Origin of the sequence: Tianweitania populi (genome assembly GCF_014652875.1) — a bacterium.
Classification (GTDB): domain Bacteria; phylum Pseudomonadota; class Alphaproteobacteria; order Rhizobiales; family Rhizobiaceae; genus Tianweitania; species Tianweitania populi.
In genome coordinates this window covers 1411990-1873362 of record NZ_BMZQ01000001.1, presented here as the reverse complement: position 1 = coordinate 1873362, position 461373 = coordinate 1411990, and the positions used below count along the sequence as shown (strand labels likewise).

At 61.5% G+C, this 461373-nt stretch carries 414 protein-coding genes, 2 tRNA genes and 5 pseudogenes (2 of these 421 cut by a window edge); 225 read left to right on the top strand and 196 right to left on the bottom strand.

Features of this window, described 5'->3' with window-relative positions:
* The 9 genes from IE166_RS09095 to IE166_RS09055 all read left to right on the top strand — a co-directional run.
* On the top strand, positions 1 to 214 hold the 3' end of the coding sequence (locus IE166_RS09095) for an ABC transporter permease (RefSeq protein WP_189503107.1). 674 nt of this gene lie to the left of the window's left edge; only the last 214 of its 888 coding nucleotides appear in the window; its start codon lies beyond the left edge, outside the window; it ends in the stop codon at positions 212 to 214.
* A 35-nt stretch (positions 215 to 249) separates the two neighbouring features.
* Positions 250 to 1878 (top strand): peptide ABC transporter substrate-binding protein, encoded by a 1629-nt coding sequence (locus IE166_RS09090; RefSeq protein WP_189503106.1) that lies wholly within the window; start codon positions 250 to 252, stop codon positions 1876 to 1878.
* A gap of 133 nt (positions 1879 to 2011) precedes the next feature.
* On the top strand, positions 2012 to 3823 hold the full coding sequence (locus IE166_RS09085; protein ID WP_189503105.1) for an ABC transporter ATP-binding protein: 1812 nt from the start codon (positions 2012 to 2014) through the stop codon (positions 3821 to 3823).
* A gap of 36 nt (positions 3824 to 3859) precedes the next feature.
* Positions 3860 to 5110: a sarcosine oxidase subunit beta family protein gene (locus tag IE166_RS09080; RefSeq protein WP_189503104.1), complete on the top strand. Its 1251-nt coding sequence runs from the start codon at positions 3860 to 3862 to the stop codon at positions 5108 to 5110.
* An 8-nt stretch (positions 5111 to 5118) separates the two neighbouring features.
* Positions 5119 to 5385, top strand: a complete 267-nt coding sequence (locus IE166_RS09075; protein WP_189503103.1) for a sarcosine oxidase subunit delta — start codon at positions 5119 to 5121, stop codon at positions 5383 to 5385.
* Positions 5382 to 8342 (top strand): sarcosine oxidase subunit alpha family protein, encoded by a 2961-nt coding sequence (locus tag IE166_RS09070; RefSeq protein WP_189503102.1) that lies wholly within the window; start codon positions 5382 to 5384, stop codon positions 8340 to 8342. The genes IE166_RS09075 and IE166_RS09070 overlap by 4 nt, the downstream gene beginning before the upstream one ends.
* An 88-nt stretch (positions 8343 to 8430) precedes the next feature.
* Complete coding sequence (locus tag IE166_RS09065; protein ID WP_244641373.1) at positions 8431 to 8850, top strand: sarcosine oxidase subunit gamma; 420 nt, start codon at positions 8431 to 8433, stop codon at positions 8848 to 8850.
* A 49-nt stretch (positions 8851 to 8899) separates the two neighbouring features.
* Positions 8900 to 10492 carry an FAD/NAD(P)-dependent oxidoreductase gene (locus IE166_RS09060; protein ID WP_189503100.1) on the top strand — a complete coding sequence of 531 codons (1593 nt, stop codon included), beginning with the start codon at positions 8900 to 8902 and terminating at the stop codon, positions 10490 to 10492.
* Complete coding sequence (locus tag IE166_RS09055; RefSeq protein ID WP_189503099.1) at positions 10479 to 11672, top strand: NAD(P)/FAD-dependent oxidoreductase; 1194 nt, start codon at positions 10479 to 10481, stop codon at positions 11670 to 11672. The genes IE166_RS09060 and IE166_RS09055 overlap by 14 nt, the downstream gene beginning before the upstream one ends.
* 182 nt (positions 11673 to 11854) lie before the next feature.
* Here the strand turns inward: IE166_RS09055 and IE166_RS09050 are convergent.
* Positions 11855 to 11929, bottom strand: a tRNA-Val gene (locus IE166_RS09050).
* A gap of 162 nt (positions 11930 to 12091) precedes the next feature.
* Positions 12092 to 12454: a cell cycle two-component system response regulator CpdR gene (cpdR, locus tag IE166_RS09045; RefSeq protein WP_189503098.1), complete on the bottom strand. Its 363-nt coding sequence runs from the start codon at positions 12452 to 12454 to the stop codon at positions 12092 to 12094.
* A 220-nt stretch (positions 12455 to 12674) separates the two neighbouring features.
* Here cpdR and IE166_RS09040 point away from each other — a divergent pair, with 220 nt between their 5' ends.
* Positions 12675 to 13562 carry an N-formylglutamate amidohydrolase gene (locus IE166_RS09040; protein WP_189503097.1) on the top strand — a complete coding sequence of 296 codons (888 nt, stop codon included), beginning with the start codon at positions 12675 to 12677 and terminating at the stop codon, positions 13560 to 13562.
* 208 nt (positions 13563 to 13770) lie between these two features.
* Complete coding sequence (gene hisN / locus IE166_RS09035) at positions 13771 to 14541, top strand: histidinol-phosphatase (RefSeq protein WP_244641372.1); 771 nt, start codon at positions 13771 to 13773, stop codon at positions 14539 to 14541.
* A gap of 1 nt (position 14542) precedes the next feature.
* Here hisN and IE166_RS09030 read toward each other — a convergent pair whose 3' ends face one another.
* On the bottom strand, positions 14543 to 15490 hold the full coding sequence (locus IE166_RS09030; RefSeq protein WP_189503095.1) for an alpha/beta fold hydrolase: 948 nt from the start codon (positions 15488 to 15490) through the stop codon (positions 14543 to 14545).
* A gap of 99 nt (positions 15491 to 15589) precedes the next feature.
* Between IE166_RS09030 and IE166_RS09025 the strand changes: the two genes are divergently transcribed.
* From IE166_RS09025 to map, 6 genes are all read left to right on the top strand, one after another.
* Positions 15590 to 16342 carry an SDR family oxidoreductase gene (locus IE166_RS09025; RefSeq protein WP_189503094.1) on the top strand — a complete coding sequence of 251 codons (753 nt, stop codon included), beginning with the start codon at positions 15590 to 15592 and terminating at the stop codon, positions 16340 to 16342.
* Positions 16343 to 16440: 98 nt separating this feature from the next.
* Positions 16441 to 17118 carry a GNAT family N-acetyltransferase gene (locus IE166_RS09020; RefSeq protein ID WP_189503093.1) on the top strand — a complete coding sequence of 226 codons (678 nt, stop codon included), beginning with the start codon at positions 16441 to 16443 and terminating at the stop codon, positions 17116 to 17118.
* A gap of 15 nt (positions 17119 to 17133) precedes the next feature.
* Positions 17134 to 18159: a cation diffusion facilitator family transporter gene (locus IE166_RS09015; RefSeq protein ID WP_189503092.1), complete on the top strand. Its 1026-nt coding sequence runs from the start codon at positions 17134 to 17136 to the stop codon at positions 18157 to 18159.
* Positions 18160 to 18185: 26 nt separating this feature from the next.
* The gene (locus IE166_RS09010) at positions 18186 to 18389 is read left to right on the top strand and encodes a hypothetical protein (RefSeq protein ID WP_189503091.1); all 204 of its coding nucleotides are present in this window, start codon (positions 18186 to 18188) and stop codon (positions 18387 to 18389) included.
* An 86-nt stretch (positions 18390 to 18475) separates the two neighbouring features.
* Complete coding sequence (locus IE166_RS09005; RefSeq protein ID WP_189503319.1) at positions 18476 to 18688, top strand: ParD-like family protein; 213 nt, start codon at positions 18476 to 18478, stop codon at positions 18686 to 18688.
* Positions 18685 to 19446 carry a type I methionyl aminopeptidase gene (map, locus tag IE166_RS09000; protein WP_189503090.1) on the top strand — a complete coding sequence of 254 codons (762 nt, stop codon included), beginning with the start codon at positions 18685 to 18687 and terminating at the stop codon, positions 19444 to 19446. Before IE166_RS09005 ends, map begins: the two co-directional genes overlap by 4 nt.
* Positions 19447 to 19454: 8 nt before the next feature.
* On the opposite strand, the gene IE166_RS08995 is transcribed toward map, so the two are convergent.
* From IE166_RS08995 to IE166_RS08980, 4 genes are all read right to left on the bottom strand, one after another.
* Positions 19455 to 20546, bottom strand: coding sequence for a nickel/cobalt transporter (locus IE166_RS08995; RefSeq protein ID WP_189503089.1), 1092 nt, complete (start codon positions 20544 to 20546; stop codon positions 19455 to 19457).
* Between the two features lie 4 nt (positions 20547 to 20550).
* On the bottom strand, positions 20551 to 21216 hold the full coding sequence (locus IE166_RS08990) for a DUF1007 family protein (RefSeq protein WP_189503088.1): 666 nt from the start codon (positions 21214 to 21216) through the stop codon (positions 20551 to 20553).
* 95 nt (positions 21217 to 21311) lie between these two features.
* Entirely contained in the window at positions 21312 to 22214 is a 903-nt protein-coding gene (locus IE166_RS08985; RefSeq protein WP_189503087.1) for a LysR family transcriptional regulator, read from the bottom strand.
* Positions 22215 to 22219: 5 nt separating this feature from the next.
* A complete protein-coding gene (locus IE166_RS08980) occupies positions 22220 to 23407 on the bottom strand; it encodes an amidase (RefSeq protein WP_189503086.1) in 1188 nt (395 codons plus the stop codon).
* 548 nt (positions 23408 to 23955) lie between these two features.
* On the opposite strand from IE166_RS08980, the gene odc2 reads away from it, so the two are divergent.
* The gene (gene odc2 / locus IE166_RS08975) at positions 23956 to 25089 is read left to right on the top strand and encodes an ornithine/lysine decarboxylase (RefSeq protein WP_189503085.1); all 1134 of its coding nucleotides are present in this window, start codon (positions 23956 to 23958) and stop codon (positions 25087 to 25089) included.
* Between the two features lie 129 nt (positions 25090 to 25218).
* On the top strand, positions 25219 to 25836 hold the full coding sequence (locus tag IE166_RS08970; RefSeq protein ID WP_189503084.1) for a GNAT family N-acetyltransferase: 618 nt from the start codon (positions 25219 to 25221) through the stop codon (positions 25834 to 25836).
* A gap of 475 nt (positions 25837 to 26311) precedes the next feature.
* Here the strand turns inward: IE166_RS08970 and IE166_RS08965 are convergent, their stop codons facing one another.
* Positions 26312 to 26593 (bottom strand): SCP2 sterol-binding domain-containing protein, encoded by a 282-nt coding sequence (locus IE166_RS08965; RefSeq protein ID WP_189503083.1) that lies wholly within the window; start codon positions 26591 to 26593, stop codon positions 26312 to 26314.
* Positions 26594 to 26801: 208 nt separating this feature from the next.
* Here IE166_RS08965 and IE166_RS08960 point away from each other — a divergent pair, with 208 nt between their 5' ends.
* The gene (locus IE166_RS08960; RefSeq protein WP_189503318.1) at positions 26802 to 27140 is read left to right on the top strand and encodes a hypothetical protein; all 339 of its coding nucleotides are present in this window, start codon (positions 26802 to 26804) and stop codon (positions 27138 to 27140) included.
* A gap of 45 nt (positions 27141 to 27185) precedes the next feature.
* On the opposite strand, the gene flbT is transcribed toward IE166_RS08960, so the two are convergent.
* The 4 genes from flbT to IE166_RS20940 all read right to left on the bottom strand — a co-directional run bounded on the left by flbT (position 27186) and on the right by IE166_RS20940 (position 29214).
* Positions 27186 to 27623 carry a flagellar biosynthesis repressor FlbT gene (flbT, locus tag IE166_RS08955; RefSeq protein WP_189503082.1) on the bottom strand — a complete coding sequence of 146 codons (438 nt, stop codon included), beginning with the start codon at positions 27621 to 27623 and terminating at the stop codon, positions 27186 to 27188.
* A complete protein-coding gene (flaF, locus tag IE166_RS08950) occupies positions 27620 to 27967 on the bottom strand; it encodes a flagellar biosynthesis regulator FlaF (RefSeq protein ID WP_189503081.1) in 348 nt (115 codons plus the stop codon). The genes flbT and flaF overlap by 4 nt, the downstream gene beginning before the upstream one ends.
* Before the next feature lie 93 nt (positions 27968 to 28060).
* Positions 28061 to 28732 carry a response regulator transcription factor gene (locus tag IE166_RS08945; protein ID WP_189503080.1) on the bottom strand — a complete coding sequence of 224 codons (672 nt, stop codon included), beginning with the start codon at positions 28730 to 28732 and terminating at the stop codon, positions 28061 to 28063.
* Positions 28733 to 28998: 266 nt separating this feature from the next.
* On the bottom strand, positions 28999 to 29214 hold the full coding sequence (locus IE166_RS20940; protein WP_189503079.1) for a hypothetical protein: 216 nt from the start codon (positions 29212 to 29214) through the stop codon (positions 28999 to 29001).
* Positions 29215 to 29465: 251 nt separating this feature from the next.
* Between IE166_RS20940 and IE166_RS08935 the strand changes: the two genes are divergently transcribed.
* Positions 29466 to 29918, top strand: coding sequence for a hypothetical protein (locus tag IE166_RS08935; RefSeq protein ID WP_189503078.1), 453 nt, complete (start codon positions 29466 to 29468; stop codon positions 29916 to 29918).
* Here IE166_RS08935 and IE166_RS20795 read toward each other — a convergent pair.
* Both IE166_RS20795 and IE166_RS08925 read right to left on the bottom strand, forming a co-directional pair.
* A complete protein-coding gene (locus IE166_RS20795) occupies positions 29915 to 30640 on the bottom strand; it encodes a response regulator transcription factor (RefSeq protein ID WP_189503077.1) in 726 nt (241 codons plus the stop codon). The genes IE166_RS08935 and IE166_RS20795 overlap by 4 nt on opposite strands.
* Before the next feature lie 2 nt (positions 30641 to 30642).
* Positions 30643 to 31308 (bottom strand): helix-turn-helix transcriptional regulator, encoded by a 666-nt coding sequence (locus tag IE166_RS08925; protein WP_244641370.1) that lies wholly within the window; start codon positions 31306 to 31308, stop codon positions 30643 to 30645.
* 482 nt (positions 31309 to 31790) lie between these two features.
* On the opposite strand from IE166_RS08925, the gene IE166_RS08920 reads away from it, so the two are divergent.
* The 10 genes from IE166_RS08920 to IE166_RS08875 all read left to right on the top strand — a co-directional run bounded on the left by IE166_RS08920 (position 31791) and on the right by IE166_RS08875 (position 47087).
* Positions 31791 to 33383, top strand: a complete 1593-nt coding sequence (locus IE166_RS08920; protein WP_189503076.1) for a peptide ABC transporter substrate-binding protein — start codon at positions 31791 to 31793, stop codon at positions 33381 to 33383.
* Between the two features lie 69 nt (positions 33384 to 33452).
* A complete protein-coding gene (oppB, locus tag IE166_RS08915; protein WP_189503075.1) occupies positions 33453 to 34370 on the top strand; it encodes an oligopeptide ABC transporter permease OppB in 918 nt (305 codons plus the stop codon).
* Complete coding sequence (locus IE166_RS08910; protein WP_189503074.1) at positions 34363 to 35520, top strand: ABC transporter permease; 1158 nt, start codon at positions 34363 to 34365, stop codon at positions 35518 to 35520. Before oppB ends, IE166_RS08910 begins: the two co-directional genes overlap by 8 nt.
* Before the next feature lies 1 nt (position 35521).
* The gene (locus IE166_RS08905) at positions 35522 to 37144 is read left to right on the top strand and encodes an ABC transporter ATP-binding protein (RefSeq protein ID WP_189503073.1); all 1623 of its coding nucleotides are present in this window, start codon (positions 35522 to 35524) and stop codon (positions 37142 to 37144) included.
* A 135-nt stretch (positions 37145 to 37279) separates the two neighbouring features.
* The gene (locus IE166_RS08900) at positions 37280 to 39241 is read left to right on the top strand and encodes an autotransporter assembly complex protein TamA (protein ID WP_189503072.1); all 1962 of its coding nucleotides are present in this window, start codon (positions 37280 to 37282) and stop codon (positions 39239 to 39241) included.
* The gene (locus IE166_RS08895) at positions 39238 to 44145 is read left to right on the top strand and encodes a translocation/assembly module TamB domain-containing protein (protein ID WP_189503071.1); all 4908 of its coding nucleotides are present in this window, start codon (positions 39238 to 39240) and stop codon (positions 44143 to 44145) included. The genes IE166_RS08900 and IE166_RS08895 overlap by 4 nt, the downstream gene beginning before the upstream one ends.
* A gap of 82 nt (positions 44146 to 44227) precedes the next feature.
* Positions 44228 to 44980, top strand: coding sequence for an SDR family NAD(P)-dependent oxidoreductase (locus tag IE166_RS08890; RefSeq protein WP_189503070.1), 753 nt, complete (start codon positions 44228 to 44230; stop codon positions 44978 to 44980).
* A 9-nt stretch (positions 44981 to 44989) separates the two neighbouring features.
* A complete protein-coding gene (locus tag IE166_RS08885) occupies positions 44990 to 46201 on the top strand; it encodes an acyl-CoA dehydrogenase family protein (RefSeq protein ID WP_189503069.1) in 1212 nt (403 codons plus the stop codon).
* A gap of 90 nt (positions 46202 to 46291) precedes the next feature.
* Positions 46292 to 46651: a hypothetical protein gene (locus IE166_RS08880; RefSeq protein WP_189503068.1), complete on the top strand. Its 360-nt coding sequence runs from the start codon at positions 46292 to 46294 to the stop codon at positions 46649 to 46651.
* Between the two features lie 277 nt (positions 46652 to 46928).
* Complete coding sequence (locus IE166_RS08875; protein WP_189503067.1) at positions 46929 to 47087, top strand: toxin-antitoxin system YwqK family antitoxin; 159 nt, start codon at positions 46929 to 46931, stop codon at positions 47085 to 47087.
* A gap of 117 nt (positions 47088 to 47204) precedes the next feature.
* On the opposite strand, the gene IE166_RS08870 is transcribed toward IE166_RS08875, so the two are convergent.
* Complete coding sequence (locus IE166_RS08870; protein WP_189503066.1) at positions 47205 to 47597, bottom strand: winged helix-turn-helix transcriptional regulator; 393 nt, start codon at positions 47595 to 47597, stop codon at positions 47205 to 47207.
* Positions 47598 to 47679: 82 nt separating this feature from the next.
* Here IE166_RS08870 and IE166_RS08865 point away from each other — a divergent pair, with 82 nt between their 5' ends.
* Positions 47680 to 48411, top strand: coding sequence for an SDR family NAD(P)-dependent oxidoreductase (locus IE166_RS08865; protein ID WP_189503065.1), 732 nt, complete (start codon positions 47680 to 47682; stop codon positions 48409 to 48411).
* 76 nt (positions 48412 to 48487) lie between these two features.
* Here the strand turns inward: IE166_RS08865 and IE166_RS08860 are convergent, their stop codons facing one another.
* From IE166_RS08860 to IE166_RS08850, 3 genes are read right to left on the bottom strand one after another with little or no spacing between them, the layout of a single operon-like run.
* Positions 48488 to 49192 (bottom strand): DUF4272 domain-containing protein, encoded by a 705-nt coding sequence (locus IE166_RS08860; protein WP_189503064.1) that lies wholly within the window; start codon positions 49190 to 49192, stop codon positions 48488 to 48490.
* A 60-nt stretch (positions 49193 to 49252) separates the two neighbouring features.
* Positions 49253 to 50305, bottom strand: coding sequence for a phosphotransferase family protein (locus IE166_RS08855; RefSeq protein WP_189503063.1), 1053 nt, complete (start codon positions 50303 to 50305; stop codon positions 49253 to 49255).
* Positions 50306 to 50324: 19 nt separating this feature from the next.
* Positions 50325 to 51491, bottom strand: coding sequence for an acetyl-CoA C-acyltransferase (locus IE166_RS08850; RefSeq protein WP_189503062.1), 1167 nt, complete (start codon positions 51489 to 51491; stop codon positions 50325 to 50327).
* A gap of 82 nt (positions 51492 to 51573) precedes the next feature.
* Here IE166_RS08850 and IE166_RS08845 point away from each other — a divergent pair, with 82 nt between their 5' ends.
* Both IE166_RS08845 and IE166_RS08840 read left to right on the top strand, forming a co-directional pair.
* Entirely contained in the window at positions 51574 to 52239 is a 666-nt protein-coding gene (locus IE166_RS08845) for a TetR/AcrR family transcriptional regulator (RefSeq protein ID WP_189503061.1), read from the top strand.
* A 13-nt stretch (positions 52240 to 52252) separates the two neighbouring features.
* Positions 52253 to 53227 carry an NAD(P)H-dependent flavin oxidoreductase gene (locus tag IE166_RS08840; RefSeq protein ID WP_189503060.1) on the top strand — a complete coding sequence of 325 codons (975 nt, stop codon included), beginning with the start codon at positions 52253 to 52255 and terminating at the stop codon, positions 53225 to 53227.
* Here IE166_RS08840 and IE166_RS08835 read toward each other — a convergent pair.
* Entirely contained in the window at positions 53224 to 53685 is a 462-nt protein-coding gene (locus tag IE166_RS08835) for a MaoC family dehydratase (protein ID WP_189503059.1), read from the bottom strand. The two genes, IE166_RS08840 and IE166_RS08835, sit on opposite strands and share 4 nt — an antisense overlap.
* Positions 53686 to 53775: 90 nt before the next feature.
* The gene (locus tag IE166_RS08830; RefSeq protein ID WP_189503058.1) at positions 53776 to 54561 is read right to left on the bottom strand and encodes a GGDEF domain-containing protein; all 786 of its coding nucleotides are present in this window, start codon (positions 54559 to 54561) and stop codon (positions 53776 to 53778) included.
* 181 nt (positions 54562 to 54742) lie between these two features.
* Here IE166_RS08830 and IE166_RS08825 point away from each other — a divergent pair, with 181 nt between their 5' ends.
* The 5 genes from IE166_RS08825 to IE166_RS08805 all read left to right on the top strand — a co-directional run bounded on the left by IE166_RS08825 (position 54743) and on the right by IE166_RS08805 (position 62049).
* On the top strand, positions 54743 to 55921 hold the full coding sequence (locus IE166_RS08825) for a pyridoxal-phosphate-dependent aminotransferase family protein (protein WP_189503057.1): 1179 nt from the start codon (positions 54743 to 54745) through the stop codon (positions 55919 to 55921).
* Positions 55922 to 55993: 72 nt separating this feature from the next.
* Positions 55994 to 57475 (top strand): class I SAM-dependent methyltransferase, encoded by a 1482-nt coding sequence (locus tag IE166_RS08820; protein WP_189503056.1) that lies wholly within the window; start codon positions 55994 to 55996, stop codon positions 57473 to 57475.
* Positions 57475 to 58551, top strand: a complete 1077-nt coding sequence (locus IE166_RS08815) for a glycosyltransferase family 4 protein (protein ID WP_189503055.1) — start codon at positions 57475 to 57477, stop codon at positions 58549 to 58551. Before IE166_RS08820 ends, IE166_RS08815 begins: the two co-directional genes overlap by 1 nt.
* Positions 58548 to 60944 carry a glycosyltransferase family 4 protein gene (locus IE166_RS08810; RefSeq protein ID WP_189503054.1) on the top strand — a complete coding sequence of 799 codons (2397 nt, stop codon included), beginning with the start codon at positions 58548 to 58550 and terminating at the stop codon, positions 60942 to 60944. The genes IE166_RS08815 and IE166_RS08810 overlap by 4 nt, the downstream gene beginning before the upstream one ends.
* 13 nt (positions 60945 to 60957) lie before the next feature.
* Entirely contained in the window at positions 60958 to 62049 is a 1092-nt protein-coding gene (locus tag IE166_RS08805) for an acyltransferase family protein (RefSeq protein ID WP_189503053.1), read from the top strand.
* On the opposite strand, the gene IE166_RS08800 is transcribed toward IE166_RS08805, so the two are convergent.
* From IE166_RS08800 to IE166_RS08790, 3 genes are read right to left on the bottom strand one after another with little or no spacing between them, the layout of a single operon-like run.
* Positions 62050 to 63273, bottom strand: coding sequence for an ABC transporter ATP-binding protein (locus IE166_RS08800; protein ID WP_244641369.1), 1224 nt, complete (start codon positions 63271 to 63273; stop codon positions 62050 to 62052).
* A complete protein-coding gene (locus IE166_RS08795) occupies positions 63270 to 64082 on the bottom strand; it encodes an ABC transporter permease (protein ID WP_189503052.1) in 813 nt (270 codons plus the stop codon). Before IE166_RS08795 ends, IE166_RS08800 begins: the two co-directional genes overlap by 4 nt.
* A complete protein-coding gene (locus IE166_RS08790) occupies positions 64079 to 65248 on the bottom strand; it encodes a glycosyltransferase family 4 protein (RefSeq protein ID WP_189503051.1) in 1170 nt (389 codons plus the stop codon). Before IE166_RS08790 ends, IE166_RS08795 begins: the two co-directional genes overlap by 4 nt.
* A gap of 146 nt (positions 65249 to 65394) precedes the next feature.
* On the opposite strand from IE166_RS08790, the gene IE166_RS08785 reads away from it, so the two are divergent.
* The gene (locus IE166_RS08785) at positions 65395 to 66201 is read left to right on the top strand and encodes a SapC family protein (RefSeq protein ID WP_189503050.1); all 807 of its coding nucleotides are present in this window, start codon (positions 65395 to 65397) and stop codon (positions 66199 to 66201) included.
* A gap of 73 nt (positions 66202 to 66274) precedes the next feature.
* Here IE166_RS08785 and IE166_RS08780 read toward each other — a convergent pair whose 3' ends face one another.
* The gene (locus IE166_RS08780) at positions 66275 to 66658 is read right to left on the bottom strand and encodes a helix-turn-helix domain-containing protein (RefSeq protein ID WP_189503049.1); all 384 of its coding nucleotides are present in this window, start codon (positions 66656 to 66658) and stop codon (positions 66275 to 66277) included.
* 298 nt (positions 66659 to 66956) lie between these two features.
* Between IE166_RS08780 and IE166_RS08775 the strand changes: the two genes are divergently transcribed.
* Positions 66957 to 68609: a DUF4214 domain-containing protein gene (locus IE166_RS08775; RefSeq protein ID WP_189503048.1), complete on the top strand. Its 1653-nt coding sequence runs from the start codon at positions 66957 to 66959 to the stop codon at positions 68607 to 68609.
* Positions 68610 to 68895: 286 nt separating this feature from the next.
* Here the strand turns inward: IE166_RS08775 and IE166_RS08770 are convergent, their stop codons facing one another.
* Complete coding sequence (locus IE166_RS08770; RefSeq protein WP_189503047.1) at positions 68896 to 70728, bottom strand: DUF4214 domain-containing protein; 1833 nt, start codon at positions 70726 to 70728, stop codon at positions 68896 to 68898.
* 361 nt (positions 70729 to 71089) lie between these two features.
* Between IE166_RS08770 and IE166_RS08765 the strand changes: the two genes are divergently transcribed.
* Positions 71090 to 72244, top strand: a complete 1155-nt coding sequence (locus IE166_RS08765) for a glycosyltransferase (protein ID WP_189503046.1) — start codon at positions 71090 to 71092, stop codon at positions 72242 to 72244.
* Complete coding sequence (locus tag IE166_RS08760; protein WP_189503045.1) at positions 72237 to 72671, top strand: hypothetical protein; 435 nt, start codon at positions 72237 to 72239, stop codon at positions 72669 to 72671. The genes IE166_RS08765 and IE166_RS08760 overlap by 8 nt, the downstream gene beginning before the upstream one ends.
* A 28-nt stretch (positions 72672 to 72699) precedes the next feature.
* On the opposite strand, the gene IE166_RS08755 is transcribed toward IE166_RS08760, so the two are convergent.
* From IE166_RS08755 to IE166_RS08730, 6 genes are all read right to left on the bottom strand, one after another.
* On the bottom strand, positions 72700 to 73659 hold the full coding sequence (locus tag IE166_RS08755) for a GDP-mannose 4,6-dehydratase (RefSeq protein WP_189503044.1): 960 nt from the start codon (positions 73657 to 73659) through the stop codon (positions 72700 to 72702).
* A 15-nt stretch (positions 73660 to 73674) separates the two neighbouring features.
* A complete protein-coding gene (gene gmd / locus IE166_RS08750) occupies positions 73675 to 74658 on the bottom strand; it encodes a GDP-mannose 4,6-dehydratase (RefSeq protein ID WP_189503043.1) in 984 nt (327 codons plus the stop codon).
* Positions 74659 to 74750: 92 nt separating this feature from the next.
* Entirely contained in the window at positions 74751 to 76085 is a 1335-nt protein-coding gene (locus IE166_RS08745; protein ID WP_189503042.1) for an O-antigen ligase family protein, read from the bottom strand.
* A 114-nt stretch (positions 76086 to 76199) separates the two neighbouring features.
* Entirely contained in the window at positions 76200 to 77666 is a 1467-nt protein-coding gene (locus IE166_RS08740; protein WP_189503041.1) for a hypothetical protein, read from the bottom strand.
* Between the two features lie 100 nt (positions 77667 to 77766).
* Positions 77767 to 79083, bottom strand: a complete 1317-nt coding sequence (locus tag IE166_RS08735; RefSeq protein ID WP_189503040.1) for an HlyD family type I secretion periplasmic adaptor subunit — start codon at positions 79081 to 79083, stop codon at positions 77767 to 77769.
* 20 nt (positions 79084 to 79103) lie between these two features.
* The gene (locus tag IE166_RS08730) at positions 79104 to 80831 is read right to left on the bottom strand and encodes a type I secretion system permease/ATPase (protein WP_189503039.1); all 1728 of its coding nucleotides are present in this window, start codon (positions 80829 to 80831) and stop codon (positions 79104 to 79106) included.
* A 503-nt stretch (positions 80832 to 81334) separates the two neighbouring features.
* Between IE166_RS08730 and modA the strand changes: the two genes are divergently transcribed.
* The 4 genes from modA to IE166_RS08710 are packed head-to-tail and all read left to right on the top strand — an operon-like array spanning position 81335 to position 84341.
* On the top strand, positions 81335 to 82135 hold the full coding sequence (gene modA / locus IE166_RS08725; RefSeq protein ID WP_189503038.1) for a molybdate ABC transporter substrate-binding protein: 801 nt from the start codon (positions 81335 to 81337) through the stop codon (positions 82133 to 82135).
* Positions 82136 to 82147: 12 nt separating this feature from the next.
* Positions 82148 to 82849 carry a molybdate ABC transporter permease subunit gene (modB, locus tag IE166_RS08720; protein WP_189503037.1) on the top strand — a complete coding sequence of 234 codons (702 nt, stop codon included), beginning with the start codon at positions 82148 to 82150 and terminating at the stop codon, positions 82847 to 82849.
* Positions 82846 to 83952: a molybdenum ABC transporter ATP-binding protein gene (gene modC / locus IE166_RS08715; protein WP_189503036.1), complete on the top strand. Its 1107-nt coding sequence runs from the start codon at positions 82846 to 82848 to the stop codon at positions 83950 to 83952. Before modB ends, modC begins: the two co-directional genes overlap by 4 nt.
* 17 nt (positions 83953 to 83969) lie before the next feature.
* A complete protein-coding gene (locus tag IE166_RS08710) occupies positions 83970 to 84341 on the top strand; it encodes a winged helix-turn-helix domain-containing protein (protein WP_189503035.1) in 372 nt (123 codons plus the stop codon).
* Here the strand turns inward: IE166_RS08710 and IE166_RS08705 are convergent.
* Complete coding sequence (locus tag IE166_RS08705; protein WP_189503034.1) at positions 84332 to 84535, bottom strand: BrnA antitoxin family protein; 204 nt, start codon at positions 84533 to 84535, stop codon at positions 84332 to 84334. The genes IE166_RS08710 and IE166_RS08705 overlap by 10 nt on opposite strands.
* Positions 84536 to 84686: 151 nt before the next feature.
* On the opposite strand from IE166_RS08705, the gene IE166_RS08700 reads away from it, so the two are divergent.
* The 13 genes and pseudogenes from IE166_RS08700 to IE166_RS08640 all read left to right on the top strand — a co-directional run bounded on the left by IE166_RS08700 (position 84687) and on the right by IE166_RS08640 (position 100435).
* Entirely contained in the window at positions 84687 to 85280 is a 594-nt protein-coding gene (locus IE166_RS08700) for a hypothetical protein (RefSeq protein WP_189503033.1), read from the top strand.
* A 152-nt stretch (positions 85281 to 85432) separates the two neighbouring features.
* Positions 85433 to 86188, top strand: a complete 756-nt coding sequence (locus IE166_RS08695) for an ABC transporter ATP-binding protein (RefSeq protein ID WP_210312952.1) — start codon at positions 85433 to 85435, stop codon at positions 86186 to 86188.
* The gene (locus tag IE166_RS08690; RefSeq protein WP_189503031.1) at positions 86181 to 86927 is read left to right on the top strand and encodes an ABC transporter ATP-binding protein; all 747 of its coding nucleotides are present in this window, start codon (positions 86181 to 86183) and stop codon (positions 86925 to 86927) included. The genes IE166_RS08695 and IE166_RS08690 overlap by 8 nt, the downstream gene beginning before the upstream one ends.
* Positions 86928 to 86970: 43 nt before the next feature.
* Entirely contained in the window at positions 86971 to 88167 is a 1197-nt protein-coding gene (locus tag IE166_RS08685; RefSeq protein ID WP_189503030.1) for an ABC transporter substrate-binding protein, read from the top strand.
* A 69-nt stretch (positions 88168 to 88236) separates the two neighbouring features.
* Entirely contained in the window at positions 88237 to 89124 is an 888-nt protein-coding gene (locus IE166_RS08680) for a branched-chain amino acid ABC transporter permease (RefSeq protein ID WP_189503029.1), read from the top strand.
* Positions 89124 to 90107, top strand: coding sequence for a branched-chain amino acid ABC transporter permease (locus IE166_RS08675; RefSeq protein ID WP_189503028.1), 984 nt, complete (start codon positions 89124 to 89126; stop codon positions 90105 to 90107). Before IE166_RS08680 ends, IE166_RS08675 begins: the two co-directional genes overlap by 1 nt.
* Before the next feature lie 22 nt (positions 90108 to 90129).
* Positions 90130 to 90564 carry an acyl-CoA thioesterase gene (locus tag IE166_RS08670; RefSeq protein ID WP_189503027.1) on the top strand — a complete coding sequence of 145 codons (435 nt, stop codon included), beginning with the start codon at positions 90130 to 90132 and terminating at the stop codon, positions 90562 to 90564.
* Positions 90565 to 90807: 243 nt separating this feature from the next.
* On the top strand, positions 90808 to 93030 hold the full coding sequence (glf, locus tag IE166_RS08665) for a UDP-galactopyranose mutase (RefSeq protein WP_189503026.1): 2223 nt from the start codon (positions 90808 to 90810) through the stop codon (positions 93028 to 93030).
* Positions 93031 to 93110: 80 nt separating this feature from the next.
* Positions 93111 to 96244: pseudogene (locus IE166_RS08660) on the top strand (glycosyltransferase).
* Complete coding sequence (locus tag IE166_RS08655; protein WP_189503025.1) at positions 96241 to 98478, top strand: glycosyltransferase family 4 protein; 2238 nt, start codon at positions 96241 to 96243, stop codon at positions 98476 to 98478. Before IE166_RS08660 ends, IE166_RS08655 begins: the two are co-directional and overlap by 4 nt.
* Positions 98479 to 98564: 86 nt before the next feature.
* Positions 98565 to 98855, top strand: a complete 291-nt coding sequence (locus tag IE166_RS08650) for a Dabb family protein (RefSeq protein WP_189503315.1) — start codon at positions 98565 to 98567, stop codon at positions 98853 to 98855.
* A 509-nt stretch (positions 98856 to 99364) separates the two neighbouring features.
* The gene (locus tag IE166_RS08645) at positions 99365 to 99994 is read left to right on the top strand and encodes a cysteine hydrolase family protein (protein WP_244641367.1); all 630 of its coding nucleotides are present in this window, start codon (positions 99365 to 99367) and stop codon (positions 99992 to 99994) included.
* 81 nt (positions 99995 to 100075) lie between these two features.
* Positions 100076 to 100435 (top strand): hypothetical protein, encoded by a 360-nt coding sequence (locus IE166_RS08640; RefSeq protein WP_189503024.1) that lies wholly within the window; start codon positions 100076 to 100078, stop codon positions 100433 to 100435.
* Positions 100436 to 100485: 50 nt separating this feature from the next.
* Here IE166_RS08640 and IE166_RS08635 read toward each other — a convergent pair whose 3' ends face one another.
* Complete coding sequence (locus IE166_RS08635) at positions 100486 to 100977, bottom strand: YciE/YciF ferroxidase family protein (protein WP_210312945.1); 492 nt, start codon at positions 100975 to 100977, stop codon at positions 100486 to 100488.
* Positions 100978 to 101138: 161 nt separating this feature from the next.
* On the opposite strand from IE166_RS08635, the gene katE reads away from it, so the two are divergent.
* Positions 101139 to 103253 (top strand): catalase, encoded by a 2115-nt coding sequence (gene katE / locus IE166_RS08630; protein ID WP_189503022.1) that lies wholly within the window; start codon positions 101139 to 101141, stop codon positions 103251 to 103253.
* A 210-nt stretch (positions 103254 to 103463) separates the two neighbouring features.
* Positions 103464 to 103751, top strand: coding sequence for a hypothetical protein (locus IE166_RS08625; RefSeq protein ID WP_189503021.1), 288 nt, complete (start codon positions 103464 to 103466; stop codon positions 103749 to 103751).
* Between the two features lie 78 nt (positions 103752 to 103829).
* Here IE166_RS08625 and IE166_RS08620 read toward each other — a convergent pair whose 3' ends face one another.
* On the bottom strand, positions 103830 to 104264 hold the full coding sequence (locus IE166_RS08620; RefSeq protein WP_189503020.1) for a DUF983 domain-containing protein: 435 nt from the start codon (positions 104262 to 104264) through the stop codon (positions 103830 to 103832).
* A 453-nt stretch (positions 104265 to 104717) separates the two neighbouring features.
* On the opposite strand from IE166_RS08620, the gene IE166_RS08615 reads away from it, so the two are divergent.
* Positions 104718 to 105824, top strand: coding sequence for a cytochrome-c peroxidase (locus IE166_RS08615; RefSeq protein ID WP_189503019.1), 1107 nt, complete (start codon positions 104718 to 104720; stop codon positions 105822 to 105824).
* A 99-nt stretch (positions 105825 to 105923) separates the two neighbouring features.
* Here the strand turns inward: IE166_RS08615 and IE166_RS08610 are convergent, their stop codons facing one another.
* Together IE166_RS08610 and IE166_RS08605 are read right to left on the bottom strand one after the other, a co-directional pair.
* Positions 105924 to 107549, bottom strand: coding sequence for a Na+/H+ antiporter (locus tag IE166_RS08610; RefSeq protein ID WP_189503018.1), 1626 nt, complete (start codon positions 107547 to 107549; stop codon positions 105924 to 105926).
* A 90-nt stretch (positions 107550 to 107639) separates the two neighbouring features.
* Positions 107640 to 108500: a DMT family transporter gene (locus IE166_RS08605; RefSeq protein ID WP_189503017.1), complete on the bottom strand. Its 861-nt coding sequence runs from the start codon at positions 108498 to 108500 to the stop codon at positions 107640 to 107642.
* Between the two features lie 149 nt (positions 108501 to 108649).
* On the opposite strand from IE166_RS08605, the gene IE166_RS08600 reads away from it, so the two are divergent.
* On the top strand, positions 108650 to 109993 hold the full coding sequence (locus IE166_RS08600; RefSeq protein ID WP_189503313.1) for an aminotransferase-like domain-containing protein: 1344 nt from the start codon (positions 108650 to 108652) through the stop codon (positions 109991 to 109993).
* Positions 109994 to 110102: 109 nt separating this feature from the next.
* On the opposite strand, the gene aztC is transcribed toward IE166_RS08600, so the two are convergent.
* Genes aztC through aztA form a run of 3 tightly spaced genes read right to left on the bottom strand, consistent with a single transcriptional unit; the run spans position 110103 to position 112836 of the window.
* Positions 110103 to 111113: a zinc ABC transporter substrate-binding protein AztC gene (gene aztC / locus IE166_RS08595; protein WP_189503016.1), complete on the bottom strand. Its 1011-nt coding sequence runs from the start codon at positions 111111 to 111113 to the stop codon at positions 110103 to 110105.
* Positions 111114 to 111145: 32 nt separating this feature from the next.
* Positions 111146 to 112012 carry a zinc ABC transporter permease AztB gene (aztB, locus tag IE166_RS08590; protein ID WP_385965147.1) on the bottom strand — a complete coding sequence of 289 codons (867 nt, stop codon included), beginning with the start codon at positions 112010 to 112012 and terminating at the stop codon, positions 111146 to 111148.
* Positions 112013 to 112020: 8 nt separating this feature from the next.
* The gene (gene aztA, locus IE166_RS08585; RefSeq protein WP_189503015.1) at positions 112021 to 112836 is read right to left on the bottom strand and encodes a zinc ABC transporter ATP-binding protein AztA; all 816 of its coding nucleotides are present in this window, start codon (positions 112834 to 112836) and stop codon (positions 112021 to 112023) included.
* A 108-nt stretch (positions 112837 to 112944) separates the two neighbouring features.
* On the opposite strand from aztA, the gene IE166_RS08580 reads away from it, so the two are divergent.
* Together IE166_RS08580 and queF are read left to right on the top strand one after the other, a co-directional pair.
* Positions 112945 to 113343, top strand: a complete 399-nt coding sequence (locus tag IE166_RS08580; RefSeq protein WP_189503014.1) for a Fur family transcriptional regulator — start codon at positions 112945 to 112947, stop codon at positions 113341 to 113343.
* 42 nt (positions 113344 to 113385) lie between these two features.
* Positions 113386 to 113850, top strand: a complete 465-nt coding sequence (queF, locus tag IE166_RS08575) for a preQ(1) synthase (RefSeq protein ID WP_189503013.1) — start codon at positions 113386 to 113388, stop codon at positions 113848 to 113850.
* A gap of 14 nt (positions 113851 to 113864) precedes the next feature.
* Here the strand turns inward: queF and recQ are convergent, their stop codons facing one another.
* The 4 genes from recQ to IE166_RS08555 form a co-directional block, all read right to left on the bottom strand.
* A complete protein-coding gene (gene recQ, locus IE166_RS08570; protein ID WP_189503012.1) occupies positions 113865 to 115676 on the bottom strand; it encodes a DNA helicase RecQ in 1812 nt (603 codons plus the stop codon).
* Positions 115677 to 115777: 101 nt separating this feature from the next.
* The gene (locus tag IE166_RS08565; RefSeq protein WP_189503011.1) at positions 115778 to 117328 is read right to left on the bottom strand and encodes an acetolactate synthase large subunit; all 1551 of its coding nucleotides are present in this window, start codon (positions 117326 to 117328) and stop codon (positions 115778 to 115780) included.
* 124 nt (positions 117329 to 117452) lie between these two features.
* On the bottom strand, positions 117453 to 118751 hold the full coding sequence (gabT, locus tag IE166_RS08560; protein ID WP_189503010.1) for a 4-aminobutyrate--2-oxoglutarate transaminase: 1299 nt from the start codon (positions 118749 to 118751) through the stop codon (positions 117453 to 117455).
* 80 nt (positions 118752 to 118831) lie between these two features.
* Positions 118832 to 119416 (bottom strand): cupin domain-containing protein, encoded by a 585-nt coding sequence (locus IE166_RS08555; RefSeq protein ID WP_189503009.1) that lies wholly within the window; start codon positions 119414 to 119416, stop codon positions 118832 to 118834.
* A gap of 313 nt (positions 119417 to 119729) precedes the next feature.
* Here IE166_RS08555 and IE166_RS08550 point away from each other — a divergent pair, with 313 nt between their 5' ends.
* The 11 genes from IE166_RS08550 (at position 119730) to IE166_RS08500 (ending at position 130537) form a co-directional block, all read left to right on the top strand.
* A complete protein-coding gene (locus tag IE166_RS08550; RefSeq protein ID WP_244641423.1) occupies positions 119730 to 120434 on the top strand; it encodes an IclR family transcriptional regulator in 705 nt (234 codons plus the stop codon).
* Positions 120431 to 122149, top strand: coding sequence for a hypothetical protein (locus IE166_RS08545; protein ID WP_385964986.1), 1719 nt, complete (start codon positions 120431 to 120433; stop codon positions 122147 to 122149). The genes IE166_RS08550 and IE166_RS08545 overlap by 4 nt, the downstream gene beginning before the upstream one ends.
* A complete protein-coding gene (locus tag IE166_RS08540) occupies positions 122146 to 122874 on the top strand; it encodes a hypothetical protein (protein ID WP_189503007.1) in 729 nt (242 codons plus the stop codon). The genes IE166_RS08545 and IE166_RS08540 overlap by 4 nt, the downstream gene beginning before the upstream one ends.
* Positions 122871 to 123845, top strand: coding sequence for a dipeptidase (locus IE166_RS08535; RefSeq protein WP_189503006.1), 975 nt, complete (start codon positions 122871 to 122873; stop codon positions 123843 to 123845). Before IE166_RS08540 ends, IE166_RS08535 begins: the two co-directional genes overlap by 4 nt.
* A gap of 33 nt (positions 123846 to 123878) precedes the next feature.
* The gene (locus tag IE166_RS08530) at positions 123879 to 124931 is read left to right on the top strand and encodes an ABC transporter substrate-binding protein (protein ID WP_244641365.1); all 1053 of its coding nucleotides are present in this window, start codon (positions 123879 to 123881) and stop codon (positions 124929 to 124931) included.
* An 82-nt stretch (positions 124932 to 125013) separates the two neighbouring features.
* Positions 125014 to 125859: an ABC transporter permease gene (locus IE166_RS08525; RefSeq protein ID WP_189503005.1), complete on the top strand. Its 846-nt coding sequence runs from the start codon at positions 125014 to 125016 to the stop codon at positions 125857 to 125859.
* Between the two features lie 6 nt (positions 125860 to 125865).
* Positions 125866 to 126657 (top strand): ABC transporter permease, encoded by a 792-nt coding sequence (locus IE166_RS08520; RefSeq protein ID WP_189503004.1) that lies wholly within the window; start codon positions 125866 to 125868, stop codon positions 126655 to 126657.
* Positions 126658 to 126700: 43 nt separating this feature from the next.
* Positions 126701 to 127762, top strand: a complete 1062-nt coding sequence (locus IE166_RS08515) for an ABC transporter ATP-binding protein (RefSeq protein ID WP_189503003.1) — start codon at positions 126701 to 126703, stop codon at positions 127760 to 127762.
* A 17-nt stretch (positions 127763 to 127779) separates the two neighbouring features.
* Entirely contained in the window at positions 127780 to 128151 is a 372-nt protein-coding gene (locus tag IE166_RS08510; protein ID WP_189503002.1) for a RidA family protein, read from the top strand.
* Positions 128152 to 128191: 40 nt separating this feature from the next.
* Positions 128192 to 129244: an ABC transporter substrate-binding protein gene (locus tag IE166_RS08505; protein WP_189503001.1), complete on the top strand. Its 1053-nt coding sequence runs from the start codon at positions 128192 to 128194 to the stop codon at positions 129242 to 129244.
* Between the two features lie 81 nt (positions 129245 to 129325).
* Positions 129326 to 130537: a pyridoxal-phosphate-dependent aminotransferase family protein gene (locus IE166_RS08500; protein ID WP_189503000.1), complete on the top strand. Its 1212-nt coding sequence runs from the start codon at positions 129326 to 129328 to the stop codon at positions 130535 to 130537.
* A gap of 10 nt (positions 130538 to 130547) precedes the next feature.
* On the opposite strand, the gene IE166_RS08495 is transcribed toward IE166_RS08500, so the two are convergent.
* Positions 130548 to 131450, bottom strand: coding sequence for a LysR family transcriptional regulator (locus IE166_RS08495; RefSeq protein ID WP_189502999.1), 903 nt, complete (start codon positions 131448 to 131450; stop codon positions 130548 to 130550).
* A 130-nt stretch (positions 131451 to 131580) separates the two neighbouring features.
* Here IE166_RS08495 and IE166_RS08490 point away from each other — a divergent pair, with 130 nt between their 5' ends.
* Positions 131581 to 132780, top strand: coding sequence for an acyl-CoA dehydrogenase (locus tag IE166_RS08490; RefSeq protein WP_189502998.1), 1200 nt, complete (start codon positions 131581 to 131583; stop codon positions 132778 to 132780).
* A gap of 150 nt (positions 132781 to 132930) precedes the next feature.
* A complete protein-coding gene (locus IE166_RS08485) occupies positions 132931 to 134154 on the top strand; it encodes a serine hydrolase domain-containing protein (protein ID WP_189502997.1) in 1224 nt (407 codons plus the stop codon).
* Positions 134155 to 134169: 15 nt separating this feature from the next.
* On the opposite strand, the gene IE166_RS08480 is transcribed toward IE166_RS08485, so the two are convergent.
* Complete coding sequence (locus IE166_RS08480; RefSeq protein WP_189502996.1) at positions 134170 to 135051, bottom strand: glycoside hydrolase family 26 protein; 882 nt, start codon at positions 135049 to 135051, stop codon at positions 134170 to 134172.
* Positions 135052 to 135278: 227 nt separating this feature from the next.
* Between IE166_RS08480 and IE166_RS08475 the strand changes: the two genes are divergently transcribed.
* Genes IE166_RS08475 through IE166_RS08465 form a run of 3 tightly spaced genes read left to right on the top strand, consistent with a single transcriptional unit; the run spans position 135279 to position 135885 of the window.
* Positions 135279 to 135449: a DUF3606 domain-containing protein gene (locus IE166_RS08475; RefSeq protein ID WP_189502995.1), complete on the top strand. Its 171-nt coding sequence runs from the start codon at positions 135279 to 135281 to the stop codon at positions 135447 to 135449.
* Positions 135450 to 135477: 28 nt separating this feature from the next.
* Positions 135478 to 135636 (top strand): hypothetical protein, encoded by a 159-nt coding sequence (locus IE166_RS08470; protein ID WP_189502994.1) that lies wholly within the window; start codon positions 135478 to 135480, stop codon positions 135634 to 135636.
* Between the two features lie 60 nt (positions 135637 to 135696).
* Positions 135697 to 135885 carry a hypothetical protein gene (locus tag IE166_RS08465; RefSeq protein WP_189502993.1) on the top strand — a complete coding sequence of 63 codons (189 nt, stop codon included), beginning with the start codon at positions 135697 to 135699 and terminating at the stop codon, positions 135883 to 135885.
* 138 nt (positions 135886 to 136023) lie between these two features.
* On the opposite strand, the gene IE166_RS08460 is transcribed toward IE166_RS08465, so the two are convergent.
* Positions 136024 to 136308, bottom strand: a complete 285-nt coding sequence (locus IE166_RS08460; protein WP_189502992.1) for a hypothetical protein — start codon at positions 136306 to 136308, stop codon at positions 136024 to 136026.
* 160 nt (positions 136309 to 136468) lie between these two features.
* Here IE166_RS08460 and IE166_RS08455 point away from each other — a divergent pair, with 160 nt between their 5' ends.
* Entirely contained in the window at positions 136469 to 137575 is a 1107-nt protein-coding gene (locus tag IE166_RS08455; RefSeq protein ID WP_189502991.1) for a transglutaminase-like domain-containing protein, read from the top strand.
* 60 nt (positions 137576 to 137635) lie between these two features.
* On the opposite strand, the gene IE166_RS08450 is transcribed toward IE166_RS08455, so the two are convergent.
* The 9 genes from IE166_RS08450 to IE166_RS08410 all read right to left on the bottom strand — a co-directional run bounded on the left by IE166_RS08450 (position 137636) and on the right by IE166_RS08410 (position 145803).
* Complete coding sequence (locus IE166_RS08450) at positions 137636 to 138412, bottom strand: amino acid ABC transporter ATP-binding protein (RefSeq protein WP_189502990.1); 777 nt, start codon at positions 138410 to 138412, stop codon at positions 137636 to 137638.
* 1 nt (position 138413) lies between these two features.
* On the bottom strand, positions 138414 to 139076 hold the full coding sequence (locus tag IE166_RS08445; RefSeq protein ID WP_189502989.1) for an amino acid ABC transporter permease: 663 nt from the start codon (positions 139074 to 139076) through the stop codon (positions 138414 to 138416).
* The gene (locus IE166_RS08440) at positions 139076 to 139723 is read right to left on the bottom strand and encodes an amino acid ABC transporter permease (RefSeq protein WP_189502988.1); all 648 of its coding nucleotides are present in this window, start codon (positions 139721 to 139723) and stop codon (positions 139076 to 139078) included. The genes IE166_RS08445 and IE166_RS08440 overlap by 1 nt, the downstream gene beginning before the upstream one ends.
* Positions 139724 to 139777: 54 nt before the next feature.
* On the bottom strand, positions 139778 to 140596 hold the full coding sequence (locus tag IE166_RS08435; protein ID WP_189502987.1) for a transporter substrate-binding domain-containing protein: 819 nt from the start codon (positions 140594 to 140596) through the stop codon (positions 139778 to 139780).
* A 139-nt stretch (positions 140597 to 140735) separates the two neighbouring features.
* Positions 140736 to 141797: a DUF2218 domain-containing protein gene (locus IE166_RS08430; protein WP_189503309.1), complete on the bottom strand. Its 1062-nt coding sequence runs from the start codon at positions 141795 to 141797 to the stop codon at positions 140736 to 140738.
* Between the two features lie 103 nt (positions 141798 to 141900).
* Complete coding sequence (locus tag IE166_RS08425) at positions 141901 to 142713, bottom strand: ABC transporter ATP-binding protein (RefSeq protein ID WP_189502986.1); 813 nt, start codon at positions 142711 to 142713, stop codon at positions 141901 to 141903.
* The gene (locus tag IE166_RS08420) at positions 142710 to 143750 is read right to left on the bottom strand and encodes a FecCD family ABC transporter permease (protein WP_244641364.1); all 1041 of its coding nucleotides are present in this window, start codon (positions 143748 to 143750) and stop codon (positions 142710 to 142712) included. Before IE166_RS08420 ends, IE166_RS08425 begins: the two co-directional genes overlap by 4 nt.
* A complete protein-coding gene (locus IE166_RS08415; protein ID WP_189502985.1) occupies positions 143747 to 144790 on the bottom strand; it encodes a FecCD family ABC transporter permease in 1044 nt (347 codons plus the stop codon). Before IE166_RS08415 ends, IE166_RS08420 begins: the two co-directional genes overlap by 4 nt.
* 23 nt (positions 144791 to 144813) lie before the next feature.
* Positions 144814 to 145803 carry an iron-siderophore ABC transporter substrate-binding protein gene (locus IE166_RS08410; RefSeq protein WP_385965143.1) on the bottom strand — a complete coding sequence of 330 codons (990 nt, stop codon included), beginning with the start codon at positions 145801 to 145803 and terminating at the stop codon, positions 144814 to 144816.
* A 316-nt stretch (positions 145804 to 146119) separates the two neighbouring features.
* On the opposite strand from IE166_RS08410, the gene IE166_RS08405 reads away from it, so the two are divergent.
* Positions 146120 to 148252, top strand: coding sequence for a TonB-dependent siderophore receptor (locus IE166_RS08405; protein ID WP_189502983.1), 2133 nt, complete (start codon positions 146120 to 146122; stop codon positions 148250 to 148252).
* Between the two features lie 46 nt (positions 148253 to 148298).
* On the opposite strand, the gene IE166_RS08400 is transcribed toward IE166_RS08405, so the two are convergent.
* Complete coding sequence (locus IE166_RS08400; protein ID WP_189502982.1) at positions 148299 to 149195, bottom strand: helix-turn-helix domain-containing protein; 897 nt, start codon at positions 149193 to 149195, stop codon at positions 148299 to 148301.
* Between the two features lie 146 nt (positions 149196 to 149341).
* Positions 149342 to 149803, bottom strand: coding sequence for an Lrp/AsnC family transcriptional regulator (locus IE166_RS08395; RefSeq protein WP_189502981.1), 462 nt, complete (start codon positions 149801 to 149803; stop codon positions 149342 to 149344).
* 111 nt (positions 149804 to 149914) lie between these two features.
* On the opposite strand from IE166_RS08395, the gene IE166_RS08390 reads away from it, so the two are divergent.
* The 7 genes from IE166_RS08390 (at position 149915) to IE166_RS08360 (ending at position 158263) form a co-directional block, all read left to right on the top strand.
* Positions 149915 to 151432, top strand: a complete 1518-nt coding sequence (locus IE166_RS08390; protein WP_189502980.1) for an aminotransferase class V-fold PLP-dependent enzyme — start codon at positions 149915 to 149917, stop codon at positions 151430 to 151432.
* Complete coding sequence (locus IE166_RS08385; protein WP_189502979.1) at positions 151429 to 152316, top strand: MBL fold metallo-hydrolase; 888 nt, start codon at positions 151429 to 151431, stop codon at positions 152314 to 152316. The genes IE166_RS08390 and IE166_RS08385 overlap by 4 nt, the downstream gene beginning before the upstream one ends.
* A gap of 196 nt (positions 152317 to 152512) precedes the next feature.
* Positions 152513 to 153838, top strand: coding sequence for an MFS transporter (locus tag IE166_RS08380; protein WP_189502978.1), 1326 nt, complete (start codon positions 152513 to 152515; stop codon positions 153836 to 153838).
* A 93-nt stretch (positions 153839 to 153931) separates the two neighbouring features.
* A complete protein-coding gene (locus IE166_RS08375) occupies positions 153932 to 154363 on the top strand; it encodes a MarR family winged helix-turn-helix transcriptional regulator (RefSeq protein ID WP_189502977.1) in 432 nt (143 codons plus the stop codon).
* An 80-nt stretch (positions 154364 to 154443) separates the two neighbouring features.
* The gene (locus IE166_RS08370; protein WP_189502976.1) at positions 154444 to 154950 is read left to right on the top strand and encodes a 2Fe-2S iron-sulfur cluster-binding protein; all 507 of its coding nucleotides are present in this window, start codon (positions 154444 to 154446) and stop codon (positions 154948 to 154950) included.
* Entirely contained in the window at positions 154947 to 155933 is a 987-nt protein-coding gene (locus IE166_RS08365) for an FAD binding domain-containing protein (protein ID WP_189502975.1), read from the top strand. Before IE166_RS08370 ends, IE166_RS08365 begins: the two co-directional genes overlap by 4 nt.
* The gene (locus IE166_RS08360) at positions 155930 to 158263 is read left to right on the top strand and encodes a xanthine dehydrogenase family protein molybdopterin-binding subunit (RefSeq protein WP_189502974.1); all 2334 of its coding nucleotides are present in this window, start codon (positions 155930 to 155932) and stop codon (positions 158261 to 158263) included. Before IE166_RS08365 ends, IE166_RS08360 begins: the two co-directional genes overlap by 4 nt.
* A gap of 37 nt (positions 158264 to 158300) precedes the next feature.
* On the opposite strand, the gene IE166_RS08355 is transcribed toward IE166_RS08360, so the two are convergent.
* Positions 158301 to 159191 carry a LysR family transcriptional regulator gene (locus IE166_RS08355; protein ID WP_189502973.1) on the bottom strand — a complete coding sequence of 297 codons (891 nt, stop codon included), beginning with the start codon at positions 159189 to 159191 and terminating at the stop codon, positions 158301 to 158303.
* A 104-nt stretch (positions 159192 to 159295) separates the two neighbouring features.
* Here IE166_RS08355 and IE166_RS08350 point away from each other — a divergent pair, with 104 nt between their 5' ends.
* From IE166_RS08350 to IE166_RS08320, 7 genes are all read left to right on the top strand, one after another.
* Positions 159296 to 160165: an SDR family oxidoreductase gene (locus tag IE166_RS08350; protein ID WP_189502972.1), complete on the top strand. Its 870-nt coding sequence runs from the start codon at positions 159296 to 159298 to the stop codon at positions 160163 to 160165.
* Between the two features lie 39 nt (positions 160166 to 160204).
* The gene (locus IE166_RS08345) at positions 160205 to 160678 is read left to right on the top strand and encodes an AtaL-like protein (RefSeq protein WP_189502971.1); all 474 of its coding nucleotides are present in this window, start codon (positions 160205 to 160207) and stop codon (positions 160676 to 160678) included.
* 142 nt (positions 160679 to 160820) lie between these two features.
* A complete protein-coding gene (locus tag IE166_RS08340) occupies positions 160821 to 162347 on the top strand; it encodes an ABC transporter substrate-binding protein (RefSeq protein WP_189502970.1) in 1527 nt (508 codons plus the stop codon).
* A gap of 88 nt (positions 162348 to 162435) precedes the next feature.
* On the top strand, positions 162436 to 163377 hold the full coding sequence (locus IE166_RS08335) for an ABC transporter permease (RefSeq protein ID WP_189502969.1): 942 nt from the start codon (positions 162436 to 162438) through the stop codon (positions 163375 to 163377).
* Positions 163377 to 164255: an ABC transporter permease gene (locus tag IE166_RS08330; protein WP_189502968.1), complete on the top strand. Its 879-nt coding sequence runs from the start codon at positions 163377 to 163379 to the stop codon at positions 164253 to 164255. Before IE166_RS08335 ends, IE166_RS08330 begins: the two co-directional genes overlap by 1 nt.
* Positions 164256 to 165476, top strand: a complete 1221-nt coding sequence (locus IE166_RS08325; RefSeq protein WP_189502967.1) for an amidohydrolase/deacetylase family metallohydrolase — start codon at positions 164256 to 164258, stop codon at positions 165474 to 165476.
* 22 nt (positions 165477 to 165498) lie between these two features.
* Positions 165499 to 166023, top strand: coding sequence for a RidA family protein (locus IE166_RS08320; protein WP_189502966.1), 525 nt, complete (start codon positions 165499 to 165501; stop codon positions 166021 to 166023).
* On the opposite strand, the gene IE166_RS08315 is transcribed toward IE166_RS08320, so the two are convergent.
* Complete coding sequence (locus IE166_RS08315) at positions 166013 to 166765, bottom strand: IclR family transcriptional regulator (RefSeq protein WP_385965140.1); 753 nt, start codon at positions 166763 to 166765, stop codon at positions 166013 to 166015. The genes IE166_RS08320 and IE166_RS08315 overlap by 11 nt on opposite strands.
* Before the next feature lie 192 nt (positions 166766 to 166957).
* On the opposite strand from IE166_RS08315, the gene IE166_RS08310 reads away from it, so the two are divergent.
* Genes IE166_RS08310 through IE166_RS08300 form a run of 3 tightly spaced genes read left to right on the top strand, consistent with a single transcriptional unit; the run spans position 166958 to position 170945 of the window.
* Entirely contained in the window at positions 166958 to 168154 is a 1197-nt protein-coding gene (locus tag IE166_RS08310; protein ID WP_189502964.1) for an aminotransferase class V-fold PLP-dependent enzyme, read from the top strand.
* A 36-nt stretch (positions 168155 to 168190) separates the two neighbouring features.
* Positions 168191 to 170023 carry an ABC transporter ATP-binding protein gene (locus IE166_RS08305; RefSeq protein WP_189502963.1) on the top strand — a complete coding sequence of 611 codons (1833 nt, stop codon included), beginning with the start codon at positions 168191 to 168193 and terminating at the stop codon, positions 170021 to 170023.
* A gap of 28 nt (positions 170024 to 170051) precedes the next feature.
* Positions 170052 to 170945 carry a sugar kinase gene (locus tag IE166_RS08300; protein ID WP_189502962.1) on the top strand — a complete coding sequence of 298 codons (894 nt, stop codon included), beginning with the start codon at positions 170052 to 170054 and terminating at the stop codon, positions 170943 to 170945.
* Between the two features lie 79 nt (positions 170946 to 171024).
* Here IE166_RS08300 and IE166_RS08295 read toward each other — a convergent pair whose 3' ends face one another.
* From IE166_RS08295 to IE166_RS08285, 3 genes are all read right to left on the bottom strand, one after another.
* On the bottom strand, positions 171025 to 173268 hold the full coding sequence (locus IE166_RS08295) for a bifunctional diguanylate cyclase/phosphodiesterase (protein WP_244641363.1): 2244 nt from the start codon (positions 173266 to 173268) through the stop codon (positions 171025 to 171027).
* A gap of 128 nt (positions 173269 to 173396) precedes the next feature.
* Entirely contained in the window at positions 173397 to 174596 is a 1200-nt protein-coding gene (locus IE166_RS08290; protein WP_189502961.1) for an acetate/propionate family kinase, read from the bottom strand.
* An 89-nt stretch (positions 174597 to 174685) separates the two neighbouring features.
* On the bottom strand, positions 174686 to 175597 hold the full coding sequence (locus IE166_RS08285; protein WP_189502960.1) for a permease: 912 nt from the start codon (positions 175595 to 175597) through the stop codon (positions 174686 to 174688).
* Between the two features lie 843 nt (positions 175598 to 176440).
* On the opposite strand from IE166_RS08285, the gene IE166_RS08280 reads away from it, so the two are divergent.
* The 16 genes from IE166_RS08280 to IE166_RS08205 all read left to right on the top strand — a co-directional run bounded on the left by IE166_RS08280 (position 176441) and on the right by IE166_RS08205 (position 192002).
* Positions 176441 to 178975, top strand: a complete 2535-nt coding sequence (locus tag IE166_RS08280; protein WP_189502959.1) for a glycyl radical protein — start codon at positions 176441 to 176443, stop codon at positions 178973 to 178975.
* A gap of 103 nt (positions 178976 to 179078) precedes the next feature.
* Positions 179079 to 180218, top strand: coding sequence for a 1-propanol dehydrogenase PduQ (locus IE166_RS08275; protein WP_189502958.1), 1140 nt, complete (start codon positions 179079 to 179081; stop codon positions 180216 to 180218).
* A gap of 87 nt (positions 180219 to 180305) precedes the next feature.
* Positions 180306 to 180593: a propanediol utilization microcompartment protein PduA gene (gene pduA / locus IE166_RS08270; protein ID WP_189502957.1), complete on the top strand. Its 288-nt coding sequence runs from the start codon at positions 180306 to 180308 to the stop codon at positions 180591 to 180593.
* 47 nt (positions 180594 to 180640) lie between these two features.
* A complete protein-coding gene (gene pduB, locus IE166_RS08265) occupies positions 180641 to 181477 on the top strand; it encodes a propanediol utilization microcompartment protein PduB (RefSeq protein WP_189502956.1) in 837 nt (278 codons plus the stop codon).
* Positions 181478 to 181494: 17 nt separating this feature from the next.
* Positions 181495 to 182058 carry a BMC domain-containing protein gene (locus IE166_RS20790; RefSeq protein ID WP_189502955.1) on the top strand — a complete coding sequence of 188 codons (564 nt, stop codon included), beginning with the start codon at positions 181495 to 181497 and terminating at the stop codon, positions 182056 to 182058.
* Positions 182059 to 182161: 103 nt separating this feature from the next.
* The gene (locus tag IE166_RS08255) at positions 182162 to 182845 is read left to right on the top strand and encodes a phosphate propanoyltransferase (RefSeq protein ID WP_189502954.1); all 684 of its coding nucleotides are present in this window, start codon (positions 182162 to 182164) and stop codon (positions 182843 to 182845) included.
* 13 nt (positions 182846 to 182858) lie between these two features.
* Positions 182859 to 183698 (top strand): ethanolamine utilization protein EutJ, encoded by an 840-nt coding sequence (eutJ, locus tag IE166_RS08250; RefSeq protein ID WP_189502953.1) that lies wholly within the window; start codon positions 182859 to 182861, stop codon positions 183696 to 183698.
* Positions 183695 to 184447, top strand: a complete 753-nt coding sequence (locus tag IE166_RS08245) for a hypothetical protein (RefSeq protein WP_189502952.1) — start codon at positions 183695 to 183697, stop codon at positions 184445 to 184447. The genes eutJ and IE166_RS08245 overlap by 4 nt, the downstream gene beginning before the upstream one ends.
* Positions 184448 to 184457: 10 nt before the next feature.
* Positions 184458 to 184739: a EutN/CcmL family microcompartment protein gene (locus tag IE166_RS08240; protein ID WP_189502951.1), complete on the top strand. Its 282-nt coding sequence runs from the start codon at positions 184458 to 184460 to the stop codon at positions 184737 to 184739.
* 2 nt (positions 184740 to 184741) lie between these two features.
* Positions 184742 to 185278: a GlcG/HbpS family heme-binding protein gene (locus tag IE166_RS08235; RefSeq protein ID WP_210312944.1), complete on the top strand. Its 537-nt coding sequence runs from the start codon at positions 184742 to 184744 to the stop codon at positions 185276 to 185278.
* Positions 185275 to 186942 (top strand): aldehyde dehydrogenase family protein, encoded by a 1668-nt coding sequence (locus tag IE166_RS08230; RefSeq protein ID WP_189502950.1) that lies wholly within the window; start codon positions 185275 to 185277, stop codon positions 186940 to 186942. Before IE166_RS08235 ends, IE166_RS08230 begins: the two co-directional genes overlap by 4 nt.
* 59 nt (positions 186943 to 187001) lie before the next feature.
* Positions 187002 to 187304 (top strand): BMC domain-containing protein, encoded by a 303-nt coding sequence (locus IE166_RS08225; RefSeq protein ID WP_189502949.1) that lies wholly within the window; start codon positions 187002 to 187004, stop codon positions 187302 to 187304.
* 53 nt (positions 187305 to 187357) lie between these two features.
* Entirely contained in the window at positions 187358 to 188275 is a 918-nt protein-coding gene (locus IE166_RS08220) for a glycyl-radical enzyme activating protein (protein WP_189502948.1), read from the top strand.
* A 55-nt stretch (positions 188276 to 188330) separates the two neighbouring features.
* A complete protein-coding gene (gene metK / locus IE166_RS08215) occupies positions 188331 to 189521 on the top strand; it encodes a methionine adenosyltransferase (RefSeq protein WP_189502947.1) in 1191 nt (396 codons plus the stop codon).
* A 68-nt stretch (positions 189522 to 189589) separates the two neighbouring features.
* Positions 189590 to 190816, top strand: coding sequence for a sensor histidine kinase (locus tag IE166_RS08210; RefSeq protein WP_189502946.1), 1227 nt, complete (start codon positions 189590 to 189592; stop codon positions 190814 to 190816).
* Positions 190817 to 190865: 49 nt separating this feature from the next.
* A complete protein-coding gene (locus IE166_RS08205; RefSeq protein WP_189502945.1) occupies positions 190866 to 192002 on the top strand; it encodes a response regulator in 1137 nt (378 codons plus the stop codon).
* A 155-nt stretch (positions 192003 to 192157) separates the two neighbouring features.
* On the opposite strand, the gene IE166_RS08200 is transcribed toward IE166_RS08205, so the two are convergent.
* The 6 genes from IE166_RS08200 to IE166_RS08175 form a co-directional block, all read right to left on the bottom strand.
* Positions 192158 to 193663, bottom strand: a complete 1506-nt coding sequence (locus tag IE166_RS08200) for a DASS family sodium-coupled anion symporter (protein WP_189502944.1) — start codon at positions 193661 to 193663, stop codon at positions 192158 to 192160.
* 179 nt (positions 193664 to 193842) lie between these two features.
* Complete coding sequence (locus IE166_RS08195; protein ID WP_189502943.1) at positions 193843 to 194853, bottom strand: ABC transporter permease; 1011 nt, start codon at positions 194851 to 194853, stop codon at positions 193843 to 193845.
* Positions 194850 to 196358: a sugar ABC transporter ATP-binding protein gene (locus tag IE166_RS08190; RefSeq protein WP_189502942.1), complete on the bottom strand. Its 1509-nt coding sequence runs from the start codon at positions 196356 to 196358 to the stop codon at positions 194850 to 194852. Before IE166_RS08190 ends, IE166_RS08195 begins: the two co-directional genes overlap by 4 nt.
* Positions 196359 to 196434: 76 nt before the next feature.
* The gene (locus IE166_RS08185; RefSeq protein WP_189502941.1) at positions 196435 to 197415 is read right to left on the bottom strand and encodes a sugar ABC transporter substrate-binding protein; all 981 of its coding nucleotides are present in this window, start codon (positions 197413 to 197415) and stop codon (positions 196435 to 196437) included.
* A gap of 122 nt (positions 197416 to 197537) precedes the next feature.
* Positions 197538 to 197849, bottom strand: a complete 312-nt coding sequence (locus IE166_RS08180; RefSeq protein WP_244641362.1) for a DUF1294 domain-containing protein — start codon at positions 197847 to 197849, stop codon at positions 197538 to 197540.
* Positions 197850 to 197937: 88 nt separating this feature from the next.
* Positions 197938 to 198669, bottom strand: coding sequence for a DeoR/GlpR family DNA-binding transcription regulator (locus tag IE166_RS08175; RefSeq protein WP_244641361.1), 732 nt, complete (start codon positions 198667 to 198669; stop codon positions 197938 to 197940).
* 138 nt (positions 198670 to 198807) lie between these two features.
* Here IE166_RS08175 and deoC point away from each other — a divergent pair, with 138 nt between their 5' ends.
* From deoC to rbsK, 7 genes are all read left to right on the top strand, one after another.
* Positions 198808 to 199503, top strand: a complete 696-nt coding sequence (deoC, locus tag IE166_RS08170; protein WP_189502939.1) for a deoxyribose-phosphate aldolase — start codon at positions 198808 to 198810, stop codon at positions 199501 to 199503.
* A gap of 74 nt (positions 199504 to 199577) precedes the next feature.
* Positions 199578 to 200624, top strand: coding sequence for an autoinducer 2 ABC transporter substrate-binding protein (locus IE166_RS08165; RefSeq protein WP_189502938.1), 1047 nt, complete (start codon positions 199578 to 199580; stop codon positions 200622 to 200624).
* A 68-nt stretch (positions 200625 to 200692) separates the two neighbouring features.
* Positions 200693 to 202186: a sugar ABC transporter ATP-binding protein gene (locus tag IE166_RS08160; RefSeq protein WP_189502937.1), complete on the top strand. Its 1494-nt coding sequence runs from the start codon at positions 200693 to 200695 to the stop codon at positions 202184 to 202186.
* Positions 202186 to 203163, top strand: a complete 978-nt coding sequence (locus IE166_RS08155) for an ABC transporter permease (RefSeq protein WP_189502936.1) — start codon at positions 202186 to 202188, stop codon at positions 203161 to 203163. The genes IE166_RS08160 and IE166_RS08155 overlap by 1 nt, the downstream gene beginning before the upstream one ends.
* A gap of 3 nt (positions 203164 to 203166) precedes the next feature.
* A complete protein-coding gene (locus tag IE166_RS08150) occupies positions 203167 to 204162 on the top strand; it encodes an ABC transporter permease (RefSeq protein ID WP_189502935.1) in 996 nt (331 codons plus the stop codon).
* On the top strand, positions 204159 to 205238 hold the full coding sequence (locus tag IE166_RS08145) for an aldose 1-epimerase family protein (protein WP_189502934.1): 1080 nt from the start codon (positions 204159 to 204161) through the stop codon (positions 205236 to 205238). Before IE166_RS08150 ends, IE166_RS08145 begins: the two co-directional genes overlap by 4 nt.
* 9 nt (positions 205239 to 205247) lie before the next feature.
* Positions 205248 to 206171 (top strand): ribokinase, encoded by a 924-nt coding sequence (rbsK, locus tag IE166_RS08140; protein WP_189502933.1) that lies wholly within the window; start codon positions 205248 to 205250, stop codon positions 206169 to 206171.
* 474 nt (positions 206172 to 206645) lie between these two features.
* On the opposite strand, the gene IE166_RS08135 is transcribed toward rbsK, so the two are convergent.
* The 7 genes from IE166_RS08135 to IE166_RS08105 all read right to left on the bottom strand — a co-directional run bounded on the left by IE166_RS08135 (position 206646) and on the right by IE166_RS08105 (position 213493).
* Positions 206646 to 208157 carry an ABC transporter substrate-binding protein gene (locus IE166_RS08135; RefSeq protein ID WP_189502932.1) on the bottom strand — a complete coding sequence of 504 codons (1512 nt, stop codon included), beginning with the start codon at positions 208155 to 208157 and terminating at the stop codon, positions 206646 to 206648.
* Between the two features lie 35 nt (positions 208158 to 208192).
* Entirely contained in the window at positions 208193 to 209095 is a 903-nt protein-coding gene (locus tag IE166_RS08130; protein ID WP_189502931.1) for an ABC transporter ATP-binding protein, read from the bottom strand.
* A complete protein-coding gene (locus IE166_RS08125; RefSeq protein WP_189502930.1) occupies positions 209092 to 210108 on the bottom strand; it encodes an ABC transporter ATP-binding protein in 1017 nt (338 codons plus the stop codon). Before IE166_RS08125 ends, IE166_RS08130 begins: the two co-directional genes overlap by 4 nt.
* Entirely contained in the window at positions 210105 to 210962 is an 858-nt protein-coding gene (locus IE166_RS08120; RefSeq protein ID WP_189502929.1) for an ABC transporter permease, read from the bottom strand. Before IE166_RS08120 ends, IE166_RS08125 begins: the two co-directional genes overlap by 4 nt.
* Positions 210963 to 210971: 9 nt before the next feature.
* Positions 210972 to 211892, bottom strand: a complete 921-nt coding sequence (locus tag IE166_RS08115) for an ABC transporter permease (protein WP_189502928.1) — start codon at positions 211890 to 211892, stop codon at positions 210972 to 210974.
* 12 nt (positions 211893 to 211904) lie between these two features.
* Complete coding sequence (locus tag IE166_RS08110) at positions 211905 to 212756, bottom strand: alpha/beta fold hydrolase (protein WP_189502927.1); 852 nt, start codon at positions 212754 to 212756, stop codon at positions 211905 to 211907.
* Between the two features lie 143 nt (positions 212757 to 212899).
* Positions 212900 to 213493, bottom strand: a complete 594-nt coding sequence (locus IE166_RS08105) for a GntR family transcriptional regulator (protein WP_189502926.1) — start codon at positions 213491 to 213493, stop codon at positions 212900 to 212902.
* Between the two features lie 194 nt (positions 213494 to 213687).
* Between IE166_RS08105 and IE166_RS08100 the strand changes: the two genes are divergently transcribed.
* From IE166_RS08100 to IE166_RS08075, 6 genes are read left to right on the top strand one after another with little or no spacing between them, the layout of a single operon-like run.
* Complete coding sequence (locus tag IE166_RS08100; RefSeq protein ID WP_189502925.1) at positions 213688 to 215775, top strand: hydantoinase/oxoprolinase family protein; 2088 nt, start codon at positions 213688 to 213690, stop codon at positions 215773 to 215775.
* The gene (locus IE166_RS08095) at positions 215772 to 217433 is read left to right on the top strand and encodes a hydantoinase B/oxoprolinase family protein (protein WP_189502924.1); all 1662 of its coding nucleotides are present in this window, start codon (positions 215772 to 215774) and stop codon (positions 217431 to 217433) included. Before IE166_RS08100 ends, IE166_RS08095 begins: the two co-directional genes overlap by 4 nt.
* 39 nt (positions 217434 to 217472) lie before the next feature.
* Positions 217473 to 218522, top strand: a complete 1050-nt coding sequence (locus IE166_RS08090; RefSeq protein WP_189502923.1) for an NAD/NADP octopine/nopaline dehydrogenase family protein — start codon at positions 217473 to 217475, stop codon at positions 218520 to 218522.
* Between the two features lie 35 nt (positions 218523 to 218557).
* Positions 218558 to 220024 carry an NAD(P)-binding domain-containing protein gene (locus IE166_RS08085; protein ID WP_189502922.1) on the top strand — a complete coding sequence of 489 codons (1467 nt, stop codon included), beginning with the start codon at positions 218558 to 218560 and terminating at the stop codon, positions 220022 to 220024.
* Positions 220024 to 220503 carry a CMD domain-containing protein gene (locus IE166_RS08080; RefSeq protein WP_244641360.1) on the top strand — a complete coding sequence of 160 codons (480 nt, stop codon included), beginning with the start codon at positions 220024 to 220026 and terminating at the stop codon, positions 220501 to 220503. Before IE166_RS08085 ends, IE166_RS08080 begins: the two co-directional genes overlap by 1 nt.
* Complete coding sequence (locus tag IE166_RS08075; RefSeq protein ID WP_189502920.1) at positions 220500 to 221069, top strand: peroxidase-related enzyme; 570 nt, start codon at positions 220500 to 220502, stop codon at positions 221067 to 221069. Before IE166_RS08080 ends, IE166_RS08075 begins: the two co-directional genes overlap by 4 nt.
* A gap of 672 nt (positions 221070 to 221741) precedes the next feature.
* Here IE166_RS08075 and IE166_RS08070 read toward each other — a convergent pair.
* Positions 221742 to 222035, bottom strand: a complete 294-nt coding sequence (locus IE166_RS08070) for a hypothetical protein (protein ID WP_210312943.1) — start codon at positions 222033 to 222035, stop codon at positions 221742 to 221744.
* A 342-nt stretch (positions 222036 to 222377) separates the two neighbouring features.
* Between IE166_RS08070 and IE166_RS08065 the strand changes: the two genes are divergently transcribed.
* Genes IE166_RS08065 through IE166_RS08055 form a run of 3 tightly spaced genes read left to right on the top strand, consistent with a single transcriptional unit; the run spans position 222378 to position 225839 of the window.
* Complete coding sequence (locus tag IE166_RS08065; RefSeq protein WP_189502919.1) at positions 222378 to 222980, top strand: N-acyl amino acid synthase FeeM domain-containing protein; 603 nt, start codon at positions 222378 to 222380, stop codon at positions 222978 to 222980.
* Between the two features lie 4 nt (positions 222981 to 222984).
* Positions 222985 to 223539 (top strand): methyltransferase family protein, encoded by a 555-nt coding sequence (locus tag IE166_RS08060; RefSeq protein WP_189502918.1) that lies wholly within the window; start codon positions 222985 to 222987, stop codon positions 223537 to 223539.
* Positions 223536 to 225839, top strand: a complete 2304-nt coding sequence (locus tag IE166_RS08055) for a putative bifunctional diguanylate cyclase/phosphodiesterase (protein ID WP_189502917.1) — start codon at positions 223536 to 223538, stop codon at positions 225837 to 225839. The genes IE166_RS08060 and IE166_RS08055 overlap by 4 nt, the downstream gene beginning before the upstream one ends.
* Before the next feature lie 771 nt (positions 225840 to 226610).
* On the opposite strand, the gene IE166_RS08050 is transcribed toward IE166_RS08055, so the two are convergent.
* Together IE166_RS08050 and IE166_RS08045 are read right to left on the bottom strand one after the other, a co-directional pair.
* Complete coding sequence (locus IE166_RS08050) at positions 226611 to 228260, bottom strand: ABC transporter substrate-binding protein (RefSeq protein WP_189502916.1); 1650 nt, start codon at positions 228258 to 228260, stop codon at positions 226611 to 226613.
* A 65-nt stretch (positions 228261 to 228325) separates the two neighbouring features.
* A complete protein-coding gene (locus IE166_RS08045; protein WP_189503303.1) occupies positions 228326 to 228991 on the bottom strand; it encodes a TetR/AcrR family transcriptional regulator in 666 nt (221 codons plus the stop codon).
* A 141-nt stretch (positions 228992 to 229132) separates the two neighbouring features.
* Here IE166_RS08045 and IE166_RS08040 point away from each other — a divergent pair, with 141 nt between their 5' ends.
* A complete protein-coding gene (locus tag IE166_RS08040; protein WP_189502915.1) occupies positions 229133 to 231169 on the top strand; it encodes an NADH:flavin oxidoreductase in 2037 nt (678 codons plus the stop codon).
* Positions 231170 to 231217: 48 nt separating this feature from the next.
* On the opposite strand, the gene dddP is transcribed toward IE166_RS08040, so the two are convergent.
* Genes dddP through IE166_RS08025 form a run of 3 tightly spaced genes read right to left on the bottom strand, consistent with a single transcriptional unit; the run spans position 231218 to position 234937 of the window.
* On the bottom strand, positions 231218 to 232558 hold the full coding sequence (dddP, locus tag IE166_RS08035) for a dimethylsulfonioproprionate lyase DddP (protein WP_189502914.1): 1341 nt from the start codon (positions 232556 to 232558) through the stop codon (positions 231218 to 231220).
* Between the two features lie 44 nt (positions 232559 to 232602).
* Positions 232603 to 233694 (bottom strand): hybrid-cluster NAD(P)-dependent oxidoreductase, encoded by a 1092-nt coding sequence (locus IE166_RS08030; protein WP_385964921.1) that lies wholly within the window; start codon positions 233692 to 233694, stop codon positions 232603 to 232605.
* Positions 233684 to 234937: an aromatic ring-hydroxylating oxygenase subunit alpha gene (locus IE166_RS08025; protein ID WP_189502912.1), complete on the bottom strand. Its 1254-nt coding sequence runs from the start codon at positions 234935 to 234937 to the stop codon at positions 233684 to 233686. The genes IE166_RS08030 and IE166_RS08025 overlap by 11 nt, the downstream gene beginning before the upstream one ends.
* A gap of 170 nt (positions 234938 to 235107) precedes the next feature.
* Between IE166_RS08025 and IE166_RS08020 the strand changes: the two genes are divergently transcribed.
* On the top strand, positions 235108 to 235980 hold the full coding sequence (locus tag IE166_RS08020; protein WP_189502911.1) for a LysR substrate-binding domain-containing protein: 873 nt from the start codon (positions 235108 to 235110) through the stop codon (positions 235978 to 235980).
* 64 nt (positions 235981 to 236044) lie between these two features.
* Here IE166_RS08020 and IE166_RS08015 read toward each other — a convergent pair whose 3' ends face one another.
* Positions 236045 to 236839: a helix-turn-helix domain-containing protein gene (locus IE166_RS08015; RefSeq protein ID WP_189503302.1), complete on the bottom strand. Its 795-nt coding sequence runs from the start codon at positions 236837 to 236839 to the stop codon at positions 236045 to 236047.
* A gap of 100 nt (positions 236840 to 236939) precedes the next feature.
* Here IE166_RS08015 and IE166_RS08010 point away from each other — a divergent pair, with 100 nt between their 5' ends.
* Both IE166_RS08010 and IE166_RS08005 read left to right on the top strand, forming a co-directional pair.
* The gene (locus IE166_RS08010) at positions 236940 to 238505 is read left to right on the top strand and encodes an ABC transporter substrate-binding protein (RefSeq protein WP_189502910.1); all 1566 of its coding nucleotides are present in this window, start codon (positions 236940 to 236942) and stop codon (positions 238503 to 238505) included.
* An 81-nt stretch (positions 238506 to 238586) separates the two neighbouring features.
* Positions 238587 to 240584 carry a CocE/NonD family hydrolase gene (locus IE166_RS08005; protein ID WP_189502909.1) on the top strand — a complete coding sequence of 666 codons (1998 nt, stop codon included), beginning with the start codon at positions 238587 to 238589 and terminating at the stop codon, positions 240582 to 240584.
* 153 nt (positions 240585 to 240737) lie between these two features.
* On the opposite strand, the gene IE166_RS08000 is transcribed toward IE166_RS08005, so the two are convergent.
* From IE166_RS08000 to dgoD, 7 genes are all read right to left on the bottom strand, one after another.
* The gene (locus IE166_RS08000) at positions 240738 to 241940 is read right to left on the bottom strand and encodes a mandelate racemase/muconate lactonizing enzyme family protein (RefSeq protein WP_189502908.1); all 1203 of its coding nucleotides are present in this window, start codon (positions 241938 to 241940) and stop codon (positions 240738 to 240740) included.
* A gap of 48 nt (positions 241941 to 241988) precedes the next feature.
* A complete protein-coding gene (locus IE166_RS07995; protein WP_189502907.1) occupies positions 241989 to 243020 on the bottom strand; it encodes an L-idonate 5-dehydrogenase in 1032 nt (343 codons plus the stop codon).
* Between the two features lie 39 nt (positions 243021 to 243059).
* Positions 243060 to 243833, bottom strand: coding sequence for an SDR family oxidoreductase (locus tag IE166_RS07990; protein WP_189502906.1), 774 nt, complete (start codon positions 243831 to 243833; stop codon positions 243060 to 243062).
* A gap of 68 nt (positions 243834 to 243901) precedes the next feature.
* On the bottom strand, positions 243902 to 245182 hold the full coding sequence (locus IE166_RS07985; protein ID WP_189502905.1) for a TRAP transporter large permease subunit: 1281 nt from the start codon (positions 245180 to 245182) through the stop codon (positions 243902 to 243904).
* A gap of 21 nt (positions 245183 to 245203) precedes the next feature.
* A complete protein-coding gene (locus IE166_RS07980) occupies positions 245204 to 245668 on the bottom strand; it encodes a TRAP transporter small permease (protein WP_244641358.1) in 465 nt (154 codons plus the stop codon).
* 132 nt (positions 245669 to 245800) lie between these two features.
* Complete coding sequence (locus IE166_RS07975) at positions 245801 to 246820, bottom strand: TRAP transporter substrate-binding protein (protein ID WP_189502904.1); 1020 nt, start codon at positions 246818 to 246820, stop codon at positions 245801 to 245803.
* A 136-nt stretch (positions 246821 to 246956) separates the two neighbouring features.
* Positions 246957 to 248105 (bottom strand): galactonate dehydratase, encoded by a 1149-nt coding sequence (gene dgoD / locus IE166_RS07970; RefSeq protein ID WP_189502903.1) that lies wholly within the window; start codon positions 248103 to 248105, stop codon positions 246957 to 246959.
* Between the two features lie 255 nt (positions 248106 to 248360).
* Here dgoD and IE166_RS07965 point away from each other — a divergent pair, with 255 nt between their 5' ends.
* The gene (locus IE166_RS07965) at positions 248361 to 249161 is read left to right on the top strand and encodes a FadR/GntR family transcriptional regulator (RefSeq protein ID WP_189502902.1); all 801 of its coding nucleotides are present in this window, start codon (positions 248361 to 248363) and stop codon (positions 249159 to 249161) included.
* 430 nt (positions 249162 to 249591) lie between these two features.
* Here IE166_RS07965 and IE166_RS07960 read toward each other — a convergent pair.
* Positions 249592 to 249668 (bottom strand) — tRNA-Met (locus IE166_RS07960).
* Between the two features lie 353 nt (positions 249669 to 250021).
* Between IE166_RS07960 and IE166_RS07955 the strand changes: the two genes are divergently transcribed.
* Positions 250022 to 250996: a Gfo/Idh/MocA family protein gene (locus IE166_RS07955; RefSeq protein WP_189502901.1), complete on the top strand. Its 975-nt coding sequence runs from the start codon at positions 250022 to 250024 to the stop codon at positions 250994 to 250996.
* Between the two features lie 74 nt (positions 250997 to 251070).
* On the opposite strand, the gene mnmA is transcribed toward IE166_RS07955, so the two are convergent.
* Positions 251071 to 252258, bottom strand: coding sequence for a tRNA 2-thiouridine(34) synthase MnmA (gene mnmA / locus IE166_RS07950; protein ID WP_189502900.1), 1188 nt, complete (start codon positions 252256 to 252258; stop codon positions 251071 to 251073).
* A gap of 312 nt (positions 252259 to 252570) precedes the next feature.
* Here mnmA and sciP point away from each other — a divergent pair, with 312 nt between their 5' ends.
* Positions 252571 to 252846: a CtrA inhibitor SciP gene (sciP, locus tag IE166_RS07945; protein WP_189502899.1), complete on the top strand. Its 276-nt coding sequence runs from the start codon at positions 252571 to 252573 to the stop codon at positions 252844 to 252846.
* A gap of 129 nt (positions 252847 to 252975) precedes the next feature.
* Here sciP and IE166_RS07940 read toward each other — a convergent pair whose 3' ends face one another.
* Positions 252976 to 253356, bottom strand: a complete 381-nt coding sequence (locus tag IE166_RS07940) for a flagellar export protein FliJ (protein ID WP_189502898.1) — start codon at positions 253354 to 253356, stop codon at positions 252976 to 252978.
* A gap of 465 nt (positions 253357 to 253821) precedes the next feature.
* On the opposite strand from IE166_RS07940, the gene ctrA reads away from it, so the two are divergent.
* Positions 253822 to 254517: a response regulator transcription factor CtrA gene (gene ctrA / locus IE166_RS07935; RefSeq protein WP_189502897.1), complete on the top strand. Its 696-nt coding sequence runs from the start codon at positions 253822 to 253824 to the stop codon at positions 254515 to 254517.
* A gap of 78 nt (positions 254518 to 254595) precedes the next feature.
* Here ctrA and IE166_RS07930 read toward each other — a convergent pair whose 3' ends face one another.
* Both IE166_RS07930 and chpT read right to left on the bottom strand, forming a co-directional pair.
* Positions 254596 to 254976 carry a response regulator gene (locus IE166_RS07930; protein ID WP_189503300.1) on the bottom strand — a complete coding sequence of 127 codons (381 nt, stop codon included), beginning with the start codon at positions 254974 to 254976 and terminating at the stop codon, positions 254596 to 254598.
* Positions 254977 to 255089: 113 nt separating this feature from the next.
* Positions 255090 to 255719, bottom strand: coding sequence for a histidine phosphotransferase ChpT (chpT, locus tag IE166_RS07925; RefSeq protein WP_189502896.1), 630 nt, complete (start codon positions 255717 to 255719; stop codon positions 255090 to 255092).
* Positions 255720 to 256073: 354 nt separating this feature from the next.
* Between chpT and IE166_RS07920 the strand changes: the two are divergent.
* Together IE166_RS07920 and IE166_RS07915 are read left to right on the top strand one after the other, a co-directional pair.
* Positions 256074 to 256571 (top strand): annotated as a pseudogene (locus tag IE166_RS07920) (DUF1134 domain-containing protein); the annotation flags it as partial.
* Between the two features lie 95 nt (positions 256572 to 256666).
* Positions 256667 to 257998 carry a coiled-coil domain-containing protein gene (locus tag IE166_RS07915; RefSeq protein WP_189502894.1) on the top strand — a complete coding sequence of 444 codons (1332 nt, stop codon included), beginning with the start codon at positions 256667 to 256669 and terminating at the stop codon, positions 257996 to 257998.
* Here the strand turns inward: IE166_RS07915 and IE166_RS07910 are convergent.
* The 7 genes and pseudogenes from IE166_RS07910 to IE166_RS07880 form a co-directional block, all read right to left on the bottom strand.
* Positions 257957 to 258768 (bottom strand): annotated as a pseudogene (locus IE166_RS07910) (TrmH family RNA methyltransferase). The gene IE166_RS07915 and the pseudogene IE166_RS07910 sit on opposite strands and share 42 nt — an antisense overlap.
* Before the next feature lie 25 nt (positions 258769 to 258793).
* A complete protein-coding gene (locus IE166_RS07905) occupies positions 258794 to 259135 on the bottom strand; it encodes an ArsR/SmtB family transcription factor (protein WP_280514870.1) in 342 nt (113 codons plus the stop codon).
* Between the two features lie 73 nt (positions 259136 to 259208).
* A complete protein-coding gene (locus IE166_RS07900; RefSeq protein WP_189502893.1) occupies positions 259209 to 259988 on the bottom strand; it encodes a HugZ family pyridoxamine 5'-phosphate oxidase in 780 nt (259 codons plus the stop codon).
* Between the two features lie 6 nt (positions 259989 to 259994).
* Positions 259995 to 260756 carry a 3-hydroxyacyl-CoA dehydrogenase gene (locus IE166_RS07895; RefSeq protein WP_189502892.1) on the bottom strand — a complete coding sequence of 254 codons (762 nt, stop codon included), beginning with the start codon at positions 260754 to 260756 and terminating at the stop codon, positions 259995 to 259997.
* A gap of 149 nt (positions 260757 to 260905) precedes the next feature.
* Positions 260906 to 262099 carry a choline ABC transporter ATP-binding protein gene (gene choV / locus IE166_RS07890; RefSeq protein WP_189502891.1) on the bottom strand — a complete coding sequence of 398 codons (1194 nt, stop codon included), beginning with the start codon at positions 262097 to 262099 and terminating at the stop codon, positions 260906 to 260908.
* The gene (choW, locus tag IE166_RS07885) at positions 262096 to 262968 is read right to left on the bottom strand and encodes a choline ABC transporter permease subunit (RefSeq protein WP_385964904.1); all 873 of its coding nucleotides are present in this window, start codon (positions 262966 to 262968) and stop codon (positions 262096 to 262098) included. The genes choV and choW overlap by 4 nt, the downstream gene beginning before the upstream one ends.
* Positions 262969 to 263038: 70 nt before the next feature.
* Positions 263039 to 263986, bottom strand: coding sequence for a choline ABC transporter substrate-binding protein (locus IE166_RS07880; RefSeq protein WP_189502890.1), 948 nt, complete (start codon positions 263984 to 263986; stop codon positions 263039 to 263041).
* A 212-nt stretch (positions 263987 to 264198) separates the two neighbouring features.
* On the opposite strand from IE166_RS07880, the gene IE166_RS07875 reads away from it, so the two are divergent.
* Together IE166_RS07875 and IE166_RS07870 are read left to right on the top strand one after the other, a co-directional pair.
* Complete coding sequence (locus IE166_RS07875) at positions 264199 to 264810, top strand: thymidine kinase (RefSeq protein WP_189502889.1); 612 nt, start codon at positions 264199 to 264201, stop codon at positions 264808 to 264810.
* Positions 264811 to 264900: 90 nt separating this feature from the next.
* A complete protein-coding gene (locus IE166_RS07870; protein ID WP_189502888.1) occupies positions 264901 to 266067 on the top strand; it encodes a DUF2333 family protein in 1167 nt (388 codons plus the stop codon).
* Here IE166_RS07870 and IE166_RS07865 read toward each other — a convergent pair.
* Positions 266064 to 266366: a BrnA antitoxin family protein gene (locus IE166_RS07865; RefSeq protein WP_210312942.1), complete on the bottom strand. Its 303-nt coding sequence runs from the start codon at positions 266364 to 266366 to the stop codon at positions 266064 to 266066. The genes IE166_RS07870 and IE166_RS07865 overlap by 4 nt on opposite strands.
* A 310-nt stretch (positions 266367 to 266676) precedes the next feature.
* Entirely contained in the window at positions 266677 to 268854 is a 2178-nt protein-coding gene (locus IE166_RS07860; RefSeq protein ID WP_189502887.1) for a putative bifunctional diguanylate cyclase/phosphodiesterase, read from the bottom strand.
* Positions 268855 to 269014: 160 nt separating this feature from the next.
* On the opposite strand from IE166_RS07860, the gene IE166_RS07855 reads away from it, so the two are divergent.
* From IE166_RS07855 to IE166_RS07800, 12 genes are all read left to right on the top strand, one after another.
* The gene (locus IE166_RS07855; RefSeq protein WP_189502886.1) at positions 269015 to 269521 is read left to right on the top strand and encodes a MarR family winged helix-turn-helix transcriptional regulator; all 507 of its coding nucleotides are present in this window, start codon (positions 269015 to 269017) and stop codon (positions 269519 to 269521) included.
* Positions 269518 to 270744, top strand: coding sequence for an HlyD family secretion protein (locus IE166_RS07850; protein WP_189502885.1), 1227 nt, complete (start codon positions 269518 to 269520; stop codon positions 270742 to 270744). Before IE166_RS07855 ends, IE166_RS07850 begins: the two co-directional genes overlap by 4 nt.
* A 31-nt stretch (positions 270745 to 270775) precedes the next feature.
* Positions 270776 to 270979: a hypothetical protein gene (locus tag IE166_RS07845; protein WP_189502884.1), complete on the top strand. Its 204-nt coding sequence runs from the start codon at positions 270776 to 270778 to the stop codon at positions 270977 to 270979.
* Between the two features lie 9 nt (positions 270980 to 270988).
* Positions 270989 to 272524, top strand: a complete 1536-nt coding sequence (locus IE166_RS07840; protein WP_189502883.1) for a DHA2 family efflux MFS transporter permease subunit — start codon at positions 270989 to 270991, stop codon at positions 272522 to 272524.
* A gap of 150 nt (positions 272525 to 272674) precedes the next feature.
* Positions 272675 to 273850, top strand: a complete 1176-nt coding sequence (locus tag IE166_RS07835) for an MFS transporter (RefSeq protein ID WP_189502882.1) — start codon at positions 272675 to 272677, stop codon at positions 273848 to 273850.
* 252 nt (positions 273851 to 274102) lie between these two features.
* On the top strand, positions 274103 to 276292 hold the full coding sequence (locus IE166_RS07830; protein WP_189502881.1) for an anthranilate synthase: 2190 nt from the start codon (positions 274103 to 274105) through the stop codon (positions 276290 to 276292).
* 107 nt (positions 276293 to 276399) lie between these two features.
* On the top strand, positions 276400 to 277287 hold the full coding sequence (locus tag IE166_RS07825) for a cation diffusion facilitator family transporter (protein ID WP_189503296.1): 888 nt from the start codon (positions 276400 to 276402) through the stop codon (positions 277285 to 277287).
* A gap of 30 nt (positions 277288 to 277317) precedes the next feature.
* Complete coding sequence (locus IE166_RS07820) at positions 277318 to 277911, top strand: sugar O-acetyltransferase (RefSeq protein WP_189502880.1); 594 nt, start codon at positions 277318 to 277320, stop codon at positions 277909 to 277911.
* Between the two features lie 30 nt (positions 277912 to 277941).
* Positions 277942 to 279036, top strand: a complete 1095-nt coding sequence (locus IE166_RS07815; RefSeq protein ID WP_189502879.1) for an AbrB family transcriptional regulator — start codon at positions 277942 to 277944, stop codon at positions 279034 to 279036.
* Positions 279037 to 279382: 346 nt separating this feature from the next.
* Positions 279383 to 281065 (top strand): 2-isopropylmalate synthase, encoded by a 1683-nt coding sequence (leuA, locus tag IE166_RS07810; protein ID WP_189503295.1) that lies wholly within the window; start codon positions 279383 to 279385, stop codon positions 281063 to 281065.
* Positions 281066 to 281154: 89 nt separating this feature from the next.
* Positions 281155 to 281928 (top strand): alpha/beta fold hydrolase, encoded by a 774-nt coding sequence (locus IE166_RS07805; protein WP_244641357.1) that lies wholly within the window; start codon positions 281155 to 281157, stop codon positions 281926 to 281928.
* Between the two features lie 126 nt (positions 281929 to 282054).
* A complete protein-coding gene (locus IE166_RS07800) occupies positions 282055 to 282660 on the top strand; it encodes a hypothetical protein (protein WP_189502878.1) in 606 nt (201 codons plus the stop codon).
* On the opposite strand, the gene IE166_RS07795 is transcribed toward IE166_RS07800, so the two are convergent.
* Positions 282657 to 283607: a metallophosphoesterase family protein gene (locus IE166_RS07795; protein ID WP_189502877.1), complete on the bottom strand. Its 951-nt coding sequence runs from the start codon at positions 283605 to 283607 to the stop codon at positions 282657 to 282659. The two genes, IE166_RS07800 and IE166_RS07795, sit on opposite strands and share 4 nt — an antisense overlap.
* 137 nt (positions 283608 to 283744) lie before the next feature.
* Here IE166_RS07795 and IE166_RS07790 point away from each other — a divergent pair, with 137 nt between their 5' ends.
* Complete coding sequence (locus IE166_RS07790) at positions 283745 to 284188, top strand: NUDIX domain-containing protein (RefSeq protein ID WP_244641418.1); 444 nt, start codon at positions 283745 to 283747, stop codon at positions 284186 to 284188.
* Between the two features lie 11 nt (positions 284189 to 284199).
* Here the strand turns inward: IE166_RS07790 and IE166_RS07785 are convergent, their stop codons facing one another.
* The gene (locus tag IE166_RS07785) at positions 284200 to 285180 is read right to left on the bottom strand and encodes a glutathione S-transferase family protein (RefSeq protein ID WP_189502875.1); all 981 of its coding nucleotides are present in this window, start codon (positions 285178 to 285180) and stop codon (positions 284200 to 284202) included.
* A gap of 248 nt (positions 285181 to 285428) precedes the next feature.
* Here IE166_RS07785 and IE166_RS07780 point away from each other — a divergent pair, with 248 nt between their 5' ends.
* Entirely contained in the window at positions 285429 to 286007 is a 579-nt protein-coding gene (locus tag IE166_RS07780; RefSeq protein ID WP_189502874.1) for a GNAT family N-acetyltransferase, read from the top strand.
* Between the two features lie 5 nt (positions 286008 to 286012).
* On the opposite strand, the gene IE166_RS07775 is transcribed toward IE166_RS07780, so the two are convergent.
* From IE166_RS07775 to IE166_RS07745, 7 genes are all read right to left on the bottom strand, one after another.
* Positions 286013 to 286558 (bottom strand): adenine phosphoribosyltransferase, encoded by a 546-nt coding sequence (locus IE166_RS07775; protein ID WP_189502873.1) that lies wholly within the window; start codon positions 286556 to 286558, stop codon positions 286013 to 286015.
* A gap of 78 nt (positions 286559 to 286636) precedes the next feature.
* Positions 286637 to 287497, bottom strand: coding sequence for a cytochrome c1 (locus IE166_RS07770; RefSeq protein ID WP_189503293.1), 861 nt, complete (start codon positions 287495 to 287497; stop codon positions 286637 to 286639).
* Positions 287498 to 287522: 25 nt separating this feature from the next.
* Entirely contained in the window at positions 287523 to 288827 is a 1305-nt protein-coding gene (locus IE166_RS07765) for a cytochrome b (RefSeq protein ID WP_189502872.1), read from the bottom strand.
* A gap of 17 nt (positions 288828 to 288844) precedes the next feature.
* Positions 288845 to 289453 (bottom strand): ubiquinol-cytochrome c reductase iron-sulfur subunit, encoded by a 609-nt coding sequence (gene petA, locus IE166_RS07760; protein WP_189502871.1) that lies wholly within the window; start codon positions 289451 to 289453, stop codon positions 288845 to 288847.
* Positions 289454 to 289652: 199 nt separating this feature from the next.
* The gene (locus IE166_RS07755) at positions 289653 to 289967 is read right to left on the bottom strand and encodes a DUF6665 family protein (protein WP_189502870.1); all 315 of its coding nucleotides are present in this window, start codon (positions 289965 to 289967) and stop codon (positions 289653 to 289655) included.
* 6 nt (positions 289968 to 289973) lie between these two features.
* On the bottom strand, positions 289974 to 291872 hold the full coding sequence (locus tag IE166_RS07750) for an ABC transporter ATP-binding protein (protein WP_189502869.1): 1899 nt from the start codon (positions 291870 to 291872) through the stop codon (positions 289974 to 289976).
* A 40-nt stretch (positions 291873 to 291912) separates the two neighbouring features.
* Positions 291913 to 293796, bottom strand: a complete 1884-nt coding sequence (locus tag IE166_RS07745; RefSeq protein ID WP_189502868.1) for an ABC transporter ATP-binding protein — start codon at positions 293794 to 293796, stop codon at positions 291913 to 291915.
* Positions 293797 to 293851: 55 nt separating this feature from the next.
* Between IE166_RS07745 and IE166_RS07740 the strand changes: the two genes are divergently transcribed.
* The 3 genes from IE166_RS07740 (at position 293852) to IE166_RS07730 (ending at position 295198) form a co-directional block, all read left to right on the top strand.
* Positions 293852 to 294133, top strand: coding sequence for a hypothetical protein (locus IE166_RS07740; RefSeq protein ID WP_189502867.1), 282 nt, complete (start codon positions 293852 to 293854; stop codon positions 294131 to 294133).
* Positions 294134 to 294233: 100 nt separating this feature from the next.
* Positions 294234 to 294698, top strand: coding sequence for a tRNA (cytidine(34)-2'-O)-methyltransferase (locus IE166_RS07735; RefSeq protein WP_189502866.1), 465 nt, complete (start codon positions 294234 to 294236; stop codon positions 294696 to 294698).
* 14 nt (positions 294699 to 294712) lie between these two features.
* Positions 294713 to 295198 (top strand): GNAT family N-acetyltransferase, encoded by a 486-nt coding sequence (locus IE166_RS07730; RefSeq protein WP_244641356.1) that lies wholly within the window; start codon positions 294713 to 294715, stop codon positions 295196 to 295198.
* A gap of 8 nt (positions 295199 to 295206) precedes the next feature.
* On the opposite strand, the gene IE166_RS07725 is transcribed toward IE166_RS07730, so the two are convergent.
* The 4 genes from IE166_RS07725 to IE166_RS07710 form a co-directional block, all read right to left on the bottom strand.
* Positions 295207 to 297279, bottom strand: coding sequence for a hypothetical protein (locus IE166_RS07725; protein ID WP_189502865.1), 2073 nt, complete (start codon positions 297277 to 297279; stop codon positions 295207 to 295209).
* A 220-nt stretch (positions 297280 to 297499) separates the two neighbouring features.
* Positions 297500 to 300313 (bottom strand): DUF4159 domain-containing protein, encoded by a 2814-nt coding sequence (locus IE166_RS07720; protein WP_189502864.1) that lies wholly within the window; start codon positions 300311 to 300313, stop codon positions 297500 to 297502.
* Complete coding sequence (locus tag IE166_RS07715) at positions 300310 to 301221, bottom strand: DUF58 domain-containing protein (protein ID WP_189502863.1); 912 nt, start codon at positions 301219 to 301221, stop codon at positions 300310 to 300312. Before IE166_RS07715 ends, IE166_RS07720 begins: the two co-directional genes overlap by 4 nt.
* Positions 301221 to 302240 (bottom strand): AAA family ATPase, encoded by a 1020-nt coding sequence (locus IE166_RS07710; RefSeq protein ID WP_189502862.1) that lies wholly within the window; start codon positions 302238 to 302240, stop codon positions 301221 to 301223. Before IE166_RS07710 ends, IE166_RS07715 begins: the two co-directional genes overlap by 1 nt.
* Positions 302241 to 302386: 146 nt before the next feature.
* Here IE166_RS07710 and IE166_RS07705 point away from each other — a divergent pair, with 146 nt between their 5' ends.
* The 3 genes from IE166_RS07705 to IE166_RS07695 are packed head-to-tail and all read left to right on the top strand — an operon-like array spanning position 302387 to position 304895.
* Positions 302387 to 303022 carry a DUF1285 domain-containing protein gene (locus tag IE166_RS07705; RefSeq protein WP_189502861.1) on the top strand — a complete coding sequence of 212 codons (636 nt, stop codon included), beginning with the start codon at positions 302387 to 302389 and terminating at the stop codon, positions 303020 to 303022.
* Complete coding sequence (locus IE166_RS07700) at positions 303019 to 303654, top strand: CoA pyrophosphatase (protein WP_189502860.1); 636 nt, start codon at positions 303019 to 303021, stop codon at positions 303652 to 303654. Before IE166_RS07705 ends, IE166_RS07700 begins: the two co-directional genes overlap by 4 nt.
* On the top strand, positions 303651 to 304895 hold the full coding sequence (locus IE166_RS07695) for a CCA tRNA nucleotidyltransferase (protein ID WP_189502859.1): 1245 nt from the start codon (positions 303651 to 303653) through the stop codon (positions 304893 to 304895). Before IE166_RS07700 ends, IE166_RS07695 begins: the two co-directional genes overlap by 4 nt.
* Here the strand turns inward: IE166_RS07695 and IE166_RS07690 are convergent.
* Both IE166_RS07690 and hemF read right to left on the bottom strand, forming a co-directional pair.
* Positions 304892 to 305077: a DUF1059 domain-containing protein gene (locus IE166_RS07690; protein WP_189502858.1), complete on the bottom strand. Its 186-nt coding sequence runs from the start codon at positions 305075 to 305077 to the stop codon at positions 304892 to 304894. The genes IE166_RS07695 and IE166_RS07690 overlap by 4 nt on opposite strands.
* 68 nt (positions 305078 to 305145) lie before the next feature.
* A complete protein-coding gene (gene hemF, locus IE166_RS07685; protein ID WP_189502857.1) occupies positions 305146 to 306060 on the bottom strand; it encodes an oxygen-dependent coproporphyrinogen oxidase in 915 nt (304 codons plus the stop codon).
* Positions 306061 to 306225: 165 nt separating this feature from the next.
* Between hemF and IE166_RS07680 the strand changes: the two genes are divergently transcribed.
* From IE166_RS07680 to IE166_RS07670, 3 genes are all read left to right on the top strand, one after another.
* Complete coding sequence (locus IE166_RS07680) at positions 306226 to 306483, top strand: hypothetical protein (protein WP_189502856.1); 258 nt, start codon at positions 306226 to 306228, stop codon at positions 306481 to 306483.
* Between the two features lie 71 nt (positions 306484 to 306554).
* Positions 306555 to 306824 (top strand): CopG family ribbon-helix-helix protein, encoded by a 270-nt coding sequence (locus IE166_RS07675; RefSeq protein ID WP_189502855.1) that lies wholly within the window; start codon positions 306555 to 306557, stop codon positions 306822 to 306824.
* On the top strand, positions 306821 to 307126 hold the full coding sequence (locus tag IE166_RS07670; RefSeq protein ID WP_189502854.1) for a type II toxin-antitoxin system RelE/ParE family toxin: 306 nt from the start codon (positions 306821 to 306823) through the stop codon (positions 307124 to 307126). The genes IE166_RS07675 and IE166_RS07670 overlap by 4 nt, the downstream gene beginning before the upstream one ends.
* 17 nt (positions 307127 to 307143) lie before the next feature.
* On the opposite strand, the gene IE166_RS07665 is transcribed toward IE166_RS07670, so the two are convergent.
* The 9 genes from IE166_RS07665 to IE166_RS07625 all read right to left on the bottom strand — a co-directional run bounded on the left by IE166_RS07665 (position 307144) and on the right by IE166_RS07625 (position 313598).
* Positions 307144 to 307605 carry a MaoC/PaaZ C-terminal domain-containing protein gene (locus IE166_RS07665; protein ID WP_189502853.1) on the bottom strand — a complete coding sequence of 154 codons (462 nt, stop codon included), beginning with the start codon at positions 307603 to 307605 and terminating at the stop codon, positions 307144 to 307146.
* On the bottom strand, positions 307602 to 308069 hold the full coding sequence (locus tag IE166_RS07660) for a MaoC family dehydratase (RefSeq protein WP_189502852.1): 468 nt from the start codon (positions 308067 to 308069) through the stop codon (positions 307602 to 307604). Before IE166_RS07660 ends, IE166_RS07665 begins: the two co-directional genes overlap by 4 nt.
* A gap of 21 nt (positions 308070 to 308090) precedes the next feature.
* The gene (ychF, locus tag IE166_RS07655; RefSeq protein WP_189502851.1) at positions 308091 to 309194 is read right to left on the bottom strand and encodes a redox-regulated ATPase YchF; all 1104 of its coding nucleotides are present in this window, start codon (positions 309192 to 309194) and stop codon (positions 308091 to 308093) included.
* Positions 309195 to 309287: 93 nt separating this feature from the next.
* A complete protein-coding gene (gene pth / locus IE166_RS07650) occupies positions 309288 to 310028 on the bottom strand; it encodes an aminoacyl-tRNA hydrolase (RefSeq protein ID WP_189502850.1) in 741 nt (246 codons plus the stop codon).
* A 33-nt stretch (positions 310029 to 310061) separates the two neighbouring features.
* Positions 310062 to 310766: a 50S ribosomal protein L25/general stress protein Ctc gene (locus tag IE166_RS07645; protein ID WP_189502849.1), complete on the bottom strand. Its 705-nt coding sequence runs from the start codon at positions 310764 to 310766 to the stop codon at positions 310062 to 310064.
* Positions 310767 to 310934: 168 nt separating this feature from the next.
* A complete protein-coding gene (locus IE166_RS07640) occupies positions 310935 to 311342 on the bottom strand; it encodes a VOC family protein (RefSeq protein WP_189502848.1) in 408 nt (135 codons plus the stop codon).
* Between the two features lie 16 nt (positions 311343 to 311358).
* Complete coding sequence (locus tag IE166_RS07635; protein ID WP_189502847.1) at positions 311359 to 311829, bottom strand: SRPBCC family protein; 471 nt, start codon at positions 311827 to 311829, stop codon at positions 311359 to 311361.
* Positions 311830 to 311907: 78 nt separating this feature from the next.
* Positions 311908 to 313182, bottom strand: a complete 1275-nt coding sequence (locus tag IE166_RS07630) for an RNA polymerase sigma factor (protein ID WP_189502846.1) — start codon at positions 313180 to 313182, stop codon at positions 311908 to 311910.
* A complete protein-coding gene (locus tag IE166_RS07625; protein WP_189502845.1) occupies positions 313179 to 313598 on the bottom strand; it encodes a YciI family protein in 420 nt (139 codons plus the stop codon). The genes IE166_RS07630 and IE166_RS07625 overlap by 4 nt, the downstream gene beginning before the upstream one ends.
* Before the next feature lie 141 nt (positions 313599 to 313739).
* Here IE166_RS07625 and IE166_RS07620 point away from each other — a divergent pair, with 141 nt between their 5' ends.
* Together IE166_RS07620 and IE166_RS07615 are read left to right on the top strand one after the other, a co-directional pair.
* Positions 313740 to 313985, top strand: a complete 246-nt coding sequence (locus IE166_RS07620) for a type II toxin-antitoxin system ParD family antitoxin (RefSeq protein WP_189502844.1) — start codon at positions 313740 to 313742, stop codon at positions 313983 to 313985.
* Positions 313985 to 314272 (top strand): type II toxin-antitoxin system RelE/ParE family toxin, encoded by a 288-nt coding sequence (locus IE166_RS07615; RefSeq protein ID WP_189502843.1) that lies wholly within the window; start codon positions 313985 to 313987, stop codon positions 314270 to 314272. Before IE166_RS07620 ends, IE166_RS07615 begins: the two co-directional genes overlap by 1 nt.
* Here IE166_RS07615 and IE166_RS07610 read toward each other — a convergent pair.
* The 8 genes from IE166_RS07610 to lgt form a co-directional block, all read right to left on the bottom strand.
* Positions 314267 to 315481: an MFS transporter gene (locus IE166_RS07610; protein ID WP_189502842.1), complete on the bottom strand. Its 1215-nt coding sequence runs from the start codon at positions 315479 to 315481 to the stop codon at positions 314267 to 314269. The two genes, IE166_RS07615 and IE166_RS07610, sit on opposite strands and share 6 nt — an antisense overlap.
* A 90-nt stretch (positions 315482 to 315571) precedes the next feature.
* A complete protein-coding gene (locus IE166_RS07605) occupies positions 315572 to 315940 on the bottom strand; it encodes a glyoxalase superfamily protein (protein WP_189502841.1) in 369 nt (122 codons plus the stop codon).
* An 18-nt stretch (positions 315941 to 315958) separates the two neighbouring features.
* On the bottom strand, positions 315959 to 316891 hold the full coding sequence (locus IE166_RS07600; protein ID WP_189502840.1) for a ribose-phosphate pyrophosphokinase: 933 nt from the start codon (positions 316889 to 316891) through the stop codon (positions 315959 to 315961).
* Positions 316892 to 317029: 138 nt separating this feature from the next.
* On the bottom strand, positions 317030 to 317857 hold the full coding sequence (locus tag IE166_RS07595; RefSeq protein WP_189502839.1) for a hypothetical protein: 828 nt from the start codon (positions 317855 to 317857) through the stop codon (positions 317030 to 317032).
* A 101-nt stretch (positions 317858 to 317958) separates the two neighbouring features.
* Positions 317959 to 319113, bottom strand: a complete 1155-nt coding sequence (locus IE166_RS07590) for a M24 family metallopeptidase (RefSeq protein WP_189502838.1) — start codon at positions 319111 to 319113, stop codon at positions 317959 to 317961.
* Positions 319113 to 319907 (bottom strand): peptidoglycan editing factor PgeF, encoded by a 795-nt coding sequence (gene pgeF / locus IE166_RS07585; RefSeq protein WP_189503291.1) that lies wholly within the window; start codon positions 319905 to 319907, stop codon positions 319113 to 319115. Before pgeF ends, IE166_RS07590 begins: the two co-directional genes overlap by 1 nt.
* Positions 319908 to 320018: 111 nt before the next feature.
* Positions 320019 to 321101, bottom strand: a complete 1083-nt coding sequence (locus IE166_RS07580) for a class I SAM-dependent methyltransferase (RefSeq protein WP_189502837.1) — start codon at positions 321099 to 321101, stop codon at positions 320019 to 320021.
* On the bottom strand, positions 321098 to 321934 hold the full coding sequence (gene lgt / locus IE166_RS07575; protein ID WP_189502836.1) for a prolipoprotein diacylglyceryl transferase: 837 nt from the start codon (positions 321932 to 321934) through the stop codon (positions 321098 to 321100). Before lgt ends, IE166_RS07580 begins: the two co-directional genes overlap by 4 nt.
* Positions 321935 to 322067: 133 nt before the next feature.
* On the opposite strand from lgt, the gene IE166_RS07570 reads away from it, so the two are divergent.
* The 3 genes from IE166_RS07570 to IE166_RS07560 all read left to right on the top strand — a co-directional run bounded on the left by IE166_RS07570 (position 322068) and on the right by IE166_RS07560 (position 323637).
* Positions 322068 to 322391: an accessory factor UbiK family protein gene (locus IE166_RS07570; RefSeq protein WP_189502835.1), complete on the top strand. Its 324-nt coding sequence runs from the start codon at positions 322068 to 322070 to the stop codon at positions 322389 to 322391.
* A gap of 386 nt (positions 322392 to 322777) precedes the next feature.
* Entirely contained in the window at positions 322778 to 323278 is a 501-nt protein-coding gene (locus IE166_RS07565; protein WP_189502834.1) for a type III secretion system chaperone family protein, read from the top strand.
* Positions 323278 to 323637: a tRNA-binding protein gene (locus tag IE166_RS07560; protein WP_189502833.1), complete on the top strand. Its 360-nt coding sequence runs from the start codon at positions 323278 to 323280 to the stop codon at positions 323635 to 323637. Before IE166_RS07565 ends, IE166_RS07560 begins: the two co-directional genes overlap by 1 nt.
* A 9-nt stretch (positions 323638 to 323646) precedes the next feature.
* Here the strand turns inward: IE166_RS07560 and IE166_RS07555 are convergent, their stop codons facing one another.
* A complete protein-coding gene (locus IE166_RS07555; protein ID WP_189502832.1) occupies positions 323647 to 324021 on the bottom strand; it encodes a hypothetical protein in 375 nt (124 codons plus the stop codon).
* 43 nt (positions 324022 to 324064) lie between these two features.
* The gene (locus tag IE166_RS07550; RefSeq protein WP_244641355.1) at positions 324065 to 325360 is read right to left on the bottom strand and encodes an ATP-binding protein; all 1296 of its coding nucleotides are present in this window, start codon (positions 325358 to 325360) and stop codon (positions 324065 to 324067) included.
* Between IE166_RS07550 and IE166_RS20630 the strand changes: the two genes are divergently transcribed.
* A complete protein-coding gene (locus IE166_RS20630; protein WP_244641354.1) occupies positions 325344 to 325526 on the top strand; it encodes a hypothetical protein in 183 nt (60 codons plus the stop codon). The two genes, IE166_RS07550 and IE166_RS20630, sit on opposite strands and share 17 nt — an antisense overlap.
* Before the next feature lie 33 nt (positions 325527 to 325559).
* Here the strand turns inward: IE166_RS20630 and IE166_RS07545 are convergent, their stop codons facing one another.
* Together IE166_RS07545 and IE166_RS07540 are read right to left on the bottom strand one after the other, a co-directional pair.
* Entirely contained in the window at positions 325560 to 326264 is a 705-nt protein-coding gene (locus tag IE166_RS07545) for a response regulator (protein ID WP_189502830.1), read from the bottom strand.
* Positions 326261 to 326800, bottom strand: coding sequence for a MarR family winged helix-turn-helix transcriptional regulator (locus IE166_RS07540; RefSeq protein ID WP_189502829.1), 540 nt, complete (start codon positions 326798 to 326800; stop codon positions 326261 to 326263). Before IE166_RS07540 ends, IE166_RS07545 begins: the two co-directional genes overlap by 4 nt.
* Positions 326801 to 327033: 233 nt before the next feature.
* Between IE166_RS07540 and IE166_RS07535 the strand changes: the two genes are divergently transcribed.
* On the top strand, positions 327034 to 327924 hold the full coding sequence (locus IE166_RS07535) for a branched-chain amino acid aminotransferase (RefSeq protein ID WP_189502828.1): 891 nt from the start codon (positions 327034 to 327036) through the stop codon (positions 327922 to 327924).
* A 75-nt stretch (positions 327925 to 327999) separates the two neighbouring features.
* Here the strand turns inward: IE166_RS07535 and IE166_RS07530 are convergent, their stop codons facing one another.
* Positions 328000 to 328692, bottom strand: coding sequence for a ZinT family metal-binding protein (locus IE166_RS07530; protein ID WP_189502827.1), 693 nt, complete (start codon positions 328690 to 328692; stop codon positions 328000 to 328002).
* Between the two features lie 169 nt (positions 328693 to 328861).
* Between IE166_RS07530 and IE166_RS07525 the strand changes: the two genes are divergently transcribed.
* Positions 328862 to 329512, top strand: coding sequence for an MBL fold metallo-hydrolase (locus tag IE166_RS07525; RefSeq protein ID WP_189502826.1), 651 nt, complete (start codon positions 328862 to 328864; stop codon positions 329510 to 329512).
* A gap of 75 nt (positions 329513 to 329587) precedes the next feature.
* Here the strand turns inward: IE166_RS07525 and IE166_RS07520 are convergent, their stop codons facing one another.
* The 3 genes from IE166_RS07520 to IE166_RS07510 form a co-directional block, all read right to left on the bottom strand.
* Positions 329588 to 330031 carry a BA14K family protein gene (locus IE166_RS07520; RefSeq protein WP_189502825.1) on the bottom strand — a complete coding sequence of 148 codons (444 nt, stop codon included), beginning with the start codon at positions 330029 to 330031 and terminating at the stop codon, positions 329588 to 329590.
* Positions 330032 to 330155: 124 nt separating this feature from the next.
* The gene (locus IE166_RS07515; RefSeq protein ID WP_189503290.1) at positions 330156 to 330368 is read right to left on the bottom strand and encodes a cold-shock protein; all 213 of its coding nucleotides are present in this window, start codon (positions 330366 to 330368) and stop codon (positions 330156 to 330158) included.
* A gap of 247 nt (positions 330369 to 330615) precedes the next feature.
* Positions 330616 to 330828, bottom strand: a complete 213-nt coding sequence (locus IE166_RS07510) for a cold-shock protein (RefSeq protein ID WP_189502824.1) — start codon at positions 330826 to 330828, stop codon at positions 330616 to 330618.
* 518 nt (positions 330829 to 331346) lie between these two features.
* Between IE166_RS07510 and clpS the strand changes: the two genes are divergently transcribed.
* Positions 331347 to 331652 (top strand): ATP-dependent Clp protease adapter ClpS, encoded by a 306-nt coding sequence (gene clpS / locus IE166_RS07505; RefSeq protein WP_189502823.1) that lies wholly within the window; start codon positions 331347 to 331349, stop codon positions 331650 to 331652.
* Between the two features lie 6 nt (positions 331653 to 331658).
* On the opposite strand, the gene IE166_RS07500 is transcribed toward clpS, so the two are convergent.
* Entirely contained in the window at positions 331659 to 332261 is a 603-nt protein-coding gene (locus IE166_RS07500) for a DUF922 domain-containing Zn-dependent protease (protein WP_308430514.1), read from the bottom strand.
* Positions 332262 to 332263: 2 nt separating this feature from the next.
* Positions 332264 to 335434 carry an excinuclease ABC subunit UvrB gene (gene uvrB, locus IE166_RS07495; RefSeq protein WP_385964859.1) on the bottom strand — a complete coding sequence of 1057 codons (3171 nt, stop codon included), beginning with the start codon at positions 335432 to 335434 and terminating at the stop codon, positions 332264 to 332266.
* 159 nt (positions 335435 to 335593) lie between these two features.
* On the opposite strand from uvrB, the gene IE166_RS07490 reads away from it, so the two are divergent.
* The 5 genes from IE166_RS07490 (at position 335594) to IE166_RS07470 (ending at position 339621) form a co-directional block, all read left to right on the top strand.
* Positions 335594 to 336214, top strand: a complete 621-nt coding sequence (locus tag IE166_RS07490; protein WP_189502821.1) for a flavodoxin family protein — start codon at positions 335594 to 335596, stop codon at positions 336212 to 336214.
* Between the two features lie 79 nt (positions 336215 to 336293).
* Entirely contained in the window at positions 336294 to 337514 is a 1221-nt protein-coding gene (locus IE166_RS07485; RefSeq protein WP_189502820.1) for an NAD-dependent epimerase/dehydratase family protein, read from the top strand.
* 149 nt (positions 337515 to 337663) lie between these two features.
* Positions 337664 to 337855: a DUF2283 domain-containing protein gene (locus tag IE166_RS07480; RefSeq protein WP_189502819.1), complete on the top strand. Its 192-nt coding sequence runs from the start codon at positions 337664 to 337666 to the stop codon at positions 337853 to 337855.
* Positions 337856 to 337870: 15 nt separating this feature from the next.
* Entirely contained in the window at positions 337871 to 338695 is an 825-nt protein-coding gene (locus IE166_RS07475) for a glycosyltransferase (protein ID WP_189502818.1), read from the top strand.
* Positions 338692 to 339621 (top strand): NAD-dependent epimerase/dehydratase family protein, encoded by a 930-nt coding sequence (locus IE166_RS07470; RefSeq protein WP_189502817.1) that lies wholly within the window; start codon positions 338692 to 338694, stop codon positions 339619 to 339621. Before IE166_RS07475 ends, IE166_RS07470 begins: the two co-directional genes overlap by 4 nt.
* Here IE166_RS07470 and IE166_RS07465 read toward each other — a convergent pair.
* Together IE166_RS07465 and IE166_RS07460 are read right to left on the bottom strand one after the other, a co-directional pair.
* The gene (locus IE166_RS07465; protein ID WP_189502816.1) at positions 339618 to 340835 is read right to left on the bottom strand and encodes a mandelate racemase/muconate lactonizing enzyme family protein; all 1218 of its coding nucleotides are present in this window, start codon (positions 340833 to 340835) and stop codon (positions 339618 to 339620) included. The genes IE166_RS07470 and IE166_RS07465 overlap by 4 nt on opposite strands.
* 9 nt (positions 340836 to 340844) lie before the next feature.
* Positions 340845 to 342461: a GMC family oxidoreductase gene (locus IE166_RS07460; protein ID WP_189502815.1), complete on the bottom strand. Its 1617-nt coding sequence runs from the start codon at positions 342459 to 342461 to the stop codon at positions 340845 to 340847.
* Positions 342462 to 342625: 164 nt separating this feature from the next.
* Between IE166_RS07460 and IE166_RS07455 the strand changes: the two genes are divergently transcribed.
* Positions 342626 to 343009: an acyl-CoA thioesterase gene (locus IE166_RS07455; protein ID WP_189502814.1), complete on the top strand. Its 384-nt coding sequence runs from the start codon at positions 342626 to 342628 to the stop codon at positions 343007 to 343009.
* A 98-nt stretch (positions 343010 to 343107) separates the two neighbouring features.
* Here IE166_RS07455 and IE166_RS07450 read toward each other — a convergent pair whose 3' ends face one another.
* Entirely contained in the window at positions 343108 to 343488 is a 381-nt protein-coding gene (locus IE166_RS07450) for a winged helix-turn-helix transcriptional regulator (RefSeq protein ID WP_189502813.1), read from the bottom strand.
* 158 nt (positions 343489 to 343646) lie between these two features.
* On the opposite strand from IE166_RS07450, the gene IE166_RS07445 reads away from it, so the two are divergent.
* Positions 343647 to 344270, top strand: a complete 624-nt coding sequence (locus tag IE166_RS07445; protein WP_189502812.1) for an NADPH-dependent FMN reductase — start codon at positions 343647 to 343649, stop codon at positions 344268 to 344270.
* Positions 344271 to 344303: 33 nt separating this feature from the next.
* Here the strand turns inward: IE166_RS07445 and IE166_RS07440 are convergent, their stop codons facing one another.
* From IE166_RS07440 to IE166_RS07430, 3 genes are all read right to left on the bottom strand, one after another.
* The gene (locus IE166_RS07440) at positions 344304 to 345608 is read right to left on the bottom strand and encodes a hemolysin family protein (protein ID WP_189502811.1); all 1305 of its coding nucleotides are present in this window, start codon (positions 345606 to 345608) and stop codon (positions 344304 to 344306) included.
* 94 nt (positions 345609 to 345702) lie between these two features.
* The gene (locus IE166_RS07435) at positions 345703 to 346479 is read right to left on the bottom strand and encodes an extensin-like domain-containing protein (RefSeq protein WP_189502810.1); all 777 of its coding nucleotides are present in this window, start codon (positions 346477 to 346479) and stop codon (positions 345703 to 345705) included.
* A 169-nt stretch (positions 346480 to 346648) separates the two neighbouring features.
* Entirely contained in the window at positions 346649 to 347674 is a 1026-nt protein-coding gene (locus tag IE166_RS07430) for an extensin-like domain-containing protein (protein ID WP_189502809.1), read from the bottom strand.
* Between the two features lie 150 nt (positions 347675 to 347824).
* On the opposite strand from IE166_RS07430, the gene IE166_RS07425 reads away from it, so the two are divergent.
* Positions 347825 to 348175 carry a DMT family protein gene (locus IE166_RS07425; RefSeq protein ID WP_189502808.1) on the top strand — a complete coding sequence of 117 codons (351 nt, stop codon included), beginning with the start codon at positions 347825 to 347827 and terminating at the stop codon, positions 348173 to 348175.
* On the opposite strand, the gene IE166_RS07420 is transcribed toward IE166_RS07425, so the two are convergent.
* Positions 348165 to 349061, bottom strand: a complete 897-nt coding sequence (locus IE166_RS07420; RefSeq protein WP_189502807.1) for a DMT family transporter — start codon at positions 349059 to 349061, stop codon at positions 348165 to 348167. The two genes, IE166_RS07425 and IE166_RS07420, sit on opposite strands and share 11 nt — an antisense overlap.
* A 249-nt stretch (positions 349062 to 349310) precedes the next feature.
* On the opposite strand from IE166_RS07420, the gene greA reads away from it, so the two are divergent.
* The 3 genes from greA to IE166_RS07405 are packed head-to-tail and all read left to right on the top strand — an operon-like array spanning position 349311 to position 351812.
* Positions 349311 to 349784, top strand: a complete 474-nt coding sequence (greA, locus tag IE166_RS07415) for a transcription elongation factor GreA (RefSeq protein ID WP_189502806.1) — start codon at positions 349311 to 349313, stop codon at positions 349782 to 349784.
* 10 nt (positions 349785 to 349794) lie between these two features.
* Positions 349795 to 350871 carry a glycosyltransferase family 4 protein gene (locus tag IE166_RS07410; protein WP_189503288.1) on the top strand — a complete coding sequence of 359 codons (1077 nt, stop codon included), beginning with the start codon at positions 349795 to 349797 and terminating at the stop codon, positions 350869 to 350871.
* Positions 350868 to 351812 carry a glycosyltransferase gene (locus IE166_RS07405; RefSeq protein ID WP_189502805.1) on the top strand — a complete coding sequence of 315 codons (945 nt, stop codon included), beginning with the start codon at positions 350868 to 350870 and terminating at the stop codon, positions 351810 to 351812. The genes IE166_RS07410 and IE166_RS07405 overlap by 4 nt, the downstream gene beginning before the upstream one ends.
* Here the strand turns inward: IE166_RS07405 and IE166_RS07400 are convergent.
* Positions 351809 to 352300, bottom strand: a complete 492-nt coding sequence (locus IE166_RS07400) for an Lrp/AsnC family transcriptional regulator (protein ID WP_189502804.1) — start codon at positions 352298 to 352300, stop codon at positions 351809 to 351811. The genes IE166_RS07405 and IE166_RS07400 overlap by 4 nt on opposite strands.
* Before the next feature lie 224 nt (positions 352301 to 352524).
* Between IE166_RS07400 and trxB the strand changes: the two genes are divergently transcribed.
* The 3 genes from trxB (at position 352525) to IE166_RS07385 (ending at position 355707) form a co-directional block, all read left to right on the top strand.
* Positions 352525 to 353499, top strand: a complete 975-nt coding sequence (gene trxB, locus IE166_RS07395) for a thioredoxin-disulfide reductase (RefSeq protein WP_189502803.1) — start codon at positions 352525 to 352527, stop codon at positions 353497 to 353499.
* Positions 353500 to 353537: 38 nt separating this feature from the next.
* Positions 353538 to 354434, top strand: coding sequence for a LysR family transcriptional regulator (locus tag IE166_RS07390; RefSeq protein ID WP_189502802.1), 897 nt, complete (start codon positions 353538 to 353540; stop codon positions 354432 to 354434).
* Between the two features lie 808 nt (positions 354435 to 355242).
* A complete protein-coding gene (locus tag IE166_RS07385) occupies positions 355243 to 355707 on the top strand; it encodes an Hsp20 family protein (protein ID WP_189502801.1) in 465 nt (154 codons plus the stop codon).
* Positions 355708 to 355761: 54 nt separating this feature from the next.
* On the opposite strand, the gene IE166_RS07380 is transcribed toward IE166_RS07385, so the two are convergent.
* Entirely contained in the window at positions 355762 to 356817 is a 1056-nt protein-coding gene (locus IE166_RS07380; protein WP_189502800.1) for a threonine aldolase family protein, read from the bottom strand.
* Between the two features lie 360 nt (positions 356818 to 357177).
* On the opposite strand from IE166_RS07380, the gene gltB reads away from it, so the two are divergent.
* The 4 genes from gltB to IE166_RS07360 are packed head-to-tail and all read left to right on the top strand — an operon-like array spanning position 357178 to position 364112.
* On the top strand, positions 357178 to 361890 hold the full coding sequence (gltB, locus tag IE166_RS07375) for a glutamate synthase large subunit (protein WP_189502799.1): 4713 nt from the start codon (positions 357178 to 357180) through the stop codon (positions 361888 to 361890).
* Positions 361891 to 361943: 53 nt separating this feature from the next.
* Positions 361944 to 362228 (top strand): antitoxin, encoded by a 285-nt coding sequence (locus tag IE166_RS07370; protein WP_189502798.1) that lies wholly within the window; start codon positions 361944 to 361946, stop codon positions 362226 to 362228.
* Entirely contained in the window at positions 362225 to 362647 is a 423-nt protein-coding gene (locus IE166_RS07365) for a PIN domain-containing protein (protein ID WP_189502797.1), read from the top strand. The genes IE166_RS07370 and IE166_RS07365 overlap by 4 nt, the downstream gene beginning before the upstream one ends.
* A gap of 7 nt (positions 362648 to 362654) precedes the next feature.
* Positions 362655 to 364112 (top strand): glutamate synthase subunit beta, encoded by a 1458-nt coding sequence (locus IE166_RS07360; RefSeq protein WP_189502796.1) that lies wholly within the window; start codon positions 362655 to 362657, stop codon positions 364110 to 364112.
* A 14-nt stretch (positions 364113 to 364126) separates the two neighbouring features.
* On the opposite strand, the gene IE166_RS07355 is transcribed toward IE166_RS07360, so the two are convergent.
* The 3 genes from IE166_RS07355 to IE166_RS07345 form a co-directional block, all read right to left on the bottom strand.
* The gene (locus IE166_RS07355; RefSeq protein ID WP_189502795.1) at positions 364127 to 365371 is read right to left on the bottom strand and encodes an SGNH/GDSL hydrolase family protein; all 1245 of its coding nucleotides are present in this window, start codon (positions 365369 to 365371) and stop codon (positions 364127 to 364129) included.
* An 8-nt stretch (positions 365372 to 365379) separates the two neighbouring features.
* Positions 365380 to 366612 carry a lytic murein transglycosylase gene (locus IE166_RS07350; RefSeq protein WP_189502794.1) on the bottom strand — a complete coding sequence of 411 codons (1233 nt, stop codon included), beginning with the start codon at positions 366610 to 366612 and terminating at the stop codon, positions 365380 to 365382.
* A 121-nt stretch (positions 366613 to 366733) separates the two neighbouring features.
* Positions 366734 to 368434 (bottom strand): outer membrane beta-barrel protein, encoded by a 1701-nt coding sequence (locus IE166_RS07345; RefSeq protein ID WP_189502793.1) that lies wholly within the window; start codon positions 368432 to 368434, stop codon positions 366734 to 366736.
* 138 nt (positions 368435 to 368572) lie between these two features.
* Here IE166_RS07345 and IE166_RS07340 point away from each other — a divergent pair, with 138 nt between their 5' ends.
* The gene (locus IE166_RS07340; RefSeq protein ID WP_244641353.1) at positions 368573 to 369559 is read left to right on the top strand and encodes a KpsF/GutQ family sugar-phosphate isomerase; all 987 of its coding nucleotides are present in this window, start codon (positions 368573 to 368575) and stop codon (positions 369557 to 369559) included.
* On the opposite strand, the gene IE166_RS07335 is transcribed toward IE166_RS07340, so the two are convergent.
* The 10 genes from IE166_RS07335 to IE166_RS07290 form a co-directional block, all read right to left on the bottom strand.
* The gene (locus IE166_RS07335) at positions 369556 to 370014 is read right to left on the bottom strand and encodes an NfeD family protein (protein ID WP_189502791.1); all 459 of its coding nucleotides are present in this window, start codon (positions 370012 to 370014) and stop codon (positions 369556 to 369558) included. The genes IE166_RS07340 and IE166_RS07335 overlap by 4 nt on opposite strands.
* Before the next feature lie 9 nt (positions 370015 to 370023).
* Positions 370024 to 370986, bottom strand: coding sequence for an SPFH domain-containing protein (locus IE166_RS07330; RefSeq protein WP_189502790.1), 963 nt, complete (start codon positions 370984 to 370986; stop codon positions 370024 to 370026).
* A 46-nt stretch (positions 370987 to 371032) separates the two neighbouring features.
* The gene (locus IE166_RS07325; protein ID WP_189502789.1) at positions 371033 to 372289 is read right to left on the bottom strand and encodes an NAD(P)/FAD-dependent oxidoreductase; all 1257 of its coding nucleotides are present in this window, start codon (positions 372287 to 372289) and stop codon (positions 371033 to 371035) included.
* A 91-nt stretch (positions 372290 to 372380) separates the two neighbouring features.
* Positions 372381 to 373481, bottom strand: coding sequence for a ferrochelatase (gene hemH, locus IE166_RS07320; RefSeq protein ID WP_189502788.1), 1101 nt, complete (start codon positions 373479 to 373481; stop codon positions 372381 to 372383).
* 118 nt (positions 373482 to 373599) lie between these two features.
* Positions 373600 to 375609: a 5'-nucleotidase C-terminal domain-containing protein gene (locus IE166_RS07315; protein ID WP_189502787.1), complete on the bottom strand. Its 2010-nt coding sequence runs from the start codon at positions 375607 to 375609 to the stop codon at positions 373600 to 373602.
* 168 nt (positions 375610 to 375777) lie between these two features.
* Positions 375778 to 376170, bottom strand: a complete 393-nt coding sequence (locus IE166_RS07310) for a hypothetical protein (protein ID WP_189502786.1) — start codon at positions 376168 to 376170, stop codon at positions 375778 to 375780.
* Between the two features lie 95 nt (positions 376171 to 376265).
* The gene (locus tag IE166_RS07305) at positions 376266 to 377714 is read right to left on the bottom strand and encodes a homospermidine synthase (protein ID WP_189502785.1); all 1449 of its coding nucleotides are present in this window, start codon (positions 377712 to 377714) and stop codon (positions 376266 to 376268) included.
* Positions 377715 to 377818: 104 nt separating this feature from the next.
* Entirely contained in the window at positions 377819 to 378478 is a 660-nt protein-coding gene (locus tag IE166_RS07300; RefSeq protein ID WP_189502784.1) for an aminotransferase class IV family protein, read from the bottom strand.
* Complete coding sequence (locus IE166_RS07295) at positions 378427 to 379569, bottom strand: aminodeoxychorismate synthase component I (protein WP_189502783.1); 1143 nt, start codon at positions 379567 to 379569, stop codon at positions 378427 to 378429. The genes IE166_RS07300 and IE166_RS07295 overlap by 52 nt, the downstream gene beginning before the upstream one ends.
* Before the next feature lie 25 nt (positions 379570 to 379594).
* Positions 379595 to 381379: a M3 family oligoendopeptidase gene (locus tag IE166_RS07290; protein ID WP_189503287.1), complete on the bottom strand. Its 1785-nt coding sequence runs from the start codon at positions 381377 to 381379 to the stop codon at positions 379595 to 379597.
* A 224-nt stretch (positions 381380 to 381603) separates the two neighbouring features.
* Here IE166_RS07290 and IE166_RS07285 point away from each other — a divergent pair, with 224 nt between their 5' ends.
* A complete protein-coding gene (locus IE166_RS07285) occupies positions 381604 to 383097 on the top strand; it encodes a sigma-54-dependent transcriptional regulator (RefSeq protein WP_189502782.1) in 1494 nt (497 codons plus the stop codon).
* Positions 383098 to 383409: 312 nt separating this feature from the next.
* Positions 383410 to 385332, top strand: coding sequence for a DUF882 domain-containing protein (locus tag IE166_RS07280; protein ID WP_189502781.1), 1923 nt, complete (start codon positions 383410 to 383412; stop codon positions 385330 to 385332).
* 77 nt (positions 385333 to 385409) lie between these two features.
* Here IE166_RS07280 and IE166_RS07275 read toward each other — a convergent pair whose 3' ends face one another.
* On the bottom strand, positions 385410 to 386048 hold the full coding sequence (locus IE166_RS07275) for a 2-dehydro-3-deoxy-phosphogluconate aldolase (protein WP_189502780.1): 639 nt from the start codon (positions 386046 to 386048) through the stop codon (positions 385410 to 385412).
* 55 nt (positions 386049 to 386103) lie between these two features.
* Positions 386104 to 386835 (bottom strand): N-acetylmuramidase family protein, encoded by a 732-nt coding sequence (locus tag IE166_RS07270; RefSeq protein WP_189502779.1) that lies wholly within the window; start codon positions 386833 to 386835, stop codon positions 386104 to 386106.
* Between the two features lie 141 nt (positions 386836 to 386976).
* Between IE166_RS07270 and trhO the strand changes: the two genes are divergently transcribed.
* Together trhO and IE166_RS07260 are read left to right on the top strand one after the other, a co-directional pair.
* Positions 386977 to 387939: an oxygen-dependent tRNA uridine(34) hydroxylase TrhO gene (trhO, locus tag IE166_RS07265; RefSeq protein ID WP_189502778.1), complete on the top strand. Its 963-nt coding sequence runs from the start codon at positions 386977 to 386979 to the stop codon at positions 387937 to 387939.
* Between the two features lie 82 nt (positions 387940 to 388021).
* Complete coding sequence (locus IE166_RS07260) at positions 388022 to 388810, top strand: tellurite resistance TerB family protein (protein WP_189502777.1); 789 nt, start codon at positions 388022 to 388024, stop codon at positions 388808 to 388810.
* 57 nt (positions 388811 to 388867) lie between these two features.
* Here IE166_RS07260 and IE166_RS07255 read toward each other — a convergent pair whose 3' ends face one another.
* Entirely contained in the window at positions 388868 to 390070 is a 1203-nt protein-coding gene (locus tag IE166_RS07255) for a pyridoxal phosphate-dependent aminotransferase (RefSeq protein ID WP_189502776.1), read from the bottom strand.
* A gap of 190 nt (positions 390071 to 390260) precedes the next feature.
* On the opposite strand from IE166_RS07255, the gene IE166_RS07250 reads away from it, so the two are divergent.
* The 3 genes from IE166_RS07250 (at position 390261) to IE166_RS07240 (ending at position 392780) form a co-directional block, all read left to right on the top strand.
* The gene (locus IE166_RS07250; RefSeq protein ID WP_189502775.1) at positions 390261 to 391217 is read left to right on the top strand and encodes an EAL domain-containing protein; all 957 of its coding nucleotides are present in this window, start codon (positions 390261 to 390263) and stop codon (positions 391215 to 391217) included.
* Positions 391214 to 392083 (top strand): EAL domain-containing protein, encoded by an 870-nt coding sequence (locus IE166_RS07245; RefSeq protein ID WP_189502774.1) that lies wholly within the window; start codon positions 391214 to 391216, stop codon positions 392081 to 392083. The genes IE166_RS07250 and IE166_RS07245 overlap by 4 nt, the downstream gene beginning before the upstream one ends.
* 82 nt (positions 392084 to 392165) lie before the next feature.
* Positions 392166 to 392780, top strand: a complete 615-nt coding sequence (locus IE166_RS07240) for a glutathione S-transferase family protein (RefSeq protein ID WP_189502773.1) — start codon at positions 392166 to 392168, stop codon at positions 392778 to 392780.
* A 3-nt stretch (positions 392781 to 392783) separates the two neighbouring features.
* Here the strand turns inward: IE166_RS07240 and IE166_RS07235 are convergent, their stop codons facing one another.
* Both IE166_RS07235 and IE166_RS07230 read right to left on the bottom strand, forming a co-directional pair.
* Entirely contained in the window at positions 392784 to 393803 is a 1020-nt protein-coding gene (locus IE166_RS07235) for a TerC family protein (protein WP_189502772.1), read from the bottom strand.
* A gap of 305 nt (positions 393804 to 394108) precedes the next feature.
* Positions 394109 to 394318, bottom strand: a complete 210-nt coding sequence (locus IE166_RS07230; protein ID WP_189502771.1) for a cold-shock protein — start codon at positions 394316 to 394318, stop codon at positions 394109 to 394111.
* Between the two features lie 1001 nt (positions 394319 to 395319).
* On the opposite strand from IE166_RS07230, the pseudogene IE166_RS20935 reads away from it, so the two are divergent.
* Positions 395320 to 395662 (top strand): annotated as a pseudogene (locus tag IE166_RS20935) (transglycosylase SLT domain-containing protein); the annotation flags it as partial.
* A gap of 209 nt (positions 395663 to 395871) precedes the next feature.
* Here IE166_RS20935 and IE166_RS07220 read toward each other — a convergent pair.
* Positions 395872 to 396210 (bottom strand): hypothetical protein, encoded by a 339-nt coding sequence (locus tag IE166_RS07220; RefSeq protein WP_189502770.1) that lies wholly within the window; start codon positions 396208 to 396210, stop codon positions 395872 to 395874.
* Positions 396211 to 396213: 3 nt separating this feature from the next.
* On the bottom strand, positions 396214 to 396429 hold the full coding sequence (locus tag IE166_RS07215; protein WP_189502769.1) for a hypervirulence associated TUDOR domain-containing protein: 216 nt from the start codon (positions 396427 to 396429) through the stop codon (positions 396214 to 396216).
* Between the two features lie 203 nt (positions 396430 to 396632).
* On the opposite strand from IE166_RS07215, the gene IE166_RS07210 reads away from it, so the two are divergent.
* Positions 396633 to 397031 (top strand): DoxX family protein, encoded by a 399-nt coding sequence (locus IE166_RS07210; RefSeq protein ID WP_189502768.1) that lies wholly within the window; start codon positions 396633 to 396635, stop codon positions 397029 to 397031.
* A 27-nt stretch (positions 397032 to 397058) separates the two neighbouring features.
* On the opposite strand, the gene IE166_RS07205 is transcribed toward IE166_RS07210, so the two are convergent.
* The 6 genes and pseudogenes from IE166_RS07205 to IE166_RS07180 form a co-directional block, all read right to left on the bottom strand.
* Positions 397059 to 397337, bottom strand: a complete 279-nt coding sequence (locus tag IE166_RS07205; RefSeq protein WP_189502767.1) for a type II toxin-antitoxin system HicB family antitoxin — start codon at positions 397335 to 397337, stop codon at positions 397059 to 397061.
* Positions 397338 to 397340: 3 nt separating this feature from the next.
* Positions 397341 to 397535 carry a type II toxin-antitoxin system HicA family toxin gene (locus IE166_RS07200; protein WP_189502766.1) on the bottom strand — a complete coding sequence of 65 codons (195 nt, stop codon included), beginning with the start codon at positions 397533 to 397535 and terminating at the stop codon, positions 397341 to 397343.
* A 4-nt stretch (positions 397536 to 397539) separates the two neighbouring features.
* Positions 397540 to 401022 (bottom strand): carbamoyl-phosphate synthase large subunit, encoded by a 3483-nt coding sequence (gene carB / locus IE166_RS07195; RefSeq protein ID WP_189502765.1) that lies wholly within the window; start codon positions 401020 to 401022, stop codon positions 397540 to 397542.
* 222 nt (positions 401023 to 401244) lie between these two features.
* Positions 401245 to 403266, bottom strand: a complete 2022-nt coding sequence (locus IE166_RS07190) for a TRAP transporter permease (RefSeq protein WP_244641413.1) — start codon at positions 403264 to 403266, stop codon at positions 401245 to 401247.
* Between the two features lie 129 nt (positions 403267 to 403395).
* Positions 403396 to 404383: pseudogene (locus tag IE166_RS07185) on the bottom strand (TAXI family TRAP transporter solute-binding subunit).
* Between the two features lie 129 nt (positions 404384 to 404512).
* Positions 404513 to 405391 (bottom strand): alpha/beta hydrolase, encoded by an 879-nt coding sequence (locus IE166_RS07180; RefSeq protein ID WP_189502763.1) that lies wholly within the window; start codon positions 405389 to 405391, stop codon positions 404513 to 404515.
* Positions 405392 to 405666: 275 nt separating this feature from the next.
* Here IE166_RS07180 and ypfJ point away from each other — a divergent pair, with 275 nt between their 5' ends.
* On the top strand, positions 405667 to 406569 hold the full coding sequence (gene ypfJ, locus IE166_RS07175; protein WP_189502762.1) for a KPN_02809 family neutral zinc metallopeptidase: 903 nt from the start codon (positions 405667 to 405669) through the stop codon (positions 406567 to 406569).
* 53 nt (positions 406570 to 406622) lie between these two features.
* On the opposite strand, the gene carA is transcribed toward ypfJ, so the two are convergent.
* A complete protein-coding gene (gene carA / locus IE166_RS07170) occupies positions 406623 to 407849 on the bottom strand; it encodes a glutamine-hydrolyzing carbamoyl-phosphate synthase small subunit (RefSeq protein WP_189502761.1) in 1227 nt (408 codons plus the stop codon).
* A 299-nt stretch (positions 407850 to 408148) separates the two neighbouring features.
* Here carA and IE166_RS07165 point away from each other — a divergent pair, with 299 nt between their 5' ends.
* The 3 genes from IE166_RS07165 to IE166_RS07155 all read left to right on the top strand — a co-directional run bounded on the left by IE166_RS07165 (position 408149) and on the right by IE166_RS07155 (position 410633).
* Positions 408149 to 408598, top strand: a complete 450-nt coding sequence (locus IE166_RS07165; RefSeq protein WP_189503285.1) for a GatB/YqeY domain-containing protein — start codon at positions 408149 to 408151, stop codon at positions 408596 to 408598.
* Between the two features lie 127 nt (positions 408599 to 408725).
* Positions 408726 to 409877, top strand: coding sequence for a hypothetical protein (locus IE166_RS07160; RefSeq protein ID WP_189502760.1), 1152 nt, complete (start codon positions 408726 to 408728; stop codon positions 409875 to 409877).
* 84 nt (positions 409878 to 409961) lie between these two features.
* Positions 409962 to 410633 (top strand): DUF2076 domain-containing protein, encoded by a 672-nt coding sequence (locus IE166_RS07155; protein WP_189502759.1) that lies wholly within the window; start codon positions 409962 to 409964, stop codon positions 410631 to 410633.
* A 12-nt stretch (positions 410634 to 410645) separates the two neighbouring features.
* On the opposite strand, the gene IE166_RS07150 is transcribed toward IE166_RS07155, so the two are convergent.
* Positions 410646 to 412313 (bottom strand): Na/Pi cotransporter family protein, encoded by a 1668-nt coding sequence (locus IE166_RS07150; RefSeq protein ID WP_189502758.1) that lies wholly within the window; start codon positions 412311 to 412313, stop codon positions 410646 to 410648.
* A 235-nt stretch (positions 412314 to 412548) separates the two neighbouring features.
* On the opposite strand from IE166_RS07150, the gene dnaG reads away from it, so the two are divergent.
* The 5 genes from dnaG to IE166_RS07125 all read left to right on the top strand — a co-directional run bounded on the left by dnaG (position 412549) and on the right by IE166_RS07125 (position 418068).
* Entirely contained in the window at positions 412549 to 414489 is a 1941-nt protein-coding gene (dnaG, locus tag IE166_RS07145) for a DNA primase (RefSeq protein ID WP_189502757.1), read from the top strand.
* Between the two features lie 328 nt (positions 414490 to 414817).
* Positions 414818 to 416839 carry an RNA polymerase sigma factor RpoD gene (gene rpoD / locus IE166_RS07140; RefSeq protein WP_189502756.1) on the top strand — a complete coding sequence of 674 codons (2022 nt, stop codon included), beginning with the start codon at positions 414818 to 414820 and terminating at the stop codon, positions 416837 to 416839.
* 142 nt (positions 416840 to 416981) lie between these two features.
* The gene (locus tag IE166_RS07135) at positions 416982 to 417245 is read left to right on the top strand and encodes a KTSC domain-containing protein (RefSeq protein WP_210312941.1); all 264 of its coding nucleotides are present in this window, start codon (positions 416982 to 416984) and stop codon (positions 417243 to 417245) included.
* A 38-nt stretch (positions 417246 to 417283) separates the two neighbouring features.
* Positions 417284 to 417709 carry a secondary thiamine-phosphate synthase enzyme YjbQ gene (locus IE166_RS07130; protein ID WP_189502755.1) on the top strand — a complete coding sequence of 142 codons (426 nt, stop codon included), beginning with the start codon at positions 417284 to 417286 and terminating at the stop codon, positions 417707 to 417709.
* Between the two features lie 68 nt (positions 417710 to 417777).
* Positions 417778 to 418068 (top strand): HlyU family transcriptional regulator, encoded by a 291-nt coding sequence (locus IE166_RS07125; RefSeq protein ID WP_189502754.1) that lies wholly within the window; start codon positions 417778 to 417780, stop codon positions 418066 to 418068.
* A gap of 12 nt (positions 418069 to 418080) precedes the next feature.
* Here the strand turns inward: IE166_RS07125 and IE166_RS07120 are convergent, their stop codons facing one another.
* The 6 genes from IE166_RS07120 to IE166_RS07095 are packed head-to-tail and all read right to left on the bottom strand — an operon-like array spanning position 418081 to position 424442.
* Entirely contained in the window at positions 418081 to 418854 is a 774-nt protein-coding gene (locus IE166_RS07120) for an ABC transporter ATP-binding protein (protein WP_244641351.1), read from the bottom strand.
* Complete coding sequence (locus tag IE166_RS07115; protein ID WP_189502753.1) at positions 418851 to 419687, bottom strand: ABC transporter ATP-binding protein; 837 nt, start codon at positions 419685 to 419687, stop codon at positions 418851 to 418853. The genes IE166_RS07120 and IE166_RS07115 overlap by 4 nt, the downstream gene beginning before the upstream one ends.
* Positions 419684 to 420625 carry a nickel transporter permease gene (gene nikC, locus IE166_RS07110; protein ID WP_189503282.1) on the bottom strand — a complete coding sequence of 314 codons (942 nt, stop codon included), beginning with the start codon at positions 420623 to 420625 and terminating at the stop codon, positions 419684 to 419686. The genes IE166_RS07115 and nikC overlap by 4 nt, the downstream gene beginning before the upstream one ends.
* 5 nt (positions 420626 to 420630) lie before the next feature.
* Positions 420631 to 421695, bottom strand: a complete 1065-nt coding sequence (locus IE166_RS07105; RefSeq protein WP_189502752.1) for an ABC transporter permease — start codon at positions 421693 to 421695, stop codon at positions 420631 to 420633.
* Positions 421696 to 421704: 9 nt separating this feature from the next.
* The gene (locus IE166_RS07100) at positions 421705 to 423348 is read right to left on the bottom strand and encodes an ABC transporter substrate-binding protein (RefSeq protein WP_189502751.1); all 1644 of its coding nucleotides are present in this window, start codon (positions 423346 to 423348) and stop codon (positions 421705 to 421707) included.
* A gap of 47 nt (positions 423349 to 423395) precedes the next feature.
* Positions 423396 to 424442, bottom strand: coding sequence for a dipeptidase (locus IE166_RS07095; RefSeq protein WP_189502750.1), 1047 nt, complete (start codon positions 424440 to 424442; stop codon positions 423396 to 423398).
* 172 nt (positions 424443 to 424614) lie between these two features.
* Here IE166_RS07095 and IE166_RS07090 point away from each other — a divergent pair, with 172 nt between their 5' ends.
* On the top strand, positions 424615 to 425805 hold the full coding sequence (locus tag IE166_RS07090; RefSeq protein WP_244641350.1) for an OpgC family protein: 1191 nt from the start codon (positions 424615 to 424617) through the stop codon (positions 425803 to 425805).
* 338 nt (positions 425806 to 426143) lie between these two features.
* Here IE166_RS07090 and IE166_RS07085 read toward each other — a convergent pair whose 3' ends face one another.
* From IE166_RS07085 to IE166_RS07075, 3 genes are all read right to left on the bottom strand, one after another.
* Positions 426144 to 426599, bottom strand: coding sequence for a DIP1984 family protein (locus IE166_RS07085; protein ID WP_189502748.1), 456 nt, complete (start codon positions 426597 to 426599; stop codon positions 426144 to 426146).
* A 125-nt stretch (positions 426600 to 426724) separates the two neighbouring features.
* Complete coding sequence (locus IE166_RS07080) at positions 426725 to 428491, bottom strand: glucan ABC transporter ATP-binding protein/ permease (RefSeq protein ID WP_189502747.1); 1767 nt, start codon at positions 428489 to 428491, stop codon at positions 426725 to 426727.
* Positions 428492 to 428715: 224 nt separating this feature from the next.
* Positions 428716 to 437271, bottom strand: a complete 8556-nt coding sequence (locus tag IE166_RS07075; protein ID WP_189503281.1) for a GH36-type glycosyl hydrolase domain-containing protein — start codon at positions 437269 to 437271, stop codon at positions 428716 to 428718.
* A 222-nt stretch (positions 437272 to 437493) separates the two neighbouring features.
* Between IE166_RS07075 and galU the strand changes: the two genes are divergently transcribed.
* From galU to IE166_RS07050, 5 genes are all read left to right on the top strand, one after another.
* Positions 437494 to 438369: a UTP--glucose-1-phosphate uridylyltransferase GalU gene (gene galU, locus IE166_RS07070; RefSeq protein WP_189502746.1), complete on the top strand. Its 876-nt coding sequence runs from the start codon at positions 437494 to 437496 to the stop codon at positions 438367 to 438369.
* 171 nt (positions 438370 to 438540) lie between these two features.
* Positions 438541 to 439851: a sn-glycerol-3-phosphate ABC transporter substrate-binding protein UgpB gene (gene ugpB / locus IE166_RS07065; protein WP_189502745.1), complete on the top strand. Its 1311-nt coding sequence runs from the start codon at positions 438541 to 438543 to the stop codon at positions 439849 to 439851.
* A gap of 114 nt (positions 439852 to 439965) precedes the next feature.
* Positions 439966 to 440850, top strand: a complete 885-nt coding sequence (gene ugpA, locus IE166_RS07060; RefSeq protein ID WP_189502744.1) for a sn-glycerol-3-phosphate ABC transporter permease UgpA — start codon at positions 439966 to 439968, stop codon at positions 440848 to 440850.
* A gap of 9 nt (positions 440851 to 440859) precedes the next feature.
* A complete protein-coding gene (ugpE, locus tag IE166_RS07055) occupies positions 440860 to 441708 on the top strand; it encodes a sn-glycerol-3-phosphate ABC transporter permease UgpE (protein ID WP_189502743.1) in 849 nt (282 codons plus the stop codon).
* Positions 441709 to 441715: 7 nt separating this feature from the next.
* Positions 441716 to 442780, top strand: a complete 1065-nt coding sequence (locus IE166_RS07050) for a sn-glycerol-3-phosphate import ATP-binding protein UgpC (protein ID WP_189502742.1) — start codon at positions 441716 to 441718, stop codon at positions 442778 to 442780.
* Between the two features lie 40 nt (positions 442781 to 442820).
* Here IE166_RS07050 and IE166_RS07045 read toward each other — a convergent pair whose 3' ends face one another.
* The 4 genes from IE166_RS07045 to IE166_RS07030 all read right to left on the bottom strand — a co-directional run bounded on the left by IE166_RS07045 (position 442821) and on the right by IE166_RS07030 (position 453462).
* Positions 442821 to 444011, bottom strand: a complete 1191-nt coding sequence (locus IE166_RS07045) for an MFS transporter (RefSeq protein WP_210312940.1) — start codon at positions 444009 to 444011, stop codon at positions 442821 to 442823.
* 351 nt (positions 444012 to 444362) lie between these two features.
* A complete protein-coding gene (locus IE166_RS07040) occupies positions 444363 to 445784 on the bottom strand; it encodes an MATE family efflux transporter (protein WP_189502741.1) in 1422 nt (473 codons plus the stop codon).
* Positions 445785 to 445928: 144 nt separating this feature from the next.
* Entirely contained in the window at positions 445929 to 447995 is a 2067-nt protein-coding gene (gene pbpC, locus IE166_RS07035; protein WP_189502740.1) for a penicillin-binding protein 1C, read from the bottom strand.
* 1 nt (position 447996) lies between these two features.
* Positions 447997 to 453462, bottom strand: a complete 5466-nt coding sequence (locus IE166_RS07030) for an alpha-2-macroglobulin family protein (protein ID WP_189502739.1) — start codon at positions 453460 to 453462, stop codon at positions 447997 to 447999.
* A 357-nt stretch (positions 453463 to 453819) separates the two neighbouring features.
* Here IE166_RS07030 and IE166_RS07025 point away from each other — a divergent pair, with 357 nt between their 5' ends.
* From IE166_RS07025 to IE166_RS07005, 5 genes are all read left to right on the top strand, one after another.
* Positions 453820 to 455472 carry an ABC transporter substrate-binding protein gene (locus IE166_RS07025; protein ID WP_189502738.1) on the top strand — a complete coding sequence of 551 codons (1653 nt, stop codon included), beginning with the start codon at positions 453820 to 453822 and terminating at the stop codon, positions 455470 to 455472.
* 145 nt (positions 455473 to 455617) lie between these two features.
* Positions 455618 to 456655, top strand: a complete 1038-nt coding sequence (locus tag IE166_RS07020) for an ABC transporter permease (RefSeq protein WP_189502737.1) — start codon at positions 455618 to 455620, stop codon at positions 456653 to 456655.
* Positions 456656 to 456667: 12 nt separating this feature from the next.
* Positions 456668 to 457825, top strand: coding sequence for an ABC transporter permease (locus IE166_RS07015; RefSeq protein ID WP_189502736.1), 1158 nt, complete (start codon positions 456668 to 456670; stop codon positions 457823 to 457825).
* A gap of 10 nt (positions 457826 to 457835) precedes the next feature.
* On the top strand, positions 457836 to 460310 hold the full coding sequence (locus IE166_RS07010; RefSeq protein ID WP_244641349.1) for an ABC transporter ATP-binding protein: 2475 nt from the start codon (positions 457836 to 457838) through the stop codon (positions 460308 to 460310).
* A 63-nt stretch (positions 460311 to 460373) separates the two neighbouring features.
* The gene (locus IE166_RS07005) at positions 460374 to 460601 is read left to right on the top strand and encodes a DUF3072 domain-containing protein (protein ID WP_189502735.1); all 228 of its coding nucleotides are present in this window, start codon (positions 460374 to 460376) and stop codon (positions 460599 to 460601) included.
* Positions 460602 to 460680: 79 nt separating this feature from the next.
* Here the strand turns inward: IE166_RS07005 and IE166_RS07000 are convergent, their stop codons facing one another.
* Positions 460681 to 461373, bottom strand: the 3' portion of a protein-coding gene (locus IE166_RS07000; protein ID WP_189502734.1) for a M48 family metallopeptidase. Its footprint extends 567 nt past the window's final position; 693 of the gene's 1260 nt are visible here — the last part of the coding sequence; the start codon falls outside the window, past its right edge; its stop codon occupies positions 460681 to 460683.

The window sequence follows — 461373 nt, the reverse complement described above, 5'->3', positions numbered from 1 at the left end:
GATGGAAACCTACATCAGCTTTCTCGGCTATGGCGTTCAGCCGCCCATGGCCAGCTGGGGCAACATGCTCACCAACGCGCAGGGCTATTTCGACACCGTGCCCTTCCTGGCCATCCTGCCGGGTATCCTGATCACGCTCACCGTAATGGGCTTCAACTTCCTTGGCGACGGATTGCGCGACGCCTTTGACGCCCGGCTGAAGATGGACCTTTGAGTTCAACACACAACGACAAGAACAGGGGAACCACGATGACGACCAAACTGACCATCAATCGTCGAACTCTGATCAAGAGCGCGGCAGCTTCCAGCCTGATCCTGCCGGCCACCGGCCTGTTCCGCCCGGCCATCGCTCAGTCCAACCGCGAGCGTGTGATCTTCACGACCAATCAGGAGCCCGTCCAGTTCAACCCGCTGCTTTACGCCAATGGCGGCACGGACACGATCGTGGAAGCTCTGGTGTTCGATGCGCTCTGGGACGTGGACGACCAGGGCAACTTCATCCCCAATCTCGCGGCCGAACTGCCGACGCGCGAAAACGGCGGTATTTCGCAGGACGGCCGGACCTGGCGCGTCAATCTCAAGCGCGACGTCAAGTGGAGCGATGGTCAGCCTTTCACCGCCAAGGACGTCGAGTTCACCTACCAGACGATCGTCAATCCCAAGGTCGCCGTGCGCTCGCGCAGCGGCTTCGAGCTGATCGACACGTTCAAGGTCGTCGATGATTACACTGTCGAAATGACCCTGACGCGGCCTTACGTGCCGTTCTACTGGGCTTGGCAGAGCATGCACATCGTCCCCCATCACCTGCTTTCAGGCGAAGCGGACATCAACACGTCGGGCTTCAACACCGAGCCGATCGGCACCGGCGCCTACACCTTGAAGTCGCGCACCGCCGGCAGTCACATGGTCTACGAGGCGAATGCCGGATACCATCGCGGCGCGCCGAAGATCCGCCAGTTCATCCACAAATTCGTGCCCGACCAGCTCGTCGCCTATGGCCAGATGCGCACCGGCGAGATCGACGTGTTCGGGTTGATGGGCATTCCCTATGATCGCTGGGATGAAGCCAAGGCGCTGCCGAACCGCAACTTCGTTCTGGCCCCGCAGCCTTACGTGCAGTTCATCTACTTCAATACGGAAAAGCCGCAGTTCACCGATCCGAAGGTGCGAAAGGCGCTCTACATCGCCTGCGAGATGCAGAAGTCGATCGACGACATCAACTTCGGCACGACGCCGCGCACGCTGTCTTACCTCCACACCTCGCATTGGGCCTACAACAATGCGCTGAAGGAAGAGACCGCCAATCCTCAGCTGGCCGAGAAGATGCTCGACGAAGCCGGCTGGCGGCGCGGAGCCGACGGCATCCGCGAAAAGGATGGCGTGAAGATGAAGTTCACGATGTCCACCACCGCCGGCGCCCCACCGCGCCAGGCCAGCCAGCAGCTGTTCCAGCAGAACTGGAAGCAGATCGGCGTGGAGATGGAGATCAAGAACATGCCAGGCTCGGTTGTGTGGGGCGAGTACACCACCAAGTCGCAGTTCGACACGCTGTTGGTGGCCTGGGAGCCGCCGGTCGGCATGGACCCGGATTATGCCTCGCGCTGCCATTCCAAGGCCATCGGCAATGGCGCCAACTACACGCAATACAAGAACCCGGAAGTCGATCGTCTGCTCGACGAGGGTGTCACCCAGACCGACGTCGAACAGCGCAAGGAGACCTACGGCAAGGTGCAGCAGATCCTGCTCGACGAAGTGCCGTTCGCGCCGCAGTTCAGCGTGGTGCAGGGCAACATGTCGACCAGCGCGCTGAACGGCTTCAAGGCCAACCAGTATGTCACGGATGCCTGCTGGAACGTCCACGAATGGGCCTGGGCCTGATCAAGAGAAGGACCGGCGCGTCAGTTCGCGCGCCGGTCTTCCTGCAAGCGGAAGTTGGTGAATTATGGTCGCTGAGATCACTGCGGAACGACCGGGCTTCAAGAGCCTGGCACGGCCTAGCGAAGGACGCGCGATGAACCAGCCCATCTTGTCGGTTGCCGATCTGTCTGTTTCCTTTCGCACCGATGCCGGCTGGCAGAAGGTCGTTCGCGACATCTCCTTCGATGTTGCCGAACGGCAGACGGTTGCTCTTGTTGGTGAATCCGGTTCGGGCAAGAGCGTCACGGCCTTGTCCATCATGGGCCTGACACCGCTCGGCTCCAGCCGGGTCGAAGGCAGCGTCAAGCTCAACGGCCGCGATCTCCTGGCTTTGCCGGACCGGCAGATGCGCAAGGTTCGCGGCAGCGAGATCGCCATCATCTTCCAAGAGCCGATGACGAGCCTCAATCCGGTTCACACGATCGGCCACCAGGTTTCGGAAGCGCTGCTTTCGCATGGCGGCGTGTCGCGCACGGAAGCCCGCGCGGAAGCATTGCGGCTTCTGGAGCGCGTGCGTATTCCTGCCGCCAAGTCGCGCTTCGACGAGTATCCGCATCGCTTTTCCGGCGGTATGCGCCAGCGCGTCATGATCGCGATTGCGCTCGCCTGCCGGCCCAAGCTGTTGATCGCCGATGAGCCCACGACCGCGCTGGATGTCACGATCCAGGCGCAGATCTTGGAGCTCATCAAGCAGCTTCAGGAAGAAGAGGGCATGTCCGTCCTGTTCATCACGCATGACATGGGCGTCGTTGCCGAGATCGCCGACCGCACCATCGTCATGCTGAACGGCGAAGTCGTGGAGCATGACGAAACAAGCGCCATCTTCCGCAGCGCCGCCCATCCTTATACCCGCGCGCTGCTGGCTGCCGTTCCCAAGCTCGGCTCGATGACGGCATTCACGCATCCGCGCCGCTTTCCTATCGTTGATCGCACCACCGGTGTAGCCGACGAGCCGCAGGAAACGCCCGACACCGTCAAGCCGGACGATCAACCGCTTCTCGACGTGTCCGGCCTTACCACGCGTTTCGAGGTCCGGTCCGGCCTGCTCAGCAAGGTGCAGGCGCGCGTTCATGCGGTGGAGAATGTGTCGTTCCAGCTGCGGGGCGGCGAAACGCTGGCGCTGGTGGGCGAATCCGGTTGCGGCAAGTCCACCACCGGCCGATCCGTGCTGCGCCTGACGGAACCGCTCAAAGGCTCCGTTCGGCTCGAAGGCAAGGAGATCCTGCAGCTTTCGCCGGAAGAGATGCGCAATCAGCGCCGCCACATGCAGATGATCTTCCAGGATCCGTTTGCCAGCCTCAATCCGCGCATGACGGTCGGCGCGTCGATCGCCCAGCCGCTGATCGTCAACGCGTTGGCGGATCGCACCGAGGCGCCGGATCGCGCGAGAGCACTTTTAAGCCAAGTCGGCCTGCAGCCCGACATGGCCGGCCGTTTCCCGCATGAGTTTTCCGGCGGCCAGCGGCAGCGCATCTGCATTGCCCGGGCGCTGGCGCTCGAACCGCGCCTCATCGTGGCCGATGAAGCGGTGTCGGCGCTCGACGTTTCGGTGAAGGCGCAGGTCATCAACCTGATGCTCGAACTGCAAAGTCAGATGGGCCTGGCCTACCTGTTCATCTCCCATGATATGGCAGTGGTGGAGCGTGTCAGCCACCGCGTCGCCGTCATGTATCTCGGCGAGATCGTCGAGATCGGTCCGCGCGCCGCGATCTTCGGTAATCCGCAGCATCCTTATACGCGCCGCCTGCTGGATGCCGTGCCGGTGCCCGATCCCGCCCGCCGCCATGTCCAGCGCGTGGTGGTGAACGAAGAAATCCGCAGCCCGATCCGCGCGCCGGATTATGTGCCACCCATCAGGCAATATCGCGAGGTCACGCCCGGCCACGCGGTTGTTGTCGACGCCTGACCCGACCCATCACAGGACCCGCTTCCAGTCTCAGCCATGCGATATTCTGCCTTTTCAGTGTTCCGGAACGCCCTGGACAAACATCGGGGCTGGTCGTCGGCCTGGCGCTTTCCCGAGCCCAAGCCGCATTACGACATCATCATTGTGGGCGGCGGCGGTCACGGTCTGGCCACCGCGCATTACCTCGCCAAGGAACACGGCATCACCAATGTCGCCGTCCTGGAGAAGGGCTATATCGGTTCGGGAAATGTCGGTCGCAACACGACGATCATCCGCTCGAATTACCTCTTGCCGGGCAACAATCCCTTCTACGAACTGTCGCTGAAACTGTGGGAAGGGCTGGAACAGGATCTGAACTACAATGCGATGGTCTCGCAGCGTGGCGTTCTCAATCTCTACCATTCGGACGCTCAGCAAGCCGCCTATACCCGCCGCGGCAACGGCATGCGGCTGCATGGCGTGGATGCCGAGATGCTGGACCGTGCTCAGCTCAAGACCATGCTGCCCTTCATGGATTTCGACAATGCCCGCTTTCCGATTCTTGGCGGATTGATCCAGCGGCGCGGCGGCACCGTGCGCCATGATGCGGTCGCCTGGGGCTATGCCCGCGCCGCCGATGCACGCGGCGTTGATGTGATCCAGAACTGCGAGGTCACTGGCATCCGGCGCGAAAATGGCCGGGTCGTCGGCGTGGAAACCAGCAAGGGCTTCATCGGCTGCAACAAGCTCGGACTGGCGGCAGCCGGCAATTCCTCGCGCGTGGCCGAGATGGCCGGTTTGAAATTGCCGATCGAAAGCCATGTGCTGCAGGCCTTCGTGTCGGAAGGCTTGAAGCCGTTTATCGACCATGTCGTCATTTTCGGCGCCGGCCACTTTTATGTGTCGCAGTCTGACAAGGGCGGTCTGGTGTTCGGCGGCGATATCGACGGCTACAATTCCTATGCCCAGCGCGGCAATCTGGCGATTGTCGAGCATGTCGCGGAAGCAGGCCTTGCCATGATCCCGGCGCTGTCACGCATCCGCTATCTGCGCTCCTGGGGCGGGGTCATGGATATGTCGATGGACGGGTCGCCGATCATCGACTGCACGCCGATCGACAATCTCTATCTCAATGCCGGCTGGTGCTATGGCGGCTTCAAGGCGACGCCCGCATCAGGCTTCTGTTTTGCGCATCTTCTGGCCCGCGGCGAACCGCATTCGGTGACCCGCGCCATGCGTCTCGACCGCTTCGAGCGTGGTTACGCGATCGATGAAACCGGCCGCGGTGCCCAACCCAATCTTCATTAGAGCAGATCATGGCCAGTCTTATTTCCTGTCCGCATTGCGGCTCTCGCCCGAAGGAAGAGTTCGAGATCAAAGGTGCTGCCTTGCCTCGTCCCGCTCCGGATGCGCCGCAGTCCGAATGGTTCGACCATGTCTTTCTGCGAGAAAACCCACGCGGTCGTTACGATGAATATTGGCACCATGCGGCCGGCTGCCGGCGCTGGCTGGTGGTGACGCGCGACACCGCCAGTCACGAGGTCGAGGCCTGCCGCGATGCGGCGGAACGGGTGCCGGCATGACGTCCTATAGACTGTCCAAGGGCGGCCAGATCGATCGGGCAACAACGCTGCCTTTCACTTTCGATGGCCGCAGCTTCAACGGTCACGGCGGCGATACGCTGGCTTCGGCTCTGCTTGCGAACGGCCAGCAGTTGGTGGCCCGCTCGTTCAAATATCACCGGCCACGCGGCATCCTGACGGCGGGTGCGGCCGAGCCGAATGCCCTGATGACGATCGGCACCGGCGGCCGAACCGAGCCGAACACGCGCGCGACCGTGCAGGAGCTTTATGCCGGGCTGGAAGCGCGCAGCCAGAACCGTTGGCCGTCGCTCAGCTTCGATATCGGCGCGGTGAACGGGCTCCTTTCGCCCTTCCTGAATGCCGGCTTCTACTACAAGACCTTCATGTGGCCGGCTTCCTTCTGGGAAAAAGTCTATGAGCCGCTGATCCGGCGCGCCGCAGGCCTCGGCAAAGCGACCAATGAAGCCGATCCTGACGCTTACGAGAAGGCGTGGGCGCATTGCGACCTGCTTGTTGTGGGTTCAGGACCGACCGGCCTTGCCGCCGCACTTACCGCTGCAAGGTCAGGACTGCGCGTTGTCCTGGCCGACGAGCAGCCGGCCTTCGGCGGCTCGCTTCTGTCGGACACCGCCGCCCTTGATGGTCTGGCGGCAACGGAATACGTGGCGCGCTGCGTGGATGAATTGCGCAGCCTGCCCAACGTCAAACTGCTGTCGCGAACGACCGTGATCGGCTGGTACGACAGCAATGTCTTCGGCGCGGTCGAGCGAGTCCAGAAACACGTTGCGGTGCCGGCGTCAGGGCAACCGGTCGAACGGCTTTGGCGTATTGCCGCCAAGCACGCCATTTTGGCCACCGGTGCGGAAGAGCGGCCCTTGGTGTTCGGCGGCAACGACACGCCTGGCATCATGCTGGCCGGTGCCATGCGTACCTATCTCAACCGCTTCGGTGTCGCGCCTGGCAGGAAGGTCGCTATCTTCACGATCAACGACACCGGCTACGCTCTGGCCCGGGATCTCGAAAAAGCAGGTGTCGATCTAGTCGCGATCATCGACAGCCGCTTGCAGTCTTCCGTGCCTTATGCAGGCAAGGCGAGGGTGCTGCGCAATGCCGTGGTGACCGATGCCAAAGGTGGCCAGGCGCTGTCTTCCATCCAGATCAAGCAGGACGGCCGCTTTCAATCGATCGATGTGGATGCGCTGGCCGTGGCCGGCGGCTTCAGCCCGATCATCCACCTCGCCTGTCATCGCGGCGGCAAGCCGGTCTGGTCCGACGAACAATCCGCCTTCCTGGCGCCGGACAACCTGAACGGCCTGTCACTGGCCGGTGCCGCCGCGCGCACCGGCAACCTTGCCGACTGTGTTGCGCACGGTTCGACTGAGGCGCTGGCGATTGCCACGCAACTCGGCAAAAGCGGGGAGGCGATTTCCGTTCAGGTGGAAGGCGATCTTTCCGGCCGTGTCGAGAAGCCGCTCTGGTCGATCCCGGATAACAGCGGCAAGGCCTTCGTCGATTACCAGAACGACGTCACGCGCCGCGACCTCGATCTCGCGGCGCAAGAAGGATTTGGCCATGTCGAGATGGCCAAGCGCTACACCACCAACGGCATGGCGACCGATCAGGGCAAACTGTCCAACATCAACGCCATCGCTCTGCTGGCCGAAGCCCGCGGCGTGTCGCCGGCGCAGGTCGGAACGACCACCTTCCGTCCGTTCTACACGCCGGTCTCCTTCGGCGCGCTGACCGGTGCGGCCAAGGGCAAGCACTTCCAGCCGATCCGCAAGTCGCCTCTACACAATTGGGCGGTCAGGAACAGCGCGACTTTCATTGAAACCGGGCTCTGGTATCGCTCGGCCTGGTTCGCGCGACAGGGCGAAACCACGTGGCGCGACAGCGTTGATCGCGAAGTGCTGAACACGCGCATCAATGCCGGATTGTGCGACGTGTCGATGCTCGGCAAGATCGAGATCTCCGGCAAGGATGCCGCGACCTTCCTGGATCGCGTCTATTCCAACGGCTTTGCCAAGCTGCCTGTCGGCAAAGCGCGTTACGGCCTGATGCTGCGCGACGATGGCATGATCTATGACGACGGCACGACCAGCCGGTTGGCTGAAGACCGCTACTTCATGACCACCACCACGGCCTATGCCGCCGGCGTGATGAGCCATCTCGAGTTCTGCTCGCAGGCGCTGTGGCCCGACCTCGACGTGCGGCTGGCCTCCGTCACCGATCAATGGGCGCAGATGTCGCTCGCCGGCCCTAAGGCGCGTACGATTCTTCAAGACATCGTCGACGAAGACATTGCGGACGAGTCGTTCGGCTTCCTCGCCGCACGTGAAGTTTCGCTGTTCGGCGGAAAGCTTCGCGGCCTCATGTTCCGCATCTCGTTTTCCGGCGAGCTGGCCTACGAACTCGCGGTTCCCGCCGGCTACGGCGAAAGCGTTGCGGATGCGCTGATGCAGGTCGGCGAGCCACACGGTATCTGCGCTTACGGCGTTGAAGCCCTCAACGTACTGCGCATGGAAAAAGGCTTCATCACCCATGCGGAAATCGACGGCACCGTGACGCCGGCCGATCTCGGTCTGGCCAAGATGGTGTCGGCCACCAAGCCGGACTTCATCGGCAAGCAGATGCTCAAGCGCGAAGGTCTGTCCGATCCGCTGCGGCCACGTCTCGCCGGTCTGCTGCCGCTCGATCCGACCCAGGGTTTCCGGGCCGGTTCGCACATCCTGTCCAAGGATGCTGCAGCGACGCTGGAGAACGATCAGGGCTACGTCACCTCGAATGCCTGGTCGCCGCATCTCCAGTCCACGATCGGCTTGGCACTGATCATTCGCGGCCCTGAACGGCACGGCGAGGAGGTCGTGGTCTGGAACGGCCTTTACAACGAATTTACGCCGGGCCGGATCTGCGATCCTGTTTTCCTCCATGCGGCAGATGAGAAGCCCCATGCCTGATTTTCAACTTCACCATCGCGCCGCGCTGGCGGGTGTTACGGCGATCAACGGGGCGCGCATCCGTCTTACACCGCTGCCGGAAGGGACCGTGCTGCAGGTTCTCGGTGCACCGGCAGAGGTAGGAAAAAGCGGGGAGATTGCGGACAAATACGGGTTTTCTGTCCGGAAAAACGGGCCAGCTGACCGGTTTTGGGTTGCAGATCAGCCGGTTTCTTCCGGTTTTCTGCCAGAAATTTCCGCTCAATGGCCTGAATTGAGCGTTGTCGACCAGAGCCACGGCCGCGTTCGCATCGCGATCGAAGGTGATGCGGTTGAGGATGTTCTGGCCAAGGGGACCGGCATCGACCTGGCCAATTTCGAAGTCGGGTCGGCGACCACAACCCTGATCGGCCACATCGCCACCCACATCACTCGCATCGCGCCCGACCGCTTCGAATTGATGGTCCTCCGAGGCTTCGCGGAAAGCCTTTGGCACGACCTCGAAACGATGATCCGCGAGTTCATCTGAGCTTTCGGCAGCGTTGAACCTCTCAGGAAACAGCGGAACGGACCATCCCATGACCTTCGATCCCCGCTCCGTCGCCGGCAAGACGCTCGACATAGCCTCGCGCACCGAGGTGCTGGTGGTGGGTGCCGGACCGGCCGGATTGGCTGCCGCGAAACAAGCGATCGACGGCGGCGCGACCGTGATGCTGGTCGACGAGAATCCGGTGGCATTCGAGACCATGGGCGAGAGCGTGCCGCAACTGTGGGGCGGGTTGATGGGCGGCCAGATCCGCAACCGCAACGCCATGACCGAGCGCATGCTGGAAGCGCGGCCGGAACTGGCCGACCTGTTCGAAACGGGCGTCGATATCAGGCTGGGAACGGCGTGCTGGGGCCTGTTCGTCAATCATGCCAACCTCAATTGGATGCCGGGGTCGATTGCCGGACTGGCCGATGCCGATGGCGGCAGCCAGCTGATCGGCTTCGATCAGGCCATCGTTGCTACCGGCCGGCGCGATATGGGACTGGCCTTTCACGGCTGGGATCAACCCGGTGTCGGGGGCATCAGCGCCGCCGCCACCTTGGCCACATTGTATGCTGCGCTGGAAGGCAAGGCGGCGGTGGTTCTGGGCACGACGCCGGAAACGCTGCTGTCGGTGATCGACCTCGTGAAGGCTGGCGTGACGATCAAGGCCATTGTCGAGCAGGGCGATCATCCCTTTGCTGACGCCACCCTCGTTGCGCGGATCGAAGCGCTCGGCATTCCCATCCTGACCGGCGAAACCGTGCGGGGCGCAGGTTTCGACACCAACGGCATTCACGGCATTCGTTTGCGTGACACGGAAATTGCCTGCGACAGCATCCTGCTCGGATTGGGTGCTGTTCCCGTGATTGACCTGCTGCAAGCGGCAGGCGTGCGCACGATTTTCGATGGCAGTCGCGGCGGTTTCGTGCCGGTTCTGGGCGACAGCGGAAGCACGACGCTCGCCAATGTTCGCGCAGCAGGCGATTGCGCGGGTATCTGGGGCACGAAGTCGGCGGACGAGCGGGTGTCGCGCCGGGAAGGCAGGATCGCCGCCGATGCCGCCCTTGGCGCATTGGGGAAGGACGTTGGCTCCGATCAGGAACCGACAATGGCCACCATTCCCGACGCCGCGCTGGACATCGGCTATTACCGCAAGCAGTGGGTCAGAACGGTTCTGGAAACGCTGCGCGATGATGTGCCGGTTTGCCAATGCGAGGATGTATGGGCGCGCGAAATCCTGGAAGTGCATCCGCCGCGCTACCTCAACGCAGCAGCGTGGGTAGAACCAAAAAGCCTGACGCAGTTGCTGGGCGAGGGGCCACCCAACCCCGATCAGGTCAAGCGCCTGACACGGGCGGGCATGGGCCATTGCCAGGGACGGCGCTGCCGCGAGCAGGTGCAGGCCATGCTGGCCTTGCAGGAGAACCTGGAACTGGGCGCCGTGTCGCTTGCCGTTTACCGCAGCCCCGTGCGACCCTTGAGCTTGCAGGATCTGTCACCGGCCCATGAAGATCCGGCGATGGCTGAACAATGGGATTCCTGGTTCGGCATGCCCCGGCAATGGACGCCTTATTGGGAGATCGAGAAGCGCTACACGGTCGCCAGCCTGGCCAGGGAGACAGACCATGTCACGGAGTGAACAGGCGGAACGGCTAGGCGAGGATGAAAGAGTTGCCGGCGCCTCCGTTGTCATTATCGGCGGCGGCGTCACCGGGCTGAGCACGGCTTTCTGGCTGGCCGACGCCGGCGTCGATGTTCTTGTTCTGGAACGCGGCGTTGCGGGCTGGGAAGCGTCGGGGCGCAATGGCGGCGGTTGCACCCATCCGCAAAGCCCACTGTTCAACGAAGAACAGCGTTTGTGGCCGATGATGGATCAGATTCTTGGCTATCCCACCGAGTTCCAACCCAAGCGCATCCGCATGGCGCTGTCGCCGCAGCAGTTCGAGCTTTATTCGCGTTCGGTGCGCAACTCGCAGCAGCAAGGCTTCGAGGTCGATGCGCTCGATGCCAAGGAGGTGCGCGACCTCGTTCCGCTTGCAGGCGACACCGTCTATGCCGGCCACCTCTATCACTTCGGCGGGCATGCCAATCCGCATCGCACCGTGCAGGCCTATGCCTGGGCGCTGGCCGATCGCGGCGGCCGTTTGCGCCAGCATGTCGCTGTCACCGGCTTCACCACGGCGGGCGACCGGGTCACCGGCGTGCAAACCGACAAGGGCATCTTCAGCTGCGATCACGTGCTGATCGCCGCGGGTCCGCAAACCGGACGCTTGGCTGGCCTGCTCGATGTCGCGATCCCGCTGCGTACCGCGCGCGCGGAAATGATCGTCACCGAGCCGCTGCCCTTGATGCCGATCGGCGGCACAGATGGAGCCGGTCTTTACGGTCGCCAAACTTTGCGCGGCAATCTCGCTTATGGCGGCGGGCCGCATGAATGGGTGGAAACGGAGGAGATGCCCACGGCAAACCGGCCGTCCACGCCGCTTGCGGGGAATATCGCGCAGCGCGTGGCGCAGCTGTTTCCCAAGGCAGCGCATGCCAAGGTCATCCGCTCTTGGGCTGGCATTATCGAGAACACGCCGGACGGCCGGCCGGTACTGGACCAGCCCGAACCTTGGGCAAACCTCACCGTCGCAACCATGTCGGGCGTCGGCTTCGGCCTTTCGCCGGCAACCGGTCGCGCCTTGATGCAGTTGATCATGCACGGCCAATGCGACTTTGCCGATCTTTCCACCCTGCGTCTCGAGCGCTTTGCCGAACTCGAACCGGACTGGGATGCCTTGCAGGGCTGGCTGCCACGAGAGGTTGCGGCGGTCTGATGCGATTGCGGCGAGAGAGGCGATGGTTGATCGCCGACCGAGTTCTAACCAGTTCTTTTGTTGAAGCGGTGCGGGAATAGGATCTTAGCGAAGGCTGCTTGCCACATGAGGAAAAGCCAAACGCACCAAATCAATGCGGCACCTGTGGCGCGCTTGAACTTTCAGAATGTGGGGGAACCGGATGGTGGGCGTGACAGGGATTGAACCTGTGACCCCTACGATGTCAACGTAGTGCTCTCCCGCTGAGCTACACGCCCATCCGTGGCGCGGCTTACACCATTTTGCCGCCGCGTCGTCAAGTGAGGTTCTCGCGCTTTTGTGGCGGTTCGCCTGTTTCCTACAGGAAGGTGGCAAACAACGTGCAGGCGAGAGGGTATGCCGGGACTTTGGGTTGTCCGAGCATCAGATAAGCAAGCGGCTCAGGCCGCGTGGAGCATTTTTTCGACTTCGTTGACGAGGTCGCGCAGGTGGAAGGGTTTCGACAGGACCTTGGCGTCGCGCGGTGCCTTCGAGTCGGGGTTCAGCGCGACGGCGGCGAAGCCAGTAATGAACATGACCTTGAGGTCGGGATCGATCTCGGTGGCGCGGCGGGCGAGTTCGATGCCGTCCATTTCCGGCATCACGATATCGGTCAAAAGCAGGGAAAACGGCTCTTCGCGCAGGCGCTCATAGGCGCTGGCGCCATTGTCGAAGTCGCTGACGTCATAGCCTGCACGCTCCAGCGCCTTCACCAGGAACCGACGCATATCATTATCGTCTTCCGCAAGAAGAATGCGTTTCATTGAGCCCGTCCGATTATCCTCGACCACACGCCGGAGCGGGGTCTTAACCATGGTAGAGATATGCGGGCGGGAGGGTAAACATCCAGTGAATGGAACCGCTCAATTCCAAGCCTGTTGCTCTCGCGCTGGACAGGGCAAGGGGCGCGTGGCACGGTCATCGGCTATGAATAAGGGCGTAAACAGGGGCAGTGCTGCGCGCTGTCCGGCGGAGTTTTAGAGGGTGACGGCTACCAAGGATTTTCCGGCCGGCGCCTTTACGCTGAGACAGCCCGCTTCGCATGATGCCCCCTTCGTGTTCAACTCGCCCCATAGCGGCCGGTTCTATCCGCCGCGGTTCATGGCGATGACACGGCTCGATGCCTCGGCAATCCGGCGCTCGGAAGATTTCTTTGTTGAGGAACTGTTTGGCGGCGTGGTCGGCCTCGGCGCACCGCTGCTGCACGCGCATTTTCCGCGCGCCTATCTGGATGTGAATCGTGAGCCGTTCGAGCTCGACCCTAAGATGTTTCGCGAACAGCTGCCGCCCCAGGCCAATGTGCGCTCCGCACGGGTGGCTGGCGGGCTCGGCACGGTGCCGAAGCTGGTTGCCGAGGGGCAAGAGATCTATGCCAGCCGCCTGCCTTATGCGGAAGCGGCCGGCCGCATCGAAGATCTTTATCTGCCCTACCATGACCAGATTGCCGAGCTGCTGGCGCGCACCTGGGCGGCGTTCGGCACGGCCGTGCTGGTGGATTGCCATTCGATGCCGGGCAGCGTGCGGGTGGGGGACCATGGTGCGCGGCCCGATTTCATCGTTGGCGACCGGTTCGGCGCGGCGGCCGCCGCACCTTTGTCGGAAGCGGTGATCGGGCTGCTGACCGGCATGGGCTACACTGTGGCGCACAACCGGCCCTATGCGGGCGGGTTCATCACCGAACATTACGGCCGGCCGGCCGATGGCGTCCATGCCATCCAGATCGAGGTCAATCGCGGCCTCTACATGAATGAGCGGACGTTGCAGAAAACGGCGGGCTTCGATCCCCTTGCAGACGACCTGACGCGGTTTTGCGCGACGCTGATGGGATTGTGGACGGAGCTGATCTGGCCGACGCCGCTTGCTGCGGAATGAACCGGCGCGGCCTTCCAGATAAAAAAAGACCGCATCACGGGTGCGATGCGGTCGAAGTCTAGGGAGGAAACGCCCAAGGAGGGCATGAGCAGAAAATCTGCTCACCCTCACGCTAGGCGCGCCGGCTAAGAGCGTCAAGCTATAAAATGAGCTGATTTCGCAAGTGCCTCTAATATAGGCATAGTGACCGTGAAAGAGGATGGGATTGATGACGTATGCAGCTTTTTTCCGCCGCCTGGCCGCGGCGGCCGCAGAGCAAACGCTGCCACGCTTCCGCCAGGCAGGTCTCGTCAGCAACAAACTGGCATCCGGCTTCGATCCGGTCACCGAGGCCGACCAGGAAGCCGAGCGCGCCATCGTTGCGCTGATCAGCGAGACCTATCCCGAGCATGGCATTCTCGGCGAAGAGCACGGCACCAAGCAGGGTGACGGCCGTCATATCTGGGTGATCGATCCGATCGACGGCACGCGCGCCTTTATCTCCGGCCTGCCGGTCTGGGGCACGCTTGTTGGCCTGACGGAAAATGGCGACGCGGTGGCTGGCATGATGAGCCAGCCCTTCACCGGCGAGCTGTTTTATGCGACCCGCAGCGGTGCCTTCTATGAGGGACCGGGCGGCAACCGGCCGCTGAAGACGCGACAGGGGACAAGCCTCGGCGACGCCACTTTGTTCACGACGACGCCTGCGATGTTCAAGGGTGACAAGCGCGCGGTCTTCGATCGTCTGGAAGGCAGCGTGCGCCTGTCGCGCTACGGCGTCGATTGTTATGCCTTCGCCATGCTGGCCGCGGGCAGTGTGGACCTGGTGATCGAAGCCGGCCTGCAGCCTTACGACATCGTGGCGTTGATCCCGATCATCGAACAAGCGGGCGGCGTCATCACCACTTTCGACGGGGGCTCTGCCGAGGGCGGCGGCGATGTGATCGCAGCGGGCTCAGCGGAGTTGCATGCGGCGGCGCTGGATCTGATCCGGTCCTGACCTACTCAGTGCCCGGCACAAAGGCGTCGAAGGCGGCCATGAACTGGTCGCGAAACGTGTCGCGCTCTTGCAGAAGCTCGTGTTTGGCGCCGTCGACCGTCAGGAGCGAGCCGGAGCGCAGGCGGCGGGCGTAAAGCTCGATCGCGCGGGTGGACACGATCGTGTCGTTACCGGCCGCCACGAACAAGGTCGGGATATGCATGCGCGACACGAAGCTTTGTTCCTGGATCTCGGCCGATGCGCGTGTCATGGCACGCACCCAGCTGGCGGTCGGGCCGCCCAGCGCCAGTTCAGGATGGGCGGCATAGATCGCTTGGTTGCGGCGATAGCGGTCAAGGTCGTTGGTGACCTTGTTGGTTTCGAAGGGTGCGGCTTCGCGCGGACGCGGGCCGCTGCCGAGATACATGCCGCCCAGCCCCAGCCAGTAAAGCAGGCTCGACACGCGGCCCACTGCCGGCATCGTGGTGGTGTAACCGGTCAGCGTGATCAGCGGCGCGGACAGAACCATGCGGCGGATGCGGTTCGCCATGCGGGGAGCCGCGAGCAGCGCGATCAGCGCGCCGGCGGAGTGGGCAAGCATGTAGAAGGGCGCGCGGCAGTCCGGTAGCACGACGTCGGCAAACAGCTGGTCGAGATCGTCGACATAATGGTGGAAGGTGCGCACATGGCCGCGCCCGCGATCGCGATGGATGCGGTCGGAATTGCCCTGGCCGCGCCAATCCAGCGTCACGACCTCGAAGCCGCGCGCCTGCAGATCGCGCACTGTCTCGAAATACTTCTCGATACACTCATTGCGGCCCGTCAGCGTGACGACCGTGCCGCGGATGGGCCGGATATCGGTGCGGAACAGCGCGTAACGGATGCGCTTGCCGTCGCGCATGGTGAGCATTCCGGCGGTTGTACCCTCCGGAATGGGGTTTCCTTCCGTCGCAAAAAGAAGCTCACTCATGGAAAGATCGACCGGGCGAAGCACTCATGTTTGATTGATAGAAGTTGACGAGGCGAAAGCAAAGACGCGATGAGCCAGATGGGTTCGCAGGAGGGAACAATGGCGCAGATCCAAGTCGCGCTCGTGACAGGGGCAGGCAGCGGCATCGGCCGCGCGACAGCCTTGGCGCTGGCAAAGGCCGGATGGTCGATCGTGCTGGCGGGGCGGCGCCGGGATGCACTGGAAGAAACGGCTCGGCTGGCAGGCGAGGGGAGCGCGACGCTCGTTCATGCCTGCGATGTGTCGGATGCCAGTGCGGTCGAGGCGCTGTTTCAGGACATCGAGAGCCGGTTCAAACGGCTCGATCTCCTGTTCAACAATGCAGGCATCTTTTCTGCCGGCGGAACGATCGACGAGATTCCCGTCGAAACCTGGAACGCCGTGGTCGGGGTCAATCTGACCGGCGCGTTTCTGTGCGCGCGTTCGGCCTTTGCGCTGATGCGGCGGCAGAACCCTCAAGGCGGGCGCATCATCAACAACGGTTCAATTTCGGCGCATGCGCCGCGTCCGGGCTCAGTGCCTTATACCGCTACCAAGCATGCCATCACCGGCTTGACCAAGTCGCTGTCGCTCGATGGCCGGCCGTTCAATATCGCCTGCGGTCAGATCGACATCGGCAATGCCGCCAGCGAGATGACCGACCAGATGGGCAAGGGCATTTTGCAGGCCAATGGCACGCTGGCGCCCGAGCCGCTGATGGATGTCGCTCACGTCGCCGATGCCGTCGTGCATATGGCGAGCCTGCCGCTGGAAGCCAATGTGCAGTTCATGACGGTGATGGCTACCAGGATGCCGTTTATCGGGCGCGGCTGAGACAGGTTGCTGGCTTCATCAGTCGCAACGCTTGCCATAGCGCTCGCAGCCGTGTTCGGCATTAGTGGTTCGGTCTGCCTTTTCGTGGAGCTTGAAGCATGGCCGACCTCAGCAACTGGACCCTCAAGTCGCGGCCGGAGCGCATCGTGCTTCAGGGCCGCTATGTACGTTTGGAGCCGCTTGATCTCGCCCGGCACGGCGACGACCTGTTCGAGGCCTCACAGGCCACGCATTCCGAAGAGCGCTTCCGCTATCTGTTCGAGGAAGCAGCCTCCGATCGCGCCGCCTTCGATGCGTGGGTCGATAAGAGCGCGCGGAGCGAAGATCCGCTGTTCTTTGCGGTAGTAGATCAAACAACGGGCAAAGCGGTGGGGCGTCAGGGCCTGATGCGGATCGACCCGGTCAACGGCGTTGCCGAAATCGGCAACATTTATTGGGGACCGGAACTTTCGCGCACGCCGGGCGCTACGGAAGCCATGTATCTGTTCGCAAAGTATGTCTTCGACCTCGGCTACCGTCGCTATGAGTGGAAGTGCAACAACAACAACGAACCCTCAAAGCGCGCGGCGGAGCGGTTCGGCTTCACCTTCGAAGGCATCTTTCGCCAGCACATGATCCAGAAGGGAGAGAATCGCGACACGGCCTGGTATTCCATGCTAGACAGCGAGTGGCCGGGTTTGAAGGCTGCGTATGATGCCTGGCTCGATCCCCAGAACTTCGACGCGGCCGGCAAACAGAAGCGCAAGCTCGGCGAGATGCAGCACAAGGCTGTTTGAGCAGAGACGACGACCATGGCGCACGCCCACGATCACCACGACCATTCGCATGAGGCGCATCCTCACGGCGAAGGGAAACACGATCACGATCATGCGGGGCATGATCACGGGGGCCACAGCCACGGTCATCACGGACACGGCCATCATCATGGTCATGGCGCGCATGTGCATGGCTCCACCGACAAGAAGCGGGTGCTGATCGCGGCAGTTCTTACTGGCGGCTTCATGGTTGCCGAAGCGATCGGCGGTCTCGTCACCGGCTCGCTGGCGCTGCTGGCCGATGCCGGCCATATGCTGACCGATTCCATTGCGCTCGCTCTGGCCTGGTACGCTTTTCATTTGGCGGAACGGCCGGCCAATGCCCGCCATACCTACGGCCTGGGTCGCGTGAAGACGCTGGTCGCCTATACCAATGGCATTGCGATCTTCGGCGTCGCTCTCTGGATCATCTATGAGGCGGCTGTCCGCTTCATCCAGCCCGCGCCCGTTCTCGCTGGGCCGATGCTCTATGTCGCGATCGGCGGCCTGGCGGTGAACATCATCGGCTTCTTCGTTCTGCATGGCGGCGATCAGGACAGTTTGAACATGCGCGGCGCGATCGTTCATGTGATCGGCGACCTGCTTGGCTCGGTTGCAGCGATCGCAGCGGCCCTGATCATCATGGCTACCGGCTGGACGCCGATCGATCCCATTCTCTCGGTTCTCGTGGCCGTTCTGATCCTGTCCACGGCGTGGCGTCTGATGCGCGACGCTGCAACCGTGCTGCTCGAGGGCGTGCCCGAAACGCTCGACCGCGACACGGTGATCCGCGACCTCGAAACCAGCATTTCCGGCGTGCGTGAGGTGCATCACATGCATGTCTGGTCGATGGATGGATCGCGCAACATGGCGACCCTGCATGCCTGCTTGAAGGACGATGCCGAACCTTCCAGCGTTGTGCGTGCCGTCAAGAAGCGCTTGGCCGAGCGGCACAACATCGCCCATGCGACGGTGGAAACCGAACGCGACACCTGCGCCGACACTGCTGCCCACGCGCACTGATTGCGGCTCGCCCGAAAGGACCGGAAATGATTGCCCCCGAAAATCGCGGCCCCGTGCTGGCCGCGGCTATCTTCCTGCTGGTTTTCGGCGTCGGCGCCTTTCTGCTGCCCAAGATCATGCTGGCGGTCGGCAGCTATTCCACCGCGGCGGCCGGTATCATCGCCGTCGGCTTCGTTCTGGCCTTTTTCGGTGTGTTCTGGCTGCGCAGCCGCAGGCAATCGGGACGCTGAACTTCCTAAGAGGGGCCTAGCGCCTCTTAGCTTCCTCATACATGCCGTGTAGATCATCCATATATGAACCATATATGGATGAGGCGATGGGCATCGTGAACATCGATGATGAGCTGCACGAGCAGCTGCGCCGCGTCAGCAAGGTATCGTGCCGATCGATCAATGCGCAGGCGGCTTACTGGATCAGGGTCGGCATGCTGTGTGAGACCAATCCGACGCTTCCTTTCACCGAGATCATGGCGCGCGAGCTGAGTTCGGCTGGCGTTACGGCACCAGCGCCGGCGGCCCTCGACTCATGACCAAGCAGCCTCATGAGCTGGCGCTGCTGGCGCAGTCCGGGCGGCTGCTCGCCTCCGTTTTCGCGCTGATCGACCGCACACCGCTTCTCGGCAAGTCGACGCTCGAGATCAACGACATGGTGGAGCATTTCATCACGCATGATCTTCAGGCGCGGCCGGCGAGCAAGGGCCAGTATGATTACGGCTTCGTGCTGAATGCCTCGATCAACGAGGTCGTATGCCACGGCGTGCCTTCCGAAACCGATGTGCTGCTCGACGGCGACATCGTCAACTTTGACATTACCCTGGAAAAGAACGGCTTCATTGCGGATTCCAGCAAGACCTATCGGGTCGGCGAGGTGAACCCCGCTGCCAGGCGGCTGGTGCAAACGACCTATGATGCGATGTGGCAGGGTATCCAGACCGTTCGCCCTGGTGCCCGCCTCGGCGATATCGGCTATGCCATCGAGCGCCACGCCAAGCGCAACGGCTATTCCGTGGTGCACGAGTTTTGCGGCCACGGTATTGGCCGCGAGATGCATGAAGAGCCGCAGATCCTGCATTTCGGAAAGCCGGAAACGGGCATGGCGCTGCGCGAAGGCATGGTGTTCACCATCGAGCCGATGCTCAATCGCGGCCGGCGCAGCGTGCGCACGGAAGCCGATGGCTGGACGGTGAAAACCCGCGACGGCTCATTGTCCGCCCAGTTCGAGCACACGGTTGCGGTGACGGCCTCCGGCGTGTCGGTGCTGACGCTGCGGCCCGACGAACATCATTGAAGGACTGGCTACACTGACAGGCTGGCGCCGAGCAGAACTAGACCGATGAGCAGCAGCGCCGCCGCGCCCGCGATCTCGATCGTTGTGTGAACGGCTGCCCCGAACGAGCCTTCGCCGGAGACCGACAGCGCGACGTTCTTTGCCACGACGGCAAGGGTTGCCAGCAGCGACACGGTGATCGCCGTGCCGAGCGCCATGGCGAAAACCGACACGATGCCGCCGAACCACAAGCCATTCAGCAGCGAGAAGGTCAGAACGATCAGCGCGCCTGAGCAGGGGCGCAGGCCGACGGCGATGATCGCGGCCCAGGCCGCGCGCAGATCAAAGCGCTCGCCTTCGAGTTGCGCGGGGTCGACGGCATGCATCTGGCCGCAATCGCGGCAGACTTCCATGCGCTCAGCCGTGGCCTCGCTGGCGCTGAACATCGATCCGGTGGTCGCGGTGGCGCTGCGCTTCATCACCGAAGGCGTTTCGCAGGCCGGCTGCGTGTCGAACAGGTCGTGAATGGGCGCGCCGCCGCTGGTAGCCATTGCCGGGCGCGGCATGAGGGCGGGCAAAAAGCGGCGCAGCTTGCGAGCCAGAAGCCAGGCGCCGTAAGCGGCGACCATGGCGAAGCTCAGCACTTCCAGGAACCAGGTCGCCTTGGTCATGGAGATCGACGTGCCGCGCAGGAACAGGAACACGGTGCCGATCACCACGACGGCGGAAAGGCCCTGTAAGAGCGAGGAAATGACCGACAACACGATGCCGCGCCGCAGCGCTACGTTGTTGGCAAGCATATAGGAGGAAATGACCACCTTGCCGTGGCCGGGGCCGGCCGCGTGGAAGATGCCATAGGCGAAGGACAGGCCGATCAGCAGCCAGAGCTGCGAGCCGTCTTCGCGCATGCCCTTCAGTGCCACCGTCATAGAGCGATAGAAGCTCTGCTGGTAGGCGTTCACCCATTGAAAGAAACGAGCGAAGAAACCGGTCGGCGCCATGGACGGCTCGGCCGTGCCGATGCCCAGCGAGCTTTGCGCATGTGCATGGCCAAGGAAGTGGGTCATGACATATGCGACGGCGATCAGCGCGAAAGTCGCGCGCAAAGCGCTCTTCTTCATGCGGTTATCCAGCGGCGTTGCAGTTCAGTTCAAGGCGGGTCGCAAAGATCTTGCTGAGATCGGTACCGGTCGGATCGTTGAAGAACGCATCCGTCAGGCTCGACTGATTGGCGGCGATGGCCTCGTCCGGGTCCGGGCGGATCACTTCGCGCGCGCAGGCCGGCGGCAGGTTCTGCACCGCCATATTGGCATCATCCACGAAATCGATCGCGGTATAGAAGGTCGGGTCATAAACGCCGAAGTCCAGCTTGCCTTTCAGGGGCAGGGGCTCGGCCATCTTGGATTCAAACAGGATGATCAACTGGTTGTCTTCCAAGGTCGCGATCAGCTTGTCGGGTGCCACCATCTTCACGTCCTTGCCGTCTTGCGTGACGACCTGGAAATAGTTGTATTCGGCCAGCGATTCATGGACGGTCTTGCCGACTTCCTCGAGTTCCTTGTGGTCGAGCTTCAGATCCTTGTTGGTATCGAACTCGACCAGCACCGTGCTCGAAAACAAATCGTCGAAGCGCCAGACATGCTGAAGGGAATGAACCTTGTTGTCAGGGCCGATCACGACATCGAGCCGCGCTTCGGCAAAGATGTGCGGATGCACGCGGGCCGGCGAGGTGGAAGCCGCAAGCGCGCCGAGAACAGCCAGGCTTGTGACGCAACGTCGTGAAAGGCGCATCGTCGGCTCCCGTTGATGGCGCCACTGTGCCGAGGAGTTCGGCGAAAGTGGGACGAGCCCCCCTTAACGCCGCAAACTCGCTTCAGCCTTTCCACTTACAGCCGGGCTTCGTGCGCCTTGAACCAGACCGCCAGAAAATCCACCAATGCGCGGACCTTGGCCGGCAGATAGCGGCGATGCGGATAGACCACGAAGATGCCGCCGTCGCGCGGGATGCGGTCTTGCAGCACCGACACCAGCGTGCCGTCCTCGATCGCAGGCGCTGCCACAAAATCCGGCAGAAGCGCGAAGCCCAAACCAGAGATCGCCGCCGCTCGGCTGGCGAGCGGACTGTTGACCTCCATTGGCCCGCTCACAGCAACGCTGATCGTTTCGCCCGCTTCGTTGCAGAACGGCCAGGAGGACAGGTAGCGCGTGTTGGTGTCGATGATGCAGGGCAGGTTGCTGAGATCTTGCGGCTTTTGCGGAATGCCGTGTTTCTCGATCAGCGCCGGCGAAGCGCAAAGCCGCGTCGTGAAGGGTGCCAGGCGGCGCGCGATCAAGGATGAGCTTTCCAGTCGCGTGATGCGGATCGCAAGATCGAAGCCTTCTTCCACGAGATCGATGAAGCGGTCGTCCAGCCTGATTTCCAGCGTGATTTGCGGGTTCTCCTTGGCGAAATCCACCAGAGACTGCCCAATTGCCGCATCGGCAAAGGTGCGGGGCGCCGACATCTTGATGCGGCCGCGCACATCGCCGGAGCTTTCGCGCACGGTGTCCGACAGGCTGTCGATCTCGCGCACGATCTCGGCCGCGCGCTGATAGTAGGTGTGCCCGGCCTCCGTCATGGAAAACTGCCGGGTCGTGCGGTTGAGCAACAGCGCGCCGAGTTCGTCTTCGAGCTCGCGCACATATTTGGACAGCAGCGCCTTGGATCGCCCGATCTTGCGCGCGGCGGCCGAAAAGCCCTCCGCTTCCACCACATCGATAAAGGCCCGCATACGGGTGAGGGTGTCCATCAACGTCAGCCTTTGTGTTCGAGGATGTGGCGCGCCAGCGAAACCAACTGGTGGTCGCTGCCGGCTGGCCCGATCAAGGACAGGCCGAACGGCGCGCCCTCCACGGTTCCCAGCGGTATGGTGATCTGCGGAAAACCGGACATGCCCGAAAGGCACAGCAGCTGCAGCGCGCGCTCGCGATAGGCCTGGATGTCGTCGAAGGTAGCAGCCTTCAAGGGGGCTGCGCCCGGCACAGTCGGCAGAACCAGCAGGCCATCGTTGCCAAGCAGCGCGGCAAGCTCGTCGCGGAATGCTTCGCGCTTTGTGCTTTCCGCTTCGTAGACGTCACGCGTGATGGTTTGGCCGTATTCGAAGCGCTCCTTCACGCCCGGCCCAAGACCGCGCTCGCCGGACGAAATCCATGGCCCATGCACCTCCCAGGCCTCGAAGGCCTGGATCTTGCGGAAGGTCCAATAAAGCGCTTCCGGCGAGATGGAGAGGGGTGGGGCTAAGCTCGGTGTGCCGATTGGGTGAGCCGCAATCTCGACCATCCGCGCATATTCATCCGCTTCAGCTGACCCGAGCACCAGCGTATCGAGTGCGCCGAGCCGGAGCGGCCGCCATGTCTGTGCAGGTGACTCGGTTCCAAGCAGCACATCGGCAACCCGCTCATAGGTCGCGGCATCCCGCGCGAACCAACCGAATGTATCGAGGCTCGGCGCCAGCGGCATTGCGCCGTCCAGCGATATCAGTCCATGGGTCGGCCGCAGGCCGATCAGGCCGCAGAAGCTTGCCGGCGCGCGGATCGACCCGCCCGTGTCCGATCCCAGCGCAAAATCCACCAGTCCGGCCGCTACCGCAGCCGCCGAGCCGGATGACGATCCGCCGGTCACGCGATCGGGTGCCGCGCTGTTCACCGGCTCGGGATAATGCGCGTTCTGCCCCATCAGGGAGAAGGTGAGTTCGTCTGTCTGCGTCTTGCCCGCGAATCGCGCGCCGGCATCGAGCAGCGTCTGAACGCTCGGCGCAGTGATTTTTGCTGGCTGCGACTCAGCCAGCTTCACCGGATTGCCGCCGCCGGTCGGCAGATCAGCAACATCGTAGATGTCCTTGACGGCGAAGCTCAGTCCAGAAAGAGGTCCATTTTGGCTATTGGGAACAATGACTTGCGTGTTCGGCATGAAGGCGTTCACGCCGTCTTGGATGTCCGTCATCGTTCAAGCTCCGGATACAATGACGCCAACATCGTCCTGCTTTCGAACTTTTTCAACCAGCGGGATTTTTCCGATTGATTGTGACGAAGGCTCTCCTTATATCCGCGCTTGCCCAAAGTCGCACGTGCCTGTGGGCGTCCCCCGAACCTCGAAATGGCGAGGCAAGGGCAGGTAACCGGGAAGTAACGAGCCCGGTCGGTTCAGCGGCCAACCGCCGATCCGAGGACGCCTTGAAGCAACGACGGTGCGGGCCTTTCTGGTTACCCCTCGGTTGTCCATATCCGGGGTTAAACAAAGAGGCACACCCTCATTGCCGGCAGTGCGGAACGGGACACTCCCATCCAAGCCAAGGCAGACAAAGCGAGCTTGAGCCGGGCGGCTCTCTGCTCATCGCCGTGTGATACGTTGTTCTGGTTCCGGGGTCTCCACCGGCTGGTGCCAGAAAGAGCGGTCGCGCCTTTGTCCACCGCGTTTGAACGAGGCCTGCTTGGCCCGTGCAGCGCAGCCTTGAGTGCATCCTGAAGAAGGGTGCGCCGATGGAGAGTTTCATGGCTACACAGCGCATCATCGACTTCCTCGCTACCCGACGTCCCGACGGTCCCTGCCTCGTGGTCGACCTCGACGTTATCGAAGACAATTTCCATGCCTTCGAGCGCGCTTTGCCGGACTCGAAGATCTTCTATGCCGTGAAGGCAAACCCGGCTCCGGAAGTGTTGCGCCTGCTGGCCCAGCTCGGCTCCTCCTTCGACACCGCCTCCGTGGCGGAAGTCGAAATGGCGCTTGACGCCGGTGCCACGCCTGACCGCATTTCCTTCGGCAACACGATCAAGAAGGAGCGCGACATTGCGCGTGCCTATGCGCATGGCATCCGCTTGTTTGCCGTGGATTGCGTCGAGGAAGTCGAGAAGATCGCCCGTGCTGCTCCCGGCAGCCGCGTGTTCTGCCGCGTTCTGACCGATGGCGAGGGTGCTGAATGGCCGCTGTCGCGCAAGTTCGGCTGCGTGCCAGCGATGGCTGTCGACGTTCTGCGTCACGCCAAGTCGCTCGGCCTCGACTCCTACGGCGTGTCCTTCCATGTCGGTTCGCAGCAGTGCGATCTCGGCGCGTGGGACAAGGCGCTCGGCGATGCCAAGATGGTGTTCGAAACGCTGGCGCGCGAAGGCATTGTTCTGAAGATGGTCAACATGGGCGGCGGTTTCCCGACCCGTTACCTGAAGGACGTGCCGGCTGCGAAGGCATACGGCCAGGCGATCTTCGAGGCGCTGTCCAAGCATTTCGGCAACCAGATCCCGGAAACGATCATCGAGCCGGGCCGTGGCATGGTTGGCAATGCGGGCGTCATCAAGTCGGAAGTCGTGCTGATCTCGAAGAAGTCCGACACTGACGACGTGCGCTGGGTTTATCTCGACATCGGCAAGTTCGGCGGTCTGGCCGAAACGATGGACGAGGCCATCCGCTACCCGATCGCCACGCCGCGCGACGGCGATGCGGTTGCGCCTTGCGTGCTCGCCGGCCCGACCTGCGACAGTGCCGACGTTCTTTACGAGAAGACGCCGTACCCGCTGCCGCTGTCGCTGACGATCGGTGACGAAGTGCTGATCGAAGGCACCGGCGCATACACCACCACCTATTCGGCGGTGGCGTTCAACGGCTTCGAGCCGCTCCGATCCTACGTGATCTGAGCCTTTCGTAAGCCAAAGCAGGCGGGTCGATCACCCGCCTGTAACATCCTTCACAATCCATACCTGCGGCGGCCGATCTCGCAACGGATCGGTGCGCCAGGTGTTTCGCTCGCTTGATCGTGAAATACCATGAACACCAACACTGCTTTCCAAGCGTCCTTTGACGCCCTCATCCAGACCGCTCTTCCCGAGGTCGATCACCGTCCCGTCGCCCGCCCGGCCTTCACACTTGGCGCCGAGCGGCTGGGCGATGTTGTTTCGCGCGAAGCCCTGCTCGACCTGGCCATGGGCGCCAATCGCAAGCGCAAGTCGTCCGAAAAGCTGCGCCGCGGCCGCAAGCCGGCCGAGGGTCTAGCATTGGTTGCACGCGACGAAGCGGATCAACTGGTCGGTACGGTGCGGCTGTGGAACGTGCGCCTGGGCGACGGCGTGCAGGCGCTTTTGCTCGGGCCGCTTGCCGTCGAGCCAAGCACCAAATCCGGCGGCATCGGCTCCGCCCTCATGCGCCAAGCCATCACCGAGGCCACCCGCCTCGGCCACTGTGCAATCCTGCTTGTCGGCGATCCCGGCTACTACGAACGCTTCGGCTTTTCCGCCGCCAAGACCGGCGACCTCGCTATGCCGGGCCCTTATGAGCGCCACCGCTTCCTTGCGCTGGAACTGGTTGAAGGATGGCTCGATGGTGCGAAGGGTACGCTGAAGGCATCCGGCCGTAAGGTGAGCGAGGTTGTGGCTCGGGCTGGGTGAACGGCAACGCTTGTCGCTGATGATGAACGGCAGTGCCTCCTTCGAGGCTCGCTGCGCTCGCACCTCAGGATGAGGACTGTTGTGTCTGCTCCGTTCACGCAGGAGGACCATGATGCTTCGTCATCCTCGGGCTTGACCCGAGGATCCATGCCTGAACCGCTGCGGCCTTTCAGCCCGTCCCGATGATCTCTCACCTGCTTGTTAATTGTCGAGCGTGGATCTGGATTTGATCGCTGCGGCATGGATCCTCGGGTCAAGCCCGAGGATGACGAAGCGGATAGGGGTGCCGCTAAGCTGCGGATGTTGCTGCGTGGATGATCCTTATCCGTATCCGCAGGTGCGGAATGCAGATGTGAGTGGCACAACACTCGTCACCAGGCGCAACGCTCCTCATCCTGAGCTGCGAGCCCGCGCGGGTGCGAAGGTGTCGAGGCAAGCCAGTCGGACGAGCCTCGAAGGACGCACAATCCTGCCCTTAAAGCAGCTGGCTGAGTGCCATGGCGGCGGACATGTCGCCGTCTACCTTGAGCTTGCCGGACATGAAGGCGGCTGTTGGGCTGAGGTCGCCGGCGACGAGGTCTTCGAAATTGGAGCGCGATATGGTGATCGTGCAATCGGCCGGCGCGTCTTCGGTCGTGACCTTACCGCCGTCGAGCACGATCACGCCCTCGGTGCCCAGCACGAATTTCACGGACTTGTCGAAATCGGCATCGGCAACGCGGGTTTGCAGCTGTGCTGCGATTTCCTGCAGGGTCATCAATCTCTCCTCGGGATGGTGGGCATCTAAGCCCTGCCGAGATGTATGGACCGCTTCCGTTTACGTCAACGTGACAATTGCAGTGCGTGCGAAGCAGAAATTGCGAGCTTCAAAGTTTCAGAACGAACTAATGTTCGGGAACAGTCTTCGTTGTGAAGACTTATTGCGACGATGATCAATGAGCGACGTGGTCGCGAAGGAGAAGAAGATGCGTAAGGTTCTGACATCCGCGGGTCTGGCACTCGCAGTGACGGCTGGCTCGCTCGTAGGGGGCATGTCGTTTGCCTCCGCACAGGGCATTCAGCTGGAAATTGGACCGAATGGCGTGCGTCCGGTCGATCGTGACCGCGATCGCGATCGCCGTGGCCCGCCGCCACGCGGTGGTTGCTCGGAGCGCGAAGCCCGCGCAGCAGCCCGTGACGAAGGTCTACGCGACGTGGAAGTGATCCGCGTAACCCCGCGCAGCATTACCGTTGAAGGTGAAACCCGCCGTGGCCGCACCGAAACGATGCGCTTTGCCAATGAGCGCGGTTGCCCCGAGCTGTAAGCAATTCGAACCGACCAAAAAGCCCGCCGCGATGGCGGGCTTTTTTTATTCCGCCGCGGCGGGCAGGTGTATGGCGTCCATGCGCGGAACGGCTTTGTTGAGCAAGGCGTCTTCCTGCGGGAACAGGGTGCGGATTGCGCGCAGGGCTTCGTAGATCTGGTTGTTGCCGACCATCCGGTCGATGTCTTTCAACCTAGCAAGCGTTTCATCGTCCTGGAACGTTTCGAGCAGAACCGGCAGCGTCTTGCCGAACATGGTGCGGGCCTGATCCGCGCCTTCCGGGTTCATCAGGATGATCTGGACAATGAAGTAAAGCTGGCGCAGCGGCGATGTCGCATCGTCGGCCTGCATGACGTGGTTTTGCAGCAGGAACTGCACGTCGTTGAGGAATTCCAGCGAGACCTTGCGGTCGACGCTGATCACCGCGCCGTTGACATAGATCTTTTCGCCGGGCTTCAGCGCGATCTTCAATCGGCTTTTCAATTCAGTCCGTCCCTGATGGTTCTCGACGCGTCGATCAGGCCGTCAATGTCGGCGGAGCGTCCCAACCGCAGCGCCTCGGACTCGGCCATGAGCCAGGAGCCAACTGCAATCAGATGATCGCGCAGGTCCTGCGGCGTGGAGTTTTCTGGTGCCTGGAGATCGCCGACGAAGCTCGTCCAGATCCGGTGCACGAACAAGGCGGCTTCAACCGCTTGGCGCGATCGCGGGCCGGCCTCACGCGCGTCCTGAAGAAGCTCGATGGAGCGCGACAACAGTTGCCGTTCGCGATCACGCGCATCGGCTATCGTGTCGGCTGGAATGTCGGCATAGCTGAATTGGTACATCGGCTTCTGTGCTGGCGTCAGGCCGATCCGGCAAGCGCTTCCACCGTCACAATGGCGAAAGGCGCTTGTGCGAAGCTGTTGGCTTCCCGGTGTTCAAGCCATCAACTGGTAGCCGAGGAAACGCTTGGATTCGATGGGATCGAAGCCGAGCTTTTCGCGCAGCTTCTTGCGCAGCTTGGAGATGTGGCTTTCCACCACATTCTCTTCGACGGCATCGTCGAACAGGCCGTAGATCGCATTGAAAACCTGCGACTTGGTCACCCGGCGGCCGCGATTGCTCGCCAGATATTCCAGAATGCGACGCTCGCGGCGCGGCAAGGGCAGGGGCGCGCCATTGATCTCGGGATCGCGGCCATCGGTATAGATGCGCATCGGGCCGACTTCGGTGTAGCTCACCACATCGTCCTGCACGCGGCGACGGATGGCAGCAATGCGGGCCAGGATTTCGCGAATATGGACGGGCTTGCGGATCACGTCGTCGACGCCCGTTTCAAACAGGCGAAGCGTGTTTTCCAGAGAATGATGCTCGCTGAGCGCAATCACGGGTGCCGCGGTGCGGCTGCGGATGGCGCGGGGCGACACCTTGTCTTCGGAACATTCACCGATGAGGAAGGCGCGGACGGATTTCAGATCGGAGGGTGCGACGCTCTCGACCCAGTCGCCGAATTCTGCAGATCGGAAACCGGCGCTTGCGATGCCTTCCCTGTTGAAGAGCGATTGATACCCTTCCTTAACCAGGTCTCGTTCATCAACAATCACGATCATCGTGCAGCCCCCGAATCAGCTCCGTCATGAGCTGTTCAACGGGTACCGACTGCGTAGAATCCCTGACAGTACGAGTTCTTATGAGGATGATCTTGGGAGTCCCGTGACTTAAATGGTTAACGGGCTTTCCGGCGCATCGCGTCGGTCAGGCTGAAAGCCTTGTTCTGCAAGGCTTTGAAGGCTGTATGTGCTCGGCTCAGCAATGTGCTGCCAGCCCTCGTCCAACCGCCCCTCCTCAAAATTACTGTGGCCGTCAGACCACAGATTCAGCGGAAGAGCGCCAGGATTGACTGGGTGGGGGCATTGTTGAGCGAAAGTGCCTCGATCGCCGTGCGCTGTTGACGCTGCAAAGCCTTTAAGCGGAGCGAGATTGCACCGGCTGCAGCATCACTCGACTGAGTAACCACCGGGCTGCGAAGTCGCACTTCCACCGGTACGAAGCGCGGAGTTTTGACGGCGATCTCTGTGGTAGCGTTGGTCATGTGCCGCCCAAGTGGAAGCTTCCGCGAGAGAGGTCCCGCACCGATTGTTGTGGCACAGAAAAGTCACCAATCCCCTAAAGCTTAACGCTTTCGTTCAAACTTTAGCCAACGGCTGCTCACCGAGAACATCGTGCTCGCGTGATCCATGCTCAAACAAGTTTCGGTGGATACCTTAACTCCGTCGCGGTTCTCCAAGCGGCCGCGGCTCTTGTCCGCATCATCACCAACAAGAAACCTGTTGTTGCGCGACCATGAACCGACAAGATCATTCCGAAGCACGGGAAATCATCGTCGCCAACGCGATCAGCGAAGTCGTCGCTGAATTGCGCATGGTTGATGTCGCCGATTACCTTGCTTTCCTGCGCTTCGAACAGTTCGCCTCGATCGCCGACATCGTGGAATCCGCCGCCGAGCTCTACTTCATGCCGGGCACGTTGAAGCTCGGCCATGGCGGGGAGGCGGTCGTAAACTGGGGTGAAGTGCCCAAGATCAAGCTCGATCTCGAATTGCGGCCGCGCGGCGCAACCGTTTACTTCACGCTGAGGCTGGAAGACGAACAAGCGGGCGTGGAGGTGACCTATGTTTCCTTCGACCAGCCGACGCCGGATGCGGATGAGAACACGCGCAATCTGGCGGCGATGATCGAACAAGCCCGCATTCGCAAGTCACCGCCGCGTGTTTCGGCGGTGGAACACCGTCTCTAGTCGATCAGGCCGAGACGAAGAGCTTTCGCCACCGCATGCATGCGGTTCACGGCGTCGAGCTTCTGCGTGGCATTACCGAGATAGGTGTTGGCGGTGTGGATGGAGAGGCCAAGCCCGGCGGCGATCTCCTCGCTGGTCTGACCTTCGGCTGTCAGGCGCAGGCATTCCAGCTCGCGGCGTGACAGTTTGGGCTGGCCGTCGGTGTCCTTGACACGTAGCGCGATCAGCCGGCCGAACAGCTCGAGCGCCTGCATGTGGGCGCTGGCAAGGCGTTCGTCGTCGACGGAAAAATCCGGGCCGGTCAGAACCAGCATGCCGTAATCGGCGCGGTTGGCATGAAGCGGCATCACCAGACCGGCGCGCGATTTGCCGAGCGGGGTGGTTTGCGCAGCCCAGCGCAGGCGCTCGAAGCGGGTGGCGGCCGGATGATCGGACGCGGCCCACCAGGCGATGATGGTTGAAGACATCGTGTGCCGCACAAGGGCGGCCGGCGCATCCGATACGAGCTGCTGGCTCAGCGATGCGGCATCGGGATAGGCGGAATCCATCAACGGGGTCAGCTTGCCGGTTCGCCCCGATGTCACCGACAGGAGGCTGAAATCCGAGGCGCCGAGATCTTCCGACAGTTCCAGCAGTTCGGCCAGGATCGGCATATAGGCTGCTGTGGCAGCCGGGGTCGCGATGGAGAAGCGCGTGCCGGAATGGAAGGAGCCGAGATACATCGTCAGATCAATCCGTGCCGGATCGCGGTGGCGATCGCCAGCGCGCGATTGCGGGCGCCGAGCTTCTGGATGGCATTGGTGAGATGGCTGTTGGCGGTGCTGGTGGACACGCCGAGAATGACACCGACTTCTTCCGTGGTCTTGCCCTCGGCAACCCAGAACAGGCATTCGCGCTCGCGTTCGGTGAGCGGATCGTTGTTCGATGCCGTGCCGAGCTTGCCGGCCAGCATGGACAGGGCATAGCCGCAAAGCAGCTCGACCTTGGAAACCGCGCGCGTCACGAGCCGTCCCGTCGCTTCGGCTGAGAGAAGCAGGGCATAGCGCTTGCTTCCGGCGCGCAGGGGAATACCCATCAGATCGACATGGCCGTAGCCGGCGAGAAGTTCGGCTTCGACGGGGGCGGGAAGCGCCTGCGCTTCAACCGGATTGCGCACGGCCACGCGCACAATGAGATCGAGGCCGATCAGGTCGATCGCGTCATAGATCCAGTTCGATGCGACGATCCGCGCTTTCTCGCCGGCACGCGCGGTCAGGTCGATCAGCATGTAGCGATCCGCGCGGATGTCGCTGCAGATCTGGTGCATCAGTTCAACGAGGTCGCGCCGCGCGTCCTGAACGGTCGACGGCATCGCCAGCGCACCGGAAGAAGCGTGAAGTGCAGCACTCATCGTTGATCGAATCCCTCCCTGGGCCATGACAGGCATGACCAAATCTCGTCAAAATCGTTCAGACACACCGGTTCGAGCGCATCCGGAAGGCCACGCCAACTCAGCTCGACACACAGTCTTACGCGGGAAACACAGCCGGCTTCATGGCGATAAGCCACCGGCGAACGCGGGAACGAAACCGAAGTCCCGGATGGTCGCGACAAACACCGCTAACCCAGTTTTTAGCGCCTCCTGCGAACCCCTCCGCAACAGGCGCTTCAACCAACATCCCTTGATTCGTGGTTAACGTAGCTGGCGTGGATTCCGGTGTCAAAATGGAATTGCGGGCGGGGCAGTGGGATCGTCTTTTCCGGGTCGGCCAAGTGCCATGCGCGACGCTTTGACCGTGCGTTAGCAGATTTGCGGCTGGACCAAGCGATCATCCCGTTTATTGTGCCTGTCAGCAGCCTTGTCATGAGGCCGGAACAAAAAGGGGAAGTACCATGATGAAGTCGCTTCTGAGCGCCACGTGCCTCGCGACCGTCCTGCTCACCGCCGCACCGATGCTGGCAACCGCTCAGGCGGAAGTCGTTTACAATCGCGGCAACGACACCGATCCCACCACGCTCGATCATCACAAGACCTCGACCATCCCCGAGGCCAATCTGATGCGCGACCTTTATGAAGGGCTCGTCGTGCCCAACGCCAAGGCCGAGGTTGTTCCCGGCGTTGCGGAAAGCTGGGAGATTTCGCAGGACGGCCTGACCTACACGTTCAAGCTGCGCAACGACGCCAAATGGTCGAACGGTGACCCGGTGACAGCCGGCGATTTCGTGTTTGCCTATCAGCGCATTCAGGACCCGAAAACGGCCGCGCCGTATGCGAACATGCTCTACCCGATCGTCAATGCGGAAGCGATCAACAAGGGCGAGAAGCAGGCTGCGGATCTTGGCGCCAAGGCGATCGACGATCATACGCTCGAGATCAAGCTGAATGCGCCGACGCCTTATTTCCTGCAGCTTCTCACGCATCAGGCCTCGTTCCCGCTGCATCAGAAGTCGGTTGAACAATTCGGCGACCAGTACACTAGGCCCGGCAATATGGTGTCCAACGGCGCCTATATGCTGGAAGCGTTCACGCCGAACGACAAGATCGTGATGCGCAAGAACCCGAACTTCCACGACGCGGCCAACGTGAAGATCGACGTCGTGAACTACATTCCGTTCGAAGAGCGCGCGACCTGCCTGCGCCGCTTCGAGGCTGGCGAAGTTCTGTCCTGCTCGGACATCGACAATGCGCAGATGGATTACATGAAGGAGAAGCTGGGCGATCAGCTCCATATCGCGCCTTACCTCGGCTCCTATTATCTGCCGGTGAAGGTGAAGAAGGAAAAGCTGGCCGATCCGCGTGTGCGCCAGGCTTTGTCCATGGCGATCGATCGCGATTTCCTTGCCAAGGAAATCTGGCGCGAATCCATGCTACCGGGATACTCGATCGTGCCGCCCGGCATCGACAATTATCCGGACCCGGTCTTCCTGCCCTACAAGGACAAGGACATTCTGGACCGCGAAGACGAGGCCAAGAAGCTGCTTGAAGAAGCCGGCGTCAAGGAAGGCAGTCTGACCGTCGAGCTGCGCCACAACACTGGTGAAAACCACAAGAACACGATGACGGCGGTGGCCGACATGCTGAAGAATATCGGCGTGAACGCGACGATCGTGGAAATGGAAGGCACCGGCTACTTCGATTACATGAAGAACGACGGCGACTTCGACCTGACCCGTGCCGGCTGGATCGGCGATTATTCCGATCCGCAGAACTTCCTGTTCCTGTTCGAAAGCGCCAATCTCGGTTTCAACTATCCGCGCTGGTCGAATGCCGACTACGACAAGTTGATGGCGGAAGCCGCCACGACGACCGATCTGGCCGCCCGGTCCAAGATCCTGCGCCAGGCCGAGGAGCTGTTCCTGAAGGAAGTGCCGGCCATTCCGATCCTGTATTATTCGTCGACCGCGCTCGTGTCGCCCAAGCTCAAGGGTTGGGAAGACAACATCATGAACCAGCACGCAACGCGCTGGCTCTCCGTCGAGAACTGAACCATTGATGCGGCCGGACCGGGTTGACCGGTTCGGCTGCAAGCGTCCGATGCGACGGAGCTTCTTCTAATGTTCACCTATGTGCTGCGGCGCCTGCTGGGCGCCGTGCCGACGATGTTCGTTATCGTCACCATCGCCTTCTTCATGATCCGGCTGGCGCCCGGCGGGCCGTTCGATCTGGAGCGCCCGCTCGATCCGCTGATCATGCAGAACCTCGAGCGCGCCTACAATTTCGACAAGCCGCTCTGGCAGCAATACTTCATCTATCTCGGTAATCTCGCGCAGGGCGATCTCGGCCCCAGCTTTACGCGGCGCGACTTCTCCGTGGTCGACCTGTTCCGTGTCGGTTTGCCGGTGTCGATCCAGATCGGTTCGCTTTCGATGCTGATCGCCCTAATCGTCGGCACGGTGCTCGGCGCGCTGGCGGCACTTCGGCAAAACAGCTGGGTCGATTACATGGTGGTGGGAACCGCCACCTTCGGCATCACCATTCCCACTTTCGTGATCGCACCGCTGCTCAGCCTCTTGTTCGGCGTATTGATGGGCTGGCTGCCGGCGGGCGGCTGGGGCACTTGGAAACACATGATCCTGCCGGTGGTCACGCTATCCCTGCCGCAGATCGCCGTGGTGGCGCGCCTGACGCGTGGCGCGACGATCGAAGCTTTGCGCTCGAACCACGTGCGCACCGCGCGAGCCTACGGCCTGCCGACCCGCGTCGTTGTCGGCGTTCATGCCTTGCGTGCCGCAATGCTGCCGGTTGTGTCCTATCTCGGGCCAGCCGCTGCCAGCCTTCTCACCGGCTCGGTGGTGGTGGAAACCATCTTCGGCATTCCAGGCATCGGCCGCTATTTCGTGCAGGGCGCGCTGGGGCGCGATTACACGCTGGTGATGGGCACGGTGGTGGTGATCGCACTGTTCGTGATCGTGTTCAACCTGATCGTCGACATCCTTTACGCCTGGCTTGACCCGCGGGTGCGCTATGACTGACCATATCCTCACCGAACAGCCGCAGGCGGAAGCGCTTGCGGTTACGGCCGGCCGCTCGCTGTGGCAGGATGCCTGGCTGCGCCTTCGGCGCAACCGCGCGGCGGTGGCGAGCGCGCTCGTTTTGCTGCTGCTGGCCCTGGCCGGCATCGTCGGCCCAAGCCTTGTGCCGCATCGCTACGACCAGATCTTTCCGCAATATGTGCGCGTGCCGGCGAGCCTCGAAGCCTATCCGCGCGAGGACCGCATCATCCCGGACTTCCAGCGCTCGCTGGATCGTGCCCGCATCACGATCGGCGAGGTCGAGCTGGATGGCTCCACCATCCGCGCGCCGATCTCCGATGACGAAGCGCTCGACCCGCGCATCACGCGCTATGTCGATCGCTCAGACCTGTTCGACAATTCCAGGCTGGAAGACGCGGACGGCAATGCCTTAAGCGAGGGCGCGACCAGCGGCGTGATGGTGGCCGATGTGCAGCGCCTCCGCTTCCTGTTTGGCACCGATGCCAATGGGCGCGACCTGCTGGCGCGCGTGCTGATCGGCATCCGCATTTCGCTGGCGATCGGCCTGCTTGCCTCCTTCATGGCGCTGGCGCTCGGCGTCACCTATGGCGCGGTTGCCGGCTATCTCGGCGGGCGCATCGACAATGTGATGATGCGCGTGGTCGACGTGCTGTATTCGCTGCCCTTCATCTTCTTCGTAATCCTGCTCGTCGTTTTCTTCGGCCGAAGTTTCGTGCTGATCTTCATCGCGATCGGCTTTACGGAATGGCTCGACATGGCGCGCATCGCGCGCGGCCAGACGCTGACGATCAAGCGGCAGGAATATGTGCAGGCGGCCGAGGCCATGGGCGTATCGAGCGCCGGCATCCTCAAGCGCCACATCATTCCGAACACGCTGGGTCCGGTGGTTGTATTCGTGACGTTGCTGGTGCCGAAGGCGATCCTGCTGGAAAGCCTGCTGTCCTTCCTCGGCCTTGGCGTGCAGGAGCCGCTGACCAGCCTCGGACTGCTGATTGCGGAAGGCGCCTCGAACATGCGCGGCGCGATCTGGCTGCTGCTTTATCCCGCCGTGACGCTGACCGTGATCCTGTTTGCCCTGAATTTCCTGGGCGACGGCTTGCGCGACGCGCTGGACCCGAAGGAGCGCTGATATGGAAAACGTCCTTTCCGTTCGCGATCTGCGCGTGTCGTTTCAGACCAATGATGGTGTGGTCGAAGCCGTGAAGGGTGTCAGCCTCGATGTGGCGCGCGGCGAGACCGTGGCTATCGTCGGCGAATCCGGCTCGGGCAAGAGCCAGACAATGATGGCCGTCATGGGTCTGCTTGCCGCCAACGGTCGGGCAACCGGCTCGGCCCGTTATCGCGACAAGGAGATCCTCGGCCTGTCGGACCGGCAGCTCAACACGGTGCGTGGCGCCAAGATCACCATGATCTTCCAGGAGCCGATGACCTCGCTCGACCCGCTGTACCGGATCGGCCGTCAGCTTGCAGAGCCGATCATCCATCACCGCCGTTTGAGCCGCGGTGAGGCACGCAAGCGGGCGATTGAGCTGCTGACGCTGGTCGGCATTCCTGAGCCGGAACGTCGCATCGATTCCTATCCGCACGAACTTTCCGGCGGTCAGCGGCAGCGCGTGATGATCGCCATGGCGCTTGCCAACGATCCCGACATCCTGATTGCCGACGAGCCGACCACGGCGCTCGACGTGACCATCCAGGCGCAGATCCTGACCTTGCTCGCCGAGCTCCAGCAAAAGCTCGGCATGGCGATCGTCTTCATCACCCATGATCTCGGCATCGTCCGCCGTCTCGCCGACCGCGTTTACGTCATGCAGGCTGGCAAGGTGGTGGAAGAAGGGGAAACCGCAGCGCTTTTTGCCGAGCCGAAGCACGCCTACACCCGCATGCTGCTCAGCGCCGAACCCACCGGGCAGAAGGTGCCGGCAGAAGGGAGCGCGCCGATCCTGCTCGAAGGCCGCGATGTCACGGTGACCTTTGCGCTGGGCGGTTCGCTGTTCAAGGAACCCGCCACCTTCACGGCCGTCGATGGGGTTTCGGTCGCGCTGAAGAAGCGGCAAACGATCGGCATCGTCGGCGAGTCCGGATCAGGCAAGTCGACGCTCGGCCGCGCGTTGCTGCGCCTTTTGCCGAGCACGGGCGCGGTGCGCTTCAAGACGCAGGACATCAGCCAGGCCGACCGCCGCGCCATGCGGCCGCTGCGCCGGCAATTGCAGCTGGTGTTCCAGGATCCGTTCGGCTCGCTGTCACCACGTATGACCGTTGGTCAGATCGTGACGGAAGGCCTGCTTGTGCACGAAAGCGGCATTCCGCGCGCCGAGCGCGATCGCCGTGCCGTGCAGGCGCTTCAGGAAGTCGGGCTCGATCCGGCCATGCGCAACCGTTATCCGCACGAATTCTCCGGCGGCCAGCGCCAACGAATCGCCATTGCCCGCGCCCTGATCCTGAAGCCGGAGGTGATGGTGCTGGACGAGCCGACTTCCGCACTCGACCGCTCCGTGCAGAAGCAGATCGTCGACCTCCTGCGCGATCTCCAGCAGGCGCATGATCTCTCCTACATCTTCATCAGCCACGACCTGTCGGTGGTGCGCGCCATGGCCGATACGATCATCGTGATGCGGGGTGGCCGAATCGTGGAAGAGGGGCCGGTGGAAGATATTTTCTCCAATCCCCGCGATCCCTATACGCAGGCGCTTCTCGGCGCGGCGGTGGATGACCGGCGGTTTAGAAAAGCGGCGGAAACACTTCCCATTTAAGAACTTTCTACAACTGTCAGGTGTGGCAGGATTGCCGAATTTGCATAAAAGATTCTCGTTTCGAGACATTTGATGCTGCACCTAAGGGCCAGTCGCGGTACTTTGACCGGGACTGGCGTATGAGTACGGTGAGGAATGCGGTTGCAACCGATGCGTGGCTGGAGTTTGCGGATCGTTGCGGCGATCGTTCTGAGCACTTCGGCGCTGTACCCCGCGACGGCGTTCGAGCTGTTTGGCCACAAGTTCTTCGAAAAGGCGTCCAAGCCCGAAGATGAGCCGGTCGGCGAGCCGCAGCCTTACAATGTCACCTTCACCGTCAATGCCGGCGAGGATGACGATGTCGAAGACACGCTGAAGGGCGCCTCGAACCTTTGGGGCGACCGTGAGGAGCCGGCTTCCGGCGCATCCGGCCTGCTTGCCAAGGCCCGCGGCGATTACCGCCGTCTGCTCGGCACCATGTATGCGCAGGGCCGCTATGGTCCGACGATTTCCATTCAGATCGACGGCCGCGAAGCCGCCGAACTTGCGCCGGATGCCACGGTCGCCAACCCTGCAAATGTCGTCGTCACGGTCAGTCCGGGCCCGGTGTTCGCCTTTGGCGTTGCCGAAGTCGTCAACCAGGCGCCGGCGCCCACCGATCGGCGTGACCGCGTCGAGTTGCCCGCCGACAACGGCTTCGTGCCGGGCGAGCCCGCCAAGTCCGGCGTGATCCTGCAGGCCGAGAACCTGTCCAAGGAAGCCTGGCGCCAGCAGGGCTATGCCAAGGCTGCCGTGGCCGAGCGCCGCGTCGAGGCCCTGCACGACACCACCAAGCTCGATGCCACGCTCGTGATGGAGCCGGGCCGCCGCGCGGTTTACGGGCCGACGACCGTGCAGGGCACTGCCCGCATGGACCCCGACTTCGTGGCCTACATGACCGATCTTCCGCGAGGCAAAGAGTTCGATCCCGACGACGTCAAGCGCGCCAATGATCGTTTGGGCCGGCTGGAAGTGTTCCGCTCGCAGCGCATCGAGGAAGCCGAAGCGATCGAGGCCAATGGCGAATTGCCGATGGCGGTGATCGTGCAGGAGCGCCCGCTGCGCCGCTTCGGCGTAGGCGCGTCTTATTCCACGCTGGATGGCGCGGGTGTGGAAGGTTACTGGCAGCACCGCAACCTGTTTGGCCACGCCGAACGTTTGCGTTTTGATGCCAAGGTCGCCGGTGTCGGCGCCGAGGTCACCAGCCGCCGAGGCGACGAGCCCGAGAAAAGCCGCTTCGATCCGGCGGACTTCACGTATCGCGTCGGCGTCACCTATACCCGCCCCGGCGTCTTCACGCCCGACACGGATTTCGTGACGTCGCTGTTCGGCGATCGCGAAGTGCTCGATGCCTACACCCGCACGGCGGTCACGGCGCAGGCCGGCTTCACGCATATCTTTACGGAAGAACTGTCCGGCAGCCTGTTCCTCAGCGGCGGCCCGTCCCGCTTCGAGGACGATCTCGGCGAACGCGATTTCGTGACAGTCGGTTTGCCCGGCACGCTGACCTACGACACGCGCGACAACAAGGTCGACGCCACGGAGGGCTTCTTCGTGGAAGCCATGGTCGAGCCGTTCTTCGAGTTCAACTATGGCAATCCCGTTGCCCGCGCGACCCTGGAAGGGCGGACCTATTACGGCTTCGGCGAGGACGACCGCATCGTTGCCGCCGGCCGTTTGAAGATCGGCTCGCTGGCCGGCTCCGACATCGGCGAAACGCCGCCGGACAAGCTGTTCTTCGCCGGTGGCGGTGGCTCGGTGCGCGGCTATGAATATCGCGGCATCGGCGTGGAAGGCGAAGACGGCATCATCACGGGCGGTCGCTCGCTGATCGAAGGATCCGCCGAACTGCGCGCCAAGGTCACCGATTCCATCGGCCTCGTCGGCTTCGTGGATGCCGGCTATGTCGGTGCGGAATCCTTCCCTGATTTTGCCGAGGAACTGAAACTCGGCGCGGGCATCGGCTTGCGCTATCTCACCGGCCTCGGCCCCATCCGCGGCGACATCGCCATCCCGCTCAATCCCGGCCGCGACGATCCAGACTTCGCGTTCTACATCGGCATAGGACAGGCGTTTTGACCCGGTTCCTCGCACTTCTCGCACTGCTGTTCGTTGCGTTTCCTGTTTTTGCGCAGGAAGAGCAGGAAGACCGTTCTTATCTCGTCGGCCTCGTGGAAGATCAGCTTTCGACGCCGAACCGGCAGATCCGCTTGAACGGCATTCAGGGCGCCCTGTCGTCCGATGCGACGATCGGCGAGATCACCATTGCCGACCGCGAAGGCGTGTGGCTGCGCATCGTCAATGCGCGCATCGACTGGACGCGCCGCGCGCTGCTGCTCGGCCGGTTGCAGATCTCCACCCTTTCGGCTGAACGTATCGAAGTCACCCGCAAGCCGCTGCCGGAAGAAGGCCTGCCTGCGCCTGAAGCCGGCACCGGTTTCGCACTGCCGGAACTGCCGGTTTCCATCACGCTCGATCAGCTCGATGTGCAGCGCGTCGTTTTCGGCCCAACCGTGTTCGGTCTGGCTTCCGAACTCGCGATCAACGGCCGTGTGCGCCTTGCCGACGGCTCGCTCGACACCGCGCTCAACGTCACGCGCCTCGATGGTCCCGGCGGCAAGCTTGCGCTGACGGCGACCTATGCCAACGACACCACCAATCTCGGCATCGATCTTCGTTTGGAAGAGCCGGAAAACGGCATCGTCGCCAACCTGCTGGCCATCGAAAATCGCCCGCCGGTCAATCTGGTTGTTGCCGGCAATGGTCCGCTCGATCAGTTCGACCTCTCGCTCAATCTGGACGCTGCCGGCCAGCGCATCCTCACTGGCCAGACTGCTTTGCGACGCCAGGAACTCGGCCTCGGCTTCAACACCACGCTGGACGGGCCGATTGCCTCGCTGATCCCCGAACGCTTCCGCGCCTTCTTCGGCGCATCCACGCAGTTGCAGGCAAGCGGCGTGTCGAAGGATGCCGGCGGCTTCCGGCTCGACCAGCTCGAACTCACCAGCGCCCAGCTCAAGCTCAGCGCCAAGGCTGAAACCGCGGCCGACAGCTTCCTGCAGCGCCTGACGCTCGACGCGCAGGTCGACAATGGCAGCGCCGAGCCCATCCTTTTGCCGGTGCCCGGTCAGAACACGATCGATCGCGCGCAGCTGAAGATTTCCTTTGGCGACACCGCGAGCGACCAGTGGTCCGGCTCGCTCGACATCGCCCAGTTGAACGCCGACAGCTTTTCCAGCGAAAGCGTCGCGCTGACTTTCTCCGGCCTCGCGCAGAACCTGCAGGATGCCGCCAACCGGCGCGTTTCCTTCAAGGTCGACGGTGGCGCGCGCGGGTTGGACGCAAAGGCTGCGGAAGTGGCGGAAGCTTTGGGTTCCGAAATCACGCTGGCGATCGACGGCGATTGGCGCGCCAACCAGCCGGTTCAGTTGAACCGTGCGACCTTGTCTGGCAACGGCCTCAGCGTTGCGCTGGATGGCGCGATCGCCGACCTCGTCTTCAACGGCAACATCGCCGTTGATGCCAATTCCATCGTGCCGTTCTCGGCGCTTGCCGGTCGTGATCTTGCCGGCGGCCTGCGCCTTGCGGCCAAGGGCTCGGTCAACCCCGTCGGCGGAGGCTTCGATCTGACGCTGGATGGCTCGGCCAACGGCTTGTCGATTGATACACCGGCCGCCGATGCGTTGCTCAAGGGTGAAACGCGCCTTTCGGGCGGAATTGCGCGCGGTGAGAACGGCTTGGTTGCGCGCCAATTCCGCGTCGCCAACAATCAGGTCGAGCTGACGGCGGATGGCCGCTTTGCGACCGGTGCGGCCGACTTCAACTTCGATCTCGCCTTGAGCGATCTCGCGCTCGTTTCGCAGCAGGCGAGCGGTCGCCTGACGGCAGTCGGTCGCGCCCAGGGCGCCGACGGCACGATCCGCTTGAACTTCGATGCCAATGTGCCGAACGGCCGCCTGATGAACAAGACGCTGACACAGGCGCGCATCGGTTTCGAGGGCGTTCAGCTGCCGGATCTGCTTGACGGCAATCTCACCGGTGACGCGTTCCTCGATGGCAACCGTGTACAGCTGGGGAGCGGCGTCGCCGTTTCCGCCTCCACCCGCAAGCTGAGCGCGTTGAGCTTCTCGGCCGGCGGTGCGAACCTGACGGGCGATATCAGCCAAATCGTGTCCAGCGGCTTGTTCGACGGACAAGTACAACTGCGTGCCAGCGACGTATCGACGGCTGCCGCTTTGTTCCTGACGCAGGCATCCGGCTCGGCGAATGCCACGATCCGGCTGCGGCCGGTCAACGGCAATCAGGATGGCGACATCAAGGCCGACATCCGCAACCTCGTCGTCGACCAGGCGCGCGTCGGCAGTGCTGATGTGCAGGCCGAGGTTTCGGACCTGTTCAAGGTGCCGGGCGGCAATGCGACCATCGATGCGCGCGATGTCGTGGCCGGCGGCTTCACCGTCACGCGGTTGCAGGCGCAAGCGCGCCAGAACGCCGACACCACCGACTTCTCTGCCGAAACTGCGCTCGACAATGGCACCACGGCTAAGGTTGCCGGGGCTTTGTCGCGTGTGGACACCGGTTTCCGCGTAGGCTTGAACGAGCTGGCGCTGGCGCACGGCAGCACCAATGCCCGCCTGCTTCAGCCGGCTTCGGTGACGATCATCAACCAGGTCATCACCATCGATGGCGTTGCTCTCGATGTCGACGGTGGGCGGATCGATGCCAAGGGCCAGATTGCCGAAACGCTCGACCTCGATCTGGTGATCGCGAAGCTGCCGCTCGCGATCGGCAACAGCGTCGTGCCGGATCTCGGCCTTGGCGGAACGCTCGATAGCACGGTGAAGGTCGGCGGATCGCGCAGTGCGCCAGACATCAATTTCGACGTGCGCGGGCAGGGCCTGACCGCCGCCCAGCTGAAACAGGCCGGCCTGTCTTCGATCAACGTCACTGCCAATGGCAGCACGCAGAACCAGCTCCTGACCCTTGATGCGGCCATCACCAGCCCAGAAGGCGTCGATGCGCGCGCCCAAGGTACGGTGCCGCTCGGGCAAGGTCAGCTTGGTCTCGACGTCACGCTGCGCTCGCTGCCGCTGGCCATCGCCAATGCGGTCGTGCCAGAGCAGAAACTTGCTGGCACGATCACCGGCACCGCCCGTGTCACCGGTGAATTGCGCAACCCGGCTGCGAGCTTCAATCTCCAGGGCAGCGGCATCAGTGCCGCACCGCTTGCTCAAGCAGGCGCTGCACCGCTTTCCGTTCAGGCGGAGGGTGCCTTTGGCGACAACGCCCTGACGCTGAACAGTCTGCAGGTGCGGGGTGCACAAGGGCTGGATGTCAGCGGCAGTGGACGAGTGCCCTTGAAGGGTGCCGGACTGGCGGTGGATGTGAATGCGCAGGTGCCGTTGGCGCTCGCCAACGGGTTCGTGCCCGACCAGAATCTTGGCGGCACCGTCACCGGTACGGCGCGGGTCACGGGTGAGTTGCGCAATCCATCTGCCAGCTTTAATCTCCAGGGAAGCGGCATCACCGCAGCGCCGCTGGCTCAAGCGGGTGTGGCACCACTTTCCGTTCAGGCGGATGGCGCTTACGGCGACAATGCGGTGACGCTGAACAGCCTGCGGGTCAATGGCGCTCAGGGTCTCACGGTCAGCGGCAACGGTCGCGTGCCTTTGTCGGGCGACGGCTTGTCCGTGAATGTCGACGCGCAGGCGCCGCTTGCACTCGCCAACCGCTTCCTAGCCGATCGCGGCACGCAGCTGACCGGTACGGTCAATGCCAATGCAACGGTCACCGGCAGCATCCAGCAACCGAACATTCAGGGCCGCGTGACCTCGGCGGGTGCGGCCGTGGTTGATCCCGAAACCAACCTGCGCGTCAGCAACATCAACGTCGCGGTCGGCATATCGGGCCAGACGGTCACGATCGAGAACGTGTCGGGCGCCATTGGTGGCGGCGGAACGGTCAGCGCGTCGGGCACCGTCGGCATTGCGCCAGGCAGCAACTTCCCCGCCAATATCGCGATCAACCTCAACAATGCCCGCTATGCCGACGGCGAGTTGCTGGTTGCCACCGTCAACGGCCGCCTCACGGTCACCGGCGCTTTGTTGCAGGATCCGGTTATCGGCGGAACGATCGACGTGGCGCGTGCCGAAATCACCGTTCCCGAAAGCTTTGCCGGCGGTGCTGCCGCCATCAACGTCAAGCACCGCAACCCGCCGGCCGGCGTTCGTGCCACGCTGGTGCGCGCCAAGGCCAATGATGGTACGCCGGTTCCTACCTCGCGCCCGAGCGTGGCGCGCCTCAACATCACCATCAATGCGCCAAACCAGGTGTTCGTGCGCGGTCGCGGCGTGGATGCCGAGCTCGGCGGGTCCGTGCAGATCAGCGGGCCGGTCACCAACATCCAGCCGACCGGCGGGTTGAAGATGATCCGGGGCCGCATCGGCATTCTCGGCCAGCGCATCACCTTCGATGAAGGCGAGGTCACGCTGGTGGGCGATCTCGATCCGTACCTCAACTTCGTGGCGCGCTCGGAAGGGTCGGATATCACGGTCTTCGTGAAGGTGACGGGCCGTGCGTCCGACATCGACGTCACCTTCTCGTCGTCGCCCGAACTGCCGCAGGACGAAGTGCTGGCGCGCCTGATCTTTAATCGCGGCATCAACGAGCTGTCGGCCTTCCAGATCGCGCAGCTTGCCGCGGCCGCCGCCGAACTCGCGGGCGGCGGCAACAATTCGCTGCTCGGCAGCCTGCGCGCCGGCACGGGTCTGGACGATCTCGACGTGGTGACTGACAGCGAAGGTAATGCCGCCGTGCGTGCCGGCCGCTACATCAACGAGAACACCTATCTCGGCGTGGAAGCGGGTGCCGGCGGCAATACCAAGGCGACGATCAACCTCGACATCACCGAAAACCTGAAGGTGAAGGGCGGCGCAGGCACCACAGACTCCAGCCTCGGCGTGTTCTACGAGCGCGATTACTAAGCGCTTTCAGGCCGTTCGCTCTTGCGGCCTTCTTTGACTTCCCCGACACTAAGCCATCGCTCATTGTCGGGGAGGAGCCTGCATGTTCGACGACATCAGGGGTAAGTGCGTGCTGGTAACAGGCGCGTCGAGCGGGCTGGGCCAGCATTTTGCGCGGCTGTTTGCCGAACAAGGCGCCTCTGTGACGCTCGCCGCGCGCCGGCTCGACAGCCTCGAAACCGAGCGGGACGCATTACGCGCAAACGGCGCAGAGGCGAACGCCGTCGCGCTGGACGTGCGCGATGCCGCCTCCATTGCGCGGCTGTTTGCTCAAGCCGAACAGCCCTTCGACATCGTCGTCAACAATGCCGGCATCAGCGGCGCAGCGCGGGCGATGGACCTCACCGAAGAGGCCTGGGACAACACGCTCGACGTCAATCTGAAGGGTCCGTTCCTGATCGCACAGGCTGCGGCCAAGGCGTTGCGGCAGGCCGAGCGCGGCGGTTCCATCATCAACGTCGCGTCGATCGTGGCGCTGCGGGTGGCGACCGAGCTGTCGGCCTATGCCGCCTCCAAAGCTGGGCTCGTTCATCTCACCCGCGCTTTGTCACTGGAATGGGCGCGCTATGGCATCCGGGTCAACGCGCTTTGCCCGGGCTATGTGGAAACCGAGATCAACCGCGATTTCTTCGCCAGTCCGGCGGGTGAGGCCATGATCAAGCGCATTCCGCAGCGCCGGCTTGGCCGCATGCAAGACCTCGACGGCGCCGTCCTGCTGCTGGCCTCGGAGGCCGGCGCTTACATCACTGGCACAGCGCTGGTGGTGGACGGCGGTCATAGCAACGCGTCGTTGTAGGAGACCACCATGGACTTCACCATTTCCGCTCGCGTCGAGGATTTCCGCCAGCGCATCGCCGCCTTCGTGGAGCGCGAGGTGCTGCCGCTCGAAGCCGACCCATCGTCCTACGATGCACATGAAAACATCGCTCTGCCGCTGCTGGAAGAGCTGCGCGATAAGGCTAGAGCGCAAGGGCTGTGGAACCTCCAGCTGTCGGCGGCGAGCGGCGGGCAGGGGCTCGACAAGCGTGGCATGGCCGTCTGCTACGAAGCCATGAACCGCTCGATCTTCGGCCCGGCCGTGTTCAATTCGGCCGCGCCTGACGACGGCAACATGATGGTGCTCGAAAAGATCGGCATGCCGGAGCAGAAGGAAAAATGGCTGATGCCGATCGCGCGTGGCGAGGTGCGCTCGGCCTTTGTGATGACGGAACCGCATCCCGGCGGCGGGTCCGATCCCCAAATGATCCAGACGCGGGCGACGAAACGGGGCGACCGCTATGTCGTGCATGGCACGAAGTGGTTCATCACGGGCGCGGAAGAGGCCGAGCACTTTATCCTGATCGCCCGGACATCCGACGATCCGCGCCACGGTCTGTCGGCTTTCTTGTATCACAAGAACCAGCCGGGCTGGCGCATCAAGCGCCGCATTCCGATCATGGGACCGGAAGAACATGGCGGCCATTGCGAGATCGAGTTCGACGGCCTCGAAATCCCCGTAAGCGAGATCCTGCTCGGCGAAGGCAAGGGCATGCGCGTCACGCAAACCCGGCTCGGACCTGCGCGCCTCACCCATTGCATGCGCTGGCTCGGCTTGGCCAAACGCTGCACCGAAATCGCCAGGGATTATGCCGAGAAGCGTGAAGGCTTCGGCATAAGGCTGGCGAACCGCGAAAGCATCCAGCTGATGCTGGGCGACCTCGCCATGCAGATCGAAATCGGCCGCCTGCTCGTGCAAAAAGCAGCTTACGCGCTGGATATGGGCGAGTACGCCCGCAAGGAGGTCTCCATGGCCAAGGTGCATGTCGCTGACGTCCTGCACAAGGCCGCCGACACCGGCATCCAGATTAACGGCGCGCGCGGCTATTCCAAGGACACCGTACTGGAATGGATCTACCGCTACGCCCGCCAAGCCCGCCTCGTCGACGGCGCCGATGAGGTGCACAAGATGGTGCTGAACCGGAACCTGTCAGAAGAGGGGAATGAGTTTTGGCGGTGGCCGGTGGAGGGGGAGAGGTGAGTAGGTGAATACGGCAGTAGGGCAGTAGGGCAGTAGGGCAGTAGGGTGGTGCGTCAAACCTTACTTAAGCGGTTCACCGAAGGCAGGCGCATGAAAGCATACTGGAATGACTGTGGCGACGAACTGCCATCGGCTGTCGCAAGGGATGTCGATCTTGCCGAGGCGGGTCGGATCTGGTCCGATGTCGTGCGCGGCGTCGAGGGCAACTTCCTTGGCCTGATCGATGATCAGGACAGAACGGTGCAGTTCTACTTCACAGCAGGCATACCGGACGATGTTGACGATGCCAGCCACCTTCCGATCGTCCTACTCGACCTCCCGCAACCAGATCAGTCGGGCTCCTATGAGAGGCAGGTCACCATCGGCGAAGTGCACCGCCTCATCGAAGCCGCCTTCCGCCACGGAGCAGACCCACGCCAGTTCGGCGCGTTGAGCTTTAGCCAATGGTGAGGGCGGCTAGTCTATCCATGCACACCATCAACTTCAGAGATTCGGTCCGATCTGGCTTGATACTTGCTGCCGTTGGATAGGAAGGGCATCTTCCAACTCCGTTGCGGCCGTATAGCGTTTTCAACGCGACCCCAGGCGCAGACATTCTACGGCATCGGCAATAGCGCTAGTGTAGATGTGGAACGCGGGGCAGGGTGGCTTTCGACGAGGAGCACGCGATGATGCTTGAACAAGTCGAACACTGGCATAAAAGCGGACTCTGCGGGCAAAGGGGCAGATGCTGGATGGAACCCTGTCCGGGTACTGGGAGTGGTTTCGGATCGACGGCACGAAGCTGCGTTCCGGTCACTTCGATAACGGAAAGCAGGTCGGGGAATGGATTACCTACGACCGGAGCGGTCGTCCACACAAGGTCACGACGAAGAAAGCGACGTGAAAAGGGCTAAGGCTAGGCAGGTAATCAGACGACAATCGCCTTCTGGCAGTCCTTCCACGATCATCGCGCACTCACCTTCAAGCCGACGCGACCTGTCTGTGCCTCCGTCCTCGGCGGCTATTGATTGGCCTTTGCCTGATCAAAGCAGGCACTTGCTCGCTTGATGTCGGGACCGTGCGCAAGCGCCCAGGCACAAAGAGCCTCGAACGGCTGGCGCAGCGAATGGCCGAGTGGCGTTATCGCGTATTCGACACCGATCGGGGCGGTGGGCAGCACAGTCCGTGTCACGAGGCCGTTGCGTTCGAGTCGCTTCAAAGCGTCGGCAAGCGCCTTGTGCGTGATGCCGTCCAGACGTCGCTTGATTTCGTTAAATCGCGCCGGCTGGGGGCACAGTTCGGTCAGGATCAGGATCGTCCACTTGTCTGCGATCCGATCCAGAACCGGCCGGATGTGAACCATATTGCCGCGTGCCTGCTCAGACAGACAGGCCAGCTCGGTATCATCGATCATATCTAGGCTCTTCAAAGTGCGTTCTTGTTACTAGATAGCCATCGTATATCTGGATGCCATCGCCAAACAAGGAGTTGATGCGATGGCAACAGTTGAGAACAAGACCGCACTCGTGATCGGGGGTGCGAAGGGTATCGGACTGGCGATCGCACAACGCTTATCGCGCGAAGGGGCAACCGTCTTCCTGACGGGGCGACGCGCTGATGAGGTAGAGACCGCGGCCCGGCAAGTGGCCGGAGGCGCTCGCGGGCTCGTGGCCGACGCAAGCGTGCTTGAGGATCTGGCACGGGTCGTCGCGACCGTGAGGCAAGCGCGGGGACGTCTCGACCTTCTCGTTCTGAACGCTGGTCTATCCGAACCTGCCGCGATTGCAGATCAAACCGTCGAGCACTTCGATCGGCACTTTGGTGTGAACGTGCGTGGAATGGTGTTCGGCCTGCAGGCGGCCCTGCCGGCGATGGGTGATGGCGCGTCGGTCGTTCTCATGGGATCAATCGCGGACGCCGCTGGTATTCCGGCATACGGCACCTACGCGGCCACGAAGGCGGCGGTCCGATCCTATGCCCGCACCTGGGCTGCCGAACTCGCGCCTCGCGGCATTCGCGTCAACGTCGTGGCACCTGGTCCCACGGACACGGACATGATGGCGGCCGTATCTGAAGATGTGCGTGCAACGCTGATCGCGCCGATACCGATGGGCCGTATGGCGCGTCCAGACGAGGTGGCGTCCGCAACGCTGTTTCTTCTCAGCGACGACGCCAGCTTCATTACCGGCGCCGAACTTTGCGTCGATGGGGGCATGAAACAGATCTAAAGACAGCCACAGCGCCGATCCTGTCCGCTTCCAACTTTTCGAACTTGGAAGCGGACGTTCGAGACTGAGCCCAAACTCAGGTATCCGTCGAAACATCGTCCCATGCTTGGTCCTGATATCCGATCAGCCAGTTCAGGGCGTGATGGCGTTCCTGGACGACGCTGCCGTCGAGGTCGCTCGGCGTGGGTTCGCCCTTGATGCGCGCGTTTACGACGGCCCAGTCATAGCGGTAGATCAGGTCGGCAGCGTCGAGGATTTCGCGCTGTGGTCTCAGCCTGGCGCGCTTCTTCAGGCCGTCGGTGCCGAAATCGCGCAAGGTGGCGGCGATGCGGGGGACGTCGCAGATCGCTTCGGGGCGGGGCAGCTCGTCGAAGATGCCGAGTGCCCAAAGCAGGACGTTCACGCCTTCATAGCGCCAGGTGAAGTTCACGCGATCCTGCTGCTCCGGATCGCTTTCAGCCATGAAGGCGCGCTCCTTCGGCGTGAAGAAGGCTTCGGCGTTGAACTGGCGTACGAGCGAATTGGCGAGGCCAGCATCGCCGGTTTCGCCTTTCACCGCGACAATGGCCAGGGCGATCGTGCGCTCCACCACTTCGCGGTCGCTGCGCCGCGTGCTTTCCGTTTCGCTCTCGATTGCCGGTAGATGCGCGATCGTCGGCACGGCTTCGGCTTCAAGCTGGGTCATGGAACGCAGCTTGCGCAGATCGGGATCGTCAGGCGTTTGCGGCTGCGCCTGGGTAGGCAGGATGAGCCCGAGCAGAGCAGAGACGATGCGTTTCATGGGCTGTCCTGATTCCTTGCCGTTGCGTCAGAGCCAACAGAAACACCGGGTCGGCGATGGTCAACCCTTCCAGCTGCGATCACCCGAGAGGATATCCGCCGCGCGCGCTGCCAGCACACTCGACAGCTTGCCGACTTCCGCCGCGTTGGTGCTGGTGGCACTGCCATCCAAAGCACGCGCCGCTATGCCTTCGAAGATTACGCCGAAGCGGAACAGGGCGAAAGCGAGGTGGAAGGGTTGCAGGCCTTCGCTGAGGCCGGCGGCTTGCAGATAGGTGTCCTCGAAAGCTTCGCGAGTCGGAATGCCTTGCCTCGCAAAGTCGATACCCATCACGCCGCCATACTCTTCCGGCGTGATGAACCACAGCGTTTGCGTATGGGCGAGGTCGGCGAAGGGGTGGCCGAGCGTGGAGAGTTCCCAGTCCAACACGCCGACAATTTCTGGCCTTGTCGGATGCAGCATGACATTGCCGATGCGGTAATCGCCATGCACGATCGTGGTGCGATCATCGGCCGGAATGTTCTGCGGCAGCCAGGCGGCCAGCGCATCGATGTCGGGTATTTCGCGTGTTTTCGAGAGATGCCACTGCTTGGTCCAGCGGGCGATCTGCCGCTCGAAATAGCTGCCATGTCTGCCGAAGTCCGATAGACCCGTAGTCGCGACATCCACGGAATGCAGGCGCGCGAGCACCGTTGCGAGATCGCGATAAGCGGCGGCGCGGTCGCCTTGTGCCAATTCCGGCAACCGGCTGTCATGGAAAACGCGGCCGTCGAGACGCTCCATGACGTAGAACTTCGTGCCGAGAAGGGCGGGGTCTTCCTCGTAAAGCACCATGCGCGGCACCGGCACGCCCTGGCCGGCGAGGGCGGCCATAACGCGGTATTCGCGGTCCACCGCATGGGCAGACGGCAGAAGCTGCCCAGCGGGCTGCTTGCGCAGCACCAGATCGCGATTGTCGTAGGACAGAAAGAAGGTCGGGTTCGACTGCCCGCCCGAGATCTGCCGCGCACGAGGCTCGCCGCGCAGATCCGGCAGCCTCGCCTTCAGGTAATCGGACAGGGCCTGAAGCGCGAGCTCGCCCTGTCCAATCGTTTGCGCAGTATCCGTTGCCATGCGGCTGACGCGCTGCCGGTCAGACCAGCTCGACCGCCATGGCGGTGCCTTCGCCGCCGCCGATGCACAGCGATGCCACGCCGCGCTTGAGGCCGTTCGCCTTCAGGGCGTTCAACAGCGTCACCATAATGCGCGCGCCCGATGCGCCGATCGGGTGGCCGAGCGCGCAGGCGCCGCCATTGATGTTGACGACATCATGCGAAATGCCGAGATCGCGGATTGCGGCCATCGGCACAACCGCGAAGGCCTCGTTGATTTCCCACAGATCGACCTCGTCCTTGGTCCAGCCGACCTTGTCCAACAGCTTCTGCATGGCGAAAACCGGCGCGGTGGTGAACCAGTTCGGCTCCTGCGCATGGCTGGCATGGCCGGGAATGGTGGCGAGCGGGGTCAGACCGCGCTTTTCGGCTTCCGACATGCGGGTGATGATCAGGGCTGCGGCGCCATCCGAGATGGATGAGGAGTTCGCCGCCGTCACCGTGCCGCCGTCGCGGAAAGCGGGCTTCAGATGCGGGATCTTTTCGGGGCGCGACTTGCCGGGCTGTTCGTCGGTCGTGGACGCATCCACCGCCACGATCTCGGCCTGGAAACGGCCTTCCTCGATCGCACGCTTGGCGCGCGCCAGCGATTCCAGCGCGTAATTGTCCTGCGCCTCGCGGGTGAACTGGTAGTGCTGCGCGGTGTCTTCGGCAAAGGTGCCCATGGCGCGGCCGCGATCATAGGCGTCCTCCAGGCCGTCGAGCATCATGTGATCCATGACGCGGCCGTGGCCGATGCGGTAGCCGCCGCGCGCCTTGTCGAGCAGGTATGGCGCGTTTGTCATGCTTTCCATGCCGCCGGCCAGCACGATATTGGCGCTGCCTGCTGCCACGAGATCGGTCGCGAACATCGCGGCCTTCATGCCCGAGCCGCACATCTTGTTGAGCGTGGAAGCCGGCACGGACTGCGGTACGCCGCCGGCGATCGCAGCCTGGCGTCCGGGTGCCTGGCCGAGGCCAGCCGACAACACGCAGCCCATCACGACTTCATCGATGTCGCCGCCGTCGATGCCCGCGCGCGACAGCGTCTCGCGGATCGCGGCGGCACCCAGGGTGACCGCCGTTTCCTTCTTCAACTCGCCCTGAAAGCTGCCCATGGGAGTGCGGGCGGCGGCGGCAATGACGATCGGATCGCTCGACGAAATCATGACGTGTCCTCCTGAGATGTTTGACGTTGTTTACTCGCCAGTATAATCGTGACGCAAGAAATATCAAATGCTCGGAAGATTGATGCGGACTGGTTCAACGGCGAAGCGCTCTCCCGACGTTTCTCCCTGGCCCAAGCCTGAGCAGCGTGAGATCAACCGTGCTTTGAAGCGCGAGGCCGTGTTGTTGCGCGCCGTGGAGTTCTTCAACGAGAAGGGCTTTCACGCCACATCGCTTGATGATGTCGCGCTGTCGCTCAATGTCACCAAGCCCACGATCTACCATTATTTCGCCAACAAGGATGAGATCCTGTTTGCCTGCGTGCAGCGCGGGCTGGAAGAAATCGGCCAGGCGGCGCAGGCGGCCGAGCAGGCGGGCGGCAACGGCTTGCAGCGCCTGCGCGCGCTGCTGATCGATTACGCGATGATGATGAGCGACGGCTTCGGCGCCTGCGTCGGCCGGACGCCAGACCACGCGCTGTCGGCTGAAAGCCTGTCGCGCATCAAGGCCCTGAAACGCGACACGGATGCCATCGTGCGCCGCGTGATCGAAGCTGGCATGGCGGATGGCTCGATTGCCGTGGCTGATGTGAGGCTGACGACCTTTACGGCACTGGGTGCCTTGAACTGGATTTCGCGCTGGTATGACCCGGCCGGACCCCTATCCAAACGCGAAATTGCAGAGCATAGCGTGGCAACGCTGATCGGCGGTCTGGCGGCGCGATCGGACAGCAATCGACGGGGCGAATAGAGGAGTTCGGGCAATGGGCATTCCGCAGAGCTTTGAAGGCCGGCTGCAAATTCCGGCAATCGCAGCCCCCATGTTCCTGACCTCCGGCCCGGATCTCGTGGTGGAAACCTGCCGCGCCGGCATGATCGGGACCTTCCCGGCGCTCAACCAGCGCACTAGCGAAGGCTATGTCGAGTGGCTCGACCAGATCCAGGCGCGCCTGGATGAAACACCATCGGCCGCGCCCTTCGGCGTCAACCTGATCGTCCACAAGACCAATCCACGGCTGGAAGACGATCTCAAGATCACTGTGCAGAAGAAGGTGCCGCTGGTGATCACCTCACTGGGTGCGGTGCGCGACGTGGTGGATGCCGTGCATTCTTATGGCGGCCTGGTTTTTCATGATGTCATCAATCGCCGCCATGCCGAAAAGGCGGCGGAAGCCGGCGTCGACGGCATCATCGCAGTGGCAGCCGGAGCCGGCGGTCATGCCGGTGCGCTCAGCCCGTTTGCACTGGTGTCCGAAATTCGCAGCATCTTTGACGGCACGATCGTGCTGTCGGGCGCCATGTCTAACGGACGCCAGATCGCGGCCGCACGCGTGATGGGCGCGGACATGGCTTATCTCGGCACGCGCTTCATCGCGACGAAGGAAGCGCTGGTTTCCGAGGAGCAGAAGGCAATGCTGGTCGCGTCGAACGCCGCCGACATCTTTTATACGCCGGCGATTTCAGGCGTGAACGCCAATTTCCTGCGCCCCAGCATCGTGGCGGCCGGGCTTGATCCCGACAACCTCGTGTCGCACGGCACGCTGGACATGCAGAACGAAGCGCGCGCCTGGAAGACCGTATGGTCGGCCGGGCAGGGCACAGGCGCGATCGACGATATTCCGCCAGCAGCCGATCTCGTAAAACGTTTGATCGCCGAATATCGCGACGCGATCAACGATGCGGCGCTTGATCCGTTTGTGTCGACCGCGCCGATCGTGGAGCAGGTCGCCCTGTCTTAAGCGGCAACCGCTTCGCTGGGAAATACCAGCATCCGCATGTCCATGATGAGGGCCGGCTTGTCCTCATTCTCGATCTCAACCTTGATCTCGGCAAGATATTGCATGCCGCTACCGCGCGGTTCGACCGTCTTGATGGTCTGGCGCACGCGTACGCGCTTGCCCACCATCACCGGCGCCGTAAAGCGTAGACGATCCGCGCCATAATTGATGGTGTGGCTGACATCTTCATAGATCAGCATGGTTTCGATCAGGCCGGGCACGAGCGACAAGGTGAGGTAGCCATGCGCTACCGTGCCGCCGCGCTCGCGTGTCGCGCGCTCCACATCGACATGGATCCACTGAAAGTCGCCGGTCGCTTCGGCGAAGCGGTTGACGCGATCCTGGTCGATCAGCACCCACTCGCTGACACCAACTTCCTGGCCGACCAATGCCGGCAAGTTCTGGTACTCGATATGCATGAGGGAAAAATCCGGTCTTCAATCAAATAGAACTAGCGCATCCTAGCACAGGTTGTGCGCTGCAGCATAATGGCGCTTATCCCGGAGCCTTCAATGCAGAGGGAGCGGCGGAGCGGCCTTCGGGCTGGCGGCCTTGAACAGCACGCGGTTCCGGCCGGTTCGTTTTGCCTTGTAGAGCTGCTGATCGGCCTCACGGTACAATTCGCTGAATTCGGTCGGCCGGCCGAACGTGGTTCCGCCAACACTGACCGACATCCGGACAGGCTGGCCTAAAGGTGCGAACAGGCTTTGCGACACGCTTTGGCGGATGCGCTCGGCTACCGAGCGCGCCGCTTCCGGCGCAGCACCCGGCAGAAACACGGAGAACTCCTCGCCGCCGATGCGGCCGATCAGATCGATCTCGCGCAGCGACCCTTTGATCGTATCGGCGATGACCCGCAACGCGTGATCACCCTCGTCATGTCCAAACTGGTCATTGATCAGCTTGAAATAGTCGACATCGATCACGAGCAGGGCGCCGCCACGTTGCTTGTCCTCTTGGCTGACCTGTTCGAGATAGGCATCCACCAGCGTCGTGAAGGCGCGGCGCGTCAGGCAATCGGTCAGCCCGTCCGTGGAAGCCAGGATCTGCAACTCGCGATGGGCAATCGCCAGTTCGCGCATCCGGCTCAGCAGGAAGAACAAAATCGGCGGCGCGACCAGGCCGGGAATGATCACATTGTTCTGGGGATCGGTTCCCCATTGAAAGCGCCAATGTTCAAACGAAAAGCAGTCGATAACGAAGGCGAGCGCGATGCACAGCAGCGTGCCGAGAACCGTCAGCAGGGCGATCTGCGGCCATGTATGCACGTTTCGTTTGGTGTTCAGCAGGGTCATGGTCGCTACGAGATCATGTCAGCTGATTAAAGGGCGCCGACCGTTAAAAAGGTTCTTCTAAGGGTTGTAGGAGTGCGAGAGGTTCAACCGCCTGGGCAGCCTTTGGCTTGCCTTGGTCCGGGAACTTCGCGAAGAGATTTAAGCCTTATATGGTGTTGCCTGCGCTTCCAAGGATCGGCCCATGCGTTACCCCCAAGATCAACCACCGGTTCTCAGTCTGACGCCTGGGCCGGTTCCGGTTTATCCTGAGGTGCTGCATGCTCTGTCTCGACGGGTGCCGTATGATTACGACCTGCCGTATCAGGCTAAGTACGAGCGGATCGTCAGAAAGTTGCAGCAGGTCATGCGTCTTTCTACAAGGCCGCTTATCCTGCAGGGCGAACCGGTTCTTGGACTGGAGGCTGCCGCCGCTTCGCTGATCGACGCACAGGATACGGTTCTCATTCTGGCATCCGGCCCCTATGGCGAAGGCTTTGGCGGTTGGGCGCGCCGATACAGCCGCGATGTCCTCACTTTGGAAGCGCCTGATGATCAGGCGATCGACCCGCAAGCGGTTGCCGACATGCTGAAGCGCAACCCGGCGATCTCGGTGGTGTCCGTCTGCCATCATGAAACGCCGTGCGGCACCATCAACCCGATCAACGCAATTGGAGCGGTGGTGGCCGAACATGGCGCATTGTTGATCGTGGATGCGGTGTCGTCCTTCGGCGGCATGAACACGCATCCGGAGGATTGCCAGGCGGCGATCTATGTGACCGGTCCGGCCAAATGCCTCGGCACGCCGCCGGCCTTGACGCTGCTCGGCATCAGCACCCGCGCATGGGCCAAGATGAAGGCCAACCCAAGCGCGCCGCGCGGCTCCGTGCTCAGCATTCTCGATTGGGAAGACGCAGGCGAGGCCGGCAAGCGCTTTCCGTTTACAACCTCGATCGCCGACATCAATGCCCTCGATGCCGCGCTCGACCTTTATCTCGGCGAAGGACCCGAAGCGGTGTGGGCGCGTCATGACCTGACGGCTCGCACCTTCCGCGCCGGCATTGAAACCCTAGGCCTGTCGATCTGGGCGGCGAGCGAGGCATATGCATCGCCCACCACAACCGTCGTCCGCTTGCCCGAAGGTATCAGCGAGGCAGACCTGCTCAGCGATCTGCGTGACCGCTACGGCCTTCTGGTGTCGGGCGGACGAGGACCCACGGCAGGCCGGGCCATCCGCGTCGCTCATATGGGACCGGCTGCGCACCCGCTGCATGCGTTGGCTGCTCTGTCCGCCTTGGCCGGTAGCCTCAACCGCCTCGGCTTCCAGTGTTCCGCAGGCAAAGCGATCGAGGCCGCACTACAGGTTGTGGATTTAACTACCTAGGGTTGCGTTTCGTTTCATCCCGCGCTAAGCCGCCAATGCACTTTCGGACCAAAGAAGAGAGCATTTCGGCGGATGAGCGAAGCCCTGGCTGAACCTCGGCGTGACATTGATGCAATCCTAGCGAGCATCCGCGCCGAGCTTGGAACGGTGGAACCACCCGCTGCCCAAGCGGATCGCCGCGCGCTCAGTGTCGTTCGGGTGGAAAGCCTGGATGAAGGCGACGAGGTCTTCCCGAGCGAGCGCAAGCAGTTCGCGCTGGAAGATTTCGAAGGCATGGATGAGCTGGCCTTCCTGCGCGCCAGTTATCGCGCCGTGCTCGGCCGCGACATCGACGAGTCCGGCCTCAGCCATTACCTCCCGGTGCTGCGCGAAGGCCATACCGGCCCGGCCGATGTCCTGCGTTCGCTGCGCGCCTCGCCGGAGGGACAAGCCCGCGGTGTGGAGATCGCTAATCTCGACGGCCGTTCTCGCTATGGCCGCATAAAGAGCCTGCCGATCATCGGCGGCATCCTTGTCCGTCTCAAACCCTATCTGTCGCTGCCGCATGGCCAGCGCCGCTTGCAACGACGCATCGCATCCAGCGATCGCCGCCAGCGCGAGGTCGTCACCGCCGTCAACACATCGCTGTCCAGCGTCCGCCGATCCCTGCAGAAGCTGGAACAGCGCGTCATCGAAGCCGAACAAGCGGCCGACCAGGCGCATGCGCTCACACAACAGGTGATCGACAGCCGCGACAGTGCCGTGTCCGAACTCACCTCGGCGCGGCGTCAGCTCGTCGAACAGCAGCGCCAGCTCACAACCTTCATCGACAGCGCCCGCAGCACTTTGCCTGAAGCTTCACCGCAAGCGCCCCCGCTTCAGGCCGCCGAAGACGCCTCGCTCGACAGTCTCTACGTCGCCTTCGAGAACCGCTTCCGTGGCTCCACCGACCTGATCAGCGAACGCCTGCGTCGCTATCTCGACCTCACCCGCGAGACGCCCCCTGTCGCGGCGGGTGGCACCGTGCTCGACATCGGCTGCGGCCGCGGCGAGTGGCTCGCTTTGCTGCGCGACGCCAATGTCATCGCACGCGGCATCGACCTCAACGGCGCTATGGCGGCGGAAGCGCGCGGGCGCGGCCTCGATGCGCAAGAAGGCGATGCGATCGCGCACCTGCGCGGGCTGGAGGAGGGAAGCCTCGCCGCCGTCACCGGCTTCCACATCGTCGAACATCTCGCCTTCCGCGATCTCGTTGCGCTGTTCGATGCCGCCTATGCCGCGCTGGCTCCGCAAGGCTTCGTCTTGTTCGAAACACCGAACCCGGAAAACCTCGTGGTCGGCGCCTGCACCTTCCATTACGACCCCACCCACAACAAGCCGCTGCCGCCCGACTTCCTGCGCTTCATCGCTGAAACGCGTGGCTTCAGCGATATCAGAATCATCCGCCGCGACGAGGACTGCCGCCTCGACCAGCCCGAAAGCGGCTTCGCCCCCGCCGAGCTCAACGACTGGTTCCGCCAGCCCGCCGATTACGCCATCTATGCCCGCAAGCCACGTTCGGACATCGCCCCCTGATGCGCATTGGCGTCGCCACCGTTTACACGCCGGGCATTTTCGGCGGCGCGGAGTTCCTAGCGGCCGGCCTGGAACACGCCTTCCGCCGTGCCGGTCACACCCTGCACAGCATTCGCATCCCCTTCCATTTCGAACCGCCGGGCGCCGCGCATGAAGCCATGCGCCAGGCTGCTTCGGTCGATTTTTCTCGCTATGACGGTGGCCAGATCGACGCCCTGATCTGCCTGAAATTCCCCGCCTATTTGATCGAGCACCCCAACAAGGCGCTCTGGCTTCTCCATCAGCACCGCCCGGCCTACGACCTCTACGACACGCCCTATGGCTGGGCGAAGGGTCACGCGGAAACCGATGCGCTGCGCGCCGAGATTATCGCGGCCGACACTCAAAGCCTCGGCAGCGCCAAGGCGGTTTTCACCATCGCCGAGCGCGTGTCGCAGCGCCTGCAGCACCACAACGGCATTGCCTCGAAAGCGCTCTACCATCCCCCCGCAGACGCCGATGCCTTCCATTGCGCGGAAGCCATGCCCTACATCTTCGCGCCGAGCCGGCTCGAAATCCTCAAGCGCCAGGATCTGCTGCTGCGCGCCGTCGCCGCCTGTCCGCGACCGGTGCAGGTCATCTTCGGCGGCACCGGTGGGCGCCGCGCCCTCCTGGAAGACCTCGCCGCCGAACTGGCCATCACCGGGCGCGTCCGCTTCCTCGGCGAAATTTCGCGCGCCGAAATGATCGCGCTCTACGCTCATGCTGCGGCCGTCTTCTTCGGCCCGCTTGATGAGGATTACGGTTATGTCACGCTGGAAGCGATGCTGTCGGCCAAGCCCCTCATCACCTGCACCGATTCCGGCGGCCCGCTCGAGTTCGTGCTGGACGGCGAAACCGGCCTGATCTGCGCGCCAACGCCCGACGCTGTGGCCGAAGCGCTCACGCAGATCATCGACCAACCCGCCAAAGCCGCCGCAATGGGGCAGGCCGGTCGCCAGCGCTACGCCGACATGCAGATCGGCTGGCAACCGGTGGTGGATACCCTGCTCGACGGCGCGCTCGGACGGACCAACCCATCGGCGCGCGCAGCATGAAAATCGCGATCGTCACCCCGCATCCCATCCCCTTCGTCATAGGCGGCGCGGAGAACCTGTGGTGGGGCCTGCAAAACCATATCGAGCAACACACACCGCACACTTGCGACATCGTTTCGCTCGTGTCGCCGGAAGACACGCTCGACGGCCTGGTTTCCTCCTACAAGGCTTTCTCCGAGCTCGATCTCAGCGCCTATGACTGCGTCATCTCCGGCAAATACCCGGCCTGGATGGTCAGACACCCCAACCATGTCTGCTACATGCTCCACCGCCTGCGCGGCCTATACGACACCTATAGCGGACCATCGGCCGAAACGATCACCTCAACCCGCGTCCGCACTCTGATCGCCTGGATGCGCGACATGGCCGGCGATCATGGCGCGCATGAGCAACTGCTGCCGGAGTTCTTCGAGCGCTACAAAGCCCTTCGCGCCAGCGACGTGCCCGACAGCATCTTCGCCTTTCCGGGACCAGTCGCGCGCGAGATCGTCCACTTCCTCGACGGCATCGGCCTGTCGCAAACGCGCATCCAGCGCTATGCCGCCATCTCGAAAACGGTTGCCGATCGCCGCAATTACTTCCCGCTCGGCGCCCCCGTCAGCATCCTCCATCCCCCGCCGCATCGCGCGGATTATCGCTGCGGCGGTCAGGATTATCTCTTCACCTCAAGCCGGCTCGACGGCCCCAAGCGCGTCGACCTGATCATCGAGGCCATGCGCTTCACTGATGCGGATATTCCTTTGCTCATCGCCGGCTCTGGACCGGATGAAGCGCGCCTGAAAGACCTCGCGAAATCAGACCCGCGCATCCGCTTCCTCGGCTTCGTACCTGATGACGATATGCCCGGCCTTTATGCCGATGCGCTCGCCGTGCCCTTCGTGCCCCGTGATGAAGACTACGGCCTGATCACGGTCGAGGCCATGCGCAGTGGCAAGCCGGTGGTCACGGTCAAGGATTCCGGCGGCCCCACGGAGTTCGTGCGAAATGGCGAAACCGGCTTCGTCACCGCAGCGAGTTCCGAGGCGCTGGGCGAACGGCTGGTCTACCTCGCCGCACACCCGGATGACGCAAGGCGCATGGGCGAAACCGCGCGCGATGCGGTTGCAGGCGTCAGTTGGTCGTCCGTGTTCGAAGGCCTGATGCAGCGGCCGACCCGCAGCGCAACCATCCTTCGCCAACGCCGCCCCAAGCTCACGCTCGCCAACACCTTCCCGATCTACCCGGCCATGGGCGGAGGACAATCGCGCATCTTCCACCTCTACAAGCATCTCGCGGATGCCAATGACATCGACATCGTCTCGCTGAATGACAGGCCTGCACCACCGCGCGAAATCGCCCCGGGCATGGTCGAAATCCGCATCGCCAAGTCAGCGACCCACCTCCGCACCGAGCAGATGCTGTCGCAAACCGTAGGCAATCAGCCCGTCGGCGATATTGCCGCCGCACTCGCTTCCCGCCTGACGCCGGATTTCCAGCAAGCGCTCGCTGACTCCTGCGCCACGAGCGTGGCCGGCATCGCCAGCCATCCCTACCTCGTCGAACCTTTGAAACAGGCGCTCAACACCAAGCCGCTCTGGTTCGAAGCGCACAATGTCGAAGCCGACCTGAAACGCGACATGCTCGCTGGCCATCCCGCCGGCGAGCGCCTGCTGGACATCGTCCAAGCGGCAGAAGGAAAAGCCTGGCGTCTCGCCTCGCATGTTTTCGCCTGCACAACGCGCGACCTTACGCGTCTCTGCGAAATCTACGGCCCCACCCGCGCGCGCCTGCACGAAGTGCCGAACGGCGTCGCGCTGGACGAAGTGCCTTTCACGTCACCACTCATGCGGCGCGATCTGCAATCCCGCACCGGTCTCGCCGGCCGGACCACCGCGCTGTTCATGGGAAGCTGGCATCAGCCGAACATCGAGGCGCTGGAAGCCATCCTTGCGGTCGCTGAAACCTTGCCGACCTTCCGCTTTGTGGTGCTCGGCAGCGTCTGCCTGCCCTTCAAGGATCGACCGACACCAGCCAACGTCCACCTGCTCGGCCAGGTCGACAATGCCGTCCGCAACGATCTGCTCGCGGCCGCCCATGTCGCGCTCAACCCGATGCGTTCGGGCTCCGGCAGCAATCTCAAGATGCTGGATTACTTCGCGTCGGGCATCCCGGTCCTGTCCACCGCCTTCGGTGCGCGTGGCCTGAGCTTCGAAAGCGGCAAGCACTTCCTGCTGCTGGAAGACAAAGGTCTGCGCGAAGCGCTGCAATGGTTTGCAGATGCCGATCGCGACGCTCTGGACGGGATGGTCACCGCTGCGCGCGAGCAAGTCGAAGCACATTATTCCTGGGAAACGATCGCGAGCACCTTCTTGGCCGAGCTACGGGCCAACACCACGCTTCCGAAATCCGCTTGAGATCGGAGGCAAGGTGAAGTCCCGCAACCTCCGTTACATCCCCGAGATCGATCAGCTCCGCCTGCTCGCGGCGCTGCTGGTTTTCGCCTTTCACTTCTTCCACATGTACAAAGGCGGCTGGGTTCCGTTGCCCCAATATGCCTGGCTTGGCCTTATCACCGAAGGCCACACCGGGGTTGCCCTGTTCTTCGTGCTGTCCGGCTTCATTTTCATGACGATCGCGGCGGAAGGGGAGGCGATCGCCTACACCAAATTCCTACGCAACCGCCTGCTGCGCATCGCGCCGCTGTTCCTCACGGTGTTCGTGGTCGCCATCTCCATCCATCGCGACCGCTTCGTTGCGACAGATCTGCTTTATGTCTTCGTCACGAACATCGGCAACCCGCCGACCTCCTGGCATCTCGCCACCGGCCCGGCCTGGAGCATTTCGGTCGAGTTCGCCTTTTATCTCGTCTTCCCGTTTCTTGCTCAGTTCGTGCGCGAACGCGGCGCCGCCTACCTCGTCAAGCTCATCCTGATGATGCTGGTCATCAAGCTCGGCGCCTATCTCGCGGCTGAAAATAGCAAGCTGATGCTATATTCGACGCTGGTCGGGCGCTTCGACCAATTCCTCATCGGCATGCTGGCAGGCCTCGCCTACCATCGCCGGAAGGACTGGCTGAACCGCCACGGCCGGCTGCTCTTCTTCGTGGCTTCGCTTGTGACGATCGTCGCCGTCGGCGTGCAGGCGCGCTACGCCAGTTCCTTCCTGCCGGACCAAAAGCAGCCCTTCTGGATCATCTGGGGCACGATCGAAGCCGCATGCTGGGCGGGCGTCATTCTCGGCTTTGTGCGCGGCGGCATCTCGTTCGGTGAGCGGCTTGATCGCGTCTTCGCGACCTGCGGCGCATGGAGCTTCTCGATCTATATGTGGCACGCCATGATCCTGTTCACCGCGCATGAGCTTTTCGGCTCCGTCGGCGGCACCGGCATTGTTGCGCTCGGCCTCAATGCGGCTGTGCTTCTCGGCGCGACGCTTGCTTTTTCCTGGCTGTCCTATTCCGTCATCGAACAGCCATTCCTCAACCTGCGCACTCGCTATGTCGAAGCGCCGGCTAAGGCGTGATTAGCGCTCCACCGTAATCACCGGCGGCATGAACATCTTGCCGTCGAAGGGCGGCTTGTCGAGGTTCACCACGTCGAACATCAGCGCAAGATCACGCCATTCATAGTTGGCGTCGAGGTGGCTTTCGCCGGCCGAAAGCGCCAGTGCGATCGAATAGGTGCCGGGTCCTAGCATGACGGGAAAAGTGATGCGGAAGGTCGCCGTGTCGCCTGCCTGCGGTGCCTCGATAACCTGGGCGGTGAAAGCCGTGTTTGTGCCGAAGAAGGTCTGGCCCAGCCGGTCCTTGATCGCATAGCCCAGCACCAAGGACGGCAGCGCTTCGACTGCACGGGCCTTGACCACGAGGCTCACGGTCGTGCCGATGGCCACCGTGTCAGCCGGCTTGCCGTCCGCATCCTCCAGCACGGCACTCTCGATCACCGCCTGCCGCGTTCCGGAAATCGTGCGCACGCGGCCGTCTTCCAGCTCCTCGGTGGTGATCGTCTCACCCTTCTTCTGGGCGATCAGCGCGTTGTAATAGTCCAGCACGCTTTCGGGATTGCCGTCGCGCACCAGGTGCCCGCCATCCAGCAGGATCGCGCGGGTGCACAGGCTCTGCAGCGCGACCTTGTCGTGCGACACCAAAATCAGGCTCGTGCCCTTGGCCTGGAAGCGGCGAATGCGCTCCATGCTCTTGTGCTGGAAATATGCGTCGCCCACCGCCAGCGCCTCGTCGACGATCAGGATGTCCGGGCGAAACGCGGTCGCGACCGCAAAGGCCAGCCGCATCTGCATGCCGCTGGAATAGGTGCGGATCGGCTGGTCGAAAAAGGCGCCGAGTTCGGCAAAACCGGTGATGTCGTCCAGCGCGCCTTCGATCTCGCTCTGGTTGAAGCCCATCATGCCGGCCGCGTGAAAGGTGTTCTGGCGGCCCGTCAGCTCGCCACTGAACCCCATGCCGAGTTCGAGAATCGCCGCCACGCGGCCGGATAGCACGATGCTTCCCGCACTCGGCCGCGTGATGCCGGCGATCATCTTCAACAGCGTGCTCTTGCCGGCCCCATTGCGCCCGGCAATGCCGATCGCCTCGCCGGGATCGACCCGGAAGCTGATGTCGCTGAGCACCCAGCGCTCTTCCGGTGTCGGGATCGGCAGGCCGAACCAGCGCATCAGGCGATGCCGTTCGCGTGCATAGCGACGGAACGCCTTGCCGACGCCATCCAGTTGCAGAAGCGGCGCGCTCACAGCGTGTCCATCATCTCGGCCTGCGAACGCCGCAGCATGAACCGGCCAAGCAGAAGCAGCGCAAGCGCAAGCGCGACGACCGCGGCGAGCTTCGCGAGATCCGGCGGCTGATCATAAACCAGCACGCGATGGTAATTATCCAGCACCCAGAACATCGGGTTGAGGCCGAACACCCAGCGATAACCAGCCGGAATGATGTCGATGACATAAACGATCGGCGTCAGCCAGAAGCCGAATTGCAGCCCGATCTGCACGAGCTGGCCGACATCGCGAATAAAAACATTGAGCACGCCGCAGCACAGGCCAAGCCCGCTCGCTAGAGCAAGGTTGGCGATCAGCAGCACCGGCAGCCAAAGCACTTGCGGGGACGGCACATGGCCCATCAACAGGAACGCGACCGCAGTCACCGCAATCATCACTAGATTGTTGAAGGCAGCACTTCCCAGCACGATCAACGGCAACACCGTGCGCGGGAAGGCGATTTTCTTCAGCGCGTTGGCGTTGTCGAGAAACAGCGTCACGCAGCGCGTCACGATCTCGGTAAACGGATACCAGGCAAGAAACCCGGCCAGCAGATAGATCGCATAAGCGAAGCGATTGTCGACGCCGGGCAGGCGCGAGCGCATCACCGTCGACAGGATCAGCGCATACATCGCAACTTGCAGCAGCGGCGAAATGATCAGCCAGACCAGCCCCAACCGGCTCCCTACCACCCGCAGCCGTAACTCGGTCGCGATGGAAGACAGCACGAAATAGCGATACGCCCACGTGCGCTGCAGTCCGAAACTCTGCGGAATGGCCGGGATCATGCCGCCAGATCCAGCACGTGGCGGTAAACATTTGCCGTTTCCTGCGCGCAACGAGCCCAAGAGAATCGCGCCGCTTGGTTGAGACCGGCTGTAACCGCCCCTTCGCGCCAGCCTTCATCCGTCAGCCCGCGCTCCAGCGCAGCCGTCAAGCCCGCGACATCCTCGGCATGCACCATCAGCGCCGCATCGCCTGCGACTTCCGGCAGCGACGCGACATCCGAACACACCACCGGCACACCCGACGCCATCGCTTCCAGCACCGGCAGGCCGAAACCCTCATAAAGCGAAGGAAAGGCAAACAGCCGCGCGCCGGCAAACAGATGCGGCAGCGCTTCTTCCGGCACATAACCGAGATAGCGCGCCCAGCCTTCCGCCGTCGCCTGCCGGATGCGCGCATGGACGCCCGCATTGTTCCAGCCCTTGTAGCCCGCAAGCACCAGCGGGACGCGCTTGCGCAGCGCCATTGGCAGCGCCTCATAGGCCGTCAGCAGCCGATCCAGATTCTTTCGCGGCTCGATCGTCCCGGCATAAAGCGCGTAACCGCCCGGCTTCAGCCCCAAAGTTGCCAGCACATGCGCGGTTACGGCCTCATCGCGCGGAAAGAAGTCCGCGCTTCCCGCCAGGCTGGTCGTAAAAATGCGCTCCAGCGGTATCGAAAAATGCTCGGCGATCTCATGCCGGATGAAATCGGACACGGTGATGATCGCCGTCGCGCGCTTCATCGCCACCTCAACCTCGCGCGTCATGAACGCCACGCGTTCCGGCGGATGGAACTCCGGCATCTTCAGCACCGACAGGTCGTGGATCGTCACCACCGCCGGCCCGTCTGTCTGCGGCAGGTAGAAGTTCGGCCCGTGATAGACATAGTCGCCCTTGCCGGCGAGCGTGTCCTGACGCGCCGTATCGACACGCCGGCGATAGATGTTGAGCAGAAACGGCAGCCGCGCCGCCACCTGCCGCTTCAGCCGCAGCATGCGCGAAGTCGGTGCCGTCGCGCTCGCCGCCTGCGCCCCATCCGGCAGTTCGTCCACAAAAGCGGCATCGCTGAAATAGCGGAGTTCTTCCACAGCCTCAAGTTGCGCGAGGTTGCGCGCCAGCTCCAATGTGTAGCGGCCGATCCCCGTCAGTGGATAGCGGATCGGTTCGACCGAAAGAATGACTTTCATGGGATGCGGCTGGATCCAGGCTCGTGCGGGAAACACGAGTGGCCTATCCGCTTCGGTTGCCAATTGCAACCCTCGGTAGAGCTTGCTCGTGTGAAAGGGCGGTTGTAAGGGAAGCGCGCATTGAGTGTTGCAGCGAGGCTCGCCCCATGACTTCCGACTTCCGGCCGATCTCCCGCGAGCGCCATGCCACCAAGAAATGGCTCGCCCCGCGCGACATGCGCTTTGCCGCCGATCGTCACATCGTGCCCATCGTCAATGCCGAGATCGGCCATGCCGCCCGCGCGCTGCCGCTTTCTTTCGTGAAAACGGGCGACGCCACCACCCTGGTCGCGGTGCTCGGCCTCACCCCCGGCCGCAACCTTATGGTCGGCGCGAACGGCCGCTGGCTGGCCATGTACACGCCCGCCCTCCTGCGCTCTCACCCCTTTCGCCTTGCAAAGACCGGCGAAGACAAGCTCGTTCTGTGCGTCGATGAAGCCAGCGGGTTGGTGATCGAAAGTGCTGTGGGCGAAACCGGCGCGCCCTTCTTCGACGCAGCAGGTCAGATTGCGCCTGAAACCACCAGCATGATGAACTTCGTGTCCACCCTGCAGCAGGCCGAAGCCGCCACTGCCAACGCGGTGCGCGGAATCGAAGCCGCCGGCCTGCTCGAACCCTGGCCGATCACCACGGGCGAGGGTGCGGGTGCGGCCCAGGTACAAGGCCTGCTTCGCATCAACGAAGCCGCCCTCAACGCGCTCGATGCCACTGCCCTGCATCAGCTGCGCCAAAGCGGCGGCCTTGCCATCGCCTACGCCCAGCTCATCTCCGCCGGCAATCTGCAGATGCTGACGACCCTGCTGGCCGCGACCCAGAAGGCCGAACAACAGCGCATGACCGTGCCCGAAAAGAGCTTCCTCAGCGAAGACGACGGCTCCCTGAAGATCGACTGGAACACGTTTCTGAAGGGCTGATCGCCTGCAAAACCAAGTGCACCCGATCAAACGCGCGCGCAGGTTGCAAACCGCATCCTGCGCGCCAGGTGCCTCAGCGCCGCGCCATCAGCCCTTCGAGCTTGGCGATGCGCGCTTCCAGCTCGTCACGCGCTTGTTCGGCCGCCGTCACGGCGATTTCGTCGCCGAAGATCAGCTCATAGCTCAGCGGATCGTAATACTTCATCAGGGTCACCGCGAAGTCGCGCGAAGGCACCTTGAACGCCTCTGCCCAGACCCGCATCTGCGCCGGCGGCACGCGGCCGCGCCCGGATTCGATCTGCGAGATGAAGGTGTAATAGTCGATGCCCACAGCCTTGGCCATGTCGCGCTGAGACAGGCCGGCGGCCTCGCGCAAACCCTTCAACCATTTGCCGGCTTCCTGCCGCAGGCGCAGCACGTCTCCATGGGCAACGCCCTGCTGTGGGTGGGTGAACATCTCCGTGTACTCGCTTCGTTCGAGGTGCGCTGTCCTGTTCCTGCCCGGATCAGAAGGCGTTGGGGGAACATCAGCTCTTGCACCCACCGATACCCACCATTTCCAGGAAATACAACCCTAGGAGGAAAGTAAAAATAACACCACACGTATCGGTTGACTCCTTACGCAACCGACAGTACGTAGTTGCCATACACCGACTCAACCAAGAGTTTGTGTCTGCCTTGGCGCTTTACAACAGCTGGCCCGTGAGGGGGCTGGGTGAGCTCCAGGCGTGTGAAGCCAACCCAAGGGAACCAAAATGGCTACTATCCAGGGAATTTACGTCGCCCTCTTCGGGCGTCCGGCCGATCCACTCGGCCTCGATTATTTCAATTCGATCACCGACGGCGGTAAGAACCTCTCGCAGATCAACAGCCTTGCTGGTCAGCCTGAGTACCTCGATCGCTTCGAAGGTCAGAACAATGTTCAGATCGTCACCTCGATCTACCAGGAACTGTTCGGCCGTAACCCAGATGCTGCCGGCCTTGCCTTTTTCACGGCCCAGCTGAACTCCGGCGCCCAGAACATCAACACCATCGCCATCAACATCCTCGACGGCGCTCGCGGTGAAGATGCTGCCCTGGTTGCCGCTAAGATCGCCGCTGCTGACCAGTTCACGGCCGCTGTACGCGCTGATCCGGATGCTCTCGCTGCCTATCAGGGCCAAAGCGGTATTAGTGCTGGTCAGGCTTTCCTTGACCAGGTTAATTCGCCTGACGTCAAGTTCACGGATGCCCAAGTCGCTGACCAGGTTTCTGACATCGGCAATGGTATCCCGAGTGGCGGAGATGGCCTGCTCTTCAACTTGACCGCTGGCGTAGATACCTTTGCCCCGAACACCAACGTCGTTGCCAACCAGACGACAAGCGGCGATGATCGCTTCGAAGCCGCCGCGGGAACTTTGAATACCGGCGACCTGATTGATGGGGGGCGCGGTCGTGACGTGCTCAACGCTGCGGTTGGCGCCTCGGTTGCTCCTACTGTTCGTAACGTCGAAGTACTGAATCTGTCTGCCGCTATTGCCGCTTCTGTGTTCGACGCTGCAAACGTCTCGGCTGCTGAGCAGATTAATTTCACGGGTGTAGCCGCTGCTGGCAATGATCTGACGATCAATAATGTTACTTTGGGTCAGGATATTGGATATTCGGCAGCTTCTGCTGGGAGCAATCTCACGGTAAACTTCTTGGCAGCCACGGGTGCTGCTGACGCCGCGTCTGTAAGCCTTTCTGGTGCTAACGGCATCTTGACGCTGAACGGCATTGAAACGGTCAACCTCGACGCCAGCGCCGCCAGCACAGTGACACTCGGTGCCACCACAGCAACAGTTGTTAACATCACCGGCTCGGCTACTACACTGAACTATGCTGCGACCGTTGCTGCCACCATCGCGAGCGGTGACGGCGCCGATACCATCAACTTGACTGGTGCTACAGCGGCTCAGACAGTCGTGTCTGGTGCGGGTAATGACACGATTGCTATCGATGGCAACTTTGCTCATACCCTTACTGGTGGTGCAGGGAACGACACGTTCGTCATCACTACGGACGGAGTAGCTGGTTTGACTGCTGCTAATATCGCTTCGGCATCTGCGCTATCGGCTGCAGCAATCGAGATCACCGACTTCTCTGCGTCTGATCTGCTGCAACTCAATCTTGATGCTGGAGTCGTATCGACTTTGACGGGTACAGAGTTGAGCAACGTTGCGGGTCAGACTGATCTGTTGCTTGCAACCAACGCTGCGCTTGGCTTTGCGGGTGCTAACGCAAACGAGCAGGCTGTTGAGTTCCAGTACGGTGGGAACACCTATGTGGTTGTAGATGAAGATGGCTCCGGCACGCTTTCGGCTAACGATGCTCTCGTTCAGCTGACTGGCCTGTCCGATTTGGGTGCATCACAGCTCCAGCTCGTCTAAGACAATTAAAAAGAAGGCCCGCACTGAGCGGTGCAGGCCTTTTTTATTTAGGCGACATTTGCTGGCGAAACGAATATCCATGTTGGAGTAGCATACTACGAATGTCTGTTTGCCGCTCATCCGTTCGCTGGTTCCAATGAATCTTGCTTTCACTTCTACCGGCTACCGCGGCGAAGTCTTCATTTAGACGTTGAATCACTTGAGTGGTGCGTAGTGTTTTTCAAGAATGTATTTCGTGCATAAAAAAATCCCCGCTGAAGCGGGGATTTTTTATCCTGTACGAAGCTCAAGCTATGTCAAACACCAATGTGCTTGACCCCACCAGATCGAGGCTGCCTTTCTCATAAACTTCAAGAGACACCGTGTAGAGGCCCTTGTCGCTTGCAGCGGGTCCGAACAGATGCCCGCCCTCAGGCTGGTACCAACCGAGTGCCTGAACGTTCTGTGAAACGTGAGTGTTGCCCGCATCATCAGTGAGGCTGACAGGTTGGTTGTGGGTGTCTGTCCAAGATCCGTTATCGAAGGTCCAGTCAAAGGCACCATTGCTATCCGCGCTAGCTTTGGCGCTTAAATCGATGAAGCTGGTGATTGCTGTTGGATTCGTGTCGATGTGGAGCCTGAAGTCGTACTGTCCGAGTAGAGAAGCTAGAGACGCTCCTGGCTGTCCGTTATCAGGCAGGCTCGCGATAGAAAACTTAAAAGTCGGTACCTCCCCATCGGCAACATGGATGACACCATCTTGCGGGGCGTACACACGCCCTCGCTGGGCCTGCCCACCCAACGCAATCTCAAGATCAGGCGCACCATTCTGATTTAGGTCGATCTGAACGACACGGAACTCGTCACCAGAGTTGCCCGTGCCGTTCAGCATGGAACCATCGCTCTTCAGAGCGACCGGTGACAACACTCCATCTGTAGCCGTCAGCTTTGACGTGTAAGGCGCAACGTCCAACGTGATCTGTTCGTTGGCGACGATCTGCCCGCTCTTCGTAACCTCTAGCGAGACGGAATATTCGCCTGCTTGAAGGCTTCCGTTGGATGCTGCTGACGCGCCGTACCACAACGGAGTTTGAATATTCTGAGTGACGTGGTTGTTCCCCTCGTCGTCGAAGATCGGATTACCGGCAGTACGAACCCAATTGTAACCTGAATCCTGCGCTGCCTCACCGGTTGTTGTGGAAGTCTGCTGCTGTAGCGTTAGCGAGGTCGAGTTTGCGCCAAACCCAGTACCGCCATCGTTGTCGATCTTGAGCGTGAAGACATAGCCTTCTTTGATCAATTGCTCGATCGTCTTCTCGCCAAGTGAGGCGACGGAGAAGGCAAAGCCAGCTTTGTCGTCGCCGTCGAAATGGTAGACACCATTAACTGCTGCAGCAACATCACCGACGCCGCGATGGTAGCCTTTTAGAGCCAACTCGATTTTTGATAGCGAGGTTTCAGTGATCTCGAAGTTCTTAGATGAATTGCCAGAACCCGCAAACAGCTGGCCAGCATCCTGTGCTTTGAGACTGAGCTCACCGGTTCTTGTACTCACCGTATCCACAGGCTGCGGAGTGCCACCACCGCCACCACCTGTTCCAGGCTGCGTCGGTTCTTCCGGCGGGTTCACCACGCCCTGGTCAATCGCCTGATCCACCTCGGCCTGCGTTGGCACCGATGCCGGATCGGCCGTCACCTGGCTGATGAAGGCGCGGCCTACGGCGGCGGCATCGTCGCCGACATAGGCGGCGATTTCTTCGGGTGTGTCGAGGCTGGCAGTGAACAAGTCCGCTGCCGCTTGCTTGTTCTCGATGATGGTCGCGTCGGTATTGCGCGCGCCGTCCAGGATGTTGATGGCGATCGTCTCGATCGTCTGCGTGCCGTTGGCCAGCGCGTCCACGAAGAAGGCGAGGCCAGCTGCGTCAGGCTCGCGTCCGAACAGCGCCTGATAGATCGTGCTGACGATCTGTTCCTGTGATTGTCCCTCGAACCGGTCGAGATACTCGTCCGACTGCGTCAAGCGGCCGATGAGGCCCGACAGATCCGTGCCGCCCTTGGTTTCGGCTTCCCAGTAAGCAAGTCCCGCCGGATCGGCCGGGCGGCCGAACAGCGCGATGTAGATTCCCTGAATAGTCGCCATTCCCAATCTCCCTGTGCGCGCCGGACATCAGATTGCCGGCCTCTGCGCAAAGATGATTTAGAACCTTAGGTTGTACTAAAGCAAGGGATATACATCCTGCGGCTGCTGTTGACAGCCAGTTAGACTTGCCTCCGCCAAGCAGCCATCAAGAAATACAACCCGCGGTGATGATGGTGGTTGTAGTCTGCTTAGCGCGCAGAAGTAGCCTCAGGTTGATGTCTCAAGGTTGTACCCCCGCAGCTAAAAATGCATGCATCGGTTGATGACAACTAAGGGTTGCGATATACAACCTTAGGAAGTGAACAGCGTCTGTTCACAATCAGCGAGCGCAGTTTCGCTGGCACCCCAACGCGCGGAACGCATGAAGATCCTGCATGTCTTCAAGACCTATCTGCCGGACAATTTCGGCGGCGTGGAGCGGGTGATCTGGGAGATCGCCGAGGGTGCTGCGCGGCAAGGTTTTGCGAGCGATGTTTTCACACTGAGCAAGACACCATCCGCCGAGCCCATCACCATCAGCAACCACCGCGTGCATCAGGCGAGCGCCACCCTCGACATCGCCTCCACCCCCATCGCCTTCACCGCCGCCACCCGGTTCCGCAACCTCGCGCAAGCCGCCGATCTCATCCACTACCACTTTCCCTGGCCGATGATGGACCTGTGGCATCTTCATGCCGGCGGGCGAGGGCGGCCGAGTGTGGTCACCTACCATTCCGATGTGGTGAAGCAGACGGCCCTGCTGAGGCTCTATCAGCCCCTCATGAACCGCTTTCTGGGATCGGTAGACCACATCGTCGCGACCTCGCCGCAGTACCTCGCGACGAGCCCCGTTCTGTCGCGATTTTCCGGAAAAACATCGGTCATTCCGCTCGGAATTAACCCGTTCTGCGCTGCAAAACCGGCAAATTGCGCTGCCATATCGTCGTTTTCCGGCCTTCCAGACCGGTTTTTCCTGTTTGTCGGCGCCCCTCGCTACTACAAGGGCCTGCCCTTCCTGTTCGAAGCCGCCCGCCAAACCGGCCTGCCCGTCGTGATCGCCGGCGGCACCCCGGAGGGGCATCAAGTCTCTGAAAACGTTACGCTTCTCGGCCCCGTCAGCGACGAAGAAAAAGCCGCTCTGCTGTCCCGCGCCGAAGCCTTCGTCTTCCCCTCACACCTCCGCTCCGAAGCCTTCGGCATCGCCCTCCTTGAAGCCGCTTTCGCCGGTAAGCCATTGATTTCATGCGAGATCGGCACCGGCACCAGCTATGTCAACCGCGACGGCCAAACCGGCCTCGTCGTCCCCCCAGCCGACCCCCAAGCCCTCGGCGATGCGATGCTAACCCTCTGGAATAACGAAGCTTTACGCGCTCGCCTGGGAGCTGCGGCTCGGCGTCGTGCCATGACCCACTTCCAGGCCGACCAGATGGTCGACGCCTATTGCGACCTCTACCGCAAGCTCCTGAACATCCCCGCCGAACCGCAAAAACACCATCCGTCTCAACCCCAAAGCTACCAACAGGTGCGCCATGGTTGATAACAAAATCAGAGACTTAGACCTCAGACTAACGGCCGCGAACCCGCGTAATCTCAGCGGCATGTGGGACCTCGGCGTCGATCTCCACCGTCATTTCGGCCTGCCGCCGTTCCATAGTGTCGGCTCCGAAAATCCGGTCCTCTCGCTCGACGCCGCCACGGCCCTGATGAAGCTCGTTCTAGCCGACAGCCAGCCGCATTTGTTCATGTCGATCAATGGCTTGATGAACCCGCCCACAGAGTTCTGGCGGGCCGAAATCGGCTGGCCGCACAACACCTATCGCGGCAAGGGAAAGAGCGCCGCACTCGCTTTGTGCATCGCCATCCTGCGCGCCCATGAAGGCAACGCAATCAACCGCGACACCGAACAGCCTTCGTGGTTGCGGTCGGAATCTTGGCAGAGCGAGCTCGCGGCAGTGTCTACTTAAACAAGCGATGTCAATGACTTAGCGCCCATCACCGCAGCGCATCTGGCGAGGTATCCGCCATCGCGCGCCAGTGGTTCAGCACATCCGTCAATGTCTCCGCCAGAGGAACGACCGGCTTCCAGCCGAACGTTTCCTGCGCGGCGGAAGCATCGCCCGAGACAACCGGAACCTCGCTGGCCCGCATCAAGCCTGGATCCTGTTCTACGGTGATGGCGCTTTCCGACAGCCTGATGAGCATGTCCAGGATGGTCTGGATCGCGATGGGGGAGCCGGTTGCGAGATTGAAGGCGCCGGTGATTTTGGTATTTTTACCAGTTGCACCAATGAGATAGGCATCCACGACATCTCGCACGTCCATGAAGTCGCGCGCGGCTTCCAGGTTGCCAACCTTCATCACAGGCTCCTGCCAGCCGCGTTCGATGCGCACGATCTGCCGAGCGAAGGCGGAAACGACATAGGCTTGGGCTTGGCCGGGGCCGGTGTGGTTGAAGGGGCGGAAGCGGATGGCGTTGAGCCCTTCGCGCGCCATCTGGCCGAGCATCAGATCGGCTGCGGCCTTGGTCGCGCCATAGACAGATGTCGGCTGCAACGGCGCGTCTTCCCGCAAGGGTTTGGGATGGCTGGCGAAGGTTGCGCCATAGGCTTCCGAGCTGCCGGCGAAGATGAGGCGGGCATCGGGCGTTTTGCTGCGCAATGCATGGGCGAGGTTGAAGGTACCCATGACGTTGACGGCCCAGGCTTCTGCCGGATCGTTGGCGGCATCGCGAGGGGAGGCGATGGCGGCCAGATGGATCAGGGCGGTGGGCTTCACCTGGTCGATGATGGCTTTCACGGCATCCGCATCGCGAATGTCGACCATCGGCTCGTTGGGAGCGTTTAGACCGACAAGCGTGATGTCAGCCGCATCTGGCCGCTCCTGCACACGGCGGGTGAGAACCGTGCCGACAAAACCTTGCAGGCCGGTAACGAGAAGCCGATGCCGGGTCATGAGGTCCTTTCGGCGTCAGCGCAGCTTGCGCTTCCAACGTTCAAGATCGGCGTCCACCATTTCACGGATCATGTCTTCCATGGTGATCTCCGCTTCCCAGCCAAGCTTGGTCTTTGCCTTTGTTGGATCGCCAAGGAGGACGTCGACTTCGGCTGGGCGGAACAAGGCTGGATCTATCACCAGATGCTTGTCGAGGTCGAGGCCGGCATGGTCAAAGGCGATCTCGCACATGGTGCGAACGGTGGAAGTGCGGCCTGTGGCGACGACGTAATCGTCCGGTTCTTCCTGCTGCAGCATCAGCCACATGGCGCGGACATAATCGCGCGAATGGCCCCAATCGCGTTTGGCGTCGATATTCCCGAGCCGCAACTCGCCTTGCGTGCCGAGCTTGATACGAGCGATTGCGTCGGTGACCTTGCGGGTCACGAACTCGATGCCGCGCAGCGGCGACTCGTGGTTGAACAGGATGCCGCTGGAGGCGTGGATGCCGAAGCTTTCGCGGTAGTTCACGGTCAGCCAATGGCCATAAAGCTTGGCGACGGCGTAGGGCGAACGCGGGTAGAAGGGCGTCTGCTCGCTCTGCATGGGCTCGCGGATGCGGCCATACATTTCTGAGGAAGAGGCCTGGTAGAAGCGGGCTTTCGGCTGGGCGATGCGAACGGCTTCCAGCACATTGGTGACGCCGAGGCCGGTGACGTGGCCGGTCAGGATCGGCTGCTGCCAGGACGAATGCACAAAGCTCTGCGCGGCCAGGTTGTAGACCTCGTCAGGCTGGATATCCTGAATGGTGCGGATCAACGCCGAAAGGTCGAGAAGATTACCGTCAACGATACGAACCTGACGCTCGATCCCAAGCCACTCCAACCGGCTGAGATTAACGTCGGAACTGCTGGAGCGGCGGGCAAGACCATGAACTTCATAGCCTTTTTGCAGCAGAAGTTCAGCGAGATAGGCGCCATCCTGGCCGGTGATGCCCGTAACGAGCGCTTTCTTCGACAAGGCAATGCTCCACTTGAAGGTCTTCGACAAGAAGACGGCTGCGCGGCTTATGCCATCGCACCATAATCAACTTCAAGTAGTATAACGGAGGGCTATTTTGCAACCCTTAATTGTGCAAGGTAGTAGGCGTAGAAGGCGAAGCCGGCAGTGATCAGGATGAAGGACTCGCCGATGGCTAGACGGTTGTTGGAGTTGGTCAGCAGGGTCACGGCAAAGAACAGAATGCCGAACAGCCAGGCCTTCGCCTCCACCGTTCCAAGCAGCCTCTTTTGCCACGCGCGCAGGATCCACCAGGCAAAGGCGGCATAAAGGGCTGCAAAGAAGGCGAGCCCACTCAGGCCATAGCGGATGGCGATTTCGACGTAGCCATTATGCATGAGATTGTAGGGCACCGAGGCATAGGTCGTTGTGGCCCATATGCGCTGCCAGCCGACACCCGCGCCGAAGATCGGATGCGCCGTGATGATCTCGAGCGCATTCATCCAGAGCATCAGGCGTTCGTTGAAGGAGAAGGGCACGGACCCCTGCGCAATGGCCGTGCGAACGGCGCCAACGCCATCCAGCAGCGTCGCATCGAAGAGGGCCAAGCCGCTTGCCGTCACTGGGGCAAGCTCGCGGATGATGCCGGCGCTTGCGATGAACAGGATGATGGCCAAGCCCAGCAAGCCGATCGATGCGCCCACAAGCACCTGCCTGCGTGGCAGATGCACGAGGCTCGTCAGCGCCTGGATGGGCAGGGACAAAGCAAGTGCCAGCCAGACGCCCTTCGACTTGGCGCCATAAATGCCGAGCAAGCAAAGCGCGATCACAGCCAAGGCAAGTGCCAGGCGGAGAGCCTGTTCAAGCGGACGCTGGTTCGCACGATTTCGATACGCGTTCTCAGCATAAGCCAGCGCGCAGATCGTGATGAGGCCGGCAGCGACGGAAGCGTGGATGGTGTTGTTCTGAAACAGGAAGGGCGTCCGCTCGCCATCGAACACATGGTGCAGATCGATGGTGACGCCGAGCATCACGAGGCTGATCAGCATGAACAAGTCGGCCAGGCCGGCCAGCCGATCTCGAATGCGGAAGAAGGCGTAGCCGATCGTGGGGAAGAGCAGGGGGAAGAGGTAGATGCCTTCAGCCGAGCCATGCTTGCCGGGTACGCTGAAGAAGACCCAGCCATAGCGCAGCCCGACATAAAGAGCCCAGATCACACAGGCCAAGCCGCCCCAGCCTATGGATGGCCGTGCAGCTTGTGGTGTTCGCCAATAATCGACAAGCGCTGCGATGATCAGGACGCCGCAGCTATAGCGGTAGGCATCGCTTTCCACCCAGACGGCCGAGGCCGTGACGAGACAGATGAGAACGACGGCGAGGGAAAAGGCCGCTGGACCTCGCAGTTGCGCGATAACAGGCTTGAACGAAAAAATTGTCGGCGCTCCCACGGCAGCCACATCGTTGCAGTACACCCGCTTGGAGACGGATCATCTGCTGCGTGTGAAATGCCTTAGCGAAGAAGGCGGCCGAACAACAGAGCGAAGTGTGTCGGCACCCTCGCTCTAGCTGAGGCTGGTGGTCACGTCCGTCACGAGATCGATGTGGCCGATCACGGAAATGGCGCTGCCATCCTCCATGATGTTGGTCCAGATCCCGATGTGGTCGGAGCTGAGCGAAGCCGTATCATGCTGTTCGATCAACACGCGTCCATCGGCAAACTCCACGTCGTAGCTGCCGAAGCGAGCCATGAAATCGATGATCGTGTCGGTGAGCAGGTCGCCGGTCAGGGTCGTTTCGCGGAACAGGGCCACGCTTGTGTCGAGATCGGGAAGATTGGCGATGGTGATGTCGCCAAGACCGACCGGCAGGGCGGCGGCGTCGCCGTCATCGATGACAGAAGGTGTGTGGCCGGGCAGGGCCGTTTCGCTCAACAGGCTTTGAACGGCGCGGGCGGCGAGGCTGGTTGTGGTGGCTGTGTCCTGCGTGGTGGACGCTGGGGTGCTCACGCTGGCGTTGGCATCGGAAGAAACGGTGGGTTGCGATGCAGGAACGGTGGTGCCACCGCTTGACGCAACCGCGTGGTGGTCGTCATCGGCATGCGAGTGGGGGGCCTGAGGCTGCGGTGTGATCGTCTCAGGCGTGGAATGGTTAGGGGCTGCCGTGGCCTGTTCCGCAGGTGCTGCAATCGCTGCCGTGTGCATGGCGATCTGGATCTTGGGGCTGAGATCAACCGTACCGTGTTCAAGGGCTACCGCGTGCGCGGCTCCTGGAGACCGCGCATCCGCCGCCGTGTCCTCCGTTGCTGCAACAATTGCAGCGTCTTCATGATGTGCGTCGAGCGAGACGACACCGTCCGTGGGATGACCGTCATTGATTCCGACGAGTTCGGACAACTGATGATCAGCGGCAAGCTGGGCGCGGGCGAGCTCGACGCTGAGAATGGCGCCGGCGATCGCTGCGGCTGCTGCTGGGGCATCGGCAATATCGAAGATGCGCGCAACGGCCTGATGCAGGCGTGGGGCCATGCCCGCATCCTGCTTGCGCGTAGCATCGGCGGTGGCGCCTGTTTCGATCAGGGTCTTCGCCTGAGCGGTGCCGCCATTTTCCAGCTTGAACAGAAGGAAGACCGCGGAGATCGACATGATGATGCGCGCTGCCGGATGCAACACGACATTGGAGTTGCGGTCCTGCCGGATGGCGACGAAGTCCCGCACGCTTTCCTCGAAAGCGAGGATGACATCGGTGATTGTTGGACGCGTCAGCCTCAGGTCCAGCGTTTCGCAGATCAGCATGCACTGACCATCGAAGCGCGCGACATGGAGGAAGACGTCCTGCGTGGCCGTGTCGAAGAACACCATCCAAGGGTCGCCGGCATCCGTCTGGCCGCGATCGATGCCGATCGCCACGCCGTTTTGCGCGAGCAGGTGATGGGCGCGGTAGAAGTCTGCCATTTCCTGCTGGGACCAGTCCTGCTGCATCACGAGAACAGCTGGGCTGGGGGTCGGCTTGCGGAACTGGAGAATGCGCATGGGACCTCTCTAGGCGATGGTAGTGCGTCTTTCTCGCATCCTTTTAGCAGTAAAGGATGGATGTCGTCGTGACCGTCGGCGGGGCTCTCCCGCCGGCAGTTTATTCCTCAAGCATGCCCTTGGAGAAGGCATCGCGCATCGGCTTGGTGATATATTGTACCAGCGTGCGCTCCGGGCCCACAAAGATCACGTCGGCCGGCATGCCGGGCACGAGACGACCCTTGACGTTTGCGGGCACGTCCTGCTCGGCGACCTGGACACGCGCAACATAATAGGGTTCGGACCGACCGTCTTCCGGCTGTACCACATCCTGTGACAGCACATGCACTGTGCCGAAGATCACAGGCGTCGTGCGGCTGGAGAAGGACGACAGCCGGACTTCCGCGACGTTGCCGATCGCGACATTGTCGATGTCGACGGGGCGGACGCGGGCGTTGATGATCAGGTTTTCGTCCAGCGGGATCAGGTCCATCAGGGGTTCGGCCGGACGGATGACGCCTGATTTGGTGTGGATCTGGATATTCTGGATCATGCCGCGCACCGGCGCGCGGATCACCGTGCGATCCAGGATATCGCGGGCCTGCTTGACCCGTTCGCCGGTCTCGTTGAGCTGGTCGCGGACCTCGCGCAGCTCATTGCTGGCGCGCTCGACGAATTCCTGGTTGATCTGCAGGATCTGCAGCTTGGTTTCGGCGATGGTCTGGTTGACCTTGGCGGTTTCGGCAACGATGCGGCCGAGATTGCCTTCAACCTCGATGCGCGAACGTGTGAGCTGCGCGACCTGGTTGGTGGCAACGACGCCGCCCTTCTGGCCGCGCGTCATGCGGCGGATTTCTTCCACCATCGAGCTTGCCTGCTCGGAGAAGGATTCGCGCTGGGCATCCAGCCCGCCGATCTCGTTCTGGAGCTGGTCGATGCGCGCGCCCAGAATGTCGATCTGGCCCTTCTTGGTGGCGAGGCGGTCGCGGAAGGAGTTGTGCTGCAGCCGGATGTAGAGCGGCTCGTCGCCCTTATCGTCGGTGAGCGGCAGGTCGGCGGGAAACTCGATTTTGTCGAGATTGGCGCTTTCAGCCTGCAAGCGGGCTTCGGTGGCACGCAGGAGATTGTAGCGCTGGCTGAGGATGTCGAAATTGCCTTGCGCCTGATTGGGCTGAAGACGCGCCAGAACATCGCCGGGCTGAACGACGTCGCCTTCCTGCACCGGAATTTCCTGCACGATGCCGCCTTCAAGGTGCTGAATGACCTTGCGGTTGCTGAAGACCACGACCTGACCCTGCGCCGCAACGCCGCTCGACAAAGGCGCTGTGGACGCCCAGGTGCCGAACACGCCGAAGGCGAGCGCGACCGTGACGTAGCCGGCCAGCACGAAGGGTCGGGGGGAAAAGCCGTCGGCGGGCTGCTTCGGGGCTTTCTTCATCGTGAGCATCTTGCCGAGCATCAGCTTGCCACCGTCATTGCGCGGGCTGCGACCGCTGGTTGATTGACCACGGGTAAGGGCGCCACGGCCTTGGGCTGCAGCACTTCGCGGGTCGGCCCAAAGGCGCGCATGCGGCCATCGGCCAGGATCAGCGCCTTGTCGCTCAGGGCGAGCAGGCCGATCTTGTGGCTGACGAAGATCACCGTGCGGTTGCGGGCCTTGAGGTCCTTGAGCGAACGCACAAGTGCTTCCTCGCCATCCATGTCGAGATTGGCGTTGGGTTCGTCGAGGATCAGCACAGCGGGATCGCCGAACAAAGCGCGGGCGAGGACGATGCGCTGACGTTGGCCGCCGGACAGCTGCCGGCCGCTGATGCCGATCTGCGTTTCGTAGCCGTCGGGCAGGGCCTGGATCATCTCGTGCACGCCGGCACGCTGAGACGCCAGCACGATCTCTTCGGCGGTGGCATCGCGGAAGCGGGCGATGTTTTCGGCGATGGTTCCAGCAAACAGCTCCACCGTTTGCGGGAGATAGCCGACATAGGTGCCGAGCTTGTCCTTGTTCCAGTGCTGCAGCTCGGAGCCGTCGAGCCGTACGCCACCGGCGATCGGCTGCCAGACGCCAACCAAGGCACGCACCAAGCTCGACTTTCCGGCGCCGCTTGGGCCGACCAGCGCCAATGCTTCGCCGGGCTCCAGCGCGAAGGACACGCCAGCCACGATCGGGTTGCGCGAGCCGGGAGGAGCGATCACCAGACCTTCGGTGGAGAACTGGCCGGTGGGGGCGGGCAATTGCAGACGCTCGGTTTCGCCGGGCACGCGGGTGAAGAGCTCGCTCAGGCGATTATACGCGCTGCGGGCGCCGATGAACTGCTTCCACTGGCCGACGACCTGATCCACCGGCGCAAGCGCGCGGCCCATCATGATGGAGGCGGCGACCATCATGCCGGGGCTCATTTCGCGCTCCAGCACGAGGTAAGCGCCGGTGCAGAGGATCGCGACCTGCAACACCATACGGACGAACTTGGAAGCCGAGACCAGCACGCCGGCGCGGTCGCTGGCGGTGGCCTGGAGTTCCAGCGTCTTGCGGTGCATGGCGTTCCAGCGTCCGCGCAGGCTGGTTTCCATGCCGAGCGCGCGGATGACCTCGACGTTCTGCAACGTCGTGTTGGCGAAGTGCTGGGCAGCCTGGGACGCGGAGTTGGCGTCATTCAGCGTCTTCTTGGTGGTGAACTCGTTGAGGATCGCGAGCACGAAGATGACCACGGCACCCGCCGTCGCCACCCAGCCGATGTAAGGGTGAAAGAAGAAGCAGACGGCCAGGAACACCGGCACCCACGGCACATCGCACAGCGAAATGAGGCCGGAGCCGGTCAGAAATTCGCGCAGGCGATCGATGTCGACGAGCGCGAATTCGGACTTCGCGCCGGGAGCGGCGAGGGCGCTGGAAACGACGCGCGAAAAGAGCGGGCTCGCCATCACATTGTCGAACTGCATGCCGGCGCGCACCAGAACACGGGAGCGAATCCATTCCAGCACGCCGTAGATGATCAGCATGGTGACGGCGATGACGGTCAGCGCGATCAGCGTGACTTCACTGCGGCTTTGCAGCACGCGATCATAGACCTGCAGCATGTAAAGCGGGCCAACGAACATCAGCGTGTTGATGGCGGCGCTGAACAGCACCACGGCGCCGAAGATCGCGCGATAGCTGCGCAGGGCGTCTTTGAACGTGTCGGATTTATTCATGGAAGTGCCTGCGCGTCATGTCGCTGCCGAGAAGTCGCATGGGGACGAGGGAATGAAGGGTCTTCAAAGTGGGCGCGCGAAGCCGTGGCATGTTCGTACCGGCCATGTCGGATGATCGCGATCATCTGTTCTCAAGCGTTTGATGGGCGACACGCTGCCTTGCTTCTCATTTCAGTGCATCGAAGGTCGCGCGGTCTGCTACCGAGTCCGACGGAACCCTTTGGAAATACGTCCAATCCCGGCAAATTGCAAAGTAAAGTTGGGTTCTTTGTGGCGAAGATCGCAATTTTGCTTGCTATATGGTTCCTGTTTGTAACGGTGTTGTGGTTACTGTACTTATAGAATGAGGAACTTTGCTTTAAATGCTGGCATCTAAGCTGTTCAGCGGCGCTTTGAAGTGCAGATTGCTGTACCATCGATCGCCAATGGACGCGGCATCATCGTTATGTTTATAAGAATATAACGGAGGGCAGAGGGTCCGCCGGTCATCATCAGGAGTTCCGATGTTCAATCGCAGACAGGTTGCAGGTTTTGCCGTTGCCGCTTTCTTCGCTGTGTCTAGCGTGGGAAGCTTCGTTTCAGCTGCCCAGGCACAGGAAAAGGTCACCGTCTTCGCGGCGGCCAGCCTGAAGAACGCGCTCGACAGCATCAACGCGGCGTGGAAGGCGACAAGCGGCAAGGAAGCCACCATCTCCTATGCTGCAAGCTCGGCGCTCGCCAAGCAGATCGAATCGGGTGCACCGGCTGACGTGTTCGTGTCCGCCGATCTCGACTGGATGAACTATCTGAAGGACAAGAAGCTCATCAAGACCGACACCGAAGTACAGCTTCTGGCCAACCGCATCGTGCTAGTCGCGCCTGCCGATGCGGCGGTGACGGCTGATATCAAGAAAGACTTCGATCTGGCTGGTCTCTTGAAGGGCGGCAAGCTCGCCATGGGCAACGTCGACTCCGTTCCGGCGGGCAAGTATGGGAGGGATGCGCTGGAACATCTCGGCGTCTGGAAGTCGGTTTCCGGCAATGTCGCGCAGGCTGAAAATGTGCGCGCCGCGCTAGCCCTGGTCGCCACCGGTGAGGCACCGCTTGGAATCGTGTATGAAACCGACGCGGTTGCGGAAAAGAAGGTGAAGGTGGTGGGCGTGTTCCCGGACAACAGCCATGATCCGATCATCTATCCGGCTGCCCAGACTGCCGAAGCCAAGTCGGCCGATGCCGGCGCATTCCTCGATTACCTGAAGACGGCGGAAGCCAAGACGCTGTTTGAAGCGCAGGGCTTCACGGTTCTTCCCGCCGCTGCCAAATAAGGCTGGATGGGAATGGAATGGCTTGCGCTCAGTCCTGACGAATGGAACGCCGTGCGGCTGTCGCTGCGCGTGTCCTTCTGGGCAACGATCGCGAGCCTGCCTCTCGGCATTCTTGTCGCCTATGTGCTGGCGCGCCGGGAGTTCTGGGGCAAGTCGCTGTTGAACGGCATCGTGCACTTGCCCCTCATTCTTCCGCCGGTGGTAACCGGTTATGTCCTGCTTCTCACCTTCGGGCGCCGTGCGCCGGTCGGTTCCTTTCTCGACAGCGCCTTCGGCATCGTCTTTTCCTTTCGCTGGACGGGTGCCGCGCTTGCCTGTGGCGTGATGGCCTTTCCGCTGATGGTGCGGGCGATCCGCCTGTCGATCGAGGCTGTGGACCGTAAGCTGGAAGCTGCCGCCGGCACGCTGGGCGCCAGCCCTGCCTGGGTCTTCGCCACCGTCACCCTGCCGCTGATCCTGCCCGGTATCATCGCCGGCATGATCCTCGCTTTTGCCAAGGCGATGGGTGAGTTCGGTGCGACCATCACCTTCGTGTCCAACATTCCCGGTGAAACGCAGACCCTGCCGTCCGCCATCTACACCTTCACGCAGGTTCCGGGCGGCGAGTTCGGCGCGCTGCGGCTGACCCTCGTTTCGGTTGTTATCGCCATGGTCGCGTTGATCGCTTCCGAAGTGATGGCGCGGCGTCTCAACCGGCAGATCGCAATCGAATGACGATCTCCGTCGATCTGAAAAAGCGGCTCGGTTCTTTCACGCTGGAAGCCACCTTTGCGGGCAGTGGCGCACTGACGGCTTTGTTTGGTCAGTCCGGCTCCGGCAAGACGTCGCTTGTCAATCTGATCGCGGGTTTGACCAAGCCCGACCAAGGCCGGATCGTTGTTGGCGACACGGTGCTGGTGGATACGACCAAGCGCATCTTCCTGCCGCCGCACAAGCGCCGGATCGGCTATGTCTTCCAGGATGCGCGTTTGTTTCCGCATCTGACGGTGAGCCAGAACCTGCGTTACGGGCGCTGGTTTGCGCCCAAGGTAGAGCGCTATGCCGACATTGATGGCGTGGTGGAGCTGCTGGGCATCGGCCATCTGCTTCAGCGCCGGCCGGACGCTTTGTCGGGTGGTGAAAAACAGCGTGTCGCGATCGGGCGCGCGCTGATCGCCAGTCCAAGGCTGATGCTGATGGACGAGCCGCTGGCCGCGCTTGATGATGCGCGCAAGGCGGAGATCCTGCCCTATATCGAACGGCTGCGCGACGAAACGAAGATCCCGATCATCTATGTCAGCCATTCCGTTGCTGAAGTGGCGCGGCTGGCCAACGACGTCGTGATCCTGTCGGGTGGACGCGTGCTTTCGCATGGGCTGGCTGCGGATGTTCTGGCACGCCATGACCTTCTGCCTGCCAGCGAAAAGGCGGAGGCCGGCGCGCTGATCCAGCTCGTCGTTGCCGAACAGGAGCCTCCTTATGGGCTGACCGTTCTGCGTTCCAAGGGCGGCGAGTGGCGCTTGCCTCGGATCGAGGCGGCAACGGGCACCAAAGTCCGCGTTCGAGTGCGGGCGCGCGACGTCATGCTTGCGACGGAGAAGCCGAGCGGCATCAGCGCGCTCAATGTGCTGGAGGGTGTTGTCGCCGGCATCGATACAGGCGACGGGCCGGATGTTCTCGTGACGCTGGTATGCGGTGATGATCGCTTATTTTCCCGCATTACGCGGCGGTCGCTCGAAACCATGGCGCTTCGAACCGGACAGCGTTTATACCTTGTGATCAAGGCGGTGAGCTTCGAGGGCGGCGCTGCCGCCTTCCGCCATCCCGCCGCCGGTTAATAAGGATATGCCTCATCATGCCGTCGCTCAGCCTGCGCATCAAGCTTGATCCGGCCGGCCGCATCGGCTCGGGCAAGATCGACCTGCTCGAGCAGATCGCGGCTTCAGGCTCGATTTCTGCAGCGGCCCGGCAGATGGGCATGTCCTACAAGCGTGCCTGGGATCTCGTTGAAGAAATGAAGCGCATGTTTGGTCGTCCGGTTGTGGACGCGCAAACAGGCGGCAAACATGGTGGTGGGGCGCAGTTGACGGATATGGGTGAGATGCTGGTGAGCCGATATCGTGCGGTGGAAGAGGCAGCCACACGCGCCGGGCAGGAGCATATGGATGCGTTGCAGGCGGAAATGGCGCAGCCTCAAGACAGCGCTTCGTCGGATGATCAAGCCTGAGCGAGTTTTGCCGTGCTCAGAACGGCTTCCATTCGTTCGCGCCAGCCTGGACCGGTTGCCTGAAACTTGCTGACGACGTCGCGGTCGAGATCGACGGTGATGTCGACGCGCCGGTTGGCATCGAGCGCTAGAAGGTGAGTATCAACGGGGAGCTCGATCCTCGTTGTGGAAAAACTCTTGTTCTCAGGTGTCATTGCCGCACTCCGGTGCTGCATTTCAAGCTGGACATTAGCATTTCCTTACGTGCTTGAAAAGACAACCTGCGCGCTCATCTTTTGGCGCTGTTGGAACAGGCGTACTGCTGGCCGGGTTGTCCTTCGAACAAGCGAAGGAGCCGGAAGATTTATGGCCATTGATGTCAGAGAAGAAGCGTTGTTGACCCGGATTGCGGTGCGTCACGATCTGTCCAGAGACGCGGTCAAGACCGTGCTCGATGCCCTGCGGCGCGGTGGCGGTATGGCACAGTTCAGCCATCCGGATTTCGGCGGGATGGCACAATGGTCGCCGGGCATGACGATGGTCGGCGACATGTTCAACACCAGCATGAAAGGTAAGCTTGATGCCGTTGCGACGGAGCTTGCCGCTTATCTGAAGGATACGCCTGCACCTGAAATGAAATCGGAGGTTCGGGCGTCTTCCGCGGCACCAATCCGGCAAGAAGAAGCCGCGACCGGGCGACAGGCAGGCAATCAGTGGTGGCCGTCCGACCTCGGTTCTCCGTCCACGTCCGGATCGCAGAACGCGATGCGCTATGCCGTCTTCGCCGAGAAACGGCGTTTGGTGATCGACGAGGGCGGCACGATCAGCGTCTATGACACCGGCGATCATCGCATTCACGGCGTGGCGCAGGCACAATCGGCCTCTGCAACTCTGACGTTTACCAGCCAAAGCGGTCCGGTCGACCTCGCGCAACTCACGAAAATTTCAGGAGCATCTTAGCCCTTAGGTGCACTTGCGTCCTTGCTGCGGACTGTGCATCTTCCCCAACGCAAGCGGATGGGAGCCGCTTGCTGCCGGTCGGCATGAGCCCTCTTGGGAGGAGGTCTCACAGGAAGCGCATCGCATCAGCGATGCAGGTGGGAACGTGAGGGATAATGAGCGACGTCATTCTGGCGGCTGAGAACCTGACCAAGGAGTTCAAGGGCTTTGTCGCCGTGGACGGTGTGAACCTTCGGGTCCGCCGTGGCCAGATCCACGCCTTGATCGGCCCGAACGGAGCAGGCAAGACGACCTGCTTCAATCTTCTGACCAAGTTCCTGCCGCCGACGCGCGGGACAATCACCTATGACGGCAAGGACATCACCGCGATGTCGTCGGCCGATATTGCGCGGCTTGGCCTTGTGCGCTCGTTCCAGATTTCGGCGGTCTTTCCGCATCTCACCGCGCTGGAGAATGTGCGCATCGCCTTGCAGCGACGGCGCGGCGACAGTTTCGATTTCTGGCGCTCGCAGAAGATTCTGTCACGCTTCGACGAGGAAGCGCGCGGTTTGCTGGCGGAAGTGGGATTGTCGGAGTTCACCAACACGGCGGCCAGCGAGCTGTCCTATGGCCGCAAGCGGGCGCTGGAAATCGCCACCACGCTGGCGCTCAACCCGGAAATGCTGCTGCTCGACGAGCCCATGGCCGGCATGGCGCAGGCCGATGTCGAGCGCATCACGGCGCTGATCAAGCGCATTTCCGCCAATCGCACGATCCTGATGGTGGAACACAATCTGTCAGTGGTCGCGACCTTGTCGAACACCATTACCGTTCTGGCACGCGGCAAGGTTCTGGCGGAGGGCGATTATGCCACCGTGTCCCAGGATCCGCGCGTCGTGGAAGCCTATATCGGAGCCGGTCATGGCTGATGCTGCCCTTGCAACCCGCCCGCAAGCCGCGTCGCGTGCCGATGCCCTGCTGACGGTCCGCGATCTCGAAGCCTGGTATGGCGAAAGCCATGTGCTGCACGGCATCAACTTCGATGTGCGGGCAGGTGAGGTGGTGACGCTGCTTGGTCGCAACGGGGCCGGCAAGACCACGACGCTGAAGTCAATCATGGGCATGATCGCCAAGCGCAAGGGCTCGATCACCTTCGAAGGTAAGGAGCTGATGCATTCGCCGGCGCGCTATGTCGCCAAGGCCGGCATCGCGATCTGCCCGGAAGAGCGCGGCATCTTTTCTTCGCTGTCGGTGGAGGAAAACCTGATGCTGCCGCCGAAAGTGCGCGAAGGCGGTTTGACCGTGCAGCAGATCTTCGAGCTGTTTCCGAACCTGAAAGAGCGTTTGAACAGCCAGGGCACCAAGCTGTCGGGCGGCGAACAGCAGATGCTGGCGATCGGCCGGATCTTGCGCACCGGTGCGAAGCTTCTTCTGCTCGACGAGCCCACCGAAGGCCTGGCACCGGTGATCGTGCAGCAGATCGGCCATACGATTTCGCGGCTGAAGAATGAGGGCTTCACGATCGTGCTGGTGGAACAGAACTTCCACTTCGCGGCGTCGGTTGCCGACCGCCATTACATCGTGGAGCAGGGGCGGACGATCGACATGATCGAGAACCGCGATCTCCAGGCCAATGAGGGCAAATTGCACGCCTATCTGGGCGTTTGACTGGGCAGGATAAGGCGAAAACGCCAATTTGGAGGAGAGTGGAATGAAGAAGATAGGATTTCTGGTTGCCAGCTTGGTTGCGAGCTTGTTCGCCAGCACGGCATTCGCCGATGTCGCCGTAAAATTGGGCGTGCTGAACGACCGCTCGGGCGTTTATTCCGATCTGGCCGGCGAGGGTTCGGTGGTCGCCGCGCAAATGGCCGTTGAGGACTACAAGGCCGCCGACAAGGGCATCACAGTCGAGATCATCTCGGCCGATCATCAGAACAAGCCGGACATTGCCTCCAACATCGCGCGTCAATGGTACGACCAGGACGGCGTGGATGCCATTCTCGATGTGCCGACCTCATCGGCCGCTCTGGCGGTCGCCGAGATCACCCGCGAGAAGAACAAGATCTTCCTGAACTCCGGCGGCGGCACGTCGGATCTGACGGGCAAGGCGTGCTCGCCCAACACCGTGCACTGGACCTATGACAGCTGGCAGCTCGCGCATGGCACGGCGAGCGCCGTGGTCGCCAATGGCGGCAAGAAGTGGTTCTTCGTGACGGCCGATTATGCCTTTGGCCAGGCCATGGAACGCGATGCGACAGAGGTGGTGAAGGAAGGCGGCGGCGAGGTTGTCGGCTCGATCCGCCATCCATTCCCGGGCACGGATTTCTCGTCCTATCTGCTGCAAGCGCAGTCTTCGGGTGCGCAGGTCGTGGCCTTCGCCAATGCCGGCGGCGACACGATCAATTCGGTGAAGCAGGCTTCGGAATTTGGGCTGGCGCAAAGCGGCCAGCAATTAGCCGGCCTCCTGGTTTTCGCCAACGACGTTCATTCCCTCGGCCTGCAGACGGCGCAGGGGCTGATGCTGACCGAAAGCTTCTATTGGGATCTCAACGATCAGACCCGCGAATGGTCGGCGCGCTTCGAAGAGAAGATGAACAAGAAGCCGTCGATGGTGCAGGCCGGCGTTTATGCCAGCGTCTTGCATTACCTGAAGGCGGTTGAAGCGCTTGGCGACAAGGACGCGACGAAGGTCATGGCCAAGATGAAGGAAACGCCGACCGACGACATCCTGTTCGGCAAGGGCATGATCCGCGCTGACGGCCGCAAGATCCACCAGTCCTACCTGTTCCAGGTCAAGAAGCCGGAAGAATCCAAGGGTGAGTGGGATCTCTATAATCTGGTGTCCACGATCCCAGCCGAGCAGTCTTTCCGTCCGCTCGACAAGGGCGGCTGCTCGCTGATCAAGTAAACGCACCATCTTCGCCGCGCCTGTTCACCACACAAGGCGCGGCGTTTTCTTACCTCGCAGGATCGTTGAATGATCGAGCTTTTGGGTATTCCGCCGCAGGCTTTGTTCGGGCAGTTGCTGCTCGGCCTGATCAATGGCGCTTTTTATGCGATTCTGTCGCTCGGCCTTGCCATCATCTTCGGCCTGCTGAACATCATCAACTTCGCCCATGGCGCGCAGTATATGTTAGGCGCGCTGGCATCCTGGGTGTTGCTCAATTATTTCGGCGTCAACTACTGGTGGGCGCTGCTTCTGGCGCCGATCGGCGTCGGCATTCTTGGCGTGATCCTCGAACGGCTGCTGATCTCGCGCTTGTACCACCTCGATCATCTCTATGGGTTGTTGCTGACCTTCGGTCTGGCGCTGATCATCCAGGGTCTGGCGCGCAATCAGTATGGTATCTCCGGACTGCCCTACACGATCCCGAGCCAGTTGGCGGGCGGGCAGAATTTGGGCTTCATGTTCCTGCCGAATTATCGCGGCTGGGTGGTGGTAGCCTCGCTGGCGGTGTGCCTCACCACCTGGTTCGTGATCGAGAAAACGCGACTCGGCGCTTATCTGCGCGCCGCCACGGAAAACCCGACGCTGGTCGGGGCCTTCGGCATCAACGTGCCGCGCATGATCACGCTGACCTACGGCTTCGGCGTGGCTCTGGCGGCCTTTGCCGGCGTGCTCGCGGCGCCGATCTACTCGGTCAATCCGAACATGGGCGCGGACCTGATCATCGTTGTTTTCGCCGTGGTGGTAATCGGCGGCATGGGCTCGATCCTCGGGTCTATCGTCACCGGCTTCGGACTTGGGATCATCGAGGGGCTGATGCGAGTCTTTTACCCTGAAGCTTCTTCTGTGGTGATTTTCGTGATCATGGCGATCGTGCTCCTGGTCAAGCCCGCTGGCCTGTTCGGAAGGACCGCCTGATGACTGCGATCACCGACACCAACGAATCGACGATCGTTGTGGAACAGGCAAGCGGCTCGATGCCCCGCCACCACCTCGTGATTTTCGCTTTGCTGCTCCTGCTTTCGCTGGCTGCGCCCTTCTTCCTTTATCCGGTGTTCCTGATGAAGGTGATGTGCTTTGCGCTGTTTGCCTGTGCGCTCAACCTCTTGCTGGGTTTCGGCGGCTTGCTGTCTTTCGGCCATGCCGCCTTCTTTGGCAGTGCGGCCTATGTGTCCGCCCATGCGGCAAGAGTGTGGGGACTGACACCGGAGGTGGCGATCATCCTGGGCACGCTGTCGGCCGCAGTGCTGGGCGCCGTGATCGGCCTGCTGGCGATCCGGCGGCAGGGCATTTATTTCGCCATGGTCACGCTGGCCTTCGCGCAAATGGTCTATTTCGCAGCGTTGCAGGCGCCGTTTACGGGTGGCGAGGACGGCATCCAGAACGTGCCGCGCGGCGATCTGTTCGGTGCGATCAGCATGCGTTCCGATTTCTCGCTCTATTTCGTGGTGCTGGTGATCACCTTCGGCGGATTGCTGGCGATCTACCGCATCATCCATTCGCCATTCGGGCAGGTGCTGAAGGCAATTCGCGAAAACGAGCCGCGCGCCATCTCGCTGGGCTACCGGGTCAATAGCTACAAGCTGACCGTGTTCGTTTTGTCCGCCACCTTTGCCGGCCTTGCGGGCGCCACCAAGGCGATCGTTTTTCAGCTGGCTTCGCTGACCGACGTTTATTGGACAATGTCGGGCGAGGTGGTGCTGATGGTGCTGCTTGGCGGCATGGGCACGGTGTTCGGCCCGCTAGTTGGGGCTGCGGTGATCGTCACGATGCAGAACTATCTGGCGAGCTTCGGCGCTTGGGTCACGATCATCCAGGGCTGCATCTTCGTGATCAGCGTCATGCTGTTCCGCGAAGGAATCGTCGGCGTCATTGCCAAGTGGATCAGGAAGCCCCTGTGACCCACCTTGATATGAGGGGCTTGTGAGCGAGCACCTCGACGAACTGGGCTTCTACCCGCATCGGGTCAAGGACAGGCTGCGTTACGGTGACACCGACCGGCAAGGCCATGTCAACAATGCCGTGTTTTCCACCTTGCTGGAAACGGGGCGTGTTGCCATCCTCTACGACAAGGCAGGAGGCCTCGCTTCTAAGGGATGCGCCTTCGTCATTGCTCGGTTGGAGATTGACTTTCGTGCCGAGTTGAACTGGCCGGGCGAGATCGTGATCGGCACGGCTGTAGCGAAGATCGGCCGATCTTCCTTCGACCTGTCGCAAGCGCTGTTTCAGGATGCTGCTTGTGCTGCCGTGTCCAGATCGGTCATCGTCCAGATGGACGAAAGCACGCGGCGCTCTCATCCGCTCAGCGAACAAAGTCGCTCTGTACTTTCTAATATTCTAATACAGCAGCCGCAATAAAGTAGCACGAAAATCTGCTGCGAGATCCTTACTTGGTTGCGCTGTCAGCAATTGTCACAATCGGTTGAAGAAGGGCTGGAACAAAGCACGCATCTTATGGTTAGACGGGGCTATCAAAGGGGCACTGTCTTGGACGCATCTGTATCTCGTCACGCCGATTCTGAAACGTCCAACGCCCTTCCTCCGCTGATCTGCTTTTCCCACCTCCGCTGGGATTTCGTGCTGCAGAGGCCGCAGCACCTGATGTCGCGCTTCGCGCGCACGCGCGCAGTCTTCATCTTCGAGGAATGGATCCCGTGCGACCATCCCTTGCCTTATCTCGAATTCCACCGCTTCCCGGCCGACAAGGTCACCGCGATCCGCCCGCGCATGCCGCATTGGTGGAACGAGGTCGAGCGCGAGGCCGGGCTGAAGCGACTGCTGGACGAATTGCTGGCGCTGACGCAGATCAAGCGGCCGGTTTTGTGGTTCTACACGCCGATGATGTTCGGCTTTGCCGACCATGTCGAAGCTTCCGCCGTGATCTATGACTGCATGGACGAGCTGTCCGCCTTTCGCTTTGCGCCGCCGCGCTTGAAGGAGCTGGAAGCCGCCTTGATCAAGCGTGCAGATGCTGTGTTTACCGGTGGCTACAGCATCTATGAGGCGAAGGCTGACCGGCACGACAACATTCATCCGTTTCCGTCCAGCGTCGACACCAACCATTTTGCTCAGGCGCGGGGCGGTAAGATCGCGACCCCTGGCGACCAGGCTGGCATCAGCGGTCCGAGGCTGGGCTATTATGGCGTGATCGACGAGCGCATCGATCTCGACCTGATCGCCGAACTCGCAAAGGCGCTGCCGCAGTGCTCGATCGTCATGGTCGGGCCGGTGGTGAAGGTTGATCCCGCGCATCTGCCGCGCGCCAAGAACATCCATTATCTCGGGCAGCGCTCCTATGGCGAACTGCCGGCCTATCTTGCCGGTTGGGACGTGGCGTTAATGCCGTTTGCGATCAACGAAGCGACGCGCTTCATTTCGCCAACCAAGACGCCGGAATATCTCGCTGGCGGCAAACCGGTCGTGTCCACCGCGATCCGCGATGTGGAACGCCATTATGGCGACATCGATGCGGTGACGATCGCGCGCAACCATGCTGCGTTCATCGCCGGATGCCGCCAGGCTTTAACCGCGAGGGGTGCTGACTGGTTGACTGAAGCCGATGCGCTGCTCGCCACCATGTCGTGGGACGAGACCTATGGGCGCATGGCAGCTCTCGTCGACGAGGCTGTGGCAAACAACAACAGAAGCACGACGCCGCCAAATCTGTCGGCGCCCCGCATCAAACGGGCCAACCGTTCGAAGCCCTATGATTATCTGATCGTCGGCGCTGGTTTTGCGGGCTCGGTTCTGGCCGAGCGCCTGGCGGCCGGTTCGAACAAGCGCGTTCTCGTTTGCGACAAGCGTCCGCATGTCGCCGGCAATGCCTATGATCATTATGACGAGCACGGCGTTCTCGTGCATCGCTACGGCCCACATATCTTCCACACCAATTCGGAAGATGTGTTTGCCTATCTCTCCCGTTTCACCCGGTGGCGCCCGTATGAGCATCGTGTGCTGGCCGATGTCGGCGGCAAGCTTTTGCCGATGCCGATCAACCGGACAACGCTGAACGGACTCTATGGGCTCGATCTGCGCGACGAGGCGCAGGCGGCAGCTTATCTCGCAAGCCGTGCAGAACCCGTTGCCGACATCCGGACATCACGCGACGTCGTTGTGTCGGCGGTGGGCACCGATCTCTACGAGACGTTCTTCCAAGGCTACACGCGCAAGCAATGGGGCCTCGATCCCAGCGAGCTTGATAAGTCCGTAACGGCGCGTGTGCCGACCCGCACTTCGACGGACGACCGCTACTTCCTCGACACCTATCAGGCAATGCCGGCCGACGGTTTCACGGCGATGTTCGAGGCGATGCTGGATCATTCCAACATCACGCTGGAACTTGGTGTCGACTTCGAGGAACTGCGTGCCGAAGGACTTGCGCCGAAGCTGATCTTCACGGGTCCCATCGATGCCTATTACGGTCATCGTTTCGGCGCGCTGCCTTATCGCAGCCTGCGATTCCAGCACGAAACGCTCGACCAGCGCCGGTTCCAGCCCGTGGCTGTGGTAAACTATCCGCAGGAAAAGGTGCCTTATACCCGCGTCACAGAGTATAAATATTTGACAGGGCAGGTACATCCCAAGACCAGCATCAGCTATGAATTTGCCTGTGCGGAGGGTGATCCCTATTATCCGATCCCGCGACCGGAGAACCAGGCCTTGTTCAAGCAATATGAGGCGCTTGCACGCGCTGAGCGGGATGTGACTTTCGTTGGCCGGCTCGGGACCTATCGTTACTACAATATGGATCAGGTGGTGGGCCAGGCGCTCGCAACCCATCGCAAGCTGGTGGACGTTGCAACTGCGGCGGAGACCGCGCAGTGAACGCACCGGCATTTGCCAAAACTCGCCTGCGGATTGGCATTGTCACCGACAGTCTGGTTCCCTCAGGGGTTGGCGAGCATATGCTGACGCTGGGCTGTGCCTTGCGCGACAGCTTCGAGCCGGTTCTGGCTTTTCCCGACGAGGGTGGCGGACCGGCGTTTCTGGCGCGCGCGCAGGCGCTTGGCATGCAAACACAGGCCTTGCTGTCGGACGATCCTGAAGCAGCGGTGGCGGATTGGCTGCGTGATGCGGGGCTGTCCCTCGTGCATGTTCATGCCGGCATCGCCTGGGAAGGGCACGGCCTTGGCCGCGCGGCGCGTGAGATGGCGCTGCCGGTGGTGCGCACTGAACATCTACCTTTTGTTCTCACCGATGAAGACCAGCAGCGCGGCCATGCCGAGGCAATCGAACTGGTGGATCGCGTGATCACCGTTTCCGAAGCCGCGGCCGCCAGCTATCGCGATGCCGGCCTGAGCCACGACAAGATCGTCGCGGTGCGCAACGGCATCGATAAGCGGAAGTCCGACCGCGCTCGTGACGAGCTGCGTGGCGAACTCGGCATCGAGCCGGATGCCGTGCTGCTGCTGACGGTTGCGCGGTTCACGCCGCAGAAGGGGCATGCGGTGCTGCTTGATGCGATGCGGATGCTGGTCGACCGCGTAGCCATGCCCTATCAACTGCTGCTGGTTGGCGATGGGCCGGAGCGCGAGACGATCGAGGCGCAGGTTGATGAGCTTGGCCTGCGTGACCGTGTGCGCTTCCTGGGTGAGCGCCGCGATGTGGCCGACCTGCTTTGCGCGGCCGATCTCGTGATCCTACCCTCCTTGTTCGAAGGCTTGCCGCTGGTAGTACTGGAAGCCATGAGCGCCGGCGTGCCCGTTGTTGCGACCCGCATCGGCGGCACGACCGAGGCGCTGGGCGAGGATCATGCGTGGCTGGCTGAACCCGGCGACGTGGCCTCGCTGGCCGACTGCCTGACCGACGCGCTGGAGGATGCGGCCAAGCGCAAGGCGATCGCTGGGCATCTGCACAACCGCTTCCACGATCATTTCACAGCGGCCCGCATGGCTGCCGAGACAGTTGCTGTTTATCGTTCCCTGCTACCCCTCCAAGTTGCATAGGTTTTCCATGGAAAAGACCCGTCTCGGCTTTATCGGCGCCGGGGGCATTGCGATGCGCCATCTCGGCGTGCTCCGCCAGTTCGAAGATGTCGCGCTCGCAGCCTTCGCCGACACCGATTTCGGCCGCGCTGAAGCGGTTGCTGCCGAGCATGGCGGCAAGGCTTACGCCGACCACCGCGCGCTGCTCGACAATGAAGAGCTGGACGCCGTTTACATCTGCGTGCCGCCTTTCGCCCATGGCGAGGCCGAGCGGGACGTGATTGCGCGCAAGCTGCCTTTCTTCGTGGAAAAGCCGATCGCGCTCGATCTGGCGACCGGCGAAGACATTGCGGCCAAAGTGAAAGAAGCCGGGCTCATCACCGGCGTCGGCTATCATTGGCGTTATCTCGATACGGTCGAGGAAGCCCGCAACCTCTTGGCGGACAATCCCGCGCAGCTGTTTTCCGGTTACTGGCTCGACCAGACCCCGCCGCCCACCTGGTGGTGGAAGAAGGACATGTCGGGCGGCCAGGTCGTGGAGCAGACCACGCATATCATCGACCTGACGCGCTTCCTGTTCGGCGACGTCACAGAGGTGACGGGCCTTGCCTCGCACAAGGCGCGGCCGGATTTCCCCGATCTCGACGTGCCGACCGCCAGCACGGCCAGCCTGCGCTTCGCCAATGGCACGATCGGCAATCTCGCATCCACCTGCCTGCTGCGCTGGGGTCACCGCGTCGGCCTGCATCTCTTCGCCGACGGCCTAGCGATCGAACTGTCGGATCGCGAAATCATGGTGGATACGGGTCATGGTCGTCCGGTGCGCGGCGCGCATGGCGATCCGGTCTGGCACGAGGATCGCGACTTCATCGATGCCGTGCGCGGTGGTGAGAACCGTATCCGCTGCTCCTATGAGGAAGCCCTGAAAACCCACCGCGTGGCGCTCGCCATCGCGCAATCGGCGGAAACCGGCAAGCCGGTCAGCTTGACCGCCACGAAGGAAGCTTGAGATGTCCGATCACCGCACCATCCGCTCGCTCGGCGTCGAGGCTCCGGAACGCGCTTACTTCTTCCAGTACGAGGAAGGCCCACCGGCTGAAGGCCATGTCCGCCTCGATGCGCTTTACACCGGCTTCTCGGCCGGCACGGAGCTGACCTTCGTCAAGAACACCAACCCTTACCTCAAGTCGCGCTGGGATGGCGGGCGCGGCGTGTTCATCCAGGGCGAACCGGAAGCCCGTTACCCCCTGCCGTTCCTCGGTTACATGGAAGTCGCTCGCGTCAGCGACAGCCGCACCACGGGCTTCAACAATGGCGACATCGTCGCCACGACCTTCGGCCATAAGTCCGGCCACACTGCCGACCCCTTCCACGATGCGCTGTTCGCCATGCCGAAGGAGATCGACCCGAAGCTCGGCGTGTTCGTTGCGCAGATGGGGCCGATTGCGGCCAACGGCATCCTGCATGCCGATGCCGAGATGTTGGGCAACAATGTCACTGAACTCGGCCAGGGTGTTGCCGGTCGCCCGGTGCTGGTGTTTGGCGGCGGCACCGTCGGCTTGATGACGGCGCTGTTTGCAAGACAAGTCGGCGCCTCGGAAGTGGTGGTCGCGGAGCCTTCGGAGTTCCGGCGCAAGATTGCCGAGAAGCTCGGCCTGACTGCCATGACCGAGGAGGATGCCTGGCAGTATGCCAAGGCGCGCTGGCACAATGGCGGCGGCTCGGATCGCGGTGCGGACTTCGTGTTCCAGACGCGCGCCCGCTCCGAAAGCCTGCATCTCGCCATGCGCGCCCTGCGGCCGCAGGGCACCGTGATCGATCTCGCTTTCTATCAGGATGGCGCCAACGGTCTGCGTCTCGGCGAGGAGTTCCACCACAACGGGCTCAACCTGCGCTGCGCACAGATCAATCGCGTACCGCGTGGCCTCAACCATCTTTGGGACCGTCGTCGTTTGGCCAATGAAACGATCAAGCTGTTGCAGGCTGAAGGCAAGGCGATTGCCGAGCACATGATCACCCATGTGGTGCCGATCGACGATGCGCCTCAGTTCCTTAGCGATCTCGTCGCCAACCGTCCCGACTTCCTGCAGATCGTGTTCGAGTACCCGCAATGACGATCAAAGAGGATGGCGAGCCCATCCGCATCCTCTTCGTTTTCGCGTGGTTGGTGGTTGGGGGTGAGGAGACCGAGATCCGGCTTCTCGCCCGCACGCTCGACCCGGCGCGCTATCGCATCGACGTGGTCGCCTGTTTCCGCAAGGACGGCATGCCAGAGCAGACGCATCGGCAGCTGGAAGCGCTCGGCGTCGATGTCGACACCGTGCCTTACGACCTCTCCTTCGACGATACGGTCTGGTATCTCGCGCATAAGGTGCCGAACTACGACATCGTCGTATCCAGCCAGAACGTTGCCGATATCTATCCGGCGCTCGAAATCCTGCATCATCGCCCGCCCTTGATCGAGCATGGCGGACTGGTTTCTGAAGCGCTGGCCGGGCCGAAGCATTTCACGTCGCGCTATGTCGGCGTGTGCCAGTCGATCCGCGATGCTGCCGCATCCAAGATGCCGGACCGGCCGGATCATGCGCTCGAAATTCCGTCCATGGTGGATCTCGTCGAGTTCGATGATGTGACGCCTGCGCCGCTGCGCCAGCAGTTCGGCCTTGCCAAAGGTGCGCCCTTGATCGGCTGGGTCGGCCGGCTGGACGCCAAGAAGCGCGTCGAGGATTTCATCAAGGCCGCAGCCCTCGTGCACAAGACGCATCCGGACGCGCGCTTTGTTGTGGTTGGCGGGCCGGACGCCTTCATGCCGGACTATGCCGAGCGCCTGCGCCGGCGCAGCCATGAACTTGGCCTCGACGGCGTGTTGCATTTCCTTGGCGACCGCGACGACATTCCGGCCGTGCTTGCTTCGCTCGACATCTTCACCTGGCTGTCGCGCGGCGAGGGGATGCCGCATGTGATCGCCGAAGCGGGTGCCGCCGGCCTGCCGGTGATCGCCACGGCCGACAACGGCTCGATGCAGCAGATCGAGGACGGCGTGTCCGGCATCTTCGTCGGGCATGACAACCCGACAGAGGTTGCTGCCGCGATGCGCCGGCTGATCGACAATCCGGCGTTGCGAAAGGCGCTCGGTTCGGCGCTACAGCAGAAGGTGCGCTCGACCTACAGCACATCAGCGGTGATCCCGCAGTGGCAGGCTTTGTTTGATGCCGTGCTGGCGGAGCGGGTGCCCGCGCCGAAGCCGACGATCTTCCGCTCCTTCCTGCAAGGCGGATTCGAATGTTCGACGCATCGGCGCGGCGACCATGAACGGACGCGGCTCGACCTTACGGCGATGACCGGCCATGCCGACAATGTGGCGAACGATTACCGTCAGCTTGCCGAACATCGCATCCGCACGGTGCGTGACGGCTTGCGCTGGCATCTGATCGAAACCAGCCCCGGGCATTACGACTGGTCGAGCTTCCTGCCGATGCTGCGGGCGGCGCGTGATACCGGCACGCAGGTGATCTGGGATCTGCTGCATTATGGCTGGCCGGATGATCTTGATATCTGGACGCCGGCCTTCATCGACCGTTTCGCGCGTTTCTCGCGTGCAGCGGCGCAGGTGGTGAAGGATGAAACAGGCGAAGTACCGTTTTATTGTCCGGTCAATGAACCGTCCTTCTTCTCCTGGGGCGGCGGCGATGTGGCCTATCTCAACCCTTTCGCGAGGGGACGCGGCTTCGAGCTAAAGGCGCAGATGGTTCGGGCCTCGGTGGCGTCCATGCGCGAGGTGTTGGATGTCGAGCCGCGTGCGCGCTTCGTGCATTGCGACCCGGCCATTAACGTTTTGCCGCGCGGACCTTGGTCGCATGACCGGCGCGATGCGCAGGGATGGCATCAGTCGCAATACCAATCCTGGGACATGATCGCCGGACGCTCCTGGCCGCAGTTGGGTGGTGAAGAGCGCTTCCTCGATATTGTCGGCGTGAATTATTACTTCGACAATCAGTGGGTTCATGCGGTCGGCCCGATCGACGAGCACGATCCCCGCTACAAGCGCTTCCGCCGCGTGCTGACGGAAGTCTATTCGCGTTATGGCCGTCCGATCATCGTTGCCGAAACGGGAACGGAAGGCGACCGTCGCGCATCGTGGATGCGCATGATCCTGCATGAAACGCAGAAGGCCCGCGAGGCCGGCGTGCCGGTTGAGGGGATCTGCCTATATCCCGTGGTCAATCATGTCGGCTGGGATGATGGCCGCAACTGCCCGAGTGGTCTTCTGTCGCTGGAGATCACCGGTGGCCGGCGGCAGCCCCATCAGCCACTGGCGGAAGTTCTGGCGGCGAGCACGCTTGGATGATCGGCTTGGGATAAATGGATCGGCGCTTGCTCAACCGCGCGGAAGCGGGGATAAGTGCCGCATCCATCCCAAGGGGTTTTACGGAATTGATACGCCACATCGTCTTTTTCACGGCGGAAGGTCCGGATCGCGTCGCCGAGGTCAAGCGCGGTCTGGCGCCGCTCGGCACGATCCCGGGTTCGCGCGTGTTCGAGATCACTGAAAATCTTCGGGTCGATCTTTACGAAAACAAGATCGACATCGTCGTCTATGCCGAGTTCGAGGATGAGGCGGCACTTGCGGCTTACAAGGCGCATCCAACTTATTCAGCCACCACTGCGGCGGTGAAGCCGATGCGGGAGAAGCGTTTCGCGGCTGATGTGAGAGGCGGCGAATAGGGCTCTTCCCGATGTCAGACGGCGCGCCGCCCGCAAGCTTCCTGTTTTAAGGTCTGCTAAACCATCAAAGGACATCATTTGAAACCGCCCGCCTTTCGCCTCGTTGCGGCGAACGGGCACATGGGTCGGTGGGATGAAGTCTCCAGCGCAGATACAAGGAACGCGGTTCGCCTGCTGTCGCGACTCCAACGGGAACTGGATCGTGTGGGACCAATGGAGTGGTGGGCCGGCGTGTCTGGGCGGATCGCCCTTGCACAACCTGCCTCAAGGGCGAGCGCTGGCTGCCTTCAACATCCTTGAACGGATCTATTCGGCCGGCCGCGACGCGCAATCGCTTCATGCCAGACGTCCGTCACCGCTTCGAGAAAACGCTCCTGCGTAAGCGCTTTTTGAGGGAACACGTCGGGAAGACGATGTGTTGGGTCGGCTCAAGATCTGGAGCCGGCTATGTCAAACACCATCAAACCTATCCAAGCTTGCGTGGCGTGCGCCTGCCTTGAGCAGCAGCGTTGATCATCCCCTCGCCTTCCAAGCCCTCGGGGCTGCTTTATGGGCCGGTCGGCTCCAACGCCGTTCATCTCTGCATCGACATGCAGCGTTTGTTCGGGCCGGGAACGCCATGGGCCGTGCCATGGATGGCTAAGGTGCTGCCCACCATCAGCAGGATTGTCGAGGGGCATGCCGAGCAGACGATCTTTACGCGCTTCGTGCCCATGGCCAATGCCGAACAGGCTGCCGGTACCTGGAAGCGCTATTATCAGCGTTGGGAAAGCGTGACGCTCGACCAACTCGATTCCGCCTTGATCGATCTGGTGCCTGAACTTGCGCGCTATGTTCCGCCGGCGCGTGTGGTGGACAAATGGGTGTATTCGCCATGGACGGAAGGCAAGCTCGACGCGATGCTTCGCGGAACCTCAGTCGATACGATCCTGATGTCAGGCGGCGAAACGGATGTCTGCGTTCTGGCAGCCGTGCTTGGCGCGGTGGATCGCGGCTACCGCGTGATCGTGATCAGCGACGGAATGTGCAGCTCTGCCGATGAATCGCATGACGCGTTGCTGACGCTGTATAGCGGCCGTTTCGGCCAGCAGATCGAAGTCGCCGAGGCGCAAGATGTTCTGGAAAGCTGGGAAGCCTGACGCAGCTGGCAGCATGGCATGGTCGCGTCAGGAACAAGAATGGGGCGGTGCAGGTTCAGTCAGATTGATGGAGACCAGCTCATGCCTTCCAACAGCGATACAGGACGCGATCAAACGTTCGACGGCGCTTCGGCTTCCGAGGTCAGGGGCGCCATCGACAAGGGCCAGACCGGTGAGAAGGTCGCCGGCTTCGACCCGGCGGCCAGCCCTATGGAAACGGACGCGGAAGCCGGCAGTGCGCCGACTGTCGGCAGCAACGAGGCAGCGGCAGCTCAACAACCCTCGTCTTTGCCGAGAGCCAATGCCAGCACGCATGGTAGCGCGATGCGCCCGTTCGACGATACGACGCATACGAAGTCCAACCGGCCGCTGCTGATCTATATCGGCTTGATCGCGGTCGTGGCGGTCGTGCTGCTCGCCAGTATCGGCATCTGGCGCTGAACAAAAAAGGGGCGGCACTGCCACCCCCTTTTTTAACGAGAGATCAAACCTCAGGCGGCAGCCGACTTGTTGACGGTCTCGGCGAGCGTGCTGAGATCTTCGTCTGTCTGGCTTTCTTCCTGCAGGTTCTGATCGATCAGATCAGCGGCATCCTGCATACCGAGAGTCTCGGCCCAACGCTTCAGCGTGCCATAGCGGGTGATCTCGTAATGCTCGACCGCCTGTGCGGAGGAGATGATGCCGGCATCGAGAGCAGCAGTGCCCTTGTACTCCTCCAGGATCTCCTCGCCTTCGGAAATAATGCCCTCGATCGCGTCGCAGGTCTTGCCCTGTGCGCGCTTGCCGAGGATTTCGAACACCTGCTGAAGACGCTCGATCTGGCCTTCGGTCTGATCCTTGTGCTTCTCGATCGAAGCCTTCAGCTCTGCGGACTGCGCAGCGCGCGCCATCTTCGGCAGGGTCTTCAGGATCTTCCGCTCGGCGTAGTAGATGTCCTTGAGCGTGTCGTGAAACAGGTCGTTCAGTGTCTTCTCTTTAGCCACGGGTAGCCCTCCTTGTTGGTGGCCATAGAACTGAGCTTCACGGCGATTGTTCCTCGCAGCGTGAGATGCGTTTGCAAAGATCCCTCTCATGCCAACAAGACAGGAACCTGAAGCAGTCTTCTCAGTTGGAATGCGTCCCATATGCCAAAGGAAGATGACCCATGGCCAAGAGTTCACGCGGCGGTGCCGATCAAAACACGGCTACAATTCACGATCTCAAACTCGAACGAGGCGAGGGCGGCGAGCTCCATCAAACTGCGCAGGGCGACACGCCGGTTTTGACGACAGCCCATGGCGTGCCCGTTTCCGACGATCAGAATACGCTGAAAGCCGGCCCGCGTGGCCCGGCACTGATCGAAGACTTCCACTTCCGCGAGAAGATCTTCCATTTCGATCACGAGCGCATCCCGGAGCGCGTCGTGCATGCGCGCGGCTATGGCGCGCACGGCTATTTCGAGACCTACGAGTCGCTTGCCAAATACACCCGTGCAGACCTGTTTCAGCGGGCCGGTGAGAAGACGCCCGCCTTTGTGCGCTTTTCGACCGTTGCGGGCTCCAAGGGTTCGTTCGATCTGGCGCGCGATGTTCGTGGCTTCGCGGTCAAGCTCTACACGCAGGAAGGAAACTGGGATTTGGTTGGCAACAACATCCCGGTTTTCTTTATCCAGGACGCCATCAAGTTCCCCGACATCATCCATTCGGTGAAGCCGGAGCCCGATCGCGGCTTCCCACAGGCTCAGTCCGCGCATGACAACTTCTGGGACTTCATCAGCCTGACCCCGGAATCGATGCACATGATTATGTGGATCATGTCGGATCGTGCCATCCCGCGCTCGTTCCGCTTCATGGAAGGCTTTGGCGTTCACACCTTCCGCCTCGTCAATGCCGAGGGCCAGTCGACCTTCGTCAAGTTCCACTGGAAGCCGAAGCTCGGCCTGCAATCGGTGGTCTGGAACGAAGCCGTCAAGATCAACGGTGCGGACCCGGATTTCCACCGCCGCGATCTCTGGGACTCGATCCAGTCCGGCAACTTCCCGGAATGGGAACTGTGCTTGCAGCTGTTCGATCAGGACTTCGCCGACAGCTTCGACTTCGACGTGCTTGATCCCACCAAGATCATCCCTGAGGAAACCCTGCCGGCGATCCCGGTTGGCCGCCTCGTGCTTGATCGCATGCCGGACAACTTCTTCGCCGAAACCGAGCAGGTCGCGTTCATGACGCAAAATGTGGTGCCAGGCATCGACTTCTCGAACGATCCGCTGCTGCAGGGTCGCAACTTCTCCTATCTCGACACGCAGCTGAAGCGGTTGGGCAGCACCAACTTCACGCATATTCCGATCAATGCGCCGAAATGCCCGTTCCACACGTTCCAGCAGGACGGCCATATGGCGATGCGCAATCCCACGGGGCGCGTGAATTACCAGCCGAACTCGTGGGGCGCCGGTCCGCGCGAAAGCCCGGAGCGAGGCTTCCGCACCTTTGCGGATACGCAGGAAGGTCCGAAGGTCAGGCTGCGGGCAGAAAGCTTCGCCGACCACTACAGCCAGGCGCGGCAGTTCTTCAACAGCCAGACCGCGCATGAGCAGACCCATATGGCGATGGCGCTGACCTTTGAGCTGAGCAAGGTGGAAACGCCGGCGATCCGCGAGCGGATGCTGGCGCATCTTCTCAACATCGACGAAGCACTGGCAGCGGCAGTTGCCGACAAGCTTGGCATCAAGGACATGCCGAAGCCCGCTGACTCAGCCGTTCCGGTGCGTGATGATCTTGCGGCATCACCGGCGCTCAGCATCATCCAGCGTGGGCCGGAAAGCTTCAAGGGGCGCAAGGTCGGCGTTCTCGTCAGCAATGGCGCGGATGCAAAGCTCTTGAAGACGCTGCAAAGCGCCATCGAGAAGGAAGGCGCGATCATGGAAGTCATTGCGCCCAAGGTTACTGGCGTCGAGGCCGCTGACGGCACGATGATTGCCGGCAAGCACATGATCGATGGCGGACCATCGGTGCTGTTCGATGCGGTCGCCCTCGTTCTTTCGGCCGAAGGTGCGGAGCATCTGGTGGGTGAGGCGGCAGCGCGCGACTTCGTTGCCGATGCTTTCGCACACTGCAAGTTCATCGCGTTTACGCCGGAAGCCGCTCCGCTTCTGGCAAAGGCCGGTGTGCAGGCTGATGCCGATGAGGGCCTGATTGCGCTGGAAGGCTCCAAGGCGATTGATACCTTCATCGAGTCTTGCCGCAAGCTGCGTCTTTGGGCGCGTGAAAAGAGCGTCAAGCTCTAAGATCGACACGGGATCGCGCTTCTTTGAGGGGCGCGATCCCTCCCGGTTTCGATATGTCGCAGCCCAGCTTCTTCATCACACAGTGCTAACATGCTAAACGATCATACAAGCGGGGCTTGCTGATCGATGGGTTCAAAGCGCCGGGGCGCGCTTTTGGTCGCCCTTGTATTTCTTCTGCAATGGGGCGCCTCCGTATGGACGGCGACTGCCATGCCGCTCGGGCCTCAGCTCGATATGTTCGGCAATCCGCTATGCGCGACCGGACCGGGCTCGACCCCATCCAACAACGGCGGCGACCATGCCAAGGTTACGGCATGCTGCACGGCAGGCTGCCATCTCGCTTCATCTGCGCTCACCGACGGGGAAGCACAGGGCTGGACTGGTGCCGCCCCGTTGTTTGCCTCAGTCGATCTTCAACAAGAGGGCCGCGACGCCGTAGTGCTCACGCGGCACCACGATCCAGGGCGACCGCGAGCGCCGCCGTTTCGTCTGCTTTGACCCTATCCGAGCCAGGCTTTTGCCTGGCTTTTTTGTTGGGACGTCTGCCTCGCACCTCTCAGCGCATTCGGTATGACCTCAAAGACTGCTTTCGTCCTTGGCCTGCTCATCCCTTCGCGATACCGCATCAGCATGCCATTGTCGGTCGATCGAGCCTTGCTCGGCCTTATGGAAATATTGCGAACACACCAGCCAGCCTTTCAGCGGGCGTAGCAGCGCAAGACAGCCGATGATCGTGAGCGGCAATGTTACCAAAAGATGCGCCCACCAGGGTGGCTCAAAGGAAAACTGGAACCAGAGCGCGAAGGCCAACGCCGGGACAGACACAATACTCATGGAGAAGAAGGCGGGACCATCGGCTGTATCGGCAAAGCTGTAATCCAGCCCGCAGATCTCGCAGCGCGGCGCCAGCTTGAGGAAGCCGCGAAACAGATGGCCTTCCTGGCATTGCGGGCAGCGGCCCTTGATCCCCGTCAGAGCAGGATTGGTGGTGGGACTAAACGTTTCGGCCATGATTCATCTCCTGACGGATCTCTAGGCGCGTTTGTTCTTCGAGCCTCTGTGACCGTCGCGCGCATGGACAAGATGTCCAAGCTTTCCCTGACTTCATGGCCTGAAGATAGTGCCTTTAGTGTTGATTGCGATAGAAATTACCTGGGTCGCTGCTTCTGCATCAGCAAATTCGCAGGGCTTATAAGTTCTTGTTTGATCTAAATCAAGGATCTTAAAGCAAGCATGTCTCCGCTGATAGTCGGTATCCTTATCCTTTTTCACAGTAGTGTTATATATAGATGCAGGATTGTCGCACTGAAGAATTACTTCTTTGTCTTCGATGGTTTTGAAGATAGCATCCTTGTTGTACCAAGCGCGTCAAGCGATGCTCAAAGTGGTGTGGACAGTGCAGGTTCTATGCTTGCGCTGAGCAGCCAGTTTGTCCTTGCCCGCGCAGAGGCAGGAGAGACCGTCATGAAAAGCCCACGTGTCATCGCACTTGCTGCGGCGGCAAGCATCATCGCATCGATAGCGTTCGCGCAGGATCAGACTGCAAAGCCTACGCTTGATGACGATGCATTGCATGCCGATGCGATCAACTACTTCCAAGCGCTGCCGACCGTTCAGCCGGCACCGGCTAACAATGCCATCACGCGCGAGAAGTATGAGCTCGGCAAGATGCTGTTCTTCGAGCCGCGTTTGTCGTCCAGCCATCTTCTGAGCTGCAACACCTGCCACAATCTCGGCATGGGCGGCGTCGATGGGCTTGAGACCTCGGTCGGCCATGGCTGGCAGAAGGGTCCGCGCAACGCGCCCACCGTGTTCAACTCCTTCTTCAACATCGCGCAGTTCTGGGACGGGCGCGCGGAAGATCTGAAGGCACAGGCGGGCGGCCCGATCCAGGCAGCCGTCGAGATGAACGCCACGCCGGAGCGCGTGCTGGCAACGCTCAAAAGCATGCCGGAATATGTGAAGGCGTTCCAGACCGCATTCCCGGGCCAGCAGGATGCAGTGACCTTCGAGAACGTGACGCGTGCGATCGAGGTGTTCGAGGCGACGCTCATCACCCCAGGTGGCCGCTTCGACCAGTACTTGGAAGGCAATCGTCAGGCCATGACCGATCATGAAAAGCAGGGTATGCGGCTTTTCATCGATAAAGGCTGCGTATCCTGCCACAACGGCGTGAATGTCGGTGGTGCCGATTACTTCCCGTTCGGCGTCGTCGAACGGCCGGGCGCCGACATCCTACCTGAGTCCGACAAGGGCCGTTTTGCCGTCACCGCGACGGCGGATGATGAATATGTCTTCCGCTCACCGACGTTGCGCAACATCGCGCTCACGGCCCCCTATTTCCATACGGGCAAGGTGTGGGATCTCTCGCAGGCGGTCGAGATCATGGGCAGCGCTCAGCTTGGCGAAGACCTGAACGAGCAGGATGTCACTGCCATCGTCGCCTTCCTGGGCACGCTGACCGGCGAACAGCCGCAGATCCCGTATCCGATGCTACCGCCAAACGCGCCGGGCACACCACGTCCTGAGCTGATGACCCCGGCAGCGGCGGTGGTTAACAGCGGCGGTTGAGACGCAGGCACCTGTCTCGCAATGAAAGAAGAGCAGCGGCGCTTGTTGAAGGCGCCGCCGTTCTTGTCTGTGTTTTCAGCTTGAAGTGCGTCTGGCGCGTCAGGTGCCGAAGCGCGCTTCGAGCAGATCGAGTTCGCGTACAAGCTTTCGGGCCGCTTCGCTGCCGAGGCGTCGGCGGCGCACCATGCGGTAGATCTCCCGGCGCTCTGCCTGAAGGGCGACTAAAGCCAAATCGCGCTCGATCTTTTCGCGGTGCTGGATGGTCTTGGCGTCTTCCACATCCGCTTCGCCACGTTCGATGCGGTGGCGGTAATAGTCCATGATCCGTCCGGCCGCGGCGACATAGATGTCGGCATCATGCCGACCCTCCGCCATTTCGTGTTCCGCCTGTTCCACAGCGGTGATGGCCGCGCGCGCCGCCGCCACGCGGGCATGTTCTTCGGCCGCGTGGCCATGCTCCTCCGGCATTTTCAGATCTTTCAGAAGCGGCGGCAGGCCGATGCTGGCGGCAATCAGCGAAACGATGATGACGCCCATGGCCAGGAAGATCGCGAGGTCGCGTGCCGGGAAGGGGGAGCCGTCATTCATGACCAGCGGAAGCGTCAACACACCGGCGAGCGTGATGGCGCCGCGCACGCCGGCCAGCGACATGGCGGTGATGAGGCGCCAAGACGGCGTCGGCGCTTTTCCTTCCCCGCGATTAAGCGTGATGCGAATCCATACCATGACCCACAAGAACCTGAGCAAAGCCAGGCCGATATTGATCGCGAGGATATAGACAGCGAGCCACCACGGCTCATGATGGCCCGTCAATCGAACGGTTTCGGCCGCGCCATCTAAAATGCCCGGTAGCTGCTCGCCGAGAAGCACGAAGATGATGCCGTTGGCTGTAAACTGGATCGTGTCCCATACAGTGTTGCGGCGGATGCGCGTGGTTGCCTGGAGGTCACCGGTGGTTTCCACGAAGCCCATCGTCAGGCCGGCGGCAACTGCGGCAAGGATGCCGGAACAATGCAGGTGTTCGGCCAGGAGGTAGGAGCCGAACGGGATCAGCAGGCTGATCAGGATCTGCGAGCCGAAATCTTCGCCGAAGCGGTGCGAGATGAAGCTTTTGGCATGTGCCACGCACCAGGTTAGTCCGACGCCCACCACAACGCCGCCGATCGCCACCCAAAGGAAGTTCATCGCTGCTTCCTGCAACGAAAAGGCGCCGGTCAGCGCGGCGGCAACGGCAAAGCGGAGGCAGACAAGGCCGGACGCGTCGTTCAACAGCGACTCGCCTTCCAGGATGTGCATCATGCGCTTGGGGATCGACACGCGCTGGGCGATGGCCGAAACGGCGATCGGGTCGGTGGGCGAGATCACGGCGGCAAGGCCGAAGGCGACGGCCAGCGGCATCGACGGGATCAACCAGTTGATGAACAAGCCCATGCCAAGCACGGTGAACACGACGAGACCAAGCGCTAGCCCAAGAACGGCCTTGCCGTCCTTGAACAGCTCTTCGCGCGGGATGCGCCAGCCATCGAGAAACAGGAGCGGCGGCAGGAACAGAAGGAAGAACAGTTCGGGATCGAGCGTAACCCGCCAGTCCGCGACCAGACCAATGACGGCACCCAGTGCAATCTGAAATAGGGGGCGCGGCAGGGGGATAGGGACCACCCTGGACAGGATGCCGCTGACGATCACCGCCAGAAGCAGAACGAGGATGATGGTGACGTTTTGCAAGGCGCATTCCGGTTCTGGGGATTGCGCCTTTTTGACCCCTCATGCCGAACGGATCAACTGCATGGACGGAAAAATCAGCGGTTGGTCTGCTTACGCAAAGCGCTTCGCACCGGCGACGCAGAACACCACGAAGGCGGTCACCGCGATCATCGACCAGGCGACGGGTTCGCCGAGCAGGATGCCAGCCAAAGCGAGGCCGAAGAAGGGCTGCAGCAGCTGCAGCTGTCCTACCCCTGCAATGCCGCCAAGCGCCAGCCCGCGATACCAGAAGATGAAGCCGATCAGCATGCTGAAGACAGATACATAGGCGAGGCCAAGCCATGCCGGTTCGCCGATCTGGTTCCAGCTTTCAGGCAGGGTGGCAAAGGCGAGAATGGCCATGACGGGAAGGGCGGTGATCAGCGCCCAGGAAATGACTTGCCAGCCGCCGAGACGGCGCGACAGGGTGGCGCCTTCCGCATAGCCGAGGCCACACAAAAGCACGGCACCGATCATCAGCAGATCGCCGGTCAGGGACGCGCTTGCGCTTTGTTTGAGAGCAAAGCCTGCAACTGAGGCCGCACCGAGGATTGAGAACAGCCAGAAAGCCGGCCGAGGTCGTTCCCCACCGCGCAGCACGCCGAATGTGGCGGTGGCGAGCGGCAGAAGCCCGATAAAGACGATCGAGTGCGCGGAGGTGATGTGTTGCAGCGCAAGCGCCGTGAGAAGCGGAAAGCCGACTACGACGCCAAGCGCGATCGTTGCGAGCGAACGGAGATCGCGTGACGTTGGCCGCTTCTGGCGAAAGGCAAGAAGAAGAGCTCCGGCCAGCACAGCGGCGATGACGGCACGGGCGGACGTCAGGAACAATGGCGTGAAGCCGCTGACGGCAACGCGGGTCGCCGGCAACGAGCCGCTGAAGATGATGACGCCGATGAGACCGCTGCCCCAGCCTTGTGTTGTCCGTTCCATGATGCCTGCCGCGCTTTCGAGGACTTCCGACGTAGCGGGAACGCACTGGCTTCGGCAGAGACAGTTCAGTACAGTGAGGATGAACTGTATGGGTGCGGAAGGCGACACAGTTGGCGGCATCGATAGGAACAACCCGCACCGGCGCGGTAATGGAGGAGATCCGTCGCCGCATGGGGGCGCGCAGCCTGACAGCGGGCGAGAAGCTTCCGTCCATTCGCGCACTCGCCAAGACCATGCAGGTGTCGCCTTCCACCGTTGTCGAGGCCTATGACCGGCTTGCAGCCGAAGGGCTGATCCGGTCGCGGCCGGGCTCGGGCTTTACGGTTGCTGGCTCCCTGCCGCCCTTGGCGCTAGCCGACGTGGAGCCGCGCCTCGATCGCGAGATCGACCCGTTCTGGGTGTCGCGCCAGTCGCTCGATGCGGCGCCTGAAATCCTGAAGCCGGGCTGTGGCTGGTTGCCGGCTGACTGGCTCGCGCACGAGCCGGTGCGCAAGGCGATGCGTAGTCTTGCCCGCGCCGATGCCGCGATCCTCGCCGACTACGGATCGACGCGGGGCTCGCCCGCTCTGCGACGGATCCTTGCGCGGCAAATGGTTGAAGAAGGCATCGATGCCGCTCCCGATCAGATCCTGCTGACCGGCTCCGGCACGCAGGCACTCGATCTTCTGTGCCGCTTCCTGCTTCAGCCCGGCGACACGGTGCTGCTCGATGATCCCTGTTACTTCAACTTCCAGGCTTTGTTGCGCGCGCACCGGGTCAACGTCGTCAGCGTGCCCTATACGGCGAGCGGCCCGGACGTCGCACGGTTTGCTGAGGCGCTGGCCACGCACCGGCCGCGCCTTTACGTCACCAACTCCGCCATCCACAATCCGACCGGCGCATCCCTTTCGCCGCAAGTGGCGCACAAGGTCCTGACGCTCGCCGCGGCGCATGATCTGACGATCATTGAAGACGATATTTTTGCCGACTTCGAGATCGAACCAGCGGCTCGCCTTGCGGCGCTTGATGGTCTGTCGCGGGTGATCCGCATCGGCAGCTTTTCCAAGACACTGTCGGCATCGGTTCGTTGCGGCTTTATCGCTGCGCGGCCGGATTGGATCGAAGGGCTGATCGATCTTCAGGTCGCGACGGCCTTCGGTGGTCCGAGTCCCATTGCAGCCGAGATCATCGCTGCCGTGCTGAGCGACGGCAGTTACCGCAAGCACATTGCGGCCCTGCGGACGCGGCTGGCCAAACGACGGCGCGAGGCGGCGGCGGTGCTGGAGGCAATGGGCATCCGGCCGTGGGTGGAGCCGCGCGGCGGTTATTACCTCTGGTGCCGACTGCCGTATGGTCGTGACGCCGCCGATCTCGCCAAAACAGCCTTGCGCGAAAGCGTGGTTCTGGCGCCGGGTAATGTCTTCAGCGTTGCACTCTCAGCGCCGGACCTAATGCGCTTCAACGTGGCGCAAATGGACAGCCGGGCGATCGAAGTCCTCAGACGATCGCTGTGAAACAGAAACATCCGGCCCGCCAGATGGACGGACCGGATGCTGTCGGTCGCAGGTGTTGTCTGCTCGTCGTTGTGTCTGTCCGGAGCCGCCTACGACGACCGGGTGCCGATCAGCTGCCGGAAATGGCGGCTTTGATCGTTTCGGCGTTGTGCTTCATCATGTCGATATAGGTGGAAGCCGGGCCTGAAGCGTCGGACAGCGCATCGGAATAGAGCGTGCCGCCAACCTTGATGCCGGTCTCGGATGCGATCTGCTCGACCAAGCGCGGATTGGTGATGTTCTCCACGAAGATTGCTGACGCCTTGTCTTCGCGAACCTGTTTGATCAGGGCCGCAACATCGGCTGCTGACGCTTCCGACTCCGTCGACACGCCTTCCGGCGCAAGGAAGGTCAGGCCATAGGCATGTTCGAAATAGTTGAACGCGTCATGCGAGGTGATGATCGTGCGCTTGTCCTGCGGAATCGAGGCGACGCTTGCCTTGATGTCGGCGTCGAGCTGCTGAAGCTTGGCCTGATAGGCGTCCGCATTGCTCTTGTAGGTGTCGCAGCCGTTTTTGTCGGCGGCGCAGAGCGCATCCGCGATGTTCTTCACGTAAGTTTCGGCATTGCCGACCGACTGCCAGGCATGCGGATCGAACTCGCCATGATGGTGATGGCCGGCATGGCTGTGGTCGTGCTCATGATCGTGCTCTTGCCCGCCAGCGGCGTGATCATGGCCTTCGCCTTCTTCCTTTTCCTCGCCGGCATCATGATGATGCTCTTCTCCCTCATTTTTGAGGACATCGCCGCCTTTGGTCAGCTCGACCACCGGTGCCTTTGTGCCGCTGGCATCGACGAGGCGCTGCAGGAAGCCTTCGAATTGGAGGCCGTTGACGAGCACGACATCCGCATCAGCAACTGCTGCCGCATCCACCGGCTTGGGCTCGTAAACATGCGCGTCGCCGTTTGGGCCCACCAGCGTCGTGATGTCGATACGGTCGCCACCGACATTCTTTGCGAGATCGGCGATGATGGAGAAGCTGGCGACAACCTTGAGGTTCTCGGCGGACGCCGAGGCCATTGCAGCGGGCATTAATGTTATAACACTCACAAAGCTGGCGAGACGCATGAGGTTGAGCATGTGGGTACTCCTTGAGTGCGAGGGGGAGGTGTTCAGGCCGTGCGGTGACGGCTTGGCCGGTTGCGGGTGCTGAGCACGCCGCGTGATCCGATCAGGATCGAGGCGAGGTACACCACGCCGGCCGAGAGGATGATCGCAGGCCCTGAAGGCAGCGAGAAATGGTAGGACAGCAAAAGCCCAGACACACAGGATGACATGCCGATCGCGGTTGCGAGCAGGCACATCGGCTCGACGCGCACCGTCCAGAAGCGCGCGGCGGCGGCGGGTAGCATCATCAGGCCAACGGACAGAAGCGTGCCGAGAGCCTGGAAGCCGCCAACGAGGTTGAGCACGACCAGCGCCAGGAAGATGAAATGAACGGGCGTGCCAAGCTTCGAGACCGAGCGCAGGAAGAGCGGGTCCATGCATTCGGCTACCAGTGCGCGCCAGAAGATGGCGAGCGCTACCAGCGTCACGACGCTGATCAGGCCGATCAAAGTCAAAGCGGCATCATTCAAGGCGAGGACCGTGCCGAACAGCACATGCATGAGATCGACGCTGGAGCCGCGCAGCGACACGATGAGGACGCCGACTGCCAATGAAATCAGATAGAAGGCCGCCATGGAGGCGTCTTCCTTCTGCACGGTAAAGCGGGCAACGGCACCTGACCCCAACGCAACCACCATGCCGGCGATCAAGCCACCGATCGTCATTGGCACGATCTGCAGGCCGAACAGCAGGAAGCCAGCCGCGGCACCCGGCAGAATGCCATGCGCCATCGCGTCGCCGGTCAGGCTCATGCGGCGCACCATCAGGAATACGCCAACCGGGCATGAGGCCAGCGACAGCAGCAGCGAGCCGGCGAGTGCGCGCTGCATGAAGGCGAAGTCGATGAAGGGGGCGAGCAGCGCTTGGTACATAGCATCCATCATGCGGCTCCCTTGTGGATCGCATCGGGCGCATGGTCATGATGGTGATGATGCTCGCCGTCATGATGGTGGCTGTGAGCATCGTCCGGGCCGCACCAAGGGGCGGTTTCATCCCAGGCTTCATGGAATTGGCGCGCGCGCAGCAGGTTTTCGGGCGCCAGCGTCTTGCGGGCGTCGCCCCAGGCGACGGGCTGGCGGGCCAAGAGAAGAGCTTGGGGGAAATGCTCGCGCACGAGGTCGAAATCATGCGCCACGACCAGGATCGTGCGGCTTTCCTGATGCCAGCGCTTGATGAGCGCGATCAGGTCGCTCAGCGTCTTCATGTCGATGGCGTTGAAGGGTTCGTCGAGCAGGATCAGGTCGGCGTCCTGCACCAGAACTCTAGCGAACAGCGCGCGCTGCAACTGTCCGCCAGACAGGGTATCGATCGGCCGCTTCTCGAAACCTGCGAGGCCGACCGCGACCAAAGCGCGCGATACGGCATCGCAATCTTCGGGACGATAGCGGCCAAGCAGTCCGCGTCGGGGCCATAAACCGAGTGACACGAGATCCACCACACGCGCCGGAAATGACCGATCAAGTTCCGATTGTTGGGGTAAATAGGCGATGCGATTGCCGCTTTTTACCGCGACTTTGCCGGAAATCGGCTTCAAAACGCCGACAATTCCCTTCATCAACGTCGATTTTCCCGATCCGTTGGCGCCGACGATCGCCGTCAGGGAACCCTTGGCTACCGTACCCGTGAGGTGATGAACCGCAGGGTGGTTGTTGTAGCCGAGCGTCAGATCGCTAAATGTGATACAGGCTTCGGCCATCGAACAGGGAATATCCCGCGCTTAGAAAGATCGTCGGCCTTGAGATCAGGTCGATGTGATGTTATTACATTGATGATCGATGCGCTGTCAAACGGGAATGATGAGAGAATGGTTCACGCACAGGAACTGACGAAGAACCAGTCGCTCGTGCTGGACGTGCTTTCGCATACCGAAGGCCCGCTCAGCGCTTACTCGCTGCTCGACCAGCTGCGCGACAAAGGCTTTCGCGCGCCGCTGCAGGTTTACCGGGCGTTGGACAAGCTGATGGAGTTCGGGCTGGTGCACCGGCTGGAAAGCATCAACTCCTTTGTTGCCTGCACCCACTCGCACGACCACAAGCATGGGGTGATCGCCTTCGGCATCTGCGACACTTGCGGACGGGTTGACGAGTTCTGCGATGCGGTGGTGGAAGAGCGGTTGAAGGGTTGGTCGAAGGACCATGCTTTCCGTTTGTCCAAGACGACGATCGAGATGCGTGGCACTTGCGCGAACTGTCTGGCGGCGTAAAAGCGCCGCTTCGCGCATAAAGCGCATAACGAAACGAATTCGATGACCGAAACGATCTACGACAATCTCAAGCAGTTGGGCAGCGCGACGACGTTGCCGCAAAGCCCGGAAGAGGCGGAACTTGAACGGGTGGCCAATCCGCAGGCCGACGTTTCCTATGTCGTTCGCTTCACCGCGCCGGAATTCACCTCGCTGTGCCCGATGACCGGTCAGCCGGATTTCGCGCATCTGATGATCGATTACGTGCCCGGCGACTGGCTGGTGGAATCGAAGTCGCTGAAGCTTTACCTCGGCTCCTTCCGCAATCATGGCGCCTTCCACGAGGACTGCACCGTGTCGATCGCGCGCCGGCTGGTGGACTTTCTCCAGCCGCGCTGGCTTCGGATTGGCGGCTACTGGTATCCGCGCGGCGGCATTCCGATCGATGTGTTCTGGCAAAGCGGTGCGGCGCCAGAAGGCGTGTGGATCCCGGAACAGGGCGTGCCGCCTTATCGCGGTCGCGGCTGAGAAACAGCGCTTTCTTACAGGTCCGCTTGTTCGGCGATGACCGACAAAAAGGCCGGACCGTAGCGATCGAGCTTGGCCTCGCCGACGCCGGGAACCCTCGCCATTTCCGCGCGTGACGAGGGGCGGGCCGCCGCAAGTTCGATCAGCGTCTTGTCGTGAAAAATCACATAAGGCGGCAGGTTTTGGGTGCGGGCGATCTCGGAGCGCTTTTCACGCAAAGCCTGAAACAACGCACGGTGTTCTTCCGGTATCGTGGTTGAAACGGCTTTGCCCGACACTCTGTCGCGACCGCTGGCCGGGCGGGGTGCGGATGGCACGCGCAGCATGAGCGTGGGCTTGTCGCGCAGGAACTGGCGCCCACCATCGGCGATCGACAAGCCGCCATGGCCGGTCAAATCGACATCGATGAAGCGCAGCGCAATCAGCTGGCGCAGGATGGCGCGCCAGGTGCGGTTGTCCAATTCCTTGCCGATGCCCCAGGTGGAAATCTGGTCGTGGCCGAGCTGAGAAACGCGGTCGCTTTCCACGCCTAAAAGCACATCGACGATATAGGCCTGGCCGAAGCGCGCGCCGGTGCGGTGGATGCAGGACAGGGCCTTCTGCGCGGCAATCGTGCCGTCGAAGAGTTGCGGCGGCTCGGCGCAGGTATCGCAGTTGCCGCAAGGCTCGCAATGGTCACCGAAGTAGGACAGCAGCACCTGGCGGCGGCAGCTTGGCGTTTCGGCCAGGCCGAGCAGGGCGTCGAGCTTTTGCCGTTCCATATGCTTGCGCTGGTCGGGCGCGCCGGATTCCTCGATGAAGCGGCTGCGCAGCGCGATGTCTTCATAGCCGTAAAGCATCATCGTGTCGGACGGCAGGCCGTCTCGGCCGGCGCGGCCGGTTTCCTGATAATAGGCCTCGATGCTGCCGGGCAGGTCGATATGGGCAACGAAGCGGACATCCGGCTTGTCGATGCCCATGCCGAAGGCGATCGTCGCGACCATGATGATGGCTTCGCCATGCTGGAAGCGCGCCTGGTTGGCTTCGCGGTCGGCCTTGTCCATGCCGCCGTGATAGGCCAGCGCATCATAGCCCTGTTCGCGCAGCCACGAGGCGGTCTCCTCGGTCTTGCGCTTCGACAGGCAATAAACGATGCCGCTTTCACCCTCGTGGCCCTTCAGGAAGCGCTTCAGCTGGGCGCGCGGATTGTCCTTTTCCTGAATGGCATAGCGGATGTTGGGACGGTCGAAGCCGGCGATGAAGGCGTCGTCTTCCTCGATCTGAAGATGGGACAGGATTTCCGCGCGGGTCGGCTCGTCGGCGGTTGCTGTCAGGGCCATGCGCGGCGTGTCAGGGAACATGGTGACCAGCGCATCGAGCTGGCGATAGGACGGGCGGAAGTCGTGACCCCATTGCGACAGACAGTGCGCTTCGTCGATGGCGATCAGCGACAATGGGATACGGGTCAGGCGCTCGAGGATGTCGCCGCGCAGCAGGGTTTCGGGCGCGATGTAAAGCAGGTCCAGCTTGCCGTCCTGCATGTCGCGCCACAGGGCATAGCGGTCTTCGCCGGCGAGATCGGAGTTGAGGGCTGCGGCTTTGACGCCGGCCTGGCGCAGGGCCGAAACCTGATCGGCCATCAGCGCAATCAGCGGCGAGATGACCAGACCCATGCCCGGCCGGGCAAGAGCCGGAATTTGGTAGCATAACGACTTGCCGCCACCGGTCGGCATCAGAACGAAGGCATTGTTGCCTTCGATGACATGCTGGACGATTTCACCCTGAAGACCGCGGAAGGCGTCATAACCGTAAACGGTCTTCAGGATGGCGAGGGGGGAGTTGGTCAAAAGCGGTCTGCAAAAGGAATCAGCGTGGACCTGCCTCATAGCAGATTTCACCGTGCCGCCCGGCGCGACGTGTTCGCGCAAATTTGTGGAAGGCGGTGTGCCTAGATCATCGCCTCGATCAGGAATGGACCTTTGCGCGACAAGGCGGCGTCGAACAGCTTGGTGAACTCCTCGATCGTGGTGGCACGGCCGGCTTCGACGCCCATACCCTTGGCCAGGGCGCACCAGTCCAGTTCGGGCTTGTCGAGGTCGAGCATGCGGCGGGCATTCACGCCGAAGTCGTTGACGCCGACATTGCGCATCTCGCCCTGGAGGATGGCGTATTTCCGGTTGGAATAGATGACGGTCACGATATCCAGGTTTTCGCGCGCCTGCGTCCACAGGCCCTGAACCGTGTACATGCCGCTGCCATCGGCCTGCAGCGAAATGACCTTCCGGCCGGGGCTGGCGATGGCCGCACCAGCCGATAAAGGGATGCCGATGCCGATCGCGCCGCCCGTAATGGTGAGATAATCATGCGGATGCAGACCGGGCGCCAGGGTAGCAAGCTGGCCCGCCGAGGTGAGCGCTTCTTCACAGATAATCGCATTTTCCGGCAGAGCGCGGGCAACCGCGATGGAGATGGAGTCGCCGTTCAAGGCGCCAGTCGGTGCGGCGATCTCGTTTTGGTTGAATGGATTGCGCGTGAAGGGCTTGCCTTCTCCGGCGCCGAGTTCATCGGCGATGGCTTCCAGCGTCGCGGCAAGATCGTGTTCGGGCGTGCCGATTTCCAGCACCTCGCAGCCGGGCGGCAGCATCAGGCCGGGCTTATCGGGATAGGCGAAGAAGCCGACGGGCTGCGGTGCGCCAATGCAGACGGCGACATCGAACGCCTTCAAGGATTCCACGGCCTGCGCGATGGGATAGGGCACGCGTGTCGCGCCGACGCGGCCAGCACCGCGTTCCATGCGCGCGGGCGTTTGTGTGAACAGGGCAGCGCCTGTGGCGGCGGCGATGCGGCCGGCCGTTTCCAACGCCTTTTCGCGCAAAGCGAGACCGGCGAGGATCAGTACACCTTTGCGTGCACCGCGCAGCGCCGCCGCGGCGGCTTCGATCTCCGATGTTTCGGGAAGCGGTGCGGCCGGGATCTGCACGCGCGTCGGAGCAGGCGCTTCAAGGCCGGTCCAGGCGGCGTCGGCGGGCAGGATCAGCGTCGACACGCCGCGCTTGGTCAAAGAGGCAGTGTAGGCTTCCTCGGTCTTCGAGCGCACATCCTGCGCATTGGCGACGCGGCCGACCCACTGCGACATGGGCCGCGCCAGGCTTTCGATGTCGGAGGTCAGCGGTGCATCGTGTTGCAGGTGGTAGGTCGCATGATCGCCGACCACGTTGAGCATCGGCGTGCGGGCGCGGCGCGCATTGTGGAGATTGGCAAGGCCGTTGGCCAGGCCGGGCCCGAGATGCAGCAGGGTTGCGGCCGGCTTGTCGGCCATGCGGGCATAGCCATCGGCCGCACCCGTCACCACGCCTTCGGACAGGCCGAGCACGCAGCGCATCTCAGGCTTGCGATCGAGCGCCGCCACGAAATGCATCTCGGATGTGCCGGGATTGGCGAAGCAGGTGTCGATTTCGTTCACCAGCAGCACGTCGCACAGCATATCAGCGCCGTTCATGGCCACTTTCCTTTCGCCAATGGAAACAAGACAGGTATCGCGCAGCAGGCTGCACGACGCAATGTGTGGGCGCGATCAGCCAGAGGGCGCAAAGGCTTGAGCCATCCGGCCGATCGCTCGGGGTTTAGTGGTTGGCGTGGCCCGAAAAGGCGGCTTCCACCGAAGCTTCTAGGATCTCCAGACCTTCTTCCAGCGTGTCCTCGCCGATGGTGAGCGGCGTGAGGATGCGGATGACGTTGAAGCGCGTGCCACAAGACAACAGGATCAGGCCGCGCTTTTCCGCTTCGGCGACGATGCTGGCCGTGAGTTCGGGTGCCGCTTCCTGGGTGGCGCGGTCATGCACGAGTTCGAAGGCGACCATGGCGCCGAGGCCGCGCACATGGCCGATGCGCTCCATGCCCTGGCGCTCAGCCAAGGCTTGGAGGCGCGACGTGATGCGCTCCCCAATCATCGTGGCGCGTTCGCACAGCTGCTCTTCCTCGATCACGTCGAGCACCGCATTGGCGGCGGCAACGGCGAGCGGATTGCCGGCATAGGTGCCGCCAAGACCGCCGGGATGAGCGGCGTTCATGATTTCGGCGCGGCCGGTGACGGCCGAAAGCGGGAAGCCGCCGGCGAGGCCTTTGGCCATGGTGATGAGGTCGGGCTTCACGCCGGCATGTTCGAAGCCGAACATCTTGCCGGTGCGCGCCATGCCGGTCTGCACTTCGTCGGCAATCAGCAGGATGCCGTGGCGGTCGGCCAGTTCGCGCAGGCGCTTGAGGAAGGTGAAGGGCGCGACGTTGAAGCCGCCTTCGCCCTGTACGGGCTCGATAATGAAGGCTGCAACGCGGTCCGGATCGATGTCGGCTGCAAACAGCCGCTCGAGGCCGGCAAAGGCTTCGTCTTCCGATGGGCCGGTGTAGGTGTTGGGGAAGGGCGCGTGGTAGATCTCGGCCGGGAACGGGCCGAAGTTCTTCTTGTAGGGCGCGACCTTGCCGGTCAGCGCCATGCCCAGCATCGTGCGGCCGTGAAAGGCGCCGGAAAAGGCGATGACGGCTGGACGCTTGGTGTAAGCGCGGGCGATCTTGACGGCGTTCTCGACGGCTTCGGCGCCGGTGGTGACCAGCATTGTGCGGTTTTCGCCACCGGTGGGCGCCATCGCATTCAGGCGCTCGGCCAGGCGGATGTAGCCTTCATAGGGTGCGACGTGGAAGCAGGTATGGGTGAAATGCTCGACCTGCGCCTGCACGGCGCCGATCACCTTGGGGTGGCGGTGGCCGGTGTTGTTGACGGCGATGCCGGCAGCGAAATCGATGTAACGCTTGCCTTCCACGTCCCACAGTTCGGCGTTCAGCGCGCGCTCGGCGTAAATGGATCGTGTGCCGACGCCCCCCGCGACGGCGGCTTTCTGGCGGCTCTGCAACTGCTGGGACAACGACATGACGGCTCTCCTAGGTACGATCGAAGGAGAGCATATCGTTGCTCAAAATAATGAGCAAGTCTTGTTCAAGATTGTGACCGTCACAGGTAGGGTGGTGTGCAGGCGGAGATGACGATCGTTCGGTTGTCCGACGGGTTGCGGAAGCGATGCGGCTGGCGGCTATCGAACAGATAGGCTTCGCCGGCGCGCAACACGCGAATCTCGGAATCCACCGTCACCTCCAACTCGCCTTCCACGACATAGCCGCCTTCCGACGAGGGATGCTGCAACAGGGTTTCGCCCGTATCGGCGCCCGGCTCATAGACTTCGTGGAGGATCTGCAGATTGTGGCTGCGCGCATCGCCGATCTGGCGGAAAGCCATGCGGCCAGTGCCTTCGCCGATGGCGTTTACGGCAATTTTTGATGTTAGATCAAGCAGCTGATCCGCTTCGAAGAACGGGCCGGGCGGCACTTCGCGTTCCGGCTCAAAGAAGTCCGCCATGCTGACGCCGACGCCGCTGAGGATGCGGCGCAGGGTGGACACGGACGGGCTGACCTTGTTCTTCTCGACATTCGAGATCTGCGCATGCGGCACGTTTGCGCGCTCCGCCAGCTGGCGCTGGGACAGGCCGGCGGCCGAGCGCATCGCCTTCAAACGAGCGCCGATATCAAACTGAAAATCCAAGATCGCGTGCCCTTCCTTGTTCGTCAGGCAGCCTGTTTCCCGATGGCGCTAGGCTGTGAGTCAGCATGTGCCTGAGCAGGAATGTTTAAGATAATGACCGGACGATCTACAAATATGCCGCATCATAGCGCGTTTTTTGCAAAAAAATATCTCAAGCTTTTCCAGACAGATAGGACGAAAGGACGCTTCCTAGCCGCCGTTGGCACGGTTGAGGCGCTTGACAGCGGGCCCATTCAACAAGACCGTATTCAGTATGGATACTGCATATTCTAAGCGAATACAGAGCGAAGGTGGGGTTCGGGCCTTGAGCACCGTGCTCAAGACCATGGCCGTGCTGGATGTGCTGGCGAACAGTTCGCGCAGCATGAAGCTGCCGGAGATCGCCGCCGCCATGCAGTTGTCGCGGCCGACTGCGTATCAGCGGCTGCTGACGCTGATGGAAGCTGGCTGGGTCGAGCAGGACGACGACATGCGCTATCGCTTGTCCATGCATGCCTGCCGCATCGCCGATGCTGCCCTTGAACAGGCCGATCTCGGCACGCGCGCCCGCTCGGTGTTGGAAAAGTTGGTGCAGGAGGTCGGAGAAACCGCGTCCTTGGCGGTGCTCGAAGGCGGCTTGCCGCGCATTGTTGCGCGTGTTGGATCGCAAAGCCTGCTGCGGGCCGAACAGAAGATCGGCACGACCATGTCCCTGGAAGGCTCGGCCTCGGGCCGCGTGCTGACGGCCTTCGCGGATGAGGGCATGCTCGCGCGGCTGCGTGCCAATGATGAGCCTCTGGCGGACGAGGTGGTGCTCGAGGCAACCCGCCAGAACGGCTACGCGGTGTCCTCCGGCTACACGCAGAGCGGCGTGATCGCGATGGCGGCGCCGATCTTCGATCTGCGCGGGCGCTGCTCCGCCACCGTTTCGCTGATCATGCCGCAAACCCGGTTCGAGCTCGCGAGCTTCGAAGCGCCGCTGCGCGCGGCTGCCGAGGCGATCACTGAGCTTCAACAAGGGAAACAAGCATCAAAATGAGTGTGACCCAGAATTCTCTGCCCGCGAATGCCATCGCGCCGCGTTCGAGCGATGTGCTGATGAAGCCGAAAGCGCTGGGCGCCCTACAGCCGAGCCGCGTCAGCGGGGCGCGTGCGTTCATGAACAAGATGGTGCGCGAGCGCTGGGACATTTCGGTGCAGCGCTTTGATATCGATGCCAATGCGTCCGGCACGGTGGTGTATTCGATCAAGACGCCGGATCGCGAGTTCTCATTTATCGGTTTCTCCTTTCCGCCAAGCCGCACGGCGCGCACCGGACGCATCATCGGCCGGGCCTGGGACATGATGGGCACGCTGAACGAAGGGCCGGCGACGGAAGCCGATATCGAGTCCGCGCGTGTCGAACTGCCGAAGCTCTATAACGGCCGGGCAACGCCGAACGCGCTGATCTGGTGCCGCTCGAACCGCTCCATGCGGGTGTTCGATCAGACACTGGCAGCACTAGCCGACGGGCACCAGCCGGAAGTCTCGGCCTTGTCCGAGGTCTGCTACCTCATGCGCAACACTGGTCTGGATGGCAACGGCACTTTCGGGACGCGCTCGTTCCCGTCGCTCGGCCGCGATCATCCGCTCGGCGGCGTGCTGCAGGCGCAATTGCTGACGGCCTATCTGATGCGCGAATATTCCTGTGACCTTGTGGAGCATCTGGCTGCGCTCAAGTGTACTGAGGCCGTGAAGCTCGATCCGGCGATCCGTCGTTATCTTGGCGTCGGCAATGGCTCGGCGCTGGGGCTGATCTTCTTTGCGCACAAGCATCCCCGCCTGATCGACGCGATATTAAGTGCGCGGGAAAATGCCATTGCCGAGGCAAGGTCGCTGAAGCTCGATGCCGGCGATACGCGGGTCGAAGACCTGCTTGGCCTTGTGCGGCGCGCGATCACGTTCCGGCGGCAGGACAAGATGGTCTATGAGGCTTTTACGTCGAGCCAGACAGTTGCGGATGATCTCGAGAAGGTCGCTGGCTCGCTGGAAGCGCTGTTGCGCACCGGTCTGGTGGATGGAACGCGCCATGTTCGAGCTTTCGATGCACTGGCGCGGCAGTTTGAAACGACGCTCAGCCCGGAAGCTTACGAAACCTTCCTGTCGCTGCTGATCGAACTGGTGCCGGATGTATCTGACGCGGCGATGCTGGAAATCGATGCGCCGGACGAGTTCAACGTCCAGCCGGCTGAGACGGCAGCTGATCTGCTTGCCACGATCCGTGCGGAGTATGATTGGGCGCTGCGCACCGACCTGTCCGGTCCGGATGCTTATCGCTACATCTGGTACAAGTCCGAAACGGCGGAAGAGCCGCGCCGCGGTGCCCGCGAGGAAGTGCCGGATGCGCTGGATCTCGGCCTTGATATTTGCGGCGGCATCCAGACGCTGGCCGACGATCTCGAAGCGTCGGACCCGGATCTGACCGTTGCGCGCTTCTTGATGAAGCATCCGCAACATCGCTTCATCCTGTCGCGCATCCAAAGCCTGCGCGGGCGCCGCTATCACACGCCGCATGCCAACATCAATTCGGACGCTTTTGTGCCGATCGATCTGGTGCGGCTGCTCAATGTCGCCATCCACGGCATCGACAAGACACGCGACTTCCTGAACCGCAACCTGCGCGGCGTGCTTTACCATGGCGCTCCGACGCCACAGGACATTCGCTCCGGGCATACCGGGCCTTGGTTCTATCCGCCCGAACCGGTTCTCGCATGAGTGATCCCGCATCCATGACCACGCTCAAAATCATGCCGCGCGAAATGCGGCTCATGTCCGAACGCATCCTGTCGCTGACGGCTTTGCCCAAGGGCTTCTTTCTGGCCATGCAGGACTTCGTGATGCTTTCGCAGAAGCTCGGCCTCGGCGGTTTCGCCGCCCTGGAGGAGCACTTCGCCCTGCTGGCCGATGCGAAGCCGGAAGCAATCACGATCACGGCCGAGAACGGTGCGGCTTTGGAGCTCGACGCCGGCAACCAGCATGGCTGGGTCGTGGTGCCGAGCCTGCTCGATCTGCTCGGCGAACTCATAGCCGTGCATGGCGCGGCGCGGATCACCGTTCGCAATGCGGTCGAACCCGCTGAGGTGAAGATTGCGGAAGCGTTGGGCGGACGCACTGGGCTGATGGTCACCGTCGAAGAGGGTGGCGTTGTCACCGCCAAGCCGCAGCCGCTGACCGGCAGGGTTGCCGAGGATGATCCGGTTTTGTGGGATCTCCTGTGCAACGGCACGCCGATCGAGGCCGATCTCTGGTGGCGGGTTTATCACCACGCCAAGAAGGCGCTGGCCGCCGACACGGTGGTGTCACGTCGCCATGCCGGGCCGATGATCGTCAACGAAGACGGCAGTGTCACCGGCCGCAAGGACAATGACGATGACACCGATGTGTCGTTCCTGGCCGCACCCGCCTCGCAGCAAACTCAAGAAAAGGGCGCGAACCCATGATCATCGACGGTCTGCAATGCGGTCACTTCGATCGCGAGGCTTTTCAATCGCTGCAGCGCGCTGGCGTCGGTGGCGTGGTGGTGACTTGCGGCTTTTGGGAAGGCGCGCTGGAATCGCTGGATGCGCTTGGCCTTTGGCGCGATCTGGTGCGCGACAATTCGGATGTCGCCGAGATCGGCACGACGGCCGCCGAGATCGCCCGCATAGGCGCGGAAGGCAAGGTTGCCGTGATCCTCGGCTACCAGAACGCCAACCTGTTTGAAGGCCGCATCCGGCTGGTCGAGATGTTTGCCGAACTCGGCGTGCGCGTCGTGCAGTTGACCTACAACAACCAGAACGAGCTCGGCGGTTCCTGCTACGAGGTGGAGGATTCCGGCCTCGCGCGCTTCGGCAAGGAAGTGGTTCTGGAGATGAACCGCGCCGGTATTCTCGTGGATTGCAGCCATGTCGGCGACCGCACCACGCTGGACGCGATCGAGGCATCGGAAAAGCCGATCGCTGTGACGCATGCCAATGCGCGTTCGCTGTTCGACCACAAGCGCAACAAGTCGGATGATGTCATCAAGGCGTTGGGCCAAACAGGCGGCGTGATCGGCTGTGCCGCTTACCGCAACATCACCGGCGATGACTACTGCAAGTCGATCGAAGCCTGGTGCGGGATGGTCGCTAGAACCGTCGATATCGCCGGCATCGATTCCGTCGCGATCGGCACCGATCGCAGCCACAACTTCACGGCACCCGATTATGCCTGGATGCGGCAGGGTCGCTGGACGCGCGGCGTTCAATATGGCGCAAGTGCCGCCGGCAAGCCGCTGAAGGCGCCGCCGCCGGATTGGTTCCAGACCGTGGAAGACATGAACGTCATTCCCGGCGGCCTGCGCGCGGTGGGCTTCTCGGAAGAGGAGGTCGCCAAGATCACCCACAAGAACTGGCTTCGGCTCTACGAGGCGACGTTCCGACCATCAAACTAACTGGCCAAGCATAATAAAAGAGGAGAACTGGACGTGCCCAAATTCACGCTTGATCCGGCGTCCCTAATGACGCCGAGCCGACGCACTTTTCTGAAGGCAACCGGCCTGGCGGCCGCTTCCACGCTTGCCGCGCCTTATGTCGCGCGCGCTGAGGACAATGTTCTTTACATCAACACCTGGGGCGGGCCGTGGGACGAGGCGGCGCGTGCCCATTTGTTCGATCCGTTCACGGCCGAAACCGGCATCAAGATCCAGACCCTGTCGCCGGTCTCCTTCGCCAAGCTGGCGCAGCAGGTGCATACGGGCACCTATGAGTTCGACATCACCACGCTTGGCGGGGGCGAGCTGGTGCGCGCCAACGAGGCCGGCATCATCGAAGACCTCGAAGCGCCTTATGAAGGCGGGTTGTTCGAGAACGGCGTTGCGTCGCATGCTTTCGCGACCGTGATGGCGTGGCGCACGGACAAGATCAAAGAAGGGCCGAAAACCTGGGCCGAGTTCTGGGACGTCGAGCGCTTCCCCGGCGGCCGGTCGCTTCAGCGCTATGCCGCACGCGTGCTGCCGATCGCGCTTCTGGCGGATGGCGTTGAAGTGAAGGATCTTTACCCGCTCGATCTCGACCGCGCCTTTGAATCGCTTGACCGCATCAAGGATCACGTCCGCGTGTGGTGGACGGCCGGTGCACAATCGACGCAGATCCTGCGCGACGGCGAAGTGGACCTGATCGGCATCTGGCACGGCCGTTATTTCGAGGCTGAAAAGGCCGGGGCGCCTGTGGCCATGACGTGGAACCAGGGCGAAATCGACCGCGCTTATTGGGTTGTGGCGAAAGACACGCCGAATGCCGAGAACGCCAAGAAGTTCATCGCCTTTGCTACCAGCGCAAAGCCGCTGGCTGAGTTCGTGATGCAGGCAGACTATGGCGCGCTGAACCCGGCATCGAACGAATTCATTCCGGCGGATGCGGCAGCGCGCATGCCGACCGCGCCAGCCAACTATTCCCAGACCTTCGAACAGGACATGGCCAACTTCGGTGGTGATCCGGCGGAAGCTTCCGAGCGGTTTGAAGAATGGCTCGCAAGCTGAGCCGCTGAGCGGCCCACCCAAGACTGCCGCCGCGCTTTGATTGCGGCGGCTTATTTCCAAGCTCGAACCGATAACGGCAGAGATGACCGGCCTTTCCAACATGACCGAACGAAAGAACCTGTGGCCGTGGCTCCTGTTGACGCCGCTCGCCGTGTTTCTTGTCGTGTTCTTCGTCGTGCCGCTGATCGACGTGGCCGTGATGAGCTTCACCGAACCGCGCCTGACCTTCGCCAACTATGAGCGGGCACTGACCGGTACGCTTTACCAGAAGGTGTTCATCAACACGTTTCTGACGGCCGGCTTCGTGACGCTCTGCTGCCTTCTGGTGGGTTACCCGCTGGCTTACCTGATGTCGGTCAGCAGCCAGCGCACGGCCATGCTGATCCTGCTGCTGGTGACGATGAGCTTCTGGACGAGCTTCCTCGTGCGCACCTACGCCTGGATGGTGCTTCTCGGCACAAACGGGCCGCTGGTTTGGCTGTTCCAGGCTGTCGGCATCACCAATCCGCCGCAGCTCTTGTTCACGCGCTTTTCCTCGACGCTGGCAATGGTCCACATCCTGGCGCCTTACATGATCATGAACATCTATTCGGTGATGCGGAAGATCGACCCGGTGCTGGTGCGCTCGGCCGAAAGTCTTGGCGCGCGCGGCGGTTCGCTGCTGCGCCACGTTTATCTGCCGCTGACGGCGCCCGGCATCGCCAACGGCTGCGTGCTGGTGTTCGTGATCTGCCTCGGCTTCTACGTGACGCCGGTGCTGCTCGGCAGCCCGCGCGAGCAGATGATCGCCGGTTTGATCGGCACCCAGCTCGACGAGTTCCTGGCCTTTGGCATGGGCTCGGCGCTGGCCATGGTGCTGCTCGTTTTCACCATGGTGATCCTCACGATCTATCACCGTCATTTCGGCCTCGACAAACTCTGGGGGTGATCTGCCATGACACGTTTCATGAAATGGCTCGGCGTTGTCGTCGTCATCTTCATCGCCGCGCCGCTGGTGATCGTGGTGCCGATGTCGTTCTCCACGGCCCGCTCGTTGCAATTCCCGCCGCCAGGCTATGGGCTCGGCTATTACCAGGCTTATTTCTCCGATCCGAGCTGGCTGATCCCAACTTGGAACAGCATCATCATCGCCACCGCCACAACCGTGCTGACTATGCTGCTTGTGGTGCCCGCGACCTTTGCCTTGGTGCGCCACCAGTTTCGCGGCCGCTCGATCGCCGACCTCATGATGCTGATGCCGCTGGCGGTGCCGTCGATCGTAATGGCGGTCGGCTATTACTCCTATTTCGGCGCGATGGGCATCGTGCATACGCATATCGGTGTGGTGCTGGCCCATACGGCACTCGCAGTGCCGATCGCCTTTCTCGTTCTGTCCGCGAACCTCAAGGGCTTCGACCGGACGCTGGAGCGCGCGGCGATGAGTTTGGGGGCGAGCCCGACCAAGACTTTCATCCATGTGACGCTGCCAATTTTGCGCCCCGGTTTGATCATCAGCGCGCTGTTTGCCTTCATCCATTCCTTCGATGAAACGGTGGTGTCGATCTTCATTTCGGGCCGCAACGCCGAAACGCTGCCGCGCAAGATGTTCGACAGCATCCGGCAGGAGGCCGATCCGGTGATCGCGGTGATCTCGACGCTGTTGTTCGCTCTCGTGCTGCTCGGGCTGGTGGGGCCAAGGCTGGTTGCCGCCCTGCGCAACCGCCGTCCACGCGTCCAAGCCGCCTGACCCCATTCAGACGCCGCCATCGGCCGGCCGATCAGGAAGAAAAATGAGCTATCTCGACCTCAAAGGCATCAACAAGAGCTACGGCCAGTTCGTGGCGCTGAACGATGTCAATCTAAGCGCCGCCAAGGGCGAGTTCGTCACCTTTCTGGGGCCGAGTGGCTCGGGCAAGACGACGACGCTGATGATCATCGCCGGCTTCGAAAAGGCGACCACCGGCAGCGTGGAGATCGATGGCCGCCCTTTGCAGGGCTTGGCGCCGCACGAGCGCAATATCGGTATCGTGTTTCAGAACTACGGGCTGTTTCCGCATAAGACGGCGGCAGAGAACGTGTATTTCCCGCTGCAGATGCGCAGTGTTAAGCGCGCCGCCGGCTTGAAGCGGGCGGAAGAAATGCTGGAGCTGGTGGGCTTGCGGGATTTCGGCCACCGATACCCAAAGGAGCTGTCCGGCGGTCAGCAGCAGCGCGTCGCTTTGGCCCGCGCTTTGGTGTTCGAACCGTCGCTGCTGCTGCTTGACGAACCGCTCGGCGCGCTCGACAAGAATTTGCGCGAGCAGATGCAGATCGAGATCAAGCGCATCCAGCGCGCGCTCGGCGTCACCACGATCTTCGTGACGCATGACCAGACAGAAGCCATGTCGATGTCGGATCGGATCGTGGTGTTCGAAGGCGGACGCATCAACCAGGTAGCCGCGCCGCTCGACCTCTATCACAAGCCGGAAACACGCTTCGTCGCGGGCTTCATCGGCGAAAGCAACCTGATCGAGGCGGTCGTAACGGATCCGGTTGCACGCACTGCCAGTGCCGCGCATCTCGGCGAGGTCGAATACGCGCCGACCGACAAGGCCAAGAAGGGGCAGGGCGTGACGCTGATGATCCGCCCCGAACATATGCGCCTGTCGCGCAACCCGATTGAGGGCCGCCGCAACGCGCAGATGAAGGTCGAGACGATCGTGAACTATGGCGACAACGCGCTGGTGATCGGCAAGGTCGGCGATCTCACCATGCGGGTGCGGGTGCTCGGCGCCGATGTCGTCATCATCAAGGAAAACCAGGATTGCTGCATCAGCTGGACGCCTGACGCAGTGTACCTCATCGCCAAATGAGTTCGAACGAAGTTTCCATGAATACGCTTACAGACATGATCTCCTATTTCGGTACCGGCAATCGCGCCAGCCTTGCCGTGACCCATCACGGCACCGGCTATTTCGCCGTCACGCCGAAAGCGCCCTACGACCCGTCGCTCAGCACCGCCGAGCAAACGCGGCAGTTGCTCGACAAGGCGGATTTGCGCCTGGCCGAGATCGGCAGCGTCAAGAGCAAGCTCCTGTTCGTGGCGATTATCCTGCCGGATATGAGCGATTACGCTGAAATGAACGGGGTGTGGGACGAGTGGGTCGGCGGCATCACGCCGCCCGCACGCGCCTGCTTCAGCGCCGGTCTCGCCAGCCCCGACCTCAAGGTCGAAATGATCATGGTCTGTGCGACGGACTGACAGCAAGACAACCGAACGCAGTTCTTTAGGGAGGAGAGCAATGCGCGACATCATCAGCAGACAGAACACGATCCTGCGTCCGACACGGCGAGGGTTTCTGACCGGTGCGGCGGCGCTCGCGGCGGCACCTTTGGCCACGCCCTTCGTGGCGCGGGCGCAGGAGACTGCGCTGTCGATCAACACCTGGGGCGGCGAATGGGAAGAAGCGGCGCGGGCGAACCTGTTCGATCCGTTCACCGCCGAGACCGGCATCAAGATCCAGACCGTTTCGCCGGTGTCCTTCGCCAAGCTGGCGCAGCAGGTCAACACCGGCACCTATGAGTTCGACGTCACCACGCTGGGCGCGGCGGAGCTCGTGCGCGCCAACCAGAACGGGCTGCTGGAAGATCTCGAAGAAAGCTATCCGGGCGGTCTTTACAACAACGGCATGGGCTCGCACGCCTTTGCCACGCTCATGGGCTGGCGCAAGGACAAATTCGGTGACGAGCCGAAGAGCTGGGCCGACTTCTGGGATGTGGAACGCTTTCCCGGCAAGCGATCGCTGCAACGCTACGCGGCGCGCGTCATTCCCATCGCGCTTCTTGCCGATGGTGTGGCTCCCAAGGACCTTTACCCGCTCGACGTGGAGCGCGCCTTCAAGTCGCTCGACCGGATCAAGGAGCATGTCGTGGTGTGGTGGACGGCCGGGGCGCAGTCGAGCCAGCTGCTTCGCGATGGCGAAGTCGACATGATCGGCATCTGGAACACGCGTTTCTTCAACGCGCAGGATGGCGGTAGTCCTGTTGCCATGACGTGGAACCAGGCGATCCTCGACAAGGCTTACTGGGTCGTCGCCAAGGACACGCCCAATGTAGAGAACGCCAAGAAGTTCGTGGCTTTCGCGACATCCGCCGCGCCGCTGGCGGGCTTTGCCAAGGCGCAACAGGACGGGCCGCTCAACCCAGCCTCGCTTGCTTTGATCCCGCCGGATCAGGCCGAGCGCATGCCGACCAATGCCCGCTATGCCGAGCAGGTCGTGGCGCAGGATCTGGAAAACTTCGGGATCGATCCGGCCGAACTGACCGAGCGCTTCGAGGAATGGGTCCTGAGCTGACCATGCAGCCGTGATGACCGTCTTGCCGTGCCTTGCGGGGCGCGGCATGACCGCTTTGGATCATAGAAGAGAGTGCCTGCCATGACCCTGGCTGCCGGACGTCCTTATGTTGCCATTCCCGGACCGACCGTTGTGCCGGATCGTGTTCTGGCCGCCATGCACCGGCCGTCGCCCAACATCTATGAAGGCGAGCTTCACGAGATGTATCCGGGCATTTTGCGCGATCTACGCGCGGTGGTGGGAAGCACGACGGCGCATGTCGCGGTGTATATCGCCAATGGCCATGGCGCCTGGGAGGCCGTGAGCAGCAACGTGTTTTCACGCGGCGACAAGGCCCTGTCGGCGATCACCGGCCATTTCGGGCAGACCTGGGCGGTTAGCTTGCGCGGCCTCGGTATCGAAGTCGATGCGCTCGATTTCGGGCGCGGCCGGTCGATCGATCCAGATCAGATTGGGCGTGCGCTGGAACAGGACACCGCGCATACGATCCGTGCCGTTCTGATGACGCATACGGATACGGCGACGACGGTGCGCAACGACATTGCCGCCGTGCGCGCGGCGATTGATCGCGCAAGGCATCCGGCGCTGCTGCTGGTAGACGGGATCGCTTCGGTGGCCTGCGAGGAGATCCGGTTCGATCAATGGGACGTCGATGTTCTGATCGGCGCCAGCCAGAAGGGGTTGATGATGCCGCCCGGCCTGAGCTTCGTCTGGTTTTCGGATAAGGCGAAGGATGTTTCGGAAAAGGCCGATCTCGTGACTCCTTACTGGAACTGGCGCACGCGCTGTTTCAGCCCGGAATTTTATAGGGCTTTTGCCGGCACTGCCCCGGCGCAGCAGCTTTACGGATTGCGGGAAGCGCTTGCCCTCATCACTGAGGAAGGTGTCGACGCCGTTGTTGCTCGCCACCAGACGCTGGCGCGCGCGGTTTGGGCCGCCGTGGATGCTTGGGGTACGGGTGGCGGCGAGATCGGGTTGAACGTCACTGATCCTGCTGCGCGGTCACACGCAGTGACCTCCATCCGCATCGGCAATGGTGGAGCTGCTCGCTTGCGTCGTTGGGCCGAAGACAATGCCGGGCTGACGCTGGGCATCGGGCTCGGCATGGCGCTGCCGACGGAGCCTGCCCACCACGATCATCTGCGGCTTGCGCATATGGGTTATGTCAATGCGCATATGACGCTGGGTGCGCTGGCCGTGATGCAGGCCGGTCTGCTGGCGCTTGATATCCCGCATGGCAGCGGTGCGATCGAGCAGGCTGCGGCGGTGATTGCGGATGCGACGCGGCGGTAAGCGGATGCGGTCAGGCCGTGACCTCCTCGGGCGCTTCCGTTTGCGCCATCCAATTGCGGAAGGCACGCAGGGGGCCATAGCGATCCTTGGCTTCGGGCCAAGCCAGCCAATAGCTTCCGGCGCCTGATACGCTCGGACGCAGCACGGGACGAAGGCGGCCTTCTGCGATTTCTGCCCAGGCGAGATAGTCCGGCAGAAGGGCGATGCCCAGGCCGGAGATCGCGGCCTGGATCATCATGGAGAATTGATCCATCAACATGCCTGATTTCGCAGGCGGATTGGCGCCCTGGCCTTCGAACCAGGCGCTCCAGGCTGTCGGGCGTGTTTCGAGCTGGAGCAGTGGCAGGTTTGCGAGTTCGGCTGCGGTTGAGATTGGGTGGCGGCGCAGGAAGTCGGGCGAGGCGCAGGCTGTCAGATGCTCGTCGAACAGCTTCATGTGGTTGGCGCGCAGCCAGTTGGCCTGCCCGAAGAAGATCACGGCATCGAAGCTTTCGGTGTCGAAGCTGAAGCGCTGTACGCGCGTTGCCAGATTGACCGTGATGCCGGGATTGGCTTGCAGGAAGGGCGCTAGGCGCGGCGCGAGCCAGCGGGTGCCGAAGGTCGGCAGAACGGCGAGCGACAGGGCGCCGCCATCGGGATTGGTCATCAGCCCCATGCTGGCGCGCTGGATCATGTTCAGCGCAGCGGAAACGTCGGCGCAATAGGCTTTTGCGGCATCGGTCGGGACCAACCTTTTGCGCTCGCGCACGAACAGCGGCTGGCCGATCTGGCCTTCGAGATTTTGCAGGAGGCGCGTGACCGTGCTTTGCGTCAGGTTCATTTCCTTGGCGGCAATCGTCACGGATTGATGGCGCACCACCGCTTCAAAGGCGAGGAGCTGGCTAAGGGAGGGAATAAAGCGACGCGCGCGCATGGATCATTCATTCGATGCATGAAGTCATGGAAAAATAGCGCTTTGCCCCTACCTTGGAAAGCATTAGCGAATGATCTGGATTAGCGCCGTCCGTGAGAGCGGAATGGTGTTGCGTTGATGGGAGCAGTTTATGTCGAACATTTCAGCCAAAACGGCCGCGTTCAACTGGTCGGACCCATTCCTTCTCGAGGATCAGCTGACGGAAGAAGAGCGGATGATCCGCGACTCCGCGGCGTCTTTTGCCGCCGACAAGCTCGCGCCGCGCATCGAGCGCGCTTATCTCGACGAAACGACCGACCCCGAGATCTTTCGCGAGATGGGTGAGGCCGGCCTGCTCGGCGTGACGATCCCGGAAGAATATGGCGGCGTTGGCGCCGGCTACGTGTCGTATGGTCTGGTCGCGCGCGAGGTCGAGCGCGTCGATTCCGGTTACCGCTCGATGATGAGCGTGCAGTCTTCGCTCGTGATGTATCCGATCCACGCTTATGGCTCGGAAGAACAGCGCAAGAAGTATCTGCCGAAGCTCGCATCCGGCGAGTGGATCGGCTGTTTCGGTTTGACCGAGCCGGATGCGGGCTCTGATCCCGGCGGCATGAAGACGCGTGCGGAGAAGATCGACGGCGGTTATCGCCTGTCCGGCTCCAAGATGTGGATCTCCAACTCGCCAATTGCCGACGTTTTCGTGGTTTGGGCGAAGTCGGCCGCGCATGATAATGCCATCCGCGGCTTTGTGCTGGAAAAAGGCATGAAGGGGCTGTCGGCGCCGAAGATCGAGGGCAAGCTTTCGTTGCGGGCTTCGATCACCGGCGAGATCGTGATGGAAGGCGTGGAAGTCGGCGAAGACGCGCTGCTGCCCAACGTGTCCGGTCTGAAGGGTCCGTTCGGCTGTCTGAACCGGGCGCGTTATGGCATTTCCTGGGGCACGATGGGGGCTGCGGAAGACTGCTGGCACCGCGCGCGTCAGTATGGTCTCGACCGCAAGCAGTTCAACAAGCCGCTGGCGCAAACGCAGCTGTTCCAGAAGAAGCTCGCGGACATGCAGACCGAAATCGCGCTTGGCCTACAGGGTTCGTTGCGGGTCGGCCGCTTGATGGACGAAGGCAAGATGGCGCCGGAAATGATCTCCATCGTCAAGCGCAACAATTGTGGCAAGGCGCTCGATATTGCCCGCCAAGCTCGCGACATGCATGGCGGCAACGGTATCCAGATCGGCTACCACATCATGCGTCATGCGCAGAACCTGGAAACGGTGAACACCTATGAGGGCACGCATGACGTTCATGCGCTGATCCTCGGCCGGGCGCAAACCGGGCTGCAGGCGTTCTTCTGAGCACCATCGGTCGCGCCGGAAACTAGGCGCGACCCCTCGTTGCACGGTCGTATCGCAGCGCGACTTGGGTGAGTGGCAGCACAAAACGCGCGTTTGGCTTGTCAAGAAATGCGTGTTTCGCCAACATGGCGGAACATCAAGGGGGACACGATGCGCAACCGTTCAACACTCAAGAAATCACGGCCGATGCTGATCGGTTTGTTGTTGCTCGGTAGCGCTGGAGGCGCCTTCGCGCAGGCCGCGCCGAATCCGCATGCGGACGAGAAGATCGGCACGGTCGAGCAAATCTATGATGGCGCGCTGCTGCCGGACGATGCGGTTGCGACCTTCCGCAATATCGATCGGCTGTTTCCGACCCACACGATCAAGGCCGGCGGAAAGGTGCATAAATTCGAGCGCGCCGACGAGCCGCTGACCAACGTCAAGTTCGATGTCGAAGGCAAGTCTTACGACCTCTACGACTTCATGGCGCTGGACAGCATCACGGCGATGCTCGTTCTGAAGGACGGCAAGATCGCCTACGAGACCTACCAGCGCGGCAACACCGAACAAACGCGGTGGATGTCGATGTCGATCACCTCGACACTCGCGGCAATCGCGATCAAGGACGGGCTGATATCCGGATTGGATGCGCAGGTGGTGGATTACGTCCCAGCGCTGAAAGGCAGCGCTTATGAGGGCGTGACGGTGAAGGACGTGCTGATGATGTCGTCCGGCGTCAAATGGAACGAGACCTATACCGATCCCCAGTCCGACCGCCGAGCGCTGTTGAAGGCGCAGATTGCCCAAGAACCGGGATCGGCGATGAAGCTGATGGCGAGCCTGCCGCGCGCTGCCGAGCGGGGAACGGTGAACACCTATTCGACAGGCGAAACGCAGGTGCTGGGCGAAATCGTGCGCGGCGCGGTGAAGAAGCCGCTGGCGGATTATCTGTCGGAAAAGATCTGGCAGCCTTACGGCATGGAATCCGACGCGACCTGGTGGCTGGATTCTCCCGATGGCGTCGAGATCGGCGGCAGCGGCATCAGCGCGACTCTGCGCGATTATGCCCGCTTCGGGCAGTTCTTCCTGGAGAATGGCACCATCGGTGGTTCTTCGATCCTGCCGGACGGTTGGGTGAAGGAGGCTTCGCAGCCGACCACGCTGAAGAATGGCGAGAAGCTGGACTACGGTTATATGTGGTGGACCGGTTGGACGCCGGGTTCCATGAAGGACGGCGCGTATGGCGCGATCGGCATCCAGGGCCAGAACATCTACATCAATCCCGCCAAGAACGTTGTGGTGGTGACCTTCGGTGCGCAGCCGAAGCCGACCGACAAGGAGCCGATCGACCCGTATCTGTTCTTCGATGCGGTGGCCGACGAACTTCAGTAGGCGAGTCGGGCTGAATCAGGCTGCCTGTGAGCGATCAGCGCCTGTTTCGCGCATGATGGCGTCCGACAGGCTTCGATCGACGCTGAGATCTTCGCGGATCAGACCGTGATCCCACCGGCGGCGATGCGGCGCGTTCCAGGCGGGCGCGTTGACGATCGGGTAGAGGCAGATGCCCATGACGTGGACCTTGGAGCGCGCCACGGCGTCGAGCACGGTTTCGAGCCAATGCCCCTTGTCGTTGATGCCTTTCCAGCGGCGATGATGGCCGTGATGCAGGCCGGTTTCGGCGATCATCACCGGCTTGCCATAGCGCGCCGCCACATCCTTCAATGAGCGGCTGATGTCGCGCTTGAGTTCGTGCGGATAGACGTTGATGCCGATAACATCCGCGCAGTCAGCCAGCGCATGAGCGCCGATCTCGTGCGGAAGATGGGCGGGCTCGGCCGTGACCAGCCGGACATCGGGTAGGCTGTTCTTGAGGATCGAGAGGATGGTGCGCGATTGCTCGACGACATAATCGAAGCTCTCGCCCGGCACCATGCGGGGGTGGAAGCTGAGTTCGTTGAAGCAGCACCAAAAGGTCTGATCCGGCACCACGGTCTGGACGGCCTGTGCGACCCGCTCGGCATAGCCGACGGGATCGGGATGGCGCCAGTAATGGTTGAGGTCCCAGATGACTTCGAGGCCGGCATTGCGCGCGCATTGCAGCCGCGGCTCCATGGGCAGCCACCAGGGCAGGCCGTCGCGCACCGTGCGGATGCCATGCGCTTTGACGATGGCGTAATGGGCGGCCATGTCCTGTTCGGGCAGATGACGCGAGCCGGACAGAAGGCAGAAGTTCTTCTGCCATTCGAGGCGGCCGCATTCAAAGCCCGCCTGGATGAAGGAGCGAAACATCGTCAGCGTCCGCTTCAGATATGAGAGTCGTGCGCTTAGCTCAACCAAGCAGCGTTATCGGCACGGCTTGTTCGCCGGCTGTGCGATTGTTCAGCACCGCGCTGCAAAATGATGCTATGATGCCTATCTACACAAGAATGAAGCGGCGACTGCGGCACCGGTTCGAGCTCCGATAGGCTCGACCGAGCCGAGATCATCTGAGTCGCTCGATGCCAGGAGGCACAACAATGACAGCCAATTCAGCAGGCAAGACCGATCAAAAGGGCACCGACACCTACGAGGCCGCAGCCTTTGCCGCCAAGTTCGGCGTGCCGGTCAGCGAAGCAAAGACGATCATCAAGCGCTACGGACCATCCCGCAAGAAGCTCGACACCTATATGGCGGCGCGCGGCGTTTAAGGTATAACTGTTATAAAGAGGGGCGCGTATGGCCAAGACACCGAACTATGACTTCGAAAAGCGGCAACGCGAGCTGCAGAAAGCCGCTAAGAAGGCTGAAAAGCTGGCCGCAAAGGCAAATTCGCGGGATAAGCCCAAGGACGATGCTGCAGGCGATGCCGCAACGGCTGCAAGCGACGCGGAATAAACTAGACAGCCCGGCCTGGAGAAATCCAGCCGGGCTTTTTGCTTGCCTGATCGAGGGCCGATGATTGTTCTGGACGAAGAGCCGTATCTCTGGCTCCTCCTTGAAGACGAGTGCGTTCTTTATCTGAACGTCTTTTGCAGCCACAGCGCCGTAGATTATCTCGTCCTGATCGCGCTTAACGAGGAAGAGCGGCGCTTGTTTGAAAAGCAGGGCCGGTTCTATCTCAACCGACTGGCGCAAGACATTTAATACAAAGCGCCGGCGGTGCGGGGCAGCCGTTCGCTCTACAAGGCGTGCGGCTTGACCCCGGCGCTTGGTGGCCGGGTGCAAGAGGCGTGGACGGCCTGGCAGACACAGCAGGATGGTTTTTCGCGTTAGATCAGCGGATCAGCCTGCGCCCTTGATTGCGGCAATGACTTTTTCCAGCATGGTCTCGCCTTCGTCAGTCAGCGTGCCGCGCTTGCCGTTGGCTTCGAGCAGCCCGGCATCGCTCAACTCTTTCACGCCTTCGGGTTCGGCCTTGTGACCGGCATCATCTTCCAGAACGACATCGCGAACGATCATGCCGCTGGACAGCTGGTGGTAGGCGGCGAAAGTCAGAATGGATAGGGCTTTGTCGGACAGCGCCATGATGTGCTCCTTCGGGTTGTGTTCAGCAATGCACAGGGTCATCAACCGATCCCACCACAGCTGCATCCTCCTGACGTGACAGTGCGGCACCCGAAATGAGGTGGCGGCGGCGGTGCCGTCGTATTAGACAGGGTGCAATGACCTGTCGCGGCGCAGGTGCACCATGCACTTTGCTGCCCGACCCAGCTCTGAGGAGAGATGAATGCCCCTGACATCCCGTCGTGCGGTCTTGAAGCTTGGTGTCGCCGCAGCCGCGATGGTTGCGATGCCGCGCCTGGTTCTGGCTGCCGCGCAGTCCGCCTATCGCCACTATGCTCCGCAGGCTTCCGATTGGCGCGGCTTCGATCTCAGCACCTCCGTTACCCCGCCGGACGGCGGCGCGACCTCCGTTTGGCTCCCGATCCCCTCGGTCGATACGCCGTGGCAGCGCACGCTTGGTACAAAGTGGACCGGCAATGCCGCGAGCGCGGAAGTCGTGACCGACCCGGCAACAGGCGCCAGCATGCTCCATGCCAGGTTCGACGCCGCGCAGACCGACCGCAAGGTCGAGGTCACGACGCGGGTGGAAACGCGCAATCGCACGATCGACTGGTCGAAGAAGAGCGATGTGCATGAAGATCCGGCTGTGCTCAAGGAGGCGCTTGCCTCGAGCAGCATCGCGCCGCTCGACGGCATTGTCGCTGAAACGGCGCGGCGCGTGACGGCCGGTGCAACAACCGATGTCGAGAAGGTTCGCGCGATCTACAACTGGATCGTGGCGTCGTGTTTCCGCAACGTGGATACGCCCGGCTGCGGTTCCGGCGATTTGAAGGCGCTTCTGGCCAGTGCGACGCCGGGCGGCAAATGCGCCGACCTCAACGGCTTGTTCGTCGGCTTGGCGCGCGCTTCGGGCGTGCCGGCGCGTGACATTTATGGAGTGCGCTTGGCGGCTTCCGAGTTCGGCTATAGCCAGGTCGGCGCCAGTTCGCCGGATGTGACGAGCGCGCAGCATTGCCGCGCCGAAACCTGGCTCGAGGGCTATGGCTGGGTGGCGATGGATCCGGCCGATGTGCTGAAGGTCATGCGCAAGGAAACCGACCGCTGGATCCGCGATCCGCTGGTGGCTCCGGTGGATGCCGCGCTGTTCGGCAACTGGGAAGGCAACTGGGTCGCCTACAACATGGCTCATGACGTTGTGCTGCCGGGTGCCGCCTCCGCGACCAGCGTGCCGTTCCTGATGTATCCGCAGGGTCTTGCCGAGAGGAGCGGCCGCTTCGACGAGCTCGACGCCAAGGCGTTCAGCTACAAGATCACCGCAGCTGCTGCCTGAGGGCTCGCCATGATCTGAACTGCGATCAAGGACCTTTGGTGGTCCCTGATCGCTCGGAGGTCAGAAGCTGTTGCGCTCGTGATAGGTGCGCAGGAAGGCCTTGATGCGGGAGTCTTGGGGGTTGTGCAGGATCTTGTCCGGGACATCCACGCTGACCAGTTCGCCCTTTTCCATGAAGGCGACCTGATCGGCGACGTGGGCCGCGAAGCCCATTTCGTGGGTGACGACCACCATGGTCATGCCTTCGGTTGCGAGCGTTTTCATGACGTTGAGGACTTCGCCGACGAGTTCCGGGTCCAGCGCGGAAGTGGGTTCATCAAACAGCATCAGGCGCGGTTCCATGGCGAGCGTGCGGGCGATCGCCACGCGCTGTTGCTGTCCGCCAGACAGGCGCGAGGGGTGGCTGGCCATCTTGTCGGACAGGCCGACCTTTTCCAGCGCTTCCCTTGCACGGCGTTCGGCTTCCGTTTTTGGTAAGCCGCGCACGCGGATGAGGCCCTCAGTGACGTTGCCGAGCGCGGTCATATGCGGCCACAGGTTGAACTGCTGGAACACCATGCCGATGGAGCGGCGGATTTCGCGCAAGGTTCGGCCGGGCATTCTGGCGCCGCCGGGGCTTTGGTAGCCGATCAGCTGGCCGTCGATGCGGATCTCGCCCGATTCATATTCGTCGAGGAAGTTGATGCAGCGCAGGAGGGTGGACTTGCCGGAGCCGGACGGGCCGATGAGGCAGGTGACCTTGCCGGGCAGAATGTCGAGATCGACATCCTTCAGAGCGTGGAATTGCCCGTGATGCTTGTTGACCTTGCGGATCTCGACGGATGATGCGCCGGGCATCTTACGTCCTTTCAATCAGATGGCGTGTGACGCGTTTTTCGAGCTTGCGGCCAACGCGCGAAATGGTTTCGACAAGCGCCCAGAAAAACAGCGCCAGCGCCAGATTGGCCTCGATGTAGCGGAAGGTTTCCGTGGACATGCGCTGCGTCTGGTAGGTCAGTTCCGGCACCGTGATGATCGACAGGATCACGGTTTCCTTGGTGAGGATGATCGAGAAGTTCACCAGCGCCGGAAGGGCCGACACGAGGCCGAGCGGCAGAAGGATGCGCCGGATGATCGAGAGCTCGGACATGCCGATGGCGCGGGCGGCTTCGATCTGGCCTAGCGGCACGGCGTTGAAGGCGGAGCGGAAGATTTCCGCGAAATAAGGGCTGCCATAGATGGTGAGGCCGAGAAGGCCAGCGGGCAGGGCATCAAGGCGCAAGCCGATCAGCGGGCCGCCGTAGTACAGCACGAAAAGCTGCACCAGAAACGGCGTGCCGCGGATGATCTCGATATAGGCCTGGATCACCCAACCGAGCGGGCGCGGGCCGTAGCGCTGGAGGAGCGCGATGAGGAGGCCGAGCACCATGCTGAAGACCGTGCCGAGCGCCCAGCACAGGATCGTGGTGCCGAAGCCGCTGAGAAGCAGCGGGCCGTATTGCTGCAGAATGGTCCAATCCATCAGACGGCCAGCCTGTGCTCGAGATAACGTCCGAGGGCTGCAAGAAAGAGATTGATCAGGAGATAGATGCAGGCTGCGGCGAGGTAGACTTCCAGGGGGCGAAAAGTGGTCGCGGCCTGCGCCTGGGAGGCGCGGGTGAGTTCGAGAATGCCGACCACCGACACTAGCGACGAGGCCTTCACCAGCAGGATCAACTCATTGACGAGAGCTGGCAGCGAGAGCTTGAAGGCTTGCGGCAGGATGATGCGGGTCCAGATATCGCGCGGGGCCATGCCGATCGCGGTTGCGGCGGCGACCTGTCCGGTAGGCAGGGCCATGATCGCGCCGCGCCAAATCTCGGAGATGTAGGCGCTGGCGCAGATGCCGACGGTGACAACCGCCGCGACCAAGGCGGGGACGTCGATGCCGATTACGGGCAGGAGGTAATAGAAAAGCAGAAGCTGCACGAGCAGCGGCACGCCGCGCAGGAAGCTGACCCACAGCGCTGCAAGCCAGCGGAAAGGAGCGAAGCGTGAGAGTGCGGCCGCGCATACCAAGGCGGCGATGACCAGCCCGAGCGCGATGCCCAGAACGGAAATCAACAGCGTGAAGCGCGCAGCCCAGAACAAAGGTTCGAAGCTGCTCAGGAACGTTGCAACCGAAAACATGGATGGTCCAAACGAGGGGCCGGCGGATCAGATGAAACCGCCGGCCGCTCGGTTTTACTTGGTCGGAACTTCGCGCGGCAGTTCGGTGTAGGTGCCGAGCCACTTTTCCTGGATGGTTTTCACGCGGCCATCATCGGTCATCTTCAGCAGGGCGTCATTGACGGCCTTGGTGAAGCTTTCGCTGTCGGCATCCTTTCGGATGACCCAGGCGAAGTAGGTCGGCTGGCCAAAGGTCGGCTTGTCGAACAAAGCGAAGGTCTCGCCGCGGTTCTTCACGAGGTAGGTGAGGTTCGGCATCGAACCGGCGACCGCGTCCAGACGGCCAGCCGCGAGATCGGCATAGGCTTCGTCGGTCGTGCCGTATTCCTTGACGGTGACGCCGCCGATCTTTTCGCCGAATGCCTGGAGCTGGCGGAACTGCGCGGTGCCCTGCTGAACGCCGACTGTCTTGCCCTTGATGTCTTCCGGCTGCTTCAGCTCGGTATTGCTGGCGGCCCGCACCAGCGCCACGGTGGCGTCGGCGATCGGCAGGCTGAAGGAATAGCGCTCTAGCCGCTCGGGCGTGACGGTGACGGGCGCGATGACGATGTCGAACTTCTTGACTTCGAGGCCCGGCAGCTCGGCCGTCCACGGAATGTCCTGGTAAACCGGCTCGGCGCCGATTTCGTTGGAAACGCCGTCGAACAGGTCCTTCGTCATGCCTTCATACGTGCCGTTGTTCAGCATGTCGAAGGGGGCGTAGTGCATGTCGGTGGCGGTGACGATCTTGCCGGCCGCCTTGATGTCGGCAAGCTGGTCGGCCAGGGCCGGACCAGCGAGGCCGGCAAGTGCTGCACCGAACAGAGCGGCTTTGAGTGTTCCCGGGAGGTTCATGATGGTCTCCTTGTTCTTGATGCTGCATCTATTCCGCATTTTCGTACGCGCCGCCAGTCTCCCGGAGCGGCAAACATGCAAAGAATGTGGGCAACCTCGAACAAAGATCATAAATCCGGCAGGATGGCCGTCGGAGCCGCTAGGCTCGTTCGCGCGCCCAGTACCAGGCGATGTACATCAGCTTCTTGTTGTGGCGCCGCTTGGTCATAAGCGAGCGAAGGGTACGCACATCCTCTTTCTCACAGGCGACCCAGACGAAGGTGCTGTCGTCAGTTGCTTTGATCGCCTCATTGGCGGCGTTTCGCAGCACGTTCTTGGCATCCGCCGGATAGGTTTTTCGGTGAAGCCACTGTGTTTCCAAGATACCTGCCGTGGGAAGAGGCTGTTCTTCCGCGGCCTCTTCCACCTCGATGATCGCCTTCATCCGAGTGCCGGCCGGAACCTCGGCTGCAATGCGGGCGATGGCTGGTAAAGCGGCCTCGTCGCCGACCATAAGGATGGTGTCGGCTTCCGGAAGACTGCCGCCACCGGGCCCGAGAAACGCGGCCTTGTCGCCAGGCTGCGCGTCCCTGGCGAAATCGGCACCCGGCGTTGCGACGCCGGGGATCGGATGCTGGAGGAAATCGACCCAGAGTTCGCGGCGCTCGGCATCTACGGCACGGATCGTGTAAACACGCACCAGCAATTCGTCGTCGCCGGTGGGATAGGCCAGACGGCCATCGTCGCGCAAACCGGGCCAGACCGGCTCGCGGCCGCGCGGCGGCACCAGCATGCGCACATGCATGCCGGCTCCGATAAAGCGGGAAACATCCTCGCAGCGAAACTTCACGCGGCGCATATGCGGCGTGACGTCTTCGGCTGAAACAACCGTGACCTCGGTGAGGTTCGGCAAGACGGCGGGAGGAGCCGGATCGGTCCAGGTCAGTTCGAGCGGATCGTCGCCGGCGAAGTAGAACAGATGCTCTGCAATGCTGTTGCGGGTGAGATGCAGCGTATCCTTGGTGGGGCAGGTCAGCTCGATCAACAGCCGGTCTTCGCGCAGAACGATGTCGGCATTGCCGATCGGGCTCGACAGCCGCGCGAAGTTCTCCGAGCGCTCCACATCGGAATGTTCAACGAAGTGCTCGCAGATCTCGTCGAGCATGCTCAGCGCGTTCTTGGGACGCGCGGTGCCGGAGAGCTTGAAGGTCTCAGCTTGCATGGTCACTGGTACTCCTCATGAACACTGGATCGGGATGGAAGCGCGCTGCCACGCGTTTCGCCGCGGATGCGTCCATAGCAATGATTTAAGTTGAGGTCGATGGTCAAGGATTACCGTCGATCATCATTCGGTGACGACCAATCGGCAGCATGAGCGGGCGGCCGGACGTCGGGTCGAGGATGATGCGGCTTTCCAGTCCGAACACCTTGCGGACAGTGTCTTCGGTCAGGATGGCTTCCGGTTTGCCGGCGGCGTGCAGCCGGCCATCGGCTATCGCCACGAGATAATCGGCGTAGCGGGCGGCGAGGTTGAGGTCGTGCAGCACCATGACGATCGTCGTGCCGCGCCTCTTGTTGAGGTCGGTGAGGAGATCCAGCACCTCGACCTGGTGGCTGATGTCGAGAAAGGTCGTGGGCTCGTCGAGCAAGAGTAGATCGGTCTGCTGGGCGAGTGCCATGGCGATCCAGACGCGCTGACGCTGGCCGCCGGAGAGTTCATCCACGGGGCGTTCGGCGAGGTCGAAGGTTTTGGTGGCTTCCAGTGCGGATGCGACGGCCTCGTCATCGGCCTGGGTCCAGCGCGACAACAAACCTTGGTGAGGGTGGCGGCCGCGACTGACAAGATCGGCGACGGTGATGCCTTCTGGCGCGATCGGTGATTGCGGCAGAAGCCCGAGCGTGCGCGCCAGCTGGCGCGGCGGCATGCGGTGGATCGACTTGCCGTCGAGCAGTACCTGACCGCTTCTTGGGGACAGAAGACGCGACATGACGCGCAGAAGCGTGGACTTGCCGCAGGCATTGGCGCCGACGATTGCCGTGATGCCGCCGGTCGGCACCTCGAGGTCGAGGCCGCCGAGCACGAGGGCATCGCCATAGCCGGCGGCGAGATCGCTGATGGTGAGGGTGTGCTGGGTCATAGAGACTTGCCGGTTCGATTGACCCTGATGATCAGGTAAATCAGGTAGGGGGCTCCCAGCGCGCCGGTGATGACGCCGACGGGATAGCGGCCGGGCAGAAGGAACTGGCCGACGTAATCGCCGATGAGGACGAGGGCGGCGCCAACGAGGGCTGCCGGGATCAACAGCGATCCTTGCGCGCCGACCATGCGCGCGGCGATTGGGCCGGACAGGAAGGCGACGAAGGAAATCGGTCCGGTGACGGCAGTTGCCACCGCGATCGTGCCGACGGCGGCGAAGATCACAAGAGCGCGCGTGCGGGGAACGTCGGTGCCGAGCGCTGCCGCCATGTCGTCGCCCAGGCGAAGCGCTTCCAGATCGCGGCTGCGGCTGAGCAGCAGGCCGCCGAACACGAGCAGCGCCAGCAGTAGAGGCAGCGCTTGGCTGAGCTGCGCGCCGTTGACGCTGCCTGTTAGCCAGCGCATCGCTTCCTGCAGGTTCCAGGCCGGTGCCTTGGAAAGGGTGTAGGCGATGAAGCTTTCCAGCATGGCGGACACGCCGATGCCGACCAGGATGAGGCGCGTTCCGGCGACGCCATTTCGGAAGGACAGGCCGTAAATCAGGAGCGCGACGCCGAGGCCGGACAACACGGCGAAGAGCGACACGAGCGGGCCGTTGAGGGACAGCACGACAATGGCGAAAACGGCTGCAGCACTTGCGCCCACGCTGATGCCGATGATGTCCGGGCTGGCGAGCGGATTGCGCAGCATGATCTGGAACGCCGCGCCGGCCAGGCCGAAAGAGAGGCCGGCGAGGATCGACATCACGGCCCGTGGCAAACGAAGCTTGCCCACGGTGAAGGAAGCGCCGGGCACATCCTGGCCAAGCAGCACGCGGATGACGTTGCCTGGCGGGGTGAAGGACTGGCCGAGCATCAATGCCAGAACGAACATGGCGACGAGCAGGAGCGTGGCGGCGATCAGCACCGTTCTGCGACGGGTCTGGCGCTTGCGACGGCTGGAGGCGATCGCTTCAACTTGGAAAGCGGCGGCGGTCACAGGTCGCGCACCCGCTGGCGTCGGACGATCCAGATAAAGAAGGGCGCGCCGACAAAGGCCGTGACGATGCCGACATCCAGCTCGCTGGGGCGCGCGATGATGCGGCCGACAATATCGGCAAGGAGCAACAAACAGGCGCCGGTGATGGCCGAGAAAGGCAGGAGCCAGCGATGATCGATGCCGATCAAAAGCCGGCAGAGATGCGGCACCACCAGGCCGACAAAGCCGATCGGTCCGCAGATCGCGGTGGTTGCGCCGCATAGCAGAACTGTGCCGAAGGCTGCCGCAGCGCGGGCCCATGCGACACGCTCGCCTAGTCCGGCGGCCATTTCGTCGCCGAGCGCAAGGGCGTTCAGTTTGCGGGCCGACAGGAGGCTGATGGCGAAGCCGACGGCCAGAAAGGGCAGAACATGCTCCATGCGCTCGAAGGTGGCGCCGCCAACTCCGCCGATCTGCCAGGATCGCAGCCCGCCGGCGATGTCGTTTCTGCCGAGCACGAAGGCGATCACCAGGGATGATAAAGCGATGGAGGTCGCGGCACCGGCAAGCGCCAGCTTCAGCGGCGTTGCGCCGCCTCGGCCGAGCGAGCCGATCGTGTAAACGAAGACCGCCGAGCAGGCCGCGCCACCAATCGCGACCCAGATGAAGGCTTGCGCCGAGTCGATGTTGAACCAGACGACGCCCACGACCACGGCCAGCGACGCACCCATATTGACGCCGAGAATGCCGGGATCGGCGAGGGGATTGCGCGTGACGCCCTGCATGATCGTACCGGCAACGGCAAGCGAAGCGCCGGCCAGCACGGCGAGCAATGTGCGGGGAATGCGGACGGAAACCGCAGCCTGGCCGATGCTATCGACCTGACCCGAAAGCGCCAGCCAGATGTCTTCCAACGCAACATCGCGTGTGCCGATCGCGATCGAGCCGGCGACGAGCAAAGCGAGAACGGCCAGCAGAACAACCAGCCAAAGGCTTCGCCGCTGCGTCGAGACATGCGCGGCGGGAACGACGGCGCGCGCACGGGTGACGTTTGCGTTCATCGCCAAGCTGGCACTTCGCCCGGTCATTTCGCCTTCTTGGCCGCTTCGGAGAGCAGGGCCAGATAGTCGTTCAAGACATAGGAAATCGACAGCGGCGTCGGATTGGCGGCGGTTCCCAGAGGATTTCGGCCGAGCGTGACGATCGCGCCGCGGCTCACGGCAGGCATCTTCGATAGAAGTGGATTGGCGCTGACCGCATCCACCAGCTGCTGCGTGCCATAGGTGACGACGATGTCGACATCATCGAAGGAATCGACGCGTTCGGCGCTGGCGGAGCCGGAGAAGACGCCGGCCTTGGAGGCCTCGACTACGCTCTTCGGCGACTTGAGGCCGAGGTCCTGGAAGAAGGCGACGCGGGTATCGTTGGTTGTGTAGAAATTGACGATGCTGAGGTCGGTCGGATCAAGATGGGTCACGAACATCGCCGACTTGCCGGCGAGTTCGGGATGCTTGGCGACGGCCTCCGCGATCTCGGCTTCGGTCTTTGCGATCAGCGCGTCGCCCTCCTTAGCCATGCCGAGCGCCGTGCTGTTCAAGCGGATCATGTCGCGCCAGCTGGTGGACCATGGTGCCGTCTGATAGGCGACCACGGGCGCGATCTGGCTCAGCGTGTCATAGTCCGCCTGGCTGAGACCGGAATAGGAGGCGAGGATCACATCGGGCTGCGTTGCCGCGACCGCCTCGAAATCGATGCCGTCGCCTTCGTCGAACAGCATCGGCTTTTCCGCGCCGAGCGCCTTCAGCTTTTCAGCCACCCAGGGCAGCAGGCCATCATTATCATCGTCGCCAAAATTGGCCGCTGCCATGCCGACAGGAACGACGCCAAGCGCAAGCGGCACTTCGTGGTTCGCCCATGACACTGTGGCCACCCGCTCCGGCTTCTTGGCGATGATCGTGGTTCCCATCGCATGCTTGATGGTGATCGGGAAGGCGGCTTCCTGCGCCGAAGCGCCGGTCAAGCCGATCGCGGCAAGCCACATGGCGGGAAGAAGGATACGGATACACCGCAGCAGCATCGGAATGCCCCATTGTCGCTGAAAGTTGAGCTTGCCTTTCAGGTTTAGCTTTGGAGGTCAACACAGATGCAACACTCCGCCCCGAACTTGCGGCAAGTTGCCGGGGTTTCCTACAAGCCCAGAGGAATTTACAATACCTGACCGGCATGCTCAAGTTAGCGGATCGGCGGGGGTATAAACCAGACTGTTCGCGCCGGCCTGAGATGGGGATCTCGGTTGTGCGATCTTCTGAAATGCGTCTGGCCATCATCCCTCGGCTCGCAAGCCCGACCGACTGCCAGTCATGCAACATCAACGTCCTGGAACGCGAACGATGAACACCAACGGAAACGACCGCACACCAGTCAGGCATCGTGCCGCGGTTCTTCTTGGCTGCACGGCGATGATCGCCTTTGCGCCGACCCTGTCTTACGCGCAGCAGGCGGCAACCTCGGGCGAAGCCGTTGTTCTGCAGCAGGTCGTGGTATCGGGTGGCGGCGGAAACGGTGTCGGCGGGGATGACGATGGGAACTCGATCGTTGCCGAGCATACTTCGGTGGGCGGCAAGATACCGGCGGCGATACTGGACACGCCGGCTTCCGTGTCGGTTATAACGTCAAAGGAAGTCGAGAAGCGCGATGCCGATTCGGTTGAGGAGGTGCTGCAATATACGGCAGGCGTGGTGACCGACTTCTACGGCTCCGACGACCGCTTCGATTTCTTCCAGATCCGCGGCTTCGATGCCTATACCTATCGAGACGGCCTGACTCTCGGCCGACCTTTCGGCGGCATCCGCGAAGAGCCTTACGCCTATGAGCGCGTCGAAGTGCTGAAGGGCGGAAGCTCCACGACCTTCGGCGTATCGGACCCGGGTGGCGCGGTGAACTATGTCACCAAGACCCCGAAGCGCGACCGGTTCGGTGAAGTCTATGTCACCGGCGGTTCGTTCGAGCGCAAGGAAGTCGGCTTTGATTTCGGCGACAATATCACCGAAGACGACACGGTTTCCTACCGCCTGACCGGCAAGCTCAAGGATGCGGATCTCGAATATCCGTACTCGCGCGACGACAACAAGTTCATCCAGGGCGGCCTGACGTGGCGTCCGGATGCGGCGACCAACTTCACGGTCGTGTTCGACCATCTGCACCGAAACGGCGTTCCGGGCAGCGGTGGTCTTCCCAACGGCTATGACTTCGACCGCACCAGCACCTTCTTCGGCGAGCCTGGCTATAATTTCCGTGGCACGGACCGCAACACTGTCAGCGCCTTCTTCGACCACGATTTCGGAAACGGCCTGACCTTCGCGGCCAATTCGCGCTACAGCGATGCCGATACGGATTTCGGCTATGCCTATATCGCGTCGACCCCGACTGACGGCTCGACGCTGGCGCGGCGCTCCTTCTTCGGCAGCGATGTTGCCAGCCGTCAGTGGATCGGCGATGCGCGGCTGCAATATGATGCCAGCTTCGAGAACGTTGAGAGCAAGACGCTGGTCGGCTTGATGCACAATGACCAGGTGTCGGACTCCAAGACCTTTTTCGGCGGTGCGCCGAGCATCGACTGGACGAACCCGATCTACACCGGCAGGCCAGCCTCGGTTCCTCTAATTCAGGCACAAAAGAGCGATCAGCAGACCACAGGTCTCTACTTCCAGGAAGAACTAACCTTCGCGGATAATTTCATCGCCAGCATTGGCTTGCGCAATGACTGGATCGACCTCGAACAGACAAACAACCTGAATGGTCGTACCACCTCAGGTGATTTTAGCGAGTTCACCAAACGTTTTGGTCTGACCTACAAGATCACGCCGGAAGTCGCGACCTATGTCAGCTATGCAGAGTCGGTGGTTCCAGCCTCGTCGCTCTTGAACGATGTGGAGCGCGGCGAGCAGTATGAAGCTGGCGTCAAATATCAGCCAACTGCGTTCCCAGCCCTGTTCACGGCCTCCGTTTACGATCTGCGCAAGACCAACCTGACCGTGACCGACCCGGTGACCTTCCTGCCGTCCTCGATCGGCGAGGTCCGGGTGCGTGGTGTTGACCTCGAAGCCAAGGCCGAGCTGCCGCAGAATTTCAGCCTAACGGCCGCTTATTCCTATCTCGATGCCGAGATCACCGAGAACGGGACTGGCGGCAACGAGGGCAACCGGCCGCAGTTCATTCCGGAAAACATCGCATCGCTGTGGCTGGATTATACGCTGCAAGGCGAAGGCAAACGCGGCGACCTGACGGTCGGCGGCGGCATCCGTTATGTCGGCTCCTATTTCCTGACTGCGGCGAACACCAGCTCGGCGGACGATCATGTCATCGTCGATGCCGCGCTGAACTATGAGATCGTCGAGAACACCTCGCTTCAGGTGAACGTCAACAACATCTTCGACGAGAAGCATGTCGCTTATGGCGGCTTTGGTGCGGACTTCTACAATCCGGGCCGGTCCTTCTCGGCAACGCTGCGCAAGACCTGGTAAGACATGAAGCTTCGCCGGCCTTCGTGCCGACGGAGCGCTTCTTGGATTAAGCGCCCTGCTGCATGCGACGCCATGCGGCGGGCGTTTCGCCGGCGACTTGCCGGAAGGCCTTCGTCAGATGGGCCTGATCGCAGAAGCCGAGCTGGGCTGCGATGCCGGCAAGCGTGAGGTCGCCTTCCATCAGCAGGGTCTGGGCAAGTTCGACGCGCCGGCCGAGCTGCCATTGCAGGGGCGTCTTGCCCGTTGTCTGCTTGAAGACGGACGCGAACCAGCTTTCGGACAGGCCGACCGTCGCGGCCATCTCGGCCACGCTCAGGCGCTGGTCGTGGCAGGCTTCGACCCGCGCGACGAGCTTGTTCATCTGTGCCTGGGTCAGCCTGCCTTCGCTGTGTTCGCCGGCCTTGTTGCCCGGGATATGAAGAAGGCCCGCGACGATGCTGCCGACCAGGTTTTCGGCGTAGATCGGATGTTTGACGGGGTTCGTGAGGTCGTCGACAAGCAAGGCGGCGAGCGCTTCTAGCGCCTTGACGTCCTGGATCTCCACCGGCTGGCTTGACGCGGCCAGAGCTGCGGAGCGCCCGATCGTGGGCGCGAGAAACTTGAGCAGCCGATCCTTGTGAAAATGAAGATCGAGATGGGAGAAACGCAGGGAAGCCGTAAACTCCGTCCAGAGCGGCACGCCCGCTGGCACGTAGATCGCGCGTGTCATGCGCCTGCTATCCGCGCCGAAACGGCCGTCGCGGCTCGACATGCGGATCTGCTGCGCGACGTCGTTGAAGAAGATCATGATGCGCGGATCGGGCGACAGGTAATAGCCCTTGGCGCCCACCTGTCCTTCCGCTTCCCAGAACACGCCGAGCATACCGTCCAGGCACCGCCACTTGGCGGGAGCGATGGCCCGGATGCCTTCGGTGTGCCAGGTCATGGAATGCCGGTAGCTCAAGATCGGCAGCCTTTGTGGTGTGTCAGACCAGGATCAGCGCTGTTGCGCGATCAACGAGCTTGCCCGTCTAACATGCGACATTAGAGCACGGCAAGGTACGCTTCATGCTGGTTCGGAGTGCGACCGGACAGGGCGCGTCTTGCCCGTCAGATATCAAGCGGCCGGTTTTCAGCGATGGCTTCCATGGCGAAGTAGGAGGTGACGGTTTCAAGCTCGAGCTTGTCGATCAGGCGCTGGTAAACCTGATCATAGCTGTTCATATCGCGGGTGACGATCTTCAGGAGATAATCGTAGTCGCCGCCAATGCGGTAGAAGTCGATGACATCCGGGATTGCGCCGACATGGGCGCGGAAGCGCTTTAGCCAATCGGCGGAATGATTGCGGGTGCGGATCATCGCGAAGACGACGAGGCCGAGGCCCACTTCCTCGCGGGCTATGCGGGCGCTGTGGCCTTTGATGATGCCGCGTTCTTCCAGCAGCTTGACGCGCCGCCACGTCGCGTTTTGCGAGAGGCCGATGCGGTCGGCGAGGTCGCGCTGCGACTGACTCGCGTCGCGCTGTAGCTCACGCAGGATATGAGCGTCGATCTGATCGAGATTATGCTTCATTCATCGATCAAAATCACAATTTTTGCCGCTAAAGAAGCCCAATTTGAGAGAAAAACGCGCAGGATCTTCGTTACTCCTCCTCATCAAAGCAGGGGAGAAGGGAAGAACACCATGAGCAAGCTGATCGCGTTCAGGAATGCGCTTCGGGACGGGGAGGCCATCGCTGGCCTGCGGGCCGGGCTGATCGGCGACGGCATGGCGTTCGAGACGCCCTTTGGTGAGCGGAATCTCCTTTATGCCGATTATGTCGCGTCCGGCCGCGCGCTGCGGCAGGTCGAGGACTTCATCCAGACTGACGTGCTGCCGTTTTACGCCAACAGCCATACGGAAGCGTCGTTCTGCGGCGGGACGATGACCCGGATGCGCGAGGATGCGCGTCGCATCATCGGCGAGCTGTGCGGCGCCGGGCCGGATTGCCATGTGGTTTTCACCGGTTCGGGTGCGACGAGTGGCATCAACCGGATCGTCGGCCTGCTGCGTGTGCGCGAGCGTGTGCTTGCCGGGGAGCACGTTACGGTTCTGATCGGCCCTTACGAGCATCATTCCAACATTCTGCCGTGGCGCGAATCCGGCGCGACGATGGTGGAAATTCCGGAGCGGGCTGAGGGTGGACCTTGCCTTGCTGCGCTGGAAGCGGCTTTGCGGGATACGGAAGGGTCGGAGCTCGTTGTCGGCAGCTTTTCGGCTGCGTCCAACGTCACCGGCATCCTGACCGATCCCGATCCGGTGACGCGTTTGTTAAAGGCGCATGGGGCGATTGCGATCTGGGATTATGCCTGTGGGGCGCCTTACCTGCCGATGGATATGGGCGAGGGCGATGCGGCCAAGGACGCGATCGTGTTTTCGCCGCACAAGTTCCCGGGTGGACCGGGCGCCAGCGGGGTGATGGTGATCCGCGACACGGTGGTTCAGCGCCAAACGCCGACAGCACCGGGCGGGGGAACAGTGTCCTTCGCGTCGCCATGGTCGCACACCTATAGCCGCCGCGTCGAAGCGCGCGAGGAGGCCGGAACGCCGAATGTGGTGGGCGACATCCGGGCGGCCCTCACGCTGCTTGTGAAGGATGCGGTTGGCGAAGAGGCATTGTTGCGGCGCGAGGCTGAGCTTCGGGAAAAGGCGCTGCGTGCCTGGAAGGATGTTTCGCAGATTCGCTTGCTCGGGCAGCGCGACGGGGCCGAAGCCTTGCCAATCTTCTCCTTCCGCATTGTCGGCAGATCAGGCGATCTCGTTCATCACCAGCTTTTCACGCGCATGCTGAGCGACGTGTTCGGCGTGCAGGCGCGCGGCGGTTGTGCTTGTGCTGGGTCTTACGCGCATCGCTTGTTAGAGATCGACCAAAGCGCGTCCGGCACCCTGTTCAAGCGGCTTGCGGATGGCTACGAAACGGAGAAACCCGGCTGGGTCAGGCTCAGCCTGTCTTATCTGCACTCCAATGCGGATGCCGATACGATCATCGATGCGGTTGTGCGGCTGGCGCTTCATGCAGATGACTTGGCCGGCCAATATGAAGTGGATGCGGCGACGGCCCGGTTCAAGCCGAAATCCGGTGCCAGCCTGGATGGCGTGCCCGCACTCAAGTTCCCGAACCTCGTTGAACAGGTTCGCACCAACAGGAATGCCGCTGCATGACGTTTTCGCCAGATGTTCGCGCCTTTTTCGAACCGCGAACCTGCTCGGTTCAATATGTCGTGGCTTGCCCGGCAACGAAGCGCTGCGCGATCATCGATCCGGTGCTGGACTATGATGAGAAGTCCGGCTCCGTTCGAACGGATAGCGCGGATGCGATCCTGGCTTTTATCGACGAAGAAAAGCTTGAACTCGAATGGATCCTCGACACGCATCCGCATGCCGATCATTTTTCGGCGGCGGACTACTTGAAGAGCCGGACTGGCGCGCCGACCGCGATCGGCGCTCAGATTACCGAAGTGCAGAAGCTCTGGAAGGCAATTTACAACTGGCCTGATCTTGCCACGGACGGGTCACAATGGGACCGGTTGTGGAAAGACGACGAGCAATTCCGGATCGGTGACATGGATGTCCGGGTGCTGTTTTCGCCTGGACACACGCTGGCCTCCATCGCTTATGTTGTGGGCGACGCGGCCTTTATCCATGACACGCTGTTCATGCCCGACAGCGGTTCGGCGCGCGCGGATTTCCCCGGCGGCGATGCGGCGCGGTTGTGGCAGTCGATCCAGGACATTCTGTCCTTGCCCGAGGAAACCCGGCTGTTCACCGGCCATGACTACCAGCCTGACGGGCGCGAGCCGCGTTGGCAAAGCACAGTGGCCGAACAGCGCAGCTCCAATATCCATCTGCAGAAAGCTGCGACGCAAGAAGCCTACGTGGCGCTGCGCGAGGAACGGGATCGGACCTTGCCGATGCCCAAGCTCATTCTTCATGCGCTACAGGTGAACATAAGGGCAGGGCGATTGCCTGAGCCGGAAGCCAACGGCTCGCGCTACCTCAAGATCCCGCTAGGCGCCTTCGGGGATGTGCCATGGGGCAAGGCTTGAACCGCAGTTCAAATGCTCTGACGTAAACTCGATATACGCTCGCCATAGGGCTAATGGCTTGAGCAAAGGTCTCTCTTTTGTGCAATAGGAGCCTGCTTAGCAGGCATGGTTTTGTTTCAAGGCCCATTTTGATGGCCAGTACGGACTGGCGGTGTTGCCGACTGGCGCGTCGCCCAAGAACAAGGATTTAAAAATAATGGTTTATCGCAATGACGCAGCAGGCGTTGCACCGGCTCCTGTTGGCGGGCTTGATCGCCGCAGTCGTTTGAAGGCAATCGTCGGCGGCTCGACCGGCAACCTGGTCGAGTGGTTCGACTGGTATGTTTATGCAGCCTTCGCGCTGTATTTCGCGCAGCACTTCTTCCCGGCAGGCGACCAGACCGCGCAGTTGCTGTCGTCGGCTGCAGTGTTTGCCGTCGGCTTCCTGATGCGTCCGATCGGCGCCTGGATCATGGGCATCTATTCAGATCGCAAGGGCCGCAAGGCCGGTCTGGCTTTGTCGGTGACGCTGATGTGCGCCGGTTCGCTCATCATCGCGGTGACGCCGGATTATCAGACGATCGGTATCCTGGCGCCGATCCTGCTCGTGGTCGCACGTCTGATGCAGGGCCTCTCGGTGGGTGGCGAATATGGCGCGTCCGCGACCTATCTGTCGGAAATGGCCGGCCGCAATTCGCGCGGCTTCTACTCGTCCTTCGCTTATGTGACGCTGATTTCCGGCCAGCTTCTCGCGCTGCTGGTTCTGATCGTGCTCCAGAATACGATGACCGAAGAAGCTCTGAACGCCTGGGGCTGGCGCATTCCGTTCTTTATCGGCGCCTGCCTTGCCGTGGTGGTGTTCTGGCTGCGTCGCGGTCTGGATGAAACCGACAGCTTCAAGAATGCACAGGCTTCCAACGCGCCGAAGTCCAGCTTCCTTGAACTGGTGACCAAGCACCCCAAGGAAACCATGCTGGTGATGCTGCTGACGGCCGGCGGCACCTTGGCGTTCTATGCCTATTCCATCTACATGCAAAAGTTCCTCGCCAACACGTCGGGCTTCAGCAAGACGCAGGCTTCCGAAATCAGCGCGATCACACTGTTCGTGTTCATGTGCCTCCAGCCGCTGGCCGGTGCATTGTCGGACCGGATCGGACGCAAGCCGCTGATGATCTTTTTCGGCGTTGCGGGCGTGCTGTTCACCTATCCGATCTTCTCGGCGCTTGAAGTGGAAAAGGACCCGTTCAACGCCGGTCTGCTGGCCATGGCGGCGCTGGTGATCGTGACGGGTTATACTTCGATCAACGCGGTGGTTAAGGCGGAGCTCTTCCCGGCCCATATCCGCGCGCTCGGCGTGGCGCTGCCTTATGCGCTGGCCAACACTCTGTTTGGCGGAACCGCGGAATATGTGGCGCTGCAGTTCAAGAGCTCCGGCTGGGAACAGGGCTTCTACTGGTACGTCACGGCGATGATTGCGTGTTCCCTGGTGGTTTACGTGTTCATGGCCGACACGGCCAAGAACAGCGCGATCAAGGAAGACTGATCGATCGAGTGTGATAAAAAGTGCCGGTGAGCATATGGCTCATCGGCGCGGAGCCATCTGGCTATTGCCCGCAATGGCGCGGTATGAGTGGGTATGACCCAGCCGACCGACAAACAGCTTGCCACTTTGGGCGCTGCGTTCAATACTTTCACCCGCCGCTACAAGCTGGCGGACGCACTCGGTCCGGAAAAGCCGCTGAACGAGCTCGACAAGCAGGCGCTTTTTTATGTGGCGGAGCATCCGGAATGCGGGCCGAGTGACATCGCGCGTTTCCTGGCCGTTCCGCATACGACGATTTCTTCCGCAACCGACCGCCTGGCGAAACGCGGGCTGTTGAAGCGGACCCGTCCGGAAGAAGATCGCCGCGCGGTTGCGCTCGATCTTTCAGACGAAGGCAGGCGACGTGTGGAGGGGTTCCTTGCGGCCTATCGGGAGCTCCATCTTCGTATGCTCCAGCCGCTTTCGACGGCCGAACGGGACGCGTTTGTCGGCATGATAACGAAAATCGTATATGACGAAGGTTGAATAATACGAATATCGTTATAACTGTTTGATCGATTGGGCGCGGGATGCCGCGTTCTTGCCTAGCCCTCGGAAGGATAGCCATGGCAATCAGGATCAACGGCACCGATGTGCAGGCGCCTAGCGACCCGCGCGTCTCCTTGCTCGACCTGCTTCGGGAAGAGCTTCATCTCACTGGAACCAAGAAGGGCTGCAATCAGGGCGCTTGCGGTGCCTGTACCGTGCTTGTCGATGGCGAGCGCGTTGTCTCCTGCTTGGCGCTGGCCGTGCAATACGAGGGCCGCGAGATCACAACGGTCGAGGGCTTGAGCGAAAACGGCGCGCTGCATCCGCTGCAGGAAGCGTTCGTAGAGCATGACGGCTTCCAGTGCGGTTACTGCACCCCCGGCCAGATCTGCTCGGCCATCGGCATGGCGGGCGAAGCCAAGCGCGGCGTTCCGAGCCATGTGACGGAAGACCTCTCGGCTGAAACGATCACACTGACGCATGACGAATTGCGCGAGCGCATGAGCGGCAATCTGTGCCGCTGCGGTGCTTACAACGGCATTGTCGCCGCAATTACCGAAACCTTCGTGGAGGCAGGCGAATGATCCCCTTCACCTATGCACGCGCCGCAAACACGGCGGATGCCGTTGTTCATGGCAGCGCGGTCGGCACCAAATATATCGGCGGCGGCACCAATCTCGTCGACCTCATGCGCGAAGGGATCGAGCATCCCCAGGCGCTGGTGGATGTCAGTGGATTGTCGCGCGATATCAATGAGACAGCCGACGGCGGCCTGCTGATCGGCGCTGGCGTGAAGAACACGGCGCTGGCCGAACACCGGCTGGTGCGCACGCGCTTTCCTGTGCTGTCGCGCGCGATCGTTGCCGGTGCAAGCGGGCAGATCCGCAACATGGCGACGGTGGGCGGCAATCTTCTTCAGCGCACCCGCTGCACATATTTTTACGATGACACCGGAGCGCGCTGCAACAAGCGGGAACCGGGGCAGGGCTGCGACGCGGTGGATGGTTTCAACCGTATCCATGCGATCCTAGGGGCTTCGCCAGCCTGTGTGGCAACGCATCCTTCGGATATGTGCGTGGCGCTGGCGGCGCTGGATGCCGTGGTTCACCTGGAAGGAGCGGGTGGCAAACGCACGCTGCCGTTCAACGAACTGCACCGCCTGCCCGAAGGCCGGCCGGACATCGAAACCCTGCTGGAACCCGGCGAGCTGATTACGGCTGTTGAGCTTCCGGCTCAGCCGATGGCCGCTCACTCGACCTATCGCAAGGTGCGCGATCGCGCGAGCTATGCCTTTGCGCTTGTTTCGGTCGCGGCGGCGCTCGAGGTGGATGGCGGAATGATCCGCGATGTCAGGCTGGCGCTTGGCGGCGTGGCGCACAAGCCGTGGCGGGCCTGGAAGGCGGAGGAAGTTCTGCGCGGGCAGCCTGCGTCGCAGCAGCTTTTCCAGGCGGCGGCCGAGGCTGAACTCGCCAATGCCACGCCGTTGCGCGACAATGGTTTTAAGATTGAACTGGCCAAGCGGACGATCATCGCCGTTCTCGGCGATTTGTCGGGAGTATCGGCATGAGCATCATCGAACAGGCCAAGCAGGCTGCCCAGGGGGTGGCGCAAACCGTGGTGCAGAAGGCAGTCGAGCTGGCGCCCGAAAGCTGGCTTCCGGGCGGCAAGCCTGATCCGCTGATCCACCAGAAGCACGGGCTGATCGGCAAACCGGTTTCGCGCATTGACGGACCGCTGAAGGTACAGGGCAAGGCGCCGTTTGCCGCCGAGTTCCCGATGGACGGGCTGACCTACGCTGCCGTGGCCTTCAGCACGCTGCCCAAGGGGCGAATTGCCAGCCTGGACACGAGCGAGGCGGAAGCAGCACCCGGCGTCGTGCTGGTGATGACCTATCGCAACGCGCCGCGCATGAAGGCGATGCCGGTGTTCATGTCGGAAGCCAAGGCTGCGGGCGGCGACAACCTGCCAGTGATGCAGGATGATCGCATTCACTGGAACGGTCAGCCGGTGGCGCTGGTGCTGGCCGAAACGCAGGAACAGGCGGATCACGCCAAAACGCTGATCCGCCTAACCTATGAAGCAGAGCCCGCCACCACCAGCTTTGCCGAAGCAAAGGCGCAAGGGACGCATCCCGGTCTGTTCATGGGATCGCCGATGAAGCAGGAGATCGGCGATGCGGAAGCCGCTCTCGCCGCCGCGCCGGTCAAGGTGGACGTCACCTATACGACGCCGCGTCACAGCCATAATCCAATCGAGCCGCATGCGGCCACGATCGTTTGGCAGGGCGACGATCTCGTTGTGCACGACGCTTCGCAGGCGGTGACGCATACTGCATGGTCGCTGGGCAACATCTTCGGTATCGAAGAAGCCCAGGTGCATGTGACGTCGCCTTATGTCGGCGGCGGCTTCGGCTCCAAGACGCTGTGGCAGCATCAGGTGCTTGGTGCGGCCGCAGCAAAGCTTGCCGGACGGCCCGTACGCATCGCCCTATCGCGCGAAGGCGTTTACCGAATGATCGGCGGGCGTACGCTGACCGAGCAGCGCCTTGCGATCGGCGCCACGAAGGAAGGGCATTTCGAGGCGATTATCCACACCGGAACGGCGCCGATGACGCACCACAACGCCATGCCCGAGCCGTTCATCCTGGCAACCAAATCGGCTTATGCGGCGCGCAACTTCAAGCTCGACGTGGAAGTCACCTATCTGGACATGCTGGCCAACACTTTCATGCGGGCGCCGGGCGAATCCGTCGGCACCTTTGCCCTGGAAAGTGCGGTGGACGAGATGGCGGTGGCACTAGGCATGGACCCGGTGGAACTCCGCGCGGTAAACGAGCCGGAGAAGGATCCGACCGACAACAAGCCGTTCTCGTCGCGCAACATCGTGGAAGCCTATCGCACCGGTGCCGAGCGGTTCGGCTGGTCGAAGCGTAACCCGGTGCCGGGCTCCGTGCGCGACGGCGAATGGCAGGTAGGCATGGGTGTCGCGACATCGACCTATCCTTATCATCGCATGCCCGGGGGTGCGGCCAAGCTGACGCTGACACGCGACGGGCGCATGCAGGTGGAAATCGCCGCGCATGAAATGGGCATGGGCACGGCAACGGCGCAAACGCAGGTCACGGCCGAGCGCTTCGGGCTGGAGCTCGATCAAGTGAGCTTCGCTTACGGCGACTCGTTTCTGCCTGGCCAGGTGCTGGCCGGCGGGTCGCAGCAAACGGCCTCCATCGGCGCGTCGGTTGTGGCAGCACAGCATGCGCTTGTGGCGGAACTGCTGAAGCTTGCCGGCAACGACTCGCCGTTGGCCGGTTTGAGAGCTGACGAAGTCGGCGGCATGGAGGGCGGTCTCGCCAAGCTCGACGAGCCGGGCCGGCACGAGACCTACGCATCCATCCTATCGCGCGCACAGCGGGATGAGGTGTCGGTCGTCGCTAGCGCGCCGCCGCCTCTGGAAACCATGCATTGGTCGATGCATTCCTGGGGCGCGATGTTCTGCGAAGTGCGGGTGAATAGCGTGACGGGCGAAGTCCGCGTCAGCCGCTTCCTCGGCTCGTTTGATTGCGGCCGCATCCTCAACGCGAAGACGGCAGCGAGCCAATTCCGCGGCGGCATCATCATGGGGCTCGGCATGGCGCTGATGGAAGAAACGCAGTTCGACGAGCGATCGGGCCGCGTCATGAATCCGAGCCTCGCCGAATACCATGTGCCGGTGCATCTGGACGTGCCCGAGATCGAGGTGATGTGGACCGATATTGCCGATCCGCATGCGCCCATGGGGGCTCGCGGCATCGGCGAGATCGGCATCACCGGCGTGGGTGCTGCCGTGGCGAACGCGATCTACAACGCCACCGGCAAGCGCATCCGCGATCTGCCGATTACGCTCGACAAGCTGATGTGAGGGCTTTCGGAAGGCGCGGCGACGCGCCTTCCGACACTTACTTGCCGATGAAAGCCGCAAGCTCATCCGGCGTGCCTTTGAGAAAGGCCTGCTTCAGGTAATCCAGGAAGGCCGAGACGCGCGCGCTCAACAGGCGCCGTGAGGGGTAAAGCGTCCACAGCACGATCTCAGGGCCTTCAACATCGCCCCAATGAACGAGCGTGCCGTCTGCGAGATCGTGGCTTACCAGCGACACCGGAAGCCGGCCTGCTCCGACGCCCGCCCGCACCGCATCGCGGACCATGATAAGCGAGGATAGCGCCAGCACCGGCTCCACCGTGATGGATGAACGGCCGGCAGGCGTCGTCACATCCCAGGCCAGCCGATCAGATGTCGAGCGCACTACTGCGGGGGCAACCATGCCTTCGGCTGGACGGACAAGCTCCGGGCTGGCCACGACTACCAGCCGATCGCGCAGGAAGGCACGTCCAACCAGGCTGTCGTCTGGGTCCGGATTAACCCGAATGACGAGGTCGAAGCCTTCCTCGATCATGTCGACAGACCGGTCTTCGGTCGAGATTTCCAGGCGAACTTCCGGATATCTGAGAGCAAAACCGGCGGCGATCTTGCCCATTGCGGTTTGAGAAAACAGTAAAGGGGCACTGATCCGCAGCCGGCCTCGTGGTTTTTCACCGCCAGAGGCAATCGCCGCTGTTGTTTCTTCTAGTTCCGTCAGCAACCGGCCGGCTCGCTCGAACAGCGCGCGTCCTTCTTCCGTCAGCTTCAAATCACGCCCGCCGCGCTCGAATAGGCGCAGGTCAAGTGCGGCTTCCAACTCGGCGACGCGTCGAGACAGCGTGGCTTTGGGGCGCCCGGTAGCGCGGGCAGCGCGGCCGTAGCCGCCGTGGCGAGCCACGAGAATGAAATCGGCGAGGGCGAGCAGATCCATCAGTGTTCCACCAGTGAGACAGCGCGTTCAGATATAGCGTCTATTGCTTGGAATGTGGATCGCTAAGTTTGGGGTGTCTTCTTAACCCAAACCGGAGTGATCCAATGACCATCCTCGTTACCGGCGCAACCGGCAATATCGGCAGCCAAATCGTCGACCACCTCGTCAAGCGCGGAGCCGATGTCCGCGCTCTCGTCCGCGATCCGGCGAAGGCCAAGTTCGCGCCAGGCGTTTCCGTAGTTCAGGGCGACCTTCTCGATGTTGACTCCCTGCGGGAAGCTTTCGCCGGCGTGTCCACGCTCTTTCTGCTCAACGCCGTGGTGCCCGATGAATTCACCCAAGCGCTGATCGCGCTTAACCTCGCCCATGAAGCGGGCATCGAGCGGATGGTGTATCTGTCGGTGATCCATGGCGATCGCTACGTGAACGTGCCCCATTTTGCCGGCAAGTTCGCGGTGGAGCGCATGATCGAGCAGATGGGGCTCCATGCCACTATCCTCCGTCCGGCCTACTTCATGAACAACGAGTTCATGATCAAGGAAGCGATCCTGAGCTACGGCATTTACCCCATGCCGATCGGCAGCAAGGGCCTTGCGATGGTGGATGCGGGCGACATTGCCGAGGTCGCAGCACTCGAGCTGATCCGCCGCGAACAATCGCCCGTTGCGCTTCCGCTTGACCGGATCAACCTTGTTGGACCCGATACGCTGACCGGCGCCGATGCCGCCGCCATCTGGTCGGATGTTCTGGGCCGGACAATCACCTATCCGGGCGAAGATTTCGACGGCTTGGAACAGACTTTGCGGCAGTTCATGCCGTCTTGGATGGCGCATGACATGCGCCTGATGGGCCAGCGCTTCGTCAGCGAGGGAATGGTGCCCGATGCAGGCGATGTCGACCGGCTGACCACGCTGCTCGGCCGCCCGCTGCGCTCTTATCGCGACTTTGTCAGCCAGATTGTTGCCTCGGCCTGAGTGCCGAGCAGACGGCAAACCCAACAAAGGAATTTCATCATGATCTATTCAACCGCGACCGTTCCGGTGAACCCGGAAGGCGAAACGAAGCTGACCCGCGCGCAAGCATGGGCCGGCCTTGAACGCAAAGCCTGCGACGCCCGCTTGTTTCTGCCCGAGGGTCTGTGCACCCGCTGTGATGTCGTTGAAGAAAGCGCTACCCATTTCGTGCGGGAAGCTACCATCAGCGGCACGGATTTGCGTGAAATCATCACGCTGGAGCCTGAAAGCAAGGTCACCTTCTTCCAGGCAACCGGGCCTCGCGAGGGCGCGATCGTCAACGAACTGTTTGAAGACGAGACCGGCGCGCTTCAGCTCCGCTTCTACTGCTACCTCGGTCTGCGCGGCAAACAGGCTGGCGGCGCGGAAGAACAGGCCGAACAGGAGCGATTCGACAGCGACAGTGGTTACAAGGCTGCGCTACTGTCGACGCTGAAGCGGACGCGCGCGCTGCTGGCGGAAGGGCGGCTCTAAAGCAGAATGATACGCCGAGTGCCAGCCGACTATCTGTAGTCGGCTGGCGTAATCCCTGCGCCATTGACAACAATGCCTTCCAGGTTATTCTGTTATAAAAGTTGATATAACATAATAGTGGAATACCACTCGGGAGAGCATCATGAAACTGAAACTTGCATTACTGGCAACGATCGCGCTCGTCGCAATGCCGAGCTACCTGATGGCGCAGGAAAGAGGCGGCGTCATCAACGTTGCTACGGTTGGCGAGCCACCAACGCTGGATCCTATGACCTCGACCGCCGATCTGGTCGGCATCGTCACGCAGCACATTTTCGAAACGCTTTATACGTTCGACGCGAAGTGGAATGTCACACCGCTGTTGGCGGAAAGCCTGCCGGAGATTTCCGCGGACGGGAAAACCTACACGATCAAGCTGCGCGACGGCATCAAGTTTCATGATGGCAGTGACATGACGTCTGAAGACGTCGTGGCTTCGCTCAATCGCTGGACCAAGCTCGCATCGCGCGGCAAGCAGGCCGCCGAGTTCATCGAGACGATCACGGCCACCGACCCGGCGACGGTCACCATTCAGTTGAAGCAGTCCTACGCGCCGCTTGCTTCGCTTCTCGCCTTCAACAACTCTGCCGCGATCATTCTTCCTGCCGAAAAGCAGGCCGATGTGATGACCGATTTCGTCGGCACCGGTCCCTACACTTTGAAGGAGCGCAAGGCGGATCAGTATATCCAGCTCCAGCGCTTCGATGGCTACAAGTCGCGTGAGGGTGAAAGCGACGGTTACGGCGGCGCTCGGCATCAGTATCTCGACGAAATCCGTTTCGTGCCGGTGCCCGATCCCAACACCCGCGTCGAAGCTGCCGTTTCCGGCCAGTACGACTATATCGATGCGCTGCCGGTTGAATCCTTCGACAGGCTGAAGTCTGCGCAGGCGACCCAGCCGCTGGTGCTGAAGCCGTTCGGATATCCGATCTTTGTCTTCAACACGGCTGAGGGCAACGTCAAGAATGTGGAGATCCGCCGCGCAATCCGCCAGGCGCTCAGCATGGAAGACATGCTCGCAGCCGCTTTCGGCAGCACGGATTTCTATGCGCTGGACGGCAACATCTATCCGAGCAACTTCGCGTGGAGCACGGATGCCGGCGTTGAAGGCAATTACAATATTGCCGATCCTGAAGGCGCGAAGGAAGCAGCGACCGCCGCTGGTTACGACGGCAAGCCGATCCGCATCCTCACGAGCCGTCAGTATGAGTTCCACTACAAGATGGCGCAGGTCGCCGCCGAGTATCTGAAGCTCGCCGGCTTTGCGGTGGATCTGCAGGTCGTGGACTGGGCGACGCTGACGCAGCGCCGTGCCGACAAGGGTCTTTGGGACATCTATATTACCCATAGCCCGTTCCTGCCGGAGCCAGCCCTGATCGGATCCTTGTCTCCGAGCTCGCCCGGCTGGTGGAATACGCCAGCGCGCAACGCAGCTGTTGCGGCTTTCTCGTCCGAAGTTGATCCGGAAAAGCGCTTGAAGCTTTGGGCCGACGTTCAAAAAGCCATGTATGACGAAGTTCCCTACATGAAGATCGGTGATTTCAACGGCGTTTCTTCCAAGTCGACGAAGCTCGAAGGTGTGGAAGCCTCGCCGTGGCCTTATTTCTGGAACGCTTCGGTGACGAAGTAGTCGGAGGCGCGAAGATGCGGTGGGCCATTGCTGCCTGCCGCATCCTTTTCCAAATCCCAGTCCTTCAAGGACCAAGAAGCCGAACTGAATGATCCGCTATATTCTTCAGCGTATTGCCGGCATGATCGTCGTGATGTTTCTCGTCGTGACGATCGTCTTCGTCATCGTGCGCGTCACGCCGGGCGATCCGGCAGCCGTCATGCTCGGGCCGGACGCCACGCCTCAGGACATCGCGGAGTTGCGAACGCGGCTGGGTCTCGATCAGTCGATCGTGGCTCAGTACGTCTTCTATATTGGGCAGCTGTTGAGGGGGGATCTCGGACAGTCGATCTTCCTCAACATGCCCGTGACTTCGGCGCTGCTCGACCGGGCGGAACCGACGTTCTTTTTGACGATCTTTTCGCTGGTGATCGCCAGCGTCATCGCCTTGCCGATCGGGATTTACGCCGCTTACCGGCGCGGCTCGTTTGTGGACCAGGCATCGACCACGATCGCGATGCTGGCCGCCAGCATACCGAGCTTCTGGCTTGGTTTGATCCTGATGCAGTTCTTTGCGGTGCGTTTCAACATCTTTCCGGTGTCGGGTTATGGCGGGCCCGGCGCGTCCTTTGGGGAGCGCATGTACCATCTGACGCTGCCGGCCTTTGCACTCGGCCTCGTGTCCTCTGCGCTGATCCTGCGCTTCACGCGCGCTTCGATGTTGGACGTGCTTGGCGACGATTATATCCGCACCGCGCGGGCTAAGGGCGTTGTTGAGCGGCGTGTGGTGCTGAAGCACGCCTTGAAGAATGCGCTGATCCCGATCCTCACCGTGCTCGGCCTCACCGCCGCGGTGCTGGTTTCGGGCGCGGTCGTCACCGAAACCGTGTTTGGACTGCCGGGCGTCGGCAATCTCGTGGTTTCGGCCGTTTTGCGGCGTGATTACCCTGTTATTCAAGGAGCATTGCTGGTGATCGCCGGGCTTTACGTCCTCATCAATTTTGCGATCGACATGCTTTATCTGGCTGTGGATCCGCGGGTGCGCTACTGATGACGGATCTCTCAGTCATACCGGCGAAACCCGCTCCGAGCGAACGGTCGAAGTTTCTGCGGCGCTTGTTGAAGCGTAAAACCGTCGCCGCCGGCCTGATCATCCTGCTGGTCTTCGTGCTTCTTGCCGCGCTTGCACCGTGGATCGCGCCTTATTCGCCATCCAAGCTGTCCATCGTCAACCGGTTGAAGCCGCCAAGCGAGCTGTTCTGGTTCGGCACGGACGAGTTCGGCCGCGATGTCTTTTCGCGCACGATCTATTCCGGCCGGCTGTCTTTGCTGGTGGGAGGTGCGGTCGTGACCTTGTCCGCCGTGATCGGCATCACGCTCGGTCTGTTGGCCGGTTTCTTCAAGAGCCTCGACACGCCTATCGCCCGCCTGATCGACGCGATGATGGCATTTCCGGATATCCTTTTGGCGATCGCGCTTGTGGCGGCTCTCGGACCATCGCTGGTCACGGTCATCGTGGCGCTGTCGATCGTGTATTCGCCGCGTCTTGCCCGCATCGTGCGCGCCTCGACGCTGGTGATCCGCGAACTGCCTTATGTCGAGGCAGCGCAGGCGCTTGGGATCTCGACCTTCCACGTCATGACGCGCCACGTTCTTCGCAACCTCGTGTCGCCGATCCTGGTGCAAAGTACATTTCTGTTTGCCAGCGCCATGCTCGCCGAAGCCGGACTTTCCTTTCTTGGCCTTGGCGTCAGCCCGGAAATTCCAACCTGGGGAACCATGATCGCCGCCGGCCGCCAATATATCGGCCAGGCCGACTGGATGACCTACTTCCCCGGCTTTGCCATCATTCTCTCCGTTCTTTCGCTGCAGATGGTCGGCGACGGCTTGAGAGACATGCTCGATCCGAGACTTCGAAAGGACCTCTAGATGACAGGTGAAAAAGCGGGCAAGCCGCTCCTCCTCACCAATGTGAAGCCCATGGCCTTCGGCGACAAAGCTGGGGGCAGCGCATCCGATGGAACGACCGACATCTTGGTCGGCGCCGACGGCAAGATCTCGGCCATCGGTTCGCAGTTGGCAGCCCCCGGCGACGTGGAGCGCGTCGACGGCAAGGGTGCCTGGATTTCGCCCGGCTGGATCGACCTGCATGTCCATATCTGGCATGGCGGCACGGATATCTCGATCCGTCCGTCGGAATGCGGTGCGGAGCGCGGCGTTACCACGCTGGTCGATGCGGGTTCGGCAGGCGAGGCCAATTTCCACGGCTTTCGCGAATATATCATCGAGCCCTCGAAGGAGCGCATCAAGGCGTTTTTGAACCTCGGTTCGATCGGTCTGGTGGCCTGCAACCGCGTTGCCGAACTGCGCGACATCCGCGACATCGACCTCGATCGCATCCTCGAATGCTATGCTGAAAACAGCGAGCATATCGTCGGCATCAAGGTGCGCGCGAGTCATGTCATCACGGGCTCATGGGGCGTCACCCCGGTCAAGCTCGGCAAGAAGATCGCCAAGATTCTGAAAGTGCCGATGATGGTGCATGTCGGCGAGCCGCCGGCACTTTATGACGAGGTGCTGGAAATCCTCGGACCCGGCGATGTCGTCACCCATTGCTTCAACGGCAAGGCCGGGTCGAGCATCATGGAAGACGAGGACCTCTTCAACCTGGCCGAACGCTGCGCAGGAGAGGGCATCCGCCTTGATATCGGCCACGGCGGAGCATCGTTCTCTTTCAAGGTTGCGGAAGCGGCGATCGCGCGGGGCCTGATGCCCTGGTCGATCTCGAGCGACCTGCACGGCCATTCCATGAACTTCCCGGTTTGGGATCTCGCAACCACGATGTCCAAGCTGCTGTCGGTCGGCATGCCGTTCGACAAGGTGGTGGATGCCGTCACCCACGCACCGGCCGATGTTATCCGGCTTCCGATGGACAATCGGCTTTCGGTCGGCGAGCGGGCCGACTTCACCATCTTCGATTTGATCGACGAGGATCTGGAAGCAACCGACTCCAACGGTGACGTGTCGCGGCTGAAGAAGGTTTTCGAACCGCGCTATTCGGTTATCGGGGCAGAAGCGATCACCGCTAGCCGGTACGTTCCCCGTGCCCGCAGGCTGGTTCGGCACAGCCATGGTTTGTCATGGCGGTAAGCCGGGGACCCAGAGACATCGCATGACAGAAGCTTATCTGAAAACCGAGCCAGCAAGGGTGGTTGAAGCGGTGCAGGCGCCTGCGCAAACTCCCTCCGAGCGGCTGGCTGCACTGGGCATCACGCTTCCCGCTTCACCGCCGCCGATTGCCAATTTCGTGACGCATGTGCGCGAAGGCAACATGTTGTATCTATCTGGGCAAGGACCGCGCGAGGCAGATGGCCATCTTTACACCGGTAAGGTCGGTGGTGATGTGAGCGTCGATCAGGCCTATCAGCATGCACGGCTGACGGGGATCAACCTGCTTGCTGTGATGCAGGAAACGCTGGGTGATCTGTCGCGCGTCAAGCGGGTGGTGAAGCTGCTCGGAATGGTCAATGCCGTGCCGCTGTTTGAGGATCATCCCAAGGTGATCAACGGTTGCTCGGATCTGATGATCGAGGTGTTTGGCGAGGCAGGCCGCCATGCCCGTTCGGCCGTCGGCTTCGGCTCGCTTCCCGGCAACATCACCGTTGAGATCGAGGCGATCGTCTCGCTCAACGATTGAGGAGGTCCGTGGTGCGCCAACCCATCAGCTCTTCGATCCGCTGGGCGGACGCGCGCACATGGTCCGTGTAATGGCTCTCGTCCGAAAGCACCTTCTGCTCCGGCAGAACGATCGAGATCGTGGCGATGCATTGGCCATCTCGGTCGCAGATCGGCGACGCAATGCAGGCGACCGAATAATCGGACTCGGCAACCTGGATCGACAGCCGCTCACTGAAAGCCTTGCCGGCTGCATCGGAAAGCGTGCGGGCGTTGATCTCGGCGCGGCCGGTGGGCGAGGTGCGGGCGCAACGCTTGAACAGCTCGATCCGCTCACCTTCGGGCAGGTGGCCGACAAGAAGCCGGCCCGACGCCGTCCAGTTGAGCGGAACGCGGGTTCCGACGCGCGAAGCAACCTGAAAATGGCTCAGCCCCTCGGCCATGGCGAGCACGAGCATGTGGTCGCGGTCGCGGCCGCAGACCTGCACGGTTTCGCCCGACGTGCGGCAAAGGTCATGCATTTCCTGCGTCGCGACACTCATGAAATCGAGCGAACGGGCATAGGCCAGGCCGTAATGGTAGAGCCGCGCGCCGAGCCAGATCGAACCGTCGGGGTTGCGGGCCAGCATGTTCTTTTCCACCAGATCGTCGATGATGACGTAAACGGTGGACAGCGGCGCCTTGACCGCTTTCGCAATCGCGTAGGCTCCAGCTGGAGAGCCGGTCTCATAGAGATAGTCGATCACCTGCAACGCGCGGTTGATGCCACTGACGCGCGAGCGCCGCGCGCTTTTCGGCTCGAAGTCTTCCGCCGCAACGGCATCGTCGGGGAATGCCTGGGATGAAGGTCTGTCGTCCAACTCAACGGTCCTCGCAAGAAGTCGGGGCCTTATTGCATTATTATGGCATAACTGTCGATGGCATTTCGATGCCTGCACTAGCTTTGGAGAACCAGAATGTCCGATGACATGCGCGCTCAGATCGGCCTCCGTCCGGTCATCAACGTGTCAGGCACGATGACCAGCCTCGGCGCCTCGATCGTCGTTCCCGAGGCTATCCAAGCCATGGCTGCGATCCTGCCGCAGTTCGTAGAAATGAACGACCTTCAGCGCAAGGCAAGCGCCGTGATTGCGCGGCTCACCGGGGCAGAGGCGGGCTTCGTGACGGCCTCGTGCTCGGCCGGCATTAGTCTCGCCGTGGCAGGTACGATCACCGGCAACAATCTGCTGGCCATCGAGAAACTGCCAGATGTCGCACCGGAAAAGAACGAAGTACTGGTGCAGATGGGCCATGTCGTGAGCTACGGCGCACCCGTGGACCAGTCGATCAGACTGGCAGGCGGCAAGGTCGTGCTGATCGGCCAGGCAACTTCAACGCACCGCTTCCACATGGAAAACGCCATCACCGAAAAGACGGCGGCGGCAGTCTACGTCATCTCGCATCACGTGGTCGATTACGGCCTGCTGAACCTGGTCGAGTTCGTCGAAATCGCCCATGCTAAGGGCGTGCCCGTCATCGTGGACGCGGCTTCGGAATATGACCTCAAGCTGTTCCTCGAGCAGGGCGCGGACATCGCCCTTTATTCCGGCCACAAGTTCCTGGGCGGTCCGACTTCCGGCATCGTCGCAGGAAACAAGGATCTCGTCCGCAACGCCTTCCTGCAGAACATGGGCATCGGGCGGGGCATGAAGGTCGGCAAGGAAAGCGTATACGGTGTTATGGCCGCCTTGGAAGCCTGGGAAAAGCGAGATCATGCCGGTATCCGGGAGCGCGAAACCGGCTATCTGAACCTTTGGAAGGAAACGCTGGACGGTCGCCCAGGCGTCACGGCGCTGATCGAACCCGATCCGACCAACAATCCGCTGGACCGCATGCGTGTGATCATCTCCGCGCCGGAAGCGCATATCACGGCGTGGGATCTCGCGGCGGCACTGCGCAGCGGCGAGCAGCCGGTGATCGTGCGCGACCACGAGGTGGAGCACCACTACTTCTATCTCGACCCGTGCAACCTGCATCCCGGTCAGGAAACGATTGTCGCGGCCCGTTTGGCGGAAGAACTCGATAAGGCACGCGCATCCAACGAGATCATCGCGACCCCGATCGAACTTCTCAGCAAGCATCGTTTCGACGGCATGCTGCGCTGGCCGGACTGAGCCGCAGCCAATCGGCAGGATAGAAAGGGAACAATCATGGCTACCGCGCATGTCGAAGCCGTTCGATCCGCTCAGCCCGTTTTGTCCGTGGAGAACCTGACGACGTCGTTCAACGTCGACGGCAAATGGAAGCCGGTGGTGCGTGATATCTCCTTTACGGTCGCGCCAGGCGAGACGGTGGCGATCGTGGGCGAATCCGGATCCGGCAAGAGCGTCACGTCGCTGTCCATCATGCGGCTCTTGCAGGAAGGCACCAGCCGTATCGAAGGCAAGATCATGCTTGGAGGGCGCAACCTCCTGGCATTGCCCGAGCGCGAGATGCGGCAGGTGCGCGGCAATGAGGTCGCGATGATCTTCCAGGAGCCGATGACGAGCCTCAACCCGCTCTTCACCATCGGCGACCAGATTTCCGAAGCGCTGCTTTGCCATAAGGCGATGTCGGCTGCAGAGGCAAAGGCCGAGACCATCCGGCTGCTCGACAAGGTGCGCATCCCCTCGGCTGCTTCGCGGTTCGATGAATATCCGCATCGATTTTCTGGCGGCATGCGCCAGCGCGTCATGATCGCAATGGCGCTCGCCTCGAAGCCGAAACTCCTGATCGCGGATGAGCCGACAACAGCGCTCGACGTGACGATCCAGGGCCAGATCCTCGATCTCATCAAGATGCTGCAGGACGAGGAGGGGACATCCGTCCTGTTCATCACCCACGATATGGGCGTCGTGGCCGAAATCGCGGACCGCACCGTCGTAATGTATCGCGGCGAGCAGGTTGAAACCGGAGCCACCGCCGACATCTTCCATCGTGGTCAACATCCTTACACCCGAGCGCTGCTATCCGCCGTGCCCGTGCTCGGTTCGATGCAAAACTACCAGCGACCGCTTCGCTTTCCCGTGGTGGACAACGTGACCGGCCTGTCCGACACGCCGGTCGAGGTGGTCGACACTGTTTCCCGGGAACGACCGATCCTCGAGGTCAAGAACCTCACCAAACGTTTCGCGATCCATTCCGGCCTCCTGAGCCGCCTGGTCGGGCGGGTGCATGCCGTCGAGAATGTGTCGTTCGACCTTCATGCCGGCGAGACGCTGTCGCTGGTCGGCGAATCTGGTTGCGGCAAGTCCACTACCGGCCGCGCGATCATGCGGCTGATCGAACCCACCTCGGGGTCGGTCACGGTTGAAGGACGCGACGTGCTTGCGCTGGACAAGCGCGAAATGCGCGAGATGCGCAAATCCGTGCAGATGATCTTCCAGGACCCTTATGCCTCGCTGAACCCGCGCATGACGGTGGGACAGGCGATTGCCGAACCCTACCTCGAACACAAGATGGGTACAACAAAGCAGGCCAAGGATGTCGTTGCCGACATGCTGCGCAAGGTTGGTCTGATTCCCGATATGGCTGGCCGCTATCCGCACGAATTTTCCGGCGGTCAGCGCCAGCGCATCTGCATCGCGCGTGCTCTGGCTCTGGAGCCGAAGGTGATCGTTGCCGATGAAAGCGTTTCGGCGCTGGACGTATCGGTCAAGGCGCAGGTCATCAACCTCATGCTCGATCTGCAGCAGAGCCTGAACCTTGCCTTCCTGTTCATCAGCCATGACATGGCCGTGGTGGAACGGGTCAGCCACCGCGTCGCCGTCATGTATCTTGGCGAGATCGTCGAGATCGGCCCACGCGCTTCCGTGTTCGGCAATCCGCAGCACGACTATACGAAGAAGCTGATGGCGGCCGTTCCGGTGCCAGATCCGGATCGTCGGCGTGACAAGCGGGTGCCAATCGGCGATGAGTTGAAAAGTCCGATCCGGGCAGCCGACCATGTGCAGCCGATCCGGAAATATCGTACCATCTCGGACGGTCATCTGGTTGCTGTTTGATAACAGTTCGACTGAAGGGAATATCATCGTGCAGCAGACATTGCTTTCCGTTGGCGAAGCCATGATCGAGATGTCGGCGGGCACGAACGGGCAATGGCGCATGGGCTTTGCCGGCGACACGCTGAACACCGCCGCTCATGCCCGCGCTCATCTCGGAAGCGATTGGCGCGTGTCGTATTTCACGGCGCTCGGTACGGATCGCTATTCAGATGCATTGCGCGCGTTTATCGATGAGAGGGGCATCGAGACCGATCGGATCATGACGATCGATGATCGCCGGCCGGGCCTGTATTTCATTCATCAGGAAGCTGGCGACCGGCATTTCACCTACTGGCGCGACCGCTCGGCAGCTCGCCTCCTCGCCTCGGATGCAACGGCGCTGCAAACAGCCTTCGCCAATGTCGCGATGATCTATGTCTCCGGCATTACGTTAGCGATCCTTGATGCTGCGGGACGTGAAGCGCTTTTTGCAGCGCTTGAAACCGCGCGCAGAAGCGGCGCGCGCATTTGCTTCGATCCAAACATCCGCCCCGTTCTTTGGAGCGGTGAAGAGAAAATCCGGCAAACGCTTCAACATTTTGCTTCCGTTTGCGACATCGTCCTGCCGACTTATGGCGATGAGGCGGGGATCTTCAACGACAAGGACATCACGGCAACTCGCGACCGCTATCTCGGCTGGGGTGCGCGGGAGATCGTGGTCAAGAACGGATCAGAAGCAGCGCTTGCAAGCGCGGACGGGCAAGAGGTTTCCGTAGACCCGACGCCTGTTTCTGCGGTTGTCGATGCCACCGGCGCCGGCGACAGCTTCAATGGCGCCTACGTCGCAGCACGTATTCAGGGCGCGTCCTTGCAGGAAGCCGTGGAAAAGGCGCATCAGGTCGCGGCCATCTGCATCGGGCACCACGGCGCTTTGCCGAGCTGACAGGCCACTGACCTTTGATCACCTGATTGGGTCGGCCAATCCACCAGAAATGCTCAGTGAATGAGCGTCTGGCTCCCGATCATGAAGCTTTTTCGCGCTTCTGTTCGTCCTGCGACTGCAGCAGTTTGGATAATTCCACTTCGCTTACGGGTTTGGACATCAGGAAGCCCTGAAGATCGTCGCAGCCGGCGCGTTGCAGGTGTTCTTCCTGCTCGATGGTTTCCACGCCTTCGGCCGTGGTCTTCAAGCCGGTTGCCTGTGCGAGCTTGATGATGGCTTCAACAATGGCCGCGTCGCTGCTGCCAGGCGTGCCCAGACCTTGCACAAAGCTCTTGTCGACCTTGATGCGGTCGACAGCCAGGCTTTGAAGACGGCTCAGGGAGGAGAAGCCGGTGCCGAAATCATCCAGCGCTATCAGAACACCGAGTTCGCGAAGGGCCTCAATGTTGGCGGCACAAATCCCATTTTCGTCGGTCAGAGTGCTTTCCGTCACCTCTAATTCGAGCTGGTGAGGATTGAGCCCGGTCGCCATCAGGATGTTGGCGACTTTCATCGGATAAAGCGGGTTACGAAGTTCTACCACCGACACATTGACGGCGAGCTTGATCGCGCCCCAGCCGCGGGCGGCCTGACAGGCAGCGCGCAGAACACGATCTCCAAGCTGTTCCACCAGACCGGTATCTTCCGCAACGGGTATGAAAGCGTCCGGAGTGATCCAGCCTTTGGTCGGATGGTGCCAGCGGGCAAGCGCTTCGACGCCGGTGATGCGGCGGGTGCCGGCGGAGTACAAAGGCTGGAAAAGCACGACGATCTGGTCGTTTCCTTCCAAGGCGATGCGCAGATCATGCTCCACGGCGCGACGCTCCTGAACCAGTGCGTCCATGGCTTGGCCGAAGATGGCGTAGCGTCCGCGACCGCCGCCTTTTGCATGATACAGGGCGATGTCGGCCTTGCGCAGAAGGTCGGTGCGCGTGGAACCATGAAGCGGCGCGAGCGACACGCCGATGCTAACACCGACATTGATGTGGTTGCCGTCGATGTTGAACGGTTGGCTGACTGCGTCGATGATGCGCTCGCAAACACCTTCCACGAACTTGACGCTTTCCACATTCGTGAGCGCGATGGTGAACTCGTCGCCACCTACGCGGCCGATCAGATCTCGAGACCGGATGATCTTGTTCAGGCGCTCGGCAAATTGCCGGATCAATTCATCGCCGGTCGGATGACCCAGTGTGTCGTTCACATGCTTGAAGCGGTCAAGGTCGAGGTACAGCACAGCGATCAACTGGTCGGTCTTTTCGCGACCAAGCAGCAGGTCATCGAGCCCGTTGTTGAAGGTCAGTCGGTTGCCGACGCCCGTCAGCGTGTCGTGCAAGGCGAGATGGCGAACTTCCGCTTCGCTGGCCTGCAGCGTCACCGAGCGTTTGTGCAGGCGCATGATGAGGAAAGCCAGCACGGCTGCCGTGATGAGAAAGAGCAGCCCCAGCACAGGCGCCATGAAGGACATGACGGCAGAGCCAGGCCGGAAGGGCAACCAGATGAGATGGCCAACAGGCTGACCTGCCTTGGACATCAACGGCTCGTCTGCATCATGCGACGCCGTGTCGGAAGTCCAGCTGAAGCGGAGTCCATCGAACAGGTACTCGTCGCGGGTATCGTCGAGGAAGGTGCCGTCCAGGTAGCGCAAGGCGACATGCAGATATTCCGTGCCAGGTTCCTGCCTGATCTCGCCGGAATCGGAAACAACGGGTTCGACGCTGATGATGGTGGGGTGGCCGTGAACGATCGCGAGATCGGTGATGCCGGGGCTTGGCGTGTGCTCGCCGGTGATGCTTTCGTCATCGAGGGTTTGAAGATCACGTCGCAACTGCGCCGTCAAAGGAAGAACCTGAGCGGATATGTCCGAAAAGGCGGGACCTGCAGGAGACACCTTGCCATCGATGAAGGCGTAGGTTGGCACGTCGGCTTGGTCGAGAACAAAAGCGCCGTCATGCCCGAAATAGGTGTGCATCCATGCGCCGAGGTTGGCGTCCATCCATTCGGGGTCATTTTCCTTGACGCCGCGGATCGCATCATCCCAGACGGTCGCGCTTTCCTGATCATGCGCGACGCTCTCCTGCGCCTGGGAGATCACCAGGCGCATCAAGCTGGTTTGTCGATCAATGGAGATCCGGTCGGCACGAAAGCTCGACCAGAACAGAACGGCACTGACCAGAGCGGCGGCAGCGAGCGCTGCCAGGATAATCGGCAGTGCTGTTTTGATGAGGAAGTGCCGCACCATTGATACTTCCGCCACGCCAGCCATGCCAAGGTCCAACCCCATTCACGCGCAGCCTAGGCGCGATTTATTAAGGGCTACCCTAGTGTTCGTGATCGGTCTGCCAATGTTTCGAGCAACATTTCCCTGGAGAGCAGACTTCCGGCGAAATCGTTACCGTTCGCGAAGTGGGTTTAAGCCCTCTGCATCGTCAGCTGCAGCGTATCGGTCGCGATCATGCGCTCTTCGTCGGTCGGCACGACGAGGGTGGCGACACGGGCGTCTGCTGCGCTGATGTCGGGATGTCCATTGCGGGCGATCTGGTTCAGGTCTTCATCGATCGCAATGCCAAGAACACCCAGGCCGGAGCAAACGAGCTTGCGGATTTCGGCGCTGTTTTCGCCAATCCCTGCCGTGAAGACGAGTGCGTCGAGCCCGTTCATGGCGGCGGCATAGGCGCCGATCTGCTTGCGCAGCTGGTACACGAAGACGTCGACCGCCAATTGGCATCGCTTGTTGCCGGCAGCCGCTGCTTCGCAGACTTCGCGCATGTCGTTGGAAAGGCCGGACAGTCCAAGCAGGCCGCTCTTCTTGTAGCAAATGGCCTCGACCTCATCGAGGCTCATGCCGAGCGTTTTCACGAGATGGAAGATGATGGCTGGATCGAAGTCGCCGGCGCGGGTGCCCATCGGCATGCCGCAGAATGTGCCGAAGCCGATGCTGGTATCCACCGATTGACCGCCTTTCACAGCGTCGATCGTCACGCCGTTGCCGAGATGGCAGATTACCATCGACAGCGCTTCTATCGGCCGGCCGAGGATATCGGCCGCCGCCTGGCTGACATAGCGACAGGACGTTCCGTGGAAGCCGTAGCGGCGGATGCCGTGGTCGGTGCAAAGCTCATAGGGCAGGGCGTAGACATGCGCGTGCTGGGGGACCGTCTGATGGAAGGCCGTGTCGAACACCACCACGTTCGGTGTTCCTGGAAAGAGGCGCATCGCTTCCTCGATGCCAGCGATGTTGCAGGGGTTGTGCAGCGGCGCAAAGGTCGAGCATGCGCGGAGTCCTTCCATGACCTGGTCATCCACGATGACCGATTCAACGAATGTCGAGCCGCCATGCACGGCGCGGTGGCCGATAGCTATGATCTGCGCCGGCTCGGTGATGACGCCGATGTCGGGCGACAGGAGGTTCTCCATCATCAACGTGAACGCGGCCTGGTGGTCGGCAATGTCTCTGACGATCCGGGTCTTACCGTCATCGACCTTGTGGTCGGCATAACCGCCGGCTTCGCCGATCTTGGCGATGATGCCGGACGCGATCACCTCAGCCAGATCGGCGCTGTAGAGTTGGTATTTCAGGCTCGAACTGCCGCAGTTGATCGTCAGTATCATGGAGAAAATCCTTTGGGAAAACGGATGGCGGCGCGGCCAGGGTGGGAGGAATAGCCGCGCCGCAGAGACCTCGATCAAGCGGGTCCCGATCAGACCGGCAGCGGAACGAGCGTCCAGAAGCCGAGGAAGGTGAGGCCGTTGAAGACCATCACCATCAGCGCGATGGTGCAGGCTGGTGGGTCAATGTGGGTGTCGCCGTGGCAGAGAAACAGGCGGGCGAAGAATTCACCGACAAAGGCGCAGACGAGCCCGGCGATGGCCGCCCATAGAATGCTGCCCGAGGAAGCGCCGACGATGGCGGCGGGCAGCATGATGTGGTGCGTTACAGGTGTGAGAACGCCGAGAGTGAGGAAAAGAAGGCTCGAGGCGGCGATGCCGAAGGCAAGCAGCGCACCGGGCGTGCCATAGGTCACGCCGAGCCAGCCGCCTAGAAGACCGCCGCCGATGCCGATCATCAGCAACTGGCCGCGATGGCTTTGAAACGCCAGCCACATGGTGGCATCGGTCGGCGCAAAGAATTTCGTGCCTGGTTCCGCCTTGCCGCACAGGCCGCACGTGCCCCAGGCGAAGCGGGCGATGAAGGCGGAGATGACCACGGTCATGCCGGGCAGGTCGGTCCAGGCGAGCGTGGGCGAGAAGTTCGGGATGAAGGTCAGCAGCCAGAAGATCAGGTATCCAATTGCGCCGAAGATGCCGCCGACCAGCAGCACGTCGGGGCTGTTCAATCCCATGCCGGCGGTGACGATGTTGCGGCCGGTATCCAGCTTGCCTTTCTTGGCTGCGTAAGCCGCCGCCGCGACACCGGACGCGAAGCCACCGACATGGGGCCCGAACACGCCGAACGGGACGCCGAAGAAGTCGGTGGCGTCAGGGGCAACCGCCAGCTGGATGGCGACGCCGAGCATTGTCAGAATGCCCACAAAGGAAAATGCCGGCAGCGCGCCGATGGCTGCGCCGAATATCCCGCCGCCAAAGGCGACGAGGAGCCCGAGTGCTGTCATGTTAGTCTCCCGGGATGTGCGGCCGCCGCGTGTTGGCTTGGCCGAAGTCCCTTTATTGACGTTGCGGGAGGTCGCATGGTTTTGCGGCCTGATCAGGCACTCTCAGCTGGGGTTTACGCACACAATGGCAGCTGGGGAGCGGCAAGCTCCCACCGACGCATCCGTCTGAGCCAAGATGTGTGAGGTCGATCCCGAAATCGGGGTGTTGATCGGCCTCAAAATTACTGAGGCGATGTCGAGACGGTCAACGTGATGGTTTTGGCCTGCAAGGGTAGTTTCTTGTCGCGCTGTGGCGCGGGCCCCGGCGAAACTTTCCCCTTTCCGAAAACTGCAACAATTTCAGCGCCGAGTCGCCGGGACTGCTGTGCAAGGTGCGGCAGTTGTGCCCAGGTCGTGTCCACTTAGCACTTGTCGCCTGTCCTTCAGGCATCCCGGACAGGTGCGAACTTGTTCTGCGAGGACAAGAAAACATCTGGTCAAAATCAGTCGCTCGCAAGCCTGTCCGGCTTTTCCCAAAGGACGTCGCTGGAAACTCAGTGATTTGAATGGGTTCTGAGGATTTCCCTGCCAGGTCAAGTCTTTACCCGTGCTGGTCAAGGCCGTCGCGTTGACCCTCTGAGGTGCCGGGGCCTACCTTTTACTCACAAGACGCGGCCTAACGACGACTGCGCCGGACGGTGAAAACCATGGCGAATTCCAACGACAACACGATGCCTACGAGCCCCGCGCCAAGGCATCCATCCGATGCGAACCATCCTGCATCGCGTCGCTCCTGACATCCTCAACTGATCAACACGCTCCCCGCCACGAGGGCTCGGGACGTTCACCACACTGGAGGTCGTAATGATCGAAAAAGGATTTTCCCAACCAACCGACCGCGTCAAGCGGTTGAAGAAGCAGATCATCGAAGCCCGACCCTATGTGGAGTCGGAGCGTGCGGTGCTCGCGACCGACGCCTACAAGGCCACCGAGGGCCTGCCTCCGATCCTGCGGCGTGCCCGGGTCGTCGAGAAGCTCTTCAACGAGCTGCCGGTGACCATTCGCGAAGACGAACTCATCGTCGGCGCAATCACCAAGAATCCGCGCTCCACCGAAATCTGCCCGGAATTCTCGTTCGACTGGGTCGAAAAGGAATTCGAGACGATGGCGACACGTCTCGCCGATCCGTTCGAGATCCCGGCGCAGACAGCCAATGAGCTGCGCGAAGCCTTCAAATACTGGCCCGGCCGCACAACCAGCGATCTTGCTTCGTCCTACATGTCGCAAAAGACCAAGGACTGCATCGCCAACGGCGTGTTCACGGTCGGCAACTACTTCTATGGCGGCGTCGGCCATGTCTGCGTCGACTACGGCAAGATCCTGAATGTCGGCTTCCGCGGCATCATCGCCGAGGCCATCAAGCATATCGAAATGCTCGATCTCATGGATCCGTCCTATATCAAGAAGCAGCAGTTCTATAACGCCGTCATCATCTCCTATAAGGCTGCCATCGATTTCGCCCATCGCTATGCCGCGAAGGCTGCGGAACTGGCCAAGGCCGAAAGCAACCCCACCCGCAAGGCTGAACTCGAGCAGATCGCCAGGAACTGCACGAAGGTCCCCGAATATCCGGCTTCGAACTTCTGGGAAGCCTGTCAGACGATGTGGTTCGTGCAGTGCATGCTGCAGATCGAATCCAGCGGCCACTCGATCTCTCCCGGCCGTTTCGACCAGTATATGTATCCCTTCCTGAAGGCCGATACGTCCATCAGCCGCGAATTCGCGCAGGAACTGATCGACTGCATCTGGATCAAGCTGAACGACGTCAACAAGACGCGCGATGAAGTGTCGGCACAGGCTTTCGCCGGTTACGCGGTGTTCCAGAACCTGTGCGTCGGCGGTCAAACGCCGGATGGCCGCGATGCCACCAACGACGTGTCCTATATGTGCATGGAAGCAACGGCACATTGCCGCCTGCCGGCACCGTCCTTCTCGATCCGCGTTTGGCAGGGCACGCCTGACGAGTTCCTGCATCGCGCTGCCGAAGTGGTTCGTCTCGGCCTCGGTGTCCCCGCCGTCTATAATGACGAGGTGATCATCCCGTCGCTTCAGAACCGCGGCGTTTCGCTGGCCGATGCCCGCGATTACGGCATCGTCGGCTGCGTCGAGCCGCAGGCGATCCACAAGACGGAAGGCTGGCACGATGCCGCGTTCTTCAACGTCGCGAAGGTTCTGGAAATCACGCTGAACAACGGCAAGGTTGGCGATACCCAGCTCGGTCCGGTTACCGGTGATGCCAAGAGCTGGACGTCGATCGACGACTTCTACGATGCCTTCAACAAGCAGATGGCCTTCTTCGTGAAGCATCTGGCCGAAGCCGACAACTGCGTCGACCTCGCCCATGCGGAACGCGCTCCGCTGCCCTTCCTGTCGCCCATGGTCGAAGACTGCATGGGTCGCGGCAAGTCGGTGGCGGAAGGTGGAGCGATTTACAACTTCACGGGACCACAGGCCTTCGGTGTCGCCGATACCGGTGACTCCGTCTACGCCATGAAGAAGTTCGTCTTCGACGACAAGAAGATGACGATGGCCGAACTGAAGGAAGCGCTCGACGCAAACTTCGGCCTGGCACTCGGTGGCAAGCCGAACACCGCCGGTGGCGAGTTGACGGAAGGCCAGATCCAGGAAGCCGTGCGCAAGGTGCTGGCATCCAACAAGTCGGTCGACGTGGCAACGCTGAAGGACGAGGTCTATCGCACGCTTGCAACGCAGACAGTGCCAGCCGGGTCGTCGAAATATGAGGGCGTCCGCCGCCTGCTCGACTCCGCCGAAGCCTTCGGCAACGATAATGACGATGTGGATCTGATCGCCCGTCACTGCGCTCAGGTTTATTGCAAGGAAGTCGAGAAATACACCAATCCGCGGGGCGGCCAGTTCCAGGCCGGTATCTACCCGGTTTCGGCCAACGTGTTATTCGGCAAGGATGTCGGCGCTCTGCCAGACGGTCGGCCGGCCAAGGCACCGCTCGCCGATGGTGTGTCGCCTCGCCAGGGCAAGGACCGGCTCGGTCCGACGGCTGCTGCGAACTCGGTGGCCAAGCTCGATCACTTCATCGCCTCGAACGGCACGCTCTACAACCAGAAGTTCCTGCCTTCCGCGCTTGCGGGTGACATCGGTCTGCGAAACTTCGCTTCGCTCGTCCGCTCCTACTTCGACCAGAAGGGCATGCACGTGCAGTTCAACGTGATCGACCGCAAGACGCTGCTGGCAGCGCAGGCCGATCCCGAAGCGCACCGCGATCTGGTGGTCCGCGTGGCCGGCTACTCCGCACAGTTCGTGGTGCTCGCCAAGGAAGTGCAGGACGACATCATCAGCCGCACGGAACAATCCTTCGGCTGATGCAAGGACCGGTTCTTTCGAGGACCGGTCAAAGGAAAAAGCGCGGGCCGACACGAAGCCTGGCCCGCGACCTTCCACCAACACTGACGAAACAGGGTATCCGATGCCAACCTTCAAAAGCTTTTCCCCCCGGACCGAGATCGTGTTCGGCGAAGGGCTGCTCGATCGGCTGCAGGCCTATCGCGGCCAGAAGGTCGGGATAGTCACCGACGCCTTCATGGCGAAATCCGGTCCCCTCGACCGCGTGCTTGCTCATCTCGACGGTTGCGAGGTTAAGGTCTTCGACGAGGCCATTCCCGAGCCCCCGATTGCCACGGTCACCAAGGGCGCCGGCATCTTTGCCGAATTCGGTCCGGACGTGGTGGTGGCGCTGGGTGGGGGCTCGCCCATCGATGCGGCCAAGGCGATCGTTGCCGTGGTCAGGTCGCAGGATCCGTCGCGGACCATCCGCTTCGTGGCCATTCCGACCACTAGCGGCACAGGCTCCGAGGTGACGGCCTTCGCCGTGATTTCGGACCCGGACAACGGCCGGAAGTTCCCGCTGATTTCGCGAGACATGATCCCGGACGTGGCGATCCTCGATCCTGAATTCGTCCGCACCGCACCGGCCAAGGTTACGGCCGACACCGGCATGGATGTCATCACCCACGCGATCGAAGCCGTGGTGGCGGTGGGCGCATCGAACTTCACCGATGCGTTTGCTGAAAAGGCGCTCGAACTCGCTTTCGCCAACCTGCCCAAGGCCTATGCCGACGGCAATGACATGGCGGCCCGCGATGCGATGCATCAGGCATCCTGCCTGGCAGGCCTCGCCTTCTCGGATGCGGGCTTGGGCATCAACCACGGTCTGGCCCACGCCATCGGCGCGCGCATGCATCTGGTTCACGGCCGCATCAATGCGGTGCTGATGCCTTATGTCATCGCCTGGAATGCCGGCCTTGAAGACGACGCGCCGGCGTGCCGCGAAACGCTCAACCGTTACGCCCGCATTGCGGTGCGGATCGGCCTCGATGTTCCCAGCTCACGGGCCGGCGTCATCGCACTGATCCGCGCCATCCAGGGCCTGAACACACGCTTTTCGATCGCGCCGACGCTTCGCGGCCTCGGCATGGATCATGAGGAGTATCGCCGGGCCATCCCGGACATCGCGACAGCTGCCCTGGCAGATGCCTGCACCACAGGAAACCCACGCCGGCCCACTCACGCGGAGCTGAAGATGCTCCTCGAACGGGCCGGGGGCTAAGACCGAAGGAAAGGTGCCCGTTAGAGCATCTCCCGAAAGTCGGTCAATCACATCAACAACTTAACACGCAAAGCAAGGACTAAAATTATGCAACAAGAAGCACTCGGAATGGTCGAAACCAAAGGTCTGGTTGCCGCCATCGAAGCCGCTGACGCTATGGTCAAGTCTGCCAACGTTGCCTTGATCGGCTACGAAAAGATCGGCTCGGGCCTGGTCACCGTCATCGTTCGTGGTGACGTCGGCGCGGTCAAGGCCGCAACGGACGCCGGTGCCGTGGCTGCCGAAAAGGTCGGCACCGTTGTGTCCGTCCACGTCATTCCTCGCCCTCACATGGAAGTCGAGAAGATCCTGCCGGAACAGAAGGCTTCTGCCTGAACAAGAGGCTGAAGTCTGAACCCTGAACGCAACTAGGAGAATCGGCAATGAAAAACGATCTTGTCGAACAACTCATGGACGAGGTGATCCGCAAGATGGGCGGGAGCGAAAGCTCCCCGTCCGCAGCGCCAGCCCCCGCCGCTGAGAAACCGGCCGCTCCGAAGGCGGCCCCTGCAACGGCCCCTAAAGCCTGCAACCTGACCGAATTCGTCGGCACCGCAAACGGCCACACGGTCGGTTTGGTGATCGCGAATGTGGACCCGCTGCTTCACGAGCAGATGAAGATCGACAAGAAGTACCGGTCGATCGGCATCGTTGGCGGACGCACCGGCGCCGGCCCGCAGATCTTTGCAGCCGACGAAGCCGTAAAAGCCACCAACAGCGAAGTGGTTCTGATCGAACTGCCGCGCGATACGGAAGGCGGCGGCGGCCACGGCAGCTTGATCGTCTTCGGAGCCGAAGACGTTTCCGACGCCCGCCGCGCCGTTGAAGTCACGCTGTCGGAACTCGACCGCACCTTCGGCGACGTTTACGGCACGCCGGCCGGGCATCTGGAGTTCCAGTACACCGCTCGTGCCAGCTTCGCGCTGAACAAGGCTTTCGGCGCGCCGATCGGCCAGGCCTTCGGCATCACCGTCGGCTGCCCCGCTGCAATCGGCGTCTTGATGGCCGACACCGCCACCAAGGCCGCAACCGTGGTGCCTGTCGCCTACGCGACGCCGGGCAATGGCGGCACGAGCTACTCGAACGAGGCGATCTTCATGTTCTCGGGTGACTCCGGCGCCGTTCGCCAGGCTATCCGCGCTGCGCGCGACGTGGGCAAGCAGGTCCTCGGCACGCTCGACCCGGCTCCCGTCGCATCCGCGACCAAGCCGTACATTTGAACTGAAAGGAGACCGTCATGTCGCAGGAAAGTCTTGGATTGATCGAGACGATCGGCCTGGCAGCGGCCATCGCTGCCGCGGACGCCGCGGTGAAATCGGCCAATGTCACGCTTGTCGGCTACGAACTGAGCAAGGGCGACGGCATGGCGGTCGTCAAACTTCGCGGTGACGTGGGAGCCGTCCAGGCTGCCATTTCCGCCGCGCAAGCGGAGGCCGCGCGTGTGGGACAGGTTGTAGCAACCCGGGTCATCGCACGGCCCTCCCTGGATCTCACGAAAATCGTGGACAGCCGCGAAACCGTCGGGATCAAGCGTCCCGAACCAACCCGCGCCGAACCTGTCGCCACAGCGGTGCAGGAAGAGCCTTCGGCCGCGCCTGCGCCAACCCCGCAGGTTGTCGAAACGGCACCATCCGAAACCTCCGGCCAGGCTGAAACGCCCGCTTCGCCGGTGATCGAACCCACCTTCGCAGAACCGACGGCCTACGGAAATCCGCCACCGCCGACCGATGTTTCCGAGCCAATTGATCTGCCGCAAAGCACACCACCCCAGCGGCCGGATAGACATCAGCGTAGGCGATAACGCAGACCACGCCAGCCGGCGGAACGGCTTGAAACCAATCCGCCTGCAGGCTCCGAAAGACGCCCGACCAGATCGCCGGGCAGGATGAGCAGGACAAGACAAAATGGAAATCACGCGCTCGGTGCTCGATGAAATCGTCGCCAGACTTCTGGCGCAGGGTCTGGCAGCGGCCGCAGAAACCGGCCAGAAGAACGAGACCACGGCGGAAACGGATCCTTGGCTGGTGCCGATCGGCGTTTCCAACCGCCACATCCATCTTTCGCGCGCCGATATGGATGCGCTGTTCGGCCCGGGTTCAAACCTCACGCGCATGGGCGCGCTGAAACAGCCGGGCCAGTATGCCGCCGAAGAAACGCTCGTGCTGCGCGGACCCAAGGGCCAGATCGCGAAGGTTCGCGTCCTTGGTCCGCTGCGTAAGGAAACCCAGATCGAGATTTCGATCGCCGACGGTTTCACGCTCGGCATCAAGCCGCCGATGCGCATGTCAGGCAAGCTGGAACAAAGTGCCGGCGTCGAACTGGTCGGCCCTTACGGCACGGTGAAGAAGGACAGCGGCGTGATCGTTGCGCTGCGCCACATCCACATGCGGCCGTCCGATGCCGAAAAGCTCGGCGTGAAGAACGGCGACGAAGTCGATGTCATCGTCGATGGCGTGCGCGGCGGCATCATGAACCACGTGACGATCCGGGCCGCAGAGGCCTCTCTTCCCGAGATGCATATCGATGTCGAGGAAGCCAACGCCTTCGGGCTAAAGAACAACGTGCTCGTGCGCATTCGCAAGGCCTGAGCGGAAGAAACCCATGTCCATCGTCGACAACAAACTTCAGGCATTTGGGAAACTGGTCCGCAAAGGCACGGTCGTGCCCGCGTCGGACCGGGCACCCGGCCCGCTGAAGGTGGGTGTCGACCTGGGCACGGCCAATCTCGTGCTCGCGGTCACGGATGCGCAGAACAACCCGGTTGCCGGCGCCACCTTCCGCTCGACCGTTGTGCGGGACGGGATCGTGGTTGATTACATCGGCGCAGTTCACGCCGTCCGCAAGATGAAGGCGGATCTGGAACAGCGCCTCGGTCAGCCGCTGCAACAGGCCGCCACCGCCATTCCGCCCGGCATTCGTCCCGGCAATGCAAAGGCCATCGGCAACGTCGTCGAGGCTGCCGATCTGCACCTTGTCGAGATCGTCGACGAACCCACCGCTGCCGCCCGGCTTCTGGGCGTGAAAGATGGCGCTGTGGTCGATGTCGGCGGCGGCACGACGGGGATCTCGGTTCTGAAGAATGGCGAAGTGATCGCCGTCTTCGACGAGGCAACCGGCGGCACGCACATGACCTTGGTGCTGGCTGGCGCAAAGAAACTCCTGTTCGAAGACGCGGAAATCGAGAAGCTCGATCCACGCAACGAACGTGACGTCTTCGCGCTGGTTCGTCCGGTGGTCGACAAGATGTCGACGATCGTGGCCCGGTTCCTGGCAAACCACCCTGACGTGAAAACGATCTATGTGGTTGGCGGCGCCTGCTCCTTCACAGAGTTCGAGGCGGTCATGGCCCAACATACCGGCCGCCGCGTCATCAAACCGGTAGAGCCGCTGCTGGTGACCCCGCTTGGCATCGCCATGTTCGACAATGGGGGGCGGCAATGACGCACCTCGACGACAGGCTCAACCGGATCCTTATCGATCTTCTGTCCGACCGCATTATCGAGCGGATGCGCGAACGCACGCGCTCGGCGCTGGTGTTGTTTGCAGGGATCGACCTCGGCCTTGACGCTGCACTCGGCCAATTGCGCCAACTACGTGGTGCGGGCTGGTCATTTGAAGTGATGTGCGCACCGGAAGCGCTGTGGCTCGGCAATGGACGGCTTGCAGATCTGAACGCGGCGGGCGCCAATGGTGCGGTCGGTGATCTTCTGGCGCGCAATGCACTCGTGCTGGTTCCGGCGCTGAGCATCACGCTTGCCGCCAAGGTCGCGCTCGGCATTGCCGACGAACCGCTTTCGGCGCTGATGCAAGGCGCGATTGAACGCGGCAGCCGCATCATCGCCGCCCGTGACGGCGTCTGCCCCGGCAGCCGTGACCGCCGCGAACGCGGACTGCTGCCGACGCCCGCTTACCAAGCGACGATGAGCCGGCACCTGCAGGCGCTTGCGGACTACGGGATCGAGCTGCCTTGGGCTGCCCGGCTTGCATCCGCGGTCACGGGGGCAGCGGCACCGTTGAGGCAGGCCGCCGTGTTGAAAGCATCGGCCACCATCAAACAATCCGGCGTGTTCGGCCTGCGCGAAGCGCGCGGCCTCGCCGAAACCGAACTGCATCTGGGCCAGGGCGTGATCGTGACGCCGGCCGCAGCAGAAGAACTGCGCGGCCGTGAAATCCGGCTCGTGAGAGAGTGAGAACAAGACCATGTATCTAGGCAAGGTCATCGGACGGGTGGTCGCAACCACCAAGGACATCAGCCTGTCGGGCTCGATCCTTCTGATCGTCGCACGTCTTAACGAGCGGCTGGAGCCGGCGGGTAGCACCTCCATCGCCATCGATACGGTGGGCGCCGGAAAGGGCGAAATCGTCATCGTAACCACCGGCAGCGCCGGTCGCCGCGCCGGCACGCTGCAGAATTCGGTGGTGGATGCCTGCATCGTGGGGATCGTCGATACGGTCGAAACCGATGGGCAGGTGGAGGTCTGATCGTGACGGTCGCCCCTGACATGGACCGGATCGCAACGGTGCTGCGCGCCGAACTCACCAAGCTCCGGCAGCTCCCATCAACCGCGCCTGGCAGCCTGACGCTTGCCGATGCGCAGCTGCTGGCGGAAGGCGCGGAAGCCTGCGCCCGCATCATGGGCCTCCCCGTTTGCATCGCGGTTGCCGATGCGCAAGGCGGCCTGATCCTGTTCCATCGCATGCAAGGCAGCCTGCCTGCGAGCACCCAGCTTGCACAGGGCAAGGCCTGGACGGCCGCGGCCTACCGCATGGGCTCGGATGAGCTCGGTCAGAAGGCGCAACCCGGCGGCATGCTGTTCGGTGTCGGACAGACCGGCGGGCCGAATGGGGGGCAGGTGGTTCTTTTCGGCGGGGGCATTCCCTGCCGCGTCGACGGCGTCGTGATCGGCGCGATCGGCATCAGTGGCGGCACAGTGGACGAGGACATGATCATCGCTCGCCATGCGCTCAATACATTTTCCGAAGCAAGGGGAACGCTCCCCGAGGAAGGAACAGGACTATGAACGACACAGACATCAACGACGCCGTCAGCCGCGTACTCGCCGGCTTCTCGGGCTCCCCCGTTTCGGCGATTGTCCCGGCGCCAACCGCCGCTCCAATCGCCCCCGCTCGCGCCCCGGCTCCTGCGCCGGCTACCCCTGCTGCATCGTCTTCGATCGACGACACCGTCGCCCGCATCATGGCGGAAATGGCCGGCACGAAGGCGGCTCCCAAGCCTGAGCCACTGGCAATCACACCCTTCAGCGATCATTGCCCGACTGGCGGAACCGATTGCACCGGTTGCACCGGTTGCGAACCGACAGATGGACTGGTGTCCTTCTCGATCTCCGATGAAGAAGCCGTAACGCTCGGCGATGGCGTCTTCGCAACCATGGACGAGGCCGTCGAGGCCGCTGCCGAAGCGTATCGCCAATACGTGTTCTGCTCGATGTCGGCTCGCAAGAGCTTCGTCGACGGCATTCGCGAAGTCTTCACCGATCAGGCCTTTCTCGAGCGCATTTCGCGCATGACGGTCGAGCAGACCGGCATGGGCAATGCCGAAGACAAGATCATCAAGAACCGTCTGGCCGCGATGAAGACGCCGGGCATCGAAGACCTCAAGACCGAAGCGGTCAGCGGCGACGATGGTCTGACGCTGGTGGAATATTCCGCCTTCGGCGTGATCGGCGCCATCACGCCGACGACCAACCCCACGGAAACGATTATCTGCAATTCGATCGGCATGCTGGCAGCCGGCAACTCGGCCGTGTTCAGCCCGCATCCGCGCGCCAAGGTCGTATCGCTCCTGGCTGTGAAGATGATCAACCGCAAGCTCGCCACCCTCGGCGCGCCCGCAAACCTGGTGGTCACGGTGCAGGCTCCCTCGATCGACAACACCAATGCGATGATGACCCATCCCAAGGTGCGGATGCTGGTTGCCACCGGTGGCCCGTCGATCGTCAAGACGGTGCTGTCGACCGGCAAGAAGGCGATCGGTGCCGGTGCCGGAAATCCACCGGTTGTGGTGGATGAAACCGCCGATATCGAGAAGGCCGCCAAGGACATCGTCAATGGCTGCTCTTTCGACAACAACCTGCCATGCATCGCCGAAAAGGAAGTGATCGCGGTCGCTCAGATCGCCGACTTCCTGATTTCGCAGATGCAGAAGAACGGCGCCTATCTCGTCAAGGATCCGGCAGTCATCAAGAAGCTCGAAGAGCTGGTTCTGACGCCCAAGGGCGGGCCGCAGACAAACTGCGTCGGCAAGAGCGCCGTTTACCTGCTCGACAAGGTCGGCATCACCGTCGGCCCCGAGATCCGCGTCATCCTGATCGAACTGCCGAAGGAACACCTGTTCGTTCGCGAAGAACTGATGATGCCGATCCTGCCGCTGGTGCGTGCGGCCCATGTCGACGAGGCGATCGACCTTGCCGTCGAACTGGAAAACGGCAACCGCCACACCGCGATGATCCACTCCACCAACGTCCGCAAGATGACGAAGATGGCCAAGCTGATCCAGACCACGATCTTCGTGAAGAACGGCCCGTCCTATGCCGGCATCGGCGTCGGCGGCGAGGGCTACACGACCTTCACCATCGCCGGACCAACCGGCGAGGGCCTGACTTCGCCGAAGTCGTTTGCCCGCCGTCGCAAATGCGTGATGGCCGAGGCGCTCAACGTCCGCTGAGGCGGGAAAGGGCTTCAGCCCGGCAAACACCGGGAAAAGCATAATCGAGGAGATCAGTTATGACGCACCGTATCATCAACGCCCCGCATCCCGACGCTTTGCAGATGCTGCAGCGTCGCATGCCGCCACATGGTCGCGCCTGGGTTCAGGCCAATCGTGTGGACTCCATCGGATTGATGCAGGTGTCCGTGGCTGATCTCTTCTACTTCTCGGACTTGGCGCTGAAAGCCGCCGACGTCTTCGCGGTCGAGATCTACGGCACTTGCCCCCAGCACGTCACGTCGCTGGCCGTCCTTGGCGAAACATCCTCCGTGAAGCTGGCGATGGAAACCATCGAAAGCGTGCAGAAGGCCGCATTCTAGAACGCTGCGCCGGTGCCCTCAGGGCGCCGCACGGCAAGCAAAGGCATACATCCATGAACACGATCGACTATGAGAAGGAAGGCACGGTATTCGACATCCAGCGCTATTCCATCCATGACGGTCCGGGCGTCCGCACCATCGTTTTCCTCAAGGGTTGCCCCTTGCGCTGCCTGTGGTGCTCGAACCCGGAATCGCAGAATCCCGAACCCGAACTGTTCTTCCGTCCTTCGGCCTGCATCAAGTGCGGCCAGTGTATCCCTGTCTGTCCGACAAACGCGCTGGCATACGAGAATCCCGGCTTTGTGGATCGCAAGAAGTGCATCAAGTGCGGTGAGTGCACGAAGGTTTGCCCGACCGAGGCGCTGAAGCGCGTTGGCAAGCGGATGAGCGTGGCCGAGGTCATGCAGGAGTTGCGCAAGGATGCTCATCATTATCGCCGTTCAGGGGGAGGCGTCACGCTTTCCGGTGGCGAACCGCTGTTCCAGCATGCCTTTGCCAAGCAGCTGCTGATGGCCTGCCATGAGCAGGGCTGGAACACGGCCATGGAAACCACTGGCTGCACCACGCGCGAGATCGTGCGTGATGTGATCCCGCATGTGGATCATGTGCTGATGGACCTCAAGTCGATCGATCCGGCGGTTCACCAGGCAGCCACCGGCATCGACAACCGCATCATTTTGGAGAACGCGCTGTGCATCGCTGCGCTGACCCATGTCGTCGTGCGCATTCCGGTGGTGCCGGGCGTCAATAACAATGTCCAGGCGATCTCGGCCATCGGCAATTTCGCCAAGCTCATGCCGGGCGTGAACACGGTGCATCTGCTGCCCTACCACACCTATGGCGAGAACAAGTACGAGCTACTCGGACGCCCTTATCCGATGTGCGATGCGCCGAACCTGACGCCGGAAGACATGGCGCCGTTCAAGGCCGTGGTCGAGGAACTAGGCTTCAACTGCGTTATCGGCGGCTGACGGGAATAGGTAGGTCGGGGGCAGGGAAGCTCCCGACGGAAGACAGGAGGCGACCATGGTCGCACGCTACACGACGTCCGAGTCCGTCACGGAAGGCCATCCCGACAAGGTGTGCGACCAAATCTCGGATGCAATCCTCGACGCGCATCTGGCGCAGGACCCGATGGCGCGGGTTGCGGCTGAGGTCATGGTGTCTGGCAATGTGGTTCATGTGGCTGGCGAGATCACGTCAAACACCAAGGTCGACGTGCTCGGCATCGTCCGCAACGTGATCCGACGCATTGGATACACGGATCCAGATCTGGGCTTCGATGCCGATACCTGCTTCATCCTGACCGATCTGCACGAACAATCGCCCGACATCGCGCAGGGCGTTGTGCAGGACGACGATTTCGGCGCCGGTGACCAAGGCATCTTCTATGGCTACGCCACCGACGAAACCGAAAGCTCCATGCCCGTGGCCATCCACTATGCGCATCGGCTGACGGAGAAGCTGGCCGAAACGCGTAAGAGCGGGTTGCTGCCTTGGTTGCGCCCTGACGGTAAGGCGCAGGTGACCTTCGCGCATGATGCCGAAGGCAAGCCGGAACGTTTGATCGGGCTCGTCGTCTCCACACAGCACACAAACGACGTTTCGCAGGAAGATCTCTTGCGCGGTGTGATTACCGAGGTCATCGCACCTGTGATGGGACCGTGGCTGCGGCGCGACACGCGCATTCTCATCAATCCAACCGGCCGCTTCGTGAAAGGCGGGCCTGCTGCCGATACGGGGCTGACCGGGCGCAAGATCATCGTCGACACTTATGGCGGGATTGGCCGTCATGGCGGCGGCGCATTTTCGGGCAAGGACGCCACGAAAGTCGACCGCACCGGCGCTTACATGGCCCGCTACATCGCCAGGAACGTTGTGGCGGCCGGGCTCGCAAAAAAGTGCGAAATTTCGCTCGCATTTGCGATAGGTCAGAAAACCCCTGAAATGGTTGGTGTATCGCTCGAGGGTAATTCGAAGGTCGATACGGACTCACTTGCGGAAGTGATACGCGAAGTTTTTCCACTCAGCGTGTCAGGGATGATCGAAGCACTTCAGCTACGCCGTCCCATTTTTGAAAAAACCGCCTCGTATGGTCACTTCGGACGAATGACTGAGGTGTGGCCATGGGAACGAACGGATCGAGCGGAGAAACTGAGGAAGCTCTGCGGAGTACCATCCTCGAACGGGCGCTTTTCCCCGAACTCCTTGCAGTAAAGGCCTATAGCGTTCCTGACGAGGCAGCGGTCGCAGCGGCCGCTCAGCGCAAACGCCTTCTTGAACTGATGAGCACCGATATGCTCCAGAAGGTTCAGGACAATTTCAGCGTCGCAGTCGGGGTGGCGATGGTGATCGTCGATCCCGAAGGCGTGCCGGTCACCAAGCCGTCAGGATTTTCCAGCTTCTGCCAATCGGTCCGCGCACGTGGCGAATGGCGCGGACGCTGTTTCCACTGTGATGCTGTTGGGGGAAAGACCGCCCTTTCGACCGGTGAGCCCTCGATCTACAGGTGCCATGCCCAGCTGGTGGATTTCGCAGCACCGATCATCGTGCGGGGTGAGTATCTTGGCGCAGTGATCTGTGGCCAGGTGAAGCTTGCCCCGGATGAAGTTGCGCCCGGCCTCGTGGACTTTTCGGACATCTTCCCCACGGAAGCGTCGTGGAGCGAGGATCCGCAACTGCTTGAACTGCACAGCCGCGTTGCCGAAGTGACCTATGAAAGGCTCCGCTCGGCCGCTTATTCCCTCTTCTACATCGCTTCCCACATCGTCGAGGAAAGCTACTCGAAAGGTGTCACGGAGGAACTCTACGCCAACAATTTGCGCCTGGCCGAAGAGTCGAAGAAGCGCGCCGAATTGGAAAAGCTTCTGCGCGAGGCCGAACTGCAGGCTTTGTCCTATCAGGTAAACCCGCATTTCCTGTTTAACGTCTTGAACACGATTGGACGCCTCGCCCTTGTCGAGGATGCCAAGCAGACCGAGAATACCGTCTACGCCTTCTCGGACATGATGCGCTACATCCTGAAGAAGAACGGCTCGCAATTCGTGCCCTTGCGCACGGAAGTCGACCACATGCGCAACTACCTGCACCTCCTGAAGCTGCGCCTCGGCGACCGGTTCGAGTTCGCGCTGAACGTGCCGGAAGAGTTCATGCAGGTCCTTTGTCCCTTCATGGTTCTGCAGCCCATCGTTGAAAACTGCATCAACTATGCGATCGAACCGCGTGAAGGCGGCGGCTTGATCGATGTGACCGCTTACACCGATGGCGCCGACCTGATCGTGGACGTGGTAGACAATGGTGACGGCATTACGCCTGAGCGCAAGCAGGAAGTGTTGCGCGGCGAAGCGGATCATGGCGATCGCAAGAGCATTGGCATCTACAATGTCGACAGCCGGCTGCGCTATTATTTCGGTGCCGATCACGGGCTGGAGATTGTCAGCCCCTATCGCCACGGACGCGGCACGCTGGTGCGGCTGCGCTTCCCCATGACGTTCGATCCCGCCGAGTTCTGACGGCTTCCGCCGTCACAACCCTCGCGCCGCATCCCATACTGGAAGATCAATGTTCAACATCGCCCTGGTAGAAGACGAGGAACTGGAACGCCGTGCCGTGCGATCTATCCTCGAGCGCAACATCGAAGACGTTCATATCGTAGGTGAGGCGAAAAACGGCTCCGAAGCTCTGCACCTGCTGGATACGCAGAAAATCGACCTCATCCTGCTCGACATCAAGATCCCACGTCCCAACGGGATGGAACTTCTGCAGATGATCCGCGACCGGCATTTGCCGACCAAGGTTCTGATCGTCACGGCCTATGACTACTTTGAGATCATGCAATCTGCGATCCAGCTCAAGGCCGACGGCTTTCTGCTGAAGCCGGTGAGGACCGAGGCGTTGCTCGAAGCCGTGCGCAATTGCCAAGCTTCAGCCATCGCACAATCCCAGGCCGAACTCCATCCGGACAAAAGCTCAGCCGAGGTGGCGCAGCCGCTCGCTGATCCCGGCGAAGACGGCAAGAATATTCGTGAGCGCATCCTCGCTCATGTCGAACAGCGCGCCTATCGCGACTGTTTGAAGCTGGTGCGGCGGCGGCTGGAAACGATCTACGCGCATCGCGAAACCGCTCCGCGTCACGACGTCCTCGACCTCATCGAAATCCTGATCAACATCCTCGCGCAGTCCGGGCGCGATCTCCCGCCGGTTCTTGCGCGCCAGGTGGATGAACTCGGCAGCCAACGGCTCGATGCGCGCAGCCATTACAAGGTCCAGGAACTGTTCAGCCAGGTCACGGACATGCTGTTTGAAGCCAGCGACGAACGTGGCGGACCGGCAGCACAGCGGATCCAGACGGTTCTACACTTCATCGAGCGCAATGTCCAAAAGGGTATCTCACTGGAAGACGCGGCCGATTTCGCCAATGTCAGCCCGTGCTATCTCAGCCGGTTGTTCCGCAAGGAAATGAATATGACCTTCATTTCCTACCTCAAGGCACAACGTATGGAGCGTGCCAAGGAACTGCTGCAAAACAGCGATCTGCCCATTACCAACGTGTCGCTGGACCTGTCCTACACGGATGCCAACTACTTCTGCAAAGCCTTCAAGAAGGAGGTTGGCGTGTCACCCTCGGAATATCGGCGCCAGTTTCACAAGCCTGCGGCTGGAAGCGGCGGCGAGGATCAAGCAGTCGGCGTGCAGTAAGCGGCCAGCGGTTCTTCAATCAACTGAAGTCGAGCATACTTCCGTAAGAGAAAGGGCGATGAGTTGATCATCGCCCTTTTGGTTTTTGCATCGAAGTCGGAGTGCGAACTGACCGAACATTGGCGTCGGTCAGTTCGTGGCCGGCGACTGGCGTGTCACCAGTAGCCGAGAACGCGCCACCAGACGCCGCCGACCACGGCGAAGATCGCCAGTTCGATGACGCACATCACGAAGCCCACACCCCACCACTTGCCCATGGTGATGTAGCCGCTGCCGAAGATGATCGGCGATGTGCCCGTGGCATAATGGGTCAAGGTCATCATGATCGTCGAGCCGGCCACCATCATCAGCATGAAAGGCGCCTGGTATTCGGCCGGTATCAGGCTGGCGCCGACCAGCAGGAAGGCGAGCATCATGGCGCTGACATGGGCTGTGGCACTTGCGAACATGTAGTGCGCGAAGGTGAAGATGAGGACAAGAACCGCAGCCGTAAGCTGCCAGGAAAGCCCGGCCGTCACGATGGCGTTCTTCATTCCCTCGGAAAACCAAGCAATGACTCCAAGCTTGTTCAGTTGATCGGCCATCATGACCAGCGCGCCGAACCAGATCAGCGTATCCCAGGCGCTCTTTTCTCCGAGAACGTCATTCCAGTCGATCGTGCCGGTAATCAACAGGGCAAACAAACCGAGGACTGCCACCATGGTCGGATCGAGCGTGTATGCGGCCCCGAAAATCATGGCCGGAACATTTGCCCATAGAACAAGCAGCATGAGGAACGTGCCGATCATGATCAGCTCTTTGGGCGATACCGGACCCATGAGGGCCAGTTCTCCACGGGCATAGGTGACGGCGTCAGGCGTCTTCTTGAGTTCTGGAGGCGAAAGCACAAACAACACAAGCGGCATGACGAACATGGCCACGAGGCCTGGTACGAGCATGCACAGCGCCCAAGTTGTCCAGGTCAGGTGAAGCGCACCGTTCGTAGCCTTGGAGACATAGTCCAGGGCAAGCGGATTGGCAGCGGTCGCGGTCAGGAACATGGCCGAAGAAATCGGATTGGCATGATAGTTCACCAGCGCAAGATAGGTGCCGACACGGCCTTGCGTGCCCTTGGCGGGATCCGAATCGAACGCGTTGGCGATGGACTTCATGATCGGATGGATGATGCCGCCGCCACGCGCCGTGTTGCTGGGCGTGAATGGCGCCAGCACAAGCTCGCAGAACACCAGCCCGTAGCCGATTCCGAGCGTGCGCTTTCCCAGAAGGGCGATGAAGATGAGGCCGACGCGACGGCCAAGCCCCGTTTTCCTTAGGCCAAGAGAGATCAGGATCGAGATGACGATCAGCCAGATCAGGGGATTGGCAAAGCTGCTGAGGGCGTCGGCAACAGCGGCCTTCGAGGTCGGTGACGTTACCTTGGCCAGCGAAACGATGACGATCGCCATCAGCGCCATTACGCCGATCGGCATGACTTTCAGGATGATCGCCAGGATCGTGGTGAGAAAGATCGCCAGCATAACCCAGCCATTTTCGTCGAGGCCGGCAGGCGCTGGAATGGCCAGCAGGGTCAACAGCACGACTGTTGTAATCACGGCTGGGATGATCTTGAAGGGGACTGCCTCCTTCAAGTAGCGGTATACCGCCGTAGCATGTGTAAGCACTTCCGTGTCCTTCGGACATCGCAGGCAACCGCCCGCTTTCTGACCTCCCGTATTGGGGATCGCACACCGGGGATTTGGTGCCCTTGATGTCGATCAAACCTGATGAGAAAATTGGCGACACAATCTGGTCCGAACTTGATGCGGACCTTTGATGGACACACTTCGCATTCTGCTATGAGCTACCTCATCTTGCGCAACAGCTTCTCGCGATAGGTATCGACGATTACGGCAAGAATGATCACGGCGCCGATGATGATCGGTTTATAGTTGTCTCCAATGCCCAGCAGTTGAAGACCAGTGGCCAGGACCTGGAGGATACAGGCGCCGGCCAGGGTGCCGATTATGGAGCCTTTGCCGCCGAACAGGCTGGTGCCGCCGATGATGACGGCTGCGATCGCGTTCAGCTCATAGCCAACGCCAGCGATCGGACTGCCGATGTTCAAGCGCAGCAGGTAAACGATCGCCGCCACGCCTGCGGTGACGCCGGAAATGGTGAAGGCGGCAATCTTGTACGAATCGGGATTGTGGCCTGACAGGCGCACTGCTTCGTCATTGGCGCCGACGGCATAGATCATGCGGCCAAAAACCGTGAAGCGGAGGATGAACCAGCCGACGGCGATCACCGCGACCGCGACCAAGAAGATCGAAGGTAGAAAGCCGCCAATGATCAGGTTACCGAAATCAACGAAGCCTTGGGGCAAACCGGTGATGGTGGAGTTGTCGGACACCACCCGCGCCGCACCTGCCGCGATATTGAGCATACCCAAAGTGACGATGAACGACGGCACCCTCCAGTAGGTCGAAACCCTGCCGTTGATGTATCCACACGCTCCGCCCATTGCGATACAGGCCAGGATTGCCAACGGAATCGACAAAGCGGGCTCCATGCCCGACGTCATGATCAGCGCGCCGACCACAGTGCAAAGCGCCAGAACCGAGCCAACAGACAGATCGATACCGCCGGTTAAGATGACAAAGGTCATGCCGGCGGCAAGCACCGTGTTGATGGCGATCTGGACGAAGATCTTGAGCGCGTTGCCCGACGTGGCAAAGTAGGGCGCGCTGAACGAGAAGACGGCGGTGATCACAACCAGCGCCAGAAAGACGCCGGCGTCGCGTAAAAGGAAGCGCTTCACCTTGAAGCGGTCGGCAGTGGGATTACGGTCGCGAGAAGTGGGCAGGTCGGTCATGACTGGACATGCTCCTGATAGGCTAGCGACAGGATCCGTTCCTGGTCGAACTGCGACCGGGGCAACTCGCCCACAAGCTTGCCGTTGGAAAAAACGATGATGCGATGGCACATGCCGATCAGTTCGGGCAGGTCGGAGGAAACCATGACGATCGCCTTTTGGGCAGCAGCCAACATCCACAGTAATTGATAGATTTCACGTCGCGCGCCGACATCGACGCCGCGTGTCGGCTCGTCGAGGATCAGGGTGGACGTGCCCCGGAACAGCCATTTGGCGAGAACGACCTTCTGCTGGTTGCCGCCGGACAGGTTGCGCACCGGTGTGTCGGTGGAAGCCGTCTTGACCCGCAGCTGGTTCACCAGTTTGCCTGATGCAGACCTTTCTTCGCGTCGATTCAGCAACCCGCTTCGCGATACCTTCTTCAGGTCGGTGATCGTGCAATTAATATCTACGGGCATGTCGAGGAGCAGCCCTTGGCTCTTTCGGTCCTCGGTGAGGAAGCCGATGCCGGCCTTCACGGCGTCTCGCGGAGAACCGATTTTCGTCAGCTTGCCTTCGACCCTGATTTCCCCGGCTGTCTTAGCATCAGCGCCGAAGATCGCGCGCATCACCTCCGTGCGTCCGGATCCAACCAGCCCTGCGACGCCAACGATTTCGCCGTGGCGGACCGAGAAGGAGACTGGCGTCGAGTCCGATTTTCGCTTCAGTTCTTTGACGTCGAGCGCAACGGCACCCGGCACGATCTCCGGGTCGAAGCCATATTCGTCGGCAATGTCGCGGCCGATCATCTTGCGCACGAGATGGGGAACGGTCAGTCCCTCCAGGTCACTCGTCTCGATCAGTCGACCATTGCGAAGAACGGTCACTCGGTCGCCGATCTCGAAGACTTCGTGTAGCCGGTGTGAGATATAGACGATCGTAACGCCCTTGGCCTTTAAGCGCTTGATGATGACGAACAGGCGTTCGATTTCCGGCGGCGTCAGGGTTGCCGTTGGTTCGTCCAGCACCAACAGTTTGCTGTCGTAGCCAACAGCCTTGGCGATCTCCACCAGCTGCATCTGGGCGACACCAAGCTCGGCAACCAGCGTACGAGGGTCCACGGCCAGACCGACCTGAGCCAGAAGGTCCTTGGCGTGGCGGTTCAGCGCGGCTCGATCCACCATCCCGAACCTTCGCCTTGGAAGATGCTCCAGCATCAGGTTTTCGGCGATCGAGAGATAAGGCAGCAGGTTGAGTTCCTGATGAACGATACGGATCCCATGAACCTGCGCGTCATGAGGCGTTTTGGGCCTGTAAGGATGTCCGTCCAAAAGGATCTCGCCGGAATCAGGCTGATAGATGCCGGCGAGCAGCTTGATGAGCGTCGACTTGCCGGCACCGTTTTCGCCCAGCACGACGTGGGTCTCGCCTCGTCGAAGCTGAAGGCTGATCCCTTCGAGCGCGACCACGCCCGGAAAGATTTTCCCGACACCCTGCAGGTCTAAAATGATATCGGCTGACTGCATAGACCGTTCCCCTGAAACCGTGCGCACGGAAGGGGAAGCGCTCGATCAAGCGCTTCCCCCGCGATTGCTGAGTTTCTTACAGGTTCTTGGCCGTGATCAGTTTGATATCGGTCTTGACCCAACCGGAATGTTTCTCTCCGGCTAGTTCCGCAAGCCCATAGTCGATGCCCATTGCTGCCATCTGGGCGCCGAACTGATCAATGGTGGCAAGCATCTTGTTTGCCTTGATCAGCGGCTGAACGGCAGGAATATTGTCGAAGCCCACGACCTTGATCTGGCCGGACTTTCCAGCCGCATCCAGCGCCTTGACCACACCAAGCGCCATCGAGTCGTTGGCAGCCATCACGCCCTGGATGTCCTGATACTGCGTCAGGAAATTGGTCATCAACGTATTGGCTTCTTCCGTTTCCCAATGCGCGGTCTTGGAGTCTAGGAGGGTCAAACCTCCTGCTGCAACTGCATCGTCGAAGCCCTTCTTGCGCTCCTTGGCATTGTCAGCTTCCGGATTGCCCTCGAGAATGACGACCTTGGCGCCTTTGCCGAGATCTTGAGCAAGTGCCATGCCGGAGAGCTTAGCGCCTTCACGATTGTCGGGTCCGAAGAAGGCCAAATCTACGCCTGCCTGCTTCTTGGCCTCTTCATCCAGGGCGACATCGATATTGATGACCTTGATGCCTGCTTCCAGCGCTTTCTTCACCGGGGTTACCATGGCCTTGGAGTCCGCTGGCGCCAGCACGATGACGTTGAACTGCTGCGTGATGAAGTTCTCGATCGCATCCACCTGCGCGGCGAAATCGCGCTCGTCCTTCATGCCGACGGCGGCGAACTCGAACTTGTCGGTGTTTTTGTCGGCGTAGTCTTCTGCGCCCGCCTGCATTTGCTTGAAGAATTCGTTTGCGAGCGACTTCATGACGAGACCGATTTTTGGCTTATCGGCAGCAAGCGCTGGCAGAGACGGAAGAAGCAGGGTGCCTGCTCCCGCTGCACCAACGACGAGCAAATGACGGCGCGAAAGTCGGTATGAACCCGCTCCAGAAGCGGTGAAAAGCTTGGTCATGCATTCCTCCCAAAATGCTCGGCGATGCTAGCCGAAAGCAAGAGCAAGGAGGATGTAGATTGATTTGCTTGTCAATATGGCCGGCAGGTGGGCGTCGGCGATGACGTAGCCGGGCACGCCGATCAATCAAACGACGCGATGCGTTGCAACAGAGCTTCAGGCAATCCTGTCATGATCAAAGCCAAAGTGAGTGCGACGACGACAAATGCCTGAAACAGGATGATGCCGCGGAGCCGCGAACGGAAGGGCTTTTTTTGCGTCTTGTGCCGGATCGTCTGCTGCGCAATTACGGTTCCGAAGCTACCGCCGATCAAAGCCAGGTTTAGAAGCGTTGTTTCGCGAATGCGTCTTGCGCCTTTCCTGGCCTTGCTCTTGTCGAGCACCATCGCAGCATAGGCGAGCAGATTTACTCCGGCGAGGTAACCGATGAACACGAGTGCGAACTGCAAGGCGTCGTCTTTCGTGGTGGAATGAGCGCTGGTAGGCGCCATTCCCACCAAGCGCCAGATGTAAGAAGCTTGATTAAGCTCCTTGATGACTAGCTCTCGGGAGCAATCCATTTTCGGTTACGATTTCGTCGAACTGACTGATCTTTGCGAAAAAGGCGGGTCTCACAGTTCGCAGCTTGCTACTGTCGATCACCAAGGTTTTGCGAAGTGCGCGCTGCATTGCGATCTGCTTGATCGGTACCTCGTTGAAGTTCGAGCATGTGACGCCCTGCTGATCGTGTACGCCGCCGGCTGAGAGGATCGCGTGATTGATGCGTAAATGCTCCATCGCGTGGATCGCCTCGTCGCCGGAGAAGGTTTGCGCGGCGGGATGAAACAGGCCCCCTAGCAGGATCATCCGGATGTTGGGCCGCTGAGCTAAACGGTTTGCTATGTTCAGCGAGTAGCAGACGACGGTTAGCGGCACTTCGGTTGGCAAATAGGCAATCAGATGCGGAGTGGTTGTTCCACAATCAAGGAAGATCGTATCGCCAGGCGCGATCAGGGCTGCAACCCTCCTGCACGCCGCGTCCTTTGCTTCTGCGTGTTCGTCATTTTCCTTATCTAACCGGTAGAGACCATCACGCTCGGTTTGGGGCGCAAGAATGTAACCGCCCAGATAATGGAACGTGTCAGGTGCGGCGGCGAGATCGCGCCGAACCGTCATCTCCGATACGCCGAGACGCTCAGCCGCCTGTTTCAGGTGAAGCACGCCCTCCGCCTTCAGTTGTGCGGCGAGCATCGCCAAGCGTTCAGGCTTCTTCACCTTAACTTTCCTCAGACCTAATAAACCGCCCATCCCATTCGATCCCGCTAATTGTCAAATTGTTCGCTTGACCGGTCAACAGGTTCATGGAAGACATATCACATATTCTGTGAAGATTGTCACAGATGGGAGGATAGGATGAGCACGAACAAGGCTGCGGAGGCGAGCATTGAACTCGCCGGGCTCATCGATCATACCGTGCTTAAGCCGGACGCATCGCGGGCCGATGTGGCGCGTCATTGCGACGAAGCGCTGGAGCATGGCTTTGCGTCCGTTTGCGTCAACGGCGTCCATGCAGGCTTTGTCGCCCAACGCCTGAAGAACAGTGCAGTCATGACCTGCGCCGTTCTCGGCTTTCCTCTTGGGGCGTCTGGAGCGGAGAGCAAGGCGCTTGAAGCCGCAGCCTTGGTAAAGGCCGGTGCGGACGAACTCGACATGGTTCTCGACATCGGCGCTCTTCGCGAAGGCGATCTTGCACGCGTCGAAGCCGATATCCGAGCCGTTCGCGAGGCTTGTCACGGCAAGGTCTTGAAGGTCATTCTCGAAACCGCACTGCTCAACGATGCGCAGAAGGAAACGGCTTGCCGGATCGCAGCTGAAGTCGGTGCCGACTTCGTCAAGACATCGACGGGCTTTTCGACTGGCGGCGCAACGATCGATGATGTCAAGCTGATGCGCCGGATCGTTGGCGACAAGCTTGGTGTCAAGGCTTCCGGCGGTATTCGTGATGCGCAGACTGCGGTTGCGATGGTTGAGGCCGGTGCCAACCGCATAGGTGCCAGCGCCAGTGTGGCCATCGTATCGGGAGCAAGCGACGCGCCGGCGGGGTACTGACGGTCTCGCGGAAAGGAATGTCGAGCGGCCAGTGTTCGTCCGATCTTTTATTGAAACATACGGGAGGAAGTAGAATGAGAAAGCAGATCTTGGCTTTGGCGGCGGTTCTGCCATTTTTGGCAGGACCCGCACTCGCCCAAAGTGTCGTTGACACCACGAATGCGCGCAAGGACATTTCGGCTGAGGCGACGGGCAAGAAGTTCGTTATCGCCACCGTTGTGAAGGTCGACGGTATCGCCTGGTTCGACCGTATGCGCGAAGGCGTGAAGCAGTTCGGCGAGGACACCGGGCACGACGTCTGGCAGGTCGGTCCGAGCGCTGCCGACGCTGCCGCTCAGGTGCAGCTCGTTGAAAACCTGATTGCACAGGGAGTCGATGCAATCACGATCGTCCCGTTTTCCATCGAGGCCGTCGAGCCTGTGCTTCAGAAAGCACGTGATCGCGGCATCGTGGTGATCGCCCATGAGGCGTCGAACCTGAAGAACGCGGACTATATCCTCGAAGCCTTCGACAATAAGGCCTACGGCGCCAAGTTGATGGAAGTGCTAGGCAAGAGCATGGGCGGCGAGGGTGAGTATGTCACCACGGTCGGCAGCTTGACGTCCCAATCCCAGAACGAATGGATTGATGGCGCGGTTGCCTATCAGGAAGCCAACTTCCCCAACATGAAGCAGGCCACGAAGCGTCTCGAAACCTATGATGACGCCAACACCGACTATACCCGCTTGTCGGAAACGCTGACCACCTATCCCAAGCTGAAGGGCATTCTTGGCGGTCCGATGCCGACATCGGCCGGTGCTGGACGGTTGATCGCGGAACGTGGATTGAAGGACAAGCTGTTCTTCGCTGGTACCGGTCTGCCTTCGGTTGCAGGCGAGTATCTGAAGAATGGTGACATTCAATACATCCAGTTCTGGGACCCGGCCGTTGCCGGATACGCAATGAACACCCTGGCGGTCATGGCTCTCACGGATAAGAAGGCCGAGATCAAGGCTGGTTTGAACCTTGGCCTGGGTGGCTACGAGAACCTCACGACACCGCAGGGCGGTGCCGCGAACCTGCTTTATGGGCAGGGTTGGGTCGGCGTCACCGCCGAGAACATGGACAAGTATCCGTTCTAATCGCCGGCAATCTTCAAACGGGGCGCGCAAGCGTCCCGTTTCGTCGTCCGCGAAGGCAAGGAGCGGCCATGCAAGCGCCGTTGATCGAACTAACCTCCATAACCAAGCGCTTTCCCGGAATGACGGCGCTCAATAATGTCGATTTCTCCATCGAGCCGGCAGAGATTGTCTGCCTTGCCGGCGAGAACGGTTCCGGCAAATCGACGCTGATCAAGGTGCTTTCCGGGATTTACCGCCCTGAACAAGGCCGGCTGGTCTTCGATGGCGAAGAGATCGCCACCCTTTCGCCGCGTGAGGCAATCGCGCGCGGCGTTCAGGTGATTTATCAAGATTTCTCGCTGTTTCCGAACCTCACGGTTGCCGAAAATCTCGCTCTCAGTCGTTTCCTTGGCGAAAAGCGCCAGTTGATGAACCGGGCTGAGGCGCGCCGCATCGGACAAGAAGCGCTGGATCGCCTTGGGGTTTCCATCGATCTCGAAGCTGAGGTCGGTTCTCTTTCAACCGCGGACCGCCAACTCGTCGCCATCGCCCGTGCCTTGATGTCGCCGGTGCGTCTGCTGGTCATGGACGAGCCGACCACGGCGCTGACGGGTCGCGAGATCGATCGTCTCTTCGCATTGGTCCGTGAGATCAAAGCAAAGGGGATCGCGGTGCTCTTTGTCAGCCACAAGATGCGCGAGATGCTCGAAATTTCCGAGCGGATCGTCATTTTTCGCAACGGCCGCAAGGTCGCCGAGGGCTCGACCGCCGATTTCACCGAAGGCTCCATAACGAAGGCGATGACCGGGCAAGATATCGGCGGCGAGCGATACGAAGGTCCAGCCTCTGACGCGCCCATTCGTCTCGCCGTTTCCGGTCTTTCCGTTCCTGGCCGGGTCGAGGATGTTTCATTCTCCCTGCGCTCCGGTGAGATCGTGGGCTTGTCAGGCCTTCTCGGTTCAGGCCGGACGGAACTTGCGCTCGCACTGTTCGGCTTGTCGCCTGACCACGGCGGGCGGATCGAAATCGACGGGCATGCGATCGAAGCCAAGGATGTCAACGCGGCAATCGACGCGGGCATCGCTTACGTGCCTGAAGACCGCTTGTCCGAGGGACTGTTCATGACGCAGTCCATTGCGCGCAACATTAATGCCGGTGTGATCGACCGACTGTCGAGCGGACCGTTTGTCGACAAAACGGCCTTTTCTCAAGCAGCGGAGGATACGGTGTCCTCGTTGCGGATTGCCACCCCTGGCATCGAAAAGGCTGTCGGGCTCCTGTCCGGCGGCAATCAGCAGCGCGTCGTTATCGGGCGCTGGCTTCAAACCGGCCCCAAGGTGCTCATCCTCAATGGTCCGACCGTCGGTGTCGATGTCGGGTCCAAGGCCGAAATCCATCGACAGCTTCGTAAACTCGCCGTTGAGAACGGGCTGGCGGTGCTAATGATTTCCGATGATGTGCCCGAGCTCATTCAGAATTGTAACCGCATCCTCTTGATGCATCGTGGCCGCTTGATCGACGAGATCCAAGCCGTTGGCGTGGAAGAAGACGATATCCACGCCCGTCTCAAAGGGCTCGACTGATGCGCCTTCCAGCTTTTCTGCACCGCTCGGAGGCAGCCGTCGCGCTCGTCCTTCTCGCCGCGATCGTCATCATCGGCGCGATCAATCCCGCATTCTGGCAGCCAGACAATATATTCAATCTGGTTCGCGCCAATGTGGTGATCGGCATCATGGCACTCGCGGTGCTTCTGGTGATGATCTCGGGCGGCATCGACGTCTCTTTCCCAGCCTTCGCGGCGGCGGCGATGTATCTGACTGTCATCGCCATGAACCATTTCGGGTATCAGGGGGTCGTTCTTCCATTCATCGCCGCGACGCTCATCGGCGCGTTTTGCGGGCTCCTGAATGCCGTGTTCATCCATACGTTCAGGATGATCCCGCTTATCGTCACGCTTGGTACCGCGTCGGTCGTGCGTGGCCTTCTGCTCGGGCTTGTGGGCACCAGTATCGTCAATATCGACCGGATGCCGCAGTCTCTTATCGGCTTTGGCCGATCCACAGTTTCAATCGCCGGCAGCCAGTTGACGCTGATGATCTTCGTTTATCTCGGCCTTGCCGTTCTGGTCTGGTTGTTTCTGACCCGCACCATGCTCGGCCGCGGCTTGCACGCCTATGGAGGTGATCCGGAATCCGCCCGCCGAGTGGGCTTTCCGACCCGGCGCATCGTTTATGCCGTGTATATTGCGGCAGGTGCGCTGGCGGGTTTCGCCGGTTTGTTGCATGCGTCGATGATCTGGCTGGCAAACCCGCGTGATTTCGTCGGCTATGAACTCGATGTCATTGCAGCCGTCGTGCTTGGCGGAGCCTCGATCTTCGGCGGCCGAGGTTCGGTGCTTGGCACGATCCTGGGTGTCGCGCTGCTTGTGCTGATCAAGAACAGCCTCATCATCCTTCGCGTCGACAACACCTGGCAAAGCGTCGTCGTGGGCGCGGTTATCGTCGTCGCCACCGCCGTCACGGCTTTGCGAGACCGCCGCAAGGCGAAGGCAGGGAGCTGACCCATGGGCAAGTTCGATTTTCGCCGGATCATCGACCGGGACAACAACATCGCGCAGCTTCTGATCATTACGCTCGTGATCTTCGCGACCATGTCGTTCCTCGAACCAAGCCGGTTCCTGCGCTACTACAACTTCGAAAGCATCAGCTTCATTTTTCCTGAGCTCGGCATTCTCGCCATTGCGATGATGCTGGCCATGCTGACCGGGGGGATCGACCTTTCGGTGATCGGCGTCGCCAACCTGTCGGGCATTCTTGCTGGTGTGTTCTTTACCCGGATCATGGTGGCTGAGCCAGGTGCCACCGGCCTGGAAGAGGTCATGCGCGTTGGCTCGGGCGCTTTGCTGGCCATGATGGTTGGTCTGATCGCGGGGCTCATCAATGGACTGCTGATCGCAAAAACAAAGATCACGCCGATCCTGGCGACGCTCGGCACGGGTCAGATTTTTGTAGGGCTTTGCGTGGTGCTGACAGGCGGGCCTGCCATTACCGGCTTTCCCGCTTATTGGGGGATGATCGGGAATGGCAAGGTCTTTGGCATTGCCGCCCCGCTGGTTCTGTTCCTGCTTGTGGCCATAACAATCGCCCTCGTGCTTACGCGCACACCTTTCGGCACCAAGCTCATGCTGATAGGCACCAATCCACGAGCCGCCGTCTTCGCGGGCCTCCGCTCGGAGCGGATGATCATCCTGTCCTATATGACAACCGGCGTTCTAGCCTCGATCGCGGGTATCATGTTGTCTGGGCGAACAAACGCGGCGAAGTCCGATTACGGCACCTCCTATCTGCTTCAGGCGGTGTTGATCGCTGTTCTTGGTGGCACTAATCCAGCTGGTGGGCGGGGTACGGTGCTTGGGGTCTCGATCGCTGTGATTGCACTCATGCTGTTGTCCAGCGGCTTCCAGATGATGCGCTTTTCGAACCACTTGATCGACTTCATCTGGGGCGCGTTCCTGCTCATCGTCATCGCGATCAATGCTTTCAGGAACCGCGCACGATGACCATCGCCCACCTTCGGCCTGCCTTTTTCGATGAGGTCGAACGGCCATGGGTTCAGCATGGCGAACTAACCGCGACGCTGTTTCGGTATTCGACGGGCGTGGAGGCGATCCGCTTGTCCCATGCGCGGGGCAGCCTCGTCGTGCTGCCTTACCTTGGTCAGATGATCTGGTCGGCCGCGTTCGACGATGTCGACCTGACGATGAAGAGCTTCTTCCCCGCGCCCAGGCGGGTCACGACGATTGGAGAAACCTACGGCTGCTTCGCCTTCCACTCCGGACTGCTGCGCAACGGCGTGCCCGGTCCCGGGGATGATCATGCCGCGCATGGTGAAATGCCGTGTGCGCCGATGGATACTGCTGCGATCGAAGCCGGCGAGGATGAGGAAGGTCCGTTTCTTCGTGTCCTGGGCACGTATGACTATGCCATGGGCTTCGGCCCGCATTATCTTGCACGACCGAGCGTTACCTTGCGCGAAGGCAGCGCGCTGTTCGACATGGCCATGGTCGTGGAGAACCTGTCGGCCTTGCCGATGGATCTCATGTATATGTGTCATGCCAACTTTGCTTACGCGGAAGGTGCGGAGCTTCTCCAGCAAACGCCGTTCGACGCTGCGTCGACACGCGTGCGCCGTGCCGTGCCGCGCCATGTTCGACCAAATCCTGAATACCTGGCCTTCATCGACAGGCTCGCCGCAGACCCCTCGGAGTCACGCTTCCTGGCCCAAGGTGCGAGCTATGATCCCGAACAGGTCTTTTATGTCGAAGGACTGGAAAGAGACGATAAAGGCAAGACCCACGCCATGCTGCTCAGGCCACAGGGTGATGCATTTGCCATGCGGTACCGTCCGGATCAATTTCGCAAGACCGTTCGCTGGATCCTGAACGGCGGCGACCAGTCCGTGGCCGCATTCGCGCTTCCTTCAACCTGCGAGCCCGAGGGCTACACCGCGGAGCGTGCTAAGAACAATGTTCTTGAGTTGAGAAGCGGCGAAAGTGCGTCCTTCGACGTGCGGCTAGGTTATCTCAACAAGGCGGAAGCTCTGGCTGAAAGCGAACGTTTTGCATCCTATCGCTGAAGAGGCTTCATGACCCAGAAAGTTGCCGTTGTCGGTTCGAACATGATGGATCTTGTGACCTATGTCACGCGCATGCCTGATCCCGGCGAGACGCTCGAAGCACCGAGCTTCGAGATGGGCCACGGAGGAAAGGGCGCAAACCAGGCAGTTGCAGCCGCGCGTCTCGGATCAGATGTCATGATCGTTACCAAGGTTGGCGACGACGCCTTCGCGGATGCGACCGTCCGCAACTTTGAAGCCAACGGGATCGACACGACGTTTGTCGGCAAGGTGCCCGGTGTCTCGTCAGGCGTTGCCCCGATCTTTGTGGACGCGTCAGGTGAAAACTCGATCCTGATCGTCCCGGGCGCTAACGCCCACCTTCTGCCCGGTGATGTCGATGCTGCTGCGGACCAGCTTAAAGCCTGCAATCTGATCCTGCTGCAGATGGAAGTTCCCGCGCCGACTGTTTACCGTACGATCGCCTGGGCAAAGGCGAACGGCGTGAAGACCGTTCTGAACCCGGCTCCTGCTGCCGCCGACCTCGACGTAGCGCGAATAGCAGCGGTGGATTTCCTGGTTCCCAATGAGACGGAACTCGCCATCTTGTCTGGATTACCGGTCGGTAGCGAAACCGAGGCTGAAACTGCAGCACGCAGTTTGATCAGCCGGGGTATCGGCACCGTGATCGTGACCATGGGATCGCGCGGCGCGTTACTGGTAGAAGCCGGCCAGACGCAACGCGTCGATGCAGTAGACGTCGTGCCTGTAGACACGACCGGAGCCGGCGATGCTTTCATCGGCGCCTTCGCGCATTTCTTCGCCGGAGGTACCCCCGTCCTAGCCGCGCTCAAACAAGCTGCTGCTTACGCAGCGGACACCGTTACCCGGCGCGGTACTCAGAAGTCCTACGCGACGGCTGAACAGTTCGCCAAACGTCAGGCTGTCGGATAGACGACAGTGGGTGACCTGATCCCACATCAGCCAAACTGCGAGCTTTCTGGGAAATGGCTGTGCGAGCTATTTTTCATCATGGTGGGCGCCTGTGTCCTTAATCTGCAATAAGCCTAGCTTGTTCAGGATGTAAGTATCGAAGTTTTGAGCGATCTGATTGAACAAGCAGCTTTCGAGGCGAGGACCGTATTCCCTTGTTATGATATGTCGCCGGTAGCTGGCTATCGGTAGATAGGCATCGTCTCAGCCGCTTCTGAACCGGAAGCGAACTAGGGCTTCGAATTCTTAGGTCTTCTAAGCCTTCGAGGGCTATCGAGGGTACCGAGAGCGGTCTACGTTCGCCTTTCAAATGCTTCTCTGATCAGCTTTCGGTTCCCCGTTAGTGCGCTCGATCGCGCAGCGCGCTGAATGATGTGGCACCTTGAGCCATGCTATCAGCTTGGCTCAAGGTTTGTTCCGGAAGTATTTAAACCATTACTCTTTAACGCTCATGTCGAAGGCACGAACCCAGTCGTCGCCGCGCGGCTGCCATGTCACCTTGTTCGAGACGCCGAAGGTGGCTGGCTGCTGGTACAGGAAGACGGAAGCGGCTTGATCGCACATCAGCTTGGTAGCTTCCGCGTAGATGGTCTTGCGCTTCTCAGGATCGGTCGTCGCACGGCCCTCATCCAGCAGTTTGCCGAAATCAGCATTGTTCCAGTAGTCGTAGACGTTACCGGGCGCAAACATCGTAAGCATGCCGTCAGCATCGATTGTCGGCCACGCAAGACCCTGAACCGCCATCTGCGCCAAATCGCGCGCCTTGATCTGCTTGTTCATGAAAGCGCCGAAGTCGATCTCGCTGATCTTCACAGTGAGGCCAATTTCTTGCAGCTGAGAGGCGATAATTTGCGTTACCTCGTCTCCCTGCAAATAGGTGGAAACAGGAACTTCAACCTCGAGCGGCGTGGAAAGATCGACGCCCGATTCTTCCAGAAGCTGAGCCGCTTTATCGGGATCGTAAGGGTAGGGCTTGAGGTCGGGGTTGTAACCGAAATAGTCTGGTGAGAGGATCTGGCAGTTAGACACCGTGGCCTTACCGTCGAAGATGGATTGAACGATGCCTTCCTTGTCGATAGCGTAGTTCAGCGCCTGACGAAATTTCAGGTTCTCCATCGGGTTCTTCTGATGATTGATCTTCACCAGCATCGACCGTGTTGAATCAACAGCATCCGCATGGGCATTGCCGGAAGCGTTGATGCGTTCGATCTCTGTCGTGGGAACGCCTGTCACGAGATCGACTTCGCCAGCCATCAAGGCAGCAACCCGGCTGCCGATCTCTGGAATGGTGCGGAAGTTGACGGTATCGAAGGCAGGCTTTTCGCCCCAGTAATCCGGATTGGCCTTCAGCGTGATGTGGTCGCCCGGCACGTTCTCTGCCACGGTGTAAGGGCCGCCCGACATGGTTTCGGATGCCGGATTGTGAGTTTTTGCCCATTCTGGCGGCAACAGGAAGAACATCGACAGTTGGTCGGCAAAAGCGGGGTAGGGCGAAGAGGTTTTCACCTCTACCGTCAGTGGATCAACCACGCGCACGTCCGAGACCAGTTCGAACCAGGCTGCAATACGCGCACCGACCGCCTTGTCGCGCACGCGATCGAGATTCCACTTCACGGCTGCGGCATCGATCTTTTCGCCATTGGCGAAAGTGGCGCCTTCCGCCAGTTCAAAGCGCCAGGTGACATCATCCACCATGGTCCACTTCTTGGCGAGCGCGGGTTGCAGCTTCAGGTCCGGTGCGCGCAGAAGAAGCGACGGATAGATGTGGCTGAGGACGCTGAGGTCCGAACCCACCGACGCGGTCATGTGCGGATCAAGCGTGTTGACCGACACGCGCATGGCGATCGTGACGGACTTGGCATCCTGGGCCGAGGCCGGCGCCGAAAGCGGCAAGGCGAAGGCCAGGGCGCCGGCGGCAACGCCGGCGAAGAAGGCAGTGCGGGACATCAACGGCATGCTGCAACCTTTCTAGAGCGGGAAGATCAGGTGAGAACGAAGTGCTGCGGTGCGACTTTCTGCAGGGTCTGGCCAGGCCGGGGACCGTGCATTTCGAGGTCGAACGGAACGTGTCGGCGATTGCGCTCAATGTCAGGATCCGGCACCGGGATCGCGGTCAGCAGCGCCTTTGTATAGGGATGGCGCGCATCGCCGAAGATGGCCTCGCTTGGCGCCATCTCAACGATACGACCGCGCAGCATCACCGCCACCCGGTGGCAGAGATAGCGCACCATGGACAGGTCATGTGCCACGAAGAGGTAAGCCAGCCCCAGCTCATCCTGAAGATCCTGGAAGAGATTGACGATCTGGGCTTGGATCGACACGTCGAGCGCGGTGATCGGCTCGTCCGCGACAATGAAGCTGGGATTGAGCGCGATCGCGCGAGCAATGTTGACGCGCTGGCGCTGACCGCCTGAAAACTCGTGCGGATAGCGGGTCATGAAGCTTGGATCGAGACCGACCTTGCGGAAGAGTTCGGCTGTACGATCCTGCCGCTCGGAGCCCGATGCGGTTTTGTGAACCACCATCGGCTCAGCAACGAAAGCGCCGACCGTCATGCGCGGATTGAGAGCGGCATAGGGGTCCTGGAAGACGATCTGCATTTCCCGCCGGAACGGCTTCAGCTCGGACGCCGACAGTCCGGTTATCGTCTGACCCTTGAACAAGACCGTTCCGGATGTCGGCGCTTCCAGCTGGAGCAACACGCGGCCGGTGGTGCTTTTGCCTGAGCCAGATTCGCCCACCAGTCCCAAGGTTTCGCCTGGAGCAATTTCGAAGCTGACATCGTCAACGGCTGAGACACCGAAGCTGTTACCTCCGAACCATGTGCTGCTGCCACCATAGCGTTTAACAAGGTTGCGAACGGAAAGAAGAGGGGTGTCGTTCATGCAGGCTTCTCCTGGCGAGCCCGAAGCGCCATCGGGAGATCGTACCAGGCGGCGACAAGATGGCCGGACGTGCTGTCGGGTACCTGGACCAAGGGCGGAACCTCATGAAAGCAGCGCGGCGTCGCAAATTCGTTGCGGGGCGCAAACGGATCACCTTGCTGCGAGTCAAGGAGGTTCGGCGGCTGGCCGGGAATTTGGTAAAGACGTCTCTGCGTGCGCGCTTCGCCATGGGGCAGCGACCGCAGCAAGCCCCAGGTATAGGCGCTGCGTGGCGTCTTGAAGATCGGGCCGACCGGCCCGCGTTCCATGATACGCCCGCCATACATGACCTGCACCGTGTCGGCCAATCCGGCAACCACGCCCATGTCATGCGTGATCCAGATGACCGTGGTGCCGAACCGCTTCTTCAGGTCGCGCACCAGATCCAGCACCTGCGCCTGCACGGTCACGTCGAGCGCGGTTGTGGCTTCGTCGGCGATCAGCAGCTTGGGATCGCAGGCAATGCCGATCGCGATCATGACGCGCTGGCGCATGCCGCCGGAGAACTGATGCGGATATTGCCGAATGCGCTCCTTCGCGTGGGGGATGCCGACGAGTTCCAGAAGTTCGACGGCGCGTGACTTGGCCTGCGAGCGCGACAGGTTGCGATGGCGTAGCAAGGGCTCCATGAGTTGCCGCTCCACGGTCAGAACCGGATTCAGCGAGGTCATCGGGTCTTGAAAGACGAAGCCGATACGTCCTCCGCGCAGCTGGCAAAGATCCCTTTCCGGCATCTTGAGGAGATCGCGGCCCTCGAACAGGACCTCACCGGACACGATGCGGCCGGGCGGGCAGGGCACAAGCCCGACCATCGACAAGGCATGGACGCTCTTGCCTGATCCGGATTCGCCGACGATGCCGAGCGTCTCACCATCATGCAGCGTGTAGGACACGTCGTTGACGGCATGAACGGTGCCGGCCGGCGTGTCGAAGACCACAGACAGGTTGCGGACTTCCAGAAGTGGCGCGCTCATCGGACGCTCCTTTGCCGCGGATCGAAGTAGTCTCGCAGCCAGTCGCCAACGAGGTTGACGCTCAAGACAGTCAGCACGATCGCGAGCCCCGGGAATGTGACGATCCACCAGGCGCCGGATATATAAGTGCGCCCGTCGGCAAGCATGCGGCCCCAGCTTGGTGCGGGCGGCTGAACGCCAAGTCCGATGAAGGAGAGAGCGGCATCCATGATGATGACGCGCGCGAGTTCAAGCGTGGCGACCACAAGCGCAGGCGTCAGGATGTTCGGCAGGATGTGGCTGAACATGATGCGGGCTGTGGAAGCGCCGATCGCCTTCGCCGACAGGACGAATTCGCGTTCGCGAACCGCCAGAACCTGGCCGCGCACGATGCGCGCGTAGCGGATCCAACTGGTGAGAGCGAGGACGATCACCAGGTTGGTGGTGGATGGGCCAACCGCTGCGACGACGAGCAAGGCGAGCAGCATCAAGGGCAGCGCCAGTTGGATGTCGACCAAGCGCATCAGCAGGCTGTCGACGAACCCACGGAAATAGCCGGCAATGATGCCGAGCGTAACACCGACGATGCCGCCAAGAACAACAGCGCCGCAGGCAATCAGAAGCGTTGTACGGCTGCCGAAGACGATGCGCGAAAGGATGTCGCGTCCGAGCTGATCGGTGCCGAACGGGTGTGGACCGGGGCTGAAGAGACCGGTCCATGTCGGAGGCGCGAGGCGCGCGGTGAGGCTGCCGCGAATAGGATTGGGCAGGCCAAGCCAAGGTGCGGCAATTGCTACGGCAACGAAAACGATCAGGATAATCCAGCCGAACAAGCCGGCTTTGGATCGAAAGAGAGCGGAAAAGAACGGCTTCACGGAACTCTCCTAACGCCGTTCGCGGATGCGGGGATCGAGCAGGCCGTAAAGCAGGTCGATCGCGAGATTGATCAAAACGAAGATGAAGGCAATCAGAGCAACGCCTGCCTGGATGACGGGGAAGTCCTTGGCCTCGATGGCCTGAATGATGAGGCGGCCGACGCCGGGCCACGCAAACACGGTCTCGGTCACGACGGAGCCGCCCAGAAGCTCACCGGTAATGATGCCGATCATGGTGACCACCGGAATCAGCGCATTGCGCCCGACATGCCAGATGAAGATGGTTCGCGGCATGAGCCCCTTGGCGCGGGCGGTGCGCACATAATCTTCCTTCAATACGTCGAGAAGGTTGGAGCGCAGGAGGCGGGCGATTGAGGAGCACACGAACACTGCAAGGGTGACCGCAGGCAAAATTAGGTGGGAGATCGTGCCGTATCCGCCGGTCGGCACCCATCCGAGATCAACCGCAAAGAACAGGATGAGCATGATGCCCAGCCAGAAAACGGGTGTCGCCTGGCCTAGAAGAGCGAAGATCATCACGATCAGCTCGGCCATGGTGCCCTTCTTCAGAGCCGCGATAGAGCCGGCGACGGCGCCGATCAACGTTCCCAAGATGATGGCAGCGGTCGAGAGTTCGAGCGTCGCCGGCATACGCTCCAGAACAACCTGCATCGCCGGTCGACCGAACTGGAATGATTGGCCAAAGTCGCCCTGAAAGACCTGGCCGATATAGGTAATATATTGCTCGATCAGCGGCCGATCGAGCCCGAGTTGCGCGTTCAGCGCATCGATCTGCTCGGCAGATGCACCAAGTGGCAGCAACAGGGCTGCCGGATCACCGATGATGCGCGTGACGAAGAAGACGATCGTGAGCACGCCCCAAACCGCGATCAACGCTTCCAGAATCTTGGTCAGAAGATAGCGGATCACGCGGTGCCCTTTTTAATCGCGCTGCGGAGCGGTGCGCGCAAGGAAGTCGCGCACGGCCGCCATGACGGTGGCCTTCGCTTCCACATGCACCGCATGATTGGCGTTTGGCACTTCCAGCAGCTCTGCGTTCGGGACGCGCTCCGCGATGAGGCGGGAGTGATTGGGCGGGCAGATCCAGTCCTGCGCGCCCACGATCACCAGGGTCGGAACCTTGATCTCGGGCAGGCGGTCGCGCAGGTCGTAGCTGCGTTCCTTGAACAGCGCGTTGTGGGTCTCTGTATGCAGATGCATAGTGCGCACCCGCTCCAGTGCCGCGTCGGGATCGAACTTCTCGTAATAGAGCGGCTGGAAGGCGAGCCAGATGAGACGCAATTCCGTGTCGTCGATGACGGTGTCGGAGAAGATCTTGCGCAGCATTGCCTCCGACGCGCTGGGCGCCTTGTGCAGGCGGGCGCGGAAGTTGTCGAAAGCGTCTTCCTCATTATGGTGGCTCGGCGCTGTGCCGCGCAGGATGAGCCGCGACAGACCCTCCGGATATTTGACCGCATAGGTCAGCGCGATCATGCCGCCGAACGAACCGCCCTGAAGGATGATCTTGCGTCCGCCGCACTTCTCGAGACGGAAGGCTTCGACGTCATCGGCGAACTGCTCGAATGTGTAAGGGGGCGTCAGGCTTGTTTCGCCGCAGCCGCGCTGGTCATAGGCAATGACGCGGTAGTTGTCGGTGAGCGCGCTCCAGGCGCCGAACTCACCCTTGCGGTCGCCGATACCCCGTCCACCATGCAGCGCGATGATCGTCTCATTATGCTCGGTCCCGGCTTCATCATACACGAAGGTGGCGCAGTTCAGGTCGATCGTTGCCATGATGCAAGCCTCCCAGCGCGACTGTCCCGAGCCGCAGAACCATCGTTGGCTAAGATAGAAACAGGAAATGGCGCCAATTTCAAACGCAAATCTTTGAAGCCAGCCAAAAAATATGCACGAGCATTTTTGATGAAGTTTTAAGCTTAGCCCTTGTCGGCCAAGGTCACGTGTTTGGCCGTGACCTCTCGCAGACGAGCGGCATCTCGGGTTCTTAGGGCTTCCACCATCTCGAAATGTTCGCGTGCTGAACGTTCCAGCCTTGCGGGCGTGTTTCCGGCACGTTGAACCGCGATGGGGATACGCCGTCGCAGATCCCAGATGATCTCGTTCATGACCTGATTGCGGCACGCCGTCAGCATCTCGCGATGAAAAGCGTGGTTGGCGCTGTCCTGCTCCATCACCGTTCCCGTCTGCAGCGTATCGGCAAACATTGTGGCGAGGTAGGACAAACGAGCTACAGTATCACTGGTAATATTCGCAACAAGCTCATCCGCAATCGAGGTTTCAACATAGGCACGGGCCTGCATGATTTGTTGCACGTTCTCTCGGTCCACAGAAGGAACATAATACCCGCGATTGGGGAATTTTTGGACGATCCGTCTCGTTGTGAGGTGATCAAGAGCATGCCGAAGTGCCAGCCTCGTTGAACCATATCGCTCTTCGAGGTCGATCTGCTTCAGCCACATGCCCGGAACGAGGACACCGCGATAGATGTCGGCTTCGATCGTTTCTGCCAAGGTCGAAGTGGCGGAAGGGGCGTCTTGCGTCATCAATCCTGATCCCGTCTCAGCGAGTTTGTTCCAGCACACGAAGCATTGCTTCGGCACGCAGGCTTGTACCCTAGCATTTGGCCGTTCGGTTGACAGCGACAAAAATTGGCGCCAATCTGACGAACAATGTCCTTGTTCCTCCCTTCAGTGAGGCTTCCATCTTGTCCAGCAGTTCTTCTTCCGGTGCCTCACGCCTTCGCGTCGGCGTGGATTCCGGCGGCACATTCACCGATGTCTGCGTCTTCGATGAAGAAAAGGGCGAGGTCTTCGTGTGGAAGGTCTCAAGTACGCCACATGATCCATCCGAAGGCATCACAACGGGCATCGAACAGGGCTTGAAAGCTCTGCCCGAAGGGGAAGCAGATCCGGCCTCTCTGATCTATTTCGGTCATGGCACCACCGTCGGCACCAATGCGCTGATCACCGGACTCGGTGCGGACACCGGTCTGATCACCACTGAAGGCTTCCGTGACATTCTGGAAATTCGCCGTCAGAAGCGCCCGGACCTCTATGATCTGCAAACCGTAAAGCCGCCGATCCTCGCGTCCCGCGACAAGCGCCTCGAAGTGAAAGAGAGGATCCTTTTCGACGGTACGGTGGAAACGCCGCTGGACGAGGAAGATGTACGCCGCGCGGTTCGCCGCCTGAAGGAGGAGGGTGTCGGGGCCATTGCCATCTGCACCCTCTTTTCCTTCATCGAGCCAAAACACGAGGCTCGTATTCGCGCGATCGTGGAAGAAGAATATCCCGGCGCCTTTATTAGCGTTTCGCATGAAATCGCGCCGGAATTTCGCGAATATGAGCGGCTGTCGACCACGGTCGTCAACGCCTATCTCGGCCCGATCATGAAGGCCTATCTCGACCGCCTTTCGCCGCGGTTGGCGGAGATCGGCGTTCATGCCGAACCGCATCTGACGCAGTCGAATGGCGGCGTCATTTCCTGCGAAACAGCCAAGACACAGCCGGTGCGCACCGTTCTTTCGGGGCCGGCGGCAGGCGTCATGGCGGCGCTGGCCGTTGGCCGCTCCACCGGCTTCGACAATCTCATCACCTTCGACATGGGTGGTACGTCCAGCGACGTTTCGCTGATTGATCGCGGCCGTCCGCAGATGGCCAACGACATCGAGGTGCATGGCTATCCATTGAAGGTGCCGATGCTCGACATCCATACGGTGGGTGCCGGCGGCGGCTCTATCGCCCATGTCGACAATGGCCTCCTGAAGGTCGGTCCCCGCTCGGCTGGTGCAGCTCCCGGCCCTGTCTGCTACGGACGCGGCAATGACGAGCCAACGGTGACCGATGCCAATGTCGTTCTCGGCATCCTCAACCAGACCCATCTGCTCAATGGCCGCATGCCGATCGATGCGTCGGCGTCGAAGGCTGCCATGCAGCGGCTGGCGGACAAGCTCGGCATCGGCGTGATGGATGCAGCCCAAGGCATCATCCGCGTCGTCGTCGCCAATATGGCGAAGGCCATCCGAGTCATCTCCGTGGAGCGCGGCTATGACCCGCGCGATTACGTGATGCTCGCTTTCGGCGGCGCCGGCCCGATCCACGCCGCTCGGCTTGCCGCCGAACTCGACATTCCCCGCATCATGATCCCGAAACATCCCGGCATCATGTGCGCCATGGGCCTTCTGCAGTCGGATCTGCGCACCAATATCGCGCTGACCCGCATGACGCGGCTCACCCCGGACGCGCTTCGCCTGCTTGAAGACGGGTTTGCCCAACTTGAAGTGCGTGCAGCCGACTGGTTCGCCGCTGAAGCGATCGCACCGGAAGCCCGGGCGCTGAAGCGTGCCGTCGACATGCGCTATGGCGGCCAGGGCTATGAGCTGACGATCGATTGGCCTGAAGGTGTGGGGGAAGACGAGATCGTCTCAGCGCTTCGCCGTAACTTCGAAGACGCACACCGGCAGCTCTACGGCTATGTCGCGGCCGAAGAGCCGATCCAGATCACGACGCTGCGCATCGAAGCGATTGGCCACGTGCCCAAGGCGGAACTGAAAGCCTATCCGGCAGCGACAGGCTCGGAAAAAGACGCGATCCTTGGCGAACGACGGGTCTATTTGCCCGAACTCGGCGACTTCGTCTCGGTGCCGCTCTATGACCGCGCTTTGCTGGGCCCTGGCCATGTCGTGACTGGCCCGGCGGTCATCGAGCAGATGGACTCCACGACCCTGGTTTTGCCCCAGCAGACCGCCACCGTCGATCCCTATCTCAACCTCATGATCGAGGCCCAGGCATGAACGCCCATCAACCGGTCGTATCCGAACCGCTGCGCGTCGATCCCGTCACCACCGAGGTGATCGGCAGTGCATTGTCCACCATCGTCGAGGAAATGGGCAAGGCGATCGTGCGCGCGGCCTATTCCACCAACATCAAGGAGCGGCAGGACTGCTCGACGGTGATCTTCGACACCGAAGGCCGCACGGTCGCGCAGGCTGAGCGCATTCCGGTTCATCTGGGCTCGCTGCTCGGCATTTCCGAATGGGTGATGAAGAATGTCGATCTCGCCACGGTGGAGCCGGGCGACGTCTTCATCGGTAACGACGCGCATACCGGCGGCGGCACGCATCTCAACGACATCGTCTTCCTGGAACCGGTGTTCTTCGAGGGCAGGTTGGTCGCTTGGGTGACCAACCTCGCTCACCATTCCGACTTCGTGGATCGTGGACACGCCCACATCTATCAGGAAGGCCTGCGTATTCCGCCGATCCGCCTTTACCGCAAAGGCGTGTTGCAGCAGGACATCATGGATCTCGTGCTTCTGAACTGTCAGGTTCCGCATGAGCGTATCAACGATTTTCGCGCACAAATGGCCGCCAATCGCCTTGGCGTTCAGCGCTATCAGGCGCTTTGCGCCAAATATGGCGAACCGACTGTCCGCGCGGCCAGCGCCGAGGTGCTGGATTATGCCGAGCGCAAGACGCGCGCCGGCATCCGCACCATTCCAGATGGCATGTACGCTCACAGCTGCCGCTTCGACACGCCGTCTTACGACCAGGTGCTCGACCTGAAGGTCAAGGTCGAGGTGAAAGATGACGAGATCACCATCGATCTGCGCGACAATCCCGAGCAGGTGCGCGCCGGCATCAACATGGTCTATACGGCCACGCTCGCGACCGTCTATTTCGCCGTGAAGTCGCTGGTTGATCCCGACATTCCCGCCAATTCCGGCTTTCATCGTCCGATCCATGTGATCGCGGATGACGGTTCGGTGTTCAAGGCGGTATCACCGGCTGCCGTTTATACCCGCACGGATATCGGCCAGCGCCTCGTGGACATGATCTTCACTGCGCTTTCCCCCGCCATTCCCGATCGCATTTGCGCCGCCTGTACCGGTGGCGGGCTGGTGACGCTCAGCGGCACGCATCCGCGCACGGGCCGCTTCTATGTCTATAACGAAATGAACGGCGGCGGCATGGGCGCGCGTGCAGCGCAGGACGGGCTGGATGGTGTGCAGGTGCACACCACCAACACCGCCAATATCCCGATCGAGGCGCTTGAGTTCGAACATCCCGTGATGGTCGAGCGCTATGAGCTCGTGCAGGATTCTGGGGGTGCTGGAAAATGGCGCGGCGGCATGACCATGCGGCGGCGAATTCGTGTGCTCGACCATACGGCGACGGTCAATGCCGGCGGCACGAACTCCATCGTTGCGCCCTGGGGCCTGTTCGGCGGACGCGATGCCACGACGACCAATGTGGAACTCGGCGAGGGCGTTGCGCCCTTGAAGAACCGCAACGGCCGCGTCGGTCCCAGCCAGACCATCGCGATGGTTGCGGCGTCGGGCGGTGGCTACGGCGATCCGAAAGAGCGTGACCGTGAGCTTGTGCGCCGTGACCTCAAGGAAGAGCGCATTTCGGAAAAAGCTGCTCGCGAGATCTACGGTCTCGACATCTAGGCCATTGAAGCCGTCCAGCCATTTGTCCCTGAGGTAGTCATGCGCGTAGCAATTTTGGGAGCCGGCGGCGTCGCCTTCGGAATGGCGGCCTTCCTGCACGAGGCCGGGCATGAACCGGTGCTCTGGTCGCCAACGGGGAAAGGCACAGCCGGGCTGCTGAACGAGGATCTTGTTTCCACCGGCGCAGTAGAAACGCGTTTCCGCGCCGCAGTCGCGCTAAGCGCGAGGGAAGCCTTGGTGGAAGCAGATGTTGCGATCGTGGCTTTGCCGGCGAATGGGCATAAGGCGGTGATCGATGCCGCTCTGCCGCATATCCGTTCGGGTCAAACGGTGATCGTCAGCGCACAGCTTTCGATGGGCGCGTTGTACCTTGCCAAGGGTCTCGAGGCGCGCAACGTCGATGCCACGGTTGTGGCTTTCGCAACGACGGTCCTCATGGGCCGCAAGACTGGACCCGCCAGCGTAGCTGTCGGCGGTGTGCGGGAGCGGCTGGAGGCAGCTGTGATTCCTGCTTCCGCGGCGCAGGACGGATTGGCGACCTGCCGCAGCCTGTTCGGCGACCGCTTCCGTCTGGCGGCGAACCTTCTCGCCATCGCACTGTCGAACCTCAATCCGCCAATCCACATGGCAAGCGCGCTTTGCAATCTCACGCGCATCGAAAAGGGTGAGTATTGGGCGAACTACGACGGGATCACGCCGGCCGTCGCGCGTTTGATCGAGGCTCTGGACCGCGAGCGCCTTGCTGTTGCGGCTCACTTCGGCGTTTCCGTCCGGACTGTGGAAGAGCACTATCGCCTTACCTTCGGCTTCCCTGAGGGACAAGGCGTGGCGGAAATGGCAGCCGCCGTTCATGAGCGCCGCAAGGGACCTCCCGGACCGACTTCGCTCGATACGCGCTTTGTGACGGAAGACGTTCCGTTCGGCATCGTCGCGGTGCTGGCCTTGGCGGAAGGTGCCGGCCCCAATCTGCCGCTCCACCGCGCGGGCGTGGATCTCCTCGGCGCGCTCTACGGCCGCGACTTCCGAGCAGAAAATGACCTTCTGCCTTTGGTCGACATCCAAGATCCGCTCGTCTTAGCTCGAGGCTAGATCATGAAGCCCGTCAGCGATAAAGGATGAATGGCATGATTGATCCTGCTGAAGCACGGGCAGAAGGGCTGAAGGCGCTTGAAGCGCAACTTGCCCGCGACTTCCTCAATCTCGAACTACCCGCAAAGCCCTGGGTGCCGTTGCGATCTGTTGACGGTCAAATGGTCCGCGACGTTGTCGTGATCGGCGCCGGCATGTGCGGGCTCGCAGTCCTTGCCAAGCTGAAGCTCAGCGGCATCACCAACGTGGTCGCCTATGATGCTGCTGCAAAAGGCGAGGAGGGGCCCTGGATCACCTTTGCCCGGATGCAAACGCTGCGTTCGCCCAAGACCCTTGCAGGCCCCAGCCTCGGACTTGCGCAACTTACCTTTGGTGCGTGGTTCACCGCACAATTGGGCGATGCTGCCTGGGACGCGCTCGACAAGATCCCTAAGGCGCAGTGGATGGAATACCTGATCTGGTATCGCCATGTCCTTGCGCTGCCGGTCGTCAATGACACCCGCATGGTCGGTATCCGCGAAGAAGGCGATCATATCGCAATTGATCTGGAAGGTGCTGAGAATGGCCGTGTCCTCACACGGCATCTGGTCCTTGCAACGGGCCGTTCTGGCCTCGGCGGCTTTTCCGTCCCCCCGTTCTTGTCGGAGATCGACCGCCGCTTGTGGGCCCATTCGGCCGATGTCATTGATTTCCATGCACTGAAAGGCAAGCGGGTAGCCGTGATCGGGGCAGGCGCTTCGGCCATGGATAATGCCGCAACCGCGCTGGAAGCCGGGGCAGGGCAGGTTGATCTCCTGATCCGGCGAACTGAGATGCCGCGTATCAACAAGATGACGGGCATCAGCAGCTTTGGCGTCGTTCACGGCATGCAGCATCTGCCGGACGCTTGGAAGTGGCGCTTTGTCGATTACACGCTTTCCAGTCAGATCCCGCCGCCCCGCTCTTCGACCCTGCGCGTCTCGCGCCACCCGAATGCCCGTTTCCTGCTGGGCTGCAGCATCAACGGCGTGCGTGTGAACGGGGAAGCTCTCGAACTCAATACGAGCCTTGGCTCAATGAACTATGACTATGTGATAGCCGCTACAGGCTTCACGAACAACTTTGCGGGACGGCCGGAATTCGAGACCATTGCGCCTCATATCCGCACCTGGGCCGATGGACGGCATACAAGCGAGATGGGACAAGCGCGGCCGGGTCTGAGCGATGCTCCCGACCTTGGTCCCGACTTCGAGTTCCGTGAAAAAGAACCGGGCGCCTGTCCGATGCTCAGGCACATCCATTGTTTCAACGATGCTGCCATGCTCACTCACGGCAAGGTTTCCGGCGACATACCCGCCGTCAGCGCCGGTGCCGACCGGCTGGTGCGCGGCATCGCAGCCAGTCTCTTTGCGGCCGATGTGGAAACGCATTACGCCAATCTCCGGGCCTATGACACGCCTGAACTTCTCGGCGACGAATGGGTCGACTCCTCGCCCCTCATCAGAAAGGAAGCCGCGCTTTGATGGATGCGATCGACCAGGCTGCCGGCCTCCTCGAAGGAGACGCGCTTCATGCCCTGCGGCGGCGCCGGCCTGAGTTTGTTGGTGGCGCAGAAGCCTGCCGTGCAGCCGTGCTGCATCCGCGAAGCGAACATGGCTTGGGTCGTAATCTCCGTGCAGCACTGGCCTGCCGGATTGCCCGCTTGAATGCAGATGATGAACTGACCTCCGAGTACCAAACCATTCTGCAAAACCTCGCGCCCTCACAGGAGCTTCTCATGCTCGCGGAAGGCGGCGGCCTAACTATCGAACCGCTGGCGACAATCGCACGCCATGTCGATCTGGTGACCCTCACAGCCACGGAAGCGCAGGCAGATCATATCCGCCGTTTGGAAGCGGCTGGTTTGACGAACCCGCAAATCGTCGCCCTTTCCGAACTGATCGCCTTCGCCAACTTCCAAACGCGCGTCGTTGCGGGTCTGCGCTTGTTGAGGTCCGTATGAGCGTTAAATCCGTTCGCTTGAAGCCGCTCACCTGGCATCCCCACATCGCGCCTGTCAGCCTGGAAGAAGCGACGGCCGAACAACTCGAGGCGATGAAGGTCACGCCGTCCGCCAAGAAAGTTTCGGACTATGTGCGCACGCTGGCGCATGATCCCGAAAGCTATGTTGCGCGGACCGTCCTGTTCAACGCCATCATGTATGCGGAAGGCGGGTTGCCGCGGCTGGATCGTGAACTGGGAGCGCTCAGCGCCTCGATCGTCAATGGCTGCCGCTACTGCGCCGTCGTGCATGCGCGCCAACACTCCAGTCTGACGAAAAGCGACGATGTGGTCACCGCGCTTTATCTGCAGCAGCCTGAAAACCTCCCGCAGAGGGAACAGGCCATCGATTCGTTCGCACGAAATCTGTCTTATACGCCTTCGAAGGCCACTAACGAGGACATGACCGCTTTACGGGCGGTTGGTCTGGGCGATGCGGAGATACTCGACCTCATCCATGCAATTGCCATCTTCGGCTGGGCTAACCGACTTATGCACGTCCTAGGTTATTCGTCGCCGGCGGCTTAGATGGGAGGGGTCGTTCGTTGCCGTTTCTACGTAGTACTGTTTGTTGGAGCAAATTGCCGATCGGTCGGGTTGGGGCTGCGGGCAAATCCACGATCATCCGCTTAATTGAACCTTAACTATGACCTCCGGTTACGGCCAAGATCAGGCTCGTGTTCACTTCGTCACCCCTGCCCATCAAAGCCATTCTGCTGCGCTGGTGCCAGATTGCAATCACGCAGGCGCTTCAAGACATAGTATGCTGAATGGACGTTGCGAGAAATCTGGATTGTCTTCGGCGCGGTTGTCTAACACCCATGGCGGGCGGTTGAAGAATTTGTAGGAGGCTGGAAGGTGCCTTCTTTGCGGCGAGAGCGGCTGCTTTGTGTGTCTCGAAGCATCTGGTGGTGGAGACCACGCCGCGAGCTTGCAGGGCAACAAGCTGCAAAGGCCGACCATCGCCATCGCCGAACCAAGCTGCTGTCCATCGTGCTCGGAGCTGGTGGAATGATACCATTTGTCCGGTTACAGCGCTGAACCTGGCTTGCGAACGGCTCACCGGCCTCGAAGTCGCGGGATGCCGGGAACGTGCTGTGCAAGCCAAGTAGCCGATGCCAGAATGCCGATGAGACGCCCAACTACGTCGATGGCGCACCGCCCCTGTCTACTCAGCAAAATGTTGTGGGCGGCGTGTCACTACCAATCTTCGGATCCAGGCTCCCGCAGGACCTGAAAAGCTTCATCCAGCCTAAGATGGGCTGCGTCAGCCTTGATCAAGCCGGCATCCACCAGACCGTTGCGCCAGCCATGCCAGTATGAGCGCGTTGCATCCGCGAGCGGACATTCCGTACCTCTGAGGCCGTCGAGGTAGCCGCAAAGGATTTCACCGTCGTCGAGCGTGTGAAAGTCATCTACGGTCTCAACTGGCTTGAAGATCTGCTTGGTAGTCTTTTCCATCCAGAAGATGCCAAGTCCTTTCTTTGCAGGCATTACCAAGTCCCGCCTGCAGACAACCGCGATCCAGCCGCTAATCAGGTGAAGCTAATCCTTTAGGGCTTTCGGAGCTCGCAGGAACAACCTCAAGATAACCGGCAGGCGGACCGGTTTTCTCCCTCAATCAACCTTCCAACGCAAGCTGATGCCGGACCGCTCCACTCGAAGAAGGAGCAATCTATGACCATCAAAATCTCAAAGGCCGCAACCGATGCCGAAGTGGCCCGGTCTGAGACACGATCTGAACGCAGCACAAGGGCCAACGCGCACCATGCACGACCGAGCTTCTATATCGGACGGCTTGCGATCACGGATGACGTAAGGAGGGATGCGTACCGAGTGCGCTACCGCAGTTATGTGGCGGGTGGGTACATCACGCCGAACTCCAGCGGCCTGTTCAGCGATAGCTACGACGACATGCCGAACGCGAAGACGATCGTCATATACGATCAGGATATGCCTTTGGCGTCAGTTCGAACATGTACCCTTGCCCGGGGAACCGATCTGACCTCGCCAGCCTGCGAGGTGTTCCCGGAAGAAATCGATGCTTTGCTTGCAGGGAAGGCCGATGCCTTTGCAGGCCGTGGCATCGAGACCAACCGGTTGGTCCGCGCCCCAGAGGCCGAAAACAATCAAGGTCTCGTCTTCCTGCTGTTCCGAATGGCAGCCTATGTTGCCATCTGCTCGCACGCTCAAATTCATCTCGCCTGTGCTCGAAGCAATCACGCGCCATTCTACAAGCGCATGGGTTATGAGCCCGCCTCTGGCTTACGCCCTTACCCCGGACTGACCTGTCAGATGCGTCTTCTGGAAAGTGATCGCGGAAGATTGGACGCGGTGCGCAAAAGCTTTCCGGTGATCGATCCGCTTGGGGGTTCGACCGGCGACCTTGCCGGGTTCTTCAAGGGCGAGCCTTTCACGCTCTCGCTGGCCGGAGCGTAAATCCATGTTGGAAGCTCTTGTTGTCATATTCGCCATTATCACCATCGGCTCCTTTAGCTGGGGACTGAGAGGCCACTTCCGGGCTCCCGACGGCATGCCCAGGGGCATGCAGGCACTAACCGCGGTCAGCGGTCTTGCAGGCTTGCTCCTCGTCTTCCTGACGCTGCGCAATGGTGTCGAGCTGCCGGAAACACTTGGCTTCGTCGCGATGTCGCTGCTTGCGCTCTCGCTGTTCTGGTGGGCGGTGGATACGACCCGACGCCGGCCACCTCACGTTGCACATAGCGGGAAGGATCCGGATACCCTCTATGAGGACGGCCCTTACGCTTATGTCCGCCACCCCTTTTATCTCGCCTACTGCTTGTTCTGGGTGGGATCCGCGATTGCGGTTGGTGGACACCAATGGCTTGTCGCAGCATTTCTCGTGATCTGGTACTATGTGACATCGCGAAGGGAGGAGACCCATTTTCTCCGTTCGTCGATGGCGGGCTCTTATTCCGAGTACCGGCGCCGAACAGGTATGATACTCCCGAAGGTCCATAGGATTCGGCACAGGTGATCAGTTTGGATTCGGGTATCGCGCTGGTGAGAAAAGGCGTCACCACGATGCAACGCCTTATCCGGTTGCAACGGCCCGAATCCAAATTCGAGGAGGCCGCCCTCAACGATCAGGCCGGCCTCCTTCTCTATCTCGGCATATTGTTTGCCACGACAGGCATCTGCACGATGACATTCATCGTGCTGCAATTCAGGCCATGGGATCGGCCCTTTCTTGTCGTCGCATGTGCTGCCATCCTGCTGAGCTACGCACTTATCCTTCTGGCTTCGCGGCAATGGCGACGTCGTGGCGACGCCTCTCGCTTTCTTCGCATCGCATGCGCCCTCTATATCTGCCTTGGAACGAGCTGGGGTGCGCTGATCAACGGCCTCTTGTTCTATAGCGAGCCGGATCAGCGTGCGCTCGCCATCGGCCTCGCCCTCGGCGTTGTCTCCACGCCGATCATCTGCGTGCCTGCAATTGTAGCCTTCAGCTTTTTTTTGCCGGTCGCGCTTCTTTCGATCGTCGGCGTCGCGCTTCTCGATGTGGCCGATACGGTCACCGTCATCGCTTTCACCATCTTCACGCTCTACGCAGTGATCGGCATCGTCGGCTTGAACACGGCCTTTATCGGCCGCTCGGATGCGCAAGGGGCGCTACAGCGGAAGATCGAGACGGTCAACGTTTTCCTTCGCGAATATCAAGAAGGATCGCCCGACTGGTTGTGGGAAACCGATGCCCAATTCTGCCTGAAACAAGTCCCGCTTGAACTCGCAAGAACCCTAGGTATCGAACCAACCAGATCCGATCTCCAGCGACTCGATGACTTGTTTCTGTCCGTAGGAACTGCCGACAACCGCCCTGATCTTGGAAGTCTCTTGCAACAAGGGCGTGCTTTCCGGGAAATGACTGTCACTGCACAGAGCCATTCAAGGCAGCGTTGGTTCACATTGACGGGCCATCCCGTGCATGACGAACGGGGCGGCTTAATTGGCTTTCGTGGCATTGGGCGGGATATAACGGAGCGCTACGAGGCGGACATGAAGTTGGCCTACATGGCTCGCCATGATGGGCTGACGGGGCTTTTGAACCGCAAGGCTTTTGTTGCTCGTGTTGAAGAGGCGTGCCGCGAAGGCGGTCGCTTCGCTCTGCTCAGCATCGACCTGGATGATTTTAAGGGTAAGAACGACAATTACGGGCATCACATCGGGGATGCACTGCTGGTGGAAGCTGCGCGGCGCATCCAGTCGCTGCTCAGACCAGCCGATGCGGCGGGACGACTTGGCGGAGACGAGTTCGCAGTGCTGGTCAGCGACGCTGACATCGATATCGCTTATTCGACCGCGACGGCTCTCGCTCGCCTGCTCGCCGAACCAACCACTATCGACGGGCAGACCGTTTTGCCGGGTGCAACGCTCGGGGTCGCCGCGTCGGACGGGTCTGAACAGGACGCCACCCGGGTTTTCCTGATGGCTGATCTTGCGCTTTACAAGGCGAAAGTCTCGTCCAAGGGCAATGCAGCCCGCTTCGAACCCCATCTGGAAGAAGCATATTTCGCGCGGCTTGTTCAGGAACAAGAGTTTGTAGACGCCCTCGACAGGCAAGAAATAACCGTCGCCTACCAACCGATCGCCGATCTAATGACTGGACAGGTTCTCTGCGTCGAAGCCCTCGCGCGTTGGTATCATCCTCAGCGCGGCGCGATCTCGCCCGCTATTTTCGTGGAAACCGCCGAAAGGGGTGGCTTGATCGACCGCCTGGGTGAGGTGGTTCTGCGGCGAGCGTGCATGGATGCGATTCAGTGGCCGGAGACGGTACAGATCAACGTTAATCTTTCGCCGAAACAGTTAATCAGCGGCCGTTTTCCAGCCTTGCTCGCGTCGATCCTTCAGGAAACGCGATTGCCTCCCTCGCGACTTGGTATCGAAATTACCGAAAACGTGTTCATCGACTTTGCCGAGGATGCGATCCGACAGCTTCTGACCATCAGCAACTGTGGCGTCAAGATCATCCTGGACGATTTCGGAACCGGTTACTCTTCCCTGAGCTATCTGCGGATGATTGAAGTCGATGGCCTGAAAATCGATGCCAGCTTTCTGCGTCAACTGCCAGACCGAAAAGTGGAGGCGATCATCCGAACAGTCACGCGTCTAACAGCCGACTTGAACATCTATCTTGTTGCCGAAGGGATCGAGCGGCCGGAGCAACTGGAATGGCTCCGTGAAAACGGCGTCCAGTTCGGCCAAGGCTTCCTGCTCGGTCGACCCCGGCTTGATCCACAGCTTGGACGCATTGATCTTAGATCGAGTATACCGTCATAAGCGCGATAGGTATCGTCGTTATTTAGGCATTTAGGCTTCAACGCTCGAACCATTTCAGCGCCATTGCCGATGATGGCGAGGGCGCCGGGGCAGCATCGCGGTGATGCCTGCTCTAAGGATCAACTTCCTACAAGCAGTTCTTCGGTACTTTCGTAACGACTTGCCCGAAATGAAGGTGACGCTGAACGTCTGTATGTCACTGACGATCGAGGGGTGGGCTCCCGCAGTAGATTGATTTTCGATTGGAGGAGACACCTCTAGGGAGGGGGCGGCTTCAGTACTGAGCGGTTCAGCGACGCCCCTATATCGCTGCCGTACCCCGCGGCCACCGGCTCGAGGATCGCCCAGTAATTCGAAACATCGTGACCATTGCCGCCCTGCATGGTCTCAACTTGGCCGCCCGTCTCTCGGTCCGCATCCTCCTCCTCCAACACGGAAAGGCCGCGGCAGACGGCGCTCTGGAGCCGTACTCTCCGCCAACAACACGGCCGATGCCTATGGTGTCAGGCTTAACGTCGAGCGCGGAGCGATGGGCCAGCTTTGGACCTATCCTACTTTGCTTCACTCATCGGATTACCAACGCGGTACAGCGTTTCGGGGCAGGTAGGATCGATTTCCGGTCCAGAGGAAAGTTAACGCAGGGGGCTGGCTTTCTGTCCGCCAGGCTGCCGATGCTTGTTCGTTCGGCTGACTAGATAATCTTTGAACCATTGTTTGAGAGGAAGGCAAACCGCCTTGGCTTGGCGATCTGCCTCAATCCTTCACTAGAACTTACGCTTGTTCCAGCCAGACCTTCTGGAAGTCCATCTGGAATGTCTGATGCACGCCATAACCCTTCACCTTGGAGTTGGTGTGGCTATAAAGGTTCTGCCAGAAGGGCTGGATGATCACACCGGAGTCCTGCAGGATCGTCTCGATGTCCTTCATGACCTCCCGTCGCTTTTCCGGATCCGAGATCGACAAGGCTTCCTTGAGTTTGGCGTCGAAGGCTGGATCGGAGTAGGCGCTTTCGTTCCACGCCGCGCCGGTGCTGTAGCCTAGCGACAGCGTCTGGACTGCGAGCGGACGCATATACCAGATTGTGATAGAATAGGGATACTTGGTCCAGTCGTTCCAGAAAGTGGAGCCCGGCAGAACGGTGCGCTTGACCTTGATGCCAGCTTCACGCAGCTGCGCCGCAATCGCGTCGCCCGTGTTTTTCTGCCAATCGTCCTGGATGGTGATCAGGTCGTGCTCGAAGTTGGTCTGGCCGGCTTCTTCCAGAAGTTTCTTGGCCCCTTCGAGGTCACGGGTCTTCTTCGGCAGCTCGTAATATTCCGGCTGGATCGGGCTGACATGGTGGTTCTCACCGACGGTTCCACGACCATTGTAGCCGAGCTGTAGAACCACGCTGTTGTCCACCGCCATTTGCAGGGCGTTGCGCACACGCTTGTCGTCATAGGGCTTGTTCGCCACGTTGGTGCGCGCGACGACTGTGGTTGCCGTTTTCACTTCGGACTGGACGAGATCGAGACCGTTCAGGATATCGATGAAGTCCGCTGGCGTTTCGAAGTTCAGGTCGATTTCGCCGGATTCGAATGCGTTCACGGTGGTGGAGAAGTCAGTGCCGTAATCGATGAACTCGATGCCGTCGAGCAAGGCTTCGCCGCCCCACCACTTGCCATTTTCACGCCGTTTGACAACAGCCTTGGTGCCGGTCTCATAGGAAACAAGCTCGAATGCACCCGTGCCGATCGGCTTGCCGACGGGATCGTCGTTGGCAGTGAAGCTGCGGTGGACCACGAGCGCCGGGTAATCGGTCAAGTTTGCGATCAGGGAAATGTCGGGCTCTTTAAGCGTCAGCTTGACGGTATGATCGTCGACTTTGACGATCGCACCCTCGCGCGGTTTGCCTGAGGTTTCATCAACGAGGCCCGCCACGCGTGCCGCCATCGAATTGCCCGCAACGCCCTTTTCTGTCCATCGATTGAAGTTGTGGACGACGTCGTCCGCGTTGAAGGCGTCGCCATTGGTCCAAGCAACGTCCTTGCGCACATGCAGGACATATTCCGTGGCGTTTTCGTTGACCTCCCAGCTTTCCAACAGCACGGGCTCGAAGGTGAAATCGCGCGTATAGGTAACCAGTGGTTCGAGCCAGGTCCGCGAAATGTTGGCGAGCTCGACCCAATCGTAGCTGCGCGGATCCTTCTGACCTTTCACGGCCATGGAGACGCGAACGACGCCGCCCTTTTGTCCTTCCTGGGCAAAGGCCTTGGTCGGCAAGGTGGCTCCGATCATACCATATGCGAGTGCAGTCGATGCGCCGAAGGCGCTTGCAAGCGCCAGAAACTCGCGACGATCGATCGATCCTTTCCGTACCTCCAAGGCCATCTTTTCGATGGACGGCGGTACCTTGTTCCCATTGCTTCTAAAAAAACGCATGTGCTTTCCCCTTTGTTGGTTTTCTGAAAAGTCTCACCACGTGTCGGTACTCAGCTGAAGGTCCGTTACACCTCCTTGTTCGCGCCGCGAATGCCTGCTGCCGCATCGCGCTCGGGTTCCAGGATAAAGCTGTGGCGGGACGCAAAGCGCTCCATTTCGCGGCGTTGCGGCGTGTCCCCGGTGTAGATCTGCACGTAGGAGGGGATGCGCCGCATGCGGAGCGCGATGTCTTCCCTGGTGTTCATCGAAATATAGCCGATCTGCACGAGATAAACGGTGCGGGCACGTACCTCAGCGTCCAGATCGGAGAAGCCGAATTTGGTGAACATGGCGGCCAGGGCTGATAGTCTTGCCTCATCAGCTTCCAGCACTTGAGCTGCCACTTCGGGCGATTGAAGCGCCCAGCTCCGAACGGCAAATTCGAACTGCGAGTCGAAGATCTGGGAATCAAGCCAGCAGTCCATAATGTTGAGCATCGCTTCCGCGATCGTCTCCGCATAAGCCTCACAGCGACCCTGGATGCCGGAGGTATTCTTCGCATTCCAGTTCGCTAGTAGTGCTTCTAGCAACTGCTCGCGGTCGGTGAAGAACCAGTAGAAGCTCGTGCGCGAGACATTCAATTTCTTGGCGAGAGGTAGGATCTTGACTGCATCCACGCCGCCATCGACCAGCGCTTCATAGGCGCTGGACAGCCAACCTTCCCTCGACCCTTTCCATGCTGTTTCGTTCATCGCGATACCTTGCGTCACAGGCAGAGAATACTGAATGTACACCGCTGTCAACAGAGCAAGACACAGCTATCGAGTATCTTGACAGTGGTGTACATTTGAGAATTTAATTGTTGAAGCCCAACCCACTTCAGGCAGGCGAATATGTCCAACGATCCACTACTGCAGCCCTATACGCTCAAGCATCTCACCTTGCGCAACCGGATCATCGTGACATCTCACGAGCCGGCCTATTCCGAGGATGGGCTGCCGAAAGATCGCTATCGCGCTTACCATGTCGAGCGGGCCAAGGGCGGCGTGGCGATGACGATGACGGCCGGCTCAGCCGCCGTTTCGCTCGACAGTCCGCCCGTGTTCAGCAATGTGCTGGCCTACAAGGACGAGGTCGTTCCCTGGTTGAAGCAGCTGACGGACGAGTGCCACGAGCATGGCACGGCGGTGATGATCCAGCTCACCCATCTTGGCCGCCGCACAAGGTGGGACAAAGGTGAGTGGCTGCCGGCCGTCGCGCCCTCGCATGAGCGCGAGCCTGCGCATCGCGCTTTTCCGAAGAAAATCGAGGATTGGGACATCGCGCGGATCGTCAAAGATTTCGCCGATGCTTCGGAGCGCATGAAGGCCGCCGGCATGGATGGCATCGAGTTCGAGGCCTATGGGCATCTGCTCGACCAGTTCATCTCGCCGCTGACCAACACACTTGATGCCCCTTATGGCGGATCGCTGGATAACCGCATGCGGTTCATCTTCGAGGTACTGGGCGCTGTCCGAAAGCGGGTCGGGCGCGATTTCATCCTCGGCGTGCGCTATACGGCGGACGAGGATCTGGCTGGCGGCACGGGTAAAGAAGAGGGCTTCGAGGTTTCGCGCCGACTGCGCGACAGCGGGTTGATCGACTTCCTGAACGTCATTCGCGGCCATATCGATACTGATCCGGGCCTCACCGACGTTATCCCCATTCAAGGGATGAAGGCGTCACCGCATCTCGATTTCGCCGGCGAGGTGAAGGCTGCGACCCAGTTTCCTACCTTCCACGCCGCGCGCATCCCCGATGTCGCGACCGCCCGCCACGCCATTGCTTCCGGCAAGGTCGACATGGTGGGCATGACGCGCGCGCACATGACGGATCCGCACATCGTGCTCAAGATCATGGAACGGCGTGAGGATGAGATCCGCCCCTGCGTGGGCGCTAATTACTGCCTCGATCGCATCTATCAGGGTGGCGCTGCTTACTGCATCCACAACGCGGCCACAGGGCGCGAGCTGGCGATGCCGCATGTCATCCCCAAGGCCGACGCGGCCCGCAAGATCGTGATCGTCGGCGCGGGACCGGCGGGACTTGAGGCCGCACGGGTCGCAGGCGAGCGGGGTCATGATGTGACGGTGCTTGAAGCGTCGGGTGCAGCCGGCGGGCAGATCCGGTTGACGGCACAAAGCGCGCGACGGGCGGAAATGATCGGCATCATCGACTGGCGCGTCGCGCAATGCGAACGACTGGGCGTCAAGCTGCGCTTCAATCAATGGGCGGACAGCGACAGCGTTCTGGTGGAGAGACCGGATGTGGTTGTGATCGCGACCGGCGGACTGCCGCATACGGAAGTTCTGAGGGCCGGAAACGATCTCGTCGTGTCGGCCTGGGATATCATTTCAGGCGACGTGAAGCCCGGATCGAATGTGCTGATCTATGACGATGCAGGCGACCATGCCGGGCTACAGGCCGCCGAATTCATCGCCAAGTCTGGCGGCAAAGTGGAGATCATGACGCCAGACCGAGCCTTCGCGCCTGAAGTGATGGCGATGAATCTCGTGCCTTATATGCGCTCACTGCAGGCGCTGGACACCACCTTCACGGTGACCTTCAAGCTGGAAGAGGTTCACCGCGACGGCAACCAGTTGCTGGCCTTCATCGGCAGCGATTACGGAGGCGTGTGCAAGACGCGAAAGTTCGACCAAATCGTCGTCAATCACGGGACGATCCCGTTGGACGAGCTTTATTTCGAGCTCAAGCCGCTTTCGCGCAATCTGGGCGTCCTGTCGCATGAGAAGTTCATCAACGGACGCGCGCAAACGGGGGCCGACAATCCGGACGGCACATTCCAGCTGTTTCGCATCGGCGATGCCGTGGCGGCGCGCAATACGCATGCCGCGATCTATGATGGGCTGAGATTGGCAAAGGATCTCTAGACGGGATTGAGATCGCGATCGAATGCGTTCGGTCGCGATCATCACCGGCTACTCGCCCAGCAAGCGCGGATCGAGCGGATAGCGCGTCAGGGTCTCGTGACCGGTTTCGGTGATCAGGACCTGATCCTCAAGCTTAATCGAGAAGTCGCCGCCCTCAGGCGAAATCAGCGCTTCGACGCAGACCACCATGCCGGGCTCGAAATGATGCTCGAACGCGCCTTCGACATATTGGTCGGGATAGGCGATGTTGGGCCACTCGTCGCAGAGCCCAACGCCATGCATCATCAGCCCATATTTCTGCTTCTGGTAGAGGGCGGGAAGCCGATGCGACTGTTCGATCAGGTCGCGGAAAGCGAGGCCAGGCTTTAGGAGGGCGCAATTGGCCTGGATGTGGTTGCGCGCGAGCTTCATCGCGTCGATCATGTCGGTGCGCGGTGACGCGTCACCGATCCACCATGTGCGGCTGATATCCACACAGATGCCGTAGCTGCCGATGAGATCGGTATCGAAGGCCACGATTTCGTTGTCCTGAACGATCCGCGGCCCACATTCCTGGAACCAGGGATTGGTGCGGGGACCAGAGGTCAACAAGCGGGTCTCGATCCATTCACCACCGCGCTTGATGTTGCCGGCATGGAGAACCGCCCAGATATCATCCTCGGTCATCTCGCCTTTGGGAACGCCCTCGCGCGCCGCGACTTCCATTGCCGCAACCGCATGTTCGCAGGCGACCGATGCACAGCGCATGGCGCGTATCTCATCCGCGCCTTTAATCGAGCGCGCCTTCTCGGTCAGCTCCTCACCCGGAAAGATCTGCAGACCCTGCGCTTCCAGAGCGCGTAGGCCTTCGAGCATGATCTTGTCGACCGCAAGCCGCTTGTTGGCGCCGCCATGCTGTTCGATCAGGACGCGGACTTCGTTGGAAAAGGCATCGGCGGCAACGTCGATCTTGTCGCCGCGGTCGAAGTAGAACAGGTCGGCGCCCGAGCGCCGCTCGCGCACCAGCGGGTTGAACTGGGAAAGAAATGGCGAGCTCTTGTAGTCCCAGATGACCATGTAGCCATCGGCGCAAAGCAGAACGGCACGGAACAGATTGTGGGTGTTCCAAAGCTGCATATTGGTGGAATCGGTCGCATAGCGGATGTTCAGCGGATCGAACATCAGCAGCGCGCCGTAGTCACGGGCAATGATGTGCTGGGTTAGCCGTGTCCAGCGATAATGCCGCATGGCGGCAAGGTCTGGCAGGATCAGGCCGGCCTCTTCCCATTCGCGATAGGCGAGAGCCGTAGGTCCAATCTCCACCCGGTCGCCGTCGTTCAATGTGCCATCGCCCAGCGTCGCGCCACGGGTTGGATCGATCTTCCGCCGGTCGCGAAAATAGGTATCCATCGATATGACCTTGCTTGAGCGCTGGGGATTTCAGGACGGGACTGTCAGCGATCGATCACCAGATCGCTGGTTGGTTTCGAGCAGCAGGGGAGAAAGAAGCCCGCGTCGATCTCGCGCTGCCGGATGCCGCCATTGTGGACCATGTTGACGGAGCCGGAGACGAGCTTGGACTTGCAGGTTCCGCACATGCCGTTGGCGCAAGAGGACGGAATGCGGATTCCAGCCTTCTTCGCACAGGACAACACGGTCTGTTCCGCTGAAACGTCGATGCTGCGCGCCTGTTTGGAAAACTGAACAGCGTAGATCGTCTCGGCCGGAGCTTGAATTGGCGTCACCACGTCGGCATCGATCACGGCGGCGTCGAAGCTTTCCTCGATATAGCGATGCGCGGGCACCCCGGCCTCGGCCGCGATCTTGCGCGCCGCCGCCATGAAGGGTTGCGGACCGCAACACAGGATGACTCGCTCGGCCAGATCGGGAACCGCAAGCCGCAGATAATCCAAGGAGATGCGGCCGGTCAGACCCGGCCAGGACGGTTCGTTGCCAAGCTGTTCGGGCAGGAAGTGCAAGCGCAAGGTCTTGAGGCGAGCGGCCAGGCCCGAGAGCTCATGGCGGAAGATCAGGTCTGCCGGCGCGCGGCCGGCATGAACGAAAGCCACATCGGCCTGTTCATAGCTGTCGGCGAGTTCCCTGACCATGGACATCACGGGCGTAATGCCCGAGCCACCAGACAGGAGCAGGTATTTCTGTGCCGCGCCTGCCGGTCGGATAAATGTGCCGAGCGGCCCCTGCGCCGTGACGCTCATGCCCGGCTGCATCGTGTCGTGCAGCCAGTTGGACATGCGGCCGCCGGCAACGCGCTTGACCGTGATCGAAAACGCATTGCGCCGGAGCGGCGAGGACGAGACGCTGTAGCATCGGCTGTCATCCTCGCCCCCCGCAGGGAACGTGAACAGGAAGTATTGGCCTGCCCGAACATCGAACTGCTTTCCCGCCACCGAAGCGAAGGTAAAGCTCTTCACGTCATGCGTTTCCTGATGCACGTCGAGGCAGACCAGCGCGTCGTCTGCTTCCGGGTCCCAGACTTGCGCGAGGGTCGGGTAAGGAGCGCCCCCGGCAAACGCGCTAGTATCCATGCGCATGCATCCGGTCGACATACCAAGTCGCGAACTTCTCGAGATAGGTTTCGGAGAACGGCGAATACGGGCCTGGGATATAAGCGGGGTCCATCACACCCGCATGGGAACGTGAGACGAGATCCGAGTCCTGATCGGTCGTCGCGATCCAGACATCGGTCAGCTTCTGAAGGTCGTAGTCGACGCCTTCGACGGCGTCCTTGTGCACGAGCCACTTGGTGCGCACCAGCGTGCGGCCAGCCGACAGAGGAATGACGATCGAGACGACAGCGTGATCGCCCATGAAATGCTTCCAGCTATTATGGCCCCACAGATGCGTGTCGCCGAGATCCTTGCGCGTCATCGTGCCGAGGAGCTTCGACGAGGCTGCCGTCGCATCATAAGTCTGGGATTCGCCGGCGCCCGATATGATCAGGCGCTGCGTCCTAAAATTGGTGACGCAATCGATCAACTGCTCCACCGCAGCCGAGGGATGGCCCTCCTCCTCCCAACGTCGTGTCCGCTCGGCATAAAGCGCAAGATGCTCGTCGGCCTGCGCCTTGTCTTCCGGGCTCAGACTGTCCGGATCATAGCCGAAATCGAGATCGACGAAGGACACGCAGAGCTCGGGGTGATTGGCCGAGCAATGGTAGCATTCGCGGTTGTTTTCCAGCGTCAGCTTCCAGTTGCCTTCCTCGACCACGTCTTTCTCATAGGCGATCTTGGTATTGCGGATGTCATAGGGGGCAAGGCGCTCGTTCATCACGCGCTCGAGCTCGTCGATGTCATCGGGCGGATTGTCCGACAGGCAGACATAGATCAGGCCGCTGATAGAGCGGAAGTTGACTGCCTTCAGCGACCGGCATTCCTTATCGAAATTGGCTCCCATATGCGGCGCATAAGCGAGTTCGCCGGTCAGCTCGTATGTCCATTGATGATAGGGACAAACGAGCTTGGATACGATGGTCGGACCGCCATCGAGAATACGTGAACCACGATGGCGGCACACATTGTGGAAGACGCGGACAACACCATCATCGTCGCGCAGAAGAATGAGGCTGCTTGCACCAATATCGATGACGGTCGCATCGCCGGCTTCAGACACGTCGCATTCAAGCCCGATGCAGATCCAATGCTTGCGGAAGAAGACGTCGAGATCAGCCTCGAACACGTCGTCGCGGATATACAATCCAGCCGGAAGCGAGTGGCCGGCGGCACGCGCGTTCAAGAGTGAACTGATGGTGGGTACTACTCTGTCAAGCATGACATTCCCTAAAGTCAGTTTTGATAAAGCTGCTACAGTTCGCAAGAGCGCTCAACTGCAGGAATGCTGTTGCGTGACATCAGGAAAACTGATGCAACAAGGACTTCAGAAGTTCCTTGAGGCGAGCAGTGACGGGTCTCAGACGAAGGCTACCACCAGTAACGGCGTTGATGGTCTTCGAAGCCGCCGCGCGCCTGCACAGTTTTACGCATGCCGCCGAAGAACTTGGGGTCACGCAGGCCGCCGTGAGCCGTCAGATACACCTGCTTGAAGAGGCGCTCGGCTTTCCGCTTTTCACGAGGCTTCACAGGCGCATCGAGCTGACCGAAAAAGGCCGTGCCTTGTCCACAGCCTCGACGGGAGCCTTCAACATCTTGGCCGACAGTGTTGCAGAGATTACCCGTCGCAACACCTCGGAACAGTTGGTGATCTCAACAACCGTCTCGTTCTCGCAATTATGGCTGTTGCCCAGAGTTTCAAGCTTTTCCCGTGCGCATCCCAATATCAAGCTTCGGATCATCTCCCAGGATAAACGGGTCAATGCTCAAAGTGGCGAAGCGGATTTATCAATCCGCTACGGGCATGGCACCTGGCCCGACGGAAAAGCTGAGTTCCTGTTCAATGACGAGGTTTTCCCCGTCTGCTCGCCGGACTATGCCAGTGCGATGGGCTCGATCTCCGATCCCGGCGACCTTCTGCGCTACAATCTGGTGTCATCCGACTCGGATGAGCCGGGATGGGTCGGATGGAGCGAATGGTTCTCGGCATTCTCGATCGATGTGCCGACCGCGAACTTCGGAATGCATACCAGCTTCTACATGGACAGCATTCATGCGGCCCTGATGGGCGAAGGGATCGCCCTCGGCTGGTCGCGGCTCGTGCAGCGCCTTCTCCAGGAAAAGCGCCTCGTGCGAATAACGCCATACGCCATGCCCACCCATGACGGTTACTTCATCGTCGTGCCCCGTCGACGCAGTGAACGCAGCGACGTCTCGCTTTTTGTGAACTGGATCAAGGATCAGGCTCGGGAGAGCGCGAGCTGATGTCTTGGGGTCTATATGCCCACCCGCATCGTCTGTTCATTACGCCGGCGATGCGTAGTTCGTATCAGCTGCGTGCGAGGGTGGTGATGGACGATCCAGCCTGCAGCAGAAAAGACGAAACGACCGAGGGAAGCGCACCGGAGGATGTCCGGTAGATCCCGCAATTCTTCAACAGTGCGCGCCGACTGGTCTCCATGCCGCGGTGTCGCCAGATCGTGCGGGTTGCGTAAGGAAGATTGTCGTTTCGCCATGACAGCCCCATCGTGAGGCCCCGCAAATATTGCCGCTGGTGGATTTCAAACGGCATCAGGATCGTTTGTCCGAAAGTTGGCGCTTCGCCGCGCGTTACCTCGGTGAGGAAGATGCGGTTGCGCTGGAAGGCCGCCAGCCCAACATAGCGCGAGCGTTGCCGAATGCCGCTTTCCAGATCATCGATACGCTCCAGCGACGTGACGAGAACCTGGCCATGACTTTCACGCAAGTGGGCGCAGGAACAAACGATCCTGTCTGGCCACGACAGAGAGACATGCCAGGTCTGGTAGAAGCCAAGATAGGGACGCAGCGCCTGCGAGTTTCCCGGGAAGGCATCTGCCAACGGACCGTCCATCAATTTTGGTCGTTTGGCCTCTTGCAGCTTACGCCGAAAGAGCGGCGTCGGAAGATCGAAATCGACGGGATCGAGCCCGAAGGCCGCAGCGATGCGCAAACGGTTATGCGCCGAGGGCTCGCAGTTTTCGTTGATGTAGCGGTTGAATTGCTGGCGGTTGATCGCGACCGAACGACACAAATCCGAGATTGATGCTCGGGTGCTGCAGGCCAACCTCAAATTTTCGAAAAAGTTGGTCGGACCCTTGCGCATCATCGTAGCGTAAAGGTGCGTAAATCCGCGTCAAGCTGCGAAATTGTATTGCGTGCATCTCGGGTCACAATCCCTGCCAAACAAAACAAAAGGGGATCCGATGGACAATTTGCAAAAGACTTTCAACGTGAGCCGCCGTGGCTTCTTGCAGGGAAGTGCCATGCTTGGCCTTTCTGCTTCGGCAGGGGTTTTGAGCACTGTGTCTGCAAGGGCGCAGGAGCCAAAACGCGGCGGCAATCTGCGGCTGGGCTTGGCCGGCGGTGCTTCTGCCGATACGCTGGATCCGGCGTTGGCCTCTGCGAGCGTCCTCTTCGTTATCGCGCATTGCTGGGGAGATACGCTGGTTGAGTCGCATCCGGAAACCGGTGCGGCCCTGCCGTCCCTCTCTGAATCCTGGACGCCATCGCCTGATGCAAAGGAATGGACCTTCAAGATCCGCACGGGCGTGACTTTCCATAACGGTAAACCGATGACGCCGGCCGACGTGGTCGCCACGCTGCGACGCCATGCCGATGAAAGCTCCCAATCAGGCGCACTTGGCCTCTTGGCGGGCATCAAGCAGATCGAAGAGCGCGCCGGTAATGTCGTCATCACCTTGGCCGAAGGTAATGCCGATCTGCCACTGGTACTGACCGACTACCATCTGCAAATCCAGCCAAACGGCGGCAAAGACAATCCGAATGCCGCAATCGGCACCGGCCCCTACAAGCTCGTCGCATTTGAGCCCGGTATTCGCGCGAATTTCGAACGCAACACCAGCGATTGGCGTGATGATCGCGGCTTTGTCGACAGCGTCGAAATCACCGTGATGAACGATTCGACCGCGCGCATCAGCGCGTTAAGCGCCGGGCAGGTCGACTTCATTAATACGATCGAACCCAAGGTCGTTTCGCTTCTTTCGAACGCGCCGAATGTCGAGATTTTGCGCAGCGCGGGCAAGGGTTTCTATTCCTTCCTCATGCATTGCGACACCGCGCCCTTCGACAACAACGACCTGCGGCTTGCGCTTAAATATGCGATCGACCGCGAGGCGATCCTCAAGCAGGTCGTCGGCGGTTTTGGCACGATCGGCAACGATTATCCGGTGAACGCCAACTATGCGCTTGCGCCCACCGACATCGAACAGCGCGCCTACGATCCTGAAAAGGCCGCCTTCCATTTCAAGAAGTCAGGCCACGACGGACCGATCCTGCTTCGAACCTCGGAAGCGGCCTTCCCGGGTGCGGTCGAAGCGGCACAGGTTTTCCAGCAAAGCGCATCGAAGGCTGGGATCCAAATCCAAGTGCAGCGCGATCCCAACGACGGCTACTGGACTGAAGTGTGGAACGTCCAGCCGTTCTGTGCTTCATATTGGGGTGGACGTCCGACGCAGGATGGGCGTTACTCGACATCCTATGTATCGACCGCGGAATGGAACGACACCCGCTTTAAGCGGCCTGACTTCGATGCAATGGCAGCAAAGGCGCGGGCCGAACTCGATGAAGCCAAGCGGCGGATCTTGTATCGTGACATGGCAGTGATGGTGCGCGACGAAGGCGGCCTGATCCTGCCTGTGTTCAATGATTATGTGAACGCCGCTTCCAAGACGCTGAAGGGTTTTGTCCACGATATCGGCAACGACCTGTCCAACGGCCGCATGGCTAGCCGGGTCTGGCTCGAAGCCTGATCCTGCACTGTCATGTGCCGACCGGTCGCCGCTCAACGGCGATCGGTTTTCCTTAGACTTCATAGTGCCTGCTGAGATCTCATGACCGACACGTCTTTCCACGTCATCGAAAACGAATGGATCATGCTGAAGGACGGAACCCGTCTTGCGGCCCGGATCTGGATGCCTGACACGGCGAGTGTAGAGGCTCCCGTTCCTGCCGTTCTGGAATTCCTGCCTTATCGCAAGCGCAACGGGACCGCGCCGCGCGACGAGTCGACCTATCCGGTTTTCGCGGCGGCGGGGATCGCAGGGGTTCGCGTCGATATTCGCGGTTCCGGTGAGTCCGATGGCGTCATCGACGGGGAGTACACACCACGCGAATTGTCAGACGCGGTGGAAATCATCGAATGGATCGCTCGCCAGCCGTGGTCCAACGGCAGCGTCGGGATGATGGGCATCTCGTGGGGCGGCTTCAACTGCCTGCAGGTTGCAGCCCTCAAGCCACCCGCGCTGAAGGCGGTGATCTCCATCGCATCGACTGTCGACCGCTATAACGATGACATCCACTATAAGAATGGCGCACATCTATCGGCGCAGTTCTCCTGGGCTGTCACAATGAGCGCCTATCAGTCGCGTTCACCCGATCCGGAGCTGGTTGGTGAACGCTGGTACGATATGTGGCTGGAGCGCTTGGAGCGCGAGCCCTTCTTCATAGAAGACTGGCTTTCGCACCAGTGCCGCGACGATTTTTGGCGCCACGGCTCCATTTGCGAAAGCTTCGACGATTTCCCGGTTCCTGCGCTCGTAATCGCCGGATGGGCTGACGGCTACCGCAACACGCCCTTGAAGGCAGTCGAAGGAATGCCAACGAAGGCCAAGGCGCTGATTGGACCATGGGTCCACAAATATCCGCACTTCGCTTATCCCAAGCCTCGCGCCGATTTTCACGCCGAAGCGATCGCCTGGTGGCGTCGCTGGCTTTGTGACGAGAACACCGGCGCAGATGATCTTCCGCAGGTTCGAGCCTTCATCCTGGACGGACCCAAGCCGTCGCGCTGGCGTGAAACCGATCCCGGCTACTGGATCTCCAAAGATGCCTGGACCGAGCCGCAACAGCTGACCCTACGCCTAGATGCGAATGAACGTCTGCAGCAGGATCCTGCTTCAAGCGCGTTGGGAACAGCGAGTCTGCAATCGCCGCTCGATACGGGCACAGCGTCAGGCGAATGGTTTACGCTCAAGCCGGATGCTGAAATGGCGGGGGATCAGCGACTGGACGATGCCGGCTCGCTGATGTTCGACAGCCAAGTGCTGGACACGGAGCAAGTTCTGCTTGGCCAACCCTCGCTGAGCCTCGCATTGTCGAGTGACGCCCCCCTTGCGAATCTTGTTGTGCGCCTGGTGGATGTGCATCCGGACGGAACGGCCACGCGCGTGTCCTATGGTGTGCTCAATCTCGCCCACCGAAACGGAAACGCGCATCCGCAGCCCCTGACTCCTGGCGAAACAATCGAGGTCAGCCTGGCTCTTGATGCTTGCGGCTACCGCTTCGCACCGGGGCACCGCATGCGGGTTTCCCTGTCGAGCGCCTACTGGCCGACGATACTGCCGCCGCCTTTCGATGCGACACTCCTGATTGATCTCGCTTCCCTCCGGATCGAGCTTCCTTTGCTAGGAGAGCATCGTCGCATCGAGGTCGCGGAACCAGCGAATCCAGACCCTCTGCCGCGCTATGAAGTCATAGCGGACGGCTGCTCTACGCGTTCGGTCGAGCGTGATCTTCGCGAAGGCGTCACCCGATATAAGGTCAGCGAGGATACGGGTTTGAACCGTCATCCCGGCAATGGCTTGGCGACGCGGGAAACCGTGGACCAGGTTTGGTCGATCAAGCAAGGCGACCCATTGTCGATGAAAGCCGAAGCCCACTACACATGCACGGCGAAGCGCCAAGACTGGGAAACCAGGTCCGTCGGCTCAATGCGTATGTCCTGCACTGAGACTGAATGGATCGTCATGGAGCGAAGGGAGGCCTTCCACGGCGAACGCCGCGTTTTCTCCCGCGAACGAAGTGTCCATATACCTCGCGACCATATGTAAGCTGATTGAATTCGAGCCTTAAGTTTCGTCTTACGCTGATGACTGCCGGCAGCGATTTAGCTCTGATCGCGAGCGCCCGGTTGACTGTCTGCTTTGCACCTTGATGAGCAGAAAAGACGTTCCCTTTATAGCCGTAATCGACTTTCACGATGATTAGCGGCTCGACGCATCTGATTTGCGGCGCGTAACAGTGAAAACCTGATCGAGATCAGGATGTAATTCCAGACCCAGACCGGGCCCCGCTGGTACGGTGATCATCCCGTCTTCTACTTCCGGAAGAGCCGTTACGAGGTCGCGGTACCACGTGCGGTAGAAGGCGCGAACGCTCTCCTGGATGAGGGCATTCGGTGCATTCAGCGAGAGATGTGTCGACGCAGCAAGCAGGACGGGTCCGGTACAATCATGGGGAGCAATCGGGAGATGCCAGGCTTCTGCCATTGAGGCGATCTTGCGTGCTTCCGAGATGCCACCGCACCAGCCAATATCGAGCATGACCACGCCCGCCGCGCCGGTTTCGAGCAGATCACGGAAAGCCCAGCGTGAGCCCAGTGTTTCGGATGCTGAAATCGGCGCAGGAGAGACGTCGGCATAGCGCTTGAGGTCCGAAAGACTGTCCATCTTGATCGGGTCTTCATGCCAGAAGGTCTGGTAGGGCTCTAGAGCTTTGGCGATCTGTATGGCCGGCAGGAGCTGCCACATAGAGTGGAACTCGACCATGATGTCCATCTTGTCGCCCACAGCCTTTCGGATCTTTTCGAACGGTGCGAGCGCCAGCTTGAGGTCCGGCAAAGAGATATAATGCCCGCGTGTTTTCTCCGCCGCGGCATCGAACGGCCAGATCTTCATGGCCGTGATCCCTTCTTCGAGCAGGGAATGCGCCAAGTCGTCCGCGGTGTTCAGGAAGCTGTTCAGATCGTCATAAGACGTCCCCGCGGAGAGCCCATAATTGGCGGTGTTCTGGCCCGTGTTTCGCTTGACGTATTCGGTGCCCGCGCAGGTGTTGTAAGTGCGGATTTCCTTGCGGGTAAAGCCGCCGAGAAGCTGCGCGATCGGAAGGTTCGTCGCCTTGCCGAAAATGTCCCAAAGAGCGATATCGAAGGCCGAGTTGCCGCGCACTTCCGCGCCGGACGAGCGGAAGCCGATATAGCCGACAAGATCCTGCGCAAGCAGGTCGATCTCCAGCGGATCGCGACCGATGACCCTTGGCGCGATGAACTCGTGGACATGCGCTTCAACCGCGCGCACGCCGTAGAATGTTTCCCCAAGACCGGTGATGCCCTCATCCGTATGGACCAGAACCCAAAGAAGGTTCTCCCGCTCGTCGATGCGTACGGTTTCGACGGCCGTTATCTTCATTCTCTTTCCTTCGTTTGTCGAAGCGCCGCTGCCAAGTCTGGCTTTTGGTCAGAAAACAAGATGAACCTTCATTGACTTCGTTCGGTCGGTGGCAAGTTCGAACGCCTGGACCGCCCGATCCATAGGGATTTGCGCGGTGAGGAGCGGGCGCACGTCGATGCGGCGTTCAGAGATCAATTTTGCCGCCCAAGCAAATTCTGCGTCGAAGCGGAAAGTGCCGCGTAGAACAAGTTCCTTGGTAACAACGGCGCTGATGGGCAGCGTCACGTCATTGCCCATGCCTACAACGACGATCGTGCCGCGCGGACGCACGACCTTCAACAAGCCGGCGAGAACTGCGCCGTTGCCGGAACACTCGAAGGCGACATGAAAGTGGCCTTTTCCTTCCGCGTAAGGAGCAAGCGCCTCAGGCTGTGTGGCCACGTTGACGACGAGGTCGGCGCCGATCGACTTCGCGATGGCCAAAGCGGTGTCTGAAATGTCAGTGGCGACAATCTCGGTCGCGCCTGCAAACCGGGCGGCGAGAATGGTTAGGCAGCCGATGGTGCCGGTACCTGTGACAAGCACGCGCTTGCTGACCAGCGAACCAGCCTGGGTGATGGCGTGTAAGCACACGGCGAGCGGTTCGCAGCAGGCCGCTTCTTCGAACGGCGTATTGGGCGCGACGGGCACGGCCTGTTCAGCTTCGACAACGATCTCTTCGCGAAAGAGGCCCTGCACATGTGGAAAGCGCATGGCGGAGCCGTTGAACCGCATGTCCATAGCGTGCTGGCGTTGTCCCTCTTGTATGAATTCGCAATTGCCCAACGGACGGCTTGGATTGATGGCGACGCGCTGGCCGACCGCAACATTGCTGACGCCTGCACCGATCGCGGCAACTTCTCCCGACGCTTCATGTCCGAGGATCATGGGTTCACGCACCCGAACGGTTCCGAAGCCGGCATGGTGAAAATAGTGAAGGTCAGACCCGCAAATGCCGCCGGCCTTCACACGGATACGCACTTCGCCCGGTCCTGGTTCGCCAATGTCGCGTTCCTCGACCCTGAGATCATGCTCCTTGTGAAGGACAACGGCTTTCATGGTTAGGTCCTAGAGATTCTGGAATGGGGATGCAGGCGATCAGAGCTGGGCGAGCCAGCCGCCATCCACGTAAAGCGTTTGGCCGTTTATGTAGTCGGACGCGCTGCTCGACAGGAAAATGGCTGCGCCGACCAGTTCTTCCGGCTTGCCCCAGCGGCCGCTCGGATTGGAAGCGCGTACCCAGGCATCGAACTCCTTGTTGTCGATAAGCGCCTGGTTCATGTCGGTCAGGATGTAGCCGGGGCCGATCGCATTCGCCTGGATGTTGTGCGGCGCCCACTCAACCGCCATGGTGCGGGTGATGGCGGTGATCGCGCCCTTGGACGCGGTATAAGGCGCAACAGTTGCGCGGCCTGCGGCGCTGACCAGTGAAGCGATGTTGACAATCTTGCCGCCACGCCCGCGGGCGATCATCCGCTTGGCGGCCTCGCGAGCAATGATGAACGAGCCGGTGAGGTTAACGTCCAATACCTTCTGCCAGTCTTCGACACCGAGATCGACCATCGGCTTGCGGAACTGGATGCCAGCATTGTTGATGAGGATGTCGATTTCCAAGCCTTGTCTGTCGAAGGCTTCGAAAGCTTCGACGACGGAGCCCTCTCTGCCGACGTCAAAATGCAGGCCGGAAATACTGTGGCCCTTCTTTGCGAGCTTCGCGATGGCTTCAGTTACGCCTTCAGGGCGCGTGCCGTTGATGATCACGTGTGCGCCGGCTTCTGCGAGACCCTCAGCATAGGAAAGCCCGAGACCGCGCGTGGAGCCTGTGATGAGCGCCGTGCGCCCGGAAAGATCGAAAAGCTGCTTGAAAGACATCGGCTTGGCCACGAAGACAAAGTGAAGGATAGGGAGGCGTGCCGCTAAGCCCGCCCTTGAGTGGACCGTCAGCGAAGCCAGCTTGCCGGCACTGTGATCAACGCGGGGAAGAGCACAAAGGTGAACAGCAACACGGTATAAGCGATCAGGAAGGGCAGCATGCCCTTAATGACCTGATCCAGTTCCACACGTGCCACGCCGGAAACGACGTTCAGGACGGTGCCGACCGGCGGTGTGATGAGGCCGATCGCGTTGTTCATCATGAACATTACCCCGAAATAATATGGGTCAATCCCGGCCTGCATCACGAGCGGCATCATCACCGGAGTGAGGATCAGAATCGTCGGGGTGAGGTCGAGCGCGGTGCCGACCAGGAACACGATGACCATCAACATGAACATGAAGAGGATCTTGTTTTCCATGAACGGCGCGAGCGATTCGCCGATTTCCTGCGGAATGTTCGCAACCGTGATGAGCCAGGCCGAGACATAAGCCGCCGCAACGAGGAACATGATCGTGCTGGCGGTTTTCGCCGCCTGCAAGAGCAGGGACGGCACGACCGAGATTTTCAGCTCACCGTAGACGAACATGCCGATCAGGAAAGCGTAGACGACCGCAACGACACCAGCTTCGGTAGGCGTGAAAATGCCGGTCTTCATGCCGCCAATGATGATGGCCGGCAGAACAAGCGCCCAGACGCCTTCCTTTAACGCGTTCAAGAGACGCGACATGTCAAACGTATGGTCCGATGCCATTCGTTCGTCTTTGCGCGCATAGAAATACCACGTGACCATCAGCGTGGCGGCCATCATCAGGCCCGGCGCAATTCCCGTCATGAAAAGGCGGGTTACAGAGAGCTCGGCAGCCACACCAAAGACCACGAACGGGATGGATGGCGGAAGCAGGGGTGCAACAATACCGGCAGAGGAGATGAGGCCGGCAGATAGTGGCACCGGGTAACCGGATCGGCGCATCAGCGGTATGACGACGGCGGCAAGTGCTGCACAGTCGGCGATGGCCGAGCCCGAGATCGCCGCTAGGATGAGCGCCGCAAAGACGGCGACATAGCCGAGACCGCCGCGAAAGTGGCCAACTGCGGCAATCGCCACGTTGACGATGCGCTTAGAAACGCCACCGGCATTCATGATTTCGCCAGCAAGGACGAAGAAGGGCAGCGCCATCAGCGGATAGTTGTTGGCACCGTCCAGCACGTTCTCTGCGAGGATTTGCACGTCGAAGATGTCCAGATGTATCATCAGGACCACGCCGCAAATTAGAAGAGAAAAGGCGACCGGAATACCCAGCAGCATGGCTCCGCAGAGTGAGCCGACGAAAACGAAAATTGTCATGTTTCTTGCCCCCTCGGCCGTTTACTCGACAAGCCCGTCGGCATTGCTGGCAAAGATCTCCTCATCACGCACCCTGCCGGTGGCGACCTCGAAGATCGAACGAAGGAGAAGAATGGCCATGCCGATGCAGCAGAGCACGCAGGAGACATACACCCACCCCAGGGGAACCCCGGCGACAGGCGAGAAATTTTCAAGATTATCGACCGTTTGGCGCCATGCACCCAGGCCAAGCAGGTAGCAGCACAGAAGCGTCGCTAAATCACCGCCGATGCGGACGAGGCGCTGCGCCTTGAAAGGCATTGCGCGCACCAGACTGTTGACGCCCAGATGCGCGCGGTCGCGCAATGTGAGGAAGGCGCCGATGAAGATCAGCCAGACGAAAATAAAGCGCGACAGTTCCTCCGACTCCGTGATGCCGGAATTGAAGCCATAGCGCAGCACGACATTGCCAAAGATCATGATGACCATCAGCGCAAGCGCGATCATCAGCAGCTTCTCAAGCGTGCCGAACAGGATTCGGGATATCATAAGCGTTCCCCAAAGGCGTGATATCGGGACGTGATCTTGATGGGGCCGGCCTTCCCGGAAGGGGAAAGCCGGACCCATGGCGCGCGAGGATTATTGCCCGGCGCGCACTTTTGCGATCGTCGCTTGGATCTCGTCAACGAGTTCGGCACCCACCACGGGCTTGTACTTCTCGATGATGGGTTGGGTCGCGGCGCGGAGCTTGGCGAGCTCGGCTTCCGGCAATTCCTGAACTTTCATCCCCTGCGCCTCAAGATCAGCGACAACCTTGGCGTTGCCTTCATCCATCAGCTGGCGCAGGAACACCATGGACTCCTTGCCAGCTTTCACGATCGCCTCCTGATCGGCAGGTGTCAGCTGCTCCCAGAACTTCTTCGAGGTCACGAGGATGCAGGGCGTGTAAACATGGTTCGTGGTCGTTCCGAACTTCTGCACTTCGTAGATCTTGTTGGCGTACATGTGGATGTACGGGTTTTCCTGACCATCGAGAGCGCCGGTTTCTAGTGCCGTAAAGACTTCGGCATAGGACATCGGCAGAGCGTTGGCGCCGATTGCCTTCCAGCTATCGAGGGCAACCTGGTTCTGCATCACGCGAACCTTCAGTCCCTTGATGTCGTCGGCGGTCTTCACTTCATGTTTGTTGTTGGAAAGCTGACGGAAACCGGTCTCACCCCAGGCGACGCCGTGAAGGTTGTGCGGTTCGAGCTTGTCCATCAGCTTCTGGCCGATAGGACCCAGGAAGACTGCGTCTACTTCCTTCATGTTTCCAAACAGGAAGGGGAAGTCGAACACCTGAACTTCCTTGATCTTGCCGGCGATCGGCGCCAGCGAGCCGTAGAACATTTCCTGTGTGCCACTCTGGGTAGACTGCAGCATCTTGTCGTCGCCGCCCAGCATGCTGCCATGGTAAACGGTGACCTTGACGCGGCCGTCCGTGTATTGGCCTGCAAGTTCAGCAAACTTGGTAAGCGCCACGGCCTGCGGGTGCTCCTGCGGCATGGCGTGGCCGAGTTTGGCTTTAAATTCCTGCGCGGCGGCAATCGTGCCGCTTGCTGCCGTTGCGAACATGGCGAGTGCCAAGGCGCCTGCCAGTTTGATCATTTTACCATTCATTGGACCTCTCCCATGGTTCCATACAAAATGGTGGTCTCTCCACCCAATACGGATGATCATTCATGATCCTCCGGCATCGAAGACGTCGCTTGAGCGACGCCTCAATCTCCTCACCGCCAGAGCGGCATCCATCTCCTCACCACTCTGCGACGCTCCCATCCGCATGGCGCCAAAGTGGATTACGCCAGCGATGACCTTCGCGGGCACGCTCGACAACGCATTCCTCATCCACTTCAATGCCGAGTCCCGGCCCCTGCGGAATGGCGACAAAGCCATCCGCGTAAGCGAAAACATCCTTGTTCGAGATGTAATCGAGAATATCGTTCGCCTCATTATAGTGGATGCCGAGGCTCTGCTCCTGAATGAAGGCGTTGTAGCTGACGGCATCGACCTGCAAACAGGCGGCGAGAGCGATCGGACCGAGCGGGCAATGCGGAGCAAGGGCCACGTCATAAGCTTCTGCCATGGCCGCGATCTTGCGGCATTCCGTGATGCCACCGGCATGGGACAGGTCCGGCTGAATGATATCCACATAGCCATCGGACAGGACCTGCTTGAAGTCCCAACGCGAATACAGTCGCTCCCCAAGAGCGATCGGCGTCGAGCAATGGTTGGCGATCTCCTTGAGTGTTTCGCGATTTTCGGAAAGAACCGGCTCCTCGATGAACATGAGCTTGAATTGCTCGAGTTCCTTGGCGAGGACCTTTGCCATCGGCTTGTGGATACGGCCGTGGAAGTCCACACCGATACCGATGTACGGCCCCACCGCCTCGCGTATGATGGCGATCGTCTCGACTGCCTTGTCGACTTTTTCGTTCGTATCGACGATCTGCATCTCTTCGGAGCCGTTGAGCTTGATGGCCTTGAAGCCGAGAGCAACAACATCTTGCGCGTTTCGTGCCACATCTGAAGGACGGTCGCCTCCGATCCAGGAATATACCTTGATCCGGTCTCTGACCTGCCCGCCCAGCAGGGAATGGACAGGCTGGCCGAGCGCTTTACCCTTGATGTCCCACAGCGCCTGATCGATGCCAGCTATAGCTGACATGTGGATCGAACCGCCCCGGTAAAAACCGGCGCGGTACATAACCTGCCAATGATCTTCGATCAGAAACGGGTCCTTGCCGATCAAATAGTCTTCAAGCTCGTGCACCGCCGCCTGCACCGTTAGTGCGCGGCCTTCAACCACCGGCTCGCCCCAGCCGACAACGCCGTCATCTGTTTCGATCTTCAGAAACAGCCAGCGCGGCGGCACGATATAGGTCGTTAGCTTGGTGATCTTCATGCGTATCGAACCCGTCATCCGGCAAGAAAACCGGCGCCTGCACACTTGTGCTGCAGGGTGGATGACCGACGACGTGCTGCATCCGCTGCGGCTAGACCGCCGCGGCAGTGAGCCACCAAATCGCAGGGTTCCTCCTCCTGCACCTCCTGGACGCAGTAAGAATTAAATCCGATTTATTGTCAAATTCGGTATGATTTATTTTTGGGGATGATGCTCGTATAGTTCCCGCTGAGAGGTAAGTGGCTGGGAACAGAGTTGCGCTCGATTACGGCAAACGGTCAGATCAATGAAAAAGGGGGCCGACGTCCGGTCAAGGACAATCTTCTGCATACGTTGGTTGACCGAATCATTTCCGGCCAGATCGCCGAGGGTTCGACTCTTCCTAATGAAGCGGAGCTGAAAGAGTACTACGGTGTCAGCCGCACGGCCCTGCGTGAGTGTATGCAGCATCTGGTTGCACAAGGGATTGTCCGCTCTCGAACACGAGCCGGCACAGTGGTTCTGCCGCGTGAGCAGTGGAATTATCTCGATCCGATCGTGCTGGATGCGATGATGCGCCATCCAAAGGATGATCGTTTCTACAGATCGCTCATCGATGCCCGGTTCGTGCTGGAACCCGCTGCAGCGGAGGCCGCTGCGCAGAATGCAAGTACGCGGGAGATCATGACGATCGCGGAGGCCTTCGATGAGATGGCCTCTGCGCATTCGCTTTATACGGATGCCTGGAGCCAGGCGGATCTGCGCTTTCACGCCGCCATCATCAATGCTTCGGGCAATTGGGTGTTCAAGCAATTCATTACCGCCATCGGTGCTGCACTTCTTGCAAGCTTCCGGATCACTAACAGGGCCAGTCAGTCTCACGAACAGGCGCTGGATGTTCATCGGGCGGTGCTTGATGCCATTCGGATGCGCGATGCGAAGAAAGCACGGCTTTCGATGGAGGCTTTGGTCAACGGCGCGCGCGTTGAGCTTGCTGCGGCGCTTGGCGACGGGAAAGGCAATGTGCCGATCATTCCAGTCAACCCACTTCCGGACGCGACTGCCGCCAGCAAATGACGATCACCCTAGGCAACAGAGGAGCCGATGATCTTGGCTTGCCAGGAGTCGCGTCGTTGAGCGCTTGCCGCGCACCGCGTGGTTTCAACTATGTTGCGTTGACCTGCGTAGACCGCCGGCACTATGGTATTGAGCTGTGCTTTGCGGTCAGACCGCTTTCAGCTATTTGCTTTTCGATGACCCATCAGCGTGACGAGGTAAGAAACGGAATCGCTCGTTTGATGGCACGGGTCTGAGCAACCTCAGCAAGCACACCGGTTAAGAAGCTCTTCAAGTTCATTGAGCGTCCAGCTGCCATCTGGCTGCCAGTCTCGGTTTTGAACTTGTCTCCGGGTCTTATAATCTTGGTCTGGAAGTGGTCCAAAGCAAAGGCAGTGTGTCCAAGACGTGGAGACCAAACCAGGGATCAAGCGATTGATGAATGATCTGATGGTAGCGGAGGAGGGATTCGAACCCCCGACACAAGGATTATGATTCCTCTGCTCTAACCAACTGAGCTACTCCGCCACGCGCGGTAAAATGCTGCGGTTCATAAGGCCGCTGCCCGCGAAGACGGGCGGGATATAGGGCGGCAGTTCGTTGGGTGTCAAGCGAAGAGGTGGGGTTTGGATCGATTTGCATGGGACATCGAGGTTTGAGCAGTTCATGTGCGTTCGGCGGCACTCGTTTGGCTGGCTACACATCAACAATCGGCGTTGACCGTAGGCTTTTGTGACATCGGCATAGGCTCAGCTTCGTGCCTGCGGGGTTGAGTTCGCTTAGGCGGGCGAATATGTCCGGGACATGATAGTTTCACCGGCTGACGACCTACCTGTTCGTTGCCAACCCCTCGTTTTCCAAGTTCAGGCAGATCGATCATCATGAAACCGCGTATTGCCGTGCTTGGCTGCGGCTATTGGGGCTCCAATCACATCCGCACCTTGAAGTCGCTCGGCGCCTTGCATGCCGTGGCGGATGCTAATCCGGCGCGGGCGGAAGGGTTTGCGGCTGAGCAGGATTGTTTGGCGATCGATCCGGCCGAGTTGTTCGACAGTTCCGATATCGACGCCGTGGTGATGGCGCTGCCTCCGCAGTTTCATGCCGAGAACGCCATTCGCGCGGTTCAGGCGGGCAAGGATGTGCTGGTCGAAAAGCCGATTGCATTGACCGTCCCGGACGCCGAGCGCGCGGTTGCTGCTGCGCGCGACAGTGGCCGGGTGTTCATGGTCGGGCATGTCTTGCGGTTTCACCCGGCTTTCGAGCAGCTCATGGCGCTGATCGGCGCCGGAGAACTGGGCGAAATCAAGTACATCCATTCGCACAGGCTCGGGTTGGGCAAATTCCACACCGAGAACGATGCGTTGTGGGATCTGGCGCCGCACGATCTTTCGATGATTTTGGCGATCACCGGCGAGGAGCCGGTTGAGGTTCGCGGCGAGGGCGCGGCATTGCTGGATCACCTCAGCGACTTCGCGCATGTCCATATGCGGTTTGCCAGCGGGGTGCGCAGTCACCTGTTTGCGTCGCGGCTCAATCCCTATCGGGAGCGGCGTTTGACGGTTGTCGGCACCAAGGCGATGGCGGTGTTTGATGATGGCGAGGCCTGGGCGCGCAAGCTGGCGGTTTATCGTCATGCGGTGTGGCAGGACAGCGGCCATTGGGCATTTACGGCTAACGAACCGAGCTATGTTGCGGTTGGCGAGGGGCTTCCGCTGACGCGGGAACTCGAGCATTTCATCCACTGCATCAACACGCGGGAAACGCCGCGGACCGATGGCGAGGAGGCGATCCGCGTGTTGCGGGTTCTCACGGCCGGGACCGTGGTACACGACAGACGGCAGGATGCGGCGCGCTAAAGTACGGTTAAAAGCGCAATATTGCGGCCGGATCAGCGCGCGGTTTGCCTATATCGCAGCGCAAAACAGCGATGTTACGCGACGGATCGATACGGAACCGAGGCTAGTTGAGCCAGCATGCGCTCGGCATCGGCATCGCGTTCCGAACGCTCGATGAAACCGCCACCCAGCACGCGTGAGTCGTCGGAATCGTCGGAATAGAACACGCAGGCCTGTCCAGGCGCGATGCCCGACTCACCGTCGGCGAGTTCGACGATAACCTGATTCTTATCCACGTGCAGAATTGCCGGGCGCGGGGGGCGAGTCGAGCGGACCTTGGCGTAGATGGAAAGACCCTCAGCAGGGATCGCATCGAGTGGCTCGTCGCCCAGCCAGTTGGTGGCACGCAGGTAGATCTTGCGGGTTGCGAGTGCTTCGCGCGGACCTACCACGACGCGCGCATGCTCGGCATCGAGATGGACGACGAAGAGCGGTTCGCCGGTTGCCACGCCGATGCCGCGGCGCTGGCCGATCGTGTAACGCAGAATGCCTTCGTGGCGGCCAAGCACACGACCGTCGATATGAACGATGTCGCCGGGGCTGGCGGCTTCCGGGCGCAGCTTGGCGATGATGTCGCTGTAGCGGCCCTGCGGCACGAAGCAGATGTCCTGGCTGTCCTGCTTGGTGGCGACCGACAGGTTCATCTCTTCGGCGATCTTGCGCACATCCGGCTTGGACATGCCGCCGAGCGGAAAGCGCAGGTAGTCGATCTGCGCCTGGGTCGTGGCGAACAGGAAGTAGCTCTGGTCACGGTCGCCATCGACGGGGCGATACATGGCGCGATGCGCACCATTGGCGCGGCTGCGGATGTAATGACCGGTTGCCAAAGCTTCGGCGCCGAGATCCTGGGCGGTGGCAAGCAGGTCGGCGAACTTGACGGTCTGGTTGCAGGACACGCAGGGGATCGGCGTTTCGCCGGCGGCATAGCTTTGCGCGAAGGGGTCGATGACGGCTTCGCGGAAGCGTGCTTCGTAATCCAGCACATAATGGGGAATACCGAGCGTTTCGCAAACGCGGCGGGCATCGTCGATGTCGCGGCCCGCACAGCAGGAGCCGGCGCGGTGGGTCGCGGCGCCATGATCGTAAAGCTGCAGCGTGACGCCCACGACGTCGTAGTTCTTGCGCTTGAGGATGGCGGCGACCACGGACGAGTCGACGCCGCCCGACATGGCCACAACAACCCGCGTGTCTTCCGGACGGCCGGGAAGATCCAAGCTGTTCATCGCAAACTGCATCCCTTGGTTCATGCTGCGGGAAATCATGATGCGGGCAAAGCCGCGCGGTTCTGTTTCTTAGTATAAGGGCCCAAGGCTGGAAGCGCTACCCTGCATGCTTGGCTGCCCGGCAGCGTCACCGAAGAGCCTGTCGGCAGCCGTTTTTTCAGACTTCGCTCAAGCTCAATTTAAGTCCGCGCAAATTAGGTAAGCGAAACTTCATAGTCGCTTGGCAAGCTATGCTCAGGTTTAGGCAAAATTTAAGGCAGAGCCGATAACCTGGGTTCGATTAGGTCTTTGAGTTGAGTGTAGAGAGTACGGATGACCGATCTTATTCGCCCGCGTGTCAAATATGTCATCGGGCCGGACGGCAGCCCGCTGACGATAGCGGATTTGCCGCCGACGAACACGCGGCGCTGGGTGATCCGGCGTAAGGCCGAGGTTGTGGCAGCCGTTCGCGGCGGGCTTCTCAGCCTCGAGGAAGCATGTACGCGTTATAAGCTTACCACGGAGGAGTTTCTCTCCTGGCAGGCTTCCATCGATGAGTATGGGCTCGCGGGATTGCGGACCACTCGGATCCAGCAGTATCGGCATTAAGCGCCAAACTGGACGGAAAAAAGACAAGGCGGCCTCGGGTCGCCTTTTTCGTTTCTGGTGACAGCTTAAAAAAAAGCAGCCGGTTGCGCGGCTGCCTTCATGTTTCGATTCAGGTTGAAGTGGGTTCGATCAGCCAATCATTGCGCTGGCGATCTGCGGCTCGATCTCGCGGCCGCCGCGGCCATCGCGGGATTCGAGCATCTCGGCGCGCTCGAGCTCGATCTCGGCTTCGGAGAGCTGGGCCTGCGCCGCGCTCTTCTGTTGCGCGAGGTCGGCTTGCGAATTCTTGAGATTGTCGCGACGCTGGCGCGCGGCCTTGGCAAAGGTCGGATAAGCGAAGTGGCTGGTATCCGTGATGCCGGCCTTCTTTTCTTCAGCGGCGATCTGAAGGTCGAGCTCGGTCGCCATACGGTCGAATTCGGCGATCATCATGTCGAGCTGCGCCATCTGACGGCGCTTCTCATTGACCTGAAACCGCTTAAGCCTGACGAGATTCTCGCGGGACTTCATACTCGGATACTCCTTGGCGGCGACCGCCGTCCGGGGACGAGCAAGGTTCGCGCAACACTCCATGCCTAGTCTGCAGCCCGTTGCCTGGTGACAGGAAATGGGGCGACAGGAAACGAAATCGTAATCTTTTCCCCGCCCGGTAACCTTTCGTTTACGGGCATTGTTAATCATAGGGCCAAGGACTTAAGGGCGGGTAAAAATAGATGCGACGATCCTAATGGGTCGAAAACATCGAGTCTCCTGAATCACTTAGCGGCGAAAGCTAGTAAAAGGGATGACGGCTTCTCTCGCTTATTAATGTTTGGTTGCAACGGCTTGTGCCGAAATGTTGCAAAATCGGTTGTCGCTTGCCAAGCGGGATTAGGTTTTGTTAACCATTCGGTGTCAGCTTTCTTAACGGCGGTCGCTGCCATGTTCGGGTGAACATCGGTCGAGCGCGAAGTGGCGGCGAAGAAGGGGATCTAGATGCGCGTTCTGCTGATTGAAGACGACAGTGCAACCGCACAGAGCATCGAGCTGATGCTGAAGTCCGAGAGCTTCAATGTTTATACGACCGACCTCGGTGAAGAGGGCGTCGATCTCGGCAAACTGTACGATTATGACATTATTTTGCTGGACCTGAACCTGCCTGATATGTCGGGTTACGAGGTTCTGCGCACGCTGCGTCTGTCCAAGGTGAAGACACCGATCCTGATCCTGTCCGGCATGGCCGGCATCGAGGATAAGGTTCGCGGCCTCGGTTTCGGCGCCGACGACTACATGACCAAGCCGTTCCACAAGGACGAGCTGGTTGCGCGCATTCACGCGATCGTTCGCCGCTCGAAAGGTCACGCTCAGTCGGTCATCACCACAGGGGACCTGATCGTCAATCTCGACGCAAAGACCGTGGAAGTCGGCGGCCAGCGCGTGCATCTGACCGGCAAGGAATATCAGATGCTGGAGCTGCTCTCGCTGCGCAAGGGCACGACGCTGACGAAGGAAATGTTCCTGAACCACCTGTATGGCGGCATGGACGAGCCGGAGTTGAAGATCATCGACGTCTTCATCTGCAAGCTGCGCAAGAAGCTCGATCACGCATCCGGCGGCCAGAACTTCATCGAAACGGTCTGGGGCCGCGGTTATGTGCTGCGCGAGCCCGAGGATGTCCGCGTCAGCGCCTGATTGCCGACTGCGTCCAACCGATTGAAGAACCCGGCTTCTGGCCGGGTTTTTGTGTTCTGCTGTCTGGCTTCAAGCCGCCTATAGTGCCGAGCGCGCGCGTGTGGCGTAGAAGCTGTGACGAAGGCACTGCATCAGTTGGGAGCGGTTGAAAGGCTTGAGTAGATAGCCCTGGGCGCCGGCGCGTTTGGCGCGCATGATGGCACCAATATCCAACTTGGTGAGGCAGACGATAACCTGCGACTTCTTTTCGTTTGCGCCGACCATGCGCACGAAATCGACCACCGCCATGTCCGGCAGTTTGCAGTCGACCAGAATGATGTCCGGCATGTCATTGGCGCAAAGATCCAGCGCTTGACGGCCGCTGGCCACTTCGGCCACCAGCATCTCTTCGCTTTCCAGAATACGTTTCGCGACTTTCCGGATTACGTCGGATGCGTCGACAATCATGCACCGCTTCATTGCCGTCTTCCCCGCCGGCGTGACTTTCCGCAGGACGGAAACTAGGCGGCTTGTATGGAGAAAACGGTAAAGCACTCGCGAGAACTTTAGTAATCTCGCGAGTAGCTCTCTGATCAGCTTGCGGTCAGCAGGATTTCTTCCGGCGTCGTACGGATCGAGATTTCCATGCCGGCTTCCTTGGCCAGGAGCAGCGTATAATAGGGCTGCACCGAGTGGGCGTCGATCGGCTCTTCAGGCCGTCCGCCGCTATGCAGTTCCAGAAATTTCGGAGGCACGCGCACCATCGGGCCGGCCGAAGCCAAGCTGAATCGCGGTTTGCTGTCGGTATCTTCCAGCGTCACCGTGATCTTGCCGCCGCGCGGAATGGTGCCGATGGAGATCAGGATCAGGTTGAGCAGCAGCTTGACCTGGTTCTTGGGCAAGAGGGCGCGCGGGCCGTTCCAAACCAGATCCGGCTTTTCATTGGCGAGATAGGCCGTCGCCACCGCTTGCGCATCGCCGGTGTCGATCTGCATGCCGGCCGAACCGGCGGCGCCGAACGCGATGCGGGCAAATTGCAGACGAGCGGAGGCGTTGCGCGCGCTGGTGCGGATGAGGTTCATCGCATCTTCATCGGCGCCGCCTTCGTCCAGCAGTTCCAGGCCGTTGTTGATGGCGCCCACCGGCGAAATGATGTCGTGGCAGACGCGGCTGCACAGCAGCGCTGCAAGATCCGGTGCCGACAGCGTTACAAGCTCAGCCATGATGCATCCCCAAATCTGATCGCATTCGAATCAAATGCGTTTATTCCCGCTACTTCGCGGCATTCCCGGCTCTTCGCAAGCCAAAGCCGTTGTCTCTTTTGGGAGACAGCGCCGGAAGGACCGCGGTTATGGTGAAGAAATCATGCATCTTAATGGTTGAAAAAGGATTGCGGCGTAGCGTCCCGGATCAGGACATGCCTGCCGCCTTCGCGCTGTGGGCGGTGAAGGCAATGATTGAAGCCGAGACGGCTTCCAACAGGAGATCAATGCATGCTCTTGTCGTTTGCGAAGCACCTGATGACCAAGCTGGGAATGCTTTTCCTTGCCGTGGTTCTCGCGCTCAGCGTTGCACCGCGCGCCCAGGCGCAGGACACCTACACGGCCGACGAAATCGTCGATTCCGGCCACAAGTTCTTTGGCGAAGCTTCCGGTGGCATGGCCACGGTGATCGAAAAGATCTTCTCGTCCTACGGCCTGCCCAACGGCTATGTGCTGGGCGAAGAAGGCTCGGGCGCGCTGGTTGGCGGCGTCACCTATGGCGAAGGCACGCTGTTCACCAAGAATGCCGGCGATCATAAGGTGTTCTGGCAGGGTCCTTCCGTCGGCTGGGATTTTGGCGGGCAGGGCTCGCGCACGATGGTGCTCGTTTACAACCTCGATGACGTCAACAGCCTTTACAAGCGCTATGGCGGCGTTGCCGGCTCAGCCTATGTGCTGGCGGGTCTCGGCTTCAACGTGCTGAAGAACGGTCCCATCCTACTTGTGCCGGTTCGCACCGGCGTGGGCGCACGTCTCGGCGTCAATGTCGGCTATCTCAAGCTGACCTCGCAGCCAACCTGGAACCCGTTCTGACCATTAACCGGACCGCGCTTTCCTCAGGTCCGGAGGTGGATTTTCCTCTCCCCTCCGTGGCACAGTGATTCTGAGTTCACCGGTTCGGCGTTTCCGTGGTCATCCAGTCCATTCTAGCCTTCATTCTTGGGTTCCTCGTTGCAGGCTTGCTCGCCATCCTGATCGCGCCGGCCTTTCGCCGTCGTGCGGAACGACTGACGCGGCAGCGCCTGGAGGCGACTCTGCCCATGAGCCTGAACGAAATGCAGGCGGAGCGCGATCGTGTGCGCGCCGAATATGCCGTCGAGGTGCGCCGCGTCGAAGCCGATGCGAAGTCGCAGAAGAGCAAAGCGAATGAGCGCTCGGTAGAGGTTGCCCGGCTGACAGCGCAGCTGAAAACGGCCGAACAGGCGAGTTCCGACAGGAGTGCGGCCGTTGCCGCGCGCGACGTCACGATCGCCGATCTGGAATCGCAGCTGGCTGGAGAACGGGAGATGTTGGCTGGCTTGAAGGAAAAACTCTCGGCAGCCGAGCGCAATCTTGCTGACCGTAGCCTCGCCTATGAGGAACTCAGCCGCCTTCAGGATGAAGCCAGCCTGCTGGCGAGCAATCGCCAGATTGATCTTGTGGCACGCGATGCCGAGATCGACAGGTTGAGCGCGACGGTGACGCAGTTGCGCGCCGCGCGGGGCGAAAACGAGCAGAAGGTGCGCGAGCAGTCAGCAGCCGAGCGGCGAGTCGGTGAGGATCTCAAAACCGAGCGCCGCAAGGTCGCCGATCTCGAAAGCAAGCTCGAGCGCTTGTTACGCGACCTGTCGGATCGCGAGGAAACGATCGCGCGCCGGGATAGGACGATCAGCCAGCTGCGCGGTGGCGAGGGAGCGCCGGTTGCCGATAGCGATTACGCCGCTCAGAATGAGATCGAGGCGGGACCGGATGCGTCATCCAAGGAAATCGCGCAGTTGCGTCGCGATCTGCGACGCGCCGCACAAACGGAAGAGGAGCTTCGGCTGGAATTGACGCAAGTGCAAGCAACGGCGATGCGCCTTGAAGCCGAAGTGGCGGATATGACGTCCCAGTCGTCTTCAGCATTCCAGCCCGGCGATACAGTTCTGGCGCGGCTCGAAGCGGATCGCGACCGGCTGGAAGCTCAGCTTCTTTCGCTGGCGGCGGAGAACGACCGGCTGCGTCAGCAGCCTGTCGCGGACGGCGGAGCTGCTCCGTCTGGTGGAGACGGGCTGCGGGATGAACTCGCGCAGATCGCTGCGCAGATGGTGCATATGACGCGAGTCCTTGAAGGACCGGGATCGCCGATCGACGCGGCGCTGGCGAAAGAAGCGCCGGCTGGTGCCAGAACGGGAACGCTGACGCTGGCAGACCGCATCCGGGCGCTTCAGGATGCGGCTTCAGTCGCGGAACCGTCCGAGCCTGTGCAGCGCGATCGCTGAAGCGGTCGCGACGTTCAAACTGTCGAAACTTTCGGACATGGGGATGCGGACGGTGCGGAGCCGTTGCATCAGCGCCGGCGGCAGGCCTTCGCCCTCCGTGCCGAGAAGGATCGCCGTCCGGCCGGTGGGTGTAACCGCGGCCAGGCTTTCAGCGCCAGAAGGGCTGAGCGCGACGGCGTTGAAGTCGTGTTTTGCAAGAACGTCCGCCAACTCGCTTGCCGAACCGCCACGTGCAAACGGCACCTTCAAGGCTGCGCCGACGGATACGCGGATCGCCTTGCGGTAAAGCGGATCGCAGCAGGTTTCATCCAGCAGCACGGCATCGGCTTCGAAGGCGGCCGCGTTGCGGAAGATCGCGCCGACATTGTCGTGGTTGGCGATGCCGACGAGAACCACCACCAGTGCATCGGCCGGCAGGGTTTCCAGTAGCGCGACGGGTGAGGGTGGCGGGGTGCGTTGGGCGAGGCCAGGATGCCGCGGTGAATGTGGAAGCCGGCGATGGCGTCCATGACTGCCTGCGACGCGACATAAACGGGCATGTCGGCTGGGGCTGAGCGCAGAACGTCGCTGACGCCATCCAGGCGATTTTCCAGCACCAGCGCCGACAAAGGCGGGAAGCGGCCAGCGCGGAACAGAACCGACAGCACCACCTTGCCTTCGGCGATGAAGGTGTCGGCTCCGCGGGCGAGATCCCGATCGCGCACGTTCCGGTAAGCGGAAATGCGTGGATCTTCGGGGTCTTCGATGCGGATGATCTTCGTCACAGGCATCCCGCATCAAGCGGGGCCGAAGGCCCTACAGCGTTGCCGCCGGAGCCTTGTCGCCGGCGTTCAGCGTGCCGCGCTTTTCCTTGTAGAGCTCTTCCAGCGTGCTCAGCAGGTTGCGGGTGACGGGTGAGGACAGGGAATAATAAATAGTCTGCTTGTCGCGGCGGGTTTCCACCAGCTTGAGCTGCCGGAGCTTGGCCAGATGCTGCGACAAAGCCGACTGGCTGAGCTGTACGCTCTCCGCAATTTTGCCGACCGACATCTCGCCTTCGCGCAGATGGCACATGATCAACAAGCGTTTTGTGTTGCCGAGCATGCTCAGCAGCGCAGCAATCTCGTCTGCGCGTTCCAGGATTGGCGTGGACACGATACCCAACTTTCAACGTCAACTGTTTAGAGCCGGAGTTACGGACCGCAGTTTCGGAAAGTTTCACGATGCTAAATTATTCTTCGCTGTGCGGCTCGGCCGCTGGCGACGTGCCGCCTCGGGCCTTTGCAACGAGATCGACCAAGGCGGTCCGCGCGGCATGCCGGTTTTCGATCCGCGCGTCGAACCAGATGCGTGCTGTCAGGTCGCCCGCGGCAAGATCGATGCCTTCGGGGTCGATGCCGGTCAGGCTCCATTTGCCGGCGGGCTGGCCGGCGAGTTTCTCAGCATAGAGCGACACGGCATCCGCGTGGTCGTCGTTCATGTGTTCAAGGATTGAAGCCTCGAAAGTGGCGAGGCCGAACGCGTCGGCGGTGAGAAGATCGGCTGCTTCCAGCCGGTAAGCCTTGCCGAAGCCGCCGTTCAGCGATGCGCCGCGCGGCTGGAGGCGGTAGGTGCGAAAGTCCGGCAGCGAAGCGTAGAGCGTAGCTTTCGGGACGTGGCGCAGGAAGCGTCCGGATACGCGGGCGAGGTCTGCTTGATTGCTGACCAACTGCGCCGTGCAACTAACCGACAGGCGGGGATAGGCGAGCGCATCGCCCTTGCCAGGTTCACCCAAGAGGAGTGAGCAGCGCGGATCGCGTTGCAGCGCCTGTGTGTGCTGTGACAGGCCGGACACCAGGATGAGCGGCGCGCCGTCGCAATCACTGGCAACGGCAACGCGGCTGACGAACGGACTGCCGTCGCTTGCATCGAGAACCGCCAACGCACCGAAGCGCGCGGTGCGCATCAGCGTCCTGGCCAAACGCACCGCCTCGCTGTCCAGCGGGCGAAGCACGCTTTCGGGCTTCGCCATGGCTGGTTACCGCGGCGCCATGCGGATCGCGCCATCCAGGCGGATCACTTCGCCGTTCAGCATCCGGTTGCCGATGATGTGGAGGGCGAGCTCGGCATATTCCGAGGGCTGGCCGAGGCGCGAGGGGAAAGGCACCTGTTCGCCTAACGATTTCTGCGCGTTCTCCGGCAGGCTCGCCATCATCGGCGTCCAGAAAATGCCCGGCGCAATGGTCATGACGCGAATGCCGTCGCGCGCCAGGTCGCGCGCGATCGGCAGGGTCATGCCGACGATGCCGCCCTTGGACGCCGAATAAGCGGCCTGGCCGACCTGACCGTCATAGGCGGCAACCGAAGCGGTGTTGATGATGACGCCGCGCTCGCCGTCTTCCTGCGGCTCTGCATGACGCATCCGGTCGGCCACCAGGCGGATCACGTTGAAGGTGCCGAGCAGGTTGATCTCGATCACCTTGCGATAGGTGTCGAGCGGATGCGGGCCTTCCTTGCCGAGCGTCTTGGCGGCCAGAACGATGCCGGCGCAGTTCACAAGCACGCGCGGTGTGCCAAGCTTGTCGGCGACTTCCGCGACGGCTGCGGTCGCGCTTTCGTCGCTGGATACGTCGCATTTCACGGCAAGGCCGCCGATCTCGCTTGCGACCTTTTCTGCACGATCCATGCCGATGTCGAACAGCGCGACCTTTGCGCCCTGTGCTGCCATTGCACGTGCTGTGGCTTCGCCCAATCCCGAACCGCCACCGGTGACGATCGCAACCTGACCCGACAGATTCATTGTTCTTCTCCCGTTCCTCTCGCCTGATCCCATGAGATCATGGCCCCGCCGCTGTTTACGTCAAAGCGGCCTTCGATCAAACGAAAAGTGGTTGATCCAACGGGCGGTGATCATCTCCAGCAGGGCAGGTTGAAAGCCCACCCAGTGCCTCAGGCGCGCCGCACCATGGCGTGCAGCACATCCTGAATGCCTATGGAGCCGACGAAGCGCGATTGCTCATCGAACAGCGCTACGGGTGCCGTGTTGGAACGCTGCATGGCGAGCATCACAGTCTTCAACGACGTGCCGGGCTTGGCCCAGTAAACGCGCGGTGCGTCTGCGGGCAGGGGTTCGTTATCGTCGCAGGAGGTCCAGACGGCCGGCTGGCCGTTCCGTTCTGCCGCGGCCACCAGCCCGTCGGTGTCGATCTTGAAGCGGGTGGTTTCGCGGCGATCAAGCCACAGCCAACCATTGCCTCCGGCGTCTTCCAGATCGCGTTTGTCACGCATCACGTTCCAGGCAGTCAGCACCGAAAGCGGGTTCACATTGGCGATGAACTCGCGGACATAATCATTGGCGGGGCTGAGCACGATTTCTTCCGGCGCGCCGGTCTGGACGATGCGGCCGCCTTCCATGATGGTGATCTTGGAGCCGATCTTGAGTGCTTCTTCGAGGTCGTGGCTAACGAAGACGATGGTCTTCTTCAGCTTGGCCTGCAACATCAGGAGTTCGTCCTGCAACTTGGTGCGGATCAGCGGATCGAGGGCGGAAAACGGTTCGTCCATGAGCAGGATCGGCGCTTGCGTGGCGAAAGCGCGGGCAAGGCCGACGCGCTGCTGCATGCCGCCGGACAGTTCATGCGCATATTTGTCGGCCCATTTGTCCAGGCCGACCAAAGCGAGCTGCTCGGCCACGCGCGCCTTGCGCTCGGCCTGGGAGACACCGGCGAGTTCGAGCCCGAAGCCGACATTTTCCTCGACCGTGCGCCAGGGCAGAAGGGCGAATTGCTGGAACACCATCGCCACGCGGCTTTGCCGGATCTGGCGCAAAGCGCGATTATCGCATGTGACGACATCCACCATGCGGTCTTCGTTCTTGACGAAGACATGGCCGCGCGTCGGCACGTTCAGGCGGTTGACCGCCCGCAGAAGCGTCGACTTGCCGGAGCCGGACAGGCCCATCAGCACGGAAATCTCGCCTTCTTCCACGGTGAGATTTGCGCCGGCGCAGCCGAGAACCGCGCCGGTCGCCGTCAGGATGTCCTCTCGGCTGGCGCCCTTGTCCACCATGCCGAGCGCGCGCTGGCGTTGGGCGGCATCGCCGAAGATGATGTCGACGTTCTGGAAATCGACGGCGGTGCTCAACGTGCCGCTCCCGTGCGGATGCGCGACATGCGGTCGAGGATGATCGCGAGCACGACGATGGCGAGACCGGCTTCGAGGCCGAGCGGGATGTTGACCGAATTCAGCGCGCGCACCACCGGCTTGCCGAGGCCATTGGCGCCGATCAGGGCGGCAATCACCACCATCGATAGGCAGAGCATGATGCACTGGGTCAGGCCTGCCATGATGGTGGGCAGAGCTGCCGGCAATTCAACCTTCCACAGCAGCTGCCGCTTCGTGGCGCCGAAGGCCTCGCCGGCTTCCAACATCGGTACGGGCACGGATTTGATGCCGAGATAGGTCAGGCGGATTGGGGCGGGGGCGGCGAAGATCACGGTGACGATGACGCCGGGCGCGACGCCGAGTCCAAACAGGATCAGCACGGGAATGAGATAAACGAAGGTTGGCAGCGTCTGCATCAAATCGAGCACAGGCTGCAGCCAGGTATAAGCGCGCTCGTGATGGGCAGCCCAGATGCCGATCGGAACGCCGATCGCCATGGAAACGGCGGCAGCCGAAACCACAAGCACCAGCGTTTCCACCGTTGCTGCCCAAAGGCCCTGGTTGAGGATGAAGAGGAGGCCGAGCGCGGTACCGAGCGCGAGCTGCCAGGACCGTTGCAAGACATAGGACAGCGCGACGATCAGGGCGATCAACACCAAGGGCGGCAGCCAGAGCAGGCCGCTGGTGGCGCCGGACAGGATGGAGGTGATGCCGGTTGCCAGCGAGTCGAAGAACCAGGCGAAGTTGGAGGTCAGATAATCGAAGAACAACTTGCCCCAGCGGCCCACGGGTATCTTCGTGGTCAGGATTTCGCTGAGTTCAATGATCCAGCCTTGATCGGTCTCCATCGGTCCTCTTCAGTTCCATTGCATGCGGCGGCGGCCTTTGGTGCGGCCGCCGCGATCTTCCAGGTGCCTCTTAGCCGCCGATGGCGGTCTTGACGGCTGCCGCAGCATCCCCGCCGTCGAAGGTGGTAACACCCTTCAACCAGGGCGTCACGGCATCGGGGTTCTTCTTCAGCCAAGCGGTGGCGGCGTCCTTTGCATCGGCGCCGTCGTTGAGAATTGCGCCCATGATCTCGTTTTCCATGTCGAGCGAGAACACCATGTTCTTAAGGAGCGCGCCCATGTTCGGGCATTCGGTGGTGTAGCCGGCGCGCACATTGGTGTGGACGGTTGCGCCGCCGTAATTCGGGCCGAAGACCTCATCGCCGCCCGCCAGATATTCGAGCTCGAAATTGGCGTTCATCGGATGCGGCGCCCAGCCCAGGAAGACGATGTCCTTCTTGGAATTGGTGGCGCGCTGCACTTCCGAGAGCATGCCGGCTTCCGAGCTTTCCACCAGTTCGAAGCCCTTGAGGTCGAACTTGCCGGCGGAAATCATGTCCAGGATCAGGCGGTTACCGTCATTGCCGGGCTCGATGCCGTAGATCTTGCTGTCGAGCTTGTCCTTGTTCTTGGCGATGTCGGCAAAGGTCTTGAGGCCGGCATCGAACGTGGATTTCGGCACGGCCAGCGTGTATTTCGCGCCTTCCAGATTGGTGGTGATGGTTTCCACCGATTTGTCGTCGCGATAGGCCGCAATGTCGCCTTCCATGGTCGGCATCCAGTTGCCGAGGAAGACGTCGATGTCCTTGTTCTTCAAGGACGCGAAGGTCACCGGTACCGACAGGATCTGGGTATTAGGCTCGTAGCCGAGCGCTTCGACGATCACGGAGGCGGTCGCGGTGGTGGCGGTGATGTCGGTCCAGCCCACGTCGGAGAAACGCACCGCCTTGCAGCTTTCAGGTTCGGCAGCCTGTGCTGCACCAGCGGCGAAGGCCGTGAGCAAAAGAGCCCAAGATACAAGTTTGACGGTACGCGACATCAAAATCTCCCATTGATGGCAAAAACGGCGGATGGCTTTTCCTCGCACGGCGTTGAATGCGTGCCGATCATTTTGCCGAGGCAGCGATTTGCGGCAAACGAACCATCAAAACGCTGCGCTTGCAAGCCGGATAGGGCAAAGCGCAGCGCAAAACACCCAAATGGCGGCATGCACTTTTGCAAAAGCGGCGCTTCGGCGTAGAAGGCGCTTCCATGGCCAAACTCTATTTCCATTACGCGACGATGAACGCCGGCAAGAGCACGCTCTTGCTCCAGGCCTCCTACAATTATCAGGAGCGCGGCATGCACACGCTGCTTCTGGTTGCCGGTCACTACAAGCGCGACGACCGTGGATACATTTCTTCGCGGATCGGGCTCGAGGCCGATGCCGAGCTGTTCGCCGATGGCGACGATCTGCTGGCGCTGGTGAGCGAGCATCATGCGCATCGCGGATTGCATTGCGTGTTTGTCGATGAGGCGCAGTTCCTGAGCGAGGCCCAAGTGTGGCAGCTGGCACGGGTGGCCGATCGGCTTGGCATTCCGGTGATGGCTTATGGCTTGCGCACCGACTTTCAGGGCAAGCTGTTTACCGGCTCGCAGGCGCTGTTGGCATTGGCGGACGAGCTGCGCGAAGTGCGCACGATCTGCCGCTGTGGGCGTAAGGCGACGATGGTGGTGCGGCTGGGGGCCGATCGTAAGGTGGCGCGCGAAGGCGAGCAGGTGGCGATCGGCAAGGAAGCCTATGTTTCGCTGTGCCGCCGGCATTGGGAAGAAGAAATGGGGCGGGTGACGGCGGAAGATCTCGTCGGCTTTGCCCGGGGATGAGCATCAAGCGCATTGCCCTCTGCCTTTCTAATCCATATCTGAGACGCCAATGATGATGCTGCGCAGGCGCGGCGTGACCGGAGGTTCTCCATGCTCTCTTCGATCCGGGCGTTCTTTGCGCGGGCAGCCGAGCTTATCGGCCATGTGATCGGCCGCGTGCTGGCCGTTATAGCCTGGCCCTTCGTGGCGCTAGGACGCTGGTTGGGCGGGCGCAGCTGGATCGTCAAGGCGCCGTTTGCGGTCGTGCTCTTGCTGCTTGTCGGGCTTTACGGCTACTTCCTTTGGAATACGCAGGTCTGGACCAACTTCGATCCAGACTATCCGGCGCGCTATGCTTTCGCCCAAACGCCGGCACCTGCCGCGCCTCCAGCCAATGCCGGGCAGGCTGCCGCTCCGGCAACCACGCCCGTTGTTGGCGCGGAAGGTGTGGAAGGCGAGCTGCGGACTTGCGTGCGCTCGGGCATCGTGGATGCCACGGCCGATCTGATCGACTTCAACGTCAACCAGAATGCCTGGGTCTCCTCCAACATCCTCTACAAGGTCGGTCTGTTCGGGTTGGATTGGGACCGTACGCCGTTTCTCGACAACAAGGCTGCGTTTCAGCGCGGCGTGAACCAGGCGATCCGGCGCACTACGGTAGAGCTGGTGGACGCGCTTGGCCGTGTTCGCGGCACCTCGCAGATCGACAACAATCTGCAGGATGCGCGCGGCAACATGCAGTTCGACGAGTATACTTGGTATTTCGGCCTCAGTCCGTTTGGCCCGAAGACGCCGACGCCGTCTTATTACCGTGCCGCGATGCGCGACCTGCGCGCCTTCAACGATCGCATGCAGTCCTGCGCGGTACAGTTCGATGCCCGCGGAGATAACCTGCTGCAATTCGTGGAGCGGATCGCCAGCGATCTCGGCTCGACTTCGGCGATCCTTCGCGAGCGTTCGGAAAACCACAATGGCGGCTGGTTCGACAGCCGGGCGGACGACCGCTTCTGGTTCGCCTACGGCCAGCTTTACGGTTATTACGGCATCCTGACCGCCGCGCATCACGACTTTGCGGCCGTGGTGCAGAACCGTGGGTTGACCAGCCTATGGCAGGAACTGGAGCAGCAGATCCGCTCCAGCCTCCGCATTCAACCAGCGATTATATCCAATGGCCGCGAAGATGGCTGGATCATGCCGACCCATCTCGCGACGATGGGCTTCTATGTGCTGCGCGTCCGCTCGAACCTGGTGGAAATCCGCGCAGTGCTCGACCGTTAATCGCCGAGTTCTGCGGCTTTCAGGACGTCATTCATGCGGCGCTGCCAGCCGGCGCCGGTTGCCCGGAATTTTTCCAGCACTTCCGGCTCAAGCCGCAGGGATACGGCCTGCTTTGGGTGAGCAACCGGAGGACGACCAGGTTTTCGCTTGATTGGCGTCGATATCGCCTCTGCCGAAGTACGGCCAAGCTCTTGGCTGCCCTGAATGGAGTGCGGAATGGGTGTCTGCAAGTTCGGCATGCTGAAAGTCCTCGTATCCAATCTCCACACCTGCCCAACGGAGCAGAGCTTCGACTTCATCGGTGTCTTCCAGGACAGGCGACGAGCTGTTAGTCACCTTGAAGACGATCGACACTGGACATCAGTGACAAATGGTCGTTATCAGGGATGACTTCGGCTCTGCTCTCTTTCCTTACATAAAGGCTAGAGAAGTTCCGGCAGAATAGAAACCACTTCAGCTTATTCGTTTAACATATGTTAGATTGACGCTACGTCAAGGCCCTAGTTTGTCTTCGATCTTGTACTGGGAAGTCTCAATCGGCTGTGGACATCAAACAGACACCGGTCTGATTTTCTTCGCGTTGCATGATGTTGCAAGCGATCGCGAGACTCAAGCTAGGCGATCGACTACCAGCCGTGGAGCGGGATGATCGAACGTCCGTCGCAGTTCCTCTGCAGGCAGGGGTTCGCTGAACAGGAAACCCTGAAATTCGAGGCATCCAAGATCAACGGTGCGCGCGAACTGCGTTTTCGTTTCCACGCCTTCGGCCGTCACCTTCAGCTTGAGTGCTTTTGCGAGGTCGATCACGGCCTTGACGATCGCGTCATCTTCTGGCGATCGGCCGAGTTCGCGGATGAAAGTCCGGTCGATCTTCAGCTTGTCGATCGTGTGACGACGCAGATAGCCGAGCGACGAATAGCCGGTACCAAAATCATCCAGCGCAATGGCGACGCCCGCATTGTGCAAGGTGCGCAGAACCGTCGAGACCGCGCGCTTGCCTTCCAGCAAGACGCCTTCCGTGATCTCCACCTGCAAACGGGAGGGGGACACGTCGTGGTCTGCTAGGAGGGCCAGGAGCTGGTTGGCGAAGTCCGGATCACGCAACTCGCTCGGAGACACGTTGATGGCGACCCAGGGCAGATTGCTGGTGGCCAGAAACGCGATTGCGGATTTCGCGACCCAGCTTCCCAATTCCCCGATCAAACCCCTTTGCTCGGCGATCGACACGAACTGTGCTGTTGGGATCGCGCCGTGAATGGGATGGTGCCAGCGGGTCAGAGCTTCCGCTCCGAGGATGGTGCGGCCATCGGCGGCCATGATAGGCTGGAACGCCAGGGCGAGACCTTCGCCGGTTTGTAGTGCCGACCGGAGTTCGCTCTCGATACGGCGACGCCGCACAAGCAACTCGTCCATACCGGCAGTGAACATTTGATAACGGCTACGGCCGTTCTTCTTTGCTTCGTAAAGCGCGATGTCGGCCTTGCGGCGGAGATCTTCAGCGTCAGCGCCGGCATCAGGTGCAACCACGACGCCGACCGATGCGCCGATATGGACGATTTCGCCGGACAGATCGAAAGGCCGAGCCATGGAAGCGACCAGGCGCTCCGCCACACGCGTGATGACGCAGATATCATTGATCCGCTCCAGCACGATGCCAAACTCGTCACCGCCCAGCCGGGCAACCGTGTCATGCTTGCGCACCAGCGCTTCAAGCCGACGCGCCACCTGCCGAACGAGTTCGTCGCCGGTGGGATGACCGAGCGTATCGTTGATGTGCTTGAAGTGATCTAGATCGAGATAGAGCAGGGCGGTCTTTGTCTTGCCGTCGGCCAGCGACAGCAAGGCCAGCCGCAGCCTGTCGTTGAACAAGGTGCGATTGGGCAGATCGGTCAGCGGATCGTGTAAGGCAAGATGCTGCGCGCCGGATTCGCTTTCCTGAAGCTGAAGCGTGGCACGGCGGAACCGATAAAGAAGAAAGGCCAGAACAAGCGCGATGACCGCCGCCACTGCGGTTAAAGCCGGCATAAGGTGGTTGATGAGGCTGCTGGCCGGTTTGATCGGGTCCCATGCGATATAGCCAAGCAGCGTATTATTCGATGAAACGATCGGGATACGGCTGTGTTCGGGGTCATGATCGCCGACCCGTTCGAAGTGGCTGCTGTTCAGGCGGAATTGATCGCCCATCCGTTTGATCAGTTCAGCATCGAGATATTTCACCGAAACATGGAGAAAGCTCGCTCTCGGAGTGGGGCGGGTATTCGTCCAATTCGGCGCCATCGTCACGATGCTGACCATGGCCGGGAGGCCATCGAGCATGATCGTGTCTGCTGCGATCGGTCGGCTGACGGTGGCCGAGCGCAGTGCGCCTTGTTGTGCATTGTGGATGCTGACAGCGATCGCCGGCGGCACATGGATCTGCGATGGCTCCAGACGGGTGCCATTTTCCATGCCATAGATCGGCTTGCCCTGGGCATCCACGATGTAGATCCGGTCGTGGCCGAAATCGGTGCTGAGGCGCGTGCCGAGATTGCGATCGAGCCAGCTTTGATTGTTGGAGCGCGCGAAGATCCAGGCTTCGGGCGTCGCGGTGGCAATCTGCTGCTGCCGGCGGAAGTCCGCGCGTTCCGCTGCCAAGGCATTGAACGCAAGATGGTTCTGCCGGTCGAGCGAGTCCTGATCGACCCGCGACACGGCGTAAAATCCGAGCGCTGCCAGCGCCATCACCGAAACAACGACCGCGCCGATGATCGTCCGGATCTGTATCGCAACTCGTTTCCGGGCCGGCATCGCGCTTCCAAGACTTCCGTACTCCAGTGGAATATAAGCTGGCTGTAATTTAAGTACGCGTGAACCCCCTTCGCCAAAATCGTCAACACGTCATAAAAAAGAAGGCAGCCATGCAGAAGTGTGCTTGCATACAATAAGCACGCTTATTATATCGCCGCTCATGAACACTGAGCCTGTCAAACCCTTTGGCTTCCTCCTTCACGAAGTCGCCCGCCTCGTTCGCAGCAAGATCGAGGCGCGTGCTGGCGTGCACGGGCTGTCGGAAGCGCAGCTGCGGCTTCTTTTCCGCTTGTGGAAGGAAGAAGGCGCGACACAGGCCCGGCTTGCGCAGGTCTTGGAAGTCGAGCCGATCAGCATCTCGCGCCTGCTCGACCGCATGGAGCAGGGCGGCTGGATCGAACGGCGGCAGGACCCAAACGACCGCCGTGTTCGCATGATCTTTACCACGGCCCAGACGAAGCAGATTCGCGGCGCGGTGAAGGACGTCGCTTCGCAGGTTTATGAAGAAGCCTTGGCCGGGGTCTCCCCGGCAACGCGTGACGCTTTGTTCGAGGGCCTGGAGGCGATGGCCCGCAATCTTTCAACCGGTTCGGCGCAATCCGAGTCTTGTTTCAACGATCAGGGGCCAGCCGGTCATGCGCGGGCTTCAAAGGTTACAGTGTCATGAGTGCCGTTCAAAAGATTGATGACGAGGTCGAAACCGTCGAGCGCGAAGCGCCCAAGCCCGTGCCGGCTCCGGCCCAGGCTCCCGCACCTACTGCCGCGCCCGTAGCGGCGGCCGCTCCTGCTGAAACTCCGGCACAGCCTAAGAAGAAGAGCAGCAAGATGCGCTATCTGGTGATGGCCGTCGTACCGCTGCTTCTGGTTGGCGGCGGCATCTATTACTGGGTGACGGGAGGGCGGTTCCAGGAAACGGAGAACGCCAATCTGCGCCAGGCCCGCGTGACGATCGCGTCCGAAATTGCTGGTCGCATCACCACCGTGAACCTGCACGAAAACCAGACCGTAAAGGCCGGTGATCTGCTGTTCGCCGTTGATCCCGAACCCTATCGCATCGCGCTTGCTCAAGCCGAGGCGTCATTGGCTGGCGCGCGCCTCAATGTGGAGCAATTGCGCGCATCGCTCGGCCAGGCGGAAGCGCAGCAGCGCTCCGAAGTGGGCGAGGTCGCCTATCTTCAGCAGGAACTCGACCGTCAAACCGCGCTTTCGGGCAAGGGTGTGACGACGCAGTCTTCGCTCGATACGGCACGCCGCAACCTGGACAAGGCGCGCGATGCCGAACGGGCTGCGGCACAGGCCGTGGTTGGCGCAAAGGCAGCGCTCGGCGGCAATCCCGACATCAAGACCGACGAACATCCGAGCGTTCTGGCTGCCCTGGCCACGCGGGATCGCGCCGCTTATCAGCTCGAACAAACGACGGTGAATGCACCTGCCGACGGCATCGTTTCACAAGCCGCATCCTTCAAGGAAGGGCAATTCGTATCGGCGGGCTCGTCGCTTTTCACGCTGGTTGAAACCGGTGACGCCTGGGTCGAGGCCAATTTCAAGGAAACGCAGCTCACCCATATGAAGCTTGGCCAGAAGGCTGAGATCGAACTCGACACGTTCCCGGGCCGACCGATCGAAGCGACCGTCGACAGCATCGGTGCCGGCACGGGCGCCGAGTTCTCCCTGCTGCCGGCGCAGAACGCCACCGGCAACTGGGTGAAGGTCACGCAGCGTATTCCCGTGCGCCTCAAGATCAATGCGGCCGATGCGGACCTTCTGCTGCGCACCGGCATGAGCGCCACTGTGAACGTCGATACGGGTGTGACCCGCGGATGGGGCAGCCTCATCGGCCACGCCTATGCCGGTCCTTCCGCAGCGCCGGAAGCGCAGGCGGCCAACTAAACGAAGCCATTCAGTTTGAAAGGCGATTGTTATGACGATCGAACTCGAATTCCCCGTCTCCTCCGCAACGGAGGAGGCTTGCCCTTTCACGGTCTGGGTTCCGCGCGAAGAAGCGTCGACGCCGGAATATCAGCAGGCGATTGCCGCCGCCGAGAGCCGGATGACCGACCTGCCGCCTTTTGCCTGCGACGGCGAAGTGTCGGCCGCAGACACCTTCCTCGGCCAGTGGCTGTAAGCTTGCCCAATGAGCGCCGCCGTCGATTCCCATGAGGTGAAGCATCGTGGCCTGATCACCGTTTCGATCATGCTGGCCACGATCATGCAGGTGCTCGACACCACGATCGCCAATGTCGCTTTGCCGAACATGGTGGGCGATCTTGGCGCCTCGCAGGATACGATCAACTGGGTGCTCACTTCCTATATCGTCGCCGCCGCCATCATGACGCCAGTGACGGGCTGGCTGTCTGACCGGATCGGCCGGCGCGAGCTGTTTCTGACTTCCGTGATCGGCTTCACCATTTCATCCATGCTCTGCGGCATCGCCTGGAGCCTGGAAACCATGGTGCTGTTTCGTGTTTTCCAAGGTCTGTTCGGCGCTGCTATCGTGCCGCTGTCGCAGACCTTTCTGCTCGACATCAACCCGAAGGAACGCCACGGCCAGGCCATGGCGATGTGGGGCGCTGGCATCATGGTCGGCCCGATCGTCGGCCCGACGCTGGGTGGCTGGCTGACCGAAACGCTAAACTGGCGCTACGTCTTCTTCGTCAACCTGCCGGTCGGCATCATCGCAGTGCTCGGCTGTACGGCTTATCTCCCGCATGTCGCCAAGCGGCTGCGCGGCTTCGACTTCTTCGGCTTTGCCATGCTGTCGCTCGGCGTCGGCGCGTTGCAGTTGATGTTGGATCGTGGCGCGGAAGTGGACTGGTTCTCGGCCGTCGAGATCTGGATCGAGCTCGGCCTGTCGATCACCGGCTTCTGGGTGTTCATCGTGCATCTGGCGACGCGCCACGATGCCTTCATCGACCCGGCAATCTTCAAGGACCGCAACTTCGTCACCGGTCTTGTCTTTATCTTCGTGATCGGCGTGATCTTGCTGGCGAGCCTGGCGCTTCTGCCGCCGATGCTGTCGCGCTTGTTCAACCATTCCACGATCACCACCGGCCTCGTGATGGCGCCGCGCGGCGTGGGCACCATGATCTCGATGATCCTGGTCGGACGGCTGGTGCGGGTGGTGGATGCGCGCATCCTGGTGGTGACGGGCCTGTCGCTGACCTCGTGGTCGCTTTACGACATGACCGGCTTCTCGCCGCAGATGGACGATTGGCTGATTATCCAATCCGGCATCATCCAGGGACTTGGTCTTGGATTGGTCTTCGTGCCGCTGTCGACGATTGCCTTTGCGACGCTGGAACCGCGTTTTCGTACCGATGCCGCCAGCCTGTTCAGCCTGGTGCGAAATCTCGGCTCGTCGATCGGCATTTCGGTGGTAACGGTTGTTCTGACGCGCAACACGCAGGTCAATCACAGCGAATTGGCGGCGTCGATCAACCCGTTCAACCCGAACCTGCAAGGCATTTCGCCGGGTGCGGCGGCGGGCAATCCGACGCTGTTGTCGCAGATGGATCAGCTCGTGAACCAGCAGGCGGCGATGATCTCTTATGTCGACGATTTCAAGCTGATGATGATCGTCACGCTCTGCGCCATTCCACTGGCCTTGCTGTTGCGCAAGCCGAAGGCTGCGGCTGCAGGTGGCGGGGCGCCCGCTGTTCACATGGATTGAGCTTGCAAGGCCGGTGTTGATCTTTCCCAGGGAAAGCGGCGCCGGTCTTGTTCACCGCTCTATGCATTGCTGCGCTGCAAAACAGCGGCTTGAAGCGTTGAGCGAACTGGCGCATTGATCGAAATCAAGCTCTCAACGCGCGATCCATTCATGCCCTTTCCGATCTATGCCCTGGCGGTCACGTCCTTCGTGATCGGCACAACCGAATTCGTGATCATGGGGCTTCTGCCTGAGGTCGCCGCAGATCTGCGCGTGTCCATTCCCGCAGCCGGCCTGCTTGTCACCGGCTATGCGTTGGGCGTCGTAATCGGCGCGCCGATCCTGGCGATCCTCACGGCCAAGCTGCCGCGAAAAGCGGTGCTGATCGGCCTTGCCGCCATGTTCGTGATCGGCAACCTGTTCTGCGCCATCGCCCCGAACTACTGGACGCTGATGGTGGCGCGCGTCGTCACCGCCTTCGGCCATGGTGCTTATTTCGGCATCGGCTCGGTTGTGGCCGCCAGCCTCGTGCCGCGCAACCAGCGCGCCAGTGCGATGGCGCTGATGTTTGCCGGTTTGACGCTTGCCAACATCCTCGGCGTTCCTGCCGGCACGGCGCTGGGCGAAGCCTATGGCTGGCGTTCGACCTTTTGGGCGGTGGTCATCATCGGCCTGTTCGCGGTTGCGGCCATTGCCTGGTTCGTGCCGTCCGGCGTCGCCAAGCCGACAGGCGACGGGATCACGAGCGAGCTCAAGGTGCTTGGCCGCTTGCAGGTCTGGCTCGCCATGATCATCTCGGCGCTGGCTTCCGTCAGCCTGTTCTGCGTCTTCACCTATATCAAGCCGCTGCTCACCGATGTGACGGGTATCAGTGTGCCCTCGGTCACCTGGATCCTGCTGCTGTTCGGTGCCGGCATGACCGTCGGCAACATCCTCGGCGGCAAGCTGGCGGACTGGAAGCTGATGCCGACGGCGATCGGCACGCTGGTGCTGATTGCGCTGACGCATCTGGCTTTGGCCGAGTTCAGCCGCAGCCCGGCGATTACTATCTCGCTCGTGTTCATCTGGGGCGTGCTGACCTTCGTGATCGTTCCGCCGATGCAAATGCGCGTGGTGGAAGCGGCCGCCGAAGGTCCGAACCTTGCCGCAACGCTTAATCAGGGCGCGTTCAATGCCGGCAATGCGGCGGGTGCGTGGATTGGGGGTGCTGCGATCTCCATGGGTGTCGCTTATGACGGCCTGCCTTTCGTGTCGGCGGCAACGGCTGTTCTTGCCATGCTGATTGCCGTCTGGTCGCAATCGCTCGACCGCCGCGGCATCAGCCCGGTGGCTATGCCTGCCGAGTAATGGGGCCTGCCGAGTAACGGAGCCGGCGGAGTGACGAGGCTTCGATCCCGCTTGCTGCACGCCGGTTTCCGCGATATGCAGACGGCATGACGAAGATCGTATCCACGAAGCTCTGGTGGTGGCCCGCATAAGCGGCCGACCCAGACGCGTGCGCGCGAAATTTGGATGGCCGCAGGAGAAGTCCGGGCGGCCATTTTGTTTTTCAGGACCTCCCGGGCGCTTCGCGGCAAAACCCTTAAGCCGGAGTGTGAGATGACCATCGAACAGCTTGAAAACGGATCCGAACGCTACACCACAGCCGGTGGCGTTTCCGTTCTGCGCCAACGACACGAAACAGCCTATGCCGGCGCGATCGAAGCTTACATCGATGGACTCGACAGTCGCCGTGGTGCGGTTTTCTCGTCGAACTACGAATATCCCGGCCGTTACACGCGCTGGGACACGGCGATCATCGATCCGCCGCTGGTGGTGAGTTCGCGCGGGCGCGCCATGAAGGTCGAAGCGCTCAACAAACGCGGCGAGGCTCTGCTGGCGATCGTTGCGCCGCATCTGCACGGGCTCGATGGCGTCGCGGTGGAAAACAGCGCGGACCGCGTCGTGCAACTGACCATCGCCGAGCCCAGCGGTGCGGTGATCGAGGAAGAGCGCTCGCGCATTCCATCGGTGTTCACGGTGCTGCGCGCGGTCACCAACCTCTTCAAGTCGTCGGACGATGCCAATCTCGGCCTTTACGGCGCCTTCGGCTACGATCTCGCCTTCCAGTTCGATCCGGTCGATCTCAAGCTCGAACGCGCCACCAGCCAGCGCGACCTCGTGCTTTATCTGCCGGACGAAATCCTGGTGGTCGACCACTACACCGCGCAGGCCTGGCATGACCGCTACGACTTCGCGGCGGGCGGGGCGAGCACGCGAGACATCGCGCGCGAAACGCAGTCTGAGCCGTTCCGCACCGCCGACCGCATTCCACCGCGCGGCGACCATGAGCCGGGCGAATATGCGAAGCTGGTGGAGCGCGCCAAGGACAGTTTCCGGCGCGGCGATCTGTTCGAGGTCGTGCCCGGCCAGACGTTCTATGAGCGCTGCGAAACCAAGCCATCGGCGATCTCGCGCAAGCTCAAGGCGATCAATCCGTCGCCCTATTCTTTCTTCATCAATCTGGGCGAGGGCGAATATCTCGTTGGCGCATCGCCTGAAATGTTCGTGCGCGTGTCCGGTCGCCGGGTGGAAACTTGCCCGATTTCCGGCACGATCAAGCGCGGCGAAGATGCGATTGGCGATGCCGAGCAGATCATCCAGCTGCTGAACTCCAAGAAGGACGAGTCCGAGCTGACCATGTGCTCGGATGTCGACCGCAACGACAAGAGCCGCGTTTGCGAGCCGGGTTCGGTGCGCGTCATCGGCCGGCGACAGATCGAGATGTATTCGCGCCTGATCCATACGGTCGACCATATCGAAGGCCGGCTACGTGAGAACATGGATGCGTTCGACGCCTTCCTGTCGCATGCCTGGGCGGTCACCGTGACCGGCGCGCCGAAGCTGTGGGCCATGCGCTTTCTCGAGCAGAACGAGAAAAGCCCGCGCGCCTGGTATGGCGGTGCGATCGGCATGGTGCATTTCAACGGCGACCTGAATACGGGTCTGACGCTGCGCACCATCCGCATAAAGGATGGCATCGCCGAAGTGCGCGCCGGCGCGACGCTGCTGTTCGATTCCAACCCGCAGGAAGAAGAAGCCGAAACCGAGCTGAAGGCTTCCGCCATGCTGTCGGCTATCCGTGAAGCGCAGGCCGGCAATGCCGCTGTTGCGCAGCGCGAGGCTTCGAAAGTGGGCGAGGGCGTGTCGATCCTCCTGGTCGATCATGAAGACAGCTTCGTTCACACGCTGGCCAACTACTTCCGACAGACGGGCGCAAACGTCACCACGGTGCGCTCGCCCGTTCCAGAAGAAGTGTTTGAGCGAGTGAAACCGGATCTCGTCGTGTTGTCGCCGGGACCGGGCACACCGACCGACTTCGATTGTAAGGCGACGATCAAGAAGGCTCGTTCACGCGATCTGCCGATCTTCGGCGTCTGCCTTGGTTTGCAGGCGCTGGCGGAAGCCTATGGCGGCGAACTCAGGCAGCTGCATGTGCCGATGCATGGCAAGCCCTCGCGCATCAGCGTGTCCAAGCAGGGCGTGATCTTCTCCGGCCTGCCGAAGGAGGTCACGGTCGGCCGCTATCATTCGATCTTCGCCGATCCGGTCCGCCTGCCTGATGGCTTCGTCGTGACGGCCGAAACGGAAGATGGTGTGATCATGGCTTTCGAACATGCCAGCGAGCCGATTGCCGCCGTGCAATTCCATCCCGAATCGATCATGACGCTGGGGGGCAATGCCGGCATGCGGATGATCGAGAACATCGTCGCGCATCTGCCGCGCAGGGCCAAGGTGAAGGCGGCCTGATCGTCTGATCAGGTATGGGCAGGCCGGTTCGACCTGCCCGACATGGCGCTGCAAAGGGTGAGATCGTGACTGCAATCGAGACGGATGAAGGGCCGAAGCGAACGGCCATGCGGCTTGCAGCCGGATCGATCGCGATCGGCTTTTTCGTCATGGGCCTCAAATTCGTTGCCTGGTTCCTCACCGGCTCAGTTGCGCTTTATTCGGACGCGTTGGAATCGATCGTCAATGTCGTGGCGGCATCGGCCGCCCTGTGGGCAATCTCGGTCAGCCACAAGCCGGCCGATCTCGACCACCAGCATGGGCACCATAAGGCCGAATATTTCTCGGCCGTGCTGGAAGGCGTGCTGATCGTCATCGCAGCCCTGCTGATCCTGATGGAAGTCTGGCGCAAATGGGAAGCGCCCTCGACGCTGGAAGAGCCCTGGATCGGCCTCGCCATCAATGGCGGCGCTGCGGCAATCAACGGCGTTTGGGCCACCGTGCTGATCCGGCGCGGCACCAAAGCGCGCTCGCCGGCACTTGTTGCCGATGGCCACCACATCATGACCGATGTCGTGACCTCGATCGGTGTCATTGCCGGCTTGATCGCCGCCGTGCTGACAGGGCTGAAGTTCCTCGATCCGCTGTTAGCGGCCCTGGTTGCGCTCAACATCCTGTATCAGGGCTGGAAGGTTATCACCGGCTCGCTCAGCGGACTGATGGATGTCGCGGTGGACGTGCATGAAAACATGCGCATTCGCGACATCATCTCGCATCATTCGGCTGGCGCGCTCGAAGTGCATGATCTTAAGACGCGCATTGCGGGCCGTGCGACCTTTATCGAGTTCCACATGGTGGTGGATGCCGCCATGACGGTCGGCCAGGCCCATGTCATCTGCGACCGCATCGAGGATGCGTTGCGCGCGGAAATCCCCAGCGTGCGCGTCATCATCCATGTCGAGCCGGAAGACGAAGCAAAGCTGCCTCCAGGCACGACGGCTATCCCGTTCGCGTGAGGCATCGATAGACAGAAATGGAACAACCGAATGGATGAGCTCGAAAAAGCGGCCAAGGGCATGCTTTACGATGCCAATTACGATGCAGCCGTGTTGGAAAAGCGTAAAGCCGCAAAACGCATCCTGCATCGCTTGAACAGGCTTTCGCCGGACGAAGACGCGGAACGGAATGGACTGATCCGGCAGTTGCTGGGCAAGACCGGCGAACGCTTCGTGTTCGACGGGCAGTTTCACTGCGATTTCGGGTTCAACATCGAGATCGGCGAGGACTTCTACGCCAACGTCAATTTGGTGATCCTTGATGGGGCAAAGGTGGTGATCGGCAACAATTGCTTCATCGCTCCGAATGTCGGCCTCTTTACCGCCGGCCATCCGCTCGATCCGGAGCGGCGCAACAAGGGGCTGGAATATGCCCTGCCGATCACGATCGGAAACGATGTGTGGATCGGTGGCGGCGTGTCCGTGATGCCGGGCGTGACGGTTGGCGATGGCGCGATGATCGCCGCCGGCACGGTCGTCACGAAGGATGTGCCGCCAGGCGTGATCTTTGCTGGTAATCCTGGGCGGGTGATCCGGGAAATCACCGAAAAAGACGGTGAACGCACCGATTTCTCTCGCAAGTGATCGCCCTCGGATGCGAGCGGCACGTCGGGCATGAGTGAAGTGCAATCACAGCCGCCAGCCGGGTTCGGCGTTTGGCCGCCTCTCTTGCAGTGGCTGCTGCTGATTGCCGGCTCGGTTCTCCTTGTGTTCGTTTTCGAGGCCATCGGCATGCCGGCGACCTTTCTTCTGGCGCCCATGATCGCCGGGATCGTGGCCGGCGCATTGGGCGCGACGATTGCGCTGCCGCGCTTTGCCTTCAATGGGGGCCAAGCGGTGCTCGGCATTCTCGTTGCGGCTTCGATCTCGCCCGATCTGGTGGGCTCCTTTCTGTCGCACTGGACGCTGTTCCTGTTCGTCGTCCTATCGACGCTGTGCGCCAGCAGCCTGTCGGGCTACCTGATCAGCCGCTGGAACATCATGCCCGGAACGTCAGGCGTGTGGGGCTCGGCTCCGGGGGCCGCCACCGCCATGGTGCTGATGGCCGAAGCCTTTGGCGCCGACACGCGGCTCGTCGCCTTCATGCAGTATTTCCGGGTGGTGATCGTCACGGTGGTGGCTGCGCTCGTTGCGCGCTTCTTTGTGGATACAAGCGCCGTCGTTGCCGCCCCCATTCCTTGGTTTCCACCGCTTGATCCACTGGCCTTCGGCTCAACGCTCCTCGTTGCCGCGGTTGGTGCGACGCTGGGCATGCTGGCGCGGCTGCCGTCACCGTTCTTTCTGGGTGCGATGGTTCTGGGCATCGTGCTGGAGTTTTCGGGATTGGCGACGTTCCAGCTGCCGCAATGGCTGCTGGCGCTGAGTTATCCGATGATCGGCTGGACGATCGGGCTCAAATTTACGCGCCCGATTTTGGGACATGTCCTCCGTATTTTGCCGCAAATCGCCGCTTTTATTCTCGTTTTGGTGATGTTTTGCGGCGGGCTGGCCGCGCTTCTGGTCATTTTCACCGACATTGATCCGCTCACCGCCTATCTTGCAACAAGCCCCGGCGGCATGGATTCGGTTGCGATCATCGCGGCCGCTTCCAAGAACGTGAACCTGTCTTTTGTGATGAGCGTGCAGATGCTGCGCTTCCTGATCGTGCTTCTGTTCGGCCCGGCGCTGTCGCGGCTGGTGGCGAAGCTGGTGACGCGCCGGACGGTTTGAGCCGAAGCTGTGCGCATCATTGATGCGTCGGCAACCTCTGGCTTGTTTGTTTCATGCGCCTGGGCTATGCAGCTGATCATGACGACGCGCACCGCCATTTCTGCGATGAACACAGCCGCTCCCGCGGGTGCTGTTACGCGCGCGCTTTTCTCCTCGCTTCTCCTTCTTAGCTGCGATCGCCGGGCTCGCTGAGGAGCACCCGGCGGTCGTTGTGCCGCCAGGCAACCAGCTCCTTGATCCCTTTCGCATAAAGTTCTGAGATTTGCGCCCGATCGAGGCGCTGGAGACGACGAGAATGAACGCCAATCCCCCCATGCAGACCCAATCCGCCAAGCCCGTTCGCGGCATGCCCGATGCGTCGCGCAAGTACCAGCCTTATCCGGCGATAAACCTTTCCGACCGCACCTGGCCGACCAAGCGCATCGAAAAGGCACCCGTCTGGTGCTCGGTCGATCTGCGCGACGGCAACCAGGCGCTGGTTGATCCGATGGGGCATGAGCGCAAGGCGCGCATGTTCAAGCTCTTGCTCGACATGGGTTTCAAGGAAATCGAGATCGGCTTCCCCTCGGCCTCGCAGACCGATTTCGACTTCTGTCGCTGGGCGATCGAAGAGGGTGGCGTGCCAGAAGACGTGTCGTTGCAGGTCCTGGTGCAGTGCCGCCCGGAACTGATCACGCGCACCTTCGAAGCGTTGCAGGGCGCAAAGAAGCCGATCGTCCATTTCTATAATTCGACCAGTGAGTTGCAGCGCCGCGTGGTGTTCGGCAAGGATGTTTCGGGGATCAAGCAGATTGCCACCGATGCGGCCAAGATGATCGTGGACATGGCCGCGAAGGCTGGCTCCAAGGACGCGTTCCGCTTCCAGTATTCGCCGGAAAGCTTCACCGGCACCGAGCTGGAAGTGGCGCTGGAAATCTGCAATGCGGTCACCGAGATCATCGATCCGACGCCGGACAACAAGCTGATCCTCAACTTGCCGGCGACCGTGGAGATGTCGACGCCGAACATCCATGCCGACCAGATCGAGTGGATGAGCCGAAATCTCGACCGCCGCGATTCTATCATCCTGTCCCTGCATCCGCACAACGACCGCGGCACGGGTATTGCCGCGACCGAATTGGGGTTGATGGCGGGTGCCGATCGCGTCGAGGGCACCTTGTTCGGTAATGGCGAGCGCACCGGCAATGTCGATGTCGTGACGCTGGCCCTGAACATGTACACGCAGGGCGTCGATCCGGAACTGGACTGCTCCGACATCAACCGGATGAAGGATGTCTACGAATATTCCAACGAGATGAAGATCCCCGAGCGCCACCCTTATGTCGGTGAGCTGGTTTATACGGCCTTTTCGGGCTCGCATCAGGACGCCATCAACAAGGGCATGAAGGCGATCAAGACCGCCAACAAGCCGCAATGGGAAGTGCCCTATCTGCCGATCGACCCCGCCGATGTCGGCCGCAACTACGAGGCGATCATCCGCATCAACTCGCAGTCGGGCAAGGGCGGCATCGCTTATGTCTTGCAGGCGGACTACGGCCTCAACCTGCCGCGTGCCTTGCAGGTCGAGTTCAGCAAGTTGGTCCAGCACATCACCGATGTCGAAGGCAAGGAGTTGCCTGTCAAGCGCATCCACGACGAGTTCATGCGCGAATATGTCGAGCAGCCGGAAGGGCGCATCAAGTTCGTGGATCACACAACGCATACCGATCCCTCCAACCGGCAGCGCCGGACGCTCGAAGCGGTAATCACCGACGGCGGCCAGGAAGTCACGATTACGGGCACCGGCACCGGGCCGATCGACGGCTTCATGGACGCGCTGTCGCGTCATCTCGGCGTCGAGATGAGCGTGGCCGATTATTCGGAACATTCGATGCAGCGCGGCTCGAACGCGGCGGCCATCTCTTACGTCGAAACGGATTATCCGGGCGGCAAGCTGTTCGGCGCCGGCATCAACACCAACATCGTGGCCGCTTCGCTGGAAGCGATCTGCTCGGCGGCGAACCGCATCCTCGCCAAGCAGCAGGCATAACCGGTCACGAGCAGGGGCGGGCGCTCACGCGTTTGCCCCTGGCCGCCCTCTCGGCTAGAGCGGAAGCGTTCAACCGGGAGGAGCCGATCTTGAGCGAGCCGACACAAGCACAGCGCCTGTACGCCTTCATCAAGGGCACCGGGCCGAAGACCATCGTGCTGCTGCATGGCTTCGGCGGCTTTCACGGGGTGTGGTCTGAGATACAGCCTGGACTGGTTCAGGGCGCCGGAGTGCTGGCCTACGACCTGCCCGGGCATCATCGATCGCTGAGCTATCCCAATGCAGGACCGGCTGGTGTGGCGGTCAAGGCGATCCTGGCGGATCTTCAGGCGCGCGGGATCACGCGGGCGCATTTTGTCGGCCATTCGATGGGCGGTGCAATTGCGAGCTTGATTGGTTTGCGTGCACCGGAAGTCGCTGAATCCCTGACGCTGCTGGCGCCGGGCGGTTTCGGGCCTGAGATTAATGCCGATCTTCTGCGACGCTATGGAGCGGCGACCAACGCGGATGAACTCCGCTCCTGCCTTAACGAGATGTCCGCGCCGGGTTTCGCAATGCCGACAAAATGTGTGGTCGGTTTGGCCGCATCGCGCGGCGCTCGCGGGCAGCGCGAGAAGCTGGTGGAGATCGCGGCTGCCATCACGAAGGGCGAACGGCAAGGTGAGATCCCGCGCGACATGCTGGCGACACTCACCATGCCGGTGACGGTTGTTTGGGGCACCGAAGACACGGTGCTGCCGTTCAGCCAAACCCAGGACCTTCCGCTCAACTTCAAGCTCGAAGTGCTGGCGGGCAGGGGCCACATGCTGATGGAAGAAGCGCGCGAAACCGTGCTGCGTATCATCCGCCGGACGACCCGCTAGGCAGCAACATCATCCTGCCGAAGATTCCAGAATTTCGCAGCCTGTGCAGGCTGGAAGAAACGTCGTAGACGGCCATATTTTCCGTGTTAACGTAAAACTAACCATACGGGCCGGAGTACGCGTATCATGAGCGAGCCCCAACGCAGCGACGAGCCGAAGGGGTCCGGCCTCAGCCTCCTGAACATCATCCGTGACGTGCGCAGCGCCGAAGCCGATCGTGCCGACGTGGTTGTGGAGCTGCGCGAAGCCGAGCGCATGCGGCTCGAGTTGATGGTGCAGGAGTTGCAGCCCGTGCTGAGCGAGGTGGATGCCAGTGATCCACGTTTCGACTTTGTGATTTCCTCCGGCTTGCAGCCCCGCTTCTGGATCGATGCCGCCAGCCATGTCGCGATGGGACGCGATCGGCGCACCTATCGCTTTGTCAGGGATACGCGGCTCGGCCGGGTGGTGCTGGCGGATTCCAGCGATCTCAAGCCCGTTGCCGAACAGGTTGCACGCTACATCGCCGAGCGCATCGTCGAGCGCCAGCGCCTGCTGGATGGCGAGGTCGTACGGATCGGAGGTACGCCTGAGGGTTCAGGCGAGTCGGCAGCCCATGAAGCCAAGCGGATGCCGCGCGAATGGTCAATGCTGCTTGGTGGGCTGGCGCTGATCGGCGCCGGCGCGCTTGTCGGCCTTTCGGTGGCGGCGGCCTATGCCTGGTTGCAGGGGTGGCCGCTTATCCCCGGTTAGATCGGCGTCGGGCTGATCGGCTGAACATCGACCGGGCGTGCGGCTTGGCCTGTTAGCTGGAAACTCGAATGTTCATAGATCTCTCGCGTGGTGCGCGACAGCCCACGGCGCATCATGTGGATCGACCAGTTGTCCGGCTCGCCGCTAATGGTGAACAGGTTGAAATGCGAAAGCGGCTTGCCTTCGCCGACCGATTCGCCCGCTGCGGCGACACCCACCACTGGAACGCGGTTCTTCGGCCCATCTATCCAGTGCACCGTCGACAGATGGGTATGGCCGTGCAGTACGAGGTCGGCGCCGTGTTCCCGGATGACATCCTGGAAGCGCCCGATGCCGAACAGCCGTTTATGTGCGGCCGTGGCGCCATGCACCGGCGGGTGATGGATCATCACGACACGAAACAAGCCATCCTTCTTGGCTCGATCCAGCAGCACCCGCATGCGGTCGGCCTGATCGTCCCGGAAATAGCCGCTGGCCATGAACGGCGCGCTCGCCCTGGCGGACGTCGCGCCGATAAAGGCGACGTTGCCCCGCACGCGCAGATAGGGAAACGACTTGCGGCTGATCGGCCCTTTTTCGCCGTCGCCCGCCATATACTTGCCCCAGGCCACGCAGATCTTGTCGAACGCGCCCGGCACATAGGCGTCATGGTTTCCCGGCACCAGCGACACGGCTTCTGAACCGCCGAATTCCTGAAGCCACAAACGCGCGACCTCGATCTCGGCATCCAGCGCGAGATTCACGAGATCGCCAGTCAAAGCGATATGGTCGGGATTGATCTTCTTGATGTCCGCCGTCAGCGCATTGAGCACTGCATCGTCGAGTACCCCCTTGCGGTTACGCTGCCAATTCACGTAGCCCGTGATGCGCTTGGACGCGAGTTGGCGAACGGTGACTTCCGGAAGGGGACCGAGATGAATGTCGGAAAGATGTGCGAGACGGAACATGTTTCCCTCTTAGAATGCGGCACGCCCCGATGGAAGGGAAATACCTGCCTGATCACCCGCGCTTTATCGGCGGGAAGAAACTCTTGAACGCGCGAAACTGGCTTTTGGCTGCGGGGCCGCGCTTTCGTCGTGCCCGCATGCGGTTGTTTCATCTGTTCTTCGTGATGACACGGCCGATGACCTTGGGTGCTCGCGCTCTCATCTGGGATCGGCAGCAGGGTACCGTTTTTCTCATCCGGCATACTTATGTGCCAGGCTGGCAACTGCCGGGCGGCGGTGTGGAGGCGGGGGAAACCGCTGTGGAAGCCTTGCAGCGCGAGATTGTCGAGGAGTGCAATATCGAGATCAAAGGCCACCCGCAGTTGAAGTCGATCCACTTCAACCGCCAGGCGAGCCGCCGCGACCACATTGCGATCTATCTCGTGACGGATTTCACCGTTTTAGGAGAGCGTCCGGGCGACCATGAGATTGCCGAAGCGCGGTTTTTCCCGGTGACCGCACTGCCGGAAGACACAACGCCGGCCACGCGTCGGCGCATTGTCGAGATCATCAGCGGGATCGCCCCGCATGAAGACTGGTAGCCGGCTGAGTCTTAGCCGAAGCGCGCGCGGTCGTGCGGCGCATCGTAATCCACCGCAGGACCTTTCGGCACGATGCCGGTCGGATTGATGGTGGGATGGCTGCCGTAATAATGGTGCTTGATGTGGAAGAGATCGACGGTCTCTGCCACGCCTTCCACCTGGTAGAGGTCGCGCAGGTAGTTCGACAGGTTGGGGTAATCGGCAATGCGCTGCCGATTGCACTTGAAGTGGCCGACATAGACCGGATCGAACCGCACCAGCGTCGTGAACAAACGCCAATCTGCTTCCGTCAGCTGGTTGCCGGTCAGGTAGCGCTGTTGTTCGAGCCTTTCTTCCAACTGGTCGAGCGTGCGGAACACATCGTCGAACGCGCTTTCATAGGCGTCCTGCTTGGTCGCGAAGCCCGCGCGATAAACGCCGTTGTTCACGTTCGGGTAGATCAGCGCGTTGGTTTCGTCGATCGTCCCGCGCAATGCTTCCGGGTAAAGATCGAGCGAGGCGTCGCCCCATTCGTCGAAAGCCGCATTCAGCATGCGGATGATCTCGGAGGATTCGTTGGAGACGATCGTGTTCTCTTGCTTGTCCCACAGAACCGGCACGGTCACGCGGCCTGAATAGGTCGGCTCGGCGCGGGTGTAGATCTGGTGCAGGAACTCGGATCCGAACAGGCTGTCGCCAGTGGCGCCGTCCTCGCTTAGGAAGGTCCAACCATTTTCGCCCATGTGCCAGTGTACGATATCGACGGAGATGATGTCTTCGAGCTTTTTTAGCTTGCGAACGATCAGCGTGCGGTGCGCCCAGGGGCAGGCGAGCGATACATAAAGATGATAGCGGCCGGGCTCGGCCTTGAAGCCGCGGGTGCGGCCTTCGGCAGGTTGGCCATCCCTCGTCACCCAGTCACGGAAGCGCGAAGCGTCGCGCTCGAACTTGCCGCCGCTTCTGCTTGTATCGTACCAGGCGCGGTCCCACTTGCCGTCGATCAGCTGTCCCATGACGCTCTCCTTGTCTGCCTGTTCATGGATCTAGGGCTCTGCCGTGCGTTTCTAAAGCGTTGCCTGATGAACACTGCGTCGCTTCAAGGCCATGGACGACGCTGCGGAACAGTGATAGCGAGCACGGAGGAGACGAACCGCATGATCTGCATTATCCGACGACGAACGGGCTCGCGCGCTTAAAAGAAGCGCAGATGGACAGTCGCGCCCCTGCGCGGCACACGAACCCCTCTCTCGGATCTTCCCTCATGTTTCCTGGCGCCATCGCCTACCTGGCCGAACTGCCGGCCCACGATGTTGAAATTGACGCGATCAATGACGAGGCCTTTGGCCCCGGCCGCTTTGCGCGCGCAGCCTACAAGATTCGCGAAGGCGGGCCGCATGATCGCAGACTGTCCTTTGTGGCGATGGCCGGCGATCAGGTGGTTGGCTCGGTGCGCTTGACGCCGATCGCGGCCGGAGAGGGCAGGGGGCATATGCTGGGGCCGCTTGCCGTGCGGCCGGCCTTCAAAAGCGCCGGCATTGGTCGCACGCTTGTGGCGCTAGCGCTGGATGCCGCGCGAGTCGCGCGCTCGCCGCTGGTGATGCTAGTGGGCGATGCCCCCTATTACGGGCCGCTTGGTTTCGTTCGGGTGCCGTTCAACCAGATCGAAATGCCACGGCCGGTTGATCCCACTCGGTTGCTTGCCTGCGAGTTCGTGCCGGGTTCGCTGGCGCGGCTGCGCGGGCCGCTCGATCATGCCGACCGCATCATAAGGCCGGAGGTCGTGACGGTAGAACAGCCGGCAGATGAACCTGCTGCCGAGCCTTTGCGCGCGGCAAGCTGATCGGGTCAGTGGCCGTCGAAGGCGATCAACGTGTTGACCTGGACGCCCAGCGCTTCCAGCTTCTTGCGGCCGCCGAGCTCGGGCAGGTCGATGACAAAGCAGGCGGCGACGATGTCGGCACCCATCTGCGTCAACAGCTTCACCGCGCCTTCCGCCGTGCCGCCGGTGGCGATCAGGTCGTCCACCAGGATCACGCGCTCGCCCGGCTTCACCGCGTCGCGATGCATCTCCATTTCGTCGACGCCATATTCCAGGCTGTAGGCTACGCGCACGGTTTCATGCGGCAGCTTGCCTTTCTTCCGGATCGGCACGAAGCCGGATGACAACTGGTGTGCCATCGCGCCGCCGAGGATAAAGCCGCGCGCTTCGATGCCGGCGACCTTGTCGACCTTCAAGCCGGCATAGGGATGAACCAGTTCGTCGATCGCGCGGCGGAACGCACGGGCATTGCCAAGCAGTGTAGTGATGTCGCGGAACTGCACTCCGGGCTTGGGATAATCAGGGATCGTGCGGATCGACTGGTCGAGGAAGTCTTCGAGGGAACTCTTCATGGCTCCACCTTGCAGGTCGGGGAACAAAAGAAAAGGCGCCTGACGGCGCCCTTTCAGTTTTTGATGGGAGAGCGAGGCTTAGTGCGCCACGCCGGCCCACACCTTGCGCTTGGTCATCCACAGCAGGCCGATGAAGAGCATCAGGAAGATGATGACGCGGAAGCCGATCATCTTGCGCTCGTCCAAGTGCGGCTCGGCAGCCCACATCAGGAAGGCCGAAACGTCGCGCGAATACTGGTCGATCGTCTGCGGCGAACCGTCTTCGTAGGTGACCTGATCGGCCGAAATTGGCTGCGGCATGGCCAGCGACTTGCCCGCGATGAAGTACGGGTTGTAATGCGTGCCTTCCGCGACTTCCATGCCTTCCGGCGGGGTTTCTTCGTAGCCCGTCAGCAGCGCATGAATGTAGTCTGGACCACCTTCCGCATACTGCGTGAAGACGTCGAACACGAAGCGGGGGAAGCCGCGTTCCACCGTGCGTGCCTTGGCCATCAGCGACAGATCAGGCGGGGCTGCACCGTTGTTGGCGGCGGAAGCCGCTTCGTCGTTAGGGTATGGTGACGGGAAGTGATCCGACGGCAAAGCGGCACGAGTGAACATTTCACCATCCGCATTTGGGCCGTCCGTCACTTCGTATTCGGCGGCAAGCGCCCGAACCTGCTCGGCGGAATAGCCGAGGTCTTCGAGGTTGCGGAAGGACACAAGGCGCAACGAATGGCAGGCTGAGCAGACTTCCTTGTAAACCTTTAGGCCACGCTGCAACTGGCCCTTGTCGTAGCGACCGAGCGGACCCGCGAAGCTCCAATCCAGTTCCGCCGGGCGGTGGATCGGAAAATGCGTTGGGTTCGCTTCGTTATGGGCTTCTTCCTGTGCGAGGGCGGCAGTTGCCATCGTCGCGCCAAGGCAAAGTGCCGCCAGTCCCGAGAGGATCTTTTTCATCATGTCGTCCTTTCGAGTCCTGGGCTCAAGCCTTGGTCTCAGGCGCAGCAGCTGCGCCCGCCGGATGTGCGGCGGCACTTCCGTGGTTCTTCGCAAGCACCGCTTCCGTGATCGAGTTCGGCAGGCGACGCGGCGTCTCGATCAGACCGAGAACCGGCATGATGACGAGGAAGAAGCCGAAGTAGTAGAGCGTCGCGAGCTGAGCCATGACTACGTAAGGCGGTTCTGCCGGGCGCGAGCCGAGCCAGCCGAGCAGAATCGAGTCGACCACGAAGAGCCAGAAGAACAGCTTGTACCAGGGGCGGTAAACGGCCGAGCGAACCTTCGACGTGTCGAGCCAGGGCACGAAGAACAGAACGGCGATGGCGCCGAACATGGCCAACACGCCGCCGAGCTTGGAGTCGATCGGTCCGATGTTGAAGGTGATGGCGCGCAGGATCGCATAGAACGGCAGGAAGTACCATTCCGGAACGATGTGGGCCGGGGTCTTCAGCGGGTTGGCGACGATGTAGTTATCGGGGTGGCCAAGGAAGTTCGGCAGGTAGAAGACGAAGTAGGCGAAGAGCAAGAAGAACACCACCATGCCGAGCGCGTCCTTGACGGTCGCGTAAGGCGTAAAGGGGATCGTGTCCGTCTTCGACTTCACCTCGATACCGGTGGGGTTGGTCTGACCCGTGACATGCAGCGCCCAGATATGGAGCACGACGACGCCGGCGATCATGAAGGGAATGAGGTAATGCAGCGAGAAGAAGCGGTTCAGGGTCGGATTGTCGACCGCGAAGCCGCCCAGGAGAAGCTGCTGCACCCATTCGCCGGCCAGCGGAATGGCGGTGAAGAAGCCGGTGATGACGGTTGCGCCCCAGAAGCTCATTTGGCCCCAAGGCAGAACGTAACCCATGAAGCCGGCAGCCATCATCAGAAGGAGGATGATGCAGCCAAGTATCCAGAGCAGTTCGCGCGGCGCCTTGTAGGAACCGTAGTAAAGGCCGCGGAAGATATGGATGAACACGGCGAAGAAGAACATCGATGCGCCGTTCGAATGCAGGTAGCGCAGGAGCCAGCCCGAATTCACGTCGCGCATGATCTTTTCGACGGAGTCGAAGGCCAGCAGCGTGGAGGCCGTGTAGTGCATGGCCAGCACGACGCCGGTCAGAATCTGGACCACCAGCATGATGCTGAGAATGCCGCCGAATGTGTAGGCGTAGTTCAGGTTGCGTGGCGTCGGATAGGAGATGAAGCTGTCATGCATCAGCCGCGGCAGCGGCATGCGTGCATCGATCCAGCGTCCAATTCCGGTCGTCGGCGTATAAGTCGAATGTCCACCGCTCATAGTCTGCTTCTCTCGCCTTAACCGATCCGGATCGTGGTGTCCGAGATGAACTCGAACGTCGGAACCGCCAGGTTCTGCGGAGCAGGGCCTTTGCGGATGCGGCCGGCTGTATCGTAATGCGAGCCGTGGCACGGGCAGAACCAGCCGCCGAAGTCACCGGACTGGCCGAGCGGCACGCAGCCAAGATGGGTGCAGGAACCGACCATGACGATCCAGTTTTCCTTGCCTTCACCGGCAGAGCGATCGAGGTCGCTCGCCTGCGCATCGGCGGGAAGATTGGCGTTGCGGGCGATCGGGTCCTTGAGCTCGGCCAGGGGAACCTTGTTGGCTTCTTCCAGCTCGGCCGGCGTGCGGTTGCGGATGAAGATCGGCTTGCCGCGCCATTTGGCGGTGATGGACATGCCCGGTTCCACACTGGAAACGTCCACATCCACCGTGGCGAGTGCCAGCGTGGATGCGTCCGGGCGCATCTGATCGATGAAGGGCCAGGCCACGCTTGCAGCGGCCACGACACCTGCCATACCTGTCGCGATATAAAGGAAATCGCGCCGGGTCGGTTCGGCGGTTTCGTTTGCGCTCACGGAATAGTCCTCCTGACCGTCGAGCCAATGGCTCCGTTGTCTCATCGCCTTGTCGACGTTATCCGCCGGCTGGGGACCACCAGATCATGCACGCGCGCCGTGAAGCCGCCACGGAATCCCTGGTAGTTTGCGGCATTTTCTAGGCGTCTGCGAGGGGGTTGTCCATATGGTCGCAGAACGGGTGGGCAGTTTGTCGCAACATAGTTGCAAGTGCCTGCCAGGGCTCACGATTCTAGCGCCGGCTCTACTTGGCGCCCAGCCGGACAAGAACCGCCTGGGGAATGGCGAGGTCGCGGATGGCCCCATCGTGGCGGCGCATGCCACAAAGCTCGCGCTGGATAAAGAAGCCATGCACGGCGTCCGCCGCAGCCTTGAGCAATGCAGGGCGATCGGGATGATCGGGCCCGGCCTCCGCAAGCTTCGTGAGCGCTTTCGCGGCCTGCGTACCGGCGCGGCCAAGCGACGACGCCTTTTCGCCTGCGATCTCCGTGTTGAGCGCATCGAACAGGACATCGCCAGGATGCACGCTGCCAAAGTGGGATGGGAGACGAAGGCTCATGATGACCTATTCCGCTGCGAGCCGATCGGCCAGGAAGCCGCCGGACTGGCGCTTCCAAAGCTGGGCGTAAAGGCCGTCGCGCGCAACAAGCTGATCATGCGTGCCTTCTTCCACGATTCTCCCGCCGTCCAGCACGACGATGCGGTCTAGCGCCGCGATGGTCGACAGGCGATGCGCAATCGCGATGACTGTCTTGCCATGCATCAGCTCGCTCAGACTGTCCTGAATGGCTGCTTCAACCTCGGAATCGAGCGCTGACGTTGCTTCGTCTAGCACCAGGATCGGCGCGTTCTTCAGCATCATGCGGGCAATCGCGATACGCTGGCGCTGGCCGCCGGACAGCTTCACGCCGCGCTCCCCGACATGGGCGTTATAGCCGGTGCGGCCCTTGGGATCGCGCACGCCCAGGATGAAATCATGCGCCTTGGCTTGGGTTGCGGCGGCGATGATATCGTTTTCCGTGGCGTCCGGGCGGCCATAAGCGATGTTGTCGCGGATCGAGCGGTGCATCAGCATGGGATCCTGGCTGACGACGCCGAATTGCTGACGCAGCGAGGTCTGCGTCAGGCTGCGGATGTCGCGGTTGTCGACCAGGATGCGGCCGGCTTCGACATCGAACAGGCGCAGTGCCAGGTTCACCAGCGTCGTCTTGCCGGCGCCCGAAGGGCCGACCAGCGCGACGCGCTCGCCGGGCTGAATGTGCAGATTGAGGTGGTCGATGACGCCACCGGCCTTGCCATAATGGAAAGAGACATCATCGAAGCGCAAATCGCCGCTGGCGCGTGGCGCGACGATCGCATCCGGCGCATCCTGGATGCCGGGCTTCACCGAGATCGTGCCGGTAGCGTCCTGAACGGTGGCGAAGGAGCGGATCAGGCCGTTGATGTTGAACATCATGTAGCCGGACATCTGGTTGAGCCGGAACACGAGGCCTATCGCGGTAGCGACTTGACCGGTTGAGGCCTCACCGACCTGCCAGCTGTAGATCGCAAGCAGGGCAACGCCCGCCATCATGAAACCGTTGAGGATGGCAATCGCGCCGCGGACGCGGGTGATGCCGCGCGTCATCTGCTTCACGGCGGTGAGATATTGCGCCATGCCTTCGCGCACGAAACCATGTTCGCGGCCGCCGCTGTCGAACAGTTTGACGGCCATGATGTTGGTGAAGGCATCCACCAGCCGACCGTTAACCAGCGAACGCTCGTCGGCCGTCTTGCGACCGGCGGCACGCAGCGGCGGCAGCAAAACCCAGGCGGATGCGAGATAGCTCGCGAGCCACAGAGCCAGGACTACGCCCATTAGCGGATCGAGCGTCGACAGGATCGTCGCGGCCAGGATCAGGAAGGTGACGAAGCTCCACATGGTCTGGAGCGACGAGGTAATAAAATCGCCGGTGGCTTCGCCGCCCTGCAGGATCTTGGTAGCGATGCGACCAGCAAAATCGTTCTGGTAGAACTCATAGGGCTGGTCGATCACGCGCCGAAACGCCTGCCAGCGAACGAGCTGGTAGAAGTTGGGCACGACGACTTGCTGCTCGACCACGGCGTTGCCGATCATGATCGCGGCACGCACGAACAGGACAAGCACGAGGAAGGCGAGGAGATGCGGCCAGTAATCGGCAACCAAAGTCGCGGGATTGGCGGTGTCGAGAATGTCGATCAGCCAGCCGACCGACCAATACAGCGCCGCATCCACCGCGCCGGACAGACCGCCGGCGATCAGAAGCAGGATAAACGGCCCTTTCGCCTGTTTGGCGAAGAACAGGATGAAGGCCCACGCATCACGCGGCAGCACTTCGCGCGGCGTATCGCCGAACGGATCGATGACGTTCTCGGCGCGCTGCCAGGCACGCTCGCTCAGGGACAAAGGTGTGGACAGGGAGGGATCGGGGGTCAGCACAAGCATAACATAGTGTTTGCCTGCCTGCACTGACACCCCGGCCGCCTTATTCTGCTGCCAGATCCTTCGGCCTTTCGGCCTGCGCCCCGATTGCCTCGGCCTCTTCCTGCATCAGGAAGCCGCCGGATTGGCGCTGCCAGAGCTGGGCATAAAGCCCGCCCCGGGCCACCAGCTCGTCATGCGAGCCATCCTCGATCACCCGCCCGCGATCCATCACGATCAGCCGGTCCATGGCCGCGATGGTGGAGAGGCGGTGCGCGATGGCGATCACCGTCTTGCCTTCCATCAGGCGGTACAGGTTCTCCTGGATCGCCGCTTCGACCTCGGAATCCAGCGCCGAAGTTGCCTCGTCGAGGATCAGGATCGGCGCGTCCTTCAGCATGACACGGGCAATCGCGATGCGCTGGCGCTGGCCGCCGGAGAGCTTGACGCCGCGATCGCCGACATAGGCATCATAGCCCGCACGGCCCTTGTGATCGCGCAAAGCGGCGATGAAGGTTTCGGCTGACGCGCTTTCGGCCGCGCGCTTGACCATCGCATCATTGGCATCCGGCCGGCCATACAGGATGTTGTCGCGCACGGAGCGGTGCAGAAGCGACGTGTCCTGCGTGACCATGCCGATCTGCGCGCGCAAACTGTCCTGCTGAACCTCCGCGATGTCCTGACCGTCGATCAGGATACGGCCGCTTTCCACGTCGTAGAAGCGCAGAAGCAGGTTCACCAGCGTCGACTTGCCGGCGCCGGAACGACCGACCACGCCGACCTTTTCGCCGGGACGGATGGTCAGCGAGAGATCACCGATGATGCCTTTGCCCTTGCCGTAATGGAAGCCGACGCGATCGAAGCTGATCTCGCCCTTGGTCACGGCGAGCGGCTTGGCGCCGGGAACGTCTTCCACCACGCGCGGCAGCGAGATCGACTGGATGCCGTCCTTCACCGTGCCGACATTCTCGAACAGCGCGGAGACTTCCCACATGATCCATTGCGACATGCCCCACAGGCGCAGCACGAGGCCAAGGGCCACTGCAACGGCGCCGATCGAGACCAGATCGCCCAGCCAAAGCCACAGCGCAATGCCGGCAACGGAGGCCAGAAGCAGGGCGTTGAGGATGTAAAGCGAGCCGTAAAGACCGGTCACCAGCCGCATCGAGCGGTAAACGGTCTGCAGGAAGTCGAACATGCCTTCGCGGGCATAGGATGACTCGCGCTTGGCGTGGCTGAACAGTTTTACCGTCTGGATATTGGTGTAGCTGTCGACCACGCGTCCGGTCATCAACGAGCGCGCATCGGCCTGTTCGGCCGCGACCTTGCCGAGGCGCGGCACGAAGAAGAACAGCAGGCCAATGTAAGCCGCAAGCCAGACGGCTAGGGGTGCCGCCAGCCGGATATCGGCCGAGCCGACGATGAACAGCACGCCCAGGAAGTAAACGATGACGTAGTTCAACACGTCGATCAGCTTGATGACGCATTCGCGCACGGCGAGCGCCGTCTGCATCAGCTTGGTGGCGATGCGGCCGGCGAACTCGTCCTGATAGAAGCTCATCGACTGCTTCAGCAGATAGCGATGCACCTGCCAGCGGATGCGCATGGGATAGTTGCCCATCAGCGTCTGCTGGCTGATCAGTGAATTGAGCACCACCGTCGCAGGCAGTGCGATCAGCACGATCGCGCCCATGCCGATCAGCTTCCAGCCTTCGGTCTGCAGGAAGGTTTCGCGGTTTTGCGCCGACAGCCAGTCCACGATATTGCCGAGAAAGGCGAACATCCAGACTTCGGCCAGTGCGATCGCGGCCATCAGGATCGCGGCAAGGATGATGAAGGGCCATGAGCCCCTGGTGTAATGCAGGCAGAAGCCGACGAGCGTCTTCGGGGGCTCGACGGGTTCTTCGTTGGGGAAGGGGCTCAGGCGGGATTCGAACCAGCGGAACATGGGATCAATCTCGTACTAAAAAGCGGTCGCGAGCGGCTGTTGAAGCCGGATGGTCATGACGGAAGCGGGCAAAGCACCTTCAGCCGACGAAAAGCGGGTGAAGGTGGATGAAGACCGAAAAGCAAGAACAACGACATGGCGAAACCTCGGAACGGAAAGAACGGTCCGGCGGGGTTCGAGACGCTGCTTGGAAGAAAAGCTTGAAGAGGTCGCGAAGCCGCCGTCAGGCGCCGAATGGCCGAAACATTGGCCGGAGAAGGGCGCGCGGGATGTTTACATTGATCATGTTTTCCATCCTTGTCCCCTCTGGTTCGCGTTGATGTCGGCGGCTTCATAGCCTAGTTGCGCGCAAACGGCCAGTCACGGGAATGGTATTTTGCCTTAACGGCAAGCAGCGCCAATCCCATCCGACACGCCATCTTGAACGGACACGTATCATGAGCGACCTGCGCATCGCGCTTTATCAGCCAGAAATCCCCGGAAATACGGGAGCGGTGCTGCGCCTCGGCGCCTGCCTTGGGGTTGCCGTCGACATCATCGAGCCGACAGGCTTCGACATTTCCGACAAGAACCTGAAGCGCGCCGGCATGGACTATCTGGAAATGGCAGCGCTGCGCCGCCATACGGATTTCGAAGCCTTTGAAGCATGGCGCAAAGAAGAGGGCCGGCGCCTGCTTTTGCTCACGACCAAGGGTGCAGTGCCTTACACACAATTCGCCTTTGCGCCCAACGACATCATCCTGTTCGGACGGGAATCTGCCGGTGTGCCGGAAAGCGTGCATGCCCTCGCCGATGCGCGGCTTACCATCCCGATGATGCCCGGTGCGCGCAGCCTCAACCTGTCGGTCTCCGCGGCAATTACATCCAGCGAAGCCCTGCGCCAGTTTTCCGTTGCAGGTTGAAGGAGTTGCGCGCCGTGGCCAACGATGTGATTCAAGCTGTTGACGCAGAGAGTCACGCAACGATTCTCGCTCTCAACAACGATCATGCGCAGGAGCTGTCTCTACTATCGGCCGAGGACCTCGCCCAAATGGTCGCGGGTGCGTTTCATGCACGGCGGATTGGCGAGGGCGATGCTTTCCTGCTGACCTTTGATCAGGACGCGGATTACAGCAGCCCGAACTTCCTGTGGTTCAAGGCGCGCTATCCGCGCTTCGTTTATGTGGACCGCATCGTGGTGTCGCCGAAAGCACGGGGACGTGGGCTGGCCCGGCTGCTTTACGAAGATCTGTTTGCGCGCGCTCAAGAGGCCGGGCATCAACGGATCTGCTGCGAGGTGAATGCCGAGCCGCCGAACCCGGCCTCGGATGCGTTCCATGCAGCGCTCGGCTTCGCCGAAGTCGGGCAGGCGGCGATCCATGGCGGCACGAAGACCGTGCGCTACTTCTTCCGAGCCTTGTAGCGAAGGGCTTAGCGCCCCTCGCGATACCACATCGCGCCGATCGCCATCAGCAGCAGAGCGAGACCGAAGAAGCCGCCGAACAAGGGTGTGCGGCTGACGGATTGCAGCACGCTGTCGTCAGTGACGCGCAGGCCCATCCAATCGCGGCCATTGGTTTCGCCGTTGCCACTGACCGGCACGATGTTGGGCAGGCTGAGGCCAGTGACGCCGCTTTCGAGCCGCCGAACGCTGCCGCCGGTTTCATCCGCAACCGGCTGGAGCCGCTCCGTCGTGGACACGACATCGGCGAATTCCGGTGCATTGAGCGGGCCGACATGGGCAAGCGCCGTCAGGTCGCCATTGGCGATCTGGTAAAGCCCGACCTCGTCGGTTTCCAGGCTGCCTGTGAACAGGCCGGGCTGGTTGGAGGTCAGCGGGATCTGCAGCCGCTTTCCGGTCGGCGAAATCACGCTGGCCGGGCCGGGATCATCGCTCATGGTCTGACGCGTGACGTTCAGCACCATGCCGCGGCCGTCCGCGATGAGGCGTTCTTCCTCGAGTTCCGGCTCCTTCATCAGCCAATGCGCAATGCGGCGGTACAGCGAGACATGCGGGCCGCCGCCTTCATAGCCGCGTGCCCAGAGCCAGCCCTGGTCCGACAGGAACATGCCGACACGCCCTTCGCCCTTGCGCTCGAGCACCAGCAACGGCCGGTCGCCCGCACCCTTCATCACCACTTCGCCTTGCGTACTGTCGACGCCGATCTGGCGGAACCAGCGGCTCCAGCGGGGCGGCTCCTGCGCCGAACCCTCCAGTCCGCGCGTGACGGGATGACGCTGGCCGAGATCGGTGAGGCGCGGATAGAAACCTTCTTCCACGACTTCGCCAGAGGGCAAAGCGGGCAAGGCCGACATCAGCGGCGTGTTGGCGATCGACTGCCCGCCGGCATATTCGGGACCTGCCGCGATCAGCAGCGCGCCGCCGTTTTCGACATATTCTGCGATGTAGTCGTAATACAGGATCGGCAGTACGTCGCGGTGCTGGTAGCGGTCGAAGATGATCAAGTCGAAGTCGTTGATCTTGTCGACAAACAACTCACGTGTCGGGAAGGCAATCAGCGACAGTTCGTTGATCGGCGTGCCGTCCTGTTTCTCAGGGGGGCGCAGGATCGTGAAATGCACGAGATCGACGGAGGCGTCGGACTTCAGCAGGTTGCGCCAGGTGCGCTCGCCGGCATGCGGTTCGCCGGACACCAGCAGCACGCGCAGGTTCTCGCGAATGCCGTCCAACAGCGCCACTGCGCGATTGTTGGTGGTGGTGAGTTCGCCTTGGACGCCTTCCACCGCGAATTCCACGATGTTGCGGCCGGCGGTCGGGATGGTGACCTCGACGGTCGCCGGCTGGCCCACGATGGCGCGCTCGGTCGCGACCGGATTGCCGTTGATCGACACGCGCACATTGACCGCTTCGCCTTGACCGGCAGTGTCGAGCACGCGGTAGGTCATGGGGATCGGCTTGTCGACGAGGCCGAAGCGCGGCGCGTTTTCCAGCCGGATGCGCCGGTCGCGCTCGCCGTCCTCGCCGGTGATCAGCGAATGGACCGGCGCTTCGAAGCCAGGATTGCCGTTGGCCGGCACGTCATGCACCTGGCCGTCGGTCACCATGATCGCGCCCGCAATGCGTGACGGCGGCACGTCGCGGAAGGCGCTGTCTAGTGCGCCGAATAGTTTGGTGTCCGTGCGCTCTTCGGCAGACGCGGCCTGACCCGCTTCGATCTCGCGCACTTCGAACTGGTCGAAGCGCGCCAGCCGCGTTTTCAGCTCGGCCAGTGCCGCATCGGTCTGCGCGCTGCGGTCGCGAATATCCTGGCTCTGGCTGCGATCCACGACGAGCGCTACGACGCTCTTCAGGGGCTGGCGCAGTTCGTCGAGCAGAACCGGGTTGAGCAAGGCGAGCGCAAGAGCGGCCAGCGCAGCCAAGCGGAACAAGGCACCGCGCTGCCGTCGCCACAAAGCCAGCACCGCGAGCAGCGCCATGGGGATGGCGAGTAGGCCCAGCGTGGTCCAAGACAGCAGCGGCTCGAAGGAGAGCGACCAGGTCATCGTGTGCACCCTCGCGGCCGTCGTTTACCCCCCTCTGGCCTGCCGGGCATCTCCCCCTCAAGGGGGGACAGGGGCAGCTTGGATGCCGGCTCTTTGTTTGCAAGGCTTGCACCCAGTGCAGGGTCAAAGGTTGGCGCGGACGTGACTGCCAGCCTAGTCGCCCCCCCTGAGGGGGAGATGGCCGGCAGGCCAGAGGGGGGTAGTAGCGCCAAGGTTGCGGTCATTGCCCCAACCTTTCGAGCAACACCGGCACGTGGACCTGATCCGACTTGTAGTTGCCCGTCAGCATATACATCATGATGTTGGCGCCGCCACGCAGGGCATATTCGCGCTGCATCGGGTCGCCGGGAACAGTCGGCAGCATGGGCTCGCCATTGGCGTCGATCGCCCAGGCGCCGGCCAGATCGTTGGCGGTGATCATGATCGGCGTGACGCCATCGCCGGTGCGCACCGGGCGATCATCCGGGTTCGCTGCTGCCGCGGAAGCTTCGACCCAGAGCGGACTGCCATTATAGCGGCCGAGGAATTCCGGGACGATGAAGAAGGATTTCGTCAGCACGTGGTCTTCCGGCACCGGCTCCAGCGCCGGCACGTTGAGGTCAGCCAGGATGTCTCGCAGCCGTTGCGTGGCGGGCGTGGTGGAGGAGGCGTCGAAGCCGGCCGAATACTGGTCGCGCGTGTCGAACAACACCGTGCCGCCCTGCTTCATGTAAGCGTCGACGCGGGCAATGGCGTCCTCGCTCGGCATGGCGCCGTCGGGATCGATCGGCCAATAGATCAGCGGGTAGAAGGACAGTTCGTCGGTGGCGATGTCGACGCCGGCCGGGTCGCCTGGTTCAAGCGCAGTTTTCTCGATCAGGAAGCGGTTCAACCCCTGAATACCGGCGCGGCTTATGGCGTCCACCGAAGAATCACCGGTGACGACATAGGCGATGCGCGTGGTGGAAATTGCCTCGATCGCAGCCTGATCGTCCTGCCGTGTGTCCTGCGCTTGAGCGGGCAGGGGATGCGAGACGAGGCCGAGTGCTACGAGCCCGATCGCAGCGGCAACCGGTTGCCCACGACGGCGTTTGCGCGCGAAGGCGCCGCCCATCCAGAGTACGGCCAGCGTATCCAGCACCATCAGAAGCAGCGCCAGCGCAAATAGCGGGCCGCGCAAATCACGCGACTGATCGAAGGCATAAGAGGCTTCCGTCACCGGCAGGTTGGTTTGCGGCCTGACGATCGGCGCGAGCGTCGCGTCGGAGGCCAGAAGATTATGCGCCACGACACCTTCCTCTCCGCCATAAAGGCCGGGTGGGTTCTCGATCGTCACGCGTGCAGCGGCATTGGCCGGCAGCGGCCGCGCTTCCGGTGTTGGCGGCACAAGCATGCCATCGGCTGCAATCATGCGATAGGGCGGCAGGCCGGCGGCATTGGCTTCCGCACCACTATCGACACGCCCCTGATTGCGCGACAGCTGCACGACGCGGCGGAGCATCTCCACGAACGTGCCGGAGATCGGCAGGTTCGACCATGTCGCTTCCGGCGTGACATGGAACAACGCCACCGTGCCCTGACCACGCCGTGCGCCCGTCACCAGCGGCGTGCCATCGGCCAGCGTCGCCCAGGTATGGTCGACGATGTCGGCCGAAGGTTCGGCCAGAACCTGCCGCGTGACGGTGACTTCCGCTGGCGGCGCTAGATCGGCAAAGGGGCCGGTGCCGGGAAACTCGGTCACAGCCTGCGGCTCGGTCCAGGACATGGCGCCGCCCAGCGCGCGCTCTCCGGTGCGCAGGCGCACGGGCAGGAGGTCTTCGTCGGGTCCTGCGGCGGCCAGACGCGAGCCTGCAAAGCGCACCAGCGTGCCGCCCTTCTGCACCCAATCCACGAGGGCGGTGCGGGCGGCATCGGGGATGACGCCGACATCGGCCATGACGATCATCGCGGGCTTTTGTTCGAGCAGTTGCGGGATCGCCTGCGCGAGATCAGCACTTTGCGGCTCCACCAGATCGGCAAACGGCTCCATAGCCTTGCGGATATAAAACAGCGGCGAAAGGAGGGGCTGGGCGCGGTCGGCTTCAGCCTGAGACAGCAAACCCACGCGGCGGCGCTTGGCGTTTTCATCGAGCACGCGCACGGCGCCGGCCTGTGGCTCGCTGTCGATCGACACGGAGGCGAAATCGTTGCGCAGCTCGAACGGCACGGCAAGCTCGCCGCTGGCAGAGGTTTCGCCGGCACCAAAGGTGATGGTCGTGTCGCCGATGCGTCGGCCGCGGTCATCAAAGGCGCCGGCAGTGACGCTGCGCGGCGCGGGATCGCCGGGACTGCGGACGGCGGTGACGCGGAAGGCGTCGACCTGGTTGTCGGCGGCGGTCAGCGCCAAGGACGCGACGCGCTCGGGCGTCACCCAGACGAGGCCGCTGCGGTTTGCCCCGAGCAGACCCGCAAAAGCCTGTTCATCGCCTCCGGCGGCCAGCCCGTCGGAAAGGACAGCGATGCTTGGTGCGGAAAAGCGCGCGACCGCTTCGGCCACGCGGCCGAAAGTGGAAGGGCGATCCACCGGTACGGGACGCGGATGGGCGGCGCGCAGATGATCGCGCGCGACTTCCGCTTCGAATGGCCCGATTTCCGTGCTGGGCGGCTCGGCGGTGAGCGCCAGCACCACCGGCTTGCCGGCGGTACCGGCATCGGTGATCAGCCGCTCGGCGGTGGCGACGCGGCGATCCCAGTCGGGCGCGGTAGACCAGCCATTGTCGAGCACGATTGCCACCGCATCGCCAGATGCCGTCATGCGCTCGCGCGGATTGAAGACGGGGTCGGCCAGCGCGAAGATGATGAGTGCGGCCATCAAGAGTCGCAGCAAGGTCAGCCACCAGGGGCTGGAGCGCGGGGTTTCTTCCTTGCGCAGGACCTTGGCGAGGATCTTCAGTGGCGGGAAGGTTTCGGTCTGCGGCTTCGGCGGGGTGAGGCGCAGCAGCCACCAGATCAGTGGTAGGGCGAGAAGCCCCGCCAGCACCATCGGCGCACCAAAGGAGAGCGGCAGCCAGCTCATGCGCGCGCGCCTCCGAATCCGGGTTCGGTGGACAGCGCCATGTGGATCGTGACCAGCGCTTCGGAGGCGAGGCGGTCGGTGTGGTTGACCGTGTAGCTCCAGCCCTGCCGCTTGGCCCAGGCTGCCAATTCCTCGCGCCGGGCGCGATACTGATTGCGGTAATCTTCAGCCAGCGTTTCAGCGCGACCGGCAGTCAGGCGCTCGCCGGTTTCCGGATCCTGGAACTCGGTGCGGCCGCTATAAGGGAAGCTTTCTTCGGCGGGATCAGCAATCTCGATCAGATGCGCGCGCACGCCGCGCTTTGTGAGGGGATCGAGCCAGGCCATGATCTCCTGCGGCTCATCGAGGAAATCCGAGGCGATGATGACATCCGAAAAGCGCCGGACCTGGCTCCAGTCGGGCTGGGCGACCAGGGCCGCATGGGTGAGGCGTGCCGCCAGCCGCTCGGCGCCGTTGCGGGTGGAAAGCGGGTCGGTCAGGCCCGGCCAGCCGATGCGCTCGCCACTGCGCGACAGGAGTTCGGCCAGCGCCAGCACCAGCACAACCGCGCGGGATTCCTTGGACACGGTGGCGATGGTCGACTTGTAGAGCATGGATGGCGACGGGTCGGCCCAAAGCCAGACCGTATGCGCCGCTTCCCATTCCCTGTCGCGAACATAAGTGTGATCGTCGCGCGCCGAGCGCCGCCAGTCGATGCGCGCGACGGCATCGCCTTCCACGAAGGGGCGGAACTGCCAGAAGTTTTCGCCGACACCGCGACGGCGGCGGCCGTGCCATCCGGAAATCACGGTATTCACCACGCGGCGCGCTTCAACCAGCAGATCGGGCACAAGGGCGGCGCGCGTGCGGGCGCGGGCCAGCGCTTCGCGTGTTGCGACGGGAGGGGCGACCTCGCCGATACGCGCCATCAGATCGCCTTTGTCAGCCTCGCGACCACGTCGCGAACGGTCATGCCCTCGGCACGGGCGGCAAAGGTCAGCGCCATGCGATGCTGCAGCACAGGCTCAGCCAGCGCGCGCACATCGTCGATCGACGGCGCCAAACGGCCATCGTAGAGCGCGCGGGCGCGGGCGCAGAGCGTGAGGGCCTGTGACGCGCGCGGGCCGGGACCCCAGGCGACATGCTTGTCGGTTTCAGAGTTGCCCTGGCCGGGACGCGCCGAGCGCACCAGCGTCAGGATCGCATCCACCACGCTTTCGGGCACCGGCATGCGGCGCACCAGAAGCTGGATGGCTTGGAGGCGCTGCGGGTCGAGCACGGCGGAAATGCGCGCTTCGCTGCCGCTGGTGGTTTCGGTGAGAATGCGGCGCTCGGCTTCGAGCTCGGGATACAGAATGTCGATCTGCATCAGGAAGCGATCGAGCTGCGCTTCCGGAAGGGGATAGGTGCCTTCCTGTTCCAGCGGGTTCTGCGTCGCCAGCACATGGAAGGGTGCCGGCAGATCATGGCGATGGCCGGCGACTGTCACATGATATTCCTGCATGGACTGCAGAAGGGCCGACTGGGTGCGCGGGCTCGCGCGGTTGATCTCGTCGGCCATCAGCAACTGCGCGAAGATCGGGCCGGGAATGAATCGAAAGGCGCGACGGCCGGTGTCATCTTGCTCCATCACCTCGGAGCCAAGAATATCGGACGGCATGAGGTCGGGCGTGAACTGGATGCGGTTGGACTGTAGGCCGAGCACCTGGCCGAGCGTTACGACCAGCTTGGTTTTTGCCAGACCCGGCACGCCGACCAGCAGCGCATGACCAGCGGCCAGAACGGCGACGATCGTCTTTTCGATCACGCTTTCCTGACCGAAGATGACCTGTCCCAAACCTTCGCGGACGGCGGCAATGTCCTTCAGCGCAGCTTCAGCCTGAGCCACCATGTCCGCATCGCTGGGCTTGGTTTCGCCTGCTGCCAAATTGCTGGTGATTACGCTCATGCCGAGACGTCCTTCCTGTTGGCGGCGGGCAGACCAATCATCCGCTTGGGGCGAGATGATGGTGAACGGGCTGGAAGCGCGTCCGGCTGACCTTAAATGGGTCACAGGTGCTGACAAGCAAAACAACAGTGACTATTTCGTGACTCATGACAGACCCTACCACTAACGCTGCGGCAGGCCTTGCGAAGGCCGGCGACACTGCCGGGATAGAGGCGCTTATCGGCCGCGCCGCCCGCGCGGGCAAGGGGCTTCCGCCCGTAGACAAGTGGAACCCGGACTTTTGCGGCGATCTCGATATGGAGATCAAGCGCGACGGCACTTGGTTCTACCTTGGTACGCCGATCGGCCGCATGCCGCTGGTGCAGCTCTTTTCCAGCGTGTTGCGCCGGGACGAGGACGGCAAGACCTATCTCGTCACGCCCGTCGAGAAGGTCGGCATCCGGGTCGAGGATGCGCCTTTCGTCGCGGTCGAGGTGGATGCCAGTGGCGAGGGCGAAGAGCGCGTTCTCACCTTCCGTACCAATGTCGGCGATGTGGTCGAGGCCGGGCCGGATCATCCAATTCGCTTTGTGGACGAGCCGGAAACGGGTGGGCTGAAGCCCTATCTGCATGTGCGCGGTCGGCTTGAAGCACTGGTGGCGCGGGCGGTGATGTATGAGCTTGCCGAACTCGGCGAGGAGATCACCATCGACGGCGAGCCGATGTTCGCCCTGCGCTCCAAGGGTGCCGTTTTTCCCGTGATGCCGGTTGCGCAACTCGACAGGCTGGTTGCCGAAGCATGAGGGTTGTGGAAGCGCCGTCCCTGTTCAGCGCGGAGGATTTCCGCCGCCGCGCTTTGATCGAACGCGAGCCGCCGGAAGCCGATTTCTTTGGCGATCACCAGCTAAACCCGGATTTCAGCGACCTCATCGTGCGGCCGGATCTGCGCGCTGCTGCCGTGATGATCGCGGCGGTCGATTATCCCGACGGTGCCTCGCTCATCCTAACCAAGCGCACCGACCGTTTGCGCAATCATGCCGGCCAGATCGCCTTTCCCGGTGGGCGGATCGATCCCGAAGACAGTTCGCCGGAAGCCGCCGCGTTGCGCGAAACGGAAGAGGAAATTGGCCTCGATCGCAGCCGCATCGACGTGCTCGGCCGCTTGCCCGATTATTCCACCGGCAGCGGCTTTCGCATCACCCCCGTGCTTGGCATTGTGCAGCCGGGCTTCCAGCTTGCGATCAATCCCGACGAGGTGGATGCGGCCTTTGAAGTACCGCTCGCCTTCCTCATGGACCCCGCCAACCACGCCCGCGGCAGCCGCATATGGCAGGAGCGCGAGCGCTTCTTCTACGAGATGCCTTACGGTGACCGCTATATCTGGGGCGTGACCGCGGGCGTCATCCGCACGCTTTACGAAAGGCTCTACGCTTGACAACCACCATTGCCGGCCGCGCGCCCTTCCTCGAAGCTCCGGGCTTGCGGCGCCTCATGATGGCCCTGAAGGCTGACGGCGAGGAAGCCCGCATTGCCGGAGGTGCAGTGCGCGATGCGCTGATCGGCCGTCCCACCGGCGATGTCGACATCGCGACCACCGTGCTGCCTTCCGAAACGATTGCCCGCGCCGAAGCGGCTGGTTTGCGCGCGGTGCCGACCGGCATCGACCACGGCACGATCACGGTGATCGCCGATGGCGTGCCTTATGAAGTCACGACGCTGCGCAGCGACATTGAAACCGACGGCCGCCATGCCAAGGTCGCCTTCGGCCGCGATTGGCAGAAGGATGCGGAGCGGCGCGATTTCACGATCAACGGGCTTTATGCCGAAGGTGACGGCACGGTGATCGACCTCGTCGGCGGTCTGGCCGATCTCGACAAGCGCCTGCTGCGCTTCATCGGCGAGCCCGAACAGCGCATCCGCGAGGACTATCTGCGCATCCTCCGCTTCTTCCGCTTCTTCGCCTGGTTCGGCACCGGCCGTCCTGATGCGGAAGGGCTGAAGGCCTGCGTCCGGTTGAAGGAAGGCGTGACAGGCTTGTCGGCCGAACGGATCTGGACGGAGATGCGCAAGCTCCTAACCGCGCCCGATCCCAGCCGCGCGCTGTTGTGGATGCGCACGACCGGCGTGCTGACGCTCGTTCTGCCGGAAAGCGAGAAGTGGGGCATCGACGCCATTCACGGCCTCGTTTCAGCCGAGCAGGCGAGGGGATGGACGGCCGACCCGCTGCTCAGGCTGGCCAGCATCATTCCGCCCAATGTCGAGCGGATCGAAACTTTGTCCAAGCGCCTGCGCCTGTCCAAGGCCGAAACAAAGCGACTCGAAGAGTGGGCTGCGGCTGCACCGGCAGCAGAGGATGAGACCACGCAGGCGCTCGCCCGACGCATCCATGCCGGAAGCCGCGAAGGCATCACGAATCGACTGAGGCTTCAGATCGCCAGCCAGTCCGCCGCCGGCAATGATGCGGCGCCACTTGAAGCGCTGTTGAGCCACGCTGAAGGTTGGAAAAGCCCACCTTTCCCGATCTCTGGCGCGGACTTGATGGCGAATGGCGTGCCAGCCGGACCGGAGCTCGGCCGGCTCTTCAAGCAGTTGGAGGCGGAATGGTCCGCCTCCGATTTCACTTATGATCGCGAAGCGCTGCTTGCCCGCGCCTCATCTCTCATCGAAACGCGCTAGGCAGCATCCTGCACGCGTTCGATCCGCGAACGGATCGCATCGACCATCGATTCTCGGATGGTCGTCTCGCCATGGGTCTGGCGCATGTGCTCGACGGCACGGCGCATGACCTCGGCTTCTTCCTCATGCCTGGTATGCCAGGAGCAGCCCGGCACCAGCGATCCACACTGAAATTCCTTCATCGCATCGTCCTCCTTCGCAATGATGGGTCGATGTTAAATGAGGGCAATGCCATTGAGTTCAAGACGCGTCAGGGCCACTTCACTTCCGGCGGCATGCTGGACAGGATCGCGTCGATGTTGCCGCCGGTCTTCAGGCCGAAGATCGTGCCCCGATCGTAAAGCAGGTTGAACTCGACATAGCGGCCGCGGCGGATCAGCTGTTCTTCGCGATCCGCTTCGGTCCAGTTCTCGTTGAAGTTCTTGCGCACGATGTGCTGGTAAACGATCAGGAAGGAGCGGCCGACATCCTGGGCGAAGCGAAAGTCCGCATCCCAGCCGCCGTTCTCGCCTTCGGAGTGCAGGTAATCGAAGAAGATGCCGCCGATGCCGCGCGGCTCCTTGCGGTGGGGCAGATAGAAGTACTCCTCGCACCACGCCTTCAGGCGCGGATATTCGGCGACGGCCGCATGCTTGTCGCAGGCAAACTGCATGGCGCGGTGGAAGGCCTGCGAATCCGGGTCTTCCTGTGTGCGTCGACGTTCCAGCACCGGCGTAAGGTCCGCGCCGCCGCCGAACCATTGGCGCGAGGTCACCACCATGCGCGTGTTCATGTGAACGGCCGGCACGTTGGGGTTCCAGGGGTGGCAGATCAGCGAAATGCCGCTTGCCCAGAAGCGCGGATCCTCGTCGGCGCCGGGCATCTGCTTACGAAATTCGGGCGAGAACTCGCCCTGTACGGTGGATGTATGCACGCCGACCTTTTCGAACACGCGGCCATTCATCATCGACATGACGCCACCGCCGCCGGCACCTCCGTCACGCTGCCACGGCGTTTGCTCGAAGCGCCCCGGCGACCAGGAGGCATGCGGCCCGGAAACTTCGTCTTCCAGTGCTTCAAGGCCAGCGCAGATGCGATCGCGCAGCTGCTCGAACCAGGCGCGGGCCGTGGCTTTCTTGTCCTCGATATCGTCCGGCAAACCGGCGGGAATGCTGTCGCGGTTCATGGGGTCCTGCGAATGATGGGAGTGGCATGACCTACCCCGCCGAGTCCCACCCGGCAAGCATTGCCTGCGCGCGTGCGACAAATGACTCGTCAAGCGATGATGAGGTCCTTAATCTCTGCAGGCTAATTTCTTGTGGCCTGTCCCCGTGGAATGACGGAGTTCCGCATGCGCCCGCCGGTCCGCCCGCCGCTCGACGGCCTTAAGCATCGTCTCGCACAAGAACGTGAGACGAGTGCCACGCGCGCCCGCGACGGCTTCCTGCGCGAAACCTTCCGCCTGCCACGCACCGACGCCCGCGCTAAGGCTCGTGAATGGTTCGACCGCTGGCCAAAGCAGGCCTATTGGACGGAAATTGAAAGCTGGTTCGAGCGGCCGGGCGATGAGATCGAATTTACGATAAGGCGGTTGCCGACGGCGGATTGAGACGACGAGTGCTTACATCCTCAAGCGTGCTGTGTTAGTCTGTGTACATCCTAACACAGGGATTTAGGACGATGCCTTCCAGCGAGACAATGACGATCAGAGTTCCTGCGGAAACGAAGGAAAAGCTGGATCGTATCGCTGTGCATACAAGGCGCAGCAAGTCGTTTCTTGCCGGTGAAGCGATCGCGGCCTATGTCGATCGCGAGCTTAAAATCATCGAAGGTGTCACTCGCGCTTTGGAAGATGCCAAAGCTGGCCGCGTTGTTTCTCACGAGCAGGCGGTGACCGAGATGCGCCAGCTTCTCGGTAAAGCCAAGCAAGGGCGCGATGGCGGCGAATGAGGCCGGTCGTCTGGTCGCGTACCGCTCTTGATGATGCGCTAGAGATCCTGCGCTATGTCGCAGCGGATGATCCCAACGCTGCCGAAAGAATGATCGAAGCCATCGAAGCCGCGGGTAACCGTCTAGGCATGATTGCGACGGGACGTCCAGGTCGCGTCGTCGGCACATATGAGAAATCCGTTAAGCGGCTGCCCTATGTCATCGCCTATGCAGTGGACGCGGCTGAGGGCGAGGAAAAGATCGTCATCCTTCGCGTCATCCACACGGCGCGCAATTGGCCGTCAGGCAACTGGCCGCAGTAGTCCCGCTTTCGCAGATCTCAGGCGACCTTCACCAGCACGGCCGTATCCATGCTCATGATTGTCTCGCCTGCGCCGTTGAACGCCTCGCCCTGACCCGACAGCAAACGCCAGCCGGGCCTTGAGGCCAGTGCACGATGGCCGGTGGTGGTGCGCGAGAAGCGGATCGTGTCGCCGGCGTAAGCGGGCTTGAGCCAGCGCAGGTTCTGGAAGCCGGGCGAGGGGCCGAATTCGGGCTTGGGACCATCGCCCGTCCATTCCACCGGCTCAATCTGCAGCAGATTGTGGCGCATCCACATCGATGTCGTGTGCCAGCCGGACGCGCAAAGAGCGCCGAAGACCGTTCCCTTCGCGCCTTCCTCGCTGAGGTGGAAAGGCTGCGGATCATACTTCCTGGCGAAGGCCACGATCTCCTCTGCCGTGAAGACATGGCTGCCGAGATCCTGCGGAATGCCGATGGCGAAATAGTCGTCGAGCGTCATGCCGCCAGCTCCGGATTGCGCAGCAGGAACATGCCGGTGTTCGAGAACTCCAGAACGAGCTCGCCACGCTGGTTGTAGAGGCTGTTGCGGAAGGTCACGAAGCCAAGCTGCGGACGCGAAGCAGAACGGCGCGTGGCGAGGATGGTGGCTTCGCCGCGGATCGTGTCGCCGGCGAGCACCGGCTTCTTCCACTTCAGATATTCTACTCCCGGTGCGCCCTGCGAGGTCGAATCGAGCAGGAAGTGATCGCAGATCAGCCGCATGAACATGGACACGGTGTGCCAGCCCGACGCCGACAAACCGCCGAGGATGCTGGCTTTGCCGGCTTCCTCGTTCAGATGTATCGGCTGCATGTCGAACTGCTCGGCGAATTCGACGATCTCAGACGCGTCGACCTGTTTGCTGCCGAGGGGGATAGTGGCGTCCTGGACGAAGTCTTCGAAGGCCCAGCGTTTGTCGGTCATGCCATCCCCCGTGTCTGCGGCTCAGGTGTTGAAGCGGAACAGCAGCACGTCGCCGTCCTGCACGACATATTCCTTGCCTTCGTCTCGCGCCTTGCCGGCTTCCTTGGCCGCTACTTCGCCGCCAAGCGTGACATAATCATTATAGGCGATGGTTTGCGCGCGGATGAAGCCACGTTCGAAATCCGTATGGATCACGCCTGCGGCCTGCGGCGCCTTCGAGCCCTTATGAACGGTCCAGGCGCGTGTTTCCTTCGGGCCTACCGTGAAGTAGGTGATCAGGCTGAGAAGGTCGTAGCCGGCGCGGATCAGGCGGTCGAGTCCGGGCTCTTCGAGGTTCATCGCGTCGAGATATTCCTTGGCTTCCTCGTCAGGAAGCTGCGACACCTCGGCTTCAATCGCCGCCGAAATGACCACGGCCTTGGCGCCCTGCGCTTCAGCCATCGCGTCTACAGCCTTGGTGTGCGCATTGCCCGTCGCAGCCTCGGCTTCCGCGACATTGCAGACGTAAAGCACAGGCTTGGAGGTCAGGAGGTTCAGGCCTTCGAGGATCTTAAGATCCTCCACCGCGATGCCCTTCAGCATCATGCGTACCGGCTTGCCGTCGGTCAGGAGCTTAAGCGCATCTTCCATGACGGGAAGAACAGTGAGCGCTTCCTTGTCCTTGCTGGAGGCGCGCTTGCGGAACTGCACGATGCGGCGCTCGAGACTTTCGAGATCCGACAGCATCAGCTCAGTTTCCACCGTCTCGGCATCCGCGACCGGATCGATGCGGCCCTCGACATGGGTGATGTCGTCATCTTCGAAGCAGCGCAGCACATGCACGATGGCGTCCACTTCGCGGATATTGGCGAGGAACTGGTTGCCGAGGCCTTCGCCCTTGGACGCGCCGCGCACCAGGCCGGCGATGTCCACGAAGGAGATGCGGGTCGGAATGATCTCCTTGGACTTGCCGGCGGCAGCCAGCGCCTTCAAGCGCGGATCGGGAACGGCGACTTCGCCAGTGTTCGGCTCGATCGTGCAGAAAGGATAATTCGCAGCCTGCGCGGCGGCCGTGCGCGTCAGGGCGTTGAAGAGCGTCGACTTGCCGACATTGGGCAGCCCGACGATGCCGCATTTGAAACCCATGAGAAATGGTCCTGGTCTAAAAAGAAGGTTAGCAGGGCTATGGGCGACGAAGCGGGTTACGGTCAACCCCGATGCGCAAAGCGGCTGTGAGCGCTATTCCCGTCCCAGCAGCTTCTTCAGCATCGCAGCCATCGGGCCGCTTTCCGGTACCTTGATCTGCGGCTGGGCTGGGCGTGCCTGGCGGATGTGGCTTTGGCCCTTAGGCGGCGTTGCGGGCTTTGCCTGGGGCTCGCCCTTGGCATAGGGCTTTGGCTCGCGCGCGCCGCATGGTGTCGCCAGCGCCACCTTGTTCATGAAGCCGTTGTCGTCGCCCTTGGCGAGGAGGTCGGCATTGTCGGCGATGGCCTCAAGCAGGGGATCGAGCCAGGTCTGATCGGCCTTGGCAAAGTTGCCGAGCACCCAGTTGTGCACAAGCTCCTTGGCACCGGGATGGCCGATGCCGATGCGCACACGGCGGTAATCCTTGCTTGGAAGATGTGCGTCGGCTGAACGGATGCCGTTATGGCCGCCATTGCCGCCGCCGATCTTCACGCGGATCTTGGCCGGGGCGAGGTCGAGCTCGTCATAGAGGATGCTGATGTCGCCGGGTTCGATCTTGTAGAAGCGCGCGGCTTCCCCGACAGACTGCCCGGAATTGTTCATGAAGGTCTGCGGCTTCATCAGCAGCACCTTCTCACCCCCGATCGTGCCTTCGCAGATCAGGGCGTGGAACTTCTTTGTCCAGGGCGCAAAGGAATGGCGGCGGGCAATTGCGTCCGCCGCCATGAAGCCGACATTGTGTCGGTTGTCCTGATATTGCGCGCCGGGATTTCCAAGGCCTGCAAAAATACGCATGGCTGTGTTCCCGTCGCGGGCTTGAGCGAAGGATTACTCCTTCGCTGCGCCTTCTTCGCCTTCGGCAGCGGTTTCATCGCCTTCGGCTTCGGCTTCGGCTTCTGCCTCAGCTTCCTTGGCTTCCACCAGTTCCTCTTCGGTGACGCCGGCTTCTTCAGCCTCGGTCAGCACGGCAGGAGCAGCGATGGTTGCAACCGTGAAGTCGCGGTCGGTGATCGTCAGCTCGACATTCTTCGGCAGCTTGACCGAGGAAATGTGGATGATGTCGCCGATCTTCAGGCCCTTGAGGTCGATCTCGATCGCGTCCGGGATCTGGTCTGCAGGAACCTGCAACTCGATGTCGTGGCGAACGATGTTCAGCACGCCGCCGCGCTTGATGCCGGGCGAAGCGTCTTCGTTGAGGAAGTGAACAGGCACGTTCACCGTCACAAGCGAATGCTCGCCGACGCGCAGGAAGTCGACATGCATCGGGAAGTCCTTGACCGGATCCAGCTGGTAGTCCTTCGGCAGGACGCGGATCTTCTGGCCGTTGACATCGATGATCGCAACGGTGGTCTTAAAGCCGCCGCCGTGAATCTTGTAGAAGATGTCCTTGTAGGAGAGAGCAATCGCCAGGGGAGGCTGCTTCTCGCCGTAAATGACTGCTGGTACTTTGCCGTTGCGGCGAATCTCGCGGGCGGACCCCTTACCGACCTTTTCGCGCGCCTCGGCCTTGAGCTCGTAAGTCTCGTGGCTCATGGCTTTTCCTTCATGTTGTGGAGCGTTTCCGAAACCATCAGGGCTGTGGAAACGTCGAAAGCAGCCGATCAACTCAGCCGCTTGCGCCCCGCGGTGCCTCCAAGGGTGTCTACGCGGGTGAGCGCCCTATAGGCCAGAAGGCACTTTCTTGCAAGCCGTAGTAGTCTTTTAGGACGTTGACGGCTGCGGGCCGACGATTGCCCAATTCACGCCGAACGGGTCTTTCATCAACCCATATTTGTCGCCCCAGAAGGCGTCATGCAGATCCACCACGCTTGTCATGCCGGCGCCGATCGCCCGGTCCCACCAAGCCTGCGCATCCGCTACGATCAGGGTCATGGATCCAGCCATCGGCATGACGTCCATGCCGTGTTCAGGGAAAGGATCGTTGAACATGAACGGCCCGCCATTGATGCGCGCTTCGCAATGCATCAGGCGACCGTCGTCGGTTGCGCGCTGATCCGCGATGGTGGAGCCGAGCGCTTGCTCGTAGAACCGGGCGGCTTCGCGCGCATTGGTGACGGTGACATAGGCGGTGACGCCGGCATAATCAGGCCGGGGTTCGAAATTGCTCATTCTGTTCTCCTGTTGATCAAAGCGTCTTGGCCACGGTTTCCAGCTGGTCGGCCGCTTTGTTCCAGCCGTCATGGAAGCCCATCTTTTTATGTCGTTCGCGATCTTCAACGGTCCAATGCCGGACGATCGCGGTGTAGTTCGTCCGCCCGTCGCCTGCATCTTCCAGCTGGATGTCGGCGACGATGAAAGGCTTTGCAGACGGCTCCCAAGTCGAGGTGAAAGCGTCGGTGAAAACGAGGCGCTCGTTGGGTACGACATCCAGATAGATGCCAGGATTGGGGTAGGTTTCGCCTTCCGGGCTCTGCATCACGATCCGGCTGGAGCCGCCGGGGCGCACATCCACATCGGCTTCGATCGTTTTCCAAGGCGCGGGCGTGAAGCATTGCAGGAGCAGCGGCCCTTCTGTCCAACAACGGTAGATCTTGTCGCGCAGCGCATCGAGCGTGCGGACAAGGGTGAGCGTGCGGTCGTCTTCTGTTTCGGCCATGATGAACTCCGTTGCAGCATCCGGGTTGAAGACGATCCAGTGCGGCGTGAGCCGACAGCTGGATGGAAAAATGCGGTCTCAGGGTGACGGCACAGTCTCGACTTGCCGGACAGCCTCGCTTTCCAGCCGGTCGAGATGCCCGCGGATATGCGCGGCTTCCGCCCCCGATCGCGCCAGGGCAATCGCACGATTAAAGGCGTCGCGGGCGGCTGAATTCCGACCCAACTGCATCAGAAACGCCCCGCGCACGCCATGGAAGTTGAAGTAGCCGTCGAGGGACGTCCCAAGCGGCTCCACCAGTGTCAGGGCGGTTTCGGCGCCATACGCCTTCGAGACAGCAACGGCGCGGTTGAGCGTGACTACAGGTGAAGGCGTGATCTGCTCGAGCATGGCATAAAGCACATCGATCTGCCGCCAGTCCGTTTCGTCGGCGCTGGTGGCGCGCGCATGCAGCGCTGCGATTGCGGCCTGAAGCTGGTAGGCGCCGGGTCTGCGATGGCGCAAAGCCTTGTCGACGAGCGCCAGTCCTTCCGCGATCATCGGCCTGTTCCAGCGCGCGCGATCCTGATCCTCCAGCAGGATAATGTCGCCGCCCGCATCGAAGCGCGCGGAACTGCGGGCATGCTGCAGCAACATCAACGCTGCCAGCCCCATGACCTCCGGCTCGGCGGGGAACATCCGCAACAACAGCCGCCCCAGCCGGATCGCCTCGTTGCAAAGGGGCTGGCGCGGTTCGATTTCCTCGCCGCTGGCCGAATAGCCCTCATTGAACACGAGATAGATCATCGCCAGCACCAGTCCGAGCCGCTCGGCGCGCTCCACTGGACCCGGCGTGTCGAATGGAATGCCTGCCGCCGCGATCCTTGCCTTGGCGCGGGTGATGCGCTGTTCCATCGCCTTTTCATTGACCAGAAAGGCGCGCGCGATCTGCTTCACCGACAGGCCGGAGACAATGCGCAAGGCCAACGCGATCTGTTGGGTTGCCGGAAGTTCGGGATGGCAGCAGGTGAAAAGCAGTCTCAGAATGTCGTCGCGGTAATCCGCCTGGTCGAGCCGTTCCGTCATCTCGCTTTCGGCATCGCCAAGTTCGGAAAGCTGATCCTCAGGCGGGAGAACCGTTTCGCGCTTCAGGCGGCGCGTGCGGTCGAGCGCAGCGTTGCGCCCAACAAGAATCAGCCAGGCCGCGGGATCGCGCGGCGGACCCTTGTCCGGCCACATCCTCAACGCGCGCAGACAGGCATCCTGAAAGGCTTCCTCGGCTGTATCCAGATCGCGGAAATAGCGCAGCAGTGCGGCCATCGCTTTTGGCCGCGCGGACGCAAAGGTCGCGTCGATCCAGGCGAGATCGTTCATCCCGGCTGGCTCCTGGCCCCCGCCATATCGGCGACCGCCTTAGGGTCGACCGCGACACCGGCATGGAAGATGCCGACCGGCCGAATCTCGTAGCAGCCGGGCACCGGATTGGCTTCGGTCAGCTCGCGGGCGACATCATGAGCATCCTCCAACGCGTCGCAGTCCACGAGGTAGAAGCCCAGCAACTGCTCCTTGGTTTCGGCAAACGGCCCGTCCATGATCAGCGGCTCGGCTCCGCCCTTGCGCAGGGTCGTGGCCGCCGTCGTCGGTAAGAGCCGCGCCACGGGACCCAGCCGCCCCTCGCTCGCAAGCCGCTCCTGAATGACGGCCAAACGTGCCATGCAGGCATCGTCCTCCGCCTGGCTCCACGTGCCGACGACATCTTCCTGGGCGTAGCAAAGAATGGCGTAAAGCATTGCACAGCGTCCTCTCGCGACAAGGACGCCAGCCTAAGTCCGATGCCGACAGAGCGGGTAGCTTTTTCTTAATGTGGCAAGTCAGTCGTTAATGACGAGTACCAAGAATTGGTATATCATCTTGCCAGATTGGAGATCCCAATGGCTCGAAACACATCCATTTCGCTTGGCGATCATTTTGTGGGGTTTATAGACCAGCAGGTCGAGGCGGGCCGATATGGTTCGGCAAGCGATGTTATCCGTGCCGGGCTCCGCCTTCTGGAAGAACACGAGGAAAAGCGGCGCGCGCTCCAAGCTGCACTAATTGAGGGCGAAGAGTCGGGTGAGCCGCAGAGCTTCGACTTCGATGCCTTCAAGGCTCGCAAGAGGACAGCGATCCGGACGTGATGCGGGGCTTCAAGCTTTCTCCCGCAGCCATCTCGGACATCGCGGCTATCTGGGACTACACGGCAGAGCACTGGAGTGCTGATCAGGCGGATCGCTACACGGACGACATCAGGGATGCTTGTGAAGCGCTCTGTTCTGGTCTGAAGGTGGGTCGGCCGGTGGACGTCAGGCCGGGCTACATGAAATATGCGGTTGGGTCGCATATGCTCTACTTCCGGCAGATGGACGACTGGATCGTCATCGTCCGCATCCTGCATCAGCGCATGGATGTCGGCACCCGCCTATGAAGCCCGGGCATGAGCCTCCTTCATGTCCGGCAGAAACACGGTCAGGAGACCGAGCAGCGGCAGGTAGGAGCAGATCTGGTAGACGAAGGTGATGCCCTTTGCATCGGCGATCGTGCCGAGCACGGCTGCCGCGATGCCGCCCATGCCGAAGGCGAAGCCGAAGAAAATGCCGGCGATCATGCCGACGCGACCGGGCACCAGTTCCTGCGCAAAGACGACGATGGCGGGGAAGGCCGAGGACAGGACCAGGCCGATGATAGCCGACAAGACGATCGTTGCTTCGAACCCGACATAAGGTAGCGCCAGCGTGAAAGGCAGGACGCCTAGGATGGAGAACCAGATCACGGCTTTCGAGCCGTAGCGGTCGCCCATCGGACCGCCGATCACGGTGCCAACGGCTGCCGCTCCCAAGAACACGAACAGCATCAGCTGCGCATCCTGCACGGACACCTGAAAGCGCTCGATGACATAGAAGGTGTAATAGCTGGCGAAGCTGGCATTGTAGATGTTCTTGGTAAAAACGAGCAGCGCCAGAACCACCAGTGCTGATTGCGTGCGGCCGCGCGGAAAGGGCAGGGTGAAGTTGGGAGCAGCGCGCCCCGCGGAAGCGCGATGCACGCCGCTATACCAACTGCTCACCTGCCATAGCACGATCATGCCGATGAAAGCCGCTGCGGAGAACCAGGCAACGCTGCCTTGCCCGCGTGGCACGACGATAAAGGCCGCAAGCAGCGGTCCGACTGCCGAGCCGAAATTGCCGCCGACCTGGAATACGGATTGCGCCAGGCCATAGCGTCCACCTGATGCCATGCGTGCCACGCGCGAGGATTCCGGGTGGAAGATCGCCGAGCCCAAACCGATCATGCAGGCGCCGAGCAGCAGGAACAGGTAGCTGCCGGCATAGGCCAGGATGAACAGGCCGACCAGCGTCGATGCCATGCCCACAGGCAGCGAATAGGGCAGCGGGCGCTTGTCGGTGTAAAGGCCGATCACCGGCTGCAACAACGACGCCGTGACTTGGAACGCCATGGTCAGCAAGCCGATCTGCCAAAAGTCGAGACCGTAATCGCGCTTCAACAGCGGATAGATCGACGCCAGCAGGGTCTGCATCAGGTCGTTCAGGAAATGACAGAAGCTGACCGCCAGGATGATGCTGAAGGTCGTGGTCTGGGCGGTCTCCGCCAAGCTGATCGTTTGCGACTGGCTCATGCGGGGTGACCCTGAACGTTACGACAACCCCGCTTTAGCTGGCTTGGCTGATGCGACCAAGCTCAGGCGGCAGTTTAATCGTTGGTCCAGTCAGACGCTCGCAGGCTCGAAGAAGATCAGGCGATTGCCGAATGGATCGGTCACCGCGACTTCGCGAAGTCCCCAAGGCTGCGTTTCCAGACCGGGGCGCATGAAGCCGTAATTCTTCGAAAGCAAGTCGGCATGGAGCGCTTCGATCTCGGTGACCGCAATACGAACAGCCGAACCCGGCGTCGCATCACCGTGATGTTCGCTCAGATGAAGCTCAACACTGTCGCGCTGAACCGCCATGTAGAGCGGTAGATCGGGGGCAAAGCGATGTTCCCAGGCAACTTCAAAACCGAGAAAGTCGACATAAAACTCGCGGGCTTTGGCAATGTCGAACATCCGCAGGATCGGCATAGTGCGCCCAAGGGACATTCCGGCCTCGCTTTTTTCCTAGTCGAACAGGCTCGACACGCTTTCTTCCGTTGCCGTGCGCGAGATGGCTTCGCCGATCAGGTCGGCGATGGTGAGCACGCGGATATTGTGGGCGGCTTCGACGCTCGATGTCGGCTGGATGGAATCGGTGATCACCAGTTCCTTCAGCTTCGACTGTGCGATCCGATCGGCAGCACCGCCGGATAGAACGCCATGGGTGATATAGGCGGTGACGCTGTTGGCGCCGTTGGCGAGTAGCGCGTCGGCCGCGTTGCAGAGCGTGCCGCCCGAATCGACGATGTCGTCGTAAAGCAGGCAATCAGCGCCTTCGACATCGCCGATGATGTTCATGACTTCCGACTCACCCGGGCGCTCGCGGCGCTTGTCGACGATGGCGAGCGAGGCATCGACGCGCTTGGCCAGCGCACGAGCGCGCACCACGCCGCCGACATCCGGCGACACGATGGTGAGCTTGGACGAGGCATAGGTTTGTTTGACGTCGCGCGACATGACCGGAACCGCAAATAGGTTGTCGGTCGGGATATCGAAGAAGCCTTGGATCTGGCCGGCATGGAGATCCATGGTTAGAACGCGGTCGGCACCGGCCTGCGTGATGAGATTGGCGACAAGCTTGGCCGAGATCGGCGTGCGGCCCGAAGCGCGACGGTCTTGCCGGGCATAGCCGAAATAGGGAATCACTGCCGTGATGCGGCGCGCCGATGAGCGACGGAACGCGTCGATCATGATCAGCAGTTCCATCAGGTGGTCGTTGGTCGGATAGGACGTCGACTGAAGAACGAAGACGTCCTCGCCGCGCACGTTTTCCTGAATCTCGACGAAGATTTCCTGGTCCGCGAAACGGCGAACGCTGGCTTTGCCGAGTGGAACATTGAGATAGCGGGCGACCGCTTCGGCAAGGATCCTGTTGGAGTTGCCCGCAAAAAGCTTCATCGCCAGTCCTTGATCTTACAACCGAGCGCTTGCCGGAGTTGGATGACGGGGCTTTTACCGGTCAGACCGCGCATTGCAACCCGTGCTGTGACGCATATCGAAAGTTAATCCCAAAAAAGCGTTGTGCGGGAGGCAAGATCAGCCGTTTTGAGCCTCAATAAAGCGCGCCGTTTCTTCGATCGAGCGATCGGCAATCGCCTGCATGGCAGCCGGCTTCACGCTTTCCCAACCCGAACCTGCGCCGCCGCCGGGCTCGCTGCCCTGGATGCGATGCAGGCGCTTGCCGGATCGATCGCTGATGTCCCAGACATAATTCACCATCGTACGACCGTTTTGCTCGCCGACCGTGAAGTAGCCCTTCATGACATGCGTCGCCGTTTTGTCCGAGGCGGCGGTGAAGGCGAGACCGTGTGCCTTGGCCTGCGCACCGAAGCGGACGGCAAGGGGCTGCGCGGCATCGACGCCGACGCCGCTGACTTCGGCCAAGGCGATGCGGGCGGGGCCGGAGGGCAGGGCGGCGACTTCAGGCTCGCGTTCAACCGGCTCGGCTTCGCGCATGGGTGTCAAGGGTTCGCGCACGGCTGAGCGCGGTGGGTCGAGCCTTGCTGCCTGGGCTTCCAGCGTGCGCGCACCGCCACGATGGCGCTCGTCATAGGATTGGTCGCTTTGGCCGGCATAGGCGACGTTGCGGCCGTCATCATCGCTGCGGGATGAGCCGCCGCCGCCAACATAGGCCGGCGGCACGCGCACGCGTGATACGGAGCCGTCATCGCGGGGATAGGCCGACTCGCGTAGTGGCGCTGCATCGGCACGGTCATAATCAGAGCCGCTGTCGGACTCGTTCATGCTGAGCACTGACCCGCTCGACCCGACATCCAGCGGCGGGATCGGATGATCCGACATGCTGCAGCCGGCCATCGTCGTGAGGGCCAGAACCAGTGCGGCTATGTTTCGGCTGTTGACCATGGGTCCCCTTCCGTCGCGAAGAGGATAGGGTCGGAGTCCTTACCTAAACACTTCCTGATGGAAGAGCGGCGGGGTCGGTGCCGAAGATGGTTAAGCCGCTCTTAGCTCCTGATGATGAGGTCAAGCCCGTGGCGCGACAGCGAGCGGGGTGCCGCGTCGGTCGTTAGATAGGTGCGTCCGAGCGTCATGGCTGTGTTGGTGTCGGAATCCATGATGATCATATGCGCGAACAGCGTCATGTCCGGCACGATCGGCTCGGGGTTGGCCTGGTAGAACATCGGCATGTCCATCCAGGACGGGCTGAAGCGCGCGCCAACCGAATAACCGCAGGCGTTCAAGCGATGGCGGGTCAACTCATGCGCTTCCATGACCTTGGAGTGGGCGTCGAACACGTCGCCAAACGTGTTGCCGGGGATCATCGCTTCTTCCACGGCCAGCAACGCGTCTTCGGCCGCTTCGAACAACTCCTGATGACGGGCGGTCGCCTCGCCGACCAGAACCGTGCGCATCATCGGCGCATGATAGTGGTGGAAAACGCCGGCCCATTCCAGCGTCAGCTGGTCCTGCGTCGACAGCGTGCGGCGCCCCGCCTTGTAGCGGCACAGAAGCGCGTCGGCGCCGGAGCCGATGATGAACTCGTTGGCGGGATAATCGCCGCCGCCGGTGAAGATCGCACCCTGCATCGCTGCCAGGATCGCGCCTTCATCGGCGCCGGACTTGATGAGGGGCAGGGCAGCATCGAGCGCATCGTCGCTGAGTTCGGCGGCACGTTCGGCCTTCTTGATCTCGGCCGGGCTCTTCACCTGCCGCAAGCGCGGAATGATCGCGGAGGCATCCAGGATCTTGCCGAAGGTCTGCAACTGCTCGTCCAGGCGGCGACCGTTGAAGCCGGTCAGGCCGTGCGTGTCATATTCCACGCCGATCTGCGCGCCGAGTAAATCGAGATCGTTGAGGAGGTTACGCAGATCGAGCGTCGGGTCGGAGCCGGCGCGGTCGGTCCAGAGCGTGATGTTGTCGATGGTGGACGTGTGGCGCGCCTGCCGCAGATCGGCGGAGCGCGTCAAAAGCACCATCGAGCCGTCGGATTTCAGCACCAGGCACTGGAAGAAGCAGTAGCCGAACGTGTCGAAGCCGGTCAGCCAATACATGCTTTCCTGCGCAAAGATCAGCAGCGCATCGATCTTGGCGGTGCCCATCTCGGCGATGAGCCGGTCGCGCCGCGCATCGTATTCGCTCTTTTCGAAATGAAGGGCCATCAACGTTGCTCCAGCATGATTGCGGATATCTGGCGGCCATAATCAGGCTCGCCGCGATGTGTTGTGCGCCGGTACGAGAAGAACAGCTCTTCCTCGGCATAGGTGCAGCGGTATAGCGCCTCGGCCTGCACGCCGGTGCGGCGAAGGCGGTCGACCGTATAGGTGTTCAGATCAAACAGCGCATGGCCGGGATTCGGCGAAGCGCCGAAATAGCGGACATTTTCCGGATCTGCATCCACGAAGCGCGCCACGAGTTCGGGCCCAACCTCGTAATTGGCTGCGCTGATCGACGGCCCAAGCACGGCAGTGATCCGCTCGCGGCTTGCGCCTAGCGATTCCATTTTGACGATCGTGTCTTCCAGCACGCCGGTCAGCGCGCCCTTCCAGCCGGCATGGGCGGCACCGATCACGCCGGCTTGCGCGTCGGCATAAAGAATCGGCCCGCAATCGGCCGTGGCGATGGCGATCAACACGCCGGGCGTCGCGGTTACCACGGCGTCGGCCTTTGGGCGCGCGCCATCAAACGGACCGTCGACGATGATCGCCTCGGGTGAATGGATCTGGTGCGGACTGACCAGCGCGTCCTCCTCGCGGTTGAACCAGGCGGCGAGGCGGCGGCGGTTTTCGCGCACGGCGTCCTGATCGTCGTCCGAGCCAAGGCCGATGTTCAGACCCTCGTAGATCCCTTTCGACACGCCGCCGACACGCGTGAAGAAGCCGTGACGGATCGCGCTGCCCGCCGTTTCATCGAGCAAGGCAGACCGGATCGGCTCAGGCCGGGTTTGAACTGGCATCATGAGAGGTTCGCTGGGCTGATTGAAAGGGGTGGCCGGCTTTGTCCGGGGTGAAGCAGGGCTGCTGAATCGTGCGGCAGGGAAAGCGTCAAGTCAATTGGGGAGGAGCCCCTAGCGCCCGAAGCCGGCCGGCGCAAGTCTGGGCGGGGTGATGGCCAGCACCTTGAACAGCTCGCCCATCTGGTCTGGTCCTGCCAGCCGCTCCACCGCATCGCGGATCGCCTGCTGTCCCGTTTCATCCAGCGCGGCACCCAGCTGGCCCGCGCGCTGAAGTAGGCCGACCGCCAGGAGGAAGTCGCCCTGCGTGGTCAGATGCGCCTTCAGCCCGGCTGTTTCAGCAACAGCGGCCAGCGCGGCAAAATCCACATGCGCGGTGAGATCCGCTTCCCCCGGTTCCGCCAGCACATCCGCGAAGGCATGCTTGCGCAGCGCCTGCAGCGTGTCGCCGACTGCTGGCTTGAGGTAGCCATAGTCGAGGAACAGACCGGCACCGCCATGAACCGCAAGATGCGCGGCGATCGCGGCCATGATGGCGCTGCGGGCGGGTGCGAGTTCCGCAATCGAACCGTCCGGTGCCTGCATGGCATCGTCCGGCAACAGTGCCGCATCCGGCATGCCCGGTCCGGCAACGAAGCTTAGATCGTCATCCTCACCCAGCGCAAGCAGCCGCTCGCGCCACGCGCCTTCAACCTTCACGAATTGCCGGATCGGCACGGCGTCGAACAGCTCATTGCCGATCAGGATCAAAGGCTGCTTCGGCAGTTCTGCAACGTCGTCATGCCAGCGGAGCGGCAAGTCGAAGGCCGAAAGCGTCTCGCGCTGCACTGCGCGCAACCGTGGGCTTGTTTCCACCAACGCAATTGTCGCTTGCTCGCAAAACGCCGGCTGAAGGCGGCGCAGCGTGCGCAGCATGTCCTTCATCAGCGTGCCGCGTCCTGGCCCGATCTCAGCCAGCGTCACGGGTGAAGGCGCGCCAAGCGCCTGCCACGTTGCCAGCACCCAGGCGCCGATCAGCTCGCCGAACATCTGGCTGATCTCAGGCGCGGTCGTGAAGTCCCCGGCCTGCCCAAACGGTTCGCGCGTCGTGTAGTAACCGTGTTCCGGATCGAACAAACAGATCGCCATGTAGTCGGACACCGAAATCGGCCCGTTCGTGGCGATCAGCGCCCGCAGACGCTTCGTCAGCCCGCTCATGCCCGGCGGGAAACCCGGCTTGCCCAGATCATCGCGATTACGCCAATCAACACCATCGGCAGGGACAGGATCATGCCGCGCGTGATCCAGTCCGTCCCAACCTGGTAGCCGAGTTGGGCGTCAGGAACGCGGTAGAATTCCACGATGATGCGGCTGATGCCGTAGCCGGTAATAAACGCGCCGCCGATGAAGCCGGGCGACTTCAGCTTGCGGAACACATGGATAAGCACCCACAGCACGAGGAACAGCACAAGCCCTTCGAGTGCTGCTTCATAAAGCTGGCTGGGGTGTCGCGGTTCAGGGCCGGCAGCCGGGAAGATCACGGCCCAAGGCACGTCGGTCGGCTTGCCCCAGAGTTCCTGGTTGATGAAGTTGGCGATGCGAACGATGCCGATGCCGATCGGCGCTACGGCCGCCATCGTGTCGATCAGCCCAAACAGCGGAATGTTGCGCTTGCGCGTGAAGACGATGATCGCCAGCACGACCCCGAGCAACCCGCCATGAAACGACATGCCCCCGCGCCATACCGCCACGATCTGCGAGGGGTCGGCGAGATAAATGGGCAGGTCGTAGAACAGGATGTAGCCGAGCCGTCCGCCCAGCACGATGCCCAGGGCTGCCCACATCAGGAAGTCGTCGAGGTCTTCGCCTTTCAAGGGAGGCGTGTCGTTGCGCCAAAGGCTCGGCTGGCTCACAAGACGCTTGGAAACCCACCATCCCAACAGGATGCTGACGACATAGCCGATGCCGTACCAATGGATGGGCACAGGCCCAAGATTGATCGCCACAGGATCGATGTTGGGGAAGGCAAGCGCCGAAAGGCTAATGGGCATCGCAAGGAGTTTCCGCAGATTCGCGGGCGACCATGCAGAGGCCCCGGCATGCGGTCAAGCGCAGCACCCCCGCATTAGTCTTGCAATCAGCCGGAGCGGGTCCTACTTCGAAACCAACACTGGAGATCCTGTTATGACCACCACCGGACCGAACCGCATCTTCGACGATTTCGCCAAGCTGATGACCGATGCTGCGGGCGCTGCACAGGGCGTGCGCCGCGAGGTGGAAACGGCTGTTCGTGCCCAGGCCGAACGCATGCTGAACTCCATGGACATCGTGAAGCGCGAGGAATTCGAGGCCATGCGCGACATGGCGATCAAGGCGCGCGCCGAGAACGAAGCCCTGTCGGCGCGACTCGACGCGCTCGAAGCGAAGCTTGCTTCGTCCACGTCCGCGTCGGACACCGCGTCCGACTCTGGTCCAGTGACGCTCGGAACCGAGCCGAACGTCGGCTGATCCGGCTTTTCCTCGCCGGGGTTGTCCACAACCCCTCGTCCAGAGAAAGTGCTTTCGGCAGAATCCCTTAAGAGGTCGCAGCGATGCGGCCTCTTTTTTGTTTCCACACCTGTCTGGGGGCTCAAACAAAAAGAGGCTGGTGGCGCGACTCCCGATCAATACACTGAATCTGCTGCATGATTCGGAACGGGGTCAGCAGCAGGGAAGGTTAGACGGCAGCATGGAAGCGCTCGAAGAAGAAGGGCATCCAGCCTCGCTCAAGTGACCGGTCGGATAGTGGCAGTGTTGCAGCCTCTCTCGACCCATCCAGCGTACCGTTTCGCGTGTTGCGTAAGCCTATTATGCGAGGTGCCGAGGCGCCTCGATCCCGAGAAACAGGACGCTCAATGAATCTGCAAACAGCGGACCTGGCGCGCGACTCCCATCCGGTCGACGTCATCGAGCAGGTCGCGCATACCAATGACTGGTCCTTCGAGCGCACGGGTGACGACGAGATCGCGATCTCCGTTGCCGGCAGCTGGACCGATTACCACGTCTCCTTTTCCTGGATGGAGGATTTCGAAGCCCTTCACCTGGCCTGCGCTTTCGATCTGAAGGTGCCGGAAGCGCGCACTTTCGAGGTCCTGCGCCTCCTGTCGCTCATCAACGAACAGTTGCTGTTCGGCCATTTCGATCTGTGGGAACAGGAAGGCGCGATCATGTTCCGCCAGTCGCTGCTTCTGTGCGGCGGCGCCGAGCCCAACATCCAGCAGGTCGAAGTGCTGCTCACCAGCGCGCTTGAAGCCTGCGAATGCTATTATCAGGCCTTCAGCTTCGTTGTGTGGTCGAACAGCTCGGCCAAGGATGCGTTGGCCGGCGTCCTTTTTGACACGGCGGGCAACGCCTGATGTCGGCAGGCAAGGAACGTCTGCCGGAGATCAGCTTCGGCGACTTCGAGAAGGTCGATATCCGCGTCGGCACGATCGTGTCGGCCGAGCCTTATCCGGAAGCGCGCAAGCCTGCGATCAAAATCACGATCGACTTCGGCGATCCGATCGGGATCAAGAAGTCCTCGGCGCAGATTACCAAATACTACGAGCCCGAAACGCTGATCGGCAGTCAGGTGCTGGCCGTCGTCAACTTTCCGCCGCGCCAGATCGGCAAGTTCATGTCGGAAGTCCTCACGCTCGGCATGCCGGACGAGGAAGGCGAGGTGGTTCTCACCACCGTCGAGCGAAGGGTGCCAAACGGCGGCAAGCTGTTCTAGCTGCCAACGTCACACCGGCGCTGCAACCGCCCCTGCCGTCGAGCCCGTCACCAACAACTGAATGAAGTCGATCACGATCGCCGAAAGCACACCGGCCGTGGTGGTGCCGATGCCCAGCAGAAACAAGCGGCTGGCGCGGTCATAAACCCGCCGGCGCAGGGAGTCGTGACGCAGCAGGGTCATCATCGACATGAACTGAAGCACGATGCCGACGCCCAGAAGCAGCAGGGTCGGCAGATCTTCCAGCTCCCAGGGAATGGGATTGTGCGCCCACTGCGTCACGAAAGTCAGTGAGAAAGACAGAAGAATGCCGCTGACGGTCAGCGTGCCGTTGCGAAACAGCATCTCGACCAGCGGTTCGTTTTCATCACTCTTCAACGGCATGCAGATCCCCCTCGCTACCCCTGATTAGTCAAGTGCTCGTTCGTCAGGCCGGAACCCGGATCGTTGCGCGCAAGCCGCCCATCGGACTGTCGCCGAGAGTAACATCGCCGCCATGCGACCGTGCAATGTCGCGCGCGATCGAAAGGCCCAGCCCCGTTCCCGACTTGTCGAGATTGCGCGCTTCGTCCAGCCGGAAAAAGGGCTTGAAGACGTCGACCCGACGATCTTCCGGCACACCCGGGCCATCATCGTCGATGGTGACGATCAGCGTTCCTTTCGTGTGAACGGCCTGCACCTCGACCTTGTTGGCATAGCGGAAGGCATTGCCGATCAGGTTCGACAGGAGCCGCTGGAAGTCGTTTGGCCGCACTTTTACCAGCGGACTGCCTGACAGCTTGGTATTCAGTGCACGCTCACGCAAACGCGCTTCTTCGCCGAGCTTGTCGAAATAGGCCTGGAGGTCGAGCACACCGGAACTCTCAGCGCCTTCGCCACGCGCAAACGCCATGTAGCCTTCGATCATCGACTGCATGTCGTCGATGTCCTCGTCCATCGCTTCCTTTTCCTCGACGGGCGGCATCAATGCCAGCTGCAGCCGGAAGCGGGTCAGGATGGTGCGCAGATCGTGGCTCACACCGCTCAGCATCATCGTGCGCTGCTCGATCTGCCGCTCGATGCGCTCGCGCATCTGGATGAACGCCATGCCGGCGCGCCGCACTTCCTCGGCACCGCGCGGCCGGTATTCGAGGTTCGGACGACCCTTGCCAAAGCTCTCCGCCGCTTCCGCCAGCGCTAGGATCGGCCGCATCTGGTTGCGCAAGAACAAGACGGCAATCGTGATCAGCACCAAGGACGTGCCGACCATCCACAGCAGGAAGATGTGGGTGTTCGAGGCATAGGCCTGATTGCGGCGCGCAAACACGCGCAGTACGCCATCACCCAACTGAACGCGGATCTCCACGATGTTGGAATTGCCGACCGTATCGATCCAGAACGGCCGGTTGATCTGCTTGGTGATCTCGCTCGAAAGCGCTTCATCGAGGATCGAGAAGAAGGGCTTCGGTCCCGGTGCGGGCAGGGGATCGGGAGGCAAGATGTCGACGCGAAGCCCAAGCCGCTCCTGCGCGATGCGCACGATCTGGCTGTAATCGCCGTTTGGGGCAAGCGTGTCGGTCATGTCGATGATAGCCGCGATGTCGCGCACCACGGCTTCCGACAGGCGCACGGTCACCGTTTGCCAGTGCCGCTCCATGAACACGAAGGCGACCACCGATTGCAGCAGGATCATCGGCGCAATGACGATGATCAGCGAACGCGCATAGATGCGCTTCGGCATCATATGCGAAACCTGCCGCCAGAACCGGTTCCAGCGGATGGCAAGCGGATGCTCGGCCGGCAGCAAGCGCAGCTTGCGCAGCCGCATCCTGGGCAGTTTCAACCTGTCCTTGCTCAAAGGGAAGATGAAGGCCATCGCCGATCGTTTCGGTTTCCAGGCGCTGTTCTAGCGCATCAGCGACGCCCGCACAAAGCCGTGCGCTTTATTCCACGCTCAGCCGGTAGCCGATGCCGCGCACGGTTTGCAGCCAGACCGGGTTGGACGGATCGCGCTCGATCTTGCGGCGCAGCCGGTTGATCTGGACGTCGATGGTGCGCTCGCCGACTTCCGTGTCGTTGCCGACGAGTTCATGGCGCGGGATGGTTTCGCCGGCGCGCTGCGCAAACATCACCAGAATGTCCTGCTCGCGATCGGTCAGTTTTAGCGGCTCGCCGGCGCGCTTCAGCTCACGACGTGCGATCTGGAACGTGTAGGGGCCAAACACGATCTGCTCGACCTTTGGCGTTGTCGGTTGCGCGCCGCGGCGCAGGATGTTGCTGATGCGCAGAAGCAGTTCACGTGGGTCGAACGGCTTCGGCAGGTAATCGTCAGCGCCCGCTTCCAGACCCTCGATGCGGTTGTCGGTTTCCGACAAGGCCGTCAGCATCAGGATCGGCACCTGCTTTTCTTCACGCAACGCGCGCGTGAGTTCGACGCCGGTTTCGCCGGGCATCATCACGTCGAGGATGATGAGGTCGAAGTCCAGCCCGGCCAGCAGCCGACGCGCATCTGCGGCGCTGGCGGCCATGGTGACGCGAAAGGCGTTCTGCCCAAGAAACTTCTTCAACAGCGTGCGGATGCGCGTGTCGTCGTCCACCACCAGGATATGCGGTGCGTCGTCATCGGGGATAGGGGCGGGTTCGGTCATGATCGTTCCTCAGCCGACTCAGGCTCGTGGTGCCCGAGATTATCCACCTGCTGCCTGAATTCGCGATTCACCATTTCCTTCAAGAAGTGTTCGACGGTTGAACGATCTTCCGGCTTGAGGTCGGCCAATGCCCGGCTGATACGGCGGGACTGTGGCGCGGCCAGTGCCAGCGCCAACGCACGGCCCTTAGCCGTCAGGTGCAGCTCCCGCTGCCTGCGGTCGCGCGGACCCTGCACCTGCATGACATGGCCGGTGTCGATCAGCTGCTTCAACACGCGCGCCAGGCTCTGCTTGGTGATCTGCAGCACGTCCAGAAGCTCGGCGACGGTCAATCCCGGCCGACGGTTGATGAAGTGCAGAATGCGGTGATGCGCCCGCCCGAAACCCAGCTCGTCCAGCATGTGGTCGGGGTCCGAGGTGAAGTCGCGATAAGCGAAGAAGAACAGTTCGATCAGATCGAAATCGATCTCGGGCGCCTCGGAACTCGGTGCAGGCTCCTCTGCGGGATCGATCCTGCGGGCGCTTGTATCGGCCATTGTCTAAAACTTGCTCCTAAAATTTATGTCAGCCTTGTTGACATAATCTCGAACCGTGGTAATTTTCTGCCAGCAAATCGACGATACGCGAACGAAAAACAGCGTCAGGACATTTTTCCCGCAACATCATTGATTGCCTCATCGTTGCCCACCTTTAAACAGACTGGACGCGATAAGATCTCGCTACAAACGGGATTTCGTCAACTATAACAAGCGCTCCTAGGGAGATTACTATGGCATCGGTCCCATTCGATCAGTTGGACGGCTTTATCTGGATGAACGGCGAGTTCGTGAAGTGGGCGGATGCCAAGGTCCACGTACTCACCCATGGCCTTCATTATGCAAGCTCGGTGTTTGAAGGCGAACGCGCTTATGGCGGCGAAATCTTCAAGCTCGCAGAGCACACCAAGCGCCTGCATGATTCCGCCGAGATTCTCGGCTTCACCATTCCTTACTCGCAAGAGGTGATCAACGACGCCTGCTGCGAACTGCTGCGCAAGCAGGGCTTCACCGACGCCTATGTGCGTCCTGTGGCGTGGCGCGGATCGGAGTCGATGGGCGTTTCTGCTCAGAACAACCGCATCAATTGCGCGATCGCGATCTGGCAGTGGCCGTCTTATTTCAACCCCGAGCAGAAGCTGAAGGGCATTCGCCTGGACATGGCTGAGTATCGCCGTCCGGATCCCCGCACCGCACCGTCGCGCGCCAAGGCCGCCGGCCTTTACATGATCTGCACGCTGTCGAAACATGCCGCGGAAGCCAAGGGCTACGCCGATGCGTTGATGCTCGATTGGCGTGGCCAAGTCGCCGAAGCGACCGGCGCCAACGTATTCTTCGTCAAGGACGGCCAGTTGCATACGCCGGATGCCGATTGCTTCTTGAACGGCATCACGCGCCAGACGGTGATCGAGCTTGCCAAGCGTCGCGGCATCACGGTCAACGAGCGCGCTATTCAGCCGGAAGAGCTGTCGACTTTCAGCGAATGCTTCCTCACCGGCACGGCTGCGGAAGTGACGCCAGTGTCGGAGATCGGCGAGTTCCGCTTCACGCCGGGTAAGATCAGCGAGCAGCTGATGAACGACTACACGGCTGAAGTGACGCCGAAGCAGATCGCCGCCGAATAAGCGGCAGGCTGCGTCATCATCATTGCGGCCTCCGGCAGATGTCGGAGGCCGTAATGCGTTCGGGTAGGGCGCTTCTTAGTGCGCCAGCATTTCCTCGACGATTTCATCCTTGTTTAGCGCGAAGGGATAATAGGTCGGAAAGTTCGTGATCTCCTTCAGCAGCGCTGCGCGATCATCCCCGAAATAGAGATGGAAATGCCCTGCCTTTTGCGGCGCGATCGTGTGGTCGCTGAATTGGAAATAGTCCGGCGCCGCATCATCGCCTGATGTCTTCTTGAAGATAAAGCGAACGCCGCGATTGCCCTTGGGATAGGTCAGGATCTCCAACCCGTCGCTGGCATAGGTCGCCTTGGATGGCTGGCGCTGCTTATAGAAGGTCACCTGGTCGCCTTCGATGCTGATCCAGTCCACATCGGTCTTGTATCCGACCTCGTACTCTTCCTTGTATTCCTCAGCGGTCTTGTCGCCTTTGTCGGCCTTCTTGGCCATCACCGTGTCCAGCGTGCCGTCGGTCAGGTACGGGTACACCGATTGCCAATGGCCTTCCCAGTCCGAAAGCGGTCGTTCCTTGACCTGATCGTCTTCGAAATAACCGGAGTAGATCTTCTTTTCCTCTTCGGTTTGCGGATGATGATGATGGCCGTGCACGTGTTCCTGGCTCTGAGCGGTTCCAGACGCCGCTTTATCGGCTGCGAAGACTGCGCCGGTGAACAGCAGCGTCGAAGAAAGAGCGAGTGCGGCAGCGCGCTGGATGAGGGTGTGGTGCATGAAGAAACCTCGCGGTTGAACGGGAATGTAGATCGTTACGATGTAACATAACGTTATGTTGTTACGATCTGATGTCGCGGAGTGCAAGAGGGCTCGTGCATTGTGGCACCTGCGCTTGTTCGTCTGCCGGAACCAGCCTATGCCGGACTGAACATCAGGGAGCTCACGCATGGGCCAACTCAATGCAGCGATCGTGCCGGTTACGGCTTTCCAGCAGAACTGCACCATCCTGTTCGATGCCGAAACGAAAGTCGGCGTGGTGGTCGATCCGGGCGGCGATGTACCCCGCATTCAGGCGGCGCTCGAGCAATATGGATTCCAGGTCGAGGCGCTGTGGCTCACCCATGGCCATATCGATCATGCCGGCGGCGCGATGGAGCTAAAAGAGCTGCTTGGCGTGCCCTTGATCGGCCCGCATGAAGCGGATCGGCCTTTGCTTGAGAATATCGAGATGCAGGCGCAGCGCTTCGGTGTGGCGGAGAGCGTGCGCAACTGCACGCCGGACCGCTTCCTCACCGAAGGCGAGACGGTGTCATTCGGCGACCACGTGTTCGAGGTGTTGCATTGCCCTGGTCATGCGCCGGGCCATGTCGTCTACTACAATCGCGCTGCTGCTTTTGCCCATGTCGGCGACGTGCTGTTCAACGGCTCGGTCGGTCGCACCGATTTGCCCGGCGGCGATCATGCAGCGCTGATCCACTCCATCAAGACCAAGCTGCTGCCGCTTGGTGACGAAATCGGCTTCATCTGCGGTCATGGTCCGGGTGGCCGTTTCGGCGAAGAGCGCCGCACAAACCCGTTCCTGACGGGCAGCGCTTGAAGGGCGAGAACGTCTCACAAACGAAAAACGCCGCGGTATGAGCCGCGGCGTCTTCATTTCTATCCAGCTGCGAAATCAGTTGGCTTCGCAGAAACGGCTCACACCGTCATAGCCGACGAAGGTGCCGGTCGACGGGTTGAAGCTGCGATAACGGTCCGAGCAGTAGCGGTACCAATCGCGTGACCAAGGCTCGATGCCATAACCGCCGCTGTAAACGACCTGCGGACGGGACTGGACATAACGCGGCTGTGCGTAAACACGCCGCGGGGGCGGGGCCGGGTAGTAGCCATCATCGACGATGATCCGCTCGCGCGGCTGTGCCAACGCACCGCCAACCAGGGCACCGACGGCCAGACCGGCGATGCCGGCTACGGCCGCGTCACTGCCGCGGTGGGAATGGTGATGACGATAGCCGTCACGATAGCGCCAGCGGTCATCCGCTTGCGCGCTCGAAAAGGCCGTCAGAGTGGTTGCGGCAACGGCGGCCGACAAAACTAAGGACTTCAGGAAGCGCTTCATTTCAGATCTCCTGCGCCGGTCTCCAAGAACACTACCAGCTTGAAACAACGCTATAGAGCGCGCAATCTGAACGCGCGCTGAATAGGCAGGTTCCCGACCATTAGATGCCGCTGAAACGCTGGGTTTAGCCGATCTGAAGGTTGACGGCCTTGGGGCCTTTACCGCGCTTGTCCGGCTCGGTGTCGAAGCGCACCTTCTGGCCATCCTGCAGGCCGGGCAGACCAGAAGACTGAACGGCAGAAATGTGCACAAACACATCCTTGCCGCCATCATCCGGCGTGATGAAGCCGAAGCCCTTGTCTTCGTTGAAGAATTTTACAGTTCCGCTTTGTGCCATCTGCTCTTCCCTCGTTCCGTGGATCAGCCGGAACGCATGCGCCCGGTCAGCGCCGGCGCGAGCAGGATCATCCGTCACAAGGCTCAAGGCGGCACCGCGCCTTAGTGTTGGCCGATTTCAGCCGCCTCGGCAAGAAAAAGCTTCCGCTTACGTCATCATAAGGGGCGATGATCAAGCGCGGGGAAACGACCCCCGCACTCTTTTCATGTGCGCGATCAGCGATCGCCGCATCGGCTGAAGCCAAGTGTCACGCGGGGCGGAGGTTAACCGCCTTGGGACCCTTGCCCATGCGATCGGGCTCGACTTCGAAGCTGATCTTTTGTCCGTCGGTCAGCGTGTGCATGCCTGAACGTTCAACGGCTGAAATGTGCACGAACACATCCTTGGCGCCATCGTCGGGTGTAATGAAGCCGAAGCCCTTCGTTGCGTTGAAGAACTTCACAGTACCAGTCTGCGCCATGAAGGGATAACTCCTTGTCCCAAGCTTTGTCGTAACCGGCCTTGGTTGCGCCTTGGCCGGCCTTCCTCCCCACATTGCTGCGGGTTTCAAATAGTCAGTGCCGGGTGGACGACGGTTTTATGCGTCGCTGAACGGCAAAAGCCTAAACGTGCACATTTATCGCATGGAAGAAAAAGCCCGGCAAGAGGTACAACCTAAAGTCTAAAGCCGATGCCGCTTATAAGTACTTGAGACGGCTTAACCTTTGATCGAAATCAAGGGCGATTGCTTGATCGGGCGTTGGATGAACTGGGTAATTTGCGCTTTGTAGTTGCTTGATCCGCAACGCTCCGCTCATAGCCGCAGTCAAGACGACTGATGCTTCTGCCTGTTGGCGCCAAGGCGCGGAGCCCCTATAATAAGGGCACGTTGCGACTTGGCTTGCAACGTCCATCATCAAGGAAAGACGTCGGTTCGCAGTGGCACTTGTTTGCCAGCGCCGTCGTGTTTTCGTTTAAGATCGAGAAGGCTGATCGGCCATGAGCGAGATCGATACTCCGCCCGTCACCAAGGTGCGGCCAAAAACCGAGCGGCCGAAGCTGCACAAGGTCATTCTAATCAATGACGACTTTACGCCACGAGAGTTCGTGACGGCAGTCCTGAAGGCGGAATTTCGCGTCAACGCCGACACGGCCAACCAGATCATGATGACCGCTCATCGTAAGGGCGTGTGCGTGGTCGCCGTGTTCACCAAGGACGTGGCTGAAACCAAGGCAACGCGCGCCACCGATGCCGGGCGGAATGCCGGCTATCCGCTCCTGTTCACCACCGAACCGGAGGAATGAGCGGGTTCAGCGACCGCCATTCACCAGGTTGAGGATCAGCTGATGGACATTGCCGCCATCGCTCATCTCCACCCGGTCGAACTCACTGGCCTCGTGCCGCTGATCGTTTGAGGCAGCCGCCAGCATAGGCTGGATCGCCTCGCGGATTGTCCGACACTCCGGATCGTCAGGCTGGAAGAAACCCACTGTTTCCTTGTAGATCCGATCCGCCATGGTCCTGATCTGCTGCCCATGCACCTTTTCATGCGCGAGAATGCCGGCACTGAACGTCTTCCAGAGCTTAGTTGTGCCCGCCGAAAGCGCGCCTGTCGCTTCCGGTACGGTGTAGGTGATGGTCAAAAAGGGAACCGCCGACACCAGCCGGCACCCATTACCCTCACGCTGATAATTGCGCCGCCATTTCAAATCGAAGTTCGTATGGGCGATCGTCCCCACCACCCCCATGCCACCAATCCGCGGCCCGTTCGCGCCGATGGACTCGTAGAGTTCCGGGCCGGTGGAACCCGAAACCGCATAGGTCTTCACCCGCTCGGTCGCTTTGACTTGCGCCGCAGCGGGGAGGGAGAGGGCAGCGAAAATCGCGGCTGCAAGGCCAAGCGGCAGACTCACCTTCACCGCCCCGGACGCCCGGTCTTGGACTTGCGGCGCTTCTGCTTGGCCACATCGGAAGGGTCTTCATAGGAGCCGACGCCGATCTTGGCGCGGATCAGGGGGCGAACATCGTCGGCGCTGCCGGGCACCGGCTTTTCCGGCTTGGTGCCTTCCACCGGCTTTTCTGTTCGCCGCACCGTCATCTCGTCCAGCGAATTCTTGCGGAACAACGAACGCGACACGGCTCCGGCCGGGGTCGCTGTGTCTGTTCCCGGACCCATATTGTCGAGGTCGGGCTTGGCAAACAGCGACTTGCCCGTTTCCTCGTCCACGGTGCGATGCAGCGCGCGGCCCTTGTTGTGTTTACCCTTTTCGCGACCCGACACCGGGCTTTCATATTCCACGGTCCGCGCCAGCGGATCGTCGGACACCGCCAGTTCCGCTTCACGCAGCCGCTTGATCTCGTCGCGGATACGTGCGGCCTTCTCGAAGTCGAGATCGGCCGCGGCGTTGCGCATTTCCTTCTCGAGATGATCGAGATGCGCCTTGAGATTGTTGCCGACGAGGTTGTTGGCGCCGCCCTTTTCCTTTGCACCCGGGATCTCGGCACGCACATGGTCGCGCTCGTAAACGGAGTCCAGGATGTCGGCGATGTTGGACTTCACGCTTTCCGGCGTGATGCCGTGCTCGGCATTATAGGCCAGCTGCTTTTCGCGGCGGCGGTTGGTTTCCTCCATCGCTCGCGTCATCGAGCCGGTGATCTGATCGGCGTAGAGGATCACCTTGCCGTCGACGTTACGCGCCGCACGGCCGATCGTCTGGATCAGCGAGGTTTCGGAGCGCAGGAAGCCTTCCTTGTCGGCATCGAGGATCGCCACGAAGCCGCATTCGGGAATATCGAGGCCTTCGCGCAGCAGGTTGATGCCGACCAGCACATCAAACGCACCGAGCCGCAAATCCCTCAGGATTTCGATGCGCTCCAGCGTGTCGATATCGGAATGCATGTAGCGGACGCGGATGCCCTGCTCATGCAGATATTCCGTCAGATCTTCCGCCATGCGCTTGGTCAACACGGTGCAGAGCGTGCGATAGCCGGCCGCCGTGGTTTCGCGGATCTCGCCCAGGACATCGTCGACCTGCGCCTTTGCCGGACGCACCTCGACCGGCGGGTCGATCAGACCGGTCGGACGGATCACCTGCTCGGCAAACACGCCGCCGGCTTCTTCCATTTCCCAGCCGCCCGGCGTCGCCGAAACCGCGACCGAAAGCGGCCGCATCGCGTCCCATTCTTCGAAGCGCAGCGGGCGGTTGTCCATGCAGGACGGCAGACGGAAGCCGTATTCGGCCAGCGTCGCCTTGCGCCTGAAGTCGCCGCGATACATGCCCCCGATCTGCGGCACGGTCACATGGCTTTCGTCGATGAAGACCAGCGCATTGTCGGGAATGTATTCGAACAGGGTCGGCGGGGGATCACCCGGCTGGCGGCCGGTGAGATAGCGCGAATAGTTCTCGATGCCGGCGCAGGAGCCTGTCGCTTCCAGCATTTCGAGATCGAACCGCGTGCGCTGTTCCAGCCGCTGCGCTTCCAGCAAACGGCCGGCGCGCTCCAGCTCGACAAGGCGGCCCTGCAGCTCTTCCTTGATCGACTTGATCGCCTGGTTCAGCGTCGGGCGCGGCGTCACATAGTGCGAATTGGCGTAGATCTTCACCGACTTCAGCTCGCCGGTCTTCTTGCCGGTGAGCGGATCGAATTCCATGATGCTTTCGATCTCGTCGCCGAACAAGGAGATGCGCCAAGCACGGTCTTCCAAGTGGGCCGGGAAGATCTCGATCGTATCGCCGCGCACCCGGAACGAGCCGCGCACGAAGTTGATGTCCTGACGCTTATATTGCTGCGCCACAAGGTCGGCGAGCAGCTGTCGCTGGTCCAGGCGATCGCCGATCGTCATCTGGAACGTCATCGCCGTATAAGTTTCGACCGAGCCGATACCGTAAATGCAGGACACCGACGCGACGATCACCACATCGTCACGTTCCAGCAGCGAGCGCGTCGCGGAATGGCGCATGCGGTCGATCTGTTCGTTGATCGACGACTCCTTCTCGATGAAGGTGTCGGTGCGCGGCACATAGGCTTCCGGCTGGTAGTAGTCGTAGTAGGAAACGAAATATTCGACGGCATTGTCGGGGAAGAACTTCTTGAACTCGCCGTAGAGCTGCGCCGCCAGCGTCTTGTTGGGCGCGAGGATCAGCGCCGGACGCTGCGTTTCGGCGATCACCTTCGCCATGGTGAAGGTCTTGCCCGAGCCGGTAACGCCGAGCAGGACCTGCGTCCGGTCGTTTTGCTGCACGCCTTCCACGAGATCCTTGATCGCCGTCGGCTGGTCGCCCGACGGCTTGAACTCGGTCTGCATCTTCAGCGTGATGCCGCCTTCGGATTTTTCAGGCCGATGCGGGCGGTGCGGCGTCCACAGCACACCGTTCTTGTGCAGCGGGTTGCCACTTTCGATCAGCGCCGACAGCGCCGCCACCGTCGCCGTCACGCCGGATGAATTCAGCGATGACGCGTCTTCGAGGCTGATATCCATGCCGGCAACAGGATTGAGCCCGGCTGCCGCACGCTCCTTCGGCGTCGCCGCGCCACCCATGGAGGTGCCACGTGCCGATTTAGTCGCTGCCGATGAGCGCTCGGGGACTTTCTTGGCCGCCTTACCCCCACCCTTGACGGAAGAGGCGGCGCGCGACGCAGGTAAGGAGTTTGTGAAGGTGTCGTTACCCCCACCCTTTATCCCTCCCCTCAAGGGGGAGGGGGACGTCGCCGTCGAGCTTCCGTTTTCACTATCGTCGTCAGGCGCATAGGTGGCCGATTTCCCCTCCCCCTTGAGGGGAGAGGTACGGGGTGGGGGTGCAACAGAAGCCTCACGCGCCGCGCTCTCAGCTTCCTTCTCGATCTGCGCAGCCCAGTCGCTGATCGATCCGCTTAACGGCGTACCTGTTAGTTCCATCTGCGGCGCTTCGCCGAAACCGTCGCGCGCGGCATCGTCGGCGGCATCGACCGGCCCTTCATCGGCATCGATCGTGTCATTCGGCGCCCGACCGCGATGCAGCGGTTCAGACGCATCAAGAAAGTCGGTCAGCGGATTGCCGCGCTTCTTCGGACCCGAAGGCGCTTTGCGAGACGGTGAATTGGCCATGTCGCCAATATGGTGAGAGTCCCCCTGAAGGGGAAGAGGGTCTGGCATCAGCCTGTGCGGAAGCGCAGCCCTGCTGACATACCGGCGGCACTGTCGGCAAGAAACAAAGTCGCCTTGCAGCCGTTGGGAAGACACCCCGTTCAAACAAGGAGCGTCTTCATGGCCAGCCTGAAAGCTTTCGCCCTCAACTGCTCTCTCAAGGCCTCGTCAAACGAGGAAAGCTCCTCCACCGAGAAGCTGGTATCCGACCTCTTCAAGGCCTTCGAGAAGGTTGGCGTGTCCTGTGAGGTCGAACGCGCGCTCGACCACGACATCAAGCCGGGTGTGGAAAGCGACATGGGTGAGGGCGATCAATGGCCGCCTCTGCGCCAGAAGATCCTCGACGCAGACATCTTCGTTCTGGCAATGCCGATCTGGCTCGGCCAACCCTCTTCGGTCGCCAAACGCGTGATGGAGCGCATGGACGCCTTTCTGGAGGAAGCCGACGACCGGGGCCGAATGCCGGCAGCCGGCAAAGTAGCCGTGGTTGCCGTGGTCGGCAATGAAGACGGCGCGCACCATGTTCATGCCGAATGCTATCAGGCGCTCAACGATGTCGGCTTCACCATCCCCGCCAATGCCGGCGCCTACTGGGTCGGCGAAGCCATGGGCTCCAAGGAATACAAGGAGTTCAAATCACCGCCGGAAAAGGTGCAGCAGACCATCGATATGCTGGTGTCGAATGCTGCGCATCTCGCCAAGATCCTGAAAAATGCCAGTTATCCCGGTGTGGATTCGTAGAATCGCATGCTAGAGCGTGATCCTGTCACAAAAACCGGCTAAGGGTTCGCTGGTTGATAAAGAGACAAGGATCGAATCGATGAAGATTGCCGTTCTGGGTGGTGATGGTTTCGTCGGCTGGCCAACTTCGCTGCACCTTTCGGAGCAGGGCCATGAGATCCACATCCTCGACAATCTGTCGCGCCGCTGGATCGACACGGAGCTCGGCGTCCAGTCGCTGACGCCGATGGACTCGATCCAGGAGCGCACACGCATATGGCATCAGGAAACCGGCCGGCGCATCCATTTCCACCTCATCGATCTCGCGCGCGACTATGAAGTGCTGAAGAGCTGGCTGGCCGAAAACCGGCCGGATGCTATCGTGCATTTTGCCGAGCAGCGCGCCGCGCCGTATTCGATGAAATCGGACCGGCACAAGAACTACACGGTCAACAACAACGTCAACGCCACGCATAACCTGCTGAACGCCATGGTAGAGATCGGGCTCGACGCCCATCTCGTCCATCTCGGCACGATGGGCGTTTACGGCTATTCCACTGTGGGTGCCGAGATTCCCGAAGGCTATCTGCCGGTCGGCATCGAGACCATGTCGGGCGAAACAGTCAGCCAGGAGATCCTGTATCCGTCCAATCCCGGCTCGATCTACCATATGACCAAATGCCTGGATCAGCAGCTGTTCCAGTTCTACGCCAAGAATGATGGCGTGCGGATCACCGACCTGCATCAGGGCATCGTCTGGGGTACGCATACCGAGCAAACGCGCCGGCACGATCAGCTGGTCAACCGCTTCGATTATGATGGCGATTACGGCACGGTGCTGAACCGCTTCCTTATCCAGGCGGCGATCGGCTATCCGCTCACCGTTCACGGTGTCGGCGGTCAAACCCGCGCGTTCATCCACATCCAGGATTCCGTGCGCTGCATCGAACTGGCCCTGAACAATGCGCCGAAGAAGGGCGACCGCGTAAAGATCTTCAACCAGATGACGGAAACGCACCGCGTGCGCGATCTCGCCGAATTGGTGGCCCGCATTGCCGGCGGCACGGTTGCCTATCTGCCGAACCCGCGCAAGGAAGCGGCTGAGAACGATCTGGTGGTCAAGAACGACCAGTTCCGGGCGTTGGGCCTCAACGCGATCACGCTGGAAGCCGGCCTCCTGTCTGAAGTCATGGATGTCGCCAAGAAATACGCCTACCGCGTCGACCGCAGCCGCATCCCGGCGGTGTCGGCCTGGACAAAGGACATCGCGCCGACGTTGGAACACGACCCGGAAGGCAGGCGCCTGAAAAGCGTGAGCTGAGCGCTTTACCCTCCCCCTTGTGGGGGAGGGTGGCGAACGCAGAGAGCGGGTGGGGGTATGATGACGGACGCAACGCTCACACCTGATCCACTTGGCGGATCGACCCTTCCCAAAAGGGCGAGGGTAGGAACGCCATCGGTGCCGCCAAAATGACGCCAGCCTTGCGCTACGACGCAGATGCGAATGCAGCCTATATCCGCCTTTCGGATGCGCAGATCCTGGAAAGTGAAGAGGTCTCCGCGGAGATCGTCCTGGATTACGATGCGCAGGGACATATCGTCGGGATCGAGTTTCTGAACGCAACGGCGCAGCTATCGCAGGAGTTGCTTGCTGCTGCCTAAGCGTAGAGCTTTCGCATGACCCGCTATGCCTTCGTCACCCTCGTCACCAACACCGACTACGCCCTCGGCGCAACGGTCCTGCTGCGCTCCTTGAAGCGCACCGGCACCGCAGCGGATCTTGTCGTCCTCCATACCGGCGGCGTTTCAAGCGCTGATCTGGAGACGCTGCAGCGCGAAGGCGCCAAGCTGGTTCAAGCCGAGTTGCTGCCGACTTCGGACGCCTTCAACGAACGTCACGCTCGTGCCAAACTGCATGGCGCGGCCCCGTTCACCAAGGGACGCAAGCCCGGCTTCCACACGCCGCTCGACAATTTCGCCAAGCTGCGGCTGTGGCAGCTTACGCAGTATGAGACGGTCGTTTTCCTGGATGCCGACACGCTTGTGCTGCGCTCCATCGACCGGTTGTTCAACTATCCGGAATTTTCTGCAGCACCCAACGTGTATGAAGGCCTCAGCGACTTCCACCGCCTGAATTCCGGCGTGTTTGTCGCGAAACCCTCCAGCATGACCTTTGATGCCATGTTGTCCCGACTGGATGAACCCGACGCCTTCTGGCGCCGCACGGACCAGACTTTCCTGGAAACCTATTTCCCGGACTGGCAGGGCCTGCCGGTGTTTGACAACATGCTGCAATATGTCTGGTTCAACATGCCGGACTTGTGGAACTGGAAGGCGATTTCCGTGTTGCACTTTCAGTACGAGAAACCCTGGGAAGTGGACCATCCCAAGGTGGACCGGCTGAAACCGCTTATCGACCTTTGGCAGGCGTTCCGCACGCGCGCGGCCATTCCGGACATCGATACGCTTCCAAATCCGAGCTCGAATTCGACCGCGCAATGACATTCCCGATCTCGGTTGTTTCCGGCGGCACCGGCTTTGTCGGCCGCTTCATCGTCAACGGTTTAATTGAGGCGGGGCATCATGTGCGCGTCATCGGCCGTCATGCGCCGCATCGCGGCGATTTTGTCGGCCCGGTCGCGTTCATGACCGCCAGCCTCGGCGACGAGATCGACTGGTCGCCGGCCTTTAATGGCGCCAGCAACTTCATCCATGCCGCTTTCGACCATCTGCCGGGCCACTTCCGCGGCGGAGAGGGCGACGATCCCGAAGGCTTCAAGGTCCGCAATATCAACGGCACTGAAGCGCTGTTCAAGGCAGCTAAGGCCGCCCGCGTTGCGCGCACCATCTTCCTGTCCACCCGCGCCGTTTACGGAACCCAGCCGCCCGGCAAGGTGCTGGATGAAGACACCCGCCCGCACGCCGACACGCTGTACGGCGAAGTAAAGCTTGCCGGCGAGCGCCGCTTGCAGGCACTGGCCGATGAGACCTTCACCACGACCTCGCTGCGCGTCACCGGCGTTTATGGCCCGGCCGTTGCCGGTCGCGAAGACAAGTGGACGCCGTTGATCCGCGACTGGCTCGCCGGCCGCACCATTGAGCCGCGCGCCGGCACCGAAGTGCATGGCCGCGATGTCGCCCGCGCGATCGAGCTTCTTCTGGAGGCCACGTCAGAAGCCGTGTCCGGCAAGGTCTTCAACGTGTCCGACCTGATGGTCGACCGCAGCGACATCCTGGCCATCGCGCAAGAAGCCAGCGGCATGTCGGGCATGGCCCATCCCCTGCCACCCGCCGCCGACATTTCCGCCTTCAACGTCATGTCCAGCGCTCGCCTCCAGGCCCTCGGTTGGCAGCCGGGCGGACGGCGCTTGTTGCAGGAAACGGTGCGGGATCTGGTGGCCGCGATGCAGCCGGCCACCGCGAGCTAGCGCGACAGCGGCTCCTGCTTCATTTCGAGGTGCAGGCCGCTTCCGGTCCAGGGATGCGCCTCGCAGACGGCCTCGTCCAGTTCGACGCCCAGGCCCGGCTCTCCTGACGGGACGACATGGCCGTCCTGCCATTCGATCTTGCGCTTGAGCAGGGTGGCATGAAAGCCATCCCACTGCTTGAGGGATTCGAGAATCAGGAAGTTCGGCAGCGTCACCGCCAGCTGAATGTTCGCCGCGCCGACGATCGGCCCGCAATAACAATGCGGCGCGATCTGGATGTGCCAGGCTTCCGCCATCGCAGCGATCTTCTTGGTTTCCAGAATACCGCCTGAGCGGCCGAGATTGGGCTGCAGAATGCTGGCCGCTCTCTGCTCGATCACGCGCGCAAAGTCGAACCGCGTCGCCAGCCGCTCTCCCGCTGCAATCGGGATCGATGTACCGCGCGCGATCTCGGCCATGACTTCCGGCATATCGGGCGGGCAGGGCTCTTCGAACCATAGCGGATCATAGGGTTCGATCGCCCGCGCCATTCGCAGCGCACCGGATGCCGTGAACTGCCCATGCGTGCCGAACAGGATATCAGCCTTGCCGCCCACTGCCTCACGGATTGCCTTCATCATGCGTGTGGACAGGTCGATATCTGCCAGCCGCGGCTGGTGCCCGTCATGTACCGTATAGGGTCCGGCCGGATCGAGCTTCAGCGCATCGAACCCTTGCGCGACATAGGCGACCGCGCATTCCGCCGCGAGGTCAGGATCGTTGAAGACGTTGCGCCCTTCGCTCTCGCCGCCATTGGTGTGCACCGAACCTGTTTGCGGATAAAGATAGGTGTAGGACCGCAGCGTTTCATGCACTCTGCCGCCGAGCAGCTTGTAGATCGGCTTGCCCGCCTCCTTGCCGATGATGTCCCAGCAGGCAATCTCCAGCGCCGAGAAGCAGGCCATGACCGTCAGGTCCGGCCGCTGCGAGAAGCCGACCGAGTAGGAGCGTCGGAAGAACACCTCGATGTCATGCGGATCGTGCCCGACGAAAAATCGTCCTGCCAGATCCTCGATCATCCTGGCCGTCAGATGCGGATCGAAGCTCGCCGAATAGGCTTCGCCATAGCCATGCACCCCGCCATTCGTGGTGAGCCGGACGAAGATGAAATAGCGTCCGCCAATCCCCGGCGGCGGATTGCCGACGACCCAGGTCTTCACATCGGTGATCTTCATGAGCGTCTCCTAGCGATGATCCTCGAGCACCATTTCGGCCCCCTTCCAGCCTGTCAGAATAGCTGCCGCATTGGTGTTGCCGGTGATGTTGGAGGGGAAGATCGAGGCGTCGATAACCCGCAAATTTCCGGCGTCGTGAACCGATAAACGGGAATTTACGACGGAATTTTTCCCGTTTTTTCCCATTCGGCAGGTGGAAACAGGGTGGTAAACGGTACCCGACCGGCGTCTGAAGTCGTCGATCAGGGCATCGTCATCCCTTATCGATGGTCCCGGCAGCACTTCTTCAGAAATGACATCTGCAAAAGCGGAAGTCGCCGCCAGTTTCCGCAGGAACTTCACCGCATCCAGCATCTCCGCCACATCGTGTTCCGTGGAGTAGGCATTGGGGGTGATGCGTGGTTGTTCAAACGGATCGGCGGATCGGATCATGATCTCGCCGCGGCTTGACGGGCGGCAGTTGGAGAGGCCGATGGAGAAGCCAGGCCAAGGATCTGGCGACAGGATCGGCCGCTCGCCCGGCTTGGGCAAGACAGTCGAGAAAGCCTGAAAATAGAGTTGCATGTTAGGTCTGATATGAGCTGGGTCGGTGCGAAAAAACCCGCCGCCTTGGTTCATGCTCATGGACAGGGGACCCCGCCGGAGAAGCAGGTACTGGCTCCCCACCAGCGCCTTTCCCCACCAAGGCCGCAGGATCTGGTTGAGAGTCTTCTGCTTGGCCCGCCAGGTGTAGTTGATGCCCAGATGATCCTGGAGGTTGGCGCCGACATGGCCGCTGTCGATCAGAACCGGAATATCAAAGCTCTGCAGCAGCTTAGCCGGACCCACGCCTGACAGCTGCAGCAACTGCGGCGTGTTGATCGAGCCGCCCGACAGGATCACCTCGCGTCCCGCTCGTGCGGTCTTCAACTGCCCGTTCTGCCGGTACTCGACCCCTACGGCCTGTTTGCCCTCGAACAGGATGCGCGTGACATGCGCAGCCGTTTCCACCCGCACATTCCGTCGCTTCATCGCCGGCCAGAGAAAGGCGCGTGCCGCCGACATGCGGCGGCCGTTGCGGGTGGTCAGCTGGTAGATGCCGACGCCCTCCTGATGCGCGCCGTTGAAGTCGGAATTGTGGGGCAAACCAAGTTCTTGACCTGCCTGGAGGAAGCGGTGGGTGAGGGGGTGCACGAAGCCGGTATTGTCCGTGACATGCACCGGCCCACCCCGCCCGCGCCATTCGTCGGCGCCGGCCTGATTGTCCTCGATCGCCTTGAAGGTTGGCAGAAGATCGTCATAGCTCCAGCCTGGATTTCCTGCGGCCGCCCAGTCTTCATAATCCTCCCGCGCGCCCCGAATCCAGACCATCGCGTTGATCGAACTCGACCCGCCCAACAGCTTGCCGCGCGGCCAGTGATCGACATTGCCGGCCAGTCCCGGATCGGGCTCGGTGCGGTAGTTCCAGTTGACTGCCGGATCGTAGAAGGTCTTGCCGTAGCCCAGCGGCATCTGGACGTAGAAGCGCCGATCGGTGCCGCCGGCTTCCAGCACCATCACGGAAAAGCGGCCGCTGGCGGATAGCTTCTCGGCCACGACGGAACCGGCCGAACCGGAGCCGACAATGATGAAATCGTAAGTCTGCATGGACGGGCCGGCTCTGAAAGGAAGTCGCAGCCTAGCCAGCATCCGGCCTGCTCGTTACGCGGTGCTCCGGCATCGCTTGTGAAAAAAGCGACGGGAAGCCTGGCTTGCGTTGCCTCTGTCGCCGGGACTGTCTAGGCCAGAAGAACAGAGCTCAGGAGATCGCGATGTCGGACCAGCCCCGCGGGCAGCTAACGCTGCGCACCCTTGCCATGCCCGGCGATGCCAATGCGGCCGGTGACATCTTTGGCGGCTGGGTGATGGCGCAGATGGATCTCGCCAGCGGCATGCGGGCGGCGGAGCGTGCAAAGGGCCGCGTCGTGACCGCTGCCGTGAAGGAAATGGCTTTTGCGAAGCCGGTCAAGATCGGCGACACGCTCGAGATCAGCACCGAAATTCTGAAGATCGGCCGGACATCGATTACGCTGTATGTGGAAGCCTGGGCAAAACGCTATCTGAGCGACCTGCGCGAACGCGTCACCCATGCCGAGATCGTCATGGTGGCGATGGACAAGGATGGCAAGCCGACGCCGGTGCCGGCCGAAGGCTAGAGCATTTTCGGCGAAAGAAGAGTCGCCGAAATGCTCTAGCTGTTCATTTAGACGCAATTCCTGACGCAAAACCACTCCGCACTTTTGCTGGAATTGCTCTAGGCCGCTTCATCTTTCTGCTTCAGATCGAAACTGACGCGTGCTTTCGCAACGCGGCCGGTGTTCAGCCGTGCCCACTCGCCAAGCGCATGGACGGGCACCAGCAGGTCGCGCCCGAGATCGGTCAGCTCGTAATCGACACGCGGCGGGATTGTGGGGAACACCGTGCGGGTGACGAAGCCGTCGCGCTCGAGCCCGCGCAAGGTCGTGGTCAGCATCTTCTGCGAAATGCCGCCGATCAAACGCCGCAGCTCGTTGAAGCGCAGGGGACCTTGGCCAAGCAGTTCCACCACAAGCACCGTCCACTTGTCGCCAACGCGGCTGAGGATGCTGTTGACCGCCTGACACGCTTCGCTGCTTCCGTGAATGATGGGTGGCATGAGGCTTGATCCAGTTACTTAGAGGTGACCGCGGTATCGAAAAAGTGCCTCCTTGTGCGGCGTGAAGGCAGTTTCGTATATAGCCCCGGTATCTGTTTGATACCAGATCATTTGGCCTGTTAGCGGGCGCTTTGCCCGGCACAAAAGGATTTTCAGCTATGTCCAAGCCTAAAATCGGCGTCATCGTCGGCAGCATTCGCGCCAACCGTTTTGCAGAACGCCCCGCTCAGTGGATTGCCGAACTGGCGCGTGCCAGCGGCGAACTGGATGTCGAGATCATCGACCTCAAGGATTACCCGCTGCCTATTTTCGACGAGGCGGTTTCGCCGGCCTATGGCACCGTCAGCAGCGAAGTTGCCCTGCGCTGGCAGAAGAAGCTCGACGAGCAGGACGGCTTCATCTTCACGGCGGCCGAATATACGCGTGGACCCACGGCCGCTCTGAAGAACGCGATCGACTACGCTTATCCGCAGTGGAACAAGAAGGTCGCGGCCTATGTCGGCTACGGCGGCGTCGGTGGTGCGCGCGCCATCGAGCAGCTGCGCCTCAATGCGATCGAAGATCAGATGGTGCCGATCCGCAATGCCGTTCACATCATGTTCGGCGAGTATCTAGCGATCGTCAACGAAGGCAAGTCGATCTCGGACTTCCCGCATCTGCAGCAGGCGGGTCAGGACATGATCGCCCAGTTGACCTGGTATGTGAAGGCGCTGAAGGCTGCCCGCGACGCCGACACGGCAGCGACCGAAGCCGCTTCGGAAGGGCGCGACCACGAGGAATAAAAAAGGCCGCTTCGGCGGCCTTTTTTCTGTTCCTCAGACTGGGGTGACCCTGTGGGTCTCGACCGCTTTTGACGCGATGATCTTGTCGATGCGGCGGCCGTCGAGATCAACGACCTCAAAGCGCCAGCCTAAGGCTTCCAAGGTTTCGCCGGTGGCGGGAAGATGGGACAGCTGCGCCAGAATGAAGCCGGCGACCGTTTCGTAGTCGCGGTTTTCCGGCAGGATGATGCCGAGTTTGTCGGCCATCTCGTCGGCGGGCATGTAGCCGGCGATCAGCCAGGAACCGTCTTCACGCTGCATGACGCTCGGGCCCTCGTCGGCATCGGACTTGAACATGCCGGTGATGGCTTCAAGGATGTCAGCGGGGGTCACCACGCCTTCGAAGTGGCCGTACTCGTCATGCACGAGAGCCATTGGAACATCGGCCTCGCGCAGGGTGGTGATGACGTCGAGCGCATCGGCATTGTCATGCACGATCGGCGCCTGGCGCACGAAGCTCTTGATATCCAGCTCCTGGCCCGTGAGGATCGCTGCCAGCAATTCGCGGGTCTGGATCACGCCAATCATGTCATCGACGCTGTTGTCGCCGGCGGGCAGGCGCGAATGCGAGGTTTCGACCAGAGCATCGCGGATGGTCTGCTGGTCTGACTGAACGTTGATCCAGTCGACATCGGTGCGTGGGGTCATGATGCCGCGCACGGTCCGGTCGGCGAGGCGCATCACGCCCGCGATCATGGCGCGCTCATCCGTTTCGATGACGCCGGCGCCCTCGGCTTCCGCGATGATCGTCTTGATCTCCTCGTCGGTGACCTTTTCTTCGGATTCTTCCTTCTGCCCCAACAGGTGCAAGACGGCGCGACCGGAAATGTCGAGGAACCAGACGAGGGGAGCGCCGATCGTCGCCACAACCGTCATGCCCGGCGCCACCTTTGCGGCGACAGCTTCGGGATTGCGCAGGGCGATCTGCTTGGGAACCAGTTCGCCGATGATCAGCGATCCATAGGTGATAACGGCGACAACGAGGCCGACGCCGACCGCATCGGCGATGCCATTGGGCATGCCGGCCTGGATCAGAACGTCAGTGAGGCGCTGACCGAGGGTCGCGCCGGAGAAGGCGCCGGACAGGACGCCGACGAGCGTGATGCCGATCTGAACACTGGATAGAAAACGGCCGGGATCAGCGGCCAGCTTCAAGGCGCGTGCGGCGCCGGTCGAGCCGCGATCCGCCATGGTCTTGAGCCGCGCTGGCCGGGAGGAAACCACGGCCAGCTCCGACATGGCGAGCAAGCCGTTGACGACGACGAGAACGAAGACAATCAGAACTTCAATGTAGACCATGCAGGTTCCTTACCATCACACCTGCTGCGATGCGAAGTGGGAATCCTGCAAGAACTGCTGGGATGGTGGATGGTTTCCGATCTTCCACAGTGTCTCAACGGCAGGCGCGGTAACCGTTGCGACGCTCCTTGATGTCGAAGTGGAAGTGGTCGGCGTGATCGGCATTGTAGCCGGGGCCAAGTACGGTTGTGAAATAGGAGCAGCCGTCGGCACGCACCGTGTTGAGGAGGCCGCGGGCGCGGAAAGCGAACAGGCCCTGCTTCTGCACCTTGATGTCGCGGCCGTTCTTCAGCTCGATGCGCATGACATCGAGCGCGTTGCCCTTGGAGTGTTCGGACGCAACCGTCGTGCCGGCAATGCGGCGGCAGGAGTAACTTGATCCCTGGTGGATTGTTTTCACGCCCGACCAATAGCGCGAGCGGGCGTTTGGCGCGAGCTCATCCTTGGTCCAGGTCGCGAAAGCCAAGGCCATGTCGCAAGTCAGAGTGGCTGCGGGCTTCATCTCGATATTGCCGGAAAAGCCCATCAGTTTGACGGGATAATCGATACGGCAGGAGCCGCCATCGTTGATGGGTTGGAGATCCTGGTAAGCCACGCCCATGCGCTTCAGCGCGCGTCGGCAGGCGACTTCCTCCGCAGGCATTGTGGCCGCGCCAGCGCTCGACATCGGCAAGCTCATGCGGGGATAGCCGACCATCATCGGGTTGGACGGGACAAGCCGCTGCAACCCTGTTGTTCTAGTGCTGGAGCGGCTTGTCTCGCTGCGGTTGCCGCATGCCGACAGGCCGAGCAGCGCGAGTGCTGCCGTGAGCAGTGTTGCACGGCGGGCGATGGTCGAAGCGCGTGAGCGGGAAAGGGGACGGGACGGCATCGGAGTTCCCTTGAAAGAGACGTCCGAGACTAGGATGCAAGGGTAAAGGAAGCCTCAGGTTGGATCTTCAGGCCTGTGTCTACAATGAGGCAGGATCAGTCAGAACAAGGACTTAGCTGGTGGTCCGCAACCTTTGATTCACCATGATGAAACTTTGAATCAATGTTGCTTATTGGCAGAAGGTCACGCCAGGGCGGCGGTCGGCCAGATCGAGATGGAAGTGGTTGGCGTGATCTGAGTCCGATCCCGGTCCCAGCACGGTGGTGAAGGGTCCGCATGCGGCGGCACGAACTTCGGCCAGGAAATCGGCTTCAGCCTTGTCGGTGGTTTTCTCGACCACAACCGAGCGACCGTCCGCCAGGGTGAAACTCATAATGTCGATGGCGTTACCGAGGGCATGTTCGGACAGTTTCTGCGTGCCGTGCCGTGGCCGGCACACATAGCCTGATCCGTTCGCCATGGCGGTGATGTCCGTCTTCAGATGCTTCTGCGCGGCGTCCTTGACCTTGGTCTGCAGGAACTTGGCCATAGTGAGTGAAACCGAGCAGTTCGCGACCACCGACGGCTCGACCTTGATGCCGCCGCCGAAGTTGGAGATCGAGACGGGATAGGGCATCGAACAGCCGTCCTCGCCGCTCTCAGGGCCGCGATCCTCGAACACGACGCCGAGCGTCTTCAGTTCCGCGCGGCAGGTGAGTTCGGTCTCGGGCTTTGTTCCGACAAGCGAGTTCGGCAAAGGCGGTCCCTGTTCCGGACGCGGCCCGTCTGCACGCTTCTGCGCCGGGGCATCTTCTTCCTTTTTGGCGGTATCGTCGGGCTTTTCCGTCTTCGGCGCATCGGCCGGACGGGTTTCCGGCTCGGGCGGCGCTACCGGCAGCGCTTGCGGCTGTTGAGGTTCTTCGTCTGATCGCGGTTCGCCGGGGACCTCTTGTGCTTCTTTCGGCGGAGAGGGGTCCTCGGGATTGGCTTGCGGTTTGGGCGGGCTTGCCGGGAGTTCCTGCTGCTGTTCGCCCTCGTTCGACGAAGGCTGTTCGCCCTCGTTCGAGGCAGGCTGTTCGCCGGCCTTCTCGTCCGGTGCCGGCTCATCCTCCGGGTTCGCCTTCGGAGCAGGCATGGTCTGCGGCAGGGCGGGTGCCGCGTCTTGCGACTGCGCCAAACCGAAGCCGGGCAGGGCGACAATAACGCCGCCGAGCATCAGGGCAGCGCAAACACTGGTCCGCAAGGATGATGTCATCGCACCTAGATGGAGCATCGAACTGCGGCGGCAACGGGGTCGCCGCGATCCTTCGATTGACAGACGCAAGCTTGCGGCAGAGATGCCACAACCCTCTTCTGGAGCCTCCCGATGTCCGAACTGCTCGCCCCGCGTCTTCTTCCGATCCTGATGCTCGTCGCGTCCAATGTCTTCATGACATTCGCCTGGTACGGCCACCTCAAGTTCAAGGGCGCGGCGCTCTGGACCGTCGTGCTTGTGAGCTGGGGTATCGCGTTCTTCGAATATTGGCTGGCTGTGCCCGCCAACCGCATCGGCAGCGCGGTTTATTCCGCTGCCGAGTTGAAGACGATCCAGGAGGTCATCACGCTGGTCGTGTTCGCGGTGTTCTCGGTGTTCTACCTGAAGGAAGCGCTGACGCTGAACCACGTGCTGGGCTTTGCGCTCATTGCCGGAGGTGCTGCGCTGATCTTCAAGGGCTGAGGCGTGCGGCCCGTCGCGCCCGCAGCGCAGGCACGATCTCCACGGCGAGCATCGAGATGAGAATCAACGCGCATCCCGCAAAACCAGCGGAAGGCAGACGCTCGCCCAGGAAGATCGCGCCGAACAGGGCCGCAAACACCGCTTCCGACGACAGGAAGATCGCGGCCTGCAAGGCCGTCGTGTAGCGCAGCCCAATGGCCATGAGCGTGAACGCCACGGCACCCGAAAACATGCCGGCGTAAAGCACTTCAACCGCGGCGCCGCGAAGGGCGTCCAGGCTGACAGGTTCGAAAACAAAGGCGGCGGTCAGACCTAGGACGGCACAAACGGCAAACTGCGTCACGGCAAGCGTGATCGGCCTGCCCGTTTGGGCTGCGCTACGGGCGATAAACAGGCCTTGCAGCGCCGCAAAGAAGGCCGCGAGGATCGTCAGCCAGTCGCCGGTGGTCAGACCCGCCAAGGTCCCGCCGGACAGCAGGAAGATGCCGCAGAGCGTGCACAGAGCGGCAGGCCAGACAACGACATGCGGAAACTGGCGGAACAACACGATGCCGAGGATCGGGGTCATGACCACATAAAGGCCGGTCAGAAAGCCGGAATTGGTCACGCTGGTGGTGAGCAAGCCGAATTGCTGTGCGGTGATCGTGGAAAACAGCATCAGCCCGACCCAGGCGAAAGCCAGCCATTGCGACGTGGTCAGTGTCGCCGGCGCCTTGCGCGCTTCCCTGACGGCAAAGGGAATCACGCAGAGCGTTGCTACCAGAAAGCGAGACCCGACGAACAGCAGCGGCCCCATGGTTTCCATGGCGGTTGCCTGCGCAACGAAGCCCATGCCCCAGATGGCACCGGCAAGGAGAAGAACGAGATTGGCTTGAACGCGGGTCATGTTCGCCGCGCTAGCCTATTCGCGTGACACTGAAAAGGAGCCACAGCGATCTCCCCGCCCCGCCAGCCATCACAGCCGGCTGATTGTCGCGTGGCGGAAATAGTGTGTGGCATCCCCGTGGCGGATGGTTATATTAGGCTTAAGAACGCTATTTGCGGGTCCGCTAGCCATGTTGCTATCGGGCCGTTTTCATTTGTGGCTTCGAGCACCGTGTCGGACACAAGGCACGGAGTATGGAGGGTTTTGGAGATGAACAAGGTTCCGATGACCGGGGGCGGTTTCGAAGCGCTCAAGGAAGAGCTGCGCTGGCGCCAGCAGGACGAGCGGCCGCGCATCATCGAGGCGATCTCGGAAGCCCGCGCGCATGGCGATCTTTCGGAAAATGCTGAATACCACTCGGCCAAGGAAGCGCAGAGCCTGAACGAAGGCCGCGTGAACGAGCTGGAAGACCTGATCGCACGCGCCGAGGTCATCGACGTATCCAAACTGACGGGCAATACCGTGAAGTTCGGCGCGACCGTGGAGCTCGTGGACGAGGACACGGAAGAAAAGAAGACCTATCAGATCGTCGGCGACCAGGAAGCCGATGTGAAGCTTGGTCGGATCTCCATTTCATCGCCAATTGCCCGCGCGCTGATTGGCAAGAAGATCAGCGACACGATCGAGGTGAACGCGCCCGGTGGCGCGCGCGGCTACGAGATCGTCAACGTCCGCTTTGGCTGACACCAGGCATATCGCTTTCAAGAAGGCGCGTGACGTTGATGTCGCGCGCCTTCTTGTTGTTGCGCCCAATTTCAAGAAGCGGCTGTCGGGCGTTACCAGCACGATCATCCAGCTTCTGCCGCTGCAGGCGCAGCGGTTTCCGATTGCCAGTCTGGGCGCTGGGTTGCCCAATTTCGTGCCACGCATGCGGTGGAGCCAGGTCTTCGGTCTGCTGAAGCGGCCGGAAGGGCGTGCCTTCCGCATCTGGCATGCGCGGCGCAATGTCGAGATGATCGGCGGCATTCTGTTGCGCGATGTTTTTCGCGCGCCGATGAAGCTCGTTTTCACCTCCGCTGCCCAGCGCGACCACAAGCCTTTCACCAAATGGCTGATCCGCCGCATGGATGCGGTGATTGCCACCAGCGCGCGTTCCGGCAGCTTTCTTCATGTGCCCCATACGGTGATCCGTCATGGGGTTGATCTTTCGGGCTTCGTGCCGGCAGAGGATCGGGGAGCGGCTGTGGCTGAGGCGGGTTTTGCCGAACAGCGCCTGATCGGTTGCTTCGGGCGGGTTCGCGAGCAGAAGGGCACGGACCTCTTCGTGGCCGCGATGATCGCTTTGCTGCCGCGCTATCCGGGGTGGACCGCCGTGATCACCGGGCGCGTGACGGACGATAATCGCGCCTTTGCAGATGGTCTGGAAGCGCAGATCGCGGCTGCAGGCCTGAGCGAGCGCATAAGCTTTCTCGGCGAAGTGCCGGATATCAAGCCATGGTATCAGCGCGTGTCGCTTTACGTCGCGCCGTCGCGAAATGAGGGCTTCGGCCTGACGCCGCTCGAAGCGATGGCTTCTGGTGCCGCCGTGGTGGCGAGTGATGCCGGCGCTTATGCAGAGATGATCGTTCCGGGCGCAACGGGAGCCGTGGTGCCGGCTGGCGATGGTGCGGCCTTGCTGCGCGCGATTCAGGTCTATCTCGACGATCCCGCGCTGGCTGAGGCTCACGGGCTCAAAGCCCTTGCGCATGCGCGCGCGACCTTCCCACTGGAAGGCGAGGCGGATGCGATTCAGGCCGTTTATGAACGGCTGTGGCAGGGCGCGACGTCGTGAGCGACACACTGCCTTCCACGCTGATCCTCGGCAAGTCGAACAGCTACGGCCTGACGCGAGACGCCGAAATCCTACAGGCGGCCATCGCGGAAGCGGGCGGCCAGGCGGGTTATGCCACGATCAAGCAGCGCAGCTGGTGGCAGCGTTTGCTGCGCATCAAGCGTGCCAAGCGGATCGTCCATCTGGAACGTGCCTTCCCCGGATGGTTCGGTGCGGCTTCGGATGAGACGTTTCTCGTCCCCAACCAGGAGCGTTTTCCGCGCCGGCAGATCGGACGGTTGCGGCATGTGGACCGGGTGCTGGCGAAAACGCGGCATGGCGAAGCGGTGTTCAGCGCGCTCGGTGTTCCGACCAGCTATCTCGGCTTTTCCTCGCCTGACCGTTTGTTGCCGGATGTGCCAAAGGATTTCGGCCGCTTCTTTCATCTGGCCGGCGGCAGCACGCTGAAGGGCACGGAAGACGTGCTGGATCTCTGGCGCAAGCATCCGGAATGGCCGGAACTCGTGCTGGTGCAGAAGGCCGACAATGCGCCCGGCGGTGTACCCGCCAATGTCCGGCTGATGTCGGGCTATCTCGATGATGAGGCGCTCAAGCACCTGCAGAACGCATGCGGCGTGCATCTTTGCCCCTCGCGCTCGGAAGGCTGGGGCCACCATCTTCTTGAGGGCCTTTCCGTCGGCGCGCTTGTGGTGACCACCGATGCGCCGCCGATGAACGAGCATGTCGATCCGACGTGCGGCGTGCTCGTGCCCTACGGTCGTAGCGAACCCCGCCATCTCGGCACGAATTTCTATGTCGATCCCACAGGATTAGAAGCTGCGATCGAGCGGATCATGGCGATGCCGGATGCGGAAAAGCGCGCCTTGGGTTTGGCTGCCCGCAAGCGCTACGAAGCGATTGATGCCGGCTTCCGCCAGCGCGTCGGGGACTTGCTGGTTTAGAAGCCCTGCATGGCCTGGTCGATTGCCACGCGACCCTCGTCCTTGACCTGGCGGATGGTGAGTGCCGTGCGCACCGTGTCGACATTGGGGGCGGAGGTCAGGACCTCGATCACGAAGCTCTGAAAGGTTGCGAGATCGGCGGCAACGCAGTGCAGAAAGAAGTCCGATTCGCCTGACACCATCCAGGCTGAACGGACGATCGGCCAGCCCTCTACCAATTTGGAGAAGGCCTTGAGGTCGCCATCGGACTGGCGATTGAGGCCGACCAGCGCGAAGGCCACGACCGTCATACCGAGTGCTGCATTGTCGAGCAGTGCGCGATATTGCCGGATGATGCCCTGATCTTCCAGCCGCTTCACGCGCCGCAAACAAGGCGGCGCCGATATGCCGACGCGGCGCGACAGTTCGACATTGGTCATGCGGCCATCATCCTGCAACTCGCGCAGGATCTTCCAGTCGATGGCATCCAGATCGGCTTTCAAAGTCATGGCGGCTCGGATGGTGCTCTGACAGGGAGGGACAATCGCGGGATGCGGCTACCTTCGCATAAACCAAAGTTCGGCCATCGCCTAGCTTCCCAGGCGTTTGAGCGCGAATGAGCTTGGGATAGCGTATGGCTTGCCTTGCAAGCAGTAGCAGCAAAGTCCTACATTCCGCTCAATATATAGAGAAAGGCCGCGAGGGTTCTGCGCGGCCACCAAGAGGCTTTCCCATGACCACGCGCCACGCACCCGTTGCGATTATCGGTTCGGGCCCGGCCGGCTACACGGCCGCAATCTATGCCGCCCGCGCCATGCTGAAGCCGATGCTGATTGCCGGCATGCAGCAGGGCGGCCAGCTGATGATCACCACTGAGGTCGAGAATTATCCGGGCTTCGCCGATCCGGTGCAGGGCCCCTGGCTGATGGGCGAGATGATGAAGCAGGCGGAGCATGTCGGCACCGACCTGGTCAACGACCTCATTACGTCTGTCGATCTCGATGTTCGCCCGTTCCGGCTCACTGGCGATTCCGGCACGATCTACACCTGCGATGCCCTGGTGATTGCGACCGGCGCGCAGGCCAAGTGGCTCGGTCTGCCCAGCGAAACGGCCTTCATGGGCTTCGGTGTTTCGGCCTGCGCGACCTGCGATGGCTTCTTCTACCGCGGCAAGGATGTGGTTGTGGTGGGCGGCGGAAACTCGGCGGTCGAGGAAGCGCTGTATCTCTCCAACCTCGCGCGCCACGTTACGGTCGTGCATCGCCGCAACGAGTTCCGCTCCGAGCGTATCTTGCGCGAGCGCTTGATGGCGAAGGATAATGTCACCGTTCTCTGGAACACGGTGGTGGACGAGATCGTCGGCGAGCCCGCCAAGAAGCCGCTGCCGCCTTCGGTTAATGGCATTCGGTTGAAGGATGCCCACACCGGTGCGGTGAAGGAGATGCCTGTGGACGGTGTGTTCGTTGCAATCGGTCATGCTCCCGCCACGGAACTGTTCCAAGGCAAGCTGAAGATGAAGCCGAACGGCTATCTGTGGAGTGCGCCCGATTCGACCGCAACGTCGATCCCGGGTGTGTTCGCAGCTGGCGACGTCACGGACGACATCTATCGCCAGGCCGTGACGGCCGCGGGTATGGGCTGCATGGCCGCGCTGGAAGCCGAACGCTATCTGGCCGGCCTGGAAGTTCACCGCGAGGCGGCGGAGTAGGATTGATACGGCGTCTGGAGTGACGCCGAGGGGGACTGATGGCACTGGATTGGGACAAGCTGCGGGTTTTCCACGCGGCGGCTGAGGCTGGATCCTTCACCCATGCGGCGGAAAAGCTCCGCCTGTCGCAGTCGGCTATTTCCCGCCAGGTCAGCGCACTCGAACAGGATGTCGGCGTACCGCTGTTCCACCGTCACGCGCGCGGTCTTGTTATGACCGAACAGGGCGAGCTTCTGTTCCGCACGGCGCATGACGTGCTGATGAAGCTGGAAAATGTCCGCAGCCAGCTGACCGAGACCAAAGACAAGCCATCCGGCGTTCTGCGCGTGACCACCACGGTTGGCCTCGGCGCTGCCTGGTTGACCGAGCGCGTGCAGGAGTTCCTGGATCTTTATCCGGAAATCCAGCTGCAGATCATTCTGGCCAACGAAGAGCTGGATCTGACGCTTCGCCACGCCGATTGCGCGATCCGCCTGCGCCAGCCGCAACAGCCGGACCTGATCCAGCGCCGGCTCTTCACCATGCACTTTCATCTTTATGCCGCGCCGACCTATCTCGCCAAGCATGGGATGCCGGAAAGCATCGACGATCTCGACAAGCATCGCATCGTGACCTTTGGCGAGCCGGTGCCGAGCCAGCTCGCGCATCTCAATTGGCTGGAAACGGCCGGGAAGCCGGAAGGGATCCGGCGTCCCGCGACGCTCCAGATCAACGACATTCTATCGGTCAAGCGCGCCGTGCAGCGCGGGGCGGGCATTGCGATGCTGCCGGACTATATGGTCGGCAAGGAGACCGGCCTTGTTCAGCTGATGACGGATACCGAAGTGCCGACCTACGACACCTTCTTTGCGTATCCCGACGCCATGAAGCAGCAGGTGAAGCTGCACGTCTTCCGCGACTTCCTTTTGTCGAAAGCGCGCAGCTGGGCCTATTAAGCGCGTTGGCTGGGTCTATGGCCTGCTGTCTGGCTCTCTAACATCGATAAGAGCAGCGTTTGGCTGCTCTTCATTGTGCGATGCAGCATTGAACAGAGTGCTTGTTCAGGCGGCACGCCGCGCTGTTACTGTTCCTCAGTGATTTGTTAACAAAGGCTAAATGCCTGTTTGTTCACCGACTTCTGCCCAGTGGCATAGCGAAGTGCAACACTAATGCCTTTCTGCATGGGTGCGATGCAAAATGAGGTGCTTGAACATTAGGCAAGAATGGCTCATATCACAGTCATCTCCTGAGCGCGTTCTCCTCCCATTAGCGCTCGAGAGTGTTCCCCTCTGGAGGTCAGCCTTAATTGGCACTCCAATAACTCAGCCGGGTCGTTTCGATCCGGCTTTTTTTTGCCTGAAATCTAGGTGGATGCGCTTCCGGTCTTTGGGGGAAGAACGCAGAAAGGCCGAAAGCACCCTGCGATGCTTCCGGCCTGCTGAACCAGGAGGAAGGGACGTTGCAACCCGGTCCTGCCTTTAGGCGAACTAGGTGTTCGCGATCTGCGGGATTGTGGTTGCACCTTTAGGACGTGCCGCCTGAACCGAGCCGGAAAGCATGGTTCATTTTCCATTCATGGCGCATGCAGGCGGTCGGTGAAAATCGTTCTCGCCAGCATCAGAAAATCTCTTGAAAGGCCAAACGGGCCTCACCACCTATCCCTTGCGGTCGCCAAGATTGGGGCCGCTGACAGGACGGAACGCCAACCGGGTTCCATGTTCGGTCACACGCAAAAACCATGTTGCTCACCAGGAGAACAGACCCATGCGTCAGTTTGATTTTTCGCCGCTTTACCGCTCCACTGTCGGTTTCGACCGTCTTTTCGGCATGCTTGACCAGGTCAACCAGCCGGATGCCGGCACCAGCTATCCCCCTTACAACATCGAACGCACCGGCCAGGATGCTTACCGCATTTCCATGGCGGTTGCGGGCTTCTCGGATCAGGAGATCTCGATCGAGGCTCACCGCAACGTGCTGACGGTGAAGGGCGAGCGCAACGAAGCCGACAAGGAAGAGGGCGTCGAGCTGCTTTATCGCGGCATCGCTTCGCGCACCTTCGAGCGTCGCTTCCAGCTGGCCGACCATGTCGAGGTCACCGGCGCGACGCTCAAGAACGGCTTGCTTCACATCGATCTGAAGCGCAATGTTCCGGAAGAGTTGAAGCCTCGCAAGATCGAGATCGCTCCAGCTGCAAACAGCGCGAAGCAGATCGAAGCCAAGGCTGCCTGATCTTTTTAGTCGTAGCGGACTGCAAGCGGCGCCCTCACGGGCGCCGCTTTTGTTTTAGGCGTTGGTGAGAAGACGCTGCACCTGATCGACATGATCGTCGGTGCTCGCGAAGCTCGTGACGAAGCGGTAAAGCTGCTCGTTCTGTTCAAGCACGACATCGGTCACACGCGGCAGCTTCCACGGCGCAAACACCGCGCCCGCTGACCGCAGCCGTTCGGCGGTGGTGTCGTTCAGGATTGCAAAGATCTCGTTGGCCTGCGGTTGCCAGGCAAGCCGCGCTCCCGGAGCCTGCTCGAACACCTGCGCCAGCCGGGTCGTCATGGCATTGGCCTGACGCGCCGTCTTCAACCACAAATCGTCTTCCAGATAGGCTTCGAATTGCGCTGCGATGAAGCGCGTCTTGGAGAAAAGCTGTGCGCCGCGTTTGCGGATGTAAGGCAGCTCGCCGGTAAAGCGGTTGCCGAAGATGATGATGGCTTCGGCGCACCAGCAACCATTCTTGGTGCCGCCGAAGGACACCATGTCCACGCCGCGCTTCCAGGTCATTTCGGCGGGCGACACATCCAGCGACACGAGTGCGTTGGCAAAGCGCGCGCCATCCATGTGAAGCGGCAAATCGTGCTCGCGGCACACGGCGCTGATCGCGTCCAGTTCATCAAGGGAATGAACGGTGCCAATTTCCGTGGCCTGCGTGATCGTCACGCCCATCGGGCGACCGCTATGCACGAAGCCTGCGGGAAAGCGGGCGATCGCCTTTTGCAGATTCTCCGGCGTGATCTTGCCATCAGGACCATCGACGCCATGCAGGCGCGAGCCGCCGAGGAAGAACTCCGGCGCGCCGCATTCGTCTTCGATCACATGCGCTTCGCGATGACAGAAGGCGACGCCGCCGGCCTTGTTGAAGGCGGTCAGCGACAGCGCGTTCGCCGCCGTGCCTGTCCCAACGAAGAACACTTCGCATTCGCGCTCGAAGATCTCGGCGAATCGCTGTTCGACGCGGCGATCGAGTTCGCTCGTGCCATAGGCCTGTGCAAAACCGCCGGCATGGCGCACGAGGCTTTCAGCGATGGAGGGGTGGGCGCCGGCCCAGTTGTCTGAAGCGAAATGCATGGATACCGTCACGTCTTGGATAAAAGAAGGCTCTGCTTTGAGCGCGGCGACCTTGATCCCTTTGGACGGGCGGACGCAAGCGCTACTTGGCGATCGAAAGACCCTTTCAAGAACGCCTGTAGCCTAAGCAACAATATTGCGGATGATCCGAGCCACCTTTGCGCTTGTTGCGTTGCAGCGACGATTTTGTCACGTTTCGGTCTTGTGGCAGTCGGCGTAATCTGCCATACGAATATAGGACAGCAATGCTGTCTCATCTTGATCTTGCATCTCTTGCCGGTCGGAGGTCATTCTGCCTTCCGTTCCGGCTCGCCGCGCGCTCGTGATCCAGGCCGGATCACTCAACTGGAGGCAGTACCCATGAAGGACGACACGCTTCGCGTCACGCAGACCCTTGCCGGGACTGCTGCCACGAAAACCGCCGCCCTGCCGGGCGGACTGCCGAAAGCGCAAGGGCTCTATGACCCTCGTAACGAGCACGATGCCTGCGGCGTCGGCTTCATCGCTCAGATGAAGAACGTCAAGTCGCACCAGATCGTGCTCGACGGTCTGCAGATGCTGGAAAACCTGACGCATCGCGGCGCAGTGGGTGCGGATCCGCTGATGGGCGATGGCGCGGGCGTGCTGGTGCAGATCCCCGACCGATTCTTCCGCGAGGAGATGGCTGCGCAAGGCATCGAACTGCCTGTTGCCGGGCAGTATGCCGTCGGCCACATCTTCATGCCGCGTGACGCCGAGGTGCAGTCGCATATCGAAGACATCATCCGCGAAGCCGCGCAGTCCGAAGGCCAGCCGCTGATCGGCTTCCGCGATGTGCCGGTGGATAATTCCTCGCTGTCCAAGGCGCCCGATATTGCCGCGTCGGAGCCGGTTCATCGCCAGTTCTTTATCGGACGTGCGCCGGAGATCGCCGATGACGATGATTATGAGCGGCGGCTTTATATCCTGCGCAAGGTCATTTCCGGCCGGATCTACCAGGAAAACGGCAATCGCGACGTGGGCGCCTACATCGTGTCGCTGTCGGCGCGCACGATCGTCTACAAGGGCATGTTCCTGGCCTATCAGGTCGGCGCTTATTACAAGGATCTCAGCGATCCGCGCTTCGAAAGCGCGCTGATCCTCGTTCATCAGCGCTTCTCCACCAACACTTTCCCGTCGTGGAAGCTGGCGCATCCCTATCGCATGGTTGCGCATAACGGCGAGATCAACACGCTGCGCGGCAACGTCAACTGGATGGCCGCGCGTCAGGCTTCCGTCGATTCGGAGCTGTTTGGCAACGACATCGCCAAGCTCTGGCCGATCTCCTATGAAGGCCAGTCGGATACGGCCTGCTTCGACAATGCGCTCGAATTCCTGACGCAGGGCGGCTACAGCCTCGCGCATTCCATGATGATGCTGATCCCGGAAGCCTGGGCCGGCAACAAGTCGATGACGCCCGAGCGCAAGGCGTTCTACGAATATCACGCGGCCCTCATGGAGCCGTGGGATGGCCCAGCCGCCGTGTGCTTCACCGATGGCCGCCAGATCGGCGCGACGCTCGACCGCAACGGTCTGCGCCCGGCACGCTATCTCGTCACCGACGATGATCGCGTCATCCTGGCTTCCGAAGCCGGCGTTCTGCCGGTGGACGAGAGCCGCGTCATCAAGAAGTGGCGTTTGCAGCCGGGCAAGATGTTGCTGATCGACCTGGAAAAGGGTGCGATCATTTCGGACGAAGACGTGAAGTCCGAGATCGCCACCGCCAACCCCTACAAGCAATGGCTGTCGAACACGCAGCTCATTCTCGAAGACCTGAAGCCGGTGGAGCCGCGCGCGCTGCGCCGCGACGTGTCGCTGCTCGATCGCCAGCAGGCCTTTGGCTATACGCAAGAAGACACCAAGATCCTGATGGCGCCGATGGCGACCACCGGTCAGGAAGCCGTGGGTTCGATGGGCACCGATACGCCGATTTCGGCCATGTCGGACAAGTCGAAGCTGCTTTACACCTATTTCAAGCAGAACTTCGCGCAGGTCACCAACCCGCCGATCGATCCGATCCGCGAAGAGCTGGTGATGAGCCTCGTGTCCTTCATCGGACCGCGGCCGAACATCTTCGATCTGGAAGGCTCTTCGCGCCGCAAGCGGCTTGAAGTGCGCCAGCCGATCCTGACCAATGGCGATCTCGAAAAGATCCGTTCCATCGGCCACACGGAAGACCGCTTCGACACCAAGACGATCGACTTCACCTATTCCGTGCAGGAGGGTGCGGCCGGCATGAAGGGTGCGGTTGAGCGCCTTTGCGAGCGTGCGGAAGCAGCGGTTGCGGGCGGTTACAACATCATCGTTCTGTCGGACCGCCAGATCGGGCCGGACCGCATTGCCATTCCGGCGTTGCTGGCCACGGCTGCCGTACATCATCACCTGATCCGCAAGGGGCTGCGCACCTCGGTCGGCATTGTGCTGGAAACCGGCGAGCCGCGCGAAGTGCATCACTTCGCCTGCCTTGCGGGCTATGGCGCGGAAGCGATCAACCCATATCTGGCGTTCGATACGCTCACCGACATGCACAAGCGCGGCGAATTTCCGCCGGAGGTCGACGCGAGCGAGATCGTTTATCGCTACATCAAGTCGGTAGGTAAGGGCCTGCTCAAGGTCATGTCCAAGATGGGCATCTCGACCTACCAGTCCTATTGCGGCGCGCAGATCTTCGACGCGATCGGCTTGCGCAGCACCTTCGTGCACCAGTATTTCGCGGGCACTGCCAGCCTGATCGAGGGCGTGGGGCTTGATGAAGTGGCGGAAGAAACCATTCGCCGCCATGCCGATGCGTTTGGTTCCGATCCGGTGCTGCGCAATGCGCTGGAAGTCGGCGGCGAGTATATGTACCGGATGCGCGGCGAGAGCCACATCTGGTCGCCGGACGCGGTGGCGACGCTGCAGCATGCCGTGCGCAAGAACTCGTGGGAGACCTTCAAAGAGTATTCCGAACAGGTCGACAGCCATGCTGCGCGCGCGCAAACCATTCGCGGCCTGTTCAAGATCCGCAAGGCTGAGGATACTGGCCGTGCAGCCGTTTCGATCGATGAGGTCGAACCCGCAGCCGAGATCGTCAAGCGCTTCTCCACCGGCGCGATGAGCTTCGGCTCCATCAGCCGCGAAGCCCATTCGACGCTGGCGCGCGCCATGAACGCGATCGGCGGCAAGTCGAACACGGGCGAGGGCGGCGAGGAGCCGGACCGTTATCTGCCGCTGCTCGACGGTTCGTCCAATCCGGAGCGCTCTGCCATCAAGCAGATCGCGTCGGGCCGCTTCGGCGTCACGACCGAATATCTCGTCAATTCCGACATGATGCAGATCAAGGTCGCGCAGGGCGCCAAGCCCGGCGAGGGCGGCCAGTTGCCCGGACACAAGGTCGATGCGACCATCGCTAAGACCCGTCACTCGACGCCTGGTGTCGGCCTGATTTCGCCGCCGCCGCATCACGACATCTATTCGATCGAGGATCTGGCGCAGCTCATCTATGACCTGAAGAACGTCAATCCGGCAGCGGATGTGTCCGTCAAGCTGGTGTCGGAAGTCGGCGTCGGCACGGTTGCGGCCGGCGTCGCGAAGGCGCGCGCCGATCATATCACGATCTCCGGCTTTGATGGCGGCACCGGCGCTTCACCGCTCACTTCGATCAAGCATGCCGGCAGCCCTTGGGAGATGGGCCTGGCCGAAACGCATCAGACCCTGGTGCTGAACGGCCTTCGCTCGCGCATTGCCCTGCAGGTCGACGGCGGTCTGCGCACCGGTCGCGACGTCATCATCGGCGCGCTTCTGGGCGCCGACGAGTTCGGCTTCTCCACCGCGCCTTTGATTGCGGCCGGCTGCATCATGATGCGCAAGTGCCATCTCAACACCTGCCCGGTGGGCGTGGCAACGCAAGACCCGGTCTTGCGCAAGCGCTTCAAGGGCACGCCGGAGCATGTCATCAACTTCTTCTTCTATGTGGCGGAAGAGGTGCGGCAGCTCATGGCGGAAATGGGCTACACCAGGATCGACGACATCATCGGCCAGTCCGAGCTGCTCGCCAAGGAAGAGCTGATCGAGCATTGGAAGGCGAAGGGTCTCGACTTCACCAACATGTTCTTCAAGCCAGAGGCGCCGAAGGAAGCGACCTATTGGACCGAACGTCAGGTTCATCCGATCGACGACGTGCTTGATCGCCGCTTGATCGAAAAGGCGATGCCGGCACTTGAAAGCCGTCAGCCGGTGGTGATCGAGGAGAGCATCCACAATGTCGATCGCTCGGCCGGCACCATGCTGTCGGGCGAAGTCGCCAAGCGCTTCCGCCATCGCGGTTTGAAGGAAGACACGATCCAGGTGAAGCTGACCGGCACGGCCGGCCAAAGCTTCGGCGCCTTCCTGACGCGCGGCGTGTCCTTCGAGCTGATCGGCGACGGCAACGACTATGTCGGCAAGGGGCTGTCTGGCGGCAAGATCGTCATCCGGCCGCCGGAAGATACGCGCATCGTGCCGGAAGACTCGATCATCGTCGGCAACACCGTGCTTTACGGCGCGACCGAAGGCGAGTGCTACTTCCGCGGCGTGGCTGGCGAGCGCTTCGCTGTCCGCAACTCGGGTGCGATCGCGGTTGTCGAAGGCGTGGGCGACCATGGCTGCGAATACATGACCGGTGGTCTTGTCGTCGTGATCGGCCAGACCGGCCGCAACTTCGCAGCCGGCATGTCGGGTGGCGTGGCCTATGTGCTGGATGAAGCGGGCGACTTCGCCGAGCGCTGCAACATGGCGATGGTCGAGCTCGAGCCGGTTCCGGAAGAGGACGACATGCTCGAAAAGCTGCATCACCATGGCGGCGATCTCATGCATAAGGGGCGCGTCGACGTATCCGGCGACATGACCCGCCATGACGAGGAGCGGTTGGTCAAGCTGATCTCGAACCATGCGCACTACACTGGTTCGACGCGCGCCAAGGCGATCCTCGACGATTGGGCGACCTACCGGCCGATGTTCCGGAAAGTCATGCCGGTCGAATACCGCCGCGCTTTGATCGAGATGGAGCGCATGCGCTTAGGCGTGGCGGCGGAGTAATCCGCCCTAATTGCAAGTTCACGAGTTTTGGCATATGTCCTGGCATATGCCAAATGGAGGTCGCCGTGCTTGAGAGTGTTAAAGAACAGCGTGTCCGCGTCTTCATGAATGGTAGAAGCCGGGCAGTTCGGATCCCTAAGGAGTTCGAGTTCGAAGGGGATGAGGTGACGATCCGTAAGGAAGCGGATGGAACGCTTACGCTGGTGCCCGACGTGCGCGAGCGTTCCCCAAAGGAAATTCTGCAGTGGCTACGTAGGCAGCCACCGCTTGCCGCATCCGACTTTCCGGATATCGACGACGACAGTGACATGCTGCCACTGGATGAAGTCGAACTGTGATCCGCTACATGCTTGATAGCAATGTGCTGATAGACATTGCGCGCGATGAGGACGAGCGCGTCGCCCGACGGTTCGAAGAAAAAGCGCTCGGCGAAATTGGTATCAGTGTCGTTGTGTCGGGCGAAGTTCGCCACGGCATGAGGAAGAGGCCTGCCGCGCGGTCCAATCCTAAGATGACCTATTTGTTGGGAAGCCTGCGGACGGAGCAGATGGGACCGGATGTCGGAGTCTTGTACGGCGACATTCGTGACGATCTCGAGCGGCGCGGTATTTCGATCACTCCGAACGATTATTGGATCGCAGCTCATGCGATGTCAAATGGCGCTGTACTTGTAACGAGCGATAGACGCATTCACGACGCCGGGATTACCGGCTTGAAGTTGGAGGACTGGCGAGACGAACTCGCAGGTCAGGGGTAGGACGACGATGGGTAAGGTTACAGGCTTTCTCGAGATCGACCGGCAGGTGCCGAAGTACCAGCCGGCCTCTGATCGTATTCGGCACTTCCGTGAATTCACGCTGCCGATGTCGGATCGGGAAGTCGAAAAACAGGCTGCGCGCTGCATGGATTGCGGCGTGCCTTATTGCCATGGGCCAACGGGCTGCCCGGTCCATAACCAGATCCCGGACTGGAACGATCTGGTTTATGGCGGTGACTGGGAAGGGGCGATCCGTAACCTGCACTCCACCAATAATTTCCCGGAATGGACCGGCCGCATCTGCCCGGCGCCCTGCGAGGAAGCCTGCACGCTGAACCTCGAAGACATGCCGGTCGCCATCAAGACGGTGGAACAGGCGATTGCCGATAAGGCCTATCTGATGGGCTTGATCCGCCCGCAGCCTGCCGAGGTGAAGACCGGCAAGTCGGTTGCCGTTATCGGTTCGGGACCGGCCGGTCTGGCGGCAGCGCAGCAGCTGGCGCGTGCGGGGCATGACGTGCACGTGTTCGAGCGCGAGTCCAAGCCCGGCGGTTTGCTGCGCTTCGGCATTCCCGACTTCAAGATGGAGAAGAGCACCATCGATCGCCGCGTCGAGCAGATGCAGGGCGAGGGCGTGATCTTCCACTGCAGCGTCAATGTGGGCGTGGACAAGACCGTGGATGCGCTGATCGAAGAGCATGACGCGGTGCTGTATTGCGGCGGTTCGGAGAACCCGCGCCCCGCCGGCATTCCGGGTACGGAACTGGCAGGCGTGCATGATGCGATGCCGTATCTCGTGCAGCAGAACAAGCGCGTCGGAGGTGAGGATATTCGCTCGACGGCCTGGGCCTCGGAGCCGATCGTTGCGGGTGGCAAGCATGTCGTTGTGGTGGGCGGCGGCGATACAGCGTCGGACTGCGTCGGCACGGCGTTCCGTCAGGGCGCGGTACGTGTGACGCAGCTCGACATCCGCCCCATGCCGCCGGAGCGCGAAGACAAGCTGGCGGTATGGCCTTATTGGGCCACCAAGATGCGGGTGTCGTCGTCACAGGCTGAAGGCGCGCAGCGCGAGTTTCAGGTTGCGACACTGGAATTCGTCGGCGAGGATGGGCACCTGATCGGCGTGAAATGCTGCGAGGTCGATGACCGACGCAAGCCGATTGCCGGCACCGAGTTCCTGATCCGCGCCGATCTCGCTTTCGTTGCCATCGGCTTTGCCGGCCCGATCACAAGTGAAGGCGTGCTGAGCGATCTTGGCGAACGCCTGACCCTGTCTCAGGACAGCCGCCGCTCGGTGAATGTCGTTGCCAATGATCGCAACTACCGTACCAACATCAACAAGCTCTATGCGGCCGGTGATGTGCGGCGTGGGCAATCGCTGGTGGTTTGGGCGATCCGTGAGGGCCGTCAGGCCGCGCATTCCATCGACGTGGATCTGATGGGCGCTTCGGTCCTGCCGCGCTAAGCGCGGCAGTCCACTTACTGTGCGGCTGGTGCAGTTGCCGGCGGCGTGATGGATGCAGTGCCTTCGGGAGCGGATTTCGCAGCGTCTGCCTTGCCGGCGAAGTCATCGGCTCGGCCGGTCTGGGTGCCGGCCTCGCGCTGCTCACGCATCTGGATGTCGGCCGCCGTGCCGGCTGATGGTGTGGTGTCTCCGCCAAGCAAGGTCGTGCCGCCATCGAGCTCCGGATCGGTCAGCGAGATCGGCACGGTGCGCACGATGCGGATCTTGTCTTCAGCGCCGGGCCTGAGGTCGGCACCCGGCGTATAAGCGGGACCGATCAGGCCGATCGCATCGCCGCTGCCGCTTCCCAACACACGACGCAGAGGCTTTTCGGCATAAAAGGCGATCTTGCGCTTGCCGGCGGCAGTGAGGTTGATGCCATCGCTGCCGCGCAACCGCGCCTGTTGTCCGTTCATGTCTGGACCGGTTGTGACGAAGGCGCCGTTTTCATCCACGAAGCCGTCCCAGATATCGACATAGTCGGCTTCCGCCGTCGCAGACACGGCTTTGAATACATCGTTATAGGCCAGCATGTCCGATGTCAGCGACGCCTGCCGGAAAGGCGGCATGCCAACCCAGATCACCGGAATACCGCGGCTTTCCACGGCTGTCGCGAGGGCTGTCGCGCGCCGCGTATATTCCTTCATCCAGCCGTCGCTGCGCGGCTCAAGCCGCTCGTCACCCGCCTTCATCTGCTGGCGATCGTTGGAGCCGAGCATCACGACCACTGCGGCCGGCTTGTCCTGATCGAGGATGCCGCCGATCTCGCCAGGCCAGTTGTAATGGTCTTCGCGCACGATGCCAGATGAACCGTTGGCGCGATCCACGACTCGAATGCCGGCGTCCTGCGCAAACATCTCGCTCAAGCCCTCGGCCACGCCGCTGGCCATGAAGTCGCCGATCACCAGCACGACCTTGGCAGCGGCGAGTTTTTCGACCGCTGCAGGGGCGGGCGGCGTTGCGGGCTGGGTGCGGCGAGGCGTGGTGCGGGGCTTCTGCGGCGCAGCAGGTCGCACGATCTGCGCCGGTGCTTGCTGCATCGGCTGTTGCTGCATGCGCTCGCGCTGGTTGCGACGATAAAGCTCGCGCACGGCCGCGCCATCAAAAGCCTGCGCGCTTGCCCTTTGTGGCTCGAGCGGCGGCATGACGAGCATGACGCCGGCTGCCAGAACGCCGAACAGGCAACGGAGACACTGCTTGATCGAACCCGCTGCCTGCACGTTCAGCCTCAACGACCCCGGAGTGTGGTCAGAACTTCCTTGCTCGGATGACCGTCGGCTTCCAGGCCGCGACGTTCCTGGAAGGCGCGGATCGCGGCACGCGAGCTTTCGCCGATCTTGCCGTCGATCTTGCCATCATAATAGCCGTTCATGGTCAGCCGCTTCTGCAATTCCTGCGTTTCCTCGAAGCTCAGCCGCGTGAAAGGCCGGTTCCAGTCCTTCACGGTAGGCCCGTAGCCGGCGATCTGGTCGGCAAGAAGGCCGACAGCCAGCGCATACTTATCGGCGTTGTTGTAGCGTTTGATGACGAAGAAGTTCTTGGTCATCAGGAAGGCCGGGCCGCCGCGACCGTCCGGCAGCTTCAGCTCGGCATTCTGGTTGCCGCGGGGGAAGGGCTTGCCGTTGGCACGGGTGACGCCGAGCTCGTCCCACTTGCCAAGTGAAATGGACCCGCCGGGGAACTTGCGACCTTCCGGCAAAGTGACCTCGTAGCCCCAGGTCTGGCCGCTCTGCCAGCCATTTTTGCGCAACAGGTTGGCAGCGGTCGCCAGTGCGTCCGGCACGGAGTTCCAGATGTCGCGCTTGCCGTTGCCATCGGCATCCTGCGCGTAAGCAAGGTAGCTAGAGGGGATGAACTGAGTGTGGCCCATCGCGCCGGCCCACGAGCCGCTCAGATGGCTCTCGTCGATGTCGCCGCTTTCCAGGATTTTCAGCGCGGCAATCAGCTGATCGCGGCCGAACTTGGCGCGGCGTTTGTCGGCATAAGCGAGGGTGGCCAACGAGCGCACGACGTTGCGCATCACCTTGTCGTTCTTCAGGATCTCGCCGTAGTTCGATTCCATCGACCAGATCGCGAGCAGGATGTTGCGATCGACGCCATAGGCCTTTTCGATGCGATCGAGCCAAGGCTTCCACTGCCGCGCCATCTGGCGGCCTACGCCCACCGAATGCTCATTGATGCGGTTGTCGAAATAGTCCCAGACAGGTGCCGTGAATTCCGGCTGATAGGTCGCCTTTTCCAGCACTTCCGGATCGATGTCGCGGACATTGCGGAAGGCGCGATCGAAGGTGCGGCCCGAAATGCCGTTCTTGGCAGCCGTTGCCTTGAAGCTCTGCACCCAGCGCTGGAAGCCAGCGTCGGCATGCGCAGGCTGTTGCGCGGCCAGCGTCATCGGCATGGCCAGGCTGGCGGCCAAAGCGAGGCTCAGGAAGCGTGTGGCGGTGCGGCGAATGGCGGGCATCGGCATTTCCTTCAATCAGGGCGTGGGATCACCTTGGCTGATGGGAGTTATCAGAGGGTTTACCATGAATGGGTTTGGGATGGGATAGCGGCAAATTTTCGATTTGCTCGCAGCAACGTGATCAGCGTTGAAGCTTGATCCCAACGAATACGCTTGCGGCGTCCATGTCACGGGATTGCAGGTCGCTGCTGATCTGCTCGTAACGCGCACGGCCGGTGAGGCCTGCGTAACGGTTGAACCAGTAGGTCAGGCTGGCTTCCGTGTTCCAGATGATTTCGCGGCTGTCGAGATCCTTGAAGTCGCGCATGCCCAATCCGACCGAGGCATTGCCGGTGAGATTGGCGCGCAGTTCGCGTGTGGCTGACAGGGCGGCGGAGTACAGAACCGAGCCGGATTCACCGGGTGAGGTCGTGCCTTCGACCGTCGTGTTGCCGTTCAAAGCCACGGTCGTGCCGCGCATCGGTGACCAGATCAAATCGGCATCGAAGCTGGCGCCGGACAAAGTGCGCAGCCGGTCATCATCGAAATTCTCGGCGATCCAGCCGGCCGAGATTTCGCCGGTCCACTTTTCCGCAATGTCGATTTCGAGGCCGCCGCGAATGCCGCTGCGGATGCCTGAGCGCCTATAGCCGGCAGAATCGACCTTGTTGTCGTAGAAGCGCTTGCCGATTTCGGCTTCAACGAAGGGCGTCAGAGCAGGCGACAATTCCCAGCCGGTGCGCAACACGAAGGCGGCAAGCGTGGAGTTGCGGTCCTTTTGCGAGATCGTTCCGCCGGTGGAAAGATCGGCGTCGCCATAGATGTCGAGCTCGATGCGGCCGGTGCCGGTCAGTTGCAGCGGACCGAAGTTCTTGCTCAGGCCAAGGCTTCCGTCGATGGTCTGGCGGATCGGTTCATCCAGCGTCCCCTCGATCTGCACCGGCGAGGTCGCGGATTCCGGCGTCACCAGATAGTTGGCGGTGGCGTTAAGCGTGTAGGCATTGGCGAGATCGAGCTGAAGCCCGGAGTTCAAGCCGCCATAAAGGGTTTCGACCTCGTCGCCGCTGATCGTCTTGCGATAGGTGCCGAAGCCGCTGAGGTTGGCAGAATGGCGGGACCAGTCCGACGTCGCGCTCACACGAAGCGTGGTTTCGGAAAGAACGGCGGATTTGCCGTCCGAACTGGAATCCGCATTGTTGGTAGCGGTGATGCCCTGTTCCAAGGTCGGAAACAGCAGGAACTTGCCCGCGCGCAAACCGACGGGCGCATAGGGCGTTTCCTCGAAGGTCCGACGGCGCTCGTCGACCGCAATGGCGCGTTCGTTGCGGCCAAGGTCGACAGGGTCCGTCGTTAGCCTGAGCTGACGCTCGGCCGGCAGCGCCGTGATCGCCTCGCCACTGGTGCCTTCCTGGCCTTCTGCCGTCGCCGCCGTGGCAGCGCGGCCTGCCTGGCTGCCGCTTGGCTGAGCGGGGTCAGCAGGGGTTGCCGGTGTAGCCGGCGTGGTGCGCAGGTCAGGCGTAGTGTTGGCGAAGGGATCGCTGGGGTTGGTGTCGTCGAAGATGGAGGACGAGTTGGCGGCAGCGTCCGAGGACGACTGCGAATCATCCGGCAGGGCGCCTTCGCTCGTCGGCTGGTAGACAGGCGCATCCGCGATCTGCTCGAGCGCGGTGCGGGTCGAGGCGAATGGCCGGTCGGCATTCGTGTTCGTGCCGGTGCGCAAGCCCGTGCTTTGCGCAAACAAGGGCGCGACAAGGCTCATCGCACCGAGCGCGGTGGCCGATGCCAGCACAAGCGCGAATGAACGCCTTGCCTTGCCTTGCGAATGACTTCTTGCCTGCGACATTCTCGGATCTGCCCCATCCGCGCGCATCGCGAGGATTACAGAACCGTAAACAGGCTTGGTTAAACAATCCTTTCGGACGACCACTTTGCTTTATTGGACAGCGTTTGGCGAAAGCGCTAAGCCGCGCGCATGAACGATATGAGCTCCAGAACGAACACGCACGGCGATGGCCTTCTGTCCGCCCTGCGTACGGTGACCACAGAGATGGCGGGCGTCGCGGCCTTGAAAGCCGCGCTCGAGAATGGCCTGTCCGAACCATTTGAGAAATCGCTTGCCCTCATCCGCGGCATCACCGGGCGCCTGATCGTCACCGGCATCGGCAAAAGCGGCCATATCGGCACCAAGCTGGCAGCGACCTTCGCGTCGACCGGCACCCCGGCCTTCTTCGTGCATCCCGTGGAAGCCAACCATGGCGATCTCGGCATGATCGGGCCGAACGACATCATTCTTGCCATGTCGTGGTCAGGCGAAAGCGCGGAGCTCAAGGGCATCGTGAATTATGCCCGCCGCTTCGACATTCCGCTGATCGCCATGACGGCAGGGACCGAGTCTGCCTTGGCACGGGAAGCCACGGTGGTTCTCGCTTTGCCGAAGGTCGCGGAAGCCTGTCCGCATGGTCTGGCGCCGACCACGTCGACCCTGATGCAGCTGGTGATCGGCGATGCGCTGGCGATTGCGCTGTTGGAAGCGCGAGGCTTCACGGCCGACCACTTCCGCACCTTCCATCCCGGCGGCAAGCTCGGCGCGAATCTTACCCAGGTGCGCGATCTCATGCATCGCGGCGATGCGATCCCGGTTGCCAAGCTCGGCACACCGCTGCGCGAGGCGGTGATGACCTTATCGCAGCACCGTTTCGGCTGCGTGTGCGTGCTGGAAGAGGACGGGCGTTTGGCGGGGATCGTCACAGACGGCGATATCGCGCGTCACATCGATCGCGACATGTCGGCGCTGACTGTGGACGACATCATGACGCGCGAGCCGAAGAGCGTTCGCCCGGACACGCTGGCGGGAGCAGCGATCGGCCTTCTGGAAGATCTCAAGATCAGCGCGTTGGTGGTAGTGGAAGATGAACGGGCGGTCGGGATCGTGCATTTCCACGATCTGCTGCGCGTCGGAGTGGCCTAAGCCGCTTCCACGATCAGTTCGGACCCACGCACGCCGGTGACCTTGACGCGGTTGCCGGCTGCGAGATCCGGACCCTGAACCAGCCACATCGTATCGCCAAGCTGGATGCGGCCGCGTCCCTCGGTGATCGGCTCGCGCAGCACGGCAGTACGGCCGATCAGCTGATTGCCGGGCTGGTTGAGGAAGGGCTCATCGCTGTTCGTGCCGTGAATGCCCACATAGCGGCTGCCGACGAAGGCTGCGAGCAGCGACAAAGCCAAAAACAGCACGACCTGCACGTGCCAGGTCCAAAGACCTGTGTCCCACAACAGGAAGGACAGCGCGCCGATGATGATGGCGGCGATGCCGCTCCACAGCAGGTAAACGCCGGGCAGGGCGATTTCCAACCCGAGCAGGACCATGCCGAGCAGGATCCAGCCCCAGGGGCCGAGTTCGGCTATCGCGCGCGCAATCATGCCTGGTCCTCAGTCCTGCTGTGGCGGAATGACGACGCGCGGCGGGCGCGAGGGATTGCCCCGGCGGGGCGTTGGTCCGTCGGACGTATTATCCCCGAATAGTTCCTTGGCGATCGATCCGATGCCGCCAAGCGAGCCGATCAGCGACGACGCCTCGAACGGCATCAGCACGATCTTGGAATTGGGCGAGGTGCCGATCTTTGCCATGGCCTCGGTGTAACGCTGGGCCACGAAGTAGTTGATGGCCTGCACGTCACCCTGCGCGATGGCTTCCGACACGACCTGCGTGGCGCGCGCTTCGGCCTCGGCGGAGCGCTCGCGGGCTTCGGCATCGCGGAACGCCGCTTCCTTGCGGCCTTCGGCTTCCAGAACCTGCGCCTGCTTCAAACCTTCGGCCTCAAGGATTTGCGCGCGCTTGTTACGCTCGGCCATCATCTGACGCGCCATGGAATCCACGAGGTTTGCGGGCGGGTTGATGTCCTTGATTTCGACGCGGGTGACCTTGATGCCCCAGGGGTGTGCGGCCTGATCCACCACGCGCAACAGGCGCTCGTTGATGGCGTCGCGGTTGGACAGAAGCTCGTCCAAATCCATCGAGCCCATGACGGTGCGGATGTTGGTCATGGTCAGGTTGAGAATGGCGTTCTGCAGACCGGCCACCTGATAGGCAGCCTGGGCGGCGTTCAGCACCTGGTAGAAGGCGACGCCGTCCACGGCGACGATGGCGTTGTCGCGGGTGATGACTTCCTGGGTGGGAACATCCAGCACCTGTTCCATCATGTTCAACCGCGCGCCGATGCGGTCAACGAAGGGAACGATGAGGTTCAGGCCCGGCGTCAAAGTGCGGGTATAACGGCCAAAGCGCTCGACCGTGTAGTTGTTGCCCTGCGGAACCGTCTTGATGCCTGCAAAGATCAGCAGGAGCACCAGGATCGCAAGCACGATGATGACGATGTCAAATCCGCCGAACATTCAGACCTCCAACCAAGAATGCAGGAGGTCTAATCTAAACGGGGGCTTACGCCAAGGCAGTTGGTATCAGTCGGCGGATCAAGCTGACACCGGAGGTGAATGCAAACAGATCGGCATCGCTGTCGGGGTTGCCGGTCAGCGCACCGGTCACCAACTCAACGCCGATACGCGAGTAGGTGATGCCGTTGCCACCATAGCCCATCATGGAAAAGATGCGGGGATGGCTGGGCAAAGCGCCGATCCAGGGCAGGCCGGTTTCGGTAACCCCGAAGGAGCCTGACCAGCGGAAAGCGGGCTTTGTATCGAGCTTCGGCATCAGGGCCTTCATCTTGGCGGAAATGCGTTCCGTCTTTTCCTGCAGCATGGCATCGCGCTTGTCTTCGTCGGTGAAATCCTCGTCTTCACCGCCACAGATGACGCGACCGTCCGGCAGCGTGCGCAGGTAGAGATAGGGGTCGGACGCTTCCCAGATGAAGGTCTCCTTCGGCCACAGGTTTTCTGGCTGCGGTTCGGTGGCGATAGCCCAGGTCGAGATGATCTTGTGGCCGGATTGCGGAGCGGGATCGAGCAGTTCGTAGCCGGTCGCGAGCACGAGATGATCGGCGGAGATCGTGTGGCCGCTATCGGTTGTCACCTCAACGCCGTCGCAGCTGTCTTTCACCTCCACAGCCTCGACCGGCGCGAAATAGCGGGCGCCGCGTTCGATCGCTTTTAGATGGAGGTGGGCGGTCAGTTTGCGCGGGTTGATGGCAAGATTGTCGAAGGACAGGATGGCACCTTCGCGCTCGAGACCGAATTCATGGCTCAGCTCCGAAGCGTTCAGGAAACGGGAATAGATGCCCGCCGCACGACGCATGTCTGCCTCAGCCTTCAACGCATCTGCGTCCATGACGTCGCCCACGATGAAAAGCGAGTTGCGCGGTTCATGATCGCAGGGGATGCCGAGATCTTCGATGCGCGCCTGCAGATTGGCAACCGCATTGCGCGATCGCCGCCAGGCTTGTTCGGCTTTCGCCGTACCGAGCTTCTTCGACAAGGTTGACAGCGGCTGATCGATTTCGAACTGCACCAATGCCGTGGTCGCCGGCGTGGAGCCGAGCATGGCACCATCGCGCCGGTCGATGACGATCACGGAGAAGCCTGCGTCGGTCAGGCTTTCGGCCATCATGGCGCCGGAAATGCCCATGCCAACGATCAGAACATCGCATTTGGCATCGCGCGTTAGCTCATGAACCGGCACCTCGGGGGCCTTGTAAGTCACCCATACGGGTTTGCCGCCGCGCAGATCCAGATGCCGTGTCATGAAGGTCGTCTCCGAAGGTCGGCTTAAACCTATGTTGCTCGGAGACGTTCCCGATAGTCCTGACAGTTTCCAGCCAAACCTAAGAAAGCGCTTACAACCAGCCTTCCAGCTCGCGCCGAACGATCTGCTCCACGACGCGCATTCCATCGGCGGAATCGTTCAAGCAGGGGATGTGCGAGAAGTTCTTTCCGCCGGCATGCTCGAACTCCTCGCGCACTTCACGGCCGATCTCGTCCAGCGTTTCGATGCAATCGACAGAGAAGCCGGGATTCAGGATGGCGATGGAGTTCACGCCTTCCTTGGCCAGCCGCTCGACGGTCTTGTCGGTGTAAGGCTGCAGCCATTCCTGCGCGCCGAAGCGCGATTGGAAGGTGGTCATCAGTTTCTTCTCGTCCCAGCCGAGACGTTCACGCAGCAGGCGCGAGGTCTTCTGGCAGTGGCAATGATAGGGGTCACCCTTCTCGAAATAGGCTTTCGGAATGCCATGATAGGAGGCGATCACAACTTCCGGCTCGAAAGACAGGGTTGCCAGATGGGTCTCGATCGAACGGGCGAGAGCATCGATATAGACGGGTTCGTCATGATAGGCCGGCAATGTGCGGATCGCCGGCATGTCGCGCAGGTCCATGAGGGCGCGGAACAGTTGGTCGCTGGCGGTGGCGGTGGTAGTGGCCGAGTATTGCGGGTAGAGCGCAGCCATCATGATGCGCTTGCAGCCGGCGGTGCGCAGGCGCTCGACGGCGGAGGCGATGGAGGGGTTGCCGTAGCGCATGCCGTATTCGACGACGACAGGCTCGCCCTTGAAGCTTTCCGCCAGCTTTTCGGCTTGGGAGCGCGTGAAGGTGCGCAGGGGCGACTCGTCCTTTTCGCGGTTCCAGATGCGGGCGTAATTCTCGCCGGACTTCTTCGGCCGCGTGGTGAGAACTGCGCCGTAAAGTATTGGATACCATACAGCTTTGTTCAGTTCGATGACGCGCGGATCGGACAGGAACTCGCGGAGATAGCGCCACATCGACTTCTGGTCGGTGCCGTCGGGCGTTCCGAGATTGACCAAGAGAACGCCGACCCGATCCGGCGCGAGGGCGGGATGGTTGGCGGGCAGGGGGCCGGTTGCCTTGGAAGCCGGACGATCCAGGCCCGTCGCAGTTGATACCACCGCTTGATGCTCCTTCGAAGATTCTGGAGCAGACATACGGTTTCACCGCCGCCAATCAATGCTGCAAATGGAAGCGGGGACGGAAAAAGCCGGAAAAAGCGGGATGTCAGCGCCGCTTTTTACCGGTTTGGCGGCCATTTTTTCCGCAAACGCGTCAATTTCTTCCGGGAATCTGCAGCTCCGTGCCGACAAACAGGCGATGAACCTGCAAGCCGGGATTTGCGCGCTGGATTCGGCGCCATTGGGTGCCGTCGCCATAAGCGGCTTCGGCAATGTCCCACAACGTGTCGCCCTGGACGATCGTGTGGGTGCCACCAGCGGTGATGGAAGACGAGCCCGGTTCGGTCGTTGCACTGCTTTGCGAGGGCTGAGCTGGCTCAGTCGTTGTTGCCGCCGGTGGGGGTGTTGCGGACGGTTCTGCCGAAGGTCCTGACGAGGGTGGGGTCAGGTCGGCGGGCGGGGTGGTGGGCGCTGGGGTTGTTGTTTCGGCGGCTGTAGGTTGCGACGGAGCCGGCGTTGCGGCCGGTTCGCTGGCGGGGGCTTGGGTCGTGCCGGCTTGCGCCAGGGTGATGCGGCCGTCGAGGGCGGGGGTGTAGGGGCTGTGGGCTGTGATGTAGTCGGCCAGGACCTGTTCGAGGCTCGGGCCGAAATCATAGGCGTTTTCGGCTTTGTCGGCGAAGAGCTTGTAGCCGTCGCCCCCGGTGCGCACGAAGTTGTTGGTGGCGATGGTGTAGGTCTTTGCGGGATCGAGCGCGGCCCAAGCGCCGCCGTCCTTGACCTCGATGGACTTCAGGCGACCACCGTTCGGGGCGACGGATTTGTCGAATGTGTATTTGATGCCAGCGACTTGCGGGAACTTGCCCTTGCCTTCCTCGATCTCCGACAGGCCGGCTTCCAGCGAGTCCCTGAGATCCTTGCCGGATAGCTGGAAAGTCGCGATCGTGTTCTGGAAGGGCAGGACGGTCAGCACTTCGCCCATGGTGACTGGGCCACTGTCGATAGAGGCGCGAATGCCGCCGCCGTTCTGGAGGGCGATGGTGACGCCTTGATCCTTGGTGCGATCCAGGATCGCGTCGGCGATCAGGTTGCCCATGGCGCATTCCTGGGCACGGCAGGTTTCGCGACTTCCATCGACTGCTGCCGTGAACTCGCCGACCTGCTTGTTCTTCAATTCCTCGATCGGACCGCCAAGTTCGGCGACGCGTTTCAGCACGCCTTCGTCTTCGGGGATGGATTTATCCAGGTAAATGGGGTCGCCATTTGCCTGTTTTGGAACGCCATTATCGTCAAAGACGACGGTCAATTTGCCGAGATACTTAGAATAGGAGGCAGCCGTGACGACCGGTACCTTCTGGCCGTCGGCACCATCGACCATGGTGGGGTAAGGACCTTCGGCCTTGTCATCGGTGTTCGACAGGAAGGTGTGCGAATGGCCGCCGACCACCACGTCGACGCCGGGGATTTTGGCGATGGTGTCGCGATCCCGGACATAGCCGACATGGGTGAGCGCAACGATCTTGTTGACGCCCTGATCGGTCAGCGCCTTGACCTCACGCTTCACGGCTTCGACATCATCCTCGAAAGCGAGGTTGGGGCCGGGTGTCGCTACATCCGGTGTGTCGGTGGTGACGATGCCGACGATGCCGATCTTCTGGCCGCCGATCTCGACCACCGTGCTGGGCTTCAACTTGTCGCCGACCTTGGACTGCGCGTTCGGCTTGACGTTGGCGCCGAGGACGGGGAATTGGGCCTTGTCGAGGAGGCGCATCAGGCCGTCTTCGCCGTCGTCGAATTCGTGGTTGCCGACGGTCATGGCGTCGAACTTGATGAGGTTCGAGAACTCGGTTTCGACGTCGCCGTGATAGGTCTGGAAGAACAGCGAGCCCTGATAGTTGTCGCCGGCATCCAGCACGAGCACGTTCTGCCCATTGAGGGCTTCACGCTGTTGGCGGATTGCGGTGACGAGACGCGCTGCGCCGCCGATGCACTCGCCCTTGTCCTTTTCTTCCTGCGAGCAGGTGGACTCGTATTTGTTGTTGCCTTCGATCCGGCTGTGCCAGTCGTTGATATGCAGGATGTTCAGCGTGTAGTCGGCCCACGAAGCGCCGGCCGAGAGGCCGAGGATCGAGGTCGAAAGAGCGGCAAGAAGTGTGAGTTTCTTCATCGGCGTGTCTCCGCTGGGTCCCTGGTTGTAGCCGCTCTTTTTGTCGATCGTGCTACAGCATTCCGCGAGCGGCCATGTTTCCATCGGGCTGGATGACTGGCAAGCCCTAACGCAGAAAAGCCGGCCCAAAGATGAGCCGGCTTTCAAAATTCGTCGGTGACGTGCTGCTTAGGTGCGGCGGGTCAGGACGAAGCGGTTGCCTTCGGCGCTGGTGCAATTCAGCTGATTGCTGGATGCGATGTTGCAGTTGAAGGCGATCGGCTGCTGACGGATCAGCGAGGTGCCGGTGATCGCCACCACGCTGGCGCCATTGTATCGATAGGTGCCTTCCGACAAACGGCTGCCATTGTCCGCGGCAGTGGTCGAGAAGGCGCCATTGGAGAAGGTGGATACGCCAACGCCGCTTTCATCGACCCAGGAGCCGTCGACGCTGACCTGCTTGAGCATGGGGCCTGAACCCATACGACCGCCCGAGCCGCCATCACCGCCGCCAACGCAGCCCGCAACAGCGGCAGCCAAAGTGAGTGCGGACAACAGGCGAAGCGAAGGTGCGAGGCGCATCAGTTCATCCTCTGAATAAGAGACGATCGGGGTTGACGCCCCTGTCGCATGATTCGGATGGCCGCGCGACTCCGCGCGGCCTCCGCGATGAATGATTAGCGAACCAGAATGTTCCGGAACTGCCAGGGATCCTTGGTGTCGAGATCTTCCGGGAACAGGCCGGGACGACCATCCAGCGGGGTCCAGTCGGTGTAGTGACCTTCCACAGGGCCGAGATACGGCTTCTGAACCTCAAGGCAGCGCTTGAAGTCCATCTCGTCCGTATCGACGATGCCGGCTTCCGGATTTTCCAGCGCCCAGACCATGCCGGCCAGAACGGCCGAAGTCACCTGAAGGCCGGTCGCATTCTGGTAGGGCGCGAGCTTGCGCGCTTCTTCCAGCGACAGGCGCGAACCGTACCAGTAGGCGTTCTTGTCGTGGCCGTAGAGCAAAACGCCCAACTCGTCGACGCCGTCCACCAGCTCGCTTTCATTCAAGACGTGGAACTCGCCCTGCGCCTTGCCGGCCGCGCCGAACATCTCGTGCAGCGACAGTACCGCGTCATTGCAGGGATGGTAGGCGTAGTGACAGGTCGGACGATAGGTGATCTCGCCCTTCTTGTTCGTGGAGGTGAAGAAATCGGCGATCGAGATCGCTTCATTATGGGTGACGAGGAAGCCGTATTGCGGGCCGGGCGTCGGGCACCAGGTGCGCACGCGCGTGTTGGCGCCTGGCTGGTCGAGATAGATGCCGAGCGGCTGGTCCTTGTCGCCAAGCGTGCCGGCATTCTTCGGCATCCACTTTTCATGCGTGCCCCATCCGAGTTCAGCCGGTTGCAAACCTTCGGCCACGAAGCCTTCCACCGACCAAGTATTCCAGAACACGTTGAACGGCTTGGGATCTTTTGCGCGTTGTGTGTCGCGCTCGGCAATATGAATGCCCTGGACGCCGGCCTTCTTCATGAGCTTGGCCCAGCCGGCGCGGTCGTCGGCCGAAGGAACGGCGAAATCCATGCCGAGATCGGTCGCCAGATTTACCAGCGCCTGCTTGACGTACCAGGACACCATGCCGGGATTGGCGCCGCAGCAGGATACGGCCGTGGTTCCGCCGGGATGGGCAGCCTGCTCGGCCTTCATCGTTTCGCGCAGCGCATAGTTGGTGCGCTCTTCGTTGCCGACCGTGTCGTCGAAATAGAAGCCGAGCCAGGGCTCGACTACCGTGTCGATGTAAAGCGCGCCGAGCTTGCGGCAGAGGCGCATCAGATCGACCGAACCCGTATCGACCGACAGGTTGACGCAGAAGCCCTGGCCGCCGCCTTCGGTGAGGAGCGGCTTCAGAAGCTTCTTGTAGTTCTTGGCGGTGACGGAGTCCTGGATGTAGCGGATGCCGCGCTCGTCGAGCAAAGCGCGATCCGTGTCCTTGGGATCGATCACGACCAAGCGGGACTTGTCGTATTTGAAGTGTCGCTCAATGAGCGGAAGCGTGCCTCTCCCGATGGATCCGAAGCCGATCATCACGATCGGGCCAGTGATTTCGCCGTGGATGGGCCAATTCGCTTCTGCCATTTTGTGCACACTCCTGTGTCTGTTGAGGAAGACCCCACCCTACACCATAGAAGTCAGTCACAATAAACCCCGGACAGCCAAAAGGGTCTTTTGGTTAAGGCCGTTCAACTTAGCAAACGTGCTGCGATAAGGCCGCGCAGCGAGTTGCCGACATAGATCTGGCCTTGCTGCAGATCTGCTGGGAAAAGCACCTGTTCCATGGCGCGCCCGCTTGTCAGCAGTTCGCCGCGCAGCACGCCGGGCAGCAGGCCCGATGTCAAAGGCGGCGTCGCGAGGATGCCGTCGCCGCGATCCACGAAGAGATTGGTGATCGTGCCTTCGCACAGTTCGCCAAGTTCGTTGCAGAGCAGGACTTCCTGCGCCTCATGCTGAGCGAACTCCGCGCGTGCGGCCTCGTAAAGGGCGCGGCGGGTGGTCTTGTGCGCGAGCAGGGGGTCGTGGCTCGGCAGCTTCGTTGCGGCCAGACGCAGGGTCCAGATCGTGTCCTTTGCCAGGGGTACAAAAGCTTGCGTTGTGGCTTCCGGGTTGCCGGCGCTGTCGAGCGTCAGGCGCACGCGAAGCGCGTCCTGATCGCGCAGAAGCTCGGACAGAACGAGGTTTACCGCCGTATGGTCAAAGCGAAAGCCGAGGGTGGCTGCCGAGCGTTCGAGACGATCAAGGTGGCGATCGAGCCGGAGGAAGCCATGGTCGGGTTCGTAACGGAAGGTTTCGATCAGGCAGTCCGTGGGATCGAGCCGGTGGCGAAGCGCGCCTTCAACAGACATTCGTCATACTCCGCTTGAGCAGAGGAATCGAACACGACCCCGCCGCCGACATTGTAAACGGCCTCACTGGTTGGATGCAGGGTGACCGTACGGATCGCGACGTTGAAACGCATCGTGCCATCGGGCGCCATCCAGCCGATCGCGCCGCAATAGGCATCGCGCGGCTCGGTTTCCAGCGAGCGGATGACTTCCATGGCACGGATTTTGGGCGCTCCTGTGATGGAGCCGCAGGGAAAAAGCGCGGTGAAGATGTCGCGCACGCTGCGGTTGGGCAGCAGTTTGGCGCGTACGCGGCTGACCATTGTGTGCAGGGTGGGATAGGTTTCGACCTTGAACAGGTCGGGCACATCGAGCGTGCCGACTTCGCTGATCAGCGAGACGTCGTTGCGCAGGAGATCCACGATCATGCGGTTTTCGGACCTGTTCTTCGGATCATGGACGAGGAAGTGTCGCTGTTTTTCGTCTTCGTCGGGCGTTTGCCCGCGCGGGACCGTGCCCTTCATCGGCCGCGTTTCGATCCAGCCGTCGCGGTCGATCTCGAAGAACAGTTCGGGCGAGCGTGACAGGATGACCGGGCCACCGAGATCGATGAGGGCGCCGTATTTCACGGGCTGGCGCGCGATAAGCGCTGCGAAGGCTGAGACCGGATCGCCGGACCAGTGGGCGTGGATGGGGAAGGTGAGGTTGACCTGGTAGCAGTCGCCCTCGCGTAAGTGCCGGTGCACGCGCTCGAAGCGCTTGCGGTAGTCTTTGGCGCTCCATGAAGCGCGGGCGTCGAAGATCGGGCCGTTGGTGGGCTGGGCCTCTTCAAGAGCGAGATCGCGTTCTGCCGGGTGATCGAACACGCCGAAAAGACAGAGCGGAACGCGTCGGCTCTCCGGAAGGAGCGGGCGCAGCTTGGGTTCAAGCAGGTAGCCGGCTTCATAGGAGAAGAAGCCGGCCAGCCATTTGCGCTGGGTACGCGCTTCCTGGAGTTGGTCCAGGGCTCGGTCGAAGTCGTCAGGCGTGTCCGCGCGGATGATCGCGCGCGGTTGTTCGAACAAAACCGAGCGGCCGGCGCGATCGTCGCGGAAGAAGGCGAATGGCTGCACGGTTGGACCCGGTTGATGAACGCGCTTATTCCATCGCTTCCAGCTCGTCGATCAACCCTTCTATCACCGACAGACCCTTGTTCCAGAACGCCGGATCGGAGGCATCAAGGCCGAACGGGGCCAGCAATTCCGAATGATGCTTGGTGCCGCCGGCGCGCAGCATGTCGAAATACTTGGCCTGGAAGCCGCTCTCGGCATTCTGGTAAACCGCATAAAGCGAGTTCACCAAACAGTCGCCGAAGGCATAGGCATAGACATAGAAAGGCGAGTGGATGAAGTGGGGGACATAGGCCCAGAAGGTCTCGTAGCCCTCGCGCAACCGGATCGCCGGTCCCAGGCTTTCGGCCTGCACTTCCAGCCAGAACTGGCCGATCTGGTCGGCGGTGAGTTCGCCGTTCTTGCGCTCGGTGTGAACCTTGCGCTCGAAGGAATAGAAGGCGATCTGGCGCACGACAGTGTTGATCATGTCCTCGACCTTCTGCGCCAGCATGGCCTTGCGCTCGCGACGGTCGGTGGTGCCATCGAGCAGGGAGCGGAAGGTCAGCATCTCACCGAACACGGAGGCGGTTTCGGCGAGCGTCAGCGGCGTCGAGGCCATCAGCGCGCCCTGACCTCCGGCCAGAACCTGATGTACGCCATGGCCGAGTTCATGCGCCAGCGTCATCACATCGCGCGGCTTGCCCTGGTAATTCAGGAGCACATAGGGATGCGCGGAAGGCACCGTCGGATGGGCGAAGGCGCCCGGCGCCTTGCCGGGGCGCACGCCGGCGTCGATCCACCGTTTGTCGAAGAAGTCGCGCGCGATGTCCGCCATCTTGGGGTCGAAGCGGTTATAGGCTGAGAGAACGGTCTGCTTGGCGTCTTCCCAACCGATGGTTGCGGTGGGGGCTTCGGGCAGGGGCGCGTTGCGGTCCCAGTTGTTCATCTGCTCCATGCCGAGCCATTTCGCCTTCAAGGCATAATAGCGGTGCGACAAGCGGGGATAGGCGGCCTGCACGGCTTGCGCGAGTGCATCCACCACAGGGCGCTCGACGCGGTTGGCGAGGTGGCGGGCGTCGGCGATGTCCTCGAAGCCGCGCCAACGGTCGGAGATTTCGCGATCCTTGGAGAGCGTGTTGGTGATGAGGCTGAAGGTGCGCAGGTTGGCCTTGAAGGTTTCCGCCAGCGCTTCCGATGCCTTCTGGCGCAGAGCCGGGTCGGGATCCTGCAGGAGGTTGAGGGTCGGCTCCAGCGTGAGTTCGGCGCCATCCACGGTGAAGCGGAGCGCGGTCATGGTTTCGTCGAACAGGCGGTTCCATGCGCTGCGGCCGGTGACGGACTTTTCGTGGAACAGCTGCTCGACGCGGTCTTCGAGCTGGAAGGGCTTGTCCTTACGAAGGTCGATCACCCAAGGGCGGTAATGGTTGAAGGCCGGATCGGCATCGAGCGCATCGGCGATGGCCTGATCATCGACCTGGTTCAGCTCCAGCGTGAAGAAAAGGTAATGCGAACTCGCATCCGTCATCTTCTCATGTATGTCGCCGTAGAGCTTGGCGCGACGGGGATCAGCCGTGTCACTTGCGTAGATCAGGCTGGCATAGGCACCGATCTTGCCCAGCAATTCCTCAAGCGCTTCATAATCCTTCATGGCGCGGCCCAGTCCGCCGCCGGTCTTGTTGGCGGCTTCGCTTGCGAGCTTGCCCTTCCACGCCGCTTCGAAGCTCTTGGCATCATCTGCGGCGCGCTTGAGGTCGGCCTGGAGAGCGGGGGCGTCCATGGACGCGTAGAGGTCGGTCAGATCCCATTCCGGCAGGTCGCTGAGATAGGGCATTGCCGACAAAGCCGCCGAGCTGGATGGCGAGGCTGCCTGCAAGGGTTCCAGGCTGGAGTGGGAAAAGGGCTTGGCCATCTGACGTCTCATCATACAGCCTGATCCAAGGGTGCGGATAAGGCTTTGTTCACCGGATTTCTTGAGCCGCTATTTAGGGTGCAATGGCAATATGATCCATAAGCCAATCTCGGCTGGCATAGAGTGAAAGGTGACGGCTCACCACAATGGCAGGCCCCGTCCTCATCATTGACGACGATCCGGTTCAACGCCGACTGGTGGATGCCGCGCTGACGAAGTTCGGCTTCAGCACGCTTGTGGCCGAGGGCGGCGCGGCGGCGCTGAGCATTCTGGACAGCGCGCAGGGCCGCGACGTTGCAATCATCGTGCTGGACATGGTGATGCCGGGGATGGACGGGCTTGCCGTCCTCGGCGAACTGTCCGCGCGCAGCGTCGAAGCGCCGGTGATCGTCCAGACGGCGCAGGGTGGGGTCGACAATGTTGTCGCCGCCATGCGCGCCGGCGCGTTCGATTTCGTGGTGAAGCCCGCGTCTCCGGAGCGGCTGCACAATGCCGTCAATAACGCGCTGAAGGTGGAAAGCCGCGGCGACGAGCAGAAAAGACGGCGCAGAGGAACCGCGGCTGCGCTGACGTTCCGCGACCTTGTGACCCGCAGCCCGAGCATGGATCGCGTGCTGCGGCTCGGCCAGAAGGCTGCCGCATCCAACATCCCGATCCTGATCGAAGGCGAATCCGGCGTCGGCAAGGAGATGGTGGCGCGCGCCATTCAGGGCACCGGCGACCGGCGTTCACGGCCGTTCGTCACGGTGAATTGCGGCGCGATCCCCGACAATCTCGTGGAAAGCATCCTGTTCGGGCACGAAAAGGGGTCGTTTACGGGCGCCACCGAAAAGCATGCCGGCAAATTCGTGGAAGCCAATGGCGGCACGCTGTTTCTCGACGAAATCGGCGATTTGCCGATCGACATCCAGGTCAAGCTTTTGCGCGCCGTGCAGACCGGCGAGGTCGATCCGGTCGGCTCCAAGCAGACAATCAAGGTCGATATCCGCCTGATCTCGGCCACCCATCGCGATCTCATCCAGCGCGTGAAGGACGGGCTGTTTCGCGAGGATCTGTTTTATCGGTTGAACGTCTTTCCGATCATGGTGCCGCCGCTGCGGCAGCGGCCGGAAGACATCGCGCTGCTGGTGCGCCATTTCATCGAGCGGCTGAGTGCGGGCGAAACCCGCGGGCGGGTGACCGGCATCATGCCGGACGCACTGACCATGCTCGAAGCTTATGACTGGCCCGGCAACATCCGCCAGCTGGAGAACGCGGTTTTCCGCGCGCTGGTGTTGAGCGATGGGCACCTGCTCACACCGGCGGACTTCCCGCAGATCCGCGCGCAGCTCGGCGAGATCGATCTCGATGCCGTTGATTTCTCCCAAGCAAAGCCGCTTGTTCTGAGATCACCGCCGCCGCCGAGTGCGTCGGAGGCTCAGCCGCTGTATGGGCTCATGCGCACGCATGACGAGCGCGGCGAGATCCGGGCGCTGGCAGACATCGAACGGGAAATGATCCGGCTCGCGCTGGATCATTATAACGGCCAGATGAGCGAAGTGGCGCGCCGGCTTGGCATCGGACGCTCCACGCTTTACCGCAAGCTCAAGGAATATGGGCTCGAGGGCGAAAGCGAGCAGGACGAACGCCTTGCGTCATGATGCCACCGATCTCGGCCGCAACCGCCTGCTAATAAACGCTTTACCATCCCTGCCATAATCGGCCCGAGGGGTGGACATCGCCATCCTCTAACCGCATTTGGGCTTCAATAAGCATGGATTAACCATTAGGATCGACAATCGTGGTTACCGATTCACGAATGTCGTCCTCATCGGTGCTCGGGGACATCTAGCCGACAAGGCAGTATTTTGACCAAGACCGACGGCAAATTGAACGCTCAACGCTCGATTTTCTTTGGCTTGCCCAAGTGGCTTTCTGCGTCGTTCCTTATTGTCGCCTGTTTGTGCTCCGGCATGAGCGTGGCGTCCGCTGAAACCCGTACGCTCAAGCTCCACTTCATTCACACGAATGAAAAGGCGGAAATCACGTTCAAGAAGAACGGGAAATACATTCCGTCCGGTCTGGCCCAGGTCAACAAGTTCCTGCGCGATTGGCGCCGTAACGAATCCACCAAGATGGATCCGCGGCTGCTCGATCTGGTGTGGGAGGTTTATCAGGCGTCCGGCTCGCGTTCCTACATCACCGTCATTTCCGCTTATAGGTCGCCGGCAACCAACTCGATGTTGCGTGGCCGCAGCCGCACCACGGGTGTGGCCGAGAAGAGCCAGCACATGCTCGGCAAGGCGATGGATTTCTATCTGCCCGACGTGAAGCTCTCCAAGCTGCGCGAACTCGGCCTCCGCAAAGGCGTGGGCGGCGTTGGTTTCTATCCGACTTCCGGCTCGCCTTTCGTGCATCTCGACGTCGGCAATGTTCGCCATTGGCCGCGCATGTCGCGTTCCCAGTTGATGGCTGTGTTCCCGAAGGGCGACACGATCCATGTGCCGTCCGACGGCAAGCCGCTTCCCGGCTATCAGCAGGCTCTTGCCGCTTATGAAGCCCGCAAGCGCAATGGCAGCACGATCCAGCTCGCGTCCGAATCGACCCGTCGCAAGTCCGGTGGCTTCCTGTCCGCCTTCTTTGGTGGCGGCGCCGATGATGAAGAAGATTCCAGCCCAGCGGTTGTCGCTTCTGCCTCACCGCATGGCCGCGCTCAACCGAGCCGCCGTGCTGAACAGGAGGCGCCGGAAGCTGTCGCCGCCGCTCCGGCTGCGCGTACCGCGCCAGCTGCTCCGGCCGTTGCTGCTGAGCCTGAGCCTGCTGCTGTCGAGGAAAAGCCGGAAACGCCCGAAACCATTATTGCAGCTTTGCCGGCTCGCGGCGTCCCCTTGCCGGGTGCTGCACCGCGCCAGCCGACGCCTGACGCTTCGGCGGCCATGATGGCGGCACTTGCGCCGGCCGCGCCGACGCTTGATCCCAAGAAGGCCGTTGAAGAGGCGATTGCCGCCGGTGCCGCCACCAGCGGTGCGCCCGTTCTGGATGCGCCGTTCAAGCAGGAATCCGACATCGCCTTCAACGTACCGCTGCCCACCCAGCGTCCGGACTACCAGGTCCAGCCTGAGGGCGTCGCGCTGCCAGACTCCACTTCGCTGCTGATTGCCCATGCCGAACGTGAGGTTCCGGCGGATGGACCAACCGTTGCTGCCGCTGTTGTGGATGATGCGCCTCCGTCGGTCACGGCTGCTGCCGTTCAATCCGGCCGGATCAGCATTCAGGACCTGGTGGCTGCGTCCGAAAAGAAGGGTGCGCTCGATCCGAGTGAGGCGACCGGCATTGCCGGCCTGCCGCAGGAGCAGGCTTCGGAACTGGCAACCGCTTATGCCGCTGTCCCCACCGCGCGGCCCGGCGCACGTCAGCCTGGCTTTGCGATGACGGCGCGTGACATCGGCCAGGCTGCGGCTGACACCCAGGAAGAGCGCCAGGCGCCGATCGTTGCCCGCAACGAAGTCATCCTCAGCGGCAGCGAAGGTGCGCCGTCGCAGCGCCTTGCCATGCTTGAGCGCCAGCCTGACCAGGCGATTGCCCGCACGATCGACTCCGGCGTCAAGACCACCAACAAGGGCTCCAAGCCCCGCGCCGGCCAGGGCAAGGCCGAGCCGAAGTCGGTTGCGGTTCCGACCGAACCCTCCGTGGCCCGTTGGGCGCTGTCCGGCGAGAAGGTCGCGCAGAACACGAACGGCACCAAGGCACCGTCCTTCGCCTACAATATCGTTCGCACCGCGCCGCGCGAGGTCTATACCTCAGGCTTCCAGCAGACCGACCTGTCGCGCAAGGCCAACCGCTTCAGCGGCAAGGCCGTTGAGTTCCTGCCCGTCGCGCAGTTCAACCAGAACTAAGACGCTCGCTTCATCAGCAAACAAAAAGGGCGGGATGCGTAAGCGTCCCGCCCTTTTTGCTGTTCGGCCTGATGATCTCAGGCGGTCTTCAGCTTCGCGGCCTCGGTAGCCAAGGCGGTGATCTGGTCCCAGGCGCCGGACGCCACAAGCGCATCCGGTGCGACCCAGGAGCCGCCGACGCAGACGACATTCGGCAGGCCGAGATAGGTTGCGGCGTTGGATGGCGTGATGCCGCCGGTGGGGCAGAAGCGGATGCCCTGGAAGGGGGATGCGAGCGACTTCAGGAAAGCCGCACCACCGGCCTGTTCGGCCGGGAAGAACTTCAGGATGTCATAGCCGCGCTCGGCTGCCAGCATGATTTCGGTAGCCGTCGTTGCACCTGGCAGAAGCGGCACGTCGCTGTCGGCTGCGGCATCGAACAGAGCCGGGGTCTGGCCGGGGCTGACGATATAGGTCGCACCCGCTGCCACCGCTTCGGCGAAGTGCTTGGGATTGAGGATCGTGCCGGCGCCCACAACCGCTTCCGGCACTTCCGCTGCCACGCGGCGGATGGCTTCGAGCGCTTGCGGTGTGCGCAAAGTAATCTCCACCGCCGGCAAGCCGCCTTTCGCGAGCGCGCGCGCAAGAGGTGCTGCGTCTTCCGCGCGCTCGATCCGCAGAACCGGAATGACCGGCTGAGCTTCGAGGACGGTGCGCAGGCGATGGGACGAGATCATGGGAAAGCTCCAGGTGATGTCAGCTTCTAAACCGGTTCAAAGAACCCGGCAACGTTCACCGCAGAGATAGGTTCGGTTGGTGCCGGAACCAGTCTGCCAAGCCTTGCAGAAATGTACGGGGCTTATCCGGAGCGGGCGTGGTTGATGCGTAGGCAGGGCTTGCTGCGGGAGAAGGTGACGCTGTCTTGGCCTGCTTCTTCAAGCGTGTTGCGTGCCTGGCATAGGCTGCGGCCAGCTTCTGGTCGTAGCGGTTGGTCGCATAGGCGGGGCCGTTGTAGCCTTTTGCAAAGGCCGCCCAATTGCGGGCGCGGATGGCTGGCTTCAGGCCCGCCTTGTCGCAATAGCGCAGCATCAGCTTGACCTGTCCGGCGACGCTTTCCCGGCATTCCGCGACAAGCGCGTCGACCGAGGCAAAACCAAGCCAGCGCCAATGCCCGCCCATGACCTGGCCAAGGCCCCAGGAGACCGATTCGTGGGCTGCCTGATGATCGATGGCGGCCGCGCGGCGCAGCATCTTCCAGCGTTCTGCCTGGCTCGATGGATTGCGGATTGCGCCTGCGCGGGGATCCGCAAGGCTGGCTGCACGGGCCTGGGCGCGCTTCAAACCGGTGAGGCGGCGGTCGAAATAATGACCTTCGAAGCGGATGAGCGGTTCGTCGCGATCATCGATGCGCGCGGATGCCTTGCCGCCGCTTTCCACTTCGGCGATGGCAAGCAGGGCGGCCGGATCGATATCGGCGTTTTTGGCAAGCTGGATGATGGCGGCTTCGACTTGGGGGGCAAACATGCGTGCTTCCTTGTGGGTTGAAGGGGCACTGTGCGGGCGGTTTGTGGGGCGTGGATAATTTGGGCGGGCTTACCGCGGCGCGCCGTCACGCCGGCCGTGAGTTTTCTTGCCAGAAAGGGCGCGAAGCGGTAACGGGCGGCCATGACCCTATCCACCCCTTCCGTATCAGCGGAGATCGCCGATCTGCCGATCCGCGTCGCCGCGCTTTATCGCTTTGCCGCGCTGTCCGACCTTGAGCCGATGCGCGCGGATGTCCTGGCGATCTGCCGCGAGCATGGCATCGTCGGCACGTTGCTTCTGGCGCGCGAAGGCATCAATGGCACGATCGCCGGCTTGCCGGACCGCCTCGACGCAGCGCTTGGCGCGATCTGCGTGCGGACCGGCCTGACGGACCTCGAGCTCAAGTTCAGCGGTGCGCCGGCCATGCCGTTTCGGCGCTTGAAGGTGAAGATCAAGCGCGAGATCGTCACCATGGGCGTGCCCGACATCGACCCGACCTTGTCGGCCGGCACCTATGTCGCGCCGGGCGACTGGAACGCGCTGATCGCCGATCCTGACACGATCGTGATCGACACGCGCAACGATTATGAAGTGCGGCTCGGCACCTTCGCCAATGCGGTCGACCCCGTAACCACGAGTTTTGGCGAGTTCCCGGCCTGGGTGGAAGCGCATCGCGATGAGCTGGAAGGGCGCAGAATAGCGATGTTCTGCACCGGTGGCATCCGCTGCGAAAAGGCGACGGCCTATGTGCGCGGTGCGGGCTTCGATGATGTGTTTCATCTCAAGGGCGGCATCCTGCAATATCTCGAGGATGTGCCGGCCGAAAACAGCCTTTGGCAGGGCGAATGCTTCGTTTTCGATGAGCGCGTTTCGGTTGGGCACGGGCTCAAACCGGGCAGCGTCATGCTGTGCCATGCTTGCCGCCATTCGGTTACGGAGGCCGATCGCGCGAGCCCACTCTACCAGGAAGGCGTGTGTTGCCCGCAATGTGCGGAAACGCAGGACCCTGCCGACCGTGCGCGGTTCGCGGAGCGGCAGAAGCAGATCGAGCTTGCGCAGGCGCGGGGCGAGGCGCCGCATCTTGGGCCGCGCCTGGCTGAGTAGCCTGACCTTCCTTGTAATTCCGCTTGGGGTCCTTACCTCCGTTTGGCCGGCATCCCGCCGCTCAACCAGACAGGAGCCCTCGATGTTCGACCCGAAGCAATTGCTTGATCAGTTTCTAGGCAGCCAGCGGCCGGGTGGTTCCGGTGGCTTGGGTGGTCTCGGTGGGCTTGGCGGCCTTGGTGGTGCCCTGGGCGGCGGCGCCGGCGGTTCGCTGCGCGACCGTGCCGATCAGGTGCTGCAATATGCCAAGAACAATCCCGGCAAGACCACGGCGCTGGCCGGCATGCTGCTCGGCACCAAGAGCGGGCGCAGCCTCGGCGGGTCGGCGCTGAAGATCGGCGGCCTCGCTGCGATTGCCGGCCTCGCCTACAACGCTTACCAGCAATATCAGCAGAGCCAGAGCGGGCAGGCGACGGCAGGTGCAGGTGCTAGTTCGGCCGCTGCGTCACCGGAACTGCTGCCGCCGCCGGAAGATACCGGCTTCCATCCCTCGCGGCATCCGCAGGGCGAAGATGAGTTTTCGCTGGTTCTGGTACGCGCGATGATCGCGGCAGCGAAGGCCGACGGTCATATCGATGCGGACGAGCGGCAGAAGATTTCGGGCCGGTTGGGAGAAGCCGAGCTTGGTGCGGAAGCCGAGCGCTTCGTGAACGAGGAGCTTGCCAAGCCGATCGATCTGGACGCGCTGGTTGCTGCCGCGAAGACGGAAGAGCAGAGGGTCGAGATCTACACGGCCTCGCGCCTGACGATCGACCCGGAAACGCGTGCTGAACGCGGTTACCTCGATCTGCTGGCCGGCCGCTTGCAGCTGCCGGATGAACTGGTCGAGCATATCGAGCAGACGGTGTCGGCTGCGAAGGCGACGGTCTGAGCGTGATATAAAAAAGCCCGGCTTAGACCGGGCTTTTTCTTTGTGCTGTGAAGAGCGTTACGCCAGCGCGTTGGTAAAGCGCTGGATGCGGATGCTGGCTTCTTCCAGGAGGGCTTCCGAGGTCGCGTAGGAGATGCGGAAGTTCGGGCCGAGGCCGAAGGCCGAGCCGTGAACGACCGCCACGCCTTCAGCTTCCAGCAGTTCGGACACGAAGTCCTCGTCGGAGCCGATGACCTTGCCGGATGCCGCCTTCTTGCCGATCACGCCCTGGCAGGACGGATAAACATAGAAGGCGCCTTCAGGGGTGGGGCAGGAGATGCCGCTTGCCTGGTTGAGCATGGACACGACGAGATCGCGGCGGTTCTGGAAGATCGCCTTGTTTTTCGCGATGAAGTCCTGCGGACCATTGAGCGCTTCCACCGATGCCCACTGGGCGATGGTGCAGGCGCCGGAGGTCTGCTGACCCTGGATCATGTCCATCGCCTTGATGAGCGCGACGGGACCGGCCGCATAGCCGATGCGCCAGCCGGTCATGGCATAGGCCTTGGACACGCCATTCATGGTCAGCGTGCGCTCGTACAAAGCAGGCTCGACCTCGGCGATCGTCTTGAAGACGAAGTCGCCGTAGGTGAGATGCTCATACATGTCGTCGGTCAGCGTCCAGACATGCGGATGCTTGAGCAGAACGTCGGCGATCTCGCGCAGTTCCTGCTCCGTATAGGCTGCGCCCGACGGGTTGGACGGCGAGTTCATCAACAGCCACTTGGTCTTCGGCGTGATGCGCTTTTCCAGCTCGGTCGCCGTAAGCTTGAAGCCGTTGTCGATCGAGGTTTCGGCAAACACGCTGGTACCGCCGCAGATCGCCACCATCTCCGGGTAGCTGACCCAATAGGGACGCGGGATGATGACCTCGTCACCGGGGTTCAGCGTCGCCATGAAGGCGTTGAACAGGATCTGCTTGCCGCCGGTGCCGACGATCGTCTGCTCCGCACGATATTCCAGATTGTTCTCGCGCTTGAACTTGGCAGCGATCGCTTCGCGCAGCGGGGCTATACCCGAAACCGGCGGGTACTTGGTTTCACCGCGGCGGATCGCTTCGATGGCCGCATTCTTGATATTGTCCGGCGTATCGAAGTCCGGCTCGCCGGCGCCAAGGCCGATCACGTCGCGGCCCTTTGCTTTCAGGTCGCGCGCTTTCTGCGTGACCGCGATGGTCGCGGAAGGCTTAACGCGGGAAAGGGCATCGGCCAGGAAAGCCATGGGACTGTCTCCTCAAGGAAAAGCGGCGACGAAAAGCCGCGAGGCGACCTAAACCTCATCATAGCCGCGAGTTCAAGGGACGGATGTCCTTGTGGGAAACGTTGCGGAAGATTTCGCTCGTTAACGAGGGATAAAAGCTTCGCTGTCATCTTTCAGGGATTGTCGACCCTGTGTCCCGAGTGGATCGAGCATGACGCGGAATTTCAGCCGGGCGCATTTAGCGCAGGGCGAAGATGGTATTTTTACAGCCATGTGGGGCAGTCATGTCCTGCAATCGGCATTTCAGCCGATTTTTTCATTGCAGGACGGCCGGCTCTCGCTTGTGGCTTTCGAGGCTTTGCTTCGGCCCGTGCACGGCAGCAACGCGGTGTCGCCGACTCAGTTCTTTCGCCAGGTGGCGTCTCAGGACCGTTTCGCGGTGGAAACGCTGACCCGCACACTGCATCTGCTGAACGCCGGAAAATGTCTCGACAAGTCGGCCACGCTGTTCGTCAATTTCGATCCATCGCAGTTCACGGATCGTGCGCTGGCCGACATGGCCTTGCGCGACATGATGCGGGTTCTCGAAGTGGCTGATATCGCGCCGTCGCGCATCGTCTGCGAGATGACGGAGCAGGTTTCATCCTGCGAGCCGGTTCTGTTTGCCTTCGTGGAAGCTTTACGGGCCAAGGGCTTCCGCATCGCCATCGATGATTATGGTTCGGGCGACTCGGACATTCGGCGGGTCGAGCAGCTGAAGCCGGACATCGTGAAATTTGATGCAGCCTGGATCAACCAGTTGATGGCATCCGGTGCCGGCATGGCGCTCTTGAAGATGATGGTCACGACGTTCAGCCAGTGCGGCATCAAGACCGTAATCGAGGGCGTCGAGGAAGGCTGGCAGATGGAGCTCGCCGAACATGCGGGCGCTCCCATGGTGCAGGGTTACCTGCTGGCCCGGCCGCAACTGGCCTTGATGAATTTCACGGGCTTCATGCTTTCGGGGCAGGGCATCGTGCGCGGGTTTGATCCCGCGATCCCCCATTCTCTGGCGCAAGTGCTGCCGAGCGAATGGACGTCTTTGAAGACCGCCGCTTCGCCGCTTCGCGTAAGCGCCGCTCAGCTGGGACGACCCCGCACCTTCGGACGTAGACAGGTATTGCGATGATTGACCAGGCGCGGATCGACAACGCGATCATTCTCGATGAAATCGGCATCGCCACGGCAGTTTTTGGCAGCTTCCGGCTGAAATCCGTTTTCCAGCCGATCTTCACGGCGGGAGCATCCGCACTTTCTCCTTGGGGCGTAGAAGCGCGGCTGCGGCCTTTGCGCGAAGGGCTGCAGGTGGCGCCAGCCGTTCTGGCCGAAACGCTGGCCGCATCTGAAGTGCCGTTCTTCGAAGCGCTGTGCCGCGCTCTGCATATCGACAATCATCCCAATATCGGCGTCGATGGGATGAGCCTGTTCTGCTCGATCGATGCGCGGCATGCGCTCGATCCTGCTCGCATCCTGTCTGAACTCGAATTCCTGTCCACGCGCGTCGAAGAAGTCGGCATGAATCCGAAGCTGCTGGTTTGCAGCATTGCGGAAACCGAGAAGCTGGAAAAGAGCGTGCTGGTGCGGCTGGCGGCCGCAATCCGGCTGCACGGCTTTTCGCTGGGCGTCGATGATTTCGCGGCCGGTTTCCCATCGCTGGAACAGGTGGCTTGCGTGGAGCCGAACATCGTCAAGTTCGACGGTCCCTGGTTCCGCCGCGTGACCAGCGTGCCGCGCGCGAGCAAGCTGCTCGGACCGCTTTTCGCAGGCTTCCGCGAGTCGGGCGCCGATGTTCTGGTGGATGGCATCGAGACGGTGGACCAGCTCAATGCCGCGTTGGATGCCGATGCCGTGCTGGTGCAGGGGCCGCTGCTCTCGCCGCCGGCTTTGGCCGGCGCCTTGTTCCCGACCGAGCCGCTGGAGCGCGCTGCCCTGGGGGTACCGCAGGGCAATGTCGTGCGGCTGGCCGACCGGCGCCGGATCGATCAGCAGCGCTGATCAAAGCGTCACAACTTCTCGCTGGTGGAATCAAAGGCGGCAGGCAAGATGCCGTCCTTCTCCAGTGAGGACGATCCCTGACATGCTGACCCTTTACAGCCATCCCGACAGTGGCAACTGCTACAAGCCGCGGCTTCTTCTGGCTAAGCTTGGGCGTTCGTTCCGGCATGTCAGCGTCAATTCTGTAACCGGCGAAACGCAGACGGCCGACTTCCTGGCCAAGAATCCCAACGGCAAGGTGCCGCTGCTGGAACTGGACGATGGCCGTTTGCTCGCCGAATCCAACGCGATGCTGCTTTATCTCGGAGAAGGGACGCGCTTCGTGCCTGAAGACGCCTACGAGCGGGCGCTGGCTTATCAGTGGCTGTTCTTCGAGCAATACAGCCACGAGCCTTATGTTGCGGTGCGCCGCGCGCTGAAGATCTATCCCGAGCGGGCAGCGGAAGCGACGCCGGAGAAGATGGCGGCGACCCTGGCCGGTGGCAACAAGGCGCTTCGTGTGATGGACGCGCAGCTGGCCAAGACCCCGTTCCTTGTCGGTGAAACGCTGACGGTGGCAGACATCGCCTTGTTTGCCTATACGCAGGATGCGGCGATTGCCGGCTTCCACATGGACCAGTTTCCCCATGTGGAAGACTGGCTCGGCCGGGTTCGTGCGGAACCCGGCCATGTGCCGATGGAATGGCTCGGCGCCTGAAGGTCAGGGCTCGAGCTGACCCTGGCGAGGGTCTTGGGCGGCGCTGATATCCGGCTCGTTGCGCGTCTTCCACAGGGAATAGAAGATGCCGGCGGCGAGGATGCCGATCGTGCCGAGCAGGGACAGCATCGTATCGACATGGATGCCGAACGGCACCAGCGCGACCTTGATGCCGATAAGGACCAGCACGACGGCCAGCGACGTTTGCAGGTAACGGAAGCGGTTCATCGCGGCGGCTAATGCGAAATACAGCGCGCGCAGGCCGAGGATCGCGAAGATGTTCGACGTGTAAACGATGAACGTGTCCTGCGTGACCGCAAACACGGCGGGGACGGAATCGACCGCAAAGATCAGATCGACCGTTTCCACCATGATCAGCGCCACGCCGAGCGGGGTGAGGAACAGCGCAAGCTTGCCGGTCTTGCTATCGGGCTGGCGCACCGTGAAGTTCGAGCCATCCAGCGTCTTGGTGATGCGGAAGTGCTTCTGCAGGAAGCGGAAGATCGCGTTCTTTTCGAGATCCGGCTCCTCGTCCTGATGCGAGAACATGCGGATTCCCGTGAAAATCAGGAAGGCGCCAAAGAAGACCAGGATCCAGTTGAAGGAGTGAACCAGCGCGGCGCCGATGCCGATCATCACGGCACGGAACAGGATAACGCCGAGAATGCCCCAGAACAGCACGCGGTGCTGGTAGATACGGGGGATCGCCAGGAAGCCGAAGATGGTGGCGATGACGAACATGTTGTCCATCGCCAGGCTCTGCTCGATCAGATAGCCGGTATAGAATTCCAGTCCGGCCTGCGAGCCGCGCGACCACCATATCCAGGCGCCGAAGGCCACCGCGACCAGCACGTAGCCGGCATAAAGGGTCAGGCTTTCCTTGGCCGAAATCTCTTTCTCCTCCTTGTGGAGGACGCCGAGATCGAACACCAAAAGCCCGATGACGATGGTGATGAACACCACCCAGAAATAAACGGGAGTACCAAGAAAATCGCCCATAAGGGCGCTGAGAAGCGCATCCATGATTGCCGGCCCATCTGCCAATTGAACATTGGTGCAGCTCCGACATCACGATTGCGCTCGATGCGCGGATCGCCAGAGGGGCCCGGTCGCTACGTCCGCCAATTTGGCGAAATGCGGTCAGAAATCAAGGTGGAGCGGGTGGGCTTGGCTGCCGGTTCGATCACGAACTCGGGAGCACAGCCACGAAAATCCGGGCAAAATAAAAGGCGGAGCATGCCCCACCTTCCATTTTCCAAGCTGGGTCGGCATGCCAAGGCAATGTGACCCAAGAAAACATCACGCCCGTTTCCACGGACGCGAGGTTATCAGCCCTTGGTGATGTTCTGTGCTGCGGACTTGCCGGTGCGGCGGTCCTGAGCGACTTCGAAGTTGATCTTGTCGCCTTCGTTGAGCGAGCTCATTCCCGAGCGTTCAACAGCCGAAATGTGGACGAAAACGTCCTGGCCGCCGTCGTCCGGCTGAATGAAACCAAAACCCTTGGTGGCGTTGAACCACTTTACGGTTCCTGTCGGCATTTTAATGTCCTGTCGTCTGCGGTTTTCTTCAATCCGTAAATCCACGGATCAGGGGTCGAAATTTAGGGATTGACGTCAGAAAACGCGCGCAGCGCGGGCCATGAGGTCCGATCAGCCGAAATTCCAGATCGCGATATACGCGAATCAAGGAAACGGATCAAGATCATCCGTTAAGCGCGGTTCATGCTTGTTAAGAGATTCAGGCGTGATCCCCGCGAATGAGCTGGTTCCGGCACAGTTCCCCAGGACGAGAAAAAAGATGAGCAGGACGCTCGGACCTCGCAAGCTCCTGACAATGCACAACATTCCTAAGAGGGGATCGAGCACAAAGAAGGAACATCTTCCATCTGCGAGCCTACGCTTTCTTAACGAAGGCTAATGGCTGGTTGATCGGGCCAGTTTCATCCTGTACGGAGTTCCTCGGGACGGGCATCTCGGGCACTCAACTTTCAGGAGACGGTGGGGCTTTGCCGACCAGCACGAACTGCTTATGCATGCTTGGATTCGTAGGCCTAATGGCCAGCGCCGGCTGCACATCCACTACTGCGACCAACCAAAGCGCCTCGCTTGCGCCCGTTGCCGCCGCTACTCCCGCACCAGCGCCCGGCACATTGCCGGACACGATGGACATCGCTTCCGTTGATCGCAACACCGCTGCCGGTGATGTCGCGCAGCAGGGCACGCTGATTACGGCAGTGGCTTATGCAAGCCCGGCTCCGGAAAGCGGTGGCGTTGCCGCTCTCAACACGGCCGTTGCACAGGCGGACGCAACCCAGACCGCAACGCCGCAGCAGGCTGTCGCCTCGGCCGCCGCTGCGCCGGAAGGTACGCCAACGCAGCAGGCCGCCGCCTTCGTTGCCGAGAAGCCGAAGACGCCCGTGGCGATTGTCGCTACGAACGCCGTGGCGCCGGCTGCTAGCGAAGAACCGGCAGAGAAGCCGGTTGTTGTTGCTTCGCTTGAACCAAGCTCGACAAAGACCGTCGCCGCGCGCAGCCCGGAACTGGACTCGCTGATCGAGCGCTACGCGCAGCTTTATGAAGTGCCGGTGTCGCTCGTTCGCCGTGTGGTGAAGCGCGAAAGCACGTTCAATCCGGCAGCGAAGAATGGGCCATATCTCGGCTTGATGCAGATCCGCCATGATACCGCGCGCGGTCTTGGCTATCAGGGCAGCGCCAAGGGGCTTCTGAACGCTGAAACCAATCTCACTTACGCCGTCAAATATCTGAAGGGCGCTTACGTCACCGCTCGTGGCGATCATGACAAGGCCGTGCGTTTCTATTCCCGCGGCTATTATTACGACGCCAAGAAGCGCGGTCTTCTGGAAGAAGCTGGTCTCAAGGGCGGCAAGGCTGCCAAGGTGCAGGTGGCTGTGGCCGAGAGCGGTGCTGAAAAGGCGGCTGAGCTCGATCGGGGTGCTCGGGTCGCTGCGAAGAATCTGCCCGGCGTGGCATCGGCAGCAAGCGCCGTTGCACCCGCTCCCTCGCGTATGGCGAATGTCGTTCAGGCATCGAGCAGCAACAGCCTGTCGATCGCCGAATAAAGCAGGCTGTTCTCAGCCTGCTTCCTCAAGCTTTGCTTTCATTGCCTGGCACCAATCGCGCCCGGCATCACCACCCCATAAGAGCCAGGCGATATAGCCGGCTGACGGATTGTCTTCGTTGCCGAAGTTCGGCGCGCGCTTGTCGACCTTGTGGCGGGCGAAGTAGCTGACCATCCGCCTAACCGTTTCGGGAGAGAGTGCGCGGCGGTTCTTGAGATCGCGCGCTCGTGCTACGCCGATCTGTGTGCCGCCACGGTTAAACTTGCCGCGCAAGGCAAGCCCTTGCTCCGCAGCGTCGGCCACGTCCTGCGGCGGGGTCAGGTCCAATGTGTCGCCATTGGTCTTGCTCATGGCTTACTCCTTGTGAAGCTCAGACCCGCTTTTCAGCGCGCGGCCGCCGTCTTCCTGTTCGACAAGGTAGGCTGGCTCTTCCTTGGACGCGTTGCGCTTGACCTTGGTGCCCTTGATCGTGCGCTGTACCGGCTTCTCGAAGCTTTCCTTCACCGTGCCTTCGGCGGTGTTGGAGCCCCATTTCCATTCGACCTTCGTACCCTTTGCGAGCTTGCTCATCGACGTTTCTCCTTCTGTGTTGGCTTGAACAGACAGGAAGGAGGGCAGTTCCCGACAAGCGGCGGATCAGACCAGCGTCCGCCGACTCTCCTGACACGAATGGCATCCAGGTTTTCCTGCCCTTGCGGAATGTGTGGGAAGCAATACTAATCCTGTGCCGGCCGGGGATGGCGGCATGAGGTTAGAGCCTGGGGAGGGGAACCATGAAATACGTCTACTACGCCGCCACACTCGTGTTCACGGCATTTTACGCCCACAGCGTTTATGGCTATGCGACCGATCCTGCTTTCTGGGCCGGTGAATATCAGCGGGTTGGTTTCCCGACCTATCTCGTCGGCGTGATGCTGGTCGTCAAAGCTTTGGGCGTGATTGCAGTTTGGGTGAGGAAGCCGGTTTGGCTGGCACAGCTCGCTTATGCCGGCTTCTTCTATCATACGCTGCTTGCCGTCATGGCGGATGCGGCCCTGCGCGATCCCATCGCCCTCCTGCCGGCCGTGCTGTTCGTGCTGGTTCTGTTGTCTTGGGCGACGCAGAATCATGCGCGAAGCCCGGCGGCCGCTTACGCGCCGAGGCCTGATCACCCACTGGGCTCGCAGGCCTGATCATTCGTAATTGGCCAACCGATCAACTCAGGCGGCTTCGGCTAGCTCGCTCGTGGGTGTAACGGCGGCCACGACTGCGTCACGGGATTGCTCGATGAACTCGGGATCAGTTCTGAGTTCATCGAGGGAACGCGGCGTGGGTCGCTCGCCATCCCAATCCTCGAAGGCGAAGCCAAGAACACCCGCGGCTTCGGACAGCGCTTCATCAAGCGTGTCGGCGACGGTGATCACGCCTGGTACGTCCGGAAACGACACGCCATAACCGGTTTCGGCTTCCTTATGGATGAGTGCGATATAGTGCGTCACAGCTCAGTCCTTCTTCCAGCCTGCTTGCTTGTAGATAGAATGCACCGTGCCTGAGGGAATGTCACGGCGCGGATGCGGCAGGATCACCACTGCACCGCGAGCGGGGTGCCTGTACTTCTGGTGGGAACCTCGCACCGAGACAAGCACGAAGCCGTCGGCTTCGAGCCGACGGATGATATCGCGACTGTCTTTCAACATCTCCTTACCGGAAATAATCCTGCAGCGGACGAACTTCCAGGCTGCCGGCTTTGAGGGCGGCGATGGCTTCGGCTACGGCGGCAGCACCCGAGAGGGTGGTATAATAGGGCACCTTCTGCATCAGGGTCGCGCGGCGCAGCGACTTGGAGTCGGAGAGCGCCTTCTGGCCGTCGGTGGTGTTGAAGACGAGTTGAACCTGACGGTTGCGGATGGCGTCTTCGATGTGGGGACGGCCTTCCAGCACCTTGTTGACCTTTTCCGCCTCGACGCCGTTTTCCTTTAGGAAGCGCGAGGTTCCGCCGGTGGCCATGACCTTGAAGCCGAGTTCGGCGAGCTTCTTCACCGACGGCAGTACGCGCTCCTTGTCTTCGTCGCGCACGGACACGAACAGCGTGCCGGAGCGCGGCAGGTCGACGCCGGCGCCGAGCTGTGCCTTGGCGAAGGCCAGAGCATAATCGTGGTCGAGGCCAATGACTTCGCCGGTCGAGCGCATTTCCGGTCCAAGCAACGTGTCGACGCCGGGGAAGCGCGCGAAGGGGAAGACGGCTTCCTTCACCGCGATATGGCCAAGCTTATGCGGGTTCGGCTTGGTGCCGTAATGGTCGAAGGCACCGTCGAGCGTCTCGCCGGCCATGATGCGGGCAGCGATCTTGGCGATCGGGCGGCCGACGGTCTTGGCGACGAACGGCACCGTGCGGGACGCCCGCGGATTGACTTCGAGCACGAAGATGTCGCCGTCCTTGATGGCGTATTGCACGTTCATCAAGCCGCCGACATGCAGGGCACGCGCCATGGCGGCCGTCTGACGCTCCAACTCGGCGACAAGCTCTTCCGAAAGGGAGTGGACGGGCAGGGAGCAGGCGCTGTCACCGGAATGGATGCCGGCTTCCTCGATATGCTCCATGATGCCGGAGACATAGACGTTTTCGCCATCACAAAGCGCGTCGACATCGACCTCGATCGCTTCGGTCAAATAGGTGTCGAACAGAAGCGGGTTCTTGCCGAGCAGGGTGTTGATCTGGCCGGTCTTGTCGTTCGGGTATTTCTGCTTGATGTCTTCGGGAACGAGGCCCGGCACCGTTTCGAGCAGGTAGTTCTGGAGCTGGCCGGCATCATGCACGATCTGCATGGCGCGGCCGCCGAGCACGTAGGAGGGGCGCACGACCAGCGGGAAGCCGAGTTCGCCGGCAACCAGCCGCGCTTGTTCCACGGAATAGGCGATGCCGTTCTTGGGCTGAAGCAGGCCGAGCTTGTGCAAGAGCTTCTGGAAGCGGTCGCGGTCTTCGGCGAGGTCGATCATATCCGGCGAGGTGCCGAGGATCGGAATGCCGGCCTGTTCCAGCGCTGCCGCAAGCTTCAGCGGGGTCTGGCCGCCGAACTGCACGATAACGCCATGCAGCGTGCCGGCCTGTTTTTCCGTGCGCAGAATCTCGAGCACGTCTTCGGCCGTCAGCGGCTCGAAATAAAGACGGTCGGACGTGTCGTAATCCGTGGAGACCGTTTCCGGGTTGCAGTTGATCATGATTGATTCATAGCCGGCATCCGCGAGAGCAAACGCGGCATGGCAGCAGCAGTAATCGAACTCGATGCCCTGGCCGATGCGGTTTGGACCGCCGCCGAGGATCACGACCTTCTTGCGGTCCGACACGCGCGCTTCATCGGCGACCTGGCCGGCGAAGGGCAGTTCGTAGGTCGAGTACATGTAGGCGGTGGGCGCGGCGAACTCGGCCGCGCAGGTGTCGATGCGCTTATAAACCGGATGAACGTCGAGCTTTTCGCGAATCTTCTGAATCGCTTGCGCGTCGCTCTTCACAAGCGAGCCGAGGCGGGCATCGGAGAAACCCATGGCCTTGAGCTTGCGCAGGTTCCGGGCATCCTTGGGCAGGCCGTGCTCGCGCACACGGCTTTCCATTGCGATGATGCCGGCGATCTGCTCCAGGAACCACGGATCGATCTTGCACATTTCGTGCACGTCTTCGAGCGAGGTGCCCATGCGGATGGCCTGCGCCACCATGCGCAGCCGGTCTGGCGTCGGAGTGCCGAGGGCAGCGCGGATCGCGTTGCGGTCTTCGCCGCTGCCCAGCCCCGGGATCTCGATTTCGTCCAAACCGGTGAGGCCGGTTTCCAAACCGCGCAGGGCTTTCTGCAAGCTCTCCTGGAAGGTGCGGCCGATCGCCATGACTTCGCCGACCGACTTCATGGCTGTGGTCAGCACATTGTCGGCGCCGGGGAATTTCTCGAAGGCGAAGCGCGGGATCTTGGTGACGACATAGTCGATCGACGGCTCGAACGAGGCCGGCGTGGCGCCGCCGGTGATGTCGTTTTCCAGCTCATCCATTGTGTAGCCGACGGCCAGCTTGGCGGCGACCTTGGCGATGGGGAAGCCGGTGGCCTTGGAAGCCAGCGCCGACGAACGCGACACGCGCGGGTTCATTTCGATGACGACGAGGCGGCCATCGGCCGGGTTGACGGCGAACTGCACATTCGAGCCGCCGGTCTCCACGCCGATCTCGCGCAGCACCGCGATCGAGGCGTTGCGCATCATCTGGTATTCCTTGTCCGTCAGCGTCAAAGCCGGCGCGACGGTGATGGAATCGCCGGTATGAACGCCCATCGGATCGAGGTTTTCGATGGAGCAGACGATGATGCAGTTGTCCGCCTTGTCGCGGACGACCTCCATCTCATATTCCTTCCAGCCAAGGACGCTTTCCTCGATCAGCACTTCCGTGGTGGGTGAGGCGTCGAGGCCGGATGCGATGATCTCGTAAAATTCGGCGCGGTTGTAAGCGATGCCGCCGCCGGTGCCGCCCATGGTGAAGGACGGGCGGATGATGGCGGGCAGGCCGACGTGATCGAGCGCCTGTGCTGCAATGCCCATCGCATGGCCGACATAGCGCTGCTTGCGGTCGCCTTCGCCGAGGTTCCACTCGGTCTCAAGCGCGTCGAGCTGGGCGTCGAGATTGTCGGGGTTGCTGGCCTTCAAGGCGGCGCGGCGCGCCTTGTGCGCCTGCTTGTCGGTGTCCTTGACGGCCGAGGCGTTGGCCAGCATCGACTTCGGCGTTTCCAGCCCGATCTTGGCCATGGCTTCGCGGAACAGCGAGCGGTCTTCGGCCTTGTCGATGGCTTCCGCATTGGCGCCGATCATCTCGACATTGTAGCGGTCGAGCACGCCCATGCGGCGCAGCGAGAGGGCGGTGTTCAGCGCGGTCTGGCCGCCCATTGTCGGCAGAAGCGCGTCCGGGCGCTCCTTGGCGATGATCTTGGCGACGACTTCCGGCGTGATCGGCTCGACATAGGTCGCATCCGCCAGTTCCGGATCGGTCATGATGGTGGCCGGATTGGAGTTGACCAGGATGATCCGGTAGCCTTCCTCCTTCAGCGCCTTGCAGGCCTGGGTGCCGGAATAATCGAACTCGCAGGCCTGGCCGATAACGATCGGACCCGCACCGATGATCAGGATGGACTTGATGTCGGTGCGCTTGGGCATGGGTTTCTATCCGTCTGGCATGCGCGTTGCGCTGAAAAGCCGGACGGAATGAACCGGCCGGCCTGCGCACACGCTTAATCTTGGGCTAGGCCGGTCTTATAGGGGAGGATCCGCGTGTGCGTAACCCCAAAAAACGCGATCCACAGCGCATGTTGAAGGAAAGCCGCTTCGGCATATCCTGCAAGCTGCCCGCTGTGTTCTGTCGCGCGGCTCGCGCCGGCCTCAGGCCGGCGTGAGCATGGTGTCGTGGCCTCGTTGCCGCCACTGGTTCACCAGCACCGGTGCGATCAGAAGGAGACCGATGATCGTCGTGTAGATTTCCGGCATGATGAGCAGGAAAGCGGCCACAATCAGGAGCAGGTTTTCCCAGGCCTTGGTCGGTGCCAGCATGTAGCGCGACAGGGCAGCGCCCAGTGCGGTGATGCCGATGACGCAGCCGCCCAGCGCAAGGAAGAAGTCCGGCCAGTTGAAGTCTTTCGTCACCAGAAGAAGCGACGGCGAGAAGACGAAGACGAAGGGCACCAGCGCCTTGCCGAGCCCAAGCCGGAAAGCGGTGTTGCCGGTCTTGAACGGATCGGCGCCCGCCATGCCTGCCGCCGCATAGGCCGCGAGCGCCACGGGTGGCGTGATGTCGGCCAGCAGGCCGTAATAGAAGACGAAGAAGTGGGCCACGATCGGCTCGACGCCGAGCAGAGCCAGAGCGGGCGCGGCCACCGTGACCATGATGATGTAGTTGGCCGTGGTCGGTACGCCGCAGCCCATGAGGATGCAGACGAAGCCTGTCATCACCAGCGTGAAGAACAGGATCAGCGTGTTGGCTTCGACCCAAGGCAGAACCACTTCGAACACCGAGGCCAGATTGGCGGCGACCGAGGTGACGATGAAGGACACCTTGAAGCCAACGCCGGTCAGGGTCACCACGCCCACAACGATCCCGACCGTTGCGGCGGCGGCGCCGACGGCCAGCGCATATTTCGCGCCGTCACGCAGACCATCGAAAATTTCCTGGAAGGACAAACGGCGGCGTGGGTTGAGCAGGCCGACTGCGATGCACAGCGTGATGCCCCAAAAGGCGGCGAGATAGGGTGTGTAACCGGCAACAAGGACGCCGATGAGGGCGACCAGCGGAATGATGGTCGGCCAGTCGCGCTTCAGCGCCGCTGCGACATCCGGCATTTCGTCCGGCCGCAGACCGCGCAAACCGCTGCGCTTGGCTTCGAAATGAACCTGGATCAGAACGCCGAAGAAGTGCATCGCGGCGGGCACGATCGCGGCCAGGATGATGGTCGTATAGGGCAGGCCCAGGAACTCGATCATCAGGAAGGCTGCGGCGCCCATGATCGGCGGCGTGATCTGGCCGCCAGTGGAGGAGGCGGCTTCGACGGCACCGGCGAATTCGCGCTTGTAGCCAAGCTTGATCATGGCGGGGATCGTGAGCGAACCGACCGTCACCGTGTTGGCGACGGAGGAGCCGGAAATCATGCCGAACAGAGCCGAGCCGAAGATGGAGACCTTGGCGGGACCACCGGCAAAGCGGCCGGCAACCCAGGCCGCGCAATCCAGGAACAACTGGCCGAGGCCGATGCGCGTGGCGAACACGCCGAAGAGCACGAAGTGGAACACGTAGGTCGCGACAACGCCCAGCGGCACGCCATAGATGCCTTGTGCGGTCAGATAGAGATGGTCGACTAGCTGAGAGACGCTTGCGCCGGGATGGGTGAGGATGCCCGGCATCCAGGGGCCGTAAAGCGCATAAAGCATGAAGATCACGGCGATGATCGGCAGCGGCCAGCCCACGGATCGGCGCGTGGCGTCCAGCAGCAGGAGGATCAGCGAACCGCCGAGGATCACGTCCACAGTGGTCGGATTGCCGACGCGGAAAGCGAGGTCGTCAAGCGGGATCAGCGGCACATGGGCAACCGCCACCACGGACAGGATGGCAAGCGCCCAGTCGTAAAGCGGAATGCCGATCGGGCGCCAAAGCGAGGCTTTCGCCGGCTCCGAATAGCCCTTCTTCCAAAGGGGAAACACGAGGAACACCAGCGCCAGAACGAGGGCGAGGTGGATGCCGCGGTGGACCATTTCCTGCAGCAGGCCGAAGCCGGCCGTGTAGTAGTGGAACAGCGACAGGCCGACGAGCAGGCTGCCGACGATCCAGTTGGCCGCCGGGCTCAAAGGGCGGAACCGTATTTCGGAATCGAACTGCTCTTCGAGTTCGCGTGCCCGCGCTTCGTCGAGCTCCATCGGCGTCAGATGGATGTTGTCCTGTTTGTCGGCGTCGGTCACGCGAGGCTCCGGCATGTCACATATGAAAGCGCGCCGCTCCCGGTGGAGAGCGGCGCAATCATCGAAGGCGTTGTTGAAGTCAGGCGCTTACTTGAGCGCGCCGACCTCGCGGAAGTACTTCTCCGCGCCGGGGTGGAACGGAATGCCGGCGCTGGTCACGGCATTCTCGATCGTGATCGCCTTGCCCTTGGCATGACCGGCGGCGAGCGCCTTCTGGGTTTCCTCAGCGTAAAGCGACTTGGTGATGTTGTAGACGAGGTCTTCCGGTTGCTTGGCATTGGTCACCAGCTGTGCGGCCACGGACAGGGTCTCGGTCGCGCCGACACCCTTGTAGGTCTCAGCCGGAACGGTGTTCTTGGAGAAGAAGGTGTACTGGCCGAGGATCTTCTCGGCTTCGGGACCGGTCACCGGAACCAGCGTGATGTTCATGGACGATGCGATTTCGGTAATCGCGCCGGCCGGGAAGCCGCCGACGAAGAAGTAGGCGTCGAGGCCGCCGTCGCGCATCTTTTCGCCGGACGGGCCGGGCTTCAGATACTCTGCCTCGATGTCCTTTTCGCTGAGGCCATAGGCTTCCAGAACGATGCGGGCATCCACGATCGTGCCCGAACCCGGCTCGTCGATCGACACGCGCTTGCCCTTGAGGTCGGCAACGGACTTGATGCCGGCATCGGCGCGCGCAACGATGTGCAGCGTTTCAGGGAACAGGGTCGCGATGAGGCGCAGGTCTTCGACCTTCGGCTTGCCTTCATAAAGGCCGGTGCCGCTATGCGCCCATGAGGCGACGTCGGACTGGGTGAAGCCGGGACTCCGACGCGCCGCTCTGGATGGCATTGATGTTGGCGACCGAGCCGTTGGATGCGGTAGCGGTGGCGATCAGGCCTTCAACGCCGGCCGGGCCGGTTGCGCTGATCGAGTTGGCGATGATGCCGCCGACCGGGAAATAGGTGCCCTGCGTGCCGCCAGTGCCGATGCGGAAGAACGCCTGTTGCGCGAAAGCGCGCGTTGCCCCAACGCCCGTTGCGAGAAGGGCCGCACCGAGCGTAAATGCGCGACGTGAAAGTACAAAAGTCATGATTGTCCCTTCGAACCTTGATCAGGCCGAAAGGATAACCTGTACGGGTGTTGCAATTTCAACGCCTTGCGGCCAGGTCGCACCGCTTATACCCAGCCGCCTGCACGTTATGCGCGTAACAAGACTGTCTTATTCGGCCGCAGCAGAAGCCGTCGCAACCGGCAGCTCGTTTTCTTCCTGCAAGGAGGTCAGCCAGGTCTTCACGGCGCTGACATCTGCGTCGCCGAGCAGATGACCGAGTTCGACGGTCTTGCCAACGACTTCGGCTCCCTTGCCGCGCAGTGCATCAGCCAGACCCGGCGCGAAGCTGCCATAGGTGGCGTCGTTCTTGCCGGCGACCGCCAGGATGGAATCTTTGGCGAGATTGACGTCCGGCAAGGTCTTCAGAACCATCATCGGGCGGAGTAGGGCGGCGCGCTGCACGAGATCCGGGTGCAGGAAGGAGAGGGCGGCGAGCAGATTGGCGCCGTTGGAATAGCCGAGATAGATCGCGTTGTTCAGGTCGATGCCGTAGTCCTTTTGCGCCGTTGTCATGAACTTGGCGAAGGCGTTGGCTTCGGAGCGGATGTCGTCTTGATCGAAGGTGGTGGGTGTGACCCGCTTGTACCAGCGGTTGATGCCGTCCTGCACGACGCGGCCGCGAATGCCCAGCAGTGCGGAACCCGGCGCGACCTTGGCCGCAAGATCCATCAGGCTGGTTTCGTTGCCGCCCGAACCATGCAGCAGGATCAAAGTCGGCGAGCCCTTGGTGGTCGCCTTGCGGTAGTTCGCAACGAAGGCCTGCGAGCGCGTGACCGAGGTCAAAGGGTTGCTGGCGGCAGCCTTGGCGGCGTTCGTCCCAGCAGGCGCATTGGTGAGCGAAGCTTTCTCAACCAGGCATTTCGCGTTCGGCGTGACGTTCGCCTTGTTGCTCATGGAAGCACCACACTCGATCTGCGCCGAAGCAGGCAGCGCTGTTCCGCCGATAAGGAGGCTGAAGATCACCGCGGTGGCAAGAATGCGCATCATGGATTGACCCTGAAACAGGTTGGTTGACAGTGGGTTAACGCGGTGAGTTCTAGCATCTCCGCGAGCCGTTCATCGCGGCTGGCAGGCACTTCCAGCTTTATTGCAGCACGAATGTGGCACTGCATCATTGAAACACGTGTTTGTGAAGTCTTCTTCGTGGAACAAATCTGCTTTGGTGAAATTGTTGCGCCTCTGCAACTTACCACCTGATCGCAAGTTATGTGTTTTAGCCGGAGCAACCTTGCTGCCGGCGCATCTGTGCGAGGGAATTTGCCATGCAGTGGAGAGGGCGCCGTCAAAGCTCCAATGTCGAGGATCGCCGTGGCGGCGGTGGTATGTTCGGTGGTAGCGGACGCATGGGCGGCCCCATGCGCATTCCCGTGCGTGGCGCCGGTGGCGGCCTAGGGATCACGGGCATCATCATTCTGCTGATCGCAGCCTGGATTTTCGGCATCAATCCGCTGGAGCTGCTGTCCGGCGGTGGCAGCCTGGGTGGCGGTGGTGGTCAGACGCAAAGCCGTACGGTCGACACCAAGGCTTCCGACGAGATGACGCAGTTCGTTTCAACCGTGCTCGCTGAAACCGAAGACACCTGGAACGGCATCTTCCAGGCGGAAGGCCAGACTTATAAAGAGCCGCGCATGGTGTTGTTCAGCCGCCAGGTACAGTCGGCTTGCGGTACAGCGTCGTCGGCTTCAGGCCCGTTCTACTGCCCGAACGACCAGCGCGTTTATCTCGACACGACCTTCTTCCAGCAGTTGGACCAGCAGTTCGGCGCGTCGGGCGATTTCGCGCAGGCCTATGTGATTGCGCATGAGGTTGGCCACCATGTCCAGAACCTCACCGGCATCCTGCCGCGCTTCAACCAGATGCGCCAGAGCATGAGCCCGGAAGAAGCCAACCGCATGTCGGTTCGCGTCGAGTTGCAGGCGGATTGCTTCGCCGGTGTCTGGGCGCACTTCACCGATCAGAAGGGCTTGCTGGAATCCGGCGATGTCGAGGAAGCGCTGAATGCTGCCACGCAGATCGGCGATGACACGCTGCAGAAGCGTAGCCAAGGCTATGTCGTGCCCGACAGCTTCAACCACGGCACCTCGGCGCAGCGCCGCACCTGGTTCCAGCGCGGCGTGCAGAACGGCCGCTTGAGCGACTGCGATACGTTCAACAATCCGGTGTAAGGTCGGGTTCTTGCTTCAATGAAAAAGGCCGGCGATGAGCCGGCTTTTTGTTTTTAGCGCTCAGCGAGAAGCGGTTCGCCGCGCCGTTCGTGGATCAGGTTCACGAAGCGGCGGAAGAGGTAGTGGGAATCCTGCGGACCTGGGGAGGCTTCCGGGTGATGCTGGACCGAGAAGACCGGCTTGCCCTTGAGCGCAATGCCGCAGTTGGAACCGTCGAACAGCGAGATGTGGGTTTCTTCGACGGCTTCCGGCAGGGACTGGCTGTCCACCGCAAAGCCGTGGTTCATGGACACGATCTCGACTTTGCCGGTGGTGTGATCCTTGACCGGATGGTTAGCACCGTGATGGCCCTGATGCATCTTGGCGGTCTTGCCGCCGAGCGCCAGCGCGAGCATCTGGTGACCGAGGCAGATGCCGAAGGTCGGCAGGTCGGCCTTGAGCAGATCCTGGATCACCGGCACGGCATATTCGCCCGTGGCTTCCGGGTCGCCGGGGCCGTTCGACAGGAAGATACCATCCGGCTTCATGGCGAGGATGTCTTCGGCCGCCGTGGATGCCGGCACCACTGTGACCTTGGCGCCGAGACCGGACAGGAGGCGCAGGATGTTGCGCTTCACGCCGTAATCGATGGCAACCACATGCATGGTGGGCTCGGTCTGCTCGCCGAAGCCTTCGTTCCAAGCCCAAGGCGTCTCGTTCCACACCGAGCTCTGGCCGGAGGTGACGTCCTTGGCGAGATCGAGGCCGACGAGCCCTGACCAGGCCTTGGCCTTCGCCTGCAAGGCGGGGATGTCGAACTTGCCGCTGGGATCATGCGCGATCACGGCATTCGGCGCGCCCTTGTCGCGGATCAACGCCGTGAGTGCACGCGTGTCGATGCCAGCCAGCGCCACGACACCGCGCTTCTTCAGCCAGGTGTCGAGGTCGGAGGCCGAACGGTAGTTCGAGGGATCGGTAATGTCTGCCTTGAAGATCGCGCCGACCGCGCCGTTGCGGGCAGCGGGTGTCAGGTCTTCGATGTCTTCGTTGTTGGCGCCGATATTGCCGATATGCGGGAAGGTGAAGGTGACGATCTGGCCGACATAGGAGGGATCGGTCAGGATTTCCTGGTAGCCGGTCAGCGCCGTGTTGAAGCAGACTTCCGCAACAGCTTCGCCCGTAGCACCCAGACCCTTGCCTTCAATCACCGTGCCATCGGCCAGCACCAGAACGGCGGTGGCGATTTCATCGTCCCAAGGCTGGGTCGCCTGGGTTGCCGTTGTTTCGGTTGCCTGATCCATCTCGTTCTCCACTGCCTCGCTGCGCCTTCGGTTTGGCTTTGGCTCTTCCCGAGCGCACGCTATGGGCTGCGCCTGGAAATACACGATGCAAAAGCCATTTGGCGGGACGGTTGTCGGTTGAGTGCAAACTCATGGACCGGAACCTCCCCCACATAATCCGCTTGGCGCCACCGGACAACAGGAAAGCCAGCGTTTTTGCGAGGCATATTACGGGTTTCCACGGCTTCGATGTCTGGGAGACCTTCCGGCCGCTTGGCAAAGCCACTATGGACTTCAGGGAAATGGAGACCACCATCATGCTGCGCGATCAATTCGCGAACGGCCTCAAGACTGCGATGAAGGCGGGCGACAAGCGTCGCACCTCGACGCTGCGGCTGATCCTTGCTGCCATCAACGATCGCGACATCGCCAATCGCGGTCTGGCCAAGGAGCCGGTGGTGGATGAGGAAATCCTGGCGATCCTCGGCAAGATGGTGCGCCAGCGCGAAGAATCCGCAAAGGCGTTCGAAGAAGGCGGCCGCATCGAACTGGCGCAGCAGGAGCGCGAGGAAATCGAGATCATTCGCGACTTCCTGCCCAAGCAGATGAGCGAAAGCGAAGTCCGCGAGGCCTGCCGAAACATCATCGCCGAACTCGGCGCGAGTGGTTTGCGCGACATGGGCAAGTGCATGAACGCCTTGAAGGAGCGTTATCCTGGCGCGATGGACTTCAGCAAGGCCAGCGGCATCGTAAAGGAGATGCTGCAATAAGGGCTGAGCCCTCAAGCTCCCTCTTAAGGGGAGGTCGCGCCGACGGCGCGGCTGAGAGGAATCTTGGCGCTGGCGGACCCCCACCCCTAACCCCTCCCCTCAAGGGGGAGGGGAACAGCTCCCGCGTATGCCTTCGCCGCTCCATCTTTGGCGAAGGGTCGGCGTGATCCGGCGCGCCCTTCGACGATTGGCGATGTTGCTGGCCTTTGTGGCGGCTTTGGCGAGCGGGCTGGAGTCGCTGCCGCAGGCGCTGATGGCGGTGCGGGTGGTGCGGGTGGCGTTTGATCCGGTCGCGCAAACGCGCATCGAGCTGGAAGCTGTGCCGTCCGAGCAGATCCTCGTCAATGCTCGCCAAGCATTTGCTGAGGGCGATGGCGAGCTTGCTGCGAGCTACCTTGTTCTGGCCGATCAGCGGACACTCACCGTGCCGGACGATCTTCGTCAGGCGGTGGCGGATGCTATCGCCTTCGATGTTGCCGATTTCAGCGGGGATGTCTGGGCCGGCTTCGTTCATGGCGAGGCTACGACGCCGGCCGGCTTTGCGGCGGCCTTGGCGCTTGATCTCACGGCGATCGGAGACGTGAAGGACTTGGTGGTCCAGGCCGCAGCTTACCCCGACCACGACATTCTCATCATGAGCCTCGCCAGCATCGGACTGGCGCTGACCGGTGCGAGCGTCGTGTCGGTTGGTGCGGCGACGCCTGCAAAGCTGGGCGCTTCAACCCTGAAGATTGCGCGCAAGGCTCGGTTGCTCCATCCGCGCTTTGTCACCGTGATGGCGCGGGAACTGCGTGGTGCGCTGAAGATCGGCAAGGTCGAGGAAGCGGCGACGGCCTTGCGCCGGCTGGATTTTACCACCGCTCGGCGGGCTGCTGCGGAGAGCTTAGACGGAACGGTGCTGGCGCGGTTGCAGGACAGCGCCGTTGATCTCGGCCGCGTCGGGCGCCGACAGGGCGTGCGCGGAACGCTGGAAACCTTGGCGCTGGTGGATGAACCGGTGCGTCTGCGGCGGTTGGCAGCAATTTCCGAGCAGTTCGGTTCGGGCTATCGCGCTGTAATCAGGGTTGTGCCGGACGCGGGACGGGTCGCTGCACGCTTGGTCAAGCCGCTGTTCAGGCTGACCGAACTGCTGGGCTCGGCGCTTCTCTGGCTGCTGACGATCCTGCTGTTCCTTCGCCGCAGCGTGCTGGTGATTGCACGTGCCATTGCAACCGCCGTGCCGCCTTATCCGCGACGCCGTCGGCGGATCGTTCCAGCGACACCGATAACATTAATGTAGAGCGCACGAACGCTTGAGCTTCTTGGTGGCCGCGGGGAGCACCACCATATTCCGCTTCGTCAACGCAGCCGAAGGAGCCCAACCGTGGACACCAACGACCGTAGAGCCATTGAAACCCTGTTCGACAAGCTCGGAACCGTGGAGCGGCAGGCGCCGCAGCGCGACGCCGAGGCCGAACGCTTCATTCAAGAGGAAATCACCCGCCATCCCGGCGCGCCTTATTACATGGCGCAGACCATTGTCGTGCAGGAGCAGGCGCTTGAAGCCGCGCAGCGCCGGATCGAGGAACTGGAAAGCCAGCCCCAGGCTCAGCCGCAGAGCGGCGGCGGTGGCTTGTTCGGAAGCTTGTTCGGTGGCGGTGATCGCAGCGAGCAGCAACGTCGTCCGGCTGGCGCCGTTCCGCGCATCGGTAGCGGTGCGGCGGCAGCGGGTGCCAGCAAGTGGGGTGCCGGCGCCGGTGCGAACCCTGGAGCAGACCAGCGCGGCTTCGGTGCCGGACGCGGCGGCGTGGGCGGTGGAATGGGCGGCGGTGGCTTCCTTGCCGGTGCGGCGCAGACCGCGATGGGTGTTGCCGGCGGCGTGCTGCTGGGCAATGCGATTGCCGGCATGTTCGGCGGCGATGAAGCGCAGGCGGCCGAAGCCAACGCGGAACCGGCCGCCGAGCCAGCAGCCCATGAACAAGAGGACGCGCAGGTCGAGGATGCCAGCTTCGACGATGCCGGCGGCTTCGATGACGGCGGGTTCGACGAGATCTAGAAACCCGACCGCTCAGCTCGCGGCGCGCAGCCGCGAGTTGTTGAGCAGACCGCGTTCTTCAAGGACCGGATAGGCAATCGAGGCCAGAAGCGAATTGATCTGTTTCAGGTCTCGGATCGTGTCCAGGTGGATAGTGCTCGTTTCCACGCTGCGGACCGAGCCCTCGCGCAGCCGGGCGAAATGACGGCGCGCGGTATCCTTTTCCGTATCGCGCAGCCGGTCCTTTTCGGCCACCAGTTGACGCGCCGTGGTGGCATCACGGGAGACCAGCACGTTGAAAGCGAGGCGCGCATTGGCCAGTACAGCGGCATGGAAGGCGGCCAATTCCCGCCAGCCTTCGCCTGTAAATTCGAGCTTGTGCTGCACCTTCTTGCGGACATGCACCAGCATGTTGCGCACGATGATATCGCCGACCTGTTCCAACTTCACGCAGGCGCCCAGCAACTCGCTGCAGCGCTGCGCATCGTCTTCCGTCATTTCGGCGGGATCGATGCGGGCAAGGTAGAGTTTCAGGCGGGCATGCCTGCGGTCGACACGGTCGTCGAGCCGCGCCAGTGCGTCGATGCCTTTCTGGTCCGCCGCTTCGTAAAGCTCGAAAATCCGCGCCAGCATCACTTCGATGATCTCGCAGATCCGCATGGCCTCGCGCGTCGCATTGCCGAGGGCGAGATGCGGGGTTTTCAGCGCGGAATCATGCAGGATCGTGGGCTCGACGTCTGCTAATTCGGGCTCCGGTTCCTGCTTCGTGGACATGCGAACGAAGGCTTCAGACGCCTTGAGGATGAGGCTCGCCAGCGGAATGCCGGCGACCAGCATCAGACAGTTGAACGCGATATGGGCGTTGACGATCTGGTCTGTGCCGGTTGCGCCGAGAAGGGTGACCGGTGGGCGGAAAGACAAGAATAGCGCGAGCACCGCGATCGAGCCCACGCCGCGCATCAGGAGATTGCCGATCGGCACGACCCGCACCGGCGCAGGCGAAGTGCGCGTCAAAAGCGGCGCGATCAGCGAGCTGCCGAGGTTGACGCCGAGTACCATCACCACGCCAAGCTCCGGCGGGATCAAGCCGCGCGAAGCGAGCGTCACCAGAAGCAGCACGGCTGCGATGCTGGAATGAAACAGCCAGGTCAGAACCGCCGACAGAAGAAAGGCGGTGACGGGATCGCTGGAAAAATAGTCGATGACCAGCGGCAGGAGGCGACTGTCGCGCAGTGGCTCCGACGCTTGCCCGATCATTTCCAGAGACAGGATCAGCAGGCCGATGCCGACGATGATCCGGCCGAGCTGACGCCATTCCCGCTTCTCGGTCGCCATGAACATTGTCGTGCCTGCGGCAAGGCAGATCGGCACAAGCAGCGAGAGGTCGAAGGTCAGCAGCCTGACGACCAGAGCCGAGCCGATCTCGGCGCCGCGAACTGCGAGCTGGCCTGCGATGCCGGACACGATGCCCGAGCCTGCAAAGGACCCGACCAGCAAGGTCACGGCGGTGGAGCTTTGCAGCGCAATCGCCAGACCTGCGCCGGTGGCAACGGCTGCCAGCGGATTGCGCATGGTGGAGCGCAGCTTGATGCGCAGTACGTCGCCGTAAGCGCGCTCGACGCCGGTCTTCACCATGCGCGTCGCCCAAAGCAGCAGCGCGATGGCGCCCGCGAGATGCAGGAAGAACACCGATCCCGTCATGGCCGCCACCCGGCGACGGAGCGCAGCGCGCCCCTATGTTTCAGCAGATTTCGCATTGTTTTTGGCATGATGTAGTTTAGCCGGATAATGGCTTCCACCACAAATGAATACCGTGCTGCGCGCGACAGGGCTTGTCGCTGCTGCCTAATAGGCCTGTGAATCCCGGGCATCGCTGCGGGGGTTGATGGTATTCGGCGGGCAGGGGGGGTATGACCTCGAAGCCAGAGGTTTTTCCATGCGCCTTCCCGACTCCTTTCTTGATGAGATCCGTGACCGGGTGCCGATTTCGGCGCTGATCGGAACGCGTCTTTCGTGGGATCGGCGCAAGACCAATGCGTCGCGCGGGGATTACTGGGCCTGTTGCCCGTTTCATGGCGAGAAGAGCCCGAGCTTTCATTGCGAGGACAAGAAGGGCCGCTACCACTGTTTCGGCTGCGGTGTGTCGGGCGATCATTTCCGCTTTTTGACCGAACTCGACAGCCTGTCCTTTCCTGAAGCGGTTGAGCGCGTGGCGGATATGGCGGGCGTGCCGATGCCGGCGCGCGATCCGGTTGCCGAGAAGCGCGAGAAGGAACGCGCGTCGCTGCATGACGTCATGGAGATGGCGACGGCGTTTTTCGAGGAACAGCTGCAAAGCTCAGGCGGCGCGAAAGCGCGCGCTTATCTCCGCGATCGTGGGCTGACATCTGTAACGCAGCGCGAGTTTCGGCTGGGTTATGCGCCGGACTCCCGCAATGCTTTGAAGGAGCATCTGGCCAGCAAGGGCGTCGACAAGAGCCAGATCGAGGCGTGCGGCCTGGTTGTGTTCGGCGACGATATTCCTGTGTCTTATGACCGTTTTCGCGACCGCATCATGTTCCCGATTGAGGATACGCGCGGTCGGATCATTGCGTTCGGCGGTCGCGCGATGTCGGCGGAAGTTTCGGCGAAATACCTGAACTCGCCGGACACCGAACTCTTCCACAAGGGCAACGTCGTTTACAATTTCGCCCGCGCCCGCAAAGGGCAGGGCAAGGACGGCACGCTGATCCTCGTTGAAGGCTATATGGACGTGATCGCCCTGGCGCAGGCCGGCTTCACCAATGCGGTGGCACCGCTCGGCACGGCGCTGACCGAGAACCAGATCGAGCTGATCTGGCGCGCTACCGGCGAGCCCGTGCTGTGTTTCGACGGAGATGGCGCGGGGCAGCGCGCGGCTTGGCGGGCGGCCGACCTGATCCTGCCGACTGTCGCAGCCGGACGCACGGCGCGCTTCGTTTTGCTGCCGGAAGGCAAAGACCCCGATGATCTCGTGCGCGAAGAGGGGCCGGATGCATTTCGAAGGTCGCTCAGTGAAGCAAGGCCGCTTGGCGATCTGATCTGGAGCCGCGAAACCGGCGGTCAGGTGTTCGAAACGCCAGAGCGGCGGGCAGCGCTGGAACAGGTGCTGCGCGAGATCACCGGGCGCATCAGGGATGAGAGCGTTCGGCGGCATTATCAGCAGGATATGCGCGACCGCGTTCATGCCTTTTTCGGTTCGACGCGGCCCAACAATCGCTACAACAACAATGATCGTGGCAAGGGACGCGGCGATAACAACTGGCGCGGCGGTGATGGACGACAGGGCGGCGGCGGTCGCGGGCCGATGGCCGTGTCGGAAAGCCTGACGCGTTCAGCGCTGGTCAACAACAGCGGGGCGCTGCCGATCCGCGAATCCGCCATGCTGGTGTCGCTGGTCAATCATCCCGGTCTGATCGACGCCTTTTTCGACGACATTGAACGGCTCGAACTGGATCATCCGGTGTTGCGGCAGCTTCATGCCGGTATTTTGGACGCCGCCGCGCATCAGGCGACTGGCGACCGGCAGGCGCTGACAGACTATCTCAACAATTCCGGTTTGAACGAGCCGCTGGAGAAAGCGAGCCTGATCGTGCGGCGCGTGGGGAACTGGACCGCGCTGGAAGATGCCGACATCGCCGATACGCGCGACGCGTTCCTGCAGCTGCTATACTTGCATAGAAGCGCATCAACTCTACATAGAGAGCTGAAAGCAGCCCAACTCGCCCTTGCAAATGATACAACCGAGGAGAACTTTCGACATCTCCTCGATATTCAGGCGCAGTTTCGCGAGTTCCAGGCTGTGGACGCGTTGATTGAAGGGTTCGGCATTTCTTCAGGGCGGGCGCGGCAGAGTTGATGGACGACAAGACGCGTCAGGCGATCCTTTGTCACCGAATGATTCGCTTTGTGGAGCGAATCATGACAGCTGCCTTGACCTAGCGCCTGAGACGCGGAATCAGGGACAATTCAAATTTGGATCGCGGAAAAGGCATCCGCGAAGGACTTTAACGACGAAACGACAGTGTGGACCGCGCGAGCCGCCGGGGGAACCGCCCTTTGGGACGAGGGTTAATCCGGAATTAATTGGGCTCGGATACGCGGTGGACAACGCGGGAGCGGCCCCGCCGCATTGATTGAGACGGATCGCGTTCGTTGCGCAACCGTCTGCTTGGAGAAGCTGAATCATGGCAGTGAAAGAAAAGGAAGAGGTCGAGACGGAACGCGAAAGCGCAACCGACGGGCCATTGCTCGACCTTTCCGATGATGCCGTCAAGAAGATGATCAAGGCCGCGAAGAAACGCGGCTATGTCACGATGGACGAGCTTAATTCGGTTCTGCCGTCGGAAGAAGTGACTTCCGAGCAGATCGAGGACACGATGGCGATGCTGTCCGACATGGGCATCAACGTCGTCGAAGATGACGAGGCCGCCGAAGAAGGTGGCGAACGCGACGCAGCCGATGGCGAGGAAGACGCCAACGAACTGGCGGAGCGTACCGGTACGGCCGTTGCCGCAACCACGACCAAAAAAGAGCCGACCGACCGCACCGATGATCCGGTGCGCATGTATCTGCGCGAAATGGGCTCGGTGGAGCTTTTGTCGCGTGAAGGCGAAATCGCGATCGCCAAGCGCATCGAGGCCGGCCGCGAAACGATGATCGCCGGTTTGTGCGAAAGCCCGCTGACCTTCCAGGCCATCATCATCTGGCGCGACGAGCTGAACGAAGCCAAGATCCTGCTGCGCGAGATCATCGATCTCGAAGCCACCTATGCCGGCCCGGAAGCCAAGCAGGCGCCGGTTGTCGTCCATAATCCGGAAGAGGCTGAGAAGCCGAAGGTCGACGAGCGCGGCCGCCGCATCCGTGAAGACGACGACATCACCAATGTCGGCGGCGAGAACCGCGTCGAGGAAGACGACGAAGACGACGACGAGGCCAGCCTGTCGCTCGCGGCCATGGAGGCAGAACTCCGCCCGCAGGTGATGGAAACGCTCGACGTCATCGCATCGACCTACAAGAAGCTGCGTAAGCTGCAGGACCAGCAGGTCGAGTCCCGTTTGGCGGACGCGGATTCGCTGTCGTCATCGCAGGAGCGTTCCTACAAGAAGCTCAAGGACGAGCTAATCACGGCGGTGAAATCGCTGTCGCTCAACAATGCGCGTATCGAAGCGCTGGTCGAGCAGCTCTACGACATCAACAAGCGCCTCGTGCAGAACGAAGGCAAGCTGCTGCGCTTGGCTGAAAGCTATGGCGTTCGCCGCGAAGAGTTTCTGCGCGAATATCAGGGTTCGGAGCTCGATCCGAACTGGATGGGTCGCGTCGGCACGCTGACCAGCCGTGGCTGGAAGGAGTTCGCCCGTTCGTCCAATTCGGCGATCGTAGACATTCGTCTAGAGATCCAGAACCTCGCGACCGAAACCGCGATCTCGATCCTGGAATTCCGCAAGATCGTGAACCAGGTCCAGAAGGGCGAACGCGAAGCCGCGATCGCCAAGAAGGAAATGGTCGAGGCCAATCTTCGCCTCGTGATCTCGATCGCCAAGAAGTACACCAACCGCGGTCTGCAGTTCCTGGATCTGATCCAGGAAGGCAATATCGGCCTGATGAAGGCCGTCGATAAGTTCGAATATCGTCGTGGCTACAAGTTCTCGACCTATGCGACTTGGTGGATCCGTCAGGCGATCACGCGTTCGATCGCCGATCAGGCTCGCACGATCCGCATTCCCGTGCATATGATCGAGACGATCAACAAGATCGTTCGTACCTCGCGCCAGATGCTGCACGAGATCGGGCGCGAGCCGACGCCGGAAGAACTGGCTGAAAAGCTCGCAATGCCGCTCGAAAAGGTCCGTAAGGTCCTGAAGATTGCCAAGGAGCCGATCTCGCTCGAAACCCCAGTGGGTGACGAGGAAGACAGCCACCTCGGCGATTTCATCGAGGACAAGAACGCAATCCTTCCGATCGACGCGGCGATCCAGGCCAATCTGCGCGAAACGACGACGCGCGTTCTGGCCTCGCTCACCCCGCGCGAAGAGCGCGTGCTGCGCATGCGCTTCGGCATCGGCATGAACACCGATCACACGCTTGAAGAAGTCGGTCAGCAGTTCTCGGTGACGCGCGAGCGTATCCGCCAGATCGAAGCCAAGGCGCTGCGCAAGCTCAAGCATCCGAGCCGGAGCCGCAAACTGCGGTCTTTCCTCGACAGCTAAGCCTAGCTGCTCGACATCATCAAAAGCCCGGCCGAGCGATTGGCCGGGCTTTTTCGTATGTGCTGCGGCCTTCTGACTCAGGCTGGAACAGCGTGGACTCTTCGTGGATTCGCTGAGGGAATGAACCCTTGGGATCGACACGATGCCTGCACCCATTCCACAACGCGCACCACGCTTGAAGAACCCTGTTCCGCGTATCCGCCGCCAGCCTGTCCGCTCTACCAGCGTTCATGAAGCCGGCTATGATGTGGCGACGCAAACGCTCGATCTGCGTTTCAGCGGAGGTGTCTACCGCTACGATGCGGTGCCTTGTGCGGTCTATGAGGCGTTACTCGGCGCGGGTTCGCCGGGGCGGTTCGTCAACGATGAGATCCGCGGGCGCTTCCGCTGCCACCGTATCGGCTGATAGAAGAAGCCGGACAGCGCGCTTTCAGTAGGACAATCATGCCGCAAACCACGCTCACGATCGCCACTCGCGGGAGCGGTCTTTACGAGTTTACGCAGGATGCCCAGCGCTTCGTGCAGGGTGAGGGCATAACGACCGGTGTGCTGACGCTGTTTGTGCGCCACACCTCGTGCTCTTTGCTGATCCAGGAAAACGCCGATCCGGATGTGCGGCGCGACCTCGATGCCTTCTTCCAGCGGCTCGTGCCGCCGGCCGATGATCCATCCATGGACTACCTCGTGCACCGCTTCGAAGGTCCGGACGACATGCCGGCGCATATCAAGTCGGCGCTGACGGCGGCGTCGCTGTCCGTTCCCGTCACGCGCGGACGGCTGGCGCTTGGCACCTGGCAGGGCCTTTACCTGTTCGAGCACCGCGCCGCACCGCATCGCCGCGAGATTGTTCTTCACCTGCAACGTGACTGAGCCTGTGCTGGAAGCGGGGAGGCTGATGCGCTAGGTCAGTGGTCAAGTTAAGCCATGAGGAGCCAGTGATGTCATTTCTGAAGAAGCTGTTTGGCGGCGGCTCCGAGGCCAAGCCGGCGGCACCAGCGGGTCCGGTCAAGGAGCTCGAGCATAAGGGCTTCCTGATCAAGGCGACGCCCTACAAGGAAGGCTCGGAGTTCCAGACCTGCGGTGTTGTTTCCAAGGAGATCGACGGCGAGCTCAAGGAGCACCGCTTCGTGCGCGCCGACCGTTTCGGCGACATCAATACGGCCGCCGACATTTCGATCGTAAAGGGTCGCCAGCTCGTGGATGAGCAAGGCGACCGTATCTTCGGCTGAAAGCCTGCAATCTTAAGCGGACTGGCGGCGAGTGAAGCCTTCGCTCGCGCGCAGAAGGTTGACGGTATAGTCCTTCGTGACGCGGCGCTCGGCCAGTTCGGGCGATGTCAGTTGCTCCACTTCGGCGCCATCCTGCATCACCATCAACCGGTCGCACATATGGGTGACGACCGCCAGATCGTGGCTGACCATCACGAAGGTCAGGGCGCGGTCGCGACGGATCTGTTCCAGCAGGTTAAGAACTTCGGCCTGTACCGAGGCGTCGAGTGCGGATGTCGGTTCGTCAAGCAGCAGAATGGACGGCTCCACGATCAGCGCCCGGGCAATCGCCACGCGCTGGCGCTGGCCGCCGGAAAGTTGGTGCGGATAGCGGAAGCGGAAGCCTGAGCCGAGGCCGACTTCATCCAGCGCGCGATTGATGCGGTTTTCGCCATCGCTGACGCCATGAATGTCGAGCGGTTCGCGGAGCAGGCGGTCGACGGTGTGCCGAGGATGCAGTGAGCCATAAGGGTCCTGGAACACCATCTGGACGCGGCGGTAAAACTCCTTGTCGCGGCGGTTGCCCAAGGTTTGCCCGTCGAGCGCGATCGTGCCGGCGCTGACCGGCGCCAGTCCGGCGACAGCGCGCAGAAGCGTCGACTTGCCCGAGCCGCTTTCGCCGACCAAGCCGAAGCTTTCGCGAGGGGCGATGTCGAGGCTGACGCCTTTCAGTGCACGAAAATGGTCATAGGTGACTTCGAGGCCGCGGATCGACAAAGCAGGGGTGGAAGCAGTGTTGGCCATCATCGTGCCCATTCCGCCTGGCGTTCGAGAACGGGCAGCGGGTGACGGCTCGCGCCGATCTCGGGCATGCAATTGAGAAGGCCTCTTGTATAGGGATGCTGCGCCTGCGACAGATCACGCGCTGCAATCTCCTCCACGACGCGGCCGGCATACATCACGAGCACCCGGTCGCAGAAGGAGGACACCAGCCGCAGGTCGTGCGACACGAAGATCAGCCCCATGCCCTTGTGGCGCACGAGGCTGTCGAGGATGGCGAGGATTTCCAGCTGCACCGTGACGTCAAGTGCGGAGGTCGGTTCGTCGGCGATCAGCAGTTCCGGTCCGGCAATCAGCATCATGGCAATCATCGCGCGCTGGCCCATGCCGCCCGAGACTTCGTGCGGATAAAGTTCGAAGACGCGTTTGGGATCACGGATCTGCACGGCTTCAAGCATGGCAAGCGCCCGTTCGCGCGCTTCGCTGCGCGATACGCGCTCATGTGTGCGCAGGGTTTCCATGATCTGGCGGCCGATCGACATAACCGGATCCAGCGAATATTTCGGGTCCTGCAGCACCATGGCGATGCGCTTGCCGCGCAGGCGCCGACGCTCCGCATCGCCCATCGTAAGCAGATCCTGCCCGTCGAACCGCAGCCGATCCGCCGTCACCTGCGCGCTCGGCGCGGTCAAGCCGAGGATGGCGCGGCCGGTCTGCGACTTACCCGATCCGCTTTCGCCGACGATGCCGAGCCGCTCGCGTCCCAGCGTGAAGGACACACCGCGCACGGCATCCACCCTGCCGGTGCGGGTTGGAAAGCGAACGGCTAAGTTTTGCACTTCCAAAAGCGGTGCGCTCATTGCCCGGAACTCCGCGGGTCAAGCGCGTCGCGCAGACCGTCGCCCAGCAGGTTGAAGCCGAGGCTGACCAGCAGAATTGCCACGCCCGGTGCAGCCGCAACCCACCACTGGTCGAGGATGAAGCGGCGCCCGGAGGCGATCATCGCACCCCATTCGGGAAGCGGCGGCTGCGCGCCGAGGCCGAGGAAGCCGAGGCCGGCGGCGGTCAGGATGATGCCGGCCATGTCCAGTGTCACGCGTACGATCAGCGAGGACATGCAGAGCGGCATGATGTGGCGCAAGACGATGCGGATGGGCGAGGCCCCCATCAGGCGAACCGCTGAGATATAATCGGAGTTGCGCACCTGCATGGTTTCGGCGCGCGCGATGCGGGCATAGGGCGGCCATGACGTAACGGCGATCGCGATCACTGCGTTTTCGATGCCGGGTCCGAGTGCGGCCACCAGCGCCAAAGCAAGCACGAGCTTCGGAAAGGCCAGGAAGATGTCGGTGATGCGCATTAAAACGGCATCGACCCACCCGCCTGCATAGCCCGACACCGTGCCGATCAGAAGGCCGATCGGTGCCGCGATGATGGCAACGAGAACAACGACATAGAGCGTTAGCCGCGAGCCGTAGATGAGGCGCGAAAGGATGTCGCGGCCTTGGTCGTCAGTGCCGAGCCAATGTTCCCAACTCGGTGGAAGCAGGCGCGCGGTGGCGAGGTTGCCGATCGTCGGCGAGTAGGGCGCCAGCAGATCGGCTGATATGGCGACCAGCACCAGCGCCAGGATGATGATCAGGCCGATCAGCGCCAGACGGTTTTCGGCGAAGCGCCTCCACGCTACGTATGCGCGGCCGAGTTTGGCTTGCGTGCGCGACGTCGGGCGATCGCTCAGGAGCCATTCGCGGCGTGACAGTTGCGGCTCCGCCAGAGGTGGGGGCGTCGTGTTTCCCATCACGCTCATCGTGCCCGCGTCCTTGGATCGAGTAGCCGGTAAAGCAGGTCCGACAGGAGGTTGATGGCGATGAACACGGAGCCGATCACGATCGTGCCGCCAAGCACGGCATTCATGTCCGCGTTCTGGAGCGAGTTGGTGATATAAAGGCCAAGGCCAGGCCAGGCGAAGACGGTCTCGGTCAAAACCGATCCTTCCAGAAGGCCGGCATAAGAAAGCGCGATCACCGTTACCAGTGGCACGGCGGCATTGCGCAAGGCGTGACGCCAGATGATGCGGCGTTCGGACAGGCCCTTGGCCCGTGCGGCCACGATATATTCCTGGCTGAGTTCGTTGAGCATGAAGGACCGCGTCATGCGCGAGATATAGGCCAGCGAGAAATAGCCGAGCAGCAGCGAAGGCAGCGCCAGATGCGAGATGATGTTGCCGAAGGCCGACCAATCACGCTGGATGATGGAGTCGAGCAGATAAAAGCCGGTGATCGGCGTGAATGTATATTCGTAGACGACGTCGATGCGCCCCGGGCCGCCGACCCACTGCAGGCGGGCATAGAAGATCAAAAGCGCGAGAAGCCCGAGCCAGAAGATCGGCACGGAATAGCCAATCAGGCCGATGATGCGCACGATCTGGTCCAGCCATCCGCCGCGCCGGACGGCCGCGAGAACGCCGAGCGGGATGCCGAGGATCGCGCCGATCAGCGTGCCGAGTGTAGCGAGTTCGATTGTTGCGGGAAATACGCGCTTGATGTCGGTCATCACGGGATTGGTGGTCAGCACGGAACGGCCGAAATCGCCTGACAGCGCCTTCTGCACATAGATCACGAATTGCGTGGTGAGCGGCTCGTTGAAGCCGAGTTCCTGACGCGTGCGCTCCACCACGTTGGCGGGCGCGCGGTCGCCGACGACCGCAAGAACCGGATCGATCGGGATGACGCGGCCGATGAAGAAGGTCACTGCGAGCAGCCCGAGATAGGTCACGATGACCACGACCAGGAAGCCCAGCAAGGACTTGACGAGACTGCGGGCCCGGCGCCTTCGCGGCGCCGGTTGCGTATCGGAGACGACGCTCATGACGTCAGATCATTCCTTGGTCACAGGACCAACGAAGTTCGTGTCCATGCTCGGGCCGAGCTTGTAGTTCTTCACATTGTTGCGCATCCCGGCGACTTCGATCTGCTGGAAGATCATGACGAAGGGACTGGTATCCAGCGCTTCCTGCTGCAGCTTCTTGTAGCCTTCGGCACGCTTTTTGTCGTCGCGCTCAAGAAGGGCAGCCTTGGATTCCTTGGTCAGTTCCGGAATATCCCAGGCGTTGCGCCAAGCCAGCGTCTTGACCGAGGCTTCATCGGCATTGTCGGGGTTCGAAGTGAAGGCTTCCGCGTTCGAGTTCGGATCCCAGTAATCCATGCCCCACTGGCCGATATACAGGTCGTGGTTTCGGGCGCGGTACTTGGTCAGCGTCTGCTTGCCGTCGCCAGGGATGATTTCGACCTTGATCCCGGCCTGCGCAGCGGTCTGCTGGAAAGCCTCTGCAATGCCGGTGACCGGCTGGTTGTTGCGCACGTCAAAGGTCACGGAGAAGCCGTCCTTCAAGCCGGCCTTTTCGAGAAGCTCCTTGGCCTTGGTCACGTCGAGCTTGTAGGGGCTGGCATCGAGTGCACCGAGCACGCCCTTGGCCTGGTAGGTTTGGCGGATCTCACCGATGCCCTTGATCAGCGTGGAGCCGATCGCGTCATAGTCGACCAGGTATTTGAAGGCTTCGCGCACTTCCGGCTTGGCGAGTGTCTCATTCTTCTGGTTGAGGCTGATGTAATAGACCGTGCCCTTGGCCGCGTCGGTCGTGGCCAGGTCGGCGTTTTTGGAAACGGCTTCAAGATCGCCCGGATCGAGATTGCGGGCGACATCGACATCGCCGGTCTCGAGCATCAGGCGCTGCGTCGCGCTTTCCTTGACGTGGCGATAGATGACGCGGTTAAGCGCCGGCTTGTTGCCGTAATAATTGTCATTGCGCTCCATCACGAGGATCTCGTTGGCGCGCCAGTCGCGGATCTTGAAGGGACCCGAACCCGCATAGTTGGTCTTGAGCCAGGCATAGCCAAAGTCGGTATCGTACTTATTGTCGGCGCTGACCGTGACGGCTTCGGCATGTTCCGAGACAAGCTTCTTGTCGACTACGGCGCCGACCGTTGCGGTGAGGCAGTTGAGAACGAAGCTCGGCGCATAGGACTTGTCGACGGTGAGCACGAAGGTGTCTTCGTCAACGGCCTTGGCCTTTTCAGTGACGTTATCGCCGGTCAGACCGAACTGGGTGAGAATGAAGGCCGGGCTCTTGTCGAGCTTGACGGCGCGCTCGAACGACCAGGCGACGTCTTCGGCTGTTAGCGGGTTGCCGGAAGCGAACTTGATGCCGGGCTTCAGCTTGAACGTGTAGGTCAGGCCGTCCTCGGACACCGACCAGCTTTCGGCCACGCCGCCCGTTACTTTGGTTGTGTCGTTGATGTCGAGGCGCACCAGCATGTCGTAGCCGTTGCCGAGGAACTCGGCCGGGCTCAGCTCGAAGGATTCTGCCGGATCGAGCGTGATCGTGTCATCGATTGCCCAGGCAAGAACCAGCGTGTCCGCCGGCGTGGCGGCATAGGCCGGGGCGTTGGCCGCGACGAGCGCCGTGAGGGCCGCGCCGGCAAAAAGCAGGCGGGCATGTGCGTTGATCTTCGACATCATCATGATCTGTGTTCCCGATTATGGTTGTTGTTGCGGCCGTCGATAGGGGGTCAGCGAAGCGTCAGACGCAGGACGCGGAACCAGTTTTCGCGGCAGATTTTCTTTATGTCGGCTTCAGCGTATCCGGCGCTTTGCAGACCGGCAACGAGTTTTTGCAAGCCCGCTGAAGAGCCGATCTCGGCCGGGATCATGGCGCCGTCAAAGTCGGAGCCCAGCGCCACGCCGTTGATGCCGACCTGTTCGACCATATGATCAATATGGCGGATCATCGTGGTGATACCGGTATCCGCACGCTCCTGGCCATCTTCGCGCAGGAAGGCGACGGCGAAGTTGAGGCCGACGATGCCATTGCTTTCCTTGATCGCGGCAAGCTGCTTGTCGGTGAGGTTGCGCGCCGAGGGCGTGATCGCATGAACGTTGGAATGGGTCGCGACCAGCGGCGCCGTGGAATGCTTGGCCACATCCCAGAAGCCTTGTTCCGTGATGTGCGAAAGGTCGATCAGGATACCCATCTCGTTGCAGGCCTTGACCAGCGCTCGGCCCGCGTCGGTCAGCCCAGGGCCCGTGTCGGGGGAGGAGGGGTAGGCGAAGGGCACGCCGTGGCCGAAGACGTTGTTGCGGCTCCAGACCGGGCCGATCGACCGCAGGCCGGCGGAGTACAGCGTGTAAAGGCCTGACAGATCCGCGCCGATCCCTTCCGCGCCCTCGATATGGGCGATCGCGGCGAAGATGCCGGCTTCGATGGCGGCTTCGAGTTCATCGACGGTGCGGCAGATCTTCAGCAGTTCGGCGCGGTCCAGGCGGCAGGCGATGTCCATCTGCGCCATCGTCACTTCCAGCGACGGCGCGCGCTCGATGGGTGCTGCCGCGGGCGTCATGAAGTGACCGCGCGCATCCGGCTTGCCGAACGAGAAATCGCCTGAGGGCACGTAGATCGCGCAGAAGCCTCCGACGAGTCCTCCTTCTGCCGCTTTCTTGAGGTCGATATGGGCTGCGCCAGTTGCGGCTGCGAACTCCTTCAGAGGATCGCGCCCTGCTTTTTCCCCATTCCACAAGCGAAGCAGCAAATCATTATGGCCGTCGAAGATCGTTTGCATGTCGCCTCCAAGTTCCCGGGATTGATCGGGCTTAACCGGGCCGCCGGTCAAGCCTCAACCAGCCGTGTCGTTATCTTCCCCAGGAAAATGTCGCAATGCAGCAAAACTGAACGACAGTTTGGGAACGATCATGTAGCTGAGGGCTTAACCGCTCATGACTCCTGATCCGCACTTGCCTCTTAAGCCTCAGACTGTCCGCGATACGCGCATCGACGTGTTTCGCGCGCTCGCGCTGCTGTCGATTTTCGTCAATCACGTTCCTGGCACGATCTACGAAAACGCGACGCATAAGAACTTCGGCTTTTCCGATTCCGCCGAAGCCTTCGTGCTAATTTCCGGCATCGCAATCGGCTTGGCCTATGGCGGCAAGTTCATCCCCGGCGTGCGTTTGCTGATGTCGCTGAAGGCTCTGCGACGGGCAGGGGTACTTTACGTCACGCAGATCATGACGGCTTTGACCACGATTGCGATCTTCGTGCTGGGCGCGACGTGGCTGGCCAATCCTTCGCTTCTGGCCGAGATCAATATCGAGCCGATGATCGACGATCCGGCGCGCGCCTTGCTTGGGCTTGTGACAATGGGTCATCAGCTTGGCTACAACAACATCCTGTCCATGTATGCGGCTGTGATGCTGCTGTTGCCCGCTTTGCTATGGCTCAGCACGATCAGCCTGGGCCTCATGGTTGCCGTATCCGGCACGCTGTGGCTGCTGGCCGGTATCTATCAGGTCGCACCGCCCAACTATCCGACGCCGGGCATGTGGTTCCTGAACCCGCTGTCGTGGCAGTTCCTGTTCGCCATTGGTCTCGCTGGCATGCTGCATGTGCGCCGCGGGGGCAAAATCGTTGCGCATCCGCTGCTGATGACGGCTGCTGCTGCTTATCTGGTTCTGGCCTTCGCCTGGGTGCGCGTGCCGCTTTGGGGCGTGGATACGTCGCTGGGCCTGCCGGCCGTGCTGACGGGTTTCGACAAGACCTTCCTGTCTCTGCCGCGCCTGTTGCATGTGCTTTCGCTGGCTTATCTGCTGGTCGCCATTCCCGGCCTGTCAGAGCTGGCGCGCTTGAAGGAAACCAATCCGCTCGCCAGTCTGGGACGCCATTCTCTGCCCGTCTTCATCGCCGGTACGCTGTTGGCGATGGTGGCGCAGGTCATCAAGATGTCGCGGCCGGAAAGCCTGCTGCTCGACACGCTGCTGATCAGCACCGGCATCGCGCTTCAGTTCGCGCTGGCCTTCTATCTGGATTGGTACAAGGGCCTGCAGAAGAGCTCGAAGCAGGCTGCTAGCCATGTCAAGCCGCGTCCAACAGCGGTTCGTGAGGACAGCAAGTTGGTGCCGGCTCGAGTGCCTGCTGAGCGTCGGTAAGCATTCCAAAGCTTCAGAACTGATTGACGGCGGCTGAGTGGTCAGTCGCCGTTTTCGTTTGTGAGCTCACCGCATCGCCAACTCGATGATTGCACGTAAACCACGCAGCCATGTCGCCACCGGCATGATGCCGATGTGGCGAACCCCGTTCCCGCCCTCTCCGGTGGTCGAACCAATACATGGTCGTGCAGCGTTACAGTCACGATGCTGGTGTTTGTGTGCTGGGCTTGCGCTGTTTGTGACCTTACGGCCATCGTGCTGCCCCTAGCACGTACAACCCGGCTTTGCCCCGCCGGAGGGGTTGTATTCGCTTTCGACTGCCGGATACCGACTGCGTGTTACTCACTGAGTGGCGTGAGCCAATTGGCCTCCTGAATCTTTGCGTCGAGATTGCGCAGGTCGCGCGAGAGATCATCGGCCTGCTTCTGCGCGGCCCGTACGTCGAGGGCTGACCGGAAGCGAACTTCGCTCTTGGTCTGGATTGTCTGAACCACCGTCGCCCGATCCGCCACATCACGCCACGCTGCCTGACGAAGGCGCAGGACGTCGCGCTTGGCAAGCGCTTCGGTGAGTGTTTCACCCATGAACGGGGTCGTGCTGTTCGTCCGGTTGATACGGCTGATCAGGGATTCGAGCTCCGCAGCCAGGCGGTCATACTCGTCCATCAACGCAGACGGATCTTCGGCAGGCTGATCGCCTTCCTGGACCTTGGCGTTGCGCAGCGCACGTGCCTTGACCTGTTCCATGCGCTTGGCGACATCACTGCGCAGCACGAGCGCTTCGGCAAGTTTCATGATCAGTTCCTCACTGCAGAGAACGCGGTGCGCCGACGCTGGTCTATGTTCCGACGTTTCTACAAAGAAAAACCCCCGCCGCAAACGGGCAGGGGGTTTCAAGGCTTAAGAGGTGAGGCGGTGGCTTATGCTGCTTCAGCGATACGGGCCATCTTGCGGACGTCGTCGTCGGACAGCAGACCGCCAGCGCGCAGCAGACCGGCGAAGCGGCCGTTGGTGGCGGCGAGTTCGTCGAAGCCACCCATTTCGACGATGCGACCGCGATCCATGAACAGCACCATGTCGGCATCACGAACCGTCGACAGGCGGTGGGCGATGATGAAGGTCGTGCGGTTGGCACGCAGATCGTCGATCGCTTGCTTCACACGCTCTTCGGTCTCCACGTCGAGTGCGCTGGTCGCCTCGTCGAGCACGAGAACCGGAGCATCCTTGAGGATCGCACGGGCAATCGCGATACGCTGGCGCTCACCACCCGACAGCTGCGAACCGCGTTCGCCGGCGATCGTGTCATAGCCGTCGCTCTTGTTCAGGATGAACTCCTGCGCAGCGGCAGCCTTGGCGGCAGCATGGATGTCTTCGTAGGAAGCATCCTCACGGCCGACGCGAATGTTGTCCTCGATCGAGCGGTTCAGCATGCCCGCATCCTGGAACACGGTGGCAACCGAGGCGCGAAGCGAGCGGCGGGTGACAGTGCGGGTATCGACGCCGTCGATCAGCACGCGGCCTTCCGACGGATCATAAACGCGCTGCAGCATGTTGATCAGCGTGGTCTTGCCGGCACCCGTCGGGCCAACGATCGCAACCGTCTGACCAGCCTTCACGGAGAAGGACACGTCGTCCAGGCCATGGTTTGCACCGGGGAAGCGGAAGCTCACATTGTCGAACACGATGTCGCCGCGGATCTTCGGCATGTCGACAGTGCCCAGCGGCTCCTGACGGGCTTCCACAGCGTCTTCGAGAGCATAGAAGTCCACCAGCTTGGCGCGGGCTTCGAAGATCTGGTTGAAGAAGGCATTGACCTGGTCGAGACGGCCGATCAGCAGGGTCGCAAAGCCGGTGAAGGCCACGACGTCGCCAATCCGCATTTCGCCACGAGTCACCATCCAGGCGCCGATCAGCAGAACGATCATCATCGACAGGGTGGAGGCAATGCGGTTCAGGCCGCTGGCCAGCGCCCACCAGTCGAGAACCGGATACTGGGCGCGGATCAGATCGCCAGTGTGACGCTGCAACTCACGCGCTTCCGTGCTGGTGCGGTTGAAGCTCTGCAGCACGGCAACGTTGCTGACGGCATCCGACACATGCGAGAAAACGCGGTGGTAATGACCCTCGACAGCAGCCTGGCCGTCCTTGGTGCGCTTCATGACCATGCGGCCGATCGCGATGTAAACGACGCCAAGCACCATCAGCACAGCCGACATGCGCAGATCCATGCTGAGCGCGGTGGGAACCAGCAGCACCAGCGCAACAGCGGTTGCGAGATGGGTGCGCATGAATTCCAGCCAGAGCGAGAACAGCGTTTCCACAGCGCGCAGAAGGGTATGCAGCGACTGGGACGTGCCACGCGTCTGGTGCCATGAAAGCGGCATGGTGATCGTCTTCTCAAACGACTCTTCCAGCACGGCGACACGGCGCTTATGCGCAAAGCGGTCGGCGGAACGCGCTACCAGCACGAAGGCGATGATGTTGAACAGGCCAAGGCCAGCCCACATCGCCATGTTCGTGAACAGGTCGCCCGACGAAGAAATCGAGTCGATGATGCGGCCGAACAGGATCGGCTCGGCGATCGTCACCAAAGCCAGAACCACGTTGGCGCCGCAGATCAGCGCAACCTTCTTTTTTTCAGCGCCCAGATAGGAAAGAGCACGAAGATAAATATCGAAAAGAGACACGAGCAGAAACTCCGGCCAGGTCTTAATTTGTGCGCCGCATCATGAGCGGCTGATGAAATATCGACGTGAGCTTAGAGAATGCCCGCGCGGGAACAGGGTCGCGAAAGAGCAACCCTGTTCCCTGCTCCAGCTGCGTATTCAGCCGCTGAATCAAGCATTTGATATTCAACATGAACTGGCGTTGAAGCCAGCTGGGCATGAAGGTCAGGCATCTTTTCCTTCCCCTAGGGAATGGAATGAGGAACGATTACCCTGACTTCATGAACTCCTGCGCCTGAATGCTGCATGAACGTATTATTCAGGACAGTATCGTTGACCGAAATTTCGTATTTTTCGCCGCACTGCACCTTGATCTCGTAGGTGGCTTCATCGAGCTGCAAGGTCGCTTCGAAGCCGTTCCAGCTCGAGGGCAGCACCGGCTGAATGAAGATGCGATCGCCTTCGCGGCGGATGCCGAGAATAGCTTCCACGGCAGCGCGGTAGAGCCAGCCGGCCGAGCCCGTGTACCAGGTCCAGCCGCCGCGCCCGCCCTTGTCGTCCGAAGAGTAGATGTCGGCGGCGACCACATAGGGCTCGACGCGGTAGCGCTCTGCTGCCGCTTCATCCAGGGCATGATTGACCGGCATCAGCATCTGGAAGGCACGGTAGGCGGCATCGGCACGGCCGAGTTCGGCCAACGCGAACACCGTCCAGGTGGCCGCATGCGTGTATTGGCCACCATTTTCGCGCACGCCCGGCGGATAGCTCTTGATGTAGCCGGGCTCCTTCGGCGTCTTCGAGAAGGCGGGCGTGAAGAGCTTCACGATCTCGAGCTTGTCGTCGATCAGCTGACGCTCGACCTGATCCATCGCCATTTGCTGCCGATCCGGCTGGCCGATACCGGACAAAACGCTCCAGGACTGGGCGATCGAATCGATGCGGCACTCGTCGCTGTCCTTGGAGCCGAGCGGCGTGCCGTCGTCATAGGTTGCGCGGCGATACCATTCACCGTCCCAGGCCGCAGTTTCGAGCGCGGTCTTCAGGCTGGCGATATGAGCCTCCCACGCTTCCACGCGGGTCGCATCGCCGCGCTGGCGTGCATAAGGCACAAAGTCGGTCAGGGTCTTCGCCAGGAACCAGCCGAGCCACACGCTTTGACCCGCGCCGTTCTTGCCGACGCCATTCATGCCGTCGTTCCAGTCGCCACCGAGGATCAGCGGCAAACCGTCCGCACCCGTCCGCTTGATGGCGAGATCGAGCCCGAGCGCGCAGTGCTCGTAGAGCGTTGCCGTCGTTTCCGACGTCTTCGGCGTGAAGAAGGCATCGTGTTCGCCTTCCTTCAGAAGCTCGCCCTCGATGAACGGAATTTCCTGATCGAGGATCGATGCGTCACCGCTGGCCGTGATGGCGCTGTGAGCGCCGTAAGCGAGCCAGACCACACCGTCCGAGATGGTCGTACGCACACCGGCGCCGCTGCGCGGCAGCCACCAATGCTGCACGTCGCCTTCGGGGAACTGGCGGCCGGCCGCACTCAGAACCTGCGCCTGCGCAAGGCTCGGATCGTGCAGCTGGAAAGCCAGCGTGTCCTGCAGCTGATCGCGGAAGCCGTAGGCGCCGCTTGCCTGATAGAAGGCGGAGCGGGCACGCAGCCGGCAGGCAATTGCCTGATAAGGCAGCCACGCATTGACCATCGCGTTCATGGCGGGATCGGGCGTGTTGACCTGCAGCGTTCCGAGGAAGCGGTTCCACTCCGCGTCAATGGCGTTCAGCCGCTCGTCGAAATCCACCGCGACATGCCTGGTGTAGAGGTCGCGTGCTTCGTCCGGCGACCCGGCATCACCCATGAGATACAGGATCTCTGCACTCTCGCCGGGAGCAATCGTCACATCGCGTGCGATGACCGAACAGGGATCGATGCCGGCTTCCACCTTGTTGGACAGGGCCTTGCCTGTGATCGCTGCTTCCGGCGCCAAGACGCTGCCGTGGCGTCCCAGGAACTCGGCACGGTCTACGGTGACGGATTGCGCCGGCGCGTCCGATGCCAAAAACGCGCAGCGCTCGCCGAAGTCGAGGCTGAACGGATTGCGCGCGAGAAGGGCGCCCGTTGCCGGTTCCTGCCAGGACACGATGTTGGGTGCATTGCGAGCGCGGTTCTGGCCCAGCACCCATTCAGCATAGGCGTAAACGCGCAACGTGACGGCGGCATCGCCCTTGTTGTGGAGCGCCAGACGCGACAAGCGGACGGAGTCGGCGGGATCGACCACATGGGTCAGCTCGGTTTCTACCGCACCATGGCGTGCGGTGAAGGTCGAGAAGCCCTGACCATGGCGCGCTTCATAAACGGCGTGTTCATTGCGCACGACGCCGGCCACCGGCGAGAAGGTCGTGCCATCAGCGAGATCATGGATATAGATCGCTTCGCCGGGACGGTTGCTGACCGCATCGTTTGACCAGGGTGTCAGCTGGAAATCGCGGCTGTTGCGGCTCCAGGTGAAGGCCGAGCCTTCCGCCGAAACGTGGAAGCCGAAATCCTTGTTGGCGATGACGTTGATCCAGGGCTGCGGCGTCGAGCGCCGGCCGTCGAGACGGACCACATAGTCACGGCCGTCGCGATCGAAACCGCCGAAGCCGTTCCAGGATTCCAGACCCTGTCCGCTGGCGCGCTTTTGCAGCGTGGCAGGCGGGGTGTGGGTCAGCGCGACCGAGGAGCGGCTGGCTTCGGTTGAAGAAGCCGCTGTCCGGTGGATCGGCTGCTTTGCTGTTGGCTTTTCACCAGTCCCATTTGCCTGCAGCAGTTCGAGTTCGGCAATCTCTGCACGCTCGATCTGGTCGGCGATCGTGCCGTGACGGGCGTGCAGAACGACGCGGGCCGTCGCCAGAAGCGTGCGGTAGGTGCCTTCATCCATCAGGTCGCGGCGCACGGAGAAGATGTGCTGGCGCGGTCCGAGATCATGGCCGCGCATGCTGCCATTTTCGCGATGCCACTCGATCGCCTGTTGCAGATCCTGCGCATAGGACGAGGCCTGCTCGTTGATGATCACGAGATCGGCGGTGAGACCGCGCGAACGCAGATATTCCTGAACCCGCATCGCCTTGGCAATGATGCCGAGATCGGCCTGATCGCTGATGCGCAGAACGAAGATCGGGAAGTCGCCGGAAATCGCCAGCGACCAGAGGGCGGACTGCGCGCCCATGCCGGCCGAGATCGAATCCGGCGGCGTACGGGTCACCGGACTTGGGAACAGCAGGTAGCGCGCCAGGCGCTGCACATTGGCGGCTTCCGCCAAGGTCAATCCGACATGGCGCGTTTGCACCTGGCTGTGGGTCCAGCCCAGCATGCTCTGGCGGCTGAAGCTTTCCGGGTGATCGAGGCGGTCGATCGCCTCCTGCAAAGCCTGCCGATTCGATCCGACAACCGTCCAGAAGGTAAGGGCGGCTTTCTTCATGGCCGGAACGCGCACGCGCGCCCGCAGGGCCATGACAGGGTCGAGGGTGAAACCCGCGCTGCCCGTCAGCTGCGCGTTGGGATCAAGCGCTGCCGGATCGGCAATCGTGCGGCCACGACCGATAAAGGCGCGGCGATCTGTTTCGGCTTCCGTTTCACGCAGTCCGCCGGCATCGGTCGTCACGAAATGCGCCAGCGCGATGTCCGGTTCACCTGGGGAACGCTTGCGGCGCGTGGCAAAGATCGCGCCATTGGCCGGATCGATCTCCGTTTCCACGAACATCTTCGAGAAGGCAGGATGGGCACTGTCGGCCATCTCGGGCGCCAGAACGATCTCGCCGAAGGAGGTGATCTCGATCGTGCGCTCGCTCGCGCCTTCGTTGTAAACGGTGATGCGGCGTGCTTCGCCGTCGCCTTCGGTCACGGCGATGACTTCCACTTCCGTCAGGATGTGGCCGACACGCTTGGAGAACACCGACTTGTCATTGGCGAAGATGACGCGCGTTTCCTCACCCTCGACGCGCTTGGGCTCAGCCGTTGCCGACCACCATGCGCCGTCGTCGCAGTCACGCACGAACAGGAAGGAGCCCGAACGGTCCTCGGACGCGTCGCCGGTCCAGCGGGTGACGGCCAGGTCGTTGAAGCGGCTGTAGCCGGTGCCCGTTGCGGTGGTCATCACGAAGAAATGGCCGTTGGAGATGAGGTTGGTGGACACTACGCCTGCCAACGGGTTTTCGATCAGCCGCGTGTCGGGCGACAGCTCCTCGCCGCCGGTCGCCGGCTGTTCGGCTGCTTCCGTGCGCACGATCGTGACAGGCACGGCGCGCGGCGCCTTTTCCTGCAGCAGGAGCTCGGCCGCAACGATCACCGGATCGGAATGGAAGTGGTCGCGCATGCGGCCTTCGAACACGACATTGGCCACGGCCACGATCGACATGCCGGTATGGTGGGCCATGTAGTTCTGCACCACCGCATGATCGGAGCCTTCCGGCACCCGCGAGGGCGTGAAATCCACCGCGTCATAGAAGCCGTAGCGGCCACGTGCGCCCAACTCGGCCAAGCGGTGCAGGTTCGTCACCGCCTCATGCGGCATGAACTGCGATGCGAGAACGCTGGCATAGGGCGCGATCACCGTGTTGTTGGCAAGACCGCGCTTCAGGCCCAATCCCGGCACGCCGAAATTGGTGTACTGGTAGGTCATCTCGCGGTCGCGCGCATTGAAAGCTGCTTCCGAAATGCCCCACGGAATACCCTTGGAGCGGGCGTAGCTGATCTGCCGGCGGATGATCAGGTTGTTGGTCTGGTTGAGCAGACCGCCCTGCGGCTCCTTCATGACCAGCGGCGGCATCAGATATTCGAACATCGAGCCGGACCACGACACCAACGCGCCGCGGAAGCCGATCTCGGTCACCGGGCGACCCAGACGGAACCAGTGCTCAGTCGGCAGATCGCCCTTGGCGATCGCAAACAGGCTGGTCAGACGCGCTTCGGACGCGAGCAGATCGTAGCAGCTTTCGTCCAGCTGATGCGTGTCGGCGCGGTAGCCGATCGACAGAAGCTTGCGGTCTTCGCGGAACAGGAACGAGAAATCCATCTCGAAGGCCAGCAAGCGCGCACGGTCGTGCAATGTGCGGAAGCGTTCGCGCAGAGCCGCAACCCCGGCTTCATCCGTATGCGCGTCGCTGACATGCGCTTCGCAGGTCTGTGCGAGCTTGGCGGCCCAAAGCTGCAACTCCTCCGAGGCCGTGGACTGCACCTCGGCGTGGATCGAACCGGCCAGCTTGCGGATCTCGCCGGCGAGAACCGCGAGGTTGATGGTGCGGATCGACGCCGTTTCCGGCTCGCTCTGCAAGGTAGCGACAGCACGGCGCATACCGGTGATGCGGTCGCTCAGGCGCTGGCGCAACGGGCGAAGCGGGCGGCGGTCGTCGGGCAGGGCGGCCAGCGTTTCGTCGAGGATGGTGGTGACATCCAGCACGCCATCGAAATCGCCCTGAAGGTAAGCTGCAGGCGCTTCGGCCCAATCCGAACAAGCGCGCGCAACCGCGATCAGGTGCCCCGCCAGATTGCCGCTATCGACAGCCGACACATAAAGCGGCAGCAGGGGCTGTAGCGACTGCGTGTCGTACCAATTGTAGAGATGCCCACGGAAGCGCTGCATCTTTTCCATCGTGGCGACGGTCTGGTCGATGCGCTCTGCCGTTTCGATTAGACTGATCCATCCGAAGTCGCGCGCGGAGATAGAAGACAGGAGATACACGCCGATATTGGTCGGCGACGTCCGGTGGGCGACGATGCCGACCGGGTTTTCCTGGAAATTGTCCGGCGGCAGGAAGTGCTCGCCAGGTGTGACGAAGGTCTCGAAATAGAGCCACGTGCGGCGCGCCACGACGCGCAGCGACAGCTTGTCTTCGGCCGACACTTCCAAGCGGTCTTCCGAATGTGCCGAGCGGCTGATCAGCCAGGCGAAGGCCGGCGAGCCGATCCAGAACAAGGCAAACAGCGCGCCGAGGAAGGCACCGCTGGAGTTTGCGATCGTCGGAATGGCGACGCCGACAACGGCGATCACCAGCGCGCCATGCATCGTGCTGAAGGTGCCGAGCAAGTCGTTGCCGCCCTTGGAGGCCTGCGAGGCCGTGCGCCATTCCAGAAGATCGCGGCGGCTGACGAACATGCGGTACAGCGTGCGGATGATCGCATCGCCCATCAGCCAGGCCGAATGGGCGATCAGAACGACCTTGAGCACCACATGCGCGGTGGCAAAGGCGATATCGCGCAACACACCGCTGACATGGCCGCGCATGGTGACGTCGAAGGAGCGCGGGAACAGCGAGTCCATCAGCTCGAAAGTCTGCGCCAGGAACAAGCTGATGATGAGCAGGGCCTGCCATTGCACCGCGAAGGTGAAAGGAAGCAGGCTCCAGCCGGCGATCGATGCCAGCACCCAAAAGATCGGCGTGATGGTGCGGCGCAGATTGTCCACCATCTTCCAGCGGGACAGACCGGGAATGCCGGACTTCGGGTCGAACAGGTAAGGCAGCAGCTGCCAGTCGCCGCGCGCCCAGCGATGGTGGCGCGAGGCGTCCGTGGTGTAGCGCGTCGGGTAATCCTCGATCAGCTCGACGTCGGTTGCGAGCTGCGCGCCCGCGAGCGAGCCTTCCAGAAGGTCGTGGCTGAGCACCGAGTTCTCGGCAATACGGCCCTTCCAGGCCGCTTCCACCGCGTCGATGTGGTACAGGCCCTTGCCCGTGAATGTGCCGCTGCCGAACACGTCCTGATAAACGTCGGACACGGCAAACACATACGGATCAAGCCCGCGATTGGCCGAGAACACGCGCTGGAAGAACGAGGCTTCGTCGCCGGTTGTCAGCGACGGCGTCACGCGCGGCTGCAGAATGGCCGCGCCGCGGATCACGATACCGGTTTTCGGATCGTTCACCGGGCGGTTCAGCGGATGCTGCATCTTGCCGACGAGACGCGTTGCTGCTTCGCGCGTCATGCGCGTGTCGGCGTCAAGCGTCATGACGTAAACCACGCCTTCCGGCAGAGCCGTGTCCGGCGTCAGGAAGGTGGTGTCGTCGTCGCCGCGCAGAAGCAGGTTCAGCTCATGCAGCTTACCACGCTTGCGCTCCCAGCCCATCCACACGCCTTCAGCCTTGTTCCAAAGGCGACGGCGATGGAGAATGTGGAAGCGGACGTTTGTGTCGCGAGGATAGCGCTCGTTCAGGACGCGAATTTCGCTACGTGCGTAATCCAGCAGATCCTGATCCTCGGGCGAGATCTCGTGTTTGCTGTCGTTCCAGTCGGTGAGCAGCGCGAAGGACAGCTCGCCCTTCATATTGGCGAGGAAGTGCACTTCGAGGTTGCGCACGCTTTCGTCGACATCGTCGCGCGAGCCGATCAGAGAGGGGATCACGACCAGCGTGCGCGCTTCAGCCGGCACGCCTTCCTTGTATTCGTAGCCGATCATGCGCGTCGGCGTCAGGAACAGCAGCGTCAGCGTATTATAAAGACCGACCGCTCCCTCGATCGCCGGGATCGAAAACAGGATGAGCAGTATCGTCATGGCCGCCGGCGTGGCGCCGAGCGCCCACAGGCCGAGGCCGGCGGCCAGAAGCAGGAGGCCCGTCAGGATGGCGACGGGACCAGCAACAGCCATCCAACCGGCACGACGCCAAATGCGGCGAAAACGTTGGGAAAAGGTCGGGTTGTAACCGAGTTCTCGCTCGAAGGCTTCGCGGCCGGAGCCGACCAGAACAACGCCGGCATCGCCGTCCACCGCCGCATGCGCCAGGGTCAGCCGCGCGACTTCAACTTCCGTTTTCCCGGAACGACGCGCCAGCTTTTCGATGGCCTTGCGGTATTCGTTGCGGGACGCAAAATCGAGTTCGGCAAAATGCGGTGTCTTGCGCAGTTCTTCGTCGACATAGCTGAGCGCTTCGAACCAGTCGCTCCATTCCACGTCGTCGACCAGGCGCAGGCTGCGGATGATGTTGCCGGTCGTGACATTGCCGGAAGACAGCGTCTGGTGTTCGCCGTGGATCACGACCTCGGCGTCGTTGCCGGCCTTTTCCAGCTCGGTTTCCAGCCAGCGCAGCGCTTCGCCTGCATTGCGCGAGCCGTCGCGCAGGCGGTACAGCAGCTGCGTGGCGAATGTGTTGTCCTGCGCATGCCGCGCGAGCGGCTTTAGCGCCTCTTCGCCAGCCCGAACCGAACCGGAGCCAAGGATACGGTCGGCAACCACATTGGCGACCTGCCGCATTTCGCGGGCGCGATCGACGCGCAGGGCAAGGCGCCGCAGGTTCTCGATCAGCACGAAACGCAGGATCGAGGGCAGGGCCCACAGCTCGCCGATCTTCAGCGGGTGGACGGTCTGGAAACCGTGTACCAGAGCCTGAAATGAGCTTTCTGAAACGGCGCTGTCGGTGTGGGCGACATAAAGCCAGGCCAAGGCCAGCGCGCGCGGGATCTCGTGTCCGCCGCCGATGCGGATCAGCGGGAGTTCGCGGTAGAAGCGGTGCGGCAGGTCGCGGCGAACTTGGTGGATCGCTTCTTCCACCACATGGTTGTTGTCGAGCAGCCATTGCGCGGCTGGCGTAATCGTATCGCCGCGCGCCACCGCATCATTGGTCGCGCGATAAACGCCGAGGATCTTGGCGGCGTTGTCCTTGAGCCGCTCCTGCACATCGAACGGCTTGATGTCGCGAAGGAAGCTTTCGCTGTTGTTGGCGAACTCGGCGCCCAGGCTGCGAAGGTTTTCTTCTCGGATGAAATTCGACCGGATCGGCAAATCCGCTGCTGCGGGAAGCGCCACGTCTGAAAACTTCAGGCGCGATGAATCCGTCTGAACATCCATGATTTTATCCGTGCTCATGATTTCGCAGCCTCAAGGTCTGAAGCTGGCGACCCGGTTAAACCGATTTGATCGAAATTGGTTGCCGAGGCAAATGGAAATGGGCGCATCATCGATTGTCTACAGTCTCGCGCCTGCAATATCGCGCTTTGACGGAACCATTGTGAAACTTCTTTGCTGCACCATATGCCCAGCCATCCCTGTCAGATCGAAGCTGAACGCTGCATGACCAAAAATATTCGCAAGGCCGTAATTCCCGCAGCGGGCTTCGGCACCCGCATGCTTCCAGCCACCAAGAGCGTCGCCAAGGAGATGCTCACCGTGGTGGATCGTCCCATCATCGATTACATCGTGGAAGAAGCATTCGCCTCCGGCATCGAGCACATCGTGGTCGTGATCGGTCGCGGTAAGGGCGTGATCGAGGATCATTTCGATCATGCGTTCGAACTCGACACGTCGCTGCGTTCCAAGAACAAGCTCAGCGTGGCCGACAAGCTCACCTCCATGACGCCCAAAGCGGGTTCCATTTCCTTCGTGCGCCAGCAGGAAGCGCGGGGCCTTGGCCATGCGGTCTGGGCTGCCCGCCATGTCATCGGCGACGAACCTTTCGCAGTGCTTCTGCCCGATATGCTCATGGTCGATCAGCAGCCTTGCATCGCTTCCATGGTTTCTGTGTACGACAAATCCGGCGGCAACGTCATCGCCGTTGAACAGTGCAAACCGGAAGAAGCCCACAAGTTCGGCATCGTTTCCCTGTCGGATGGCGCGGATCGCCGCATCACCGGCATGGTGGAAAAGCCGCCGCAGGGCACGGCCCCGTCCAACCTCTACATCTCCGGCCGTTATATCCTGCAGCCTGAAATCTTCGACCTGCTCGAGAATCAGACGCCGGGCGCCGGTGGCGAGATCCAGCTTACTGACGCGCTGATCAAGCTGATGGAAACGCAGGAAATCCGGCCATACGAGTTCTCCGGCCGTACCTTCGATTGCGGATCGCCGGCCGGCTTCGTCAACGCCAACTTGCACATGGCGATGATGCGTCCCGATATCGCCGGCGACATTGAAGTCAGCGAATATACCGGCGGCTACAGCACGCTCTGATCCTCATCAGTGGATCTATTCGATCAGGCGCGGGCCGCTTTATGCGGCCTGCGCCTTTTTACCATCGGACAATGCGCCTGCCGGTTGTGAAAACGGTTGTTTGGCTGTCACAATCCGACGATACTCCCTTTCGCGGAAGCAATCTTTCGCCAACGATATGGGAGCGAGACTATGAAGACCATCGGGCTTACGGCCATTGTTGCCGCGTCGGTAACGCTGCTTTCGACATCGGCGTCCTTCGCCGTGACAGAAATCAGCTGGTGGCACGCCATGACGGGCGCCAATAACGAGGTCGTCGAGACGCTCGCCAAGGAATTCAACGAAAGCCAGTCCGACTATAAGGTCGTTCCGGTCTTCAAGGGCACCTATCCGGAAACGCTGAACGCCGGCATTGCCGCATTCCGCGCACGCCAGGCACCAGACATCATCCAGGTTTTCGATGCCGGTACAGGTGTTATGATGGCCGCCGAAAAGGCGATCAAGCCGGTGGCTGACATCCTGTCGATGGGTGGAGAGAGCTTCGACAAGAGCAAATATCTCGGCGGCATCGTCTCCTATTATTCGAAGCCGGATGGCACGATGCTGTCCTTCCCCTACAACTCGTCCTCGCCAATCCTGTATTACAACAAGGACGCCTTCCAGAAGGCCGGGCTCGACGTCAACAATCCGCCCAAGACCTGGACCGAAGTCTGGGATGCCGCCAAGAAGATCAAGACCAGCGGCGCTGCTGCCTGCGGCTACACCTCAACCTGGCTGACCTGGATCCAGACCGAAAACTTCGCTGCCTGGAACAATCAGCAGTGGGGCACCAACGAGAACGGCATCGCCGCACTGGATGTCGAGCTGAAGATCAACACGCCGGTCTTCGTGAAGCATTTCGATGAGATCGCCGCGCTCGCCAAGGACGGCACCTTCAAATATGGCGGCCGCACCGCGGAAGCGAAAAACCTCTTCCTGTCCGGCGAATGCGCTATGCTGACCGAATCGTCGGGCGGCTTGGGCGACATGGTGAAGTCGGGCATGAATTTCGGCACCGGCCAGCTTCCTTATGAAGCCGGCATCGAGGGCGCGCCGCAGAACACGATCCCCGGCGGGGCAAGCCTTTGGGTGTTCGGCGGCAAGGATGACGAGAAATATAAGGGCGTTGCCGCTTTCTTCGAATTCCTGTCGCAGACCCCGATTCAGTCGCGCCTGCATCAGGTTTCCGGCTATCTCCCGGTCACGATGGCTGCCTACGAAGAGACCAAGAAGTCCGGCTTTTATGAGAAGAATCCGGGCCGCGAAATCCCGATCCAGCAGATGATGGGCAAGGCGCCGACTGCGAACTCCAAGGGTGTGCGTCTCGCTAACCTGCCGCAGGTCCGCGATATCCTCAACGAGGAATATGAGAAGATGCTGGCCGGTCAGCAGACCGCGCAGCAGGCGCTGGATAATGCCGTCCAACGCGGCAACGCAGCAATCAAGCAGGCGCTCGGCAAGTAAGGTTGCCGGCTAAGCAAAACGTGCTAAAGCATTGCAATGGCTTACCCGTAGAAAACGGGTAAGCCGCTCCCGCATCGCAACCGGTGTGGGACGCTCTGATCGTGAGGACCCCGTTTGAGCCCCCGCGTTACCTTCCCCAACAAGCTTTTGCCTTATCTACTGGTTGCCCCGCAGCTAGCGATCACGCTCGTCTTCTTCTATTGGCCGGCCAGCCAGGCAATCTACCAGTCGACCCTGCGCGAAGATCCGTTCGGGCTGGACAGCGCCTTTGTCGGCATCGACAACTTCCGCCGAGTGCTGGCCGATCCGAACTACGTCAATTCGATCCAGGTTACGGTGATCTTCTCGATCGCCACCGCCGTGCTAGCCATGGCGGTTGCCATGTTCCTTGCCGTGATGGCCGATAAGGTCGTACGCGGGAAAGGCTTTTATCGCACGCTGATGATCTGGCCCTATGCGGTCGCGCCTGCCATTGCCGGCATGCTGTGGCTCTTCATGTTCAACCCCTCCATGGGCACATTCGCCTATATGCTGCGTTCTGCCGGCATCTACTGGGATCCGCTTTTGAACGGTCCGCAAGCCATGTTTCTGGTGATCGTCGCCGCGGCCTGGAAGCAGATCAGCTATAATTTCCTGTTTTTCGTCGCAGGCTTGCAGGCGATCCCGAAGACGCTGGTTGAAGCCGCCGCAATCGATGGTGCCGGCGAAACCAAGCGCTTCTGGACGATCATCTTCCCGCTGCTTGCGCCGACCACCTTCTTCCTGCTGGTGATCAACACGACCTATGCCTTCTTCGACACGTTCGGCATCATCCACGCGGTGACCGGTGGCGGTCCCGGCAAGGCCACGGAAACACTGGTCTACAAGGTTTACAACGACGGTTTCGTGAACCTGATCCTGGGCGAAAGCGCCGCGCAGTCCGTGATTCTGATGGTGATCGTCATCGCACTCACCGCCATCCAGTTCCGCTACGTGGAAAAGAAGGTGCATTATGGCTGAGGCGCGTCCATGATCGGCCAGTCCCGCATCTCCCGGATCATCGCGCATCTCGCGCTGATCCTTGGCATCCTGATCGTCGCCTTTCCGATCTACTACACCTTCGTGGCGTCGACCCATTCGCTGCAAACGATCCTTCGCCCGCCGCTGCCCTTGCTGCCGGGCAAGGAGTTCTTCGCCAACTATTATCAGGCGCTGTTCGGCGGCATCGGCCAGATCGGTGGCGTCAATGTCTGGACGCTGCTGCTGAACTCCACGATCGTCGCGCTCGGCATCGCGGTCGGCAAGATCGTGATCTCGATCCTGTCGGCCTATGCAATCGTGTTTTTCCGCTTTCCGGGCCGCATGGTGTTCTTCTGGCTCATCTTCATCACGCTGATGCTGCCGGTCGAAGTCCGCATCCTGCCGACCTACAAGGTGATGGTCGATCTCAACCTGATCGACACCTATACCGGCTTGATCGTGCCTTTGATCGCCTCGGCCACCGCGACGCTGCTCTTCCGCCAGTTCTTCCTCACCATTCCCGGCGAGCTGGTGGAAGCCGCACGTGTGGATGGAGCAGGGCCGTGGCGCTTCTTCAAGGACATTCTGCTACCTTTGTCGGCAACCAACATCGCGGCTTTGTTTGTGATCCTCTTCATCTATGGCTGGACGCAATATCTGTGGCCGCTGCTCGTCACCAACCGTAACGACATGAATACGATCGTCATCGGTCTGCGAAAGATGATCTCCTTCGCCGACGCCGACACGCAGTGGCACCTCGTGATGGTGACCTGCATCCTGGCGATCGTGCCGCCGGTGCTGGTGGTTGTGTTCATGCAGCGCTGGTTCGTGCGCGGCCTCGTCGAAACGGAGAAATAAGACCGGAATGGCAACCGTTGAGCTGAAAGGCGTCCGCAAGGTTTATGGGGGCGGCGTCGAGGCCGTGAAGGGCGTCGATATCTCGATCGCCGACAAATCGCTCTGCGTGCTGGTCGGCCCGTCCGGCTGCGGCAAGTCCACGCTCTTGCGCATGATCGCCGGGCTGGAAACGATCACGCACGGCACCGCTTCGATCGATGGCCGCGTGGTCAACGAGGTCGGCCCGGCCGAGCGCGACATCGCCATGGTGTTCCAGAATTATGCGCTTTACCCGCATATGAAGGTCTACGACAACATGGCCTACGGTTTGCGCAACCGGGGCATGAAGAAGGATGAGATCGATGCGCGCGTGAAGCGTGCGGCCGAAACGCTGGAGCTGTCGGCGCTGCTCGACCGCCGGCCGCGTGAACTCTCGGGCGGCCAGCGCCAGCGCGTTGCCATGGGCCGCGCCATCGTGCGCAACCCCAAGGTCTTCCTGTTCGATGAGCCGTTGTCGAACCTCGACGCCAAGCTACGCGGCCAGATGCGCGTCGAGATCAAGAACCTGCAGCGCGCGCTTGAAGTCACCAGCGTTTACGTCACGCATGACCAGCTCGAAGCCATGACGCTCGCCGACCAGCTCGTGGTCATGAATGGCGGTCTGGTGGAACAGATCGGCAAGCCGCTGGACATCTACGAAAAGCCGGCCTCGACCTTCGTGGCGAGCTTCATCGGCGCCCCGCCCATGAATCTGCTGGGCACGGTGACCGGCGGCAAAGGTGCGCCACTGACCGTTGCCGACCTGTCCGATCTCGGCCTATCCGTGCCGCCCGGCACCACCACCGTCGGCATCCGGCCGGAAGATATCGAGCAGGGCGATCATGCGGGCGAGGGGTTGAAGACCCGGCTCACCGTGGAAGCCGTCGAGCCGGTCGGCGCCGAAAGCTTCCTGCATGGCACGGCAAATACGCACCGCCTCGTTGTGCGCGTGCCGGGCCGCTCGATCGCTGAACCCGGCGCCGTTCTGCCGATCTTTGCGCCGCGCGCCAAGCTGCATTTCTTCGATGCCAACGGAAAGCGCGTGGAAGGCTAAGGCTCGCTTCGAGCCTGCCTTCAATTGGCGAGCCTGATCGTCACGCCCGGCGTTTTTCTTTGAACGAGACGGCGCCGACGATCAGCGTCACGACGAGCATGGTGGACGCTACAACCAGCAGCGCCACCGATAGCGAGGTCGCGGTCAGCACCGCGCTCGCAAAGATGATGCCGATAGCGTTGGCAGTCCGCAACAGGGCAAACACTTCGGGTCGCTTGTTGGGCGGCGCCAGGATGTCGAGGATCAGGGAATAGTAGGTCGCGAGCGGGGCAAGCACCGCGCCGATCAGCACGGCCCCGACGATCGTCAGCGCCAGTGAGTGCTGCATCGCGGCCAGCCATGCGCCTCCCGTCATGACGCACAGAAGCCCGACCACCATGCCGCGCGTGGCGGCTCGGTTGCGCACGCTCACCCAGATCCCGCCCGCCACCGAAGCGAGGCACAAGGGCACGGTGAACAGGATCGCTAGAGCAGGCGGGTAGCCGAAGCCGATCGCCAAGGCCACCGCGCCGATCTCGATCGCAGCGATGGCCGAGCCGCCGGCTGCCGAACACATCAGCCACAACAGGATCGAGGGGCTGAGTACCGATCCTCCGGCATGCGGCGTGTCTTCGATGGGTGCTACGCTGACATGCGGAACGAGCAGTGCCGGGATCGCGCCGAGCACGGCCATAGCCACCACCGCAAAGATCGGCGACAGCGAGCCCAGTCCCGATGCGGCGACAGGCGCGAGAACGAAGGTTACCTCGTTCAGCGTGGCCGATATTCCTAGCGCACGCGGCATTTTGGAAGCCGGGGTCAGACCGTTCAGCACCGAGCGCAGATAGCCCCAGGCCGCGCCGTGAACCGAGCCTGCCACCGCCGTTAGCAGGAAGAGCCATAGAAAAGGTGCCCCGTAAGCGGCCAGCACTGCCATAAGGAGGAGGGCAATGGTGCGGATCGCGATCAGCCCCTGCAGAAACCATGTCGCCGACCGGTTCCTGCCAAGCCGCGTGATCGGAATCGCGCCCAGGACCTGCGCGACGGTCATCGCCAGGATCAGGGCCGCCCCGCCGCTTGTGTCACCGGTCAGAACCAAGGCGAGCAGCGAGAAAGTCACCGGCCCGGCCGCCTGCGGCACGCTGATGGCCGCAGCCGACACGAACCAGCGGATCAACTGCCCGCGCGCGGCAGGGTCATCGAAGGCTTTCCGGTCGCGATCGCCGGCCTCTGCGTTGTGGAGCGTCGTCATGGGAGATTGACCTGTCGGCTGCCCGTAGCACCGCGCGGTACAGCGCCCCGTCTGGCTAGGCCTGTGCCAAGTGCAACGAAGCCGTCCACCCACCCCAGTCCCACAAGCGGACGGCGTCGAAGCAATCCTGAACGAACAAGTAGCGTAATCATGCACCGGCCCCTTTGATGGGCCGGGCCGTTCCCGGGCATTCTTTCCCACGGAGGGGATGAGGACGTTACCTCACGATTCGAGAGGATATGGGTGGGAGTGATGAAGTCAATTGGCTTGGGTGCCGCCGTTCGTCCAACCGATCTTTGACAAAAACCAGGTTGGGGAACGGGCTGCCGAGAATGAAGCGCCCTGGCAACCTCAATGCACCGCCGACATCATATCCTCCGGCAGCGGCGCGGGCTTGAAGCTGTCGCGGCGCGTCCAGCGGTAAACCAGGAGGGCGGCAACGATGGCCAAGCCGGCGAACAGGCCGATCCAGATGCCGAGCCCGCCCATGCCGAAGTGGAACGCCAGCAACGCGCCGAGCGGCAGGCCGATACCCCAATAGCCGATCGCCGCATAGATCATCGGCACGGTCGTATCCTGCAAGCCGCGCAGCATGCCGCTGGCCACCGCCTGCGCGCCATCGACGATCTGGAACAGGCCGGCCACCGCCAGAAAGACGATGGCGAGATCGACCACCGGCGCGTTGGCGGGATCGCTGAGATTGATGAAAGCGCCGATCAGCAGGCGCGGAAAGACGATCATCACGAAAGCCGCAAGCGTCATGAAGCCGATGCCCAGCGCAAACGCCGTCCAGCCGGAGCGGGTGATGCCCTGCTTGTCTTCGGCGCCGAGCGACAGGCCGACGCGCACCGTCGCCGCCTGACCCAGTCCCATCGGTATCATGAAGGTGACGGAGGCGATCTGGATCGCGATGGCATGGGCGGCCAGCGACGTCGTGCCGATCAAACCCATCAGAAATGCGGCCGCGTTGAAGATCGACACTTCGAAGGTCAGGATCGCTGCAATCGGCAGGCCGAGTTTCAACAAGGCTTTGAAGCGTGGCCAGTCCGGACGCCAGAAGCGGCCGAAGATGTGATAGCGGCGGAACGGGCGTTTGAAGGCGATGATAAGCGCGAGACCGATGAACATCATCGCGCTCGACAAGGCCGTGGCGATGCCCGAGCCGGACAAGCCCCAGGCGGGAAAGCCGAAATGGCCGAACACGAGCAGCCAGTTCGCCAGCGCGTTGAACAGAACCGCGCCCGCTACCACAACCAGCGCCCAACCCGGCCGTTCCAGCGCGGAGATGAAGGAGCGAAGAACGAGATAGGCGTGGAAGGGCAGCGTCGCCCATTGCAGTGCCCTGACATAAGAGCCCGCATCTGCGGCAAGCTTTGCCGACTGCCCCATCCACAGGAAGATGCTTTCTGCGTTCCAAAGGAAGATCCAGGCGGGGATGGAGTAGAGCGCCGCGATCCACAGGCCCTGCCGGATGGTGCGGCGCGTTTCGCGCACGGCAAAACGGTTGCGGCCGAGTTCGCGCGCCGCCATCGGCGAGGTCGCCGTTACCAGGCCGAGGCCGAAGATCATCGGCAGGTAGTAAAGGCTGGTCCCGAGTGCCGCTGCCGCAATCGCATCCGGACCGAGGCGTCCGAGAATGATTACGTCGGTCGTGGTCATTGCGACCTGGCCGAGATTGGTCAGCACCATCGGCCAGGCAAGCGCCACCATGGCCAGGACTTCGGTACGCCAAAGCGAAGAGCGGCTCTGCGCGGGGAGCGCGAGGCTGGTCATCACAACACCTGCAAGGTCCAAGCGCGGCAGCCATTTCGGCGCACAGCCCGCTTCACTCCTTCCTTGCGACAGGTGAGCTGCGAGGTCAATTGGGCCAGCATGCATCTGCTTATCGAGCAGGCAGATGCCGCTTACGCGGTCAGTCTATTCGGCGAACACCTTGACGCTCGCGGCTCGCCCAGCGGCATCGATCACGGTGAGCGTCGAGAAGCCAGCGCCATCCGGCGTCCAGCTCGCGGTTCGCCGCCTGACCATACCATCCAGCGGTTTTCCGTTTGCCAGCCAGCGAAACGGCGCGCGCCCGCCCTGCAGCTTCAAGGATAAAGCAAGTGGTTGGCCGCTCGCAGCTTCCAGCGCCATCCGTGCTCCATCCGGGGGGAAGATGATTTGCGGCGCGGCTTCGCTGACCTTTGGCGTGGTGTCGATGTTGCTGGTGAAGCGGCGCAGCGTTACCGGCAGGTCGGCGCGGTCCTGACGCAAGGCACCGGCTGGCGCACGAGGCAGCTGGATCTGAGCAACCCCGGAGCGCTTGAAGCCCTCGAACAGGATGGGAGCGGCCGAAGCAAAACCGGACAAGCCGGGCACCGAGCCGCCATCGGCGCGGCCAACCCAAACACCTAAGACATGCTGACCGTCATAGCCGATCGACCAGGCATCGCGATAACCGTAGCTCGTGCCGGTTTTATAGGCGAGCCGCAGGTCCGGCGCGCCTTCCGGCGGCATCACGCCCGAAAGAATGTCGCCGATCTGCCAGACCGCTTGCGGCTCAATCGTGCTGGTGAGCATTGCGCTTGCCTGCGGCACTTCCGTCAGCACCGCCGCACGACCCCCATTGGCAAGCGCGGTGTAAAGCTGGACGAGATCGCGCAGGGTCAGACCGGCACCGCCGAGCCCAATCGCCAGACCCGGCTTTTCGCCGCGCGGCAGCTGCACGGATACGCCCGCTTGACGGAAGCGGCCGACTAGCCGCGCTGGGCCGACGGCATCCAGCAAGCGAATTGCGGGCACGTTGAGCGACATCTGCAAGGCATGGCGGACCGGCACATCGCCTTGGTAGTGCATGTCAAAATTCTTCGGCCGATAGCCAGCAAAATCCGCCGGCCGGTCCTCGATGATCGTTTCCTGCGCAACCAGCCCTTCCTCGAAGGCCAGCGCATAGATGAAGGGTTTGAGCGTCGAGCCCGGCGAGCGCGGCACCCGCGTCATGTCGATCCAGCCGGAGCGCTGATTGTCGAAGAAGCCGGCGGAGCCGACATCGCCTAGGATTTCACCCGTGCTGGCATCAGCCATGATCATGGCGACCGAAAGCTTCGGCCCGAGCTTCGCGGCCGCTTCCCGTGCCACGGCTTCCAGCCCGGCTTGCACGCTGGCGTCGAGCGTCAGCTGCATGCGGGTTGCGTCCGGCGCGTCGCGCTGCATGCGATGCGTGGCATGTGCGGCAAGGGCGGGGAGGGCACGACGGCGGGACGGCACCGCATCGCCTTGCGCACGCTCGGCCTCGTGCGCTTCCAGCAGGCCGGCCTCCACCATGCGGTCCAGAACGCGGTCGCGAGCCCGCACCGCACGAGCATGATCGCGATCCGGCCGGCGGCTTTCCGGGGATTGGGGTAGGGCAACCAGCAGCGCCTGCTCGCCGACACCCAGCCCACGCGGCTCGCGTCCGAACCAGGCCAGCGAGGCTGAGCGAATGCCTTCAAGATTGCCGCCATAAGGCGCGAGCGTCAGGTAGCGTTCAAGGATTTCGCGCTTGCTCAAGCGCCGCTCGATCTGCAAAGCGCGAACTGCTTGCTTGAGCTTGTCCCCCATCGAGCGCTCTTCGCGCGGCTCCAGCAAGCGGGCGAGCTGCATCGTGATGGTCGATCCGCCCGACACGATCCGCCCATGCGTGACAAGCTGTCCGGCCGCGCGCAACACGGCGAAGGGATCGACCCCATGGTGATCCCAGAAGCGGCGATCCTCATAGGTCACCAGCATCTCGATCAACGCCGGATCGACCGTATCGAGATCGACCTTCAGCCGCCAGCGACCGTCGGGTGCCGCAAAGGCGCGGAGCAGGGCGCCGTTGCGGTCGAGCACCTCGCGCGACATGGCCGGTGGAGCATCAAGCGGCGGCGGATAGGCGCGGTCGAGCGCAAGCAGACCCTGCCACGCGCCGACGGCCAGACCGGCGGCGAGGCCAAGCCCGATCGTGAGCTTGCGCGAAACCCGCATATCAGGGCGCCTTGACCTCCATCATGCCGCTTGCCGTCCGCGCCGAGAACTCCGGTCGGTACATGTCTTCGACGCTGGCGGCAGGATGGGCATAAACCCCCGGCGTCACCGCCCGCACGACATAAGCGACCGAAACCTCGCGCTCGCTATCCTCGGTACGGTTGAAGGCGGCCACGAAGCGGTCGTCACGGAATTCGAGATGCGCCGTTTCGGTTTCTTCCAGCCAGTCGAAGTTGGACAGGCCGGCGCTGTTGACGATCGACGGATTGTCGATCTCGAAGCCGGCTGGCAGCAGGTCCGTGACGAGCACACGCGAGGGCCAGGCATTGTCTTCGCGCATCTTCAGTACAACCACGAAGCGCTGGTTTTGCTCGACCTCGCTCGGGTTCACCGGCTCGCCATCGAGCGAGTAATAGCTGCGCTCGATCGCAAAGCCGTTGCCACCGGCCGGCAGCGGCTGCACGGGCGGAGCCACGGCAGTGACGACGGCATCCACGGGCGCTTTGCCCTTATTGGTGATCGTGACCGGCTGGTCCTGCAACACTGTGCCGTCAAGGCGCTGCGAATAGCCGCCGTCCTGCGCCGTGCCGTTGATGTCGAGCTTCATGCCGCCGGTTGAGGCCACAACTGCGCGTGCCGCCAACGTCATCCAGGCTTCTTCCTGGGTGCTGGTGGAAGACCGGGTGTTGCGCTCCTTGGCAACGAGGCTGATCATCTGCGGCATGAAGGCCGGCGACGGCTTGGTTTCCGCAGCAAGCGCCAGCATGGCCGCGCCGTCCCGCAGGTCCGAACCGTAGTCGGAGCGATAAAGCTGGTTTTCCGCCGTGCCGCTCGCCAACCGGAAAGCCGAGCCGAAGGCTGCTTCCGCCCGATTGTTGTCGCCGTAAAGGGCTAAGGCGGCACCCAGCTGGGCACGCGCCATCGGCGTCTTGAACTCTTCGATGCGCGTATCGGCGTAATAGCGGAGATCGCCGATCGAGGCCTTCTTGTTTCGGGCGAGAACATAGAAGGTGTAGGCGATCTCGCTGTCCTTCGACTGCAGGTCGACGTCGTAAGCCACGGAATTGCCGAGGCTCTGGACGGCCAGCATCATGGCTTGCGCCGGCACTTCATAGCCCTGCTCACGTGCCCGGGTCAGGAAGTCGGTGACATAGGCGTCGAGCCACAGGTCGCCATAACCCGGACCCCAAAGGCCGAAGCTGCCGGAAGACGACTGGTAGGACAGCACCCGTGCGATGGCATCCTGGATACGTCCCTTGATGGCTGGATCATCGGGAATGCCGGCGGCCTTTGCCAGCTCCGAAAGGTAGAGCAGGGGCATGGCGCGGCTGGTGGTCTGCTCGGCACAGCCATAAGGATAGCGGTCGAGCGTCATGACCAGCGAGGCCACGTCGAACGCCGCGTTCGGCGTCACGCCGATCGAGACGGTAGCGCCGTCGAGGATCGAGGAGGCCAGCAACTCGCGATCGACCGTGAGGCTGGCGCCCGGTGCGAGCGACACGACGTTGCGGGTGGTGACGGGCGCGTTGGATGGCCGCAGCGGTAGGAACAATTCCTGATCGATCTGCGTGCCATCGGGGTGGCGCAGGCTCACCATGATCCGGCCATCGCCCGTTTGCATGCCGGTCAGCGGCACCTTCACGGTGGCCTTGCCACCTGCGGCAAGTTCGATCGGGTCGGATCCCGCATCGGCGACGATCTGGTCGTTGGTGGTGACGTCCAGCGTCCAGCCGCCAGCCGGACCATCGGTGTTGGCGAGGTCGAGGCGCAGTTCGGCTGCATCGCCCGGCGTCAGGAAGCGGGGCAGGCCGGAGGTAATCACCACCGGATCCCGGACGATGACGTCCTTTTCAGCATGGCCGAAGGCATCTTCGGTCCAGGCCACAGCCATGACGCGAACGGTACCGTTGAACTGCGGCAGATCGAACGAGACCTCCGCCTTGCCTTCATCGTCGAGCTTAACGGGGCCTGAGAAGAAGGCGACGAGCTTTTCCTTCGGCGGATTGCCGCGCGATGTCACGTCGCCGCCGTCACCACCGGTCCGGATGCGGCCGGTGGCGCCGAGCGAACCGTCGATCAGGCGGCCATAAAGGTCGCGGATTTCCAGGCCGAGCTGGCGCTGGCCGTAATACCAGCCTTCGGGATCCGGCGCCTTGTAGCTGGTCAGGTTCAGGATGCCGACATCGACGGCCGCCACCGTGATATAAGCTTCCTTGTCTGCAGCACTCGGTACGGAAACCGGGATCACCAGTGGCGAGCGGGGCGCGCTCTTTTCAGGCGTTTCAAGGGCGATGTCGAGCTTGCGCTCAGCCGGGTCGACCGCCAGCCATTTGATGCCGATCGCGCGCATCGGCAGGCGGCTTTCGGCTGCTTCGCCCGGACGGAACAGGGTGGTGGTCACATAGGCACCCGCACCGAAATCCTCGGTCACCGGCACGTCGATCGTGGTGCCGCCTTCCGGGACCGACGCGGTGATGGTGGACACCAGGCGCTCGGAGCCGATTGTAATCAGCGCCTCACCGCCAAAGCGCGGCGTGACCTGGAGCTTGGCCGTATCTCCTACCGCGTAGGATGGCTTGTCGAAGGCAACTTCCAGCGCATCCGGCGTTTCGGTCGAGCTTGCTTCCACATACCAGCCCGCTTCGAATTCGCGGCTGGTGGCCGGACCGGCGGGATCGTTGGTTTCGATCTCGAGGCGATAGCGGCCCCAGGCGACTGGGGTTGCGATCTGCGCTTCGGCATTGGCTTTGGCGTCGATCTTGCCTTCCGCGATCTTGGAAGTGCGGGTAACCGGCTCGTAGTTCCAGGAACCGTTCGAGCGATACCATTGATAATCGCGATCGATCTTGATCAGCCGCCAGAACAGGCCGGGCGCGTCGATCCGGTTGCCTTGTGCATCCGCTGCAAGCACCGAGAAGCGCGCGGTCGAGCCTTCCGGCACGGAGTCGTTGCCGCCTTCGAGCCGAATGCCGATCATGTTGGTTTCGGGCTGGATCGCGACTTCAGTGCGACGCTCCACGGCGCGGCCGCCGCCTTCACGCATGCGCACCACGACTTCTGCGTTCAGCAGGCGCGTGGTTGATGGCGGCGCATCGACGGACACGTCGAAGCTCGCTTTGCCTTCATCGTCGAGCACGGGGAGGTTCTCGAGCGGCAGAACCTGACCCTGCTCCTCGCTGTCTTCATCGGCCAGACCGAACTGGAAGCCGGGGAAGCGAGCCCAATTGCGCGTGGTACGAACATTGACCTCGCCTTCGATGGAAAGACCGGCTGCCGGTGCGCCATACAGGAAGCGGCCATCGACCGACATCGTGTCGGCTTCGCCCACCGCGATCTCAGGCGAAGCTGCAGCAAGATCGAACTCCATGCGATCCGGCACGAAGTCTTCCACGAGGAAGCTTTGCGCGGCGAGCGAGGGCTGCTTGGGATCGGCGTATATGCGCAGCTGCCAGCTGCCGCGCATGGCATTGGACTGAGTGGGGAAATCCACCGCATAGCCGCCGAGCGAAGCTTCGGACACAACGATGCGGCGGTCTTCAACACCGTCCGGCCGGGTGAAGATGAAGGTGAGCGGCAGAGCGCCGACACCCTTGGCTTCATCATTGCGCACGAGGGCTGCGGCATGCACCGTCTCGCCGGCGCGGTAGATGCCACGCTCGGTCCAGGCAAAGATGTCGAGCGCACCGGGTGCTGCGCGTCCGGTGACGCCGCGGTCGGACAGGTCGAAGCCAGCGCGCGTCATGTCTAGAAACACGAAGTCGTCGCCCGAACGCGCCATCAGGGCCGTGGGTACAAGCCCCGCCGTGCCGCGTACGAGGCCGGGCGTAAAGGTCGCCTTGCCTTCGTCATCGCTGGTCGCCGTGCCCAGAACCTCATTGTTGCGGGCGAGTAGGGCCAGTTCGACATCTTCCAACGGCTCGGCCGAGTTCAGCGAGCGCGCAAACACGGTCAGGCCATCTTGCCCGGTATAGGTCGAAAGGCCGATATCGGACACCACGAACCACTGCGTGGCCTTGTTGCTGTAGGTCTCACTGCGGTCGTCGCTGGGCGTCGCCACCATGACGTACACGCCGGGCTTGCGCTCGGGCAGGGCTTCATCGACCGGGAAGGAGGTCACGACCTCCTTGTTGAGCTCATTGGCAACGTCGATCGTGCCTTCCCAGGCCGGCGTGCCGAGATCGCTCTCGACAGTCGACAGGCTGTAGCCGTCGAGCTGGCGCAGGAACTGCTCGCCGGACAGGAGCTGGCTCAGCGCACGATCGCCGATGCGGAACAGCTGAAGCTTGGCTGTGTCCATGTTGACGGAAACGAGCGGCAGACCGTGCCGGCCGGCGGACGGCAGCACGAAGGCGTCGCCGGTGAAGCGGGCGGACGGCGTGCGGTCGCGCACATACAGGTTCAGCGTCACCGGAGCCTGCAAACTTTCGCCGATCGCGGCCGGCAATCCGCTGCGGAACGTGACGCGATATTCGTGGCCGTGTTCAAGGCCGTCGATGCAGATCTGCTTGTCTTTCGCTTCGATTGCCGGCGGCGCCTTGCCGTCCAAGGTGACGAAGGTGGCGTAATCCGTGCCGGACTTGACCAGTTCTTCGGAAAACTGCGCGCAAATGCGGGGCGTGGCGGAGTCGGCGTCGACGGAATTGTCGAGGATGCGGAAGCCCTTGCGCACCTTCAGATCAGCGAAGGCAGCTTGCACTTCGGCGTCGTTGACGAGGTCGAGGCTCGCTTCATAGGCGCTGAGGGCAGGACGGTAGAGGTCCTTGCGATCGAGGGCCGCGGCTAGTGCTGCCAGTGCGTCTGCGCGCTGTGTGGCGCTGCGGCTGGCAAGGTAGCCGTTCAGCGCAGCCGAGGTCGCATTGGCGTTGAAGATCTGCTGGTCGCTATAGCCTGAAGGGCTTGCGGCCAGGGATGCGCGTGCCAGTTCGGTCCAGACCGCGGCGTCATCCGGGGAGAGCGCCAGCGCCTTCGTGTAAAGCGCGGTCGCTCCGGTCGGATCGGCTTCAACCGTCTGGCGGGCCTGGTTCAGAAGGTCGTTCAAGCCGCCGCCGGAATCATCCTGCGTGGCCGTCACCGTGTTGCGGTACTTACGCGCGGCATCCACAATGTCGGCTGGCAAGAAGGTCAGCGCGGCCGGCGCGCCGAGGTCGGGTTCGGCAGCCTGATCGACGACCTTGCCGGCGATCGCGCCTGGCGCCTCGATCGTCTTATCGAAGTCGGACTTCAGGAAGCACCATTGCGCCTTCGAGTTGTAAGTGAAAGCGCGGCAGGTCTTGTCATCGAGGCAGGTTGCTTCGCACTGATCGAGCGACAAGCCTTTTTCCGTGCGCAGGTCGAAGCCGAAATAATCGACATCCGGCGTGGTTTCGATCGTTCGGGCGGATTGCGCCGAAGCGCCGCCAACCATCGCCAGCCCAAGCAAAACGGCGCCAAGCCATGCGCCGACTCTACCCCGTGCCTGCAACGCCATGTCGTCCCCCAAGACTTGCCAGTCGAGCAGGCACATGAACGCTGCTCGGTACTGGAGTCAATCAGGCAGTTTTTGCAGGATCAACTTAAATGGAGGCCGAGTTGTTTCGCGACTAAGCGCGTCAACCCAGACCTGCCTCAGCTGCCCTTGACCGCGTCACCTCATCGACATTTCCGTGCGCCATAAGCTTTGAGGCTGTGGTCTAATTTTCCCCAAATCTGTCGCAATCGCGCCGACTGGCGGCTTGGGAACGTTGCAGATTTGCGATCGGGAACACTCAAAAACACGCGCTTTGACATATCGGGCGCAATGCTGAATTGTAGCGAAATCAAGGCAACATCAAGCGGGAGAACCTCGATGACCTTCTTCAAGAACAATGGGAACAAGGTTCCGGATCACGTCCACGCCGCCGCCAAGCAGGTGAAATCCGGTGGCCTCGATCGCCGTGAGTTCCTTGCTCTCGCCAGCGTTTTCGGCGCATCCTCCGCAATGGCCTATGGCATGATCGGCCTACCGACGCCGGCCCGCGCGCAGGATGCTCAACCGAAGAAGGGCGGCGTGCTCAAGGTCAACATGTCGATCCGCACGCCGAAGGATCCGCGTCTCGCCGACTGGACTGAGATCGCCAATTCGCAGCGCCAGTCGCTGGAAGCCCTGGTTCTTTACACCCCCGAATACACGTTCGAGCCTTATCTGCTCGAAAGCTGGGAAGTGAACGACACCGCCACCGAATATGTCATGAAGCTGCGTCCGGATGCAGTTTGGACGAACGGTGATCCGCTGGTTGCCGACCATCTGATGTTCAATCTCACACGCTGGTGCGACAAGTCCGTGGAAGGCAATTCCATGGTAGCGCGCATGGGCACGCTGGTTGATCAGGCCACTGGCAAGATCCGTGAAGGCGGCGCCACGGTTGTGGACGACCACACGGTCAAGATCACGCTGACGGAGCCGGACATCTCTTTCATTCCGAACCTGGCTGACTATCCCTGCCTCGTTGTGCACCCGACTTTCGACAAGGATGGTTCGGACTTTACTCGCAACAAGATCGGCACCGGTCCGTTCGAGCTGGAAAGCTTCGCCGTCGGCGAGCGCGTCGTCTACAAGCGGCGTGAGGACGGAAAGTGGTGGGGCGGTGAGGTCATGCTCGACGGCGTCGAGTTCATCGACTACGGCACCGATCCGTCTGCTGCGGTAAACGCCTTCGAGGCGGGCGAAGTCCACGCCAATTACGAGACCACGCCGGACTACCTCGACATCATGGATGGGCTCGGCCTCCAGCGCAACGAAGCGGTGACGTCGATCACCATCGTGGCGCGCACCAACGTTACCAACAAGCCCTATGACGATCAGCGCGTGCGCAACGCCCTGCAGCTTGGCGTCGACAATGGCGTGGTGATGCAGCTTGGCGTCGATAATGCGGGCGTTGTGGCGGAAAACCACCACGTCGCGCCTATCCATCCCGAATATGTCGAGCTGCCGAAGGTCGCTCGCGATGTCGAGAAGGCTAAGGCGCTGCTGGCTGAGGCCGGTGCCGCCGACTTCGAGCATGAGCTGATCTCGTCGGACGAAGACTGGCACAAGAACACGGGCGACGCGATTGCCGCTCAGCTGCGCGATGCCGGCATCAAGGTGAAGCGCACGGTTCTGCCGGGTTCCACCTTCTGGAACGACTGGACGAAGTACCCGTATTCCCTGACCAACTGGACGATGCGTCCGCTTGGCGTGCAGGTTCTGGCACTCGCCTACCGTACCGGTGAAGCCTGGAACGAAACGGGTTGGTCGAACAAGGAGTTCGACGAGAAGCTCGCCAAGGCCCTGTCGATTATCGATCCGGAACAGCGCAAGACGGTGATGGGCGACGTCGAGAAGATCCTGCAGGACTCCGGCATCATCATCCTGCCTTATTGGCGCAAGGTGTATAACCACTACCAGCCGGTGGTGCATAACTACATCCAGCACCCGATGCAGCAGCTGAACCTGGGCAAGGTCTGGCTCGACGAAGCCTGATCCATTCGGGCGTCGTTTCGCGGCGCCCGCTTCTTCAAAGGGCGGAAAGGTCCGACCTTCAGCAATTCGTCCGCTTTTGCGCGAATTGCCTGACCCCAACCTCAAGCACTCCTTTCGGCGTGCTCGATTTTCGGCAGGGGATGCAATGTTATCGTTCATCTTGCGCAGACTGGGCATCATGGCGCTGACCATGTTCGCCCTGACTGTGGTTGTTTTCTTCCTCGTCAATCTTGAGCCCAACCTCAAGAAACTGGCGATCACGCAGACGGAATCGCGCGCCACCGCCGAGCAGCTCGAATCTTGGCTGGAGCGCAACGGCTACCGCCAGAACTTCTTCGTGCGCTACGGTCAATGGCTGGGCGTGGTGCCCAAGCAGCCCAACATCGACGCTGCAACGGGCCAAGCCATTCCGCGCTTCCGCTTCTGCGACGAGCCGTCCGAACCCGCTTATTCCGGCTTGTTGCAGGGCGAGTTCGGCTGTTCCACCAAGTTCCGCGTGCCTGTTGCTGAACGGCTGTTCCCAGCACTCGGCGCAACCGGCATCCTGATGTTCTGGGTCATGGCCGTGATGGTGCCGATCTCGCTGCTGATCGGTGTGTTGGCCGGCATGCGCGAAGGGTCGCGGACCGATCGCACGCTGTCCATGGCTTCGATCACCACCACGGCAACGCCGGAATATGTGTCGGGCGTCATCTTTACTGTGATCTTTGCATCATGGCTCGGCTGGCTGAATGGCTCGGCCGCAACGGCGACGAACCAGGGCATCACCTTCTCCAACTTCACCCTGCCGGTCATGACCATGGCGATCTACGGCATCGGCTATATCGCCCGCATGACACGCGCTTCCATGGTGGAGGTGATGACGCAGCAATATATCCGCACCGCGCGTTTGAAGGGCCTGTCCTTCAGCTCGGTCGTCATCAAGCATGCACTGCGCAATGCGCTGATCGCGCCCTTCACCGTCATCATGCTGCAATTCCCGTGGCTGCTGACGGGCGTCGTGATCGTGGAAACGATGTTCCGCTATCAGGGCTTCGGTTATGCGCTCGTGGAGGGTGCGGCCAACAACGACATCGACCTTCTTCTCGGCTGTTCGCTGGTCTCGGTTTTCGTTGTGCTGTTCACGCAGCTCATCTCGGATATCGGCTACGCCTATCTCAACCCGCGCATTCGCGTGCAGTAGGGCGGATACCTGATGCAAATGGATTATCTCGGCATCACAGGCATCGTTCTCGGCGTCCTCAAGCAGTTCTGGCCGGTGTGGCTGGCGCTTGCTCTTGTGCTGGTTGCGAGCTTTACCTTCAAGAAGCGGCTCGGGCTCTACGGCCACCTCTTCGATTCCGGCGTCGGCATTGCTGGCGTCATGATCTGCCTGTTCTGGCTGTTCACAGCCATGTTTGCGGCCGTCATCGTGACCTTCGATCCGCTGGCTCAGGTCGCGATCATGAAAGACGCTCTGCCCGGCGCGATCGATCCGCAATCCGGCGTCGCCTATCTCTTTGGTGGCGACCGGCTGGCGCGCGATATCTTTAGCCGCATGGTTTATGGCAGCCGCATCGTGCTGATCATCGCGCCGGCCGCGACAGCCTTTGCCTTGATGGTAGGCACGACGCTCGGCCTGCCGGCGGGATACTATGGTGGGCGCATCGACTCGGTGCTGTCCTTTCTTGCGAACCTCGTCCTCGCATTCCCGGTCATCCTGCTGTTCTACCTGCTGGTGACCCCGGGCATCATGGACACGCCGATCCCTTATGCACTGGCTGCGGTGTTTTTCCTGTTCCCGATCGTGTTCTTTGCGGTGCTGTTCTTTACCCGCTTTAAGACACGACCGGAACGGCTTTACCCACTGCTCGGCTTGACGCTGGTGCTGGGCGCCTGGATTTATGCGGGGCTGGTGTTCGACGCCGATCCGCTCGGGCTGATCTCGATTTCGCCCAACCAGCTCAACATCTTCGTGGCCGTGGTGTTCGCTTCCAGCCCGGGCGTGTTCCGGATCGTGCGCGGCCTGGTGATGGACATCAAGACGCGCGATTACGTGGCGGCGGCGCAAACGCGCGGCGAAACGCCATGGTACATTATGCTGTGGGAGATCCTGCCCAATGCACGCGGTCCGCTGATCGTGGATGCCTGTTTGCGCATCGGCTACACCACGATCCTGCTTGGCACACTCGGTTACTTCGGCTTGGGGCTGGCACCTGAAAGCCCGGATTGGGGCACGTCGATCAAGGAAGCCAGCCGGCTCCTGCGCGCGCAGATCCATCCGGCTTTGCCGCCGACGATCGCCCTAATGTCCTTCGTTCTAGGGCTCAACCTGCTTGCCGATGCCCTGCGTGAGCAATCGATGAAAGATTGAGGAGACGGCGATGAACCAGCACGTCAGCAATCTGCAGCCGGAAACCGGCACACAGCCGATCCTCGAGATCGAGAACCTGTCGATCTCCTTCTTCACCCGAAAGGGTGAAATCCCTGCGGTGATGGATTTCTCCTGCTCGGTGATGCCGGGCGAGGCGATGGGGATCGTGGGCGAAAGCGGCTGCGGCAAGTCCACCGTTTCGCTCGGCATCATGCGCGACCTCTCCAACGTCGGAAAGATCGTCGGCGGGCGCATCAAGTTCCAGGGCAAGGACATGGGCGACATGTCGGATGCCGAGCTGCGCGCCATTCGCGGCAACAAGATCGCGATGATCTATCAGGAGCCGATGGCTTCGCTAAACCCGGCGATGAAGATCGGGCAGCAGCTGATGGAAGTGCCCATCATCCACGACAAGGTGTCGAAAGAGGAGGCCTACAAACGCGCTTTGGAGACCGTGCGGGCGGTAAAGCTGCCGGACCCCGAACGCATGATGCGCTCTTATCCGCATCAGCTTTCCGGCGGTCAGCAGCAACGCATCGTCATCGCCATGGCACTCCTGTCGAAGCCGGCGCTTTTGCTTCTCGATGAGCCGACCACTGCGCTCGATGTGACGGTTGAGGCCGGCATCGTCGAGCTGGTGAAGGGGCTCGGCAAGGAGTTCGGCACGTCGATGATCTTCGTGTCGCACAATCTCGGTCTGATCCTCGAGACCTGCGACCGCATCACCGTGATGTATTCCGGCGAAGCGGTGGAAACCGGTCCGGTCAAGGACGTGTTCGACCATATGCGGCACCCCTATACGCAAGGGCTGTTCCGCTCGATCCCGCTGCCCGGCGCCGACAAGAACTCACGGCCGCTGATCGCCATTCCCGGCCAATTGCCGCTGCCGCATGAACGGCCGAAAGGCTGCAACTTCGGCCCGCGCTGCCATCATTTTGTGGAGGGCGTGTGCAACGCGGCCGAGATCCCGATGATCGACGTGCCCGATCACGCCAACCATGCCAGCCGCTGCATCCGCTTCGACGAGATCGACTGGACCGCCGTTCCCGCCGGCACCAAGACGGAGAAGCCGCCAGTTACACCGGGCGCGCCGGTGCTGAAGATCGACAATCTCAAGAAGTATTATCAGGTCGCTGCCAATGCGATGTTCGGCGCTGCCGAAACGCGCGTGGTCAAGGCGAACGAGTCCATCTCCTTTGAAGCGCGCGAAAGCGAGACGGTTGCGATCGTGGGCGAAAGCGGTTGCGGCAAGTCGACCCTCGCCAAGGTGCTGCTCGGTCTGGAAACGGCTACCTCCGGCGACATCCTGCTGGGCAATAAGCCCATTCAAGGCACGGCGATCGAAGGGCGGGACGTCGATACGATTTCTTCGATCCAGATGGTGTTCCAGAACCCGTTTGACACGCTCAATCCCAGCCATTCGGTCGGGTCCCAGATCATTCGGACACTGGAAAAGTTCGGCGTCGGCCGCACGCTTGCCGATCGCCAGCAGCGCATGTTCGAGCTGCTCGATCTCGTCAAGCTGCCGCGCGCCTTCGCCACCCGCAAGCCGCGCCAGCTCTCAGGCGGTCAGAAACAGCGTATCGGCGTCGCGCGCGCTTTTGCCGGCCGCGCCAAGGTGGTGGTGGCCGACGAGCCGGTTTCCGCGCTCGACGTGTCGGTGCAGGCGGCGGTCACCGAGCTGTTGATGGACATCCAGCGCGAGTCGAAAACGACCATGCTGTTCATCAGCCACGACCTGAGCGTGGTTCGCTATATCGCCGACCGCGTTGTCGTGATGTATCTCGGCTATATCGTGGAGCAGGGCACCACCGACCAAATCTTCGCGCCGCCCTATCACCCCTATACCGAGGCGCTGCTGTCCGCGATCCCGATCGCCGATACGAGCGTGGTGAAGAAGCACATCGTGCTGGACGGCGACATCCCCTCGGCCATGAACCCGCCCACCGGCTGTCCTTTCCAAACGCGCTGCCGCTACAAGTCTCTCGTGCCCGATCACCTCTGCGAAACCCAGGTGCCGCCCCTGCGCGAGTTGGATGACGGCCATCGCAGCTTGTGCTGGCTGCCTGACGAGGTGCTGGCCCGCATGGAGCCGGTCATCAGCTTCGCGGCCAAGACCGCGGACGATCCGGCAAGTCGCGCGCCTGACGAAGGTCGGGCGCTGCCTGTTCATGGCGGGCATCCAGTCGAGGAGGACGCGCTGAGCGAGCCGCTGACACCGGCAGACGCTCTGGACGAGCAGGCCCGGATCGACGTGCATGGCTCACGAGAGATTTCAGCCTTGCCGGGCGAATCTTCTCCCGAGAAGCTGCAAACCGAAGCCGGTGACGGACGTCAGGCCGCAAGTGCTGAGGTGAAGCCCGCTCTGGCCAAGACGCCCGAAGAAGAGGCCGCCAGCGGTGAGGGCACTGCACAGCCCGCGCGTCAGGTTCAAACGGCGGCGTCTCCCGCGGAAGCGCGCCGAAAACTCGGACTGGACGAATAAAGCAGCGTTCGGAACAACGGTCATGTTCATGCATTGTTCTTGGCGAGACCACGAGGTGATGACATGGCCGACGAAGAAGAGCTGAACCCGAAGAACCATCCGACCGATAACGCTGAAAAGGACCCGGATGATTGGGTCACGGGCGACGAGCCGATGACCGGCGCCCAGCGTTCCTACCTGAAGACGCTGTCGGAAAAGGCTCATGATCCCGATGCCTATGCCGAGGATCTCAGCAAGGCCGAAGCCTCGAAGCGCATCGATGCGCTGCGCGAGAAAGCCGGCCTGGAATAAGACCGCGACGAATCGGATTCTAGAAAAAGGGCAGCCAATAATGGCTGCCCTTTTTCTTTATAGACGAATGACGACCTGCTTATTGCGCAACGAGGCTCACGCACTCTTCCGTGTTTTCCGGCAGACGACCGCCGCAGGTGTTTCCATACTGCTCTGCGGGTGTGCCGAAATCAGTCTCGTTATAAAGATCGTCGCAAGCCTGCATTTCGCCGGCCTGGCATTGCTGCGCGAGTTCATTCAAGCGCTCATCCGCGACCGTCGGAGCAGGCTGCGGCGAGGGCATTTCGGCTACCGAGGCGAAAGACGGTGCTGTTGCAGGCGAGCCATCTGCGCCTGAATTGGCTTCGGGATCAGCACTGCCATCGGTGTCAGAACCGGGCTGGCGGAAGCTGTCCTGTGGCGCAAGGCCGGGCGACAGAATGGTGCCGAAGTCATTGCTCAGCACGCCCATTTCCCGCAGCATCGGCTGGAAAACAAATGGAATGGACGTTGCGATGAGGATCGGGATCAGCACGAAGGCGGCCATGATGCCCAATGCACGCAGTGGTCCCTTCCACGAGGAATAGGGCCGGGCGCCGGGCCGCGACAAGACATCGACGCGCGCCGACAAGGGCGGATAAAGCGCCAGCCATTTGCCGATCGTCAGCCAGCCGGTATCCAGCGTCCTCTGCTGCGCGATATAGGCTTCGACATTGACGTTCTTCTTGTAAACGCCACCGGCAGCCAGGATGATCAGGCCGCGATGGGCTCCCGCGGGATCGCCGCAAAGAGC

Bases quoted from the DNA above. Each gene is read 5' to 3' on its own strand.
- IE166_RS08050 (WP_189502916.1), bottom strand. From the start codon at position 228,260: ATGCGTTTTTTTAGAAGCAATGGGAACAAGGTACCGCCGTCCATCGAA.
- aztA (WP_189503015.1), bottom strand. From the start codon at position 112,836: ATGGCCGAAGCCTGTATCACATTTAGCGATCTGACGCTCGGCTACAAC.
- ctrA (WP_189502897.1), top strand. From the start codon at position 253,822: ATGCGCGTTCTGCTGATTGAAGACGACAGTGCAACCGCACAGAGCATC.
- IE166_RS08480 (WP_189502996.1), bottom strand. From the start codon at position 135,051: ATGTTTCGCTCCTTCATCCAGGCGGGCTTTGAATGCGGCCGCCTCGAA.
- IE166_RS07735 (WP_189502866.1), top strand. From the start codon at position 294,234: ATGAGCGACCTGCGCATCGCGCTTTATCAGCCAGAAATCCCCGGAAAT.
- IE166_RS08030 (WP_385964921.1), bottom strand. From the start codon at position 233,694: ATGGATACTAGCGCGTTTGCCGGGGGCGCTCCTTACCCGACCCTCGCG.
- carB (WP_189502765.1), bottom strand. From the start codon at position 401,022: ATGCCCAAGCGCACCGACATCAAGTCCATCCTGATCATCGGTGCGGGT.
- IE166_RS08960 (WP_189503318.1), top strand. From the start codon at position 26,802: ATGCGTAAGGTTCTGACATCCGCGGGTCTGGCACTCGCAGTGACGGCT.
- IE166_RS07900 (WP_189502893.1), bottom strand. From the start codon at position 259,988: ATGGCGAAGCCCGAAAGCGTGCTTCGCCCGCTGGACAGCGAGGCGGTG.
- IE166_RS08435 (WP_189502987.1), bottom strand. From the start codon at position 140,596: ATGAACCTCCCGGGAACACTCAAAGCCGCTCTGTTCGGTGCAGCACTT.
- IE166_RS07660 (WP_189502852.1), bottom strand. From the start codon at position 308,069: ATGACCGACAAACGCTGGGCCTTCGAAGACTTCGTCCAGGACGCCACT.
- IE166_RS08080 (WP_244641360.1), top strand. From the start codon at position 220,024: ATGGATGCGATCGACCAGGCTGCCGGCCTCCTCGAAGGAGACGCGCTT.
- IE166_RS07100 (WP_189502751.1), bottom strand. From the start codon at position 423,348: ATGATGATGTCGAAGATCAACGCACATGCCCGCCTGCTTTTTGCCGGC.
- IE166_RS07845 (WP_189502884.1), top strand. From the start codon at position 270,776: ATGACGATCGAACTCGAATTCCCCGTCTCCTCCGCAACGGAGGAGGCT.
- IE166_RS08845 (WP_189503061.1), top strand. From the start codon at position 51,574: ATGCGGACTGGTTCAACGGCGAAGCGCTCTCCCGACGTTTCTCCCTGG.
- IE166_RS07150 (WP_189502758.1), bottom strand. From the start codon at position 412,313: ATGACGGGATCGGTGTTCTTCCTGCATCTCGCGGGCGCCATCGCGCTG.
- map (WP_189503090.1), top strand. From the start codon at position 18,685: ATGACCAAGCAGCCTCATGAGCTGGCGCTGCTGGCGCAGTCCGGGCGG.
- IE166_RS08160 (WP_189502937.1), top strand. From the start codon at position 200,693: ATGCAAGCGCCGTTGATCGAACTAACCTCCATAACCAAGCGCTTTCCC.
- IE166_RS08395 (WP_189502981.1), bottom strand. From the start codon at position 149,803: ATGAAGCATAATCTCGATCAGATCGACGCTCATATCCTGCGTGAGCTA.
- IE166_RS07520 (WP_189502825.1), bottom strand. From the start codon at position 330,031: ATGAAGCGCTTCCTGAAGTCCTTAGTTTTGTCGGCCGCCGTTGCCGCA.
- IE166_RS07515 (WP_189503290.1), bottom strand. From the start codon at position 330,368: ATGGCACAAAGCGGAACTGTAAAATTCTTCAACGAAGACAAGGGCTTC.
- IE166_RS08010 (WP_189502910.1), top strand. From the start codon at position 236,940: ATGGACAATTTGCAAAAGACTTTCAACGTGAGCCGCCGTGGCTTCTTG.
- nikC (WP_189503282.1), bottom strand. From the start codon at position 420,625: ATGGGAAACACGACGCCCCCACCTCTGGCGGAGCCGCAACTGTCACGC.
- IE166_RS07260 (WP_189502777.1), top strand. From the start codon at position 388,022: ATGTTCGACCCGAAGCAATTGCTTGATCAGTTTCTAGGCAGCCAGCGG.
- IE166_RS08735 (WP_189503040.1), bottom strand. From the start codon at position 79,083: ATGAAGAAAGCCCCGAAGCAGCCCGCCGACGGCTTTTCCCCCCGACCC.
- IE166_RS08705 (WP_189503034.1), bottom strand. From the start codon at position 84,535: ATGACACCTGAGAACAAGAGTTTTTCCACAACGAGGATCGAGCTCCCC.
- IE166_RS08360 (WP_189502974.1), top strand. From the start codon at position 155,930: ATGAGCATCATCGAACAGGCCAAGCAGGCTGCCCAGGGGGTGGCGCAA.
- IE166_RS07990 (WP_189502906.1), bottom strand. From the start codon at position 243,833: ATGTCTTTCAAGCAGCTTTTCGATCTTTCCGGGCGCACGGCGCTCATC.
- metK (WP_189502947.1), top strand. From the start codon at position 188,331: ATGGTCGCACGCTACACGACGTCCGAGTCCGTCACGGAAGGCCATCCC.
- IE166_RS07255 (WP_189502776.1), bottom strand. From the start codon at position 390,070: ATGGCTTTCCTGGCCGATGCCCTTTCCCGCGTTAAGCCTTCCGCGACC.
- modB (WP_189503037.1), top strand. From the start codon at position 82,148: ATGGAATGGCTTGCGCTCAGTCCTGACGAATGGAACGCCGTGCGGCTG.
- IE166_RS07210 (WP_189502768.1), top strand. From the start codon at position 396,633: ATGAAATACGTCTACTACGCCGCCACACTCGTGTTCACGGCATTTTAC.
- IE166_RS07390 (WP_189502802.1), top strand. From the start codon at position 353,538: ATGGCACTGGATTGGGACAAGCTGCGGGTTTTCCACGCGGCGGCTGAG.
- IE166_RS07525 (WP_189502826.1), top strand. From the start codon at position 328,862: ATGGGCCAACTCAATGCAGCGATCGTGCCGGTTACGGCTTTCCAGCAG.
- IE166_RS09060 (WP_189503100.1), top strand. From the start codon at position 8,900: ATGACCTTCGATCCCCGCTCCGTCGCCGGCAAGACGCTCGACATAGCC.
- IE166_RS07325 (WP_189502789.1), bottom strand. From the start codon at position 372,289: ATGACACGGCATCTGGATCTGCGCGGCGGCAAACCCGTATGGGTGACT.
- IE166_RS07330 (WP_189502790.1), bottom strand. From the start codon at position 370,986: ATGTTCGGCGGATTTGACATCGTCATCATCGTGCTTGCGATCCTGGTG.
- IE166_RS07870 (WP_189502888.1), top strand. From the start codon at position 264,901: ATGCTCTCTTCGATCCGGGCGTTCTTTGCGCGGGCAGCCGAGCTTATC.
- IE166_RS07955 (WP_189502901.1), top strand. From the start codon at position 250,022: ATGAAACCGCGTATTGCCGTGCTTGGCTGCGGCTATTGGGGCTCCAAT.
- IE166_RS08625 (WP_189503021.1), top strand. From the start codon at position 103,464: ATGCCGCTCGGGCCTCAGCTCGATATGTTCGGCAATCCGCTATGCGCG.
- IE166_RS07400 (WP_189502804.1), bottom strand. From the start codon at position 352,300: ATGACTTTGAAAGCCGATCTGGATGCCATCGACTGGAAGATCCTGCGC.
- IE166_RS07690 (WP_189502858.1), bottom strand. From the start codon at position 305,077: ATGAAGGAATTTCAGTGTGGATCGCTGGTGCCGGGCTGCTCCTGGCAT.
- IE166_RS09090 (WP_189503106.1), top strand. From the start codon at position 250: ATGACGACCAAACTGACCATCAATCGTCGAACTCTGATCAAGAGCGCG.
- IE166_RS07135 (WP_210312941.1), top strand. From the start codon at position 416,982: ATGCCTGCACCCATTCCACAACGCGCACCACGCTTGAAGAACCCTGTT.
- IE166_RS08230 (WP_189502950.1), top strand. From the start codon at position 185,275: ATGAACGACACAGACATCAACGACGCCGTCAGCCGCGTACTCGCCGGC.
- IE166_RS07450 (WP_189502813.1), bottom strand. From the start codon at position 343,488: ATGCCACCCATCATTCACGGAAGCAGCGAAGCGTGTCAGGCGGTCAAC.
- IE166_RS07635 (WP_189502847.1), bottom strand. From the start codon at position 311,829: ATGGCCGAAACAGAAGACGACCGCACGCTCACCCTTGTCCGCACGCTC.
- gabT (WP_189503010.1), bottom strand. From the start codon at position 118,751: ATGTCGTTGTCCCAGCAGTTGCAGAGCCGCCAGAAAGCCGCCGTCGCG.
- IE166_RS08015 (WP_189503302.1), bottom strand. From the start codon at position 236,839: ATGCGCAAGGGTCCGACCAACTTTTTCGAAAATTTGAGGTTGGCCTGC.
- IE166_RS07580 (WP_189502837.1), bottom strand. From the start codon at position 321,101: ATGAGCGGGCTGACGAAGCGTCTGCGGGCGCTGATCGCCACGAACGGG.
- IE166_RS08290 (WP_189502961.1), bottom strand. From the start codon at position 174,596: ATGATACTGACGATCAACTGCGGCAGTTCGAGCCTGAAATACCAACTC.
- IE166_RS08305 (WP_189502963.1), top strand. From the start codon at position 168,191: ATGGCTACCGCGCATGTCGAAGCCGTTCGATCCGCTCAGCCCGTTTTG.
- IE166_RS07565 (WP_189502834.1), top strand. From the start codon at position 322,778: ATGAATCTGCAAACAGCGGACCTGGCGCGCGACTCCCATCCGGTCGAC.
- IE166_RS07105 (WP_189502752.1), bottom strand. From the start codon at position 421,695: ATGAGCGTCGTCTCCGATACGCAACCGGCGCCGCGAAGGCGCCGGGCC.
- IE166_RS07120 (WP_244641351.1), bottom strand. From the start codon at position 418,854: ATGATGGCCAACACTGCTTCCACCCCTGCTTTGTCGATCCGCGGCCTC.
- IE166_RS08980 (WP_189503086.1), bottom strand. From the start codon at position 23,407: ATGACGGACATCCAAGACGGCGTGAACGCCTTCATGCCGAACACGCAA.
- IE166_RS08295 (WP_244641363.1), bottom strand. From the start codon at position 173,268: ATGGGGTTGGACCTTGGCATGGCTGGCGTGGCGGAAGTATCAATGGTG.
- IE166_RS08155 (WP_189502936.1), top strand. From the start codon at position 202,186: ATGCGCCTTCCAGCTTTTCTGCACCGCTCGGAGGCAGCCGTCGCGCTC.
- IE166_RS20630 (WP_244641354.1), top strand. From the start codon at position 325,344: ATGCGCTTCGGCATCATATGCGAAACCTGCCGCCAGAACCGGTTCCAG.
- IE166_RS07030 (WP_189502739.1), bottom strand. From the start codon at position 453,462: ATGGCGTTGCAGGCACGGGGTAGAGTCGGCGCATGGCTTGGCGCCGTT.
- IE166_RS08245 (WP_189502952.1), top strand. From the start codon at position 183,695: ATGACGCACCTCGACGACAGGCTCAACCGGATCCTTATCGATCTTCTG.
- IE166_RS07340 (WP_244641353.1), top strand. From the start codon at position 368,573: ATGAGCTCCAGAACGAACACGCACGGCGATGGCCTTCTGTCCGCCCTG.
- katE (WP_189503022.1), top strand. From the start codon at position 101,139: ATGGCCAAGAGTTCACGCGGCGGTGCCGATCAAAACACGGCTACAATT.
- IE166_RS07940 (WP_189502898.1), bottom strand. From the start codon at position 253,356: ATGAAGTCCCGCGAGAATCTCGTCAGGCTTAAGCGGTTTCAGGTCAAT.
- hemH (WP_189502788.1), bottom strand. From the start codon at position 373,481: ATGTCTGCTCCAGAATCTTCGAAGGAGCATCAAGCGGTGGTATCAACT.
- IE166_RS08495 (WP_189502999.1), bottom strand. From the start codon at position 131,450: ATGCGCGCGCGTCGCTTTATTCCCTCCCTTAGCCAGCTCCTCGCCTTT.
- IE166_RS08185 (WP_189502941.1), bottom strand. From the start codon at position 197,415: ATGACCAAGCTTTTCACCGCTTCTGGAGCGGGTTCATACCGACTTTCG.
- IE166_RS20790 (WP_189502955.1), top strand. From the start codon at position 181,495: ATGTCGCAGGAAAGTCTTGGATTGATCGAGACGATCGGCCTGGCAGCG.
- IE166_RS07790 (WP_244641418.1), top strand. From the start codon at position 283,745: ATGCGGTTGTTTCATCTGTTCTTCGTGATGACACGGCCGATGACCTTG.
- IE166_RS08470 (WP_189502994.1), top strand. From the start codon at position 135,478: ATGGCCAAGACACCGAACTATGACTTCGAAAAGCGGCAACGCGAGCTG.
- IE166_RS07130 (WP_189502755.1), top strand. From the start codon at position 417,284: ATGCCGCAAACCACGCTCACGATCGCCACTCGCGGGAGCGGTCTTTAC.
- uvrB (WP_385964859.1), bottom strand. From the start codon at position 335,434: ATGGCCAATTCACCGTCTCGCAAAGCGCCTTCGGGTCCGAAGAAGCGC.
- IE166_RS08825 (WP_189503057.1), top strand. From the start codon at position 54,743: ATGCGTTACCCCCAAGATCAACCACCGGTTCTCAGTCTGACGCCTGGG.
- IE166_RS07350 (WP_189502794.1), bottom strand. From the start codon at position 366,612: ATGCCCGCCATTCGCCGCACCGCCACACGCTTCCTGAGCCTCGCTTTG.
- IE166_RS07190 (WP_244641413.1), bottom strand. From the start codon at position 403,266: ATGGAGCTCGACGAAGCGCGGGCACGCGAACTCGAAGAGCAGTTCGAT.
- IE166_RS08190 (WP_189502942.1), bottom strand. From the start codon at position 196,358: ATGCAGTCAGCCGATATCATTTTAGACCTGCAGGGTGTCGGGAAAATC.
- lgt (WP_189502836.1), bottom strand. From the start codon at position 321,934: ATGCCCATTAGCCTTTCGGCGCTTGCCTTCCCCAACATCGATCCTGTG.
- IE166_RS08460 (WP_189502992.1), bottom strand. From the start codon at position 136,308: ATGACCCTGTGCATTGCTGAACACAACCCGAAGGAGCACATCATGGCG.
- IE166_RS08070 (WP_210312943.1), bottom strand. From the start codon at position 222,035: ATGCCTGCAAAGAAAGGACTTGGCATCTTCTGGATGGAAAAGACTACC.
- IE166_RS08580 (WP_189503014.1), top strand. From the start codon at position 112,945: ATGGTTCACGCACAGGAACTGACGAAGAACCAGTCGCTCGTGCTGGAC.
- IE166_RS09075 (WP_189503103.1), top strand. From the start codon at position 5,119: ATGGCCAGTCTTATTTCCTGTCCGCATTGCGGCTCTCGCCCGAAGGAA.
- IE166_RS08865 (WP_189503065.1), top strand. From the start codon at position 47,680: ATGGCAACAGTTGAGAACAAGACCGCACTCGTGATCGGGGGTGCGAAG.
- aztB (WP_385965147.1), bottom strand. From the start codon at position 112,012: ATGTACCAAGCGCTGCTCGCCCCCTTCATCGACTTCGCCTTCATGCAG.
- IE166_RS08790 (WP_189503051.1), bottom strand. From the start codon at position 65,248: ATGAAAGTCATTCTTTCGGTCGAACCGATCCGCTATCCACTGACGGGG.
- IE166_RS08325 (WP_189502967.1), top strand. From the start codon at position 164,256: ATGACAGGTGAAAAAGCGGGCAAGCCGCTCCTCCTCACCAATGTGAAG.
- IE166_RS07850 (WP_189502885.1), top strand. From the start codon at position 269,518: ATGAGTGCCGTTCAAAAGATTGATGACGAGGTCGAAACCGTCGAGCGC.
- IE166_RS08355 (WP_189502973.1), bottom strand. From the start codon at position 159,191: ATGGATCTGCTCGCCCTCGCCGATTTCATTCTCGTGGCTCGCCACGGC.
- queF (WP_189503013.1), top strand. From the start codon at position 113,386: ATGACCGAAACGATCTACGACAATCTCAAGCAGTTGGGCAGCGCGACG.
- IE166_RS07975 (WP_189502904.1), bottom strand. From the start codon at position 246,820: ATGAATGGTAAAATGATCAAACTGGCAGGCGCCTTGGCACTCGCCATG.
- IE166_RS07765 (WP_189502872.1), bottom strand. From the start codon at position 288,827: ATGAGCGGTGGACATTCGACTTATACGCCGACGACCGGAATTGGACGC.
- IE166_RS08000 (WP_189502908.1), bottom strand. From the start codon at position 241,940: ATGAAGATAACGGCCGTCGAAACCGTACGCATCGACGAGCGGGAGAAC.
- IE166_RS09025 (WP_189503094.1), top strand. From the start codon at position 15,590: ATGGCGCAGATCCAAGTCGCGCTCGTGACAGGGGCAGGCAGCGGCATC.
- IE166_RS08455 (WP_189502991.1), top strand. From the start codon at position 136,469: ATGCCCCTGACATCCCGTCGTGCGGTCTTGAAGCTTGGTGTCGCCGCA.
- IE166_RS07020 (WP_189502737.1), top strand. From the start codon at position 455,618: ATGTTATCGTTCATCTTGCGCAGACTGGGCATCATGGCGCTGACCATG.
- IE166_RS07125 (WP_189502754.1), top strand. From the start codon at position 417,778: ATGTCATTTCTGAAGAAGCTGTTTGGCGGCGGCTCCGAGGCCAAGCCG.
- IE166_RS07095 (WP_189502750.1), bottom strand. From the start codon at position 424,442: ATGCAAACGATCTTCGACGGCCATAATGATTTGCTGCTTCGCTTGTGG.
- IE166_RS08440 (WP_189502988.1), bottom strand. From the start codon at position 139,723: ATGTTTTCGGTTGCAACGTTCCTGAGCAGCTTCGAACCTTTGTTCTGG.
- greA (WP_189502806.1), top strand. From the start codon at position 349,311: ATGAACAAGGTTCCGATGACCGGGGGCGGTTTCGAAGCGCTCAAGGAA.
- IE166_RS09030 (WP_189503095.1), bottom strand. From the start codon at position 15,490: ATGAGTGAGCTTCTTTTTGCGACGGAAGGAAACCCCATTCCGGAGGGT.
- IE166_RS07815 (WP_189502879.1), top strand. From the start codon at position 277,942: ATGAGTGAAGTGCAATCACAGCCGCCAGCCGGGTTCGGCGTTTGGCCG.
- IE166_RS08415 (WP_189502985.1), bottom strand. From the start codon at position 144,790: ATGAACGCAAACGTCACCCGTGCGCGCGCCGTCGTTCCCGCCGCGCAT.
- IE166_RS07620 (WP_189502844.1), top strand. From the start codon at position 313,740: ATGGCTCGAAACACATCCATTTCGCTTGGCGATCATTTTGTGGGGTTT.
- IE166_RS07775 (WP_189502873.1), bottom strand. From the start codon at position 286,558: ATGAAGAGTTCCCTCGAAGACTTCCTCGACCAGTCGATCCGCACGATC.
- IE166_RS07705 (WP_189502861.1), top strand. From the start codon at position 302,387: ATGACAGACCCTACCACTAACGCTGCGGCAGGCCTTGCGAAGGCCGGC.
- IE166_RS07770 (WP_189503293.1), bottom strand. From the start codon at position 287,497: ATGAAAAAGATCCTCTCGGGACTGGCGGCACTTTGCCTTGGCGCGACG.
- IE166_RS08280 (WP_189502959.1), top strand. From the start codon at position 176,441: ATGATCGAAAAAGGATTTTCCCAACCAACCGACCGCGTCAAGCGGTTG.
- ychF (WP_189502851.1), bottom strand. From the start codon at position 309,194: ATGGGTTTCAAATGCGGCATCGTCGGGCTGCCCAATGTCGGCAAGTCG.
- IE166_RS07115 (WP_189502753.1), bottom strand. From the start codon at position 419,687: ATGAGCGCACCGCTTTTGGAAGTGCAAAACTTAGCCGTTCGCTTTCCA.
- IE166_RS09080 (WP_189503104.1), top strand. From the start codon at position 3,860: ATGCGATATTCTGCCTTTTCAGTGTTCCGGAACGCCCTGGACAAACAT.
- IE166_RS07530 (WP_189502827.1), bottom strand. From the start codon at position 328,692: ATGCACCACACCCTCATCCAGCGCGCTGCCGCACTCGCTCTTTCTTCG.
- IE166_RS07605 (WP_189502841.1), bottom strand. From the start codon at position 315,940: ATGTCCCTTGGGCGCACTATGCCGATCCTGCGGATGTTCGACATTGCC.
- IE166_RS07670 (WP_189502854.1), top strand. From the start codon at position 306,821: ATGAGGCCGGTCGTCTGGTCGCGTACCGCTCTTGATGATGCGCTAGAG.
- hemF (WP_189502857.1), bottom strand. From the start codon at position 306,060: ATGAACCGCGACAGCATTCCCGCCGGTTTGCCGGACGATATCGAGGAC.
- IE166_RS07780 (WP_189502874.1), top strand. From the start codon at position 285,429: ATGTTTCCTGGCGCCATCGCCTACCTGGCCGAACTGCCGGCCCACGAT.
- IE166_RS08730 (WP_189503039.1), bottom strand. From the start codon at position 80,831: ATGAATAAATCCGACACGTTCAAAGACGCCCTGCGCAGCTATCGCGCG.
- IE166_RS07310 (WP_189502786.1), bottom strand. From the start codon at position 376,170: ATGCGCCTCGCACCTTCGCTTCGCCTGTTGTCCGCACTCACTTTGGCT.
- IE166_RS07570 (WP_189502835.1), top strand. From the start codon at position 322,068: ATGACCACCACCGGACCGAACCGCATCTTCGACGATTTCGCCAAGCTG.
- IE166_RS08850 (WP_189503062.1), bottom strand. From the start codon at position 51,491: ATGATTTCGTCGAGCGATCCGATCGTCATTGCCGCCGCCGCCCGCACT.
- IE166_RS08330 (WP_189502968.1), top strand. From the start codon at position 163,377: ATGACGGATCTCTCAGTCATACCGGCGAAACCCGCTCCGAGCGAACGG.
- IE166_RS07045 (WP_210312940.1), bottom strand. From the start codon at position 444,011: ATGACGACGCTCCACAACGCAGAGGCCGGCGATCGCGACCGGAAAGCC.
- IE166_RS09005 (WP_189503319.1), top strand. From the start codon at position 18,476: ATGGGCATCGTGAACATCGATGATGAGCTGCACGAGCAGCTGCGCCGC.
- IE166_RS08125 (WP_189502930.1), bottom strand. From the start codon at position 210,108: ATGAGCGCGCCACTTCTGGAAGTCCGCAACCTGTCTGTGGTCTTCGAC.
- IE166_RS08860 (WP_189503064.1), bottom strand. From the start codon at position 49,192: ATGAAACGCATCGTCTCTGCTCTGCTCGGGCTCATCCTGCCTACCCAG.
- IE166_RS07425 (WP_189502808.1), top strand. From the start codon at position 347,825: ATGTCCGAACTGCTCGCCCCGCGTCTTCTTCCGATCCTGATGCTCGTC.
- IE166_RS08785 (WP_189503050.1), top strand. From the start codon at position 65,395: ATGACTTCCGACTTCCGGCCGATCTCCCGCGAGCGCCATGCCACCAAG.
- IE166_RS08600 (WP_189503313.1), top strand. From the start codon at position 108,650: ATGGAGGAGATCCGTCGCCGCATGGGGGCGCGCAGCCTGACAGCGGGC.
- aztC (WP_189503016.1), bottom strand. From the start codon at position 111,113: ATGCTCAACCTCATGCGTCTCGCCAGCTTTGTGAGTGTTATAACATTA.
- IE166_RS08775 (WP_189503048.1), top strand. From the start codon at position 66,957: ATGGCTACTATCCAGGGAATTTACGTCGCCCTCTTCGGGCGTCCGGCC.
- mnmA (WP_189502900.1), bottom strand. From the start codon at position 252,258: ATGAACAGCTTGGATCTTCCCGGCCGTCCGGAAGACACGCGGGTTGTT.
- IE166_RS20795 (WP_189503077.1), bottom strand. From the start codon at position 30,640: ATGTATCTCGGCTCCTTCCATTCCGGCACGCGCTTCTCCATCGCGACC.
- glf (WP_189503026.1), top strand. From the start codon at position 90,808: ATGTCGCGCTTCGCGCGCACGCGCGCAGTCTTCATCTTCGAGGAATGG.
- IE166_RS07610 (WP_189502842.1), bottom strand. From the start codon at position 315,481: ATGAGCCAGTCGCAAACGATCAGCTTGGCGGAGACCGCCCAGACCACG.
- IE166_RS07240 (WP_189502773.1), top strand. From the start codon at position 392,166: ATGCTGACCCTTTACAGCCATCCCGACAGTGGCAACTGCTACAAGCCG.
- IE166_RS09055 (WP_189503099.1), top strand. From the start codon at position 10,479: ATGTCACGGAGTGAACAGGCGGAACGGCTAGGCGAGGATGAAAGAGTT.
- IE166_RS07540 (WP_189502829.1), bottom strand. From the start codon at position 326,800: ATGGCCGATACAAGCGCCCGCAGGATCGATCCCGCAGAGGAGCCTGCA.
- IE166_RS07865 (WP_210312942.1), bottom strand. From the start codon at position 266,366: ATGAAGTCGAAGCTCTGCTCCGTTGGGCAGGTGTGGAGATTGGATACG.
- IE166_RS07430 (WP_189502809.1), bottom strand. From the start codon at position 347,674: ATGCTCGGCGGCGTTATTGTCGCCCTGCCCGGCTTCGGTTTGGCGCAG.
- IE166_RS08075 (WP_189502920.1), top strand. From the start codon at position 220,500: ATGAGCGTTAAATCCGTTCGCTTGAAGCCGCTCACCTGGCATCCCCAC.
- IE166_RS08835 (WP_189503059.1), bottom strand. From the start codon at position 53,685: ATGCATATCGAGTACCAGAACTTGCCGGCATTGGTCGGCCAGGAAGTT.
- IE166_RS08740 (WP_189503041.1), bottom strand. From the start codon at position 77,666: ATGCGCATTCTCCAGTTCCGCAAGCCGACCCCCAGCCCAGCTGTTCTC.
- IE166_RS07510 (WP_189502824.1), bottom strand. From the start codon at position 330,828: ATGGCGCAGACTGGTACTGTGAAGTTCTTCAACGCAACGAAGGGCTTC.
- rbsK (WP_189502933.1), top strand. From the start codon at position 205,248: ATGACCCAGAAAGTTGCCGTTGTCGGTTCGAACATGATGGATCTTGTG.
- IE166_RS07085 (WP_189502748.1), bottom strand. From the start codon at position 426,599: ATGAAACTTGCCGAAGCGCTCGTGCTGCGCAGTGATGTCGCCAAGCGC.
- IE166_RS07640 (WP_189502848.1), bottom strand. From the start codon at position 311,342: ATGAGCAATTTCGAACCCCGGCCTGATTATGCCGGCGTCACCGCCTAT.
- IE166_RS08510 (WP_189503002.1), top strand. From the start codon at position 127,780: ATGAATACGCTTACAGACATGATCTCCTATTTCGGTACCGGCAATCGC.
- IE166_RS08135 (WP_189502932.1), bottom strand. From the start codon at position 208,157: ATGTCCCGCACTGCCTTCTTCGCCGGCGTTGCCGCCGGCGCCCTGGCC.
- IE166_RS07980 (WP_244641358.1), bottom strand. From the start codon at position 245,668: ATGATCGCGCTTGCGCTGATGGTCATCATGATCTTTGGCAATGTCGTG.
- IE166_RS07285 (WP_189502782.1), top strand. From the start codon at position 381,604: ATGGCAGGCCCCGTCCTCATCATTGACGACGATCCGGTTCAACGCCGA.
- IE166_RS08840 (WP_189503060.1), top strand. From the start codon at position 52,253: ATGGGCATTCCGCAGAGCTTTGAAGGCCGGCTGCAAATTCCGGCAATC.
- IE166_RS08945 (WP_189503080.1), bottom strand. From the start codon at position 28,732: ATGATCGTGATTGTTGATGAACGAGACCTGGTTAAGGAAGGGTATCAA.
- IE166_RS07755 (WP_189502870.1), bottom strand. From the start codon at position 289,967: ATGAGCCTTCGTCTCCCATCCCACTTTGGCAGCGTGCATCCTGGCGAT.
- IE166_RS08210 (WP_189502946.1), top strand. From the start codon at position 189,590: ATGAGCACCGATATGCTCCAGAAGGTTCAGGACAATTTCAGCGTCGCA.
- IE166_RS07315 (WP_189502787.1), bottom strand. From the start codon at position 375,609: ATGAAGAAACTCACACTTCTTGCCGCTCTTTCGACCTCGATCCTCGGC.
- dgoD (WP_189502903.1), bottom strand. From the start codon at position 248,105: ATGAAGATCACCAAGCTAACGACCTATATCGTGCCGCCGCGCTGGCTG.
- IE166_RS07040 (WP_189502741.1), bottom strand. From the start codon at position 445,784: ATGACCAGCCTCGCGCTCCCCGCGCAGAGCCGCTCTTCGCTTTGGCGT.
- IE166_RS20940 (WP_189503079.1), bottom strand. From the start codon at position 29,214: ATGACCAACGCTACCACAGAGATCGCCGTCAAAACTCCGCGCTTCGTA.
- IE166_RS08535 (WP_189503006.1), top strand. From the start codon at position 122,871: ATGATCATCGACGGTCTGCAATGCGGTCACTTCGATCGCGAGGCTTTT.
- IE166_RS07445 (WP_189502812.1), top strand. From the start codon at position 343,647: ATGTCCAAGCCTAAAATCGGCGTCATCGTCGGCAGCATTCGCGCCAAC.
- IE166_RS07855 (WP_189502886.1), top strand. From the start codon at position 269,015: ATGAACACTGAGCCTGTCAAACCCTTTGGCTTCCTCCTTCACGAAGTC.
- IE166_RS07460 (WP_189502815.1), bottom strand. From the start codon at position 342,461: ATGCAGACTTACGATTTCATCATTGTCGGCTCCGGTTCGGCCGGTTCC.
- IE166_RS08885 (WP_189503069.1), top strand. From the start codon at position 44,990: ATGGACTTCACCATTTCCGCTCGCGTCGAGGATTTCCGCCAGCGCATC.
- IE166_RS07710 (WP_189502862.1), bottom strand. From the start codon at position 302,240: ATGAGCGTAATCACCAGCAATTTGGCAGCAGGCGAAACCAAGCCCAGC.
- IE166_RS07440 (WP_189502811.1), bottom strand. From the start codon at position 345,608: ATGGTCTACATTGAAGTTCTGATTGTCTTCGTTCTCGTCGTCGTCAAC.
- IE166_RS07305 (WP_189502785.1), bottom strand. From the start codon at position 377,714: ATGGCAGAAGCGAATTGGCCCATCCACGGCGAAATCACTGGCCCGATC.
- IE166_RS07555 (WP_189502832.1), bottom strand. From the start codon at position 324,021: ATGCCGTTGAAGAGTGATGAAAACGAACCGCTGGTCGAGATGCTGTTT.
- IE166_RS07370 (WP_189502798.1), top strand. From the start codon at position 361,944: ATGGAGGTCGCCGTGCTTGAGAGTGTTAAAGAACAGCGTGTCCGCGTC.
- ypfJ (WP_189502762.1), top strand. From the start codon at position 405,667: ATGCAGTGGAGAGGGCGCCGTCAAAGCTCCAATGTCGAGGATCGCCGT.
- IE166_RS08690 (WP_189503031.1), top strand. From the start codon at position 86,181: ATGGCTGATGCTGCCCTTGCAACCCGCCCGCAAGCCGCGTCGCGTGCC.
- IE166_RS08370 (WP_189502976.1), top strand. From the start codon at position 154,444: ATGGCAATCAGGATCAACGGCACCGATGTGCAGGCGCCTAGCGACCCG.
- IE166_RS08025 (WP_189502912.1), bottom strand. From the start codon at position 234,937: ATGCTTGACAGAGTAGTACCCACCATCAGTTCACTCTTGAACGCGCGT.
- IE166_RS08655 (WP_189503025.1), top strand. From the start codon at position 96,241: ATGACGATCAAAGAGGATGGCGAGCCCATCCGCATCCTCTTCGTTTTC.
- IE166_RS08680 (WP_189503029.1), top strand. From the start codon at position 88,237: ATGATCGAGCTTTTGGGTATTCCGCCGCAGGCTTTGTTCGGGCAGTTG.
- ugpB (WP_189502745.1), top strand. From the start codon at position 438,541: ATGAAGACCATCGGGCTTACGGCCATTGTTGCCGCGTCGGTAACGCTG.
- IE166_RS08005 (WP_189502909.1), top strand. From the start codon at position 238,587: ATGACCGACACGTCTTTCCACGTCATCGAAAACGAATGGATCATGCTG.
- IE166_RS07860 (WP_189502887.1), bottom strand. From the start codon at position 268,854: ATGCCGGCCCGGAAACGAGTTGCGATACAGATCCGGACGATCATCGGC.
- IE166_RS08485 (WP_189502997.1), top strand. From the start codon at position 132,931: ATGCGCAACCGTTCAACACTCAAGAAATCACGGCCGATGCTGATCGGT.
- IE166_RS08380 (WP_189502978.1), top strand. From the start codon at position 152,513: ATGGTTTATCGCAATGACGCAGCAGGCGTTGCACCGGCTCCTGTTGGC.
- IE166_RS07895 (WP_189502892.1), bottom strand. From the start codon at position 260,756: ATGAATCTGTCGGGTCAGGTTGCGATCGTCACCGGTGGCGGTTCGGGA.
- flaF (WP_189503081.1), bottom strand. From the start codon at position 27,967: ATGTACCAATTCAGCTATGCCGACATTCCAGCCGACACGATAGCCGAT.
- pgeF (WP_189503291.1), bottom strand. From the start codon at position 319,907: ATGCCAGTTCAAACCCGGCCTGAGCCGATCCGGTCTGCCTTGCTCGAT.
- trhO (WP_189502778.1), top strand. From the start codon at position 386,977: ATGACCCTATCCACCCCTTCCGTATCAGCGGAGATCGCCGATCTGCCG.
- IE166_RS07455 (WP_189502814.1), top strand. From the start codon at position 342,626: ATGTCGGACCAGCCCCGCGGGCAGCTAACGCTGCGCACCCTTGCCATG.
- IE166_RS08275 (WP_189502958.1), top strand. From the start codon at position 179,079: ATGCCAACCTTCAAAAGCTTTTCCCCCCGGACCGAGATCGTGTTCGGC.
- IE166_RS08890 (WP_189503070.1), top strand. From the start codon at position 44,228: ATGTTCGACGACATCAGGGGTAAGTGCGTGCTGGTAACAGGCGCGTCG.
- IE166_RS07590 (WP_189502838.1), bottom strand. From the start codon at position 319,113: ATGGCCCTTCATTTCGAAAAGAGCGAATACGATGCGCGGCGCGACCGG.
- IE166_RS08515 (WP_189503003.1), top strand. From the start codon at position 126,701: ATGAGCTATCTCGACCTCAAAGGCATCAACAAGAGCTACGGCCAGTTC.
- cpdR (WP_189503098.1), bottom strand. From the start codon at position 12,454: ATGAAACGCATTCTTCTTGCGGAAGACGATAATGATATGCGTCGGTTC.
- IE166_RS07230 (WP_189502771.1), bottom strand. From the start codon at position 394,318: ATGCCGACAGGAACCGTAAAGTGGTTCAACGCCACCAAGGGTTTTGGT.
- rpoD (WP_189502756.1), top strand. From the start codon at position 414,818: ATGGCAGTGAAAGAAAAGGAAGAGGTCGAGACGGAACGCGAAAGCGCA.
- IE166_RS07600 (WP_189502840.1), bottom strand. From the start codon at position 316,891: ATGAAGCTTTTTGCGGGCAACTCCAACAGGATCCTTGCCGAAGCGGTC.
- IE166_RS07825 (WP_189503296.1), top strand. From the start codon at position 276,400: ATGCGGCTTGCAGCCGGATCGATCGCGATCGGCTTTTTCGTCATGGGC.
- IE166_RS07385 (WP_189502801.1), top strand. From the start codon at position 355,243: ATGCGTCAGTTTGATTTTTCGCCGCTTTACCGCTCCACTGTCGGTTTC.
- IE166_RS07465 (WP_189502816.1), bottom strand. From the start codon at position 340,835: ATGAAGATCACCGATGTGAAGACCTGGGTCGTCGGCAATCCGCCGCCG.
- IE166_RS08045 (WP_189503303.1), bottom strand. From the start codon at position 228,991: ATGAACGAAACAGCATGGAAAGGGTCGAGGGAAGGTTGGCTGTCCAGC.
- IE166_RS08620 (WP_189503020.1), bottom strand. From the start codon at position 104,264: ATGGCCGAAACGTTTAGTCCCACCACCAATCCTGCTCTGACGGGGATC.
- IE166_RS07245 (WP_189502774.1), top strand. From the start codon at position 391,214: ATGATTGACCAGGCGCGGATCGACAACGCGATCATTCTCGATGAAATC.
- IE166_RS08165 (WP_189502938.1), top strand. From the start codon at position 199,578: ATGAGAAAGCAGATCTTGGCTTTGGCGGCGGTTCTGCCATTTTTGGCA.
- IE166_RS08770 (WP_189503047.1), bottom strand. From the start codon at position 70,728: ATGGCGACTATTCAGGGAATCTACATCGCGCTGTTCGGCCGCCCGGCC.
- IE166_RS08995 (WP_189503089.1), bottom strand. From the start codon at position 20,546: ATGAAGAAGAGCGCTTTGCGCGCGACTTTCGCGCTGATCGCCGTCGCA.
- IE166_RS08970 (WP_189503084.1), top strand. From the start codon at position 25,219: ATGAACACCAACACTGCTTTCCAAGCGTCCTTTGACGCCCTCATCCAG.
- IE166_RS08490 (WP_189502998.1), top strand. From the start codon at position 131,581: ATGTCGAACATTTCAGCCAAAACGGCCGCGTTCAACTGGTCGGACCCA.
- IE166_RS07880 (WP_189502890.1), bottom strand. From the start codon at position 263,986: ATGTCGCGTACCGTCAAACTTGTATCTTGGGCTCTTTTGCTCACGGCC.
- IE166_RS08685 (WP_189503030.1), top strand. From the start codon at position 86,971: ATGAAGAAGATAGGATTTCTGGTTGCCAGCTTGGTTGCGAGCTTGTTC.
- IE166_RS07270 (WP_189502779.1), bottom strand. From the start codon at position 386,835: ATGTTTGCCCCCCAAGTCGAAGCCGCCATCATCCAGCTTGCCAAAAAC.
- IE166_RS07475 (WP_189502818.1), top strand. From the start codon at position 337,871: ATGACCCGCTATGCCTTCGTCACCCTCGTCACCAACACCGACTACGCC.
- IE166_RS08830 (WP_189503058.1), bottom strand. From the start codon at position 54,561: ATGACCCTGCTGAACACCAAACGAAACGTGCATACATGGCCGCAGATC.
- IE166_RS07215 (WP_189502769.1), bottom strand. From the start codon at position 396,429: ATGAGCAAGCTCGCAAAGGGTACGAAGGTCGAATGGAAATGGGGCTCC.
- IE166_RS07720 (WP_189502864.1), bottom strand. From the start codon at position 300,313: ATGAGCTGGCTGCCGCTCTCCTTTGGTGCGCCGATGGTGCTGGCGGGG.
- sciP (WP_189502899.1), top strand. From the start codon at position 252,571: ATGACCGATCTTATTCGCCCGCGTGTCAAATATGTCATCGGGCCGGAC.
- IE166_RS08615 (WP_189503019.1), top strand. From the start codon at position 104,718: ATGAAAAGCCCACGTGTCATCGCACTTGCTGCGGCGGCAAGCATCATC.
- IE166_RS07380 (WP_189502800.1), bottom strand. From the start codon at position 356,817: ATGCATTTCGCTTCAGACAACTGGGCCGGCGCCCACCCCTCCATCGCT.
- IE166_RS07015 (WP_189502736.1), top strand. From the start codon at position 456,668: ATGCAAATGGATTATCTCGGCATCACAGGCATCGTTCTCGGCGTCCTC.
- IE166_RS08145 (WP_189502934.1), top strand. From the start codon at position 204,159: ATGACCATCGCCCACCTTCGGCCTGCCTTTTTCGATGAGGTCGAACGG.
- pduB (WP_189502956.1), top strand. From the start codon at position 180,641: ATGAAAAACGATCTTGTCGAACAACTCATGGACGAGGTGATCCGCAAG.
- IE166_RS09070 (WP_189503102.1), top strand. From the start codon at position 5,382: ATGACGTCCTATAGACTGTCCAAGGGCGGCCAGATCGATCGGGCAACA.
- IE166_RS07700 (WP_189502860.1), top strand. From the start codon at position 303,019: ATGAGGGTTGTGGAAGCGCCGTCCCTGTTCAGCGCGGAGGATTTCCGC.
- IE166_RS08475 (WP_189502995.1), top strand. From the start codon at position 135,279: ATGACAGCCAATTCAGCAGGCAAGACCGATCAAAAGGGCACCGACACC.
- modC (WP_189503036.1), top strand. From the start codon at position 82,846: ATGACGATCTCCGTCGATCTGAAAAAGCGGCTCGGTTCTTTCACGCTG.
- odc2 (WP_189503085.1), top strand. From the start codon at position 23,956: ATGGCTACACAGCGCATCATCGACTTCCTCGCTACCCGACGTCCCGAC.
- leuA (WP_189503295.1), top strand. From the start codon at position 279,383: ATGCCCGATGCGTCGCGCAAGTACCAGCCTTATCCGGCGATAAACCTT.
- IE166_RS08430 (WP_189503309.1), bottom strand. From the start codon at position 141,797: ATGCAAGCTGAGACCTTCAAGCTCTCCGGCACCGCGCGTCCCAAGAAC.
- IE166_RS08310 (WP_189502964.1), top strand. From the start codon at position 166,958: ATGTCCGATGACATGCGCGCTCAGATCGGCCTCCGTCCGGTCATCAAC.
- IE166_RS07360 (WP_189502796.1), top strand. From the start codon at position 362,655: ATGGGTAAGGTTACAGGCTTTCTCGAGATCGACCGGCAGGTGCCGAAG.
- IE166_RS07200 (WP_189502766.1), bottom strand. From the start codon at position 397,535: ATGTTGAAAGACAGTCGCGATATCATCCGTCGGCTCGAAGCCGACGGC.
- IE166_RS08020 (WP_189502911.1), top strand. From the start codon at position 235,108: ATGGTCTTCGAAGCCGCCGCGCGCCTGCACAGTTTTACGCATGCCGCC.
- IE166_RS08710 (WP_189503035.1), top strand. From the start codon at position 83,970: ATGCCGTCGCTCAGCCTGCGCATCAAGCTTGATCCGGCCGGCCGCATC.
- IE166_RS08760 (WP_189503045.1), top strand. From the start codon at position 72,237: ATGGTTGATAACAAAATCAGAGACTTAGACCTCAGACTAACGGCCGCG.
- IE166_RS08085 (WP_189502922.1), top strand. From the start codon at position 218,558: ATGATTGATCCTGCTGAAGCACGGGCAGAAGGGCTGAAGGCGCTTGAA.
- IE166_RS08810 (WP_189503054.1), top strand. From the start codon at position 58,548: ATGAAAATCGCGATCGTCACCCCGCATCCCATCCCCTTCGTCATAGGC.
- IE166_RS08640 (WP_189503024.1), top strand. From the start codon at position 100,076: ATGCCTTCCAACAGCGATACAGGACGCGATCAAACGTTCGACGGCGCT.
- IE166_RS08935 (WP_189503078.1), top strand. From the start codon at position 29,466: ATGAACCGACAAGATCATTCCGAAGCACGGGAAATCATCGTCGCCAAC.
- hisN (WP_244641372.1), top strand. From the start codon at position 13,771: ATGACGTATGCAGCTTTTTTCCGCCGCCTGGCCGCGGCGGCCGCAGAG.
- IE166_RS07005 (WP_189502735.1), top strand. From the start codon at position 460,374: ATGGCCGACGAAGAAGAGCTGAACCCGAAGAACCATCCGACCGATAAC.
- IE166_RS07345 (WP_189502793.1), bottom strand. From the start codon at position 368,434: ATGTCGCAGGCAAGAAGTCATTCGCAAGGCAAGGCAAGGCGTTCATTC.
- ugpE (WP_189502743.1), top strand. From the start codon at position 440,860: ATGATCGGCCAGTCCCGCATCTCCCGGATCATCGCGCATCTCGCGCTG.
- IE166_RS07075 (WP_189503281.1), bottom strand. From the start codon at position 437,271: ATGGATGTTCAGACGGATTCATCGCGCCTGAAGTTTTCAGACGTGGCG.
- IE166_RS07985 (WP_189502905.1), bottom strand. From the start codon at position 245,182: ATGACAATTTTCGTTTTCGTCGGCTCACTCTGCGGAGCCATGCTGCTG.
- IE166_RS07680 (WP_189502856.1), top strand. From the start codon at position 306,226: ATGCGCCCGCCGGTCCGCCCGCCGCTCGACGGCCTTAAGCATCGTCTC.
- IE166_RS07485 (WP_189502820.1), top strand. From the start codon at position 336,294: ATGAAGATTGCCGTTCTGGGTGGTGATGGTTTCGTCGGCTGGCCAACT.
- eutJ (WP_189502953.1), top strand. From the start codon at position 182,859: ATGTCCATCGTCGACAACAAACTTCAGGCATTTGGGAAACTGGTCCGC.
- IE166_RS08335 (WP_189502969.1), top strand. From the start codon at position 162,436: ATGATCCGCTATATTCTTCAGCGTATTGCCGGCATGATCGTCGTGATG.
- IE166_RS08540 (WP_189503007.1), top strand. From the start codon at position 122,146: ATGAGTGATCCCGCATCCATGACCACGCTCAAAATCATGCCGCGCGAA.
- IE166_RS08765 (WP_189503046.1), top strand. From the start codon at position 71,090: ATGAAGATCCTGCATGTCTTCAAGACCTATCTGCCGGACAATTTCGGC.
- IE166_RS07675 (WP_189502855.1), top strand. From the start codon at position 306,555: ATGCCTTCCAGCGAGACAATGACGATCAGAGTTCCTGCGGAAACGAAG.
- IE166_RS08605 (WP_189503017.1), bottom strand. From the start codon at position 108,500: ATGGAACGGACAACACAAGGCTGGGGCAGCGGTCTCATCGGCGTCATC.
- IE166_RS07615 (WP_189502843.1), top strand. From the start codon at position 313,985: ATGCGGGGCTTCAAGCTTTCTCCCGCAGCCATCTCGGACATCGCGGCT.
- IE166_RS07875 (WP_189502889.1), top strand. From the start codon at position 264,199: ATGGCCAAACTCTATTTCCATTACGCGACGATGAACGCCGGCAAGAGC.
- IE166_RS08375 (WP_189502977.1), top strand. From the start codon at position 153,932: ATGACCCAGCCGACCGACAAACAGCTTGCCACTTTGGGCGCTGCGTTC.
- IE166_RS08350 (WP_189502972.1), top strand. From the start codon at position 159,296: ATGACCATCCTCGTTACCGGCGCAACCGGCAATATCGGCAGCCAAATC.
- IE166_RS08985 (WP_189503087.1), bottom strand. From the start codon at position 22,214: ATGGACACCCTCACCCGTATGCGGGCCTTTATCGATGTGGTGGAAGCG.
- IE166_RS08090 (WP_189502923.1), top strand. From the start codon at position 217,473: ATGCGCGTAGCAATTTTGGGAGCCGGCGGCGTCGCCTTCGGAATGGCG.
- IE166_RS08060 (WP_189502918.1), top strand. From the start codon at position 222,985: ATGTTGGAAGCTCTTGTTGTCATATTCGCCATTATCACCATCGGCTCC.
- IE166_RS07275 (WP_189502780.1), bottom strand. From the start codon at position 386,048: ATGATCTCGTCCCATCGCCTGCGCACCGTCCTCGAAGCTCAGCCGGTC.
- IE166_RS08150 (WP_189502935.1), top strand. From the start codon at position 203,167: ATGGGCAAGTTCGATTTTCGCCGGATCATCGACCGGGACAACAACATC.
- IE166_RS08675 (WP_189503028.1), top strand. From the start codon at position 89,124: ATGACTGCGATCACCGACACCAACGAATCGACGATCGTTGTGGAACAG.
- IE166_RS08345 (WP_189502971.1), top strand. From the start codon at position 160,205: ATGATCTATTCAACCGCGACCGTTCCGGTGAACCCGGAAGGCGAAACG.
- IE166_RS08700 (WP_189503033.1), top strand. From the start codon at position 84,687: ATGGCCATTGATGTCAGAGAAGAAGCGTTGTTGACCCGGATTGCGGTG.
- IE166_RS07745 (WP_189502868.1), bottom strand. From the start codon at position 293,796: ATGTTCCGCTGGTTCGAATCCCGCCTGAGCCCCTTCCCCAACGAAGAA.
- IE166_RS07470 (WP_189502817.1), top strand. From the start codon at position 338,692: ATGACATTCCCGATCTCGGTTGTTTCCGGCGGCACCGGCTTTGTCGGC.
- pth (WP_189502850.1), bottom strand. From the start codon at position 310,028: ATGCGTATTTTTGCAGGCCTTGGAAATCCCGGCGCGCAATATCAGGAC.
- IE166_RS07645 (WP_189502849.1), bottom strand. From the start codon at position 310,766: ATGAGCCACGAGACTTACGAGCTCAAGGCCGAGGCGCGCGAAAAGGTC.
- IE166_RS08990 (WP_189503088.1), bottom strand. From the start codon at position 21,216: ATGCGCCTTTCACGACGTTGCGTCACAAGCCTGGCTGTTCTCGGCGCG.
- IE166_RS07800 (WP_189502878.1), top strand. From the start codon at position 282,055: ATGAGCGAGCCCCAACGCAGCGACGAGCCGAAGGGGTCCGGCCTCAGC.
- IE166_RS07180 (WP_189502763.1), bottom strand. From the start codon at position 405,391: ATGATGCGCATTCTTGCCACCGCGGTGATCTTCAGCCTCCTTATCGGC.
- IE166_RS07995 (WP_189502907.1), bottom strand. From the start codon at position 243,020: ATGAAAGCCGTTGTCCTTCACAAGGAGCATGATCTCAGGGTCGAGGAA.
- pduA (WP_189502957.1), top strand. From the start codon at position 180,306: ATGCAACAAGAAGCACTCGGAATGGTCGAAACCAAAGGTCTGGTTGCC.
- IE166_RS09085 (WP_189503105.1), top strand. From the start codon at position 2,012: ATGAACCAGCCCATCTTGTCGGTTGCCGATCTGTCTGTTTCCTTTCGC.
- IE166_RS08520 (WP_189503004.1), top strand. From the start codon at position 125,866: ATGACACGTTTCATGAAATGGCTCGGCGTTGTCGTCGTCATCTTCATC.
- IE166_RS08450 (WP_189502990.1), bottom strand. From the start codon at position 138,412: ATGCCCGGCGCATCATCCGTCGAGATCCGCAAGGTCAACAAGCATCAC.
- IE166_RS08965 (WP_189503083.1), bottom strand. From the start codon at position 26,593: ATGACCCTGCAGGAAATCGCAGCACAGCTGCAAACCCGCGTTGCCGAT.
- IE166_RS08780 (WP_189503049.1), bottom strand. From the start codon at position 66,658: ATGTTCACCCACCCACAGCAGGGCGTTGCCCATGGAGACGTGCTGCGC.
- IE166_RS08340 (WP_189502970.1), top strand. From the start codon at position 160,821: ATGAAACTGAAACTTGCATTACTGGCAACGATCGCGCTCGTCGCAATG.
- IE166_RS07160 (WP_189502760.1), top strand. From the start codon at position 408,726: ATGCCTTCGCCGCTCCATCTTTGGCGAAGGGTCGGCGTGATCCGGCGC.
- IE166_RS07750 (WP_189502869.1), bottom strand. From the start codon at position 291,872: ATGCTTGTGCTGACCCCCGATCCCTCCCTGTCCACACCTTTGTCCCTG.
- IE166_RS08320 (WP_189502966.1), top strand. From the start codon at position 165,499: ATGACAGAAGCTTATCTGAAAACCGAGCCAGCAAGGGTGGTTGAAGCG.
- IE166_RS08240 (WP_189502951.1), top strand. From the start codon at position 184,458: ATGTATCTAGGCAAGGTCATCGGACGGGTGGTCGCAACCACCAAGGAC.
- IE166_RS07435 (WP_189502810.1), bottom strand. From the start codon at position 346,479: ATGCCGTCCCGTCCCCTTTCCCGCTCACGCGCTTCGACCATCGCCCGC.
- IE166_RS07715 (WP_189502863.1), bottom strand. From the start codon at position 301,221: ATGGCGCGTATCGGCGAGGTCGCCCCTCCCGTCGCAACACGCGAAGCG.
- deoC (WP_189502939.1), top strand. From the start codon at position 198,808: ATGAGCACGAACAAGGCTGCGGAGGCGAGCATTGAACTCGCCGGGCTC.
- IE166_RS08920 (WP_189503076.1), top strand. From the start codon at position 31,791: ATGATGAAGTCGCTTCTGAGCGCCACGTGCCTCGCGACCGTCCTGCTC.
- chpT (WP_189502896.1), bottom strand. From the start codon at position 255,719: ATGGCTGAGCTTGTAACGCTGTCGGCACCGGATCTTGCAGCGCTGCTG.
- IE166_RS08385 (WP_189502979.1), top strand. From the start codon at position 151,429: ATGACGTTTTCGCCAGATGTTCGCGCCTTTTTCGAACCGCGAACCTGC.
- gltB (WP_189502799.1), top strand. From the start codon at position 357,178: ATGAAGGACGACACGCTTCGCGTCACGCAGACCCTTGCCGGGACTGCT.
- IE166_RS08130 (WP_189502931.1), bottom strand. From the start codon at position 209,095: ATGAACGACACCCCTCTTCTTTCCGTTCGCAACCTTGTTAAACGCTAT.
- IE166_RS07235 (WP_189502772.1), bottom strand. From the start codon at position 393,803: ATGGATGCGCTTCTCAGCGCCCTTATGGGCGATTTTCTTGGTACTCCC.
- IE166_RS08910 (WP_189503074.1), top strand. From the start codon at position 34,363: ATGACTGACCATATCCTCACCGAACAGCCGCAGGCGGAAGCGCTTGCG.
- IE166_RS07785 (WP_189502875.1), bottom strand. From the start codon at position 285,180: ATGGGACAGCTGATCGACGGCAAGTGGGACCGCGCCTGGTACGATACA.
- IE166_RS07050 (WP_189502742.1), top strand. From the start codon at position 441,716: ATGGCAACCGTTGAGCTGAAAGGCGTCCGCAAGGTTTATGGGGGCGGC.
- IE166_RS07535 (WP_189502828.1), top strand. From the start codon at position 327,034: ATGGCATCGGTCCCATTCGATCAGTTGGACGGCTTTATCTGGATGAAC.
- trxB (WP_189502803.1), top strand. From the start codon at position 352,525: ATGACCACGCGCCACGCACCCGTTGCGATTATCGGTTCGGGCCCGGCC.
- pbpC (WP_189502740.1), bottom strand. From the start codon at position 447,995: ATGCGGGTTTCGCGCAAGCTCACGATCGGGCTTGGCCTCGCCGCCGGT.
- IE166_RS07420 (WP_189502807.1), bottom strand. From the start codon at position 349,061: ATGACCCGCGTTCAAGCCAATCTCGTTCTTCTCCTTGCCGGTGCCATC.
- modA (WP_189503038.1), top strand. From the start codon at position 81,335: ATGTTCAATCGCAGACAGGTTGCAGGTTTTGCCGTTGCCGCTTTCTTC.
- IE166_RS07280 (WP_189502781.1), top strand. From the start codon at position 383,410: ATGAGCGTGGCGTCCGCTGAAACCCGTACGCTCAAGCTCCACTTCATT.
- IE166_RS07840 (WP_189502883.1), top strand. From the start codon at position 270,989: ATGAGCGCCGCCGTCGATTCCCATGAGGTGAAGCATCGTGGCCTGATC.
- IE166_RS09020 (WP_189503093.1), top strand. From the start codon at position 16,441: ATGGCCGACCTCAGCAACTGGACCCTCAAGTCGCGGCCGGAGCGCATC.
- IE166_RS07010 (WP_244641349.1), top strand. From the start codon at position 457,836: ATGAACCAGCACGTCAGCAATCTGCAGCCGGAAACCGGCACACAGCCG.
- IE166_RS08405 (WP_189502983.1), top strand. From the start codon at position 146,120: ATGAACACCAACGGAAACGACCGCACACCAGTCAGGCATCGTGCCGCG.
- IE166_RS08095 (WP_189502924.1), top strand. From the start codon at position 215,772: ATGAACGCCCATCAACCGGTCGTATCCGAACCGCTGCGCGTCGATCCC.
- IE166_RS08815 (WP_189503055.1), top strand. From the start codon at position 57,475: ATGCGCATTGGCGTCGCCACCGTTTACACGCCGGGCATTTTCGGCGGC.
- petA (WP_189502871.1), bottom strand. From the start codon at position 289,453: ATGAGACAACGGAGCCATTGGCTCGACGGTCAGGAGGACTATTCCGTG.
- galU (WP_189502746.1), top strand. From the start codon at position 437,494: ATGACCAAAAATATTCGCAAGGCCGTAATTCCCGCAGCGGGCTTCGGC.
- carA (WP_189502761.1), bottom strand. From the start codon at position 407,849: ATGGATCAGGCAACCGAAACAACGGCAACCCAGGCGACCCAGCCTTGG.
- IE166_RS07025 (WP_189502738.1), top strand. From the start codon at position 453,820: ATGACCTTCTTCAAGAACAATGGGAACAAGGTTCCGGATCACGTCCAC.
- IE166_RS07930 (WP_189503300.1), bottom strand. From the start codon at position 254,976: ATGAAGCGGTGCATGATTGTCGACGCATCCGACGTAATCCGGAAAGTC.
- IE166_RS07550 (WP_244641355.1), bottom strand. From the start codon at position 325,360: ATGATGCCGAAGCGCATCTATGCGCGTTCGCTGATCATCGTCATTGCG.
- IE166_RS08040 (WP_189502915.1), top strand. From the start codon at position 229,133: ATGTCCAACGATCCACTACTGCAGCCCTATACGCTCAAGCATCTCACC.
- dnaG (WP_189502757.1), top strand. From the start codon at position 412,549: ATGCGCCTTCCCGACTCCTTTCTTGATGAGATCCGTGACCGGGTGCCG.
- IE166_RS08820 (WP_189503056.1), top strand. From the start codon at position 55,994: ATGAGCGAAGCCCTGGCTGAACCTCGGCGTGACATTGATGCAATCCTA.
- IE166_RS07625 (WP_189502845.1), bottom strand. From the start codon at position 313,598: ATGCTTTACGCCATTCTTTGCTACGCCCAGGAAGATGTCGTCGGCACG.
- IE166_RS07480 (WP_189502819.1), top strand. From the start codon at position 337,664: ATGACGCCAGCCTTGCGCTACGACGCAGATGCGAATGCAGCCTATATC.
- IE166_RS08365 (WP_189502975.1), top strand. From the start codon at position 154,947: ATGATCCCCTTCACCTATGCACGCGCCGCAAACACGGCGGATGCCGTT.
- IE166_RS08870 (WP_189503066.1), bottom strand. From the start codon at position 47,597: ATGATCGATGATACCGAGCTGGCCTGTCTGTCTGAGCAGGCACGCGGC.
- IE166_RS07335 (WP_189502791.1), bottom strand. From the start codon at position 370,014: ATGATTGCGCGCGCGATAGCCGAACTCGGCCCCTGGGGCTGGATCCTG.
- IE166_RS08875 (WP_189503067.1), top strand. From the start codon at position 46,929: ATGCTGGATGGAACCCTGTCCGGGTACTGGGAGTGGTTTCGGATCGAC.
- IE166_RS07820 (WP_189502880.1), top strand. From the start codon at position 277,318: ATGGATGAGCTCGAAAAAGCGGCCAAGGGCATGCTTTACGATGCCAAT.
- IE166_RS08500 (WP_189503000.1), top strand. From the start codon at position 129,326: ATGACCCTGGCTGCCGGACGTCCTTATGTTGCCATTCCCGGACCGACC.
- IE166_RS07595 (WP_189502839.1), bottom strand. From the start codon at position 317,857: ATGGTCAACAGCCGAAACATAGCCGCACTGGTTCTGGCCCTCACGACG.
- IE166_RS07665 (WP_189502853.1), bottom strand. From the start codon at position 307,605: ATGACGCTCGACGACTATTTCGCCATCGGCATTCCGCAGGATCTCGGC.
- IE166_RS08220 (WP_189502948.1), top strand. From the start codon at position 187,358: ATGAACACGATCGACTATGAGAAGGAAGGCACGGTATTCGACATCCAG.
- IE166_RS08900 (WP_189503072.1), top strand. From the start codon at position 37,280: ATGCGGTTGCAACCGATGCGTGGCTGGAGTTTGCGGATCGTTGCGGCG.
- IE166_RS08505 (WP_189503001.1), top strand. From the start codon at position 128,192: ATGCGCGACATCATCAGCAGACAGAACACGATCCTGCGTCCGACACGG.
- IE166_RS08285 (WP_189502960.1), bottom strand. From the start codon at position 175,597: ATGACAGCACTCGGGCTCCTCGTCGCCTTTGGCGGCGGGATATTCGGC.
- IE166_RS08110 (WP_189502927.1), bottom strand. From the start codon at position 212,756: ATGGCAACGATCGACCTGAACTGCGCCACCTTCGTGTATGATGAAGCC.
- IE166_RS07830 (WP_189502881.1), top strand. From the start codon at position 274,103: ATGACCATCGAACAGCTTGAAAACGGATCCGAACGCTACACCACAGCC.
- IE166_RS07630 (WP_189502846.1), bottom strand. From the start codon at position 313,182: ATGAACGATCTCGCCTGGATCGACGCGACCTTTGCGTCCGCGCGGCCA.
- IE166_RS07250 (WP_189502775.1), top strand. From the start codon at position 390,261: ATGACGCGGAATTTCAGCCGGGCGCATTTAGCGCAGGGCGAAGATGGT.
- IE166_RS08390 (WP_189502980.1), top strand. From the start codon at position 149,915: ATGAGCAAGCTGATCGCGTTCAGGAATGCGCTTCGGGACGGGGAGGCC.
- IE166_RS07795 (WP_189502877.1), bottom strand. From the start codon at position 283,607: ATGTTCCGTCTCGCACATCTTTCCGACATTCATCTCGGTCCCCTTCCG.
- IE166_RS08255 (WP_189502954.1), top strand. From the start codon at position 182,162: ATGGAAATCACGCGCTCGGTGCTCGATGAAATCGTCGCCAGACTTCTG.
- IE166_RS07560 (WP_189502833.1), top strand. From the start codon at position 323,278: ATGTCGGCAGGCAAGGAACGTCTGCCGGAGATCAGCTTCGGCGACTTC.
- clpS (WP_189502823.1), top strand. From the start codon at position 331,347: ATGAGCGAGATCGATACTCCGCCCGTCACCAAGGTGCGGCCAAAAACC.
- IE166_RS07835 (WP_189502882.1), top strand. From the start codon at position 272,675: ATGCCCTTTCCGATCTATGCCCTGGCGGTCACGTCCTTCGTGATCGGC.
- IE166_RS08445 (WP_189502989.1), bottom strand. From the start codon at position 139,076: ATGGATTGGACCATTCTGCAGCAATACGGCCCGCTGCTTCTCAGCGGC.
- IE166_RS08905 (WP_189503073.1), top strand. From the start codon at position 35,522: ATGGAAAACGTCCTTTCCGTTCGCGATCTGCGCGTGTCGTTTCAGACC.
- IE166_RS07290 (WP_189503287.1), bottom strand. From the start codon at position 381,379: ATGCCCTATCTCAGCGACCTGCCGGAATGGGATCTGACCGACCTCTAC.
- IE166_RS08855 (WP_189503063.1), bottom strand. From the start codon at position 50,305: ATGGCAACGGATACTGCGCAAACGATTGGACAGGGCGAGCTCGCGCTT.
- IE166_RS09015 (WP_189503092.1), top strand. From the start codon at position 17,134: ATGGCGCACGCCCACGATCACCACGACCATTCGCATGAGGCGCATCCT.
- oppB (WP_189503075.1), top strand. From the start codon at position 33,453: ATGTTCACCTATGTGCTGCGGCGCCTGCTGGGCGCCGTGCCGACGATG.
- IE166_RS08565 (WP_189503011.1), bottom strand. From the start codon at position 117,328: ATGAACGGCGCTGATATGCTGTGCGACGTGCTGCTGGTGAACGAAATC.
- IE166_RS08880 (WP_189503068.1), top strand. From the start codon at position 46,292: ATGAAAGCATACTGGAATGACTGTGGCGACGAACTGCCATCGGCTGTC.
- IE166_RS07545 (WP_189502830.1), bottom strand. From the start codon at position 326,264: ATGACCGAACCCGCCCCTATCCCCGATGACGACGCACCGCATATCCTG.
- IE166_RS07740 (WP_189502867.1), top strand. From the start codon at position 293,852: ATGACGGAAGCGGGCAAAGCACCTTCAGCCGACGAAAAGCGGGTGAAG.
- choW (WP_385964904.1), bottom strand. From the start codon at position 262,968: ATGGAGACCGATCAAGGCTGGATCATTGAACTCAGCGAAATCCTGACC.
- IE166_RS08545 (WP_385964986.1), top strand. From the start codon at position 120,431: ATGAGTGTGACCCAGAATTCTCTGCCCGCGAATGCCATCGCGCCGCGT.
- IE166_RS08225 (WP_189502949.1), top strand. From the start codon at position 187,002: ATGACGCACCGTATCATCAACGCCCCGCATCCCGACGCTTTGCAGATG.
- dddP (WP_189502914.1), bottom strand. From the start codon at position 232,558: ATGGATACCTATTTTCGCGACCGGCGGAAGATCGATCCAACCCGTGGC.
- IE166_RS08425 (WP_189502986.1), bottom strand. From the start codon at position 142,713: ATGACCCAGCACACCCTCACCATCAGCGATCTCGCCGCCGGCTATGGC.
- IE166_RS08795 (WP_189503052.1), bottom strand. From the start codon at position 64,082: ATGATCCCGGCCATTCCGCAGAGTTTCGGACTGCAGCGCACGTGGGCG.
- IE166_RS08465 (WP_189502993.1), top strand. From the start codon at position 135,697: ATGATTGTTCTGGACGAAGAGCCGTATCTCTGGCTCCTCCTTGAAGAC.
- IE166_RS08525 (WP_189503005.1), top strand. From the start codon at position 125,014: ATGACCGGCCTTTCCAACATGACCGAACGAAAGAACCTGTGGCCGTGG.
- IE166_RS07490 (WP_189502821.1), top strand. From the start codon at position 335,594: ATGGCCAGCCTGAAAGCTTTCGCCCTCAACTGCTCTCTCAAGGCCTCG.
- IE166_RS07220 (WP_189502770.1), bottom strand. From the start codon at position 396,210: ATGAGCAAGACCAATGGCGACACATTGGACCTGACCCCGCCGCAGGAC.
- IE166_RS08755 (WP_189503044.1), bottom strand. From the start codon at position 73,659: ATGACCCGGCATCGGCTTCTCGTTACCGGCCTGCAAGGTTTTGTCGGC.
- IE166_RS09010 (WP_189503091.1), top strand. From the start codon at position 18,186: ATGATTGCCCCCGAAAATCGCGGCCCCGTGCTGGCCGCGGCTATCTTC.
- IE166_RS08925 (WP_244641370.1), bottom strand. From the start codon at position 31,308: ATGAGTGCTGCACTTCACGCTTCTTCCGGTGCGCTGGCGATGCCGTCG.
- IE166_RS07725 (WP_189502865.1), bottom strand. From the start codon at position 297,279: ATGACCTGGTCGCTCTCCTTCGAGCCGCTGCTGTCTTGGACCACGCTG.
- IE166_RS08195 (WP_189502943.1), bottom strand. From the start codon at position 194,853: ATGACCGACCTGCCCACTTCTCGCGACCGTAATCCCACTGCCGACCGC.
- IE166_RS08205 (WP_189502945.1), top strand. From the start codon at position 190,866: ATGTTCAACATCGCCCTGGTAGAAGACGAGGAACTGGAACGCCGTGCC.
- IE166_RS07300 (WP_189502784.1), bottom strand. From the start codon at position 378,478: ATGTCTGTTGAAGGCGCGCTTCGCCACCGGCTCGATCCCACGGACTGC.